305 protein-coding genes, 1 tRNA gene and 2 pseudogenes are annotated in these 331,050 nt (G+C 64.1%); 139 read left to right on the top strand and 169 right to left on the bottom strand.

Annotated elements, in window-relative coordinates:
• The first annotated feature begins 221 nt into the window (after nt 1-221).
• Nucleotides 222-1,349, top strand: a complete 1,128-nt coding sequence (locus tag MST27_RS12995; RefSeq protein ID WP_243606359.1) for a DUF3182 family protein — start codon at nt 222-224, stop codon at nt 1,347-1,349.
• Complete coding sequence (locus MST27_RS12990) at nt 1,333-2,109, top strand: alpha/beta hydrolase family protein (protein ID WP_243606358.1); 777 nt, start codon at nt 1,333-1,335, stop codon at nt 2,107-2,109. Before MST27_RS12995 ends, MST27_RS12990 begins: the two co-directional genes overlap by 17 nt.
• Here MST27_RS12990 and MST27_RS12985 read toward each other — a convergent pair.
• The 5 genes from MST27_RS12985 to MST27_RS12965 are packed head-to-tail and all read right to left on the bottom strand — an operon-like array spanning nt 2,106 to nt 7,658.
• On the bottom strand, nt 2,106-3,152 hold the full coding sequence (locus MST27_RS12985) for an ion transporter (RefSeq protein WP_420864242.1): 1,047 nt from the start codon (nt 3,150-3,152) through the stop codon (nt 2,106-2,108). The two genes, MST27_RS12990 and MST27_RS12985, sit on opposite strands and share 4 nt — an antisense overlap.
• On the bottom strand, nt 3,124-3,708 hold the full coding sequence (locus MST27_RS12980; protein ID WP_243606357.1) for a cob(I)yrinic acid a,c-diamide adenosyltransferase: 585 nt from the start codon (nt 3,706-3,708) through the stop codon (nt 3,124-3,126). Before MST27_RS12980 ends, MST27_RS12985 begins: the two co-directional genes overlap by 29 nt.
• Nucleotides 3,709-3,722: 14 nt before the next feature.
• On the bottom strand, nt 3,723-5,738 hold the full coding sequence (locus MST27_RS12975) for a sensor histidine kinase (RefSeq protein ID WP_243606356.1): 2,016 nt from the start codon (nt 5,736-5,738) through the stop codon (nt 3,723-3,725).
• A 43-nt stretch (nt 5,739-5,781) separates the two neighbouring features.
• Nucleotides 5,782-6,693, bottom strand: a complete 912-nt coding sequence (locus MST27_RS12970; RefSeq protein ID WP_243606355.1) for a putative 2-dehydropantoate 2-reductase — start codon at nt 6,691-6,693, stop codon at nt 5,782-5,784.
• Nucleotides 6,693-7,658, bottom strand: a complete 966-nt coding sequence (locus MST27_RS12965) for a response regulator (protein ID WP_243606354.1) — start codon at nt 7,656-7,658, stop codon at nt 6,693-6,695. Before MST27_RS12965 ends, MST27_RS12970 begins: the two co-directional genes overlap by 1 nt.
• A 148-nt stretch (nt 7,659-7,806) precedes the next feature.
• On the opposite strand from MST27_RS12965, the gene MST27_RS12960 reads away from it, so the two are divergent.
• Together MST27_RS12960 and MST27_RS12955 are read left to right on the top strand one after the other, a co-directional pair.
• On the top strand, nt 7,807-8,286 hold the full coding sequence (locus MST27_RS12960; RefSeq protein ID WP_243606353.1) for a YajQ family cyclic di-GMP-binding protein: 480 nt from the start codon (nt 7,807-7,809) through the stop codon (nt 8,284-8,286).
• Between the two features lie 93 nt (nt 8,287-8,379).
• A complete protein-coding gene (locus MST27_RS12955) occupies nt 8,380-9,204 on the top strand; it encodes a mechanosensitive ion channel family protein (protein WP_243606352.1) in 825 nt (274 codons plus the stop codon).
• A 48-nt stretch (nt 9,205-9,252) separates the two neighbouring features.
• Here MST27_RS12955 and MST27_RS12950 read toward each other — a convergent pair whose 3' ends face one another.
• Together MST27_RS12950 and MST27_RS12945 are read right to left on the bottom strand one after the other, a co-directional pair.
• A complete protein-coding gene (locus tag MST27_RS12950; RefSeq protein WP_243606351.1) occupies nt 9,253-10,959 on the bottom strand; it encodes an AmpG family muropeptide MFS transporter in 1,707 nt (568 codons plus the stop codon).
• A gap of 32 nt (nt 10,960-10,991) precedes the next feature.
• The gene (locus MST27_RS12945) at nt 10,992-11,357 is read right to left on the bottom strand and encodes an MGMT family protein (RefSeq protein WP_243606350.1); all 366 of its coding nucleotides are present in this window, start codon (nt 11,355-11,357) and stop codon (nt 10,992-10,994) included.
• Between the two features lie 180 nt (nt 11,358-11,537).
• Between MST27_RS12945 and MST27_RS12940 the strand changes: the two genes are divergently transcribed.
• Nucleotides 11,538-12,542: a DUF481 domain-containing protein gene (locus tag MST27_RS12940; protein ID WP_243606349.1), complete on the top strand. Its 1,005-nt coding sequence runs from the start codon at nt 11,538-11,540 to the stop codon at nt 12,540-12,542.
• 68 nt (nt 12,543-12,610) lie between these two features.
• On the opposite strand, the gene MST27_RS12935 is transcribed toward MST27_RS12940, so the two are convergent.
• Nucleotides 12,611-13,369: an SDR family oxidoreductase gene (locus tag MST27_RS12935; protein ID WP_243606348.1), complete on the bottom strand. Its 759-nt coding sequence runs from the start codon at nt 13,367-13,369 to the stop codon at nt 12,611-12,613.
• A 91-nt stretch (nt 13,370-13,460) separates the two neighbouring features.
• On the opposite strand from MST27_RS12935, the gene MST27_RS12930 reads away from it, so the two are divergent.
• The 5 genes from MST27_RS12930 to MST27_RS12910 all read left to right on the top strand — a co-directional run bounded on the left by MST27_RS12930 (nt 13,461) and on the right by MST27_RS12910 (nt 17,436).
• Nucleotides 13,461-14,165 (top strand): HugZ family pyridoxamine 5'-phosphate oxidase, encoded by a 705-nt coding sequence (locus tag MST27_RS12930; protein WP_243606347.1) that lies wholly within the window; start codon nt 13,461-13,463, stop codon nt 14,163-14,165.
• A 116-nt stretch (nt 14,166-14,281) separates the two neighbouring features.
• Complete coding sequence (locus tag MST27_RS12925) at nt 14,282-14,746, top strand: FxsA family protein (protein WP_243606346.1); 465 nt, start codon at nt 14,282-14,284, stop codon at nt 14,744-14,746.
• A 251-nt stretch (nt 14,747-14,997) separates the two neighbouring features.
• Nucleotides 14,998-15,291 (top strand): co-chaperone GroES, encoded by a 294-nt coding sequence (locus MST27_RS12920; RefSeq protein ID WP_003294630.1) that lies wholly within the window; start codon nt 14,998-15,000, stop codon nt 15,289-15,291.
• A 55-nt stretch (nt 15,292-15,346) separates the two neighbouring features.
• The gene (groL, locus tag MST27_RS12915; protein WP_243606345.1) at nt 15,347-16,987 is read left to right on the top strand and encodes a chaperonin GroEL; all 1,641 of its coding nucleotides are present in this window, start codon (nt 15,347-15,349) and stop codon (nt 16,985-16,987) included.
• A gap of 218 nt (nt 16,988-17,205) precedes the next feature.
• The gene (locus tag MST27_RS12910) at nt 17,206-17,436 is read left to right on the top strand and encodes a hypothetical protein (RefSeq protein ID WP_243606344.1); all 231 of its coding nucleotides are present in this window, start codon (nt 17,206-17,208) and stop codon (nt 17,434-17,436) included.
• Between the two features lie 91 nt (nt 17,437-17,527).
• Here MST27_RS12910 and MST27_RS12905 read toward each other — a convergent pair whose 3' ends face one another.
• The 7 genes from MST27_RS12905 to MST27_RS12875 form a co-directional block, all read right to left on the bottom strand.
• A complete protein-coding gene (locus tag MST27_RS12905; protein ID WP_243606343.1) occupies nt 17,528-20,578 on the bottom strand; it encodes a multidrug efflux RND transporter permease subunit in 3,051 nt (1,016 codons plus the stop codon).
• A 21-nt stretch (nt 20,579-20,599) separates the two neighbouring features.
• Entirely contained in the window at nt 20,600-21,754 is a 1,155-nt protein-coding gene (locus MST27_RS12900; RefSeq protein WP_243606342.1) for an efflux RND transporter periplasmic adaptor subunit, read from the bottom strand.
• 239 nt (nt 21,755-21,993) lie between these two features.
• Entirely contained in the window at nt 21,994-23,619 is a 1,626-nt protein-coding gene (locus MST27_RS22790) for a methyl-accepting chemotaxis protein (RefSeq protein WP_243606341.1), read from the bottom strand.
• A gap of 112 nt (nt 23,620-23,731) precedes the next feature.
• Complete coding sequence (locus tag MST27_RS12890) at nt 23,732-24,826, bottom strand: DUF1513 domain-containing protein (protein WP_243606340.1); 1,095 nt, start codon at nt 24,824-24,826, stop codon at nt 23,732-23,734.
• 1 nt (nt 24,827) lies between these two features.
• The gene (locus tag MST27_RS12885) at nt 24,828-25,901 is read right to left on the bottom strand and encodes an imelysin family protein (RefSeq protein WP_243606339.1); all 1,074 of its coding nucleotides are present in this window, start codon (nt 25,899-25,901) and stop codon (nt 24,828-24,830) included.
• Nucleotides 25,902-25,938: 37 nt separating this feature from the next.
• Complete coding sequence (locus MST27_RS12880) at nt 25,939-27,357, bottom strand: di-heme oxidoreductase family protein (RefSeq protein ID WP_243606338.1); 1,419 nt, start codon at nt 27,355-27,357, stop codon at nt 25,939-25,941.
• A gap of 160 nt (nt 27,358-27,517) precedes the next feature.
• Nucleotides 27,518-28,855 carry an imelysin family protein gene (locus tag MST27_RS12875; RefSeq protein ID WP_243606337.1) on the bottom strand — a complete coding sequence of 446 codons (1,338 nt, stop codon included), beginning with the start codon at nt 28,853-28,855 and terminating at the stop codon, nt 27,518-27,520.
• A 185-nt stretch (nt 28,856-29,040) separates the two neighbouring features.
• Here MST27_RS12875 and MST27_RS12870 point away from each other — a divergent pair, with 185 nt between their 5' ends.
• Together MST27_RS12870 and MST27_RS12865 are read left to right on the top strand one after the other, a co-directional pair.
• Entirely contained in the window at nt 29,041-29,613 is a 573-nt protein-coding gene (locus MST27_RS12870) for a LemA family protein (RefSeq protein WP_243606336.1), read from the top strand.
• A 5-nt stretch (nt 29,614-29,618) separates the two neighbouring features.
• Complete coding sequence (locus MST27_RS12865) at nt 29,619-30,500, top strand: GIDE domain-containing protein (protein WP_243606335.1); 882 nt, start codon at nt 29,619-29,621, stop codon at nt 30,498-30,500.
• 6 nt (nt 30,501-30,506) lie between these two features.
• On the opposite strand, the gene MST27_RS12860 is transcribed toward MST27_RS12865, so the two are convergent.
• Nucleotides 30,507-32,567, bottom strand: a complete 2,061-nt coding sequence (locus MST27_RS12860; protein ID WP_243606334.1) for a putative bifunctional diguanylate cyclase/phosphodiesterase — start codon at nt 32,565-32,567, stop codon at nt 30,507-30,509.
• A gap of 171 nt (nt 32,568-32,738) precedes the next feature.
• The gene (locus MST27_RS12855) at nt 32,739-33,362 is read right to left on the bottom strand and encodes a TetR/AcrR family transcriptional regulator (RefSeq protein ID WP_243606333.1); all 624 of its coding nucleotides are present in this window, start codon (nt 33,360-33,362) and stop codon (nt 32,739-32,741) included.
• Between the two features lie 255 nt (nt 33,363-33,617).
• Here MST27_RS12855 and MST27_RS22785 point away from each other — a divergent pair, with 255 nt between their 5' ends.
• Nucleotides 33,618-35,549 carry a methyl-accepting chemotaxis protein gene (locus tag MST27_RS22785; RefSeq protein ID WP_243606332.1) on the top strand — a complete coding sequence of 644 codons (1,932 nt, stop codon included), beginning with the start codon at nt 33,618-33,620 and terminating at the stop codon, nt 35,547-35,549.
• A 74-nt stretch (nt 35,550-35,623) separates the two neighbouring features.
• Here the strand turns inward: MST27_RS22785 and MST27_RS12845 are convergent, their stop codons facing one another.
• From MST27_RS12845 to puuE, 9 genes are all read right to left on the bottom strand, one after another.
• The gene (locus MST27_RS12845) at nt 35,624-36,445 is read right to left on the bottom strand and encodes an outer membrane protein OmpK (protein ID WP_243606331.1); all 822 of its coding nucleotides are present in this window, start codon (nt 36,443-36,445) and stop codon (nt 35,624-35,626) included.
• Nucleotides 36,446-36,517: 72 nt separating this feature from the next.
• Nucleotides 36,518-38,017, bottom strand: coding sequence for a nucleobase:cation symporter-2 family protein (locus MST27_RS12840; protein ID WP_243606330.1), 1,500 nt, complete (start codon nt 38,015-38,017; stop codon nt 36,518-36,520).
• Nucleotides 38,018-38,201: 184 nt separating this feature from the next.
• A complete protein-coding gene (locus tag MST27_RS12835; RefSeq protein WP_243606329.1) occupies nt 38,202-39,752 on the bottom strand; it encodes a cation:proton antiporter domain-containing protein in 1,551 nt (516 codons plus the stop codon).
• 126 nt (nt 39,753-39,878) lie between these two features.
• Nucleotides 39,879-41,228, bottom strand: a complete 1,350-nt coding sequence (locus MST27_RS12830) for a nucleobase:cation symporter-2 family protein (protein WP_243606328.1) — start codon at nt 41,226-41,228, stop codon at nt 39,879-39,881.
• A 180-nt stretch (nt 41,229-41,408) separates the two neighbouring features.
• Nucleotides 41,409-42,680: a urate hydroxylase PuuD gene (locus MST27_RS12825; protein WP_243606327.1), complete on the bottom strand. Its 1,272-nt coding sequence runs from the start codon at nt 42,678-42,680 to the stop codon at nt 41,409-41,411.
• 149 nt (nt 42,681-42,829) lie between these two features.
• On the bottom strand, nt 42,830-43,342 hold the full coding sequence (locus MST27_RS12820) for an ureidoglycolate lyase (protein WP_243606326.1): 513 nt from the start codon (nt 43,340-43,342) through the stop codon (nt 42,830-42,832).
• Nucleotides 43,343-43,511: 169 nt separating this feature from the next.
• Nucleotides 43,512-44,507 (bottom strand): allantoicase, encoded by a 996-nt coding sequence (gene alc / locus MST27_RS12815; RefSeq protein WP_243606325.1) that lies wholly within the window; start codon nt 44,505-44,507, stop codon nt 43,512-43,514.
• An 86-nt stretch (nt 44,508-44,593) separates the two neighbouring features.
• Nucleotides 44,594-45,109: a 2-oxo-4-hydroxy-4-carboxy-5-ureidoimidazoline decarboxylase gene (gene uraD / locus MST27_RS12810; protein ID WP_243606324.1), complete on the bottom strand. Its 516-nt coding sequence runs from the start codon at nt 45,107-45,109 to the stop codon at nt 44,594-44,596.
• Nucleotides 45,109-46,038, bottom strand: coding sequence for an allantoinase PuuE (puuE, locus tag MST27_RS12805; RefSeq protein ID WP_243606323.1), 930 nt, complete (start codon nt 46,036-46,038; stop codon nt 45,109-45,111). The genes uraD and puuE overlap by 1 nt, the downstream gene beginning before the upstream one ends.
• A gap of 344 nt (nt 46,039-46,382) precedes the next feature.
• Between puuE and uraH the strand changes: the two genes are divergently transcribed.
• A complete protein-coding gene (uraH, locus tag MST27_RS12800; protein ID WP_243606370.1) occupies nt 46,383-46,736 on the top strand; it encodes a hydroxyisourate hydrolase in 354 nt (117 codons plus the stop codon).
• Nucleotides 46,737-47,026: 290 nt separating this feature from the next.
• Here the strand turns inward: uraH and MST27_RS12795 are convergent, their stop codons facing one another.
• Together MST27_RS12795 and MST27_RS12790 are read right to left on the bottom strand one after the other, a co-directional pair.
• Nucleotides 47,027-47,653 (bottom strand): LysE family translocator, encoded by a 627-nt coding sequence (locus MST27_RS12795; RefSeq protein WP_243606322.1) that lies wholly within the window; start codon nt 47,651-47,653, stop codon nt 47,027-47,029.
• Between the two features lie 64 nt (nt 47,654-47,717).
• Entirely contained in the window at nt 47,718-49,064 is a 1,347-nt protein-coding gene (locus MST27_RS12790; RefSeq protein ID WP_243606321.1) for an NCS2 family permease, read from the bottom strand.
• Between the two features lie 358 nt (nt 49,065-49,422).
• On the opposite strand from MST27_RS12790, the gene MST27_RS12785 reads away from it, so the two are divergent.
• The 4 genes from MST27_RS12785 to MST27_RS12770 all read left to right on the top strand — a co-directional run bounded on the left by MST27_RS12785 (nt 49,423) and on the right by MST27_RS12770 (nt 52,899).
• Nucleotides 49,423-50,178: a GntR family transcriptional regulator gene (locus tag MST27_RS12785; protein ID WP_243606320.1), complete on the top strand. Its 756-nt coding sequence runs from the start codon at nt 49,423-49,425 to the stop codon at nt 50,176-50,178.
• A 302-nt stretch (nt 50,179-50,480) separates the two neighbouring features.
• Complete coding sequence (locus MST27_RS12780; RefSeq protein WP_243606369.1) at nt 50,481-51,155, top strand: metal ABC transporter ATP-binding protein; 675 nt, start codon at nt 50,481-50,483, stop codon at nt 51,153-51,155.
• The gene (locus MST27_RS12775) at nt 51,152-52,015 is read left to right on the top strand and encodes a metal ABC transporter permease (RefSeq protein WP_243606319.1); all 864 of its coding nucleotides are present in this window, start codon (nt 51,152-51,154) and stop codon (nt 52,013-52,015) included. Before MST27_RS12780 ends, MST27_RS12775 begins: the two co-directional genes overlap by 4 nt.
• A gap of 11 nt (nt 52,016-52,026) precedes the next feature.
• On the top strand, nt 52,027-52,899 hold the full coding sequence (locus tag MST27_RS12770; protein WP_125876618.1) for a metal ABC transporter substrate-binding protein: 873 nt from the start codon (nt 52,027-52,029) through the stop codon (nt 52,897-52,899).
• Here the strand turns inward: MST27_RS12770 and guaD are convergent.
• The 6 genes from guaD to MST27_RS12740 form a co-directional block, all read right to left on the bottom strand.
• Entirely contained in the window at nt 52,896-54,203 is a 1,308-nt protein-coding gene (guaD, locus tag MST27_RS12765) for a guanine deaminase (protein ID WP_243606318.1), read from the bottom strand. The genes MST27_RS12770 and guaD overlap by 4 nt on opposite strands.
• Before the next feature lie 88 nt (nt 54,204-54,291).
• Nucleotides 54,292-55,152, bottom strand: a complete 861-nt coding sequence (gene xdhC, locus MST27_RS12760; protein WP_243606317.1) for a xanthine dehydrogenase accessory protein XdhC — start codon at nt 55,150-55,152, stop codon at nt 54,292-54,294.
• Nucleotides 55,153-55,248: 96 nt separating this feature from the next.
• Nucleotides 55,249-57,645 (bottom strand): xanthine dehydrogenase molybdopterin binding subunit, encoded by a 2,397-nt coding sequence (gene xdhB, locus MST27_RS12755; protein WP_243606316.1) that lies wholly within the window; start codon nt 57,643-57,645, stop codon nt 55,249-55,251.
• Entirely contained in the window at nt 57,638-59,086 is a 1,449-nt protein-coding gene (gene xdhA, locus MST27_RS12750) for a xanthine dehydrogenase small subunit (RefSeq protein ID WP_243606315.1), read from the bottom strand. The genes xdhB and xdhA overlap by 8 nt, the downstream gene beginning before the upstream one ends.
• 169 nt (nt 59,087-59,255) lie before the next feature.
• Nucleotides 59,256-60,230 (bottom strand): 2-oxoglutarate and iron-dependent oxygenase domain-containing protein, encoded by a 975-nt coding sequence (locus MST27_RS12745; protein ID WP_243606314.1) that lies wholly within the window; start codon nt 60,228-60,230, stop codon nt 59,256-59,258.
• Nucleotides 60,231-60,367: 137 nt separating this feature from the next.
• Entirely contained in the window at nt 60,368-61,450 is a 1,083-nt protein-coding gene (locus MST27_RS12740) for a BMP family ABC transporter substrate-binding protein (protein ID WP_243606313.1), read from the bottom strand.
• A 332-nt stretch (nt 61,451-61,782) separates the two neighbouring features.
• Between MST27_RS12740 and MST27_RS12735 the strand changes: the two genes are divergently transcribed.
• On the top strand, nt 61,783-62,298 hold the full coding sequence (locus MST27_RS12735) for a nucleoside 2-deoxyribosyltransferase (protein ID WP_243606312.1): 516 nt from the start codon (nt 61,783-61,785) through the stop codon (nt 62,296-62,298).
• On the opposite strand, the gene MST27_RS12730 is transcribed toward MST27_RS12735, so the two are convergent.
• The 6 genes from MST27_RS12730 to MST27_RS12705 all read right to left on the bottom strand — a co-directional run bounded on the left by MST27_RS12730 (nt 62,295) and on the right by MST27_RS12705 (nt 69,043).
• Nucleotides 62,295-63,650 (bottom strand): 8-oxoguanine deaminase, encoded by a 1,356-nt coding sequence (locus MST27_RS12730; protein WP_243606311.1) that lies wholly within the window; start codon nt 63,648-63,650, stop codon nt 62,295-62,297. The two genes, MST27_RS12735 and MST27_RS12730, sit on opposite strands and share 4 nt — an antisense overlap.
• Nucleotides 63,651-63,892: 242 nt before the next feature.
• Nucleotides 63,893-64,594: an ABC transporter ATP-binding protein gene (locus MST27_RS12725; protein ID WP_243606310.1), complete on the bottom strand. Its 702-nt coding sequence runs from the start codon at nt 64,592-64,594 to the stop codon at nt 63,893-63,895.
• Nucleotides 64,595-64,596: 2 nt separating this feature from the next.
• Entirely contained in the window at nt 64,597-65,364 is a 768-nt protein-coding gene (gene livG, locus MST27_RS12720) for a high-affinity branched-chain amino acid ABC transporter ATP-binding protein LivG (protein WP_243606309.1), read from the bottom strand.
• Complete coding sequence (locus tag MST27_RS12715; RefSeq protein WP_243606308.1) at nt 65,361-66,617, bottom strand: high-affinity branched-chain amino acid ABC transporter permease LivM; 1,257 nt, start codon at nt 66,615-66,617, stop codon at nt 65,361-65,363. Before MST27_RS12715 ends, livG begins: the two co-directional genes overlap by 4 nt.
• Nucleotides 66,614-67,537, bottom strand: a complete 924-nt coding sequence (livH, locus tag MST27_RS12710; protein ID WP_243606307.1) for a high-affinity branched-chain amino acid ABC transporter permease LivH — start codon at nt 67,535-67,537, stop codon at nt 66,614-66,616. Before livH ends, MST27_RS12715 begins: the two co-directional genes overlap by 4 nt.
• A 387-nt stretch (nt 67,538-67,924) precedes the next feature.
• Nucleotides 67,925-69,043 carry a branched-chain amino acid ABC transporter substrate-binding protein gene (locus MST27_RS12705; RefSeq protein WP_243606306.1) on the bottom strand — a complete coding sequence of 373 codons (1,119 nt, stop codon included), beginning with the start codon at nt 69,041-69,043 and terminating at the stop codon, nt 67,925-67,927.
• Nucleotides 69,044-69,244: 201 nt separating this feature from the next.
• Between MST27_RS12705 and MST27_RS12700 the strand changes: the two genes are divergently transcribed.
• On the top strand, nt 69,245-69,562 hold the full coding sequence (locus MST27_RS12700; RefSeq protein WP_243606305.1) for a DUF2288 domain-containing protein: 318 nt from the start codon (nt 69,245-69,247) through the stop codon (nt 69,560-69,562).
• Nucleotides 69,563-69,581: 19 nt separating this feature from the next.
• Here the strand turns inward: MST27_RS12700 and phnE are convergent, their stop codons facing one another.
• Genes phnE through MST27_RS12680 form a run of 4 tightly spaced genes read right to left on the bottom strand, consistent with a single transcriptional unit; the run spans nt 69,582 to nt 72,881 of the window.
• Nucleotides 69,582-70,349: a phosphonate ABC transporter, permease protein PhnE gene (gene phnE / locus MST27_RS12695; protein ID WP_243606304.1), complete on the bottom strand. Its 768-nt coding sequence runs from the start codon at nt 70,347-70,349 to the stop codon at nt 69,582-69,584.
• A complete protein-coding gene (locus MST27_RS12690) occupies nt 70,346-71,179 on the bottom strand; it encodes a PhnE/PtxC family ABC transporter permease (protein ID WP_243606303.1) in 834 nt (277 codons plus the stop codon). Before MST27_RS12690 ends, phnE begins: the two co-directional genes overlap by 4 nt.
• Complete coding sequence (locus tag MST27_RS12685) at nt 71,173-72,000, bottom strand: phosphonate ABC transporter ATP-binding protein (RefSeq protein WP_420864244.1); 828 nt, start codon at nt 71,998-72,000, stop codon at nt 71,173-71,175. The genes MST27_RS12690 and MST27_RS12685 overlap by 7 nt, the downstream gene beginning before the upstream one ends.
• Before the next feature lie 29 nt (nt 72,001-72,029).
• On the bottom strand, nt 72,030-72,881 hold the full coding sequence (locus tag MST27_RS12680) for a putative selenate ABC transporter substrate-binding protein (protein WP_243606302.1): 852 nt from the start codon (nt 72,879-72,881) through the stop codon (nt 72,030-72,032).
• Between the two features lie 204 nt (nt 72,882-73,085).
• Here MST27_RS12680 and MST27_RS12675 point away from each other — a divergent pair, with 204 nt between their 5' ends.
• The 9 genes from MST27_RS12675 to MST27_RS12635 all read left to right on the top strand — a co-directional run bounded on the left by MST27_RS12675 (nt 73,086) and on the right by MST27_RS12635 (nt 80,964).
• Nucleotides 73,086-73,298, top strand: coding sequence for a hypothetical protein (locus MST27_RS12675; protein ID WP_243606301.1), 213 nt, complete (start codon nt 73,086-73,088; stop codon nt 73,296-73,298).
• A gap of 90 nt (nt 73,299-73,388) precedes the next feature.
• Nucleotides 73,389-73,715: a hypothetical protein gene (locus MST27_RS12670; RefSeq protein ID WP_243606300.1), complete on the top strand. Its 327-nt coding sequence runs from the start codon at nt 73,389-73,391 to the stop codon at nt 73,713-73,715.
• Nucleotides 73,716-73,818: 103 nt separating this feature from the next.
• The gene (locus tag MST27_RS12665; protein WP_243606299.1) at nt 73,819-74,874 is read left to right on the top strand and encodes a M4 family metallopeptidase; all 1,056 of its coding nucleotides are present in this window, start codon (nt 73,819-73,821) and stop codon (nt 74,872-74,874) included.
• A gap of 9 nt (nt 74,875-74,883) precedes the next feature.
• On the top strand, nt 74,884-75,207 hold the full coding sequence (locus tag MST27_RS12660) for a protealysin inhibitor emfourin (RefSeq protein WP_243606298.1): 324 nt from the start codon (nt 74,884-74,886) through the stop codon (nt 75,205-75,207).
• Nucleotides 75,208-75,262: 55 nt separating this feature from the next.
• On the top strand, nt 75,263-76,150 hold the full coding sequence (locus MST27_RS12655; RefSeq protein ID WP_243606297.1) for an NAD(P)-dependent oxidoreductase: 888 nt from the start codon (nt 75,263-75,265) through the stop codon (nt 76,148-76,150).
• Nucleotides 76,147-76,938 carry a hydroxypyruvate isomerase family protein gene (locus MST27_RS12650; RefSeq protein ID WP_243606296.1) on the top strand — a complete coding sequence of 264 codons (792 nt, stop codon included), beginning with the start codon at nt 76,147-76,149 and terminating at the stop codon, nt 76,936-76,938. Before MST27_RS12655 ends, MST27_RS12650 begins: the two co-directional genes overlap by 4 nt.
• A 234-nt stretch (nt 76,939-77,172) precedes the next feature.
• Entirely contained in the window at nt 77,173-78,519 is a 1,347-nt protein-coding gene (locus tag MST27_RS12645; RefSeq protein ID WP_243606295.1) for a spinster family MFS transporter, read from the top strand.
• A gap of 228 nt (nt 78,520-78,747) precedes the next feature.
• Nucleotides 78,748-80,013, top strand: a complete 1,266-nt coding sequence (locus MST27_RS12640) for an Hsp70 family protein (protein ID WP_243606294.1) — start codon at nt 78,748-78,750, stop codon at nt 80,011-80,013.
• A 54-nt stretch (nt 80,014-80,067) separates the two neighbouring features.
• Nucleotides 80,068-80,964: a CHAD domain-containing protein gene (locus MST27_RS12635; RefSeq protein WP_243606293.1), complete on the top strand. Its 897-nt coding sequence runs from the start codon at nt 80,068-80,070 to the stop codon at nt 80,962-80,964.
• Nucleotides 80,965-80,968: 4 nt separating this feature from the next.
• On the opposite strand, the gene MST27_RS12630 is transcribed toward MST27_RS12635, so the two are convergent.
• A complete protein-coding gene (locus MST27_RS12630; RefSeq protein WP_243606367.1) occupies nt 80,969-81,523 on the bottom strand; it encodes a peptidylprolyl isomerase in 555 nt (184 codons plus the stop codon).
• Entirely contained in the window at nt 81,517-82,461 is a 945-nt protein-coding gene (locus MST27_RS12625) for a LysR family transcriptional regulator (RefSeq protein WP_243606292.1), read from the bottom strand. The genes MST27_RS12630 and MST27_RS12625 overlap by 7 nt, the downstream gene beginning before the upstream one ends.
• 65 nt (nt 82,462-82,526) lie before the next feature.
• Here MST27_RS12625 and MST27_RS12620 point away from each other — a divergent pair, with 65 nt between their 5' ends.
• Together MST27_RS12620 and MST27_RS12615 are read left to right on the top strand one after the other, a co-directional pair.
• Nucleotides 82,527-82,859 carry a 3-phosphoglycerate kinase gene (locus MST27_RS12620; RefSeq protein WP_243606291.1) on the top strand — a complete coding sequence of 111 codons (333 nt, stop codon included), beginning with the start codon at nt 82,527-82,529 and terminating at the stop codon, nt 82,857-82,859.
• 97 nt (nt 82,860-82,956) lie between these two features.
• Nucleotides 82,957-84,303, top strand: a complete 1,347-nt coding sequence (locus MST27_RS12615; protein WP_243606290.1) for a DEAD/DEAH box helicase — start codon at nt 82,957-82,959, stop codon at nt 84,301-84,303.
• A gap of 39 nt (nt 84,304-84,342) precedes the next feature.
• Here the strand turns inward: MST27_RS12615 and MST27_RS12610 are convergent, their stop codons facing one another.
• Nucleotides 84,343-84,654: a hypothetical protein gene (locus MST27_RS12610; protein WP_243606289.1), complete on the bottom strand. Its 312-nt coding sequence runs from the start codon at nt 84,652-84,654 to the stop codon at nt 84,343-84,345.
• A 152-nt stretch (nt 84,655-84,806) separates the two neighbouring features.
• Here MST27_RS12610 and MST27_RS12605 point away from each other — a divergent pair, with 152 nt between their 5' ends.
• Complete coding sequence (locus tag MST27_RS12605; RefSeq protein ID WP_243606288.1) at nt 84,807-85,181, top strand: transcriptional regulator; 375 nt, start codon at nt 84,807-84,809, stop codon at nt 85,179-85,181.
• A 48-nt stretch (nt 85,182-85,229) separates the two neighbouring features.
• Here MST27_RS12605 and MST27_RS12600 read toward each other — a convergent pair whose 3' ends face one another.
• The 5 genes from MST27_RS12600 to MST27_RS12580 all read right to left on the bottom strand — a co-directional run bounded on the left by MST27_RS12600 (nt 85,230) and on the right by MST27_RS12580 (nt 92,404).
• Nucleotides 85,230-87,386 carry a glycoside hydrolase family 5 protein gene (locus MST27_RS12600; protein WP_243606287.1) on the bottom strand — a complete coding sequence of 719 codons (2,157 nt, stop codon included), beginning with the start codon at nt 87,384-87,386 and terminating at the stop codon, nt 85,230-85,232.
• A 489-nt stretch (nt 87,387-87,875) separates the two neighbouring features.
• Nucleotides 87,876-89,627: a S8/S53 family peptidase gene (locus MST27_RS12595; RefSeq protein ID WP_243606286.1), complete on the bottom strand. Its 1,752-nt coding sequence runs from the start codon at nt 89,625-89,627 to the stop codon at nt 87,876-87,878.
• The gene (egtD, locus tag MST27_RS12590) at nt 89,624-90,589 is read right to left on the bottom strand and encodes an L-histidine N(alpha)-methyltransferase (RefSeq protein ID WP_243606285.1); all 966 of its coding nucleotides are present in this window, start codon (nt 90,587-90,589) and stop codon (nt 89,624-89,626) included. Before egtD ends, MST27_RS12595 begins: the two co-directional genes overlap by 4 nt.
• A gap of 1 nt (nt 90,590) precedes the next feature.
• Nucleotides 90,591-91,880 (bottom strand): ergothioneine biosynthesis protein EgtB, encoded by a 1,290-nt coding sequence (gene egtB / locus MST27_RS12585; protein WP_243606284.1) that lies wholly within the window; start codon nt 91,878-91,880, stop codon nt 90,591-90,593.
• Nucleotides 91,881-92,092: 212 nt separating this feature from the next.
• Nucleotides 92,093-92,404 (bottom strand): hypothetical protein, encoded by a 312-nt coding sequence (locus tag MST27_RS12580; RefSeq protein ID WP_243606283.1) that lies wholly within the window; start codon nt 92,402-92,404, stop codon nt 92,093-92,095.
• Nucleotides 92,405-92,523: 119 nt separating this feature from the next.
• Here MST27_RS12580 and MST27_RS12575 point away from each other — a divergent pair, with 119 nt between their 5' ends.
• Complete coding sequence (locus MST27_RS12575) at nt 92,524-96,852, top strand: Lhr family helicase (RefSeq protein WP_243606282.1); 4,329 nt, start codon at nt 92,524-92,526, stop codon at nt 96,850-96,852.
• A gap of 133 nt (nt 96,853-96,985) precedes the next feature.
• On the opposite strand, the gene rapA is transcribed toward MST27_RS12575, so the two are convergent.
• A complete protein-coding gene (gene rapA / locus MST27_RS12570; RefSeq protein WP_243606281.1) occupies nt 96,986-99,835 on the bottom strand; it encodes an RNA polymerase-associated protein RapA in 2,850 nt (949 codons plus the stop codon).
• A 227-nt stretch (nt 99,836-100,062) separates the two neighbouring features.
• Here rapA and MST27_RS12565 point away from each other — a divergent pair, with 227 nt between their 5' ends.
• The 4 genes from MST27_RS12565 to ccoM all read left to right on the top strand — a co-directional run bounded on the left by MST27_RS12565 (nt 100,063) and on the right by ccoM (nt 101,440).
• A complete protein-coding gene (locus MST27_RS12565; RefSeq protein ID WP_243606280.1) occupies nt 100,063-100,359 on the top strand; it encodes an aspartate-semialdehyde dehydrogenase in 297 nt (98 codons plus the stop codon).
• Nucleotides 100,356-100,952 (top strand): alpha-ketoglutarate-dependent dioxygenase AlkB family protein, encoded by a 597-nt coding sequence (locus tag MST27_RS12560; RefSeq protein WP_243606279.1) that lies wholly within the window; start codon nt 100,356-100,358, stop codon nt 100,950-100,952. The genes MST27_RS12565 and MST27_RS12560 overlap by 4 nt, the downstream gene beginning before the upstream one ends.
• Nucleotides 100,949-101,110 carry a hypothetical protein gene (locus MST27_RS12555; RefSeq protein WP_243606278.1) on the top strand — a complete coding sequence of 54 codons (162 nt, stop codon included), beginning with the start codon at nt 100,949-100,951 and terminating at the stop codon, nt 101,108-101,110. The genes MST27_RS12560 and MST27_RS12555 overlap by 4 nt, the downstream gene beginning before the upstream one ends.
• A 219-nt stretch (nt 101,111-101,329) precedes the next feature.
• A complete protein-coding gene (gene ccoM, locus MST27_RS22445; RefSeq protein ID WP_275973197.1) occupies nt 101,330-101,440 on the top strand; it encodes a cytochrome c oxidase subunit CcoM in 111 nt (36 codons plus the stop codon).
• 72 nt (nt 101,441-101,512) lie between these two features.
• On the opposite strand, the gene pulA is transcribed toward ccoM, so the two are convergent.
• Nucleotides 101,513-104,626 carry a pullulanase-type alpha-1,6-glucosidase gene (pulA, locus tag MST27_RS12550; protein ID WP_243606277.1) on the bottom strand — a complete coding sequence of 1,038 codons (3,114 nt, stop codon included), beginning with the start codon at nt 104,624-104,626 and terminating at the stop codon, nt 101,513-101,515.
• A 195-nt stretch (nt 104,627-104,821) separates the two neighbouring features.
• Nucleotides 104,822-105,292 (bottom strand): MaoC family dehydratase, encoded by a 471-nt coding sequence (locus tag MST27_RS12545; protein ID WP_243606276.1) that lies wholly within the window; start codon nt 105,290-105,292, stop codon nt 104,822-104,824.
• 209 nt (nt 105,293-105,501) lie between these two features.
• Here MST27_RS12545 and fadD2 point away from each other — a divergent pair, with 209 nt between their 5' ends.
• Nucleotides 105,502-107,190: a long-chain-fatty-acid--CoA ligase FadD2 gene (gene fadD2 / locus MST27_RS12540; protein ID WP_243606275.1), complete on the top strand. Its 1,689-nt coding sequence runs from the start codon at nt 105,502-105,504 to the stop codon at nt 107,188-107,190.
• Nucleotides 107,191-107,404: 214 nt separating this feature from the next.
• Nucleotides 107,405-109,093, top strand: a complete 1,689-nt coding sequence (fadD1, locus tag MST27_RS12535) for a long-chain-fatty-acid--CoA ligase FadD1 (RefSeq protein WP_243606274.1) — start codon at nt 107,405-107,407, stop codon at nt 109,091-109,093.
• Nucleotides 109,094-109,174: 81 nt separating this feature from the next.
• On the opposite strand, the gene MST27_RS22780 is transcribed toward fadD1, so the two are convergent.
• Nucleotides 109,175-111,130, bottom strand: coding sequence for a methyl-accepting chemotaxis protein (locus MST27_RS22780; RefSeq protein ID WP_243606273.1), 1,956 nt, complete (start codon nt 111,128-111,130; stop codon nt 109,175-109,177).
• A 359-nt stretch (nt 111,131-111,489) separates the two neighbouring features.
• On the opposite strand from MST27_RS22780, the gene MST27_RS12525 reads away from it, so the two are divergent.
• Nucleotides 111,490-113,094 carry a M28 family metallopeptidase gene (locus MST27_RS12525; RefSeq protein ID WP_243606272.1) on the top strand — a complete coding sequence of 535 codons (1,605 nt, stop codon included), beginning with the start codon at nt 111,490-111,492 and terminating at the stop codon, nt 113,092-113,094.
• A gap of 115 nt (nt 113,095-113,209) precedes the next feature.
• Nucleotides 113,210-117,322, top strand: coding sequence for an ATP-dependent RNA helicase HrpA (gene hrpA / locus MST27_RS12520; protein ID WP_243606271.1), 4,113 nt, complete (start codon nt 113,210-113,212; stop codon nt 117,320-117,322).
• A 229-nt stretch (nt 117,323-117,551) separates the two neighbouring features.
• Here the strand turns inward: hrpA and MST27_RS12515 are convergent, their stop codons facing one another.
• The 3 genes from MST27_RS12515 to MST27_RS12505 all read right to left on the bottom strand — a co-directional run bounded on the left by MST27_RS12515 (nt 117,552) and on the right by MST27_RS12505 (nt 120,147).
• Nucleotides 117,552-118,202 carry a DUF4198 domain-containing protein gene (locus tag MST27_RS12515; RefSeq protein ID WP_243606270.1) on the bottom strand — a complete coding sequence of 217 codons (651 nt, stop codon included), beginning with the start codon at nt 118,200-118,202 and terminating at the stop codon, nt 117,552-117,554.
• Between the two features lie 330 nt (nt 118,203-118,532).
• Nucleotides 118,533-119,105, bottom strand: a complete 573-nt coding sequence (locus tag MST27_RS12510) for a cytochrome b (protein WP_243606269.1) — start codon at nt 119,103-119,105, stop codon at nt 118,533-118,535.
• 79 nt (nt 119,106-119,184) lie between these two features.
• Entirely contained in the window at nt 119,185-120,147 is a 963-nt protein-coding gene (locus MST27_RS12505; RefSeq protein WP_243606268.1) for a ribonuclease Z, read from the bottom strand.
• Between the two features lie 198 nt (nt 120,148-120,345).
• Between MST27_RS12505 and MST27_RS12500 the strand changes: the two genes are divergently transcribed.
• From MST27_RS12500 to MST27_RS12490, 3 genes are all read left to right on the top strand, one after another.
• Nucleotides 120,346-121,128, top strand: a complete 783-nt coding sequence (locus MST27_RS12500; protein ID WP_243606267.1) for a sulfite exporter TauE/SafE family protein — start codon at nt 120,346-120,348, stop codon at nt 121,126-121,128.
• 72 nt (nt 121,129-121,200) lie between these two features.
• Entirely contained in the window at nt 121,201-121,944 is a 744-nt protein-coding gene (locus tag MST27_RS12495) for a Mut7-C RNAse domain-containing protein (protein WP_243606266.1), read from the top strand.
• A gap of 69 nt (nt 121,945-122,013) precedes the next feature.
• Nucleotides 122,014-122,190, top strand: a complete 177-nt coding sequence (locus MST27_RS12490) for a hypothetical protein (RefSeq protein ID WP_243606265.1) — start codon at nt 122,014-122,016, stop codon at nt 122,188-122,190.
• Nucleotides 122,191-122,303: 113 nt separating this feature from the next.
• On the opposite strand, the gene MST27_RS12485 is transcribed toward MST27_RS12490, so the two are convergent.
• From MST27_RS12485 to MST27_RS12470, 4 genes are all read right to left on the bottom strand, one after another.
• Nucleotides 122,304-123,467: an acetyltransferase domain-containing protein gene (locus MST27_RS12485; protein ID WP_243606264.1), complete on the bottom strand. Its 1,164-nt coding sequence runs from the start codon at nt 123,465-123,467 to the stop codon at nt 122,304-122,306.
• 130 nt (nt 123,468-123,597) lie between these two features.
• A complete protein-coding gene (locus MST27_RS12480; protein WP_243606263.1) occupies nt 123,598-124,023 on the bottom strand; it encodes a VOC family protein in 426 nt (141 codons plus the stop codon).
• Nucleotides 124,024-124,189: 166 nt separating this feature from the next.
• The gene (locus MST27_RS12475) at nt 124,190-124,471 is read right to left on the bottom strand and encodes a hypothetical protein (protein ID WP_243606262.1); all 282 of its coding nucleotides are present in this window, start codon (nt 124,469-124,471) and stop codon (nt 124,190-124,192) included.
• Between the two features lie 28 nt (nt 124,472-124,499).
• Nucleotides 124,500-125,204, bottom strand: a complete 705-nt coding sequence (locus MST27_RS12470; RefSeq protein WP_243606261.1) for a glutathione S-transferase N-terminal domain-containing protein — start codon at nt 125,202-125,204, stop codon at nt 124,500-124,502.
• A gap of 296 nt (nt 125,205-125,500) precedes the next feature.
• Between MST27_RS12470 and MST27_RS12465 the strand changes: the two genes are divergently transcribed.
• A complete protein-coding gene (locus MST27_RS12465) occupies nt 125,501-125,938 on the top strand; it encodes a DUF6306 domain-containing protein (protein ID WP_243606260.1) in 438 nt (145 codons plus the stop codon).
• A gap of 101 nt (nt 125,939-126,039) precedes the next feature.
• Nucleotides 126,040-126,483 (top strand): HIT family protein, encoded by a 444-nt coding sequence (locus MST27_RS12460; protein ID WP_243606259.1) that lies wholly within the window; start codon nt 126,040-126,042, stop codon nt 126,481-126,483.
• Between the two features lie 50 nt (nt 126,484-126,533).
• Here MST27_RS12460 and MST27_RS12455 read toward each other — a convergent pair whose 3' ends face one another.
• Nucleotides 126,534-127,799 carry a DUF445 domain-containing protein gene (locus MST27_RS12455; RefSeq protein WP_243606258.1) on the bottom strand — a complete coding sequence of 422 codons (1,266 nt, stop codon included), beginning with the start codon at nt 127,797-127,799 and terminating at the stop codon, nt 126,534-126,536.
• Nucleotides 127,800-127,907: 108 nt separating this feature from the next.
• Nucleotides 127,908-128,303: a hypothetical protein gene (locus MST27_RS12450; protein WP_243606257.1), complete on the bottom strand. Its 396-nt coding sequence runs from the start codon at nt 128,301-128,303 to the stop codon at nt 127,908-127,910.
• Between the two features lie 164 nt (nt 128,304-128,467).
• Between MST27_RS12450 and MST27_RS12445 the strand changes: the two genes are divergently transcribed.
• From MST27_RS12445 to MST27_RS12430, 4 genes are all read left to right on the top strand, one after another.
• Nucleotides 128,468-128,617 (top strand): hypothetical protein, encoded by a 150-nt coding sequence (locus tag MST27_RS12445; protein ID WP_243606256.1) that lies wholly within the window; start codon nt 128,468-128,470, stop codon nt 128,615-128,617.
• 54 nt (nt 128,618-128,671) lie between these two features.
• On the top strand, nt 128,672-128,884 hold the full coding sequence (locus MST27_RS12440; RefSeq protein ID WP_243606255.1) for a hypothetical protein: 213 nt from the start codon (nt 128,672-128,674) through the stop codon (nt 128,882-128,884).
• 83 nt (nt 128,885-128,967) lie between these two features.
• Nucleotides 128,968-129,396 (top strand): 3-isopropylmalate dehydratase, encoded by a 429-nt coding sequence (locus MST27_RS12435; RefSeq protein WP_243606254.1) that lies wholly within the window; start codon nt 128,968-128,970, stop codon nt 129,394-129,396.
• Nucleotides 129,397-129,561: 165 nt separating this feature from the next.
• Nucleotides 129,562-130,572: an alpha/beta fold hydrolase gene (locus MST27_RS12430; protein ID WP_243606253.1), complete on the top strand. Its 1,011-nt coding sequence runs from the start codon at nt 129,562-129,564 to the stop codon at nt 130,570-130,572.
• Nucleotides 130,573-130,583: 11 nt separating this feature from the next.
• Here the strand turns inward: MST27_RS12430 and MST27_RS12425 are convergent, their stop codons facing one another.
• Nucleotides 130,584-133,163 (bottom strand): ATP-binding protein, encoded by a 2,580-nt coding sequence (locus MST27_RS12425; RefSeq protein WP_243606252.1) that lies wholly within the window; start codon nt 133,161-133,163, stop codon nt 130,584-130,586.
• Between the two features lie 133 nt (nt 133,164-133,296).
• The gene (locus MST27_RS12420; RefSeq protein WP_243606251.1) at nt 133,297-135,141 is read right to left on the bottom strand and encodes an SLC13 family permease; all 1,845 of its coding nucleotides are present in this window, start codon (nt 135,139-135,141) and stop codon (nt 133,297-133,299) included.
• 304 nt (nt 135,142-135,445) lie between these two features.
• Between MST27_RS12420 and MST27_RS12415 the strand changes: the two genes are divergently transcribed.
• Both MST27_RS12415 and MST27_RS12410 read left to right on the top strand, forming a co-directional pair.
• Nucleotides 135,446-136,369 (top strand): alpha/beta hydrolase family protein, encoded by a 924-nt coding sequence (locus tag MST27_RS12415; RefSeq protein WP_243606250.1) that lies wholly within the window; start codon nt 135,446-135,448, stop codon nt 136,367-136,369.
• 150 nt (nt 136,370-136,519) lie between these two features.
• The gene (locus tag MST27_RS12410) at nt 136,520-137,653 is read left to right on the top strand and encodes an aldo/keto reductase (protein ID WP_243606249.1); all 1,134 of its coding nucleotides are present in this window, start codon (nt 136,520-136,522) and stop codon (nt 137,651-137,653) included.
• A 14-nt stretch (nt 137,654-137,667) separates the two neighbouring features.
• Here the strand turns inward: MST27_RS12410 and MST27_RS12405 are convergent, their stop codons facing one another.
• Nucleotides 137,668-138,567, bottom strand: coding sequence for an alpha/beta hydrolase (locus MST27_RS12405; protein ID WP_243606248.1), 900 nt, complete (start codon nt 138,565-138,567; stop codon nt 137,668-137,670).
• A gap of 330 nt (nt 138,568-138,897) precedes the next feature.
• Here MST27_RS12405 and MST27_RS12400 point away from each other — a divergent pair, with 330 nt between their 5' ends.
• Nucleotides 138,898-139,914, top strand: coding sequence for a MerR family transcriptional regulator (locus MST27_RS12400; RefSeq protein WP_243606247.1), 1,017 nt, complete (start codon nt 138,898-138,900; stop codon nt 139,912-139,914).
• 132 nt (nt 139,915-140,046) lie between these two features.
• On the opposite strand, the gene MST27_RS12395 is transcribed toward MST27_RS12400, so the two are convergent.
• The 4 genes from MST27_RS12395 to MST27_RS12380 form a co-directional block, all read right to left on the bottom strand.
• Nucleotides 140,047-141,270, bottom strand: a complete 1,224-nt coding sequence (locus tag MST27_RS12395; RefSeq protein WP_243606246.1) for an MFS transporter — start codon at nt 141,268-141,270, stop codon at nt 140,047-140,049.
• A 157-nt stretch (nt 141,271-141,427) separates the two neighbouring features.
• A complete protein-coding gene (locus MST27_RS12390; protein ID WP_243606245.1) occupies nt 141,428-142,159 on the bottom strand; it encodes a substrate-binding periplasmic protein in 732 nt (243 codons plus the stop codon).
• Nucleotides 142,160-142,383: 224 nt separating this feature from the next.
• Nucleotides 142,384-143,373, bottom strand: coding sequence for an aldo/keto reductase (locus MST27_RS12385; protein ID WP_243606244.1), 990 nt, complete (start codon nt 143,371-143,373; stop codon nt 142,384-142,386).
• Between the two features lie 178 nt (nt 143,374-143,551).
• Nucleotides 143,552-144,085, bottom strand: coding sequence for an ankyrin repeat domain-containing protein (locus MST27_RS12380; RefSeq protein ID WP_243606243.1), 534 nt, complete (start codon nt 144,083-144,085; stop codon nt 143,552-143,554).
• A gap of 164 nt (nt 144,086-144,249) precedes the next feature.
• Here MST27_RS12380 and MST27_RS12375 point away from each other — a divergent pair, with 164 nt between their 5' ends.
• Nucleotides 144,250-144,462 carry a DUF3820 family protein gene (locus tag MST27_RS12375; RefSeq protein ID WP_243606242.1) on the top strand — a complete coding sequence of 71 codons (213 nt, stop codon included), beginning with the start codon at nt 144,250-144,252 and terminating at the stop codon, nt 144,460-144,462.
• A gap of 3 nt (nt 144,463-144,465) precedes the next feature.
• Here MST27_RS12375 and MST27_RS12370 read toward each other — a convergent pair whose 3' ends face one another.
• Entirely contained in the window at nt 144,466-144,996 is a 531-nt protein-coding gene (locus MST27_RS12370; protein ID WP_243606241.1) for a hypothetical protein, read from the bottom strand.
• A gap of 235 nt (nt 144,997-145,231) precedes the next feature.
• Between MST27_RS12370 and MST27_RS12365 the strand changes: the two genes are divergently transcribed.
• Nucleotides 145,232-146,353: a beta-ketoacyl-ACP synthase III gene (locus MST27_RS12365; RefSeq protein WP_243606240.1), complete on the top strand. Its 1,122-nt coding sequence runs from the start codon at nt 145,232-145,234 to the stop codon at nt 146,351-146,353.
• Between the two features lie 102 nt (nt 146,354-146,455).
• Here the strand turns inward: MST27_RS12365 and MST27_RS12360 are convergent, their stop codons facing one another.
• On the bottom strand, nt 146,456-147,526 hold the full coding sequence (locus MST27_RS12360) for a porin (protein ID WP_243606239.1): 1,071 nt from the start codon (nt 147,524-147,526) through the stop codon (nt 146,456-146,458).
• 240 nt (nt 147,527-147,766) lie between these two features.
• On the opposite strand from MST27_RS12360, the gene MST27_RS12355 reads away from it, so the two are divergent.
• On the top strand, nt 147,767-148,900 hold the full coding sequence (locus MST27_RS12355; RefSeq protein WP_243606366.1) for a GNAT family N-acetyltransferase: 1,134 nt from the start codon (nt 147,767-147,769) through the stop codon (nt 148,898-148,900).
• A 72-nt stretch (nt 148,901-148,972) separates the two neighbouring features.
• Here the strand turns inward: MST27_RS12355 and MST27_RS12350 are convergent.
• The 10 genes and pseudogenes from MST27_RS12350 to MST27_RS12305 all read right to left on the bottom strand — a co-directional run.
• Nucleotides 148,973-149,402, bottom strand: a pseudogene (locus MST27_RS12350) (PLP-dependent aminotransferase family protein); the annotation flags it as partial.
• 136 nt (nt 149,403-149,538) lie between these two features.
• On the bottom strand, nt 149,539-151,275 hold the full coding sequence (locus tag MST27_RS12345) for an ABC transporter ATP-binding protein (protein ID WP_243606238.1): 1,737 nt from the start codon (nt 151,273-151,275) through the stop codon (nt 149,539-149,541).
• Nucleotides 151,276-151,321: 46 nt separating this feature from the next.
• Nucleotides 151,322-152,269, bottom strand: coding sequence for an acetamidase/formamidase family protein (locus MST27_RS12340; protein ID WP_243606237.1), 948 nt, complete (start codon nt 152,267-152,269; stop codon nt 151,322-151,324).
• Between the two features lie 96 nt (nt 152,270-152,365).
• Entirely contained in the window at nt 152,366-153,994 is a 1,629-nt protein-coding gene (locus MST27_RS12335; RefSeq protein ID WP_243606236.1) for an ABC transporter substrate-binding protein, read from the bottom strand.
• A gap of 21 nt (nt 153,995-154,015) precedes the next feature.
• Nucleotides 154,016-154,942, bottom strand: coding sequence for an ABC transporter permease (locus tag MST27_RS12330; RefSeq protein WP_243606235.1), 927 nt, complete (start codon nt 154,940-154,942; stop codon nt 154,016-154,018).
• Nucleotides 154,942-155,790: an ABC transporter permease gene (locus MST27_RS12325; RefSeq protein WP_243606234.1), complete on the bottom strand. Its 849-nt coding sequence runs from the start codon at nt 155,788-155,790 to the stop codon at nt 154,942-154,944. Before MST27_RS12325 ends, MST27_RS12330 begins: the two co-directional genes overlap by 1 nt.
• Nucleotides 155,787-156,389, bottom strand: coding sequence for an ANTAR domain-containing response regulator (locus MST27_RS12320; RefSeq protein WP_243606233.1), 603 nt, complete (start codon nt 156,387-156,389; stop codon nt 155,787-155,789). The genes MST27_RS12325 and MST27_RS12320 overlap by 4 nt, the downstream gene beginning before the upstream one ends.
• On the bottom strand, nt 156,386-157,522 hold the full coding sequence (locus MST27_RS12315; protein ID WP_243606232.1) for a transporter substrate-binding protein: 1,137 nt from the start codon (nt 157,520-157,522) through the stop codon (nt 156,386-156,388). Before MST27_RS12315 ends, MST27_RS12320 begins: the two co-directional genes overlap by 4 nt.
• Before the next feature lie 371 nt (nt 157,523-157,893).
• Entirely contained in the window at nt 157,894-158,823 is a 930-nt protein-coding gene (gene metR, locus MST27_RS12310) for a transcriptional regulator MetR (protein WP_243606231.1), read from the bottom strand.
• Nucleotides 158,824-158,965: 142 nt separating this feature from the next.
• Nucleotides 158,966-159,556 carry an exopolysaccharide biosynthesis protein gene (locus MST27_RS12305; protein ID WP_243606230.1) on the bottom strand — a complete coding sequence of 197 codons (591 nt, stop codon included), beginning with the start codon at nt 159,554-159,556 and terminating at the stop codon, nt 158,966-158,968.
• Nucleotides 159,557-159,717: 161 nt separating this feature from the next.
• On the opposite strand from MST27_RS12305, the gene metE reads away from it, so the two are divergent.
• Nucleotides 159,718-162,018: a 5-methyltetrahydropteroyltriglutamate--homocysteine S-methyltransferase gene (gene metE, locus MST27_RS12300; RefSeq protein WP_243606229.1), complete on the top strand. Its 2,301-nt coding sequence runs from the start codon at nt 159,718-159,720 to the stop codon at nt 162,016-162,018.
• Nucleotides 162,019-162,108: 90 nt separating this feature from the next.
• Nucleotides 162,109-162,579, top strand: coding sequence for a Cys-tRNA(Pro) deacylase (gene ybaK / locus MST27_RS12295; protein WP_243606228.1), 471 nt, complete (start codon nt 162,109-162,111; stop codon nt 162,577-162,579).
• 9 nt (nt 162,580-162,588) lie between these two features.
• Here the strand turns inward: ybaK and mltF are convergent, their stop codons facing one another.
• On the bottom strand, nt 162,589-164,049 hold the full coding sequence (gene mltF / locus MST27_RS12290) for a membrane-bound lytic murein transglycosylase MltF (RefSeq protein WP_243606227.1): 1,461 nt from the start codon (nt 164,047-164,049) through the stop codon (nt 162,589-162,591).
• 226 nt (nt 164,050-164,275) lie between these two features.
• Here mltF and MST27_RS12285 point away from each other — a divergent pair, with 226 nt between their 5' ends.
• Both MST27_RS12285 and MST27_RS12280 read left to right on the top strand, forming a co-directional pair.
• Complete coding sequence (locus tag MST27_RS12285) at nt 164,276-164,575, top strand: GIY-YIG nuclease family protein (RefSeq protein ID WP_243606226.1); 300 nt, start codon at nt 164,276-164,278, stop codon at nt 164,573-164,575.
• Between the two features lie 66 nt (nt 164,576-164,641).
• On the top strand, nt 164,642-165,580 hold the full coding sequence (locus MST27_RS12280) for a glutathione S-transferase family protein (protein ID WP_243606225.1): 939 nt from the start codon (nt 164,642-164,644) through the stop codon (nt 165,578-165,580).
• 43 nt (nt 165,581-165,623) lie between these two features.
• Here MST27_RS12280 and MST27_RS12275 read toward each other — a convergent pair whose 3' ends face one another.
• Nucleotides 165,624-166,421, bottom strand: coding sequence for an undecaprenyl-diphosphate phosphatase (locus tag MST27_RS12275; RefSeq protein WP_243606224.1), 798 nt, complete (start codon nt 166,419-166,421; stop codon nt 165,624-165,626).
• 141 nt (nt 166,422-166,562) lie between these two features.
• The gene (yejK, locus tag MST27_RS12270) at nt 166,563-167,570 is read right to left on the bottom strand and encodes a nucleoid-associated protein YejK (RefSeq protein ID WP_243606223.1); all 1,008 of its coding nucleotides are present in this window, start codon (nt 167,568-167,570) and stop codon (nt 166,563-166,565) included.
• A 140-nt stretch (nt 167,571-167,710) separates the two neighbouring features.
• Here yejK and MST27_RS12265 point away from each other — a divergent pair, with 140 nt between their 5' ends.
• The 3 genes from MST27_RS12265 to MST27_RS12260 all read left to right on the top strand — a co-directional run bounded on the left by MST27_RS12265 (nt 167,711) and on the right by MST27_RS12260 (nt 169,385).
• On the top strand, nt 167,711-168,922 hold the full coding sequence (locus MST27_RS12265; protein ID WP_423704515.1) for an MFS transporter: 1,212 nt from the start codon (nt 167,711-167,713) through the stop codon (nt 168,920-168,922).
• Nucleotides 168,922-169,044 (top strand): hypothetical protein, encoded by a 123-nt coding sequence (locus MST27_RS22440; RefSeq protein WP_275973196.1) that lies wholly within the window; start codon nt 168,922-168,924, stop codon nt 169,042-169,044. Before MST27_RS12265 ends, MST27_RS22440 begins: the two co-directional genes overlap by 1 nt.
• A gap of 149 nt (nt 169,045-169,193) precedes the next feature.
• Entirely contained in the window at nt 169,194-169,385 is a 192-nt protein-coding gene (locus tag MST27_RS12260; RefSeq protein ID WP_243606222.1) for a hypothetical protein, read from the top strand.
• Nucleotides 169,386-169,402: 17 nt separating this feature from the next.
• Here MST27_RS12260 and rlmF read toward each other — a convergent pair whose 3' ends face one another.
• From rlmF to MST27_RS12220, 8 genes are all read right to left on the bottom strand, one after another.
• Nucleotides 169,403-170,392, bottom strand: coding sequence for a 23S rRNA (adenine(1618)-N(6))-methyltransferase RlmF (gene rlmF / locus MST27_RS12255; RefSeq protein WP_243606221.1), 990 nt, complete (start codon nt 170,390-170,392; stop codon nt 169,403-169,405).
• A 45-nt stretch (nt 170,393-170,437) separates the two neighbouring features.
• Entirely contained in the window at nt 170,438-171,607 is a 1,170-nt protein-coding gene (locus MST27_RS12250) for a YbfB/YjiJ family MFS transporter (RefSeq protein WP_243606220.1), read from the bottom strand.
• A 97-nt stretch (nt 171,608-171,704) separates the two neighbouring features.
• Complete coding sequence (locus tag MST27_RS12245; protein ID WP_243606219.1) at nt 171,705-172,001, bottom strand: winged helix-turn-helix domain-containing protein; 297 nt, start codon at nt 171,999-172,001, stop codon at nt 171,705-171,707.
• Nucleotides 172,002-172,055: 54 nt separating this feature from the next.
• Complete coding sequence (nhaD, locus tag MST27_RS12240; RefSeq protein WP_243606218.1) at nt 172,056-173,438, bottom strand: sodium:proton antiporter NhaD; 1,383 nt, start codon at nt 173,436-173,438, stop codon at nt 172,056-172,058.
• Between the two features lie 333 nt (nt 173,439-173,771).
• Complete coding sequence (locus tag MST27_RS12235) at nt 173,772-176,606, bottom strand: valine--tRNA ligase (protein WP_243606217.1); 2,835 nt, start codon at nt 176,604-176,606, stop codon at nt 173,772-173,774.
• Between the two features lie 143 nt (nt 176,607-176,749).
• Entirely contained in the window at nt 176,750-177,124 is a 375-nt protein-coding gene (locus MST27_RS12230; protein ID WP_243606216.1) for a DNA polymerase III subunit chi, read from the bottom strand.
• 102 nt (nt 177,125-177,226) lie between these two features.
• Nucleotides 177,227-177,646, bottom strand: coding sequence for a DNA polymerase III subunit chi (locus MST27_RS12225; protein ID WP_243606215.1), 420 nt, complete (start codon nt 177,644-177,646; stop codon nt 177,227-177,229).
• A 13-nt stretch (nt 177,647-177,659) separates the two neighbouring features.
• Complete coding sequence (locus MST27_RS12220) at nt 177,660-179,153, bottom strand: leucyl aminopeptidase (RefSeq protein WP_243606214.1); 1,494 nt, start codon at nt 179,151-179,153, stop codon at nt 177,660-177,662.
• A 170-nt stretch (nt 179,154-179,323) separates the two neighbouring features.
• On the opposite strand from MST27_RS12220, the gene lptF (MST27_RS12215) reads away from it, so the two are divergent.
• The gene (lptF, locus tag MST27_RS12215; RefSeq protein WP_243606213.1) at nt 179,324-180,445 is read left to right on the top strand and encodes an LPS export ABC transporter permease LptF; all 1,122 of its coding nucleotides are present in this window, start codon (nt 179,324-179,326) and stop codon (nt 180,443-180,445) included.
• Nucleotides 180,438-181,499, top strand: coding sequence for an LPS export ABC transporter permease LptG (gene lptG / locus MST27_RS12210; protein WP_243606212.1), 1,062 nt, complete (start codon nt 180,438-180,440; stop codon nt 181,497-181,499). Before lptF (MST27_RS12215) ends, lptG begins: the two co-directional genes overlap by 8 nt.
• Before the next feature lie 25 nt (nt 181,500-181,524).
• On the opposite strand, the gene MST27_RS12205 is transcribed toward lptG, so the two are convergent.
• From MST27_RS12205 to MST27_RS12195, 3 genes are all read right to left on the bottom strand, one after another.
• Nucleotides 181,525-182,022, bottom strand: a complete 498-nt coding sequence (locus tag MST27_RS12205) for an RDD family protein (RefSeq protein ID WP_243606211.1) — start codon at nt 182,020-182,022, stop codon at nt 181,525-181,527.
• Between the two features lie 97 nt (nt 182,023-182,119).
• Nucleotides 182,120-182,332 (bottom strand): cold-shock protein, encoded by a 213-nt coding sequence (locus MST27_RS12200; RefSeq protein ID WP_014853413.1) that lies wholly within the window; start codon nt 182,330-182,332, stop codon nt 182,120-182,122.
• 409 nt (nt 182,333-182,741) lie between these two features.
• Nucleotides 182,742-182,828, bottom strand: a tRNA-Leu gene (locus MST27_RS12195).
• Between the two features lie 117 nt (nt 182,829-182,945).
• Here MST27_RS12195 and queA point away from each other — a divergent pair.
• From queA to MST27_RS12165, 6 genes are all read left to right on the top strand, one after another.
• Nucleotides 182,946-183,995, top strand: a complete 1,050-nt coding sequence (gene queA / locus MST27_RS12190) for a tRNA preQ1(34) S-adenosylmethionine ribosyltransferase-isomerase QueA (protein WP_243606210.1) — start codon at nt 182,946-182,948, stop codon at nt 183,993-183,995.
• Nucleotides 183,996-184,009: 14 nt separating this feature from the next.
• Nucleotides 184,010-185,125, top strand: a complete 1,116-nt coding sequence (tgt, locus tag MST27_RS12185; RefSeq protein ID WP_243606364.1) for a tRNA guanosine(34) transglycosylase Tgt — start codon at nt 184,010-184,012, stop codon at nt 185,123-185,125.
• A 41-nt stretch (nt 185,126-185,166) separates the two neighbouring features.
• A complete protein-coding gene (yajC, locus tag MST27_RS12180) occupies nt 185,167-185,496 on the top strand; it encodes a preprotein translocase subunit YajC (RefSeq protein WP_243606209.1) in 330 nt (109 codons plus the stop codon).
• Nucleotides 185,497-185,564: 68 nt separating this feature from the next.
• Nucleotides 185,565-187,433 carry a protein translocase subunit SecD gene (secD, locus tag MST27_RS12175; protein ID WP_243606208.1) on the top strand — a complete coding sequence of 623 codons (1,869 nt, stop codon included), beginning with the start codon at nt 185,565-185,567 and terminating at the stop codon, nt 187,431-187,433.
• A 12-nt stretch (nt 187,434-187,445) separates the two neighbouring features.
• A complete protein-coding gene (gene secF, locus MST27_RS12170) occupies nt 187,446-188,354 on the top strand; it encodes a protein translocase subunit SecF (RefSeq protein WP_243606207.1) in 909 nt (302 codons plus the stop codon).
• Nucleotides 188,355-188,435: 81 nt separating this feature from the next.
• A complete protein-coding gene (locus MST27_RS12165; RefSeq protein ID WP_243606206.1) occupies nt 188,436-188,972 on the top strand; it encodes a glycine zipper 2TM domain-containing protein in 537 nt (178 codons plus the stop codon).
• Nucleotides 188,973-189,032: 60 nt separating this feature from the next.
• Here the strand turns inward: MST27_RS12165 and suhB are convergent, their stop codons facing one another.
• Nucleotides 189,033-189,848 carry an inositol monophosphatase family protein gene (suhB, locus tag MST27_RS12160; protein WP_243606205.1) on the bottom strand — a complete coding sequence of 272 codons (816 nt, stop codon included), beginning with the start codon at nt 189,846-189,848 and terminating at the stop codon, nt 189,033-189,035.
• A gap of 87 nt (nt 189,849-189,935) precedes the next feature.
• On the opposite strand from suhB, the gene trmJ reads away from it, so the two are divergent.
• The 19 genes from trmJ to der all read left to right on the top strand — a co-directional run bounded on the left by trmJ (nt 189,936) and on the right by der (nt 206,545).
• A complete protein-coding gene (trmJ, locus tag MST27_RS12155) occupies nt 189,936-190,772 on the top strand; it encodes a tRNA (cytosine(32)/uridine(32)-2'-O)-methyltransferase TrmJ (protein ID WP_243606204.1) in 837 nt (278 codons plus the stop codon).
• Nucleotides 190,772-191,548 (top strand): serine O-acetyltransferase, encoded by a 777-nt coding sequence (gene cysE, locus MST27_RS12150; RefSeq protein ID WP_243606203.1) that lies wholly within the window; start codon nt 190,772-190,774, stop codon nt 191,546-191,548. Before trmJ ends, cysE (MST27_RS12150) begins: the two co-directional genes overlap by 1 nt.
• Before the next feature lie 148 nt (nt 191,549-191,696).
• The gene (iscR, locus tag MST27_RS12145) at nt 191,697-192,188 is read left to right on the top strand and encodes a Fe-S cluster assembly transcriptional regulator IscR (RefSeq protein ID WP_243606202.1); all 492 of its coding nucleotides are present in this window, start codon (nt 191,697-191,699) and stop codon (nt 192,186-192,188) included.
• Between the two features lie 30 nt (nt 192,189-192,218).
• Nucleotides 192,219-193,433, top strand: coding sequence for an IscS subfamily cysteine desulfurase (locus MST27_RS12140; protein ID WP_243606201.1), 1,215 nt, complete (start codon nt 192,219-192,221; stop codon nt 193,431-193,433).
• A gap of 43 nt (nt 193,434-193,476) precedes the next feature.
• On the top strand, nt 193,477-193,869 hold the full coding sequence (gene iscU / locus MST27_RS12135) for a Fe-S cluster assembly scaffold IscU (protein WP_243606200.1): 393 nt from the start codon (nt 193,477-193,479) through the stop codon (nt 193,867-193,869).
• 10 nt (nt 193,870-193,879) lie between these two features.
• On the top strand, nt 193,880-194,203 hold the full coding sequence (iscA, locus tag MST27_RS12130) for an iron-sulfur cluster assembly protein IscA (protein WP_243606199.1): 324 nt from the start codon (nt 193,880-193,882) through the stop codon (nt 194,201-194,203).
• A gap of 7 nt (nt 194,204-194,210) precedes the next feature.
• A complete protein-coding gene (gene hscB, locus MST27_RS12125; RefSeq protein ID WP_243606198.1) occupies nt 194,211-194,732 on the top strand; it encodes a co-chaperone HscB in 522 nt (173 codons plus the stop codon).
• Nucleotides 194,733-194,772: 40 nt separating this feature from the next.
• Nucleotides 194,773-196,635 (top strand): Fe-S protein assembly chaperone HscA, encoded by a 1,863-nt coding sequence (gene hscA / locus MST27_RS12120; protein ID WP_243606197.1) that lies wholly within the window; start codon nt 194,773-194,775, stop codon nt 196,633-196,635.
• Nucleotides 196,636-196,640: 5 nt separating this feature from the next.
• Nucleotides 196,641-196,979 carry an ISC system 2Fe-2S type ferredoxin gene (gene fdx / locus MST27_RS12115; RefSeq protein WP_243606196.1) on the top strand — a complete coding sequence of 113 codons (339 nt, stop codon included), beginning with the start codon at nt 196,641-196,643 and terminating at the stop codon, nt 196,977-196,979.
• A gap of 14 nt (nt 196,980-196,993) precedes the next feature.
• On the top strand, nt 196,994-197,194 hold the full coding sequence (gene iscX / locus MST27_RS12110; RefSeq protein WP_243606195.1) for a Fe-S cluster assembly protein IscX: 201 nt from the start codon (nt 196,994-196,996) through the stop codon (nt 197,192-197,194).
• A gap of 132 nt (nt 197,195-197,326) precedes the next feature.
• Nucleotides 197,327-197,758 carry a nucleoside-diphosphate kinase gene (gene ndk / locus MST27_RS12105; RefSeq protein ID WP_243606194.1) on the top strand — a complete coding sequence of 144 codons (432 nt, stop codon included), beginning with the start codon at nt 197,327-197,329 and terminating at the stop codon, nt 197,756-197,758.
• Between the two features lie 20 nt (nt 197,759-197,778).
• Nucleotides 197,779-198,927, top strand: a complete 1,149-nt coding sequence (gene rlmN, locus MST27_RS12100) for a dual-specificity RNA methyltransferase RlmN (RefSeq protein WP_243606193.1) — start codon at nt 197,779-197,781, stop codon at nt 198,925-198,927.
• Between the two features lie 11 nt (nt 198,928-198,938).
• The gene (gene pilW, locus MST27_RS12095) at nt 198,939-199,697 is read left to right on the top strand and encodes a type IV pilus biogenesis/stability protein PilW (RefSeq protein ID WP_243606192.1); all 759 of its coding nucleotides are present in this window, start codon (nt 198,939-198,941) and stop codon (nt 199,695-199,697) included.
• Complete coding sequence (locus tag MST27_RS12090) at nt 199,694-200,722, top strand: RodZ domain-containing protein (RefSeq protein WP_243606191.1); 1,029 nt, start codon at nt 199,694-199,696, stop codon at nt 200,720-200,722. Before pilW ends, MST27_RS12090 begins: the two co-directional genes overlap by 4 nt.
• Nucleotides 200,723-200,724: 2 nt before the next feature.
• Nucleotides 200,725-201,837, top strand: a complete 1,113-nt coding sequence (gene ispG, locus MST27_RS12085; RefSeq protein WP_243606190.1) for a flavodoxin-dependent (E)-4-hydroxy-3-methylbut-2-enyl-diphosphate synthase — start codon at nt 200,725-200,727, stop codon at nt 201,835-201,837.
• A 12-nt stretch (nt 201,838-201,849) separates the two neighbouring features.
• Nucleotides 201,850-203,133: a histidine--tRNA ligase gene (gene hisS, locus MST27_RS12080; RefSeq protein ID WP_243606189.1), complete on the top strand. Its 1,284-nt coding sequence runs from the start codon at nt 201,850-201,852 to the stop codon at nt 203,131-203,133.
• A gap of 39 nt (nt 203,134-203,172) precedes the next feature.
• Nucleotides 203,173-203,814 carry a tetratricopeptide repeat protein gene (locus MST27_RS12075; protein WP_243606188.1) on the top strand — a complete coding sequence of 214 codons (642 nt, stop codon included), beginning with the start codon at nt 203,173-203,175 and terminating at the stop codon, nt 203,812-203,814.
• 4 nt (nt 203,815-203,818) lie between these two features.
• Nucleotides 203,819-204,967 carry an outer membrane protein assembly factor BamB gene (gene bamB, locus MST27_RS12070; protein ID WP_243606187.1) on the top strand — a complete coding sequence of 383 codons (1,149 nt, stop codon included), beginning with the start codon at nt 203,819-203,821 and terminating at the stop codon, nt 204,965-204,967.
• A 93-nt stretch (nt 204,968-205,060) separates the two neighbouring features.
• Nucleotides 205,061-206,545, top strand: a complete 1,485-nt coding sequence (gene der, locus MST27_RS12065; protein WP_243606186.1) for a ribosome biogenesis GTPase Der — start codon at nt 205,061-205,063, stop codon at nt 206,543-206,545.
• Between the two features lie 4 nt (nt 206,546-206,549).
• On the opposite strand, the gene cysE (MST27_RS12060) is transcribed toward der, so the two are convergent.
• Complete coding sequence (gene cysE / locus MST27_RS12060) at nt 206,550-207,341, bottom strand: serine O-acetyltransferase (protein WP_243606185.1); 792 nt, start codon at nt 207,339-207,341, stop codon at nt 206,550-206,552.
• Between the two features lie 155 nt (nt 207,342-207,496).
• On the opposite strand from cysE (MST27_RS12060), the gene MST27_RS12055 reads away from it, so the two are divergent.
• The gene (locus MST27_RS12055) at nt 207,497-208,645 is read left to right on the top strand and encodes a pyridoxal phosphate-dependent aminotransferase (RefSeq protein WP_243606184.1); all 1,149 of its coding nucleotides are present in this window, start codon (nt 207,497-207,499) and stop codon (nt 208,643-208,645) included.
• Complete coding sequence (locus MST27_RS12050) at nt 208,633-209,427, top strand: amidohydrolase (RefSeq protein WP_243606183.1); 795 nt, start codon at nt 208,633-208,635, stop codon at nt 209,425-209,427. The genes MST27_RS12055 and MST27_RS12050 overlap by 13 nt, the downstream gene beginning before the upstream one ends.
• A gap of 7 nt (nt 209,428-209,434) precedes the next feature.
• Here the strand turns inward: MST27_RS12050 and MST27_RS12045 are convergent, their stop codons facing one another.
• From MST27_RS12045 to xseA, 9 genes are all read right to left on the bottom strand, one after another.
• Nucleotides 209,435-209,815, bottom strand: a complete 381-nt coding sequence (locus MST27_RS12045; RefSeq protein ID WP_243606182.1) for a DUF2784 domain-containing protein — start codon at nt 209,813-209,815, stop codon at nt 209,435-209,437.
• Between the two features lie 4 nt (nt 209,816-209,819).
• Complete coding sequence (locus tag MST27_RS12040; protein ID WP_243606181.1) at nt 209,820-210,446, bottom strand: DUF2238 domain-containing protein; 627 nt, start codon at nt 210,444-210,446, stop codon at nt 209,820-209,822.
• A gap of 62 nt (nt 210,447-210,508) precedes the next feature.
• The gene (locus MST27_RS12035) at nt 210,509-211,252 is read right to left on the bottom strand and encodes an endonuclease (RefSeq protein WP_243606180.1); all 744 of its coding nucleotides are present in this window, start codon (nt 211,250-211,252) and stop codon (nt 210,509-210,511) included.
• 96 nt (nt 211,253-211,348) lie between these two features.
• A complete protein-coding gene (locus MST27_RS12030) occupies nt 211,349-212,206 on the bottom strand; it encodes a carboxylate/amino acid/amine transporter (RefSeq protein WP_243606179.1) in 858 nt (285 codons plus the stop codon).
• A gap of 139 nt (nt 212,207-212,345) precedes the next feature.
• A complete protein-coding gene (leuA, locus tag MST27_RS12025; protein WP_243606178.1) occupies nt 212,346-214,016 on the bottom strand; it encodes a 2-isopropylmalate synthase in 1,671 nt (556 codons plus the stop codon).
• Between the two features lie 384 nt (nt 214,017-214,400).
• The gene (locus MST27_RS12020) at nt 214,401-215,708 is read right to left on the bottom strand and encodes a mechanosensitive ion channel family protein (protein WP_243606177.1); all 1,308 of its coding nucleotides are present in this window, start codon (nt 215,706-215,708) and stop codon (nt 214,401-214,403) included.
• 27 nt (nt 215,709-215,735) lie between these two features.
• On the bottom strand, nt 215,736-216,278 hold the full coding sequence (locus MST27_RS12015) for a hydrolase (RefSeq protein WP_243606176.1): 543 nt from the start codon (nt 216,276-216,278) through the stop codon (nt 215,736-215,738).
• A gap of 19 nt (nt 216,279-216,297) precedes the next feature.
• Complete coding sequence (locus MST27_RS12010; protein WP_243606175.1) at nt 216,298-217,122, bottom strand: peptidoglycan DD-metalloendopeptidase family protein; 825 nt, start codon at nt 217,120-217,122, stop codon at nt 216,298-216,300.
• 118 nt (nt 217,123-217,240) lie between these two features.
• Nucleotides 217,241-218,617, bottom strand: coding sequence for an exodeoxyribonuclease VII large subunit (gene xseA, locus MST27_RS12005; RefSeq protein WP_243606174.1), 1,377 nt, complete (start codon nt 218,615-218,617; stop codon nt 217,241-217,243).
• Between the two features lie 128 nt (nt 218,618-218,745).
• Here xseA and MST27_RS12000 point away from each other — a divergent pair, with 128 nt between their 5' ends.
• The 3 genes from MST27_RS12000 to guaA all read left to right on the top strand — a co-directional run bounded on the left by MST27_RS12000 (nt 218,746) and on the right by guaA (nt 222,575).
• Complete coding sequence (locus MST27_RS12000) at nt 218,746-219,297, top strand: sugar ABC transporter ATPase (protein WP_243606173.1); 552 nt, start codon at nt 218,746-218,748, stop codon at nt 219,295-219,297.
• 114 nt (nt 219,298-219,411) lie between these two features.
• The gene (gene guaB / locus MST27_RS11995; RefSeq protein ID WP_243606172.1) at nt 219,412-220,881 is read left to right on the top strand and encodes an IMP dehydrogenase; all 1,470 of its coding nucleotides are present in this window, start codon (nt 219,412-219,414) and stop codon (nt 220,879-220,881) included.
• A gap of 113 nt (nt 220,882-220,994) precedes the next feature.
• Complete coding sequence (gene guaA / locus MST27_RS11990) at nt 220,995-222,575, top strand: glutamine-hydrolyzing GMP synthase (protein ID WP_243606171.1); 1,581 nt, start codon at nt 220,995-220,997, stop codon at nt 222,573-222,575.
• 79 nt (nt 222,576-222,654) lie between these two features.
• On the opposite strand, the gene MST27_RS11985 is transcribed toward guaA, so the two are convergent.
• Genes MST27_RS11985 through MST27_RS11960 form a run of 6 tightly spaced genes read right to left on the bottom strand, consistent with a single transcriptional unit; the run spans nt 222,655 to nt 227,864 of the window.
• The gene (locus tag MST27_RS11985) at nt 222,655-223,395 is read right to left on the bottom strand and encodes an amino acid ABC transporter ATP-binding protein (protein ID WP_243606363.1); all 741 of its coding nucleotides are present in this window, start codon (nt 223,393-223,395) and stop codon (nt 222,655-222,657) included.
• 8 nt (nt 223,396-223,403) lie between these two features.
• On the bottom strand, nt 223,404-224,132 hold the full coding sequence (locus tag MST27_RS11980; RefSeq protein WP_275973195.1) for an amino acid ABC transporter ATP-binding protein: 729 nt from the start codon (nt 224,130-224,132) through the stop codon (nt 223,404-223,406).
• Nucleotides 224,129-225,631, bottom strand: a complete 1,503-nt coding sequence (gene argH / locus MST27_RS11975; RefSeq protein WP_243606170.1) for an argininosuccinate lyase — start codon at nt 225,629-225,631, stop codon at nt 224,129-224,131. The genes MST27_RS11980 and argH overlap by 4 nt, the downstream gene beginning before the upstream one ends.
• 20 nt (nt 225,632-225,651) lie before the next feature.
• Complete coding sequence (locus tag MST27_RS11970) at nt 225,652-226,338, bottom strand: amino acid ABC transporter permease (RefSeq protein ID WP_243606169.1); 687 nt, start codon at nt 226,336-226,338, stop codon at nt 225,652-225,654.
• A gap of 7 nt (nt 226,339-226,345) precedes the next feature.
• Entirely contained in the window at nt 226,346-227,008 is a 663-nt protein-coding gene (locus tag MST27_RS11965; RefSeq protein WP_243606168.1) for an amino acid ABC transporter permease, read from the bottom strand.
• Between the two features lie 13 nt (nt 227,009-227,021).
• On the bottom strand, nt 227,022-227,864 hold the full coding sequence (locus tag MST27_RS11960) for a transporter substrate-binding domain-containing protein (protein ID WP_243606167.1): 843 nt from the start codon (nt 227,862-227,864) through the stop codon (nt 227,022-227,024).
• A 207-nt stretch (nt 227,865-228,071) separates the two neighbouring features.
• On the opposite strand from MST27_RS11960, the gene MST27_RS11955 reads away from it, so the two are divergent.
• Nucleotides 228,072-228,992: a LysR substrate-binding domain-containing protein gene (locus MST27_RS11955; protein WP_243606166.1), complete on the top strand. Its 921-nt coding sequence runs from the start codon at nt 228,072-228,074 to the stop codon at nt 228,990-228,992.
• Nucleotides 228,993-229,172: 180 nt separating this feature from the next.
• The gene (locus tag MST27_RS11950) at nt 229,173-229,397 is read left to right on the top strand and encodes a hypothetical protein (RefSeq protein WP_243606165.1); all 225 of its coding nucleotides are present in this window, start codon (nt 229,173-229,175) and stop codon (nt 229,395-229,397) included.
• Between the two features lie 413 nt (nt 229,398-229,810).
• Here MST27_RS11950 and MST27_RS11945 read toward each other — a convergent pair whose 3' ends face one another.
• On the bottom strand, nt 229,811-230,641 hold the full coding sequence (locus MST27_RS11945) for a DUF1206 domain-containing protein (protein WP_243606164.1): 831 nt from the start codon (nt 230,639-230,641) through the stop codon (nt 229,811-229,813).
• Between the two features lie 201 nt (nt 230,642-230,842).
• On the opposite strand from MST27_RS11945, the gene MST27_RS11940 reads away from it, so the two are divergent.
• Together MST27_RS11940 and tadA are read left to right on the top strand one after the other, a co-directional pair.
• On the top strand, nt 230,843-232,210 hold the full coding sequence (locus MST27_RS11940) for a multicopper oxidase family protein (RefSeq protein ID WP_243606163.1): 1,368 nt from the start codon (nt 230,843-230,845) through the stop codon (nt 232,208-232,210).
• Nucleotides 232,211-232,344: 134 nt separating this feature from the next.
• Nucleotides 232,345-232,863, top strand: a complete 519-nt coding sequence (tadA, locus tag MST27_RS11935) for a tRNA adenosine(34) deaminase TadA (RefSeq protein ID WP_243606162.1) — start codon at nt 232,345-232,347, stop codon at nt 232,861-232,863.
• A gap of 4 nt (nt 232,864-232,867) precedes the next feature.
• On the opposite strand, the gene MST27_RS11930 is transcribed toward tadA, so the two are convergent.
• Both MST27_RS11930 and argF read right to left on the bottom strand, forming a co-directional pair.
• A complete protein-coding gene (locus MST27_RS11930) occupies nt 232,868-233,977 on the bottom strand; it encodes an ABC transporter ATP-binding protein (RefSeq protein WP_243606161.1) in 1,110 nt (369 codons plus the stop codon).
• Nucleotides 233,974-234,894, bottom strand: coding sequence for an ornithine carbamoyltransferase (gene argF, locus MST27_RS11925; protein WP_243606160.1), 921 nt, complete (start codon nt 234,892-234,894; stop codon nt 233,974-233,976). The genes MST27_RS11930 and argF overlap by 4 nt, the downstream gene beginning before the upstream one ends.
• Nucleotides 234,895-235,176: 282 nt before the next feature.
• Between argF and grxD the strand changes: the two genes are divergently transcribed.
• Nucleotides 235,177-235,503 carry a Grx4 family monothiol glutaredoxin gene (gene grxD / locus MST27_RS11920; protein WP_243606159.1) on the top strand — a complete coding sequence of 109 codons (327 nt, stop codon included), beginning with the start codon at nt 235,177-235,179 and terminating at the stop codon, nt 235,501-235,503.
• Nucleotides 235,504-235,577: 74 nt separating this feature from the next.
• Here grxD and bfr read toward each other — a convergent pair whose 3' ends face one another.
• Together bfr and MST27_RS11910 are read right to left on the bottom strand one after the other, a co-directional pair.
• Nucleotides 235,578-236,048: a bacterioferritin gene (bfr, locus tag MST27_RS11915; protein WP_243606158.1), complete on the bottom strand. Its 471-nt coding sequence runs from the start codon at nt 236,046-236,048 to the stop codon at nt 235,578-235,580.
• 198 nt (nt 236,049-236,246) lie between these two features.
• Nucleotides 236,247-236,465 carry a bacterioferritin-associated ferredoxin gene (locus MST27_RS11910; protein WP_243606157.1) on the bottom strand — a complete coding sequence of 73 codons (219 nt, stop codon included), beginning with the start codon at nt 236,463-236,465 and terminating at the stop codon, nt 236,247-236,249.
• Nucleotides 236,466-236,630: 165 nt separating this feature from the next.
• Here MST27_RS11910 and MST27_RS11905 point away from each other — a divergent pair, with 165 nt between their 5' ends.
• Entirely contained in the window at nt 236,631-237,173 is a 543-nt protein-coding gene (locus MST27_RS11905; RefSeq protein ID WP_243606156.1) for a YaeQ family protein, read from the top strand.
• 48 nt (nt 237,174-237,221) lie between these two features.
• On the opposite strand, the gene MST27_RS11900 is transcribed toward MST27_RS11905, so the two are convergent.
• The 5 genes from MST27_RS11900 to MST27_RS11880 all read right to left on the bottom strand — a co-directional run bounded on the left by MST27_RS11900 (nt 237,222) and on the right by MST27_RS11880 (nt 241,727).
• The gene (locus tag MST27_RS11900; RefSeq protein WP_243606155.1) at nt 237,222-238,445 is read right to left on the bottom strand and encodes an NRAMP family divalent metal transporter; all 1,224 of its coding nucleotides are present in this window, start codon (nt 238,443-238,445) and stop codon (nt 237,222-237,224) included.
• 102 nt (nt 238,446-238,547) lie between these two features.
• Nucleotides 238,548-239,345 (bottom strand): putative hydro-lyase, encoded by a 798-nt coding sequence (locus MST27_RS11895; protein ID WP_243606154.1) that lies wholly within the window; start codon nt 239,343-239,345, stop codon nt 238,548-238,550.
• 2 nt (nt 239,346-239,347) lie between these two features.
• Nucleotides 239,348-240,280 carry a 5-oxoprolinase subunit C family protein gene (locus MST27_RS11890; protein ID WP_243606153.1) on the bottom strand — a complete coding sequence of 311 codons (933 nt, stop codon included), beginning with the start codon at nt 240,278-240,280 and terminating at the stop codon, nt 239,348-239,350.
• Entirely contained in the window at nt 240,277-240,981 is a 705-nt protein-coding gene (pxpB, locus tag MST27_RS11885) for a 5-oxoprolinase subunit PxpB (protein ID WP_243606152.1), read from the bottom strand. The genes MST27_RS11890 and pxpB overlap by 4 nt, the downstream gene beginning before the upstream one ends.
• Entirely contained in the window at nt 240,978-241,727 is a 750-nt protein-coding gene (locus MST27_RS11880; protein ID WP_243606151.1) for a 5-oxoprolinase subunit PxpA, read from the bottom strand. The genes pxpB and MST27_RS11880 overlap by 4 nt, the downstream gene beginning before the upstream one ends.
• A 191-nt stretch (nt 241,728-241,918) precedes the next feature.
• Between MST27_RS11880 and MST27_RS11875 the strand changes: the two genes are divergently transcribed.
• From MST27_RS11875 to MST27_RS11825, 11 genes are all read left to right on the top strand, one after another.
• The gene (locus MST27_RS11875; protein WP_243606150.1) at nt 241,919-242,446 is read left to right on the top strand and encodes a winged helix DNA-binding protein; all 528 of its coding nucleotides are present in this window, start codon (nt 241,919-241,921) and stop codon (nt 242,444-242,446) included.
• Nucleotides 242,447-242,481: 35 nt separating this feature from the next.
• Nucleotides 242,482-244,200 carry a single-stranded-DNA-specific exonuclease RecJ gene (recJ, locus tag MST27_RS11870; RefSeq protein ID WP_243606149.1) on the top strand — a complete coding sequence of 573 codons (1,719 nt, stop codon included), beginning with the start codon at nt 242,482-242,484 and terminating at the stop codon, nt 244,198-244,200.
• A 162-nt stretch (nt 244,201-244,362) separates the two neighbouring features.
• On the top strand, nt 244,363-246,459 hold the full coding sequence (locus tag MST27_RS11865) for a molybdopterin oxidoreductase family protein (protein ID WP_243606148.1): 2,097 nt from the start codon (nt 244,363-244,365) through the stop codon (nt 246,457-246,459).
• A gap of 126 nt (nt 246,460-246,585) precedes the next feature.
• Nucleotides 246,586-247,695: an NADH:flavin oxidoreductase/NADH oxidase gene (locus tag MST27_RS11860; protein ID WP_243606147.1), complete on the top strand. Its 1,110-nt coding sequence runs from the start codon at nt 246,586-246,588 to the stop codon at nt 247,693-247,695.
• Nucleotides 247,696-247,716: 21 nt separating this feature from the next.
• Nucleotides 247,717-248,469 (top strand): tellurite resistance TerB family protein, encoded by a 753-nt coding sequence (locus tag MST27_RS11855; RefSeq protein WP_243606146.1) that lies wholly within the window; start codon nt 247,717-247,719, stop codon nt 248,467-248,469.
• Nucleotides 248,470-248,598: 129 nt separating this feature from the next.
• Nucleotides 248,599-249,694 (top strand): peptide chain release factor 2 gene (gene prfB, locus MST27_RS11850; RefSeq protein ID WP_243606145.1). Its coding sequence is split into 2 segments (ribosomal slippage): nt 248,599-248,670 and nt 248,672-249,694, totalling 1,095 coding nucleotides; the frame shifts between segments, so codons are not numbered across the junction.
• Between the two features lie 199 nt (nt 249,695-249,893).
• The gene (gene lysS, locus MST27_RS11845) at nt 249,894-251,396 is read left to right on the top strand and encodes a lysine--tRNA ligase (RefSeq protein ID WP_243606144.1); all 1,503 of its coding nucleotides are present in this window, start codon (nt 249,894-249,896) and stop codon (nt 251,394-251,396) included.
• A 90-nt stretch (nt 251,397-251,486) separates the two neighbouring features.
• Nucleotides 251,487-252,782 carry a flavohemoglobin expression-modulating QEGLA motif protein gene (locus MST27_RS11840; protein WP_243606143.1) on the top strand — a complete coding sequence of 432 codons (1,296 nt, stop codon included), beginning with the start codon at nt 251,487-251,489 and terminating at the stop codon, nt 252,780-252,782.
• 52 nt (nt 252,783-252,834) lie between these two features.
• A complete protein-coding gene (locus MST27_RS11835; protein WP_243606142.1) occupies nt 252,835-253,494 on the top strand; it encodes a Bax inhibitor-1 family protein in 660 nt (219 codons plus the stop codon).
• Between the two features lie 58 nt (nt 253,495-253,552).
• Entirely contained in the window at nt 253,553-254,299 is a 747-nt protein-coding gene (locus MST27_RS11830; RefSeq protein ID WP_243606141.1) for a TIGR00266 family protein, read from the top strand.
• A gap of 60 nt (nt 254,300-254,359) precedes the next feature.
• Nucleotides 254,360-254,683 (top strand): PA3694 family proteiin, encoded by a 324-nt coding sequence (locus MST27_RS11825; protein ID WP_243606140.1) that lies wholly within the window; start codon nt 254,360-254,362, stop codon nt 254,681-254,683.
• 76 nt (nt 254,684-254,759) lie between these two features.
• Here MST27_RS11825 and lptF (MST27_RS11820) read toward each other — a convergent pair whose 3' ends face one another.
• The 3 genes from lptF (MST27_RS11820) to MST27_RS11810 all read right to left on the bottom strand — a co-directional run bounded on the left by lptF (MST27_RS11820) (nt 254,760) and on the right by MST27_RS11810 (nt 256,530).
• The gene (lptF, locus tag MST27_RS11820; protein WP_243606139.1) at nt 254,760-255,563 is read right to left on the bottom strand and encodes a lipotoxin F family OmpA-related lipoprotein LptF; all 804 of its coding nucleotides are present in this window, start codon (nt 255,561-255,563) and stop codon (nt 254,760-254,762) included.
• Nucleotides 255,564-255,609: 46 nt separating this feature from the next.
• On the bottom strand, nt 255,610-256,005 hold the full coding sequence (locus MST27_RS11815; RefSeq protein WP_243606138.1) for a DUF4398 domain-containing protein: 396 nt from the start codon (nt 256,003-256,005) through the stop codon (nt 255,610-255,612).
• 183 nt (nt 256,006-256,188) lie between these two features.
• A complete protein-coding gene (locus MST27_RS11810; RefSeq protein ID WP_243606137.1) occupies nt 256,189-256,530 on the bottom strand; it encodes a pilin assembly protein in 342 nt (113 codons plus the stop codon).
• Between the two features lie 199 nt (nt 256,531-256,729).
• Between MST27_RS11810 and ppc the strand changes: the two genes are divergently transcribed.
• From ppc to MST27_RS11775, 7 genes and pseudogenes are all read left to right on the top strand, one after another.
• Complete coding sequence (gene ppc / locus MST27_RS11805) at nt 256,730-259,366, top strand: phosphoenolpyruvate carboxylase (RefSeq protein WP_243606136.1); 2,637 nt, start codon at nt 256,730-256,732, stop codon at nt 259,364-259,366.
• A gap of 255 nt (nt 259,367-259,621) precedes the next feature.
• The gene (adk, locus tag MST27_RS11800; RefSeq protein ID WP_243606135.1) at nt 259,622-260,269 is read left to right on the top strand and encodes an adenylate kinase; all 648 of its coding nucleotides are present in this window, start codon (nt 259,622-259,624) and stop codon (nt 260,267-260,269) included.
• Between the two features lie 139 nt (nt 260,270-260,408).
• The gene (tsaB, locus tag MST27_RS11795) at nt 260,409-261,086 is read left to right on the top strand and encodes a tRNA (adenosine(37)-N6)-threonylcarbamoyltransferase complex dimerization subunit type 1 TsaB (protein WP_243606134.1); all 678 of its coding nucleotides are present in this window, start codon (nt 260,409-260,411) and stop codon (nt 261,084-261,086) included.
• A gap of 72 nt (nt 261,087-261,158) precedes the next feature.
• Entirely contained in the window at nt 261,159-261,518 is a 360-nt protein-coding gene (locus MST27_RS11790) for a hypothetical protein (RefSeq protein WP_243606133.1), read from the top strand.
• A gap of 16 nt (nt 261,519-261,534) precedes the next feature.
• Nucleotides 261,535-262,401 (top strand): annotated as a pseudogene (locus tag MST27_RS11785) (DUF72 domain-containing protein).
• Between the two features lie 48 nt (nt 262,402-262,449).
• Nucleotides 262,450-263,142 carry an extensin-like domain-containing protein gene (locus tag MST27_RS11780; RefSeq protein ID WP_243606132.1) on the top strand — a complete coding sequence of 231 codons (693 nt, stop codon included), beginning with the start codon at nt 262,450-262,452 and terminating at the stop codon, nt 263,140-263,142.
• A 55-nt stretch (nt 263,143-263,197) separates the two neighbouring features.
• A complete protein-coding gene (locus MST27_RS11775; protein WP_243606131.1) occupies nt 263,198-263,983 on the top strand; it encodes a class I SAM-dependent methyltransferase in 786 nt (261 codons plus the stop codon).
• Here the strand turns inward: MST27_RS11775 and MST27_RS11770 are convergent.
• Nucleotides 263,977-264,912: a 2-hydroxyacid dehydrogenase gene (locus MST27_RS11770; protein WP_243606130.1), complete on the bottom strand. Its 936-nt coding sequence runs from the start codon at nt 264,910-264,912 to the stop codon at nt 263,977-263,979. The genes MST27_RS11775 and MST27_RS11770 overlap by 7 nt on opposite strands.
• A 212-nt stretch (nt 264,913-265,124) precedes the next feature.
• On the opposite strand from MST27_RS11770, the gene MST27_RS11765 reads away from it, so the two are divergent.
• From MST27_RS11765 to MST27_RS11745, 5 genes are all read left to right on the top strand, one after another.
• Complete coding sequence (locus MST27_RS11765) at nt 265,125-265,544, top strand: HPF/RaiA family ribosome-associated protein (protein ID WP_243606129.1); 420 nt, start codon at nt 265,125-265,127, stop codon at nt 265,542-265,544.
• 252 nt (nt 265,545-265,796) lie between these two features.
• Nucleotides 265,797-266,057, top strand: coding sequence for a hypothetical protein (locus MST27_RS11760; protein WP_243606128.1), 261 nt, complete (start codon nt 265,797-265,799; stop codon nt 266,055-266,057).
• A 155-nt stretch (nt 266,058-266,212) separates the two neighbouring features.
• Nucleotides 266,213-266,458: a DUF2789 domain-containing protein gene (locus MST27_RS11755; RefSeq protein WP_243606127.1), complete on the top strand. Its 246-nt coding sequence runs from the start codon at nt 266,213-266,215 to the stop codon at nt 266,456-266,458.
• Between the two features lie 109 nt (nt 266,459-266,567).
• The gene (locus MST27_RS11750; protein WP_243606126.1) at nt 266,568-268,154 is read left to right on the top strand and encodes a catalase; all 1,587 of its coding nucleotides are present in this window, start codon (nt 266,568-266,570) and stop codon (nt 268,152-268,154) included.
• A 121-nt stretch (nt 268,155-268,275) separates the two neighbouring features.
• Entirely contained in the window at nt 268,276-269,094 is an 819-nt protein-coding gene (locus MST27_RS11745; protein ID WP_243606125.1) for an inositol monophosphatase family protein, read from the top strand.
• A 222-nt stretch (nt 269,095-269,316) separates the two neighbouring features.
• Here MST27_RS11745 and MST27_RS11740 read toward each other — a convergent pair whose 3' ends face one another.
• The 7 genes from MST27_RS11740 to MST27_RS11715 all read right to left on the bottom strand — a co-directional run bounded on the left by MST27_RS11740 (nt 269,317) and on the right by MST27_RS11715 (nt 278,131).
• Nucleotides 269,317-269,784: a DUF3597 domain-containing protein gene (locus MST27_RS11740; protein WP_243606124.1), complete on the bottom strand. Its 468-nt coding sequence runs from the start codon at nt 269,782-269,784 to the stop codon at nt 269,317-269,319.
• A gap of 56 nt (nt 269,785-269,840) precedes the next feature.
• Complete coding sequence (locus MST27_RS11735) at nt 269,841-271,325, bottom strand: efflux transporter outer membrane subunit (protein WP_243606123.1); 1,485 nt, start codon at nt 271,323-271,325, stop codon at nt 269,841-269,843.
• A complete protein-coding gene (locus MST27_RS11730) occupies nt 271,318-274,482 on the bottom strand; it encodes a multidrug efflux RND transporter permease subunit (RefSeq protein WP_243606122.1) in 3,165 nt (1,054 codons plus the stop codon). Before MST27_RS11730 ends, MST27_RS11735 begins: the two co-directional genes overlap by 8 nt.
• On the bottom strand, nt 274,479-275,645 hold the full coding sequence (locus MST27_RS11725) for an efflux RND transporter periplasmic adaptor subunit (protein WP_243606121.1): 1,167 nt from the start codon (nt 275,643-275,645) through the stop codon (nt 274,479-274,481). The genes MST27_RS11730 and MST27_RS11725 overlap by 4 nt, the downstream gene beginning before the upstream one ends.
• Before the next feature lie 166 nt (nt 275,646-275,811).
• Entirely contained in the window at nt 275,812-277,089 is a 1,278-nt protein-coding gene (locus MST27_RS11720) for a mechanosensitive ion channel family protein (protein WP_243606120.1), read from the bottom strand.
• Nucleotides 277,090-277,215: 126 nt separating this feature from the next.
• Nucleotides 277,216-277,329 (bottom strand): small membrane protein YohP, encoded by a 114-nt coding sequence (locus MST27_RS22775; protein ID WP_459703042.1) that lies wholly within the window; start codon nt 277,327-277,329, stop codon nt 277,216-277,218.
• Between the two features lie 67 nt (nt 277,330-277,396).
• Nucleotides 277,397-278,131 carry a sulfite exporter TauE/SafE family protein gene (locus MST27_RS11715; RefSeq protein WP_243606119.1) on the bottom strand — a complete coding sequence of 245 codons (735 nt, stop codon included), beginning with the start codon at nt 278,129-278,131 and terminating at the stop codon, nt 277,397-277,399.
• A gap of 80 nt (nt 278,132-278,211) precedes the next feature.
• On the opposite strand from MST27_RS11715, the gene MST27_RS11710 reads away from it, so the two are divergent.
• Entirely contained in the window at nt 278,212-279,108 is an 897-nt protein-coding gene (locus tag MST27_RS11710) for a CAP domain-containing protein (protein WP_243606118.1), read from the top strand.
• A gap of 6 nt (nt 279,109-279,114) precedes the next feature.
• Here MST27_RS11710 and MST27_RS11705 read toward each other — a convergent pair whose 3' ends face one another.
• From MST27_RS11705 to MST27_RS11650, 12 genes are all read right to left on the bottom strand, one after another.
• The gene (locus MST27_RS11705) at nt 279,115-279,486 is read right to left on the bottom strand and encodes a SpoIIAA family protein (protein WP_243606117.1); all 372 of its coding nucleotides are present in this window, start codon (nt 279,484-279,486) and stop codon (nt 279,115-279,117) included.
• A gap of 238 nt (nt 279,487-279,724) precedes the next feature.
• On the bottom strand, nt 279,725-280,006 hold the full coding sequence (locus MST27_RS11700) for a peptidylprolyl isomerase (RefSeq protein WP_243606116.1): 282 nt from the start codon (nt 280,004-280,006) through the stop codon (nt 279,725-279,727).
• A gap of 79 nt (nt 280,007-280,085) precedes the next feature.
• Complete coding sequence (locus MST27_RS11695) at nt 280,086-280,313, bottom strand: hypothetical protein (RefSeq protein ID WP_243606115.1); 228 nt, start codon at nt 280,311-280,313, stop codon at nt 280,086-280,088.
• A gap of 18 nt (nt 280,314-280,331) precedes the next feature.
• Nucleotides 280,332-281,486 carry a Na/Pi symporter gene (locus tag MST27_RS11690; protein ID WP_243606114.1) on the bottom strand — a complete coding sequence of 385 codons (1,155 nt, stop codon included), beginning with the start codon at nt 281,484-281,486 and terminating at the stop codon, nt 280,332-280,334.
• A gap of 157 nt (nt 281,487-281,643) precedes the next feature.
• Nucleotides 281,644-283,179 carry a glycerol-3-phosphate dehydrogenase gene (glpD, locus tag MST27_RS11685; RefSeq protein ID WP_420864241.1) on the bottom strand — a complete coding sequence of 512 codons (1,536 nt, stop codon included), beginning with the start codon at nt 283,177-283,179 and terminating at the stop codon, nt 281,644-281,646.
• Nucleotides 283,180-284,341: 1,162 nt separating this feature from the next.
• Entirely contained in the window at nt 284,342-285,109 is a 768-nt protein-coding gene (locus MST27_RS11680; RefSeq protein WP_243606112.1) for a DeoR/GlpR family transcriptional regulator, read from the bottom strand.
• Nucleotides 285,110-285,233: 124 nt separating this feature from the next.
• Nucleotides 285,234-286,745, bottom strand: coding sequence for a glycerol kinase GlpK (gene glpK, locus MST27_RS11675; RefSeq protein WP_243606111.1), 1,512 nt, complete (start codon nt 286,743-286,745; stop codon nt 285,234-285,236).
• A gap of 12 nt (nt 286,746-286,757) precedes the next feature.
• On the bottom strand, nt 286,758-287,636 hold the full coding sequence (locus tag MST27_RS11670; protein ID WP_243606110.1) for an MIP/aquaporin family protein: 879 nt from the start codon (nt 287,634-287,636) through the stop codon (nt 286,758-286,760).
• 180 nt (nt 287,637-287,816) lie between these two features.
• Nucleotides 287,817-288,251, bottom strand: coding sequence for a DUF1810 domain-containing protein (locus MST27_RS11665; protein ID WP_243606109.1), 435 nt, complete (start codon nt 288,249-288,251; stop codon nt 287,817-287,819).
• Between the two features lie 267 nt (nt 288,252-288,518).
• Nucleotides 288,519-290,954 carry a helicase-related protein gene (locus MST27_RS11660; RefSeq protein WP_243606108.1) on the bottom strand — a complete coding sequence of 812 codons (2,436 nt, stop codon included), beginning with the start codon at nt 290,952-290,954 and terminating at the stop codon, nt 288,519-288,521.
• A gap of 91 nt (nt 290,955-291,045) precedes the next feature.
• Nucleotides 291,046-292,128 carry a serine hydrolase gene (locus MST27_RS11655; RefSeq protein ID WP_243606107.1) on the bottom strand — a complete coding sequence of 361 codons (1,083 nt, stop codon included), beginning with the start codon at nt 292,126-292,128 and terminating at the stop codon, nt 291,046-291,048.
• Nucleotides 292,125-293,216, bottom strand: a complete 1,092-nt coding sequence (locus MST27_RS11650) for a serine hydrolase (protein WP_243606106.1) — start codon at nt 293,214-293,216, stop codon at nt 292,125-292,127. The genes MST27_RS11655 and MST27_RS11650 overlap by 4 nt, the downstream gene beginning before the upstream one ends.
• A 181-nt stretch (nt 293,217-293,397) precedes the next feature.
• On the opposite strand from MST27_RS11650, the gene MST27_RS11645 reads away from it, so the two are divergent.
• From MST27_RS11645 to MST27_RS11635, 3 genes are all read left to right on the top strand, one after another.
• Nucleotides 293,398-294,657: an acyltransferase family protein gene (locus tag MST27_RS11645; RefSeq protein WP_243606105.1), complete on the top strand. Its 1,260-nt coding sequence runs from the start codon at nt 293,398-293,400 to the stop codon at nt 294,655-294,657.
• Nucleotides 294,650-295,438, top strand: coding sequence for a DUF72 domain-containing protein (locus MST27_RS11640; protein ID WP_243606104.1), 789 nt, complete (start codon nt 294,650-294,652; stop codon nt 295,436-295,438). The genes MST27_RS11645 and MST27_RS11640 overlap by 8 nt, the downstream gene beginning before the upstream one ends.
• Before the next feature lie 88 nt (nt 295,439-295,526).
• Nucleotides 295,527-296,309 (top strand): dienelactone hydrolase family protein, encoded by a 783-nt coding sequence (locus MST27_RS11635; protein WP_243606361.1) that lies wholly within the window; start codon nt 295,527-295,529, stop codon nt 296,307-296,309.
• 10 nt (nt 296,310-296,319) lie between these two features.
• Here the strand turns inward: MST27_RS11635 and MST27_RS11630 are convergent, their stop codons facing one another.
• The gene (locus tag MST27_RS11630; protein ID WP_243606103.1) at nt 296,320-296,916 is read right to left on the bottom strand and encodes a hypothetical protein; all 597 of its coding nucleotides are present in this window, start codon (nt 296,914-296,916) and stop codon (nt 296,320-296,322) included.
• Between the two features lie 159 nt (nt 296,917-297,075).
• Nucleotides 297,076-297,939, bottom strand: coding sequence for an SDR family oxidoreductase (locus MST27_RS11625; protein ID WP_243606102.1), 864 nt, complete (start codon nt 297,937-297,939; stop codon nt 297,076-297,078).
• A gap of 342 nt (nt 297,940-298,281) precedes the next feature.
• Between MST27_RS11625 and MST27_RS11620 the strand changes: the two genes are divergently transcribed.
• Nucleotides 298,282-299,472 (top strand): sugar transporter, encoded by a 1,191-nt coding sequence (locus MST27_RS11620; RefSeq protein WP_243606101.1) that lies wholly within the window; start codon nt 298,282-298,284, stop codon nt 299,470-299,472.
• A gap of 118 nt (nt 299,473-299,590) precedes the next feature.
• On the opposite strand, the gene MST27_RS11615 is transcribed toward MST27_RS11620, so the two are convergent.
• From MST27_RS11615 to MST27_RS11600, 4 genes are all read right to left on the bottom strand, one after another.
• Nucleotides 299,591-300,904, bottom strand: a complete 1,314-nt coding sequence (locus MST27_RS11615) for a methyl-accepting chemotaxis protein (RefSeq protein ID WP_243606100.1) — start codon at nt 300,902-300,904, stop codon at nt 299,591-299,593.
• A gap of 130 nt (nt 300,905-301,034) precedes the next feature.
• The gene (locus MST27_RS11610) at nt 301,035-301,448 is read right to left on the bottom strand and encodes a septal ring lytic transglycosylase RlpA family protein (RefSeq protein WP_243606099.1); all 414 of its coding nucleotides are present in this window, start codon (nt 301,446-301,448) and stop codon (nt 301,035-301,037) included.
• Between the two features lie 188 nt (nt 301,449-301,636).
• Nucleotides 301,637-302,413, bottom strand: coding sequence for a transporter substrate-binding domain-containing protein (locus MST27_RS11605; RefSeq protein WP_243606098.1), 777 nt, complete (start codon nt 302,411-302,413; stop codon nt 301,637-301,639).
• A gap of 267 nt (nt 302,414-302,680) precedes the next feature.
• Complete coding sequence (locus tag MST27_RS11600; RefSeq protein ID WP_243606097.1) at nt 302,681-304,681, bottom strand: peptidase U32 family protein; 2,001 nt, start codon at nt 304,679-304,681, stop codon at nt 302,681-302,683.
• A gap of 364 nt (nt 304,682-305,045) precedes the next feature.
• Here MST27_RS11600 and MST27_RS11595 point away from each other — a divergent pair, with 364 nt between their 5' ends.
• Nucleotides 305,046-307,100, top strand: coding sequence for a TonB-dependent siderophore receptor (locus MST27_RS11595; RefSeq protein WP_243606360.1), 2,055 nt, complete (start codon nt 305,046-305,048; stop codon nt 307,098-307,100).
• A gap of 423 nt (nt 307,101-307,523) precedes the next feature.
• Here MST27_RS11595 and MST27_RS11590 read toward each other — a convergent pair whose 3' ends face one another.
• The 6 genes from MST27_RS11590 to MST27_RS11565 form a co-directional block, all read right to left on the bottom strand.
• A complete protein-coding gene (locus MST27_RS11590) occupies nt 307,524-307,859 on the bottom strand; it encodes a DUF3325 domain-containing protein (RefSeq protein ID WP_243606096.1) in 336 nt (111 codons plus the stop codon).
• A complete protein-coding gene (locus MST27_RS11585) occupies nt 307,856-309,439 on the bottom strand; it encodes a PepSY-associated TM helix domain-containing protein (RefSeq protein WP_243606095.1) in 1,584 nt (527 codons plus the stop codon). The genes MST27_RS11590 and MST27_RS11585 overlap by 4 nt, the downstream gene beginning before the upstream one ends.
• Nucleotides 309,436-309,717 carry an iron transporter gene (locus MST27_RS11580; RefSeq protein ID WP_275973201.1) on the bottom strand — a complete coding sequence of 94 codons (282 nt, stop codon included), beginning with the start codon at nt 309,715-309,717 and terminating at the stop codon, nt 309,436-309,438. The genes MST27_RS11585 and MST27_RS11580 overlap by 4 nt, the downstream gene beginning before the upstream one ends.
• Nucleotides 309,718-309,845: 128 nt before the next feature.
• Nucleotides 309,846-311,894: a TonB-dependent receptor domain-containing protein gene (locus MST27_RS11575; RefSeq protein WP_243606093.1), complete on the bottom strand. Its 2,049-nt coding sequence runs from the start codon at nt 311,892-311,894 to the stop codon at nt 309,846-309,848.
• Between the two features lie 127 nt (nt 311,895-312,021).
• Nucleotides 312,022-313,353, bottom strand: coding sequence for a sensor histidine kinase (locus MST27_RS11570; RefSeq protein WP_243606092.1), 1,332 nt, complete (start codon nt 313,351-313,353; stop codon nt 312,022-312,024).
• The gene (locus tag MST27_RS11565) at nt 313,353-314,060 is read right to left on the bottom strand and encodes a response regulator transcription factor (protein WP_243606091.1); all 708 of its coding nucleotides are present in this window, start codon (nt 314,058-314,060) and stop codon (nt 313,353-313,355) included. Before MST27_RS11565 ends, MST27_RS11570 begins: the two co-directional genes overlap by 1 nt.
• A 176-nt stretch (nt 314,061-314,236) precedes the next feature.
• Between MST27_RS11565 and MST27_RS11560 the strand changes: the two genes are divergently transcribed.
• The 4 genes from MST27_RS11560 to MST27_RS22435 all read left to right on the top strand — a co-directional run bounded on the left by MST27_RS11560 (nt 314,237) and on the right by MST27_RS22435 (nt 317,163).
• Complete coding sequence (locus MST27_RS11560; RefSeq protein WP_243606090.1) at nt 314,237-315,082, top strand: CAP domain-containing protein; 846 nt, start codon at nt 314,237-314,239, stop codon at nt 315,080-315,082.
• A 421-nt stretch (nt 315,083-315,503) separates the two neighbouring features.
• Nucleotides 315,504-316,481 carry a hypothetical protein gene (locus MST27_RS11555; RefSeq protein ID WP_243606089.1) on the top strand — a complete coding sequence of 326 codons (978 nt, stop codon included), beginning with the start codon at nt 315,504-315,506 and terminating at the stop codon, nt 316,479-316,481.
• A 125-nt stretch (nt 316,482-316,606) separates the two neighbouring features.
• Nucleotides 316,607-316,753, top strand: coding sequence for a hypothetical protein (locus MST27_RS11550; protein WP_243606088.1), 147 nt, complete (start codon nt 316,607-316,609; stop codon nt 316,751-316,753).
• A gap of 281 nt (nt 316,754-317,034) precedes the next feature.
• Nucleotides 317,035-317,163 carry a hypothetical protein gene (locus MST27_RS22435; protein WP_338052441.1) on the top strand — a complete coding sequence of 43 codons (129 nt, stop codon included), beginning with the start codon at nt 317,035-317,037 and terminating at the stop codon, nt 317,161-317,163.
• Nucleotides 317,164-317,229: 66 nt separating this feature from the next.
• Here the strand turns inward: MST27_RS22435 and MST27_RS11545 are convergent, their stop codons facing one another.
• The gene (locus tag MST27_RS11545; RefSeq protein WP_243606087.1) at nt 317,230-317,808 is read right to left on the bottom strand and encodes a hypothetical protein; all 579 of its coding nucleotides are present in this window, start codon (nt 317,806-317,808) and stop codon (nt 317,230-317,232) included.
• A 13-nt stretch (nt 317,809-317,821) separates the two neighbouring features.
• Nucleotides 317,822-318,427, bottom strand: coding sequence for a hypothetical protein (locus MST27_RS11540; RefSeq protein ID WP_243606086.1), 606 nt, complete (start codon nt 318,425-318,427; stop codon nt 317,822-317,824).
• Between the two features lie 431 nt (nt 318,428-318,858).
• Between MST27_RS11540 and MST27_RS11535 the strand changes: the two genes are divergently transcribed.
• Nucleotides 318,859-319,635, top strand: a complete 777-nt coding sequence (locus tag MST27_RS11535) for a type IV pili methyl-accepting chemotaxis transducer N-terminal domain-containing protein (RefSeq protein WP_243606085.1) — start codon at nt 318,859-318,861, stop codon at nt 319,633-319,635.
• A gap of 115 nt (nt 319,636-319,750) precedes the next feature.
• Here MST27_RS11535 and MST27_RS11530 read toward each other — a convergent pair whose 3' ends face one another.
• Nucleotides 319,751-320,137: an ester cyclase gene (locus tag MST27_RS11530; RefSeq protein ID WP_243606084.1), complete on the bottom strand. Its 387-nt coding sequence runs from the start codon at nt 320,135-320,137 to the stop codon at nt 319,751-319,753.
• A 337-nt stretch (nt 320,138-320,474) separates the two neighbouring features.
• On the opposite strand from MST27_RS11530, the gene katG reads away from it, so the two are divergent.
• Nucleotides 320,475-322,706, top strand: a complete 2,232-nt coding sequence (gene katG / locus MST27_RS11525; RefSeq protein WP_243606083.1) for a catalase/peroxidase HPI — start codon at nt 320,475-320,477, stop codon at nt 322,704-322,706.
• A gap of 102 nt (nt 322,707-322,808) precedes the next feature.
• Here katG and MST27_RS11520 read toward each other — a convergent pair whose 3' ends face one another.
• Complete coding sequence (locus MST27_RS11520; RefSeq protein ID WP_243606082.1) at nt 322,809-323,867, bottom strand: SDR family oxidoreductase; 1,059 nt, start codon at nt 323,865-323,867, stop codon at nt 322,809-322,811.
• An 88-nt stretch (nt 323,868-323,955) separates the two neighbouring features.
• On the opposite strand from MST27_RS11520, the gene MST27_RS11515 reads away from it, so the two are divergent.
• Nucleotides 323,956-324,339, top strand: coding sequence for a winged helix-turn-helix transcriptional regulator (locus tag MST27_RS11515; protein WP_243606081.1), 384 nt, complete (start codon nt 323,956-323,958; stop codon nt 324,337-324,339).
• Nucleotides 324,340-324,563: 224 nt separating this feature from the next.
• Here the strand turns inward: MST27_RS11515 and MST27_RS11510 are convergent, their stop codons facing one another.
• From MST27_RS11510 to MST27_RS11495, 4 genes are all read right to left on the bottom strand, one after another.
• On the bottom strand, nt 324,564-325,007 hold the full coding sequence (locus tag MST27_RS11510) for a DUF2846 domain-containing protein (RefSeq protein ID WP_243606080.1): 444 nt from the start codon (nt 325,005-325,007) through the stop codon (nt 324,564-324,566).
• A gap of 297 nt (nt 325,008-325,304) precedes the next feature.
• Nucleotides 325,305-326,000, bottom strand: coding sequence for a GNAT family N-acetyltransferase (locus tag MST27_RS11505; protein ID WP_243606079.1), 696 nt, complete (start codon nt 325,998-326,000; stop codon nt 325,305-325,307).
• 197 nt (nt 326,001-326,197) lie between these two features.
• On the bottom strand, nt 326,198-327,499 hold the full coding sequence (locus MST27_RS11500; RefSeq protein WP_243606078.1) for an SLC13 family permease: 1,302 nt from the start codon (nt 327,497-327,499) through the stop codon (nt 326,198-326,200).
• Nucleotides 327,500-327,529: 30 nt separating this feature from the next.
• On the bottom strand, nt 327,530-328,363 hold the full coding sequence (locus MST27_RS11495; RefSeq protein WP_243606077.1) for an amidohydrolase family protein: 834 nt from the start codon (nt 328,361-328,363) through the stop codon (nt 327,530-327,532).
• Between the two features lie 188 nt (nt 328,364-328,551).
• Between MST27_RS11495 and MST27_RS11490 the strand changes: the two genes are divergently transcribed.
• Complete coding sequence (locus MST27_RS11490) at nt 328,552-329,292, top strand: GntR family transcriptional regulator (RefSeq protein ID WP_243606076.1); 741 nt, start codon at nt 328,552-328,554, stop codon at nt 329,290-329,292.
• Between the two features lie 147 nt (nt 329,293-329,439).
• Here MST27_RS11490 and MST27_RS11485 read toward each other — a convergent pair whose 3' ends face one another.
• The gene (locus MST27_RS11485; protein WP_243606075.1) at nt 329,440-330,162 is read right to left on the bottom strand and encodes an FMN-dependent NADH-azoreductase; all 723 of its coding nucleotides are present in this window, start codon (nt 330,160-330,162) and stop codon (nt 329,440-329,442) included.
• A 116-nt stretch (nt 330,163-330,278) separates the two neighbouring features.
• Between MST27_RS11485 and MST27_RS11480 the strand changes: the two genes are divergently transcribed.
• Nucleotides 330,279-331,050, top strand: a 772-nt coding sequence (locus MST27_RS11480) for a LysR substrate-binding domain-containing protein (RefSeq protein ID WP_243606074.1), incomplete at its 3' end; no start/stop codon positions are given.

The raw sequence follows: 331,050 nt of genomic DNA, 5'->3' as shown, positions 1-331,050 counted from the left end.
TGATCCGCAGTTCGGTCCAGCACTGAGCCGGGCGGGCATGAAAAAGGGGAGCCAGTTGGCTCCCCTTTTTTTGCATCCGTGCGCCCCGTCCGAACGAAGGATAGATAGCGCTGCTCCGGGGTCTACCGAGTGCACCGGCCCATATGGGGGCGGTAGCACGAGCGACCAGCGCGGCCCAGCCTCGCATCGCACCTGTACAAGCAGTCCATGGGGCGAAGCATATGATCAATGCGGATACACCGCAGGCTGCTCGCAAGGCAGTCGTAACCCTGGCCAGTCGCACACGGGAGCCGCAACACGAAGCGGTCATCCACGAGCAGCTGGCGCGCAAGCTAGCCGCCCTGCAAGGGCTGGATTTCCTGGGGGCCTTCGATCCGGACGTCCACTACGGCCGGCCGCTGTATTTCGTACCCTCCGGTACGCTCGTCGGCACGGACGAAGCCCGCAAGCTCGGCCTCGAAGACGAGCACGACCTGTTCGGCGGTGTGGTGCCGCAGGCTTTCGTCGAAACCAAGGTCATCACCCATCCGCTCGTGCGACCCGATGCCGATGCGCCCTTTGGCTGGTCGAGGGATTTCGTCGAACGCGTCAAGGGCAGTGTTTTGCCCGGCTACAGTGTGTTCACGCTCGCCGATGCTCGCGAGGCCGGGCGGCGGCTGCTGCCCGAAGGGCCGGTTCGGCTGAAGCCGGTAGGCGCGACTGGTGGCCGCGGTCAGGAGCGCATCGATAACGAACAGGCGCTCGATCAGGCGCTGGAGCGGATCGACGTCACCGAGCTGGAGCGGCGCGGGCTGGTGTTGGAAGCCAACCTCGAGCACGTCACGACCTTCAGTGTCGGGCAGGTTCGCACCGCCGTCCGCACCCTCAGTTATTACGGTACACAACGCCTGACCTCGGACAACTCCGGGGCGACGGTCTACGGCGGATCGGACCTGTTCGTCGTGGACGGAGGCTTCGATGCGCTATTGGCGGCCGACCTGCCCGAGCGGGCTCGGCTGGCTGTCGCCCAGGCGCAGGAATACGACGCCGCTGCATCGGCGTGCTTCCGGGGCTTCTTCGCCTCCCGTCGCAACTATGACATCGCCCAGGGTATCGACGGCCGTGGGCGCGCCTGTTCCGGCGTGCTGGAGCAGTCCTGGCGCATCGGTGGCGCCAGCGGTGCCGAAATCGCGGCGCTCGAAGTCTTGATGAGCGGGGCAAGCGGGCAGATTCGTGCCTCGACGGTCGAGGTCTATGGCGAACATCAGCAGACGCCGGTCGGAGCCATCGTGCTGTTTCGCGGCGAGGATCCCGAAGTTGGTTTCATCACCAAGTACGTGACGGTAGAGGACCATGGCAACTCAGAGTGAATGCGTGGACATCCTGGTAGACGACGAGCACATCGCCGGAACCTTCCTTTCCCCTCCGACCAAGCTGCCTGGCGTCCTGTTCGTTCATGGCTGGGGCGGCAGCCAGGAGCGTGACCTGGCCCGGGCCCGTGGTATCGCTGGGCTCGGCTGTATCTGCCTGTCGTTCGACTTGCGAGGGCACGCGCTGACCCTGGCGCAGCAGCAGACCGTCACGCGCGAGCACAACCTGAACGACCTGCTGGCTGCCTATGATCTGCTGGCCCAACACCCCAACATCGATCCGTCCGCCATTGCGGTGGTCGGCACCAGTTATGGCGGCTACCTGTCGGCCCTGCTCACCTCGTTACGTCCGGTGAAATGGCTCGCCATGCGTGTGCCAGCGCTGTATGCCGACGACGACTGGCTCGTACCCAAGCGCAAACTGAGTCGTGATCGGCTCAACGAACTGCGTGCCAGACGCGTGACGCCGGAGGAAAACCGGGCCCTGGCGGCATGCGCCGATTTTCGCGGCGATGTGCTGCTGGTGGAGTCCGAGCACGATCATCTCGTACCGCATGCGACCATCATGAGCTACCGCGCCGCCTTTCATCAGACGCACTCACTGACCCATCGCATCATCCTGGGTGCCGACCATGCGCTGACCAGCGAATGTTGCCAGAAGGCCTACACGGACATCCTCGTGAACTGGGCGACCGAGATGGTGGTGGGAGCTCGCCTGGATCAGGGCGACGGTGCACAAGCCGCGACGAGCCTGCGCTAGCCGGGCGAACGGGGCGGCTCGATGGGGCCGACGAAACGGCTCCAGCGCCGATCCAGCACCTGCTGCTTGAGCACTTCGATGATGTCGACCAGCAGTTCTTCGAGGGCGAGGTCCGTGGTTTCGTCCTGGTAGACCCAGGCTTCGAAACACTCGTCGGCCAGGTTGCGCGCCAGGCGCTGGAACTGTGCACTCTGCAGCCCCTCGGCTGCGCCTTGCAGCAGCCGGGCGGCAATGTCCGCCAGCGCATCGTCGAGTGTGTCGGCAACTCGGCCGCCCAGCGGTAACCGGCGCAGGCTGGCCACCTCCGGGTTGTTTGCCAGCGCCTGGTGAATCAGCCCCCCTACGTAGCCCTCGATGGCACCTCGATTGTCCCGGTAGCCGTTCTCCAGCATGGCGTGCATGCGCCGCGAGAGGTCATTGAGCAACCGTTCCTTGCGTGGACGTACGACGTCCTCGAGCAGCCGCCGCGAGAGGTCGTCGCTGGCGCCGATCTCCTGCTGCATACGGCTGAACAGCCGCACCATGACCCGATCGGCCAGCTCCTCCAGCAGGAGGACGTAGTAGCGTCGAGCGACGCCGTAGACCGCCCACTGGCGCATGTCGATCAGCCCCAGCCGTTGCAGGCGGATCAGCAGGCTGCCGACACGCAGCACGCGCAACCAGCGCAGGCCCGCCAGCGGAATGCAGCCGAGCACGTCATACCAGTGCGCGAAAGGGTAGTAGTACCAGCGCGCATAGCGGCGCTCGAACAGGGCGATGGTCCAGCCAAGCAACACGTCGAGCACGAAGATCGCCACGAACGCGAGATCGATGTGCTGGAAATTCCGGTGAATCAGCGTCTCGTAACGCGCGTGCAGGCCGGGTAGCCAGCTGGCAAACAACTCGCGCAGCGGCGTCAGCGCGAACAGGCTGTCGAACAGGATCAACCCCAGGTTGATGCACACCAGCAGGACGATGAAGGCCTCCCACAGCGCATGCAGCCCATCGAGCCGGCGCTGGCGCGCTTTAGCCTGGTCAGGCATCGGCGGGGGCGTTGGCGGCATGCCAGAGAATCTCCGCGCAGCCTTGGCGGCGGGCGATCAGGCGGGCAACGACGAAAAACAGGTCGGACAGACGGTTCAGGTAGGCCAGGCCGACGGGGCGCAGTGGCTCCTCGGCGTTGAGCTGCTGGCAACGACGCTCGCTGGTGCGCGCCATGCTGCGGCACACATGCGCCAGGGCGATGAGCCGGGAGCCGCCCGGCATGATGAAGTCCTCGAGCGGGCCGAGTTCGACATTCCAGTGATCGATGGCCGCTTCCAAACGGGCCACTTCGGCATCGTTCAGCGCCTGGTAGTCCGGCATCGCCAGTTCGCCGCCCAGGTCGAACAGGCGATGCTGGCAAGGGCCAAGCACTTCGATCAGCTCGGCCAGTTTCGGCCATTGCGCCTGGGCCTCGGCGAGTTCGGCCAGTAGCAGGCCCAACTGGCTGTTGAGCGTATCGATTTCGCCCATGGCCTCGATGCGCGGATGGTCCTTGGGTACGCGCCGACCATCGGCCAGACCGGTTTGTCCGGCATCTCCAGTGCGGGTGTAGATTTTCGAAAGGCGGTTGCCCATGGGAGGTTCCTTGTCTAGCTATCGGTGGCTTCGGAGGGGGAGGCCAATGGCAGGCGCAGGGTGAACGTGGTCCCCTGGTCTGGCCGGCTCTGCACTTCCATCTGCCCCTTGTGATTGTTGGTGATGATGAAATACGAGACGGAAAGGCCCAGTCCGGTTCCCTGGCCGACTTCCTTGGTGGTGAAGAAGGGCTCGAAGATGCGCTTGCGGATGTGCTCGGGAATCCCGCTGCCGTTGTCTTCCACCTGGATTTCGGCCCAGGGCGGGTTCAGCCGTGTGCGCAGGATGATCTGGCCGCGCGGGCGCTCCGGTTTCTGGTGGATCGCCTGGGCGGCGTTCTTCAGCAGATTCAGCAGTACCTGCTCCAGCTCGTTGCCGATGCATGGGACGCGGTCGACCTGCGGATCGAAGTCGCGCACGATCTCGATCGAGCGAAAGTCGAAGCCTTCGATCAGCGCAAAGTCGTTGCCGGCGATCTCCAGGGCCTGGTCGATCAGTACCGGCAGCTGGCAATCGGCCAATTGGCGGTTGCTCAGGCGGCTGAAGCTCAACATGTGACTGACGATCTTCGCCGCACGTGAGCCGGCTTGCTGGATGCCATCGAGCAGCTGGGGAATCTCGCGTCGCTGCAGATACTGGTTCACCGCGTCGAGCAGCACGCCCGTTTCCTCCGCGGCTTCGCGGTTGCGCTCCAAGTCTGGTGACAGCCGTCGGCGAATGTTCTGCGCGTTGTGCAGGATCGCGCCGAGTGGGTTGTTGATCTCGTGCGCCATGCCGGCGGCCAGGCTGCCCACCGAGAGCATCTTTTCCGATTGCACCATGATCTCCTCCATGTTGATGCGCTCGGTGATGTCATCGATGCGGATCACCACGCCGCGGCCACCGCCCCCCATCAGCGGGTAGAGGGTCAGGGCGAAATGACGGGGCTCCTCGTTGACGGTCCAGGTGACGCGCTCGACCTTTTCCACCTGGTGCCGTTCGGACGTGCGACGGATCTGCGTGAGGAAGGGCTTCAGTGGCTCGAAGGCGATGAATACCGGCTGGTTCAGTGCGTCGTCCAGCGAGGTGCCGGAGAGCACGCTTGCCTGCTGGTTCCACTGGGTGACATAGAGTTGCTCGTCCAGCGCGATGAGGACAGAAGGCATCGAGTCGATGATGCTGTTCAGGTAGTTCTGAAAGCCCGTGAGTTTCTTCTCGATCTTGCTGCGCACCTGAACTTCGAGTTCCAGCTTGCGGTTGGAGTGACGGGTCTCCTCGGCCAATCCCTGGGCGTGGTCGAAGGCCTCCTGCGCCTCGTCGCGGGCCCGCTTGAGCTGCTGCTCGCGAGCCTCCATGCGCGACAGCATGGTATTGAACGCGTCGGCCAGCCGCCCGATCTCGTCCTGGCTGCGGGGCTTCGCGCGCAGCGAGTAATTTTCTTCGCGCGTCACCTGGCGTGACAGCGACTCCAGGTCGCGGATCGGGCGGGTGACCAGCTGGCGTATCTGGCGTGCAACCAGCAACCAGAGAAGCAGGCTGGCCAGCAGGATCGCCAGGCTGGCGGTGAGCGTGCCGGTATAGAAGGCGCCGGGCAGCTCGCTGCTGGCGACCATCAGCAAATGCCCCGGCGGCCCGTCGGGTTGCGGAAGTTCGACGAGCAGGTTGGCGCGCATCTCGGTCTTTTGCCACTCGGTCAGGCCGTGCAGCCGTTGCGGCAAGTTGAGCGGCTCGCCGCGGTAGAGCTGGCCGAGGCTGTTGCCGCTGCTGTCATAGATGACGGCTGCCCGCAGCGGCGCGTAATCGTCGAGCTTCTTGAGCAGCTCGTTGGCGGCGTCTTGCGAATCGAGCGCGCGTTGGCTCAGCTCCGGCGTGGCGAACAGCGCGCCGAGGGTATGCATCGCCTGGGGCGCGACGCTCTGACGCGAGATCCAGTAGGCAGCGCTGATAAAGGCGAGGTTGGACACCAGCAATACGGCAGCCAGCAGGACCAGCAGCGCAATCAGCAGCTTGCGGCCGACCGGCAGGTTTTCGAGGCGTTGGCGCAAGGACATGGCAGATTCGATGGAAGAGGCCTGCCAGCAGGGTAGCGGTGCCTCAGTCCTCGGGCAATCCAAGCTGGCGCAGTCGTGCGCGCAGGCGGCTCAGCAGCGCGGTCGACAAGGGCGCCGGCACGCCATGCCGGGCGGCAACCTCACAGGCCTGGGCGAGCAGATAGCCGATTTCGGTACGACGTCCACTCGCGACATCCTGATGCATGGACGAGTAGTTCTCGGCGGTCTTCTCGATCACCAGGAGCACCTCGTGTTCGAGATCGCTTGCGGCTTCGGCCTGTCCGCACGCACGCAGGATTCGCTCGAGTTCGCTGCAGAGCGAGTGCAGTCCGTCACGCTGCGCGAGCAGGGCGCCGTTGCGGCAGTCGTTCAGCACAGTGAGCGGATTGATGGCGCAGTTGAGTGCCAGCTTGCGCCACAGACGTGTGAGTATCTCGCGCGTCCACTCATGGGGAATACCGGCTGCGTCCAGTTCGGCTAGCCACTCTGGTGGGGTCGGGTCGTCCGGGTCGCCCAGCCAGTTCTGTCCAAGCCCGGCATGGACGATCTCGAAGGCGTCGCGACGATAGGCGCCCTCGGTGCCCGAGATGAAGATGCAGCGGTGTTGCGGCCAGCGCTGCGCCACGGCTTGCTGGCTACCCAGGCCGTTCTGCAGCAGCAGGATGTCTGCGCCATCGGTCAGGCGGGAGGCGACGGACGCGACGGCGGTCTCGGCGTCGTAGGCCTTGCAGGCCACCAGCAGACGCTCGATGGGGCCGGGTGAATCGGGAAGTTCCGCCGGGACTGGCAGGCGCTGGGTCACGCCGGCTTCGACCAGGCGGAGGCCGCCGGCGGCCTGGAAGTCGGCGAGCCGCTGCTCGTTGCGCAATACCAGGCGGGTGACGATGCCCGCACGGAAGAGGCGCCCGGCCCAGAGGCAGCCGAGACTTCCCGCACCCAGTACGTGCCAGGTCATCAGGCGGGTTGCTTGAAGCGGTAGGGGACGATGCGGCCGGTGGTATAGGCGTCGGTCAGCAACGATTCCGCCCGCGCGGTGAGCGCTCGCGCCTCGACAGGCAGGGCGCTGGCATCCAGGCTGACCAGGCCGATACCGGCCTTCACCGAAATGAAGCCTTCGCTGGTCTTGAATGCCTTGAGATTCAGCCCCTCATGCAGGCGTTTGAAGCTGCTGGGCGAGCACCCCTTGAGGTCCTCGATCATCGTCAGCAGGCCGAAATGGCCGTCGTCCAGGCGTGTCAGCGTGTCCAATGGTCGGACCAACTGTTGCAGACGCCGGGCGACGCCGCGCAGGAGTTCCTGGTGAAACGGATCGCCATAGCGCTGTCGTTGCGCATCGATCTCCGGCAGGCCGATCATCAGATAACAGAGCGCACCGCCACGGCTTTCGAGCTGGCGCAGGCTGTCGCCCAGGCGCTGGTAAAGATAGCGCGCGTTGCCGAGCCCGGTCACCGGGTCGATCAGATTGCGTTGTTCGAGGCTGGCGATGTTCTGGGTGAGCAGGCGGTTCTCCTGCATCAGACGCTGGAAGGAGCCGCAAATGCGGTCGGCGGCGTAGACGCGCGGAACCAGTTGCTCGTTCATGGTGGACTTGCTGATGAAGTCATCCACGCCACGGTCGAATGCATGGCCGAGCACGTCCGGGCCGTCACGACCGGTGAGCAGGACGATATAGGTGTAGTGGTCCGACATTTCGTCCTGCTGGCGCACTTGGGCCGTCAGTTCGAGGCCGTCCATTTCGGGCATCAGCCAATCGGCGAGCAGGACATTGGCGGGGCGCTCTTCGATCAATCGCAGGGCGGCGCCGGCACTGTTGGCGAAGCGCACGTCCTCGTAACCCGCCTTGGTCAGTGCACGGCCGATCATGACGCTCGAAAACTTGGCGTCGTCGACGACCAGGATGCTGAGTTGGGGGTTGGGCATGAAATGACTCGGTGGGGGAGGCGCTGCCAGAACGCATTCGGCGGCCGGGTTGTCAACGTGAGCAGTTATAATGATGGCGCATTTGAACCGTCAAGCTACGCGCGCTGGATCACAGGATAGCGCCGTTCCCAACCAATGGAGGAAGCCCATGCCCTCGTTCGACGTGGTGTCCGAGCTGGACAAGCACGAAGTGACCAATGCCGTCGACAATGCCATCAAGGAGCTGGATCGGCGCTACGATCTGCGCGGCAAAGGCAGTTTCGAGTTCAAGGAACTGACCGTCACATTGACCGCCGAAGCGGATTTCCAATTGGAGCAGATGCTCGAAATCCTCAAGTTGAGCCTGGTCAAGCGCAAGATCGATATCCAGTGCCTCGAGATCAAGGATCCCTATCCGTCCGGCAAGATGGTCAAACAGGAAGCCGTTTTGCGCGAAGGCATCGACAAGGAGCTGGCGAAGAAGATCGTTGCCCAGATCAAGGATGCCAAACTCAAGGTGCAGGCCGCGATCCAGGGCGAACAGGTGCGCGTGACCGGCAAGAAGCGCGACGACCTGCAGGAAGCCATCGCCCTGCTGCGCAGCAAGGATCTTGGCATGCCGCTGCAGTTCAACAACTTCCGCGACTGATCCCTTCTACGCACCCTCGTGGTGCTTCTCGTACTAGCCGATGCGCATTCGATTGCTCGGGTGCGCGCGGCGTCCTCATGGAGACCCTTACCCATGGATTTGAGTGTCGATTATCTGGTCGATCTGTCCGAGGCCTGGCTGCCCATCGTTCTACAGTATGGCGCGCAGGTGGCCCTGGCGCTGATCACCTTCCTCATCGGCTGGTGGCTGATCAACGCCTTCATCGGCAAGGTGGGCAAGCTGCTCACGCTCCGCCAGGTCGACCCCTCGCTGCACGGCTTCATCGAAAGCCTGGGCGGCATCGTCCTCAAGGTGTTGCTGCTGATCAGCGTGGCTTCGATGATCGGTGTCGAGACCACCTCGTTCATCGCCGTGATCGGTGCCGCCGGTCTGGCGATCGGCCTGGCCCTGCAGGGCAGCCTGGCCAACTTCGCCGGCGGTGTGTTGATCCTGATATTTCGCCCGATCCGGGTCGGCGAGTGGATCGAGGCACAGGGCGTGGCCGGCACGGTGAATTCCATCCAGATCTTCCATACCGTGTTGAAGACCGCCGATAACAAGACCATCGTCGTACCCAACGGCAGCCTTTCCAACGGGCACATCACGAACTATTCCCGCGAGCCCCGCCGGCGTGCGGACATCAACGTGGGCATCGATTACAGCGCGGATATCAAACTGGCGCGCAAGATCTTGCTGGAGCTGGCCGAGGACGAACGCGTCTTGCGCGATCCGGAGCCCGTGGTCTTCGTGACCGGCCTGGGCGATAGCTCGGTCAACCTGTCGTTGCGGGTCTGGGTGGCCACCGGTGACTACTGGCCCGTCACCTTCAGCTTCACCGAACAGTTGAAGGAGCGCTTCGATGCGGCGGGCATCGGCATTCCATTCCCGCAGCGGGTTGTGCACCTGGTGCAGAGCTGAAATAGCGCGCGTCGACCTGGATTTGAAAGCCGGCTATGCCGGCTTTTTTCATGGTGCCGATTGCTCCGTGCGGGGCAACGCCTCGTTGGCCTGGGGTGTGTGCCGGTTGCGCGACCACTGCCAGGCGATGAGGATCAGGGTCGGTACGCCGAGCAAAGCGGTCACGAGGAAGAAGTCGCTGTAGCCGAGGTGCTCGACCATGACGCCCGAGTAGCCGCCGATCAGCCGGGGCAGGAGCAACATCAGGGAGCTGAGCAGGGCGTACTGGGTCGCCGAGAACTTCAGGTTGGTCAGGCTCGACAGGTAGGCGACGAACGCGGTCGAGGCCAGGCCGCCGCTGAAGTTGTCGCAGGAGATGGTCACGATCAGCATGTTCAGGTTCGCACCCATGCCGACCAGCAGGACGAACATCAGATTGGTTGCCGCCGAGGCCAGACCGCCCAGGAACAGAATGGGCAGGATGCTGAACCGGACAATCAGCAGGCCACCGAACGCGGCGCCGAGCAGGGTCATAATCAGGCCGAACAGTTTGCTGACACTGGCGATTTCGTCCTTGGAAAAACCCTGATCGATGTAGAAGACGTTGGCCATCACGCCCATCACCGTGTCGGACATCCGGTAGGTGGCGATCAGCCCGAGCAGCAGCAAGGCTTGCCAACGGTAGCGCAGAATGAAGTCGGTGATCGGTGTCAGTACTGGCCCCATGAGGATGCGTCCCGGTGCCGACAGGCAACCCCAGACGATCAGCAGGTACATGGTGCCGCGCGGCCAGTAGCCACCCCAGAAGGACTGGAACATCCCGCCCGTCGCGACCAGCAGGATGATCAGCACGATTACCGAGACGGCCTGATGGACGAAATCGAAGTGCGGCGGGCGCTGGCGTTGCTTGGCCTGTTCAAGCATCTGCCGGACCGGCACCAGCAGGCTGCGACCCGCCGGTGAAAGCGAACCGATGATGAACAGAAGGTACAGGATCGCCCGCGGCCAGGCCTGGGCGATCAGCGCGTTGATCATCGCCGGTATCGAGATCAACAGCACCAGCAGCAGGCCGACCGCGGCCAACTGGTGGTTGAAGCTGTAGCGTGAGGGCTGGTGAGGCAGCGGGACGCCTGCTTCGGGTTCGGGGATCAGCAGGCTGGTCAGCAGGCCCGGCAGGATGAGCAGGGCGAATACGAGGTAGGTCGCCGTCCACGCCGACTGGTTGTAGTCCAGGTTGCTCGAACCCAGCCACTCAGCGAGGAACAGCGCGCCAGCACTGGCCAGCAGCATGGCGATCCGGTAGCCGGTCATGTAGCTGGCGGCCAGCGTGGCTTGCAGCTTGTCTTCGGCGATTTCCAGTCGGTAGGCATCGATGGCGATGTCCTGAGTGGCCGAAGCGAAGGCGACGGCGACGGCCAGCGCGATCAGCATGGTCAGGCTGGTTTGTGGATTGCACAGCGCCATGCCGATCAGGCCGATGGCAATCACCGCTTGCGACAGGACCAGCCAGGAACGTCGCCGGCCCAGCTTGCCGATCCAGGGAAGCCGCCACTGATCGAGCATCGGCGACCAGACCCATTTGAACGCATAGGCCAGGCTGATCCAGCTGGCGAAGCCGATCGTCTCGCGGGATACCCCAGCCTCGCGCAGCCAGACCGATAAGGTGGAGAACACCAGGATGGCCGGGAGACCGGCAGCGAAACCGAGCACGAGCAGGGTCAGCGAGGCAGGGCTGGCATAGGCGGCGAGTGCGGCACGCCAGGTATCACGGGACATAGGCAATCGGGCATGGCGAGTGAACGCGCACTCTACCCGCTGTGCTCCGGCGAATGCCAGCCGTGTCGACGTATGTCGACGCGGTCGTTGACCACCATCACCCCTTCGGCTCGCAGCCTGGCGCGCTGCTCGTCTCCAGCGCGGCTGCCCGCCGGCAGGCTCAGCCGTCCTCCGACGCCCATCACCCGGTGCCAGGGCAGGCGCGTGTCATCCGGCAGTTGCGAAAGCATGCGTCCGACCCAGCGTGCCGCGCGCCCCAGGCCGGCCATGGCCGCCAGCTCGCCGTAGGTGGTCACGCGGCCCTCCGGGATCTGTGCCAACGTCAGATAAAGGGCGGCCCGGCGTGCCTCGGGATCGCCGTTGTGCAGTGCGTTTCGATGGAACTCGTCTACGTTCATCGCCTCTCCGCGGGTGGAGGTGATCAGCGCCCTGAAGCTTGCTCCCTCGCCCTGAGGAGGGGCAAGCGCGCCGCACGGTTCGTCTTTGCAAGCGTTCCGTTCAGCGGTCTGCGCTTGTTGTCTGCCAGCGCATCAGGATAATGGCAGGCTTTCTCATTTAGCCCTCTCGCAGACCTCACGATGTTTCCCAGAACCCTGCTTTGCTTTGCCCTGTCGACCCTGACCCTGCCGGCATTGGCCGATACCGTATGGCTGAAGAATGGAGACCGACTCACCGGCAAGATCAGTGTGCTGGATGGCGGCAAACTGCTGATCGAAACCGAGTACGGTGGCTCCATCCCGGTGAAGTGGAGCCAGGTCGCGACCCTGGAAAGCAATCAGCAACTGCTGATCAAGCAGGATGACGTGACCGGAGAAATCGCCAAGTCCCTGCAGGCCGCCGATGACGGCAAGGTCATCCTGAGCAACGGCGGCGAGCCGCGCACCGTTGCGTTGAGCAGCATCAGCCAGATCATCCATCCCAAGCCGCTGATTCAGGACCTCACCTGGAAAGGCAACATCGACGTCGCGCTGGACTACAAGCGGGCCGAAACCGATACCGACGATTATGACGTGTCCTTCGACACCTCGGCGCGTCACGGTCTCTGGCGGCACAACGGCAAGGGCAGCTACAACCGCGAATACCGTGACGGCGTGACGGCCACGGACAACTGGGACGCCGAGTACGCGCTCGACCGCTTTATCGACGAGCACTGGTTCTGGCAGGGGCGGCTGCAATACAAGCGCGACAAGATCGAAGACGTACGGCGTCAGCGCACGATCGGTACCGGTCCCGGTTACCAGTTCTGGGACAACGAGCTGGGTGCCTTCTCGCTGGCATCGCTGCTCAACCGCAGTGACTACGAATTTGCCAGTGGCGAAAAGGAAGACTTCTATTCGCTGGCGATGAAGTGGGACTACAACCGCTACCTGGTCGGCAAGACGTTCGAACTGTTCAGCCAGGGCGAGATTGGCAAGCCGCTGGAAAACGTTGCGGACTATGAGCTCGATGCGGCGGTGGGGCTGCGCTACAAGGTGACCGACTGGGCTTCGCTGAACATGAAGGCCGAAAAGGACATCGTCAGCGGCGCCGAAAGCGACCTCGACGAAACCCGCTACAGCATCGGCTTCGGCATCGGCTGGTAACGACCAGTCGACTACCGGTCTGGGGCATCGGTGACCGCGCCCCAGCCGTTCTCCGCGGCGTCCTTGCGTTACAGGCGCAAGCCGCCGTCCAACTCCAGAATGCGTCCGGTGAAATAGTCATTCTCGAAGAGGTAGGCGACTGAATGGGCAATCTCCATCGGCTTGCCCAGCCGTTTGAGCGGAATGCCTGCGGCCATCTTCTCCAGCGCCTCGGGCTTCATGCCGGCCACCATCTCGGTTTCGATGAAGCCAGGGGCGACGCCCGCCACTCGGATGCCATGGCGTGCCAGTTCCTTGGCCCAGACCACGGTGTCGGCAGCGACGCCTGCCTTGGCCGCGGAGTAGTTCGCCTGCCCCATGTTGCCGGCCCGGGAGATCGACGAGATATTGATGATCGCCCCGGTGCGCTTCAGCTCGATCATCTTGGCTGCGACCTCCCGCGTGCAAAGGAATACGCCGGTCAGGTTCACATCGATCACGGCCTGCCACTGGGCCAGGCTCATCTTCGACAGCTCGCCATCCTTGACCTTGACGGTCAGCCCGTCGCGCAGGATGCCGGCGTTGTTGACCAGACCGTCCAAGGCGCCGAAGTCTTCGCTTACCCGGGCAACCATCTGGCTGACCTGCGCCTCGTCGGCCACATTGCATAGATAGGCTCGGGCATCGCCGCCGGCCTGCTTGCAGGCGGCCACTGCGTCGTCCAGTCGCGCCTGGTCCAGGTCGACCAGCGCCACTTTCGCGCCTTTGCCTGCGAGGTATTCGCCCATGGCACGGCCGAGCCCCTGGCCGCCGCCGGTGATGATGATGACCTTGTCGTTGAGCTGCATGTGATCTCCTGCTGTCGAGGCGCTCGCGACGCCGCGAAGTCGAATCGGTATGCTGGGGCGACCCAGCCGTGACCCGCCCCGAGGAGCCTCCGTGAGCGCAGAAGCCACCAAGCATGCCCGACTCTTACTGCTCAAGGAATACCGCGGCATGCTCTCCACCCACTCGCAGGCCATGCCCGGTTTCCCCTTCGGTTCGGTCGTGCCCTATTGCCTGGACGCCGCCGGTTGCCCGCTGCTGCTGATCAGCCGGATCGCCCAGCACACGCGCAACCTGATGGCGGACCGGCGCTGCTCATTGCTGGTCGGCGAGCGCGGGGCGGAGGATGTGCAGGCGGCCGGTCGCCTGACCTTGTTGGCCGAGGCCCGCCCGCTCGATTCCGAAGCCGCCATCGAAGCCGCGGCGCTGCGTTACTACCGTTATTTCCCCGAATCGCGAGACTATCACCGCGCGCATGACTTCGATTTCTGGACATTGCAGCCGGTGCGCTGGCGGTTCATTGGCGGCTTCGGCGCGATTCATTGGCTGGATCAGGTCGCGCTGGGCAATCCCTTCGCGGGGGAGGGCGATCGGGAAGGCGGCATGCTCGAACACATGAACGCCGACCATACCGCCGCGATTGCCCATTACGTACAGCAGGCCGGACTGCGCGCCAGCGAACCGGCACAGATGGTGGGGATCGACAGCGAAGGGTTCCACCTGCGCATCGGGCAGGCGATCCACTGGCTGGCGTTCCCCGAACCTTGTACCAATCCCGGCGCTGTGCGCCATGCGCTCGTCTCGATGGCCAGGGCGTGATCGACCGAAAGCGCGAATAATTCGTTACAGGGCGAGGGCGGCCATGGGTTGAATCCGCCGACGTCCGACGTCATTTACACCACTTCGGAAGCTGTTCTTCCGCCAAAGGATCTTCGATGCGTATCTTCCTGCTTCTTTTTTTGCTCTTTCCGCTCGCCGAGCTGGCTGTGCTGATCAAGGTCGGCAGTTCCATTGGCGTTCTGCCGACCATCCTGCTACTGATCATCAGTGGTATGGCGGGCATTCTGCTGTTGCGTCTGGCCGGGTTCGCCACCGCCTGGCGAGCGCGTGAGCGCCTCGCGCGCGGTGAGCTACCGGAGCAGGAAATGCTCCAGGGGTTGATGATGGCGGTGGCCGGCGGGTTGCTGTTCCTGCCTGGTTTTCTCAGCGATGTGATCGCCCTGCTGGTGCTCTTTCCGCCGACCCGTCGGCTGTTTCTGGGCCTGGTTGGGCGCCGTATCGAGCGTCAGGCGCAGCGCCGTCGTGCTTTTGAAGATGACATTCGGCAACGGAGCGGCGAGCAGCCCGCCAACCATCGGCCCAACGTGATCGAGGGCGAGTGGGAGCGCCGCGACAAGTAGCGGTCGGGACAATCGATCGAAGGCATGCTCGGGCATGCCTTTTTTCGTTCTCAGATGAAAAAAATCACGACGCGCCCCTTGAATTCGTTTTCCCCGCCCGCATGTAGCGGACACCGAAAGGTCGCTGTCGCGATTTGACAGTCCGTCTTCTGCGGCTCGCGTTGCGGGCCGCAACCGGCACCGCCGGATTTGCCCAACCCGCCGATGCAGATGCACCGGCATGGAAATCACTGTACTAGGAGAGATCGACAATGAAGCTTCGTCCTCTGCATGACCGCGTCGTGATTCGTCGCAGCGAAGAAGAAACCAAGACCGCAGGCGGCATCGTTCTGCCGGGCTCCGCTGCCGAAAAGCCGAACCGTGGCGAAGTCGTCGCTGTTGGCACTGGCCGCGTTCTGGACAACGGCGAAGTACGTGCCCTGGCCGTCAAGGTCGGTGACAAGGTCGTGTTCGGCCCTTACTCCGGCAGCAATACCGTCAAGGTCGACGGTGAAGACCTGCTGGTGATGAGCGAGAACGAAATCCTCGCCGTCGTCGAAGCCTGATCAGCGTTCGCTTTGCGAATTGCGCTCCATCAACAGATTTTGAGGAAGAATCAACATGGCTGCTAAAGAAGTTAAGTTCGGCGACTCCGCTCGCAAGAAGATGCTGGTTGGCGTGAACGTCCTGGCGGACGCGGTCAAGGCGACCCTCGGCCCGAAAGGCCGCAACGTGGTGCTGGAGAAGAGCTTCGGTGCTCCGACCATCACCAAGGATGGCGTTTCCGTCGCCAAGGAAATCGAGCTGAAGGATCGTTTCGAGAACATGGGCGCCCAGCTGGTCAAGGACGTTGCGTCCAAGGCCAACGACGAAGCCGGTGACGGCACCACCACCGCGACCGTTCTGGCCCAGGCCATCGTCAACGAAGGCCTGAAGGCCGTTGCGGCCGGCATGAACCCGATGGACCTCAAGCGCGGCATCGACAAGGCGACCATCGCCATCGTCAAGGAACTGAAGAACCTGTCCAAGCCGTGCGCCGACTTCAAGGCCATCGCTCAGGTCGGCACCATCTCCGCCAACTCCGACAGCTCCATCGGCGCGATCATTGCCGAAGCCATGGAAAAGGTCGGCAAAGAAGGCGTCATCACTGTTGAAGAAGGCTCGGGCCTGGAAAACGAGCTGTCCGTCGTCGAAGGCATGCAGTTCGATCGCGGCTACCTGTCCCCGTACTTCATCAACAAGCCGGACACCATGGTCGCCGAGCTGGACAACCCGATGTTGCTGCTGGTCGACAAGAAGATCTCCAACATCCGCGAACTGCTGCCGGTGCTGGAAGGCGTTGCCAAGGCCGGTCGTCCGCTGCTGATCGTTGCTGAAGACGTCGAAGGCGAAGCTCTGGCCACTCTGGTCGTCAACAACATGCGCGGCATCGTCAAGGTTGCTGCCGTCAAGGCGCCTGGCTTCGGCGATCGTCGCAAGGCCATGCTGCAGGACATCGCGATCCTGACTGGCGGTACCGTGATTTCCGAAGAAGTCGGCCTGAGCCTGGAAACCGCTACCCTGGAGCACCTGGGTAACGCCAAGCGCGTCGTGCTGAACAAGGAAAACACCACCATCATCGATGGTGCTGGCCAGCAGGTCGACATCGAAGCCCGCGTTGCGCAGATCCGCAAGCAGGTGGAAGACACCACCTCCGACTACGACAAAGAGAAGCTGCAAGAGCGTCTGGCCAAGCTGGCTGGCGGTGTTGCGGTGATCAAGGTCGGCGCTGGCACCGAAGTTGAGATGAAAGAGAAGAAAGCCCGCGTTGAAGACGCCCTGCATGCTACTCGTGCAGCCGTCGAAGAAGGCGTGGTGCCTGGCGGCGGCGTTGCCCTGGTGCGCGCTCTGCAGGCGATCTCCGAGCTCAAGGGTGACAACGAAGATCAGAACGTCGGTATCACCTTGCTGCGCCGCGCTGTTGAAGCGCCGCTGCGTCAGATCGTTGCCAATGCCGGTGGCGAGCCGAGCGTTGTGGTCGACAAGGTCAAGCAGGGTTCGGGCAACTATGGCTTCAACGCTGCGACCGACGAGTACGGCGACATGATCGAGATGGGCATTCTCGACCCGGCCAAGGTTACCCGTTCGGCACTGCAGGCAGCGGCTTCCATCGGCGGTCTGATGATCACCACCGAAGCCATGATTGCCGAGATCGTGGAAGACAAGCCGGCTCCGGCCATGCCGGACATGGGCGGCATGGGTGGCATGGGCGGCATGATGTAAGCCGACCGGTACCCCGCTGTACCAGAAGCCCCGCCTCGTGCGGGGCTTTTTTTTGGACGCACGACGGCGCGTCATGCTGCCGTCATCTGGCGCAGGCAGTTTCTCCGCCACGCGGTCGATGCATCAGGCGATGGACCGTTGGTCGCCTGGCCGAGCGACCTGGTTCACCCTGGTCTATGGTCAGATTCTCAAATCACGACATATCAAAGGTTTGCGCAATGAAGCTTGAAATGGCACGAGGACTGTTTCTGGTTGGCGCGCTGGGCGTCGCTTCGTTGTGCGCGGCCGCCTGGAACGAACCTGACGCCCGGGTCATTGCGCGAAGCGAGCTTGGCAATCAGTGCCCGGTGCCGCGCATGGCGCGAGCCTCTGCGGCCGAGGTTCGCCCGGATCACGACCTGCTCCTGTTCATGTACGGCCTGTCACAGAGCCTTGTCAGTCAGGGGTGACGCCCGCAGTAGGGACCCCGCGACCCGGGGCGCGATGTGCCCCCGCAATTTCCCTTCTTCACCATCCGGCGCTGCGACAGCGCTGATGCCTCTAGGCGCGCTCCTGCAAGGCGTCTTCTGGGCGGTCCGGGCTGGCCAGCAGGCTGTAGACCGCCGGTAGCACGAACAAGGTGAACAGCGTACCCACGGTCATGCCCGTGGCGATCACCAGGCCGATATCGAAGCGGCTGACTGCGCCGGCACCGCTGGCCAGGATCAGCGGGACCATGCCGAAGACCGTCGCCGCGGTGGTCATCAGGACCGGCCGCAGGCGAATGGCGGCGGCTTCCTCGGCCGCTTCCCGCCGGCTCAAACCCCGTTCCAGGCGCAGCTGGTTGGCGAATTCGACGATCATGATGCCGTGCTTGCTGATCAGGCCGATCAGCGTCACCAGGCCGACCTGGGTATAGATGTTCATGCTGGACAGGCCGAGAAACAGGGGGACCAGGGCGCCGCAGATCGACAACGGCACCGTGACCAGAATCACCAGGGGATCACGGAAGCTTTCGAACTGCGCGGCCAGCACCAGAAAGATTACCGCCAGTGCCAGACCAAAGGTGACGTACAGTGCGTTGCCTTCCTGGATGTACTGACGCGACGCACCGGCATAGTCGAAGGTGAAACCCTGCGGTGCCTCCTCGGCGGCGATGCTGCGTAGCGTCTCGATGGCCTCGCCCATGCTGACGATGGGAAAGCCTTGGATGGTCGCCGCGTTGAGCTGCTGGAACTGGGTCAGTTGGGTCGGCCTGGCGCGGTCGCTGACGGTGATCAGCGTCGACAGCGGCAACATCTCGCCTCGGTCGTTCTTCACGTAGTAGTTGTTCAACCACCCCGGATTGTCGCGGTAGGCTCGCTCGACCTGGGCAATCACCTTGTAGCTGCGGCCTTCGATGGTGAAACGGTTGATCTCGCTTTCACCGAGCAGGGTCGCCAGGGTCAGTCCGAGGTCTTCCATGCTGACGCCCATCTGCGCCGCCTTCTGACGGTCGATGTCGACCACCACTTCCGGCTTGTCGAACGCCAGGTCGACGTCGAGAAAGGCGAACTTACCCGAGGCCTGTGCCTTGTCCCGGATTCGTTCGGTGACCTGCAGCAGCGACTCGTAGTCGCTGGCCGTGTTGATCACGAACTGGAACGGCAGGCCTTCGCCGGTGCCGGGAAGCGAGGGCAGGTTGAAGCCGAACACCTGCAGGCCGGGGATTCGGTCGATCTTTGCCTGAACCTCGGGGAGTACCTCCATCTGCGTGCGCTCGCGCTCGTCCCAGGGCGTCATGAGAAAGCCGCCGATGCCGCTCTGCACGCCATTGAATCCATTGATCTGGAACCAGGAGTAGTACTCGGGGAACGACTTGAATATCTCGAGAAACTGATCCGTGTAGGCGTTCAGGTAGTCGAGGTTGGCGGTCTGGGGAGCGCTAGCCATCATGAAGATGATGCCCTGATCCTCCTCGGGCGCCAGCTCGCTCTCGGTGAACATCAGCAAGGCCGGAATCAGACCGAGCACGATCACCGCGAACACCAGGACCACCGGACGCGTGTTCAGCGTGCTGTGCAGGGCGCGCTGGTAGCGGCGCTTCAGGCGATCGAACAGCAGGTCGAGCCGGTGGGCGAGGCCGCTGGGGTTCTCCTCGTGACGCAGCAGGCGCGAACACATCATGGGCGACAACGTCAGCGCCACGATGCCCGAGATCAGCACGGCGCCGGCCAGCGTCAAGGCGAACTCCTGGAACAGGGCGCCGGTCAGCCCCTGCAGGAAGCCGATGGGCGCGTACACGGCGGCGAGGGTGATGGTCATGGTCACCACGGGCATGGCGATCTCGCGGGCGCCGTCGATGGCCGCCTGGAAGGGCGTCTTGCCCTGCTCGATGTGCCGGTGGATGTTCTCCACCACGACGATCGCGTCGTCCACCACCAGGCCGATCGCCAGGACCATCGCCAGCAAGGTGAGCAGGTTGATCGAGTACCCCATGGCCTGCATGACGAACAGCACGCCGATCATCGACAGCGGGATGGTCACCACCGGGATCAGCACCGAGCGCAGCGACCCGAGGAAGAGAAATACCACGACGATGACGATCACTACCGCTTCGGCGAGCGTCTTGACCACCTCGTCGATGGACGCCTGGATGAAGCGCGTCGCGTCATAGGCAATGGTCACTTTCAGGCCGGGTGGCAGCTGCGACTGGATCTGTGGCATCACCGCGCGGACTTCTTCGATCACGTCCAGCGGGTTGGCGCTGGGTGTGCCCTTGATGCCGATGTAGACCGAAGGAATACCGTCGAAGGAGCTGACCGCGTTGTAGCTTTCGGCGCCCATCTCGACCCGCGCCACGTCGCCGAGCAGCACCCGACTGTCGCCTTCGGTCTTGACCGGAATGCGGGCGAAGGCTTCCGGTGTCTTCAGTTCGGTGTCGGCGTTGATGCTGGTGACGGTGTATTGGCCTTTCACCTCGCCAGCGGCGGCGAGGAAGTTGTATTTGCGAATGGCATCGTTGATGTCCGAGGCGGCCAGGCCGTAGGCAGCCAGTTTCACCGGGTCCAGCCACAGGCGCATGGCGAACACCTGATTGCCGAGAATCTCCGCTTCCGCCATGCCGGGCAGTGTCGCCAGTTTCGGCTGGATGACGCGCGACAGGTAATCGGTGATCTGGGGATTGCTCAGCTGATCGCTGTAGAAGCTGATGTACATCAGCGCCGTCGAGTCGGCGGCCTGCTTGTTCAGTACCGGATCCTCGGCATTCTGTGGCAGCTGATTCTTCACCGAGTTGGCCTGACTGAGCAATTCGGTGTAGAGGCGATCGGTATCGGCGCCGATGCGGGCGTAGACGGAGATGATCGAAACGTTCTGCTGGCTCACCGAGGTCATGTAATCGACCCCTTCGGCGCTGGCCAGGCTCTGTTGCAGCGGCTGGGTGATGTAGCCCTGAATGGTTTCGGCATTCGCGCCGGGATAGGCGGTGGTCACCGTGATCAGCGCGCTCTCCATCTGCGGGTACTGGCGGATTACCAGGCTGGTGAAGGCCTGCAGGCCGAGCAGGACAAGCAGCAGGCTGATCACGCTGGCGAGCACCGGACGACGGATGAACGGGTCTGTAAAGGCCATGACGTATCCTTGGGCGCTCGGTCAGCGGGGCGTGGACGGGGCGTTCTGTTCGGTTTCGAGCGTGCGCGTCTCGGCAATTGCCACATGGGCGCCGTTGTCGAGCTTGAGCTGACCGGCGACCACCACCTGCTCGCCCGCTTCGAGGCCCTCGAGGATCACCACCTCACCGCCCCGGCGATCGCCCGTCCTGACGAAGCGTCGCTCGACGACGAGGTAGGGCTCGTCGGCCTCGGCTGTCGCGGCCGACGCTTCGCCTTCGGGCGGCTGGCCTTCCTTGACCAGCAGCACGGAGTTGCCATACAGCGTGTAGGTGATGGCGGTCTCCGGGACCACCACCTGCGGTGCTTGCTCAGGTAGCAGCACTTCCAGATCAGCGAACATGCCCGGCAACAATCGCTCGCCTGGGTTGGCCAGTTCGGCGCGAACCTGGACGTTGCGCGTGGTGATCTCGACCTTGGGGTTGATGGCGACGATCCGGCCTTCGAAATGCTCGCCCGGGAACGCCGCGACCCGGACATGGATCGGCTGGTCGAGCGCGAGCAGGGGCACCTGTTGCTCGGCCAGGTAGAAATCGACGAAGAGGGTGGACAGGTCCTGCAGCGTCGCCAACGGCGTACCGGCTGCGACGAAATCGCCGACGTCGACCTGGCGAATCCCGATGGTGCCGGAGAATGGCGCCAGGATGCGCTTCTTCGCCAGGCTGGCCTTGAGCTGTTCGACAGTGGCCGCGGCTTTCTGCGCCTCGGCGTTGAGGCGGTCGAATTCGCTGCGGGAGATGGCCTGGCGGTCGACCAGGCTGCTCGCGCGCTCGAACTCGACCTTGGCCAGATGCAGGTCGGCCTGGGCCGCGGCCAGGCTGGCACGCTCGATTTCGCTGTCGAGCAAGACAACGGGCTGGCCTTTCTCGATCTTTTCGCCGGAGCGGAACTGGACGTCGCTGACGGTACCGGCGATTTCCACCGTGAGGTCGATGCCCTGCGAGGCAGTCAGTGTCCCTATGGCGGGGAGCCGGCGTTGCCAGGGTTCGCGCCGGGCTTCCCGGACTTCGACCGCGATCGGCGGCTTGGGCGCCTGGAATTGCTGGATCTGGGTGTAGATGGTGTTGAACTTGAGCGCGGCGAGGATCAGTACCACGACGATCACCGCGCCGAGCATGAACAGCATGCGGCGCCACATGTTCCGTATTCCTTGGAGAAATGAGCCGGCTGCTAATGCCGTGTACGAGGCAGCCGATGGACACGCGTCACGAGTGCAGCCTGGGGCTGGTCTCGATCTGTTGTTAGCTGGACCAGGCGGTCCATGAAAGCGAAGGAGACGTTAGCCGCGAACCGGGCGCAAGTAAAGGGCTGGCCCGGTCGGGAGAGGGTGGGAGAGGCGGGCAGGACCGGGCCGCCGCCTCTCTGCCCTGGGGGGCGTCAGCTGGCCAGGCGGCGAGTGACGTCGCTGAGCCCGGTCGACAGCTCATGCAGGTTCTGGCTGGCCTTCTCGGTGCGGTCGACGTTGTCCTGGTTGGTCGTGGCGATGCGGGTGATTTCGACGAGGTTGCGCGAGATGTCCTCGGCGACGGATGTCTGCTCCTCGGCGGCGGTCGCGATCTGCCGGTTCATGTCGCGGATGGCCTCGATCTCATGGGTGATGCGCTGCAGCATGTCGCCGGCCACCGTTACCTGCTCGACGCCCTTGTCGCTGTGGGTCTGGCCGCTTTCGATCGCGCGCACCGCATCCACGGCGCCGGTCTGCACGGTGTCGATGATCTGGTGGATTTCCGCCGTCGAGTCGGCCGTGCGGCGTGCCAGGGTGCGCACTTCGTCGGCAACCACGGCGAATCCCCGTCCTGCATCACCGGCACGGGCTGCTTCGATCGCTGCGTTGAGCGCCAGCAGGTTGGTCTGGTCAGCGATGCCGCGGATCACTTCCAGTACCTTGCCGATGCGGCCGCTGTCGGCTTCCAGCTGGCGGATGACGTCTGCGGTGTTACTGATTTCGCCACGCATGTGGGTGATGGTCGCGATGGTCGAACGCATGACCTGCTCGCCATCCTGCGCCGAACGGTCGGCGGCATCCGCTGCGCGGGCGGCGTGGGCGGCGTGACGGGCCACTTCCTGGGCCGTGGCGGACATTTCCTGCATGGCCGTGGCGACCTGATCGGTGCGCGAGAATTGGTCGCGGGTGCCCTGGCTCATGAGCGCGGCGATCGCGTTCAGCTCGCCACTGGCGCTATCGAGATCCGAGGTGCTGCGCTGCAGACGGGTGAAGGTATCGGCCAGGAAGTCGCGAAGCACGTTGGCCGCGACGGCCAGGCGGCCCAGTTCATCCTTGCGGCTGCTGTCGACGCGCTCGGAGAACTGGCCCTGGCTGAGCTTGGCGATATGGTCGATCAGGTGGCGAATCGGCGACACCAGGTTGCGATTGACCAGCCAGAGGCTGAGCAGAGTGACCAATACACCGGCGATCAGCATGATCAGCGAGCCGGTGACGATCGTCTGGTCGGCGCCCCGACTGATGGTCGATGAGTTCTGCTGTGCGCTGTCGCGCAACTGGTTGACCAGCGCACTGAGCTGGTCGCTCGTGGCGCGGTCGATGCCCTTGACCGCGGCGTCTCCCGCGCTGGGGTCGGCGCCGGCGGCCAGGAAGGCGTCACGTCCGACGCGATAGGCAGCGCCCAGCTTGCGGTGTTCATCCTGCAGGGTGCGCAGTGAGGTGGTCAGCGCGGTATCGTGCTGGTTGGCCTGCACCAGGGTGCCGAGCAGCGCCTGCACCTTGCCTTCCTGGGCTTCAAAGCTCTTCCAGTACTTGTCCAGATTGTCCGGCGACTTGCCGCGCAGCAGTACGTTCTTCCACTCCTGGACCTGGATCTTGAATTCGAGGTTGGCCTGGTCGATGAGCCGCGAGGCCTCGATCGGGCCCTTGAGCAATTGCTGATACGCGGCGATGTCCTTGGACAGGAAGGAAAAGCTGCCCAGTGCAATAAGCAGCATGGTCGCCAGGCTGCCGGCAATCAGCACCAGCATCTGTGCGCGCAGGGACGTCTTGAGAGTCATGTACGGTCTCGCATCGAGTGGGTAATGCCGCTAACGCAGGGTGCGCCAGTTGGCCGTCGAGACGTCCATGTCGCACCCTGTTTCGGCTCGGTCACTCGATACTTGAGCGTGTTCAGACCAGGCGCAGATGGTTGTCCCAGAGCCCGGCCGGCAGCTGCAGCGGCATGCTGGCGAAGCGTTCGCCGGTGCAGTCGAGCAGGCGGCAACGGCCTTGTCCGGAGCTGACCACGAAGCCCTTGTCGACCGCGGCGACGCCAGCGCAATCGGGCAGGTGAATCTCGGCGCGCAGTGCTGTGCTGTCCAGATCCCAGACGAACAGGGTGTTGCCGCGAGGAGCGGTGACGGCAAGCAGTCGCAAGCTGTCGTTGATCGCCAGGCTGGCGGTGTACTGGTTCATGGTCATGCGCTGCGCCTCGCCGAGCGGGAACGGCTGGAAGGGCTGACCCGGGCGCTTGATGGCGAGCAGCGGGGCGCGGTCAAGGGGATCGCCTTCGTACTGCTGGCCGGAGACCACGGTGCCATCGGCCGCGACGGCCAGGTGCCGCACGCTGTTCATCTGCTCGGGCAGCTGTTCCTTGCTGACCAGGATGCCATCGCGGCGCAGCAAGACCAGGCTCGGCTCCATGGCGTCGAGGTTCATCATCTCGCGGCTGTCGGCCTCGGTGCGGATGCCGCCATTGGCGATGACCAGGGTTTCGCCGTCCGGCATCCACAGCAACTGATGCGGGCCGATGCCGTGGGTGGGGTGCTCGCCGATGCGTACCAGCCGACGCTCCTCGACACGATAAAGGCCCAATACGCCGCGGCCTGCGTCGGTGGTGTCGTTCTCGGTGGCGTAGAAAAGATCGCCGCTGGCATGGAATACGCCATGGCCATAGAAGTGACGATCGGGGGGCGAAGCGATCACTTGCAGCAAGGTGCCGTCGCGGCTGTCGATCAGGTAGCTCTCGCGGCTCGGGCGCCGGCCGACGAAGACAGCCAGCGGCAGGTGCGGGTGGGCGTAGATGTCATGGCAACGCTCGGCGACCGGCGTGGCGAATACACGAGTGCCGTCGAGCCGATAGCCAACCGCGTAGTGCTTGCCGTCGGCATCGTCGCGCGCCGACAGCAGCAATGGCTGCGTGGAGGTATGGGTAAGGGTCCAGCCCCCGACCGCGGTGGCGGCAACCAGGGCACTGCCCAAGCCGAGGAAGGCACGGCGTTTCATGTCAGTCTCCGTCGTGGGCGTTGAAGCCGATCTGCACGCCCAGCGCGCGGGCGAGTTCGGTCTGGTGCAGGCGGTGCAAGGTGTTCAGGTCGTCATAGAGCGCATCGAGCCGTTCACGTCCTGCCTCGTTGGCGATGAGTTCGCTGAACGGCACCATGGCATCGGCGAGGTGCTTGCGGGTAGTGGCGTAGGCCACCTCGATACGCGAGGCCAGATCCTGCTGGTCCTTTGGCACCAGCGCCTTGAGGCCATTGTCGTCCGCTCCCTGCCACAGGCGTTGAGCGCCGGCGAGCGCGGCGTCGATGCTGCCGAGGGTGGCATCGCTGCGCCAGGCTTCGGCCTGGAACGGCTGGGGATGCCCTTTGGTCTGGCGGCCCAGCGGTGCGCCGAGCTTCTTCTTCAGACCGTCCAGCGCCGTCACCTGGACGCGCAGGATGTCGGCAATGGCTTCGCTGGCGTCGGCATAGCGCTCGTTGGGGAATTCCTTGAGCTGCTCGGTCATGCCGTCCTCGGCTTCCCAGGCCTGAAGCACGTCGGCGGCGAGCTTCTGCTGGTGTTCGCCGATGGCCTCGAGCAGCGGGCAGTAGCGTGCCTTGGTGGCGCTGTCGGTGAGGTCGACGGCCTTGTCGTACAGCACGTATTCGTAGGCCGACAGGCCCTGCAGCACGACGCTGCCGTTCTCGATGTCCGCTTGCGTGAGGTTGGGTTTGCGCTTGAGCAGGGCCGTGACCTGGCGGCCGACCAGGTTCTTCTTGTCGGGCCAGAACTGAACCTGCCAGGCGCGGTTGCCTTCGCCCATCGGGCCGACGAGCATCGGTTGCAGACCGGCCCAGGCGAACTGGGCGTTGAGGAAAGCCTGGCGCGTCGCGTCAAGCTCCTCGTTGTCCGCGCAGAACGCGATGCTGCTGGCAGCCATGCGCCGGTTGGCCTCGGCCCATTGCGTATAGGCGGGCAGCAGGACCTCGTCGGTCAGGGTGGTGCTCGTTTCGGCGTAGGGATCGCTCGGTGCGCAGGCGCTCAGCAACAGCCCAAGCGTGATGGCGGCGGCAAAACGTGGGTAAGGATTCGAGTGCATGATGTTCCCCGGTTGGCACGGAATTCATGTTCCGTAGCTAGAGTGATTCGAGAAAGGCCAGCAGGGCCTGGCGTTCGGCCTGGTCGAAGCCAAGCACCGTCTGTTTCGCCTGCTCCGCTTCGCCACCGTGCCAGAGGATCGCCTCGAGCAGGTTGCGTGCGCGGCCGTCGTGCAGGAACTGGGTATGGCCGCTGACGGTTTCGGTCAGCCCGATACCCCACAACGGTGGGGTACGCCATTCGCTACCGGTGGCTTCGAACTCGGGACGGCCGTCGGCCAGACCTTCGCCCATGTCGTGCAATAGCAGGTCGGTGTAGGGACGGATCAGCTGGCTGGCCAGTTCCGGCTCGGCAGCCTCGGCACTGGTGGTGAATGCCGGGACATGGCAGCGCTGGCAGCCGGCCTGATGAAACAGGCCCTTGCCGGTGAGCACTTGCGGGTCGTCCACGTTGCGGCGGGCCGGGACACCCAGGTTGCGGGTATAGAACAGCACCTGGGCCAGGATGTTGTCGCTGACTTCCAGCTCGCCGCCATCAGGCAGGGCGCGGCATTCCTGCTGACGCTCGGTGCAGCTGGTGCCATTGAAGAGGCGGGTGCTCAAGCCCATGTCGTTGAAGAAGGCGTCCGCGTTCTGCTGATTGAGCGTGGGCTGTCCCGCCTTCCAGCCGAAGCGGCCCATGACGGTTTTGCCGGTAGCCTGGTCGTAGACGCGGTTGGGCCGGCCGGAGATGCCATCGCCGTTGCGGTCATCCGGGTCGGCGTGGGCAAGCAGCGCCGATTCAGGGATGGCTTCGAGCAGGCCCAGGCCGATCATCGGGGGCGCGACGCGAACCGAGAACTGCGTATCCGGATGCAGTGGGCCATACCCCAGCTGCGTGAGGTGCAGCGCCGGTTTGCGCAGCTCGACCTCATGGCCATCGGCGAAGCGCTCGATGTGAGTACCGTAGCTGAGGCGCACCTTGCCTTCGGGCGCGACGCCGGGAATCGCCATGTCCTGCAGCTGGCCGCCGTAGGTTGGTTCCGGCGCGATCCCGCGTTGCCTGACGACCTCGGCGTGGGCGTCTCCGGCTGGAATCGATAGCCGTACCAGCATGGACACGGCATTGCCCTGCTCGCCTTCGACGGGGTGACCACGGCCATCCTTTATGTGGCAATTCTGGCAGGCGTTGGTGTTCATCAACGGGCCGAGGCCGTCGCGTGCGGTGGTCGAGGAGGGCGCGATGACCCAGGGGTTGCGGAAGAAACTGTTGCCGACGCTGAAATCGACGCGCCTGATCGGCGCCAGATTGGCCGCTGGCATGGAAAACGCGTTCTGGTCGAATCGCTTGACCGTCGCGCTGCCGGCCGAGAGGGCTTCGCCGGGTTCAGCCTGTTCGAAGCGCGGGGCGGGCTCGTCGCAGGCACCGAGCGCAAGGGCGAATAGCAGGACGAGAGCTGAACGGCATGACGGGCGCATCGAGTGACCAGGGCCTTGGAAAAGGCGGCAATCTTAGCAGGCCGGGCGTGGCTAAATAAGAGCAATTTTCATTCAGGAGGCCGGGCCCGTTGTGCGCTTCGAGAACGCAGTGACGGGCCGGCAGTGGCTGCAGCGTTGCGCTGCAGCCTCCCGCAGCCGATCAGAACTCGTGATCGGCGGTGTCGGGGTTCAGGTCGCTGATACCGAGCGCGGCGGCAGCGCTTTCGATCGAGCCGGTCTGCTTGACCAGCGCGGCGATTGCGTCGCGCACCTTTTCCTGACCTTCGGTGTTGTCCGGAGCGATCAGCTGGTCGAAGGCTTCGCCATTCTCGGCGCTGGTGACCAGGACCTGCATCTTGGCTTCGGTCGTCTCGAGATCGGACTTGAGCGTGCTGTTGAGCTCCGGATCGATGCCTTCGACTAGCGACGCCAGGCTCGGGCCGGTCAACTTGCTACCGTCGATGCGGGTGTATTCACCCAGATAGACGTTACGGATGCCCTTGGCGTTGTAGTAGTGCGAGTTGTGGGTGTTGTCGCTGAAGCAGTCGTGCTCGTCTTCGGGGGAGTTGGCTTCCAGCGCGACCTTCATGCGCTCGCCCGCCAGTTCGCCCAGCGACAGGCTGCCCATGCCGAAGAGCATCTTGCGCAGGCCGTTCTCGGCCGATTCCTTCTCCAGGCTGGCGCGGTAGTTGTCGGCGCCGGGCTTCCACTCGTTGACCATCTCTTCGAGGTCGCTGACCAGCAGCTCGGTGGCCGCCTTCAGGTAGGTGCGGCGACGGTCGCAGTTACCACCGGTGCAACCGTCTCCCTCGATGAAATCGCTGACCGGACGCTGGCCCGCGCCGGCTTCGGTGCCGTTGAGGTCCTGGCCCCACAGCAGGAATTCGATGGCATGGTAGCCAGTGGCGACGTTAGCCTCGGAGCCGGCCAGCTCGTTCAGGCTGGCAAGCTTTTCGCCGGTGATTTCACTGACGTCGATCTTGTCTTCGCCAATCTGCAGTTCCTTGTTGGCAATGATATTCGCGGTGGCGCCCGGGTTGCCCAGCGCGTGCTGATAATCGCCCTCGACGTAGTCGATCATGCCTTCGTCCAGCGGCCAGGCGTTGAGCTGACCTTCCCAGTCGTCGACCACCGGATTGCCGAAGCGGAACACTTCGCTCTGCATGTAGGGGACGCGCGCCGCGAGCCAGGCGTCCTTTGCTGCCTGCAGCGTTTCATCGGTCGGGTTGGCCAGCAGTTGGTCGATTGCTTCCTGCAACTTCAGCGCGGCACTGTGCGCGTCGCTGAATACGGCATGCGCGATGTCGGCGTAGTGCTTGACCACGGCCTGGGCCGCTTCGCTGTTCACCGTTTCGGGGGCAGCCGCTGCCGGTTCGCTCTGAGTAGTGGCTTGCGGTGCGGAGGCCTGTTCGGCCGGCGCTTTGTCTTCGCCGCAACCAGCGAGAGAAATGGCGACAGCCAACAGGCTGGCGGTGGCCCAGACGGGAGTGCGTAGCATGGCGGGTTCCTTTGCTTGCAGGTTTGTATGAACGCGTCGACAGCGAGGCTGCGACAAACGGTATCGGCGCATAATGCGAAAGATTTTCATTTTGTGCAAAGAAATTGCGTGGCGTCGGTCGCGTATGGCGCGAGAAGCTGCCGTTAGAATGCCGTTTCCCTACCTTGTTCCCATGGAAAGCCCCGATGAGCCTGAGCGCCGTGATCCTGCTGGTCCTGTTGTTCCTGGTCGCCACCTACGCAGTCGTGCTCTACAACGGGTTGGTAAGGCTCAAGCACGGCGTTGGCAAAGCCTGGTCGAACATCGACGTGCTCCTGCGCCAGCGTCATGAGGAACTACCCAAGCTGGTCGAGACCTGCAAGCAGTACATGCAGCATGAACGAGCCACGTTGGAACGGGTGATCGCGGCCCGCAACGCCGTCTCGAGCGCCCGTGAGCAGGGCGATGTCGCCGCGCTGGGGCAGGCCGAGACAGGCCTGCGCGCCGGGTTGGGCCGGCTGTTCGCAGTCGCGGAAAGCTATCCCGAGCTGCGCGCCAGTGAAAGTTTCCGCCACCTTCAGCAGCGCATCAGCGGGCTGGAAAGCGGCATTGCCGACCGCCGCGAGCTTTACAACGAATCGGTCAACCTGAACAACGTCCGCATCGAGCAGTTTCCCGATGTGCTGCTGGCGCGGGCGTTCGGCTTCCGCCAGGCGGCCTTGCTGCAATTCAGCGAGGCCGAGCGTGCCGATGTCGACCTCAAGCCGCTGTTCGATTGATCCCGATGGACGCGTCATGGTTGCAGCTCGGCATGGGCGCAGTCCTCGCGCTGGTGGGCGGCTGGTTGTGGGTCGGTCGCTTGTCACGGTTGCGTCATTTTCAGGACACGCCCACCTCGCGCATTCGTTCGGCGGCTCAAGGCCACGTCGAGCTCGCTGGCGTGCTGGTCGAGCGCGCGGATGCCACGCCGCTGCTGGCGCCGCTCACCGCCCGGCCATGCCTGTGGTGGCGCTACCGGATCGAGGAGTACCGCCGGACGAACAATCGCGGCAGCTGGCGAGTGCTCGAGCACGGTGTCAGCACCGAGTTGCTCAAGCTGTTCGATGGCACTGGCGACTGCTTGATCGACCCGCGCGGCGCGGATGTACTGCCGAGCCGGCGTGACGTCTGGACGGGTGACCTGCGCCACCCACGCGGGCTGCCGTCGACCGGCCTGCTGGCATGGCTTGGCGGCACGCGGCGCTACCGCTACACCGAGGAACGGTTGCATGCCGGCGAGCCGTTGTACGCCGTCGGCGACTTCCGCAGTGAGGGCGGAGGGCGCGCTGGGCTGGCGCTCGAGGCCGCCCGCGCTGAGATCGTTCGTGAGTGGAAGGGAGAGTACGCCGGGCTGCTGCGTCGCTTCGACAATAATCGCGATGGCAAGCTCGATATGGCGGAATGGGGGCGGGTGCGGCTCGCCGCCGAGCTCGAGGCCGAGCAACGCCATCGCGCCGCCAGCGAACAGCCGGTCCGGCATCTGCTGGCGCGGCCGCCGCAAGGGCTGCCATTCGTGCTGTCCAGCCACGGCGAGGAAGTACTGGTGCGACGCTATCGGTGGAAGGCGCTGGGTGGTGCCTTGCTCTGTCTGCTCGGCGCGCTGATGGTCGCTGCCGCTTGGACCTGATCGCCGCTACAACGGCTCGTGATTGAAGCTGCGCTCGAAGCGCAAGGACTGGCGCAGCAGGCTGTCCAGCTCCTCGGCCGGGACCGGTTTGCTGTAGTAATAGCCCTGGCCTTCGTTGCACCCCTCGGCAATCAGGTAGCGTTCCTGCTCGGCGGTCTCCACGCCCTCGGCGATGACCTGCATACCGAGGCTGCGCGCGAGCTGGATGATGGCGCGCACGATGGTGGCGTCGCCCTCGTCGGCGTCCATGTCGCGGACGAAGCTCTTGTCGATCTTGATCTTGTCCAGCGGCAGGCTCTTGAGGTAACTCAGCGATGAATAGCCGGTGCCGAAATCGTCGATGGCAATGAGCGCGCCGGAGCGGCGCAGGCTGTGCAAGTTGTGCGTGGCGGCGGCGATGTCTTCCATCAGCCCGGTTTCGGTCACCTCGAGTTCCAGCGTTTCCGGCGGCAACTGGTGCGCAGCCAACAGGTTGCTGATCACGTTGGGGAGCTCGGCATGGTGCAGCTGGACCGTGGACAGGTTGACCGCCATACGCAGATCGGTGAAGCCCTGTTGATGCCATTCGCGAAGCTGCCGGCAGGCCTGGTCCAGCACCCATTCGCCGATGGCGATGATGCTGCCGTTCTGCTCGGCCAGCGGGATGAAGGTGTCCGGCGGTACCATCCGCCCGCTGGGGTGCGCCCAGCGCAACAGTGCTTCCACTCCGGTGATGCGCTTGAGCCGATAGTCGATTTGCGGCTGGTAGACGAGCTTGAACTCGCCGCGCTGAATGGCCTCGCCGAGGTCCTTCTGTAGCTCCCTCCGCTCACGGATCTCGCTGTCGATGCTGGCGACGTAGAACTGGTACCGGTTGCGCGCCCGGCTCTTGGCCAGGGTCATGGTCTGCTCGGCTCGCTGCAGCAGTTTTTCGGTGCTGTCGCCGTCTTCCGGGAAGAGGGTGATGCCAATGGTGGCGCGCAGGCGAACGTTGTCGCGATCGAGGACGATCGGCCGTTCGAGGTCGTCGAGCACCTGCTGCGCCAGTTCGGCGGCTTCGTAGGGTTTGTCGAAGCCGGATAGCACCATGACGAACTGGTCGCCGCCCAGGCGAGCCAGTGCGCCGATGCGCCCGCTCTGCTTGCGCAGGCGATCGGCCAGCGCGATGAGCATGCGATCGCCGTTCTGGTAGCTGTACTGTTCGTTGACGCCCTTGAAATCGTCCAGGCCCAGGCACAGCACGGCGACCCGGCGCTGCAGGCGCCCGGCTTCGGTCAGGATATGGTCGAGTTGCTGTTGCAGCTGGAGGCGGTTGGGCAGGCCGGTCAGGAAGTCGAACTGGGTCATGCGTTCGAGATTGCTCTCGGCGGCGTGGCGTAACTGCATGTTGCGTTCGATCGAGGCGAGCAGGCCGTTCGCCGTCTCGACCCAGAGGCCTAGCTCGTTTTCTTCGTGGCCCTTGAGCATCGGCAGTTTGTTTTCGCTGGGGCGATCCGGGTTGATGTTCGAGAGGTGCTCGATGAGCTTGGTCAGTGGCCGGGTCAGCAACCATTCGTAGATCAGGTAAAGCACCAGACCCAGCGTCAGCGCGCGCAGCATGCCGACCACGAAGATCACCAGGGAGTTGCTGACGAACTCCTCGCCGTAGCGTGCCGTGTCCAGGGTGATGCTCAGGTCGCCGTAGTACTCGTTGTAGGGTGGACGGCCGATGAGGGGTGTGGAGAAGTCCTGGTCGCGGCCAAGGATGGGGTCGGTGATCCAGCGGGTCGGCTGCGCCGACAAGGGCCGCGACTTGAATGCCAGTGGCTCCTCGCCGGGATGGCCGATGGCGGCTTTGCGGATCGACTCGTGCTGGAACAGCCCCTCCATCACCTGGGCGCCCATCTCGCGGTCCAGGCTGTAGATCGCTTGCGTCGAGGGGTCTCGCGTCATGCGCAGGATTCGCTGCGCCTCGGCGTCGATGAGCTGGCGCGTGCTGTAGGCGTTGAAGATGATCTGCGAACAACTCAATACCAATCCGACGGCCAGCGCGGACAGCAAGACGATACGTAACAGTTGTCGCGACAGGCTGTTGCGCAGTTGGCTCAAAAGAATTTCCTTTTTCCGGGCCGCTTGTTCGCCAGTATTGATAGGCGCAGGGCATACGTCAAAAGCTGACGCCATGCTGTATGGCAAAACGTTATCAAAAACACATCCCTCGCCGCAGAGCCGCCCGTCGCTGTTTCGCCGGGGCAAAAGCGGGGGCGTGCTTTGTCGGCATCAGCGGGACGGCGCCGATTCCTGGACGTCACAGCCCTTGATGACGAGGCGGATGATGGTCTCCGCCGCGGCGTCGTAGTCGGCGTCTTCGAGGTGGGCCTTGCCGGTCACGGTGGAAATCTGCCAGTCGAAGTCGGCATAGGTCTGGGTCGCCGCCCAGATGCTGAACAGCAGATGGTTGGGGTCCACCTGAGCCATGAGGCCCTGGTCGATCCAGCGCTGGATGCAGGCAGCGTTGTGGCTGGCCTGGGCATTGAGTTGCTCGGCTCGCTCCGGGGGCAGGTGCGGAGCCCCGTGCATGATCTCGCTGGCGAATACCTTGGAGGCGCAGGCGTGCTCGCGCGAGATACGGATCTTGGTGCGGATGTAGGCGCGCAGGACATCGGCCGGATGCCCGGGTTGGTTGAAGGGCTCCGAGGCCTGCAGCAGGGGCTCGACGATGCTGTCCAGCACCTCCCGGTAGAGGTTTTCCTTGCTCTTGAAGTAGTAGTAGACGTTGGGCTTGGGCAGCCCGGCGCGCTCGGCGATATCACTCGTCTTGCTGGCGGCGAAGCCCTTCTCGGCGAATTCCTCGCTTGCTGCGCGAAGGATCAATGCTTTGTTGCGCTCGCGGATACTGGTCATGGGCCCTTCGATTCACTACCTGCGAGGCCGGTTGGCCGGGCGGGAATCCTAGCACCTGCGTCCTGGCCGTCTCAAGGAAGCGGAACGCTCGCTGGCCGGTCGCCAACGCTGCCGTTCGCCTGATGCATGACGGTCCGCCGGACGGTCCTCCAGCCTCTCGTCTGTGCAGTCGATAAATACCTGGCGTCAGAAATTCAACTTGTATACATTTTTGCCGATAGATGTGTACTTAATCCTGTGCTCGAGGGTCACCCTATGCCTTTCATGCAACGCAGTATCCAGTGGCAGTTGATCGTCAGCATGGGGGCGGCCCTGCTGACCAGCCTGCTGATCGTGATCCTGGTGTATTCATCCGCGGTCAATCGGCTGGCCGAGCGCTACCTGGTGGGGCAGGCGCTACCGGCGAACGTCGGCGCCATCGGCAACGACATCGAGCGCACGCTGACCGCGCCCATCACTGCCACGGCGGGGATAGCCAGCAATGCCTTGGTCCATGACTGGCTGCGCAGCGGCGAAACGGGGCTCGATGCCGATGCGGTCGGCCGCTACCTGGAGGGCGTCAAGGCTCAACAGAAGGCGCTGACCACCTCCATCGCCGTGCTTGAGAGCGGCAACTACTATTCCGAGGCTGGGCTGTCACGCACGCTCAGCCGCAGTGCTGCTGGTGATGCCTGGTTCTATAGCCTGGCCGACAGCAGCATCGAACGGCGCTTCGAGATCGACATCGACAAGACCACCCGCCAGCCCACGCTGTTCATCAACCAGCGGATTGAGTCGGGCGGGCGCACGTTGGGCGTCGCCGGTCTCGGCTACAGCTTGAGCAGCATGTCCGAGCTGATCAGCAATTTCCGTTTTGGCGAGCGCGGCGAGGTCTACCTGATCAATGCGGATGGGCGGGTCAAGGTGCATCCTCGCGCCGAGCACAATGACCGCACCGATCTTTCGACCCTGGCGGGCAGCGAGGCCGCGCGGCAGCTCCTCGGCGGGGTCCGTGATGCCGTGCGTTTCGAGCGGGATGGGGAAACCTTTCTGGCCATCGCGCAGCCGCTCGAGAGCCTTGGCTGGGTGCTCGTCAGCGAGGTGCCCGAAGCGGAAATCTTCGCCGAGGCGCGTCGGACGCTCTGGACCATCAGCCTGATCGGCGCCTGCATTGCCTTGTTCTTCCTCGGACTGGTCGTCTGGCTGGCGCGGGGCCTGGTCAAGCCCATTCGGCAGGTTACCCAGGCGCTGGTCGAGATTGGTGGCGGTGGCGGTGACCTGACTCGACGCCTGGACGAGAGCCGCGCCGATGAGCTGGGTGACCTGGCTCGCGGTTTCAACCGCTTCATCGCAAGCCTGCGAGTGTTGATCGGCGACGTGCTGACGACCAGCCAGCAATTGCGAACGGCCGTCGGCCAGGTGGCGCAGGTGGTCGACAACACGGCGACGCGTGCCGGTCGCCAGCACGAGATGACGGACATGGTCGCTACCGCCGTGCACGAAATGGGCCTCACCGTGCAGGAAATCGCCCGTAACGCGAGCAACGCGGCGCAGGCCTCGCAAGGTGCGCGCAGCGAGGCGATGCAGGCGCGCACGGTCGTTGGCGAGTCCATCGCGCATATCGAGCGGATGTCCGGCGAGATCGGCCACGCGGCCGAGTCGGTGACTGACCTGGCGCAGCAGGTCGCGTCCATCGACAAGGTGCTGGCGGTGATCCGTAGCATTTCCGAACAGACCAACCTGCTGGCCCTGAACGCCGCGATCGAGGCCGCCCGTGCCGGCGAAATGGGGCGCGGGTTCGCCGTCGTCGCCGACGAGGTGCGTACCCTGGCCAGTCGTACCCAGACGTCGACCGATGAGATCCAGCAAATGATTCAGGGGCTCAAGAACGGCGCGCAGACTGCTGTGAATTCGATGCATGCCGGTCAGGCGGCGACGGGGACGGGTGTGCAGGCCAGCCAGCGCACCGGGCAGTCGCTGAGCGCCATCACCGAGCAGGTCGAGGCGATCAGCGACATGAACACCCAGGTCGCAGCGGCGACCGAGGAGCAGAGCAGCGTGACCGAGGAAATCACTCATAACGTGCAGGGTATCGCCGACCTGGCGCAGGCTACGGCGCGGGACGTGCAGGCCTGCCGGAGCGACTGCCAGGCGCTTTCGCAGCTGGCGGAAGACCTGGGGCGGCAGATGGGGAGTTTCCGGTTGTAGCCGAAAGCGCTGACCACGAAAAAGGCGACCCGCAGGTCGCCTTTTTCCTTTCCCTTACAAGCGCGGCAGCGGCTCTAGAAATGCGCCTTCACCAGGAAGCTCGCCGTGTTCTGGTCGGTTGGCCCCACGAAGTTGCGGCTGACGAACCCGCCATCCTCGATCCCGTACTTGTTCGACCAGTAGTCGTACTCGAAGCCCACGTAGAGCCGTCCCGGCTCCCCGTCGAGTGCCTTGCCCAGGTCGTACTTGATCTGCGGGTTGATGTGCAGGTTCTTCGAGACGAAGTCCCCGCGGCGCTCGGACCCGGCGTCGTTTACCACCCAGTCGATGAAGCCATCGAAGAGGATGTCGGACTTGCCCACCGGGATCGTGATCGCCCAGGTTGGTGTGAGTTGCCACTGGCCGGCCGGTTTGCCGGTGCTGCCGTCCGGCTTGCGGTAGTAAAGGTTGATGGCCAGGCGATCGAAACCAGGCACGTCGAGGTCAACCGCCGGGCCGAGCAGGTAGTTCTGGTTCGGTACGCCGTCGGTGCTCTCGCCGCGCTCATAGGTGGCGGCGAGCAGCACGTCCTTGACCGGGCCTAAGGCCAGGTCTTGGCCGCTGAGCTTACCCAGCGACAGACGCGGGCTGAACTCGCCGTAATAGGTGTGGCCATCGCTGCCGCTGACGCCGTTGTAGAAGATGTTGTCGATGAACAGGAACATGTCGCCCCAGGCCCAGCCGCTGGCGTGTTCGAAGGTCAGCGTCTGCTGGATGGGCGGGTTGATCTTGTAGTCCTTGCCGTACAGGTAGGTGAGGCTGTTGTTCTGCCAGTGCAGCATGTCGTCGGCGAAGGCGGGCGCAGCGAGAAGCGTGCCGGCCAGAGCCAGCGAGAGCGGTGCGAGCTTGGAGGTCATGCGGATACCCTTTTGGTTTTGTTGTTGTAGTCGGAGGGGCGCGCCAGGCTGCGATGCCCGGCGCGCGGGCGATCAGCCGGTCGGGGTGAGTTGGGCGGAGGGATCGCGGGTGATCGCCTTGGGCTCGGTCTTGGAATAGTCCGGGATGTTCACGGCCAGGGTGTTGGTGCCGATCGTGTCCTCGATCAGGTTGTCCGGGTCGTAGTTGTCGTCTTCCTCCGGTTCGCGGGGCAGGAAGAAATTGAGCAGGATCGCGCTGAAGGCACCGATGGTGATGGGTGAACCGAAGATGTTCTTCAGCACCTCGGGCAGGTGGTTGAGCACATCCGGTACCGCTGCCACGCCCAGCCCCAGGCCCAGCGAGATGGCGACGATGAGCATGTTGCGGCGGTTGAGCCCGGCTTCGGCGAGTATCTTGATGCCGGCGATGGCAACCGTGCCGAACATGATCAAGGTCGCGCCGCCGAGCACCGGCTTGGGCATCAGTTGCAGCACGCCGCCAACGACCGGGAACAGCGCCAGCAGGATGAGGATCGCGGCGATGTACAGCCCGACGTGCCGGCTGGCCACGCCGGTGAGCTGGATCACGCCGTTGTTTTGGCTGAAGGTGGTCATCGGCAGGCTGTTGAAGGTCGCGGCGAGCAGTGAGCTGCAGCCGTCGCCCAGGATGCCGCCCTTGATCCGCTTGAGGTACAGCGGGCCCTTGACCGGCTGACGCGAAATCATCGAGTTCGCGGTGAGGTCGCCCGCCGTTTCCAGCGGCGTGATGAGAAAGATCACCGCGATGGGGATGAAGGCCATCCAGTCGAAGGCGAAGCCGAACTTGAATGGCTGCGGCACGCTCAGTGCCGGTAGCGTGGCGAGGCTGGAAAAATCCACCATGCCCATCATCCAGGCGGCGGCGTAGCCCACCACCAGCGCGACGATCACCGCGGACAGCCGCAGCAGCGGAATGCCGAAGCGGTTGAGCACGATGATGGTGCCGAGCACCAGACCGGCCAGTGCGAGGTTGGGCAGGGCGCCGGGGTCTTCGGCGCCGTAACCGCCAGCGATGTCGGTCATCGAGACCTTGATTAGCGACAGGCCCATCAGGCTGATGATGGTGCCGGTGACCACGGGTGTGATGATCCGGCGCAGCCGGTCGATGCAGCGGCTGACGGCGATTTCTACGAATGCCGCGCAGAAGCTCACACCGAAGAGCGTCGCGAGGATGTCTTCCGGGGTGCCGCCGCGGTTCTTGACGATGAAGCCGGCCGCCAGCACCACGCTGAGAAAGCCGAAGCTGGTGCCCTGCAGGCAGAGCATGCCGGCGCCGATCGGGCCGACGCGCCTGGCCTGGATGAAGGTTCCGATGCCAGAGACGAACAGCGCCATGCTGACCAGATAGGGCACATGCTCACCCAGGCCCAGCACGCTGCCGATGATCAGGGTCGGAGTGATCACGCCGACGAAACTGGCCAGCACATGCTGGATCGCGGCGAAGGTGGCGGGGAGCGGACCGGGGCGATCTTCCAGCTGGTAGATCAGGTCCTGATTGGGAGCGTCACCGCTCCTGGGTTCGGTTGCGGTCATGAGTCAAGCCTGCCATTCGTTATTGTTCGGTCATGGGCTTTCGAGGCTGCACGGACCTCTATCACTGGCCGAAAAAAGCTGTTCGCTCGGTCAGGATGCGCTCGACTATAACAACCTGTGGACAGTAGATGAAACAATAAATTTTGTAATTGTGCACAATCCGGACGACCGTGCACCCGCCGTGTCAATGGGCCGCGCGCAGCTCTCTCGCGACATGCTCGGCCAGGCCCGCACCGGCTTCGCTCATCGTCAGGTAGGTACGGTCCGCGCCAGCGGCTTCGATCTGCTTGGCGATATCGTCGTACATGGCATGCGAGACGATCAGGCCGCTGAAGCCCTTGCCACGCAGCTTGCGGGTAGAAATGATCTTCGCCTCCGGATCGTTCATCGCCAGGATCACCGCCTTGACCTGATTCATCTCCAGGCTCTCCCAGAACATCTGATCCTCGGCATCGGCGAATAGCACATGGCGGTCGTTCTCGCTGCTCTTCTTCACCGTGACCAGGTCCGAGTCGAGGCTGATCAGGCGCCAGCCCTGCGCCTTGAGATGATCGTAGGCGGCGCGCCCGGTACGGCCCATGCCCATGACCAGAATCTGCGCGTCGCCGAGCGAAACGGGCTGTTCGTCCGGGTGGCGGATGTCACGCTCGAGCGGAATCAGGCGTTTGGCCAGGCGATCGTATAGCGGGTGCGAAATCCGGTTCAGTTGCGCCGAGATGACGAACGACAGCGCCACGGTGATCGCCAGTGGCGTCAGCCATTGCGGCAGTACCACGCTGGCGACGATCAGGCCGAATTCGCTGTAGTTGGTCAGACTCGAGGCGCTGAGAAAGGCGCTGCGCGCGCGCAGGCGAAACAGCAGGAAGAGGAAGAAGAACAGCGCGCCCTTGAGCGGCAGCAGCAGCGCCACGGCCCCCGCGAAGAGCATCGCATCCATGTCCGGCAGACCGCCGATGCCGATCTGCAGGAAGAAGCCGACGAGGAAGACTTCCTTGATTGCCCACAGCGAGTTGGAAAGTTCGGTCGCGCGCTTGTGCTTGGCGAGCATCGCGCCGAACGCCAGGGCGCCCAGTTCCGAGCTGAGGCCGACATATTCGAAGCCCAGGCCGCCCGCGACCAGCGCCAGCATCAGGCCGAGCAGCACCATGAGTTCTTCGTGACCGCTATAGTCGAGCAGGCGGAACAGCAACGGGCGAAGCAGCGGCAAGAGAAACACCAGCAGGGCCCAGGCGGAGGGTACCTTGCCGCTGGCGATGCTCATCACCACCAGGGCAATCAGGTCCTGGATGATGAGCACGCCGATCGCGACGCGGCCATGGAAGGCGCGCAATTCGCGCTTGCCTTCGAGCACCTTGGCCGCCAGCACGGTGCTGGAAAATGACAGCGCGACCGCCAGCAGCAGGCTGTCGCGCCAACTGGTATCGAGAAAGAAGAAGATCGCCGGCAGCACGATCAGGCTGGAAATGCCGAAGTGCAGCAGGCTGCCGCCGATCACTTCGCGCCGCACCAGGTTGCTCAGCTTGAGCTTGAGCCCGACGGTGAAGAGCAACAGCAGCACGCCGAGATGGGCAAGGTGGGCGAGGATTTCGCTGTCCCGTGGGCCAACGCCAATGCGGTCGCCAAAGGCTGCCAGGGCGAAGCCGGCACCCAGATAGCCGATCAGCGGCGGCAGGCCGATCGCGCGCGAGGCGAGCCCGAGCGCGAAGGCGAAGGCGATCCAGGTGGCTTCGATCATGGGTCAGTTCTTCTCGGTTCGGCAGGCGGGCGCCGCATTTTAACGGGGGCGCGTGGCTTGTCGAGCATCGGGAAGAACGTCGGAGCGCGCGGAGCCCGCATGTGGCAGGCTCCGGTCGGGCGGCTGTCAGTGGTGCGCAGCACCCGTCAGTGCATGGCGCTCCGGGCCACCCAGTACATTGAACAGCAGGTTGAGCGTCACGGCGCTGAGAGTCGCCACGGCGATGCCGCTATGGGTAATGGGCTCCATCCAGTGCGGCAGGTGGGCGAAAAACTCGGGCCGCACCACCGGCACCATCCCCAGGCCGATACTCACCGCGACGAGCAACTGGTTGCGCCGGTCGCCGATATCGGCTTCCTGAAGGATCTTGATGCCCGTCGCGGCGACCATGCCGAACATGGCGATCCCGGCGCCGCCAAGCACGGCCGCCGGAATCGAGGCCACGAGAAACGCCGCCTTGGGCAACAGGCTCAGGCTGATCAGCAGCAGGCCGGCAATGGCCGTGACGTAGCGGCTGCGCACGCCAGTCATCTGCACCAGGCCGATGTTCTGCGCAAAAGACGAATGCGTGAAGGTGTTCATGAAACCGGCCAGGAAGGTCGCGCCGGCATCGCACAGCAGGCCGCGGCGCAGTTGGCGGGGGTCGACTTCCTGCCCGGTGATCTTGCCCAGCGCCAGAAACATGCCGGCCGATTCGACGAAGATGATCACCACCACCAGGCACATCGACAGAATGGGCGCGAGCAGGAATTGCGGCGCGCCGAAATGATTCGGCGTGACCACCTGGACCGCTGGCGCGGCGTCGAGTCCCGACAGGTCGACCATGCCCAGGCTGCCCGCCAGCACGTAGCCCATGCCCATGCCGATCAAGACCGAGACATTGACCCAGAAACCGCGCAGGAACTGGTTGATCAGCAGGATCACCGCCAGCACTGCCGCGGCCACGCCGAGATAGGGCAGGGCGCCGAACTGGCCCGTACCGCTGCCGCCGCCGGCCCAGTTCACCGCGACCGGGAACAATGAAAGACCGATGGCGGTGATCACGGTGCCCGTGACCAGCGGGGGAAACAGCCGCACGATCTTGCACACGAATGGCGCGATCAGCAGACCGAAGAAGCCTGCCGCGATGGTCGCGCCGAAAATGCCCGGCATGCCAACGCCGGGCATGCCGGCCATCACCACCATGCTGCTCACCGCGGCAAAGCTGGCACCCATCATGACCGGCATGCGGATGCCCACCGGGCCGATGCCCATGGATTGCACGACCGTCGCGATGCCGGCTACGAGCAGGTCGGCATTGATCAGGAAGGCGATTTCCTCACGTGACAGCCCGGCCGCCTGGCCCACGATCAGCGGGACGGCAACGGCCCCACCGTACATCAGCAGCACGTGCTGAACGCTCACCAGCAGCATTTGCAACAGGGGCAGTCGCGGCTCCCTGACGGGTGCGGTTTCCCGTTCGCTCACTTCGTTCATGCAAAACACCTCGGACGCTTTTGTTATTGGAGGTCGCGACGGTCCCGCTGAACGTGCGGGGCCGGGTTTAGGGTGCTCGGGTTCCGGCCAGGCCGGTGGTGTCGGGCGCGGTCTCGCCTGAACGTCAATCAGAAGGAAAGGCAATGGCCGCGCCGGGAGCGGCGCGGCCAGCGGGCGCGATCAATCGATCGGCGCGCCCTTGTCGATCCAGGCGCCGAGCAGGTCGCGCTCGTCCTGGGTCATGTTGGTCATGTTGCCCAGCGGCATGATCTGGCTGGCCACGGCTTGCGCATGGATCTTCGCGGCCTGCTGGCGGATCTGCTCGGGCGTGTCGAACATCACGCCCGCCGGCGCGGCGCTGAACAGCGGGCTGCTCGGCTGCGCCGCGTGGCACACCGTGCAGCGCTCGTCGATCACACGACGGACCTCGGCGAATTCGCCCTCGCCGGCTGACGCTGGCGCGGCTTCTTGCTGCTCGTCCGGCGCCGTCGCGGCCTGTTGCGCCTCGATGCTCTGCTCGCGCGGGCTGGTCGGAGCGGCGTTGGGCACACCACCCTGGCGGTTCGGCGCGGTGACGAAGGCCAGGCAGATCATCCCGACCGCCGCGGCCGGCAGCGCCCAGGCGAAGCGGTTGCTGTCATGCCGGGTGTTGAAGTAGTGGCGTACCAGCACGGCCAGCACCGATATGCCGGCCAGGATCGCCCAGTTGTACTGACTGCCGTAGGTGCTCGGGAAGTGGTTGCTGATCATGATGAACAGCACCGGCAGAGTGAAATAGTTGTTGTGCCGCGAGCGCAGCAGCCCCTTGGCCGGCAGCACCGGGTCGGGGGTGCGGTTCTGCTCGATCGCAGCGACCAGCGCGCGCTGCGCCGGCATGATGATGCGGAACACGTTGCCGACCATGATGGTGCCGATCAGCGCGCCGGTGTGGATGTAGGCGGCGCGACCGCCGAATACCTGCGAATAGGCCCAGGCGGCAAAGATCACCAGGACGAACAGCACCAGGCCGAGCAGCGCGGGCTGCTTGCCGAGCGGCGAGTCGCAGAGCAGGTCATAGACGAACCAGCCGACGATCAGCGAGCCGAAGCCGATGGCGATCGCCATGGCCGGGGTCAGGTCGCTGCCGGGTGCGATCAGATAGAGGGTGGGGTTCAGGTAGTAGACCACCATCAGCAGGGCCACGCCCGACAGCCAGGTGGTATAGGCCTCCCACTTGAACCAGTGCAGGTTCTCCGGCATTCGGGGTGGGGCGAGCTTGTACTTCTCCAGGTGGTAGATGCCGCCGCCGTGAATCGCCCAGAGATCTCCCGAGAGACCATCACGTGGGTTGGCGCGGTTGAGATTGTTTTCCAGCCAGACGAAATAGAACGAGGCACCGATCCAGGCGATGCCGACGATCATGTGAATCCAGCGAATAGTAAGGTTCAGCCATTCGGTCAGATGTGCTTCCACGATAGTTACCTCTTGCACGGCTGGCGGACCAACCGCTGTTTCTTCTTATTCGACTCGTCGCAAGTGTCCGGCTTGTCAGCAGCACGCATGGCGGTATCGGCTGAGCACGGCAGCCGCGTCGGCGATGGCCTCGTTGATCGGTCGGTCGCTTACTTGGAGTCCCGGTGGGGGTCGAGGAGAACCAGCTCATCCTCGGTGAAAAAATGCTCGTCGCAGTTGTTGCCAGAACCGCTGCGATCGACCACCAGGAATTCATCCCGCTTTTCGATCGTCAGCACCGGGTGGTGCCAGACGCCGCGGTGGTAATTGACGCCCTGCCTGCCGTTGCTGCGAAAGGCGCGGACGTGGCCCGGTACAGGTGCATCGCCAAGTGGCGCGACCACGACCAGAAAGGGGTTGCCGAGCAGCGGGATGAAGGCCTGGCTGCCCAGCGGATGACGTTCGAGCATGCGGATGACCAGCGGCATTTCCAGCGCCTCGGCGGCGAAGATGCTGATGATCGCCTGATCCTCGGGCGCGGCGGTCTCGACCGTGGCCAGCTTGTGATAGCGGCGGGTCCAGCCTTTGTTGATCATGAAGTAGTCGCTGCCTTCGGTCTCGATGACGTCGCCGAAGGGGGCGAAGGCTTCCTTGGTCAGTGGCTCGATGGTCAGGGTGCGCATGGTTTGCTCGTTCAGTTAGTGGATGCTTTTCGTTGTTCGCGTGGGTTTGCTCCCCTCACCCTAACCCTCTCCCCGGAGGGGAGAGGGGACTGGCGCGGAGAAACGGCTAACCTCGTTCCTCCCTCTCCCCCTTGGGGAGAGGGCCGGGGTGAGGGGCCAATCCCGCTCCTTACTTCGCCACCTTGCCAAACAGCCGCAGCCGGCTGACGCCGCCGTCCGGGAAGATGTTCAGGCGCACGTGAGTGATCGGGCCGAGCTTGGCGATCTGCTCGCTGAACTCGTGTTCGGCGTGCATCGACAGCTTCTGGCTCGGCAGCAGCTCGCGCCAGAACAGGCTCTGGGTCTCGATCTGGCTATCGGTGCCGCCTTTGACGTAAGCCGCCTGGATCGAGCAGCTGTCCGGGTAGTTGCCCTTGAAGTGCAGGGTATCGACGACGATGCGCTCGATCTCGCCCGGATGGCCGAGGGCGACGATCACCCAGTCATTGCCCGGGGTACGGCGGCGGGCGGTTTCCCAACCGTCGCCCATGTTCTCGCCACGGTTCGGGTTGAGGATGTTGCTCATCCGCCCGAAGTGCTCGTCCGAGCAGGCCAGTGCGCGGCCGCCATTCAGCGCCGCCGCCAGGTCGACCTGCTCGTTGTCGCCGATGCTGCTCCAGTCGCGGTACGGGATGCCGTGCACGCGCAAGCGGGCGACGCCGCCGTCCGGGTAGATGTTGAAGCGCAGGTGGCTGACCGGCTTGTCGAAGGCGATCTCGTGGTAGTGGTGGCTGTTGCCCTGCAGCTCGACGGCCGGGAGGATTTCCGTCCAGACGGTGTCGTCGCTCGGGTCGCCGTCGGCGACGAAGCAGGCTTCCAGCGAGGCCGACGGCGGGTAGTTGCCGGTGAAGTGGCTGGTGTCGATGTCCACGCCCTTGATCCAGCCCGGTACGCCGAGGCGGATCACCGCATGGTCGTAACCTTCGAAGCGCTTGCGGCGCGACTCCCAGCCGTCCATCCACTTGCCGTTGTCATCGAACACGCCCTCCTTCCATACGGCCGGCGTCGGCTGGAACAGCCGGTTGACGTCGGCGAACCAGTCGTCCGTGACGGAAATGGCGCGGGTGCCCAGACGGGCGTCGGCCAGGTTGACGTATTTCTCGAAGGGTACGGCGTAAGCTTTCATCGCGATCTGCCTTGAATTGAATGGAGCGGTTTCTGCCTTTATTGCCTGTGTTGCGGTGTTGCGGTGTTGCCTGTTTCCCGTTCCGGCTACATGGCCTGCAGGCGGAACAGGGCGATCTTGTTGATCTCCGCCAGCGCCCGGGCGAACTCCTGCTCGGGCTCGTTGTGGATGCGCTCCTCGAACGCGGCGAGGATCTGGTGCCGGTTGCTGCCCTTGACCGCCATGATGAAGGGGAAGCCGAATTTCGCCTTGTAGGCGTCGTTGAGTTCGGTGAAACGGGCGAACTCTTCCGGTGTGCATTCATGAATGCCGGCACCGGCCTGCTCGGAGGTGCTCGATGCGGTCAGCTCGCCGCGGATGGCGGCCTTGCCGGCCAGGTCCGGGTGCGCATTGACCAGCGCCAGCTGGGTGTCATGGTCGGCGGCGAGCATCGCCTGGGACAGGCGGGTGTGCATCACCTCGACGTAGTCCAGCGTCTCGTCGACGCCGGCGCCATAGACCGTCTCGGCGACCCAGGGCGAATGCTCGTAGACATCGGCGAAGGCGGCGACGAAGGCGTCGCGGTCGAGGGTCGAGGGCTTGATCGTCTTGAACGGGGTCATCAATTGCGCTCCGCGGTCATGGGGTGGGTGGCGTGCCAGTGCCGGGCGATATCGACGCGGCGGGCGAACCAGACCTTGTCATGCCCCTTGGCGTACTCGATAAAGCGCTGCAGCGCCGCCAGGCGAGCGGGGCGACCCAGTAGGCGACAGTGCATGCCAATGGACAGCATTTTCGGCGCACCTTCGCAGCCTTCTGCATAGAGCACGTCGAAGGCGTCCTTCAGGTACTGGTAGAAGTCGTCGCCCTTGTTGAAACCCTGCACCTGGGTGAAGCGCATGTCGTTGGTGTCCAGCGTATAGGGGATCACCAGGTGCGGCTTGACGGGGGTGGATTCGGGGTCCCAGTAGGGCAGGTCGTCGTCGTAGGTGTCCGAGTCGTAGAGGAAGCCGCCTTCCTCGCGCACCAGGCGCCGGGTGTTGGGGCTGGTGCGGCCGGTGTACCAGCCCAGCGGGCGCTCGCCGGTGAGCTCGGTGAGGAGGCGGATGGCCTCCTGCATATGCTCCCGTTCCTGGTTTTCGTCCATGTACTGGTAGTCGATCCAGCGATAGCCATGACTGCAGATCTCGTGGCCGTCGGCGACCATCGCCTTGATGACCTCCGGATGGCGCTGCGCGGCCATGGCCACGGCAAAGATGGTCAGCGGAATGTCGTGGCGCTTGAACAGCTTGAGCAGGCGCCAGACCCCGGCGCGGCTGCCGTATTCATAGAGCGACTCCATGCTCATGTTGCGCACGCCCTGCAGGGGTTGCGCCGCGACCATCTCGGAGAGAAAGGCTTCGGATTCCTTGTCGCCATGCAGCACGCTGCGCTCGCCGCCTTCCTCGTAGTTCAGCACGAAGGACAGGGCGATACGGGCGTCGCCCGGCCATTGCGGATGGGGCGGGTTCTCGGCATAGCCGATAAGGTCACGAGGGTAGTCGGCGCTCATTGTCGTTCCTTGTTCGAACCGGATTGCCGCCAGGATGCGGCAGCTGTGTGGCTTGATTGTATACAAAATGATTTTCGATTTGTAAATCCAAACCCCGTAAATAATTCAGAGGCCAACGAAAAATAGGCTGCCTGGGGTCGTCCTCGACAAACCAGTGGCCTGCTGCCAAGCGGCTGCTCTGTTTTCAGCGAGCAGAAAACGGGCCAGAAGGCATGTGGCTAAACTTGTGTACAATTTTTTAGGAAACTGTCTTTAGTTTTTTGTGCGAGGTGCTATGCTCCTGCCAAGACATCCACCACACACGAGGAGGCAGGCAGGGCGGCAGGTCCGTCATGCTGGAACCTATGGGACGTTTGACCACACACGTACTGGATGCCGCCCACGGTTGCCCGGGCAGCGATATCCGCATCGAGCTCTATCGCGTCGACGGCGATCGCCTTGAGCTGATCACCACGCGCCAGACCAATGATGATGGCCGTTGCGATTCGCCCCTGCTGGAAGGCGATGCCTACCGTTCCGGCGTCTATCAGCTGCAGTTTTCGGCCGGTGACTACTACCGCCGCCGCGGCGTGTCGCTGGCTGAGCCGGCATTTCTGGATGTCGTGGTGCTGCGGTTCGGCATCAGCGCCGAGCAGAATCACTACCACGTGCCGTTGTTGATTTCTCCGTATAGCTATTCGACCTACCGGGGTAGCTAGTCGTTTTTTCCCTTCAGTGCTGACTCTACTGGAGTCCCTTTGCCCGCCGTAATGGCGGGTTTTTTATAGGGTGGGTTTTGACTCGCGTGTGGCGCTTGAGGCGATAGTCCGGGTCTGGCGCCAGGCACCTATGACGCAAGGTTCGCGAGATGGCAACGCGTTACGGCAGGCACCATGTGCGCGCCACACCGGGTGGAAAACGCTGCACGGTTTTCCACCCGTGCTCATCCCGACAAGGTGACACGCCGTGATGCAGGGGTCGCCGAACACGACGCAAGCCGGTGCCCCCCTCAGCGACTCATCAACGAAACCGCTCCTGCGCCCCCGAACAGTGCCGCGCTCGTCCGGTTGAACCACACATGCCCCTTCCCGGTGCGCAGGTAACGCGCCGCGCCCTGCGCGCCCAGCCCATAGGCCAGCTTGCAACACAGGTCGAGCACCGCCCAGGTGGCGACCATGATCAGCAGCTGCGGCAGCAACGGCTGTTCCGCATTGAGAAACTGCGGCAGAAAGGCGGCGAAGAAGAGGATGTCCTTTGGGTTGCTGCCGCCGAGCAGAAAGGCCTGCCCGAACAGGCGCCCGAACCGCGGCGCTGACGCTGGGCCATCGACCTCGCGCGCAACCGGTGCGCGGCGTGCCTCTTGCCAGCTCTGCCAGGCGAGGTAGAACAGGTACAGCGCACCGACCAGCTTGAGCGTGCTGAAGAGCCGCTCCGAGGCCAGCAGGATGGCGCCAAGCCCCAGTGCCGAGGCGCTGAGCAGGAGAATGGAGGCCGTCACCCCGCCGAGAAACGCCGGCCACGAGCGGCGAACCCCATGGTTCAGGCTGTTGCTGATCATCAGCAGCGACAGCGGTCCGGGGATCAGGATCACCACCAGCGCCGCGCTCGCATACAACAACCAGGTTTCCAGACTCATCACACCCTCCCGAGAAACAGAAAAGCCCCGCCGCGGCGCGACGGGGCGGTGATGCGCGCCTCGCTCAGAGAAAGGCAAACTTTGCGACGAATATCACGCACAACACATACAGGCTGATCGAGACCTTGTCGCGTTGCCCGGTGAGCAGCTTCAGCGTCGCGTAGGTCAGGAAGCCCAGGGCGATGCCGTTGGCGATGGAGAACGTCAGCGGCATCATCACCACGGTCACGATTGCCGGGATGGTGTCGGTGTGGTCCTTCCAGTCGATATGCGCCATGCCGCTCATCATCAGCATCGCCACATAGATCAGCGCGCCTGCGGTGGCATAGGCGGGAATCATGCCAGCCAGCGGGGCGAAAAACATCGCGATCAGAAACAGCACGCCGACGGTCACCGCGGTCAGCCCGGTGCGGCCGCCCGCGGCCACGCCCGAGGCGCTCTCCACGTAGCTTGTCACCGGAGGGCAGCCCACCAACGCACCTGCGACGCTGGAGCTGCTGTCAGCTTTCAATGCGCGGGACAGGTTCTCAATCTTGCCGTCCTCGTTCACCAGGTTGGCGCGATGAGCGACGCCCATGAGGGTGCCGGCGGTGTCGAACATGTTCACGAAGAGAAACGCGAGGATCACGCTGACCATCGCCACGTTGAATGCACCGGCGATGTCCATCGCCAACCAGGTTGGCGCCAGGCTCGGCGGCATCGATACCAGGCCGTTGTACTCGACCAGCCCCATCGCCCAGCCGATACCGGTGACCACCAGCATGCTCAGCAGGATCGCGCCGAAGACGTTGCGGTGGCTGAGCACCGCGATCATCAGAAAACACAGCGCGGCGAGCAGGGCAGTGGGCTCGCCGAACGAACCCATGGTAAGCAGGGTGGCCGGGCTGTCGACCACGATGCCGGCGGTCTTCAGGCCTATCAGTCCGAGGAACAGGCCGACTCCGGCGCCCATGGCGAAGCGCAGGCTCATGGGGATGCTGTTGAGCAGCCATTCGCGGATGCGCGACAGGCTCATGATCATGAACAGCACGCCGGAGATGAACACCGCGCCCAGGGCGATCTGCCAGCTGTAGCCCATCTCGCCAACCACTGTGTAGGTGAAGAAGGCGTTCAGGCCCATGCCAGGCGCCAGGCCCACCGGCCAGTTCGCGTACAGGCCCATCAACAGACAGCCGAGCGCCGCACCGATGCAGGTCGCGACGAAGGCGGCGCCGTGGTCGATGCCGGCGTCGGCCATGATGTTCGGGTTGACGAAGATGATGTAGGCCATGGTGACGAAGGTCGTCAGGCCGGCGAGCAGTTCGGTCTTGACGCTGGTCCGGTGTGCGCTGAGTTTGAAGATTCGGTCGAGCCAGCCGGGATTCTTCGGCTGCAGCCCGAGGGCCGCCTGTTCCTGCTTGGTGCTTTCCACAAGGTGTTCCTCATCGTTCTTGTTGTCTATCACCCAGAGCGGCGCTCTTGAGGGCGGGTGATGGTGAGGGCGCGTCCTGTTCGGTTTGTTGACCGAAAGGTCAGGAAGGCTTGTCGCGATTATGCGTTTGTATACAAAAAATGCAAATCGATTTGATGCCAGGTGGTTGCGGTTCGGGGCAGTGGCCACCTAAGGCATGATGAGGCCGCGTTTGGCTGGGCGCCTGGCTGAGAATCGCAGCATATTGATTGTGCACAATTATTTTCGATTTATTTCGCTGTTTGCGCGCCGCCTACTGCCAGGCAGGGCCTGAAAGGCAGTAAAGTTCCGTCTGCCGACATTTCCGACGCGAGTCACCATGAACGAACAGTTGCAGCCTTTGAAGAAGCCGACGCGAAGCGGCAAGGTCCGCACCGGGACCCAGGACGACATCGTTTACGCCCATATCTTCGACGCCATTCTCGAACAACGGCTGGCCCCGGGCACCAAGCTCAGTGAGGAAGCCCTGGGCGAGATCTTCGGCGTGAGCCGCACCATCATCCGGCGCGCACTGTCGAGGCTGGCCCATGAGGGCGTGGTGCTGCTGCGACCCAATCGCGGGGCCGTGGTGGCCAGCCCGAGTGTCGAGGAAGCGCGCCAGATCTTCTTTGCCCGTCGCCTGGTGGAGAGGGCCATCACCGAGTTGGCGGTACAGCATGCCAGTGCTGAACAACTCAGCGAGCTGCGGCAGATGGTCAAGGACGAGCAGGCCTGCTTTGCCCGTGGCGATCGCGGAGCCGGTATCCGCTTGTCCGGTGAGTTTCACCTCAAGCTGGCCGAGGCTGCGAAGAATGCGCCGCTGGTGAGCTTCCAGCGCAGCCTGGTATCGCAGACCTCCCTGATCATCGCGCAGTACGAAAGCGGCAACCGTTCGCACTGCTCGTACGACGAGCACAACCAGCTCATCGACGCCATCGCTGCGCGCGATGCCGACAAGGCAGTGAGCCTGATGATGCATCACATGGATCATATCGACAGCAAGCTCAACCTCGACGAAGACGGCGCTTCGGACGACCTGCACGCGGTCTTCTCGCATCTGGCGCTGGCGAAGAAGAAGCCGCGCGCGACCCGCTGATTCGGGCCACTCCTCGCTGAACACCCGCGTTCAGTAGGCTCCTGGGCGCCCGGCGCAAGCCTGCCGGGCATGCCCCATCCCACCATCAAAACCCGCTTCGACCGTCAGGTCCGGGATCAGAACTTCGCGTTTCCCGCCCTGGATCCGTCACGGGGGGGGGGGGCTGGACACATCTGTCGCTCGTAATGTTATGTTATAACCCATACATTCACTGCCGTGTGTCAGCTAGCCCGAATGGCTGCTGGCACCGGATCGACCAGACAGCGTGAGAGCCCGGCCAGCGGATCGGGCAGCGGATGACCATGATCGAATGCCATGACTTGCAATGGGGAGCCGGCGGGCGCGCCCTGACCCCACCCTTGGATCTCCAGCTGGCGCCCGGCAGCCTGACGGCCGTGATCGGCGCCAACGGATCGGGCAAGAGCAGCTTGCTCAAGGTGATCGCCGGCTTGGATCGGCCATTGGCGGGGCGCGTCGAGTCGGCCGTCCCGCGCCTGGGCGGCATCGCATATCTGCCGCAACAGCAGGAGGTTGACCGGCAGTTTCCGATCCGCCTCAACGAGTTGGTCAGTGCCGGCTTCTGGCGCAGCGGCCTTGGCCGACGCGAGCGGCGGCAACGGTTGCATCGGGCCCTGGCGGACTGGGGCTTGCTCGACGTGAAGACCCAGGGCCTGCATGCGCTGTCCGGTGGGGAATTGCAGCGGGCGCTGCTGGCGCGCCTGAGCCTGACCGAGGCGCATGTCCTGTTGCTCGATGAGCCCGAGGCGGCGCTGGACGAAATCGGCGTCCGCCTGCTCTGGGCGCACATAACGCGTTGGCGGGATGAAGGGCGAACCCTGATGCTCGTCAGCCACAACCTTGCCGGGCTCGGCGAGCAGCGATGCGACGGGTTGTCGATTGCCCGAAGCGGATGCGTTGCGGCGCCGATTCGACAGCTGTTGGCCGGGCAAGACACCCTTCTCAGGCGGGTCGCATGACACTGGAACTGGCATGGAGCCCCTTTGCCGAGTTCGCCTTTATGCGCCGCGCGCTGCTCGGCGGCGTGGCGCTGGCCTGCAGCGCGGCGCCGCTGGGTGTCTTCCTGATCCTGCGGCGGATGAGTCTGATCGGCGATGCCATCGCCCACGGCATCCTGCCGGGTGCGGCGCTGGCATTCTGGCTGTTCGGTCTCAGCCTGCCGGCCCTGACGGTCGGTGGGCTGACCGCCGGACTCGGCATGGCCGGCGCAGCGGCCTGGGTCAGCCGCCGTACCGGCTTGCGCGAAGACGCCAGCCTCGCCGCGCTTTATCCCATTTCGCTGGCCAGCGGCGTGCTGCTGCTCGGCCTGGCGGGACGCAAGCTCGACCTCCTGCACCTGCTGTTTGGCTCCGCGCTGGCCGTGGACGCCGACACCCTCAGCGGCATGCTCGCCACGGCGGCGTTCAGCCTGCTGGTGCTGGCACTGATCTACCGTGCCCTGGCGCTGGACAGCCTGGACCCGTTGTTCCTGCGCAGCGTCAGCCGAATCGGGCCACTCGCCCATGCGGGCTTTCTGACACTGGTGGTGCTCAACCTGGTGATCGGCTTCCAGGCCATCGGTGCGCTGATGGTGGTGGGGCTGATGATGCTGCCGGCTGCGGCCGCGCGCTTCTGGAGCCGACGCCTGCCCGTCCTGTTGCCGCTGGCTGCGCTGCTGGGCGCCCTGTGCGTATGGCTGGGGCTGCTGCTGTCGTTCTACGCCAGCCTGCCCAGCGGGCCGTGCATCGTCCTGCTCGCGGGGGCGTTCTACCTGATTTCAGTCGTTGCGGGCCCGGTATATGGCCTGCTGCGTTCGCGCGCTTCAATCCAGACCGTCTGAGGTATCAACCCATGCGTTACCTGTTTCTGTTGTTGGCCCTCTGGCTGCCCCTTTCCCTGCAGGCGGCCGAAAAGATCAGCGTCGTGACCAGCTTCAGCATCCTTGCCGACATGACGCGGGAGGTCGGTGGCGAGCATATCGAACTGGCCAATCTGGTCGGTCCCGACGCCGACGCGCACCTTTATGAACCCAGCCCGGATGATGCCCAGGCCTTGCTCCGCGCCGACCTGATCATCGCCAACGGGCTGGGCTTCGAACCCTGGCTGGAGCGTCTGCTGGCCAGCAGCGAGCCGGCGGGCAAGCGGATCGATGCCAGCGCGGGTGTCGTGCCTCTGATGCTGGAAGAGGAGGGCGAGGCGGTGCCTGACCCTCATGCGTGGCAGAGCCTGACCAATGCCGAAATCTACGTGCGCAATATCGCCAAGGCGCTCGTGGCGCTCGATCCGGCGCATCGCAACGACTATGAGCGACGTCGTGACGCCTACCTGAGCCGGCTACACGCGCTGCTGAAGAAGGCCGATACCCGTATCGGCAGCCTGCCGGCCAGCCAGCGCAAGGTGGTGACCAGCCATGACGCCTTCGGCTATCTGGGGCAGGCCTGGCAGCTCCAGTTCATCGCGCCGCAGGGGCTGTCGACCCATGACGAACCCTCGGCCGCCGACGTGGCCGCGTTGATCCGCCAGCTCCGCGAGGAAGGGGTGAGGGCCGTGTTCGTGGAGAACATTCGTGATCCGCGGCTCATTGAGCAGATCGCCGAAGAGGCGGGCGCCACGGTCGGCGGCACCCTGTACTCCGATGCGCTGGCCAGCGCAGGCCCGGCCAGCACCTACCTGGGCATGTTCGAGCACAACCTCGATACGCTGATGCAGGCGTTGCAGCCCTAGCCAGCCTTGCGATGCACCGAGACGCCGGCGGCAAAGGTTTCCTTCACCGCGCGGTCGTCGCCGAGGATCATCAGGGCGAAGAGCTTTTCCTGCAGGGTCGTCGCCTGGCTCAGGCGATAGTCGATCAGCGGCGTCGCCTTGTAGTCGAGCACCACGAAGTCGGCCTCCTTGCCCGGCTGCAGGTTGCCGATCCGGTCGTCCAGATAGAGCGCCCGCGCGCCGCCGAGGGTGGCGAGATAGAGCGCCTTGAACGCGTCGAGCTTCTGGCCCTGCAGCTGCAACACCTTGTACGCCTCGTTGAGGCTGGCGAGCTGCGAGAAGCTGGTGCCGCCGCCGACATCGGTGCCCAGGCCGACGCGCACACCGAAGCCTTCCACCTTGGCCAGGTCGAACAGGCCGCTGCCGAGGAACAGGTTGGAGGTCGGACAGAACGACACCGCCGAGCCGGTCTCACCGAGGCGTTTGCACTCGTCGTCGCACAGGTGGATGCCGTGGGCGAACACCGAGCGCGGGCCGATCAGGCCGTGGTGGTCGTAGACGTCCAGATAGCCTTTGCGCTCGGGGAACAGCTCCTTGACCCACTCGACCTCCTGCTTGTTCTCGGAGATGTGGGTGTGCATGTACAGGTCCGGGAATTCGGCGAACAGCTTGCCGGCCAGGGTGAGCTGCTCCGGCGTGCTGGTCGGGGCGAAACGCGGGGTGACGGCGTAGTGCAGACGGCCCTTGCCGTGCCAGCGCTCGATCAGCTCGCGGCTGTCGGCGTAGCCGGACTCGGCGGTGTCGGTGAGGAACTCCGGGGCGTTGCGGTCCATCAGCACCTTGCCGGCGATCATCCGCAGATTGCGCTTCTCGCAGGCCTCGAAGAAGGCGTCCACCGACTGCTTGTGCACCGTGCCGAACACCAGCGCGGTGGTGGTGCCGTTGCGCAGCAGCTCGCCAAGAAACAGCTCGGCCTGCCCGCGGGCGTGGGCCATGTCGCTGAAGCGGCCCTCGTTGGGAAAGGTGTAGGTTTCCAGCCAATCCAGCAGCTGCGCGCCGTAGGAGCCGATGACGCCGACCTGCGGGTAGTGGATATGGGTGTCGACGAAACCCGGAGTGATCAGCGCGTCCGGGTATTCGACAACCTCGGTGCCGGCCGCCAGGGTCGGCAGCAGTTCGGCGGCGTGGCCGATGCGCGCGACCTTGCCGTCCTCGACGACCAGCAGGCCGTCCTCGAAGTATTCATGGGCTTGCTCGATGCCCACTTCGCGCGGGTCGGCGAGGCAGTGGAGCAGGGCGGCACGGTAGGCTTTGGTGCTTGGCATGGTGACTCTCGAAAATCGTTGTATGAGGGTGATGCGTTGACATGGGCAGGCCGCCGCCGAAGGGCGTGCCTGCAACAATGTCGGGTGGTCAGTTGGTCTGGGCGCGGCGCGAAGCGGGGACCAGCATCGGTACCGGCTTTTCACCGTCCTCGGCTTTCTCCCCACCCTTTTCACCGAAATGCGCGTTGTAGGTGGCAATCACCTCGCCGGCGATGGACACGGCGATCTCCACCGGCAGCTTGCCCTTCACCTCGGCGATGCCCATCGGGCAGCGCATGCGCTGCACGGTCTCCGGCTGGAAGCCGCGGTCCCGCAGACGGTGTTCGAACCTGGCGCGTTTGCTCTTGGAGCCGATCAGCCCGTAGTAGGTGAAATCGTTGCGCGAAAGGATCGCGGCGGTCAGTTCCAGGTCGAGCTGATGGTTGTGGGTCATGACGATGAAGTAGCTGCCAGCGGACATGTTATCCACTTCCTCGACCACATCGTCGTTTACCACCTTTTCCACGCCGCGCGGAATCTCGGCGGGAAATTCGTTATCGCGCGAATCGATCCAGCGCACCTTGCACGGCAGGCTGGCCAGCAGCGGCACCAGCGCGCGCCCGACATGCCCGGCACCGAACACGGCGATATGCGCCTGCGGCTGCCCCATTGGCTCGAACAGCAGCACCGTGGCGCCACCGCAGCACTGGCCGAGGCTGGCGCCGAGGGAGAAGCGCTCGAGGCGGGTGTCACGGCTGCGCTTTTCCAGCATTTCACGGGCGATCTGCTGGGCCTTGTACTCCAGGTGGCCGCCGCCGATGGTGTCGTACAGGCGCTCACGGCTGACCACCATTTTCGAGCCGGCATTGCGCGGCGTGGAGCCGCGCTCCTCGATGATGGTGACCAGCACGCAGGGTTCGCCTTGTTGCTGCAGGTCGGCGAGTGCTTCGATCCAGGCCGTGTTGCTCATGGTTCTGTCCTTCCCAGGTGTATCCGCGAAGCGGCGCCACCGAAACGATCATGTTGCGCTGAAGGTGGACAAGCAAAGCGTTGTCCACCCTACGGGTCAGTGCGCGGTTTCCACGGCGGGCTCCGGTAGGGACACCGCCTGCTTCAACTTGCGCATCTGTTCCACGCCCCAGAGCACGCGCTCGGGGGTCGCCGGAGCATCGATCTGCGGCTGCGCCCGGTAGTCGGCCAGGCTCGCCACCGCATCCTTGATCGCGCACCAGACCGAGATGCCGAGCATGAACGGCGGCTCGCCCACGGCCTTGGAGTGGAACACGGTGTCTTCGGGGTTCTTGCGGTTTTCCACCAGCTTGACCCGCAGATCCAGCGGCATGTCCGCCACCGCCGGGATCTTGTAGCTGGCCGGGCCGTTGGTCATCAGCTTGCCCTTGTCGTTCCAGACCAGCTCTTCCATGGTCAGCCAGCCCAGACCCTGGACGAATCCGCCCTCGACCTGGCCAATGTCGATGGCCGGGTTCAGCGAGGCGCCGACGTCATGCAGGATGTCGCTGCGCAGCATCTTGTATTCGCCGGTCAGGGTATCGACGATCACTTCCGAGCAGGCCGCGCCATAGGCGAAGTAGTAGAACGGCCGCCCGCGTGCCTGACTGCGGTCGTAGTAAATCTTCGGCGTGCGGTAGAAGCCGGTGGACGACAGCGAGACCTGGCCGAAATAGGCCTGCTGGATCAGCTCCTCGAAGCTGATGTAGTGGTCGCGCAGGCGCACCTGGCCGTTCTTGAACTCGACGTCTTCCTCGAAGATCTGCCACTTGCGTGCGGCGAACTCCACCAACCGCTGCTTGATGGTCTGCGCCGCATTCTGCGCCGCCTTGCCGTTGAGGTCGGCACCGCTGGAGGCCGCCGTCGGCGAGGTGTTGGGCACCTTGTCGGTATTGGTGGCGGTGATCTGAATGCGCTCGATATTCACCTGGAACACCTCGGCCACCACCTGCGCGACCTTGGTGTTCAGGCCCTGGCCCATCTCGGTGCCACCGTGGTTCAGGTGGATGCTGCCGTCGGTGTAGACGTGCACCAGCGCGCCGGCCTGGTTGAGGAAGCTGGCGGTGAAGCTGATGCCGAACTTCACCGGCGTCAGCGCCAGGCCCTTCTTCAGGATCGGGCTTGCGGCATTGAACGCGCGGATATCTTCACGTCGCTTTGCATAGTCGCTGCTGGCTTCCAGCTCGGCGGTCATCTCCTCGAGCATGTTGTGCTCGACGGTCTGGTAGTAGTGGGTGACGTTGCGCTCGGTCTTGCCGTAGTAGTTGCGCTTGCGCACCTCGAGCGGGTCCTTGCCCAGCTCGCGGGCCACCGCGTCCATGATCTCCTCGATGGCCACCATGCCCTGTGGGCCGCCGAAGCCGCGGTAGGCGGTGTTCGAGGCGAGGTTGGTCTTGCAGCGATGGCCATTGATGGTGGCGTCGCCCAGGTAGTAGGCGTTGTCGGAATGGAACATGGCGCGGTCGACGATCGAGCCGGAAAGGTCCGGTGAGTAGCCGCAGTTACCGGCGAGATCGATCTCGATGCCGTGCAGCAGACCGTCATCGTCGAAGCCGACGTCGTACTCGACGTAGAAGGGGTGGCGTTTGCCGGTCATGGTCATGTCTTCCATGCGCGGCAGGCGCATCTTGGTCGGCCGGCCGGTGAGGTGCGCGATCACCGCGCACAGGCACGCAGGTCCCGCGGCCTGGGTTTCCTTGCCGCCGAAGCCGCCGCCCATGCGGCGCATGTCGATGACGATCTTGTTCATCGGCACGCCGAGCACTTCGGCCACCAGCTTCTGCACCTCGGTGGGGTTCTGCGTCGAGGTATAGACGATCATGCCGCCGTCTTCGGTGGGCATGACCGAGGACACCTGTGTCTCCAGGTAGAAGTGCTCCTGCCCGCCGATGTGCAGCGAACCCTGCAGCCGACGCGGCGCGCTGGCCAGGGCGGTGGCCGAGTCGCCGCGCTTGTGGGTGTGGCTGTCGAGCACGAAGTGCTTCTTGTGCAGCGCCTCGACCACGTCGAGCACCGGCTCCAGATCCTCGTATTCGATGATCGCGGCCATCGCCGCCTTGCGTGCGGTTTCCAGGCTGTCGGCAGCCACGGCGATCACCGGCTGGCCGATGAACTCGACCTTGCCGTCAGCCAGCAGCGGGTCGCCGGGCATCACGGCACCGATGTCCAGCTGGCCCGGCACGTCCTTCGCCGTGATGGCGATGGCCACGCCCGGAATCTGGTAGCAGGGCGCGGTGTCGATGCGGACGATGCGGGCGTGGGCGCGCTCGCTCATGCGGGCATGGACGTGCAGCTGATTGGGAAACTCCAGGCGGTCGTCGACGTACACCGCCTCGCCCGAGACATGCTTGGGCGCGCTGTCATGCTTGACGCTGCGACCGACGCCGGTGACCAGGTCCGCGGTGAAAAGGGCGGCGATTTCGTCTTGAGTGCGTACAGGGCTGTGGTTAGACATAAGCGGTCACCCTCGTCTCGGTCTTTGGCGCGTGCTGTTCGAGGAAGCATTTGCGCAGCAGGTTCTGTGCGACCAGCAGGCGGTATTCGCGGCTGGCACGGAAGTCGGTGAGCGGTGTGAAGTCCTTTTCGAGCGCCGTGCAGGCCCGCTCAAGCGTCTCGGTATCGAACGCGGCGCCGATCAGCGTACGTTCGCAATTCATGGCGCGCTTCGGGATGGCGGCCATGCCGCCAAAGGCGACGCGCGCTTCGTCGATCACGCCGTCAAGGATTCTGAGTTCGAAGGCGGCGCAGACGGCGGAAATGTCGTCGTCCAGACGCTTGGAGACCTTGTAGGCGCGGAACAGGCGATCCGGCGTGGCGCGCGGCACCCGCACCTTCTCGATGAATTCCCCGGGCTGGCGCGCGGTGACCTTGTAGTCGATGAAGTAATCCTCGAGCGGCAGGGTGCGGCTGCTGGCGCCCTTGCGCAGGACAACGTCGGCGCCCAGGGCGATCAGCAGCGGCGGCGAGTCGCCGATGGGCGAGGCGTTGCCGATGTTGCCGCCAAGCGTGCCCTGGTTGCGGATCTGCAGGGAGGCGAAGCGCTGCAGCAGCTCGCCGAAATCCGAGTACTCGGCGGCCAGCGCGGCGTAGCAGTCGGTGAGCGGTGCGGCCGCACCGATCTCGATATGGTGGTCGGTGATCTGGACCTGCTTCATCTCGGTGATTTGACCGACATGGATCATCACCGGCAGCTCGCGATGGAACTGGGTGACTTCCAGTGCCAGGTCGGTGCCACCGGCAAGCAGACGTGCGTCGGGATTGGCGGCGTAGACCTCGGCCAGTTCGGCGACGGTCAGCGGCGACAGGCAGCGCTTTTCGCCGTCGCTGAGCTCGGCCATTTCACGCGGGGCGATGGCTTTGAGCTGGGCGATGGTCTCGGCTTCGCGGGCATCGAACTGGTCCGGTTGGCGGTCGCCGCAGGCCTGCTCGGCGGCTTCGAGAATCGGCCGGTAGCCGGTGCAGCGGCAGAGGTTGCCGGCCAGGGCTTCGTGGGTCTGGTGCGGGTCGTATTCATTGACCGCGTCGGCGTTCTTCTGCAGGGCGAACAGGCTCATGACGAAGCCCGGGGTGCAGAAGCCGCACTGCGAGCCGTGGCAGTCGACCATCGCCTGCTGGACGCTGTGCAGACGGCCCTGGTCTTTGAGGTCTTCGACGCTGATGAGCTGCTTGCCGTGCAACGCAGAGACGAAGGTCAGGCAGGAATTGAGGGTGCGATAGCGCAGACGGTCGCCCACCAGCTCGCCGACCACCACGGTGCAGGCGCCACAGTCACCGGAGGCGCAGCCCTCCTTGGTCCCGGATTTGCCGCGGTGTTCGCGCAGGTACTGCAGCACGGTGGTATTCGGATCGAGCGTCTGCTCACGGCGCAGTTCTCGATTGAGAAGAAACTGGATCAAGGCGGGCCTCCGGGAAATTGTTGTTCTGGGCTCTGGCGGTGGAAATTAGCGTTATCTGACTTTTCGGTCAACAAATTCCTGACCCAAAAGTCAACGCGGCCGACAAGCGCAGTCCGGATGGCCCTACGAAGCGGCCATCCAGGTGGGTTGAACATGATGTCAGTCTGGCTCAGGCGGGCAGCGTTTGCTGCTCGCGGCGATAGGCGTAAGTCTCGGCGAAGCGCGAGAGCATGTACTGGCTGCAGGTCGTCGCCGGGTACTTCGGTGGGTTGCTGCTGCTATGGCAGCCGGGCAGGCAGGCGATCTCGGTGTCCGGGTGCGGCTCGGCGAAGAAGGGCATGGAGTAGCGATCCACACCCAACGGGCTGACCACACGGTGCGGCGTTGACTTGTAGCGGTCGTTGCTCCAGCGGGCCATCATGTCGCCGATGTTGACCACGTAGGTGCCCTCGATGGGCGGGGCGTCGATCCATTCGCCCTTGACGTTCTGCACCTGCAGGCCGCCGGCCTGGTCCTGATAGAGCAGGGTCACGCAGCCGTAATCGGTGTGCGCACCGGCGCCTTGCTGGTCGGCGCTGGTGGCGGTCTGCCGGGGCGGGTAGTGAATCATGCGGAACACGCTGATGGGCTCGACGAAGCGCTTGTCGAAGAAGTCCCGCTCGATGCCCAGGGCGAGTGCGATGGCACGCAACAGGGTGCAGGCGAGATCCTGCATGTCGCGGTAGTGCCCTTCCATCAGCTCGGCCCAGCCTTCCAGCTGTGCCGGGTGCCGGTTGGGGCCGCGCAGTGGTTTGCCGGCCAGCACCTCGGGATGGTCGGCTGCCATGTGGAACCCCATGTCAAAGGTTTCCTTGAGGTCGCATGGCTGGTTCGGGTCCAGCTGCTCGGTGGCGACGGCACCGTAGCCGCGGTGGTGCTGGCTCCTGGTGATGTCGATCTCGAGCTTCTGCTCGGCCGGCAGCGCGAAGAAGCGGCGGGCATGCTCGCTCAGCGTGGCGATGCGCTCGGCGCTGATCGGATGACCCTCGATATAGAAGAAGCCCCACTCGCGGCAGGCGCGGTCGATGGCCTCGGCGACGGCCAGATGGCCGGCCTCGTCGGCGTTATAGAGCGGGGAAATATCGATGATGGGTAGTGAATTCATGGCTGACTCCGGGTACGGCGCCGCCGGTCTTCTCGTACCGGCGGCCTTCGAGGGCAATGCCCCCTGCGTGCGGTTCGCCCGGAGGCGGGACGGCACTGCAATTGCGCAACGCGCCGGCCATCGCCGGCGCGGTACGCTTACTTCGGCATATCGGCCTTGATGCCTTCGACGTAGTAGTTCATCGATGCCAGGTCGCCATTCGAGGCGGTCTGACCTTCGGCGATGCGCACGGTGCCGGCCTGGTCCTTGATCGGGCCGGTGAAGGGATGGAATTCACCGCTTCTGATGCTGGCGATGATGGTTTCGGCTTCGGTTTTCACCTCAGCCGGAACCAGATCGCTGAGCGGCAGGCTGATGGTGTCTTCGGCCAGGCCACCCCAGAAGTCCTCGGATTTCCAGCTGCCGTCGATCACGGCTTGCGCCGACTTGGTGTAGTGCGGGCCCCAGTCGTTGACGATGGAGGTCAGCACCGCCTTCGGCCCGAAGTGCTGCATGTCCGAGGCGTAACCGACGGAGTAGACGCCACGACGCTCGGCGGCCTGAATCGGAGCCGGGCTGTCGGTGTGCTGGAAGATCACGTCGGCGCCCTGGTCGATCAGCGCGTTGGCCGCATCGGCTTCCTTGCCCGGATCGAACCAGGAGTTGACCCACACCACCTTGATTTCGGTGCCGGGGTTGTACTTGTCGAGGGCCAGCTGGATGGCGTTGATGTCGCGGATGACTTCCGGGATCGGGAAGGAGGCGACGTAGCCGACCTTCTTGGTCTTGGTCATCTTCGCCGCGAGGAAGCCGCCGACGTAGCGGCCTTCATAGGAGCGCGACAGGTAGGTGCCGAGGTTCTTCGCCTGCTTGTAGCCGGTGGCGTGCTCGAAGGTCACCTTGGGGAATTGCTTGGCGACCTTCACGGTCGGGTTCATGTAGCCGAAGGAGGTGGTGAACACCAGGTCATAGCCGCTCTTGGCCATGTTGCGGATCACACGCTCGGCGTCGGCTCCTTCGGGGACGTTCTCGACGAAGTTGGCCTCGACCTTGTCGCCGAGTTTCTCGACCATGTACTTGCGGCCCTGTTCGTGCTGGTAGGTCCAGCCGTGGTCGCCGATGGGGCCGATGTAGACGAAGCCGACCTTCAGCGGGTCGGCCGCAGAGGCGGACAGGGCCGTGCTCAGGCCGATGGCCGCGGCAATACCGCGAAGCAGGGATTTCCTTGTGGTGTTCTGCATTGAGGTGTCGCTCCAATTGCGTGTCGTTATAGGTCCGCCGAACGGCTGCCAGAGGATTTGCAAAAAGCTGACCAACTGGACAGAACTCGGTGGCCACCGGCTGGCGCTGACGGGGCGCCTTGGAACCAGGTTCGCTTCGATCCGGCGCGGTGCAGGCGCCGAACTATATGCCACAGTTTGGTGCGCTGCCCACGCTGATTTTTCGCGGCAATCGTGCCGGCGCGATGCCGCGGTATAGTGGCGGCTCGCTCTGCCGGGTGGTCCTGGCGCTGGAGCGCTCCAGGCATTCGGCCGAGCGGTGTGCAGCCTGATCGGCCAGGGGAATGAACAGAATGACGTTGACGATTTACCTCGCCGGTCCCGGCGTGTTTCGGCCTGACGCGCGTGAGCACGGCGAACGGCTCAAGGCCTTGTGTGCAGAGTTCGGCTTCGTCGGCCTCTACCCGCTGGACAAGCAGGTGCCTGACGATATCCAGGCGCCTCGCGAACAGGCGCAGTGGATCTATCGGGCCAATCTCGAGTTGCTCGACCAAGCCGACGCGGTGCTCGCCGATCTGAATTTCTTTCGTGGCGGTGAGCCCGACAGCGGCACCAGCTTCGAAGTGGGCTACGCCATTGCGCGGGGCAAGCCGGTTTTCGGTTACCTGGACGGCCAGGGCAGCTATGCCGAGCGGCTGCAGCGCGCGCATCCGCAGCTTTGCGGGCTGCCCGGCGTCGATTGCGACGGTTTGCATCTCGAAGCCTTCGATCTGCCGCTCAACCTGATGCTGGCCGTGCCCGCCACGCTGAGCGTAGGCGGGCCGCGCGAGGCATTGCGACGGATGGCCGACGAGCTGGGCCGGCCTTAACCGGCGATCAGGTCGCGTGCCGCCTGGCGGTGGTCGGCGATCAGGCCTGCCACGTCCAGCCCTTCGATCTGGCCATCGACCACCTGCCATCGACCGCCGACCATCACGCGGTCGGCGCGATCCGCGCCGCACAGCAACAGCGCCGAGACCGGGTCGTGGCTGCCGGAGAAGCGCAATTCGTCAAGCTTGAACAGCGCCAGGTCGGCCTGTTTGCCCACCGCCAGCTCGCCCAGGTCGTCTCGGCCCAGCAGTCGCGCGGAGCCCCGTGTCGCCCAGCCGAGCACCTTTTCCGGTGTGATCTGCTCGGCGCCGTAGCGCAGGCGCTGGATGAACAGCGCCTGGCGTGCTTCGAGCATCATGTTGGAAGCATCGTTGGAGGCCGAGCCGTCGACCCCCAAACCAATGGGTGCTCCCGCCGCTTCCAGTGCAATGGTCGGGCAGATGCCCGAGGCCAGGCGCATGTTCGAGCTTGGACAATGGCAGATGCCGGTACCAGCGGCGCCCAGGCGGGCGATCTCGTCTTCATTGAAGTGAATGCCATGGGCCAGCCAGGTTCGACTGGACAGCCAGCCGACGCTGTCGAGGTAATCCACGGTACGCAAACCGAAGCGCTGCTTGCAGAACGCTTCTTCGTCCAGGGTCTCGGCCAGGTGGGTGTGCAGGCGAACGTCGTGGTAGTCGGCCATTGCCGCACTGGCGCGCATGATTTCCGGCGTGACCGAGAAGGGTGAGCAGGGCGCCAGCGCAATCTGGATCTGTGCCCCGGCGCCGCGCTGGTGGTAACGGCCGATCAGGCGTTCGCTGTCGGCGAGAATGGCCTCGGCGGTCTGCACGGTCTGCTGCGGCGGCAACCCGCCGTCGGCTTCGCCCAGGCTCATGGAGCCGCGGGTCAGCATGGCGCGCATGCCCAGTTCGCGGACGGCATCGATCTGCACGTCGATGGCGTTTTCCAGGCCGTCCGGAAAGAGGTAGTGATGGTCCGCTGCCGTCGTGCAGCCGGACAGGAGCAGTTCGGCCAGCGCCACCTTGCTGGCGAGCTTCAGGCGATCCGGGGTCAGCCGCGCCCACACCGGATAGAGCGTCTTGAGCCAGGGAAACAGCGGCTGGTTGACCACCGGCGCCCAGGCGCGGGTGAGGGTCTGGTAGAAGTGGTGGTGGGTATTGATCAAGCCCGGCAGCACGACGTGCTCACCGGCGTCGAAGGTGCTGTCGACCGGTGCCGAAGGCGTCTGCCCGGCGTCGAGCAGTTCGGCGATCACGCCTCCTTCGATGACGAGCCCGCCTGGGGCCTTCTGATCGTTGGCGGTGTAGAGGGCGAGGGGATTCTTGATCCAGATACGGCTGGCAGTCATGGCCGGCTTCTCCTGAGTTGATGTCAGAAATGAGCCAGCTCAGTTATGCCCTGTCTGCTGATCCAGGGGCGTGGCCTCTGGGCCACCTATGCGGAAGGCACCATAGCGCCCGCTGAAGGGATTGTCACCGTCTCTGTTCGGTAGGGCATCGCCATGCCTCGTAGGAGCCAGCTTGCTGGCGAAGCGTCTTGCGTCGCGTGCTTCGCGAGCGAACTCGTTCCTACGAGGAATGGCGTGGTCGGTCAACCCCCGAGATAGGCGTCACGCACCTTCGGGTTGGTCAGCAATTCCTCGCCGATGCCCTGCATCACGATATGCCCGTTCTCCAGCACGTAGCCGCGGTCGGCCAGCTTGAGCGCCTGGTTGGCGTTCTGCTCGACCAGGAAGATGGTCACGCCATCCTCCCGCAGCTGTTCGATGATCTCGAAGATCTGCTGGATGATGATCGGCGCCAGGCCCAGCGATGGCTCGTCGAGCAACAGCAGCTTGGGTTTGCTCATCAGCGCCCGGGCGATGGCGAGCATCTGCTGCTCGCCGCCGGACATCGTACCGCCGCGCTGATGGAAGCGCTCCTTCAGGCGCGGGAACAGGGACAAGGCCTTGTCCAGCTGCTCCTGGAAATCGGCCTTGCTGGTGAAGAACCCGCCCATGGCGAGGTTTTCCTCGACGGTGAGGCGGGCGAAGATGCGCCGCCCCTCGGGCACCACGGCGATGTCCTTGCGCATGATGTCGCAGGTCTGCTTGCCGACCAGTTCCTCGCCCTCGAAGCGGATGCTGCCTTCTGAGGCCATGGGCGTGCCACAGAGCGTCATCAGCAGCGTCGACTTGCCGGCCCCGTTGGCGCCGATCAGGGTGACGATCTCGCCCTTGCGGACTTCGACGTTGACGTTATGCAGCGCCTGGATCTTGCCGTAGAAGGTCGAGACGTTTTCGAAATACAGCATGGTTACGCCTCTCCCAGATAGGCTTTGATCACGTCCGGATTGTCGCGGATCTGCTCCGGCGTGCCGTCGGCGAGCGGGCAGCCCTGGTTGATCACCACGATATGGTCGGAAATGCTCATCACCAGTTTCATGTCGTGCTCGATCAACAGCACCGTGACATTGTGCTGGTCGCGCAGCATGCCGATCAGGGCCTTGAGGTCCTCGGTTTCCTTCGGATTCAGCCCTGCGGCCGGCTCGTCGAGCATGAGGATGCGCGGGCGCGTCATCATGCAACGGGCGATTTCCAGGCGGCGTTGCTGGCCATAGGCGAGGGTGCCCGCGGGGCGGTTGGCAACGTCGGTGAGGTTCACCTGCTCGAGCCAGTGCGCGGCGAAATCCATCGCCTCGTGCTCGCTCTTGCGGAACGCCTTGGTTTTCAGCAGCCCGGACAGGAAGCCGGTGTTGAGGTGACGATGCTGGGCGACCAGCAGGTTCTCCACGGCTGTCATGTCCTTGAACAGGCGGACGTTCTGGAATGTCCGTACCACGCCCTTGCGCGCGATCTTGTGGCCGGGCAGGCCCTCGATCGCCTCGCCTTCGAGCAGGATCTTGCCCGCGGTCGGCTGATAGAAGCCGGTCAGGCAGTTGAATACCGTGGTCTTTCCGGCGCCATTTGGGCCGATCATCGAGACCACTTGTTTTTCGTGAACGGTCAGGCCCACCCCGTTGACGGCCAGCAGGCCGCCGAAGCGCATGGTCAGGCCGCTTACTTCTAGAATCGGGCGGCTCATCGCTTCAGCTCCAGGTGGGGGCGTTGCATGGGCAGCAGGCCCTGCGGACGCCAGATCATCATCAGCACCATCATGGCGCCGAACATCAGCATGCGGTACTCGCTGAACTCACGCATCAGTTCAGGCAACAGGATCATCACGATGGCGGCGAGAATCACCCCCAGCTGCGAGCCCATGCCGCCCAGCACCACGATGGCGAGGATGATGGCCGATTCGATGAACGTGAAGGATTCCGGTGATACCAGGCCTTGGCGCGCGGCGAAGAAGCTGCCGGCGAAACCGGCAAAGGTGGCGCCGAGGGTGAAGGCCGAAAGCTTGATCACGGTGGGGTTCATGCCCAGCGCACGACAGGCGATCTCGTCTTCGCGCAGTGCTTCCCAGGCGCGGCCGATCGGCATGCGCAGCAGACGGTTGATCACGAACAGGGTCAGCAACACCAGCAGCAGGGCGATCAGGTAGAGGAAGATCACCTTGTGGATCGAGCTGTAGTCGATACCGAAGAACTCGTGGAAGGTCTGCATGCCCTCGGCGGCGCGGCGGTCGAAGGTCAGACCGAAGAGGGTCGGCTTGTCGATACCGCTGATGCCGTTCGGGCCGCCGGTGATGTCCGTCATGTTGCGCAGCAAGAGCCGGATGATTTCACCGAAACCCAGGGTCACGATGGCCAGGTAGTCACCACGCAGCCGCAGCACCGGAAAGCCCAGCAGGAAGCCGAACAGCGCCGCCATGGCGCCGGCGATCGGCAGGCTGAGCCAGAAACCGAAGCCGTAGTAGTGCGACAGCAAGGCGTAGGTATAGGCACCCACCGCGTAGAAGCCCACATAGCCCAGATCCAGCAGCCCGGCGAGGCCGACCACGATGTTCAGGCCCAGGCCGAGCATGACGTAGATCAGAATCAGCGTGGCGATGTCGACCGCGCCGCGCGAGCCGAAGAACGGCCACGCGAGTGCGACCAGGATCAGCGCGATGATCACGTAGCGCTGGGTCGAGGGCAGGGTCAGGAAATTGCCTGCGCCGGCCGGCACTGCCGGCAGGCTGGGGCTTGCGGCCCAGCCCGCGGCCAGATGGTGGCGGAACAGCTGCCAGAAGAACATCGCCACGGCACAGGCCGCGATGATCCAGAACGTATTCGCATCGGCCCCATGGACCTCCAGGCGAATGCCGACGGTGGTGAGTTTCAGGCCGAACACCGGCACAGCTACCGCGAATACCAGCAACGCGCTGAAAAAGGCGGTTCGAAGATTGCGCGTCATACCTTTTCGACCTCCGGGCGACCCAGGATGCCGGTCGGGCGGAACAGCAGGACGAGCACCAGCAGGCTGAACGCCACGACGTCCTTGTACTGGTCACCGAAGATGTCGGCCCCGAAAGCTTCGGCCACACCGAGCACCAGCCCGCCGAGCATGGCGCCTGGGATGCTGCCGATACCACCAAGAACGGCGGCGGTGAACGCCTTGATGCCGGCCAGGAAGCCGATGTGCGGATTGATCACGCCGTACTGCATGCTGATCAGCACCGCGGCGATGGCCGCCAGTGCCGCACCGATGACGAAGGTCAGGGCGATGATGCTGTTGGTGTTGATGCCCAGCAGGTTGGCCATCTTCAGGTCTTCGGCGCAGGCGCGACAGGCACGCCCCAGGCGGGACCGCGAAATGAACATGGTCAGCCCCAGCATCGCCACGATGGTGACGATGAATATCAGCACCTGCATGTAGGAAACGACCACGCCGTTCATGGCGCTTTCACCGAAGATGAAATTGCCGGGCATCAGGTTGGGGATGGCCTTGTCCTTGGAATCCTGGGACAGGAGCACGACGTTCTGCAGGAAGATCGACATCCCGATTGCCGAGATCAGCGGGATCAGCCGGTTGCTGCCGCGCAGCGGCCGGTAGGCGACCCGTTCGATGCTGTAGCCATAGGCGCTGGTGACGATCATGGCTGCGGCGAACGCACCGATCATGAGAATCGGCAGGGCATCGAGACCCATCATGGACAGGCCGACGATGGCGATGAAGGCAACGTAGGAGCCGATCATGTACACCTCGCCATGGGCGAAGTTGATCATCCCGATGATGCCGTAAACCATGGTGTAGCCGATGGCTATCAAGGCATAGGTACTGCCAACGGTCAGGCCGTTGATCAGCTGTTGAAAGTAGTGGTAGAGCTCAGGCATTACATTCTCCTGAACACCGCAGCCCTTGCTGGCAGGACGCTGGAAAACCCATCCGAGTCGGCAATCCGCGGTGACTGGGGGCGATACCGATTCGGTGTTCGAATCAGAGTCCCGCCTGCCATCTCGTCTTGCCTGTCCCGTCTGTGTTTTCCAGCGGCTTGCCCAGCCGTCCGTGCGGACCTGCTTCGAACACGCGGCATGGAGGATGCGGCGCCAAGGGCAGAATGCGGATCACGCACTCGCCGGTTCGAGCGGGCCAGCTGTCAGGCCTCTCGCTTGGATGCAAGTGTTGCTGGGGCGTCCCGTGCTTGTGGCCGGGTTGGCCCCGATCAGCTAAAACAAAGCCCACAGCGGATGCCGTGGGCTTCGGGGTGGTTGGTCAAGGGTTCACTTGGCTTCGGTCTTGGTGCCGTCCTGGTGCCATTCGTAAACCACGAAGTTGAAGTCCTTCAGGTCACCCTTCTCGTCGAACGCCAGGTTGCCGGTCGGGGTGTCGAAGGTGTTGCTGCGCAGCGCCTCGGCGACCTTGTCGGTGTCGGTGCTGCCCGCCTTCTCGATGCCCTCGGCGATGACCTGCACCGCGGCGTAGGCCGGGAACACGAACGGACCGCTCGGATCCTGATTCTTCGCCTTGAAGGCCTCGACCAGCTTCTGGTTGCGCGGATCCTGGTCGAAGGACTTCGGCAGCGTTACCAACAGGCCCTCGGAAGCCGGGCCGGCGATGGCGGAGATTTCCTTGTTGCCGACGCCTTCCGGACCCATGAAGCGGACGTTGAGGCCACGCTCCTTGGCCTGGCGCAGCAGCAGGCCCAGTTCAGGGTGGTAACCGCCGTAATACACGAAATCGATGCCCTGCTGCTTGAGCTTGGAAATCATCGAGGAGAAGTCCTTGTCGCCGGCGTTGATGCCTTCGAACAGGCCAACCTTGACGCCTTTGCTCTCCAGGGTTTCCTTCACGGCGGTGGCAATGCCTTCGCCATACTGCTGCTTGTCGTGGATGACCGCGACGTTCGTCGGCTTGACGTTATCGGCGATGAAATTGCCGGCGGTCGGACCCTGCAGGCTGTCCAGGCCGATGGTGCGGAAAATCAGCTCGTAGCCGCGGGAGGTGATGTCGGGGCTGGTGGACGCCGCGGTGATCATCAGGATGCCTTCGTCCTCGTAGATGTCCGAGGCGGGCTGGGTCGAGCTGGAACACAGGTGCCCGACCACGAAGCGCACGTCATCGTTGACGATCTTGTTGGCGACGGCTACGGCCTGTTTCGGGTCGCACGCGTCGTCATAGACCACACCTTCGAGCTTTTGACCATCGACGCCCCCGTCGTTGTTGATCTGCTCGATGGCCATCTGAGCCCCAATGAACTGCATGTCGCCGTACTGTGCGACTGCCCCGGTGACCGGGCCGGCCAAGCCGATCTTGATGGTGTCGGCTGCCAGGGTGTAGCTCGCTGCCCCCGTCATAGCAATTGCCAGGAAAATCTTGGAAAGACGCTGCTTGGTCTTCATACGTGCTCCACTTGCATCATTATTGTTTGGATCCTGCGGGCTGCAGTGTCGTTAAGGGCTAAACGTCCCCAAACGGTACGGCAACTGTACCGGCACAGTGTAGAAGCGTCAGCACCCGTTTGCACAGTCAGGATTCCACCCGTTTGATGAGTTTTACCCGAGCGCTATGATTGCGCCCTTTTTCGAAGGCGGGTAAACCTCATGAGCGAAGATCAAAGCACTCTCTATGCCAAATTGCTGGGCGAGACCGCACCGATCAGTTGGCAGGAGCTGCAGCCGTTCTTTGCGCGTGGCGCGCTGCTCAGGGTCGCGAGTGATTTCGACCTGATCGAGGCGGCACTCGCGGTGGCGCAGGACGATCGAGACAAGGTCGCCGCCTGGCTGACCGCCGGCCAACTCGCAAAGCTCGAGGCGGAGCAGGCGCAGGACTGGCAGGCACGTGACCCGTCGCTCTGGGCCGTGGTGGTTCGGCCCTGGGTGCTGGTTCAGGAAAGGGCAGCCCGGCCCGGCCTGCACTGAATCAAGTCAGCCGGAGCGGCTAGGGACGAACCCAGCGCATCCGCATCCAGCCACTCAGGGCATCCACTGCGAGCACCATCAGCAGCATTGCCAGGATGACGGTCGCGGCCTGCGCCTGCTGAAACAGGCTGAGGCTGAGGTAGAGCATCTGGCCCAGACCGCCGGCGCCGACGAAGCCGAGCACACTGGCCATGCGGATGTTGTTTTCCCAGCGGTACAGGCTGTAGGCCACCAGCTGTGGCCAGAGCAACGGCAGGGTGCCGTAGCAGAAGGCGCTGATCCGGCCGCTGCCTGCCAGACGAAGGGCTTCGCTGGGCCCGGACGGCGTGTTTTCCAGGGCTTCGGCGAACAGCCGCCCCAGTACACCCGCGGTGTGCAAGGCCAGTGCGAGCGTGCCGGCATTCGGCCCCAGCCCGGCGGCCAGCACCATCAGGGCCGCCCAGACCAGCTCCGGAATGGCGCGCAATGCGTTGAGCAGCAGCCGTGACGCCGCTTTGCTCAAGCTGCCGAATCGCCCCGCTGCCGGTAGCGCAAGCGACAGGCCGAGCAGGGCGGCAAGCAATGTCCCGATGGCCGACATGGCCAGGGTCTCCAGCGCCCCCAGGCCGGTCGCGCGCAACTGCGAGGCGGATAGATCCGGATGCAGAAACCCGGCGGCGTAGTCGCCCATCCGCTGCGCGCCCTCGAGGCTGAACACCGCAGCCGCGTCCAGCTGCAGATAGGTGAACGAGGCCACCACTGCGAGCAGGAGCAACAATGGCGCGGCGGCACGCGACAGAAGCCTCATGTGAACCTCCGGCGCAACAGCTGGCTGATGGCATCGGCGAGCAGCACCAGCAACAGGAAGGTCAACAGCATGCTGGCCACCTCACCGCCGGCAAACATGCGCATCGACAGGTCCATCTGCTGGCCCAGGCCGCCGGCCCCGACGAAGCCCATCACCACCGAAGCCCGAATCGCGCACTCCCAGCGGTACACGCCGTAGGACAGCATCTCGCCGCTGGCCTGCGGCAGGATGCCGTAGGCGAAGGCCTGCAGCCGTGACGCGCCGGCTCCGAGCAGTGCCCGGCAAGGCAGGGGATCGACCGACTCGAATATCTCGGCATACACCTTGCCGAGCATGCCGGCGTAGGTGATGGCGATCGCCAGTACGCCTGCCGTCGGGCCCAGTCCAACCGCGCGGACGAACAGCAGCGCCCAGACGATTTCCGGAATGCTGCGCAGCATGATCAGCGCACCGCGAATCGGCCAGCGTAGCGCCTCGGACAGCATGCGCGGCCGGCCGCCATGGCGGAGCGCCGAAACGGACAGTACGCGCGTGGCCAGCAGGGCACAGGGCAACGCTACGATCAGTGCCAGCGTCATGCCGGCGGTGGCAATGGCCAGGGTTTCAAGGGTGGCGCGCAGCAGCAGGGCAAGGAAGGGGGCGTCGTGGGCAGGCGGCCAGAAACTGGCGAGGAAGTTGCCCATGGTCTCGGCGTTGTCCGCGTCGACAAGTGCCCCCAGATCCAGCTCGCTGAGCAGCACGCCCGGCCACAGCAGTGCCAGGGCGAGCACCGTCAGGGCAAGCCGCGTGCCTGCCGCCGGGTCGCGCCGAACCATCGCCGGATTCAGCATCGAGACACGTGCAGCTGAGGGTTGACCGGCAGCAGGGGCTGAGCCGTGACAAGCTGGTCATTGGCGTAGAGCGCGTCGAGATCGGCGACCTCGACATCCGCCGCTGGCTTGTCGAACTGGATCCGGCCGGCGCGCACGCCGATGATCCTGGGAAACTGCTCGATCGCCAGTTCGACCGCGTGGAGGCTGGCGAGCAAGGTGGCGTCGCGCCGATGGGCATCGGCGCACAGCACGCCGAGCGCATGACGAGCCAGCACCGGATCCATTGCCGAGACGGGTTCGTCAGCCAGGACCAGCTCAGGCTGCTGGTAGAGCACGCGGGCGATGCCGACGCGTTGCAGCTGACCGCCCGAGAGCTGGTCGCAACGCTCATACAGTTTGTCGGCCAGATCCAGGCGGGCAAGTGCCTCCGCGGCGCCGACCTTGTCGAGTGGATAGACCAGGCTCGCCAGACCGCGGCCAAGCGACCACTGGCCGAGGCGCCCGGCCAGCACGGCGGTGACGACCCGTTGCCTGGGCGGCAACGGTGGGGCCTGGTGAATCATGCCGATGCGGGCGCGCAGGCGGCGGCGTGCCGAGGCGGACAGGCGCCAGGGGTCGCAGCCAAGCAGGTCCAGGTGACCCTGCTGCGGCTGCAGGTGGCTGGCAAGCAGGCGCAGCAAGGTCGTCTTGCCGGCGCCCGAGGGGCCGATGATCGCTACCTGCTCACCGCGGGCAATCGTCAGCTCGACGCCGTCGAGCGCGGCCTGGCCGCCATGGCGAAAGCCGACGCCATCCAGGCGCAGCTCGGGCATCACGCCGGATTCGTCCCGCACCTGCATCCCCACCGCGGCGCGCGATGCGCCGGGGTTCACTTCAGCAGACCTGCCGCGCGGGCGGCTTCCTCGATGCCTTCGTAGTTTTCCGGACGGGTCTCGATGAAGCGCGTCGCGGCCTGCAGGTCGAGGATTTTCTTATGTTCGGGATTGGCTGGGTCGAGCTCGAGGAAGGCCGTCTTGATCTTCTCGACGAGCGTCGGATCCACGTTGCCGCGCACGGTCCAGTTGTAGTCGTAGTAGGGCGGCGTGGTGGAAATCACACGCACCTTGTCGGGATCGACCTTGCCGGCGGCGACCAGCTTGTCCCACACCGACGCGTTGAGCACGCCGGCGTCGGCCTTGCCCGCCTCGACCCAGGCCGCAGTGGCGTCATGAGCACCGGAATAGGCGATGCGCTTGAAGAACCGCTCAGGATCGATTCCGTCCTTGAGCATGAAGTAGCGTGGCATGAGGCTGCCGGAAGTCGAGGACACGGACCCGAAGGCAAAGGTCTTGCCCTCGAGATCCTTCAGCGTCGTCACCTTGGGGTCGGCGGTGATGAACTTGCTGGTGAAGCGCTCGTCCTGCTCACGCTGAACCAGCGGAATGGCATCGCCGGTTTTCAGCCGGGTCTGGACGAAGGTGAATCCCCCCAGCCAGGCCAGGTCGAGTCGATCCGATGCAAGGGATTCGACCACGGCAGCGTAGTCGGACACCGGGGTGAACTGCACAGGCATGCCCAGTTCCTTTTCCAGATACTTGCCCAGCGGCTCGAATTTGCGGATCAGTTCGGTGGGGGCTTCGTCGGGGATCGCTGAGACACGCAGGGCGTCGGCGGCATGGGTTGGGGCAATAGACAAGGACAGGGCAAGGCCGGCGACGGCTGCCAGGGTGCGCTTCAACATGTGTGGTTCTCCGGTTCAATAGCGGAAAAAGCGCGCGGATTATAGAGGGAGAGGGGCGTCGGCAGGCAAGGTGATGTGGTTTCTCCCGTGCTGGCCCGCCTCGGTCCGGTTTCGAAGTGCGAACTCGCCGGCACGATTGGTGTCGTTTTGTGATGTACGTCTCGATTGAGCTAGACTTCGACGCCTGAAAGGAGGCTGATCGCGATGAGTGAGCACAAAGACCTGCGCAGGTACCCCTCGCTTAGAAAGCACGTGGACGAACTGCTGGCCGAAGGGGCAGTGATAACCGATCGCGACCCCACGACCCTTATCGCCGACGGTCAGGCGTTGAAGGCGCGATGCGGGATGCTGGTTGGCGACGACGGTGGCAAAGGCCAGTCTGAAGTGGTTTCGTCTGCCGATACGGCTTTGAAATAGCGCACGAATGGCGAGTTCGACTCGCCAATATTGTGCTCGACGTCTCGATTCATTACGCTTCGCCGCCTTCATGGATGATGGCGTATTGCTATGGATGAATCGCAGGATGTTCGACAGTTTCATGCCCTCCGACAGCACATCGACGAATTGCTCGCCTCTGGTGCCGTCATTACCGCTCGTGACCCCGTCACGTTGCTGCTCGATGGCCAGACCTTGCGAGTCAAGCAGGGCATGCTGATCAGCCATTCCGGGTTTCTCGACCTGGTTGAGCCGGCCCGGGACCACGAGTGGCCCGCGGCACTGCGCCAGATGGCGATCGAGCTGTGCGTCAAGCACCTCGACGAGGCGATCAAGGCTTTCGAAGCAGGCGAAGGGCCTGCGCTTTCCGGACCGAGCGCGAACGACAGCCACCACTGAATCGCGCTAAAAAGTCTCCGCCGGAAGGAAACGAGACGGGTCCGGGCCGATCAGAAAGGTAGGGGCGTCCGCCAGGGGCGTCCATGTCGTTCGGAGGGGCTCCATGTTCGATCAGATCCAGCACCGCGGTTTCATTCCGCCCTACGTTCTCGACCGAATCATCGAGCGTGGCTCGCCCAGCCAGCGCTCACGAGCGCTGGGCACCCTTGATCATGTGCGTCATCTGCTGCCCAACCCAGGCCCGCCGAACCGCCAGCCCATGCCCAGCGTGCTGCCCGAGCGTGGCCCGCGCGGTCAACCGCGGCGCAGCATTCACGATGCGCAACAGCAGATGCAGTTGCCGGGCGTGCTTGCGCGTATCGAGGGCCAGGCGCCGGTCGCCGATGCGGCCGTGGACGAAGCCTATGATGCGCTGGGCATTACCCATGATTTCTTCTGGACAGTCTTTGGTCGTGACTCGATCGATGACCATGGTTTCGCGCTTGTAGGCACGGTGCATTACGGCGTCGGCTACGAGAATGCCTTCTGGAACGGCGCGCAGATGGTCTTCGGCGATGGCGACGGCGAGATTTTCAACCGCTTCACCCTGGCGCTGGACGTCGTTGCCCACGAGCTGGCCCATGGCGTGACGGAGAGCGAGGCCGGCTTGGTCTACCTCGACCAGTCCGGTGCGTTGAACGAGTCGGTCTCCGATGTCTTCGGCGTGCTGGTGCAGCAATACAGTCAGCGCCAGACCGCTGACCAGGCCGACTGGCTGATCGGCGCCGCGCTGCTGACCGAGAACGTGCAAGGCGTGGCGTTGCGGTCGATGGCCAACCCCGGAAGCGCCTATGACGACCCAGTGCTGGGCAAGGATCCACAGCCCGGGCACATGCGCGACTTCATCCATACCCGTGACGATAACGGTGGCGTACACCTCAACTCCGGCATTCCCAACCGCGCGTTCTACCTTGCCGCGACGGCGATCGGCGGCCACGCCTGGGAAAAGGCGGGACAGATCTGGTACGACACCCTGTGTGACGCCCGGCTGCCGCGTGATGCGAATTTCGCCACCTTCGCCCGTCTGACGCGAGACAACGCGGCCAATCGTTTCGGCGACGGTGACGTGGTGCGGGCGGTCGAGCAGGGCTGGACCGATGTGGGCGTGACGCTGGCGTGAGGAGGCATCATGAAACAGCTACCGGCGTTGGGTCTTGAGACCCGCATTCGCCTGTCTCGCCAGGGGGGCTTTGCGCCGATGCAGGCGCTCAGCCGGCCCCGGGAAATCGACTTCGCCCAGTGCGATGAGCAGCAGCGCGGACAGATCTGCAGCGTTCTGCAGGGCTGCCTGCCGCTCGACACGAGCGATTCCGGTGGTGCCGACCGGCGTTACTATCAGGTCGAGCTGCACTACCGGCGCGAGGCGCAGGATGATGAGCTGGTCTTGCGCATCCCGGAGGAGCAGGCGCCGGGTGAGCTGGTCCGGCTCTGGGACAAGGGCGAACTGACCTGAGCGGAAACCAGCGGCTTAGCGCGTAGAATCGCCGTTCCCCAATGAGGAGATACCCATGCCTGAGCTGCCTTCGATCGCCTTTGCCGGCATCGGCCTGATGGGCGCACCCATGTGCCGCCGTTTGCTGGCGGCGGGATACCCGCTGACGATATGGAACCGCTCGCCCGACAAGTGCGACGCGTTGGTCGAGGCCGGAGCACGGCGGGTGCGCACGCCGGCGGAGCTCTGCGGGGCGGCCGATATTGTCCTGATGTGTCTGGCCGACACCGCCGTGGTGCGGGAAGTGGTGTTTGGCCGCGACGGGATCGCCGAAGGCGCCCGCGCCGGACAATTGCTGGTCGACCATTCCAGTCTCGAGCCGGCCGCCACGCGCGCGATGGCCACCGAACTCGAAACGCGCCGCGGGATGCGCTGGGTCGATGCGCCGGTTTCGGGAGGTACGGCCGGCGCCGAGGCGGGCAGCCTGGCAATCATGGCCGGTGGGCGGACGGAGGACATCGAACGGGTACGCCCCGTGCTGATGAACCTCGGCCAGCGCCTGACCCGCATGGGCGAAGTGGGGGCCGGGCAGGTCACCAAGGCCTGCAACCAGATGATCGTCGCCTGCAATGCGCTGGTGATTGCCGAAGTGGTGGCACTGGCCGAGCGATCCGGCGTCGACGCCCGCCAGCTGGCGCCTGCCTTGGCCGGTGGGTTCGCCGATTCGCGGCCGTTGCAGATTCTCGCCCCGCAAATGGCCAGCAAGGAGTTCGAACCGGTTAAATGGCACGTTCGTACCCTGCTCAAGGATCTGGATACCGCCGTGCAGGTGTCACGCGAGGCGGGCAGCGCCACGCCGATGACCGGACTTGCCGCGCAACTGATGCGCCTGCATGGCAGCCAGGGGCATCTGCACGAGGACCCCGCCACGCTGGTCAACCTGTACCGGGAGCCGATGTCATGAAACTTGCCGCCAACCTGTCCCTGCTGTTCAACGAACTGCCACTGTCCGAGCGCGTCATGGCCGCACGGATGGCCGGTTTCGACGGCGTCGAAATCCAGTTTCCTTACGAGCTGCCGGCCATTCGCCTGAAGGAATTGCCCGAGCGGGCCGGCCTGCCGCTGGTGCTGATCAACCTGCCGGCAGACGATTTCATGCAGGGCGGTCCGGGCCTGGCAGCCGTTCCGGCGCGGCAGGCCCGGTTCGACGAGGCGCTGCAGGAGGCTCTGACCTACGCGGCCATGACGCGACCGCACTGTGTCAACGTGCTCCCCGGACGGCTGGCCGAAGGCATCACACGGGAACAGGCACTGGAGACCCTGACGGCCAACTTGCGCACCAGTGCCGAAGCCTTCGGGCTACTCGGCATTCGTGTGGTCTGCGAGGCGATCAACCCGCTGGACATGCCGGGATTCCTGATCAATACCCCGGATGATCTCGCCGCGCTGCTGGCGCGTGTCGATCATCCCAACTGCCTGGCTCAACTGGACCTGTACCACATGGCCCGGCAAGGGCTGGACCTGCCGGACTGTATCGCCCGGCTGGCAGGCCGTATCGGCCACGTGCAGTTCGCCGATTGCCCCGGGCGGGGCGCACCCGGCAGCGGTGGCGTGGATTTCATGACTGCGCTGCGGGCGCTGCAGGCCAGCGGGTATGAAGGCTGGCTGGGCGCCGAATTCAAGCCTGGCGAGCAGGGCACCGTTGCGGACCTCGGCTGGCTGAAGGAATGGCGCGCGCAGGGATGGGCATGAGCTTCGGGATGTCCTAAGGGCGAAGTGAAGGGGCCGCGGGGTAAGCCTCGCGGCACGCATGCGCCCTGGGGCGCATCACGACAGCTGAGCGCCTGACCGGCGGGTCGCGCCTGCGTTGGCATCGTCCGGCATAAGTCTCGTTGATCTTCACAGACAGGCGCGAGGGGAGCTTCTAGAGTCTCGGTACCGGCGCGCCTGCGGCCGGCCACATAACAACAATTCGAGACCGACGTCATGCAGCCTTCCACCCAAGCATCGAACGCCTGGCGCGTGCTGTTCCTGCTGTTCCTGGCGAATCTGTTCAACTTCTTCGATCGCACCATCCCGGCGATCATCGCTGAGCCGATCCGGCTGGAGTGGAGCCTCAACGACTTTCAGCTGGGCTTGATCGGTACCGCGTTCACCATCGTCTATGCGATCGCCGGCGTACCCCTCGGTCGCATGGCGGACGTCGGCTCGCGCCGCAGGATCATGGGTTGGGGGCTGACGGTCTGGAGCGGATTGACGGCCGTCAACGGCCTGGCCTGGAATTTCTGGAGCTTCCTGCTCGTGCGCATGGGCATCGGCATCGGCGAAGCCAGCTACGCGCCAGCGGCCAACTCGCTGATCGGCGATCTTTTCCCCGCGCACAAGCGCGCCCGCGCGATGGGCATCTTCATGCTCGGGCTGCCGCTGGGGCTGTTACTGGCATTCTTCACCATCGGGGCGATGGTCGAGGCGTTCGGCAGCTGGCGGGCGCCGTTTTTCATCGCCGCGGTACCCGGATTGCTGCTGGCGGTCTTCATCTTTCTGATTCGCGAGCCACGACGCGGCGCCGCGGAAACGGTGCGGGTCTCGGAGGCGCCTGTCGAGCAGCCCATTCGCAAGGTATTGGCGATCCGCACTTTCTGGTGGCTGGTGCTGGCGGGGTTGGCCTTCAACTTCGCAACCTACGCCTGCAATGCGTTCATGGTGCCGCTGTTGATGCGCTACTACGGCGTGCCGCTGGTTCAGGCCTCGGTCGCGACGGGCGTGATTGTCGGGCTGACGGGGCTCATCGGGCTGACCTTTGGCGGCTGGGTCGCCGACCAGATCCATCAGCGTTTCGCGCGGGGCCGGCTGATCTTCGCCGCCGTGAGCATGGCGATCGCGACGCTCGCGACCGGCTATGCATTGCTCGCCGGGCGCATCGAGGTCGCCGTGTTCGTCGCGATCTTCAGTTTCGGCTGGCTGTTCTCCTATAACTTCTACACCTGCGTCTACACGGCGATCCAGGACGTGGTCGAGCCGCGCTTGCGTGCAACCGCCATGGCGCTGTTCTTCGCCGGGCTCTACCTGCTCGGTGGCGGCATGGGGACGGTGGTGGTGGGGCTGCTTTCGGACCATTTCGCTCAGGCGGCGATGCTGGCCGCGGGCGCGACCGAGATGGCCGAGGCCTTCCGGGCCGAAGGGTTGCACGGTGCGATGTACCTGATTCCGGCGTCGTTGCTGTTGACCATGGTGTTCTTGTTTCAGGCGTCGAGAACCTTTGGTGCCGATGCCAAGCGGATGACCGCCGGGATGGCCGCGGGCGAGCCGGATGGGGACGCGGTGCCCGCCTGACTCCTGGGGCGGGGCACCGGGACACGTTGGTGACGTGGTGGTAGCGCCGGATGTGCAACACCGCTGTGTCGTGGGGCGACACACCGGTGTTGCCAAATTGGCCACCCGCCTTCCTCATGATGGGCGCGACATTCAGCCCCGAGGAGCGAAGCAGTACGACAACCGGTCTGCAACCTCGCGTCGGCTCCAGTACACTGCGCGGCCGTTTTTCCGAGCCCCTGAATCCCCATGCCAAACGTCTCTCCCGCTCGCGCCTGCGGCATCGACTTCGGTACGTCGAATTCCACGGTCGGCTGGTGGCGACCCGACACCGAGCCGCTGCTGGTGCTCGAAGACGACCAGCACACCTTGCCGTCTGTGGTCTTTTTCAACGTCGAGGAGCGCCGACCGGTCTATGGGCGTCTCGCGCTGGCCGAGTACCTGGAAGGCTACGAAGGCCGTCTGATGCGCTCGCTCAAGAGCCTGCTGGGCTCCAAGCTGCTCAAGAGCGAAACCACCGTGCTGGGTAGCGCCATGCCCTTCAAGGACATCCTCGGGCTGTTCCTCGGCACCCTCAAAGCGCGTGCCGAAGCGCAGGCTGACCGGCCGTTCGAGGCGGTCGTGCTGGGTCGTCCGGTGTTCTTCGTGGATGACGATCCCCAGGCGGACCAGGAGGCGGCCGACACCCTGGCCGCCGCCGCGCGCAAGATCGGTTTCAAGGAGCTGTCCTTCCAGTACGAACCCATCGCCGCGGCGTTCGATTACGAGTCCCGCATCGAACGCGAGGAGCGGGTGCTGATTGTCGACATTGGCGGCGGCACCTCGGACTTCTCGCTGGTCAGGCTGTCGCCGGAGCGACGCGACCTCGACGACCGGCAGGCCGACATCCTCGCCACCTCGGGCGTACACATTGGCGGTACGGACTTCGACAAGCAGCTCAGCCTGCAAGGCGTGATGCCCCTGTTCGGCTACGGCAGCCGGATGAAAAGCGACGCGCCGATGCCCACCAGCACGCACCTCAATCTCGCCACCTGGCACACCATCAATGCGGTCTACGCGCCGGCTTCGGTCCGCGCGTTGCAGAGCATGCGCTACGACATCCAGGACCCGACCGGGATCGACCGGCTGTTTGGTCTCATCGAGCAGCGCGCCGGTCACTGGCTGGCGATGCAGGTCGAACAGGCCAAGATCGACCTGACCGATCACGACCGCTACCTGATCGACTTTGCCCGCATCGAGGCGGGATTGCAGGCGAGCTTGACGCGTGACGGCTTCGAGGCTGCCATCGAGCCGCTGCTCGAACGAATCCGCGCGAACATCGGTCAATTACTGGCCAGCGCCGGGCTCGGCCACGACGACGTCGACACGGTCTTCTTCACGGGCGGCTCCAGCGCCATACCGGCGCTGCGCCAGGGCGTCGCCAGGCTGCTACCGCGAGCCCGTCACGTGGAGGGCAACCGTTTCGGCAGTATCGGCTCCGGCCTGGCGATCGAGGCGCGCAAGCGTTACGGTTGATTTGCCCGTCGGCATCCTTGCAGCGGCACGGCGGCGGGCCCGTGAGGAGTGATCATGAGCTACAAGCTGCGAACGACCGACCCTGCCGCCGAGGTGCGCAAGGTCGCCCGCCAGGGGATCGACAGTGCCATCGAATCGCTGAATGTCGCGGAGGCCGAACGCGCCGAAGGCATTCACCAGGCACGCAAGCGTTTCAAGGAGCTGCGCGCCCTGCTGCGGCTGGTGCGCCAGCCGCTGGGTAAAGCGTTCAAGGCCGAAAACCGCTTGTTGCGTGACCTGGGGCGACGTCTGGCCGAGTCGCGCGACGCGGCGGCCATGCTGGAAAGCTGGAATCTGCTCGCCGAACAGTACCCGGACCCGCTCGCCGAGCCGCCGTTCAGTGCTGTCCGCCAGCGCCTGGAAGCGCGGGCACGGCAAGGGGAGAGCCGTGCCAGCGGCCTGGATGAACACCTGGACGCGGTCATTGACGAGCTTCGCGCCTTGCGCGAGCGCAGCGAGCACTGGAAGCTGGCGGGCAATGGCTTCGATCTCTTTGCCGCTGGCGTGCGGCGCACCTACGCCGACGGTTGCACCGAGCTGGCCCGGGTACGCCTCGATCTGAGTGACGAACAGCTCCATGAATGGCGCAAACGGGTCAAGGACCACTGGTACCAGACACGCTTGCTGTCGCCGAGCTGGCCGAAGCTGATGCAGCTGCGCAGCGAGACGCTCAAGGCTTTGGCTGATCGGCTGGGCGACGACCATGACCTGGCGGTGATGCAGCAATTGATGAAGAGCGAGCCGGAGCTGTTTGGCGACGCGGCGCAGCATGAGCGCCTGGACGGGCTGATCGCCAGGCGTCGCAGCGAGCTGCAGAGCGGGGCGTTGAAGCTGGGCAGCGAGCTCTATTTCGACGCGCCGGACGAACTGGTGGGGCGCTGGCGTCGCTATTGGGACGACGCGCAGCGCTAGCGCGTCAGAGTTTCTTGGCGGAAACGATCTTCACCGGGGTGAGCGGGACGTTCTGCATCATGCTGCGGTTGCCTGTCGGCACCTGGGCGATCTGGTCGACCACCTCCATGCCGCGTACCACCTTGCCGAACACCGCGTAGCCGAAATCGCGGCTGCCGTGATCGAGGAAGTCGTTGTCGCGGTGGTTGATGAAGAACTGACTGGTGGCGGAGTTGACGTTCTGGGTGCGCGCCATCGCCAGGGTGCCGCGCACATTGTGCAGGCCATTGTCGGCTTCGTTCTTGATCGGGTCGCGGGTGGGTTTCTGATTCAGGCCCTCGCCGAAACCGCCACCCTGGATCATGAAGCCGGGGATCACGCGATGGAACACGGTGTTGTCGTAGAACCCGCTCTCCACGTACTGCAGGAAGTTGTCCACGCTGATCGGCGCCTTCTCCGCTTCGAGTTCGATCTCGATTTCGCCCATGGTGGTGGTGAGCAGCACGTGCGGGTTGTCGGCGGCCATGAGGTGGCCGGCCAGCAGCACAGAGCAGGCAGCGAGCAAAAGTCTTTTCATGATGCATTCCTGGGTTGTTTTGAAGCCTGGGCCGACCCGACGCTGGCCGGCTGCGCTTGCGCATCGTACGTCTTGATCAGGTCGATGAGAATCTGCGTGGCCGGGCCGAGGGGCTTGTTGTGATTGGTGTAGAGGTAGAACAGCGGCCGGCGCACGCCGCCCTGGATCAGCGGCAGTGGTTTGAGGATGCCCTCGGCCAGCTCCCGGCCGATCATGTGGCGCGGCAGCCAGGCGAAGCCCAGCCCGCTGCTGACGAAGCCCACCGAGGTGGCCAGGCTGCCGACGGTCCAGCGCTGCTCGGCACCCAGCCAGCCGCTGTCGCGCGGCTGGCGCTGGCCGGAATCGCGGACCACGATCTGCATCTGGCTTTGCAGGTCCTGCACGCTGAGCTTGCGCTGCAACTGATGCAGCGGATGGTCGGCATGGGCGACCGCGACGAACTCCACCGAGCTGAGTCCCGTGCCGAGGTAGCCGTTGATGTCCAGCGCGCTGATCGCCAGATCGGCGGTGCCGTCGCGCAGGACATCCTCGACGCCGGACAGCACTTCCTCGCGCAGGCGGACCCGGCAACCACGGCTTTGCGGCATGAAGTCGGTCAAGGCGTGGATCAGCTTGGCGTTGGGATAGGCCGCGTCGACCACCAGTCGCACTTCTGCCTCCCAGCCCTGTTCCATGTGATGGGCCAGATCCTCCAGCTGGCCGGCCTGCATGACCAACTGCCGCGAGCGCCTGAGCAGGACCTCGCCCGCTTCGGTCAGCACCGCCTTGCGTCCGTCGATGCGCAGTAGCGGTACGCCCAGCTGTTCCTGCATGCGGGCCACGGTATAACTCACCGAGGATTGCGAGCGGTGCAGCATCTCCGCGGCCTGGGCGAACCCGCCGTGGTCGATCACCGCCTGCAGGGTCCGCCACTGGTCGAGGGTCACCCGGGGTGCTTTCATCGCGTTATTTTCCTGTCGCGTCTGTCTGGTAGGCTGGCAGTCGCCCATTCGAGGAGCCGCATACAATGAAAAACATCTGCCTGGCTGCGCTCGTATCGCTTGCCATCATCCCACCGAGCGTCCTTGCCGTCAGCTACCCGGTGGATCTGGAGCAAACGCTCAATGGCACCGAGGTGCTGGCCAGAACCGAAACCATCGACCGGGATATCGCCGGGCTGACGCTGCAGAACTTCGGCCAGCATCCGGTCATCTGCACAGCCCTGTTTCGCAACGGCCCCGAGTCGCCACGCACGCGCCGCGTGACCCTCGAGCCTGGCGAAACCCGGCCGCTGACCGCCAAGTTCACGCGTGAAGTGATCCGTCTGCGCATCAAGTTGACCTGCGAAGAGGCGCAGTGAGCGAACGCACCGCGGCTTTGCTGAACAAAGCCGCCGCGAGCCGGGTCGGACGGGTTACTCTATGCGCCGTTTTGTCCGATCTTCCCTGAGGTATCCCTTGTTCGACCAATTCGCCCTGCACGAACGCCTGCTCAAGGCCGTTGCCGAACTCAAGTTCGCGGAACCGACGCCCGTGCAGGTCGCCGCCATCCCACCGGCCCTGGAGGGCCGCGACCTGCGCGTGACGGCGCAGACAGGCAGCGGCAAGACGGCGGCGTTCGTGCTGCCGATGCTCAATCGGCTGATCCGCGATGCCCAACCCCGCGTCGACGTGCGTGCGCTGATCCTGCTGCCCACCCGCGAGCTGGCGCAACAGACGCTCAAGGAAGTCGAGCGCTTTTCGCAGTTCACCTTCATCAAGTCGGCAATCGTTACCGGCGGTGAGGATTTCAAGGTACAGGCCGCGTTGCTGCGCAAGGTGCCGGACATCCTCATCGGTACGCCGGGACGCCTGATCGAACACCTCAATGCGGGCAATCTCATCCTGCGGGACGTCGAAATCCTGGTGCTCGACGAAGCCGATCGCATGCTGGACATGGGCTTCGCCGAGGACGTTCAGCGCCTGGTCGGCGAGTGCGACAAGCGCCAGCAGACGCTGCTCTTTTCCGCTACCAGCGGCGGTGCCGCGTTGCGCGACATGACCGCCAAGGTGTTGGATGACCCGCTGCACCTGCAGCTGAACCGCGTCAGCGAGCTCAACGAAGGCACCCGCCAGCAGATCATCACGGCCGAGGACAGCGACCACAAGGAGCGCCTGGTCCATTGGCTGCTCGCCAACGAGACCTATCAGAAGGCCGTGATCTTCACCAACACCCGCGCCCAGGCCGATCGTTTGTACGGTCGGCTGGTGGCCGAGGGCGTCAAGGTCTACGTGCTGCACGGCGAAAAGGACCAGAAGGACCGCAAGCAGGCCATCCAGCGGGTCAAGGAGGGCGGGGTCAAGGTACTGGTCGCCACCGACGTCGCGGCGCGCGGGCTGGATATCGAAGGCCTGGACCTGGTCATCAACTTCGACATGCCGCGCTCCGGCGATGAGTACGTACACCGCATCGGCCGCACCGGGCGTGCAGGGGCCGAAGGGTTGGCGATTTCGCTGATCTGCCACAACGACTGGAACCTGATGTCGAGCATCGAGCGCTACCTCAAGCAGCGCTTCGAACATCGCGTCATCAAGGGGCTCAAGGGCAGCTACATGGGCCCGAAGAACCTCAAGGCGTCCGGCAAGGCGGCCGGAACCAAGAAGAAAAAGGACGACAAGAAGAAGGTTGGGGAAAAGAAGGCCAAGAAGCCCGCCAAACCGACCAGCAAGCGGCCCGGCAACGCCAAGCGCGAGGCGGCAGCCTCGTCCGTGGTCAGCGGCGATGGCCTGGCACCGTTAAAGCGCAAGAAACCAGCCGCATCCTGACGGTACGGGCCGCGCGCGATTGGCGCCCGGCCCACCAACTCAGCGTTTCTCGGCCGGTGCGATATCGGCTTCCTTCTCCGCCTCGCGTACGTGCTGCATACGCTTTTCGTAGGCCTCGCATTCACTGCCCAATTCCTGCGCGGTCTGCTTGACCTCCATCTCGCGCAGCTCCTCGTTGATCTCCGCGGCCCGCTCCGGGTTGCTTTCGGTCAGCGCATTCACGCGCTCTGCAAGTTCCCTGGCCTTCGCTTCGATAACGTCAGGCGTGCACTGTTCGTCGATCTGTTCGTCGGCCAGTGCCGGCTGAGCTGCCAGCAGGGCGAGGGTGAGGGGAATCATCAGGCGGTTCATGGGCGCACTCCTTTCATAACGTCTGTTTGGTGGATCGCGGTCGGGGCGCTTTAGTTCAGCCTTTGCGGCCCTTCCGGGATCGAACCATGGCGCGCCGGACGGAGTCCGAATAGCAAGGCCGCCGTTCCAAGCGGCGCAACAGGAGAACGGACATGACCTACGACTGGGACCTGATGCTGCGCCTGCTGCGCGAGGTGCAGAAACCCGGCAATGAACACTTCCGGCCGCGGCAGTACGCCGATGAACATGCCCTGGCCCTGGAAGAGGCCGGCAAGCCCATGCCCAACCTGGATTCGCTCAAGGCAGAGGCGCAGAACTACGAGAGCCTGCTGTTCGAAGGAGGGTTCATGGTGTCGCGCCCTGAGGAGCAGGGCGGCAATGGCGAGAACTTCATACTGACCGAGCGTGGCCAGCGGCTGCTCGGCATGCTCGAGGGAACCGGCAGCGCCGACTGGCGCCGGCAGCTGGACGACAAGGGTGAGGCGGCGCTGGTGCCGGAGGTATTCGACGGCGTTGCGATGGCCTGACCCTGTCGCCGCCCCGCTGCACTGGCGTAGCGGGGCGCCCGAGTCGGATCAGTAGAGTCCGATGGTGCCGCAGCTCTTGTTGGCGGCGTGCTTCTGCAGCACCGGCAACTGCGGACGGGCCTTGCCGCTCTTCACGTCCAGCGACAGGGCGTAGTCGCCCCACCAGGGGCCGGCTGCCCAGTAGGTGCTGGGAATGCACTGTTGACCGAGGTACTTGAGCAGGTTGTCCATCGCAACCACGGCTGACGGCGAAAAGTCCGGCACGCCATGCTCACCGATGAAGCCGCGCAATCTGTACTTCTTCAGCCACTCGACGAATGGCTTGGCGCGGTTTACGCCTGTCATCGGGTCATAGACGGCCTTGGTGTTGGCGTAGGTGCCCGAGTAATCGCTGTCCAGATACAGATGGGCCTCGTAGACCAGGTTGTTCTTCGGGTCGCGCATCCAGGCGTCGCTGATCAGCTGGATGTTGTACGACGGCCAATGGTAGGCACTGGACCAGCGATCACCCGCGACGTAGATCCAGCGCTTTGCGTCCACTGCGCGGATGGCCTTCGCTGCGGCCAGGGCTGCGGCGGGCCACTTGCCGTTGGTCGAGTGCGGTTCGTTCATCAGGCCATAACCGTAGACCGCCGGATGGTTGAGCACCTGGCTGGCAATGCGTTTCCAGCTGTCGGCAAACGCGCTGATGGGGACCTCGTTGGAGGCGATCAGCTTGCCGTGATAGCGGTAGTAATTGTGCATGTCCAGGATGACCTGCATGCCGTGCTTTTTCGCCAGGTCGAGCGTACTGAGCAAGCGGCCAAGTTCAGCAGCATTGAGGGGCTGGTTCAGCTTTGGCTGGAGGCGCTCCCAGCGGAACGGCAGGCGGACCAGCTTCAGGTTGAGGCTGGCGTAGCGCTTGAACTCGGCATCGCCCGGGTAGATGTAGTGCTTCAGATAGACGCCAGGCAGCGACCCGGAGCTGAACTCCGCACCAGCGAGGTTGATGCCGACCAGGTTGATCGGATTGGTCGGCGCCGGGGTACCCGTCTGCGCGTTGCCGCCTGTCGGGGTCGTCTGACTAAAGCCGGTGCTGCTGACCGAGACCGTCCTGGGAAAGCCTACCGTGCGGCCATCGAGCGAACCGCCATCGAGCAGAACGGTCATGTTGCCGCCGAAGCGGTAGTACAGGGTGACGGTTCGGATCTGGCCGTCGGCGAAACGTACCTTGGCGCCTTTGTGGAACGCCGCGCGGTTGGCATCGGTGTCCTTCACCGAGATGCCCGGCGCGCGCCGGTAGATGCCGAAGGTGAAGTCACCGCCGTTGAACGAGTTCAGGGCCACCGTCAGCGCGGTAGGCGCGCTGGGTGTCGTCGAGGTCGGCGGCGTCGGGTTGGATGGTGCAGTGGTCGATGACCCTGATGACGAAGAGCCCGACGATGAGGAGCCGGTCGACGTGGACGGGGCTGGCTTAGGAGTCGAGGGGCTCGAAGGCGAGGCGCTCCCCGAGGATGAAGCGGCTGCCGCGGCGTACAGCTTGTTCGGGTAGCCGAGCGAGCCGCTCAGCGTGCTGCCGGCGAGCATGACACTCATGTTCTGGCCGGACGTGTAGACGGCCGTGATGCTGCGAACCTGCCCATTCGCCAACTTGACCGAGGCGCCGGGCTTGAAAGCGGCGGCGTTGGCGCTGTTTGTTGGGATGGAGAAGCCAGCCGACTTGCGCCAGACACCGTTGATCCAGTCGCTATTGGTGTAGTTGTTGATGGCGCTGCTGTGCGCCGTACCCGCGCTGGCGGAAGGCGAGGCGGGACTCGTCTGGGTCGGGGTGCTCGACAGCGCGGTGACCTTGTGTGGATATCCGGTCGCGCTGGCGTTCAGCTTCGCGCCGGAGAGCATGGCACTCATGTGCGCGCCGGAGAAATATACCGCCAGGATGGTCCGCACCTGGCCGTCGGCCAGCCGTACCTGTGCGCCTTTGGTGAAGGCTGCCTTGTTTGCCGCATTGGCCGGGATGGAGAATCCGGCAGATTTGCGCCAGGTCCCGAGGAGCCAGTCGGAGCTGGTGAAGTTATTGACCTGGGCGGTCGCGGCCGCCGTGACGGCGGTCGAGGAAGTGCTGCTGGCGGCGGCGACCGGTGCCGGCAGCAGTGTGAATCCTGCAAGCGCGCTGAGCAGCGCTGCGCTGAGAACGAACCCGGGTGCACCGGCGTTGCGAAGGGACATAAATCACTCCAGTACTTAATACGGCAAAGGGCTAGCCCTTTAAAAAGTGCGGAAGCATCCAAAGACCCATGCAACGAACGAAGCACCGACCGATGACGCCACCCTTGCATGCGCCACAACCGGTCGGGCTGTCGCGCAAGGCATAGGCTTTATATCGGTCAAAGATTAATTTTTGAAGTTAATTTGGCGTCAGAAAAATGCATGTGAGCGGCAATAAGAATATAAATATCTATATGGCCATTAGTTGATGGCAGATAAATATTAAATTGCCTTCATATAATAAATAACTGTTTTGGCTGAAGTTATCGAGGTTCGGCCACCGGTTGGACGACGTCGGCTGCAAGGCGCGCCGGCGCCAACGAGCCGATCAGGCGCAACGCGACGGAGCGGTGGTTATGTTTCAGGGTGTTTCCGGGCTGGCTCAAACGGCAGGCAGAAGCCAGGGTGCATGCCGGATGAAGCAGGAGACGTCGGAGCGGCGGCAGGGTCTCAGCGCACGTGCTGCAGGCTGTCGACCGTCAGCTCGAGCGCCTTGCGCATGTCCAGCCGAGCGGAACGCCCGATGTCCTTGTTATCCAGTTCGTAGCTGCGTTCGGAAGGCAGGATGGGGGCTGTCAGGTCGTCGGCTTCGGCGGCCTCGAAATCGCTGTTGCGGCCGATGGTCAATGCGCTGCGGCGCAGCAGTTCGCGCACCTGCTCGGGTGCCAGCGCCGGGTTGATCGACAGCATGGCGCCGACGATACCCGTGACCATGGGGGTGGCATAGGAGGTGCCGCAATGCACCTCGCCACGCTTGCCGGGCTCTAGCGTGGCGGCGCGGGTGCAGGCCGAGGCGGTGATGTCGACGCGCCGGTCGATATTCGACGAGGGGCGCTTGGTCACGTAGTCGGGATGGTCCACCGGCACATCCTTGCCCATGTCGCGCTGGTGCGCGCCCACGACGAGCAGTTGATCGGTGATGAAGGACGAAGGCAGGCGGTAGTCATCCTGTCCGGAAAAGGCCGAGCCATTGCCGGCGGAATTCACCACCAGCACGTCCGGATGTTCACGGCGCAGCCAGAGGAAGAATTCCTCGAGCAGCTCTTCGTAGCCGCTCATGGCAACACCGGAGCGAATCAGCGAGTCGACTTCCTCGCCGGCGACGTCGCGCGTGCCGACGCGATGAATGCCCCAGCTCCAGTTCAGCACCCGCACGCCGTCTTCGACCAGGTTGACTGAAGCGGCGACGTTGGCGGTGATGCCTGCGTCCGAGTTGCGCTCGACGATGACCTCGAAGCCGGCGCTGGTCGGCTCCAGCGCGCTGAGAAAGCCGCTGTCACCCGGATCGGCACTGCGCGCCGCCAGAATGCCGGTGACGCTGGTGCCGTGCTCGGCCGGTGACTCGGCATCGCGGGCATAGACGCAGGTGCGCGGCCGATCGGGGTCGCAGGCTCCAAGGTAATCGCTGAACTCCGGGGAGTCGAAATCGACGTCGCGCTCGACGACACCGATCCGTACCGGGTGCGTCTGGATCCTTGCGTGTCGCGCGGGAACGCGGCGCAGGTAGAAATCCACTGCATCGAGAAAACGGTTGGCGACCCATTCGCTGTTGCGTGGTTGGCTCTGCGAATCCGCCTCCAATGGCTCCTCGGCGCCGGACTCCTCGACCACCACCGCGTCCACGCTGGTCTCGCTGCCCAGCCGGAGCACCAGCGCGTCACGTTCGGTCAGGTCGTCGACCGGCAGGCGCAACTGGTAGGTATTGAGCGGGGCAATCGCGCCCACCACCGTTGCGCCATATTTCTCAGCCAGTCGTTTCGACTCGGCCAGCCCGTCATGGTCCTCCTCGATGATCAGGCTGACCAGGTTCACATAGGTCGTCAGCCCATCCATGTTCCTGGCGACCTCATCAGGACCTGCAGGCACTACATGGCTACCGTTGAGCGTCAGCCAGACCGGGTTGCTCCGGCGCTCGCCCTGTTCCAGCCAGAGCGGTCCGCTCTGGTGATCCTTTCGGTTGAGCGTCAGGCGCAGTCGACCCTCCTGTTTACGCGTGGCCTCGATGGCGCGGTCGCGCAGCATGACCCTGACGGGGCCGCGGGCCAGCCCGGTGCCGCTCATGCAGAAGGTCAGCTGCTCGGTCGACAGCAGGTCGCCGCACCGTTGCAGGTTCTTGAGTCGCAGCGGCGGGTCGGCGGCCAGTACCGTGCCGGAACCGGCGGCGATGAGGAGGGCAGCCAGGCAGCGTGTCGGCAGCCTCATGGTCGACGTTGCAGGTAATGCACGCTGAACAGCTCCTGGGCGTCGGTCCACTGGCCGCTGCAATCGAAACCGGCGCTACGGGCCAGGTCGGCGAACGACTGCAGGGTGTATTTGTAGGAATTCTCGGTGTGCAGGCTCTCGTCGGCGTCGAAATGAAAGCGCTGCCCCTCGATGGTGACATCCTGTGCTTCGCGGCTGATCAGATGCATCTCGATGCGCGACTGCTGCTCGTTGAAGAAGGCCTGATGGCGGAAGCGTGAGGGGTCGATGTCGCTGTCGAGTTCGTTGCGGATGCGTTGCAACAGGTTGAGGTTGAATGCCGCGGTCACGTGCGCTTCGTCGTTGTAGGCCGCCTCGAGCACGCTGCGCTCCTTGACCAGATCGACGCCGATCAGCAATCCACCGCCGGGCGGGAGTATCTCGTACAGGTGGCCGAGCAGCCGGCGCGCTTCCAACGGCGTGAAGTTGCCGATGCTGGAGCCGGGAAAGAACACCAGCGGATGATGAAGGCTGTAGTCGTCGGGCAGCTTCAGCTCCTCGGAAAAATCGGCGCAGGCGGCATGAACCTCCAGCCAGGGATAATCCGCGGCGAGGCGCTGCGTGCTGGTGAGCAGGAAATCCTCGGAGATATCCACGCCCAGGTAGCTGACCGGGCGCAACCCCTCGAGCAAGAGGCGCACCTTGCGGCTGGCGCCGCTGCCCAGTTCGATCAGGTCCGTCTGTGGCCCGGCAATCTCGCGGATCTCGTCTGCCGCGGTGGCGAGAATCTGCTCCTCGGTGCGTGTCAGGTAGTACTCCGGCTGGACGCAGATCTGTTCGAACAGTTCCGAGCCGCGCCGATCGTAGAAGAACTTCGGCGAGATGTGCTTGGGCGAAGCGGCAAAGCCGGCCAGCGCCTCGTCACGCAGCGAGGCTTCATGGGTGGGCTGGGTCTGGTCATGAAAACGAACGGCAAGTGCCATGTCATAGCTCCCTGGCCAGGCGCAGCCCGGCGAACTGCCAGCGCATCGCCGGCTGAAAGAAGTTGCGATAGGTGGCGCGAATGTGTGATTCCGGCGTGGCGCAGCAGCCACCACGTAGCACCATCTGCCCGGACATGAACTTGCCGTTGTACTCGCCCAGGCTCCCCTCCAGCGGGCGGAAGCCGGGGTAGGGGCGGTAAGCGCTGGCGGTCCATTCCCAGACGTCGCCGAACAGCTGCGCAGGGCCTTCGTGCGGCATGCGGGTGGCGACGGGCTGCAGGTGGTCGCTTTCGAGGAAGTTGCCGCGGCGGGGCTGGTCACTGGCGGCTACTTCCCACTCGGCCTCGCTGGGCAGGCGCGCACCGGCCCAGCGGGCGTAGGCATCGGCTTCGTAGAAACTGACGTGGCAGACGGGCGCGTCCAGGTCCAGCGGCTTGAGTCCAGCCAGGGTCATTTCATGCCAGGCGTCGTCGTGACGCTGCCAGTAGAGCGGCGCGTGCCAGCCCGCCTGGTTGATCTGCGCCCAGCCGTCGGACAGCCAGAGGTCACTGCGCGCGTAGCCGCCGTCGGCGATGAAGGACAGGTATTCGCCGTTGGTCACCAGGCGGTCGGCCAGCTGGAAGTCCTCCACGAACTGGCGATGACGTGGCGTTTCGCAGTCGAACGCGAAGCCATCGCCGGCGTGGCCGATATGGCGCACGCCGCCGGTGAAGTCGTGCCAGCGGATGCGATCCTGATGCAGCTTCGGTGCGGGTTTGAGGTCGGCCCGGTAGGCCGGCTGCAGCGGGTTCTGCGCCAGGATGTGCTTGATGTCCATGAGCAGCAGTTCCTGATGCTGCTGTTCGTGCTGCAGGCCCAGCTCCACACGGCGCATGATCTCGCCGGCGTGCTGGCGCGGCGGGCTGCTCAGCAGGTCGGCCATGGCCCGGTCGACGTGCTGGCGAAAACGGTAGACGTCCGCGACGCCCGGTCGCGAGATCAGCCCGCGTCTCGCCCGTGGAAAGGGCGTGCCGTGGGTTTCGTAATAGGAATTGAACAGGTGGTCGTAGATCGGATCGAGCGGCTTGTAGCCGCCGAGATAGGGTTTGAGCAGGAATGCCTCGAAGAACCAGCTGATGTGGGCCAGGTGCCACTTGGGCGGGCTGACGTCGGGCATGCTCTGAATGACATGGTCCTCGACCTGCAAGGGCGCGCAGATCGCCTCGCTGGTGGCGCGGACTTGCCGAAAGCGTTGCAGCAGGAAATCCAGGTCGGCGAGTGCCGGTTGTGCCTGTTCCGCCAGATTACCCATGTGGGTCCCCCCTCGTTGACGCGCGCTAGGGCCCATCGCCCCTATTAAGCGACCCGAAGCGCGACGTGAAAGTTCGCCCGGGAAGGCGCCGTCAGGCCCGGGCGGTCGAGTGTGTTTGAGCTAAGCAGCAGAAGGCGGGTAGCGAAAGGCGGCGCGATGAGGGGCCGCCTCCATGGGACGAAGGTGCATAGCACCGCCGAGGTCGGTGCTGATCAGTAGTTCGGCGGAGTCTCCGGTATCCCGGTGCCGTCGGTGATGTCCGGCATGGTCCAGGGATCGAGCCGCTGCTCCTTGTCTTCCACGTCGAGGCGGGCCTGCTCGATGACGCTGCCCAAGCGCTGTGGGCTGCTGTAATCGGCCTGCGCCACGCTCGGTACGCGCAGCACTTCGGTGCCGTTGCCGGTCATCACGGTGAAGCTGAAGCTGTCCTCGTCGGGATTGGCGCTGGTCACGCAGCCACAGGGCAGGAAGGCTTCGGAAACGAGCTGCATTGCATCGTCGATGGTCAGGGTCCGGTCGCTCATGCTGTTCTCCATCATCGGTGGTCCTAAAGTTGACCGCCTCGACGCGCTGCCGTTTCCTGTCGTGCACGCGGCAAGGCTCCACACTTGTAGACAGGCCGTCCCGACCACATAGTCCAGGCATGAAAACACCGACTTCACAGGATCCCTTGGCGCTGTTCCACCCAGCTGTGGCCAACTGGTTCCGCTGCAGTTTTCCCTCGGTCACACCGGCGCAGGCCGGGGCCTGGCCCTTGATTCGGCGGGGCCGTTCGACGCTGGTGGCGGCGCCCACCGGGTCCGGGAAGACGCTTACGGCCTTTCTCGCCGCCCTGGACGAGTTGGTGCAGCGCAGCCTCGAGCCGGACGGGTTGTCCGACGAAACGGCCGTGCTCTACATCTCGCCGCTCAAGGCGCTGTCCAACGATATCCACCTGAATCTGGAGCGCCCACTGTCGGGCATCTGCAACGAGCTGCAGCGGCTTGGTCTGCCGGTGCCGACGATTCGCACGGCGGTGCGTACCGGGGATACGCCTCAGGCCGAACGCGCGGCGATGCGCAAGCGGGTGCCGCATGTGCTGGTGACCACGCCTGAGTCCTTCTACGTGCTGCTCGGTTCGGAATCGGGCCGGCAGATGCTGGCGAGCGTACGCAGCGTGATCGTCGACGAAATACATGCGCTGGCTGGCAACAAGCGTGGCAGCCATCTGGCGCTTTCGCTGGAGCGGCTCGAGGCACTCTGTGGTCGCGCGCTGGTTCGGGTCGGGCTGTCCGCGACGCAAAAGCCCATCGGCGCGGTGGCGGATTTTCTGGTCGGCCGGGGACGCCACTGCGAGCTCGTCGATATCGGCCACGCCCGGGCTCGAGACCTGGCGCTGGAGGTGCCGCCGGTTCCGCTGGAGGCGGTGATGAGCAACGAGGCCTGGGCGCTGGTATATGACCGGCTCGCCGCGCTGGCCGGTGAGCATCGCACCACCCTGGTGTTCGTCAACACGCGGCGCATGGCCGAACGCGCCGCGCGGCACCTGAGCGAGCGCCTGGGCAATGCGGTGGTCGCCGCGCATCATGGCAGCCTAGCGCGCGAGCAGCGGCTGGACGCCGAACAGCGGCTCAAAGGGGGGGAGCTTCGGGTGTTGGTCGCCACCGCCTCGCTGGAGCTGGGCATCGACATCGGAGAGGTCGAGCTGGTTTGCCAGCTGGGGTCGCCTCGCTCGATCTCGGCGTTCCTGCAGCGTGTCGGGCGGGCCGGGCATCAGGTCGGCGGGGTGTCGAAGGGGCGCTTGTTTCCAAGTTCCCGCGACGACCTGATCGAATGCGCCGCGCTGCTCGACGCAGTGCGCCGCGGTGAGCTCGATACCCTGGTGATCCCCCGCGCACCGCTCGATGTGCTGGCCCAGCAGATCGTGGCCGAGGTTTCGTGCCGGGAATGGCAGGAGGATGCGCTGCTGGCGCTGATCCAGCAGGCGATGCCCTACGCGATGCTGGAGCCGTCGCGCTACGAGGCGTTGCTGGCGATGCTCGCCGAGGGCTACACCACTCGCCACGGCGCACGTGGCGCCTACCTGCATCGCGACCGGGTCAACCGCAGCCTGCGTGGTCGCCGGGGCGGCCGGCTGACGGCGCTGACCTCCGGCGGCACCATCGCCGACAACGCCGATTATTCGGTGCTGCTCGAGCCTCAGGGTCTCAATATCGGCACGGTCAACGAGGATTTCGCCGTCGAAAGCCTGGCGGGCGACGTGTTCCAGCTGGGCAATGCGTCCTACCGCATCCTCAAGATCGAGCCGGGACGCGTGCGGGTCGAGGATGCCCAGGGTCAGCCGCCCAATATTCCGTTCTGGCTGGGCGAAGCGCCGGGGCGCAGCGACGAGTTGTCTGCAGCGGTTGCGAGGCTGCGCGCGGAGATCGATGAGCGTCTGGCCGCCGCAGGAGCGGGCCGCACGGTCGATCTGGCCCCGGTCATCGACTGGCTCATCGACACGCTCGCCCTGCCCGAGGCCGCCGCCCGGCAGATCGTCGAATACCTGGCCCGCGCTCGCGCGGCGCTAGGCGCGCTGCCAACACAGCAGCGGCTGGTCATGGAGCGCTTCTTCGACGAATCCGGCGGCACCCAGCTGGTCATCCATTCGCCGTTCGGCAGTCGGATCAACCGGGCCTGGGGGCTGGCGTTGCGCAAGCGCTTTTGCCGCACCTTCAACTTCGAACTGCAGGCCGCGGCGACCGAGGACGCCATCATCCTGTCGCTCTCGACCAGCCACAGCTTTCCGCTCGACGACGTCTGGCGTTACCTGCGCGCGAACAGTGCCGAGTCGGTCCTGATTCAGGCGTTGCTCGACGCCCCCCTGTTTGGCGTGCGTTGGCGCTGGAACGCAACCACCGCGCTGGCCTTGCCGCGCATGGCCGGCGGTCGCAAGGTGGCACCGCAGCTGCAACGAATGAAAAGCGAGGACCTGCTGGCCACGGTGTTTCCCGATCAGGTCGCCTGCCTGGAAAACATCGTGGGCGAGCGTGAAATACCCGAACACCCGCTGGTCACCCAGACCCTCGACAACTGCCTGCATGACGCCATGGACAGTGAGGGTTGGCTGGCCCTGTTGCGGCGCATGGAGGCGGGGCAGGTCGATCTGCTCGCCCGTGACCTGCCGGCGCCTTCGCCGCTGGCCATGGAAGTGCTCGGCGCTCGGCCTTATGCCTTTCTCGACGACGCCCCGCTGGAGGAACGCCGGACGCAGGCGGTGTTGAACCGGCGCTGGACCGATCCGGCGTCCAGTGACGACCTCGGCGTGCTGGACGCGGCCGCGATCGAGGCCGTCGCAGAGCAAGCTTGGCCGCAGGCCCGTTCGGCCGACGAGTTGCACGAGGCGCTGACTGGGCTGGGGTGCCTCGCCGAAAGTGAAGTGCGCGCCGACTCTGGATGGGCCATCTGGCTGGATGAGCTGGCGCGCGGCGGTCGTGCGATGCGCATGCAGGTCGCGCACGATCGGGCGCTCTGGTTGCCGATCGAACGCCTGGGTCTGTTGCAGGCGATCTATCCCGGCGCGCACGGCGAGCCGCCCCTGGCGCCGCTACCGGGGTTGGACCAGAAATGGGACGAGGAAGACGCTATCGTCGAACTGGTACGCGCTCGGCTGACCGGCTTCGGCCCCTTGCCGGTGTCGCTGATTGCTCGTCCCCTGGCGCTGCCGGCGTCTGCCGTCGCGCTGGCGCTGACCCGTCTGGAAGCGGAAGGCTATGTCCTGCGGGGCCGCTACGTGCCTGGCGCAACCGACGAGCAATGGTGCGAGCGGCATTTGCTGGCGCGCATCCACCGCTACACGGTCAAGCGTCTGCGCCGCGAGATCGAGCCGGTAGAGCGTTCGGATTTCATGCGTTTCCTGTTCGACTGGCAACACCTGTCCGAGGGCACGCGAATGGCCGGGCGGGAGGCCCTTGGCGCGGTCGTCGAGCAACTGGAAGGGTTCCAGGCGGCCGCTGGCGCCTGGGAAAGCGAGTTGCTTCCGGCACGCCTGAGTGACTACGGCGGCACCTGGCTGGACGACCTCTGTCGCTCCGGGCGTATCGTCTGGACGCGCCTGGCGGGGCGGCTCAGGGCCAGCAGCGGGCCGGTGCGCGGCACGCCCATCGTTCTGTTGCCGCGTCGGCATCTGGCCGCCTGGTATGCGCTGGCCGGCGACCTGGCGCCGCCCGAGTTGTCGTCACGTGCGCAACGGGTGTTCGACACCTTGCAGGGCCAGGGGGCACTGTTTTTCGATGAGCTGCAGCACGACGCCCATCTGTTGCGCAGCGAGCTGGAGGACGCGCTGGGCGAACTGGTCGCGGTAGGGCTGGTCAACGCCGACAGTTTCGCCGGCCTGCGCGCGTTGCTGGCGCCCGCCGCGAAGCGTTCGCGCAGCACCCGGCAGAGCCGCGGCGGGACCTTTATCGGTGGCATGGCTGATGCCGGTCGCTGGGCCCTGGTGCGCAAAGGCGCGCCGGCGCCGACCGAAGTCCCGGCACGCCGGCCAGCGCTCGACCCCGAGGCGCTGGAACATGTCGCCATGAGCTTGCTGCGTCGCTACGGTGTGGTGTTCTGGCGATTGCTGGACCGTGAAGCGGACTGGCTGCCGCCCTGGCGAGACCTGTTGCGCCTCTATCACCGCCTCGAGGCACGTGGCGACATTCGCGGTGGGCGTTTTGTCGCCGGCGTAGCGGGTGAGCAATTCGCCTTGCCAGAGGCGGTTGGCCTGTTGCGCGAGGTGCGCAAGCGGCCACCGAGCGGCGAGATGATCGCAGTCTCGGCAGTCGACCCGATGAATCAGGTCGGCACGCTGCTACCCGGCGAGCGGGTGCCTGCGGTGGCGGGCAATCGCATTCTCTATCGCGACGGCATACCGCTGGCATTGTTGATCGCCGGCAAACCGGAACTGCTGGCGGAGCTGGACGAAGACGACCAGCGAAAGGCACGGCAACTATTGGCCGTGGGGCGGAGGTAAGGAAGCTCGGCGCCGCGCGCCACGTTCATCCGCGGGCTGGCTGACCCTTTCCTGGCACAGCCCATCCCGCTGGGCGAAGCGGGAGGGACTCGTTCAGGGGCGGCGGACGAGAACCGTCAATAAGCCTTCAGGCTCAACCCGCCACCAACACCCGGATCGCCTCCAGGCGCAACGCGGCTTTTTCCAGCATGGCCAGGCCTTCCTCACGCTGCGTGCGCAAGGCCTCGATCTCGCTGTCACGCACGCTTGGGTTGACGGCCTGCAGTGCTGTCAGGCGCGCCAGCTCTTCATCAAGGCTGGCCTTCAGTTTGCGCTGTGCTTCGGCAACCCGTTCGGCGTGGCGCGGTGCGACCTTGGTTTCGGCATCGGCGATCTGTTTGGCCAGCGCATCGCGCTGCGCCTGGACGAACTTGTTCGCGCTGGCACGCGGCACGCTCTCCAGCTGGTCGGTGAGCGTCTCGAACGCCACCTTGGGGGCCAGATCGTTGCCGTTCGAATCCAACAGGCAGCGCAGCGCCAGCGGCGGCAGGAAGCGGTTGAGCTGCAGCGCGCGCGGCGCCACCACTTCGCTGACGTAGAGCAGTTCCAGCAGCACGGTGCCGGGCTTGAGCGCCTTGTTCTTGATCAGCGCGACGGCCGTGTTGCCCATGGAGCCGGACAGCACCAGGTCCATGCCGCCCTGCACCATGGGGTGTTCCCAGGTGAGGAACTGCATGTCTTCGCGGGCCAGCGCCTGCTCACGATCATAGGTGACGGTTACAGCTTCGTCGTCGCCCAACGGGAAGCTGGCGTCGAGCATCTTTTCGCTGGGACGAAGAATCAGTGCGTTCTCGGAATGGTCCTCGCTGTCGATGCCAAAGGCGTCGAACAGCTCTTCCATGTAGATCGGCAGGGCGAACTGGTCATCCTGCTCCTCGATGGCTTCGACCAGCGCCTTGCCCTGTCCGCCACCGCCGGAGTTGAGTTCCAGCAGGCGGTCGCGACCGGCATGCAGGTCGGCTTCCAGCCGCTCGCGCTCGGCGCGGGCCTCGTCGATGAGCGTCTGGAACGCGTCGTCATCGCCTTCTTCCAGCTGGTTCAGCAGGCGCGGCCCGAACTGGTGCTGCAGGGCGTTGCCGGTGGGACAGGTGTTGAGGAAGGCATTCAGCGCCTCGTGGTACCACTTGAACAGGCGTTCCTGCGGGCTGGTTTCCAGGTACGGCACGTGCAGTTGGATGACATGGGCCTGGCCGATCCGGTCGAGGCGGCCGATGCGTTGCTCCAGCAGGTCGGGGTGCGAAGGCAGATCGAACAGCACCAGATGATGCGCGAACTGGAAGTTGCGGCCCTCGCTGCCGATTTCCGAGCAGATCAGCACCTGCGCGCCGAATTCCTCGTCGGCGAAGTAGGCGGCGGCGCGGTCGCGCTCGAGAATGCTCATGCCTTCATGGAACACCGTGGCCGGGATGCCGGAACGCACGCGCAGCGCGTCTTCCAGATCCAGTGCGGTCTCGGCGTGGGCACAGATGACCAGCACCTTGAACTTCTTCAGCATCTTCAGCGTATCGATGAGCCATTCGACGCGCGGGTCGAACGTCCACCAACGGTTCTGCGTGTCCGGCTCCTCCTGCTGGCTCTGGAAAGCCACCTCCGGGTACAGCTCGGCGTGCTCGCCCAGTGGCAGCTCCAGGTACTCGGTGGGGCAGGGTAGCGGATAGGGGTGCAGTTGGCGCTCGGGAAAGCCGCGCACGGCGGCGCGCGTATTGCGGAACAGCAGGCGGCCAGTGCCATGGCGGTCCAGCAGTTCGCGGATCAATCGGCTGCTGGCTTCGATGTCGCCGTCGGTCGCCGCCGCGAGCAGGGCCTCGCCTTCGGCGCCCAGGAAATCGTGGATGGTCTGGTGCGCTTCCTGGGACAGGCGGCCTTCATCGAGCAGCTCCTGCACGGCACGGGCGACCGGCTGGTAGCTGGCGCTTTCGGCGCGGAAGGCTTCGAGGTCGTGGAAACGGTTCGGGTCGAGCAGTCGCAGGCGGGCGAAGTGGCTTTCCTGACCGAGCTGCTCCGGCGTCGCCGTCAAGAGCAGAACGCCCGGGATGACCTCGGCCAGTTGCTCGACCAACCGGTATTCGGCGCTGGCGTTTTCGGGGTGCCAGACCAGGTGGTGCGCTTCGTCGACCACCAGCAGGTCCCAGCCGGCGGCGAACGCAGCGTCCTGGGCACGCTCGTCTTCTTTCAGCCAGTCCAGCGAGACCAGGGCCAGTTGGGTGTCTTCGAAGGGGTTGCTGGCATCGCTTTCGATGAAGCGTTCGTCGTCGAACAGGGCGACCTGCAGGTTGAAGCGGCGGCGCATCTCCACCAGCCACTGGTGCTGGAGATTCTCAGGGACCAGGATCAGCACGCGCTTGGCACGGCCGGAGAGTAGCTGGCGATGGATGACCAGGCCGGCTTCGATGGTCTTGCCGAGGCCGACCTCGTCCGCCAGCAGTACGCGCGGAGCGATGCGGTCGGCCACTTCGCGGGCGATGTGCAACTGGTGCGCGATCGGTTGAGCGCGTGCGCCGCCGAGGCCCCAGAGCGAGGAGGTCAGTTGCTTGCTCTGGTTTTCCAGGGTGTGATAGCGCAGCTTGAACCAGTTCAAGGGGTCGATCTGGCCGGCGAACAGGCGATCGCTGGCGAGACGGAACTGAATGAAGTTCGACAGCTGGGTTTCCGGCAGGGTGCGGGCTTCGTTCTGCGCGGTCAGGCCGTGATAGACCAGCAGGCCGTCGACGTCGTCGACTTCGCGCACAGTCATCTTCCAGCCTTCGAAATGCGTGACTTCATCACCGGGGACGAAGCGCACGCGGGTCAGTGGCGCGCTGCGTGTGGCGTATTGGCGGGTTTCGCCGGTGGCGGGATAGAGCACGGTGAGCATCCGCCCATCCTGGGTGAGGATGGTCCCAAGACCGAGTTCCGCTTCGCTGTCGCTGATCCAGCGTTGCCCCGGTAGATACTGCTGCGCCATGCCCTGCCTCCCGCTGTAAAAAAGCCCGCTATGGTAACGGAACACCACCGATAGAGCGACGGTAAGCCGACCGGTTTGCGTGGCGTCGCTGCCTTTCGGCCGCAGATCGAACCGGGCGGACCCCTGGCAGTGTAGCGTTGCCGCTAAAGTTGGCTCCGATTCGGCCGATCATGAGGTAAAGCTCCGCATGCCAGGGTCGGTCTGCGGTCCGTTTTTGGGAGAAGGTCATGCTGCCAGTGATTCCGCCCGGTGCCGTTCAGGTCACCACGCAACAGGATGTCGTCAAGCCGCGCCCCGACGTCCCCCCCGTGGCGCCTGTCGAGCCGAGCGCCAACGAGAGTTCGGTCGAGCTCGACCGCCGGCACCCGCAGGAAGCTGAACAGATGCTGCGTGACGAGCAGCGCCGGCGACAGCGTCGTGGCTACACACCGCAGGAACTCGCCGAAGGGGAAACCGCGGACGAGGATCAGGCGGCACTCGACGAATTGCCGCGCCAGGGCCTCTGGATCGACGTGGAAGTATGACGAGCGATCTGAGCGGCTTGGCGCAGGCCGAACTCGACTATCGACCGCGCTGGGTCGAGCCGGATCTGGCTGACCTTTGGCTGCAACGGCTGATCGCCGACACGCCCTGGACCCAGCCGCGTATCAGGCTCTATGGCCGAACGTTTGAAGTGCCCAGGCTGGTCGCCTGGTATGGCGACCCCGAGGCGCGTTATCGCTACTCAGGGCTGGTGCATCAGCCTCTGCCCTGGTCCCCCCTGCTGGCGGATATTCGCGACCGGCTGCAGCAAAGCACCGGCCTGTCGCTCAACGGCGTGCTGCTCAACTTTTATCGCGACGGTCAGGATGCGATGGGTTGGCACAGTGACGACGAGCCGGAACTGGGGCCCGAGCCTGTGGTGGTGTCGCTCAACCTGGGCGCGACACGGCGCTTCGATCTGCGCCGCAAGGGCTGCAGCCGGATCGAGCACTCGCTGCCATTGGAGCATGGATCACTACTGGTCATGCGCGGCCCGACGCAGCATCATTGGCAGCACCAGATCGCGCGGACGCGCAGGGTGTCCGAGCCACGCGTCAACCTCACCTTTCGCCAGATCATTCGCGAGTCCATATGAGCAGTGAAGAAAAACTGATCGACTTCGGCGCCGAACGAGAAAAGCGCATCCACGACATCAAGGAAAAGCGCCTGGCCGAGATGCGCCAGGCCTTCGAGCAGGCGTTGCCGCTGGGCAAGCCGAAAAAGAAGAGCAAGGCAAAGCCGAAGAAGCGCTGATCGCCAGCGTCGTCAGGTTCCCGCTTTCCCCTCCTGAGGCGCTCCTCCGAGTCGCCGAATCCCTCCTGATACCCCTGTTTTCTTGACCTGGATCAGCTCGTTGCGCGCTCGCCGGGCACAGGGTCATGCCTATTGATATCGATCAATTTTTTATCCGCACCGGGGAGTAACGTGCAGCCATCGGACGGCACAACAGCTACAGCGCGGAGGCAGGAAATCATGTTCGTCGATAATGTGGTGCTTGCAGGGGTCGTCACAGTCGGCCTGATGGTCGCCTTCCTCAGCGGATTCGGCTATTTCATCTGGCGGGACGCTCACAAGAAGCGTTGATCCCACCAGTACACAGAGCACGCAAGGCATTTGGGCGACTTCGGTCGCCCTTTTTTATTCCCGTCGATCGGGTTAACGCTGGGGTTGCACGAAGACGGCGCTGGTGAAGGGTGGCACTTCGAACGCCGAGCCAATCACGCCCGCTTCACGGCTGCGTGCGTCGGCCGAGCGCTGCAACACCGGATGCAGCCGGTACCCGCGCCCGCCCGGTAGGCGAATCGGCTCACCAGTGGCATTGAGTACCACCATCAGCGAACGGTAGCGCCGATCCAGATCGCGGCCGTCGCGTGGATCGTCGGCCAGGCTGAAGGCGATCACGCCGGGCTGCTGTTCGGGGCCGGTGTTGTGAAAGCGCAGGCGTCGTTGCACCTCGCGCGCGCTGCCGAGCTGAAACAGCGGGCTGTCTGTGCGAATCTTCAACAGCTCCAGGAAGCGATGCTTGGCCCCAAGGATGTCGACGGCGCTGGGGCTGGCGTGCGGATCGCGGATGATCTGGCGGATCAGCGGCCAGTTGTCCCCATCCTTGTCGGCGCGTGGGAGCCCTTTGTTCCAGTTGTTGTCCTGATAGCTGAAATCCATGGCATTGAACCAATCGCCCGAGTCATAGCTGTCGCGCTGCATGGACTTGGAGCGCAGGATGTCCGACCCAAGGTGAATGAAGGGCACGCCCTGGCTGAACAGTGGCACCGCCAGCGCGACCAGTTGCAACCGCACCCGGTCGGGCACCGCCAGGTGGCTCGGCAGCTTGTACTGGTTGTTGTCCCACAGCGTCTGGTTATCGTGCTTGGATACGTAGTTGACGGTTTCCTGCGGGTCGAACGTATAGCCAGCGGGCTGACCGTTGTAGTCGATCTCGGCGCCGCTGCGAACCTGGCCGTCGGCACTGACGAAACGGAAGTCGCGCAGGCCCCCGGCGATGCCGACCCGAATCAGATCCGCGGCGTGCAGCAGCTGGGCCTTCTCCTGCGGGCCGGCAGCGCCCAGCTCGTTTGGCTGCACGAACAGGCCGTTGGCGAAGCCCTGATTGCGGCGGATGCTCTCGCCGCTGTCGAAGGGGCTGCCACCGCGGACCGCGTCGCGCTGCCGATCGTTGAAGGTGCCGATGCCGGTCCCGGCCATGTTCAGTTGTGTGGCATTCACCCCGCGCGCGTTTTGCGCGACCTCGCCGAAATCCCAGCCCTCGCCGTAAAAATAGGTCTCCCGATCGACGCGGCGTACGGCACGCAAGGCGGCGAGGATATCCGTCCGCATATGGTGGCCCATCAGGTCGAAACGGAAGCCGGCGATCTTGTAATCGCGAGCCCAGACCACCAGCGAGTCGACCATCAGCTTGGCCATCATCCGATGTTCGCTGGCGGTGTTCTCGCAGCAGGTCGAGGTTTCCACCGCGCCGGTGACCGGATCACGGCGGTGGTAATAGCCCGGCACCACCTTGTCCAGTACCGACTTGTCGGCCAGGCCGGATGCATTGGTGTGGTTGTAGACCACGTCCATCACCGTGGCGAGCCCGGTGTCGGCGAGCGCCTTGACCATCTGGCGAAACTCGATGATGCGCTGCACACCGTCGGCGTTGCGTGCGTAGCTGCCTTCCGGTGCGGTGAAGTGGAACGGGTCGTAGCCCCAGTTGAAGGCGTCCAGCCCGCGCAGGGTGTCATGGAGCGATTGCGCTTCGCCGCTGGCGGGGTCGAAGCCCTGCAGCACCTGCCGAATGCTGCCGCTCGTGCAATAGGTTGACCAGCGTTCGCGCGCTTCGGCCGATAGCGCGCAGAGTTTGGCGAAGGGATCGTCGAGGTCGACCCGTCGGGTCGGGTCTTCATCGATGGTGGCGATGTCGAACACCGGCAGTAGCTGGACGTGCGTCAGCCCGGCTTTCTGCAGGTCTCGCAGGTGGCGCATGCTCTGGCTGTCGGGCTGCGTGAAAGCGGCATAGGTCCCGCGCAGTTCAGGCGGCAGGCTGGTGTCGCTGGCGCTGAAGTCGCGCAGGTGTGTTTCGTAGATGACGCTGCCTTCTGGGCGCGCCGGGCGAGGCGGACGCAAACTGTCCCATCCGGCCGGTTTGAGGTCGTCCGCCTCGAGGTCGACCACCTGGGCATACTGACTGTTGCGTGACAGGCTCAGCGCATAGGGGTCGCTGACGAGTGTCGTCTCGATGGTGCCCGTGCCCGGACGATAGGCCGTGACCTCGTATTGATAGTACTGACGGTCCAACGAGCGCGGGCCATCCAGGCGCCACACGCCCAGCCGCTCGCGCATCACCTTTGGATAACCCGGAAGCAGGCGTTTGTTGGCATCGAAGGCATGCAGACGGACCCGCTGCGCTGTGGGCGCCCAGAGTCTGAACGACACGCCGCTTGCCTCGACCGCCGCGCCAAGTGGCCCGGAATAGGCGAACAGCTGGTCGAGCAGGCCGGCCGTTTGCAGCTGGGTGGCGTCGATGACGCGATCCTGTGCATCGTAGGCAATCACCACGAGCTGACCCATCACGGCGCGGCGGAGTGTCCGCGCCGCGGTCCGAACGCGAAACGCGGGTGCTTCGGCCAGGTGCGGGTGCTGGCGCTTCAGGCCGCGGCGCAGCGTGGTCGGTTGCAGCGGGAGGATCTGCCCACCACTGACGGTGCCAGCCTGGCCGTCGACCCGGATGCGGGCGTCGAGCGAATGGCGAAGCTCGAGTCGCGAAGCGCCGACGCTGCCCCCGGCCAGTACCAGGGTGAAAGGGTCGAGCCAGTGCGCGCGTGCGCCTTCGATGGCCAGCATCGGGCCACTGATGGGGGCTTGGGACAGCTGCGGACTGCCGCTGAAGGTGAACACGCGCCGGCCCAGCTCAGTGAGGCGCCAGGTCAGATCACCACCGCCGAGGTCTTTCTCGTCGCCCTTGTGCAGGATGAGGTTCAGGCACTCAGCCTGGGCAGCGAGCGGTATGCGATAGAACGCGCCATGTTCCGGGTCGATGCCGGCTGCCGTCAGCGGACTGTCCCAGTCGGTGTCGGACCGACTGCCGCGGCAGTCGGCTGTGTTCCACAGGTGCAGCCCCCAGCCGGCGTAATCGCCATCGGGGCGTTCGTAATAGAGAAGGGCCTCGTCAGGGCCGGGGTCGAGCGGTGCGGCCTGGGCCGGTTGGCCGGCCAGAGCGAGGCCGCCTAGAACGAGCGCCGCCAGGCGCCGATAAGCCATCGAGCGAGTGAGCATGGAAGGGTCCCGTTGTTGTTCTTGTCGTACCACTGGCGATGGTGGGCGCGCATCGGCCGGTACGCATCCTCCATCGCTCACAACAACGGGGCGTAGCCAGGTAACGTAATGGCGGACTGCCTGTAACCTGGCGCAACAACGCGCTGCACGGCCCGGACGCCGCCGCGGCGCCCTCGGCTCGCGCCTGTGCTGGCATCAGCCGAAGCTGATCGGCGGCAGCTCCTTGAGTTCGACCGTTTCTTCACGACGGGGCGCCAGTACTTCGGCTTCGCCATCCACGACCTGCTCGTCATGCTGGTTGAACACGCGCGTGGCGATGCGCACCCGATTCTTGGGCAGTTTTTCGAGGATTTCCAGGCGCACGGTGAGGGTGTCGCCGAGCTTCACCGGGCGCGTGAACTTCATGGTCTGGCCCAGGTAGATGGTGCCGGGGCCGGGCAGGGTACAGGCGACCGCCGCGCTGATCAGGGCGCCGCTGAACATGCCGTGGGCAATTCGCTCCTTGAATGGTGTGCCGGCGGCGAAGTCCGCATCCAGGTGAACCGGGTTGCGGTCGCCGGACATGGCGGCGAATAGCTGGATGTCCCGCTCTTCGACCGTTTTTTCGAAGTGTGCGGTCTGGCCGACTTCCAGGGCGGAGTAAGGCGTGTTGCTGAGCGTACTCATGCGTGAACCTCTTCGTGATCGCGAGAAGCGCAGCATTCTAGAGGGCGGGCGGCCGCTTGTCCCGGTTGTCCGTGCCGCGGGTCGCTTGGGCCGAGATTCACACCACTGATTACACTCGCTGCGCTATTGCGCGCCCCGGCGGAGCTGTTAAGTTCGCCACAGCCCGCCGCGCGTGGGCCAGACCATCTCAGGTAAAGAGGCCAATAAGAATGCAACCTGATTTCTGGAACGACAAACGCCCCGCCGGTGTACCCAACGACGTCGACATGGCAGGCTTCCGCTCGGTGGTGGAAGTGTTCGAACGCTCCTGCAAGACCCACGCGGATCGTCCCGCCTTCAGCAACATGGGCGTGACCCTGACCTACGCTGACCTGGATCGTTACTCGTCCGCCTTCGCCGCCTGGCTGCAGAATCACACCGATCTCAAGCCCGGCGACCGCATCGCGGTGCAGATGCCTAATCTGCTGCAATATCCCATCGCCGTGTTCGGCGCCCTGCGTGCCGGGCTGATCGTGGTCAACACCAACCCGCTGTACACCGCGCGCGAAATGCGCCACCAGTTCAAGGATTCCGGCGCGCGGGCGCTCGTCTACCTCAATACCTTCGGCAAGCTGGTGCAGGAGGTGCTGCCCGACACCGGCATCGAGTTCCTCATCGAGGCGCAGATCGGCGACATGCTGCCATCGCTCAAGGGGCTGCTGGTCAATGCCGCGGTCAAGCATGTAAGGAAAATGGTGCCGGCCTACAGCCTGCCGCAGGCGATTCCGTTCAAGCAGATCCTGCGTGACGGCGGGCGTCACAGCCTGAAGCCGGCGACGCTCGGACTGGAGGACATCGCGGTGCTGCAGTACACCGGCGGCACCACCGGCGTAGCCAAGGGCGCAATGCTGACCCACGGCAACCTGGTCGCCAACATGCAGCAGGTCCGGGCCAACATGCAGCAGTTGGACGAGCAGGGGCAGCCGGTGATCCGGGAAGGGCAGGAGATCATCATTGCGCCCTTGCCGCTGTATCACATCTACGCGTTCACGGTGAACTGCATGTGCATGATGGTTACCGGCAACCACAACGTGCTGATCACCAACCCACGCGACATCGACGGCTTCGTCAAGGAGCTGCAGAAGTGGCGCTTCACTGGCTTCCTCGGGCTGAACACGCTGTTCGTCGCGCTCATGTCGCACCCGGATTTCAAGAAGATCGATTTCTCCGCGCTCAAGGGGACCAACTCGGGCGGCACTGCGCTGGTATCGGCCGTGGCCGAGCGCTGGAAGGCGGTGACCGGGGTGACCGTGACCGAGGGCTACGGGCTGACCGAAACGTCGCCGGTGGTCAGCGCCAACCCGCACGGCGACAAGTCGCGCCTGGGCACCGTTGGCCTGCCGCTGCCCGGCACGGCGCTGAAGGTGATAGACGACGAGGGTCGCGAGCTGCCGATCGGCGAGCGGGGCGAGCTCTGCGTCAAGGGCCCGCAGGTGATGAAGGGTTACTGGCAGCGTGAAGAGGCCACCACCGAGGTGCTCGATGCGGAGGGCTGGCTGAAGACTGGCGACATCGCCGTGATCGACGCCGACGGCTTCGTACGAATCGTCGACCGGAAAAAGGACCTGATCATCGTCTCGGGCTTCAACGTCTACCCGAACGAAATCGAGGACGTGGTCATGGCGCACCCGAAAGTGGCCGCGTGCGCTGCCATCGGTGTGCCGGACGAGAAATCCGGCGAGGCGGTGAAGCTGTTCATCGTGCGCAGCGACCCCAGCCTGACCGTCGAGCAGGTGCAGGCCTACTGCCGCGAGAACTTCACCGGCTACAAAATCCCTCGTCACATCGCCTTCCGAGACGCGCTGCCAATGAGCGCAGTCGGCAAGATCCTGCGCCGCGAGCTGCGCGACCAGGCGTGACGGCCGCCGGAGGGCGTCACGTCTCGATAGAGTGACCGATTACGGTCAATCGGTCACTTTTGTATCGATTCAGCCCTGGCCGGACACTGTTCGGCCAGTTTCAAAGCTGCTAACCTCGAGCCGCTTTTCGGCGGGAATTGCGCTACAAAAGTTAACAAAACACAACAAAACAGCTGCCATGTGCAGTAAAGCTGTCGCTTAGGAGTGGGGTTTCATGACCGATAACTTCTGGAAGGATAAATATCCTGTCGGGGTCGAGAGCGAGATCGATCCCGGTGAGTACCAGAACATCCAGGCTGTGCTCAAACAGTCCTGCGAGCGCTTCGCGGACAAGCCGGCCTTCAGCAACCTCGGCAAGACCCTGACCTATGGTGAGCTGTACCAGCTGTCCGGTGAGTTCGCAGCCTATCTGCAACAGCACACCGACCTGCAGCCCGGCGACCGGATCGCCGTGCAGCTACCGAACCTGATTCAGTACCCCATCGTCGTGTTCGGCGCCATGCGTGCCGGCCTTATCGTCGTCAACACCAATCCGCTGTACACCGCGCGGGAGATGGAACATCAGTTCAACGACTCCGGCGCCAAGGCGCTGGTGTGCCTGGCGAACATGGCGCACTTGGCCGAGGACGTCCTCCCCCGGACCGGCATCCGTCACGTCGTGATCACCGAAGTCGGCGACATGCTGCCGACGCTCAAGCGCCTGCTGGTCAACGCCGTGGTCAAGCATGTGAAGAAAATGGTCCCGGCCTACAGCCTGCCCAAGGCGGTGAAGTTCACCGAAGCGATGGCACTAGGGCGCGGCAAGGCCTTGCGTGAAGCCAATCCGGCGAGCGATGACGTCGCCGTGCTGCAATACACCGGTGGCACGACGGGCGTGGCCAAGGGCGCGATGCTGACGCACCGCAACATCGTCGCCAACATGCTGCAGTGCCGGGCCCTCATGGGCGCCGAGCTGGGCAACGGGTGCGAAACCATGGTCGCGCCTCTGCCGCTGTATCACATCTACGCCTTCACCTTTCACTGCATGACCATGATGCTGATCGGCGCGCATAACGTGCTGATCACCAATCCGCGTGACCTGCCGGCCTTCGTCAAGGACCTCGGCAAGTACCGCTTCACCGGTTTCGTCGGGCTCAACACCTTGTTCGTGGCGCTGTGCAACAACGAGGAATTCCGCAAGCTGGACTTCTCTGCGCTCAAGGCTACCTTCTCTGGCGGCATGGCCCTGCAGCTCGCGGCGGCGGAGCGCTGGCAGCAGGTGACCGGTTGCGAGATCTGCGAAGGCTTCGGCATGACCGAGACCAGCCCCGTCGTGTCGGTCAACCCCTTCGGGCGGATCCAGATCGGCACCATCGGCATCCCGATGCCGTCGACGCTCTGCAAGGTCATCGATGACGAAGGCAACGAGCTGCCGATCGGCTCGATCGGCGAACTCTGCGTGAAGGGTCCGCAGGTCATGAAAGGGTACTGGCAGCGCCAGGAAGCGACCGACGAAATCCTCAGCGCCGATGGCTGGCTGAAGACCGGCGACATCGGCCTCATCCAGGAAGACGGCTACCTGCGTATCGTCGATCGCAAGAAGGACATGATTCTGGTGTCCGGCTTCAACGTGTACCCGAACGAGCTCGAGGATGTGCTCGCCACCTTGCCGGGTGTGTTGCAATGTGCGGCCATCGGCGTGCCGGACGACAAGTCGGGCGAGGCGATCAAGCTGTTCGTGGTGGTCAAACCGGGTGAGAGCCTGACGAAGGAACAGGTCATGCAGCACATGCACGATAACGTCACCGGCTACAAGCGACCCAAGACCGTCGAGTTCCGTGACAGCCTGCCGACCACCAATGTCGGCAAGATCCTGCGCCGCGAGCTGCGCGACGAAGAGCTGCGCAAGCTCGGCAAGAAATAGGCCCTGAGACGGCCAAACAGAACCCCGCCGCATGGCGGGGTTCGTCGTTTACGGCCTGGGCGGCGGGGCAGGCCGCCACCGTCAGTTGAAGCGGTTGACTTCGCCTTCTAGCGCATCGGCCAGGCGCTTCAACTCGTGCGCGGTGTTGGCCAGTTCGGCACCGGCCTTGCGGCGAGACTGGTTGTCCTGCGCGACGGTGTGCAGGTTCTGGCTGAGCACCGACGCGGTGGCGCTCTGCTCGCTGGTCGCGCGGGCGATATCGGCGAACTGATCGAGCGTCTGCGCGGTGTGCGTCTGGATGTCATCGAGGGTCGCGGCGACCTTGCCGTTGAGTGCCAGCCCTTGCTCCATCAAACGGTTGCCCTCATCGATGGAGGTCATCGCCCGGTTGGTTTCATCCTGGACCGACTGGATCACTTCGGTAATCTCCCGCGTGGCCTGACTGGTGCGAGCCGCCAGGCTGCGGACCTCATCGGCTACCACGGCGAAGCCACGACCCTGTTCTCCGGCGCGTGCCGCTTCAATGGCCGCGTTGAGGGCCAGGAGGTTGGTCTGCTCGGCGATGCCGCTGATCACGCCGACGATGCCGCCGATCTGCTGCGAGCGCTCACCGAGCCCGTTGATGACTTCACCGGTGGACGACAGTGATCGGGCGATCTGCTCCAGTGCGCGCGCGGCCGCACGCATCGACTCGGCGCCTTCGCGGGTGAGGCTGACGTTCTCGACGGTCAGCTGTTCGGTGCGGTGCATGCCGCTGGCGATTTCACTTGCCGTGGCGCTGAACTGCTGGACCGCGCTGACCATGGAATCGAGCTGGGTAGCCTGTTCGGCCGAGCGCTGCTCGGTGCCCGTGGCCAGCTTGTTGAGCTGATCGGCGCGCTGGGTAACGTCGGTGGACGAGGTGCGCACCTTGGCGACCGTACCGGACAACGATTCGGCCATCTGGTTGAAGGTCGCCGTGAGCGCGCCGATCTCGTCCTGGCGCACGACGGGGACACGCACCTTGAGGTTGCCCTCGCCGAAGGCATGGGCCTGTTCCACCAGGCGTCCGAGCGGACGCAGGCGATGACGCAGCAGGACGATGGTCGCAGCGACGGCCAGCAGCAGCGCGAGCAGGCTACCCAGCGCCAGTTGAGTCCCGACGCGCCAGATCAAGGCGTCGATTTCGTCCTGCGGCAGGGTGGCCGCCACGTGCAGGGTTTCCTTCTCGACCGGTGCGGCGAGACTGACGAACTGTTCGTTGCCGTCGCTCCAGGTCAGCGGCTGGTTTGGCTCGGCCTTGGCGATTCCGGCATCCAACTCATCCAGGGTGCTGGCACCGGCGGGCTTCACCAGCCAGCCGGTGGCATCGTCACGCACAGCCAGCGAGCCGCCCTCGCCGATGCGGAACTCGGAGAGGGTCTGGAACTGATCCTGCTGCTCCTGGGTATAGTCGAAGCCGACATAGAGCACCGCGATCACCTGACCGCTGCTGTCGCGGACCGGGGTGTACTGGTTCATGTACTGACGCCCGAACAGCGTCGCGCGGCCAACGTACGGTTGGCCGTTGAGAAGCGGGGCATAGCCGGGGTGCTTGCGGTCGAGCAGTGTGCCGATGGCCCGCGAGCCGTCTTCCTTCTTGACCGAGGTGGTGACACGCAGGAAGTCGTCGCCGGTGCGCACGAACACCGTCGCCGCGCCGCCGGTCAGCTTGGTGAATTCATCCACCAGGGTGAAGTCGCCATTGAGGCGTTCACCGTTCAGGTAAAGCGAGGGCGCCGTTCCGTCCACAGCCGGACCCAGCGTCAGGCCGGATTCGAAACGCCGTTCGAACAGCGTTGCCAGGCGCTGAGTGCTGGTGCGCAGGGTCTGGTGGAAGCTGGCGAGCTGGCCGGCCAGCAGCTGCGCCTCGCTGGCCAGATGCTGGCGGTGGGCGAGCTCGGTGGACTGGCCGAGCGAGCGCAGCGCGAACAGGCTACTCCCGGCGATGACTACCGCCAGAACGCCGGAAAGCGCCAGGCCCAACTGGCCGGCGATACCGGAACGGGTTCCAAACATTCATGTACTCCTAGGCGGGACGGAGATCGCGCCGGTCTCTTATGGGTAGGACGATTGCAGGCAAAACAGCAAGGCTGGTAACGCGGGTATCGGCCTGGTGGGAGTGGCCTTGAGCCGGGCCGACGGACGTAGTTGTCGGCCGTCGGCGCGCCCATTCAGTCATGGTTGGCTTTCAATGGGCTGTCATTGCCATCATTGCGATCGGACCAACGGACGGCGCAACCGTCGCCAGGCGCGAACGACTGAGCAGGCGGACCGGTCTACCCGCTCATGGCCGCGTCCACTTGATGCCGTAGGGGACGATGGCGCATGCCATTTCGCGGCCTGCCCATCAATCTCGTTGCAAGGATGAGTTACCCATGCAAAAGAAAAACAATGCACGTCGGGTAGTTGCTTCTTTCGCTGTACTGGCTTCCACCGCAGCCCTGGCTGCACCCACTTCCGAAGTCGAGGCGTTCAACGACTACTGGAGCCCCGGAAAACCCAACCCGCGGGTCTGTCAGTCACCGCTGCTGGTCGGCACGCCCCTGGGCCTGCCGCGTTGCATGCAGGCGAGCAACGTCATGACGCATCTGCAGAACCTGCAGGACATCGCGTCGCTCAACAACGGCAATCGTGCCTCGGGCCAGCCGGGCTATCAGGCCTCGGTTGACTACGTACGCACCACGCTGGAGCGTGCAGGCTACCAGGTGCGGATACAGGCGTTTCCCTTCCTGGCGTTCTACCCGCAAGGCCCCGGTTCGCTCGCGGCCGTGACGCCGCAGCCGGTGCAGTACACCTGGGAGGAAGACTTCACCTATGCCGACCAGACCGACCCCGGCAACGTCACGGCACCGGTCGTGCCAGTCGATCTCGCGCTGGGCCTGGGCAACACCTCGACCAGTGGTTGCGAGCCGGGAGATTTCGCCGGCTTCCCGGCCGGTGCCATCGCCCTCATGCAGCGCGGCGATTGCCCGTTCGGGCAGAAGGCGACCAATGCAGCGGCGGCCGGCGCCTCGGCGGCGATCATCTTCAACCAGGGCGATACCGAAGACCGCAAGGGCCTGCTGGTCGCGACACTGGGCGAAGATTACGAGGGCGGCATCCCCGTATTGTTCGCGACCTACGACAACGGCGTAGCCTGGGCCGGAACCGACGGTTTGCAGCTGAGCATGAATGTTGACGTGGTGCGCGAGCGGACCGAAACCTTCAACGTGCTGGCCGAGACCCGGCGTGGCAATCCGGACAACGTGGTGATGGTCGGCGCGCACCTGGATTCGGTGTTCGAAGGGCCGGGCATCAACGACAACGGCTCCGGCAGCGCCGCGCTGCTCGAGATGGCGACCCTGATGAGCAAGGCGCACCCGCTGAACAAGGTGCGCTTCGCCTGGTGGGGCGCGGAGGAATCAGGGCTGGTGGGCTCGACCTACTACGTCAACCAGCTTCCCGAGGAGGAGAAACAGCAGATCAAGGCCTACCTGAACGTGGACATGATCGGTTCACCGAACTACGCCAACTTCATCTATGACGGCGACGGGTCGGACTTCGGTCTGCAGGGCCCGCCCGGCTCCGGGGCCATCGAGCGCCTGTTCCGCTCCTACTTCCAGCTTCGCAACGCGCCTTCCGAAGGCACCGAGATCGACTTCCGCTCCGACTATGCGCAGTTCTTCGAGGACGGCATCGCCTTCGGCGGCCTGTTCACCGGCGCTGAGGACATCAAGACGGTCGAGCAGGCGCAGCGCTACGGCGGGACGGCCGGGGAGTCGTTCGATCCGTGCTACCACACCGAGTGCGATGACCTGACCAACATCGACACCGAGGCGTTGGAGCTGCATGGCGATGCGCTCGCGTTCACCACCAGCTGGCTCTCGCTGTCGACCAAGATGATCGACGACGAGATCGCCGCGGCGGCCGAGCAGAGCATCGGCACGATGCGCATCCAGCAGATCCAGGAGAAGTCCCGCTGGGGTCACTGGATCCGTTGATCGCCTGAACACCGCGCCGGCCTGCCGGCGCGGTCCTCCTGCAGTCCCTTTCCCTTCGGCCAGCCGGGCAAATCTGCGACAATCGCGCCCTTCACGCATTCGCCTACGGCAGTCCATGACCGACGCAACGCCCACTGTTGACCAACTGTTGAACAACCTCGACCAGGTGATGCTCGCTGACCGCCATCGCCTGCGCCGGCAATTGCACGACCTGCGCAAGAAGGCAGGTGATGCGCCAATTCATGGGCCGGCTCTGGCGCAGTGGCTCGACCGCTTCCAGGCTTCGGCCGCCAAGGTCGAGGCCCGCCGCCGGAGCGTGCCGGTGATGCGCTATGACGAGGCGCTGCCGATCGCGGCCAAGCGCGACGAGATCAAGGCGGCGCTGGAAAAGCATCAGGTGCTGGTGCTGGCCGGCGAGACGGGCTCGGGCAAGACCACCCAGCTGCCGAAGATCTGCCTGGAGATCGGCCGCGGCGTGCATGGCCTGATCGGCCATACCCAGCCGCGGCGGTTGGCGGCGCGCAGCGTGGCGACGCGGGTCGCCGAGGAGATCGGTACGCCGGTCGGCGAGCTGGTTGGCTATCAGGTGCGCTTCGAGGATCACAGCCAGGACAGTACGCTGGTCAAGCTGATGACCGACGGCATCCTGCTCGCCGAGACGCAGCACGACCGTTTCCTGGAAAAGTACGACACCCTCATCGTCGACGAGGCACACGAGCGCAGCCTCAACATCGACTTCCTGCTCGGCTACCTGAAGACGCTGCTGCCGCGCCGGCCGGACCTGAAGGTGATCATCACCTCGGCGACCATCGACCTGGAGCGCTTCAGCCAGCACTTCGATAACGCGCCCATCGTCGAAGTGTCGGGGCGGACTTATCCGGTCGATGTCTGGTACCGGCCGCTGGCCGCCGAAACCGACGAGGACGGCAACCGCGTCGAGGACGATCTCACCGTCGACCAGGGCATCCTCGCCGCGCTGGGCGAGATCGAAGCGCATGAAAAGCAGGTCGGCAAGCGGCCCGGTGACGTGCTGGTGTTCCTGCCCGGCGAGCGCGAGATTCGTGATGCCGCCGAGGTGCTGCGCAAGGCCAACCTGCGCCACACCGAGGTGCTCCCGCTGTATGCGCGGCTGACCCCGGCCGAGCAGCAGAAGATCTTCCGGCCGATGCCGGGGCGCAAGATCGTGCTGGCCACCAACGTCGCCGAGACCTCGTTGACCGTGCCTGGCATCCGCTACGTGATCGATTCGGGCACCGCGCGCATCAGCCGCTACAGCTACCGCGCCAAGGTCCAGCGACTGCCGATCGAGGCGATCGCCCAGGCCAGCGCCAACCAGCGCAAGGGCCGCTGCGGGCGGGTCGAGCCGGGCATCTGCATCCGGCTGTACAGCGAGGAGGATTTCCTCGGCCGGCCCGAATTCACCGATCCCGAGATCCTGCGCACCAACCTGGCGGCGGTAATCCTGCAGATGCTGCATCTGCGCCTCGGCCAGATCGAGGACTTCCCCTTCATCGAACCGCCGGACGGCAAGGCCATCAGCGATGGCTTCAACCTCTTGCAGGAGCTCTCGGCGGTCAACCGCGAGAATCAGCTGACGCCGCTCGGTCGCCAGCTGGCGCGCCTGCCGATCGATCCGCGGCTGGGTCGCATGTTGCTCGAGGCGGCCAACCTCGGCAGTTTGAACGAGGTGCTGATCGTTGCCAGCGCGCTCTCGGTGCAGGACGTGCGCGAACGCCCGGCCGATCGCCAGACCCAGGCAGACCAGGCGCATGCGCAGTGGAAGGATCCGGACTCGGACTTCGCCGCGCTGATCAACCTCTGGCGCGGCTTCGAGGAGCAGCGCCAGGCGCTGGGCTCCAACGCGCTGCGGACCTGGTGTCGGAAGCACTTCCTCAACTACCTGCGTCTGCGCGAGTGGCGCGACGCGCATCGCCAGCTGACGCTGATCGTCCGTGAGCTGAAGCTGGGCGCGAACAAGACGGTGGATGGCTCCGGCCATCCACCCCACGAAAAGCCTGGGGCGCGCCGAAACCCTAGGGTGGAAAACGCCGAAGGACTTTCCACGCGTCAGGCCGAAGCCGGCACCCAACCCGAGCGCACCACCGACAAGCGCGTCAACGCCAAGCTCGCCCAACAGGCCGAAGCGAACGAGGCAGCTATTCGCGCGAAGGATTACGCGGCCGTGCACAAGGCCATTCTCGCCGGCCTGCTCAGCCAGGTCGGCAGCAAGACCGAAGACGGCGATTACCTGGGCGCGCGTCAGCGGCGCTTCTGGATCCATCCGTCGAGCGTCATCGGCCGCAAGAGGCCGAACTGGGTGATGGCCGCCGAGCTGGTGGAGACCACCAAACTGTTCGCGCGCATGGTCGCCAAGATCGAACCGGACTGGATCGAGCCGCTGGCCCGGCACTTGATAAAGACCAACCACTTCGAAGCGCACTGGGAGAAGAAGCGCGGCCAGGTCGTCGCCTTCGAGCAGGTCACCCTGTACGGCATGATCATCGTCGGCCGCCGCCCGGTGCACTACGGGCCGATCGAGCCGGCGTTGTCGCGCGAGCTGCTGATTCGCGAGGGGCTTGTGCGCGGCGATATCAACAGCCGCGCCCGTGCGCTCAGCGCCAACCGCCAGTTGCTCGAGCGCCTCGACGAGCTGGAAGCCAAGGCCCGCCGGCGCGACATCCTCGCCGACGAGGAAACCCTATTCGCCTTCTACGATGCGCGCCTGCCGGCCGATATCTACCAGACCGCGACCTTCGACAGCTGGTACAAGCGCGAGGGCGCCAAGGACCCGCAGCTGCTGATCATGCGCGAGGAGGATGTGCTTGCCCGCGATGCGCGCGAAGTCACCGCCGCGCAATACCCCGATGCCCTGCAGCTGGGCGATCTGCAACTGCCGCTCAGTTACGACTTCGAGCCGGGCAGCGAGCGCGACGGCGTGACGTTGCGCGTACCGGCGCCCTTGTTGCCGCAGCTGCCGGCCGATCGGCTGGATTGGCTGGTGCCGGGGCTCATCGAAGCCAAGGCGGTGGCGCTGGTGCGCGGGCTGCCGAAGGCGATTCGCAAGAACTTCGTGCCGGTACCGGACTTCGTCGGCGCCGCGCTCGGCAAGATCACCTTTGGCCAGGGCTCGCTGTTCGAGGCGCTCGGCCGCGAGCTGCAGCGCATGACCGGGGCGCGCATCCCCGACAAGGCCTGGCCGGAAGCGGTCGCCAGCCTCGAGCGTCACCTGCGGATGAACATCGAGGTGGTCGACGCCAAGGGCAAGTACCTGGGTGAGGGGCGCGACCTCGCTGCACTGACCGCGCGCTTCGCCGAAGCCAGCCAGGCCGCGCTGGCCATGCCGCCGAAGCAGGCCGAGGCGGATAAGCCAGTGGAAGCGCGTGCCTTCGAGGCGGTGCCGGAGAAGGCCCAGCAGAAGGTCGCCGGCCTTTCGATGACCGTCTACCCGGCGCTGGTGGAAGAGGGTGGGGTCGTGAAGGAAGGCCGCTTCTCAACCCAGGCGGAAGCGGAGTATCAGCACCGCCGCGCCCTGCAGCGCCTGCTGCTCCAGCAGTTGAGCGAGCAGGCCAAGTTCCTGCGCGGCAAGCTGCCCGGGCTCACCGAGCTCAGCCTGCTCTACCGCGACATGGGCAAGCCCGATGCGTTGGTCGAGGACATCCTGCTGGCCAGCCTCGACGAGGTCATTCTCGACGGAGTCTCCCCGCTGCCGCGCGATGGTTCTGCCCTGGCTTCGCTGGCCGAGCAGAAACGTGGCAGCTGGACCGAACACGCCGAGCGCCTGGCTCGGCGGGTCCTCGACATTCTCAAGTTGCGCCAGGGTTTGCAGAAGCGCTTCAAGGGCAAGATCGACCTGGCCCAGGCGGTGGCGCTGAACGACATCAAGGCGCAACTGGCAAACCTGATCTACCCCGGCTTCGTGCGTGACACCCCGCCCGAGTGGCTTAAGGAATACCCCCGTTACCTGAAGGCCATCGAGCAACGCCTCGACAAGGTCGGCGCCCAGCTGCAGCGCGACCGCGTCTGGACTGGCGAGATCAGCGGTTACTGGGAGCAGTACCAGGCCCGCCAGAAGAAGCATCAGCAGGAAGGCAAGCGTGATCCGGCACTTCAGCAATACCGTTGGATGCTCGAGGAATACCGCGTCTCGCTCTGGGCGCAGCAACTGGGCACCCGGATGCCGGTGTCCGACAAGCGCCTGAACAAGCAGTGGAGCGAGGTAGAGGGCTGAGTAACGGCGGTAGGCGTGTTTCGCAGGTGGCCAAACGCTGTGTAGGAGCCAGCTTGCTGGCGATCAGGCCGCTCGATGGACCGTCATGTAGCCGTCATCGCCGGCGAGCCGGCTTCTATAGGAACCGTTGTGCTTGCAGGAGGGGATGCTTCGTGCACGCAGACGGCGTGAGGCGAATAGCCGAACCCTTCGCGCCGCATGACGCGAAGGGCGACCTTTTCGCGACCGCTTAGTCGACGTTGAAGCTGGTGGTGGTGCCGTAGTACAGCTTGTCGACGGCTTTGCCAGCGACCTTTTGCCCGTTGGCCGGCGCTTCGTGACCGCTCGCGACGATATAACGGCCGGCGCCCTCGACCGGCACCCTGACCTGGCCGCTGGCATCGGTCTGCAGTTTCCGGGCTTGGTTGTCCGGGGTGATCAGCATGACGTCGTTCTGCGGTACCGGCTCGCCCTTGAACAGCAGGGTGAAGCGGTCGGCGCCTGCTTTCACCGGGACCAGTTCGAAGTCCATGCCTGGCTGGGTTTCGGTCCGGCCATGACGAGCATGCATCAGGGCCGCAGTCACTTCGCCCTGGTCGTTCTTCCAGGGTTCCCACACCTGGTCATTGGTGGCACGTACGTCACCGTCCCCTTCGACGCTGACTTCCAGATGGTCCTCGCGCACGTCGAGGGCCGCCGTGTTTGCGGTCTCGGCGCCAAGCAGTCTGGTTGTCGGCGCGAGTGCCGCGATGGTCTCGCCGCGCTCCAGCACGTCCTGGTCGGGCTCGCCCAGATAGAGCTTGACGGGGCCTTTACCGTCGCGTTCGAGCCAGAGTTCATGGGCAGTGGCGGGCAGTGCGATCGCGCCGAGAAGCAGGGCACAGGCAAGGGGCTTGAGCATGGGTCGTTCGTTCCTTGTTTGATGAGGCGGGGGCTAGGGGTGCGCTTGGACGTTCCGCCAGCGCACGGTGAACATCGATGCAGGCGAAACCGAAGGAAGCCGATCATCCGCAGCAGGGCGGGCCGCCGATCACGACACAGCTACCGCTGAGGGCGTAGGCCTCCCGGTCCGGACAACAACGGGAAGCCTAGGTTTTTGAGAATGGCTTGTAAACGAGAACGTATCTCGAATGTGGCGGTATTTTGAATGCTCATGTTTCCAGGGCGGAAAACGGGCGACCGTTGCGATTTCCGCCAGACTGAGGCCCGTCTCGCAATTCCCGCGCGGTGCCTACCTCGATCCTGCCGAAGACGGCTGACGGTTGCCCAGCATGCGGGCCAGGACGTCCTCGTCGCGTGGACGGCGACGATGAACGTAGACCATGGCGATGTGGCCGACGATCAGCACCAGCAGGAGCCACCCCAGCCAGCTGTGCAGCACGCCGGGTGCGGTCATCCAGCCGATCGAGCCGCCTTCGAACCCGGGCATCAGCGGAAGGCCGAACGGCTCGAACGCGCGCCCGGAGCCATACTGACGCAACAGGCCGATCGCCGGCACGACGAGCATCAGCGTGTACAGGGCGAGGTGACCCAGCTTGGCCATGAGGCTGAGCGAGGCCGGGCGATGGCCTCGGTTGTGCAGCGACCAGAGCCCACGCAAAACGATGAGTATGATCAGCAACAGGCCGACGACCTTGTGGGTGCCCCAGAGAAACCCTTCGATTGCCGTGTCTTCGAGCTGCAGGTGGGCCAGTGCGGTCGCGAACTGCCAGGCGAGAATGGCAGCCATGCTCCAGTGAAAGAATCGGCTGAGCGTGCCGTAGCGGGCCGGGCTGTCGTGCAGTTGGGTTTGGTTGGCGCTCATCAGGGGGTGCCTCTGGTTAGGGTTTTGGAGAGCGTATCCGCTCTAGCACGGGCCCTTCAACGCCGGAGCCATGCTGTCGCTACCGTTCTGGCGCGTGCAGGGTGCCCTGCGTGTCCAGGTGCAGCCGCAGCAGGTCTTCGGCGAGGACCAGGGTGCCGGAGAAGCAGTGGGCGGCCTCGGCTCGTATGTCCTCGATCGAGAGTCCGCGGCCCGGCTGGTTCTGGTAGCGCGGGCTGAAATGAGTCAGAACCAGGTTCGGCAGCCCGACCGACTGCGCGAATTCGGCGACCTGGGCTGCCGTGCTGTGACCGAACTCGGTCTTGCCGGCTTGTGCGACGGCCTGGGTGTAGGTGGCCTCGTGGACCAGCACCTGGGCGCCGTGACAGGCCTCGCGCAGCAGCTCGGGGCGGTCATTGTCGCCGCCGATCACCAGGCGGCGAGGTGGTCGGGTGGGCAGCAGGTAGTGGTCGCTGCGCAGCGCTCGACCTTCGAGGTCGACGTCGTTGCCGCGGGCCAGCTGGCCCCAGATCGGTCCCCGTGGGATGCCGTCACGCTCCAGCCGCGCTATGTCCAGGCGCGGGTCGGGCCGTGCCTCGGTAAAGGCGAAGCCCCAGCTCGGGACACGGTGTGACAGGGCGGTGGCGGTGACGATCACCTGTGCGTTGCGCCATTGCTGGAACTGCTCGGTGGCATGGAAGCGCAGCTCATAGGGCAGGCCGCTCTGGCTCATCTGCAAGGTCGTGCGCACCCAACCTTCGATGGCGGCAGGCGCGATGATGTCCAGCGGTTCCTGGCGCCGGGCCATGCCAGCACTGGCGAGCAGACCGGGCAGGCCGTAGCAGTGGTCCCCGTGTACGTGCGTGATGCAGATCGCGCGCAAGCCATGCAGCGTCAGCGGCGTGCGCAGCAGCTGGTGCTGGGTCGCTTCGCCGCAGTCGATGAGATACCAGCCCTTGCCGCTGCCCTCGACCAGGGCGATGCCGCTGACATTACGGGCCCGGGTGGGGGTGCCGGACGAAGTGCCGAGAAAAAGCAGATCCACGCGCCGCTCCTGGGTTCGATCGAGGTCTGGCATGGTCCTGCCTTGGCGCTCACACCGCAACCGGACTGCACGACAATGCGCGTACATATATCTTTTAGATACTAAGAAAGCACGAACTTATATTAAGGATTGCTAGTCCGCGCCGTTATGCTGCACGCCTCGATCTGGCCCGTACGGGCGTTCAAGTGGAAGCGCGTGATGGAATTGGGTGTGCTGGGCTTTGTGGTGGCGGGCCTGCTGGTGGGGTTCATCGTCGGTATGACGGGGGTGGGCGGTGGCTCGCTGATGACGCCGATTCTGCTCTGGTTCGGCGTCAATCCGGCCGCGGCAGTCGGAACGGACCTGCTCTACGCGGCGATCACCAAGGCGGGTGGCGTCTGGGTGCACCAGAAGAACCGCAACATCGACTGGTCGATCACCGGTTGGCTGGCCCTGGGCAGCGTGCCGGCGGCGGCGCTGACGCTCTGGCTGCTCAAGGGTCTGCATTCGGACCAGGAAACGCTGAATACCCTCATCAAGCAGTCACTCGGCGTGGTACTGGTGCTGACGGCGGCGGCCGTGCTGTTCAAGAAGCGCTTGCTGGCCCTGGCGGCGAGGCTCTCCGGGCCGACGCCGCGGCTGTCCCCACGCGGCCTGGACGGGCTGACGGTAGGCGTCGGTGTCATTCTCGGGGCGGTGGTGACCCTGACCTCCATCGGCGCCGGCGCACTGGGCACCGTGGCGCTGTTCTTTCTCTACCCGCTGCTCGCCACGCGCCGCCTGGTGGGCACCGAGATCGCCCACGCCGTGCCGCTGACTCTGGTGGCGGGCCTCGGGCACGCCAGCATGGGCAACATGGACTGGACCATCCTGACCTACCTGCTGATCGGTTCGCTGCCGGGCATCTACCTGGGCAGCAACCTCTCGGGTCGCGTCCCGGATGCCGTGCTGCGGCCCTGCCTGGCGGTCATGCTCGCCACGATCGGCTATAAGTTGATCTGAACGACAGCCATCAGGAGAGCGTGACCCGCCGCACCGGGACTGCAAGGCATGCGGCGGCGTTGCCGGGGCCGCATGACCTACGCCACCTTTCGCTTCTATGCCAGGTTGAACGACTTCCTCCCGCTGGACCGCCGCGGGCTGGCTTTCAGTTGCCATTGCGCCCGAGCCGCAACGACCAAACACATGATCGAGGCGCTCGGCGTGCCGCACACGGAGGTGGCGCTGGTGCTGGTCAACGGCCAGCCGGCCGGGCTGGACTGGCCTGTCGACCACGGCGACCGCGTGGCCGTCTATCCGAAGTTCGAACAGCTGGACATCTCGGGGCTTACCACTATCGACCCACTCCCGCCGGGCCCGCTGCGCTTTGTCGCTGATGCCCACCTCGGCGGATTGGCCAGGCTGCTGCGCATGGCCGGTTTCGACACGCTCTATGACAATGCCTACGAAGACCGGCCAATGGCTGAACTCGCCAACCGCGAGCGGCGCATCCTGCTGACGCGTGATCGCGCCCTGTTGATGCATCGGGTGGTGTCGCATGGTTGCTACGTGCACGCGCTCAAGCCCGTCGAACAACTGCGTGAACTCTACGCGCGGCTGGATCTGGCTGGTCATGCACAACCCTTCAGCCTGTGCATGGGCTGCAACCGACCGTTGAAGGCGGTACGCAAACAGGACGTGCTGCACCGGCTGCCGGATAGGGTCCGGCAGCGCCATGAGCGCATCCTCAGCTGCGACGGGTGCGACAAGCTGTTCTGGGAGGGCTCGCATTGGCAGGATATGCGCGCTCTGCTCGAAACCCTGACGAGCCGCAGCTGAGCGCGGCGAACCATCGGCGTCCTCGCAGGGTCTTGCCTATATCGACCTGTCCCGCCCGGAGCCCCATGCATGCGCTCGCGCAGATCCCCCTACCTGATCACCGCCGTTCCGATGCTCGCCACGGGCCTGGCCTGCGTTGGCATCGGCCTGAGCACCGACGCGGAGACCTTCGTCTGGATGGCGCCCGGCTTCGTCCTGCCGGGCCTCTTCCTTGTCGCCCTGGGTGCAGGTGGCCGGGCGCGCTGAGCCGGTCCGGGCCAGCGGCGTGACGCGCCGTCGAGCCGTTGATCAACGCCGACACGGCTCGCACGATCCCACGCGGCCGACCTTGGGACGGTCGACCGCGGAGGCGAACGGGATCAGAGGTATTTGAGCCACTCGATATCGCGCCGCCGTGCCTTCAGGTCCGCGAACCAGCGCACGGCTGGGAACAACGCCACGGCAAGCACCAGCGTCCAGACCCAGAGCGGCCAGACCGCATCGAAGCCGAAATGGCTGCCCTGATTCAGGCCCCAGATCGCCACGGCCGCCAGGTAGAGCAACTTGAGCACGTACAGGTGCAGCAGGTAGAAGAACATGGGGGCCGCGCCGAAGACGGTCAGTGGCTTCAGCCAGCGCTGCGTCTGGTGGCGCTCGAAGGCGCGCAACAGTAGCAGCCCGCAGCCGAGGGTAAGGCAGAGAAACAGCAGGGAGGGTGGATACTTGGTGACGTTGAGTAGACTCATCAGCGTGCGCAGCCCATCCTCACCGCTGCTCCAGGTCTGCTCGCCGTAGCCGTTGATCAACCGCAGCGCGGCGAAGCACAACAACGCAACCAGCCCGGCGTTGAGCAGGTGTCGCTGCCGTGGCACCGAATCCGCGCCACGGGCGAACCAGGGGCCCGCCGCATAGCCCAGTGCGATGACGCCGATCCAGGGCAGCAGCGGGTACGAGGTGCGCAGGCGCAGGCCGTCGGAGAGCTCGATCCAGCCGCGGTCATGCAGTATTGCCCAGGGCACATGCAGCGCCGAGCCTTCGGTGAACTGCAGCGGGTCGAGCAGGTTGTGCCCCGCGACGATGACCAGGCCCAGCGTGGCGAGCAGCCCGCGGGGTAACCAGAGCAGCGCAGCCAGTGCCAGCATGCTCAAGCCGATGGCCCAGATCACCTGGAGATAAATCACGCTGGGCGGGAACTGGAAGGTCCAGGCGAAATTGACCAGGGTGAACTCCAGCACGATGAGAAACAGGCCGCGCTTGAGCAGAAAGCTCGAGACGGCGCTGCGGCCGTCGTGCTTTTCGCCGTACAGGAACGCCGAGAGACCGGTGAGGAAAATGAACACCGGCGCGCACAGGTGCGCCAGGGTACGGCTGAAGAACAATGCCGGTTCGGTGACGCTGACATCCATCGGATCAGGCACCTGCAGATGCAGCAGGAAGGTCTCGCGGACGTGGTCGAGCAGCATGAACAGGATGACCAGCCCGCGAAGCGCGTCGATCGATTGCAGACGCATCGTGGGGGGTGGCGTAGCGGATGGGGCGGGCATGAATTACTCGAAGCGAGCTTGCAGGGCGTGCGCGAAACGGTCGCGCGATGTGTGGCGCGATACGTTATAACAAAAGCGGGCGGCGACCAAGCCATGGCCGGCCGCGCGCCAGTCCGGCTCCGTTCCGCGTCTAGGCGGGCTCGCAGTTGACCATCCAGGACACGCCGAAGCGGTCGACGAACATGCCGAAGCGTTCGGCCCAGAAGGTTTTCTCCAGCGGCATGATCACCTGGCCACCCTCCGCGAGCCCATCGAACACCCGTTCGCACTCGGTGATGGTTTCTGGGTGCAGCGAGATGGAGCAGCCTTTGATGCCTTCGTACGGCGCGCCGCCACAGGCCGGATCGCCCGGCATGGTGTCGGAGGCCATCAATCGAAAGTCACCGAGGGTCAGGCAGACGTGCATGATCCGCTCGCGGTGCTCGGCCGGAAAATGCTCCGGCTCGGGGGCCTGTGCGAAGGTCATCATCTCCAGGTTTCCGCCCAGCACCTGCTGGTAGAGGGTGAAAGCGTCGCGTGCCTGGCCGTCGAAGGTGAGATAGGGGGTGATTTTCATGGGCGCTCCTGTCGGGTTGAACATGGGGTCTTGGCACGTAGCTCGTGCACTGTCGGTATAGCCTGGGTTCTGTTCGCGCGCCGAGGGCGGCGGACAACGGCTTCCGATCATGGTCGTTTGGCGGGAGCGGGAATCGACAATCGGGGGTGTTCTTGACGCGGCGGCGTCACCGTCCGACCAGGCCGGCGTGATGGGTCGGTACGCATTCTCGACGTGAAGGTTCCGGCCACGCCAGGGCGCGTGCGGCGGGTAGCAGCCGGTTCTCGACGAACGTATCGAAGGCCGCCTGGCTTTCCCAGAGCTCGACGATGCGCCAACCGCCAGGGATCGCCGCGCAGGCATGAAAGATCACACCCGGCGGCGGGCCGCTCGAGGCGAGCCGCGCACCCAGCGCTTCGTAACGCCGCTGGTCGACGTCGGGAAATTCCAGGGTGGTCAGGCAGGGCATCGTCAGTCTCGCACAGGGCGCCGCAGGCTCAGCCGCGCGGCGGGATGTTCAGCCCCTTGGTCACAGCCGGACGCGCGACGAAGGCGTCGAGCACCCGTTGCACGTTGACGAAGCGTTCGAACTCCACCAGTTCGCGCGCTTCGTAGAAGCCCACCAGATTGCGCACCCAGGGGAAGGTGGCAATGTCGGCGATGCTGTAGCGCCCACCCATGAGCCAGTCGCGGCCTTCCAGGCGCTTTTCAAGTACGCCAAGCAGGCGCTGGGTTTCGGCGAGGTAGCGGTCGCGCGGACGTTTGTCCTCGTAGTCCTTGCCGGCGAACTTATGGAAGAAGCCGAGCTGGCCGAACATTGGCCCGATGCCGCCCATCTGGAACATCAGCCACTGGATCGTCTCGTAGCGGGCCGCCGTGTCCTCGGGGATGAGCTGGCCGGTCTTTTCCGCCAGATAGAGCAGGATCGCGCCGGACTCGAACAACGCCAGCGGCTCGCCACCCGGGCCGTCGGGATCGAGAATCGCCGGGATCTTGTTGTTCGGGTTCAGCGAAAGAAACTCCTCGGAGAGCTGGTCATTGCTCTCGAAGCTGACCAGGTGCGGCTCGTAGGGCAGACCGATCTCTTCCAGCATGATCGAGACCTTCACGCCATTCGGCGTGGGCAGCGAGTAGAGCTGCAGGCGATCCGGGTAGCTGGCGGGCCATTTCTGGGTGATGGCGAAGCGAGACAGATCATGCATTGGATGGCTCTCCGATGAGGTCTTGATGACGCGCATCTGCCTCCGACCACACCGGGACGCTGATGTTGCGCCTGTATCCGGCGGCGTGCGCGCAGCCCGAGTCTACCCTGGCGGTCGTTGCCAGCGTTGTCGGAGCGGCTGGGTTTCAGGTCTCCAACGAGCGGCCACTCGCAGCATTGGGTTAAAGCAAAAAGATTGCATCTGGAGCGCATTAACTTTCATTTCCACAACCTTGCGCCGCGCCACTAGCATGCCCAGCAGGGCGCCAACGGCGCGAACGGCAGAGGAGAGAGCACATGACGGCAGAGGCCTTGGGTATCGAGCGGCAGCAGCTGGTCGAGGCGCTGGACGAATTGCTCAGTGCCGAACGCGCCGGCGCGCAGGTCGCCAGCGTCAGCCTCGACGACGCCACGAGCGAGGTGCAGCGCAGCGTATTGACGCAGGTGCATCGCGGCGAGGCGGACAGTTGCCGCCGCCTGCGCGAATGCCTGCGACTGCTGGGCGCAGAGCCAGGCCACGAGCGGGGCGCCTTCTACGAGAAATGCATGGCCATTGCGGATCTGGGCGAGCGGCTGGCGCTGGTCGACCGCGGGCAGAAATGGGTCATCCGCCGGCTCGAGGCGTTGCTGGAACAGGTCACTCATCCCCAGATCCGTGACGAGCTCCAAGCGGTACTGCGCACGCACGAGGTCAACAGCGACGACTACGCCGCGCAGGCCGACGCCTTGCGCTGATCGCATGGCTGGCCGCCGGCCGCCGGCCGCCGGCACCCGCTTGGCGTGGACGACCGTTCCCGCTATGGTCGGGGCTTTCCGCCTGCCCTGGAGAGTCCCCGGTGTCCCTGACCACGCCCTACGATCCGCAAAACATCTTCGCCCAGATCATTCGCGGCGATGCTCCGTGCTACAAGCTGTACGAGGATGAGGACGTCCTGGCCTTCCTCGATCTGTTTCCCCAGTCCTACGGCCATGCGCTGGTCATCCCGAAGCGCTCGGCGGCCTGCAACATCCTCGACGTGGACACCGAAGCCCTGTGCAAGGTGATGGCAGTGGTGCAGCGGCTGACGCGTGTCATCGTCGACGAGCTGCAGCCCGATGGCGTGCAGGTGGCGCAGTTCAACGGCGCGCCGGCGGGGCAGACGGTGTTTCACATCCACGTCCATATCGTGCCGCGCTATTCCGGCGAGGGGCTGGGCGTGCATGCCGCCGGCAAGGCCGATCCGCAGGCGCTGGAGCAGTTGCAGGCGCGTCTGTTGCAGCGTCTCGCCGGGCAAGCCTGACGGCTGCGCGCACGCAACAGCGATCCGTTGCGCCTGCGCCTGCGCAGCGCCTAGCCGATCGCCAGTTGTGTCAGCGCGTGCAGGATCAGGCCGACCAGGCCGCCGACGAGGGTGCCGTTGATGCGGATGTATTGCAGGTCCTTGCCGACGCTCTGTTCCATCTGCTCGACCAGCTCGCGGCTTTCCCAGTTCTCCACGCGCTGGGCGATGTACTTGCCGATCTGTCCGCGATAGCGCTCCAGCAGGCCGGGTGCCGCATCCATCAGCCGCTCGTTGATCCAGGCACGCATGGCGGTATCGGCCGCCAGTGAGTCGCCGAGCCCCTGGGTTAGACGTTCGATGCGACGCCCGATGCGCGAGTCCGGGCTGTCCAGATCGGCTTCGAGCCATTCGGTCAGTTCCTGCCAGAGCGTCCTGAGGTAGTCGGTGGTGGCGGGATGCTCCAGTAGCTGGGCGACGATTCGCTCGACTTCCAGCCGATAGGCCGGGTCGTGCTTGAGCCGCTCGATGTACTGCGCCACATGCTCGTCGAAGCGCTCGCGCAGTGGATGCTCCGGATCGTTCGCCACCTCGGCGATGACCGCCGATACGCCATCGACGAACTTGTTCGCCGACCAGCCTCCCACCGCCTTGCCCAGCCCCAGATACCGCAGCGTGCGCACTTCGGCGGTGATCGCGTCGGCGACCAGAGCGCGGGTATCGTCGTCCCGCAGCAGCGCATCGAGCTTGACCAGCGCCTCGTCGAGCATCGCCTGGTGCTTGCCCTGGCGGGTCAGCATTTCGAGGACCTGGCCGCAGACGGGCGCGAGGTCGATCTTGCGCAGGCGGTCGGCCAGCTTGGCCTGGACGAAACCCTGCACGCGCTCGTCATGCAGCGAATCGACGCCAAAGCGGGCGATGGCGGTCAGCTGCCGGCCCACTGCCGCGGCATTGTCGGGATGGCGCAGCCAGCCGGCCAGACGCCCGCCAATGTCCAGCGCCTCGAGCTTGGCCAGCACCAGCGGCGTGGCGAGGAAATGCGTGGTGATGAAGGCGGAGAGGTTCTGCCCGATGCGCGCCTTGCTGCGCGGGATGATCGCCGTGTGCGGGATCGGCAGGCCGAGCGGGTGGCGAAACAGCGCGGTGACGGCAAACCAGTCGGCGATCGCACCCACCATCGCCGCCTCGGCGAAGGAAGCCAGGTAGCCCCACGCGGCATGGCGCGGTTCCAGGGCGGTCGCGACGACGTAGAGCAGGGCGGCGAGTACAAGAAGAAGGCCGGCGACCCGCTTCATGCGTGAAACCGGGGATTGCCAGCGGGTTTGCAGAGGGCTCATGCGATTCCTCTTGGCTTGGCGAAGGAGTGGCTGAGTCATGAAAAGACGACGGGCCTGCTCTGCAACAGACCCGTCGGCGCGGTCGTGGGTTCGGTGTGCGGTGGCGGATCAATCCTCGCCGTCATCTTCCTCGCGCAGCAGCACGTAGCGGCCATCGTCCAGTCGCTCGCAGACATAGAACATGGCGATGGTCCCGTCCGGCTCGGTCACCGCGGCGTAGTCGTCCGCCTCGACCGTGAAGTAGCCCTTCGAGTCCGCACCGGCTTCGCTGGCGAAGACGGCGGTGAAGAAGGCGTCCTCCGGCATGCCGTCGAAATAATCGGCGCGAGCTTTGGCGTCCCATTCCTGGGGCGGCTCGAACTGGCCCTCGATGATGACGCGGGCATCGCCCATGTCGCGTTCCTCGCCGTCCGGGTCGGTTTCATGGGCGCGGTAGATGGTGCAATCCAGTGCATCCGGGTGAGCGAGGATGGTCTCGCGCGTCAGGTGTTCGGTGGCAGGCATGATTCAGCTCCGGTGCAGGTGGGAATGGCGGCAGTGTGGTGGAGCAGAGGGGTTGCTGCAATGGCAAGTTCCGCCGGCTGTCACCGCCCATCCGGGACGATGAACGTCCGCCCGACCGGGTGGCTCCTATTCATCGAGTTCATGCAACGTTCAGCGAGGTCGAGATGAACAGCAAGCCCGAGGAAAACGAGGAGCAAGACCCGCCCGACATCACCATGACCGATGGCGGGGAAAAGGAGCCTGGCGAAGATCCCGATTTCGACGACAGCGAACTGGACGGCCCGACCGAAAGCCGCGGGCAGGAGGAACCATGATCGATACCCAGTGCCGGCACCGACTGCCTTCCAGGCGTGCCAAGGTCGTTCCGCATGGATAGTTTTCAGGCGCATCCCACCCCGATGGGCTGGGAACTGACCGAACTCAAGTCCGGGCAAACGGTGCTGCGCACCCTGACCAAGGACGAGATGCTCAACGAGCTCGACCATTTCATGGCCGGCAGGACGGCCACCGTGGAGGTGCTCAATCGAAGCGGGGCCGTGGAGGAGACGCGCCCCTATCCAGGAAGCCACCATCAGCTGTGACGCGATGCCGTTGCCGGACAGCGCACGGACGGACGCGAAACCTGTCATAAGATGACCGCTTCGCTTACTCCCGGAGACTCCGCATGCGCTTGACACTCGCCCTCCTGTCCCTGCTGGCGCTGGCCGGTTGCTCGTCCTGGCAGGCCGACCCGCAAGACATCAAACCCGTACCGCAAGAGCGCCTGCGCGGCTTCCAGACTCCCGTCGAAAATGGCGGTGAAGTGGTAGTGACGCGCGATTTCGGCCTGCGCGGCGGTGGCTGCTACGTGGCGGTGATGATCGACCGCAAGATCGCGGCGCGCATCCATGTGGGCGAGCAGGTGCATCTCCAGGTCCCGGCGGGCATGCGCATCGTCAGCATCGAATCCGACCCCGAGGACGACACCCTCTGCGGCATGGGCAACCTGCTGCGGGAGAAGGCCGCCCGGATCGAGCCCGGGCAGACGCTGCACTTTCGCATCAGCGCCGACAACACGATCGGGTTCGACATCCAGCCGGTCGAGGCCGACTGAGCCACGGCGGGGTCGAATCACGTCGATACAAAGTGCCCCGAACCTTACCCGGCAGCGGCGCTCCGAGATAGGCGAAACCGTTGTGCTTGAGCCTTGCGCGGCCCGCTGGGCGGCTCCGGGCAGCAGCACGATGCATCGTCAATCACTGCCACCAGGAGTCGCTGCGTGAACAGAGCCCTCGTTTCGTCGTTGATCGCCGGTCTTGCCGTTGCCCTGCCGCTGCAGGCAGAGCAGCGCCCGGCGTATGGCCCACAGCTCGAAGGTTTCGAGTATCCCTTCCCGATCCAGCGCTTCGAGTTCTCCTCCCAGCAGCAGGCGCTGTCGATGGGCTACCTGGATGTACAGCCCGAAGGAGAGGCGAACGGCCGCACACTGGTGCTGCTGCATGGCAAGAATTTCTGCGCGGCAACCTGGGAACAGAGCATCCGGGTACTGTCCGAAGCCGGTTACCGGGTGATCGCCCCGGATCAGGTGGGCTTCTGCAGTTCGGTCAAGCCTCGCGGTTACCAGTTCAGCTTCGCCCAGCTGGCGCACAACACGCGGGCCTTGTTGCAGTCGCTGGACCTGGAGCGGGTCACAGTGATCGGTCACTCCATGGGTGGCATGCTCGCGTCGCGCCTGGCGCTCAACTATCCGCAGCTCGTCGAGCAGCTGGTGCTGGTCAATCCCATCGGCCTGGAAGACTGGCAGGCCGAGGGCGTGCCCTACGCCGACATCGACCAGCTCTACGAGGGTGAGCTGAAGACCGATTTCGAGAAGATCAAGGGCTACCAGCGCAAGTTCTACTACAACGGTGACTGGAAACCGGAGTACGACCGCTGGGTCACCATGCTGGCCGGTATGTATGCAGGGGAGGGCAAGGAGATCGTGGCCTGGAATCAGGCGCAAACCTCGGAAATGGTCTTTACCCAACCCGTCGTTCACGAGTTCGAGCGGCTGAGCATGCCCACCCTGCTGCTGATCGGTGGCAAGGACCGCACCGCGCCCGGCGCCAACCGCGCGCCCGAGGCGGTCGCCGAACGCTTGGGTGACTACCCGGCGCTAGGCCGGCAGGCGGCGGCACGGATACCCCAGGCGACGCTGGTGCCGTTTCCCGAGCTCGGTCATTCGCCGCAGGTCGAGGCGCCGCCGGTATTTCACGAGGCGCTGCTCAAAGGGCTCGCCGACCTCCGTTGACGTGCGGCGGCTCATCCGCCACGAATCAGCTCCTGGATGCGCACGGCCAGCTCGTCCATGACGAAGGGTTTGGTCATCACGTGCATGTTCTCGGCCAGATGACCATCGCCAAGGATGCTGGTGTCGGCGTAGCCGGTGATAAACAGGACTTTCAGGTCCGGGCGGGCGACCCGGGCGGCGTCCGCCATCTGCCGACCATTCATGCCACCCGGCAGGCCGACGTCGCTGACCAGCAGGTCGACTCGCGCGTCGGACTGCAGTACCTTCAACCCGGACGGGCCGTCGGCGGCTTCGAGGGCGGCGTAACCGAGGTCATGCAGCACTTCGACGACCAGCATGCGAATGGTCGGCTCGTCATCGACCACCAGCACGGTTTCGCCCGCCTTGGCGCGCGGGGCGTCGCCCAGGGGTTGCGGAGTGTCGGGCTGCTCTGCCGGGCCGAGGTGGCGGGGCAGGAAGAGCACCACCCGTGTGCCTTCGCCCTCGCGGGACTGGATTTCCACCTGACCACCGGTCTGACGGGCGAAGCCGTAGATCATCGACAAACCGAGCCCGGTGCCCATGCCGATGGGTTTGGTGGTGAAGAAGGGGTCGAACGCCTTGGCCACGACGCCTGGCGTCATGCCGCTGCCGTTGTCCGAGACGCTCAGCGACACATAGTCGCCCGCCGGCACGTCGCGGGCCAGGGCAGTGGCGCGGTCCATGTCCAGGTTGCCCGTCTCGACCACCAGTTGCCCTCCATTGGGCATGGCGTCACGTGCGTTGATGCACAGGTTGAGCAGGGCGTTTTCCAGCTGATTGGAGTCGACCATGGTCAGCCAGAGCCCGCTGGCGGGGCGGATCTGCAATTCGATGGCTGGCCCGACCGTGCGTGAAACCAGCTCCTCCATGCCCATGATCAGCCGATTGATGTCGGTCGGACGCGGGTCGAGGGTCTGTCGGCGGGAGAAGGCGAGCAGCCGGTGGGTCAGTGCAGCAGCGCGTCGGGACGAGCTCTGCGCGGCGTCGATGTAGCGGTCCAGCCCGTCGAAGCGCCCCTGACGCAGGCGCAGCTGCAGCAGCTCGAGGCTGCCGTTGATGCCTGACAACAGGTTGTTGAAGTCATGCGCCAGGCCACCGGTGAGCTGGCCAACCGCTTCCATCTTCTGCGATTGGCGCAACTGCTGTTCGGAGCGCGCCAGCTCCGCAGTGCGCTCGGTGACCAGGCTTTCCAGCCGCGCATTGAGGGCCTGCAGGTTCTGTTCGGCACGCCGGCGCTCGATGGCGCCCCGGGTGCGTTCGGCCACTTCACGAGCGAAGGTCGCCTCGGCCTCGGTCCAGATACGGGGTTCGCTCGCGTTGACGAAGATCATCGCCACCGTCCGGCCCTGCTCGACGATCGGTACGTTGATCAGCGCGCGAACGCCGAAGCGCTCGAGTGCGGTCTGGCTGTCCCGCGTGCGCGGATCACTCCGGGTGTCGCTGATGCTCACCGTCTCTCCGCGCATCAACTCATGCACATGGGTACCGGAATCGGGCAGGTAGTGCTTGCCCGCGACGCTGACGGTGCCGGGCGTGGTCCAGTCGCCATCCACCATGAGCGTCATCTGGTCGGCATCGATCACGCCATAGCCGGCACGGCTGCCCTGCAACGTACGGCCGAGGATTTCGGCGGTGGTGTAGGCCATCTCGGCGATGTCCTGCATGTCGCGCAGGCGGTCGCTCAGCTCCAGTAGGCCGTTACGCCGGGCCTCGGCGGCATGGCTGTCGGTGATTTCGCGAAACAGCGTGGCGAACTTGTCGTTCTCGAAGCGGTGCGTGCGACCCTCGTACCAGCGACCGCGGCTGCCGATCGCGCGAATGAAGATCGCCGGCACGCCGGTGTCGACGACCGCCCCGGTTTCCTCGATCCAGTGCGGGTCGCTTTCGAACAGCTGCCGGTAGGTCCGCAGGCGGGCCAGCGCCGGGTCGATCTCGACGATCTCGCCCCAGGCCGCGTTGACGTGCAGGTAGCGCAGGTCGACCACGCGTCCTTGCTCGTCGCGCACCACTTCGCCCAGCACCAGGCCTTCCTCCAGGTTCTCGAACAGGCCACGCCAATGGGCTTCGCTCTGGGCCAGCGCCAACTCGGCGCGACGTCGATCCGAGATGTCGTTGAACAGAATGGCGACCCTGTGTTCGGCTGGATCGCCGATCCGCAGCGCCTGGACGTCATACCAGCGTCCGAAAGGCAAGGCGGCATTCTCGAAGCGCTCGCCGATACCGGTCAGGGCGACGCGGCCATAGGTGTCGAACCAGTGCCGTTCGAGATCGGGGGCGATCTCGCTGACCCATTTGCCTTGCGAGTCGGAGAGGCCGGTCATGCGTTCGTAGGCGGCGTTGCCCTCGACGATGCAATAGTCCACCGCGCGCCCCTCGTCATCGAAGCGCATCTGGACGACGCAGAAGCCGGTGTCGATGGCGCCAAGCAGCGTGCGGTATTGCGCATCGCATGCCGGCGAGCCCAGAGCCGTTTCGGCCTGGAGGGGTTCCAGCCGCGCACGCAACTGCGCAATCTCGTCTTCCAGCGAGCGGGTATGGCGCCTGAGCTGTTCTGCTTCGGATAGGGTCACTGCTTTGCGGGCCTTTTCTTTGCGGTAGTCTGCTCGTTATTCGGGGCGCCAGCGACGCGCGCTACCGCGCCCTATATCTAGGGCATTGCCGGCTTGTAACAGTTTCCTGTTCCAGACGGCAGGAGATGACCGGCTAGAGCGGCCACACCCAGAGGATCACCGGGACCGCGACGAGAATGACCAGGATCGACAGGGGCAGCCCGAGGCGCCAGTAGTCACCGAAACGGTACCCGCCCGGTGCCATGACCAGCGTGTTGGATTGATGGCCGATGGGCGTGAGGAAGGCACAGGATGCACCGATGGCGACTGCCATCAGCAGCGGATCGGCGGAGGCCTCCATGCCGCGTGACAGGCTGATCGCCACCGGCGCGGCCAGCACCGCGGCGGCGGCATTGTTCACCACGTTCGACAGCAGCATGACCCCGCCCATGAGAATCGCCACGGTAGCGGCAGGCGGTGCGGATTGCCCCAGCGCGAGCAGGCCGTCGGCGATCAGCCGCGAGCCGCCGGTGCTTTCGAGCGCTTCGCCGATCGGCAGCATGGCGGCGATCAGGACGATGATCGACATGTCGATGCTCTTGTAGATTTCGCCCGGCGGCACCAGCCCGACCAGCACCATCGCCAACGCGCCGGCCACCAGGGCCACCGCGGCCGGCAGGACACCGAGGGCGATCAGGAGCAGTGACGCGGCGAACAGGCTGCTCGCCAGCATCACCTGTCGCGGTGCCGTGATGCGCAGCCCGCGTGAGGCCAGAGGCAGGCAACCGATATTGTTCAATGTCGCCTGTAACTGGTCCTCGCGCGCCTGTACCAGCAGGATGTCGCCTGCGGCGAAACGGATCCGGCTGAGTCGCTCGTTCAGGCGCTGGCCTTGCCGCGCCACGGCGAGGATGTTCACGCCATGCCGCTCGCGCAGCGCCATGCCTGTCGCTGTGGTGCCGACCAGGGAAGACTGTGGCGTGACGATGGCTTCGGCAAGGGCGCGTTCCTTGGAGCCGTCATCCGCGTCGGCGGGTTTGTCCGCATCGCCATTCTTGTCGGCGTGTTTGCGCTCGCGTGCCAGTTCACGCGCTTCCTCCTTGCCGTCAGCATCGGCGGCCAGCTCCAGTTTGGTGCTGTCGAGGAATGCCTTGAGGCTGTCCGAGTCGGTTTCGACCAACAGGATGTCGCCGTCGCGCAGCACCTCGTACATCGATGGCATGCCGACTTTTCGGCCGTCGCGCACCAGTGCGGTCACCAGCACGTCGCCCTCGCCGCTGGCGGTCATCAGTTCGTGCAGGGTACGACCGATGAATTTGCTGCCCTCAGGCAGCTTCAACTCGGTCAGGTAGGCATTGATCTCGAACAGCTGCCCGTCGTCGGCGGCATTCTCACGGCGCGGCGTCAGGCGCCAAAGCAGGGCAATGAACAGGACTCCACCCAGGGTGATGGCCAGGCCCACCGGCAAGAAGTCGAACATGCCGAACGGGGCATCGGCGACCTGGCGGCGGTAACCGGCAATGATGATGTTTGGCGGCGTGCCGATCAGCGTCAGGGTGCCGCCGAGCAGCGAGCCGAACGCCAGCGGCATCAGCAGGAACGACGGTGACCGCCCGCTCTGGTGCGCCATCCACACGGCGACCGGCATGAACAGCGCCAGCGCGCCGACGTTGTTCATGAAGCCGGAACAGAGCGCAACGATACCGGTCAGCGTCAAAACCTGGACCGAGGGGCGCTCGCCGACGCGCGTCAGGTGCCGAGCCATGGCGTCGACCACGCCGGCGTTGAGCAGGCCGCGGCTGAGCACCAGCACCGCCGCGACGCTGATCACGGCCGGATGGCCCAGGCCCATGAAGGCCTCCTCGACCGGCACGATACCGGTCAGGGTCGCCACCAGGAGCGCACCGAGCGCGACGATGTCGTAGCGCCAACGATTCCAGATGAACAAACCAAGTGTCACGGCCAGCACGGCGAATACGATCAGCTGATCGCTTTGCATGGATAAACTCCGATTTTGTCGCAGCCCGGCTTTCGAATAGAACGGCAGGGGATGTATGGCGGCGGTCACCGCCACGGTGGGAAATGTTCGACAACAACAAGCTGCCGGTTGCTGTTGAGTAATCGATAAAAGCCACTCGCTGCCGGTTGAAAGGCGGTGGAGCTTAACAAGGGCAGGCGCGCCGTCCCAGTTGTCGCTTCACCTCCATTTCGGCTGCGATGATCCAGGGTATGGCGCGCTGCTACTGGCCAATCGGCGAGTTCGAAGGCATGGTTGCGAAACGATCGTTGCTGCCTGGTGTGCCATGCCTACGTCCGTTTCAATCACCTGTCGAGATGGTTACGCGCTATCGGCGCAGCTCTGGCAGCCCTTCGGCGAGCCGCGCGGCGCGGTGATCGTCAGCAGCGCAACCGGGGTGTTGGCGCGCTATTACGCACATTACGCACGCTTTCTCGGCGATCACGGCTATCAGGTGCTGACCTACGATTACCGTGGCATTGGCGGTTCGCGACCGGCCTCTCTGCGCGGCGCCGATATTCGCTGGCGCGACTGGGGCGATCTGGATTTCGATGCCGTGGTCCGCTGGATGCGCCAGCGCAATCCGGATGGACCGCTGATCGCGGTGGGTCATAGCATCGGCGGCTTCTTGCCCGGTTTCGCCAGCGCGGCGACCGAAGTGGACCGCTTTCTCAGTGTCGGCGCGCAATACGCCTTTTGGCGCGACTACGCACCTGCCCATCGGTGGCGCATGTTCGTCCGCTGGCATCTGTTCATGCCGGCCATGACGGCGCTGTGTGGCTACTTCCCCGGTCGAAGGCTGGGCTGGCTGGAAGATCTGCCGGCCGGTGTCGCGCGCGAATGGGCGTTCCGACGGGCAGCGCTGGAGCAGAGCTATCCGGCACACGAGAAAGACGAGGTGCTTCGACGTTTCGCCGCCATTCGCGCTCCGATCCTGGCGCTGAGCCTCAGCGATGACGAATACGGCACCGCCCCGGCCATCACGCGGGGCCTGCGCTACTACTGCAACAGCCACCGCGAGCATGTCCGCCTGACACCGGAAGCGTTGGGCGCGGCGCGGGTGGGGCACTTCGACCTGTTTCGCGAGCGTTATCGCGAGAGCGTCTGGCAGGCAACGCTGGAGTGGATCGGCGGGGGCATCAATCCCTGGACGCCAACCGATGTGCTGGCGCCTGAAATATCCCGAGGCAAGCAGTCACTGTTGCGCTGATCCGAGTGGGTCCTTTACCGCGCTGCTATTGCCCGCACGCCGGGTTGAACCCGTGCGATTCATCCCGGGAGGAAACCCGCGGAGCGCGAAGGGGTCGCTAACAGAGGCCCTGGGGATTCATTCCCGCTCACTCTGCAAAGGAGGTTCCGCATGCAACGCCGCCACTTTCTCTCCACTACTGCCGCTGTTAGCGTCGGGCTGGCGCTCGCGCCTGTGCTGGCGCGTGCCGAGGCGAACCCGCGTCAGCCAGGTGCCGCGTCTCAGTCGCCTGACAGTCTGCCGATGAACGAGGGCACGCATGAGCGCTATCGGCCGCCTTATCGCTTCGGCCTTGGGGGCGCGGTCGGTCTGGGTGACATGCGCCGCGAACTGCCTGAAGCGGAGGCGCTGGCGCTGCTGCAGCAAGCCTGGGATCTGGGGATCCGTTACTACGATACCTCGCCCTGGTACGGACTGGGCCTCAGCGAGCGGCGTCATGCCGGGCTGTTGTCAGCGCAAGAGCGCGATGCCTATGTACTGTCGACCAAGGTCGGCCGATTGCTCAAGCCTGAGCCCGGTTACTCTCACAAGAACTGGCAGGGCGTTAACAACTTCGACTACGAGTACGACTACAGCGCCTCCGGTACCCGCCGTTCCATCGAAGACAGCCTTCAGCGCATGGGGGTACCGAGCCTGGACGTGGTGTTCATACACGACCTTTCGCCGGACAACGAGGACATGGGCGAAGGCTGGAAAGAGCACTTCGAGGTTGCGGTCAAAGGCGCAATGCCCGAGCTGGTGAAGATGCGCGAGGAGGGCCTGATCAAGGCCTGGGGGATGGGCGTGAATACATTGCCGCCTGCGCTCGGCGCCATCGAACGGTCTGACCCGGACATCATTCTTTCCGCCACTCAGTATTCGCTGCTCAAGCACAAGGATGCACTGAACGATCTGTTCCCGGCCGCGGAAAAACGAGGCGTTTCCCTCGTGCTCGGCGCACCGTTGAACTCCGGCTACCTGGCTGGCAACGAGTACTTCAACTACAGCAAGGACGTGCCCCAGGACATACAGCGCAAGCGGGAGCGTTATCAAGCGCTGGCCCGTGAGCATGGGGTTGATCTGCGTACGGCCGCGTTGCAGTTCTGCAATGCGCCTTCGGTCGTCTCGGCCATCATCCCCGGCGCGAGCAAGGCGGAGCACGTTCGTGAGAACGCTGCATCGATGTCAGCCAGGATACCGGGTGAATTCTGGGCGGCTGCCAAGCGGGAAGGGCTGCTCGAGGAAAACGCGCCTATTCCAGGCTGACCGAGCCGTCGTGTTCAGCCCGGGATGTTCGGCGTTTTGCCGAGCAGCTCGTCCAGCGCCTGGCGGTATTCCTGACGCCCGATGCGCATGCTGTTGTTGTGGGTGCCGCCCTCGATCAACAGCAGGCGTTTTGGCTCCTGCGCGGCGTCGTAGAGCTCCTGGCTGAAGCGTGCCGGCACGTAGGGGTCAGCCGTGCCATGCACGATCAGCACGGGCATGCGGACCTGGTCGATCTTGTCGATGGAGTCGAACTTCTGGGACACCAGCCAGCGGATCGGCCAGGGCGTATCGGCAACTTCCGTGGCGATGTCGGCCAGGGTGGTGAAGGTCGATTCGATGATCAGCGCGCGGGCGCCGGCATTGTCGTCTGTCGCTTGGCCCAGATCGGTGGCCAGGTCCACGGCGACGGCACCGCCAAGCGAATGGCCGTAGATGAGCCGCTTGCTGGCATCCGGCTGCAGGCTTTTCAGGTGATCCCAGGCGATCCGCGCGTCTTCATAAACGCTGGCCTCCGATGGCAACTCGCCGAGACTTTTGCCGAAACCACGGTAGTCGATTGCCAGTACCGAAAAGCCCAGCGAGCGAATTTGCTCCAGGCGGAACAGATGCCCTGTTAGGTTCCAGCGCGAACCGTGAAGGTAAAGCAATGCCGGCGCGTCCGCCTGGTCGGCCGGCCACCACCAGGCGTGGATGTTCTGTTTGTCACCGAATGCCGGCGTGGTCAGCTCCAGTTCTTCGACCCCGCTGGGCAGGCCTCTGAACCAGCTGGCGGTCCCTGGCTCGATCCGAAATACCAGCTCGCGCTCGGTCTGCTCGAGCATCGAGCAGCCAACGGGCAGCACGGCCAGTAATGCAGCGGCGAACAAGGAAAAGAAGGTTCGGGCCTTGGTGCGGAAAAACGGCAAACTCGACATGCGGCTGGATCACCTCCGATTGAGCCGCTATTGGAGCGTTCAGCCAGTACCGCACGCAAGCGACTCGCGACGACATGTCATTACGGAAGATTGCGGCGTTTCGCTAGCTGTCTCCCTGACATCGGCGCGAAGTAGCATCGTCGCCCTACATGTTCAAGGAATTAGAGACACGCATCGGTTTGCTAGCTGCCTCGCTCGGCTAAACGCCGCATCGTTCTGCTCCGCTGCCGATGACCGCGGAACAGGACGCGAAATGAGTTCCTTACCCCTTGACCCTCACGTCGCGTGAGGCACGACCATCACTCCCGCACAGACGAGGAGCACATCGCGATGCAGTTGAAAGTTGGTGAATTGGCCCGGCGCTGCGGTTTGACCGTCAGGACGTTGCACCACTACCACGACATCGGGCTGCTGCGTCCGTCCGCGCGCTCCGACGCCGGCTACCGGCTGTACAGCCGCGACGATGTTGCACGGCTGCAGCAGATCCAGGCCTTGCGAAGCCTTGGCGTTTCGTTGGCCGACATCGGAGCCATTCTCGACCGGCAAGCGCTGTCGGTCTCCACCGTGATCGAGCAGCAATTGACTCAGCTCGACCAGCAGATCGCGCGGCAGGTCCGGCTGCGTGAAAAACTGGTGCAACTGCATCGTCAGTGCGTCACGGGGCAGGAGCCGGCACTTGCCGACTGGCTGGAAACACTGGAGTTGATGAGCGTGTACGAAAAGTATTTTTCCGAAGACGAACTGTGTCAGTTGCCCTTCTACAACCGCAATGCTGCAAGCGACACCCGCTGGATCGAACTGGCTGAGGAGGCGGCGCGGCTGCTGCATGATGAGGTCAGCCCCCAGGATGGCCAGGCGCAGGACCTGGCGCGGCGCTGGATGCGCCAGTTGGAGCAGGACACCGCCGCCGATCCGGCACTGTTGGCCAAGCTCGACGCGATGCACCTTGGCGAGCCAGTGCTGCAAAGACAGACAGGCATAACCCGCGAAGTCAGCGAGTATGTGCTGCATGCCTTTGCTGAAAGCAAGCTGGCGGTTTATGCGCGATACCTGGATGCCAATGAGCTCGCCTTCATGCGCGAGCACTACCTGGCTAGCATGCGGGAATGGCCGCGCCTGGTCGCAGCATTGCGTAAGGCTCGGCGAAAGGGTCTGCCGCCAGACGATGAGAAGGTGAAGGTGCTGGCTCACCGCTGGCTGGCGCTGTTTCGTGCCTATGCCGGTAACGATCCGCAAACACAGCAGAAGATCCGGCAAGCCAATCAGCAGGAACCGAGCCTGATGGAAGGCACCTGGGTCGATGAAGGGCTCCTGCATTATCTCGGGCAGGCCGTGAACGCGCTGTAAGGCCGACCTGAAGCTTGCCGCTGCACTTGGGATGGTATTGAGCGCAGCGATACCTGTCGCGATATCCCGAACCGATGGGTATCGCTTCGCTCATCCGTAATCTACGTCTGCGCGTCGAATGGCAGGAGTTGCTCAATCGCAGACGATGGCTGCATCAGGCGATTTTCTTTCCGCCTCGTCGCGCGTGTTCCATGCCCACCAGAACACCAGCAGGCCGACGGCGCCGGTCGCTGCACCGATGTAGCCGGTAGAAGTCCAGCCCAGGCCCGCGCTGATCGCCAGCCCGCCGAGCCAGGGGCCGAGGGCATTGGCGACGTTGAACGCCGAATGGTTGGAGGCGGCAGCGAGCGTTTGGGCGTCCGCGGCGACGTCCATCAGGTGGGTCTGCAGGGGCGGGCCGAGCGACACCATGGTGCCAACCGCAAACGCTGCCGGAAGGATCGTCCACAGCGAAGTCGCGGCGAATGGGAATACCAGCAGGACCAGAATGCTCCACAGCAAAAGCCAGGCGACGGCCTTGAACCCTAGCTTGTCGAAGAGCCAGCCGCCCACGATGTTGCCGACGATTCCGCCCAGGCCGAAGGCGGCCAGCCCCACCGGAATCCAGTTTTCGCCGACGCCGGTCACCTCGAGCAGGGTCGGCGCCAGGTAGCTGAACACGCAGAACATGCCGGCAAAGCCGATTGAGCTGATCGCCAGTGCGAGCCAGACCGGTTTGCGGTTGAAGTCACGCAGTTCGCGCATCGGGTTGTTGCGTGGCTCGCTGCGGTCCAGCGGGAGAAAGATCGCGACCAGCAGGACGGTCAACAGCGCAATCAGCCCGACCAGGGCGAATGCCCAGCGCCAGCTGAGACCCTGGCCGAGCCAGGTGGCGGTGGGATTGCCGATGAGCATCGCGATGGTCAGCCCGGCCAGCACGCGGCTGACCGCCTTGGCGCGCTGATCCGGGGCCACCATCGACGCGGCGACCAGCATCGCTACACCGAAATAGGCGCCATGCGGCAACCCGGCGATGAAGCGGAACAGCATCAAGGTGTGGTAGTCCGGGGCCAAGGCGCTGGCAAAATTACCCAGGGCGAAAAAGCTCATCAATAGCAGCAGTAGATGCCGGCGGAACATGCGTGAGCCAATGATGGCCAGCAGCGGTGCGCCAACCACCACGCCAAGGGCATAGGTACTGATGACGTGCCCGACCTGTGGCTCGCTGATCCCCAGCCCCTGCGCGACGTTCGGCATCAGGCCCATGATGGCGAACTCGCCGGTGCCGATGGCGAAACCGCCCATGGCCAGCGCCAGTTCGATCAACAGTATGGCGCGGGCCGACAGGGCCGGCTTGCCTGTGCTTGCGTGGGTCATCGATGCCTCGAAGGAAGAGCTGAGTGACGGCTGGTGTCGCCTGGACGTGCAACGTCGGGAGTCGGAAATCCAGCGAACTAGATAGGCAGCGACGGGACCACGAAGTTCGGGCGTATCGTCGATGCCAGAGCGCGGCGGATGTTACCAAAGCCCAGCGTTATCGGTACTTCGCGAGAATCGCCTCGAACTCGCCATCGTCTTGCAGTTGTTGCATCGCCTCGAGTATTTCGTTGGCAGGAACATCCGGCTCATCGCGCACCAGGCAGTGGATCGAGTATTCGACGAACTGATCCATCGTACGCAGTTTGCGCTCGGCTGGCCGATCTCGGTTGAACCAGGCCAGCGCGGTCTCCGAGCTCAGCGCGTAGCGATAGCGTCCAGCAGCAAGCTTTGCCAGCACCTGGCTTTCGGTTCGCGCATCGTCGCGTGTCAGCGTGGCGTCACGAAAAGACGGCTCCAACTCGGGATAGGTGAAGCCCAGCACGGTGCCGATTCGTTCGTCGCGCAGGTGCTCGATCGTGGTCGGTGGAGTGGTTGCCGCGGCCACCAGTTGGATGCGTTGAGTCATGAATGGCACGCTCCAGCGATAGCTGGCCCGGTGCTCGTCGATCCAGGCTGGATTCACGTAGCAGCTGACATCCACCGTACCTTCGGCGAGCAGCGGTTGAATGCGTGACCGCGACATCACCACTTGCTCGGCCTGGCGCCCGATTTTCTCGGCGATGCGTTGGTGCAGGTCATGGAGAATGCCGGCAGTCACCTTGCCCTGGGCGAGCCGAACCATGGGCATGGTCGAGCTATCGCTGACCGAAAAGCGCAGCGGGCGGTCGTCTCCAAGCGCAGGGGCGCTCGCGACCATGATGGATACGGTGAGCGATATGGCGCGCATGGCGTGGGGAAGTCCTTCGTCGAGATCTGCCCGTTGCGGGTTGGATCATGTTGGCGAAGGGCGGATTATCGCGATATCAATCTGATTATGTCGATTTATCGAATGAGTAAGTCGGCGTGCTTCTCTGCCGCGCTGGCCCTATGTTGACTCGGCAGAACAGCTCTGTCGCACAGGCGCATCGCGGCGCCGCGGATTCGCACGATCGCGGCGCTGCGGCTTGTTTATCAGCCTTTACGGGTGGGTGGTGCCATGAATTCCGGGCCCACCGGGTCGGTGATGTGCTCGGCCAGCAGGTCATCGATGTCCTGCAGATCCTGCTGGGACAACGTCCAGCCGAATGCCTCGTCGATCCCATCCAGCTGATCTGGCCGACGTGCGCCCCAGAGGGCGACGGTCGGTCCCTGGTCGAGCACCCAGCGGATCGCCAGCGCCAGCACTGACTTGCCGTGGCGTTCCCGGGCCAGCGACTTCAGCGCCTCGACCGCGGCAAGGTACTGCTCGAACCGGGGTGCCTTGAACTTAGGGTCGGATTTGCGCAGGTCATCGCCGTCGAAGGTGGTGCTGCTGTTCATCCGGCCGGAAAGCAGCCCGCGGCAGAGCGCGCCGTAGCCGAGCACCACCAGCCCCTTGCCCCGAGCGTAAGGCAGCACGTCGGTTTCGATGGCCCGCTCGAACAGGTTGTAGGGCGGCTGCACGCTGGCCAGCGGGGCTGCCGAGCGAAACGCATCCATCTGTTCGATGGAGAAGTTGCTGACGCCGATCGCAAGGATCTTGCCTTCTTGGCGCAGCTTTTCGAGCTCGGCGGCGGTCTCCTCGATGGGCACCAGCGGGTCGGGCCAGTGGACCTGATACAGGTCGATGCGGTCGGTGCGCAGGCGCCGCAGCGAATCTTCGATCTCCTGACGGATACGGGCCGGGGTGGAGTTGCGCCGCGGGCCGCCCTCATTCCAGTCCAGTGCCACCTTGGTCGCGATCACGGCCTGGTCGCGTACGCCTTCGAGCGCCTTGCCCACCACTTCCTCGGAATGACCGAAACCATAGACAGGAGCGGTGTCGATCAGGTTGATTCCCCGTTCGAGGGCCGTGCGGATGGTGGTCACGGAGCGCTCGTCGTCTGCGCCGCCCCACATCCAGCCACCTATGGCCCAGGTGCCCAGGCCGATACGGGATACGGGCGTGGCGATGCCCTCGATGGTGAGTGTTTCGATGGTCATGGATGCTCCTCGTCTGTCTCGATGGCGGCCCGCCTCGCAGCGAACCGGGCAACGAGTAATGACAGCAAGGAGCGGCAGGCGTGCCGCCGCCACGATGAGGCGGCCGGGACGCAGGAAGTGATTGGAGGCCCGAATAGGGTCGCCGCGTCATGTGAACGGTGGCGCGTTGACGGGAGCCCTAGCTGCGTGCGGCCAGGGCTTCGGCGATGAGCCGAGGTGTGTCCTGGGCCCCCATGGTCTGGGCGGCGGCCAACGGAGTGACACCGTTCATGTCCGCGCGGCTAGGGTCGGCGCCTCGCTCGAGCAGTAGAGCAACAATCTCGCTGCGGTTGAACATGGCGGCCATCATCAGTGCGGTCTTGCCGTCGGGCGAGGCGCTTTCGACATCGGCGCCATGGTCGAGCAGCAGGCGCACCATGTCGAGGTTGCCCTTGAACGCGGCGCCGGCCAGCGGGCTCTGGCCCTTGTCGTTACACAGCTGCGGGTCGGCGCCGTTTTCCAGCAACACGCGCGAGGCGTCCAGGTGGCCGTGATAGCTGGCGAGCATCAGCAGGCTGTCGCCATTGTGGTTGCGGATATTGGCCGGCAGGCCTCGCCCGAGCAGGTCCGCCAGCCGTGCGGCGTCGCCCTTGCGGGTGCTTTCGAACACCTGTTCAGCGAACGCCAGCGCGGCGTCGTCCAGGTCGGGGCGTGAGGCGGGTTGATCCGTCATGTCGTGTCCTCGGTCTATGGGGCGAAACGCCGTCATTGTGCCAAAGCGGATCGCCCGCGCTGACAACGGCATGTCTATCCGACCGATAGTCGACGTGAATGTCCCGCTGCCACGCACCCTGGCCCTGTGGCAGTATCGCCGTCCCCTGCATGACGACCGCTGCCATGAACCCCGATGCCCTGGAACGCCTGGTGACCCAAACGATGCCATACGGCAAATATAAGGGGCGGCTGATCGCCGATCTGCCGGGGCACTACCTCAACTGGTTCGCCCGGGTCGGCTTCCCACCAGGCGAGCTCGGCCGCCTGCTGGCGCTGATGCACGAGATCGACCATAACGGCTTGTCCGCGTTGCTGGACCCGTTACGCCGTCGCTGAGGCTCAGGCCTCGCCTTGTGCCTTGAGGGTTTCCAGGGCTGGCGCGGCATAGATGCCGACCTCCACCGCCAGGGCCATGACCCGCTCGACATCGCAGGTGTAGACCAGCACAGCCTGCAGCGCGTCATCCAGCGGCTCGCTGAAGTCGACCAGTACATAGCCGCCTTTTTCCGGGTACAGGCTGCCGAGCTGGGTCTGGATACGGTTCATCGCCTTGAGCGGTTCGGCCTTGGCCAACTGCTTGGGTTTGAGCACGAACGTGACGTCCGGGCCAAAGGAACCGACGATCTGCTCGAACAGCGTCTGGTAGTCGTCCGCCTGGAACAGCACGGTGTCCGGCAGGCTGCCGACCACTACCCATTCACCCAGCGGAATGGGGAAATCGACGTCGTAGTTGATGTCCGGGTTGGCCTGAAGGAAGGCTTCGGGGTCGGCATAGGCCTGGGCAGCTTCGTCGGCGATGCGTTCGATGTCGTCATCGCGCAGGCAGCCGGAACTGATCAGGCGGATCAGTTCGGCGAGTGACGCTTTCATATGGGAATCCTGGCGGACCGGGGGCGCGCAGGATAACCGAAGTGCCTGCGCACCCGCGCGCAAATCCTTGACCCGGTCGTGTCTGGTTTTCAGCGCCGGGCTGCAGAATCTGTTAGCTTTTCGTGCACAATAGCCGCCATAAACAGACACGGCATGAACGATCGCAACGGCACCCGCCGGCTTCGCTCCGTTCCTCGCGCCCGACAACGATCCGCCAATTTCAAGAGGAACGACTGTGCACAACGTCGTCATCAGCGGTACCGGCCTTTACACCCCTGCCCACAGCATCTCCAACGACGAGCTGGTCGACTCGTTCAACACCTACGCACGTCGCTTCAACGCCGAGCATGCCAGCGCCATCGAGGCCGGCGAGGTTCAGCCGATGCCGGAATCGAGCTCCGCTTTCATCGAAAAGGCCTCGGGTATCAAGAGCCGCTTCGTCACCGACAAGGACGGCATTCTCGATCCGGACCGCATGGTTCCGCGCATTCCCGAGCGCAGCAATGATCAGTGGTCGATCCTCTGCGAAATGTCGGTCAAGGCGGCCGAGCAAGCCCTCGAGCGTGCCGGCAAGACGGCAGCGGACATCGACGGCGTGATCGTCGCCTGCTCCAATCTGCAGCGCGCCTACCCGGCGGTCGCCATCGAAGTGCAGGCGGCACTGGGCATCAAGGGCTTCGGTTTCGACATGAACGTGGCCTGCTCGTCGGCCACCTTCGGTATCCAGAACGCGGCCAATGCGGTCCAGCTCGGCCAGGCGCGGGCGGTGCTGATGGTCAATCCGGAAATCTGTACCGGCCACATGAACTTCCGTGACCGCGACAGCCATTTCATCTTTGGTGACGCGTGCACCGCCGTGGTGATCGAGCGCGCCGACCTGGCGACCTCGCCGTACCAGTGGGACGTGCTCAGCACCAAGCTGGCGACCGAGTTCTCCAACAACATCCGCAACAACTTCGGCTTCCTCAACCGCACCGCCGAGGAATACATGACCAACCCGGACAAGCTGTTCGTTCAGGAAGGGCGCAAGGTATTCAAGGAGGTCTGCCCGATGGTGGCCGAGCTGATCGGCGCGCATCTGCAGGAAAACGGCATCGCGGTGGAACAGGTCAAGCGCTTCTGGCTGCACCAGGCCAACCTCAACATGAACCTGCTCATCGTACGCAAGCTGCTCGGCCGCGATGCGACCCCGGAAGAAGCGCCGGTCATTCTGGACACCTACGCCAACACCAGCTCGGCCGGCTCGGTGATCGCATTCCACAAGCATCAGGATGACCTGCCGGCCGGCAGCCTGGGTGTGCTCAGCTCGTTCGGCGCTGGCTACTCGATCGGCAGCGTGATTCTGCGCAAGCGCTGATCGCCGTGCTCACGGCGCGCCTTCTTCCGCCGGATCGTTCCAAACAAAAAAGCCCCGGCATAGCCGGGGCAAATTTTTGGAGCAATACGAGGGAAGGGTCGATCAGAAGCTGTAGACCATGCCCAGCGAGAAGACATTGATGTCGTCCCCGGCCGCAGCGACCTGGTAGACGTCGGTGTCGTGGCCACCCTTGATGCGGTAGGACGCCGTGTTGTCGTCGTTCTTCAGAATGTTGTACACGCCATAGACGGTCAGCTGCTTGGACAGCTTGTGGTCCAGGCCGAGACTCAGCTGGGTGGCGCCGGAATCGTCCGCGTCGCTCCAGTCGTCAGCGGCTACGTATTGCAGCTTCAGCGTGTTGGCACCGAACTTGTACGCCGTGTTGAGGCCCCAGGAGTCACGCTCGCCGAGCCCCGGCTCTTCGGTTTCGAAACGGTCGAACATCGCACCCACGCTGACCGGGCCGAAGGCGTAGCTAGCGGCCACGCGGTAGGCATCGCTCTCGTAGGCTTGAACGTCGTCAGCCAGGGTCTCTTCGTCATCACCGTCGGCCTTCTCATAGCCGGCGCTGAATGACAGATCACCGACGCTGTAGCCCAGCGCAATGCTGGCGAGGGAGTAATCGTTGTTCTCGATGTCGCCGTCTTCGGTCTCGAAATCTTCAAAAGAGGTGGCGTACATGGCGCTGGCTACCAGGCCACCCATGCTCGGGCTGACATACTGGATGCTGTTCTTGGCGCGACGGTTGGCTTCGTCGGCAATGTTACGGGCGTCGCCGACGGTGTCGCCGAACAGGTCGAAGGCGTTGCGCACGTTCTTGACGGGCGTGTCCTGATTGCCCACGAGCACCTGGCCGAAATCGCCTGCCAGACCGACAAAGGTGTTGCGGCCAGCAAAATTGTCACCACCTTCGTCGATGATGATCTTCGATTCGATCTGGTAGACGGCGTTGAGGTTCGGGTTGATCTCGGTAACGCCCTTGAAGCCCAGACGCGACGAGTTGCTGGCGATGGCCAATTCGCTGTCGGTGTCGTTGTCCACGAAGTCCGCCGACACGTGGGCCTTGCCATAAATCTCCAGTTGCTTGCCGATGATCTCGTAGGCGTTGGCGGTAGTCGGCAGCGCGACTGCAGCAGCAATGGCGAGGGTCAGGGGGAGAAGCTTGCGTGGCATGATATTTCCTTTCTGTGCGTTCGCGGATTGGTAGCTACGCCGCCTCCGGGTCCTAACCCCCCAAGCGGCTGTGGGCAGAATGGAGGGGAGCGGTTACAGCTTTTCGAAAGTTTGGCGACATTTCTATGACAGAGAGTGGCCTGATAACTTTCGTTAACTATTAACCTGGGCGTTACGGTTCAAAAGCTCACCTACCACTCGGGACTTCAGTTCTCGTGACCAAGCAGCGACACTATGCGCATGCCTATCCAGACGCTTTCCCGCCTCGCCGAACTCGAATCTGCCCGCTGGGATACCTTACTCGGCCCCGAGCCGCAGCCGTTCCTGCGCCATGCCTTCCTCAGTGCGCTGGAGGACAGCGGCAGCGTGGGCGGGCGCAGCGGCTGGCGGGCCCGACATGCGTTGCTGAGCGATGACGAGGGGCGTGCGATCGCAGCGCTGCCGCTGTACCGCAAGACGCACTCGAGCGGCGAATACGTGTTCGATTGGGCCTGGGCCGACGCCTGCCATCGCGCTGGCATCGAGTACTACCCGAAGCTGCTGTGTGCGGTGCCGTTCTCACCAGTGACCGGCGGCCGCCTGCTCGGTGACCGGGAGGCCGCGGGGCGACTGATCGACACGCTCAGCGCGGGCCTTGCCGACCAGGGCCAGTCGAGCCTGCACATAAACTTCACCGAGCCGGATGCTGACGCGGTGTTGCGCGGGCGTGACGGTTGGCTGGAGCGCATCGGTTGCCAGTTCCACTGGCACAACCGCGGCTACCGCGACTTTCAGGATTTTCTGGACGGGCTCACTTCACGCAAGCGCAAGCAGCTGCGCAAGGAGCGCGAGCAGGTGGCCGGGCAGGGGATCGATTTCGAGCGGCGCGAAGGCCACCAGCTCAGCGAGGCGGAGTGGGATTTTGTCTATGCCTGCTATGCCAATACCTACCACGTGCGCGGGCAGGCGCCGTACCTGACGCGCTCCTTCTTCAGCCTGCTCGCCGAGCGCATGCCGGAGGCGATCCGCGTGGTGCTTGCCCGGCAGGGCGGCCGGTCAGTGGCCATGGCGTTCTGTCTGGTCGACGGTCGTGGACTGTACGGTCGCTACTGGGGCAGCCTGGCCGAATTCGACCGGCTGCATTTCGAGACCTGTTTCTATCAGGGCATCGACTATGCCATCGCGGCGAACCTGTCGCGCTTCGATGCCGGGGCGCAGGGCGAGCACAAGCTGATCCGCGGCTTCGAGCCGGTGATCACGCGGTCGTGGCATTACCTCCTGCACCCAGGCCTGCGCGCCGCGGTGGCGGAGTTCCTCGATCAGGAGCGGGTCGGCGTGTTGCGCTATGCCGAAGCGGCGCGCGACGCCTTGCCGTATCGCCAGGGTGATGCCTAGGTCTTCAGCTGCAATGGCCTAAGTCGGCGCGCTCGCTCAGCGGGTATTGGGACGGCGACCCGATCAAGCCTTGGTGATGACCAGTTCATTGGCGCCGAGCTGGCAATTGGAGTCGAGCGCCAGACGCGCCACCTGCTCGCGCAGTGCCCTCAAACCCTGAATATTGATAGAGGCCTGCGCCTGCTGAGTCGCGCGAAGTTCGATAGTGGCGGTTTGAGGTCAGTGAGGCGACGTCCGGCATGCCACGCCCGAACTGCATCAGTCCTGCGTCGGGCGGCTGCGCATTAGCGCGATGTCATCCCACCGAGATATCTCCACCGGCCGTTGCGCCATCCGTGCGACCCGAGGCAACTCGGCCAGGCATCGCTGAGCCGGCACGAAATACCCGATTCGGTTGTGGCATCGCCAAACCCGCATCCTCTAGATAGGCCTGCTGCACGGTGGTGAGGCTGACGTCCTGTTCCAGACTCAGCGCGAGCGCTGAGGGCAAACGCTCGCCAGGCTCGGCACCATCTAGGCAAATGCTGCGAAAGGTGTGATGGCTAGGCTTCGGCGCGGCGCGGAGCGCCGTTGGGCGGGGGCGCTGCAGACCTGTTCCCGAGGTCCGCGGTGTGCCCTGTCCCAGTAACGCCATCACCTCACACCGCCACCAAATGATCCTCCCCAACGTTGCGGAACTGCTGGACTGGGGGCTCGAAGCCGCGAAGCTTGATCGGGTCAGGCGCGTCGAACGATTGCAGCAGGCTCTTGAAGTCCCGGCGCCGGTCGACGTCCGGCATTGGCACCGCATCGAGCAAGCGGCGGGTATAGGGGTGTTGCGGATTGTGCAGCACCTGATCGCGGCGACCAACCTCGACGATGCGGCCGCAGAACATCACCGCCACGCGATGACAGAGGCGTTCGACCACCGCCATGTCATGGGAAATGAACAGGTAGCTCAGGCCGTGCTCGGCGCGTAGCCTTTCAAGCAGTTCGAGCACCTGTGCCTGCACCGAGACGTCCAGTGCCGACACCGACTCGTCGGCGATGATCACCTTGGGGTTGAGTGATAGCGCCCGTGCGATGCAGATGCGCTGACGCTGGCCGCCGGAAAACTGATGCGGATAACGCGTCATCGCATCGGCCGGCAGGTCGACCTGGTTCAGCAGCTCGGCGACCCGCTCCCTGCGCGCCGTGAGCGGGAGCCGATCGTGTATCAGCAGCGGTTCGCCCACCAGTTCGAGAATCGTCTTGCGCGGGTTCAGGGCAGCGTAGGGATCCTGGAAGATCATCTGGATGTCACGCCGCACCGCCTGCAACGACGCGCCCGTCAGGCCGTTGAGCTCGCGGCCTTCGAGCTGCACGCTGCCCTGGTAGGCCAGCATGTTCATCAGCGCCTTGCCGGTGGCGGACTTGCCGCAGCCGCTCTCACCGACCAGCCCCAGGGTCTCGCCCTGGCGCAGCTCGAAATTGACGTCCTCCACGGCATGCACGTTTCTGCCCGGTTCGAACCAGCCGCCGCGCAGGGGGAAGCGTACCCGCAGGTCGCGTACCTGCAGCACCACGGGGCTGTCCGGCAACGCCTGGGGTGCTGGGGCGGTGCCCAGCACCGGCACGGCGTCCAGCAGCCGGCGCGTATAGGCGGCCTGGGGCGCGGTGAACAGTCGGCGCACCGGAGCATGCTCCTCCATCCGGCCCTGGTTCATCACAACCACCTGGTCGGCCATTTCGGCGACCACGCCCATGTCATGGGTAATCAGCAGCAGGCTGGTGTGAAAGCTCTGCTGCAGCTCGCGCATCAGTTCGAGTATCTGTGCCTGGATGGTCACATCGAGCGCGGTGGTCGGTTCATCGGCGATCAGTACCTGCGGACGGCAGAGCATGGCCATGGCGATCATCACCCGCTGGCGCATGCCGCCGGACAGCTCGTGCGGGTATTGAGTGAGGCGCTTCTGCACATCCGGCATGCGCACCGCATCGAGCATGTCACGGGCGCGGTTGCGGGCCTCGTCGCGGGTGAGCGGTTCGTGGCGGCGCAGGGTTTCGATCAGTTGCTGGCTGACCGTCATCAAGGGATTGAGCGAGGTCATCGGCTCCTGGAAGATCATCCCGATCTGCTTGCCGCGCAGGTGACGTCGTTCGTGCTCGGGCAGGCCGAGCAGGTCACGCTCGCCGAACAGGATGCGCCCCTCAGGGACCCGAGCGGCGCGTGGCAGCAGGCCCATGATCGCCAGAGAGGTCAGCGACTTGCCGCTGCCCGACTCCCCGGCGATGCACAGCGTCTTGCCCGGATGCAGGGCGAAGCTCAGGTCGTCCACCACACGACGGGGGCCGAAATCGATGGACAGGTGCTCGACGGCAAGAGTCGCATGGTCGTTGGGTATCGAGTCGTTCACGGCGGACCTTTGAATGGCTGGATGGTTAAGGCGGGGCAGGGCGCCGTCAGGCGAACACCACCTTCGGCACGTAGAAGGACACCACCCAGTTGGGTATGTCGACGATCTCGCTGATGCGCAGGTCTCCGCATACCGAGCAGAGCATGTAGGCCTGTTCGGCCGGCATTCGGTGCTCACGGCAGAGCCAGTCGATGGCGTTCGACAACGCATCGCGCGAGGCCTGCATAAGGTCGGGGGCGATGCCGGTGAAGGCTTCGTAGCCGGCGCTGTCCAGGTGGCGCGTGACCGGGCCCGGCGTGCTGAAGCGTGGCGCCCTGAGGGGTGTGTCCTTGACCAGATCCAGCGTCACCACTACGTCCATCTGGCTCTCGATGGCGGTGCCGCAGACCTCACCATCGCCCTGTGCCGCATGGGTGTCACCGATGGAGAAGAGTGCGCCTTCGACTTCCACTGGCAGGTACAGCGTGGTGCCGGCGGCCAGGTCGCGGATGTCCAGATTGCCGCCCACCCGGCGCGGCGGGACCACCGAATGCAGCCCGCTCTCGGCCGGCGCCAGGCCGATGGTGCCGGCGAAAGGCTTGAGCGGCACCTTGGCGAAGTCACCAAAAGCAGCGGGTGCCAGACTCTCGGTGTCGTACTGCCAGAGCGCGAGGGCGGGCTCGGTGAACTGGTCGGCAAGCAGGCCGAAGCCCGGTATGTTGGCCGTCCAGCCGAATCCCGAGGGTTTGAAGCTGTCGATGGTCACCTTGACCACATCGCCGGGCATGGCGCCTTCGATGAATATCGGGCCGGTCACCGGGTTGATCTTGTCGAACGGCATGTTCGCCACATCGGCGGTGACAGACGTCGGCGTGAAATAGCCGTTGGACGAGTCGTGGCAGTGGAATTCCAGGGTCGTACCGGGAGCGATCCGCTCCACCGGGACAAAACTGTTGTCCCAGCCGAAATGGTTGTGGACGCTGTGAATGGTCTTGATCAGGCAGTTCTGGCACATGGGTGAAACTCCGGCAGTCGATTCGAAAGCCCGGCAAGCCGGGCAGGGCGGGCGCAGCCGGACGTATCGGGTTGCGCCACGGTGGCTAGCGGATCGTCACTGGCCCTTGATGTAGATGTGGTCATAGTTGACCGGCACGTGCACCGGATCGACATAGAGCGCATCGTCGCCGCCCATGCGCGCCGAGCGCACCGAGAAGCGCTGCTCGTTGAAGATCGGCACCCAGGGCGCGTCGGCCATGGTGTCGGTGAAGACCTTCTTCCACAGGGCAATGCGTTCGGCTTCCTGCTCCGGCTTGGCCATGGCGTCGGCCTTGGCGGCCAGCGCGTCGAGCTCCTTGTTGCAGTACAACGACCAGTTCCAGCCGCCTTCCACCGCACCGGCACAACCGAGGATCGGCCCCCAGAAGTTGGATGGATCCGGGAAGTCGGCGATCCAGGCCATGCCGCCCGACCAGACCATCGGCGCCTGGTCCTTCTCGCTGCCGGCAGCGATCACGTTGGCCTGGGCCAGCGACTTGATCTGCGCACGAATGCCTACCTTGGCCAGATCCTGCTGGATCGACTGGGCGATCCGTGGCTGCGGATCGGTGTTCATCACGTACAACTCGGTGTCGAAGCCCTGCTCGAACCCCGCTTCTGAAAGCAGCTTTTTCGCCCCTTCGACGTCATAGGCGTAGCCCTTGTAGGCCTCGTCGTAACCGGGCATGGCCGGCGGCAACGGCTGGCTGGCCGGCGTTGCTCGACCATTGATGATGCGCACGATGCGGTCTTTGCTGATGGCCATGTTCACGGCCTGGCGCACCTTGAGGTTGTCGAAGGGGGCCAGGGTGGTCTTGAGGGTCAGGTAACCGGTGTGCAGCTGGTCACCGACCACCAGCATGTCCTTGAATTTCGGGTCCTTGCGAAACTGCAGGAAGCGCGCTGGCGGCACGCCGTCGCCAGCGATGTCGACTTCGCCTTTCTCCAGGCGCAGCAGGGCGACGCTCGGGTCCTGCCCGACTTCGAAGGTGATGCCGTCCAGATAGGGAAGGCCCTGGTGGAAGTATTCCGGGTTTTTCTTGAACACCAGGCGCTGGCCGAGCTTCCATTCTTCGAGGCTGAACGCGCCGGTACCGACCGGATGCTTGCCGAAATCCTCGCCCCATCGTTCGACGGCTTCCTTGGGTACCACGGAGGCGAAATTGATCGCCATGACGTGCAGGAAGGTGGCATTGGCTTCGCTGAGGGTGATCTTCAACTGATAGTCATCGACCACTTCGATGCCGCTGAGGCTGTCCGCTTTGCCTTCAGCCATGTCCTGGTAGCCGGCGATCGAGCTGAAGAAGCCGGCGCCCGGGCTCTGGGTCTTGGGGTTGACGGTACGCTCGAGCGAGTACTTGACGTCGCTGGCCTTGAGCTCCCGGCCGTTGTGGAACTTGACGCCCTTCTTCAGGGTGAAGGTATAGACGGTACCGTCGTCAGAGATGCTGTAGTCCTCGGCCAGGTCCTTCACCAGTTCGGTGGTGCCGGGTTTGTAGTCCATCAGGCCGTCGAACAGGCTCTTGATCATCGACCAGTTCTGCCAGTCGTAGCCGATCGCCGGATCGAGGGTGGCGACATCGTTCTGGTAGGTCACCACGGCGGTGCCGCCGGGCTTGGCGTTGGGGTCCTGTGATTCCTGGGCCATCAGGCCGCCGGCGAACAGTGTGGCCGCGATGGCCAGCGATAGTGCTTTGCGCTTCATGCTCCTGCCCCTTGCTTTTGGTTAGTGTTTTTTCACATCGATGCGTGGGTCGACCAGCGGGATCACCAGGTCGGCCAGCAGGTTGCCGAGCACGATGGCCACGGCCGATACGGTGGTAACGCCGACGATCACCGGGATGTCCACCTGCTGGATCGCCTGCCAGGCCAGTTGTCCGATGCCCGGCCAGCCGAACACCGACTCGACGACCACCAGCCCGCCCATGAAGATGCCGATATCGATGCCGATCATGGGAATCACCGGGACGATGGCGTTGGGCAGCACGTGGCGCAGGATCACCCGTCCGCGGCTCAGGCCCTTGGCGCGGGCGGTGCGAATGAAGTCCTGATGCAACACCTCGATCATCGAGGAGCGCACCATGCGCGAGTACCAGCCGCTGCCGAGAATCCCCAGTGTCAGAGCCGGGAGCAGCAGGTGCTCCGGCCCGCCATAGCCGCCAAGCGGGAACCAGCCCAGTTGCATGGAGAAGAAGTAGAGAAACAGCATCGCGGCGATGAACTGCGGCGCCGAGACGCCGATGAAGGAAAACGCCATCAACAGCTTGTCGGCGACACCACCGCGGCGTAGCGCAGCGATCACACCGAGGCTGATGCCGATCAGCAGCTCGAAGCCAATGCCGGCGGCCATCAGTTCCAGCGACGGCCGCAGGCGCGAGCCGATCAGCTCGGCGACTTCGCTGCGCTGTATGTAGGAGCGACCGAGATCGCCCTGTGCCAGATTGCCGAGGTAGCGTCCGTACTGTTCGTAGAAGGGCAGGTCCAGGCCGAGCTGCGCCCGGATGCCGGCTACCACTTCCGGTGTCGCACTGCGCCCGGCGATCTGCCGCGCCGGATCGGCCGGCAGCATGAACAGCAGCAGGTAGGTGATGAAGGTGACGCCGAGCAGGATCAGCAGCGAATAGCCGAGGCGGCGCAGGATAAAGATCGACATCAGCGTCTCCCCACCAGTGTAGGGTCGAGCTCGTCGCGCAGCGCGTCGCCGACCAGGTTGAAGGCGAGCGACAGGAGGATGATCGCCGCGCCTGGGATGAACACCAGCCAGGGCGCCTCGCTGAAGTAGGTCTGACTTTCGAAAATGATGTTGCCCCAGCTCGGCGTGGGCGGCTGCACCCCGACGCCGAGGTAGGACAGCGTGGCCTCCAGCAGCACCGTGGTGGAAATGCCGAGCGTGGCCCAGACCAGGATGGTCGGCAGCAGGTGGGGCAACAGGTGCGAGAAGAGGATGCGCAGCGAGCTGGCGCCGAGGGTGCGTTCCACCGCCACGAAGTCGCGGGCCTCCAGCGCCACGGTTTCCGAATAGATCACCCGGGCGATCTGCACCCAGTTCACCATGGCGATCACCAGCGCCACGATCCACACGCTCGGCTGGAAGATCGCCGCCAGGGCGATGGCCAGCAGCAGAGCGGGAAAGGCCATCATCAGATCGGTCAAGCGCATCAGCAGGCTGCCCAGCCAGCCACGCACGAAGCCTGCTGTCAGGCCGACCAGGGTGCCGATCAGCACGGCCAGGCCGTTGGCTACCAGGCCGATGAACAGCGAAGTGCGTGCACCGTAGATGAGCCGCGAGAGCAGGTCGCGACCCAGCAGATCGGTGCCCAGCCGATAGGTCCCGTCCGGCGGCAAGGGCGCCCCTTCCATCGATAGCCCTTCGATGAACTGCTCGGAGGGGTCGTACGGGCTGACCCAGGGCGCCAGGATCGCCAGTAGCACAATGGTCAGGATCAGCAGCAGTGAGAGGGCCACCGAGGGGCGTCGGCACAGGGCGAACAGCGTCTTCATCGCATGCCTCGCGTACCGATCCCGGACGTTTCGGGTCGATCGTTGGCCATGTCGGAGCAGAGCGAATCCATGCTTCGGCCCAGGCGCATCGACAGCAATCTCAGCCGCTCATAGGCCGCTGTCTCGTCGATGCCATGCTCGACCATTAGCCGAGCCAGTGCCTGTGCCAGTAGCGGGGCGGACGCCAGCCGTTGTTGCAGAGCCAGGCGTTCGTCACGCTCGCTGGCCAGTCGCTGCTGCAAGCCGATCGCCATCATCAGCGTGGTGTAGACCGAGCCTTGCGTGATGGGCTTGTTGAGCAGGGCGGTGGCGCCGAGCTCGATGGCGCGCTGGATATGCGACAGCGTCTCGTGAGCGCTCAGTGCGATCAGGGGAACCCCTGCCGACCCCAGTTGGCGCAGCGTCCGCGGACTGGCGAAGTGTTCGAGTTCGACCACGGCGGCAAAGCAGTTATCCAGCGCCACGGGCGCATCGCCGGTCAGCGCCACGGCAGTGATGCCCAGGCGCTGCAGGCTCTTGTGCAGTGCGGCAAGGGTGCGCTCTTCACAGTCGATAAGCAGCAGGCGGCCACTTTCGAAGTCGGGGCGTTTCAGCTTCATTTGACGATCCTCAGCTGGGTCGGCGTGGTCTCGCGTAGTGGGCGCAGGTCGCTCAGGTCGGTGGCGGTGAGATAAGGGTCCGGCGCCAGCACGCCGTCTTCGCTGTGCAACAGGCAGAAGCGTCCGTTGCGTAGCTCGGCGATATGGCAGGGCAGGCTGGTGTGGTTGTTGTGCGGCGCGATGCGCAATGTGCCGAGCGCGCTCGGCCAGGCGGCCTGGTGCAGGTGAGCGGTGATCGTTTCGGGGTCATCGTCAGCGGTGTGTTGCAGCGCCTGGGCGAACAGGTGCACGGCAGCGTAGGCGCCCGCGTAGTAGTGCGAGCAGCGTGGCAAGCCGTGGCGTCGCTGCTGGCGCTTGCTGAAGCCTGGGTCGACTGCCTCGAAGAACGGCCCGCAGGAAAGCAGGCGCAGGTTGTTCAGCGTGCCGAGTTCACCCAGTTCCGCCTCGGTCAGGTTGCAGCTGAGTACGGGCAGGCTCAGGCCGCGCCCGTTGCAGGCCTCGTCGAGCTGGGCCAGAAAGGCATAGGACGACTCGCCCACCAGATTGTTGAGAATGAAGGCCGGCGGGTCGGCTATCAGCGCCTTGATTATTTCGGTAAAGGTGGTCGAGCCCAGATGGACATACTTCTCCGCCAGCACCTCGCCGCCGGCGGCCTGCAGCACCTCACGCGCGATGCGGTTGCTTTCCCATCCCCAGACATAGTTCGAGCCGATGAGATGGGCGCGGCGTCCAAAGGTGCGCAACGCATAGCGCAGCAGGGGGATCAGGGTCTGGTTCGGGCAACCGCCGAGGTAGAGCACGTTCTCGCTGCTTTCGAAGCCCTCATAGGGGCAGGCGTACCAGAGCAGGCCGCCGTGCTGTTCCAGATCCGGGATGATTTCCTTGCGGCTGGCCGAGGTGATGGTGCCGAACAGATGGCGAATGCCCGCATCCATGAGCTGCGCGGCGCCTTCGCCGTAGCGCCCGAGCTGGCCTTGCGGATTGATGTGGGTCGCCTGCAGCTGGAACTCATAACGCGGATCGTCGTTGATCTCGGCCAGCGCATTGAGCGCGCCTGCCAACGCGTGGCTGCCCATTCGGCGATAGGTCCCGTCGGTGGAAAGCAGCAGACCAATCGGAAAGGTTCGGGGCATTGTTTGCATCCAAAAAAAAGCCTGATCGACCAGCAGGCTGGTGATCAGGCTTCGTTACCTGGCGCCTTCGGGGCGCAATGTTGGCAAGGCTTAAGGGGTCGTTATCCCGGCTTGCATGTCTGGGTTTGCTCCATGAAAAAAGGATGCCAACTATGGCTCGCCACCATATGAGCAAGACCAAACCGTGAGGCGAGCCGGTCCCCGCGACCGCTATGCGAAGCTGTAGGTGGCTGCACACGCCGTGCCGCTACGGATGCTGGTCTTGCATTGTTGCGGCGCGATGTTCTGTCATGGAGCACCGCCTTCGGCAGCTGTGTCGATTCGGTGCATGGGCAGCAGCGCGTCGACAGTTGAGACGAGGGGCCTTTCGGCTAGCGGCTGCTTTTAGGCGCGGCGCTGACGCCTTCAAGAGTGGCGAACGACGTGTCCTTAGCGGTCAGCAGGAAGTCACGCATGAAGGGCGAATCCAGCATATCGGCGCGGATACCGGCATAGAGCGTGGCGAACAAGCCTTTTTCGCCGAGCCGCTTGGCCGTCACGTAGCCGCGCGCACTGTACTCGTGCAGGGCCCAGTTGGGCAGGCTGCATATACCGCGACCGGAGGCGACGAGCTGCATCATCATCACCGTCAGTTCGGATGTGCGGACCTGCGCAGGCTCGACGTCCTCCGGCTCGAGGAAGCGGGTGAAGATGTCTAGCCGGTCGCGCTCGATGGGGTAGGTGATCAGCGTCTCGCTCGCCAGGTCCTCGGCGCGCACGTACGGCCGAGTCGCCAGCGGATGCTGGTTGGCGACCGCCAGCAACGCCTCGTAGGTGAACAGCGGCACATAGGCGATGCCCGCTAGTTCGATGGGGTCCGACGTCACCACCAGATCCAGGTCGCCTCTTGCCAATGCAGGCAGAGGGGCGAACGAGAAGCCCGAGGCCAGGTCCAGCTCGACTTCAGGCCAGGCGTCGCGGAATTGGTCAATGGTCGGCATCAGCCACTGGAAACAACTGTGGCATTCGATCGCCATGTGCAATCGTCCGGCTGTGCCGCCGGCCAGCCGGGCCAGGTCCCGCTCGGCACTGCGCAATTGCGGCAGTAGCGAATCGGCCAGCTGCAGGAGCCGCAAGCCAGCACTGGTGAAGCGCACGGGGCGGGTCTTGCGTACGAACAGTTGCAGCCCGAGACGCTCCTCCAGCTCCTTGAACTGATGCGACAAGGCCGACTGGGTCAGATGCAGGCGCTCGGCTGCCTCCACCAGGCTGTCCGTTTCGCGCAGCGCATGAAGGGTTTTCAGGTGACGTAATTCCAACATGCTCGGGGTCCTGTCATGACGGGGCAGAGAAGCCAGCCCTGGCGACGCGTTCGATTGTGCATCGCTCGTTGCATGAGCCGGTTTCAGGTTCTGCAGAGTGTCGCGCAGCCCTGTCGCGGAGTCGAGTGCCGTCCCGGTGCGGTTACATCCAGAGGCGAGTCAACAGGTAGCCCAACAACCCGAGCATGCCGATCGACAGGAGCACCAACGCGCCGTCACGCGCCATCATGCCAAGGCCCAGCAGGCTCAGCGCAGCGCCCGCGATGGAGTTGCCGAAGGGAATCAGTTCGAGTGGTGGCATGGTGGCGGCAATCAATAGGCACAGCACGGCGTTGAGCCGCACGGCCAGGCCCGAGGTGAAGAATGTCAACCGGTGGCGAATGATCCGATCGACCCAGCCGGCCGGCCGCTTGAGAAATCCCATCGCGCGGTCGTACTTGCTTCGCGGGGCGCGACGACCCAGCAACCACTGCGGCAACCAGAAATGGTCGCGGCCGATCAACAGTTGCAAGGCGATGAGGCCGACCATCGCGGCAAAGAAGGTGGGCAGACCCGGGATGCCTGACAGCGGAGAGAAGACCAGCAAACCGGGCACCAGCAGCAGGGCACCGAAGCTGCGTTGGCCGGTTGCCTCGAGCATGCTCGCCAAGGTCACGTCCTGACCGGGTTCGCCGGCCTGTTCCAGGCATTCGAGCAGGGTACGCAGATTCTGTGGAGCGTCGTCGCGGGTCATAGTCCTTGGCTTCTGTGCGGCGTCAGAGGTTAGAGCCCAGCCACAGCCGAAAGTCTCAATATGAATAATTCTGTGGTTCATCCTTAGTAACTTGAGTTTGTTTCAATGAGTGCCGGCCGGGACAATCGCCGCAATCATGTGAAACGACTTGGAGATATGAAATGGCTGTTGCGCACTCCCTGGGCTTTCCCCGCATCGGCGCGGACCGCGAACTGAAGAAGGCACTCGAGGCGTATTGGAAGGGCGACCTGGCTGAGGCCGGCCTGCGCGATGTGGGCCGCCGACTGCGTGCGGCTCACTGGCAGGCGCAAGCCGCTGCCGGCATCGAGCTGCTGCCTGTCGGCGATTTTGCCTGGTACGACCAGGTCCTGACCCATTCGCTGATGTTCGGCGTCGTGCCGGAGCGCTTCCGCGATAGCCACGGACAGGTCACGCTCGACACCCTGTTCGCCATGGCGCGCGGAGCGACGCAGGGTTGCTGCGGCGGCGTCCAGGCGCAGGAAATGACCAAATGGTTCGACACGAACTATCACTATCTGGTCCCGGAGTTCAGCCCCGACCAGGCGTTTACCCTTTCCTGGACGCAACTGTTCGAAGAGGTCGAGGAGGCACGGGCGCTGGGCCATCGCCTCAAGCCGGTGCTGATCGGGCCCCTTACATACCTCTGGCTGGGCAAGGCCAAAGGTGCGGCCTTCGACAAGCTGGACCTGCTCGAGCGCTTGCTCCCGCTTTACGGCGAGGTGCTCGATCGGTTGGCGGCCCAGGGCGTCGAATGGGTCCAGCTCGATGAGCCGATCCTCGTGCTGGACCTGCCGCAGGAGTGGAAGAGTGCGTTCGAGCGCGCCTACAACCTGTTGCAGCGGGCCCCCCTGAAGAAGCTGGTCGCGACCTATTTCGGTGGTCTGGAGGACAACCTCGGGCTGGCCGCCGGGCTGCCCGTCGACGGTCTGCATATCGACCTGGTGCGTGCGCCGGAGCAGTTCCCCACCATCCTCGACCGCCTGCCGACATACAAGGTGCTCTCGTTGGGCCTGGTCAATGGTCGCAATGTCTGGCGCTGCGACCTTGAACGTGCCCTGACAGTGATCGAGCACGCGGCCGAGCGACTCGGTGAGCGCCTGTGGGTGGCGCCGTCCTGCTCGCTGCTTCATGCGCCTGTCGATCTGGAGCGTGAAGACCAGCTGGATCCCGAAATCCGGAGCTGGCTGGCGTTCGCCGTGCAGAAGTGTGCAGAGGTCGCCGTGCTGGCACGCGCGGCCGAGCAGCCTGACGATCCGCGAGTCCAGGCAGCTCTGCAGACCAGCCGGGCCGTCCAGGCGGCGCGGGCGGCGTCATCCCGCATCCACAAGCCCGACGTGCAGGCGCGCCTGGCAGCGGTCAAGCCACGGCACAGTCAGCGGCAATCGCCGTTCGCGCAGCGCATCGAGCAACAGCGCGCACGGTTGAACCTGCCGCAGTTTCCCACCACCACTATCGGCTCCTTCCCGCAGACGGGCGCCATCCGCCTGGCACGCCAGGCTTTCAAGCAGGGCAAGCTGGCGCTGGCCGACTACACCGAGGCCATGCAGGCCGAAATTCGCCATGCGGTTGCGGTGCAGGAGCAGTTGGGCCTGGACGTGCTGGTGCATGGCGAGGCCGAGCGCAACGACATGGTCGAGTACTTCGCCGAGCAGCTGGATGGCTATGCCTTCACGCGCTTTGGCTGGGTGCAGAGCTACGGGTCGCGCTGCGTCAAGCCTGCGGTCATCTATGGCGACCTGAGCCGCCCGGCGCCGATGACCGTCGAATGGATCCGCTATGCGCAACAACAGACGCACAAGACCATGAAGGGCATGCTGACCGGGCCTGTGACCATGCTGATGTGGTCCTTTACGCGGGAGGACATCAGTCGCGAGCAGCAGGCGCGGCAACTGGCACTGGCGATCCGCGACGAGGTTTGCGACCTGGAGGCCGCTGGCATCGGCGTCATTCAGATCGACGAAGCCGCTTTCCGCGAAGGCCTGCCGCTGCGTCGTGCCCAGTGGAGGGCGTACCTTGACTGGGCGGTCGACGCGTTTCGCCTGTGCGCCAGTGGCGTGCGCGACGACACCCAGATCCACACGCACATGTGCTACAGCGAGTTCAACGATGTCATCGAGGCGATCGCGGCGATGGATGCCGACGTCATCACCATCGAGACGTCCCGCTCGCAGATGGAGTTGCTGGAAGCGTTTCGCGCCTTCGACTACCCGAACGACATCGGCCCGGGTGTGTACGACATCCATTCACCGCGCGTGCCGGACACCGCGGAAATGGTCCAGTTGCTGGAAAAGGCCAGCGAGCGGATTCCGGCCGAGCGCCTGTGGGTCAACCCGGACTGCGGCCTGAAGACGCGCGCCTGGCCGGAGACCGAGGCGGCATTGGTCAACATGGTTGCCGCTGCCCGCCAGTTGCGCGCTACACATCGCGACAAAGTGGCCTGACGAGGCTGGCCGAGCCGGAGGCCGCAGCGCTGTGCGCGCCCTCCGGTTTTGGCTAAGGTAGCCATCCCATTCCCACCCGTTCTGCACACCATGACTCCCGCCATCGATCTGCTGAAAAAGGCCAAGGCCGACCATCACATCCACAGCTACGAGCACGATCCCAAATCCGCATCATACGGGCTCGAGGCCGCTGAAAAGCTTGGCCTCGAACCCGCACGGGTGTTCAAGACATTGCTCGCCTGCAGTGAAAAGAACGAGTTGCTGGTTGCCGTGGTGCCGGTCGCCGGTTCGCTGGACCTCAAGGCGCTGGCGCAGGCAGCAGGGGTCAAAAAGGTGGATATGGCCGATCCGATGGCGGCGCAGAGGGCCACCGGTTATCTGGTCGGCGGCATCAGCCCGCTGGGGCAGAAGAAGCGCCTGCGCACCTTCATCGACAGTTCGGCGCAGGCGCAACCGAGCATCTATGTCAGCGCTGGCCGGCGAGGGCTGGAGGTGGAGCTAACGGCCGAGTTGCTGGCCCGGCACACGGGAGGCACCTTCGCGTCGATCGGCCGGCCTTGAGCGCTGCGATCAGAGCGGCGGAAGGACCTCGCCAAGGTCGGTCGAGTTGATGCCGGGAATGTGGATGTCGCTGTGCACCAATTGCTGGCCTTCCATCTGCGGCTGGGTCACCCAGGTCAGGATGTCGTAGTAGCGGCGGATGTTGGCGACGAAGTGCACCGGCTCGCCACCACGTGCGTAGCCATAACGCGTTTTGCTGTACCACTGTTTCTGCGCCAGGCGCGGCAGCATCTGTTTCACGTCCAGCCACTTGTTCGGGTCCAACCCCTCACCCTCCGCCAGCTTGCGTGCGTCTTCCAGATGCCCGCCACCCACGTTGTAAGCGGCCAGCGCGAACCAGGTCCGATCGGGTTCCTTGATGCTTTCGGGTAGGTTGGCGTGGATCTGCGCGATGTATTTACCGCCGCCCTGGATGCTTTGCGTGGGGTCCAGACGATTGGTTACGCCCATTGCCTTGGCGGTGTTCAGCGTCAGCATCATCAACCCGCGCACGCCTGTCTTGGAGGTCGCATCCGGTTGCCAGTGCGATTCCTGATAGCCGATCGCCGCCAGCAGACGCCAATCCAGGCCATGCGTCTTGGCCGTTTCCCTAAAGACTTTTTCGTAGCGTGGCAGGCGCTGCTGCAAATGCTGGGCGAAGGCATAGGCGCCGACGTAGCCAAGCACGTCGACATGACCGTAATAACGTTCGCGCAGGCGCTGCAGGGTGCCGTTCTCACGCGCCAGGGCAAGGAATTGGTTGGCGGCCTGCAGCACGCTGTCATCCTCGTCCTTGCCAAGGATCCAGGCGAGGCTGTTCTGCTCGCCGAGGTCGAACGCGGCGCGGGCGTTGGTGAAATACACCTGATTCAGCGCCAGCTCGTTGGATTCGACCAGTGTCAGATCGACCTGGCCTTCGTCCACCATGCGCAGCAGGTCGACCACTTCCACCGCGTCGGATTCCTCATAGCGCAGGTCCGGCAGCTCGGTCTGCAAGGCCCTGAGCTTTTCCGCCTGGCTGCTGCCCTTGAGGACCAGGATGCGCTTGCCGACCAGGTCTTCGGGTTGGGTAGGTCGACGCTGTCCTTTGCGATAGACCACTTGTGTGGTCACGTCGAGATACGGCTGGGTGAAACGCACCAGATCCTTGCGTCCATCGCTCGCGACCAGGCCGGCCGCGGCGAGCGCCGGGCCGCCGGGACGGTTCAGGCGGGTGAAGATTTCCTCGATGTTGTCGGCCGTTTCAATCTGCAGCTCAACGCCCAGGTGGCTGGCAAAGCGCTTGACCAGCTCGTATTCGAAGCCGGCTTCGCCATTGCGGTCCTGGAAATAGGTGGAGGGGCTGTTGCGGGTGATCACGCGCAGCACACCTTCCTCCTTGATACGCTCCAGCGCGCTGGGCGGTTCAGCGCAGCTACTGAGCATCAGGAAGAGTCCGGTCGCCAGCAACCAGGAGGTGCAGCGCTTTCGGAACGCGGTTTGGGCAAACATCGGCGCAGTATACGCAAAGGCGATCCGCCACCATATCTCGACAGGATCGACGGACTTTGCTAAGCGAAGCGGCGAGCGATCGCGCCCGGCGGGTTCGACGCCGCGGTTCCAGCCCGCACGACGCCGGCTGCTGCCGGCTCGGCTTGCCGCGCAGCGAGCATGGCCCGACAATCCGTGGCGGCCGACGGCCGCGCTTCTTCCGACCCGTACGAGATTTTTCCGCCGCATGAGCGACGCCCCTCCTAAACCCTGGTTCGTCTACCTGGTACGTGCCGCCAACGGTGCGCTCTACTGCGGCATCAGCGACGATGCCCAGCGCCGTTTCGTCGCGCACCAGAGCGGCCGAGGCGCGCGTTTCTTCCACACCAGCCCGGCGGTGGCGCTGGTCTACGTGGAAAGCTGCGCGGGCAAAGGCGATGCGCTGCGCCGTGAGCGCCAGGTCAAGCGGATGACGAAGCAGGCCAAGGAAGCGCTGGTCGCCAGCCAGGGCGGCTGCGTCGTGCTGAATGGTGCATCAATCACCTGAGTGGGTAGGCCGCCCGCGCATCGGCGAGTAAGCTGCCCGTCTACCTATCTGACTGGCGGAGCCGACATGCACGACGTGATCCTGCACCACTACCCCACCTCGCCCTTCGCCGAGAAGGCGCGCCTGATGCTGGGTTTCAAGCAGCTGTCCTGGCGGTCGGTACAGATTCCGCCGGTAATGCCCAAGCCGGACCTCACCGCGCTGACCGGCGGCTATCGCCGCACGCCGGTGTTGCAGATCGGTGCCGATGTGTATTGCGACACCGCCCTGATGGCGCGCCGCCTTGAAGCGGAGAAGGCCACGCCGGCGCTGTTCCCTGAGGGCCTGGAGTTTGTCGCGGCGACCTTGGCGCAATGGGCTGATTCGGTGCTTTTCCTGCATGCGGTGAGCCTGGTGTTCCAGCCCGAATCCATGGCGCTTCGCTTCGCCCAGGTGCCGAAAGAGTTCGTCGAAGTGTTCAGTAAAGATCGCGCGGCGCTGTTCAGCAGTGGTTCGGTTTCCCGGGTGCCGCTGGAGCAGGCGAAAAACCACTGGCCGGTGCTGATGGCGCGGTTGCAGCAGCAACTGTCGCGGTCGGGCGGCGAGTTCCTGCTGGGGGACGCGCCCTGTATCGCCGATCTGTCGGTGGCCCATTGTCTGTGGTTCCTCAAGGCGACGCCGGTTACGGCGCCGCTGGTCGAGGATTATCCCGAGGTTGCCGCCTGGCTGGGTAAGGTGCTTGGCGTCGGCCATGGGGCCTGGAGCGAACTGTCCGCCGAGGATGCGCTGAAGGTGGCGCGTGAAGCCGAGCCGGCGGCGCTGCCGGACGAGGCCTTCTCCGACCCGAACGGTTTTCAGGTCGGCCAGCGGGTCAGCATCGCGGCGGTCGACTACGGCACCGATCCGGTCGAGGGTGAGCTGGTTTTCGCTGGCGTCGAAGAGCTGATCCTGCGTCGCGAGGACGAACGCGCCGGGGTGGTCCACGTTCACTTCCCACGCATCGGGTATCGCATCGAGGCGCGCTGAGCGCTACACCGCGGCAGGTAGGACCCGCCGCGGCCGTTCGTGCTCAGAGGGCAATGAACAGCAGGGTGATGCCCAGCAGCAGGCGGTAGATCACGAAGGGCAGCATGCCCAGCGCGTCGAGTGCCTTGAGGAACAGCTTGATGCAGAGGAAGGCGGCGACGAAGGACAGGGCCGCGCCAATGAAAATGTCGTTCCAGTGTGCCGCTTCGCCCGACTGTGCCAGTTCCACCGCCTTCAGCCCGCCTGCTGCCAGGATCAGCGGAATCGACAGCAGAAAGGAGAAGCGTGCTGCGGTCTGTCGTGTGAAGCCGAGCAGCAGCGCCGCCGTCATGGTAATGCCCGAGCGCGAGGTGCCCGGAATCAGCGCCAGCGCCTGGGCGAGGCCGATGATCAGGGCGCTCTTCCAGGTCAGCTGCTCGATGTCCGCGACACGCCGCCCCTTGGCATCGGCGTACCACAACAGCAGGCCGAAGATGATCGTGGTGGCGGCAATGAACAGCATCGAGCGGGTGTACTGCTCGATGTAGTCCTCCATCAGCAGACCGATGATGCCTGCCGGTAGCGTGCCGATGATGATCGCCCAACCCAGCCGGCTTTCGGCGCTGGCGCGGCGCTGGAAGACGTGCGCCAGCCAGCCGCGGCTCGTGGCGATGACCTCCTGGCGAAAGCAGATCAGCACGGCGAGCAGAGTGCCGACGTGCACGGCCACGTCGAACGCCTGGCCCTGGTCAGGCCAGCCGAGCACCTGCGACGGCAGGATGAGGTGGGCGGAAGAGGAGATCGGAAGAAATTCGGTGATGCCCTGCACGAGGGACAAGATAATCAGGTGAAGCCAATCCATTGTTGATCCTTAGCAGAGCGGGCGTGCGGGTTGCCTGGCCGTTTGGCTGGCATGTGACTGGAAAATCCGCATTTCATTCCGCAACGCATGCATTTCCTTGCCGCGTCGCCACGTCGCACGAACGGCGCGCAGCGCGCCTGTTCAGCCTTTGCGCCGCTTCAACTGGTCTTTCAGCTGGGTCGGCAGGTGGCGGATGATGAGCATGTCACGGGCCTCGTCGTACTCGACCTTCGAGCCGAGCAAGTGTGATTCGAAGCTGATCGACAGCCCTTCGGCGCGCCCGGTGAAGCGCTGGAACTGGTTGAGGGTGCGCTTGTCCGCCGGGATTTCGGGCGACAGGCCGTAGTCCTTGTTGCGGATGTGGTCGTAGAACGCGCGTGGGCGTTCTTCGTCGATGACGCCGGACAGCTCTTCCAGGGACATCGGCTCGCCGATCTTGGCCTGGCTGCTGGCGTAACCGACCAAGGCGCTGGTCTTTTCGCGCGCCTTTTCCTCGGGCAGGTCTTCGTTCTCGACGTAATCACTGAACGCCTTGAGCAGGGTTCGGGTTTCCCCGGGGCCGTCGACGCCTTCCTGACAGCCAATGAAGTCGCGGAAGTATTCCGAGACTTTCTTGCCATTCTTGCCCTTGATGAAGGAAATGTACTGCCGCGACTGGCCGTTGTTCTTCCATTCCGACAGGTTGATCCGGGTGGCCAGGTGCAGTTGGCCGAGGTCCAGGTGCTTGGCCTCGGCCACGTCCAGCGCGTCGGTCACGGTTACACCGTTGCTGTGGTGGAGTAGGGCAATGGCCAGATAGTCGGTCATGCCCTGTTGATAGTGCGCGAACAGCACATGGCCGCCGGTGGAGAGGTTCGATTCCTCCATCAGCTTCTGCAGATGTTCGACGGCTTGCCGGCTGAACGCGGTGAAGTCGAGGTTGGCGTCCATGTACTGGTTCAGCCAGCCGCTGAAGGGGTATGCCCCGGACTCCTCGTGAAAATAGCCCCAGGCCTTGCCCTGCTTGGCGTTGTAGCTCTCGTTGAGGTCCGCCAGCAGGTTCTCGATGGCCTGGGATTGGCCCAGCTCCGAGTCGCGGGCATGCAGCACGGCGGGCGTGCCGTCGGGCTTTTTCTCGATCAGGTGGACGATGCAATGGCGGATGGGCATTTCGGGCTCGCGGCGGCAGAGGCAGACGGGGCGCAGTTTAACCGAGGGGCCCGTCGCTCCGCAGGGCAAAAAACCGGGTACGGCGAAGGCTTGCAATGCGAGTAAGATGGTTGCCTTTCATTTCTTTGCTGGATGTGTCGATGATGACGATGTGGCGCAACAGTACCTGGATCCTGCTGGGCGGTTCGCTGATCCTCGCGGTGTCTCTGGGGACGCGGCACGGCTTCGGCCTGTTCCTGCCGCCGATGAGTGAGGCATTCGGCTGGGGGCGTGAAGTCTTTGCGTTCGCCATCGCCCTGCAGAACCTCATCTGGGGGCTGGCGCAGCCGGTCACCGGAGCGCTGGCAGACCGCTTCGGCGTGGTTCGGGCGGTGGTGATCGGCGGCGTGCTCTATGCGATCGGTCTGGCCCTCATGGCTGGGGCCGAGACAGCCGCGTCGTTGTCCCTGAGTGCCGGTTTGCTCATCGGACTTGGGCTGTCGGGCACGTCGTTCTCGGTAATCCTCGGCGCGGTTGGCCGTGCCGTGCCGGCCGAAAAGCGCAGCATGGCCATGGGTGTCGCCAGCGCGGCGGGTTCGTTCGGTCAGTTCGCGATGCTGCCGGGTACGCTCGGGCTGATCGGTTGGCTGGGTTGGTCCTCGGCTCTGCTCGCGCTTGGATTGTTGGTGGCGATGATCGTGCCGCTGGCCTTGATGCTGCGCAGCGGCCCGGCCGCACCGGTGTCCGGACCTCAACAATCGCTCGGTGAGGCGTTGCGTGAGGCGGTGGGGCATTCAGGGTTCAGGTTGCTCGCGCTGGGTTTTTTCGTCTGCGGCTTCCAAGTGGTCTTCATCGGGGTGCACCTGCCGGCCTTCCTGGTCGATCAGGGGCTGCCGGCGATGGCCGGGACCACGGTGCTGGCACTGGTCGGGTTGTTCAACATCGTGGGGACCTACACGGCCGGCTGGCTGGGCGGCTGCTATTCGAAGCCGAAGCTGTTGACGGCGCTCTACCTGTTGCGCGGCGTGGTGATCGCTGCGTTCTTCTTTGCCCCGCTGACGCTCTGGACGGCTTATGCCTTCGGCATCGCCATGGGGCTGCTGTGGCTGTCGACGGTGCCGCTGACCAACGGGACGGTGGCCACGTTGTTCGGTGTGCGCAACCTGTCCATGCTCGGCGGCATCGTGTTCCTGTTCCACCAGATCGGCTCGTTCTTTGGTGGTTGGCTGGGCGGTTGGGTTTATGACCGGACCGGCAGTTACGACCTCGTCTGGCAGATCTCGATCGCGCTCAGCCTGATGGCTGCCGCGCTCAACTGGCCGATCCGGGAACAGCCGGTCGACCGGGTGCGACTGGCGGCAGGGGCCGCGTGATGAGCAGGCATGGGCTCTGGCTCGGCGGCCTTGCGTTCTTCGCCATCGTCCTGATGGCCGCCTGGTGGGGCTGGCAGCGCGGTGGCCTGGCCTTGATGCAGCTGGGCGTCGGGATCTGCTGATCGGCGGCTCGGTCGGTTTTTTGCGCTTGGTGCGGAATCAATTCGATGTCGCTGGCTCCAAACAAGCGAGACGAAACAAAGCTGTCGCAGAACCGTCATCAGAGCCCTGTAAAAAGCTGCGGCATGCAGTTACCTGGAGCAGCAGAACGATGTCCACCCTTACCGAACTCGCCCAACAGATCGCTCAGCTTTACCCCCTGCAGGACAAGCGCGTCGGCAAGCGCTACCGCGTGGTCGGGGAGTTGGCCGGCATGACCGAGCTCGAGGAAATCAATGGCGAACCGCGCTATATCCAAACGCTGGCACTGAAAGATCGGCAGCACTGGGATATCGCGGTTTGAACCCTGGCCCGGATGCCTCAGTCCGGGTTGGCCGCCTTCCATTGATCGGTGCGCCACAGCGCGCGCTGGTCATGATCCTGAAAGGTCCAGGCGACGAAACGACTGCGCTTCTGTCCCTGGGCCATTTCGAAGATGCGCACCTGTTGCGCGCCGAGGGTGGCGAGTCGCGCCTGTAGCGGGCGCACGTTGGCACCTTTCGAAACCAGCGTACTGAACCAGCAGACCTGCTGCCCGACACCATGGCTTTCTTCAGCCAGCCGCGCGATGAAGGCCGCCTCTCCACCCTCGCACCAAAGCTCGGCTGCTTGCCCACCGAAATTCAGCGCCGGCAGCTTGCGTTTGGGGTCCAGCTTGCCCAGGTTGCGCCACTTGCGCCGACTACCGTTGCTGGCTTCGGCCTCGGATGCGTGGAACGGCGGGTTGCACAGCGTGATGTCGAACCGATCGGCCGGCTCGATGAGGCCGGTGAATATCAGCCGGGAGTTGTGCTGCTGGCGTATCTCGATCCGCTTTTCCAGGCGATTCGCCTTGAGGATCGCCCGGGCCGATGCGAGGGCCGTAGCGTCAATGTCCGAACCCACGAAGCGCCAGCCGTACTCACGTTGGCCGATCAACGGATAGATGCAGTTCGCTCCCGTGCCGATGTCCAGCGCGCGTATGTTGCTGCCGCGCGGAATCTCGCCGCCATTCTGCTCGGCGAGCAGGTCGGCCAGCCCATGCAGGTAATCGGCGCGTCCGGGGATTGGCGGGCAGAGGTAGCCGGGCGGAATGTCCCAGTGGGCGATGCCATAGAACTGTTTGAGCAGCGCACGGTTGAAGACGCGCACGGCATCGGGGTTGGCGAAGTCGATGCTCTGCTTGCCGTAGGGATTGAGAATGACGAATGGCGCCAGCTCCGGGCAGCCGGCGATCAGCTTCGGAAAATCGTAGCGACCGCTGTGCCGATTGCGCGGATGCAGGCCGGGGTTGCCGCCAGCGGGCGGTACGGGTGGTTTCGGGGCGGGCATGGTCAGGCGTTGATGTGATGAGAAGCGCGCATTGTCCCACAGCTTTCAGCGGCGGCGGGGCACCAGTAGCATCCACCCCAAGCCCCAGAGCAAGGCCCCCGCGCCCAGCCAGAACGCCGAGTGCAGCGAGCCGCCCATGCCCAGCCAGACGCCGGTCAGCCAGGGCCCTGCCAGCTGGGTCAGGCTGTAGAGCGCGATCAGAGCAGCGGACAGCCGCGGCCCCTGATGCGGGTGCAGAGTCCGGGCAAGGCGTTGGGTCAGCAGCACGGTGCCGAGAAAGGTGCCACCGACCAGCACGGCGCACAGCAGTATGCCGGGTGCGCCCGGTATCAGCAGTGCGCCCAGGACACCAAGCAGCTGAGCGACATAGCTCAACCGCAACGCGAGCGTATCGCCGAGCACTGCGCCGAGCCTATTCCACAACCAGGGCGAGGGCAGCGTCGCAAGCGCGACCACCAGCCAGCTGCTGTCGACGAGAAAATCGCCAGGCTCGACCTGCAGGCGCGCCACCATCGGCAGGAAGGTCATCGGCAGGATGTAGCCCATGCCGGCCCCGGCGTAGGACAGAAACAGAGGCGTGCTGGCGCGATCGAGCAGCCTTCCGCTGGGCACCTTCGCGGTCGGGTCGGGTGCTGTTTCGATCGGCAGGTCCAGCTGCGATAGTTGACGCCAGCCCCACCAAGCCAAGGGAACGGACAGCAGTGCCGCTGGCCACCAGCGATCGGCATCAACCAGCAGGCCATCGCTCAGGCTGACCAGCACACTGGAGAGAACCAGACCGACACAGACGCCCAGGTAAACCAGCCCGCTGGAGGAGACACGCTGCTGGCGCGCCAGCCATTCGAGGATCAGCGAGGGCGCCTGGACGAACACCAGGCCATTGCTGATCCCATTCAGCAGGCGCAGCGCCGAGAGCGTGTCCGCCGATTCCGCCTGCGTTTGCGCCAGCGAGCTGAGTATGTGCAGCCCCAATGCCCACGGCAGGCTGAGGCGGATCTGCGCGACACGATGCCAGCGCAGGGCGAGCAGGGCGCCGATCAGATAACCCAGGTAGTTCCAGCTGGCGATGCGCGCACCTTGTTGGACACTCAGCAGGCCGTCTTCGACGAGCCAGGGCAGCAGGGGCGTGTAGATGAAACGGCCGAGTCCGTGGACAACGAGAAGCAGGGTCGCACCGGCGAGCAGGACCGGGAACAGGGCAGGGCGTTGGGGCATCGAGAGGCAGACCATGCGGCAGGAAGAGAGACAGCTTAGCGGTGTGCGCCGGAATGGACCACGCTACGGATGGCTGAGAGGCTCCCTGTTCGATGACTCACGGGTAGCCGAGCGTTTCCTTGATCTTCGACAGATTGCGCTCGATCCAGCGAGGGTCGACGGCGCCCCAGTCATGGATGCGATAACGGCCGGCATTGTGGCGCTCGCCAGACTCCTGGGCGAAGCGGCAGTCGATATCCAGGTCGGCGAGCGCGGCCAGGGTATCCTGCGCCGTGCGCCTTGGCATTCCGGTCGCTGCCATCAGCTCGGGCACGCTGCTTGCGGTAGCGCTGTCGATTAGCCAGGCCACGTAAAGGCGACGGTAAAAACTGCTCTTGGTTTTGCTGATGGTCATCGCGAACTCCTTGTAGAGAACCGCCCGGCCGTCGCAACGACGGGCGGGGACGGGTCAGCGCAGCGCGAGTATGCCGATGTAGGCCACGGCGCCTGCGGTATAGCCAAGAAATGCCAGCAGGCTGACGTGCTTGACGTACCAGGTGAAACTGATCTTCTCCATGCCCATGGCGGCGACCCCGGCGGCCGAGCCGATGATGAGCGTGCTGCCGCCGGTACCGGCGCAGTAGGCAAGCATCTCCCAGAAATTGCCGTCGACCACGAATTGAGACAACCAGTTGGCATCGGCTGGCGCAGCGGAGGCCAGAGCGGCTGGGCTGACCAGCGGGTACATCTTCATCGCGCCGGCGACCAGCGGTACGTTGTCGACCACGGCCGAGAGCAAGCCGATGGTGTAGTTGATCGGATAGATGTGCCCCAGCGAGTCGCGCAGCGCCACGGCAACCTGAGTCAAATGCCCGGCCGTGGCCAGCGCCGCGACCGCCAGAAGGATGCCAAGAAAGAACAGCACGCTTGGCGTGTCGACCTTGCGCAGCACGCCGACCACCGATAGCGGATGCCTGTGCTCGTGCTCCTTGTCGCGGTGAAGGAATTCGGTGGTAACCCAGAGCACGCCGAGACCGAAGAGGATGCCCATGTAGGGGGGCAGGTGCGTGACGGTCTTGAACACGGGCACGAAGACCAGCGCCGCGAGGCCGAGCGCCAGTACCAGGTTGCGCTCGAACGGCGTGGTCTCCGGTGGGTTCGACTCGGCCAGGTGGGCGCGAGCGGCTGGGCGGGGTACCTCGCCCCGCATGCGGAAGCTGAGGATCAAGAGTGGCACCAGCAGGCAGACCAGGCTCGGCAAGAACAACCCGACGATGACACCCGAGGCGGTGATCTGGTTGCCGATCCAGAGCATCGTGGTGGTTACGTCACCGATCGGCGACCAGGCGCCACCGGCGTTGGCCGCGATGACCACGACGCCGACAAAGAGCCAGCGTTCGGGGCGCCCACGGATCAGCTTGCGCAAGAGCGAGACCATCACGATGGTGGTGGTGAGGTTGTCCAGCGCGGCGGAGAGGAAGAAGGTCAGGAAACCGATGATCCACAGCAGATGAACACGCTTGCGCGTCTGGATGCGGTCGGTGATGACCTTGAAGCCTTCGTGGGAGTCGATCAGCTCGACGATGGTCATGGCACCGAGCAGGAAGAACAGGATCTCCGAGATTTCGCCCAGGTGGTGTCTGAGGGATTCGACGACGGTCTCCGAGGCACTCGCCGCGACCGCATCGCCGCCTTGTACAAGCGGGAGTATCGAGTCGGCGCCGAGCACCAGCAGCGTCCAGCACAAGACAGCGGTGAGGATCGCCAGGGCCGCCTTGTCGATCCGCAGCGGGTGTTCCAAGGCTATGCATAGGTAGCCGATGAAGAATACGACAGCCATGAGTGCGTACATCGGAGGGTCTCCAGATTGAGAAACCAGACCGGCGCGCCCGTGGGGGCGTCAGCTCGGTGATGGCAGGCCCGAGCGATGCAATAGGCTGAACGAGATGAAGCTGAACCGCGGCACGAAGGCTGACGCCGGCGTTGGAACCTGGATGGCGTGGGGCAACGAGTCGCCGGCACTGCCTAACTTCATGTCCTGGAGCGCTTTGCGATATCCGGCCTGCCTGCTAATTGTTCGTTTCCGTGCGGCATAGTGTATCGGCCGCCACGGGTTTTACTTGTCATCGATCAAGTGCAAAGGGGCATGCAAAAAGGCCAGCACCTGGAGTGCTGGCCTTCTCGGTCACAAGCCGGCGATGCGCTCGCGTTGCTCGACCAGCCGCGCTTTTGCCTGTTCGGCTTCAGCGAGCTTGGCGCGCTCCTTCTCGATCACCTCGGCAGGCGCCTTGTCGACGAACCCGGCATTACCCAGCTTGCCGCCGACGCGCTTCACTTCGCCATCCAGGCGGGCAATTTCCTTGTCGAGGCGGGCAAGCTCCGCATCCTTGTCGATCAGGCCGGCCATGGGCACCAGTACCTGCATGTCGCCGACCAGTGCGGTCGCCGACAGCGGCGCGTCTTCACCCGCTACGAGGATGCGCACGCTTTCGAGCTTGGCCAGCTTCTTCAGCAAGGGTTCGTTGTCGGCGAGGCGACGGCGATCGGTTTCGCTGGCGTTGCCGAGCACCACGTCGATGCGCTTGGCCATCGAGATATTCATCTCGCCGCGAATCTGGCGAATGCCGAGCATGAACGCCTTGACCCATTCGATATCCTGCTCGGCGGCCTCATCGAGGCGCTCCGGATCGAATTCCGGCCAAGGCTGCAGCATCAGGGTCGGCCCGGATTTGCCCGCCAGCGGTGCGACGCGCTGCCAGATTTCCTCGGTGATGAAAGGCATGAAGGGGTGCGCCAGGCGCAGTGCGGTTTCCAGCACGCGTACCAGGGTGCGGCGGGTGCCTCGCTGACGTTCGGCACTGGCGGTCTCGTCCCAGAGTACGGGCTTGACCAGCTCCAGGTACCAGGCGCAGTACTCGTCCCAGATGAACTCGTACAGCGCCTGGGCGGCGAGGTCGAAGCGGAAGGCTTCGAGCTGGCGGTTCACTTCGCTTTCGGTGCGCTGCAGGGCCGAAATGATCCAGCGATCGACCGAGGACAGTTCGACGGGCTCGCCATTGACGCCGGTGTCCTTGCCTTCCGTGTTCTCGAAGACGAAGTTCGCCGCGTTCCAGATCTTGTTGCAGAAGTTGCGATAGCCCTCGACGCGGCCCATGTCGAACTTGATATCGCGGCCGGTGGAGGCCAGCGAGCAGAAGGTGAAGCGCAGGGCGTCGGTGCCGTAGCTGGCGATGCCTTCGGGGAATTCGGCGCGGGTCTGCTTGGCGATCTTCTCGGCCAGCTTGGGCTGCATCATGCCGCTGGTGCGCTTGTCGAGCAGCGCGTCGAGGGTGATACCGTCGACGATGTCCAGCGGGTCGAGCACGTTGCCCTTGGACTTGGACATCTTCTGCCCCTGGCCATCGCGGACCAGACCGTGCACGTAGACCGTCTTGAACGGAATCTGCCCCGTCAGGTGCGTGGAGAGCATGATCATCCGGGCGACCCAGAAGAAGATGATGTCGAAGCCCGTGACCAGCACGTCGGTCGGGTGGAAGGTCTTGAGGAAGTCGGTCTGCTCCGGCCAGCCGAGGGTGGAGAATGTCCACAGGCCCGAGCTGAACCAGGTGTCGAGCACGTCCTCGTCCTGGCGCAGGTTGACCTGGTTGCCCAGGTTGTATCGACGGCGCGCTTCCTGTTCGTCGCGGCCGACATAGACGTTGCCGGCTTCGTCGTACCAGGCCGGAATGCGGTGGCCCCACCAGAGCTGTCGGCTGATGCACCAGTCCTGGATATCGCGCATCCAGCTGAAGTACATGTTCTCGTACTGCTTGGGCACGAACTGGATTTCGCCGCTTTCCACGGCGGCGATGGCCTTGTCGGCCAGCGGCTTGGTCGAGACGTACCACTGGTCGGTCAGCCAGGGCTCGATGATGGTGCCCGAGCGATCACCGCGCGGCACTTTCAATGCGTGGTCGTCGATCTGCTCCAGCAGGCCCATTGCCTCGAACTCGGCGACGATGGCCTTGCGTGCATCGAAGCGGTCCATGTGGGCATAGCCGTCCGGCAGGCTCGGGTCGATCCGGTCGTTGGGCGTGCCGTCGATGTTGAACACTTGCGCCCGGGCCAGGATTGCCGCGTTGCGGTCGAAGATGTTGATCAGCGGCAGGTGATGGCGCTTGCCGACCTCATAGTCGTTGAAGTCGTGGGCCGGGGTGATCTTCACGCAACCGGTGCCGAACTCGAGGTCGACGTAGTCGTCGGCGACGATCGGGATGAGGCGATTGACCAGCGGCAGCATGATGTGCCGGCCGATCAGGTCCTTGTAGCGCTCGTCCGCGGGATGCACGGCAACCGCGGCATCGCCCAGTACGGTTTCCGGGCGGGTGGTGGCGACCACCAGATAGTCCTTGCCATCAGCCGTGCGGCAGCCCTCGGCCAGGGGGTAGCGCAGATGCCACAGGTGGCCTTTTTCGTCGTGGTTTTCGACCTCGAGGTCCGAGATCGCGGTATGCAGCTTGGTGTCCCAGTTGACCAGCCGCTTGCCGCGGTAGATCAGGCCGTCTTCGTGTAGGCGGACGAAGGCCTCCTTCACCGCGTTGGACAGACCGTCGTCCATGGTAAAGCGCTCACGCGACCAGTCGACCGAGGAGCCGAGGCGGCGGATCTGGCGGGTGATGTTGCCGCCGGACTCTTCCTTCCACTGCCATACCTTGTCGAGAAACTTCTCGCGGCCCAGGTCGTGGCGGCTGATGCCCTGAGCGCCGAGTTGCCGCTCGACCACCATTTGCGTGGCGATACCGGCGTGATCGGTGCCGGGCTGCCAGAGGGTGTTGCGCCCCTGCATGCGACGCCAGCGGATCAGCGCGTCCATGATGGCGTTGTTGAAGCCATGACCCATGTGCAGGCTGCCGGTAACGTTCGGCGGCGGGATCATGATGGTGTAGGGCTCGCCCGAACCCTGGGGTGCGAAATAGTTGTTCGATTCCCAGGTCTGGTACCAGGAGGTTTCGATGGCATGCGGCTGGTAGGTCTTGTCCATGCGGCGGGACCCTTAGAACGGCTAATCGGAAAAGCGGGCAAGTATAAAGGCAAAGTAGCAGAGCGGCGGAACCGCTATGGCGCTTTTCTGTCACGCGTGCCCCGGGGCGCTGTGACAGCCGCCGCGTCGGATCGGGAGGGCGGTCAGGGCCGCTGGGACTTGATCAGTTGCGCGGCGCGCGCTTCCAGGCGCTGGCGCAGTTCCGCTTCGATCTGGGGTACGAAGTCATCGATGACTTCCTGCAGGATGAGCTGCGCCGCGTTGCGCAGCTCATGGTCGAGATGGCGCTCGGCCAGGGTACGGAAGGCCGTGCGCACGGCCGGTTCGCGCGGTTCGGGCTCGGCTTCGTGCGGGCTCGCACGTTCAGGTGCCCGCTCGACCACCTCGGACAGCAGCGGGATGCTGTCGGGGTCGACGGCCTCGCTCACTCGCTCGGGTTCGTGGTCACCGAGCAATGCACGGATTGATTCCAGGTCGTCGAGCAACTGGGTGGGTTTCTGAGGGTAAGTCTGGGTCATCTAAGGTTCCGGGAGATTGAGCGTCCTGGCTGTGACAACGCTCTGTCGCCCTGCCTGGCGACATCGTTCTGTTCGATGCGGCAGGTCCGCGTCGAGGGTTCGCTAGAGTTCGACCCGTTTGGGATCATAGCCGCGCTGCCGATAGAGGCGGAAATTGTCCCGGCAAACGGTCAGCAGCTCCGGTTGCTGGTTGACGATCTCTATCACGCGGCTGAACTGGTCGACATGTGGTGAAAGGCTCGACGAAAGGTTGACCAGCAGTCCCTGAGGCACGGCTGGTGCTTCGTCGATGCCGATCACTACGGGTGCATGCGGATCATGCTCGTGCAGCTCGTGCGGGACGAAACGCTCGGCGCGAAAACTCCAGAGCAGCGTGTCGAGCGCTTCGCACTGGCTGGCGTCCTGGCAGCGGATGAACACGGGCATGCCGTGCTGCCAGCCCTTGCTCGCCAATTGGCAGGCCGCTCGGGCACGGCTCGCCGGTTCGCCATCCGCCAGTACGTAGAACTCGATGCGGGTCATGCGCCCTCCGTTCTCACGCCTCGCCCGCCCGGTCCAGCAGGTACTGCATCAGCAGCGGTACGGGGCGACCGGTGGCGCCTTTCTCCTTGCCGCCGCTGGTCCAGGCGGTGCCGGCAACATCCAGATGAACCCAGGGGTACGCCTTGGTGAAGCGCGACAAGAAGCACGCCGCGGTAATGGTGCCGGCTTTCGGACCGCCGATGTTGGCCATGTCGGCGAACGGGCTGTCCAGCTGTTCCTGGTATTCGTCGAACAGCGGCAACTGCCAGGCGCGGTCGTCTGCTTTCTGTCCCGCCCCCAGCACTTGCTGAACGAGTTCGTCGTTATTGCCGAGCAGGCCGGAGGTGTTGCTCCCCAGTGCCACGATGCAGGCACCGGTGAGCGTGGCAACGTCGATGACGGCGCGGGGCTTGAAGCGCTCGGCATAGGTGAGGGTGTCGCAGAGCACAAGTCGGCCTTCGGCGTCGGTGTTGAGAATTTCAACGGTCTGGCCGCTCATGGTCGTGACGATGTCGCCGGGGCGTGTGGCGTTGCCGCTTGGCATGTTCTCGGCGCAGGCGAGCAGCCCGACGAGATTGATCGGCAACTGCAATTCGAGCGCAGCACGGAAGGTGCCCAGTACGCTGGCGGCACCGCACATGTCGTACTTCATCTCGTCCATGCCCAGCCCGGGCTTGAGGCTGATGCCGCCAGTGTCGAAGGTGATGCCCTTGCCGACCAGCGCATAGGGTTGTTCGCCTTTCTTGCCGCCGTTGTACTGCATGACGACGATGCAACCTGGCTGCTCGCTGCCCTGAGATACGGCCAGGAAGGAGCCGGCTCCCAGCTCGCGCAGCTTTTTCTCGTCCAGTACGTCGACCTTGAGCCCCTTGAAGGCCTTGCCCAGTTGCTTGGCCTGATCGGCCATGTAGTTGGGGTGGCAGACATTCGGCGGCAGATTGCCCAGGTCGCGGGTCAGGCTCATGCCTGCGGCGATGGCGCTGGCATGGCGCGCCGCAAGCTCCGCCTGGGTCTGCTCGGCCTTGTCCACGAGCAGGGTGACCTTGCGCAAGGCGGGGACATCGGCCTTCTTACTCTTGAACTGGTCGAAGACATATCGCCCATCGGCCAACACCTCGACCAGAATGCGGGCACGTGCGTATTCATCACGATTCTTGATGCGCACATCCTGTAGCGCGACGGCGGCATCCCCGCCGCCCAGACCCTTGATTGCAGCCAGCGCGGCGGCTGCGGCCTTGCGCCACTGGCGGCTGTCGAGCTCGTCGGCTTTGCCAGTGCCCAGCAGCAGTACCCGTTCCGCTTTCAGGTTGGGTAGGCCATGCAGCAGCAGGGTCTGACCCGTTTTGCCCTGCAGGTCGCCACGCTTGAGGATTGCACTGATTGCCCCGTTGCTGGCTTGGTCCACACTTTGTGCAACCGGGCCCAGCGTCCGGTCCTCGCCGATCGGCAGGATCAGCGTGGCGGTTTTGGTCGCGGCGGCTTTGGTGTTCTTTACAGCGAATTCCATGGCGTCAGGTCCCCAAGACAAAGAGTCGGGTTTGCAGGATAATGCCGGGCTCATTTTCCGGTGGTTCGTCGCGCGGGGTGTTTTGGCAACCCCTCGCTGCGTGCGGACCGGCTACTTGGCGGCTAGTTTGAGCGCAGCCGCTGGAGCCTGACAACCCTGGAGTGTCCGGTTTGATCGTCTTTCGTTACCTGTCCCGTGAGCTGCTGGTCACCCTGAGCGCGGTCAGTGCGGTGCTGCTCGTGATCATCATGAGCGGTCGTTTCATCAAATATCTGGCGCAGGCGGCGCAAGGCGTGCTCGATCCCGGCGTGCTGCTGATGATCATGGGCTACCGGTTGCCCGGTTTCCTGCAGCTGATCCTCCCGCTGGGGTTGTTTCTCGGCATCCTGCTCGCCTACGGACGGCTCTATCTGGACAGCGAAATGACCGTGCTGTCGGCCACCGGCATGAGCCAGCGTCGCCTGCTCGTCTACAGCCTCGGCCCGGCGACGCTGGTTGCGATGCTGGTTGGCTGGTTGAGCCTGGGCCTGGCACCGCAGGGCGTGGCCGAGGTCGATCGCATTCTCAACGAACAGGATTCGCTGACCGAATTCGACACCCTCGTGCCGGGCCGTTTTCAGACCCTGCGCGACGGCACCCGGGTGACCTATACACGCGAGCTGACCGCCGACAGGACCGAACTGGCCGGTGTGTTCATCTCTGAAACCAATCTTTCCAGCGCCTCGGGCGAGCAGCGCGGGCTGTCGGTGCTGGTTGCCGAGCGTGGTCGGCAGGAAATCCAGCCGGACGGAAGTCGTTATCTGATACTGGAAAACGGTTACCGCTATGACGGCAATCCTGGTCAGGCGAACTATCGGGCGATCCAGTACGACACCTATGGCGTCCTGCTTCCGAAGCCCGAGGTGAGTGTCGAGCTGAGCGAGCGCGAGGCGATGCCTACGCGCGAGTTGCTTGGTAGCGACAATGTCCGCCTGCAGTCCGAGCTGCAGTGGCGCGTCTCCCTGCCGGTGCTGGTGTTCGTCGTGACGCTGCTGGCGGTGCCTTTGTCCCGGGTCAATCCGCGGCAGGGGCGGTTTTTGAAGCTGTTGCCGGCAATCCTTCTCTATATGGCGTATCTGGCGTTGCTGATCGCGGCGCGTGGTTCGCTGGACAAAGGGCGTATCCCTGTTGCGCTCGGCCTGTGGTGGGTGCACGGGCTGTTCTTTGTGCTGGGGTTGCTGTTGATCTACTGGGAACCGCTCCAGTTGGCCTTGCGCCGGCGTCGCGCTGCCGCGGAGGTGGGCCATGCGTAAACTCGATCGTTATATCGGCATCAACGTACTGCTGGCGATCCTTACGGTACTGGGCATCATCGTCGGCCTGGCGCTGCTGTTCGCCTTCATCGACGAACTCGGTGACGTGAAGGGGGGCTACGGCTCGCTGGACGCGGCGCTCTATGTGTTGCTGACCACGCCATCGCGCGTTTACGAAATGCTGCCAATGTCCGCGCTGATCGGCTGTCTGATTGGACTCGGGACACTGGCCAGCAGCAGTGAACTGACCATCATGCGCGCGGCTGGCGTATCGCTGGGGCGCATCGTCGTGGCTGTGATGAAACCGATGCTGGTGTTGATGCTGGTCGGTGTGCTGATCGGTGAGTATGTGGCGCCCTGGAGCGAAAACATCGCCCAGGCAACGCGGGCCTCGGCTCAGGGTGCGGGGGAAGCGCAGAGCAGCAAGCGTGGGCTCTGGCATCGTCAGGGCGACGAGTTTGTCCACATCAATGCGGTGCAGCCCAATGGAACGCTGCTGGGCGTGACCCGCTACCGGTTCGACGACCAGCGCCAGTTGCTATCAGCGAGTTTCGCACGCCGAGCGCTGTATCAGGAGGACCATTGGCAGCTGATCGACCTCTCCACGACGCACTTTCGTGGTGATCACACCGAGGTGGTTCGTGCAGAGGAAGAACGTTGGGACGTGCAGCTGACGCCGCAACTGCTGGGTACGGTCGTCATGGAACCGGATGCGCTGTCGGTCACCGGTCTCTGGCGGTACATCCACTACCTTGGGGAGCAGGGGCTCAACAACAGCCGCTACTGGCTCGCGTTCTGGACCAAGGTGCTGCAGCCGGCCGTTACGGTGGCGTTGGTGCTCCTGGCGATATCCTTCATTTTCGGACCGCTGCGTTCGGTCACGCTGGGCCAGCGCATATTTACGGGGGTCGTTGTCGGTTTCGTGTTCCGGATTCTGCAGGATCTGCTGGGTCCGGCTAGTCAGGTATTCGGCTTCTCACCCTTGTTGGCGGTGGCGGTACCGGCAGCCATTTGCGCCGTGGCTGGCATGATCCTGTTGCGTCGGGCGGGCTGAGGCTGCCCGCTCGGCTCCGGGCAGATCACTTCTTGTGGATGTTCTTCGGTAGCTGAACTACCTGGCTTTCCGAATAGATATCGTGCCAAGTCCGTTTTTGCTTGTCCCAGAGCATCCACCAATAGCCGAGCCCCAACGGCGCCCAGGAAATGATCGCGAGGAGGAAGCGTAGCAACGCCTGCCACAGGTCGATTGCGCTGCCATCGGCGTTCTGAATGCGCACGCCCCAGACCTGCATGCCGAGCGTTTGCCCATTGTGCGTCCAGAACTTCGCGAAGAAGCCGAACAGGGCGAACAGCAGCAGGGTGGACAGAATGGGGTCGATGTCGAGGCCGCCGGCCTCTGCCATGGTCTTCAGCGCGTCCCCGCCGTAGATCGCACGCAGAATGACCTGCTGATAGATCAGGGTCACAACCATCATCAGGGCAATCGACAGAAAGGTGTCGTACAAGAGTGCGGCAAGCCGGCGAATCAGTCCGGCGGCCGGGAATTGTCCCTGGGGCTTGAGCAGGTGGTTGCGCATCAGCTTGTCTCGCGAGAAGGGCGGGCGCGCATTCTACGGAATTGCACGCATTAAAAAGCCCCTGATGTCGCCATCAGGGGCTTTTCGGAGCGGAGGCTTATTCCTGGATTTGAACCTGGTCAGCCTGCATGCCCTTTTGACCTTGCACTGCGATGAAGCTGACTTTCTGGCCTTCTTTCAGGCTCTTGAAGCCGTTGCCTTCGATCGCGCGGAAGTGCACGAACAGATCCGGACCGCTCTCAGGCGTGATGAAACCAAAACCCTTCTCGTCGTTAAACCACTTGACGGTACCGTTCTGACGATTCGACATAGCGCTGTATCCTTGAAACTCAATAGTAGAAACGCCTCTGCAAAGCAGGAGGCGGAGACTGGTTGCAAGGAGTAAAGAGTCGAACGGGATGTAGCAAATCAAAAGGATCTACTGCACCAGGTCACGATTCAACGGCGACCCATGCAAACACAGTGGGCACACTCTACGATAACTCGCCAGGCGATGCCAAGCCCTCGGAGTCATAGAATCTGCCCACTGCAAACCGCGCTTTTCATGCGCGTTTTCATGGATGTTACGAATGTATTCGGTTGTCTTGCGTCGACCGCTTCGCATGGTTTGCCGAAAGGTCGAACGGGGCGGAAGGATGGGCGCACCTTCATTCCGCTCAGGGCCGCTACTGCGCTTGCGACCGTGGCCGAAGACGAGGTCTGTCTCCGGACTTGAGTCATGGTGCCTCGAGAGAGACTCGAACTCTCACGTTGTTACCAACGGCGGATTTTGAATCCGCTGCGTCTACCGATTCCGCCATCGAGGCACAGTGGCGGCGCAGTATAGGGATGCCGCAGGAGCCGGTCAATCGTCTATGTTGGTCAGCGTCCAGGCTTTCCGCTAAGCTTTGCGCCCTCTCTGAACGCCGTGCCGACCACTTGCAATGCTAGTTTCCGATTTTTCCTTTGATCTGCCTGATGAGCTGATCGCTCGGCATCCGCTGGCCGAGCGTCGCGCCAGCCGGCTCCTGGTGCTCGATGGCCCGACCGGCCAGTTGGCTCACCGCGGCTTTGCCGATTTGCTCGACTACCTTCGTCCGGGCGACTTGATGGTCTTCAATAACACCCGGGTCATTCCGGCGAGGCTCTATGGCCAAAAGGCCTCGGGAGGCCGGGTCGAAGTGCTGGTCGAGCGCGTACTGGACGAGCACCGGGTTCTCGCGCACGTGCGTTCGAGCAAGTCGCCCAAGCCGGGCAGCGAGATTTTGATCGATGGAGGTGGGGCGGCAGCGATGCTGGCCCGGCACGATGCGTTGTTCGAACTCGAATTTTCCGAACCGGTCCTGCCGCTGCTCGAGCGGGTTGGGCACATGCCGTTGCCTCCTTATATAGACCGGCCGGACGACACGGCTGATCGTGAACGCTACCAGACCGTCTATGCCGAGCGTGCCGGTGCGGTGGCGGCACCCACTGCCGGACTGCATTTCGATGCGGCGCTGCTCGAGGCCTTGCGCGGCAAAGGAATCGAAACGGCATTCGTGACCTTGCATGTCGGGGCCGGGACCTTCCAGCCGGTGCGAGTCGATCGGATCGAAGAGCATCAGATGCATCGCGAATGGCTCGAAGTGGACCAGGCGGTGGTCGATGCAGTGCTGGCGTGCCGCGCCCGGGGCGGTCGCGTCATCGCGGTGGGCACGACCAGCGTCCGCTCGCTGGAAAGCGCGGCGTGCGACGGCCGTCTTGCCCCCTTTAGCGGAGACACCGATATCTTCATCTACCCGGGCAAGCCGTTCCACGTCGTGGATGCCCTGGTAACCAATTTCCATCTTCCCGAGTCGACCCTGCTGATGCTGGTGTCCGCGTTCGCGGGCTATCGGGAGACCATGGCGGCTTATGCCGAGGCGATCGCCAGCGGCTACCGCTTCTTCAGTTATGGCGATGCCATGTTCATCACGCGCAACCCCGCCGCACGCGGTCCCGAGGATTCCCGATGAGTCGTACCTGTCATATGTCTTTCGAGCTGCTCGCGACCGACGGGAGGGCGCGGCGCGGACGACTCACCTTCCCCCGAGGCACTGTCGAGACCCCGGCGTTCATGCCTGTCGGCACGTACGGCACCGTCAAGGGCATGCTGCCGCGCGACATCGAATCGATCGGTGCCCAGATCATCCTGGGCAACACCTTTCATCTGTGGCTGCGGCCGGGAACGGAGGTGATCAGGGCGCACGGTGACCTGCACGACTTCATGCAGTGGCAGGGGCCAATCCTCACCGATTCGGGTGGCTTCCAGGTGTTCAGTCTGGGTGCGATGCGCAAGATCAAGGAGGAGGGGGTGTATTTCTCCTCGCCCGTGGATGGTGCGAAGGTGTTCATGGGGCCGGAGGAGTCGATGCAGGTGCAGCGGGATCTCGGGTCCGACATCGTGATGATCTTCGACGAGTGCACACCATACCCGGCCGACGAAGACGTCGCGCGCCGCTCGATGGAGTTGTCGCTTCGCTGGGCGAAGCGCTCCAAGGTTGCGCATGGCGACAATCCTGCTGCGCTCTTCGGAATCGTTCAGGGGGGCATGCACGAGTCGCTACGCATGCGCTCGCTGGAGGGGTTGAGCGACATCGGTTTTGACGGCCTGGCGATCGGCGGGCTCTCGGTTGGTGAGCCCAAGGACGAGATGATCCGTGTACTCGACTTCCTGCCGCCAGCGATGCCGGCCGACAAGCCGCGTTATCTGATGGGTGTCGGCAAGCCCGAGGATCTCGTCGAGGGTGTGCGCCGCGGCGTGGACATGTTCGACTGCGTGATGCCGACACGGAACGCACGTAACGGGCATCTGTTCACCGATAGCGGGGTGGTCAAGATCCGCAACGCCACGCACCGTTTCGACGATTCTCCGCTCGATGCCGGCTGCGATTGTTACACCTGCAAACACTTCTCCCGGGCTTATCTGCACCATCTGGACAAGTGTGGCGAAATGCTTGGCAGCATGTTGAATACAATCCACAACCTCAGGCATTACCAGCGGCTCATGGCCGGTTTACGCGACGCTATTCAACAGGGTACATTGGCTGCCTTTGTCGACGCCTTCTATGCCAAGCGCGGTCTGCCAACGCCGCCGCTTGCCTGACGATTCCTATAACTAACTGATCTCTGCAACAGGAGTGCTACATGAGCTTTCTGATTCCCGCCGCCCATGCCCAGGAGGCTGCCGCCGGTCCCGCCGGTAGCGGTTTCGAGTGGCTGTTCCTGGTCGGCTTCCTGGTCATCTTCTATCTGATGATCTGGCGCCCGCAGGCCAAGCGTGCCAAGGAGCACAAGAATCTGATCGGCGGCTTGCAGAAGGGCGACGAGGTCGTGACCTCAGGTGGTATCGCTGGCAAGGTGACCAAGGTGACCGACGATTTCGTGGTGATCGAAGTTTCCGACTCGGTTGAGCTGAAGTTCCAGAAGGTGGCCATTGCCGCAACGCTTCCCAAAGGCACGCTGAAAGCCATCTGAGCTGACTTCTTCTCAATATCAAACGACGGGGCGCGCAAGGCGCCCCGCGTCATTAGACGGGCTGCGTCATGCTCAATAGATTCCCTCTCTGGAAATACCTGCTGATCGTGGTGGTGCTCGGCATCGCCCTGATTTATTCGGCGCCGAACCTGTATCCGGATGATCCGGCCGTTCAGATCACCGGCGCTGCCACCTCATTGAACGTCACCGAAGCCGATCTCGATCGTGCGCGCTCGGCATTAGCCGATGCCGGTATCGAGGTCAAGGCGATGAGCCTGAGCGAAGATGGCCGCGGTGGTTTGTTGCGGCTCGTCGAGCAGGACGATCAGCTGCCCGCGAAAGACGTCGTACGGCGGACCCTGGGCGACGCCTATGTCGTGGCGCTCAACCTGGCGCCGACGACGCCCGAGTGGCTGCGCAACCTGTCCGCCAGCCCGATGAAGCTCGGCCTGGACCTTTCCGGCGGCGTTCACTTCCTGCTTGAAGTCGACATGGACAAAGCCATCGAGACGCGTCTCAACGTCTATGAGGGTGAGGTCAAGACGCTGTTGCGCAAGGAGCGTGTTCGTTACCGCAGCTTGCCGCAGGCCAACAGCGCCGTGCAGCTCGGCTTCGCCGATGCGCAGACCCTGGAGCGCGCCCAGTCGCTGATCCGACAGAATTTCAACGATTTCGACTTGACGACGGTCGAGCGTAACGGTCAGCAAGTGCTACGGCTGGCGCTCACCGAGGCCAAACTGGCCGAGATTCGCGAGTATTCGATCAAGCAGAACCTGACGACGGTGCGCAACCGTGTCAACGAGCTGGGCGTGTCCGAGCCGCTGGTGCAGCGGCAGGGCGCCAACCGCATCGTTGTCGAGCTGCCGGGCGTGCAGGACACCGCCGAAGCCAAGCGGATCCTGGGCAAGACGGCCAATCTGGAGTTTCGCCTGGCCGCCGAACCCGATGCGTCCCGGGCAAGCACCGAGACCTTCGAATTTCGCGAGGAGGGGAGACCGCCCGTTCAGCTCGAGCGCAATCTGATCATCACCGGTGACCAGGTCACCGATGCTCAGGCCAGCTACGATGAAAACGGTCGCCCACAGGTCAACATTCGCCTCGATGGGCATGGTGGTGATCTGATGAACCGTGCCACCCGTACCAATGTCGGGCGCAGCATGGCGGTGATCTTCATCGAGCAGCGTCCGATCACGCGGTACGTCAAGCAGACCGTGGAAGGCGTCGAAAAGGAAGTGCCCATCGAGACCTTCCAGGAAGAAAAGAAGATCATCAGCCTGGCGACCATCCAGTCCGCGCTGGGCAGTCAGTTCCGTATCACCGGCCTCGACGGGCAGGGCGAGTCGTCGGAGCTGGCATTGCTGCTTCGTGCTGGTGGTCTGGCTGCACCGATGTATTTCGCCGAGGAGCGTACAATCGGCCCGAGCCTGGGGGCCGAAAACATCCGGCTAGGTGTCCAGGCAGCGATGTGGGGCTTCCTTTTTGTCGCCTTGTTCATGGTCGTGATTTACAAGTTCTTCGGCATCCTGGCCACCGTTGCCTTGCTGTTCAATATGGTCGTGCTCACGGCGCTGATGTCGCTGCTCGGTGCGACACTCACCTTGCCGGGTATCGCCGGTATCGTGCTGACGATGGGGATGGCGGTGGACGCCAATGTGCTGATCTTCTCGCGGATACGTGAGGAGATCGCCAACGGCATGTCGATCCAGCGCGCCATTCATGAGGGCTTCGATCGCGCCTTCTCGGCCATCGTGGACGGTAACCTGACCACCTTGCTGGTTGGCGGCATCCTGTTCGCGATGGGCACTGGCCCGATCAAGGGCTTCGCTGTCACGCTGTCGCTCGGCATCCTGACGTCCATGTTCACGGCCATCATCGTGACTCGCGCCATGGTCAACCTGATCTATGGCGGCCGCGATCTCAAGAAGTTGTGGATTTAAGGGGCTAGCACGATGAAACGCGTAATCAATTTCATGGGTGTGCGCTACGTGGCCTTTGCCATTACCGTACTGCTTACCCTGGCCTCGCTTGGCAGCCTGGCTGTGAAGGGGCTGAATTTCGGGCTGGACTTCACTGGCGGTACCCTGATCGAGCTGTCATACGAACAGCCGGTCTCATTGGATCAGGTGCGAGGGCAGCTGGCTCGCTCCGGATTCAACAGCGCGGTTGTGCAGAGCTTCGGCGCCACGACTGACGTGCTGGTGCGGATGCCCGGCGATGATCCCTTGTTGGGTGAGCGGATCGCTGAGGCGCTGAGAGGTGACGAGACGGCGGGTAGGATCACCGTCAAGCGCGTCGAGTTTGTCGGGCCGGCAGTGGGTGAGGAGCTTCGTGATCAGGGCGGTCTCGGTATGCTTCTGGCGCTGGGTGGAATCCTGGTTTACGTCGCCTTTCGCTTTCAGTGGAAGTTCGCACTTGGCGCCGTCCTCTCGCTGTTCCATGACGTCGTTCTGGTGCTGGGCGTTTTTTCGTTGTTCCAGATATCGTTCGATCTGACGGTGCTGGCCGCCGTGCTCGCCGTTATCGGTTATTCGCTTAATGACACCATCGTCATCTTCGATCGAATCCGGGAAAACTTCCGAGTGTTGCGCAAGGCGGAGTTGATCGAGAACATCAATATCTCGACGACCCAGACGCTGCTTCGCACGTTGGCGACTTCGGTATCGACCTTGCTTGCCGTCGGTGCGCTGATGGCGTTCGGAGGGGAAAACCTGTGGGGCTTCTCGCTGGCGCTGCTTGTAGGGGTCGGTGCAGGCACTTACTCGTCCGTTTACGTGGCAGGCATGCTGCTGACCTGGCTGAATCTTACCCGCGATGACCTGATTCCGCCGGTGGTCGAAGAGGTCGACGAACGCCCCTGATCGGTATATCCGAACTTCCGCGGTGCCGGGCGGTCAAATCCGCCGCAGTCGGGCCTGGCCCGTCGGAAGGAGGATGTATCAGTGAACAAATCGATGCTGATAGGTGCCATCGTGGGGGCGATTGTCGCCACCGCTGGTGGGGCATTTGCGACCTACGCACTGGTAGACCGCGGCCCTGCGTTCGCCAGTGTGGTCTCGGTTGACCCGATCAAGGAAACCATCAAGACGCCTCGTGAGGTCTGCAAAGAGGTGAGCGTGACTCGCCAGCGGCCGGTGCAGGACGCGAATCGTATCGCGGGAACGGCGGTTGGGGCGGTTGTTGGAGGCTTGCTGGGCAATCAGGTCGGTGGCGGCAGTGGCAAGAAGATCGCTACCGTGGCCGGCGCAGTCGGTGGCGGCTACGCCGGCAACAAAGTCCAGGCGCGGATGCAGGCCAACGATACCTATACGACCACCGAGACACGGTGCGATACCGTAACCGATGTGCAGGACAAAGTGGTCGGCTACGACGTCAAGTACGACATCGATGGGAAGGTTGGGCGTGTCCGGATGGATCGCGACCCGGGCGCGCAGATCCCGCTCCGTGACGGCGAGCTGGTACTGACCCAGGCGCAGTGAGCGAAGTGAGCACAAAAAAACGCCCGACTCGGGCGTTTTTTTTGGCGCGTTCGATACGATTCAGCGTTTCAGGCTGGGCGTAAGGTGCGGCTGGATGGCGGTCAAGACGGCCTTGAAGCACTTGGTGTTGCCGGCCACGATCTGCCCTTTTTCCAGGAATTCGTGGCTGCCGCTGAAGTCACTCACGAGGCCGCCGGCCTCCTGGATCAGCAGGGCGCCCGCAGCCATGTCCCACTCGGAAAGCCCGAATTCCCAGAAGGCGTCGTAGCGCCCGGCGGCCACGTACGCCAGGTCGAGGCTGGCAGCGCCGGCGCGACGGAGTCCGGCAGTCTGGCCCACGAGGCTGCGAAACATGTTCAGGTAGCTGTCGAGATTTTCCATCTGGCCGTCTCGGAACGGAAAGCCCGTGCCGAGCAGTGCGCCTTCGAGGCTCTTGCGGCTGCCCACGCGCAGCCGACGCCCGTTGAGTGCGGCGCCGCGGCCCCGACTGGCCGTGAACTCCTCCTGGCGGACCGGGTCGAGCACGACGGCATGCTCGAGACGACCACGGTATTTGCAGGCAATGCTCACAGCATAGTGAGGAACGCCACGCAGGAAGTTGGTCGTACCGTCGAGCGGGTCGATGACCCAGAGGTAGTCGGCGCCATCGCCGCTGCCTTCGAGCAGTCCACCTTCCTCGCCGAGGATGCCGTGGTTCGGATACGCCTTGCGCAGCGCCGTGACGATTAGCTGTTCAGCGGTCCTGTCGACCTCGGATACATAATCGCGCGCATCCTTTTCGCTGACCGAGATCACGTCCAGGCGCTCGGTGGAACGGACAATCATCTCGCCGGCGCTACGGGCGGCACGCAGCGCGATATTCAGCATGGGCTGCATCGGACAAATACCTGGTCGTTTAAAGAAAGCCGGCGATTCTAGCAGAAAGCGCGGCAAGGTGGAGTGGGTGCGCGATCCCGTCGCTCAATGGCGAAGTTCCTGGCGCTTACGGTAAGCTTCCGCTTTGCTTTCGCGGACGAAAAAGCTGTGTCGCTTGAGAACATTCGTGTAGTGCTGGTCAATACCAGTCATCCCGGCAACATCGGCGGCGCTGCGCGGGCCATGAAGAACATGGGCCTGTCGCGGTTGTATCTGGTCGATCCGGAAGATTTCCCCAGCTCTGAGGCAGTTGCGCGAGCCTCGGGCGCGGCCGATATTCTCGACGCCGCCGTTGTGGTGCCGACACTCGAAGAAGCGCTGATCGGGTGCAGTGTCGCCATGGGCACGAGCGCGAGGGATCGGCGTATTCCTTGGCCGCTGCTCGATCCTCGTGAATCTGGCTCGGTGTGTATGGAGCAGGCGGGGCAGGGGGCTGAAGTGGCGCTCGTGTTCGGTCGCGAATATGCCGGTCTGACCAACGACGAGCTGCAGCGCTGCCACTATCACGTGCACATCCCGTCCAATCCGGATTTCAGTTCGCTGAACCTGGCAGCTGCCGTGCAGGTGCTGACCTATGAGGTGCGGATGGCATGGCTCGCCACGAGCGGCCAGCCAACCAAGCAGGAAAAACTCGAAACCACCTCGATGCTCAACGCCCAGCCGGTGACCGCCGACGAGTTGGAGCACTATTACGCTCACCTCCAGCAGACTCTCGTGGATATCGGCTTTCTCGATCCGAACCGGCCCCGGCACCTGATGCCGCGGCTACGCCGTCTCTACGGGCGCAGCGGCATCAGCAAGCTCGAGATGAATATCCTGCGCGGTATTCTCACCGAAACCCAGAAGGCCGTTCGCGGCGAACCTCACAAGCGGAGATCAGATTGATGTTCGAGCGCATGCGCGAAGATATCCAGAGCGTGTTTCATCGCGATCCGGCGGCGCGTAACGCTTTCGAGGTGGTCACTTGTTATCCGGGGCTTCATGCGGTGTGGTTTCATCGCGTGTCCCATTGGCTTTGGGTGAACGATTGCAAATGGCTCGCGCGCATGAATTCGAACCTGGCGCGCTGGCTAACCGGTATCGAGATTCATCCCGGGGCGCAGATTGGGCGACGCTTCTTCATCGATCACGGCATGGGTGTCGTGATCGGCGAAACGGCGCAGATCGGCGATGACGTCACCCTTTATCACGGTGTCACGCTAGGCGGCACCAGTTGGAACAAGGGCAAGCGCCACCCTACGCTCGAGGACGGTGTCATCGTCGGGGCGGGCGCGAAGATTCTCGGCCCTTTCACCGTTGGAGCGGGTGCCAAGGTTGGCTCCAATGCAGTGGTGACGCGTGCGGTTCCGGCAGGCGCTACCGCGGTCGGCATACCTGGGCGCGTTATTGCCAAGCTCAGTGACGAGCAGGAGGCCAAGCGCAAGGCTATTGCCGAGAAGATCGGCTTCGATGCCTACGGCGTGACCGAGGACATGCCTGATCCCGTTGCGAGAGCAATAGGCCAACTCCTCGATCACGTCCAAGCGGTCGAGGAGCGCATGGAGGGCATGTGCGAAGCGCTCAAGGCGCTCGGCAGCGACTATTGCGCCAAGAAGATGCCCGAGCTGCGTGAGGAAGACTTCGAGCAGGTGAAGAGCGGTGGCGATGAGGCGCGCCACTGAGATGCCGTTGGGTTTCGTGGCTGGTATGATCCGTCGGCTCGATAAGGGTGTCAGCTCGAATGTCCGAGTGAATTGATCGGGCTTATAGTTGATCTAAATACTCGGGTATTGCATACTTGCGCCAAACCATGATGCTTGGTGCAAGCCGATGCGATTGACAACCAAAGGCCGTTACGCCGTTACCGCCATGCTCGATCTCGCGCTTCACGCGCAGCACGGGCCGGTGTCGCTTGCCGATATTTCCGAACGGCAGGGCATCTCCCTCTCCTACCTCGAGCAGCTGTTCGCGAAGCTGCGTCGCGGTAACCTCGTGACCAGCGTTCGCGGCCCTGGTGGGGGATATCAGCTGTCCCGAGAGATGGGTGGAATCCAGGTGGCGCAGGTGATCGACGCGGTCAACGAGTCCGTCGATGCCACGCGTTGCCAGGGGCTGGGTGACTGTCACTCGGGCGATACCTGCCTGACCCACCATCTCTGGTGTGACCTCAGTCAGCAGATTCACGAGTTCCTCAGCGGTATAAGTCTGGCGGACCTGGTGATGCGCCGGGAGGTGCAGGAGGTTGCATTGCGCCAGGATATGCGCCGCGCCAAGGGGCATGCTCCGCAACTGGATAAGATCGAAGCGTCCGCCGTCGAATGAGCAGGACGACTGCCTGATAGGAGATACCTGATGAAATTGCCGATTTACCTGGATTACTCCGCTACCACGCCGGTCGATCCTCGCGTAGCCGAAAAAATGGTCGAATGCCTGACCGCCGAGGGCAACTTCGGTAACCCGGCTTCGCGCTCCCATGCCTTTGGTTGGAAGGCGGAGGAAGCGGTGGAGAACGCCCGTCGACAGGTCGCGGAGCTGGTCAATGCCGACCCTCGCGAGATCGTCTGGACATCCGGTGCGACCGAGTCCGATAACCTTGCCATCAAGGGCGTCGCGCATTTCTACGCGTCCAAGGGCAAGCACATCATTACCAGCAAGATCGAACACAAGGCGGTTCTGGATACCACGCGTCAGCTCGAGCGCGAAGGGTTTGAGGTGACTTATCTCGAACCGGGCGAGGACGGCATCATCACGCCAGCTATGGTCGAGGCCGCTTTGCGAGACGACACTGTCCTAGTGTCCATCATGCATGTAAACAACGAGATAGGCACAATCAACGATATCGCGGCGATTGGCGAGCTCACCCGCTCACGCGGTGTGCTTTTCCATGTCGATGCAGCGCAGTCGACTGGCAAGGTCGAGATCGACTTGGAGAAGATGAAGGTCGATCTGATGTCCTTTTCGGCTCACAAGACTTATGGCCCGAAAGGTGTGGGCGCGCTTTATGTCCGTCGCAAGCCGCGTGTACGCCTCGAAGCCCAGATGCACGGCGGCGGACATGAGCGCGGCATGCGCTCCGGGACGCTTGCAGCGCATCAGTCGGTGGGTATGGGCGAAGCCTTCCGTATCGCCAAGGTAGAGATGGCTGCCGAGAACGAGCGTATCCGCGCGTTGCGGGACCGCTTCTTCAAGCAGGTCGAGCACCTTGAGGAGCTTTACGTCAACGGCAGCATGACCTCTCGCGTACCGCACAACCTGAATCTCAGCTTCAACTACGTCGAAGGCGAATCGCTGATCATGGCGTTGAAAGACCTGGCCGTATCTTCCGGCTCGGCTTGTACGTCGGCGTCGCTCGAGCCTTCGTACGTACTGCGTGCGCTCGGCCGTAACGATGAGCTCGCGCACAGCTCGATTCGCTTTACCTTCGGCCGCTTCACCACTGAAGAAGAGGTCGACTACGCCGCGCAGAAAGTCAGCGAGGCGGTCACCAAGTTGCGAGAGCTTTCGCCCTTGTGGGACATGTTCAAAGACGGCGTCGACATCTCGAAGGTCGAGTGGGCTGCCCACTGAACCGTCGAACTCCCGCTCAGCCTGATTCAACGAGGATTGCACCATGGCATACAGTGATAAGGTCATTGACCACTACGAGAATCCGCGGAACGTTGGCAAATTCGATGCCGAAGATCCATCCATCGGTACCGGCATGGTCGGAGCCCCGGCGTGCGGCGACGTGATGCGGCTGCAGATCAAGGTCAACGAGCAAGGCATCATCGAAGATGCGAAGTTCAAGACCTATGGTTGTGGCTCGGCGATCGCGTCCAGTTCCTTGGCCACCGAATGGATGAAGGGCAAGACGCTCGAAGAAGCCGAAACCATCAAGAACACCCAGCTCGCCGAAGAGCTCGCGCTGCCGCCGGTGAAGATTCACTGCTCGGTGCTGGCCGAGGATGCTATCAAGGCCGCCGTTCGCGACTACCGCGCGAAGAAAGGGCTGCCGCAGGCCTAAGGAGGTATCGATGGCAATCAGCATGACCACGGCTGCCGCGAATCATGTCCGGCGCTCGCTGGAAGGGCGCGGGAAGGGGATGGGCATCCGATTGGGTGTGCGCACCACTGGCTGTTCCGGTCTGGCCTACGTGCTCGAGTTCGTTGACGAGGCGGCTGCCGAGGATGCGGTTTTCGAGAACCATGGCGTCAAGGTGATCATCGATCCGAAAAGCCTCGTGTATCTCGACGGAACCGAACTCGATTTCGTGCGCGAAGGGTTGAACGAAGGGTTCAAGTTCAACAACCCCAACGTGCGCGGCGAGTGTGGTTGCGGCGAAAGCTTCAATATCTGAGGTTGCCGTGGGAAATCCCTGTCACTACGCGCTGTTCGAGCTGCAACCCGCGTTCGATCTCGATCTGGATAAGCTTTCGGTGCGCTATCGCGAGATGGCCCGCAAGGTTCATCCCGATCGGTTCGCCGATGGGGATGAGGCAGAGCAACGCCGCGCCGTCGAGCAGTCGGCCAATCTCAACGAGGCCTATCAGACGCTCAGAAGTCCGTCGCGCCGTGCGCGTTACTTGCTGACCCTGCGCGGCCGGGAAATGCCGCTGGAAGCGACGGTGCAGGATCCGTCGTTTCTCATGCAGCAGATGCAATGGCGAGAAGAACTCGAGTCACTGCAGGACGAGGCTGATCTCGATGGCGTCATCACGTTCAAGGCTCGCCTCAAACGTGCACAGCAGTCCGTCAATGACTCGTTTTCCCGGATATGGGAAGACGACTCGCAGCGCGAGGAGGCGGAGCGCCTGGTGCGCCGCATGCAGTTCCTGGACAAGCTCTCGCAGGAAGTGCGCCAGCTCGAAGAGCGCCTCGACGAATAACCACGCGTAGCCATCGCGCTACGCCCGAAATAAGACAGACATGGCCTTACTCCAAATAGCTGAGCCCGGACAAAGCCCGAAACCCCACCAGCGACGCCTAGCGGTAGGTATCGACCTCGGGACCACCAACTCGCTCGTGGCCGCACTGCGCAGTGGTATTACTGAGCCGTTGGCCGATGTTGACGGCGAAGTCATCCTGCCGTCGGCGGTTCGTTACCATGCCGATCATGTCGAGGTCGGCAGGGCTGCCAGGGAAGCGTCGGCATCCGACCCCCTGAACACCATCGTATCGGTCAAGCGGTTGATGGGACGGGGTATTGGCGATGTGAAGCAGCTCGGCGTGCAGTTGCCATACCGCTTCGTAGAGGGGCAGTCGCAGATGCCCTTCATCGAGACGGTGCAGGGCGCCAAGAGCCCGGTGGAAATATCGGCTGAAATCTTGCGGGCATTGCGTGAGCGCGCCGAGGCGGCGCTTGGTGGCGAACTGGTGGGTGCTGTGATCACGGTGCCGGCCTACTTCGACGATGCGCAGCGCCAAGCCACCAAGGACGCCGCGCGGCTGGCGAACCTGAACGTCCTGCGGTTGCTGAATGAGCCGACCGCCGCGGCGGTCGCTTACGGATTGGATCGCCAGGCCGAAGGCGTCGTGGCGATCTATGATCTGGGCGGCGGTACCTTCGACATTTCCATCCTTCGCCTGACCAAGGGTGTCTTCGAGGTGCTTGCCACCGGCGGGGATACCGCTCTGGGCGGCGATGACTTCGACCATGCCGTGGCCGGGTGGCTGCTGGCGCAGGCCGGCAGGTCCGAGGACCTCGATCCGGGCGCTCAGCGAGAGGTGTTGCGCATTGCCTGCGATGCCAAGGAAGCGCTGAGCGAGTGCGAGTCGGTGGACATCCGATACGGCGCCTGGCAAGGCATGCTGACGCGCACGATCTTCAATGAGTTGATCGACCCGTTGGTCATACGCAGTCTGAAAGCCTGTCGGCGCGCGTTGCGCGATTCGTCGGTCGAGCTCGAAGACGTGGGAGCGGTCGTCATGGTTGGCGGCTCGACGCGAGTGCCTCGGGTTCGAGAACTCGTCGGTGAGATGTTCGGTCGACAGCCGATGACGGACATCGATCCCGATCAGGTTGTGGCGATCGGTGCCGCCATCCAGGCTGAAACGCTGGCCGGTAACAACCGTGACGGCGAAGAATTGCTGCTCCTTGATGTCATTCCGTTATCGCTCGGGCTGGAGACCATGGGTGGGCTCATGGAGAAGATCATCCCGCGCAATACGACCATCCCCGTCGCGCGTGCGCAGGACTTCACTACCTACAAGGATGGCCAGACGGCGATGATGATCCATGTGCTCCAAGGAGAGCGCGAGCTGATCGCGGATTGCCGATCCCTGGCCCGCTTCGAGTTGCGTGGCATTCCACCTATGGTGGCCGGGGCGGCAAAGATTCGCGTCACCTTCCAGGTCGACGCCGACGGTCTGCTCAGCGTCTCTGCTCGTGAGACCGCGTCGGGCGTCGAGTCGAGCATCCAGGTCAAGCCGTCCTACGGACTTACCGACGGTGAAATTGCCCGCATGCTGGAGGATTCATTCGACAAGGCCGGCCAGGACAAGGCTGCCCGCGCCTTGCGTGAACAACTGGTCGACGCGCAGCGGCTGATCGAAGCGGTCGAAGGTGCCCTGGATGCCGATGGCGATCGCCTGCTCAGCGAGGAAGAGCGAGTTGCGATTCAGGCGCAGGTCGAGGCCTTGCGTGGATTGATGGACAGCCAGGACGGTGTCGCCATCGAGCGCGAGGTCAAGCGGCTGAGCCAGATTACCGATGCCTTCGCCGCGCGCCGGCTGGACTCCACCGTCAAGGCCGCGCTGGCCGGGCGGCGGCTCAACGATATCGAGGAATGACCTTAATGCCGCAGATTGTTTTCCTGCCCCACGTCGACCATTGCCCGGAAGGGGCTGTAGTCGAAGCAGAGCCAGGCGAGACGGTGCTTGACGCCGCACTACGCAATGGCATCGACATCGAGCACGCCTGCGAAAAATCGTGCGCCTGCACCACATGCCACGTCGTGATTCGCGAGGGCTTCGGCTCGCTCGAGGCATCTGACGAACTCGAGGATGACATGCTCGACAAGGCGTGGGGGCTGGAGCCCACGTCCCGCTTGTCCTGCCAGGCAGTCGTCGCCGACAGTGATCTGGTGGTCGAAATACCCAAGTACACCATCAACCAGGTTTCCGAAGGCCATTGAAGGCGAGGTGTCCGATGTCGCTCAAGTGGGGTGATGTACTTGACATTGCAATCGAGCTGGCCGAAAGCAAGCCGGATATCGATCCGCGCTACGTGAACTTTGTCGAACTGCACCGCTGGATCGTGGAGTTGCCGACGTTTTCCGACGATCCGCAGCGTGGCGGGGAGAAGGTGCTCGAGGCCATACAGGCGGCCTGGATCGACGAGGTCCAGTGAGTCGCGGCGCAGCCGCATTCCCTGTCGCGCAGGTCAGCGCAGTCTGGCGACGCCCTTATATTCTTAATCCGAACCCGCGTATAATCCGCGGGTTTACTCGTTAGCTTTAACCCCTCAGTTTTGGAGTCCTACATGGCCCTGCAACGCACCTTCTCCATCATCAAGCCTGACGCTGTCGCCAAGAATGTGATCGGCGAAATCACCACCCGTTTCGAAAAGGCTGGCCTGCGCGTCGTCGCTTCCAAGATGGTCCAGTTGTCCGAGCGTGAAGCCGCCGGTTTCTACGCCGAGCACAGCGAGCGTGGCTTCTTCAAGGACCTGGTAGCCTTCATGACCTCCGGCCCGGTCATCGTCCAGGTTCTGGAAGGCGAAGACGCCATCGCCAAGAACCGCGAACTGATGGGTGCCACCAACCCGAAAGAAGCGGCTCCGGGTACCATCCGTGCCGATTTTGCCGTCTCCATCGACGAGAACGCGGTGCATGGCTCCGACTCCGAGGCGTCCGCCGCGCGTGAAATCGCCTACTTCTTCGCGTCCACCGAAGTGTGCGCACGCATTCGCTGATCAGGCGAAGGTGAATCCAGATGAATGCATCGACCGGTAAGGTAAATCTGCTGGGCCTGACCCAGCCGCAGATGGAAGGCTTCTTTGATTCAATAGGGGAGAAGCGCTTTCGTGCCGGTCAGGTCATGAAGTGGATTCACCACTTTGGCGTCGACGATTTCGACGCCATGACCAACCTTGGCAAAGCCCTGCGCGAAAAGCTCAAGGAATCTGCCGAAATTCGCGGGCCGGAAATCGTCAGTGAAGACATTTCCACCGACGGCACGCGCAAGTGGGTCGTGCGCGTGGCCTCGGGCAGCTGTGTCGAAACGGTCTATATACCCCAAGGCGGACGCGGTACGTTGTGCGTGTCTTCCCAGGCAGGTTGCGCGCTGGACTGCAGTTTCTGCTCCACCGGCAAGCAAGGTTTCAACAGCAATCTCACCGCCGCCGAAGTGATCGGTCAGGTGTGGATCGCTAACAAGTCATTCGGCACTGTCCCGGCCAAGATCGATCGAGCCATCACCAATGTGGTGATGATGGGGATGGGGGAGCCGCTACTGAATTTCGACAATGTCGTCTCTGCCATGCAGATCATGATGGACGACCTTGGTTACGGCATCTCCAAACGCAAGGTCACCCTGTCGACGTCGGGCGTAGTGCCGATGATCGACGAACTCAGCAAGGTGATCGACGTATCCCTTGCGCTTTCGCTGCACGCACCGAACGATGCGCTGCGCGACCAGCTCGTTCCGATCAACAAGAAGTACCCGCTCGACATGCTGCTGGCTGCTTGTCAGCGGTACATCTCGAACCTGGGTGAAAAGCGTGTGCTGACGATCGAGTACACGCTGCTCAAAGGCATCAACGACCAGCCCGAGCATGCCGAGGAACTGGTGGCGTTGCTTGCCGACATTCCCTGCAAGATCAACCTGATCCCGTTCAACCCTTTCCCGCATTCCGGATATGAGCGGCCGAGCAACAATGCCATCCGCCGTTTTCAGGACATGCTGCATAAAGCCGGGCACAATGTGACGGTGCGTACCACCCGGGGCGAGGACATCGATGCGGCCTGCGGCCAGCTGGTCGGGCAGGTAATGGATCGTACACGCCGAAGCGAGCGCTATATCGCCGTGCGTGAGTTGCAATCCGAGCCAGGTACGGCAACCGTTGCCACGAACCGATCCTGAGGGGGATGTTGATGATTCTGCGCGTCGCGCTGCTGTTGCTTTTTGCTGGCCTGGCGGCCGGTTGCGTTTCTTCCGGCTCCGTCGATCCGATGCGTACGTCCGAGGGGCGCAACGAGGCGCGTGACGCCTACATCCAACTGGGCATCGGCTACCTGCAGCAGGGTGAGGCCGCTCGCGCCAAGAACCCGTTGCGCAAAGCCCTCGAGCTAGATCCGAACAGCGCTGATGCACACGCCGCGCTGGCGCTCGTATTCCAGACGGAAATGGAAAACAAGCTCGCCGACGAGCACTACCGGAAGGCGCTCGCCAGTCACCGTGATGCGCGCATCTTGAATAATTACGGCAGCTTTCTGTTCGAGCAGAAGCGCTATGACGAAGCGCTGCAGCGCTTCAGTCAGGCCGCGGAAGATAACCTCTACCCGGAACGCTCGCGGGTATTCCAGAACATGGGCATGACCGCCTTGCAACTGGGGCAGCGCGAGCAGGCGGAAACCTATTTCACCCGTGCCTTGCGCCTCGACAGCCGCCAACCTCGCGCCTTGCTGGAGCTGGCGATGCTGGCCTATGAGGACAAACAATACGTTCCGGCCAAGCGTTACTACGACAGCTTCAGTCGTCTGTCCGAGCAGAATGCCCGCAGCCTTCTGCTGGGGATTCGCCTGGCCAACATTCACCAGGACCGTGATCACGCCGCCAGCCTTGCGCTGCAACTCAAGCGGCTGTATCCCGGGACCGCTGAATACCAACAGTTTGTATCGGAGCAACGATGACAGCGCCACAATCCGAAGCCGCTTCCTCGACGCTTGCCAATCCCGGCGAAACGCTTCGTGCTGCGCGCGAAAGCAAGAACTGGTCGCTTTCTTCGGTGGCTCAGCAACTCAATCTGTCCGAGCGCTCGCTGACCCAGATCGAGGCGGGTGATTTCAGTCAGTTGCCGGGCCACACCTTCGCGCGTGGTTATGTTCGGGCCTATGCCAAGTTGCTGGGGCTCGACCAGGCGCGACTTGTGCAGCAGTTCGATCAGCATACGGGCACCGACGCGACGGGAAGTCGCGTCAATAGCCTGGGCTATATCGATCAGCCAGTTCGCCTTTCGCGCAGCATGGTTCGCTTTTTCACCTTCCTACTGACCATCGTGATCGCGGTCGGCGCGTTTCTGTGGTGGCAGGACCGTACGGCCCGGAACGACGCGGGACGTTCGGTATCCGCGATCGAGCGGATCGAAGTGGAGGCCGCTGACGGGACCACCGAGATCCATCTCCTGGATCGAGCGGAAGAGCCAGCCGAGGCACCCGCGATCGAGGTATCGCCGGACTCGTCAGCGCTCGATGCGAGCGAGGAGCCTGCTGCACCTGCGCAAGATCAGCCCAGCTCTGAAGTACTGCCGGAAAGCCCCGCCGACGCAACGCCCGAACGCCTGACCGAGCCGGAGGCCGCCGAGCCGACGACACCGGCGACCAGCCCCACTGCACCGGCCGAAACGCCTGACGCCGGCGATACGGTCTCGGCGGCCGAACAGCCGGCGGAACCGGCAGAGCCGGCGCTGGCGGCAGGTGAGGGACGCTTGAACCTGGTCTACACCGCTGATTGCTGGACTCGAGTAACCGATGCCGATGGCCAGGTGCTTTACAGTGCGCTGGCGCGCGCCGGAACAAGCCGTACGGTGGTGGGCAAGACGCCTCTGGACCTGCACTTGGGCTTTGCCTCTGGTGCCGAGGTCCGCTTCAACGGCGACGTGGTCGATCTTTCAGGCAAAACACGTGGCGAAACCGCCCGCATCAAGCTCGGACAGTAACCATGCATAGTGAGTCTCCCATCAAACGACGGCTTTCGCGCAAGATCTGGGTCGGTAACGTCCCGGTTGGCGGCGATGCGCCGATCGCCGTGCAGAGCATGACCAATACCGAGACCTGCGACGTCGAGGCGACCGTTGCGCAGATTCAGCGGCTGCAAGATGCCGGTGCGGACATCGTCCGGGTTTCGGTGCCTTCGATGGACGCGGCGGAAGCCTTTGGCAAGATCAAGCAGCGTGTTGGACTGCCGCTCGTCGCTGACATCCATTTCGATTACCAGATTGCATTGCGAGTAGCCGAACTCGGAGTCGATTGCCTGCGTATCAATCCCGGCAATATCGGACGCGAGGACCGCGTTCGTGCGGTGGTCGAAGCGGCCCGTGACCGGGGCATCCCGATCCGTATCGGCGTGAATGCGGGCTCGCTGGAAAAGGACCTGCAGAAGAAGTACGGCGAGCCGACGCCCGAAGCGCTGGTCGAATCCGCGCTACGCCATGTCGAGCATCTGGACAGGCTGAACTTCCCGGATTTCAAGGTCAGCGTGAAAGCGTCCGATGTGTTCATGGCTGTCGCGGCCTACCGCCTGCTTGCCGACAAGATCGAGCAGCCGCTGCACCTGGGTATCACCGAGGCCGGCGGCTTGCGTTCCGGTACGGTCAAGTCCGCGGTCGGCTTGGGCATGCTGCTGGCCGAAGGCATCGGCGATACCATCCGTATCTCGCTCGCCGCCGATCCGGTGGAAGAAATCAAGGTCGGGTTCGACATACTCAAGTCATTGCGTTTGCGCTCGCGTGGCATCAACTTCATCGCCTGCCCGAGTTGTTCGCGGCAAAACTTCGATGTCGTGAAGACGATGAACGATCTGGAAGGCCGTCTGGACGACCTGCTCGTGCCGATGGACGTCGCGGTCATCGGTTGCGTCGTCAACGGCCCCGGCGAAGCCAAGGAAGCCCACATCGGGCTGACCGGTGGTACGCCGAACAACCTCGTCTACATCGATGGCAAACCGGCGCAGAAGCTCAGCAACGAGAATCTCGTGGACGAACTGGAACAGCTGATTCGTCGCAAGGCGGCGGAAAAGTCCGAGGCCGATGCCGCGCTGATCTTGCGCAGCTGATAAGGAACGAAATTGAGCAAGTCCCTGCAAGCCATTCGCGGCATGAACGACATTCTGCCGCAACAGACGCCAGTCTGGCGCTATCTAGAAACGACCTTTGCCCGATTGCTCGAGGCCTATGGCTACAGCGAGATCCGCCTGCCGATTCTGGAGTTCACCGATTTGTTCGCGCGTGGTATCGGTGAGGGCACCGATGTCGTCGACAAGGAGATGTACACCTTTCTGGATCGCAACGAAGAGTCGCTGACGCTTCGCCCCGAGGGCACAGCCGGTTGCGTGCGGGCCGTGCTCGAACACGGTATGACTGGCGGCGGGCAGGTCCAGAAACTGTGGTACAGCGGGCCGATGTTCCGCTACGAGAAGCCGCAGAAGGGGCGTTATCGCCAGTTCCATCAGATCGGCGTGGAAGTATTCAATCAACCCGGTCCGGATATCGACGCCGAGCTGATCGTTCTGACAGCGCGCCTCTGGAAACAGCTGGGTTTTGCCAATGCCGTGACACTGCAGCTCAACAGCCTGGGCTCGAGCGAGGCGCGAGCGCGTTATCGGGACGCTCTAGTGGCTTATCTGCAGCAACACTTCGAGCAGCTGGATGAAGACAGCCAGCGGCGCCTGACTACCAATCCATTGCGTATTCTCGACAGCAAAAATGCACAGACCCAGGCCTTGCTGATCGACGCGCCGACCCTGCACGAGTACCTGGACGACGAATCCCGTGAGCACTTCGAAGGGCTGAAGGCCCGTCTGGACGCGGCGGGCATCGCCTACGAGATCAATCCCAAGCTGGTGCGCGGGCTTGATTATTACGGACGAACCGTATTCGAGTGGGTCACCGACAAGCTGGGCGCGCAAGGTACCGTCTGCGCCGGTGGCCGTTACGATGGCCTGGTGACCCAGTTCGGCGGCAAGCCGACCGCGGGTGTTGGCTTCGCCATGGGTATCGAACGGCTGGTTCTGCTGATCGAGACGCTGGGCCTCGTTCCGTCCGAGCTGAATCCACCGGCGCACGCATACATCTGCGCGTTCGGCGAGGCAGCCGAGCTCGCCGCGCTGGCGCTGGCCGAGCGGCTAAGGGACGAACTGCCTGGCTTGAGGTTGCTGGTTAATGCCGGTGGCGGCAGCTTCAAGAGCCAGTTCAAGAAGGCTGACAAGAGCGGGGCGCGCTACGCCCTGATTCTTGGAGAGGACGAGTTGGCCGAGCGCATGGTAGGTTGCAAGCCGCTACGCGACGACACCGAACAACAAAGTATTGCCTGGGATGCTCTGGCTGAGCGTCTGGCTGCCTGCCTGGCCTGATTGGCAGGCCTGAAACCGCGAATTGAAAGGAGTAACGGAGTGACCTCGGGCTCAGATGAAGAACAACTGGCGGCGATCAAGGACTGGTGGCAGCGTAACGGCATGCCGTTGCTGCTGGGCGCCGTACTGGCATTGGTCTTGGTGTTTGGCTGGCAGTTCTGGCAGAAGCATCAGCTCAATCAGGCACAGAATGCTTCCGCCGTCTATCAGCAGCTGCTCAATGCCGCGCTTGAGGAAGGGGAGGTGGACATTGCCGAAGTGTCACGTCTCGGCAACGTTCTGAAGAGCGACTTCGCCGGTACGCATTATGCGCAATACGGCAGCCTGTTCGTTGCAAAGGTGGCGGTGGAAACCGGTCGGCTGGACGAGGCTGCCGCTGAGTTGCAGGCCATCGTCGACAAGCCGGCTGACAAGACCCTTGATGAACTGGCTCGCCAGCGTCTGGCACGCGTGATGGCTGCACAGGACAAGGCCGAGGAAGGGCTCGCATTGCTCGACGGCCAAGCGCCCGAGGCGTTCACGGCCAGCCGCGAAGAGCTTCGTGGAGACCTGCTTGTACAGCTGGGACGGAACGATGAGGCCCATGCGGCCTATTCGAAGGCCAAGGAGGCGCTTTCGCAGGACGCCGCGATCGGCGGCTTGCAGCTGAAACTGGACGATCTGGCTCGTGGAGAGGCGTGAACTGATGCGTTGGAAAACAGCCGCGCTGCTATCGCTGGCCATTCTGGCTGCCGGTTGCAGCAGCAATGATACAAAGGAACCCGAGCCTGCCGAGTTGGTGAAGTTCGATGCGGAAGTCGAACTCAAGACCGAATGGAGCCGCTCGATCGGCGATGGGCAGGGTGAGACATACAACCTACTGACGCCGGCCGTCTATGGTGACGAGATTTTCGCCGCGGACAACGAGGGTTTGATCGTCGCGATGGACCGGCTGACCGGCAAGGTCAACTGGAAAAAAGACCTGGACGTGCCGGTGTCGGGCGGCGTCGGTGCCGGTTACGGGTTGATCCTCGTCGGTACCCTTCGGGGTGAGGTGATCGCGCTTGACGTATCCAATGGCGAGGAGCGCTGGCGCAGTCAGGTGGGCAGCGAGGTGCTGTCTGCTCCGGCTGTGAACGGAGACGTGGTGGCCGTGCAGACCCAGGACGACCGTGTGCTGGCGCTGGAGATCGATACGGGTACGCAGCGCTGGAGCTATGAAAGCTCGCCAGCTGTCCTCACGCTTCGCGGCACTAGTGCGCCGCTGTTGACCAATCAGCTGGTTGTGGCCGGGTTGTCCACGGGTAAGGTTGTTGCGCTCGACACCCGTGGAGGACTGCCGGTCTGGGAACAGCGCATCGCCATTCCTCAGGGACGTTCCGAGCTCGAACGCGTTGTGGATATCGACGGCGGCCTGCTGCTGTCGGGCGGCACGCTCTACGTGGCGAGCTTCCAGGGCCGCGCTGCAGCGCTGGAACTGGAAAGCGGACGTATTCTCTGGCAACGCGATGCGTCCACCTCGGCCGGCGTCGCGTTGGGCTACGGTAGCGTGTACGTGAGCCAGGCCGACGGTACCGTGCTGGGTATCGACGAGCGCTCTACCACCGTGCTGTGGAGCAACGATTCGCTGGCCCGTCGAGGTCTGTCGGGGCCGGAAGTGTTCTCGAGCTATGTGACGGTCGGCGACAAGGAAGGCTATCTGCATCTGCTCAGCCAGGTCGACGGCCGTTTCGTGGCACGGACCCGCATCGACAGCGATGGTCTACGGGTCAGCCCTGTCGCTGAGGGCGATTGGTTATACGTCTTTGGAAATGGCGGCAAGCTCGTTGCGCTGACCATTCGCCAGGCGGACTGAACAAGCGACGCCTCGCCTTGGCGGGGCAATGATTTCCGGCCGCTGCCTTGCAGCGGCCTTCGTGTTTTCTGAAATAACGCAGTGGAGAGCCGCATGGTTCCCGTAATCGCCCTGGTGGGCCGCCCCAACGTCGGCAAGTCGACGCTGTTCAATCGTCTGACCAAAAGCCGCGACGCCATCGTCGCCGAATATGCCGGCCTGACCCGAGACCGCCAGTACGGTGAGGCCAAATGGCAGGGCCGGACCTATATCGTGATCGACACCGGTGGGTTGACCGGTGATGAGCAGGGTATCGATGCCAAGATGGCCGAGCAGTCACTGCAGGCCATGCAGGAAGCCGACGCGGTGATGTTCATGGTCGATGCCCGTGCCGGCATGACGCCGGGCGACCAGATGATCGCCGAGCACCTGCGCAAGCTTAACAAGCAGTATTTCCTCGTCGTGAACAAGGTCGACAGTATCGACCCGGACCTGGCCCGCGCGGAGTTCAGCCCGCTCGGATTGGGTGACGCGTTACCCATCGCCGCCGCCCACGGTCGCGGCATCAACCATATGCTCGAGCGGGCGCTGGGCGCCTTTCCCCGCGATAACGCCGACGCCTCGGACGCCGTTGAGGCGGAGGATGACGAGGCGGTCGAGCCGGGTCAGGAACCCAAGCGAATTCCCGGCCCTAGCGAAAAGGACGGGATAAAGATCGCGATCATCGGTCGCCCCAACGTGGGGAAGTCCACCTTGGTCAACCGAATGCTTGGCGAGGAGCGAGTGATCGTCTACGACCAGGCCGGTACCACTCGCGACAGCATCTACATTCCGTTCGAGCGCGATGAAGAGAAATACACGCTGATCGACACTGCCGGCGTGAGGCGGCGCGGCAAGATCTTCGAGGCCGTGGAAAAGTTTTCCGTGGTCAAGACGCTGCAGGCGATCCAGGACGCGAACGTGGTCATCTTCGTGATGGATGCCCGCGAAGGTGTGGTCGAGCACGACCTGAACCTGCTGGGTTTCGTGCTCGAAAGTGGTCGGGCATTGGTGATCGCGCTGAACAAGTGGGACGGCATGGAGCCGAGCGAGCGCGATTATGTGAAAACCGAGTTGGAGCGTCGGCTGTTCTTCGTCGATTTTGCCGATATCCATTTCATCTCAGCCAAACATGGCACCGGCGTGGGCAACCTGTACCAGTCCGTGCAGGCGGCCTTCAAATCGGCGGTTACTCGCTGGCCGACCAGCCGTCTGACGCAGATCCTCGAGGATTCGGTGCGTGAGCACGCACCGCCCATGGTCTCGGGTCGCCGCATCAAGCTGCGTTACGCGCACCTTGGTGGCGCCAATCCGCCGCTGATTGTCATCCACGGCAATCAGGTGGAAGCGGTTCCGAAGTCCTATACACGTTATCTGGAAAACACCTATCGGCGCGTGCTCAAGCTGGTCGGCACACCAATCCGGATCGAGTACAAGGGCGGTGAGAACCCTTACGAGGGTAAGAAGAACACCCTGACCGACCGCCAGGTCAACAAGAAGCGGCGCCTCATGTCGCACCACAAGAAGGCCGAGAAGAAGCGCCGCGACAAGAAGCGCTGAGCTTTTAGCCTTCGTCGAACGACTGGTCCATGTCCAGGGCCGGTCGTGGGTGCCTGGGCTTGCCGACCTGGCGAGCCGGGTTGCCGACCACGGTGGTATGGGGCGCTACGGCGTGCAGCACGATGCTCCCGGCGCCGACCTTAGCGCCTTCGCCTATCTCGATATTGCCCAGAATCTTTGCCCCCGCGCCGATCATTACTCCACTGCGCACCTTGGGGTGCCGGTCGCCGCTTTCCTTGCCGGTTCCGCCGAGGGTAACGCCCTGCAGGATGGACACGTCATCGCCGACTTCCGCGGTTTCGCCGATCACAATGCCTGTTCCGTGGTCGAGCATGATGCCGCTACCGATTCGACTGGCCGGGTTGATGTCGATGCTCAGCCGCTGGTTGCAGCGTGACTGGATGAACATGGCGAGCAGGCGCTCGTTCTGCTGCAACAGCTGATGACCGAGACGGTAGGCCTGTAGCGCCAGAAAACCCTTGGAAAACAGAAACGCTGCGAGCAGGTCGTCAAAGGCGGGGTCGCGTGTGACGATAGCCTCCAGATCCTGCCAGGCATGCACCTGCAGCTGCGGGTTATTGCGGTGAAGCGTGGCAAAGCGGTCAGCGAGAGGACCGGCCTGCTCGTCGCCGTCGGCCAGGGTGCGGCCGATGCGGTCGGCCAGTGCACCGCCCAGGTCTGAATGATTCAACACGGCTCTCTGGAACAGGTCGCGCAAGGCCGGTTCCTGGTGCTGGCCCCGTTCGGCCTGAGCTTGCAGGCGGTTCCAGAGTGCGTCGGTGGTGTCGCTGGGCATGCCGAATCCTTATCCGAAGCGGAAGTTGTGCCGGTCGCCCATCACTCTAGCAGGCCCAAAGGGCCGCCTGGGCGGCCTCGTATCGGGTCGCATTGATCGGCTATCCTGTCCACCCCTGCCGAAGCCCGTACGGCAGGCCAGTCGTGAGGCGACCAATGCTCATCAGTAAATTGCCCAACGTCGGCACCACCATCTTCACCACCATGTCGCAATTGGCGGCCCAGACGGGCGCGCTGAACCTGTCGCAGGGTTTCCCCGATTTCGATGGCCCTGATGCACTACGCGAGGCCGTGGCCCGCCACGTCATGGCGGGGCACAACCAGTACGCGCCCATGACGGGCCTGCCGGCACTGCGCGAGCAGGTCGCTCTGAAGGTCGCGTCCCGCTACGGTCGTACGGTGAACCCGGACATCGAGGTCACCATCACTCCCGGGGCTACGCAGGCCATCTTCTGCGCTATCCAGACGGTCGTGCGGCCAGGTGATGAAGTGATCGTGTTCGATCCCTGCTACGACAGCTACGAGCCGTCAATCGAGCTGGCCGGCGGCGTCTGCATTCATCAGGCGCTGAGCCTTCCAGGGTTCGCCATCGACTGGCAAAAACTGTCCGACGCGATCACCGCTCGTACCCGCATGATCGTGCTGAACACACCGCACAACCCCAGTGGTGCGCTGATCGAGCGGGCGGATCTCGACAGGCTGGCGGCCCTGATTCGCGACCGTGACATCTATGTGCTCAGCGATGAGGTCTATGAACATCTGGTGTTCGACGGCCGCGAGCATGCCAGCGTGCTGCGTCATGACGAGCTCTACCAGCGTGCTTTCGTGGTCAGCTCGTTCGGCAAGACCTACCACGTCACGGGCTGGAAGACCGGCTATGTCATCGCGCCGCCCGCGCTCAGCAGCGAGCTGCGCAAGGTGCACCAGTACGTCAGCTTCACTGGCGTCACACCGCTGCAGTGGGCACTGGCCGATTTCATGGCCGACCACCCCGAACACCTCGATGAGCTGCCGGGTTTCTACCAGGCCAAGCGCGACCTGTTCTGCGATCTGCTCACGGACTCTCATTTCAGTTTCACGCGGGCGGCAGGCACCTATTTCCAGCTGGCGGACTATTCGGCAATTCGCCCCGATCTCGATGATGTCGCCATGTCCGAATGGTTGACCCGCGAACACGGCGTCGCGACCATCCCCATCTCGGTCTTCTACCAGAGGCCGCCGGCTGGCCTGCGATTGGTTCGCTTCTGTTTTGCCAAACGAGAGGAGACGCTGCGTCAGGCAGCGGAACGACTATGCGCGATCTGAATTCCTTGCCCGACCTCGAGCTGGCCCTTATCCAGACAACGCTTGCATGGCAGGACGCCCAGGCCAACCGCGAGCGATTCGTCGCGCTGCTCGACGATGCGCGCGGCGCCGACCTGATCATCCTGCCGGAAATGTTCACCACCGCCTTTTCCATGAACGCCGCCGAGCTGGCCGAACCCGAAGAAGGGCCGACCTATGCGTGGCTGCGTGAGCAGGCGGCGCGGCTGGATGCGGTGATCACGGGTAGTGTCATCATCCAGGCCGCTGACGGCACGCACCGCAACCGGCTGCTTTGGGCCCGCCCGAATGGCGAGATCGCGCACTACGACAAGCGCCACCTGTTCCGCATGGCCGGCGAGCACGAGCATTACACAGCCGGCACCGAGCGCGTCCTGTTCGAACTCAACGGCTGGCACGTGCGCCCGCTGATCTGCTACGACCTGCGTTTCCCGGTATGGAGCCGCGACGCGCACGACACCGACCTGCTGCTCTACACAGCGAACTGGCCTGCTGCCCGTCGCAGTGCCTGGAACCGATTGCTGCCGGCGCGTGCCATCGAGAATCTCTGCTTCGTCGCGGCGGTGAACCGTGTTGGCGAGGACGGCAAGGGCTACCCCTACAGCGGCGACAGCCAGGTGCTCGACTATCTGGGCGACCCGCTCCTGGAAGCGGGTGATGCCGACGGCGTGTTCCGTGTGACCTTGCGCGCGCGAGACCTGGCGAAATTCCGCGGCAAGTTCCCGGCCTACCACGATGGCGATGCATTCGAATTGAAGCCCTGAGCGGTCGTCACCGCCCGGCGTCGGACCGGCGCCGGCGGCGCCAGAGGAGGGCGCCATAGATGGAGACATTGACCACGACCACTACCGCGGCCAGCGCATACTGGACGGGTATGCTCAACCAGGCGGGGTAGATCAGCGGTAACAGGTGGTGCTCGATGAAGCCCGCTTCGTACCCTGCCTCTCCCGCCAGGCCGCGCAACGCGTTTTCCACGCCTGTCAGCGGACAAAACCGGCCGCTCAACTCCACGAAAACACCCCACGCCACGGCGGGGAGGTGCAGCGCGAGAAAACCCCGTTTCCAGGCGACCAGCAGCCCGCCGAACAGAACGAAGAGGATGAAGGCCAGGTGCAGGACCAGCACCGTGTCCGCTGCGATTCGATAGAGCATGACGTCAGGCCGCGCTGCCCGGTGCGTTCGCGCGCTGCATCTGGCGATCTTGCAGGCCGGCCAGTAGCGTGACGGCGAACAGTGCCCCCAGCAGCGCCATGAACATGTCCGACTGGGTATCCCAGGGGTCGCCCTGGGTACCGAGAAAGGCTTCGGCGCCCTGGCCAGCCAGCAACGCCACCCACCATTCGATCAGCTCGTAGAAGGAGCTGAATCCCAGTGCAACGCAGATGGCGAGAAACCCCAGCATCCGCCCCGGCCTCACGAAGCCAAGGCGCAGCAGAACCTCGCGTGCGAGCAGCGTGGGGGTGACGCCCTGGATGAAATGGCCGAGTTTGTCATAAGGGTTTCGGCTGAGATCCAGCCAATCCTGCACCCAGAAGCCCAGCGATACGCGCGCATAGGTATAGGTGCCGCCAAGGATGAGGATCAGCGCATGGACGGCGATCACGATATAGAGCAGGCGCGTCAGTGGTAGCCGGGCGTGGCTCCAGAGCAACAGCGGGGCGGCGATGAGCACCGGCGCGACTTCGAGCAGCCAGGTGGCGCGGTCATGCGGGGCGATGCCGGAGCCGATCAGGGCCAGCAATACCGCAGCCGAAAGCGTCGCGTAATGTGTCCTGTCCTGCATCGTCTTCGCCTGAGAACCCATTGGAGCGGAGCATGAAGCGGGCCCTGACGATGTGCAATGGCCTAGCCGGCTCCGACGCGTGGCGCCAGTCTGGCGCGACCGAGGCGGGACAGGACGGAGGCGCAGCGTCGCAGGTCCACCGGGCCTACGTGGCGATTGGCGTTGCCCTGGACGCAGGCCACGTTGCGGTTGCGCCACTGCTCCCATTCATCGACCGGGTACTGCCTGTTCCAGGCTTCGTAGAGACGGCGGTCCTGCTTGGACAGCCGCAAGCGGTAGCGCTCGCTCATATACAGATAAACCCGGGCAATGGCGCCACGGCTGTAAGCCGGTGGCATGGCCGTGCGTTGCTTGAAGTTCACCACGAAAGGGCAGGCGCCGTACTGGCTCGGCTTTTCGCTGAGCATGCCGAACCCGTAGTTGCTGCGATCACCGTTCACTTCACCGACCACCGGCACCAGGTTGTGCAGGTCGGCCTCGGCCTGGCTGAACACCGGGTCGCGCGCCGTGCACTGTTTGCGTCCGCCCTGTTGCCAGCACTGCCGCTGGTGGCCGATCACCCAGGCTGGGACGATGTGCTCCCATTCGACTCGAGCGGCCCTTTTGGGCTGCTTGCGCGGGACATAGCCGCAGCCGGCGAGATCGATCCGGCTGCCCTGGAACTGGCAACGGCAATAGAAATCGACCGGGCGCTCGGCATAGATATGCCACGCGATCTTCTTCGCCTCGCGGAAGGTCCGCGGCGCTTCGGCGTGGGTCTGAACGGAAAAAAGCAGGGCGAGCAGAAGCAGGCTGAGCGGGCGCATGGTGTTCTCGACAACTGGCTGAGAATCGCATCCATGCGGGGCGCGCTATCTTACGGCTCTGGCTGAAAATTCATATACAACAATAAGTTACAGATATCATCTGGCCTGCTTCAGGCCCAGGCGATTGATCCTTAGCGAAGCGAGGATGATCAGGCCGCCAATGGTCAACAGCAGCAGGTCGGTTTCGGTGCCCCAGATGACCAGGTTAAGAACCAGGCCGACAGGGACTGACATGTTGTTCATGACCGCCAGGGTGCCGGCATCGACCAGTGTGGCCCCCTTGTTCCAGCAGAACTGGCCCAGCGCGGTCGCCAGTAGGCCCATCCAGACCAGCACGCCCCATTGCATCGATGTGCTGGGTAGCCGCTCCGGGTTGCCGAACAGCAGCCACGCCGGCAGAACGATGACCAGCGCACCGAGGAAGAAATAGCCGAAACGGCGGTACAGCGGGATATCCGAAGGATAGCGGTGCGCCAGGTGCTTGTAGCCGACCTGGCCGGCGGCGAAGGTGAAGTTCGCCAGCTGCATGAGCAGGAAGCCGCCGAGGAAGTCTTCGGTGATGCCGTCGTAGCGGATGATGCCGGCGCCGAGCACTGCCACGGCGGCAGCAACCAGTGCCCATGGGTTGAAGCGCCGGTTGATGGCGTCGTCGATCAGCGTCACATGCAGCGGCGTCAGCACGGTGAATAGCAGCACTTCGGCTACGGTCAGCACGTTGAAGCTGAGGTACAGGCACAGATAGGTCACGCCGAACTGCAGGGCGCCGACCAGCGTGACGCCTGCAATGAAACCGGGTGCCACGCCGCGCCAGCGGGTCAATGGCAGGAACACGGCGCCGGCCAGCAGCACCCGGGTCAGAACGGCGAAGTAGCTGTCGACCTGGCCGGCGAGATGGGCGCCGATCAGGTTGAAGGAATAGGCCCAGAGCAGGGTGACGAAAACCAGGTAGTGCATGCCGACTCCTCACGAGGGCGGCGACCATACCGGTTCGGTGAAAAAGAAAAAAGAGGCATAGGCGGGCAAGCGGGCGCGCTGGGGACGGCCAGGTTCGGACCGAGGGGCATGCCTGTAGGCCCCTCGGTCCGCCATTGCATCAGGCCGCCTTGCTCTGCGCTTCGCGCGATGCGCGGTTCAGCGCACTGAACAGGGCGCGGATGCTGGCGGTGGTGATGTTCTCGTCGATGCCGATGCCATGCAGTGGCCGCTCGCCGTCCAGGCGTACCTCGATGTAGGCCGCCGCACGGGCGTTGCTGCCGGCGCCGATCGAGTGCTCGTGGTAGTCCATGATCTCCAGCTTGACCGGCAAACCGGCCACCAGTGCCTCCAGCGGGCCCTTGCCGATGCCGCGCCAATGCACCGTTTCACCGTCGCTGAGGACTTCCACGTCGACTGCGCTGGTGCCGTTCTCCTCTTGCAGCCGATGGCTCTTGAGCGTGTAGGGTGCAGTGGCCTGCAGATATTCACGCTCGAGCAGCGAGTAGATTTGCTTGGCGTTCATCTCCAGACCCAGGCGGTCGGTTTCCTTCTGGACCACCTGGCTGAACTCGATCTGCATGCGGCGTGGCAGGCTGATGCCGTATTCCTGCTCGAGCAGGTAGGTGATGCCGCCCTTGCCGGACTGGCTGTTGACGCGGATGACCGCCTCGTAGCTGCGGCCAATGTCGGCCGGATCGATCGGCAGGTAGGGCACTTCCCAGAGAGCGTTCGGGTCCTGCTGGCCGAACCCCTTGCGGATCGCGTCCTGGTGGGAGCCGGAGAACGCCGTGTGGACCAGGTCGCCGACATAGGGATGGCGCGGGTGGACCGGCAGCTGGTTGCAGTCCTCGACGACCTTGCGCACGGCGTCGATGTCGGAAAAGTCCAGTTGCGGGTCGACGCCCTGGGTGTACATGTTCAGCGCCACGGTCACCAGGTCGACGTTGCCGGTGCGCTCACCGTTACCGAACAGGCAGCCCTCGACGCGATCGGCGCCGGCCATCAGACCCAGCTCGGTGGCGGCCACGCCCGTGCCGCGGTCGTTGTGGGTATGCAGGCTGATCAGCACGCTGTCGCGCTTGTGGATGTGGCGGCCGAAGTACTCGATCTGGTCGGCGTAGATGTTCGGCGTGGCGGCCTCGATGGTGGCCGGCAGGTTGAGGATCAGCTTCTTCGCCGGGGTCGGCTGGAACACACCGATCACCGCGTTGCACACCTCGACGGCGAAGTCGGTTTCGGTGGAGCTGAACACCTCGGGCGAATACTCGAAGCGCCAGTCGGTTTCGGGTGCGGCAGCGGCGAGGCGCTTGATGATCTGCGCAGCGTTGACGGCAATGGCCACCACGCCGGCCTTGTCCTGATTGAAGACGATGCGGCGGAAGCTCGGCGCGGTGGCGTTGTAGTAGTGGACGATGGCGCGCTTGGCGCCCTTGAGCGATTCGAAGGTACGGGTGATCAGGTCTTCGCGGGCCTGGGTCAGCACCTGGATGGTGACGTCATCGGGGATGTGGCCACCTTCGATCAGCTCGCGGACGAAGTCGAAATCGGTCTGCGAGGCAGAGGGAAAGCCCACTTCGATTTCCTTCAGGCCGACCTGCACCAGCGTCTTGAAGAAGCGCATCTTCTTCGCCGCGTCCATCGGCTCGATCAGCGACTGGTTACCATCGCGCAGATCCGAGCTCAGCCAGATCGGCGCCTGGGTGATGGTCCGCGACGGCCAGGTGCGGTCGGGGATATCGATCACGGGAAACGGACGGTATTTCTTCGCGGGATTCTTGAGCATGGTCATGGCGAATTCCTTGGGCAGCGCGCGGTAGCTGGTGCAAAAAACGGGTGACGGCGAGCGTCGATGGTTGGAATGTAGAACGCACTCAGCGGCTATTGCAACGACTGGCAAAAAATTGGGTAAAAACACTAAAAATTGAATTGAAAGCGAAATCAGCTCGCATCTAATCGCCAAATCCGATGACCGATTGCTCGACTCGATTGCGGTCACGTGTCGCACTCATGCTCGACTGTGCTGCGTGAGATGATCCGCGCCGACATTCCGGCTGGTCTCGGCAGGGCGTACTTGAAGCGAAACGGACAGTAGCAAGGGGGCCTGCGCGCGCCTGCTCCATCTATTCATTACGCGGCCATCCTGGGGTCGCTGGCAACTGGCCCCCTGGTGCTCCTAGCCTTCCGCGCGCTGGGTCGCCGTGTCCGGATCGGTGAGTTCGGCCGTGCGCGGCGCCGGCTGATTCAGCAGCTGGCTGACTGAGCCGTAACCTGCACGCATGTCGGCGCCGCTCGGGTGCTGGAAGACACGCAGACCGAACTCGGGCAGGATCGCCAGCAGATGGTCGAAGATGTCCGACTGGATACTCTCGTACTTCACCCACTGCACGGTATTGGTGAAGCAGTAGATCTCCAGCGGCAGGCCGTCGGCCGTCGGGCTCAGTTGGCGCACGATCAGCGTCATCGCCTGATGAACGCCGCCGTGACTGCGCAGGTAGCGTTCCACATAGGCGCGGAAGCTGCCGATATTGGTGATGCGCCGCGTATTGACCGGCTCCTTGCCGCGCTCTTCAAGCTTGGCGTTCCATTCGTCGATCTCGCGGCGCTTCTCGGTCAGGTAGTCATCCAGCAGGTTGAAGCGATGCAGGCGTTCGCATTCCTCTGCGCTCAGGAAGTGCACGCTCTGCTGGTCGAGGTACAGGCTGCGCTTGATCCGGCGACCGCCGCTTTCCTGCATGCCCCGCCAGTTCTTGAACGAGTCGCTGATGAAGCGCTTGGTCGGGATGTTGGTGATGGTCTTGTCCCAGTTCTGCACCTTCACCGTGTGCAGGGCGATGTCGATCACGTCGCCGTCCGCGTTGAGCTGGGGCATCTCGATCCAGTCGCCGACGCGGATGATGTCGTTCGAGGAAATCTGCACGCTGGCGACCAGCGACAGAATGGTGTCCTGGAAGATCAGTAGCAGCACCGCTGCCATCGCGCCGAGGCCGGACAGCAGGATGAGCGGCGAGCGGTCGATCAGCGTGGCGATGATGAGAATGGTGGCGATCGCGTAGATGGCGATCTTGACGACCTGCAGATAGCCCTTGATCGGATGCACATGGGCGTCGGCGCGGCGCTGGTACATCAGGTTGATGATGTCCAGCAGCGCGCCCAGGGCGAGCGCAATCGTCAGGACGATGAAGCCGCCGCAGACGTTGCGCACCACGGTGACGGCCGCTTCCGGCAGGCCAGGCACCGCGTTGACCCCGATCGAGAGCACCAGTGCCGGAACGATGTTCGACAGGCGGCGGATGATGCCGAAGTCCTGCAACTGCGCATCCCGCGAGCTGCGCAGCACCTTGTACAGGCCGCGCACGAGGATGCGCTTGACCACCCAGTTGGCCAGCCAGGCGGCGAACAGCAGCGCCGCGCTGGCAACGAGCGTTTGCAGCTCGGGATGGGCCCGAAGCCAGTCCAACGAGCTGCTCAGTTCGTCCTGCATCGGTATGGCTCCGTCATGTGTTGAGGCTCAGCGAATGAATTCGCGGCTGATCGAGCGGAACAGGTCCGTGCCGGCCTGTTCCATCCATTCGAACGCGACCATTTCGCGCGACACGATCTGCGCACCGGCCTGCTGCATGCGTGCGAGCCCGAGCGCCTTGTCGGTGGCGCGCCGAGAGCCGACGGCTTCCTCGACGATGAACACCTGATTGCCACGGGCCAACAGATCCAGCGCAGTCTGCAGCACGCAGATGTGAGTCTCGATGCCGCTGATGACGAACTGCTGGCGCTCGCCACCGGGCCGCTTGAACAGCTCGCCGTCGCGGGCCGCCGAGAAATGCAGTTTCTCGATGATGGCCGCCTCGGCAACGCCGTCGCGCAGCGAGGCGATCGTGGGGCCGAGGCCCTTGCTGTATTGCTCGGTCAGCAACGCCGGCACGCCGACGCGCTGCGCGACATTCAGCAGCCAGGCGCTGTGATCGGCCAGCGCCGCATGGCCTTCGATGGCCGGAAACAACCGCTCCTGGATGTCGACAATGAGCAGGGTGGATCGCTGCGGATGGATGAGCATGGTGGCTCCTTGAGGCAGGTCAGGGTTTGTACGCGCCGATGAATATGGCCGGATCGACGCGCGAATCATTGAGGCTGACGTTCCAGTGCAGGTGCGGGCCGGTGGCGCGGCCAGTCGAGCCGACCTGGCCCAGTACCGCGCCCCGCTCGAGTTCATCACCGACCTGCACCTCTACCTTGGACAGGTGACAGAACATGCTGATGAGCCCCTGGCCGTGGTCGACGAATACGGTCCTGCCGTTGAAGAAGTAGTCGCCGGTCAGGATGACCTTGCCAGCGGCTGGCGTCTTGATCGGAGTGCCCGCCGGCACGGCGAAGTCCAGCCCCGAATGCGGATTGCGTTCCTGGCCGTTGAAGAAACGGCGCAGCCCGAACGGCGATGACAGCGGCCCCTCGACTGGCTTGTCGAACAGCAGGTTGCTCGGCTGACGTGGGCTGAACTGGCGGTAGGCTTGGTTCTGTTCCGCCAGTTCACGCTCGATGCGTTTGAGATCCTCGGGATTCGGATCGACCTGGCGTTGGTTCTTCAAGGTAATGCGTTGCTCGCGATAGGTGCGCGGGGAAACGCGGAATACCGTCGCCTGCCCGCCGACATCCAGGGTCTGCTCGCCGGGCTTCACCGACAGGGGGATGCCGACGACGGCGATCCAGCGCTTGCCGTCCTCGCGCAGCACCAGCACTGGCTTACCCTCGTAGCGCACACTCGGGGCGCTGGCTGCGCTACCCAGGTCGATCACGGCGACGCCGCCGGGCACGGGCTTGTTCAGCAGACGGGTCAGAAAGCCTTCGGCGTGGGCCGGAACGGCGAGCGTAAGGGCGAACAACAGGACGAGGGCGCGCAGCATACGGGGTTCCGTTCGGAGAAATGGCCCATCCTCGCGTAAACATCCGGCGAGCGAAAGAGTAGGGCGGCCATCCGATCGTGGGCGCACGCATTCTCGTGAACGTTCCCCGAAGTGGCGGTCAGAGCAGAGGCAGGGTCACTGGCTCAAGGTGGTTGTCTTCGACCCTCACATCCAGCTCGCCTTCGCCCAACCGCGCTTTGAGGCGCTGGCCGGGCAGGGTCTGGTCGGCGCGCCGAATCGCCTGGCCGCGGTCGTCGAGCAGAATGCTGTAGCCGCGTGAAAGCGTGGCGAGGGGGCTGACCACATGGAGTGTCTGCATGGCGGCCTGGAGCTGATGCCTTTGACTTTTGAGCCGGTCGTGCATCGCACGCGGTAACCGGCCCGAGAGATGCTCAAGACGCTGGCGCAGCATCTCGAGCGTGCGTCCGGGATGCTGCGCGGCAAGCCGGGTATCGAGCCGCGCCAGGCGCTCCTGCCCGGCGCAAAGGCGTCGATCGATGCCGCGCAACAGACGCTGCTCCAGGTCGTCGATGCGCTGGGCCTGTTGCTGCAACCGCTCGCCGGGATGGCGCAGGCGGCTTGTCAGGCCATCCAGGCGCGAGGCGTCCCGGTGCAGCCGATCGCGCATGCGCAGCAGCAAACGATGGCGAAGACCTTCCAGGCGTTGGCGCACGTCGACGCTGCTGGGGGCCAGGAGTTCGGCGGCGGCCGAGGGTGTCGGCGCGCGCACATCGGCAACGAAATCGGCGATGGAAACGTCTGTTTCGTGGCCCACGGCGCAGACGATCGGCGTCCCGCAGGCGGCCACCGCACGTGCGACAGCCTCTTCGTTGAAGCACCAGAGGTCTTCGAGCGAGCCGCCGCCACGCGCGAGGATCAACGCATCGAAACCCGCGCGATCGGCCAGTTGCAGGGCGCGCACGATCTGGGGCGTCGCCTCGCGGCCTTGCACGGGCGTCGGCACCAGCGTCAGCGCGACATGCGGTGCGCGCCGACGGAACACGGAAATGATGTCGCGGATCACCGCGCCGGTCGGAGAGCTGACGATGCCGATGCGCCTCGGGTGCGCGGGCAGGCTGCGCTTGCCTGTGCTGTCGAACAGGCCTTCGGCGCTGAGCTTCTCTTTCAATGCCTCGAACGCCAGGCGCAAGGAACCGTCCCCCGCCGGCTCGACATTATCGAGGATCAGCTGGTAATCGCCACGGCCTTCAAAGAGCGATACGCGGCCGCGAACCTTGACCGCCAGGCCGTCACGCAAGGCCTGGCGGACTTGCAGGGCGTTCTGTCGGAACAGCGCGCAGCGGACCTGGGCATTCTTGTCCTTGAGGGTGAAATAGATATGGCCGGAGGCCGGCTTGGCCAGGTTGGATATCTCGCCTTCTACCCAGACCTGCGCGAACACGTCTTCGAGCAACAGCCGCGCACGGTTGTTGAGCTGGCTGACGGTCAGCACTTCGCGGTCAAGGTTCAGGCGTTGGAAAGGATCGGTGAGCATGCCGGCGATGATAAGCCGGGTTGAGCGCGCGCGTGAAACGAAACCTGGCGCGTCCGTCGGCCTCTCTTGACCGGCGCAGGCTGGGCGCTAAGCTGCGCGGCTTCGTTCATCTGTGGTTTACAGTGCCCATGAGCCAAAGCCAAGCGATCATCGTGCCGCGCATTTCCACGTTCCCGGGCCACGAAGCCAAGGCACGAATGATTCTGCGCTGGCTGGCCGAGCGACGCATCGTCGAGGCTCTCCCCACCACCTGCGGGCGTGGCCCTGGCGGCATGGCCTATGCCCTTGCGCCGGGTGCCCGTCAGGTCGTGCAGTTCCCCGATCGACTGCCCTTTGGTGAAGCGATCAACGGTCTGGAGGTGATCACTTCGCGCTGCATCTATACGCCGACGCACGGCTTCGCCGAAGAGGCCGGTTGCCCGGAGTGCCGGCAGGAAATCGGCGAGGCGCTGTTCGAGAGCCTGGATGACTGGATGCCCGGGCACTCGGACAATTTCATCTGCCCGGAATGCGGCTTCGAGGATGACATCAACGGGTTTCTCTTCATTCCGGCCTGCGGGTTTTCCAATCTCGGCTTCATTTTCAACGGCTGGGGCGAGGCTGGTTTCCAGCCCTCGTTTCTTGACGAGTTCGCGGCACGGCTGGGCTTTGCGGTATCGCTGGTGAAAGCGAGTCCGTGACCGGCTGGTCACCCGACTGGCGTGTCTGGCCGCGCCGGCCACACGTGCATTGAGCGCAAGGGCGCCCGTGGGTATAATGCCGCGCTTCCTTTTTCCCGCCTGGGAGCCCCCGCCATGCTGCGTATCAGCCAAGAAGCCCTGACTTTCGATGATGTTCTCCTGATCCCGGGATATTCCGAGGTTCTGCCTAAGGATGTCAGCCTCAAGACCCGCCTGACCCGCGAAATCGAGCTGAACATTCCCCTGGTTTCCGCAGCCATGGACACCGTCACCGAAGCCCGCCTGGCCATCGCCATGGCGCAGGAAGGCGGCATCGGCATCATCCACAAGAACATGAGCATCGAGCAGCAGGCTGCCGAGGTACGCAAGGTCAAGCGTCACGAGACGGCCATTGTCCACGATCCGGTTACGGTCACCCCGGAAACCAAGATCAGCGAGCTGCTGCGCAAGGCTCAGGAGCTGGGTTTCTCCGGTTTCCCCGTGGTGTCCGGCAAGGAGCTGGTGGGCATCGTCACCGGGCGCGACCTGCGCTTCACGCCGAATGCCGGTGATTCCGTCGCGGCGATCATGACGCCCAAGGACAAGCTGGTCACCGTGCTCGAAGGCACCGGCCTGGAAGAGATCAAGACCAAGCTCTACGAGCACCGCATCGAGAAGATGCTGGTGGTTGACAGCAATTTCCACCTGCGCGGCCTGGTCACCTTCCGCGATATCGAGAAGGCCAAGACCTACCCGCTGGCTTCCAAGGACAGCCAGGGCCGCCTGCGCGTTGGCGCGGCGGTCGGTACCGGCGCCGACACCGGTGACCGCGTCGAGGCGCTGGCCGCGGCGGGCGTCGACGTGGTGGTGGTGGACACTGCTCATGGCCATTCCCGCGGTGTGATCGATCGCGTGCGCTGGGTGAAGGAAAACTTCCCGCAGGTTCAGGTGATCGGCGGCAACATCGCCACCGCCGAAGCCGCGCTGGATCTGGTCAAGGCCGGCGCCGACGCGGTCAAGGTCGGCATCGGCCCGGGCTCGATCTGCACCACCCGTATCGTTGCTGGCGTCGGTGTCCCGCAGATTTCCGCCATTGCCAACGTTTCCGCCGCGCTGGAAGGCACCGGCGTGCCGATGATCGCCGACGGCGGCATCCGCTTCTCCGGTGACCTGTCCAAGGCCATCGTCGCGGGCGCCAATGCGGTGATGATGGGCTCGATGTTCGCCGGTACCGAAGAAGCGCCGGGCGAGATCGAACTCTTCCAGGGTCGCTCCTACAAGGCCTACCGCGGCATGGGTTCGCTGGGTGCCATGTCCCAGGCGCAGGGCTCCTCCGACCGCTACTTCCAGGATTCGGCTGCCGGTGCCGAGAAGCTCGTGCCCGAAGGCATCGAAGGTCGCGTGCCCTACAAGGGGTCGCTGGCGGCGATCATCCACCAACTGATGGGTGGCCTGCGGGCGTCCATGGGCTACACCGGCAGCGCGAGCATCGACGACATGCGTACCCGTCCCCAGTTCGTCCGCATCACCGGTGCGGGCATGGCGGAGTCGCATGTGCACGACGTGCAGATCACCAAGGAAGCGCCCAACTACCGCGTGGGTTGATCCGCTGCTTTAACAGGTGCTGGAAGCTGGGCGCTGGAAGCTGGAAGCGATGACTTCGGCTTGCACGTCCAGCTTCCGGCTTTCAGCTTCAAGCTCTTTCCGAAGGAAAGCTCATGGCCATCCCCGACATTCACGCCCACCGCATCCTGATCCTCGATTTCGGTTCCCAATACACCCAGCTGATCGCCCGTCGCGTGCGTGAGATTGGGGTTTACTGTGAACTGCATCCGTGGGACATGAGCGAGGACGACATCCGTAGCTTCGCGCCACGCGGCATCATCCTCGCCGGCGGCCCCGAGTCCGTCCATGAAGCAGGCAGCCCGCGCGCGCCGCAGGTCGTGTTCGATCTGGGCGTACCGCTGTTCGGCATCTGCTATGGCATGCAGACCATGTCCGAGCAGCTGGGCGGTCGGGTCCAGGGTTCGGACGAGCGAGAGTTCGGCTATGCCCGGGTCGACTTGGTCGGCAAGTCCCGGTTGTTCGATGGCATCGAGGACCATATGGATGACGACGGGGTGTTCGGCCTCGACGTCTGGATGAGCCACGGCGACAAGGTCACCGACCTGCCTGAGGGCTTTCATATCCTCGCCAGCACCCCGAGCTGCCCGATCGCCGCCATGGGCGACGATGATCGCCACTACTACGGCGTACAGTTCCATCCGGAAGTGACCCATACCCGCCAGGGTGGCCGCATCCTGTCGCGTTTCCTGCTGGAGATCTGCGGCTGCGAGGCGTTGTGGACGCCGTCCAACATCGTCGAGGATCTGGTCGAGCAGGTCCGCGCCCAGGTCGGTTCCGACAACGTGCTGCTGGGTCTGTCTGGCGGTGTGGATTCTTCCGTCGTCGCCGCGCTGCTGCACAAGGCCATCGGCGACCAGCTGACCTGTGTCTTCGTCGACAACGGTCTGCTACGCCTGCACGAAGGCGATCAGGTCATGGCGATGTTCGCCGAGAACATGGGCGTCAAAGTGATCCGCGCCGACGCCGAGGCGCAGTTCCTGGAAAACCTCGCTGGTGAAGCCGACCCGGAGAAGAAGCGCAAGATCATCGGCCGGACCTTTATCGACGTCTTCGACGCCCAGGCGAGCAAGCTCGATAACATCCAGTACCTGGCCCAGGGCACCATCTACCCGGACGTCATCGAGTCCGCCGGTGCCAAGAGCGGCAAGGCGCACGTGATCAAGTCCCACCACAACGTCGGCGGCCTGCCGGAGGAAATGAACCTCAAGCTGGTCGAGCCGCTGCGCGAGCTGTTCAAGGACGAGGTCCGCAAGATCGGTCTGGAGCTGGGCCTGCCGTACGACATGGTCTATCGCCATCCTTTCCCGGGTCCGGGACTGGGTGTGCGCATCCTCGGCGAAGTGAAAAAGGAATACGCCGACCTGCTGCGTCGCGCCGACGACATCTTCATCTCCGAACTGCGCAAGGCCGACTGGTACCACAAGGTGAGCCAGGCCTTCGTGGTGTTCCAGCCGGTGAAGTCGGTGGGTGTGGTCGGTGACGGCCGCCGTTACGCTTGGGTCGTGGCGCTGCGTGCGGTGGAAACCATCGACTTCATGACCGCTCGCTGGGCGCACCTGCCCTACGAGCTGCTGGAGAAGGTGTCAAATCGCATCATCAACGAGATCGACGGCATTTCCCGGGTCACTTACGACGTGTCGAGCAAGCCGCCGGCCACCATCGAGTGGGAATGATGCAGGGGCATGCGCCTTGGCGCTGATGAGGAACCCCGGCTAGCCGGGGTTCGTTGTATCGGGTTTGCTGACCGCAATCTCAGTGAATGATCTTTGACAGGAACTGCCGGGCTCGCTCGCTCTGAGCGTGGGCGAAGAAGCCTTCTGGTGCCGCGGTCTCAACAATCGCGCCGGCATCCATGAAAACCACGCGGTCAGCGACCTGCCGGGCGAAGCCCATTTCATGGGTGACCACCAACATGGTCATGCCCGACTCAGCCAGCGCGACCATGGAGTCGAGCACTTCGCCGACCATCTCCGGATCGAGTGCAGATGTCGGCTCGTCGAATAGCATGATTCTGGGTTCCAGGCACAGCGCCCTGGCTATGGCGGCGCGCTGTTGCTGGCCGCCCGAAAGCTGCGCCGGATAACAGTCTGCCTTATCGGCGATGCGCAATTTCTCCAGCTGTTGCACGGCTCGCTCGCGCGCTGTGCGCTTGTCCAGGCCGAGCACGTGAATCGGCGCCAGAGCGCAGTTCTCGGCGATGCTCAAGTGCGGAAACAGGTGGAAGTTCTGGAACACCATGCCCACGTGCTCACGTACGCGGGTGATGGTCGAGGGTGTGTTGTCGAGGGTGATGCCCGCCACTTCGAGTCGGCCGCGCTGGAACGGCTCCAGCGAGTTGATGCAGCGGATCAGGGTCGATTTCCCCGAGCCACTAGGGCCGCAGATCACTAGTCTTTCTCCAGGAGCGACCCGCAGGCTCACGTCGTTCAGGGCATGAAAGGCACCGTACCATTTGTTCAAGCCGTCTATGTCGATAATTGGGGCATCGGGCATGGGATCGCTCACTTCAGGACATGGGTGAGGAACTGGCGCGTGCGCTCTTCGCGCGGCGCGGAAAACAACTGGGTGGGTGCTGCGCATTCGACGATCTTGCCGCCGTCGAAAAAGATCGCTCGGTCGGCTACTTCCCGCGCGAAGCCCATCTCGTGGGTGACCACCACCATGGTCATGCCCTCAGCGGCCAGTTCCTTCATTACTTGCAGCACCTCGTTGACCGTCTCGGGGTCAAGCGCCGAGGTTGGCTCGTCGAACAGCATCAGCCGGGGCTGCATGGCCAGCGCCCGGACGATGGCCACCCGTTGCTGCTGACCACCCGAGAGTTCGGCTGGCATGGCTTGCGCCTTGTGCTCCAGGCCGACCCGTTCCAGCAGTTTCATCGCCATGGCCTCCGCATCGGCGCGGGACAGGCCGCGTAGCTTCATCGGTGCTAGGGTCATGTTGCGCAGGATGCTCAGGTGCGAAAACAGGGTGTAGTCCTGGAACACCATGCCGACCTCGTCGCGCAGCCGGGCCATCGATTCACGGCTGCTGTTCGAACCGGTCAGCATGATCTCGCCAGCCGTCGCCGGTTCCAGGGCGTTCAGGCATCGGATCAGGGTGGATTTGCCCGAGCCGCTGGGCCCGATCACCACCACTACTTCGCCTTCGTGTATATCGAGGTCGACGTCCTGGATGACCTCGGTGTCGCCAAAGCGTTTGCGCAGGCCGCGTACGGTCATCAAGGTGTTCATGATTGCGCGAGCCTCTCGGTCGCGGCTTGCAGTGCCTGCTGCGCCTCGCTCTGGCGCTGGCGACGACATGCGTGACTGGCTCGCTCCTGCTCCAGGCGTTGGCGCGCGGCATCGATCTGTACGCGTTGGGCACTGGCTGCCGGACCGCCGGGCAGGCTGCGCGACCTGACATTGGTGATCGGGTCCAGAGCCTCGCGAACCTGCTGTTCGTTCAGACCTAGGGAGCGGCCAAGCTGCTGCTGGGCAGCGCGTTCGACCATCGCGCTGTCGATGCGACTTGCCGGCAGCCCATCGTCCATCGCCTGGCGTACTACCGCGCCGACGACGTGGTGCGCCTCGCGGAACGAGAGGTCGGCCGCGCTGACCATTAGGTCGGCCAAGCCAGTAGCGGTGGAGAAGTCTTCCGCCGCCTTGCGCAGCCCGGTTTCCAGATTCGGCCGCGCCGTCCGCAGGACCAGATCCAGCAGGGTCAGGCATTGCTGGCATTCCTGTGCCGACTCCCAGAAGCCGCGCATGCTCTCGCGATTGCCGTCGCCGGTATGGGTGAAGTTTGTGCCTTTGATGGTTGCGGCTGAGGCGACCAGTGAGCCGAGTATCTGCCCGGTACGCCCCTTGAGGTACTCCAGGACCACCGGGTTCTTCTTCTGCGGCATGATGCTGGACGTGCCGGCGACGCTGTCCGGGAAATCGATGAGTGCGAACTCGTGGGTCGACCAGACGAAGAAGTCTTGCGCCACGCGGCTCCAGAACACCGCCAGGAGGGTCATCTGCGCCATGCTTTCCAAGGCGAAATCCCGCGAGCCGACCGCGTCCAGGGTGTTTTCCAGGAAGCCGTCGAAACCTAGCAGCTCGGCGGTGCGCGCACGGTTGATGGCGAACGGCGTGCCGGCGAAGGCGGCGGCACCCATGGGGCTGCGGTTCATGCTGTCGAGGGTCGCCGCCAGGCGCCGGCAGTCGCGTTCTAGGGCCTGGGCAACGCCGGATAGGTAGAAACCGAAGGTGATTGGCTGTGCTGGTTGCAGGTGGGTGTAGCCCGGCATGATCGCATCGGTGTATTTCGCTGCCGCGTCCAGGGCGCTCTGGCGCACGTTGTAAAGCGCGTCGAGCAGGTCCATGAGGACGTCGCGACCGCGCAGGCGGTCTAGGGTCGCCAGCAAATCGTTGCGGCTGCGTCCGATGTGCAGGCGCCCGCCGATGTCGGTGCCGACCTTCTCGATCAGGTGTGCCTCGTAGTTGAAATAGGCGTCTTCGCGCAACGGATCGAGCGTCACGGCTTGCGGGCCGACCTGCTCCATTTCGAGCACGCCGCGAGCCAGGGCGACGGCCACTGGCGCGTCTATCAGGCCGCATTCGGCAAGCATGACGATATGGGCCTTGTTGACGTCACCGAGATAGCCGAAGCCATCGGCGAACCCTGCGAGGCGCGGTGCGTAGATGAGGTCGCAGACTTCCGCTGCGGTGGGTTCTTTGAGTCGACGGCTGACTTTGGATTCGAGCATGGGAATAGGCCTTCTGGACATCAGGACTGAGGTTGGCCGAGTCGGGACGCGTTGCGGCCCAGGCGACGTTCGAGGTAGCGGCTGAGCCAGGTCAGCGCGCTGCAAATGACGAAGTAGACGAGAAGGACCACGCTGTAGACCGTGAAGGCGGGGTTCACGCCCCCCATCATGGTGCTGCGCTCGACGATGATCTGACCGACCTTGAGGAACTCGCTGACACCGACCAGTGCACCCAGTGACGTGGCCTGTACCAGCAGGGTTAGCAGGCCGGTATAAGCCGGCAGGATCGCCTTGAGCGACTGCGGCACGACGATGTACACATAGATGTGCCAGGGCCGCAGGCCGAGCGCCCAGGCGCTCTTCCACTGGTGCCGCGGCACCGAGAGCAGACCGCCACGCACGATTTCTATGCCGTTGGCGCTGCCCCACAAGGTCAGGCCAAGGGTCACCGCGGCGAAGGGGCTAAGGTTGACCCCCAACAGCGGCGCGCCGAAGAAAATGAAAAACACGTTGACGATCAGCGGTATCGAGCGGAACAGCTCGACGTAACCGTGGATCGCCCAGCTTAGCGGGCGGTTCTTCACCGTGGCCAATGTGCCGAGCACGACTGAAATCAGCGTGGTGAACATCAGAATCACCAGTGCCAGCTTCAAAGTCATGAGCAGGCCCTTGGAGATGAACCCCCAGTTCTCGATCACGAATTCCATGACGGCCTCATTGTTGGAATGGACGTTGCAGGCGTGCTTCGAGGCGTCCCGCGAGCAGGGCCAGGACCGCCACCAGAGCGAGGTAGATCACGCAGATGGCGGCGAACATCTCGATGGCGCGGAAATCCGTGGCGATACGGTCCACCGCGACGAAGGTCAGCTCGGCCAGTCCGATGGTCTGCAGGTATGCCGAGTTCTTCAGCAGCGAGATGGCCGTGTTGAGCATGGCCGGCAGGCTGATGCGAAAAGCGATGGGCACCGCGATCAGGCGGAAGAACTGCCGCGACTGCAGGTTGAGCGCCATGCCTGCCTCCCGCAGTCCCTTGTCGATTGTGGCCAGGCCCCCGCGCAGATTCTCGATCTGGTAGGCGCCCGCCCAGAGTGACAGGCAGAGCACGCCCGACCAGTACAGCGACAGCTTCATGCCCACGGCAGGCAGGCCGTAGAAGATGAAGAACAGCTGTACCAGAATCGGCGTGTTGCGGATCAGCTCGACATAGATCATCACCAGTTGCGACAGCGCTGGCAGCTTGAACAGCCTGACGCCAGCACCCAGCACGCCGATCAGTAGCGACAGGACGATGCTCAGTGCCGAAACCTGGAGGGTCATCCATAACCCGTCGAGCAGGGCAGGCCACTGCGTGAGCAGGTAGTCGAAATCGAAGCTCATGGGAAACCGCCGATCAGTGGGATTCTTCTGGCTTGGGCTGCTCGAACACGCTCAGGTAGTAGCCGCGGATGGCTTCCGGAACGTATTGCTCGATCCACGGGCGGAAGAGCCGTTCCTCGTGCATGCGCTCGACGGCGGCGGAAAGGTAGGTTTGCCACTCGTCCTCGCCCTTGCGCAGACCGATGGCTGCGTCGGAGATCTGGAACGGCTCCTGGACCAAGCGCAGCGAATCGTCGTTGCCCGTCACCACTACCAGGGTCGCGGCGTCGTGGGTGTAGGCATCGGCGCGGCCCTGTCGGAAGCTCTGCAGCGCATCGGCGGCACTGTTCAGGCGCAGGGTCTTTACCTCTGGCATACGCTCTTCGAACCACTTGGCCTGCACCGAGCCCTTGAGCGTTGCCAGGGTTTTGCCCTTGAGGTCGTCGATCTCTTCGATGCCGCTGTCCTTGCGTACCAATACGTCACTAGCACCCCAGCGATAGGGCTGGGTGAAGGCGATCACGCGCTGGCGTTCCGGGGTTACGCCTAGAGTGGCGATCAACAGGTCGACCTTGTGGCCGAGCAGCTGAGGCACGCGGTTTTCCGCGGTGACGCAGGTAAAGGTCACCTTGTCCTTGGAGCCGAGGGCCCATTCGGCGATCTGCCGGGACATTTCCACCTCGACTCCGGCGAAGTTGCCGTTGTTGTCCTGGTAGCCGTAAGGCGGTTGGTCGCAGCGCACGCCTGCGCGCAACTTGTCCTGCTTGCTGATGGATGACGGCACGGGCGGCATGCCCTCAGCGGCCACCGAATGGGTGGCGAATCCGAGCGAAGTGGCCATGACAAGGGCGAGCTGAAGCTTGGGGAACGATGGCATGGGTGTCTCCTGTTTGTTGTTATCGCAATGGGTGAGCCTGAGCTCGAGCGGAACCATGGCAGTTAGGAGTAGCGGAACGTTGATATGAGCCTCGCTGTGCGTTCCGATCACATTGGCGCGGGCCTTGGCTGAAGTTTTAAAGGGAATGGCTCATACTGACAAATGCCAATACGCCACGTGTCCATGCGTAAATGATATGGGGATGCCATGAACTTCAAGCAGGTGGAAGCCTTCCGGGCCGTGATGCTGTCCGGCTCCATGACCGCTGCGGCCGAAGCGCTGCATACGTCACAGCCCAATATCAGCCGGTTGATCGCGCAACTGGAGCGCCTCAACGGTTTTGCCCTGTTCGAGCGAATAGGCAGCCGGCTGGTCCCAACCGATGAGGGCACGGCATTCTTCAACGAAGTGGACAGAGCGTTCATCGGTCTGCGCAACCTTGAGCACTCGGCGCGGCACATTCGCCAGCTCGGCACCGGGCGGATACGCATAGGCGCCGTGCCGTCGCTGTCCCTTTCCGTGCTACCACGGGCCATCCAGCACTTTCGCGAAGATCATGAGCAGGTTGCGATCTCGCTGCATACCAGTGACTCGACGACGGTAGCGCGCTGGGTCGCTTCGCAGTTCTGCGATTTCGGCTTGGTGTCGTTCATTGGTGAGGAAACCCCCGGGGTACGGGCACGTTTGATCGGCGACTTGCCTGCGGTGTGCATCTTCCCAAAAGGTCATCGTCTAGCGGCGTTGGAGCGCGTCGGGATCGATGATCTCGCCGGGGAGGAGTTCGTCTCGCTGGCGCACGACGACGGCACTCGGCGCCGCATCGATCGGCTGTTCCTGCAGCATGGGGATTGTCGCAAGCACAGCCTCGAGGCGCCCTATGCCGCGATCATCTGCGCCATGGTCGGTACTGGACTCGGGGTAAGTATCGTCAGCCCTCTGGTGGCGCAGGGCTACCTACATGCCGGCATCGAGGTGCGTCCGTTCGCTGCCGATTTCAGTTTCACTAGCTATCTGCTGTACGCCGATCACCGACCGCAGAACAATCTGGGTTCGCGCTTCGCGACTTTGCTACAGGCGATGTTCCTTGGAGAAAGAATGGAAGCCGGGACTGCCGAGCAGGTAGGGTGACACCCAAGGCAGCGCTATGGCCGCTGTGGTGTATTCCGCTAACCTTGCGCGCCATCGAACCGGGCGAAGCCATCGTGCGGCCGCTTCGTTTCGGTTCGCGCTCGCGACCTCGCTCAGATGAGGCACTCGATTTTCGATGCCCTGATGAGCCATCTTTATCGTGCAGGAGCAGGTTTTTTCATGCGTTTTGCCCGTAGACAAGGGCTCGCCGCCTGGCCGGCCTCGGTGCCGTCGGTCTGGCCGGCAGTGGCGCCCGCTACTGGCTGGGGCGCCCGGCCGAAGGCAGGCTTCTGCCGCAGCGAGCCGCTATTCAAAGCACGTCGGGTCAGTGACATCACCACAAGTCTGAGCAATCAGCTTGCCGGTGAACGCTACCGTTTCGAGCAAGGCAATCAAGACGAGTAACGAAAGTCCGTCAAATCCATCGCCGCGACGTTGGGTGATACGTGGGAGATCGCGGTTGAAGAAGCTGTCGGTCACGTCATCCGGCGGCTGTCTAACGAAGTGAAGACGCCTGGCTTGGTCAAGCTGACCGCGATCACGGTTCCCGACTGCGAGGCCATGCGTGAGCTTTGGTCGCTGTTCCGGGCTGCTGCACAGCGCCGCCGCTGCGTTGAACCGCCCGCTGCCGAGGCCAGAGACACGACACTGACAGCGGAGATTGACACCTTGGCGGCCTGGGCGGACATCCTTCGGCAGCGTCAGGGCGCTGCGAGATTGCCCTGAATCCTTGGCGTCACTCAATTTGGAATGGAGTGGGAATGATCGCCTGACAGCAGGCAGGCGAGCCCCGGTATTCGCCGGGGCTTTGCGTTTTTTCAGCCTATGACGGCTGCAGTGTCGATACGACGCCAGATGGCTTCTGACAGGCTGTAGAGCGCGAACGCGATGAGCCCGATCCCAACCAGTGCGAGCCAGAACGTACCGAAGGGTAGGGTTTGCAGGGCGTTGAGCGCATCCTCGAGGCCTGGCGGTTGCGTCGGCTCGTAGCGCCTGCCGCCGCTGAAGAGCATGCCGGCAACCACCAGGAACGCCGCGCCGCGCGCGATCAGGCCAGCACGCGAAATGGGGCGGACCCAGCGCATCACCTGTTCGGAGGCGTAGAAGTAGCGTTCGAATTTTGCCTTCCAGCCTTTGATGATGTGGGCGATGCCAACGCCCAGCGGAATCAGCGCCACGAGGTAGACCAGATAATTGGAGAACCGCCAGCCGAGCAGGCCGGACAGGAAGTCGCCGCCCCCACCGCCCCCATCTTGTGACTGACCAAGCGAACTGCCGAGCAACCCGAGCGTGAACAGCGCGAGCAAGCTGTAGGTGGTTGCGCTGCCGATCAGGCCGGCGCGTATCGCCAGTCCCTTGGCGTCTGTGCCGTGGTTTTCAGGGTCGGTGATCGCCTGGGTCAGTCGCCAGGTCGCGTAGGCGGCGAGGCCGACGACCATGATCCAGAGCAAGGTCTCGCCGAAGGGTTGCCCCAACAATTGCACCAGTGCGCCTTCGGTGCCGACGGTGTCGCCGTTGCCGCTGGCTGCCAGGAACGCGAACGCGCCGATGATGAGATAGACGACGCCACGCGCGGCGTAGCCGCTTCGGGCAAGCCAGACGATGCCGCGGGACAATTCGCCCTTCGGGTGCAGGACGTGCGTTTGCATTGAAAATCCTCCGGGTGTGGTCGATTGAAGCCCTTGGCAGTTGTAGACGCCTGTTCGCCACCCGGCGTTCGCCTCGGTGGGTTCGGCGCGTACGGGGAGGATGCCCCGTGAGGCCGAAGCCTGTAGCATGATGCAAATGCGAGATATTCCTTTTTCGGCGTTCAACCAGGCGCGCCGCTCGCACGTTTTTTTGGAAGCACAATGACTTTTACCCGAAGAAAGATCCTGACCGGGCTGGCGGGGCTGGCCGCTCTGGGCGTTGCCGGTGGCGGCGCCCGCTATTGGCTGGGGCGCCCGGCCGATCCTGTCTCGCATGACTATGAGTTGATCGCCGCGCCCAAGGAACTCGAGCTGGTTGCCGGCCATCTCACGCCTGCCTGGTGCTACGGCGGTCAGGCGCCCGGGCTCGAGCTGCGTGCGCGCCAGGGCGACTGGCTGCGGGTGCGCTTCACGAACCATCTGCCGGAGCCGACGACCATCCATTGGCACGGTATTCGTGTACCCCTCGACATGGACGGCGTGCCCTACGTATCGCAACTGCCGGTACTGCCGGGTGAGTCCTTCGTCTATCGTTTCAAGGTCGAGGATGCCGGCAGCTTTTGGTATCACCCGCACACCACCAGCGCGGCACAGTTGGGCCGCGGATTGGTTGGGCCGCTGATCGTCGAGGAGCGAGCCCCCTCGGGATTCACCCATGAGCGCACGCTATGCCTGAAGAGCTGGCACCTGGACAAGCAGGGCGCGTTCACCGCTTTCAGCGTGCCACGTGAGGCTGCTCGAGGTGGTACGCCTGGGGTGTTGTCGACGGTCAATGGTGAGCACGCCCCGGCGCTGGAGCTACCGGCGGGCCAGGTCGTCCGGCTGCGTATTCTCAACCTCGACAACACCCTGACCTACCGGCTCAACCTTTCGGGTGGAGAGGCGCGCATCTACGCGATCGACGGGCACCCGGTGGCCCCGCGCGCGTTGGGCAAGGCGTACTGGCTGGGCCCTGGCATGCGGCTCGATCTGGCGCTGCAGGCGCCAAGCCCGGGCGAAGAGGTGTCGTTGCGCAATGGCCCGCTGCGGCTGGCAACGCTCACCGGTGTTGGCGATATGGGCGAACCGGTCTGGCCCGAAGCCTTGCCGCGCAACCCGATCGCCGAACCGGACACCGAGCAGGCCGAGACTTTGCGGTTCAACTTCGAATGGTCGGGAACGCTGTCCAGCGAGGCGGGTGCGGGCGACGCCTTCACGTTCTGGCAAGTCAATGGTCAGGCCTGGGATATCAACGACAAGACCTGTGCAGACCGGCCGATCGCCACATTGAAGAAGGGGCGGCATTACATCTTCGAGCTGCGCAATCTCAGCCAATATCAGCATCCCATCCACCTGCACGGCATGACATTCAAGGTGATTGCGTCCAACCGCAAGCGCATCGACCCCTGGTTCACCGACACCTATCTGTTGGGCAAGAACGAGACGGCACGCATTGCGCTGGTGGCCGATAACCCCGGCGTCTGGATGTTCCATTGCCATGTCATCGATCACATGGAAACGGGCCTGATGGCAGCGATCGAGGTGGTATGAGCCGATGGGCTTCGGGGTGTGTGACAACCGACCCCGGGCTCAAGGGGCGCAAGAGGGGCAGGGCGGGTAGAATTCTCCGAACCACACCTTCAATCGCAAGGCCGCTATTGGCCTGCACACGAACATCGAGCGACATGAAAAGACCCCAGATCATCGATCGCAGCCAGGATGACCACTTCATGCGCGAGGCGTTGGCGCTCGCGGCGCAGGGGGCCGCGTTGGGGGAAGTGCCCGTTGGCGCCGTACTGGTGCATGAGGGAAAGGTGGTTGGCCGTGGCTTCAACTGCCCGATTTCTCGTCATGACCCCAGCGCACACGCCGAGATGGTCGCGATCCGTGACGCGGCTTCAGCCCTGGAGAACTACCGGTTACCCGGCAGCACGCTGTACGTCACGCTGGAGCCCTGCAGCATGTGCGCGGGCTTGATCGTCCACGCTAGGGTTCAGCGCGTGGTGTTCGGCGCCACCGAGCCCAAGGCCGGCGTCGCCGCCAGCCGGGGGCAGTTCTTCGAGCAGGCGTTCCTCAATCATCGGGTGCTGATCGAAGGCGGCATACTGGCCGAAGCGTGCAGTGCGATGCTGAGCGACTTTTTCCGTCAGCGGCGCATGCTTGGCCGCGGCGACACGGGGCAGGTCATTTCCACCGCTGAATGAGCGTTCAGATATCGCTGCTGTAGCGCCGCACGCCACTTTCCGGAAATTTCTCGTGCGCCGCGATGCTGCCTTGTGCGGGAAATACCACCAGATGGTCCGCAGCAATCGCAATGCCGACCGATTCCCCGGTGCGAAAGTCGGCGTGGCTGGGAAAGATGCCTTCGAGCTGATTACCGGTCGGCAGCTGTAAGCGATAAAGCGTCGAGGCGCCGAGAAATGTCTTGCCGACGATCAGGGTTTTCAAAGGGCTGTCGGGCGCGTAGACGATGTCATCGGGTCGCAGAAGGACGTCAACCGAGCTGCCTGCAGGCATCACGTAGGCGCGATTGCCGCGGATGACGCCCAGTTCGGTCTGCACGGTCTCCGGGTCGAGCAGCTGGCCACGAATGAAATAGCCCTGGCCGATGAAGCTCGCGACGAAGGGAGTCAGCGGTTCGTGATAGAGGTTATAGGGCGTATCCCACTGCTCGAGCCGGCCATCCTTGAACACGCCGACCTGATCGCTGACGGCGAAAGCTTCTTCCTGATCGTGCGTAACCAGAATGGCGCTGGTACCGCGGGCCTTCAGGATTTCGCGTACCTCGTGGCTCAGGCGCCGACGCAGATCGCCGTCCAGGTTGGAGAAAGGCTCATCGAGCAAGAGCAGTTCGGGTTCCGGCGCCAGGGCCCTGGCTAGCGCGACGCGCTGTTGCTGGCCGCCAGAGAGTTCGTGAGGGTAGCGTTTGCCAAGCGGCGTCAGATGAACGAGTTCGAGCATGTCACGCACGGTTCGCTCGTAATCGGGCTGCTTGCGTATCCCGAATGCGACGTTCTCGGCCACCGTCAGATGAGGGAAGAGGGCGTAGTCCTGGAAAACCATCCCGATCCGGCGCTTTTCGGGGGCCAGCGTGTGGCCCTTGCGTGATATCAGGGTGTCGCCGAGCAGGATCTCGCCAGCGCTGACGGGCTCGAAGCCGGCGATTGCCCGCAGCGTGGTGGTCTTGCCGCAACCGGAAGGGCCCAGCAGGCAGCCGATCTCGCCGCGGTTGAGGTGCAGGTTGAGATGGCGTACGACGCTCTGCGCGCCGTAGCCGCAGTCCAGTTCCCGCAGCTGTAGCAGCGGTCCGCTACTCATGCGTGGTGATAGGCCGGTTCGACGAGGAATTCGAGCAGCGCCTTCTGCACGTGCAGCCGATTTTCAGCCTGGTCCCAGGCCACCGAACGAGGGTCATCCAGCAGGTCCTCGCTGATTTCTTCGCCCCGGTGGGCAGGGAGGCAATGCATGAACAGCACGTTGGGCGCGGCCACGTCGAGCAGTGCTCGGTCGACTTGATACGGGCGGAACGTTGCGATGCGGGCGGCTACTTCGTCTTCCTGGCCCATCGACGCCCAGACGTCCGTACTGATCAAGTGGGCGCCTTCGGCCGCAGCCCTTGGATCGCGTAGCAGCTGAACCCGGTCCCCCGCTTGCGCCATCAGCTCGGCGTTGGGTTCATAGCCTTCGGGACATGCGACACGCAGCTGGAAGTCGAACTGCATGGCCGCTTCTATATAGGAGTTGCACATGTTGTTGCCGTCGCCGATCCAGGCGACCGTCTTACCGGCGATGCTGCCGCGGTGCTCGTGGAAAGTCTGCATGTCGGCCATCAGCTGGCAGGGATGCAGGTCATCCGAGAGGCCGTTGATGACCGGCGCTACGGAGTGAGCCGCAAATTCGGTCAACGTCGAGTGGGCGAAGGTCCGGATCATCACCGCATCGAGCATGCTAGACAGCACGATCGCCGAATCGCAGACCGGCTCCCCTCGGCCCAGTTGGGTGTCCCGCGTGGACAGGAAGATCGCCTGTCCGCCGAGCTGGATCATCCCCGCCTCGAACGACACGCGCGTACGCGTCGAGGCTTTTTCAAAAATCATGCCCAGGACGCGGTTCTTCAGCGGTTCGAACAGGACGCCGCGCTTGCGCAGATCCTTCAGCTCGATGCCGCGGCGCACCAGGTCGATCAGCTCCTGGGGCGTGCAGTCCATCAGTGAGAGAAAATGCCTTGCGCTCATATCAACTACCTTTGTTGCCGCCGCCTCGGCCGGGTTTCGCGAGAAAAAGAGAGGCCTACGACAGCGGGTCGCATGGGGAGCGACGAAACGGGAAAGGCGCGATCTTATCCAGAAAGGCTTTGCAGGCGCAAATCGGCCTGGGACTTGTAAAGACGGGCGCTGGACGGCTCTGGCGCGAGTCTGGAGAGGCGCTTGCGGCTGTTCAAAGCCGAGTCCCGTGCTCGGCTTTCCTGCTCGAGTTCTGTACAATGCGCCGCAATCGTGACCTAGCCGAGGTGCCCCATGGATATCATCGAAACCATCAAAGAGCAGATCGAGAAGAATCCGGTGCTGCTGTACATGAAAGGCTCGCCTAATGCGCCCCAGTGCGGTTTCTCCGCCCGCGCCACTCAGGCGGTGATGGGATGTGGCGAAAAGTTCGCCTATGTCGACATCCTGCAGAATCCGGAGATCCGCGCCAACCTTCCCAAGTACGCGAACTGGCCGACCTTTCCGCAGCTGTGGGTCAATGGCGAACTGGTTGGCGGCAGCGACATCATCCTCGAGATGTTCGAAAAGGGTGAACTGCAGACCCTGATCAAGAGCGCCGCGCAGAAAGCCGATGCCTGATCATTGCCAGCGTCAAAAGAAACCCGCCTGATGGCGGGTTTCTTGTGTCTGGACATGACGAAACGATGCGACCGTTACTCGTCCATTTGCGACTGCAGGTAGTTTTCGATGCCGACCTTGTCGATGAGGCTTAGCTGGGTTTCAAGCCAATCGATGTGCTCTTCCTCGGATTCGAGGATGTCCTCGAGCAGCTCGCGGCTGCCGTAGTCACCAACGCTTTCGCAGTAGGCGATCGCTACCTTCAGATCCTGGATGCCGCTCTGCTCGAGCTTGAGATCGCAGTCGAGCATTTCCCGGGTGTTCTCGCCGATCAAGAGCTTACCGAGGTCCTGCAGATTGGGCAGGCCTTCGAGAAACAGAATGCGCTTGATCAGCTTGTCGGCATGCTTCATCTCATCAATGGATTCCTCGTACTCGTGCTTGCCGAGTTTGCCGAGGCCCCAATCTTCATACATGCGCGCATGAAGGAAGTACTGGTTGATGGCAACCAGTTCATTGCCGAGGATCTTGTTGAGATGCTGAATGACCAGCTTGTCGCCTTTCATGTCTGTACCCTGCGCCGAATCGGGTTCGTGATCTGCGCAGTCTGGCCGTGAAGCAGGGGGCTGTCAAACCTAAGTCATTGAATGTTAAAGGGTAAACAGGAATAAGAATACGTCTGTTCCGCGCCTCGCAAGCAACGTCTTGATTTGCAGGCAGAAAAAAGCCGGGCGATGGCCCGGCTCGGGAAGTCGATTGTGGTATCAGGCTGGTACGAAGCCAGCCGGATAGCCAAGAGCGGCATTGGCGCTCTGGATGTCGCCGAGCGTGTCGCGAACGACTTGCTTGGCCAGGCAGGCACATTTGCCACATTGGGTCGCGACACCTGTCGCTTCACGGACATCACGATAGCTACAGCAACCTTCATAGATGGCTTCACGGATCTGGCCGTCGGTAACGCCCTGGCAAAGACACACGTACATAGAACTACCCGTTGGGTCTGCGAATGGTTGTGATGCTAAATATAATGAGAATGATTGTCAAAGCGCGCTCGTCGGATTTTGCACTGCTCGACTCGATCGGTCGTGGGGAGCTGCCCGGCCGGCCGATGGAGTACACTGCGCACCCTTTTTCTGCCCGGAGCCGCCATGGCCCTGCAAGCCACGCCCTATAGAGTCGAGATCAATCTCACCGACCTGGACCGTAGCGTCTATCAGGACCTGCGTTTCACTGTGGCTCGGCATCCGTCCGAGACGGAAGAGCGTCTGGTGGCGCGTCTGATCGCCTATGTGCTCTGGTATGGCGAGCAGCTGGCGTTCGGTCGCGGCTTGTCGGATGTCGACGAACCGGCGCTGTGGGAGAAGAGCCTGGATGATCGCGTCTTGCACTGGATTGAAGTCGGCCAGCCCGATGCCGAGCGCATTACCTGGTGCTCTCGGCGTGCCGAGCGCTTCAGTCTGGTGGCCTACGGCAATCTGCGGGTGTGGCAGTCGAAGGTGCTCGACACAGTGCGCAGCCTGAAGAAGATCAACGTGGTCGCCGTGCAGCAGGAGGCGCTGGAAACGGTCGCCACGGACCTGCCCCGGGCCATCAACTGGAGCGTGATGATCAGTGAAGGCAGCTTGTTCATTACCGACGAGCGGGGCCAGCACGAGGTCCCGCTGCAATGGCTGATCGGCGAGCGCGACTGAGTAGCCGAGTGAGTGCCGACCGGAGCCAGGGCTCCGGTCGATTCGTTATCAGGATTGCCAGAACTGCAACAGCGCGTTGAACGACATCACCACACCGACGGCGGTCGCGATCATCGCCAGCAGCCCGAACAGAAGCATCCAGGTCGGATGCCTGTAGCGATCGCCGACGATGCTCGGCTTTTTCGCGGCCCAGAGTACGCAACCCAGGGCCAGCGGCAGCACCAGGGCGTTTAAGGTGCCGGCGACCACCAACACTTTCACCGGCTGACCGACCAGGCTGTAGATCAGCGTTGAGCAGGCGATGAAAGCAATCACCACCCAGCGGTTGTGTCGCTCGATGCCGTCGTGCAGCGAATACATGAACGTCACGCTGGTGTAGGCCGCGCCGATCACCGATGAGACCGATGCGGCCAGCAGTACCACGCCGAATATCTTGTAGCCGATCGTTCCCATCGAATGCGAGAACACCGAGGCGGCAGGGTTGCCCGGATCCAGCGCCAGGCCCTGACTAACCACCCCCAGCGCCGCCAGGAACAGGCAGATCCGTACCACGCCGGTGGTGGCGATGCCCGTCACGGCGGCGCGCGTGACCACGCCGACGTTCTCCACGCCGGTGATGCCCGCTTCGACCAGCCGATGTCCGCCCGAAAACGAGATGTAGCCGCCGACCGTGCCACCGACCAGCGTCACGATGGGCAATAGCAGGATCAATGGGTCATCGGGGTTGAGGCTGCGATTGAGTGCCTCCAGCAGAGGCGGGTTCGACTGCAGCATCGCGTAGCCGATCATGCAGAGCATCACCAGCCCCAGTAGCTGCATGACCGAGTCCATCACCCCTTTGGCGTTGCGCAGCAAGAACAGGCCGATGATGAGCACCGCGGCGATGAGCGATCCTGTCACCGGCGGGATGCCGAAGATGACGTTCATCGCCAGTCCCGCGCCTCCGATGTTGCCGATGTTGAATGCGATGCCCCCCAGCACGATGAACGCCGAGATCAGGTGGCCCACACCCGGCAAGACGCGGTTGGCCACGTCCTGCCCGCGCAGATTGGCAACCGTGATGATGCGCCAGATGTTGAGCTGGGCACCAATGTCGATCAGCAGCGAAATGACGATGGCGAAGGCGAAGCTTGCCAGGTATTTCTCAGTGAACAGTGACGTCTGGGTGAGAAAGGCGGGCCCGATGGAGGACGTCGCCATGATGAAGATGGCGCCGCGCAGTACGTTGCGTTGCGACGTGGGTGTAGAGCTGACAGATTGCGTGGTTTGCATTGGATACCTTCATTTCTTTTTGGCGTTGGGGCAGGTAGGGAATGCAGCCGGAATGCCCGGCGGAAATCGTTGTTGTTGGATACTGCGTAGCGCGTTGCTCCTTCAGATGACGCCGAGCTGTTCGTCGCGTAGGTCCGTGATGAACATGTGCCCCGGGGCATGCGTGATCACCAGTTCGGGCCTGGCCTGCATCGCGACTGCTTGAGGCGTCACGCCACAGGCCCAGAACACCGGAACCTCCCCCTCGCGCACCTGTGAGGCTTCGCCGAAGTCGGGTTTCGCCAGGTCCGCGATCCCCAGTCGGGCCGGGTCGCCAATGTGTACCGGCGCGCCATGCACTGAAGGGAAGCGCGAGGTGACCTGCACGGCGCGTACCACCTTGTCGGCGGGCATTGGCCGCATGCTGACCACCATGGGCCCGCGCAATGTGCCGGCTGGCTGGCAGGCGATGTTGGTGCGATACATGGGGACGTTGTGCTGATCCTCGATGTGCCTGACCGGAACGCCATTGGCGAGCAGGGCGCCCTCGAAGCTGAAGCTGCAGCCGATCAGGAAGGCGACCATGTCGTCTTCCCAGAAAGCGGTGATGTCCGGAACTTCCTGCTCGAGCTCGCCGTTGCGGTAGACGCGGTAGCGCGGAAAGTCGGTGCGGATGTCGGCGCCGGGTGCAGCACGCCGTGGATCGAAGCTCCCCACGTCGGTGACGTCCAGAAGTGGACAGGGTTTGGGGTTGCGCTGGCAGAACAGCAGAAAATCGTAGGCGAGATCACGCCTTACGATCATCAGGTTGGCTTGCGCGTAGCCGTTGGCCAGGCCTGCTGTGGGGCCGCTCAGCTCGCCCTGGCGTATTCGCTGGCGCAGCTCGACCGGGGACAGGTGGCGGTAGCGTGTCGTGTCCATGTTTAGCGCTCCACGGGTTGTTGTTGCCAGGCCGCCAGCAGGCGGCGTTGTTCCTGTTGGGCGCTTTGCAGCGCCACCGGCTTGAGCCGCAGCACGCTTGCCGGCAAGCACTGCGCCAGCTGGGCGACCGCCAGCGGCGTCAGCGCGCCGAGCCGGGGATATCCACCAATGGTCTGTCGATCATTCATGAGCACGATCGGCTGGCCATCAGGCGGCACCTGGATCGCCCCCAGCGGGACACCTTCTGAAATCATCGATTGCCGCGTGCTGCGTAGCACCGGGCCCAATAGACGAATGCCCATGCGGTCGGCACGTTGGTCGACCGTCCAGTCGCTGTTGAAGACGTCGAACAGACTTTGCCCACTGAAATCACCGATCTGCGCGCCCAGCACCACCGGCAGAGGGCCGCTTGGCAGAAGCCGCGCGGGCTGCCCCGTTGGCAGTTCGCGCGGTGCTGGCGCAGTGCCGTTCCAGTGCAGACGATCCTCGGCCTCGAGCGGGCGGCCATCGCCATGCAGGCCGCCGAGCTGCTCGCGGCGCACCGTGGCGCAACTGTCCAGCACGGGTGCTGCCGCGAAGCCCCCGGGAGCGGCCAGGTAGGCGCGTACCCCCTCGCGAGGCTGCGCAAAGGTCAGTCGTTGCCCTTTACGGATGGTGAAGCTGCGTCCGGGCAGCAACGGTTGATCGTCCAGCGTCGCGTTGAGGTCAGCGCCACAGATCGCGAGGCAGGTATCCGCTTCGGCGCGCAGCGTGACATTGCCCAGCGTGATCTCGACCGTTGCCGCGTCTGGCGGGTTGCCCAGCAGCCAGTTCGCCCAGCCTTGCGAGACCCAATCGAGAGCGCCGCCCTGGGTCACGCCCAGATGACGCACGCCGAACCGGCCACCGTCCTGCAGGCTGGCCAAGGCGCCGCTGCGTTCGATAATGAGGCTCATGGCGTCACCTCGAATGGGCGGTCGTCACCACCAAGCCGGACGAACTCCGCGTGATCGATAGGCTGAAAGCGCACCCGATCGCCAGGGCGCCAGATGCTGTAACCCTCCAGGGTTCGGTCGAACAGGCGGGTCGGGCTGCGCCCGATCAGGTTCCAGCCGCCTGGAGAAACCAAGGGATAGATAGCGGTCTGGCGGTCGGCGATTCCCAGGCTGCCGGCCGGAACCTGTTTGCGCGGCGTTTGCAGCCGCGGACTGGCGAGACCTTCTTCTACCAGGCCCATGAAGGCAAAGCCCGGCGCAAAGCCCAGCGCGAAGACCTGATAGGTGCGTGCGCTGTGCCGCTCGATCACGCCGGCTACACCGAGCCCGCTGCGCTGGCCGAGCGCCTCGAGCTCAGGGCCAACGCTTGGGTCGTACCAGACGGGGACTTCCAGCTCACGGGACTGGCCGCTGGTCTCGGGCTTCAGGTCATGCAAGGCGTTGGCAATGCACTGCCGCGCCTGGCCGTCGTCCAGCTGCGCCAGATCATAGTGCACCAGCAGGGTGGTATAGGACGGCACCAGGTCGACCAGCGCCGCGCCGAAGGCCTCACGCAGCCGCTGTGCGGCCGCGAGCAACCAGGGCATGTGGGCTTCGTCGATTTCGTCGAACAGGCGCAGCATCAGGCAGTCGATACCGACCACTTCGATTCGCGGGGTCATGCCTCGAGGTCCTTCAAGGCGTGTCGAATACGCTGGACCGCGGCGATGGAGCCGGCGTTATCGCCATGTACGCACAGGGTGTCGGCGCGCAGGATCAGTTCGGAACCGTCGCTGGCCGTGAGCGATTCGCCTCGCGCCAGCTTCAAGGCCTGGGTCGCCACGGTTTCGGCATCATGATGAACGGCGCCCGGCAAGGCGCGGGAAACCAGCATGCCGGCGGCATCATAGGCGCGGTCGGCGAAGACCTCGAACCAGAGCGTGATGCCAAGTTCATCGGCCATGGCTTGTGCGTCGTTGTTGTCGCGGGTCGACATCAGCATCAGGGGCAGCGAAGAGCCATAGGCCCTGACCGCGCGCATCACCGCGGCCAGCAGTTCGGGTTTGCGCATCATGTCGTTGTAGAGCGCACCGTGCGGCTTTACATAGCGCACCTGAGTGCCTTCGGCCCGGCAGATGCCGTCAAGCGCACCGATCTGGTAGAGCAGCATGTTCTCCACCTCGTCCGGGCTGCAGGCCATGGAGCGGCGTCCGAAGCCGACCAGGTCGGGGTAGGCCGGGTGCGCGCCGATCCTCACCCCGTGTTGCACGGCCAGTGCGACGGTCCGGCGCATGATCTGGGGATCGGAGGCGTGAAAACCGCACGCGATATTGGCGCAGTCGATGAATGGCATTACCTCGGCGTCCAGCCCCATCGTCCAGGCGCCGAAACTTTCGCCGATATCGCAATTGAGAAGCAGAGGTTTCATAACCATCCTCGCTAACGGCGGTTCAGGGGAGTCGAAAATCTGGTACAACATTGATAAAACGTCAACGATTTATCAATAAATTTTTCTGTTTGGAGCCGGTCGGCCCTGCGTTGCGCATTGCTGTATGCTTGCGCTCCTCGATTCATAAGGGGCGTCGTAGCGCTTCGCCCTGACAGTTCATGGTCTACAAGATGGTTGATTCCAAATCCCCGCGTCCGTTGCGATCGCCGATCGTCGCCTCGGCGCACCTGGCCGAGCAGTCTCAGGAGTTGTCCGAGCTCGAATACGGCATCATCGTCGCCAGCGCCGCGCTGATGCGCTGGATGGAGCGCTGCATGAAGGCCTCTGGCGCCGTGGAAATGAACGCGCTGGATGTCATGGTGCTGCACAACCTGACCAGCCGCGGCCGTGCGAAGCGACAGGCCGACATCTGCCTGCTGCTCAATGTCGAAGACACCCACACCGTGACCTACGCGCTGAAGAAGCTCGGCAAACTCGGTCTGGTCGAGGGTGAGAAGCAGGGCAAGGAAATGTTCTACCGGACCACCGACAAGGGCCGCGCCCTCTGCCAGGAATACGCCGATATCCGTCGCGAATGCCTGATTGCCTCGTTCGAGAACCTTAACGTCGACCCGGAAGAGATCCATCGCCTGGCCGGGTTGCTGCGTGCCATGTCCGGCCTCTACGACCAGGCGGCGCGCGCTGCCACTTCGCTTTGATCCCGTTTACGCTGCAGGCCGGATAACCCTCACAGATGCGCATCGAACCCCGTCCACTTCCCGAGCGGCTTCCCGACCTGGGCAACCTGCCGCCGCTGCTTACGCGGCTGTATGCGGCGCGCGGTGTCACCTCGGCAGAGGAGCTGGACAAGGGGCTCGCGCGGCTCATTCCCTATGCGCAGCTCAAGGGCATCGACGATGCGGTGACATTGCTCGTCGATGCCCTGGAGCGGCGTCAGCGCATCCTCTTCGTCGGTGACTTCGATGCCGACGGCGCCACCGCGAGTACGGTCGGTGTGCTGGGGCTGCGGCAGCTCGGTGCCGCGCACGTGGATTACCTGGTGCCCAATCGCTTCGAGTACGGCTATGGCCTGACTCCGGAAATCGTGGCTGTGGCACTTGATCGCCAGCCAGACCTGCTGGTCACGGTGGACAACGGCATCTCCAGTGTGGAGGGTGTCGCCGCGGCCAAGGCGGCGGGGCTCAAGGTGCTGGTCACTGACCACCATCTGCCGGGCCAGGAACTGCCGCTGGCCGATGCCATCGTCAATCCCAACCAGCCGGAATGCACCTTCCCGAGCAAGTGCATCGCCGGTGTCGGGGTGATCTTCTACGTGCTGCTGGCCCTGCGCGCGCGGCTGCGCGACCTCGGCTGGTTCGCCCGTCAGGGCTGGGCCGAGCCGAACCTGGCCGAGTTGCTCGATCTGGTGGCGCTGGGCAGCGTCGCCGACGTGGTGCCGCTGGACGCCAACAACCGCATTCTGGTTCATCAGGGCCTGGCGCGAATTCGCGCGGGGCGGGCTCGGCCGGGCTTGCGGGCGATTCTCGAGGTGGCGGGACGCGATCACCGGCGGATAACCTCGACCGATCTCGGCTTCATCCTCGGCCCGCGGCTGAATGCGGCAGGGCGTCTCGACGACATGGCGCTGGGCATCGAGTGCCTGCTCTGCGAAGACGAAGCGCTGGCGCGCGACATGGCCGTGCAGCTCGATCAGTTGAACCAGGACCGCAAAGGCATCGAGCAGGGCATGCAGCGCGAGGCGCTGGCGCAGCTCAAGGATCTGCCGCTGGAAGACCTGCCGTTCGGTCTGTGCCTGTTCGAACCGGACTGGCATCAGGGCGTGATCGGTATTCTTGCCTCCCGGCTGAAGGAGCGCTATCACCGACCCACCATTGCCTTTGCCGATGCTGGCGAGGGGATGCTCAAGGGCTCGGCGCGGTCCGTGGCGGGCTTTCACATTCGCGATGCGCTGGACGCCGTGGCCGCCCGTCATCCCGGCTTGATCAGCAAGTTTGGGGGGCACGCGATGGCGGCGGGCCTGTCGTTGCCGGAAGCGCACTTCGGTGCCTTCGCAGAGGCGTTCGATGCCGAGGTGCGACGGCAGCTGTGCGAAGACGACCTTACCGGGCGGCTGCTCACCGACGGTCAATTGAGCATCGAGGAATTCCATCTGGAGCTGGCTCGAGCGCTGCGCAATGCCGGACCCTGGGGGCAGCATTTTCCCGAGCCGCTCTTCCATGGCGTGTTCCAGTTGATCGATCAGCGTCTGGTCGGCGGAGAGAAGCACCTCAAGGTGGTGCTCAAGAGCCAGTGCGGTTCACTGACCCTGGACGGCATCGCCTTCAACGTCGACCGTGAGCGCTGGCCCAACCCCTCGGTTCGCTGGGCAGACGTCGCCTACAAGCTGGACGTCAACGAATATCGCGGCCGCGAAAGCGTGCAGTTGCTCGTCGCGCACATCGCGGCGCGCTGACGTCACGCTGGACGGCTGATTGCCGCCGAGATCGCCGAACGCATGCGCGCCTATGATCGGCCCGCTGAATCGGTGCCTATTTGTCATCCCCTGCTTGATTGGCGGCTTCGCGGTGTCGGCCTAGAGTGACTGGATTACAAGAACGATTCAGCGGAGCCTGCCATGAGCGAGACGACCCGGCATCATCGTGCCTGCCACTTGTGCGAGGCCATCTGCGGCCTGACCATCGAGACCCTGGGCACGCAGATCCTGTCCATCAAGGGCGACCCCGAAGACAGCTTCAGCCGCGGCCATATCTGCCCCAAGGCCGTCGCCTTGCAGGATATCCAGAACGACCCGAACCGCTTGCGCCACCCCATGCGGCGCGTGGGCAACGAGTGGCAGGCGATCACCTGGGAAGAAGCCTTCGCCTTGGTCGCCGAGAGGTTGGCCGGTATCCGCGAGCGCCACGGGTCGAATGCGGTGGCCGTTTATCAGGGCAACCCGAGCGTCCACAACTACGGGTTGATGACGCACAGCAACTATTTCCTCGGCCAGTTGAAAACGCGCAACCGGTTCTCCGCGACCTCCGTGGACCAGCTGCCGCATCACCTCACCAGCCTGATGATGTATGGCCACGGCCTGCTGATCCCGATCCCGGACATCGATCACACCCGTTTCATGCTGATTCTCGGCGGCAATCCGCTGGCATCCAACGGCAGCATCATGACCGTCCCGGATGTCGAGAAGCGCCTCAAGGCCGTGCGGGCACGTTGCGGGCGTCTGGTAGTGGTCGACCCGCGTCGTACCGAAACCGCCGCCATCGCCGACCAGCACCTGTTCATTCGACCCGGTGAAGACGCGGCCCTGCTGCTCGGCTTGCTCAGCACGATGTTCGAGGAGGGCCTGGCCCGACCCGGCGCGCTGCCGATCGATGGCCTGGAGGCGTTGCGCGAAGCGGTCGCACCGTTTTCGGCCGAGTCGATGAGCTTGCGCTGTGGCGTGCCCGCCGAGCAGATTCGTCAGCTGGCGCGGGATTTCGCCGCGGCCGACGGGGCCGTCTGCTATGGCCGCATGGGCGTTTCGACGCAGGCCTTCGGCACCCTGTGCCAGTGGTTGGTGCAGGCGATCAACCTCGTCACCGGCAACCTGGATCGCGTCGGGGGTGCGCTGTGCACCGAACCGGCGGTGGACCTGATCGCCACCACCTCGGGTGGGCATTTCAACCGCTGGCAGAGTCGCGTGTCCGGCTTGCCCGAATACGGCGGTGAACTGCCGGTGTCGGCGCTGGCCGAGGAAATGCTCACCGAGGGGGACGGGCAGGTGCGCGCGCTGGTCACGGTGGCGGGCAATCCGGTGCTCTCGACGCCGAACGGGCGCCAGCTGGAGCGCGCGCTTGATGGGCTGGAGTTCATGCTCAGCGTCGATTTCTACATCAACGAGACCACCCGCTACGCCGACCTCATCCTGCCGCCGACCGCGCCGCTGGAGCATGACCACTACGACAGCACGTTCAACCTCTTGGCGGTGCGCAACGTCACGCGTTTCAACGAGGCGGTCCTGCCCAAGCCGGCCGGCGCGCTGCATGACTGGGAGATATTCGTCGGGCTGGCCAAGGCCTACGCTGCACGCCTGAACACCGAACTCAAGCCCACCCTGGCTCCTCAGCAGATGATCGATCTGGGCCTGCGCGCCGGGCCCTACGGCGACGGCCACCCGCTGGGCCTGAGCCTCGAGCGGTTGCGCGAGTACCCGCATGGACTGGATATCGGCGCGCTCAAGCCGAACCTTGCGGCGCGATTGAAGACGGCGAATCAGCGCATCCAGGCGGCACCGCCACTGATTCGTGAAGACCTCCAGCGCTTTGCCGCACGCCCTCTGCCGGCTGCGGACCGGCTCGTGCTCATCGGCCGTCGCCATGTGCGCAGCAACAACTCCTGGATGCACAACTACCATCGCCTGGTCAAAGGCAAGCCGCGTCATCAGCTGCTGATGAATCCCCTCGACCTCGACCGGTTGGGCCTGGTGGACGGGCAGCGGGTGCGGGTCCGCTCGCGAGTCGGCGCCATCGAGGTGGAGCTCGCCGCCAGCGACGAGATGATGCCGGGTGTCGTCAGCCTGCCGCACGGATGGGGGCATGCGCGCCCTGGTGTGCAGCTTGACGTTGCGAGCCAGCAACCGGGTGCAAGCGCCAACGACCTTACCGATGAGCGTGAGCTTGACGTTTTGTCGGGCAATGCCGTTCTGAACGGTGTGCCGGTGTCCGTCGAAGCCGCCTGATCGCGCCAAACGGTTGCGCCTTGCAGGGCTGGCGCGCACACAAAGGGTTACGCCTGGCAGGCAAAGTCGTCGAAACAGTCTGTACTCAAGGATGTCCATTAACGCATCCATGCAGTCGAGGTTTCCATGACACAGCTCTTCCAGCCGCTCACTCTTCGGCAGTTGACCCTGCCGAACCGCATCGCCGTATCGCCCATGTGCCAGTACTCGGCCAAGGCCGGCATGGCCAACGACTGGCATCTGGTGCATCTGGGCAGCCGCGCAGTGGGCGGGGCAGGGCTGGTGATCGTCGAAGCCACCGCGGTCTCCGCCAACGGTCGCATTTCCCCGGAAGACCTGGGCATCTGGTCCGACGAGCATGTCGAACCGCTGCGCCGCATCACACGCTTCATCGAGGCGCAGGGCTCCTTCGCCGGTATTCAGTTGGCCCATGCCGGGCGCAAGGCGAGTACCTGGCAGCCTTGGTTGGGCCGCCACGGCAGTGTGCCCATCGCCGCGGGCGGGTGGACGCCGGTCGGGCCGTCCACCATTGCTTTCGACCCGGAGCATGCGGTCCCTACCGCGCTGGACGAAACCGGGATAAAGGTCATCGTGCAGGCTTTCGTCCGCGCGGCGGAGCGGGCGCTGGCGGCGGGCTTCAAGGTTGCCGAAGTGCATGCCGCGCACGGCTATCTGCTGCATCAGTTTTTGTCGCCACTCTCGAACCAGAGGCAGGACGCCTACGGTGGCTGCTTCGACAACCGCATCCGGTTGTTACTGGAGGTCACCGAAGCGGTGCGCGCCGTGTGGCCGCAGGAGCTGCCGCTGTTCGTCCGGCTCTCGGCGACCGACTGGGTGCAGGACGGCTGGAACCCGGAGGAGACCGTCGAGCTGGCACGCCGGCTGAAGTCGCTGGGTGTGGACCTGATCGATGTCTCCTCCGGCGGCACGGCGGCCAACGCGGAAATTCCGGTCGGCCCAGGCTATCAGACCCAGTTCGCCGAGCAGGTCCGACGTGAGGCGGGCATCGCTACCGGGACCGTCGGCATGATCACCGAGGCGGTGCAGGCCGAGCACATCCTGCGGACCGGCCAGGCCGATCTCATCCTGTTGGCCCGCGAGCTGCTGCGCGATCCCTACTGGCCGCTGCATGCCGCCGAGGACCTGCGCGACCAGTCCGTGCCGTGGCCCGCACAGTACGTCCGGGCCGCCCACCGCCACACGCCCATCCGGCAGGTACCCGATTCGCTCGATTGATCTTTTACAGGCAGGTGACCCATGAAGACCTCTGGATTGCTCGACCAACTGCTCAAGTCCGGCCAGGATCTTTTGCAAAAACGGTCGGACTCCGTTTCGCGCTCCACCACGGCCCCAGGCGACTCGTTGGGCGATCTGCTTTCAGGCGTCGGTGGTCCACTGGGCAGTGTGCTCGGCGGTTCCGCTGGGCGCGGCGCGCTGGCGACCGGCGCGCTCGGCCTGTTGCTAGGCCGCAAAGGTGGGCGGCGACTGGGTGGCAAGGCCGTAACCTACGGCGGCCTCGCGGCGCTCGGCATGCTGGCCTACAAGGCCTACGGCAATTGGCAGGCGCAGCAGGCCGCCGCGACTGCAGGTGCCGCTCAGTCCGGTCCGGCGCGGGTCGAGCCGAAAACGGTCGACCGCCTGCCGCCGGACCAGGTGGAAGAACACAGCCGCGCGATTCTCAAGGCGCTGGTCGCCGCGGCCAAGGCCGACGGTCATGTCGACGACGAGGAACGCAAGGCGATCGAAGCCGAACTGGCGCAACTCACCGAGGACCCCGCATTGCAGCGCTGGCTCGAGGCGGAATTGAACAAGCCGCTCGATCCAGTGGAGATCGCCGCGGCCGCCAAGACCCCGGAGATGGCGTCGGAAATGTACCTGGCCAGTGTGCTGATGATCGACGAGGACCAGTTCATGGAACGTGCCTACCTCGACGAGCTGGCGCGGCAAATGGGCCTCGATGCGCGTTTGAAGGCCGAACTCGAGAGCCAGGTGCGCGGCGTGTCGGGCTGACTTCAGCCGGCCGACGGGCTGAACGGTGTTTCCCGGGGCGGGCCGGCGATCCCGCATGGGCTGTCAGCGGCAGCCTGCTGCGCTATAATCGCCGGCTTTTGCACCCGTCCGATTGAGAGCTGCCTACCTATGGAAATCAACCCGATCCTCAACAGCATCAAGGACCTGTCCGACCGCACCCAGTCAATTCGGGGGTATCTTTGACTACGATCAGAAGCATGATCGTCTCGTCGAAGTAAACCGCGAACTCGAAGACCCGAACGTCTGGAACAATCCTGAATACGCCCAGAACCTTGGCCGTGAGCGCGCCACCCTGGCACAGATCGTCGAGACCATCGACGACCTCACCGGCAGCCTGACCGACTCGCGCGATCTGCTCGACATGGCCGTCGAAGAAGACGATCAGGGCGCAGTGGACGACGTAGCCGCCGAGCTGGAACGCCTGCGCGGCATTCTCGAAGGGCTGGAGTTCCGCCGCATGTTCAGCGGCGAAATGGACCCGAACAACTGCTACCTGGACATCCAGGCCGGCTCCGGCGGTACCGAGGCCCAGGACTGGGCCAACATGCTGTTGCGCATGTACCTGCGCTGGGCCGACAAGCACGGTTTCGACGCCACCATCATCGAACTGTCCGAAGGCGAAGTCGCCGGTATCAAGGGCGCTACCGTCCATATCAAGGGCGAGTACGCCTTCGGCTGGTTGCGCACCGAGATTGGCGTGCACCGCCTGGTACGCAAGAGCCCGTTCGACTCCGGCAACCGTCGCCACACCTCGTTCACCGCGGTGTTCGTCTCGCCGGAAATCGATGACAACATCGAGATCGAGATCAACCCGGCCGACCTGCGCATCGACACCTACCGCTCCTCGGGCGCCGGTGGACAGCACGTCAACACCACCGACTCGGCGGTGCGTATCACCCACGTGCCGACCAACACCGTGGTGGCCTGCCAGAACGAACGCTCCCAGCACGCCAACAAGGACACCGCCATGAAGATGCTGCGGGCCAAGTTGTACGAACTGGAGATGCAGAAACGCAACGCGGCCTCTCAGGCGCTGGAGGACTCCAAGTCCGATATCGGCTGGGGCCACCAGATCCGTTCCTATGTGCTCGACCAGTCGCGCATCAAGGACCTGCGTACCAACGTCGAGCGCAGCGACTGCGACAAGGTGCTGGATGGGGATCTCGACGAGTACCTCGAGGCCAGCCTGAAACAGGGGCTGTAAAGCTACTGCGCTTGTTCATGCTGCGTTGAAACGGCTCGGATGTTCATTTACAGAACGTAACTTCGCGTCCTCGCCGTTTCAGCATGGCCTACGCGGTCCGACCTACTGAACAGCGCTCTACGTTTACAGATTGCACGGCCATCGACATTAGCTAGCCATTTCACGGGTCAGACGACCCGCGCGACCGGAATAATTGACCATGAGCGAACAACCGCTGAACCAGCACGCCGTCCAAGAGGAAGAAAACAAGCTGATCGCCCAGCGCAAGGAAAAGCTTGCTGCCGTGCGCGAGCAGGGCAATGCCTTCCCCAACGACTTCCGTCGTGACCGCTATGCAGGCGACCTGCAGAAACAGTACGCCGAGAAGACCAAGGAAGAGCTGGAAGCGGCCGTCATTCCGGTCAAGGTCGCCGGGCGCATCATGCTCAACCGCGGGCCGTTCATGGTGCTGCAGGACATGAGCGGGCGCATCCAAGTCTACGTCGATCGCAAGACCCTGCCGGCCGAGCAGGTCGAGGCGGTCAAGCACTTCGACCTGGGCGACATCATCGCCGCCGAGGGCACCCTGGCGCGCTCCGGCAAGGGTGACCTGTACGTCTACATGAACAACGTGCGGCTGCTGACCAAGTCGCTGCGCCCGCTGCCGGACAAGTTCCACGGCCTGACCGACACCGAGCAGCGCTATCGCCAGCGCTACGTCGACCTGATGGTCAACGAGGAGGTGCGCGAAACCTTCCGCGTGCGCTCGAAGGTCATCGCCCACATCCGCAAGTTCCTCGCCGAGCGTGACTTCCTCGAAGTGGAAACGCCGATGCTGCAGACCATCCCTGGCGGTGCCGCGGCCAAGCCGTTCGAGACCCACCACAACGCGCTGGACATGCCGATGTTCCTGCGCATCGCGCCGGAGCTCTACCTCAAGCGTTTGGTGGTCGGTGGCTTCGAGCGCGTGTTCGAAATCAACCGCAACTTCCGTAACGAAGGCGTCTCGACCCGGCACAACCCCGAGTTCACCATGCTCGAGTTCTACCAGGCCTATGCCGACTACGAAGACAACATGGACCTGACCGAGGAGCTGTTCCGCGAGCTGGCCCAGGCCGTGCTCGGCAGCACCGACGTGCCCTATGGCGACAAGGTGTTCCACTTCGGCGAGCCCTTTGCGCGCCTGTCGGTGTTCGACTCCATCCTCAAGTTCAACCCGGAAATCTCGGCCTCCGATCTCAATGACCTGGAGAAGGCCCGTGCCATCGCCAAGAAGGCGGGCGCCAAGCTGCTCGGTCACGAAGGCCTGGGCAAGCTGCAGGTGATGATTTTCGAGGAGCTGGTCGAGCACAAGCTGGAACAGCCGACCTTCATCACCGAGTACCCGTTCGAGGTTTCGCCGCTCGCCCGGCGCAACGATCGCAACCCCAACGTTACCGACCGCTTCGAGCTGTTCATTGGTGGCCGCGAGATCGCCAACGCCTATTCCGAGCTCAACGATGCCGAGGATCAGGCCGAGCGCTTCCACGCCCAGGTGGCCGACAAGGATGCCGGCGATGACGAGGCCATGCACTTCGACGCCGACTTCGTTCGTGCGCTGGAATACGGCATGCCGCCGACCGCCGGCGAGGGCATCGGCATCGACCGTCTGGTGATGCTGCTGACCAACTCGCCGTCGATCCGCGACGTGATCCTCTTCCCGCACATGCGCCCGGAACTCTGATCCACTGAGCCTCGACCCACCCGCCGCGTGCCGACTGCGGCGGTTGCGGGTATAACCTCAAGGGTACGGGGCATCCGTGAAGAGGGACTGATGAACAGCCGTAACAATCTGGACGAGTATCAGACCATCGTACGCGGGCTGTCCGACCGCATCGTCGAGGCGCAGACGCCGGTGCGTGTGCTGGACGCGGTGAAGTGGGACGACGCGACCCGCCAGGCGTTCTTCGCCGCCAAGGGCCGCGAGCTGCCGCAGATCGACCGCGCCTACTACGAAGGCCGTCCGCTGGCCTTCGACTCCAGTGCGAAGAAGCAGGAATTCCAGGACATCGAGCGCGACATCACCCGTCAGCTCGGCCAGTTCAACCCGGTCGGGCAGATCATGCGGCGCATGTGCAAGGAATACCGCATGGTCATCCGCATGCTCGAGGCGCGTGGTACGCCGGACTTCGGCATGATCTCCCAGGAGCTCTACGGCGCGGCGTCCGACGCCTTCCATGCCGGCGACCCGACCCTGGCCGACCTCGGCCTGATGCTCTCCGACTACCTGAACAACATTGCCGATCGCGGTGACCTGCGCGACGAGCCGAAGAATCTCACCGCGCCGCAGGCCGTCGAGCTGCTGCAGAAGCGCCTGGACGTGGTGTTCGGTGAAGGCGAGGGCGTGATCCGCGTCTTCGAATCCGACGGCATCCTCGCCGATGCGGCAGCGGGCGCCGACTACATCAAGATCCGCAGCGACGCGCTGTTCAACGAGCGTGACGTGCGCGCGCTGGAGGTTCACGAAGGGCTGGTGCACGTCGGCACCACGCTCAACGGGCAGAACCAGCCGATCTGCACCTTCCTCGCCAAGGGGCCGCCGTCTTCAACGGTCACTCAGGAAGGCCTGGCAATCCTGATGGAGGTGATCGCCTTCGCCTCCTACCCGACGCGCCTGCGCAAGCTGACCAACCGCACCCGCGCCATTCACATGGCCGAGGAGGGCGCAGACTTCCTCGATGTTTTCGCCTTTTTCCGCGAGCAGGGCTATGGCGACGACGAGAGCTACAGCAACGCCAGCCGCGTGTTCCGCGGCTCGACCCCCGATGGTCTGCCCTTCACCAAGGACCTGTCCTACCTGAAGGGCTTCATCATGATCTACAACTACATCCAGCTGGCCGTGCGCAAGGGCCGGCTCGAGCATATCCCGCTGCTGTTCTGCGGCAAGACCACCCTGGAAGACATGCGCACCCTGCGCCAGCTGGTGGACGAGGGCATGGTCGTCCCGCCCAAGTACCTGCCGCAGCAGTTCCAGGACCTCAATGCGCTGTCGGCCTGGATGTGCTTCTCCAACTTCCTCAATCACCTGAGCCTGGATCGCATCGAAGCGGATTACGCCAACATCCTCTGAGCAGCCTCGGAACAGACTCCGAATCAATCATCACGCAAGGAAGCGTAACGACATGCAAAACCCCGTCTTCGCCCGCCAGTCCAACCCGCTGAACCGCAGCCTCTCGTCTGGCGCCTACAACCTCGTCATCGGCCTGACGCTCTGCTGGGGGTTCTGGGTCAACTGGTGGATGGTCGGCAACATTCCGGTCGAGTCCATTCGCAGCATCCATCCCTGGCTGTTCTTCGGCGGCTACTTCGCCAGCTGCCTGACTGGCGCCCGGCTGTTCCACCGCTCGAGCAAGCCTTGGGTGAGCTTTCGAGGCTATAACCTGGTGGTGGTCCCGTTCGGGCTGATCGTCAATCTGGTGGTGAGCCGCTACGACAGCGCACTGGTGCACGAAGCGATCCGCATCACCGCGCTGGTCACCCTCGGCATGATGCTACTCGGCACGCTGTTTCCGCGCTTCTTCGCCAGCATCGCCAGTGCGCTCACGGTGGCATTGCTGCTGGTCATCGTCGTCGAGCTGGTCGAGCTGTTCATCCTCGGCATCCACCATGGCGTGATCGACTGGATCGTGGTGCTGATTTTCTGCGGTTATGTGGGCGTCGATTGGGGGAGGGCGAACCAGCTTCCCAAGACCCTGGACAACGCCATCGACAGCGCCGCCGCGCTCTATATGGACATCATCAACCTGTTCCTGCGTATCCTGCGCATTCTCGGGCGCAAGTAGGCGAGGGCCGATCGAGGCCGCTCCCGCCGCGCTGCAATCACAGGATCAGGAGCTCGCCGTGGCCAGTCACGAACTCGAATACGAAATCCTCGGACAATCCGCGCAGAGCGTGGAAATCATCCTCGACCCCGGCGAGACGGTGATCGCCGAGGCCGGCGCGATGAACTACATGACCGATGGCGTGCGCTTCGAAGCACGCATGGGCGATGGCTCGGCAAGCGGTGTGCTCGGCAAGCTGTGGGGCATGGGCAAGCGGATGATCACCGGCGAGTCGCTGTTCCTCACCCATTTCACCAACGAAGGCAGGAGCAAATCGCGTGTGGCCTTCGCGGCGCCTTATCCCGGTACGGTGGTGCCGGTGGACCTCGCGGCGGTGGGCGGCACCCTGATCTGCCAGAAGGACTCATTCCTCTGCGCCGCTTTCGGCACGCGGATCGGCGTGAGCTTCAGCAAGCGCATCGGCGCGGGCTTCTTCGGCGGCGAGGGCTTCGTCCTGCAGCGTCTGGATGGCGATGGGCTGGCCTTCGTACACGCGGGTGGAACGGTAATCCGCAAGGAGTTGAACAACGAAACCCTGCGCCTGGATACCGGCTGCCTGGTCGCGTTCACCCAGGGCATCGACTACGACATCCAACTTGCTGGTGGGCTGCGCAGCATGCTGTTCGGCGGCGAAGGGCTGCTGCTGACGACGCTGAAAGGCACCGGCAGCGTCTGGATCCAGAGCCTACCGTTCTCGCGGCTGGCCGAACGGGTCTACGAGGCGACCTACCAGGCTCGCGGCGAGACCCGTGCCGGCGGAAAATGAGGCGACTTGCGCCGCCCCAGATTTGCCACAATCCGTTTTTGACTTTGTCCGAGATCATCCATGTCCGAACGCAATCTGATCCCCTACATTCTCACCGCCGTCGGCACCGTCATCGGGACGGTCGGGGTGCTCAGCTACTACGGCTACGTGCATGTCGCCAAACCCGAGGATGCCTTGCTGCTGGCGGACTTCACAATGCTCAAGACGATCCCCGGCGAGGATTACAAAGTATCCCTCGATCCAGCCCCGCAGGTGGCGCAGTGCATCGATGGTGTGCTCGTGCTGTTCGATACCGAGCACAAGGGACTGACCGGCGTGATGGTGGACAAACGCAAGCGCGCCATTCGCTGCATGGGGCAGGAGACGCCTCGGGAACTCAAATAGCGTTACACACGAAAAGCCCGCCTGCAGGCGGGCTCGGTACGTAGGGGCATCCTCAGCGGATGCCCGTTCCGCTCGATCACTCCATCGAAGAACGCGGCGCGACGCGCTGGTTGTCGTTGGAGATGGTCACCTCGACACGGCGATTCATGGCGCGACTGGAGGGCGAATCGTTGCTCGCCACCGGATACTGTTCGCCATAGCCCACCGTCTGGATGCGCTGCGGATCGACACCCGCGCGCGTCAGCGCACGACGCACGGATTCGGCGCGGCGCTCGGACAGCTGCTGGTTATAGGAATCGGAACCGGTGCTGTCGGTATAGCCCTCGACCACGACCTTGCGTTCCGGATTCTCGTTCAGGAAGTCAGCGAGCTTCTGGATACCGCGCATGCCGGCCGGCTTGAGCTCGGCCTTGTCCAGGTCGAACAGCACGTCACCGAAGGTCACCAGCGTGCCGCGCTCGGTCTGCTTGGCCTGCAGGTCTTGCTGCAGCTTGCGGATCTCTTCCTGCTGACGGCGAAGCTGTTGCTCGCGGGACTCGAGGCGCGCCTCGGCTCGCTTGGCCGACGTCTTCTCGATTTCCTGCTCGGCGGTGCGCAGCGCGATGGTCTGCTCGGCCAGTTCGACACGGCGCTTGGCAAGATAGGCAAGCTGGTCGACGCGCTCTTCGTCGGCATCGTCCTGATAGGCCTTGTTCGCGCGTTCGAGCGCTTTGCCGGCATCTTCGGTTTCCAGTGCCGCGAGGCGGTTCGAGCGGGGGTCGCTCTGAAGCTGGGCGTATTGGCCGCGTACTTGCTCGAGATTGTCATTGGGTTGCGAGGAACAGGCGGCAAGGCCGATGGACATGGCCAGCGCGGTGGGAATAGTCAGTAGTTTGTTCATAACGGGTCATCCTGTGCTGAAAGGCTTCGAGAATTGAGCGTCGTGATCAACGGGTACCGCGCATGCTTTCTTCGCGCAGATCCTGGATCCCCTGTTCGGCCTCCTCGACGGCTTTCTGTGCCTTGGCGGCCTGGGCCTTGCGCTCGGCGACACGGGCATCCCACTCGGCCTGTTCGGCGAGCTTGCGGGCCTTGTCGTAGTTTTCCTTCTGCATTTCCAGTTCGGCCTGCTTCCACTTTTCCTGCGCGGCGCGCATCTCGACAGCAGCGAACTCGGTACCGCCGGCGCTGACGGCGCTGCGCACAGCCGACTCGGTCACGGCGAACTGCTCGTTCGGTGGGTTGCCGGCGCAGCCCACCAGCAGCAGGCCTCCCAATGCCACGGCGGCCAACTTGGGCAGCTGGAAACGCGAAAGGGGGCTTTCGAGGGTGTTCATTTTCATGGCCAGTCTCCAATGCAAGTGTTGCCTGACGGATCGGAACAACGCCCGCATGCGTCGATTCGCGGTCTGAACAGCGGCGTGCTGTCAGAGCGGGCATATTTTTGTGAGGCCAGCAGGCTGCAATCGTTCAACGAAACGCTTGCCAACACCTCTGTAGCGACCCTTTCGAGCACATGTGCAGGCTCATGCCTGGCCCTTCTGCTCGGCCAGCAATCGCTCCAGGTGCTTGCGCGACAGCGCGAGAAAACGCGGCGTCGGACCGACGTCCTCATAAATGGGGTCGCCCTGCTCATCCGTGGAGATGACCTTGGTGCCCTGCTTGTAAGGCAGGCTGGTCTCGATCGCTTCGAGTGCCGCACCGACCAGCTCGCCAAGCAGCTCCTCGGCGCTGCGCTTGGGATACATCTCGGCCAGTGCCGCCAGCCGTGCGGCGCTTTCGATGTCCAGGTGGAGGTGATACTCCTGGCTGCTCATCCGTCCGCTGGCGGAGTTTTCCCATTCGCGGACCAGTTCGGATATTTTCATTTCGCGTCATCCTTAGCTCGTCTTGGCGAGCGTGTTCAAAGTGAGTGGTGGCGCGGTTGCCCGGGTTCTTGCCGGGACGCCTTGTCAGCGACGACCGCGCTGGGCACTCTGTTTGGAGGTGTTTTGTCGCGCTGCCGTTCAGCATCCAGGTGCGTTTCGGTGGGCGCGGCTTCGCTGAAGCGGCCAGGGGAGAGGAAACATGGCGAAAATCGATGCGCGCTTGCGCGAGAACGTCCATCTGCTCGGTGAGCTGCTGGGAAATACCATCCGCGAACAGCATGGCGAGGCGTTCTTCGACAAAATCGAGCGGATTCGCAAGGGCGCCAAGGGCGCCCGACGGGGCTCGGCCGACGGCGCGCGGTTGTTGCAGGAGACCCTCGACGGCCTGGCTGATGACGAACTCCTGCCGATGACCCGCGCCTTCAACCAGTTCCTCAACCTCGCCAACATCGCCGAACAGCATCACCGGGTCCGACGCCGCCGGCCGGGCGAGTTGGCGCCGTTCGAGTCCGGCGTGCTGGGCGGACTGCTGGAACGGCTGAAAGCCGAAGGCTTCGGTCAGGACAGCATCGCGCGCCAGGTCGGCAGGCTGGACATCGAACTGGTCCTGACGGCGCACCCGACTGAGGTGTCGCGGCGCACGCTGATCCAGAAGTACGACGCCATCGCCGAGCAACTGGCCGCACGTGACCACACCGACCTCAGCGCCACGGAGCAGGCCGAGATCGAGCTGCGTCTGCAGCGTCTGATTGCCGAGGTCTGGCACACCGAGGAAATTCGCCGCAGCCGGCCGACCCCGGTGGAGGAGGCCAGGTGGGGCTTCGCCGTGATCGAAAACTCGCTCTGGCAGGCACTGCCCAACGTCCTGCGGCACACCGATCTGGCGCTGCGCCGCAGTACCGGCCTGCACCTGCCGCTGGATGCGGCGCCCATCCGTTTCGCTTCCTGGATGGGCGGCGACCGCGATGGCAATCCGAACGTGACGGCAGCGGTGACGCGGGAAGTCCTGCTGCTGGCGCGCGGGGTCGCTGCCGATCTGTTTCTCAGAGACCTGGACGGCCTCATCGCGGCGTTGTCCATGCAAGCCGCCACTGACGAGCTGATCGCGCAGAGCGGCGCCTCCGCCGAGCCCTATCGCGCCTTGCTCAAACGCTTGCGTGATCGCCTGCAGATCACGCGGGACTGGGCCCGTCAGGCGGTCAGGCAGGACCTGCCGGCGCCCTCCGACGTGCTGGAGCACAACCGCGAACTGCGTGAGCCGCTGGAGCTTTGCTACCGCTCGCTGCATGCCTGCGGCATGGGCGTGATCGCTGACGGCGCGCTGCTCGACACGCTCCGCCGTGCCGCCGCGTTCGGATTGTTCCTGGCGCGGCTCGACATCCGTCAGGACTCCACCCGGCATGCATCGGCGCTGGCCGAGATCACCGACTATCTGGGGCTCGGGCACTATGACCAGTGGGACGAGCCGCAACGCCTGGACTTTCTGCAACGGGAGCTGAACAACCGCCGGCCGCTGCTGCCGCCAGACTTCCAGCCTTCGGCCGAAACCGCCGAAGTGCTGGCGACCTGTCGGGTGGCGGCGCGCGCACCGGGTGCAGCACTGGGTTCGTACGTCATTTCCATGGCCCGCGGTGCGTCCGACGTGCTCGCCGTGCAGCTGCTGCTCAAGGAAGCGGGCCTGCAGAGGCCGATGCGCGTGGTGCCGCTGTTCGAAACCCTCGACGATCTGAACAACGCCGGCCCGACCATCGAATGCCTGCTCGAACTGCCGGGCTATCGCCAGCGCCTGTATGGTCCGCAGGAGGTGATGATCGGCTATTCGGACTCGGCCAAGGATGCCGGGACCACCGCGGCGGCCTGGGCGCAGTACCGCGCCCAGGAGCGACTCGTCGAGATCTGCCGGGCGCATGAGGTCGAGCTGCTGCTGTTCCATGGCCGCGGCGGCACCGTCGGTCGCGGTGGCGGCCCGGCGCACGCGGCGATCCTGTCGCAGCCGCCGGGCTCAGTGGCCGGGCGATTCCGCACCACCGAGCAGGGCGAGATGATCCGTTTCAAGTTCGGCCTGCCGGATATCGCCGAACAGAACCTCAACCTGTATCTCGCCGCCGTGCTGGAGGCGACCCTATTGCCGCCGCCCATGCCCGAACCGGACTGGCGCGAGACCATGGACCGATTGGCCGCGGACGGTGTGAAGGCCTACCGTGGCGTGGTGCGTGACCATCCTCAGTTCGTCGAATACTTCCGACAGGCCACGCCGGAGCAGGAACTCGGACGTCTGCCGCTCGGCAGCCGACCGGCCAAGCGCCGCGAAGGCGGGGTGGAGAGTCTGCGCGCCATTCCCTGGATCTTCGCCTGGACCCAGACGCGCCTCATGCTGCCCGCCTGGTTGGGGTGGGAGCTGGCGTTGCAGCAAGCCCTGGCGCGTGGTGAGGGCGACCGGTTGCAGGTCATGCGCGAGCGCTGGCCGTTCTTCATGACGCGGATCGACATGCTGGAGATGGTGTTGGCCAAGGCCGATGCCGACATCGCCCGGCGCTACGACGAGCGGCTGGTCAGCCAGCCACTTCAGCCGCTGGGCGTGGATCTGCGTGACAGATTGTCGCAGGCGGTCGAGGCCGTACTTGGCCTGACCGGCCAGTCGCAGCTGCTGGCACACAGCCCGGATACCCTCGAGGCGTTCAGCCTGCGCAACACCTATCTGGACCCGTTGCACCTGATGCAGACCGAGCTGCTGGCGCGATCCCGGCAACAGCAGGACCCGGCCGAAAGCCCACTGGAGCAAGCCCTGCTGGTCAGCGTCGCGGGGATCGCGGCCGGCTTGCGCAACACCGGCTAGGCTTTTCTTCGCGGCTCCGAATCGTCGAGAGCGGCCACTCGGCGAGATCTGCGACCTGCTCATGGACGGTGCGTCGTCGCGGCTCCAGGCCTCGCGGGGCGAGGCTTGGACGCCGCTTGTCTGGTTTCTGTGCGCTGTGTATCGTGTTCAACCTTTTGTCGCATGGCGGCAAACCAGAATTTTTGATTCGCCAGGGCGAGGGTACAGTCGACAGCCCTGGCGACACCCCTTTTTTGCAAAGTTGAGGATTCGCCCATGCGCGTCATTCTGTTGGGAGCGCCCGGTGCCGGGAAAGGTACGCAGGCCCGCTTTATCACCGAGAAGTTCGGTATTCCGCAGATCTCTACCGGCGACATGCTGCGTGCGGCAGTCAAGGCCGGTACGCCGCTGGGTCTGCAGGTCAAGGACGTCATGGACAGCGGCGGTCTGGTGTCCGACGAAATCATCATTGCGCTGATCCAGGAGCGTCTGCAGCAGCCCGATTGCGAGAAGGGCTTTCTGTTCGACGGCTTCCCGCGCACCATTCCGCAGGCCGAGGCGCTGCGCCAGGCGGGCGTCAAGCTTGATCATGTGCTCGAGATCGCCGTGGACGACGAGGAAATCGTCGGTCGCCTCTCCGGTCGCCGCGTGCATCCGGCGTCCGGGCGTGTCTATCACACCGAGCACAACCCGCCGAAGGTCAGCGGGATCGATGACCTGACCGGCGAGGAGCTGGTGCACCGGAAGGACGATCTCGAAGAAACCGTTCGCCATCGCCTGAGTGTCTACCATTCCCAGACCAAGCCGCTGGTGGCCTTCTACCAGAACCTCGAAGCCGCGGAAGGCACGCCCAAGTGCAGCCGCATCGAGGGCGTCGGTACTGTCGAGCAGATCACTGCCAAGGTACTGGCCGCGCTGAGCTGAACTGCTTCGACACGAACCCCGCCGTCGGCGGGGTTTTGTTTTTCTGGCGCCTGAAGGCGTGCCCTAAGGTTGTTACAGCGGGCCTGCACGGCGGGGTTGCTGCTACAATCGCCGCCTTTTTCACAGAGCCGATCCGCCGATGTCCACGCTGCTCGCCCTCGATACCGCCACCGAAGCCTGCTCCGTTGCGCTGCTGCATGACGGCCAGGTGCTGAGCCACTACGAGGTGATACCGCGCCTGCACGCGCAGCGCCTGTTGCCGATGATTCAGGGCCTGCTGGCCGAAGCCGGGATCAGCCTGTCGGCGGTCGACGCCCTGGCGTTCGGTCGCGGTCCCGGGGCGTTTACCGGCGTGCGGATTGCCGTAGGGGTGGTGCAGGGCCTGGCGTTCGCACTGGAGCGGCCGGTGCTGCCGGTCTCCACCCTGGCCACCATCGCCCAGCGCGCCCGACGCGAGCAGGCGGTCGAGCAGGTCGCGGTAGCCATCGATGCGCGCATGGATGAGGTCTACTGGGCCTGTTACCGCGCCCAGGGCGAGGATATGCAGCTGGCCGGTATCGAGGCCGTGTTGCCCCCTGAGCAGGTCAGCCTGCCGCGCGATGCGGCGGGAAGCTGGTTCGGTGCTGGCACTGGCTGGCGCTACGCCGAGCGGCTGGCCGTACGGCCGAGCCGCTGTGACGCCTCGTTGCTGCCACACGCCGAGGACCTGTTGAGCCTGGCCCGCCACGCCTGGGCGCGCGGGGAGGCGGTCGCAGCCGAGCAGGCACAGCCGATCTACCTGCGCGATAACGTCGCCACCCCAAAGGTCGAGCGCTAACCGATGGCGACGAGCGGCATTGCGAATTTCCAGGCAGCTCGCTAGAGTCGCGGCACTTGCTGCAGGTGAATGATGCGCCTAAACGGTCTCGCCCCTTCCGCTTACCCGATCGAACGCGTTCCCCAGCGGGACAGCGTGACGGTGCCCTATCGCGAAAGCGAAAAGGCAGCGGAACAGCTACGCGAATCGATCGTCACCCCGGCCAATCAGGCCGACGCCACTTACGAACACCTTTCTCGCCCGACCAAGAGCGAATCGACCGATTACGCCTCGGTCGTCTCCGGCGACTTCATGCCCGCGCGCTTCGAGGCGATGATGGAGCGGCCCTTGACCAGCCGCGCGGCGCAGGCGCTGCAGAGCTACGGCACCACGGCCAGCTTCAGTCCGGATGTCGACGCGCATGAGGTGCTTGGTCTGGACCTCTACGCCTGAGGCGTAGCCATCGCGCTTGGACCTGCCTTACTTCCTCGGTTGCCCGTCCTGGAATGAACCTGCCTGGCGCGGTTCGCTGTATCCGCCTGACCTTCCGGCCAGCGAGTTTCTTGAGGGCTATTGCCGGATATTCAACAGCGTCGAAGGCAACACCACACTCTACGCCTGGCCATCGGAGCAGACGGTCGAGCGCTGGGCTGCGCGCATGCCGGACGGGTTTCGCTTCTGCGCCAAGCTGCCTCGCGAGATCAGCCAGGCGCCCGATCTGCGCGAGACCGGCGAGCTGGTCGAGACCTTCCGTCGCCTGATGGGGCCATTGGACGGGCGGGTGACACCGTTCTGGCTGCAATTGCCGGCCGCCTTCGGTCCTGGCCGGATCGGTGAGCTGGTCGGGCTGATCGAGCAGCTCGACCGGCCCCTTGCGATAGAGGTGCGCCATCCCGCCTTCTTCGCCCGGGGTGAGGAGGAGCGGGCGCTCAATCGGCTGCTGCTTGAGCGTGGCGTCGAGCGCATCTGCATGGATACCCGCGCACTGTTCAGTTGCCGCTCCCTCGAGCCGGCGGTCCTGCATGCGCAAAGCAAGAAGCCACGGCTACCGGTGCGGCCAACCGCTTTCAGCGACGCGCCGCAATTGCGCTTCGTTGGTCATCCCGAGCTCATCGCCAATGATCGCTTCCTGCTGCCCTGGCTGGACAAGGTGGCCGGCTGGATCGAGTCGGGCAAGTCTCCGCATGTCTACCTGCACACGCCGGACAATCGGCTGGCGCCGGACCTCGCACTTCGGTTTCACACGTAGTTGCGCGAGCGCTTGCCCGGATTGCCGGCGCTGGCGCTACCGGCCCCACGGGACGAGGCGCAACTGTCGCTGCTCGGATGCGGCTGACCTCGGGTCCCGCTGCAACCTTTGCCTCAAGGCCGTTGCCGAAACGGTATGACGGTAGGTCGATTCTTTCTGCTTCTGCTGATCCTGGGCGCCGGGTTCGTCTACGCGGTGTGGCGTGGTCACGTCGACGTGCCGGGCAAATGGAACCCCTGGGCGCCGCTGGACCTTCGCGAGCCACCGAACCTGCTCACGCCGTTCAAGCTCGAGCGCCTGCAGCATAGCCGCGTGCTGTGCGAACAGGCCCTGGCCAGCTCAGCGCTGGATTACGTCGCGCTGCCCGACAGCACACCGCAGGCCGGTTGTCCGGTCGAGAATGCGGTGAGGATTCGCGGTTCGGCCGTGAGCTTCAACGCGCCCTTCATGGCGACCTGCCCTCTGGCGGCTGCCTATGCGCTATTCGAGCGGCACGGCCTGCAGCCGGCGGCCGAGCAGGTGTTCGGCCAGCCGGTGGTGCGGATCGATCATTTCGGCAGTTTCGCCTGCCGTAACATCGCCCGCAGCAACCGCCGCAGCCAGCATGCCTCGGCCAATGCGCTCGACCTCGCCGGGTTTCGCCTCGCCGACGGTACGCGCATTACCGTCGCACGCGACTGGGCGGGGGACGGCGACAAGTCGCGTTTCCTGCGGCAGGTCAAAGCGGCCGCCTGCGATGCCTTCAGGATCACCCTGAGCCCGGAATACAACGCCGCGCATCACGATCACTTCCATGTCGACATGGGCGGCTTCGGTCTGTGCCGCTGAAGCGCGGTGCCTCGTGCTCTGGCAGAATGCGCCGTTTCCATCGTCGAGCGCCGCCATGTCCGCCCACCGCCCCCTTGTCCATGTCGAAGCGCTCGCACCGTCCTTCGCCGAGCAGGCCCAGGCGTGGGCCTCCCGCCTGGGATTGCCGATGCGGGCCGAGGGGGCCGAATTCGTGCTGCAGGTCGGGGAGGGTGGCTTGCAGTTGCAGATGCTCGGTCCGCTGGCACCCGGCCCTGTGCGAGTGGATTTTCTCGAAGGAGGGGCAGCGCATCGCCGTCAGTTCGGTGGCGGCAGCGGGCAGATGATCGCCAAGGCCGTGGGCATTCAGCCCGGCATACGGCCGTCAGTGCTGGACGCCACGGCCGGGCTGGGGCGCGATGCGTTCGTGCTGGCGACGCTGGGCTGTGAGCTGACCCTTTGCGAGCGACAACCCTTGATTGCCGCACTGCTCGAAGACGGCCTCGCCCGCGCCCGTGTGGATGCCGAGGTGGCGGCGATCGTGGCACGCATGCGCTTGCTGCACGGTAACGCCATCGAGTTGATGGACCTGTGGCAGGGCGAACCGCCGCAGGTGATCTACCTGGACCCGATGTTCCCGCACCGGGACAAGAGTGCCCTGGTCAAGAAGGAGATGCGGCTGTTCCGCCCCTTCGTGGGCGACGACCTGGATGCCGCCACGTTGCTCGACCGGGCCCTGGCGCTCGCAACCCATCGCGTGGTGGTCAAGCGCCCGCGCAAGGCGCCGGCGATCGAAGGCGCCAGGCCGAGCTACTGCCTGGAAGGCAAGTCCAGCCGCTACGACATCTACCCGAAGAAGAAGCTCCAGCCAACCGCTCAGTAACCTCGTTTCGGGTCTACCAGATTCGCCAGGGGTCGACCGTCACGCAGGGCCTGCAGGTTCTGCGCGACCACGCCTGCTGCGCTTCGCGCGTCGGTCATCGCCGCGACGTGGGGCAGCACCGTGACGTTCGGATGCCGCCAGAACGGATGCTCGGCCGGCAGGGGCTCATGGTGGAAAACGTCGAGCACGGCGTGGCCGATCTGGCCGGTGTCTAGCGCCTCGAGCAGCGCGTCTTCGACAAGGTGAGCGCCCCGCGCGAGATTGACCAGCCCAGCGCCTCGCGGCAGGGCATTGAACAGCGGCGTGTCGAGCAGGCCTTCGGTCTGCGGAGTCAGCGGCAACAGGTTGATGAGGATGTCGGTGCGCTGCAGCAGGCCCTGAAGTGCCGCGTTCCCGCTGCAGGTCTCGATGCCGTCCATTTCGGTCGGCCGGCTGCTCCAGCCGGCCACCGTGTAGCCCAGCCCGGCCAGGCGGGAAGCGCAGCAGCGGCCCATCTGACCCAGACCCAGGATCGTCACGCGGACTTCGTCGGCCCGCCGCTGCGGCCATTGCTGCCAACGTGTCGCCTGCTGTTGCGCCGCGTACCGAAAGAACCCGCGGTGCAGCGAAAGCGTGGCCCAGACGGCCGTCTGCGCCATCGCCTGGTTCATGGCCGGGTCGACCATCCGTGCCACCGGCACGCCCGCCGGCAGGCTGGCGTCCAGCATCAAGCGATCGACGCCGGCCCAGAGCGACTGGATCAGCCGCAGATTGGGTAGATGGCGCAGCGCGCCGGGTGGCGGATTGGCGACCACCGCCGCCTCGATGCGCTGCGCCTCGTCGGCGCTGGGAGAGAGGTGCCAATTGGCGTCGGGGCAGGCTGATCGCAGGGCGTCGAGCCATTCGTCGCGCTCGGCATCGTCGAAGCTGCCGCAGAGCAGGATATCCATGAGTCGCTCCATTCAGAGGTCCCGATGGAGGGTAACGGGGCAGGGGGTGCACTGTCTTGCGGCGTTTCGATTGATCTCGCTCAAGTCCTAAAGGCGAGCTTGTATCCGGCCGTTACGTTCGGCTTGCTTAATACCGGCGACGGTGGCATTGGTAGATCAGGCCGTTTGAGGCTGAACGGTGGTTACCCAGATCGCGTAGAAGGAATAAGCGTATGCAAATCCAGGTACATAGCGACAACCACATCGAAGGCAGCGCCCGTCTGGTCAATTGGGTCAGTGCCAGTGTTGCCGACAAGCTGGAGCGTTTCGACGAGGGTGTGACCCGGGTAGTGGTGCACCTGAACGACGAAAACGGAATCAAGGCTGGCGCCCAGGACAAGCGCTGCCAGATCGAGGCGCGGCCGAAGGGCCAGCAGCCGGTTTCCGTCTCGCACAAGGCTGCCTCGCTCGAGCTGGCGGTCGATGGTGCCATTGGCAAGCTGAACAATGCACTCAAGCACCAGTTCGGCAAGTCGCGCAGCAAGCGCGTGTCCGCCCCCGTTCCGCTGGAAGGAGAAACGCTCGAAGCCGAGGGCCGCGACGCTTTGCTCGAAGCGGATTTCTACGACGAAGCGCCCGTCCGGGCCTTCTAGCCCCACCTCAGGCGGCGGGCGCCGATCTCTTGCAGCCCGCCGCTTACCCGCTCGGCGGAGCCCTCCGCTCCGCCATGCCTCTCAGTGAGGCGACCGCCGGACCTTCGTGTCCACCATCGCTGTGCTAAACCTAATGGACGAGTCGCGCTGGGGCGCAAATGCCCCACGTGGCCGCGGAACGTAACCAGAGGGGGACAATCAGCCGCACCGGCGACGAACGACCGCCAGTGCCAGACAGCGACGAGGTGAACCATGAGCATGATGCAATGCGAGTATCGCGACCACGTCATCACCGCCGAGGTGATGGAGCATCCCGGCACGCCAACGCCTTGGGCCGGCGGCTGCCGTATCAGCAACATGCAAGGTCAGACGACAAGGCGCATGGCGCTTCCGGTCGGCCATGCCTTCATGGCGGAACTGGAGCAAGCGCAGCGTGCCTCCATCGCCCACGGCAAATGGCTGGTGGACCAGTGCCTGGACCACGGTCGTCAGCTCTTCGACAAAGCCGCCTGATGCTTTCGGGGCCTCGCCATCTGGCGAGGCCCGTCCTTTTCTTCCCCTGCTTCCAGCGTATCGCTCGTTGAACTGTGTGTGCTCACGCGCCTCTACTGAGAGGGTTGCCTGCCGCCTGGCAGGCACATGACCAACCAGCCTGAGGAGCCGTTTTCATGGAACTTCCCAACAAAGACATGAGCACCCTGTTCGAACAGCTGGGCCTGCCGTCCGATCCGCAAAGCATCGACGATTTCATCGCCCGCCACGCGCCGTTGCCCAACGAGGTTCGCCTCGCCGACGCACCGTTCTGGAACGATTCACAGCGGTCGTTGCTGAGGGACGAGTGGATCGAGGACGCCGAGTGGGCGCCCATCGTCGATGAGCTCAACGCTCGGCTGCATGAAGAGCAGAACGAATAGGCGACGCGCCGACTGGCGGCGGGCTATGGGCCCGATAGTCAGAATCTGAAGAACCCCTCCTGAAGGAAGCGCCCTAAGTAAGGGCATTCCGTGTCAGTCAGGAGCTGTAATGACCGAAGAAAAGAAGACACTCACCACTCGACAGGGCCACCCCGTCTGGGACAACCAGAGCCTTCGCAGCGTCGGCGAGCGTGGCCCGGCGACGCTGGAGAACTATCAGTTCATCGAGAAAATCACCCACTTCGACCGGGAGCGTATCCCCGAGCGTGTGGTTCATGCCCGTGGCACCGCCGCCCATGGCTGGTTCGAGGCCTATGGCAAGATCGGCGAAGAGCCGGCCAGCCAATACACTCGCGCCAAGGTGCTGACGAAGGCAGGCGTCCGGACCCCCGTGTTCCTGCGCTTCTCCACCGTCATCGGCGGCAAGGAATCCCCCGAGACCGCCCGTGACCCGCGCGGTTTCGCCATCAAGTTCTACACCGAGGACGGCAACTGGGACCTGGTCGGCAACAACCTGAAGGTTTTCTTTATCCGCGACGCGATCAAGTTTCCGGACATGATCCACGCGTTCAAGCCCGATCCGATTTCCAATCGCCAGGAGGCCTGGCGCTTCTACGATTTCGTGCAGCATCACCCCGAAGCGCTGCACATGGTCACCTGGGTGAAGAGTCCCTGGGGCATTCCGGCCGACTACCGGCACATGCAGGGCTCGAGCGTGAACACCTACAAGCTGGTCAACGACAAGGGCGAGGCGGTGCTCTGCAAGTTCTCGTTCGAGCCGAAGCTCGGCGTGAAGAATCTCACTGCACAGCAGGCGGCGGAAATCCAGATGAAGGACGTCGGCCATGCGACCCGCGACCTCTACGACGCCATCGAGCGCGGCGAGTATCCGGAGTGGGAAATGTGCGTGCAGATCATGTCCGACGGCCCGCATGACGAACTCGACTTCGATCCGCTGGACGACACCAAGCGTTGGCCGGAAGACCGGTTCCCACTGTTGCCGGTAGGTCGCCTGGTGCTCGATCGCAACCCGTCGAACTTCTTCGCCGAGGCGGAGCAAGCGGCGTTCGGCACCGGTGTGCTGGTGGGCGGCATCGATTTTTCCGATGACAAGATGCTGCAAGGCCGGACCTTGTCGTATTCCGATACCCAGCGCTATCGCGTTGGCGCCAACTACCTGCAACTGCCCATCAACGCACCGAAGAAGCCGGCCGCGACCAATCAGCGTGACGGTGCCATGACCTACTTCGTCGACACCGGCGGTGACAATCCTCACATCAACTACGAGCCCAGCTCCCTGGGCGGGCTGAACGAGGCGCCCAAGCCTGCGCACGACTACCACCAGTACGTCGAAGGGCATCTCGGCCGCTACCAGACCACCCGCGCCCGCTCGGATTACAAGCAAGCCGGGGAGCGCTACCGCAGCTTCGAGGACTGGGAGCGTGACGACCTGATCGCCAACATCACAGCCGATCTCAAGGAGTGCCCCGAGCACATCTGCCTGCGGATGATCTGGCACTTCTGGCACTGCGATCCCGACTATGGTCAGCGTCTGGCCGATGGGGTGGGTGTGGATATCGAGAAAGCCAAGGCACTGCCACCGCTGGAAGGCCGGGCTGCCCCAGGCGAAGACCTGGCCGCGCCGACCTACAGCAGCGGCCAGCCGGAAGGCCATAACCGGCACGACGAAGGCTGACCTGAAGATGCCGCACGGCGACCGGCGTTTGCATCGCCGTGTGGCATCCGTAGGCTCGTTACCGGTGATCCCCTAGAATTCCGATTCCGCGCGATTCGCGCATCCCAAGCGAAAGGCCTCCATGACTTCAGCGCAACCTTCCAGTCTCGATATCGATGCCCGCTACGCCTGCGCCCGATCGCTTGCCCTCGAGGCGGCGCGAATGGGGTTGGACTTCTACCGCCAGCGTGACGCCCTGACGGTGGAACACAAGGGCGACGATCTGCAGGACGTCGTCAGCATCGCCGACAAGCAGATCGAAGCCTTCATTCGCGAGCGCTTGACCGAGCACTTCCCCGACGACGGCTTTCTCGGCGAGGAAAGCGGCTCGGCCGACCTCGGCGCCCGCTGCGTCTGGGTCATCGACCCCATCGACGGCACGGCCTGCTTCGTCAACGGGCTGCACAACTGGTGCGTGTCCATCGGCTTGCTGATCGACGGCGAACCGCACCTGGGCGCCATCGCCGACCCCAATCATGACGAGCTTTTTCATGGTTGCTTGGGTAAAGGTGCTTTCGTCAACGACGTGCCACTCAAGGTCAGCGCCGCCACCCATGTGGGTCAGGGCGTGACCGCGACGGGCACGTTCCACCCACGTGGCAAGGAGCACTTCATCCCTTTCATGGAGAAGCTGCTGGCCGAAGGCGGGATGTTCTTCCGCAACGGCTCCGGCGCCTTGATGACCGCCTACGTGGCGGCAGGGCGCCTGCTGGGTTACTACGAAACCGAGCTGAAGAGCTGGGATTGCATGGCCGGGCTGGTGCTGGTGAAGGAGGCGGGCGGTCGCGTGAATGACTTCTTCCGCAATGACGGATTGCTGCGCGGCAATCCCTACCTCGTGGCCTGCCCCGGCGTTTATCCGCAGTTGGCGGCCATGATCGGACCATCGCTGGACGACTGATCGGTCAGCTCAGCCGATCACGGCCAGGCAGTTGGCCGCGTGTAAATCGAGTCGCGAGAGCCCTTGGCTGTACGAAGCGCCTGTATGGTGATCGCGAGCAGGCTCGCTCCTGCAGGGCGTAAGGGTGCTTTTCGTAGGAGCTCGCTTGCTGGCGATCAGCCCAGCGGCCAGTCAGATTAAAAGCGCTCGCCGGGTGGCCCGCACCCGGCGAAGCCTGGCGTATCAGGTGCGCAGTTCCGGCGGTACGGTGCCGCCGTGTTCGGCGAGCTTGTGCATCACGGTGCGGTGCAGCCAGGTATTCATCTGGGCGGTGTCGGCCATCTGATCCGGCGGGCAGCCGAGTTCGGTGGCGAGCGCCTTGCGCGCTTCCAGGCTGCTGTCGAGGCCGAGCAGTTTCATCAGGTCGACGATCGAGGTGCGCCAGTTCAGCGTCTCGGAGTGATTGGCAGCCATGCCGTCGAGTTTGGCCGGCACATCTACCGCGGCGGAGGACGGGCCGGTGGCTTCGTTGCTCGGGCCGGCACCCGGCGGGGTGGTGGTGGCGTTATGCGCAGCGGTTGGGCGCTCCGAGTCGATGACGGTATCCGGCGCGTGTTGGTTCGGCGTGTTGTTCGGGTCGACCGGCTTGTGCGCCTCGTTGCTGACGCCGCCCATGCCCAGTTTTTCTTTGATCGTGTCGAACAGGCCCATGTGGCAATCCTCGGTTATGGATGGTCTTCGTTGGACCGCGGCCACTACCGAGGCATTCAGCTCCGCAGGTCGGACGGCGTCTCTTCGGTCGGCGTTTCGTTGGGTCGTCCTGCTGTGCCGCCACCGAGCGCGACGTAGAGCTCGATGAGGTTCTGCAGCTGCGCGCGCTGCACCTGGATGAAGGCCTGTTCGGCGTCGAACCGGTTGCGTTCGGCATCCAATACTTCGAGGTAGTTGACCACCCCTTCGGCGTAGCGGTCCTGGGCGAGGTCGGCGATGCGGCGCAGCGTGGCGAGGTTCTCGGCTTGCGCCGTGACTTGCTCGGCCAGGTAGCGGCGGCCGGCCAGGGCATCGGCGACTTCGCGAAAGGCGGCCTCGATGGCGCGCTCGTATTCGGCGATCGCAATGTTTTCCCGCGCTTCGGCCACGGTCAGGTTGCCTCGATTACGGCCGAAATCGAACAGCGGCAGGCTGATCGAGGGCCCGATGCTCCAGGTGCGGTTGTCGGCGCTGACCAGTCCGCTGAGTTCGGACGACGCATAGCCGGCGCTGCCGGTCAGGGTGACCTGCGGAAAGAAGGCGGCCCGGGCGACCCCGATGTTGGCACGGGCGGCGCGCAGCCGCTCTTCCGCCGCGAGAATGTCGGGGCGCGCCAGCAGCAGCGTCGAAGGCAGGCCCGCCGCCAGCGTGACCGGGTTGGTCTGCTGGCCGAGCGGCGCAGGCGGTGGCAGCGGACCGGTGGGTTCGCCGCCGATCAGCAGCGTCAGGTAATTGGCCTGTTGGGCGCGGGTCAGGCGCAGCGCGGCGAGTTCGGTTCTGGCCTGGGTCAGCAGCGCCTGCGCCTGATTGTAGTCGAGTGCCGAGGTGATCCCGGCTTGGTAACGGGTTTCGGCGATGCTCAGGCCATCGCGCCGGCTGCGCAACGTCGCTTCGGCCAGGGCGATGCGTGCATCGGCTTCGCGGACGGCGAGGTACGTGGCGCTGACATCGGCGATCAATGACAACCGAAAGGCGCGCTGGGCCTCGATGCTGGCCAGGTATTCGGCACGCGCCGCTTCGCCGAGATTGCGCACGCGGCCCCAGAAATCCAGCTCGAAGGCCGTGACCGCGATGCCGAGTGAATAGCGCTCCACCACGCCACCTCCCGCCGCCGTGGCACCTGCACCGCTCGTTGCACCCGTCGCGCCCGTGGCGCCGCTGGTGCCGGTCGGAAAGCGGCCGCGGCTGGCGTCGGCGCTCAGGCCGAGGCTGGGGTAGCGATCGGCGTTCTGGATGCGAAACTGTCCGCGCGTTTCCTCGATGCGTTGCACCGCGACCTGCAAATCGCGGTTGCGCTCGAGCGCCGTCTCCAGCAGCGCCTGCAGACGTGAATCGATGATGAAATCGCGCCAGGGTATGGTCGCGGCGTCGATACCCGGCGTGTCTGGTTCCAGCGCCGCCGGGTAGCGGTTGGCCGTGGGGGAGGCCGGGCGCTCGTGGGGCGGTGCCAGCTGGCAGCCGGCCAGCAGTGCGCACATCAGCAGCAGGAACGGCCTAGGCATGGCTTGGCTCCCGCGCCGGGGCCTGGTCGTCGCCGCCTTCGTCATGGCGGGTGGGAGGCCGGCGCTTGCTTACCCAGCGGCGCACGCAGAGGTAGAACAGTGGGATGTAGAACAGGCCGAGCAGCGTGGCGAGGATCATCCCGCCCATCACGCCGGTGCCGACCGCGACACGCCCGGCCGCCCCGGCCCCGGTCGACAGTACCAGCGGCAGCATGCCGAGGATGAATGTCAGGGAGGTCATCAGGACCGGGCGGAAGCGCAGTCGCACCGCGCTCATTACCGCATCGGTCAGCGGCTTGCCCTTGCCTTCCTCCTCGATGGCGAACTCGACGATGAGAATCGCGTTCTTTGCCGAGAGACCAATGATGGTGACCAGCCCGACGTTGAAATACACGTCCGCCGGCAGGTCTCGCAGCATGGCGAAGAGCACCGCACCCAGCGCGCCGAACGGCACCACCAGAAGCACCGCGATCGGCACGGACCAGCTCTCGTAGAGCGCGGCGAGCACCATCAGCACCACCAGCAGCGACAGCCCCAGCAGCAGACCGACCTGGCCGGAGGCCTGCTGCTCCTCGTAGGAGGCGCCCGACCATTCGAAGTCGAAGCCGTCCGGCAACTCCCCGGCGAGCCGTTCCATCTCCGCCATGGCCTCACCCGTGGTGCGGCCGTCGGCGGCGTTGCCGGCAATCGTCAGCGCCGGGTAGCCGTTGTAGCTCTGCAACTGGGTGGCGCCGCGCGTCCACTCGACCCGCGTGAAGGCGCCGAAAGGCACGTTTTCGCCCTGGTCGTTGAGCACCTTCAGATCCAGTACGTCCTGCGGCGCCATGCGGTACGGGGCATCGGCCTGCAACAGGACCTGCAGCACCCGCCCGTCGCGGTTGAAGTCATTGGCATAGGCGCTGCCGAAGGCCGTTCCGAGCGTGGCGTTCACGTCGCGGATCGCCAGGCCCAGCGCGCGGGCCTTGATGCGGTCGATGTCCACCCGCAACCGCGGCGCTTCATCGGCGCCTTCGGGCCGCACGTTGCTCAGCACGTCGCTCTGGCTGGCGGCGCCGAGCAGCTGGTTGCGCGCCTCGAGCAACGCGTCGTAGCCGCGGCCGCCACGGTCTTCCAGTTTGAAGGTGAAACCACCGGCAACGCCCAGGCCCGGAATCGAGGGTGGATTGAGCGCGAAGACCCGCGCCTGCTTGATCTGGGAGAACTGGCCCATCGCCTCCTCGACGAGTGCGGGGGCCGTGTTTTCTTCGCCGGGACGGTCCTCCCACGGCACCATTCGGGCGAAGCTCATGGCGTGAGCCTGGCCCTGGCCGAAGAAACTGAAGCCATAGACCATGATGGCGTCGCGCACCAGCGGGTGGTCGGCGTAGAACGCCTTCACCTGCTCGACGGCTTCTGCGGTGCGCTCGGCGGTAGCGCCGGGAGGCGCCTGGATGACAGTCATGATCGAGCCCTGATCCTCGTCCGGGAGAAAGGCACTCGGCATGCGCTGGAACAGGTAGCCGGTCAGGGCCAGCAGGGCGACGAACAAGAGCAGGAACGCCACCGGCCGCCCGAGCAGCCGGCCGACCAGCCCGTGATACCGCGTGGTGGTGGCGGTCATGAACCGGTTGAACGGCGAAAAGATCCGCTCGCTCCAGCCGTGCGCATCCGGCTCGCTGGGCTTGAGCAACGCAGCGCACAGCGCCGGCGTCAGGACGAGCGCGAGCAGGGTGGAGGTCGCGACCGCGATCGACAGGGTGATCGCGAACTGCCGGTAGATGCCGCCGGTCGAGCCCGGAAAGAATGCCAGCGGCACGAACACCGCGATCAGCGCCAGCGTGGTGCCGATGATCGCCGCGCTGACCTGACCCATCGCCTTGACCGTAGCCTCGTACGGCGGCAGGCCTTCCTCGTCCATGATCCGCTTGACGTTCTCCACCACCACGATGGCGTCGTCGACGAGCGTGCCGATCGCCAGCACCATGCCGAACAGGCTCAACAGGTTGATCGAGAAGCCCAGCAGCCACAGCCCGAGGCAGGTGCCGGCCAGGGTGATGGGAATCACGATGGTCGGGATCACCGTGGTGCGCCAGTTCTGCAGGAACAGCAACATGACCAGAACCACCAGTACCATCGCCTGCGCCAGCGTCAGCAAGACCTGCTCGATGGACGCCGAGATGAACGGCGTCGAGTCGAAGGGCACCGACCAACCGACCCCCTCGGGAAAGCCGCTCTCCAGCTCGCGCATGCGCTGCTTGATGGCGTTGGCGGTGTCCAGCGCATTGGCGCCCGGCGCCAGCTGGATCGCCAGACCGGCAGCCGGCTGGCCGTTGAGCTCGCTGCGCGCGGTGTAGTTTTCCGCGCCGAGTTCAACCCGCGCGACGTCACGCAGGCGCACCGCCGAGCCGTCCGGTTTGGCACGCAGGATGATCGCGGCGAATTCTTCCGGCGACGAGAAGCGGCCTCGCGTTTCCAGCGGCGCGTTGATCTCGATGCCCTTGGCCAGTGGCAGGTCGCCAATGGCGCCGCCGGCCGACTGGCTGTTCTGCTCCTGCACGGCGGCGAGCACGTCGCTGGCCGCCATTCCGAAGCTCGCCAGCCGGTCCGGGTCGAGCCAGATGCGCATCGCATAGGGCGTGTAGAACTCACGAATGTCGCCCACACCGCGCACCCGCCGCAGCTCGTCGACGATCCGCGTGGTAGCGAAGTGGCCGAGCTCCAGGGTGCCCATGTCCTCGTCATCGGACGTGATCGAGATGATCAGAAGGAAGTCGCGCGAGGCCTGGAAGACCTGCACACCCTGACGGCGGACCTCCTCGGGCAGGCGCTGCTCGACGCGGCTCAGGCGGTTCTGGACCTCCATCTGCGCGACGTCGATATCGGTGCCGGACTCGAAGGTCAGCTCGATCGAGGCGCTCCCGTTCGAGCGGCTCGTCGAGTCCATGTAGAGGAACCCCTCGACGCCGTTGAGCTCCTGTTCGATCACCTGGGTGACGTTGGTCGCGAGAACCGAAGCGTCGGCGCCGGGGTAGGTGACGTTGATGCGCAGCGTAGGCGGCGCGATGGTCGGGTACTGCTCGATCGGCAGGCTGCGCAACGCCAGGAGCCCACCGAGCAGGATGCCCAGCGCGACGACCCAGGCGAAGACGGGGCGGCGAATGAAGAAGGTCGGGGTCATCGTGGGGCCGGCTCGTCTTCGGCGGCCTCAGCAGGCGGCTCCCAGGGCTTCGTCCGGACTGGCTGGCCATCGCGGGCGTTCTGTCCGCCCTCGACGATGATCACGTCGCCCTCCTCCAGCCCGGAGCGGATCAGCCACCGGCTGCCCTGCAGCGGCCCGAGCTCGACGGTGCGCGTCGAGACCTGGTCGTCGTCGCCGACCAACTTCACGCTGGCGCTGTTGTCCCCCACGATCACGGCGCGCTGAGGGATGGCGATGGCCCTGGGCCGCGTGCCGGCATTGATGCGGGCACGGACGAACTGCCCGGGCAGCAGGAGATGGTCAGGGTTCGGCACCTCGGCGCGCAGCGCGACGGTGCCAGTGGATTCGTCGATGGTCATGGCCAGGAAATCGATGTAACCGGTCTGCGGGTACTCGCTGCCATCCTCCAGGAGCAGGCGAACGGGCACCTGGCCGCGTTCGGGCAGCTGCAGGGCACCAGAGGCGACCTGCGCGCGAAGGGCGAGCAGGTCGGAGCTGGACTGGGCGAAGCTCACCTGGACCGGGTCGAACTGCTCGACAGTCGTCAGCAGTGTGCCCTCGGTGGCAGTGACCAGGGCCCCTTCGGTCACCTGCGCGCGGCCGGCGCGGCCTTCGATGGGCGACTCGACCCGGGTGTATTCCAGGTTCAGCTCAGCCGACTCGACGCTGGCCTGCGCTTGCGCGACGTCCGCCTCGGCGGTGCGCAGCTGAGCCACCGCGGTGTCGTATTCCTGCTGGCTGATGGCGCGCTTGGCCACCAAACCCTCGTAGCGCTTGAGATCCTGCGCGGCATTGCGTGCAGTTGCCTGGGCACGTTGCAGCGTGGCCTTGGCCGCGTTGAGGTTGGCTTGCATCTCGCGCGGATCGATCTGGAACAGCGGCGTGCCGGCCTCGACGTCCGTGCCTTCCTCGTACAGGCGGCGCTGGATGATGCCGTTGACCCGGGCGCGAATCTCGGCGACCCGCACGGCCTGCACCCGGCCCGGCAGCTCGATGATGTGTTCGACCGGGCCGGGTACCACTCGCATCACCTCCACTTCGGGCGGCGGGGCATCGGTCTGTTCGGGCTGCTCGTCACTGGAGCAAGCCACCAGTAACAGAGCGGCGGCTGGTAGCAGGCGATGGAGCTGGAAATACCTCATTGAAGGTCCTTCGTTGGCGTTCACATCGTCTTGGCTGCGACGTGGCGCGCTGACTTACACTCGACCGCCACACGACGTGGGCGTTCCGCCTGCAGGCGATGCGGCGCCGGCCCAACCCACATGCGCAGGGGCCGGATTGGTAAGTGCATGTTTCCGTCGCGTCTGGTCAGGTGTTGTCCGGCGTATGCACGACAAGATGCTGCCGCGCCTGGTCCGGCAGGCCGACACCGGCGGTACGCAGGGCGGCGACCAGGCTCTTGCGGACTTCCGAGGCGGTGGCGACGAAGTCGGAGCGGCGCGAATCGCACCAGAATTGGACGTCGAACACCAGCTCGCTCTGCCCCAGGTCGCTCAGCCTGACGGAGCTGGGCGGTTCGGCCAGCACGCCGGGCGTCGCTTGTGCCGCCTCCCGCATGACCGCCGAAATCGCGTCGATGTCGATGCCATAGTTCAGTCGGCACACGACCTTGCCCCGCCGTACCGGTGCCGCGGTGTTGTTGGTGACCCGCGAAGTGAAGGTTTCGGCGTTGGGCACCAGTACGCGGCGACCGTCATAGGTGCGAATCTGCGTGGCGCGCAGCTCGATGCGCTCCACGCTGCCCTCGGTCTCGCCGATGATGATCTGATCGCCCAGCTGGAACGGGCGCAGCGTGAGGATCAACAGCCCGCTGACGAAGTTGGAGAGGATGTCCTTGAGGGCGAACCCCAGGGCCAGGCTGGTCAAGCCCAGCCCCGTGGCCAGCGTGCTCGGTTCCAGGCCGAAGGCGCTGGCCGCGACGATCAGCCCGAGCAGCCAGACGGTGTAGTAGCTGACCTGACGCACCAGGTTCTCCACGGTCCGGTCCTTGACCACCCGCGCGAAAATCGCCCGGGTCAGCGCGCGAACGCCGGTGGCGAGCCCCCAGAACAGCAGCAGCACGAGCAAGGCCGCGAGGATGCGCGGAATGATGCTGATCGCCGACTCGAGCAGGCGCGCAAAGGCGGTCTCGACGCTGACCTGCACGGAGGTGACGAAGCGGCCGCGATCGGAGTCGCGTCGGTCCACCGCTGTCGCCAGGGCCTGGTCGATCAGGGTCGCCCAGTCGCGCGCCAGTACGTCCAGCCGTTGGCCGTTGGCTTCGGCATCGGCGGGCGTCACCACCACCAACGGGCGCCCGGCCACACTGATCTGGCGTGCCTCGCCGCTCTCGCCGACCGGCTCGATACGCGCCCGGTTGATGCCCTGGGGCGTTTCCAGGACCGCGGCCAGCTGCCGCTCGACCTGCCGGGCCCGGGGACGCGCTTCGAGTTCGGCGTTCGGCCCGAGGCGAAACAGCGTGCGACCATCCAGACGTACCGTGGCCAGGCCCTCCTGAGCCGGGAGCGGGAACGGGGCGAGCAGCAGTGTCAGCGTGATGAACGCCATCAGAAGCGAAAGGCGGGGGTGGAAGCGGAGTGACGTCATGGTTCGGCGCATTTGGAGGGGGCCGGAAACGACCAGGCCGCCGGGTTACGGCGGCCTGTCGGTATTCGTGCAACGTGCGGCGGTGTGCGTACCGGGCCGTGGCTGCGTGCGATCGTCCGGCGTCGGTTAGAAGATCAACGCGAACAGACCGATCACGACAAGCAGCCCGATCAGAAAGATGATGCCGATGGTGCTACCCAGAAACTTCAGCATGAGGTTTCTCCTTTGCAGTGGGTTCACTATGTCCGACTGGGGCAGCGCGTGAACGTTCAGAGAAATCGGCCAGCGGCTCTGGGCTTCGATGGGTTTAGAGGTACTTCCAGATCAGCTGCAGCCCGGCCAGCAGCACGCCGACCCGGGCGATCCGGTAGAACAGCGCGTGATCGATGCGCTTGTGCAGCCATAGTCCGGTCCAGACGCCGAAGGGGACGATGGGGGCGAGCGTCAGGCTGAGCAGCAGGTTCTCGCGCGTGAACTGCCCGAGCGCGGCGTAGGGAACGAGCTTCAAGGCATTGGTCATGAGGAAGAACAGGTTGATGGTCGCGACGTATCGCAGCTTGTCCAGCTGCTGCGGCAGCAGGTGCATCATGATCGGCGGTCCGCCTGCGTGCGCGACGAAACTGGTGAAGCCGGCGATGGACGAGAGCAGCGTGCCGCGCCCGCGTTGCAGGGGGCGCGGCGTGTCGTTGCGCGAAACCAGCCCCAGCAGCACGAACCCGACGGCGATGCTGCCCATCAGCAACCCGATCAGGCGTTCGTCGAGCATGCCGAAGGTCAGCGAGCCCAGGGTGATGCCGATCAGGGCGCCCGGCAGCATGACCTTGAGATTGGCCTTGTCCCAGTGCCCAACATAGGCTCGCAGCCCGACCACGTCGGCCAGGCAGAGGATCGGCAGCATCACCGCCGCGGCCTGTTTCGGTGAAATCGCCAACGCCAGCAAGGGGACAGCGATGCCGCCAAGGGCGCCGCCAAAACCGCCTTTGGAGACGCCGGTGAGAAAGATCGCGGGCAGCGCGAACAGCAGGAAATCGGTGAATGTCATCGGAGGGGTGATCCGCTGGCGAGGAATCGTCGGCCGCTGAATGCGGTCTGCATGGTAATCGCAGCCTCACAGGGTGACCCATGACAATCGCCACGGCAATCCAGCAAAGGGGTTCGGGCCGAGCCGCCCGCGCCATCGGCATCTCATTCGGCCTGGCGTTCGCCATCGCGGCGTCGGCGGCTCCGGCCAGCGCTGCGGAGCCGGAGGGCCTGGTCAGCCTGATCAATGCGTTTCGCGGCCAGGCACAGGCGTGTGGCGAGCAGGAGGGCGACGCCGTCGCACCGCTGGCGCCGAATGCCGCCCTCGACCTCGAGCCCGCAACCAGTGGCGCGCAGCTGCAGCAGCGCTTGCAGGCGTCCGGCTACCGGCCCGCGAAGCTTCAGGCCATATCGATTTCCGGGCCGACGAGCACTCAGGCCGCAATGAGCGCGTTACGACAACGCTACTGCGAGCCGCTGCGCAGCCAGGACTACGCCGAAATCGGCGTCGCGCGGCAGGGCAATACCTGGCAGATCCTGCTCGCCAAGCCGCTGCTGCCGCCGGATCTGGGCGACTGGCGGGAGGTCGGCCGGTCCATCCTGCAACATGTCAATGCGGCACGGGGCGAACCCCGGCAATGCGGCGACCAGGCGTTCGAAGCCGCCTCGGCACTGGACTGGAGCGACACGCTGGCCGAGGCCGCTCTGGCGCACAGCCAGGACATGGCCCGGCGCGATTACTTCAGCCATCGCGCGCCGAATGGCGAGCAGGCCGGCGACCGGGCGCGCCAGGCTGGCTATCGCTGGTCACGCGTGGGCGAGAACATCGCCGCCGGTCAGGGATCGGCCGAGCAGGTGGTCGCCGGCTGGCTCGCCAGCCCGGGCCACTGCGCGAACATCATGAATGCGGCGTTCACCGAGATGGGCGCCGCCTATGCGACGAACGAGGATAGCGCGGCAGGCAGCTACTGGACTCAGGTGTTCGGCACGCCACGCTGACCCGGATCAGGCGCTGTCGTCCAGCCAAAAGTGCGCGGCGGTGCCCTGGTGTTCCTCGAACGCCCTGACGGTCAACCCGGGAATCAGCGTGCCTTCGAGCTCGGCGGCCTTGCGCACCCATTCCTTGCCGCACACCACCGCGCAGCGGTCGAAACGACGAATGAGGCGGAACAGCTGCGGGATGCGTGCCAGCTCCACGCCAACGGCACCCAGGGTGGGCATGTCGAACTCGCCGATGCGCCAGAGCAACTGGCCTGCCGTGATGCCTTCGGATTTGCGCCAGAGTTCGTCCAGGGCGAAGCGCATGTCGTGGCTGTCGAGCTTGCCGGAAAAGTCGATCTCGAGGCGCTTGTCGCCGATCCGCGTGACGTGAAACATGGCCATCCTCCTCGATGCGCCGAAGCGGCGGTTTCTGAAGTTGTAGCTCAGGCCCGTTCGCTGCGCCTCTCGTGTGGTTCGAGGCGAGCGGGTTGCGGTCGGGCAGATGCTGGACGTCGCGCAGGAGGCGACGGCATCGGCGATGGCCGTGAGGTTTTTGGCTGCCGGGGGTGGCTGGCCTCGGACGAGGCTTGGGGCGGGCGCGAGAAGCCCCCGCGTGACGGCGGGGGCGAGGGGCTCAGTCCTGGCGGCTGGTCACTTCCAGCAGGTGATAGCCGAACTGGGTCTTGACCGGGCCCTGGACTTCGTTGAGCGGGGCGCTGAACACGACGGTGTCGAACTCGCGGACCATCTGGCCGGGGCCGAAGGAGCCCAGGTCACCGCCCTGGCGGCCAGACGGGCAGGTGGAGTTGTCCTTGGCGACCTGAGCGAAGTCGGCACCGCCTTCGATGGCGGCTTTCAGCTCGTTGCACTTCTCTTCGGTGGGTACCAGGATGTGGCGGGCAGTGGCACGGGCCATGGGTGTACTCCTCTGTAAGAAGCCGCAAAGCCTACCGGAATCGCCCCGTCATTCAAACGCCCCGGCATCAGTGGCTGGGTCAGCGGCGGGCTTTCAACCAGTCGTTCTTCAGGGCGTTCCAGAACACGTGCAGGCTGTTGAACTGGGTATCGACGGCATCGATGTACGCGTCCAGCCGGTCGATTTCTCGGTGCTGGGCTTGCTGCTCCTGGGCGTCGATGCGTTCGAGCTGCGCTTCCAGCTCGTTGAGCGACGTTCTCAGCTCACGGATGCGGTTTTCGGTCTGGATGCGACGGTCGTTGTGCATGCGGTTCTCCAGGCAGGGTCAGAGTTGGCTGCCGCCGATCAGCAGCAGCGGCAGCCCGAAGAACACGCCCCCGATATAGGCGCCGACATAGAGCTTGCTGCGCTGGGCCAGGTTGGCCAGGGTGTTGGCGATGGCTGGCGGTACGCCGCGCAGGACCGGCGTCACGTAGATCAACAGGATGCCGAAGAGGTTGAACAGCAGGTGCACCAGCGCGATTTGCATCGCGAGTTCCGCCGTGGGGCCGGCAATCGCCGTGGCGGCCAGCAGCGCGGTCACGCAGGTGCCGATGTTGGTGCCGAGCGTGAAGGGATAGACCTGCTTGAGGGTAAACACGCCGGTCCCGGCCAGGGGCACGATGAGCGACGTGGTCGTCGACGACGACTGCACCAGGACGGTGATCAGCGTGCCCGACGCGATCCCCGACAGCGGGCCTCGGCCAACGCTGGCGTGCATGATGTCCTTGGCGCGGCCGACCATCACCTTGCGCAGCAGCTTGCCGATCGCCTGCACGACGAAGAGGATCAGGCCGATCCCGACGATGATCAGTGCCACGCCGGGCCAGACCTTGCCGGGCAACCAGCTTACGCTGGCGGCCAGCAGATCGCTGGCGGGTGCGAGCAGGGCCTTCATGAAGTTCATGCCGCCCATGTCCATGCTGGCGTCGTGAACGAGCAGCCCCGCCAAGGCTTCGGACAGCCGCTGCAGTGGATGGAAGAGCAGTTCCAGCGGTAGCAGGATGGCCACGGCAGTGACGTTGAAGGCGTCATGCACCGTGGCCGCGGCGAAGGCCCGGTGGAACTCTTCGCCGCTGCGGATGTGCCCGAGGCTGACGATGGTGCTGGTCAGTGAAGTGCCGATATTGGCGCCCATGATCAAGGGAATGGCGATGGGGATCGGCAGGCCGCCGGCCACCATGCCGACGATGATCGACGTCACCGTGCTGGAGCTCTGGATAAGGGCCGTCGCCGCCAGCCCGATCATCAGCCCGACGAAGGGATTGGTGGCGAAGGCGAACAGCTGTTTGGCGTTGTCTCCGGTGGCAGCCTTGAAGCCATCGCCGATGGCGCCGACCGCTGCCAGCAGCAGGTAGATCAGGGTCGCCACCAGCAGCCAGGATAGCCATCGACTCGTTGTCGAGGTGGACGAGCGAAGTGCACCGGTACCTGTTGTCATCAGCCAACTCCCGTGAGCGCGTCTGTAGCTCGACGGTGTGGGCGGGACGTGACTCCCTGATGACCGCAACGGCGATTGCGCGACGGGCGGTTACTGTGCGGTGATGGGCTTTGGCTGCGCCCTCAGGAAGGTGTGCTCCGGCTCCGTCTGGCGCTCCTCAGGCGGCGTCGCTGCTTTGGCCAAGCGGCGACGCGGGCTGTTCCAGAAGATAGCGTTGCAGGCGTTGTGTGTCCTCGGCTGAGAACGCCAGGCCGAGCTTGGTCCGCCGCCAGAGGATGTCGTCGACCTCGTTCGCCCACTCCTCACGGCGCAGGTAATCCACCTCGCAGGCAAAGAGTTGCGGACCCAGTTCCGGCCCCAGGCCGTCGACGGAGCGCACGTCGCCGAGCATCTGCCAGACGCGGCTGCCATACAGCGTTGCCCAGCGTCTGGCCAGCGCCAGCTCCAGGTCTTGCATCTTCGCGACCAGCTCTTCGGCCAGCGCCTGCGTCGTGCTCATCCGTTCGCCCCCTGGCAGCGGCGCCTCCGCCGTCCAGCTCGCGCCCATCTGCGGGAAGAACGGTTTGAGCTGGGCCATGGCCGACTCGGCCAGTTTGCGGTAGGTGGTCAATTTGCCGCCGAATACCGAAAGCAAAGGCGCCTGCTTCTGCTCGGCCGCCAGCGACAGGGTGTAGTCGCGGGTGACCGCCGAGGGGTTGTCCGATTCGTCGTCGCAAAGCGGACGCACCCCAGCGAAGGTATGGACGATGTCTGCCGGTTCGAGCTGCGTGCGGAAATGGGTATTGGCCACGCCGAGCACATAGGCGATTTCCTCTTCGCTGATGCTCACCGTGGCAGGATCGCCGTGATATTCACGATCGGTGGTGCCGATCATGGTGTAGCGATCCAGATAGGGGATGGCGAAGACGATGCGCCGGTCCTCGTTCTGCATGATGTAGGCCTGCTCGCCGTCGTAGAGCTTGGGCACGATCACGTGGCTCCCCTGAATCAGGCGGATGCCGTAGGGCGAGCGCTGCTGCAGATTCTCGCCAATGAACTGGGCCACCCAGGGGCCTGCGGCATTGACCAGCGCCTTGGCACGCAGCGAAAACCGGGAACCGTCCTGGCGTTGCAATTCGACATGCCAGATGCCACCGGCGCGCTTGGCACTCAAGCACTGGGTGCGGGTGTGAATGTGCGCGCCTTTCTCCCGGGCCGCCATGGCATTGAGCACCACCAGTCGCGCATCGTCGACCCAGCAATCGGAATATTCGAAGCCGCGCGTGATGGCCGGCTTGAGCGGGCTCCGCTCGTCGAAACGCAGCCCTCGCGAGGCGGGAAGCTTTTCACGCTTGCCGAGGTGGTCGTACAGAAACAGGCCGGCACGGATCATCCAGGCCGGCCGCAGGTGCGGGCGATGGGGAAGCACGAAGCGCATCGGGCGGACGATATGCGGCGCCTTGGCCAGCAGCACTTCGCGCTCGGCAAGCGCCTCGCGGACCAGGCGGAATTCGTAATGCTCGAGGTAGCGCAGCCCACCGTGGATCAGCTTGCTGCTGGCTGAGGAGGTATGGCTGGCCAGGTCGTCCCGTTCGCAAAGGAACACCGACAGGCCCCGTCCGGCCGCATCGGCTGCGATACCCACCCCATTGATGCCTCCGCCGATAACGGCGATGTCGTAGAGCTCGGCGACGGGACTGGTGGTGTCGGTCACGGGATTCTCCTCAAGAACGAACATTCATTTTCGAATACGAATATCCTAGCGCAGAAGAATTCCGCTCTCCAGGCTTGATGTTCGTTTTTCATATCAAAAGAAAATAATCGAACCGATCTGATCAATCTATTGGTGCTGAAGTGGCGGCCCAGAGGACGGCGAAACATTGGAAGGCAGCGGGCGAATAAATTCGCCCCTACAGATCCGCGTTGTAGGGGCGAACTTGTTCGCCCGGCGGAGGTTAGTCCGTGCGCTCAGCCGGTGACTTCCAACTTGACCTTGTGCCGGATCAGCAACGCCATAAAGGCCTCAGGTTAACCAAGACTGCTTGGGCAGTGATTGAAGTGGAGACGGGAAGGGCAGAAAAAAACGGACCGCATGGGGAGCACACAGACTGGACGGTAGCGGGCGAATAAATTCGCCCCTACGGACCCGCGCCTGTAGGGGCGAACTTGTTCGCCCGGCGGAGGTTAGTCCGTGCGCTCCGCCGGTGACTTCCAACTTGACCTTGTGCCGGATCAGCAACGCCATAAAGGCCTCAGGTTAACCAAGACTGCTTGGGCCGTGATTGAAGTGGAGACGGGAAGGGCAGACAAAAACGGACCGCATGGGGAGCACACAGACTGGCCGGTAGCGGGCGAATAAATTCGCCCCTACGGACCCGCGCCTGTAGGGGCGAACTTGTTCGCCCGGCGGAGGCTGGCTCAGGCTGGTCCGCCGGTGACTTCCAGCTTGACCTTGTGCCAAGTCAGCAACGCCAGAAAGGCCTCAGGTTAACCAAGGCCGCTTGGGCGTTGATCGGAGTGGGGACGGGAAGGGCAGAGAAAAAACGGACCGCATGGGGAGCCCAGACTGGAGGGCAGCGGGCGAATAAATGCGCCCCTACGGACCCGCGCCTGTAGGGGCGACCTTGTTCGCCCGGCGGAGGCGGGCTCAGGCTGGTCCGCCGGTGACTTCCAGCTTGACCTTGTGCCACGTCAGCAACGCCAGAAAGGCCTCAGGTTAACCAAGGCCGCTTGGGCGTTGATCGGAGTGGGGACGGGAAGGGCAGAGAAAAAACGGACCGCATGGGGAGCACAGACTGGAGGGCAGCGGGCGAATAAATTCGCCCCTACGGACCCGCGCCTGTAGGGGCGAACTTGTTCGCCCGGCGGAGGCTGGCTCAGGCTGGTCCGCCGGTGACTTCCAGCTTGACCTTGTGCCGGGTGAGCAGCTCCAGGAAGGCTTCCGGCGGTTGGGCATCGGTGAAGAGCATGTCGATCTGCTCCAGCGAGCCCAGGCGCGTCATGGCGTTGCGGCCGAATTTGCTGGAGTCCGCGGCGAGGAACACCTGGCGCGCATTGCTGATGATGGCCTGGGAAACCCGCACTTCCTGGTAATCGAAGTCCAGCAGGGTGCCGTCCTCGTCGATACCGCTGATGCCGATCAGGGCGTAGTCGACCTTGAACTGGCTGATGAAGTCGGCCGTCGCCTGGCCCACCACGCCGCCGTCGCTGCGCACATTGCCGCCAGCGATGAGCACGTCGAAATCCTCTTTCGGGCTCAGAATGCTGGCGACGTGCAGGTTGTTGGTGATGACCTTGAGGTCGCGGTGATTGAGCAGCGCGTGGGCGATGGCTTCGGTGGTGGTGCCGATGTTGATGAACAGCGATGCCTGGTCGGGGATGTGCTGCGCCATGGCGTCGGCGATGCGGCGTTTCTCGTCGCGCATCTGGCGAGCGCGTTGGGTATAGGCGGTGTTCTGCACGCTGGAATCATGCGCAGCGCCGCCGTGGTAACGACGCAGCAGGCCCGCTTCGCCCAACTGATTGATGTCCCGGCGGATGGTCTGGGGGGTCACCGAGAACTGTTGGGCCAGTTCTTCGATGCTGACGTAGCCGCGTTCGCGGACCAGTTCGAGAATGCTCTGCTGTCGTGGGGCCAGACTCATGGAGGCTTCCTTCTTATCGATATGGCAGAAGGATGCCGCAGTCTGGTCCCTGATAAAAGAATTGTTCGTTTGCGAACAGTTGCGCCGGGCACCCTTGAAGGCGTGCCCGGCGGGGCGTCGGCGCTTATTCGTCTTCCCAGTCGCGGGTGCGCCCGACGGCCTTCTGCCAACCCTTGTAGAGGGCTTCGCGCTTCTGCTCGTCGCAAGCCGGTTCGAAGATGCGCTCGATGGTGGCCTTGCTGCGCAATTCGTCCAGGCTGCTCCAGAAACCGGTGGCCAGGCCCGCCAGGTAGGCGGCGCCGAGCGCGGTGGTCTCCTTCATTTCCGGGCGTTCCACATGAGTGCCGAGCAGATCGGCCTGGAACTGCATGAGGAAATTATTGGCCACCGCACCGCCATCCACGCGCAGCGAACGCAGTCGCTCACCGGCATCCCGCTGCATGGCGTCGAGCACGTCGCGGGTCTGGTAGGCGATGGATTCGAGCGCGGCGCGGATGATGTGGTCGACCTTGACCCCGCGCGTCAAACCGAACAGAGCGCCACGGGCGCGCGGGTCCCAGTAGGGCGCGCCGAGGCCGGTAAAGGCGGGTACCAGATAGACGCCGTTGCTGTCCTGCACCTTGGTCGCGAAGTATTCCGAATCCAGCGAGTCGTTGATCACCTTGAGCTCGTCGCGCAGCCACTGCACCGTCGAGCCGCCATTGAAGATGGCGCCTTCCAGCGCGTAGTTGACTTCACCCTTGGGCCCGCAGGCGATGGTGGTGAGCAGACCGTGCTCGGACTGCACGGCCTTGGTCCCGGTGTTCATCAATAGAAAGCAACCGGTGCCGTAGGTGTTCTTGGCCTGGCCGGGCTCGACGCACATCTGGCCGAACAGCGCGGCCTGCTGGTCGCCAGCGATACCGGCAATGGGGATGCCGGTGCTCTGACCGGAGCCGATATAGGCGTGGCCGTAGACCTCGGAGGAGGAGCGTACCTCCGGCAGCATCTCGCGCGGAATGTCCAGCGTCTCCAGCATCACCGGATCCCAGTCCAGCTTGTGGATGTCGTACAGCATGGTGCGCGAGGCGTTGGTGTAATCCGTCACATGGGCCTTGCCCTGGGTCATCTTCCAGATCAGCCAGCAATCGACGGTACCGAACAGCAGCTCGCCGCGGCGCGCGCGTTCGCGGCTGCCTTCGACGTGATCGAGGATCCACTTGATCTTGGTGCCGGAGAAGTAGGGGTCGATCACCAGGCCCGTGGTCTTGCGGATGTGATCTTCCATCCCGTCGCGCTTGAGCTGGTCGCAGATCGGCGTGCTCTGGCGGCTCTGCCAGACGATCGCGTTGTAGATCGGCCGGCCGGTGTGCTTGTCCCAGACGATGGCGGTCTCGCGCTGGTTGGTGATGCCGATCGCGGCCACCTGCTCGTTGGTGATCCCGGCCTGGGCCAGCGCCTCGACGAACACGCCGCTCTGGGTGGCCCAGATTTCCATCGGGTCATGCTCGACCCAGCTGGGCTGCGGGTAAATCTGCGCGAACTCGCGCTGGGCGATGGTCACGACATTGGCGTTGCGGTCCAGCACGATGGCGCGAGAGCTGGTGGTGCCCTGGTCGAGGGCGACGATGAATTGCTTGTTGTTCTGCGTGCTCATGGTGTCGATTCCTTAGTGAGCTTTATGGGCAGTGACATCGTGTTCGGTGAAGCGCTCGGCCTCGGCCTTGGGCTCATCGGCGGCGCAAGCGGCGCCTGCCAGGGCCGGCAGATGCCTGCAAATCAGTGTCTTGTAACCAGCGGCGCCAAGACAGGCACCGATCACCGGTGCGATCAGCGGGACGAGGAAGTAAGGGATGTCCCGTCCACCGGTGAAGGCCACCTCGCCCCAGCCGGCAAAAAAGGTCATCAGCTTCGGTCCGAAATCACGCGCCGGGTTCATGGCAAAGCCGGTCAGCGGGCCCATGGCGCCACCGATGACAGCGATCAGCAGGCCGATCAGCAAGGGCGCCAGAGGGCCACGCGGCAGGCCGTTGCCGTCGTCGGTCAGCGCCATGATCATTCCCAGCAGGATAGCCGTGATCACCACTTCCACCAGGAATGCCTGGCCAACCGAAAGCGATGCATGCGGATAGGTGGAGAACACCGAAGCGAGCTCGAGGCTGGCGAGGCTGCCGCGCGCCATCTGGTGGGCTTGTTCGAAATCGAAAAACAGACTGCTGTAGAGACCGTAAACCAACGCGGCGGCGGCGAAGGCGCCCGCCACCTGGGCGAGGATGTACGCCGGGACCTTGTGGCCCTCGAAGCTGCCGAACAGCCAAAGCGCGATGGAGACCGCGGGGTTGAGGTGGGCGCCGGATACGCCGGCTGCGAGGTAGACCGCCATGCTGACGCCGATGCCCCAGATAATGCTTATTTCCCAAAGACCTAGCTCGGCGCCTCCGAGCTTCATGGCAGCGACGCAACCAGTTCCGAAGAAAATCAGCAGTGCCGTACCCAGGAATTCGGCGATGCACTGGCCCCGTAGCGTCGGGGTGGACGTAATACTCATGAGCGGACCTCTCGGTGGATCTGTTGTTGTTATGTCCGAATACTGCGAGGGTTCGGAAATGTTCGGAAGCGAAAACTTAAGGTCAAACGTTGGCGCTGTCAAAGCGAAAATTCGAACATTTCAACGGAAAAATGACTAACGGAGTCGTTCCTGGATGGCTTCGCCAGGAAAATGGCGCGCTCAGGGAGACGGCGTCTGGAGCCTCGACAGGGTGGCGGGGTCCGGTTCGCCGTCGAAGAAGGCGTCGAGCACGCGACGATAAATCCTCGCCTCGGGCGCTACGGCGTCGAACAGCGTCATGCTCGAGCGCAGCTTGATGTCGTCCGGCGAGCCGAGGATCTGTCGTGCCGGGCGACCGGCGTGCTGCATGAGCGCCTCGGCACAGGCGCGGAGTCGAGGGCCGAGTAGCGCATGGCCCAGATAGGCGACTGCCTCGTCGCGGTTCTGGATGGCGTAGCGCTGCGCCATGGCGCTATGACCCAACCCGGCGATCTGCGGGAAGATGAACCACATCCAGTGGCTGTGCTTGCGCCCGGCCTGCAGTTCGGCAAGCGCCTGGTCATAGATCGAGTGTTGGGCGTCGACGAAGCGTTGCAGGTTATAAAGGTCGTTCATGGGAGGGCACCCGCCTGTTTTTTTATCAGAGCGGGGACAGGCCGGTTGATTCAGCGCGGCGCGAGGTTGCCGCCGAGCGGATGCTGTGCGCTGAAAGAGTCCAGCAGCCGGCACCGGGGCCTGACACGTGCCTGGGGCGAATGGATTCGCCCCTACGAGCTCATCTGCCGTTGTAGGGGCGCACTCGTTCGCCCGTCGGTTTCGTCGAACCTGCTCAGGTCGGCTCCGACGCGAAGGATCGATACCCCCAAACCCTGCCTGGCTGCCTCACCGCCTCTCGTTGAAGCAGCTCTGGCACAGCCTGAATTGCTTCCCGGCGACCGGCATCGCCCTGCCGCATTTCTGACATTGGCGGCTACCGCCGGAGAGTTTGCGCCGGTCCGAGCTGCGCGGTTTGCGCTGCCGCGACAATTCGCGGGTGATGGCGCCGTTGAGCAGGCTGCGGTGTTCCTCGGCCTTTTCGAGCGCCGGGAAGTGCGCCGGCAGGGTGCGTGCCAGGTGCAGGTAGGTTTCGATGACGTGCAGGGAGCTTTCCAGCGAGGCCAGGTCGGCGTCGATCAACAGCCTTGGCAGCGGGACTTCCTTGTCCTGTGCGACTTTCTTTAACCACTGCTGGGCGTGGTGGCTGGCCGGACTATCGAGGCCGCCGCGAATCGGTGTGCAGGCAAAGATCCAGCGCAGCGGCAGGTCGATGGCCGGGTCGTCGATCAGCTTGATCCATTCGGCCAGTTCATCCGGCAGCACGGAGATGAATTCCGCGCCGTAGTTGATGTTGCGGTTGAAGGTCAGCCAGGCGCGCAGCAGGCTGGGTTCGTTCATCAGCTCGGCGATGGCCTGCAGGTGTTCGATGGATGGCCGCACCTGGAACTGGGACAGGTCCACCGGCAGGTCGGCGCTGTGGAACAGGCGCTTGATCGATTGCAGCGTCTGCGCATCGAGCGCGGTGATCACGCCGCTGTCGTGGTGGCCGAAGCGACCCGCACGGCCACCGATCTGCTTGACCTCCTGCACCTTGAGCTGGCGGCTCTGGATACCGTCGAACTTCTCGTCGGTGTAGAAGCACAGTGTATGCGCGGGCATGTTCAGGCCCATGCCGACGGCGTCGGTGGCGACCATGATGTCCGCCTCGCCTTCGCGGAAGCGGCGGGCCTGCTCGCGGCGTACTTCCGGCGACAGCGCGCCGTAGACCACCGAAACGGTCTTGCCGGTCATCTCCAGCAGTGCCTTGAGTTCCAGCACGGTCTTGCGGCTGAAAGCGACCAGCATGGAACCGGGGTCGAGCTGCTTGAGGGTGGTCGAGCGACGGGCCACATCCACCGGCGAGAGGCGCTTGGTGCGCTTGACGACCAGCTCGTCCTCGCAGAGGTCACATAGCGTTTTCAGGCTTGGCTGGATCAGCTCGGGCCCGGTCATGATCAGGTCTTCGGTATAGGCGCTGACCAGCGCATCGACCCAGGCCCAGCCGCGCTGCGAGTCGGCCATCATCTGCACTTCGTCGATGACCACCACGTCCCAGGATTCGTGCCGGAAGCGGGCGAATTCCTCGACCGTGCAGCAATAGTGCGTGGCGCCCTCGCGGATGATTTCCTCTTCGCCGGTCACCAGCGAGCAGGGTACGCCCATGGACTCGATGCGCTCCTGGTTTTCCAGCGCCATCAGGCGCAGCGGTGACAGGTAGATGGCATGTTTGACCGCGGTCATCGCCTCGATGGCCTGGTGCGTCTTGCCGCTATTGGTCGGGCCGAGCAGGGCGGTCCAGGTACGGGTGATGCGCCGAGCGGCGTACAGCTTGTGGTAGTGGACGAAGCGCGGATTGTTCTCCAGCAGCACCGCGAAGGCCATCTTCTCGCGGTGATCCTCACGGGCGAAGCGGATGGTCCGGCGCAGCTTCTTCGGCTCCATCATGAACACTTCGGTGAGGCGCTTTTCACCGAGCAGCTGCAGGTCGAAGTCGCCGGCCTCCTCGATCATCATCTCGAACTTGGCCTGCAGGGCCTGGCGATCCTCGCGCTTGATCGCGGCAACCTCGTCCGCGCCGAGCACATGGCCCTGGCCGCCCGGGATGCGCCGCTGCATGTCCAGCGCGACCTCGCCGTGGCGCAGTTCGACGACGTAGCGCAGGTCGTGCAGCACCTCGTTGAGCGTGTCCACGGCGCGGGCGGCGAAGTCATCGAGCCGCGACAAGCGCTCGGGCAGGCGCTCCAGGCTGCGCGCTTTCTGCTCATCGCTCATGGCTGCGAAGGGGCGTTCGAGAACTCGCAACCGGTCGCGGGCCAGCCCCTCGACGGCGTCGCTGACGTGCCGATCGAATGCCGCGGCGGAGTCGCTGTCCGGGATGCGCAGCGCGAGGTCGGCCTCGAGCAGGGTCTGCACCGAGCCGCAGTCGAACATCACCTGGACTCCGAACAGATCGACCGTGCAGCTGAAGGCATTGACGTCGCGATTGAGCAGGCGGCCGAGCAGGGTGGTGGGCTCGGGTGTCGCGAGCACCGTCTCGACGGCCGGCGCTTCGAGACCAAGCCAGAACAGTCGTGCGGCGCGGCCGATCTCCGGTGGCTGGTGACCAAGGTAGGTGCTGAACCACTGCTCCTGATGATTCTTCTTCGGCACGAAATCCGGGTGCCGCTCGGCCGCCCAGGTCAGAAAACGCTGCAGGCGCTCGAGCCTGACGGCGTGGCGGTGCTTGGTTTCGGCCTTGCGCATGATCGACGCCTCACTGATCAGAAATCTGCGCAGTTTGGACAATCGATCGCCGCAATACGAGTGTCATGCTCGACGGGCGGCTGCTGGCGCGTCACTCCGGGTCGCCGAGCAACGCCCGGTTGATCGCCTCGCCGACCTTTTCGAACGCGGTGCCGGCTTCGTTATTTTCGTCCATGGCTTCGGCGCAGGCCACGACGATCACGGTATTGGCCTGATCTTCGGACAACGGGTCGATCACGCCCACGTGGCAGGCGCGCTCCAGTTGTGTGCCGGTTTTCTGGATGAAGGGCACCTGTTTCGGCAGGCCGGCTTCGAGGCGGTAGGCATCGTAGCGGTCGAGCTTCATGTCCTTGTAGAGCAGATCGCGGCTGGCTTCGGAAAGCAGATCGCCCTCGGCGAGCTTTTCCAGCAGAGTGCCGTAGGCTTCCAGGGTGCTGGCGTTGAGCTTGCGGGCGTAATAGCGCGCATAAGCCTGCTCCATGCTCTCGGCCTTGAGGTCGGCCGTACCGATGCCCAGCGCCCGGGCGACGGCCTCGTAGCGCGGCTGGCTGAACGGGGCGGAGGCCAGCTTGACCAGTTCGATATTGTCCAGCTCACGCGCGTCGGGGTGCAGCTCGCCGTAGACGTCACGGCGAACCTGGGTGAAGTCGGTGATGCGCTCGAATCCCTTACCGCCCATGTTCTCTCGGGTGCGCTCGTTGAGCCGGTCCTCGCCGACCAGCCGAATCAGCATGTTGGCTGCGGTGTTGTCGCTCTCGATGAGCATCTCGTTGAGCAGGGTGCGCACCGAGTAGGCGACGCCGTTGTCTTGCCAGACCAGATCGCCGGAGCCATCGACCTTGTCGCTGGCCTCGAGGGTCAGTTCATCGTCCAGGCTGTGCTCGCCCGCGTCGACTCCCTGTAGCACCGCTACCGCGATCGGCACCTTGACCGCGGAGCCGAGGTACCAGAATCGATCCGCTTCGTATTCGAGCGCCTTGCCGTCGCCCAGATGCTTGACGTAAAGCCCCAATCGGCCGGGTGAGTCTTCTTCGATGCGGCGCACGTCCTGTTCCAGCGCGTTGCGCCAGGAGTCCGAATAGGCCTGTTCCCGGTAGGCCCAAAGCGCCAGGCCGAGGCCGATCAGCACGGGGAGTGCCAGAAATTTGCGGTTGCCGAGCGCAACGCGTGTCATAGGCGTAAGACTCCAGAGGCGGTGATGGCTTCGCCGGCACCCCGCAAGGCGCGTTCGGCCTTGACGGTCGAGGCGGCGCCGCGCACGCAGGCGACCACGACGATGCGGCCGCTGGCCTCGGCGATGCGGAACGGGGGCGGGGCAATCAGACCGGCATCGCAGATGCGTGCCACCTGAGTGCCGGTTTTGTGGGCGTAGCTGACCGTGGCCGGCAGGCCGGCCTTGATGCGCTGGGCGCCGGTCTGTACCCGCGTCATCACGCTCAGCAGGTATTCGGTGCTGGCCTGGGACACGGCCTTGCCGGCCACCAGGGCCGCGAGCAGATCACCGTAGGCCTGCAGCGTGGCCGAGTTGTTCGGCGTGGCGTAGTAGCGTTCGTAGGCTTCGCTCAGGCGAATGGGGCGCAGTTCGCGCTGTGGCACGCCGAGCAGTCTGGCCAGCAGCTCCAGGCGGCCGGCTTCGCTGCGCTGCTGCTTCAGCCGCAGGAAGTCGCGACCCGACAGCTGCCGTGCGGCAGGATGAAATTCGCCGTAGATGAGCCGGCGCACATCGGCGAGCGAGGTGATGGGGCCGAAGCCCTCGGGCACGAGCTCGGCGGTGACGGCATTGACCGCCTCCAGCCCGACCAGGCTGATCAACATGTCGCTGGCGGTGTTGTCGCTGTGGATCAGCATCTGATCCATAAGGTAGCGCACGCTCAGGCGCGTCCCCGGCGCGTGGCTGTTGGTCGGCCCGGCGCCGTCGACGTAGTCGGACTCCATCAGGCGCACGGTGCTGTCGAGGCTCAGCGTACCCTGGTCGACCCGGCGCATGATCGCGATCGCCACCGGCACCTTCACGGTCGAGGCGAGGTACCAGCGCTCATCGCCGTGATAGGACGCCGAGACGCCGCTGTCGAGATCCTTGACGAAAACCCCCAGCTCGCCGGACGTCTGCTCGTCCACTTCGGCCACGCGCTGGAGCAGGTCTTCCGCCCAACTGAAACCTTCCTGGGCGCAGGCCGGCAGCGAGACATTGAGGAGGAATACGGCCAGCAGCAGGGAAAGAGCATGGCCGGCGGGAAGGCGATAAATGACTCGGGACAGCACTGCAGTCGGACCTCCTGCAAGATGGGTTCTGTTGTATGACCCCAGCCCGCGCGGCCCGTGCGCCGTTCAATGGTGACTAAATTCATCTGGCGCGCCGCCGCCGCGCGGGTGATCGAACGACTGGCCGTCGTTGGGCGTCCTAGTGCTTGGATGTCGCCGGTCTTGGATGCAGGAGCCTCGAGTGGAGCAGGTCAGCAAGGACAAATTCATCGGGCTCGAGTGGCTGCGCTTCTCGCTTGGTCTGTATATCGTGTGTTTCCACACCCTTCACAACTATGCCGAGACCTCGTTGCCCGACTGGGTGGCGGATCTCACCGGCGTCGGCTTCTTCGCCACCAGCAGCTTTTTCGCGCTGTCCGGCTTCCTGCTGGCGCATGTCTATTGTCAGCAGGGGCGCATGCGCGAGCCGGGGCGGAGCTTTCTCAGCCGGCGCTTCGCCAATCTTTACCCGCTTCACCTGTTCTCGTTGGCGTTGACGGCCGTGGTACTGCTGATCATCGCCAACCTTGGCATCCCGCCGGACGACACCAAGGCCACGCTGCGATTCGTCGTCTATGACACCAACGAGGACCTGGGCGACGCCTCGCGCGAGACGTTGGAGCACTTCATGAGCAATGGCGAGCTGCTGCTCAATTTCGTGCTCCAGCTGTTCATGCTGCAGGCCTGGAATCCCTATTACCTGACCTTCAATCCGCCGCTGTGGTCGATTTCGACCCTGTTCTTCTTCTACCTGACCTTCCCCCTGCTGGCGCCCCGGTTGATGCGTACGCCGCACAAGGTTGCCTGGCTGACCGTGGTGGTGCTGCTCTATCTGGTCCCGCCGGTGTGGGTCATCCTGCAGCAGGAGTACGGCATTCCTTTTACAGGCATGCTGCACCGCATGCCCTTGCTGCGCTTGCCGGAATTTCTCGCGGGTATCCTCGCCTACGGGCTGTTTCGCGAGCACCAGACTGCCGGCCGGGTGCCGAACGGCGCGCTGAGGCTGCTGATGGCCGGGTTCGTCCTGTGCTGCTTCCTGCTCGCGATCTGGCTGCTCAAGGGCGAGAAGTACTGGTACTTCCTGCTGCACAACGGCTTGCTGCTGCCTGCGCAATTGATGCTGATCTACCTGTTCGCCCTGATCCGCACGCCCAAGCGTGAGCGGCTGAACCTCTGGTCGCAACGCCTGGGTACCGCGTCCTTGCCATTGTTCGTGCTGCACGTGCCGGCCTTCGTGCTGTTCTCGCGTACGGAGAAAGCGCTCAGCGTGGCTTCGGCTCGCTGCCTGGACGACTGGGCGGCCTGTGCCGTTCAGGCCGGGGAGCAGACATTGTCGTTGTGGCTCTACCCGCTGTACCTGCTGCTGACCGTGGTGCTTTGCGTCTGGGCACAGGAACACGCCGTGGTGCCGGTGCGAAAGTGGCTGCTCAGGCGACTGCCCGTGCAGACGAAACATGGCTGAGGGGCGAGCCGTGGGAAGCCTTTATCTCGGCACGGCGGGTTGGAGCTTGCCGCGTGAACAGTGGCCGCACTTTCCGGCCGCCGGCACCCACCTGCAGCGCTACGCCGCCCGGCTGTCCGCCGTGGAGATCAACAGCTCCTTCTACCGCGCGCACCGACCGGCAACCTACGCTCGCTGGGCCGACGGCGTACCGCCCGGCTTTCGTTTCAGCGTGAAGGTGCCGAGACAGATCACCCACGAAGCGCGCCTGGTCGGATGCGAAGCCTTGCTCGAGGCCTTCCTGCAGGAGTGCGGGCACCTTGGCGAGAAACTGGGCTGCCTGCTGGTCCAGCTGCCGCCCTCGCTTGCCTACGAGCCAGACAGTGCCGAGGCCTTCTTCGGCTCGCTACGGGCGCGTCATGGCGGCTTCGTGGCCTTCGAGCCGCGCCACCCGAGCTGGCTCGAGGCCGAACCCCTGCTGCAGCGCATGCGAGTCGCACGAGTCGCCGCCGATCCCGCGCCTTTTGCCGAGGCGGCCGAGCCGGCGGGTTGGGCGGGCATGCGCTATTACCGCCTGCACGGCTCGCCACGCGTTTATTACTCGTCCTACGAGCCCGACTGGCTGGAACGATTGGACGCACGGCTGGCCGAGGCTCCGGTCGATGTGCCGCAATGGTGCATTTTCGACAACACCGCCAGCGGCGCCGCGACAGCCAACGCGCTCGCGCTGGACGAGCTGCGCTCGAGTGATCGGCATCCGCACGGCGCGGTCTGGCGGGCCGATCGGGTTCGGCCGACATAAATCGAAACGCTATCCCGGCCGGTCGGCAAAGCGCCTGCGGTGATTTCCTCTACTGTTGATGAACGCATTAACGAGAGGGACTCATTCGATGAAAAAGTCATGCGTGGCCTTGGCGCTGGCGGGGTCGATCGGAGCCGTCGAAGCGGCAACCGTCGTCAAACCGCTCGCCTACGAGATTGACGGCGAGCCCTTCGAGGGGCTGCTTGTCTATGACGATGCGGTCACCACCGCGCGGCCTGGCCTGGTGATGGTGCCCAACTGGCTGGGCGTGACCGAGCGCTCGGCAGAAAAGGCGGCGCGTGCGGCCGGCGAAAAATACGTGGTGTTCATGGCGGACATGTACGGCAAGGCCGTGCGGCCCTCCAACCCGGACGAGGCCAAGGCCGCCGCTTCGGCGGTACGCGGCGATCGCCCGCTGATGCGCAAGCGCGCGCAGGCGGCAGCGGACGCGTTCAAGGCGCAAACGGAAGTGCCGATCGACACTGGCAGGATGGCGGCGATCGGCTTCTGCTTTGGCGGAGGGTCAGTGCTCGAACTGGCGAGATCCGGCGCCGATCTTGACGCTTTCATCTCGTTCCACGGCAACCTCGATACGCCCGATCCCGACGACGCCAAACAGATCCAGGCGCCGGTGCTGGTGCTGCATGGCGCCGATGATCCGGCCGTTCCGCCGGAGCAGGTCGAGGGATTCATCGACGAGATGAAGGCCACCGATGTCGACTGGCAACTGGTGAGCTACGGCAACGCCGTGCATTCGTTTACGGACCCCTACGCCAACGTACCGGGCCGCAACGAGTACAACCCGGAGGTGGCGAGGCGCGCTTTCGCGGCCATGAACGACTTGCTCGACGAGGTGTTCGCGACGCGGTAGGCACGCTGGATCAGCGCGGGATGATCCTCACCCGTCCCGCCGTGTTGTCGCGGCGCGCGGCCTTGTCGTTTTCCGCGCGGCCCGGGATCGAGCCGTCGTCCGCGCCGCGATCCGCGCTGGCCATGCCGTTGAGCTTGCGCTCGTCTTCGCTGACCGAGGCTGCTTCGGGATAGCCGGTGGTCAGCGTCTCGGTGCTGGCGGTGACCGGAGTCGCTTCGTCGCTGCCCCACTTCGCGCTGCGCTCGTCGATATCGATCGCGCCGTTTCGCTCCATGATTCGTTCGACCATCGAGACCTGGCTTTCGTCGTCCAGGCTGACGGTCACCACCGTGGAACCGCGCCGAGCTGCTTCGGGATAGCGTCCGGCATGCTGGCTGGACCCGTCCCCGAACACCTTGTGAAAGAAACTGCCGATCTTGTCGGTGACCGTCGCGTCCTGATCCGGCTCCTCGCCGACGACTTCCACACGGCTGCTGTTGACCGTCTCGGGATTGAACGAGGCGGAGATCTGGATATCCGTGCTGGCTACCCCCTGGCCCAGGAGTTCGGTTTTGACTTGCTCGGCTTCGGCGTAGCGGTCGAAAGCCGCGATGAGGATCTGGGGCATGACATCACCTGATTCTGTGGGCAGCGCTGGCTGCGATTGAGAGGCGGGCCGGGCGTCGTGCCGGCCGTCCTCATTCTTGGGCGCGACAGGCTCGACGATGGTTCCCTGCGTAGGGGTTACGCGATGCTTCGCCAGGCCACCATGCGCCTGCGTGGCCGCTCAGCCGTTGACCACCTTTCCGCCATTGATGTGGATGGTCTGACCGCTGACATAGGAGGAATCCTCGCAGGCGAGGTAGACGTATGCCGGGCCCAGCTCAGAGGGTTGGCCGCAGCGGCCCATGGGCATCTGGCTACCGAAGCCTTCGAGCATCTGCGGGTCGTGCCGGCCGATGGTGGCCGGCTGCAGGGGCGTCCAGATCGGGCCGGGCGCGATCTGGTTGACGCGGATCTCGCGCTCGATCAGCTGTTGCGACAGGGCGCGGGTGAAGCCGTCGATGGCGCCCTTGGTCGCGGTGTAGTCGACCAGCATCGGGTTGCCGATGAAGGAGTTGATCGAGGTGGTGTTGATGATCGAGGCGCCGGCCTTCAGGTGGGGCAGGGCGGCGCGGGTCAGGTAGAAATAGCCGTGGATGTTGGTGGCAAAGGTGGTTTCCCACTGCTCGTCGGTGATGTCTTCCAGCCGCGTGCGCACTTCCTGCCGTCCGGCGTTGTTGACCAGCACATCGAGGCGGCCGAAGGCCTTGACCGTCTGCTGCACCGCGTCGTTGCAGTAGCGACTGTCACGCACGTCGCCGGGTAGCAGCAGGCAGCGCTGGCCCTCGGCTTCGATCATCTGCTGCGCCGCGGCGGCGTCCTCGTGTTCATCCAGGTACATGATGGCGACGTCCGCGCCCTCGCGGGCGAAATGCACCGCCGCCGCCCGGCCGATGCCGCTGTCGCCGCCGCTGACCAGCGCGACCTTGCCGGCCAGCTTGCCGCTGCCCTTGTAGCTGTCGCGGATGAATTCGGCGGGCGGGTTCATTTCGCTTTCCAGGCCGGGCTGGCGGTCCTGCTTCTGTGCGGGGATCTTCGGGTAGGCCATGACTGCTCCAGGTGGGTGGGTCGGTCTAGTTACGGCTGATACCCGCCGGGAAAGTTTCGGTCGGGTGCCGAGCGGGGTGCGTTCCTCATCGGTTGCTCGCCGCTGGTCGCCGGGGCCGCGCGATGCCTGACAGCGCCCCGCGCCGGGCGTAGAATCCGCGCCGCTCAGACCTGCCACCTGAAACTTCTCCCGAACCCGTACCTGTCCTCGCGCTTGCTCGAAGCGGCGGGAGAGTTCGTCGTTGGGCTTCAGGCGCATCGTCCTTTTCATCACCGCCCTTCGCGCTGACCTCCGTTCGGGAGGCTCTGGCGGCCGAAGGCATTGCTTTTCAGAACGGCCCGAATGAACGAAACCCAAAGCACCACCGGCGGGAGCTGGCTCAGTGTCGTCGCACTGGCCCTAGCCGCCTTCATCTTCAACACCACCGAGTTCGTCCCGGTCGCCTTGCTCAGCGATATTGGTCGCTCGTTCGACATGCCACCGTCGCAGGTCGGGCTGATGCTGACGATCTACGCCTGGGTGGTCGCGCTGATGTCGCTGCCGATGATGCTGATGACACGCAACGTCGAACGGCGCACCTTGCTGATGTTCGTCTTCGTGGTGTTCATCGGCAGCCATCTGGTGTCGAGCGTGGCCTCGAGCTTCGGCATGCTGATGGTCAGTCGTGTCGGGATTGCCCTGGCGCATGCGGTGTTCTGGTCGATCACAGCGTCCCTGGCGGTGCGAGTGGCGCCGCCGGGTCGGCAGGCGCAGGCGCTTGGGTTGCTCGCGACAGGCAGTGCGCTGGCCATGGTGCTGGGCATCCCGCTGGGGCGCGTGGTCGGGGAGATGCTGGGCTGGCGGACCACCTTTCTCGCTATCGCGATCATCGCCAGCCTCGTGGTGATTTGCCTGGCGCGCACGCTGCCATTGCTGCCGAGCCAGAACTCCGGTTCGCTGCGCAGCCTGCCGGTGCTGTTCCGCCGCCCGGCGCTGGTCGCCACCTATGTGCTGACCGCCCTGGTCATCACTGCGCAGTTCACCGCGTACACCTACATCGAACCCTTCGCTCAGACCATCGCTCACCTGAGCGGCGACATGACCACGGCGCTGCTGTTGCTCTTCGGGGGTGCCGGTATCCTCGGCTCGATGCTGTTCAGCCGATACAGCACGCGCTATCCGAAGGGGTTCCTGATCGCGGCGATATCGGTCATGGCGACCTGCTTGCTGCTGTTGCTGCCCGCTGCGCGTGACAGCTCGCTGCTCGGGGCGCTGGTGGTGGTGTGGGGCATCGCCGGCATGTGCTTCGGCCTTGGCCTGCAGGCGAAGGTGCTGAACCTGGCGTCGGACGCGACGGACGTGGCCATGGCGATGTTTTCGGGTATCTACAACATTGGCATAGGCGCAGGCGCCCTGATGGGCAGTCTGGTGGTGCGCCAGCTGGGCCTGGCGAATGTTGGGATGGTCGGCGGGTTGCTGGCGCTGGCGGGCGTGGTGCTCTGCTGTTTCGCCGCCTATCGCTTCGCGCGGCCGGTGGAAACGGCTGTCGGCTGAGGCGTCAACCCGCGCGGGGTGCCGAGCGAGGCGGTCCACGGCAGGCCTTGGCCGCCTCGGGCTAGCAGAACGCCGGCCCTGCTCGAATGCAGGGCCGGCGGCTTCGGGTGCGGTGGCGTCAGTTCAGTTCGTTGGCGAAACGTCCGACCGCGCTGACGACCTGCTTGGCGCCGTCCTGGATCTCGACGATCACGGCGCCGGCCTGATTGGCGAGATTCAGCCCTTCGGCCGCCTGTTCGCGGCTGTTGGCCATCTCCCGTACGGCGTCGTCGACCAGGGTCTGGTTCTTCTGCACCACGGCGACGATCTCCTCGGTGGCGGCGCTGGTCCGGCCCGCCAGCTGGCGAACTTCGTCGGCCACGACCGCAAAACCCCGGCCCTGCTCGCCGGCACGCGCCGCTTCGATGGCCGCGTTGAGCGCCAGCAGGTTGGTCTGCGCGGCAATGCCGCCGATGGTCTGGACGATCGAGCTGATGAGCAAGGATTGCTGGCCCAGGGCTTCGATACCCTGGGTGGCGGATTCCACCTCGGCCGCGATGCGCTGCATGGTTGCGACCGTGTTCTTGACCACCACGGCACCGCGTTCGGCACGGGTGTCGGTCTGCCGTGACACGTCATAGGCGATGCTGGCCGCCTCGCGTACTTCTTCTTCACGTGCTACCTGATCGGTTACCACGCTGGCGAACTTGACCACCTTGCAGAGTTTGCCCTCGGCATCGAATACCGGGTTGTAGGTCGCTTCCAGCCAGAGGTCGCGCCCATGGCTGTCGACACGCTTGAAGCGGTCGGCGACGAACTCACCGCGATTGAGGGTTTCCCAGAATGCCCTGTACTGCGCGGAGGAGGCCTCTTCCTGGGTGCAGAACATGCTGTGGTGCTTGCCGACGATCTGCTGGAGCGAATAGCCGGTGCCCTTCAGGAATTGCTCGTTGGCGGTGACGATGGTGCCGTCCAGGTTGAACTGGATAACCGCGGTCGAGCGCAGCAGGGCGTTGATGAAGGCTTCGTTCTCCTTGGCCAGCTGCAGCTCGCGCGTCACTTCGCGGGCGAAGCCGCTGATGTGGTGCAGCCCACCTTGCGCATCGCGGATCGGATACCACTCGATGTGCAGCCAGACGAGGCTGCCGCTGGCGCTCAGGAAGCGGTAGTTGTCGCTGATGGGGTCGTGCTTTGCTACGGCTGCTCGGAAGTTGTGGTAGCAGGGCAATTGTTTCACGTAGGCGGGAACAATCTCCGCCATGGCACGACCAGTCAATTGCTCGGGCTGATAGCCGAGTGCCTTGGCGAACGCTTTGTTCACCGTCTTCATCCTGAGCTCCGTGTCCAGCGTGATGGACAGCTTCGTCGCTTCGATCTGCTCGCGCAGTTGACGAAGCTGCAGCAGCTCCTCGGATTGCTCTTCGAGTTGTTTTTTGAGACGGCCGTTGAACATGTGTAGCACCGAAAGGTGAGTTGACGTGCCAGCTCTATCGGCGCAGCTTCCGGATACTTGATTGCAGCTCGTCCGCTGCCAGCGGCGCATGCGGAGATTCAACTTGCCGCCAGCTTGGGCCGCGTGCCGCTCAGTCCAGCCGTTCGAGGCGAACACGGATCACCCCGGCGCGGGTGCTGGCGATGCGCTGGAATGCGGCTTTGGACAGGTCGATGACGCGGCCGCGGACATAAGGGCCGCGGTCGTTGATGCGCACTACCACGCTCTTGCCATTGCGAGCGTTGACCACCCGGACTCTGGTGCCGAACGGCAGCGTCCGGTGGGCGGCGGTCAGCGCTCCCTGGTCGAAGCGTTCGCCGTTGGCGGTCAACTTGCCATGGTGCTGTTGAGCATAAAAGGAGGCCTTGCCAGAGCCTATAGCTTCACCCTGCTCGGTGACCGGCCGGGGCTCGGTGCCGGTTGGTGGCTCCTTCGGCGGCGTCGCGCAACCGGCCAGCGCGGCAAATAACGAGATTGCGATCCAGCGAGTTGACCCTTTGAGCATGTTCGTTCCTTGTCTGCCTATCCGAGGCTGTGTCGACGGGTATCGAGCGATCGCCCCAGGCTTCGTGCGATCGGTGTCTATGGAAACGGTGCGAGCTATCTACGTTGTGGACGACAAATTGACCGAGAACCGCACGCTTGAGCGCTGACGGGACGTTCTGATTCCAGCGCGCGGCTCATCGGCTGCCGTCAATCGCCGGGCTTTGCCAGCCACTCGTCCGCGATGCGCTGGTATTCCCCGGTGGCCTTGGTCAGGTGCAGCCACTGATCGACGTAGGCCTTGAACGCTACATCGTCACGCGGGAGCAGAAAGGCCTTTTCGCTGTACTGCAGGGGTTTGTCGGGGTTCACCGCACACAGGGTCGGGTAGTTGCGCTGCTGGTACTGCGCCTCTGACGAGTCGGTGATCATCACGTCGGCCTTGTTGTCGGCGACGGATTTGAAGATCACGGTGTTGTCATGGAACAGCTCGAGCTGCGCCTTGGGCAACTCGCGATGTACGAAGGCCTCGTTGGTGCCGCCTGGTGGCTCGATCAGGCGTACTGAAGGCTGGTTGAGCTGTTCGATGGTCTGGTACTTCTCGACCTCGTCGCAGCGGACGAAGGGGATCTTGCCGTCAACGGTGATGGGGTCGCTGAAGAACGCCTTTTTCTGCCGCTCCAGCGAAATGGAGACGCCGCCGACGGCCATGTCGCACTGAGCCAGGAAGTCCGGCATCAGCGTCTTCCAGGTCGTCGGCACCCACTGGACCGTCACGCCGAGCGACTTGGCCAGCGATTCGGCCAGCGCAATGTCGATCCCCTCGTACTGCTTGTCGTCGCGCAGGAAGGTGTAGGGCTTGTAGTCGCCGGTCGTGCAGACCTTCAGCGTACCGCGCTGTTGGACTTGATCGAGCACTGAGGAAGAGGGCGCGGCGAAGGTCGCGCCGCTGGCCAGCAAGACGCCAGCTGCAATCAGAGATCTCATGGTGTTTCCTTGCAAGGGCAGGCCGAGGCGGCCGTTATTGTTCTGACCCGTCAGTTGGGCACCTCGAACGTAACGGAGAGCGACCAAATCTCACAAGAGGATTTGCGTCAGGGCGTACCACCGCTTTCCGCAGTGCCCGCGGCCGAACAAGTTCGGCCCTACCCAGTCCGGGGCCGGCTTATCTGGGCGCTCGGGTCCTCCGCCGGTCGTTATAGGGCCGAATTCATTCGGCCACTCTGCGTAACTCCGAGCTTGTTCCCACAAGCCTCAGGCGTGCGGCTTGCTGCGAATGGTCTTCATCAGGTCGTCCGGCGTGATGTGGCCGACCACGCTGGCGGCGCTGCCCGGTTGCGGCAGGTTGAGGATGTTGCCCTTGATCTTGCCGATCACGTGCATCTCGCAGGGCTTGCAGTCGAACTTCAGGGTCAGCACCTCGTCGCCATGTACCAGCTGCATTGGCGCGACCTTGGTGCGCACGCCCGTCACGCCCTTGGCCTGTTTCGGGCAGAGGTTGAAGGAGAAGCGCAGGCAGTGCTTGGTGATCATCACCGGCACTTCGCCGGTTTCTTCGTGGGCCTCGTAGGCCGCATCGATCAGCTGCACGCCATAACGGTGATAGAAGGCCCGGGCTTTCTCGTTGTAGACGTTGTAGAGGAACGACAGGTGCGACTCAGGATAGACGGGCGGTGGCACGCTGACCGGCTTGCGCCCGCCGCGCGGGCGGATGGCTTCGCGCGCGTCGGTCAGCGCCTCGATGGCTTCGCGGCGCAGCGCCTTGAGTTGCGAGTTCGGGATGAAGAACGCCTGCGGGGCGTCCACTTCGACTTCTTCGGCGTGGTAGATCGTCGTCCCCAGCTGGCTCAGCAGGTCGGCGATCTGGCCGGGCACCTGCTCGGGCTTTTTCGCTTCGCCGAACGGGCCGGGCAGGGTGGCCGTGGCGTAGGCGCCTTCTTCGCTGGTGACATGCAACTCGAGGTCGTCCGCTCGCAGGCGGGCCAGCCAGCGCACGCCGACGCGGCGCTCGGCGGACGTTTTCAGCAGTGCCTGTTGCCAGTTGTGATCCAGGTTGCGGTTGAGCGGATGGTTGGGCCGCAACTGGCGCAGGGCCGCCGGCATCTCGTTGGGCTCGACGCGGTACTGCCAGAGCGGCTGGCCGTCTTCCTCGAACTGCGCGAGCGGCTCGACCACGCTGGCGCGGAAGCCCACCACCTCGCGCTTGACCAGCACATTGAGCCCGTCGCCGTTGGACAACGGCTCGCGGGTCTGCACGGTCAGGTCATGTTTGCCGACCTTGAGCACTTCGCCGACCGCAAGGCCGGTGAAGGTCGGCGAGTCGAAGGCGCCGATGTCGATCTTGCGGTCGGTGACGAAATAGTCGGTGCTGCCCCGGTGGAAGGTCTTGTCCGGGTCCGGCACGAAGAAATGTTCGGTACGGCCGCTGGAGGCGCGTTGCAGATCGGGGCGGCCTTCGAGAATCTCGTCCAGGCGCTGACGGTAGTACGCGGTGATGTTCTTGACGTAGCTCACGTCCTTGTAGCGCCCCTCGATCTTGAATGAGCGCACGCCGGCATCGACCAGCGCGCGCAGGTTGGCGCTCTGGTTGTTGTCCTTCATCGACAGCAGGTGCTTGTCGAAGGCCACCACGCGGCCCTGGTCATCCTTCAACGTGTAAGGGAGGCGGCAGGCTTGCGAGCAATCACCACGGTTGGCGCTGCGGCCGGTTTGCGCATGGCTGATGTTGCACTGGCCGGAAAACGCCACGCACAGCGCGCCGTGGATGAAGAACTCGATGGCCGCATCCACTTCGTCCGCAATCGCGCGGATTTCCTGCAGATTCAGCTCGCGCGCCAGCACCAGCTGCGAGAAACCGGCCCGGGACAGGAACTTCGCTCGCTCCAGGGTGCGGATATCCGTTTGGGTGCTGGCGTGGATCTCGATCGGCGGCAGGTCCATCTCCATCACGCCCATGTCCTGCACGATCAGCGCATCGACACCGATCTCGTGGAGCTGCCAGATCAGTTTGCGCGCGGCCTCCAGCTCGTCGTCATGGAGGATGGTGTTGAGGGTGACGAACACCCGCGCGTGGAACATGTGGGCGAATTTCACCAGCTCGGCGATGTCCGCCACGCTGTTCTCGGCGTTGTGCCGCGCCCCGAAGCTCGGCCCGCCGATGTACACCGCATCGGCGCCATGCAGGATGGCTTCGCGCGCGATGGACGCATCTCGGGCGGGGGAGAGCAGTTCGAGGTGGTGCTGGGGTAGGGACATGGGCGCGGACCGGCATGAATCGAAAGTCGCGCATTGTAATGGCTTGCGGCCGGTTTGGGGTTGGCCGCCGGGCGCGTGACCACTCGGCGGAGGGGAGCGGTCCAGGTTCGTGTTCGGTGACCTGTTCGTGCGTCATCTCGATTAGACGATAAATGATTACACCTCTTGTTCGCGAGTGATTATTATCCGCTGGCGCGAATGAAGGGCTTTCGCGTAATAAAAACGAAACGGTGCGCGGTTGCCACCACGAACAACTGGGGGATCGAGAATGAAACGTCGTAAAACGGGCTTCGACAGGCCGCACACACCCTGGCGGCGCACCACCACCGCCTTCCTGTGCTGCGCGCCCCTAGTTGCCGCGCCCATGACCGGCAATGCGCAAAGCACGAGCGAAACGAAGTCCGATGAGCCCTATCGCCTCGCGCCGGTCATCGTCAATGCGCAGGCCTCTGCCGATGATGATGCGAATTCGGTCGTCGCCAAGGAGCTTTGGGTAGGCGGAAAGGTGGCGACCAGCCTTCTCGATACGCCGGCCTCGGTTTCAGTCATCACACAGAAGGAAATCGAGCAGCGCAGCGCCAGTACCACCGAAGAAGTGCTGCAGTACACGCCGGGCGTCATCACCGATTTCTACGGCACGGACGATCGCAACGACTACTTCAAGATCCGTGGCTTCGATGCCACGACCTATCGTGACGGGCTGACCCTGGGCTCGATGCGCGGTGTTCGTGAAGAACCGTTCGCCTATGAGCGAGTTGAAGTGCTGCGCGGCGCCAACTCCACGCTGTTCGGGCCGGCGGACCCAGGCGGCTCGGTGAATTTCGTGAGCAAGCAACCGCGCTTCGAAAGCTTCGGGCAAGGCTTCGTGACCTACGGTTCCTTCGACCACAAGGAAGCTGGCGTGGACGTCGGCGACGTGCTGAACGAAAGCGAGACTCTGGCTTACCGTTTCACTGGCAAGCTGCAGGACAGCGACCGCGAATACGACCATTCTCAAGACGACAACAACTTGCTGATGAGCGGCCTGACCTGGGCGCCGACCGCCTTCACCTCGGCCACTTTGATAGTGGATCACCTGCGCCAGGACAATACGCCCAACAGTGGTGGCTACCCGAAGGATCGGGAGTATGACCGCGACGAGTTCTTCGGCGAGCCGAGTTACAACTTCCACGATGTCGAGCGCACCAACATCAGCGCCAACTTCAGCCATGATTTCGACAATGGTTTCACGCTGCGAAGCAACCTGCGCCATAGCGAACTGACCGATGCCTACGGCTATGTCTACATCAACGATTATGCTGGTCGAACCGGCAACCTGGTCGACCGAGGCTATCTCGGCTTCGACAGCGAAGGTGAGCAGTTCAACGGCAATGTGATGCTGCAATACGATGCGCGCTTCGAAAACATCGATAGCAGCAGCGTCGTGGGTGTCGAGTATCTCGATGCGTCTACTGAGAATGTCTCCGTATATGGCGCCGCTGATCCAATCGACGTGACCAACCCGGTTTACCGCGGCGTTTCGCCTGCAATCGTCTATCAGGACAGGGATCAGGACAACACGGTCAAATCGGTATTCCTGCAGCAGAACCTGTCGTTCTACGAGCGCTTCATCGTCACGCTCGGTATGCGCAATGACTCCATGGACTTGTCGGAAACCGACTATCTCGCCGGCAGCAAGACTTCAGATAGCTTCTCGGAAAACTCGTTTCGCGGTGCTCTGACCTATGTTTTAAACGACGAGGTTTCTACCTACGTCAGTTATGTGGAGTCCGTTTCCCCACCTGAATTGGGTGTCACGCCTGAGCGCGGTAAGCAGTACGAGGTGGGCGTGAAATATTCTCCAGTGGAGATGAACGCCCTGTTTTCGGCCGCAATCTACGAGCTGACGCAGGAAGACATCGCGATCGCAGTGGTTCAGTCCAACGGGCTCATCGACCAACAAACGGTGGGTGAGCAGCGCGTGCGCGGCCTCGACCTGGAGGCCAAGGCAGAGCTGAACAAGGACCTGACCCTGATAGCCGGCTATTCCTACATGGACACCGAAGTGCTCCGCGGTGCGCTGCAGTCCTGGACAGGAGCAGGTTATGAGGTTGTATCAATCAAGGGTAACGAGTTCGTCTCCGTGCCCAAGCATTCGGCCTCGCTCTGGAGTTACTACAACGTGCCGGGAACGGATGTCAGTGTTGGCCTTGGTGCCCGCTACGTCGGCGCCTATTACTTTGGTGCCTTCAACGACACCGGCAAGAGTGACGCCGCCACGCTCTTCGACGCGGCCTTCAACTACCAGATCGCCAAAGGCACCGATCTGGCCATCAACGTCAGCAACCTGCTGGACGAGCAGCACGTGGTTGGCTCGGGCACGGCGGACTACTACAACCCCGGTCGCGAAATCACTGCGAAAGTAAGCTACAATTGGTAAGCGTTGCCTTTCGATCCAGGCGAGGCTCCGGCCTGGTCTGGGTCGCCTTGGCAGTGGAAAAGCTTCATCGCCTGACTGGACCTCGCGACCTTGGCGTCGGCGATCCAGGGGTACGCAGAACGCCGCGATTTTCGCGGCGTTTTCGTTGGTCGAGCGTTGCACCGAGGTGAGGGGGTGGCCGGGGAGTGCTTCTGGCCGATTGGCGAGCAGGTTCGCTCCACAGGCTCACGCAATGGAATGCAGACCCGCTAATAGGATGCGGCGCCACAGGCGCAATGCGCCGAAACGTAGGGGCGAATTCATTCGCCCGCTGCGTGCTGAAGTGGCGTGTCGGCATTGCGGATAGGGGCGATCGGGTCGGGTCCGCATGACTTGGTTTGACGACTGCTTGCCGCACGATCCACCCGTTACGGCAAGCCCACCTCAGAGTAGCGCGCCGATTGCCCAGATCAGCCCGCCGGCCAGCGGTAGCGCCGTCGTCACGCGGGGCACATAGGGAATCAGCAGGAGCAGGGCGAAGCCGGTCAGTGATATGGCGCCGAACCAGCCAACCCAGGCCATGCCACCAGGCCAAACGTGGTTGGCGGCGTAAAGTGCCAGGCCGAGTACCAGCGCGCCTGCCGGTATGCAGAGAAGGCGAAGCCGAGCCGGTACCCGAGGACTCACTAGTTGCTTCCAGTGCTTCTCCTTGCCCAGGCAGAAGCCCAGCATGCCGGTATAGGCCAGTAACAGGCTCGCCAACAGTGCGGAGCCACTCATGACGAGACCTCCTGAACCGGGCGCTTCAATGATGCCGCTCGTGCCTTGCGCGCCGCGACGACTGCGGGGATTTTCCAGGCTGTCCAGCCGAGCAGTAGCCCCATGAGCGCGACTCCAGTGAGCAACCCGAGGCGCGTCCCATCCCCATCGAGGCCACCGGTAGCCAGGTCCAGCAGTGGCAGGCTGAGGGCCAGCGCGGCGGCGAGGTAGAGCTGCTCGCGCCACGCCTGCATCGGCTGGCGCAGCCAGGCGTGCAACATGCTCAGGGCCCATACGCCGAAAAACACACGAAGCTCCCAGGACTCCCGGCCCGGCATCTCCGCCGGCAGGACGCGATTGCCCCAGAGTAGTGCGATACAGGCCACGGACAAGCCGGCAACGGCCGTGACGTTCAGTATTTCCACAAGCCGCAGGAAGGTCGGGTTGGCCTTGGCCTGCCTGCGTTGCTTGACCGTGTAAAGCACCAGGCCCGTTGCGATCATTGCGCTGCTGACCAGACCGCAGAGAAAGTACAGCCAGCGCATCGGATATCCGCCGAACTGAGCGAAGTGCAGCCCCGCCATGACGCGTTGGGTCAATTGGCTGGTGCGCGACGCTTGCGGTGCTCGTATCAGTTCGCCTGTCGCGCCGTTGAAGACCAGGCCTTCACCCTTGGTCAGCTCGATCCGGCTACCCAGGACGGGACGTGCCGTGACTTCAGCGTTGGCATGGCCGGGGTTGCTGACGGCGAGGCCGCCGAGCATGCCGCGACCGTAATGTGCTTCGGCCTGGCTGACGATGTTGCCCAAGGCAACCAGCGGGGCCTGCGGTGCGTCGAGCGCCTGCTCGCGGTCGGGGCCACGCGGGGCTTGCGGTTGCGGCCGACTGGGTTCAACGGCGCCCGCCGGTTGGGCGTCGCGGAAATAAGCCTGGCGATCGCCGGCATACAGCGCATCGACGGCCGCTGGCATGTAGAGCAGGAAGAAGATCACCAGGCCTGTATAGGTAATCATCAGGTGAAAGGGCAGCAACAGAACGGCACTGGCATTGTGGGCGTCCAGCCATGAGCGCTGCCCCTTGGCGGGGCGGAAGGTGAAGAATTCCTTGAAGAACTTCTTGTGGATGACGATGCCGCTGATCAGCGCCACCAGCATCGCCATTGCGGCGAAACCGACCATCCAGACGCCGAGCAGGCGAGGCATGTTCAGCGTGAAGTGAAAGCGGAAGAAGAAGTTGCCGCCAATGGTCTTGCGCGGCTCCACGGTCTCACCTGTGACCGGGTCGAGGTGAGTCAGGTCGCTGCCGCTGCCGCGGCGACGTTCGCCGACCGAGACGGCCAGCGCCGGGGAGCGTTCATTCGGCAAGCTGACATTCCAGTTCGACTCGTCCGGGTGATGCGCCGCCAGCCAGCGCTGGGCGACGTTCGCCGCCTCGGCTGCCGACGACGACCGATCGGCGAGCTCAGGCTGCATCCACCAGCTGATTTCCTTGTCGAACACGGCGAGCGTACCGGTCAGGAAAATGGCGAACAGTACCCAGCCGAGCAGCAGGCCGCTCCAGGTGTGCAGTGTGGACATCGATTGCGTCAGGCTACGCGTCATGACAACAGCTCCAGCACCTGCGGCCAGAAGCCGATGGCGGCGAGGGGTATCGCGGCGGCCATGGCCAGCGTCACGCGGCGCAGTGAGGCCGCGGTGAATGCCCAAAGCAGGAACGCCAGGTAGACGATGAAGGAAAGCAGCGAGGCGGTCACCAGCGCATCGACACGGGCCATCGGCAGCAATCGGGCCAGCGCGGCAGTGAAAGCGTAGGTGAAGGCATAGCCGCCAAGGATAGCGAGAACGATGCGCGCCAGGCGCTCAGGCCAGGCGCTGCGCATGAGCGCGGCTGATCGGATCACGGAGGGCTCCCGGTGGAGGGTCCACACGAAGAACGCCCGATACGCGTCCGGCGCTCGGGCAGTTGCAGATACAGCCGCGGCGCGCCGGGCGCGCCACGGCGGGTTCGTCAGAAATCGACCGTCATGCCCACAACGAGTCGGCGACCGTCGAGCACCACCTCATAGTCTTCGTTGCTGACTTCCTTGTTGGCGATGTTGTAGAGGCCCGCTTTGACGTCGACGTTGCGGGTCAGCTTGTACACCACCCCGGCATCGAAGAAGCCATAGCCTGGCGTGCCGTCCGACATGCTGGTGCGGCTGATGTAGTCGCTCGTCTCGCTTCGGTAGTTGCCTTGCAACCAGGCGTTGAGGCGCGAGGTGGCCTGCCAGTCGAGCAAGGCGTTGGCCATGTGCTTGGGCTGCTTGTTCAGCGGGTCACCCTTGAACTCGCCGGTCTTCTGCTCGGACTCGGTAAAGGTGTAGCTGGTGCTAAGGCGCAGGTTCGGTCGGAAGTCGTAGTCCAGCGTCCATTCCACGCCTTGCATGGTCGCCTCGTCGACGTTGGTCCGGGTGCTCAGGAAGTAGTAGTTGTTGCCGCCGAAGTTGCAGGACCAGGCCGCGACATTGTTCCTGTTGGCACTCGATCCATCGGGGTCGGTCTGGCAGAGCCGTTCCTCGGCGATCTTGTCCTTGTAGACGGTATGGAAGGCCATGACGCTGATGTTGAAGCCCAACTCGGGATTGTCGTAGTTGAAGCCCAACTCATAGTTGGTACTGGTCTCGGGTTCCAGGTCTGGATTGCCGATGATCAGCGCGCGAGGGTAGGGCGCCGGGGAGCCACCGCCACCCGTGCCGCGACCGAAGCCTTCGGTGGCATCCGACAGGCCTGGCTGCTTGTAGCCTGTCGAAATCCCGCCCTTGAGCGTCAGATTGTCGGTTGACTGGTACACGGCATAGAGCCTCGGCGATAGGTAGCCGCCAAAGAGCTCGTCGTCGTTGTAGCGAAGCCCGGTGGTCACGGCGAGGTCCTCGGTCACGCCCCATTCGGCCTCGGCGAAGACCGCCGCGAGCCAACGGTCCACGCTGGCGACGGCGCCGTCGATATTGGAGGTCAACAGGCCGTTGGACTTGTCGGTGAAGTCCTCGTACTTGTATTGGCCGCCGACAGTAAAGACATGCGATCCCCAGAAGTAGCTGGCCTGGGTATTGAACGTGGTGATTTCCTCCCGCTTGGTGAGGTCCTGCACCCGCTCGGACGAGTCGTGCTGCAGGTAACTGCTGACCTGCCAGGTTCCGTAGTGCCCGTCGTGGGCCAGCACGTAGATGTCTTTTTCATAATCCGTGGTGCTCTTGGCCGCCGTGACGTCGACGCTCTCGCCAGGATGGTGGGTTTCGTTCAGGCGCGCGGCCTGGTAACTGGCCGAGAACCGGTTCTGTTCGTCCGGCGTGAGATACAACTCGATGCCGCCCTGTCTGCGCTGGCTATCCGGCATGCTGGCCGCGCCATCGCTGCCACCTGCGAATTCGCTCTCCTGCGCGCGGGTGTAGCTGCCGTTCAACTTGACGCCCAGCAGGCCCGGAACGAGGGCGCCGCCCAGGTACAAATTCGTGGTCGCTTCGTCCTCATTGAGGTCGTTCAGAGAATGGCTGTATTCGGTGCTGACCGTGCCGGCCCAGGCATCGCCACCCTTGCGCGTGATGATATTGATCACCCCGCCCATGGCTTCCGAGCCGTAGAGGGAGGACATCGGCCCGCGGATCACCTCGATGCGTTCGATCATGGCCAACGGCGGCAGGCCGATCTGCTTGCCGCCGTCGCTGCCGTTGGTGTTCACCGAGCGCCCGGCAGAGACAGGGCGGCCATCGACCAGGTACAAGGTGTAGGAAGAGGTCATGCCACGGATGCTGATGTCCTGCATGTTGCCGCCCCCGGTGACGTAGACGCCGGGAATGTTCTTCATCGCATCGACGACATTGGTGTAGGACTGCTTCTCCAGCTGCTCGCGCGTAATCACCGAGATGCTGGCGGGCGCCTTGGCAATGTTCTGTTCGTAACCGGCAGCGGTCACCACCGTGGTGGGCTGCAACTCGATCGCGTCCTCGGCCTGAGCCGGCACGCTGACATATGTCGTCAGGGCGATTGCACAAGCCAGCCGGGTCCGATTGAAAATCACCATTTACTGCAGTCTCCTTGAGTGGCGTTACGCCGTCCGGCACAGGGCGTCAGGGATCGGACGGCGGTACAGTCGCAAAGTCGGCAGTAATGCTAAGTATTCTCATTTGAGAGTAAAGCGCATTTACAATCTATACATTTCGCAGGCGGATGTTCATGCGCAGGCCGGGAGCACCGTTCTCGGCCCAGATCTCGCCGCCCTGCATGAGTACCATGCTGCGGGCGATGGCCAGGCCGAGGCCGAAGCCGTCACCGCCGGGGCGTGCGGCGCTGAGGCGGGCGAAGGGATGGAAGATCACGCCCAGCTGATCGGACGGCACGCCCGGCCCCTCGTCGCCGATGCTCAGGCGCCAATGCCGGGCTTCACGGTGGGCGGTCAGGCATACCTGGCCCTGTGCCGGTGAATAGCGGATCGCGTTGCGCAGGATGTTTTCCATGGCTTGCGCCAGGGCATTGAGATTGCCGAGCACGCGGCAGTCCTCGGGCACCAGGGCGCGGATGCGCTCGCGGGGCCATCCGGCTTCGAAACAGGCGTTTTCGCACAGTACGTCCCAGAGTGCTGCCACCTCGACGGGCTCGCATTCGAAGCGGGGTTGCTCGCTGTCGAGCCAGGCGAACTCGAGGGTGCTGTCGACCAGTTGCTGCATGCCGACCACCTCGCGGTCGGTGCGCTGGCGCATTTCCTCGGCGCTCAACGGCGTTTCACAGGCGACGCGCAGGCGGCTGAGCGGGGTGCGTAGCTCATGGGACAGGTCACGCAGCAGTTGTTGCTGCTGAGCGATGGTATCGCGCAGGCGGCGCGTGAGGTATTCGAGCGAACGGCCGAGTTCGCCGAGTTCATCGCTGCGATGGGCGATCGTGGCTGGCAGCAGCGAGTCGAGGCGATTGCCGCGTACGGCGTTGGCTTGTCGCCTGAGCGCCTCGAGCGGGGAGACGAGCAGGCGGTAGAGGATCCCGCAGAACAGTACCGACAGCAGCACGGGCGCCAGGTAGACCGCACCGGCCGTCAGCAGCGCATGGTTGCGCCAGGGCCGAAAGCGCTCTGGCAGTCGCATGATCAGCTGCGCACGAGCCTCTTGCATGGGAATCGATATCAGCGGCAGTCCCTGGAAGCGCCGGCTCATTGGCCAGGCGTAGTGCCGGACGAACATCAGCTGTTGGCGCGCCTCATCGCTGAGCTGCTGGCCGCCGAGCGGTTGAAGCTTGGCATCGACGATCACCAGCCAGCTCGACTCGCGCGCCTCGACCGTTTCGCGCCAGCGCGCCAGGGCTTCGGGGCCCTGCTCGAGCGCCGCCTCGGCCTGCTCCGCGTAGCCGGCCAGTACTTCGAGCGCCTCGGGCGACAGGTAGGATGTGCTTCGGTCGATCTGACGGCTGACATAGCCACTGGCCCAGATCATCGCCAGACAGAACCCGGCGACCAGAACGACCAATCGCCAGAACAGGGAATGACGATTGGGCATCAGTGGGCCGGCCGATCCAGTACGTAGCCCTTGCCCCAGACCGACTCCAGGCTCAATGCGACCTGCTCACGCGCAAGCTTGCGGCGAATGTTGCTGATGTGCATGTCCAGGCTGCGGTCGTGCTGCGAGTAACCCCGGCGCAGCGCCTGCTGATAGAGGAACGGCTTGCTCAGCACCTCGCCGTTGGCTTCGTACAGCACTTTGAGCAGCCGGTACTCGGTTGCCGTCAGGCCGATCCAGCGACCCTCGTAGCGCATATCGCTACGCAGATCATCGAACCGGAGCAGGTCGTCGTTGGCAGCCGGCATGCGCCTGCGCTCGCTGCGTTCGTAGGCCACCCGACGCAGGATCGCGGCAATGCGCACCTGTAGCTCCTCGAGGCTGAACGGCTTGGGCAGGTAATCATCGGCGCCGCTGTCGAAGCCCTGGATGCGATGCGCTTCGTTGCCCAGCGCGGACATCATCAACACCGGCGTGCGCCGGCGTGAGCGCAGCTCGGTCAGCAACTCCATCCCGCCGAGGCCGGGCAGCATCACATCGAGCAGAATGAGGTCGAAATCGGTATCACGGGCCAGCGACAGGCCGGTCGTGCCGTTATCGGTCAGGGTCACGTTAAAGCCGCAACCCTCCAGAGAGGTTTTCAGATGCTTGCCGAGGACGGGATCATCCTCGATCGCCAGGATCTGGCGAAGGGCCGGAGCGGACATGCGGATACCGTGCAAATAAGAACGATTATAAAATGCGCCGGCATGCCAATCGCAAGGGGCTACGCAGCGACAACGGCGGCAGACGCGCGCTTTTGCGCAGACGGGGCTCGACGAAAGGCGGCCGGACGGTGCATCTTCGGCGTCTCGCCCAGCCATTCGGGTATTTGGAGGCTTTCATGCGCGCGTTTCCCTCGATCCTGATTTTCCTGTCACTGGCGACTGGCAGCGGTATCGCCAGTGCGGCGGGGGAGGAGACGCAACTGATCGAGGCGATCAATACCTACCGCAGCGAGGTGCAGCGTTGCGCAGAGGGGTCGAGCGAAGAGCTGACGCCGCTGGCGCTCGATGTGCGCCTTATCCTGCCGGCCACCGGGGCCGGTGACCTGCAGGGCTCGCTGGCTCGTGCCGGCTATCCGATGGTCAACGTGCAGGCCATCAGCCTGTCCGGCCCGCGGGACGCCCAGGCTGCAATGCAGGCGTTGCGGGAAAGTTTTTGCCGGGTGGTGCTCGATCCGCAGTTCGCCGATATCGGTGTCAGCCGTGAAGGGCGCGACTGGCGTATCGTCCTGGCCCGTCCACTGCTCGGCGCTCACCTGAAAGATTCGCAAGCCGAAGGGCAGATGCTGCTCGATGAGCTCAACCGCGCGCGTGGGCAGGCGCGCCAGTGTGGCGGCGTCCCCTTTGCCGCGGCCCGACCGCTGCGTTGGAACGGCACGCTCGCCGAGGTTGCCGAACGGCACAGCCGGGGCATGGCCAACGGCAATTACTTCGGCCCGCTCGACCGTGATGGACGCACGCCGGGCGATCGTGCCGAGCTGGCCGGCTACACCGGTGCTCAGGTCGGGCAGAACATCGCTGCGGCGCTGGATCGCTCCAGCGCCGTCGTCGAAGGTTGGCTGGCCAGCCCGGGCCACTGCGCCAATCTGATGAACCCGGCTTTCAGCGAGCTGGGCGCCGCCTATGCAGTCGATCCGCAGAGCGACGCGGGCATCTACTGGACGGCTGTCTTCGGCGGCCAATAGCGGCAGGTGGCCGCCGGTTTCGGTTGTTTTCAGCCGTTGGATGGATTTCGACGCTAGGTGACCTTGCGCAAGATCACAGTCCTGACAACGGACGCCAGGATGCCCCATGCGGTTGCCCACCGATTCATCCGCCGAGCACGACTTGCAGCGTCACCCGCCTTTTTCCCTGCCTCGCCACATCGCGGCAACCGGCGCCCTCCGCCGAGTAGGTCGCGCGGTCAACTATCTGTCTGATCGGCAGCATGCGCCTGGCGCTGCCGCGGGCTTGGTGTGCCTGCGACGGCGCACCTGCGGAGTCGGGCTTTCAGCTGTGCCCGCCCTGCATCGGTCCCAGGCCTTCGCCTGATTCGATGCATGACGCACGGGCTCCAGCCCGTGCCGTAAGGAAGTAGAGCCAAAAATAATCAATGGAGAATGACTCATGTTCCAATGCAAACCGCTCGCAGCTGCCATCCTGACCCTCGCCGCCACCCAGGCTTTTGCCGATCTCGACACTTCCAGCCAGGTGCAGACGGGTGACTACAATACCGCGACCGTCACCCAGAAGAAGGGCCTGTACGGCACCAGCAGAAACGTCGCCGAGCAGTATCAGCACGGCAACAACGACACGGTCGAGATCTACCAGGAAACCGATTCGTTCGCCAAGGCCGAGCAGACCCAGACTGACACCTCCAGCTACAACACGCTCTACGTCAAGCAATTCGCCACAGCTGGTAGCTCCCTGTCCGAGCAAACCCAGACCAACGGCTCTGGCAATAACGCCAGCGTGTCCCAGCAGCATTCGGCAAGCGTCGAGGCTAAGCAGTATCAGGACGGCAACAACAACCAGGCCAGCATCGATCAGTATGGCGAGACCGAAAGCCTGGCGAGCACCTACCAAGTCGGCGACTGGAACACTGCTTCCATCAAGCAGACTGAGGGTCAGGGCAACGAAGGCTACGTGCAGCAGTACGGTAACTACAACGACGCAACCATCAACCAGACGGGCTCGAGCGACTCGACGGCTTTCGCAGTTCAGGCCGGCGATGGGAACGATCTGACCGCTGCGCAAACCGGTTCGGCGAACGACCTTTACTTCACCCAGGCGGGCGACAACAACACCGGCGACTTCAGCCAGGCGGGCAACGGCAACGAAATCTGGGGCATGTCCGCAGGTGACTACCACAGCGTCGATGTGGCCCAGGATGGTGACGCGCTCACGGTCGATGCGTTCCAGTACGACGGTTCGAACAACTCGATCGATATCGACCAGACCGGTAACGAGCAGTATGCGAGCGTCATCCAGGAAGGGGGTTCCTACAACCAGGCCACCGTCATGCAGAACGACATGCAGGCGAACCTCGCCTTCATCATGCAGAGCGGTAGCGGCAACCTGGCGACCGTGACGCAGAACCAGTAAAGCGTACTGCAACGAAACGCCCCGCCTCGACCGAGTGCGGGGCGTTTTCATTCAGGGACGAACGCTGAACACGGCGGGGCGTCCTACCCTGTGAGTCGTGTTTTCCATACCTGGAGGATTGCGCCATGACCGACCCCAAAGACCCGCCCAAGGATGGCCTGACACCCGAGGATCTCGACGAAGACGGCGACTTACCCGAGCAGGAAGGCAGCCGCAAGCCGCAGCCAGCGCCCAAGGATGAGCCCAATGCCGGCGAAAGCCCGCTCGGCTGAGCCACGCCTGCGCTCGCCTAACGCCTCGCTGGACTTTCCCCTCCAGCCCGCCTAAAAAGGCGACCTACCAGGCCGTGTGGAAACGGCTGCGCTTGACCATGCTGCGTTAGTAGCTGGCCCCGTTTGCGGGCCTCGGTCGATAGGCTCATTCACGGCGCACGCTCCGTGTTTTCGCCAATTTTCCGGAACACCAGTCCTTCCGGTCTTCGCTCGCAACGTTTTCACACGGCCCGCCGCGGCGCGCCTCGCGCCTCGGTCATCCAATCGAGAGGCAGGTATTCGTGAGAAAGAAAAAGCCGGTAGACCCCATCCGCCAAGCGGAAAAGAACCGTGCACACCGGATCGGTTGGATCATTGCGTTCGCCGGCATTGCCGCGGGGTTCATTCTGGTGATGATGAAGCCGGTCTGACCCTCACGCCCCGCACGCGGCGGTGCGGGGGGAGGGTCGTGGTTCAGGGAGTGCCGATAACGCGCGTTAGATCAGCCCTTTGCGGGCCGCTTCGGACAGGTTGGCTTTGGTCAGCTCGCGAAGTACGCCATCGCCCGATTCGTTGAACGGCATGGCGAATATCAGCAACAGGTGCATCCAGGTGGTTAGCGTCTCCTGTTGCTCGACCCGTCCCAGCTTCTTGCCGTCGGCGTCGCGGAACATCATGTCCATGATCAGCTTGTTATCGAACGTGCCCGGTACCAGGAAGAAGGTCGCCCCGGTGATTACGGCAAGCCCCAGGTTGCCGGTTTCCTGGTTGCGCAGGGTCACGGTGATGTAGAGATCCGATGCCTCTTGCTCGGTGGTCACTCGGGCAAAGCGGCCACTGTCGGTGAACGCCTGGGCGATCAGCTTCTCGAGCGGTGCAATGTTGGGATTGTTCGCCGTTGGCGTTCCGTTGACCGAGTACTCGGTCTGCACCTTGAGAAAGGCGGTTGGTTTGGTCTTGGCCGCCGCTTCCAATGGCCATGGCGACACGGCCGGCAGCGAGTTGTGCGAGTAGGTCATGCAGCCCTGCAAAGCGAGGGATGCGAGAAGGGTCAGAAGCAATAGCAGCTTGTTCATTCGATCGTCCTTGTCAGTGTTGCAGCTGGCGCGTGCCGTCTTGCAGCAGGTCTTCGACCAACTGGGTCAGCTGTCGCGCACCCAGGGAAGTGCTGAAATAGTCGGCGTCCCAAAGCCCGGTGTTCTGGTTGAGTTGCAGCGTCTTTTGCGACACGGCCACTTGCTTGCCGGAGGCGTCCCTGATGGTCAGTTCGGCGGCCAGGTCGTACTTGTCGACATAGATGGGCCCGTTCACCCAGATCCAGACCGTCAACGTCAGCAAAGCGCCCGGAAAGTACCCGGGGTGCGGCGTACGCTTGCCTTTGAGGGACGAAAACTCGAACTGCAACTCGACATCCTGCTCGCCGAGCTTCGCCGGGAAGGAGATGACGCGCTCGAAATATTCACCACGCTCCACGTGTTGTGCGATTTGTGTCGTCAGGACATTACTGATGTTGCGGCGCTGATTTTCATTGAGTCGCGGGTCGCTGATCACGACATCCTTGACCATGGCGCCGGCAGGTATGGACTGTTCGACGATGCGCTCAGGCAGCCCGATGGGCCCGGAAGGGGTGAAGGATACGCAGCCGGTCAGCACCAGGCTGAGGAGCCCGGCGGCCAGCAGTTTAGGGAAAGTCATGGGTTACATCCTTGATGTTCTACGGTAAGCGGTGGCATGCCGTGGACGGTCGCTGGCGCTCGCGTGCGAAGCGCTCATTCGCCATCCTTGGGCGCGGCGGAGTCTAGCGTCAAATGGCCACTATTTGTCGCGGCGTTATCACTTGAAGCGGTACTGGTTCTCACTGCTTGGCGAAGCGGGCGATGGACGGCAGGCGAGGGCCGGTCGCGATCGCAGCGGTGAAACAGGCAGCCTGGTGGCCGAGGCCGTCAAGCGTCGGGTTTCCGTTGCGCCGGTTCACAATTTTGGATGGCTGCGGCGCCTTTCCCATCCGTTGCAAGCTTCGAGAAAGCTACGGGCTGTCAAATAGCCATCCGCGGCGCCTGTTCTCTGGCCGCCGGGATGTGCCTGGCACTACGCAGTGCCGATTCACGAATCAGAAAGGATCTACCGTGCTTATCAAGAAATCTCTCCGCGCACTGCTGCTGGGCTGCAGTCTGCTGAGTGCCACGTGCTGGGCGGAAATGGCGCCTCTGGAAGTCATGAACATGGCTGGTCTGCAGCGCAGTCTGGGGCAGATCGTTGCCAAGGACTACCTGATGATCGGCTCCGGTGTGAAGGTCGACGAAGCCACCGAGCAGCTCACCTCGAGCATCGCGCTATTCGAAGATCACCACGCTCAGCTCAAGCAGGCCGCGCCGAACGATGCCATTCGCGCGGCGCTGGAGGAAGTCGAGCGTACCTGGACCGCCTACCGTGCCCTGGCCGAAGCGACGCCGGACAAGGCCCAGGCACCTGCCGTGCTGGCCAAGGCCGAGGAGCTGGTACGCCAGACTCAGGAGGTGACGAACCTCTTCGAACAACACAACGGGGACGAAGCCTCGCATTCGATCAATCGCAGCGGCTGGAACCGCGTGCTGACCCAGCGCACCGCCATGTTCTACATGGCGCGGGCCTGGGGTGTGCAGGACCCAGCGCTGGACGAGCAGTTCGAACGTTCGGTCAAGGAGTTCGGCGTCATCATGACCGAACTTCAGGCTGCCGGCGCGCCAACCGCGGAAATCGCGGAAGCCTTGCGCAAGACCGATGCTCGCTGGAAGTTCGCCAGCAAGGCGTTCAGCTCCGAGCAGTTCGTACCGACCATCGTGGCGGTCAATGCCGAGTCGATGTTCCGCCAGCTCAACGAGATGACGCGTCTGTACGCCGGCCTGCGCGACTACAGCCTCTGAACGGCACGTATCCACGTACACCGGTTGCAGCATCGCGCCCGGTCCAGGCGTGACAACCTCCGCGATGACCCGCTGCGCATGTGCCGCAGCGGGTCGAGCGCGCATCCCCGGTGCGTCAGAGCTGAGCGCCGACGGCCGCCTTGTCGATCACCGACCAGACTTCACGAATCCGCCCCTTGGCGAAGGTGTAGAACACGTTTTCGCTTAAGGTGACGCGCTGCCCATTGACCGAATAGCCGAACAGATCGCCCACTGGCGTGCAGTCGAACCATAGCCGGCAGGCGACGTGGGGTGGCTCGGCAATGAGCAAACGGGCATCAAATCGCAGGTCGGGAATGGCTCGCACGTCCGCTTCGAGCATCGAGCGGTAGCCGTCCAGGCCGATTCGCTCGCCGTTGTAGCGCACGTCGTCGTCGACGAACAGGCCCAGCTCCGGCCAGTTCCGGCTGTTCAAGCAGGCGAGATAGCCTCGGTAGCGTTCAGCAAGTTCGGCGCCGTTCATGTCGGGTCTCCGCGTGGTCAGGGGTTCCCTCCAGGCTAGTCGTCCCGCTCTGTTGCGCCAGTGCCGAGGCAGCCTATCGCCAAAAAGACGCCTTCGCCCCGCTCTGTAAGAAGGCGTGCCTATCAGGGCGATAGGAAAATTTCATATTTCTTTGTGTGAGTCTCTTTCCCTGCCTCGACCCGCGCGCAACCCGCTCCGTGACTGGCTTTCAGCGCTTTGCGCTCTACTGCTCCCGCTCCGGTGGACACCAGGTGTCATCGGTCCATCCGTGATCCGGTGCTACGTTTTTTGAAGCGGTGCCTGACCGCGCTAACGATAACCACGTGAGGAACAGAAGATGAATGATGAGTCTGGAGCAAACGCCGGTGGTGGCTGCCCGTTCGGTCATGGCGCCGGCTCGCCCCGCAAACGCACGACCAACCGGGACTGGTGGCCGGAGGCGCTCAGCCTCACGTCGCTGAACCAGCACTCGCCGCGCTCGAATCCCTATGGCGGTGATTTCGACTACGCCGCTGAGTTCAAGACGCTCGATCTAGACGCCGTGATCGCCGACCTGCACAAGGTGATGACCGATTCGCAGGACTGGTGGCCGGCCGATTTCGGGCATTACGGCGGCCTCTTTATCCGCATGGCCTGGCACAGCGCCGGGACCTACCGCATCACCGACGGCCGCGGCGGCGCGGGCGGCGGGCAGCAACGCTTCGCTCCGCTCAACAGCTGGCCGGACAACGCCTCGCTGGACAAGGCGCGGCGCCTGCTCTGGCCAATCAAGCAGAAGTACGGACGCAAGTTGTCCTGGGCCGACCTGTTCGTGCTCACCGGCAACGTCGCGCTCGAATCCATGGGTTTCAAGACTTTCGGCTTTGGCGGCGGCCGTGCCGACACCTGGGAGCCGGAAGAACTCTTCTGGGGGCCTGAGGGCACCTGGCTGGGCGACGAGCGCTACAGCGGCGAACGCCAGCTGCATCCAGGGCTGGGCGCCGTACAGATGGGCCTGATCTACGTGAACCCGGAAGGCCCCAACGGCAACCCGGACCCGAAGGCCGCGGCCGTCGACATCCGCGAAACCTTCGCCCGCATGGCCATGAACGACTACGAGACCGTGGCGCTGATCGCCGGCGGCCACACCTTTGGCAAGACCCACGGTGCGGGCGATCCCTCGTTCATCGGGCCGGAGCCGGAAGGCGCGCTCATTGAAGATCAGGGCCTGGGCTGGCGCAGCAAGTTCCAGACCGGCATCGGGCCGGACGCCATCACTTCGGGGCTGGAAGTCATCTGGAGTCAGACCCCGGTCAAATGGTCCAACTACTTCTTCGAGAACCTGTTCAATTTCGAATGGGAGCTGACCAAGAGCCCGGCCGGCGCGCATCAGTGGGTGGCCAAGGACGCTCCGGAAATCATTCCCGACCCCTTCGACCCGAACAAGAAACGCAAGCCGACGATGCTGACGACCGACCTGTCGCTGCGTTTCGACCCGATCTACGAGCCGATCTCGCGCCACTTCCTCGAGAACCCGGACGAGTTCGCGGATGCCTTCGCTCGCGCCTGGTTCAAGCTGACCCACCGCGACATGGGCCCCATCGCGCGTTACCTCGGCCCGTTGGTGCCGAAGGAGCAGCTGATCTGGCAGGACCCGATTCCCGAGCGCGACCACCCGGTGATCGACGACGCCGACATCGCATCGCTCAAGCAGAAGATCCTCGGGCTGGGCTTTTCCGTATCCGACCTGGTGTCGGTGGCCTGGGCGTCGGCATCGACCTATCGCGGTTCGGACAAGCGTGGCGGTGCCAATGGCGCGCGCATCCGCTTCGCCCCGCAGAAGGACTGGGAGATCAACAACCCGCCGCTGCTGGCCAAGGTGCTGAAGAAACTGGGCGAGATCCAGAACGACTTCAACGGCTCGGCTACCGGCGGCAAGAAGGTGTCCATGGCGGACCTGATCGTCCTGGCCGGTTGCGCTGCGATCGAGAAGGCCGCGCAGGCCGGTGGCGTCAACGTCACCGTGCCCTTTACGCCGGGGCGGATGGATGCCGAGGAGAAGTGGACCGATGCCCAGTCCTTCGAGGCGCTGCGTCCGGTCGCGGACGGCTTCCGCAACTACTACCACGAGTCTCATTTCATGGCGCCCGAGGAAGCGCTGGTCGACCGGGCGCATCTGCTGCGCCTGAGCGCGCCGGAAATGACCGTGCTGGTCGGCGGCATGCGAGTGCTCGGTACTAATGCTGGCGGCAGCCAGGACGGGGTGTTCACCAACCGTGTCGGCACACTGTCCAACGACTTCTTCGTCAACCTGCTGGACATGAAGAACGAGTGGACGGCCACCGAGCACAAGAACCGCTTCCAGGGCCTGGACCGCAAGACCCGCCAGCCCACCTGGACGGCCACCCGTGTGGACCTCATCTTCGGTTCGCAATCGGAGCTGCGCGCGCAGGCCGAGGTGTACGGCATGGCCGACGGCAACGAGAAGTTCGTGCACGACTTCGTCAAGGCCTGGGACAAGGTGATGAACGCCGACCGCATGGACATCGGCAAACCCGCCGATCAGTTCAGCCAGAAGCTATCGGCCTAAGGGCTGCGGCGGCGCCTTTCGGGGCGCCGCCTGCCCCTGTTCTCGCCGCGCATCACCCGAGTCGCCCAACGATCCTTTCGGTGCGCGCAGCGCCTGTGCCGGTCAAGGAATGAGCTTGCGCTCACGCAGCCTGGCAAAGACCTGGAAGAAGGCTTCGTCGCTGGCCTGGTAATCCAGAAAGCCGAGCTTGCGGCTCTTCGACATATCCGTGACGACTTCGATGGGGCGACCCAGGTCGGCATCGGTGTGCCAGGGTGAAATGAGCGTGTCGATATTCGCTTCGGCGAGTCCGAAGCGCTGCGCCATCTCGGCCCAGATCGGCGCATCGTCCGCCATCTGCTGTTCCAGCGGGGCGGGTGCGTCGAACGGCGCTGCCTCGATGCCGAACCAGTCGGCGATGCGCGACCACATCCACTTCCAGCGAAACACATCGCCGTTGACGATATTGAATGCCTGGTTGGCCGCCGCCGGCGTCGAGGCGGCCCAGTGCAGGTGGCGCGCGAGCTGGTCGGCATCAGTCATGTCGGTCAGGCTGTTCCACTGCACTTCGGAGCCGGGAAAGCGAAATGGTCGTCCAGTGAAGCGGCAAATCGAGGCATACACGGCCAGGGTCGTGGCCATGTTCATGGCATTGCCCACGGCGACGCCGGTGACGGTATGCGGACGGTGGACGCTCCAGTTGAACCCGTCGCGCGCCGCTGCCGCGAACACTTCGTCCTCCTGGGCGTAGTAGAAGTTGTCGACGTCCAGCCGGCCCTGTTCCTCGCGGAACGGCGTCTGCGGCAGCGCGCCCTTGCCGTAGGCCTCGAACGGGCCGAGGTAATGCTTGAGCCCGGTGACCAACGCGACATGGCGCACCGAGCCCGAAGGGCGAACGGCGTCGAGCACGTTGCGAATCATCTGCGCATTCACGCGGATGTTCTCCGCTTCGCTGGCCTGGCGAGACCAGGTCGTGAGAAAGACATGCGTGGGTGACAGGCTGCTCAGCGCCGCGGCCAGAACGGGCGGGTCCAGCAGGTCAGCGCTGATCGGGGCGATACCCGGTTCGGCGCTCGGGCGGCGCGCCAGCCCCGCCACGGCCCAGCCCTCGCGGACCAGCTGGCGAGAGACCGCGCTACCCACGATGCCGCTTGCGCCAATCACCAATGCTTGATTTGTCATCTTCAGACCCCCACAAAACGAAACTGGCCTGCACCTTATCCCCTCGAAAATGCCGATCCAAGTCGGCACCAAATGGTGACCATCCCCCATGCAACCGGGCACTGACGAAGAACAATGGCGCGAAGACTGCGCACCGAGGCGCGTGCTGGAACTCTTCTCGACCAAGTGGACCAGCATGATTCTGCACACGCTCCATGTGCGGCATGACGGTACGGCCCGTAGCGGCGCGCTGCATCGAAGCCTGCCCGGTATCTCCAAGAAGATGCTGATACAGACGCTTCGTGAGCTGGAGGAAAGCGGCCTGATCGAGCGCCACACGCTCGACTCGGTGCCACCGGCGGTGAGCTACGCGCTCTCGCCGCTGGGTCAGCTGATGGTCGAGCCTATCGAGATGATCTACGAATGGGCGAGGCAGCACTCGGGCGCGCTGGATGAGTTGCAGCCAAGACGAACATCGCGGCGGCGGGGCTAGGCGGTGTGGTTGGAGGCGTTAGCCGATACCGGCCGTATAGAACGGCCGCGGCGGTTCGGTTGACAGGCTGGGCTCTGGGCAGACCGTCAGCTGTGCGCTGCGGCGCCGGGCGATCTCCTTGGGATGCCGTGGGCCGTGGCGGACGTTGGCGCCTGTAGGGGCGAATTCATTCGCCCACAAGGCTGGCGGCCTGTCCCGATCAACCCACAGCACCCAACGCAGACCTAGCGGGCCAGTTCGGTGTTCGCTACGGCTTTTTGGCCTTCACTTTCCGACACTTCGGTCAGCTTGGCACCGCCGACGAATAGCCCCATCTTGATTGATTGACGGACATAGTGGTTCTTGCCAGCCACTGCGTTCAATTCCAGCAGGTTGTCGCTGAATTCCGACTCGGTGGCCAGGGTGTGCGGGCCGGGCGTGATCAGGCGGTAGAAATAGGTATTGGCGGCTGTTTCGCCGATGACTTCGCCGTCAATCTTCACCGTTTTCTTAAGCGCAGCTCCGAGCATCGAGTCGCGGAAAATATACAACCCGGCCTGATCCTGTGCGGGCGCCGCGAACGTTTTAAGCGCTTGGTCCTTCTCCGGTGATTCCATTGGCACCGACGCGCAGCCGGTCATTACGGCAAAGCTCAGCGCCGCGGCGCTCATCATGAATTGCTTGAACATGATTACTCGTTCCTGAGTGTTAGGCAGATAGCTGGCGTGTGATATTGGATTGCCAGCACGCGCACCTTAGCGTCGGCGTGCTGCCGAACAAGGCCCGAGTGGCGGTTAGGTGGTGTGGGTCACGTTTTCGCCGCTGCAAGAGATAGGCGGTACGGCTCTAACCGGAGCTTGTTAGTGCGCCGTAGCCGTACTTCCTCTGTCCGACCGACTCGGTCGCCAGGCCTGGAAGCGCGGCACGTCGGGTAGCAACCCTCCCGCTGCCGGAAGTCGGCGCTCGTCGCACGGGGCGCCGGCCATTTAATGCAAACGTTTGGCCGGTCCGTAACGATCAGCCAGATGCCGAGCCTGCTGAGCCAGTTCGTCGAGCAGACGGTCCCGGTCTTCTTCTGCCTTGCTCAGGGCCTCGGCGCCGTGTTGCTTCACCAGATAGGTGTGGATCTGGCGGACTTCCTGGGTCTGGAAGATGGGCTGCAAGTCCTGAATCGCCAGTGCGCCGTCCGAGGCTTGGCTTCGCGTATTCATCACGACTTGCGGGCCGCGCGCGCCCAGTGGCATGAAGCCGAGCGTTTCGAAGTACGGCACCTTGGCCGCCACGCAGGCGACCTCCGCATGGGGATAGCGCGACACCATCTCCGCCACCATGGCCCGCCCGATGCCCTGTCCGCGGTGGCTCTGCTCTACGGCCAGATAGACGAGCGAACTGGCGTCCGGGTCGTTCACATAGGGCAAGTACAGCGCAAAGCCGAGCAGGATGGCCGGATCGTCCGCATCCAGCGCCATGATCAATTCGGGCTTGCCGGCCTGCGCACCGTCCATGCTGTCCAGGTAGCGGTGCACCTCGAAGCCGACCACGTATTGATAGAGCGGGTACAGCGGATTACTGGGAGGCAGCGATACGGGGCTGATGTCGGTGAGGTAGTCCACCACCATTTGCAGCACCTGGTTTTTCAGCGTTTCCGGCGGCGGCGTGTTCAGGTGGGTGAGGGTGAACATCTGTGGGGCTCCGGGGCGTTGCGACGAGAAGCGGCATTGTACCGGCGCAGGGGATGCGCATGACCGCGGATACGTCAGCGGCCCACTGGAACGTTGCGGCGTTGCTGCCGCGGCTGACCCATGCCTCTCGGCATGGGTCGTTGAGCGTAGCTGTACGCACCGATGCCTGGCGTCACCCACCAGGCATCAGCGAAGGCTCAATAGACGAATGTCAGCAGCGCGTTGAACACCAGGGCCGCAACGAAGCCCAGTGGAGCGGCGCGGAACAGGAGCTGCGGGAAGAGAGCGGCGCGGCTCTGCTCCGTCGTGCAGGAGCCGAGGATCAGGCTGCCCCCGGAGGAGAAAGGCGAGATCGAGGTGGCCTGTGCACCGACCACGATGGCGACAAACAGGATCATCGGATCAAGACCCAATGCCGAGGCAATGGGCGGCACCATGGGGAACAGCGCCGGTGTGACCACGCCAAGCGTGCTTGAGAACAGCGACATGAAGGCCGCCACGATGCCGAAGACGATCGGAACCAGGATCGGCGGAATGCTGTTGCTCATCCAGGACGCCAGTACATCGATGGTCCCGGCCTTGATGGCGACCGAAATCAGCATGCCGACACCGCAGATCATGATCAGCGTGGCCCAGGGCACCGACGCCATGGCCTTGCGCTCGTCGCCCAGCTTCAGCAGCAGCGCTATGACGGAGAACAGACTGGCGATCAGGCCGATGTCCATCTTCGAATTGATGAAGCTGAGCGTCGCATTGTCCGGAAAGAGAATCTGAGTGATGGGGGCGGCCAGGACGATAGCCATCATCGTCAGTGTCAGCCACAGCGTGGTCTTCTGTTCGCGATTCAAGGGCGCCGGTTCGGTCGCAACAAACGCGGTGGCCTTCATGGCCTTGCCATGTCCGGTCAGGAAAACCAACGCGGAAATCACCAGCAATGGAATCACCAGGGTGCTGACGAAGATGCCTGCTGCGTTGAGGAAGGCTTCGTTCTCCGGAATGCCGGCATTGACCATAAGGCCGCGAAAAATGATGCCGCTCTGGCTAGACACGAAGTTTGCGCCGCTCAGCGCGCCGTAATTCACAGCCATCCCGCCTGTGATCAGGCTCATGCCGGTGCGCTCGCACAGCAGCAGCGTAATGGGTGCCATAAACGCCAGCACCGTGTAGTAGCCCGCGCCCATCGCCGAGATGAGCGTGGCCGTGAAGAACACTGCGAACGGGAGAAGCTGCGGCACCGTGCGGCAGTGGTAGATCAAGTGTTCGGCCAGCTTTTCCAAGGTGCCGTTGACCGTGGCGAAGCTGTAAAACAGGCAGACCGAGAAGATGATGAAAAAGATCTTCAGCGGCCACATGCCGATGACCTCGGACGGGCTGAGGCCCATGGCGAAGCAGCCGATCAGATAGGCGAACGCGATGGCGAACAGACCGATGTTGATCTTCGTTCTGTAGCCGAGGGCAACGGCAGCGACGATTGCCGCGACGACGAGCAGGCTCATCATGGTGAAAGTCCTATTGTTGTTATGGATCGTTTAGCGGGAAACGTCGAAGCCGAACAGCTTCGCCGGGTTCGCTGTGAGCACCTGCGCGCGTTCACCTTCATCCGGCAGCAGCGCTTGTATGAAGGCGAACTGCCGGATGTAGTCGGTCTGGTCTTCAAACTGCGTGTTGGGCCAATCGCTGCCCCAGACAAAGCGCTCGATGCCCCCGGCCGCCTGACGCAGTTGCACAAGGAGTTGTTGCGCCTGCTGCTGGTCGGAGTGGCTGCGGTACGCCGCGGATAGCTTGAGCCAGACGCGCTCATGGCCGAGCAGTTGAAGAAATGCTTGGTGGCTGGGGTTGCTCGGGTCGATGCCTGCGCTAGGCAGGCCGAAATGGTCGATCACCACCACCACGCCGGTTGCCAGAATGGCTGCCCCTATCCGCGCCACGTCATCGATGCCGCGCTGGATCTCGACTTGCCAGCCGCGTCGTGCCAGTCGCTCGAACAGAGCCGTCCAGGCTGGACTGACGTAGTCGGCAAGCGACTTGCCGATCAGGTTGAGACGGATGCCCACCACGCCTGCTTCAGCCAGTTCGTCCAACTGCGCTTCGCTGGTATCTGCCTCCACCACAGCGATAGCCCGCAGGCGCTGCGGGTAACGCTGCAGCGCATCGAGCATGAAGCTGTTGTCGGTGCCAAGAAAGCTCGGCTGGATCAACACGCCATGGGAGAGTCCATGGCGATCGAGGTGCTCAAGGTACTGCTCGGCTAGCGCGTCGTATTCGGGGCTATAGCGGCGGTTGGAAACCATCGGCAGGTCCCGGCGGAATATGTGCGCATGGGTGTCTATGCCGGTGAGGGCGGGCCGGTGAGAGGCGTTCATAGGCAGATAACCTTGGTCGATTGTTGTCGTGGCCTGTACCGGGTCCGCTTGCGGAGCGAAGAACAGGCACACGTTTTTGTGTGACATACAGTCATATATATGAATAGATGACCATATATGCAGCGCTGGATATCTGTCAATCGACTGCCGAGTGATAAAGTGGCTCGCCTGCTGAAAGGAACCCTGCGATGACACCCTCAACCCCACTGGGATACGACGAACGCCTGCCGCTCTATCAACGCTTGCGGGAGGAGATGCTGGCCAAGATCGCTGCCGGGGAATGGCTGCCCGGCGCGCCCATTCCCACCGAAGCCGAGCTGACGCGCCTGTATGGCGTGGCGATTGGCACCGTGCGCAAGGCCGTGGACACCCTGGTCAGCGAGGGATTGCTGCTGCGCAGCCAAGGCCGGGGGACCTTCGTGCGTCGGCCGAATTTCGATGCATCGCTAGCGCGCTTCTTTCGGCAGGTGAATGCCAGCGGTGGCCGTGAAATTCCAACCAGCCGGATTCTCGTCAAGGCGCTGCAGGCGCCGTCCGCGGAGGTGGCGACCGCATTGGCACTGCCGGAAGGCGAGCAGGTTCTCTATCTGGAGCGCCTGCGCATGATTGAAGCCCGCACCCTGTTCCACGAGGACATCTGGCTGCCCGCCTCGCGCTTCGGCGCTTTGCTGGACATCGAGGCGGAACAGTTCGGCGAGTTGCTCTATCCGCTATACGAGGCGCGGTGCGGCCAATGTATTGCTTCGGCGCGGGAGACCCTCACCGTTGGGGCGGCGGACGAGGGCATGGCAAAGGTATTGGCGATTGATAGCGGTGCGCCCGTGGTGAACATCGAGCGCGTCGCACTGGGTTACGACCGGAGCCCGCTGGAATACCGAATCTCCCGTGCGGCTGCAGAGGGGTTCCGCTACCAGATCGACATCTCCTGATCCCTGTCGCTGCCGGGTGGGGGCGGGTGCGAAACGCCGTAGCCGTTCACGCGTTTCTCTCCGGCCCCTTCGTTGCCTCATATGGCATGCGTTCGGTATCGACCGAGGGAATACAGCGTGGGAAGTCAGTGAGCCATACCTGGCTCGCTACACCGCGCCGGCCTCGGCTTGACGCAGGCTAGTGCGCGGATCGCCCTTGATCTCCTGCTGCAGCTCGGCCACCAGCCCATCCACCTCCCGCAGCGCCTGCTGCACGGATGCCGCCAGCACCTGACCCCCCGTTTCCTGCCCCTCGATCGCGATCTGATGGATGCGGCTGATCCCGATGAAATTCAGCGCGGTCACCAGGTTCGGCTCCAGGTGGTTCATGTGCGCCATCTCGCCACCGGGACCGAAGCCGATGCCGCCGCGGGCGGTCAGGATGACGGCATGCCGTGGGCGGTCGGCGAGCAGGGGCACGTAGGGATCGGGAAGTTTGCTTTCGTCCATCCCGACCGTGCGACCCAGGCGCACCACCTGATCGACCCAGGCCTTGAGCGCGGCCGGCATGCCGAAGTTGTAAAGGGGCGTGCCGATGATCAGCACATCGGCGGCGATCAACTCATCGACCAGCGTGTCGCTTTCTGCCAGGGCGTCCTTCATCCAGGGTGCCTGTCGGTCTTCTGGGGTGAAGGCCGAAGCGATCCAGTCATGGTCGATGAAGGCGGGTGGGTTCTGGCCGATGTCCCGGTAGGTCACGCTGTCCTGCGGACGGCGAGCGTGCCACTGGCTGACGAAGCGGTGGCTGAGGGTGCGGCTGTGGGAACCGTGCTCATCCTTGCCGGCAAGCCCGGGACGAGCGCTGGCGTCGAGGTGCAGAAGGTGCGTCATGGCGAGTCTCCTCTGTGACTGAATTCATCTGTATTCGCGTTGAATTCAGGCTAGGGCTAGGCTGCATAGGCGACAAACGACCATTTTTTCCCGGTATGGATGAGGAGAATTCAGCCATGGCGCACCGCTGGTTACCCTCGCTGTCGGCCTTGCGTGCGTTCGAAGCGGCCGCGCGGCACGAGAGCGCCAAGCAGGCCGCCGAAGAACTGCACGTCACCGCCACGGCGATCAGCCACCAGATTCGCTCGTTGGAAGAGTCGCTTGGCGTGGCGCTGTTCCTGCGCAAGCCGCGCAAACTGGAACTGACCGCGCAGGGCCGCGAGCTGCAGCAGACCCTGGAGACGGCCTTCGACAGCATCAACACGACGGTCGCGCGCCTCAGCGCGGCACCCTGCCGCCAGGCGATCACGCTCAGCACCACACCGGCGATCGCCGTGCGCTGGCTGGTGCCCTGGGTCTGCCTGTTGCGCGACACCCATCCCGATATCGACCTGCGCTTTCACACCTCGCATGAACCGGTCGCGCTGGATGGCGTCACGGCCGACGTCGCCATTCGCTACGGCGATGGTCGCTGGCCGGGGCTGGTGGCGGAAAAACTGTTCGACAACACCTTCGCGCCGATCTGTAGCCCGCACCTGGGCCTGCACGATATCGCCGACTTGCCCAACCACCCCCTGATCCACTTCCGCGCCCAGGGCGCCCTTTCCGCGCCGATTCACTGGGCGTCGTGGCAGAAGCTCGCCAACGTGCCGGGGCTGGATGTCAGCGCCGGGCTGGCCTTCTCCGACGAGACCCACGCCATTTCAGCCGCCCTGGGCGCACAAGGCGTGGCCTTGATGAGCCGGCAGCTGATCGAGGATGAACTGAAGGCAGGGCGGCTGGTGCAGC

The sequence above is a fragment of the Stutzerimonas marianensis genome, assembly GCF_022810315.1.
GTDB lineage: Bacteria > Pseudomonadota > Gammaproteobacteria > Pseudomonadales > Pseudomonadaceae > Stutzerimonas > Stutzerimonas marianensis.
Note: the sequence above shows the minus strand (reverse complement) of the source record. Positions and strands in the feature narration are given on the sequence as shown.

Bases quoted from the DNA above. Each gene is read 5' to 3' on its own strand.
- MST27_RS11720 (WP_243606120.1), bottom strand. From the start codon at position 277,089: ATGACGTCACTCCGCTTCCACCCCCGCCTTTCGCTTCTGATGGCGTTC.
- MST27_RS11520 (WP_243606082.1), bottom strand. From the start codon at position 323,867: ATGACAAATCAAGCATTGGTGATTGGCGCAAGCGGCATCGTGGGTAGC.
- phnE (WP_243606304.1), bottom strand. From the start codon at position 70,349: ATGAGGCTTCTGTCGCGTGCCGCCGCGCCATTGTTGCTCCTGCTCGCA.
- MST27_RS12890 (WP_243606340.1), bottom strand. From the start codon at position 24,826: ATGAAACGCCGTGCCTTCCTCGGCTTGGGCAGTGCCCTGGTTGCCGCC.
- MST27_RS12000 (WP_243606173.1), top strand. From the start codon at position 218,746: ATGAGCCAAAGCCAAGCGATCATCGTGCCGCGCATTTCCACGTTCCCG.
- MST27_RS11890 (WP_243606153.1), bottom strand. From the start codon at position 240,280: ATGAGCCTCATTATCGAACGCAGCGGCGCCTTGGCCAGCCTGCAGGAC.
- cysE (WP_243606185.1), bottom strand. From the start codon at position 207,341: ATGCCCAGCGACACCACCGACGCACTCTGGAACCGCCTGCAAGCTCAG.
- MST27_RS11825 (WP_243606140.1), top strand. From the start codon at position 254,360: ATGTCCGAACGCAATCTGATCCCCTACATTCTCACCGCCGTCGGCACC.
- MST27_RS11505 (WP_243606079.1), bottom strand. From the start codon at position 326,000: ATGTTCACCCTCACCCACCTGAACACGCCGCCGCCGGAAACGCTGAAA.
- iscU (WP_243606200.1), top strand. From the start codon at position 193,477: ATGGCATACAGTGATAAGGTCATTGACCACTACGAGAATCCGCGGAAC.
- MST27_RS11875 (WP_243606150.1), top strand. From the start codon at position 241,919: ATGGTTGATTCCAAATCCCCGCGTCCGTTGCGATCGCCGATCGTCGCC.
- MST27_RS12320 (WP_243606233.1), bottom strand. From the start codon at position 156,389: ATGAAGCTGAAACGCCCCGACTTCGAAAGTGGCCGCCTGCTGCTTATC.
- MST27_RS22785 (WP_243606332.1), top strand. From the start codon at position 33,618: ATGCCTTTCATGCAACGCAGTATCCAGTGGCAGTTGATCGTCAGCATG.
- MST27_RS12440 (WP_243606255.1), top strand. From the start codon at position 128,672: ATGGATAGTTTTCAGGCGCATCCCACCCCGATGGGCTGGGAACTGACC.
- yajC (WP_243606209.1), top strand. From the start codon at position 185,167: ATGAGCTTTCTGATTCCCGCCGCCCATGCCCAGGAGGCTGCCGCCGGT.
- MST27_RS12330 (WP_243606235.1), bottom strand. From the start codon at position 154,942: ATGTCGATCTTTATCCTGCGCCGCCTCGGCTATTCGCTGCTGATCCTG.
- MST27_RS12450 (WP_243606257.1), bottom strand. From the start codon at position 128,303: ATGCCTGCCACCGAACACCTGACGCGCGAGACCATCCTCGCTCACCCG.
- xseA (WP_243606174.1), bottom strand. From the start codon at position 218,617: ATGCTCACCGATCCTTTCCAACGCCTGAACCTTGACCGCGAAGTGCTG.
- MST27_RS12580 (WP_243606283.1), bottom strand. From the start codon at position 92,404: ATGAGCGACCGGACCCTGACCATCGACGATGCAATGCAGCTCGTTTCC.
- MST27_RS12010 (WP_243606175.1), bottom strand. From the start codon at position 217,122: ATGCTGCGCGCCCTCGTCCTGTTGTTCGCCCTTACGCTCGCCGTTCCG.
- egtD (WP_243606285.1), bottom strand. From the start codon at position 90,589: ATGGCACTTGCCGTTCGTTTTCATGACCAGACCCAGCCCACCCATGAA.
- adk (WP_243606135.1), top strand. From the start codon at position 259,622: ATGCGCGTCATTCTGTTGGGAGCGCCCGGTGCCGGGAAAGGTACGCAG.
- MST27_RS12705 (WP_243606306.1), bottom strand. From the start codon at position 69,043: ATGAAGACCAAGCAGCGTCTTTCCAAGATTTTCCTGGCAATTGCTATG.
- MST27_RS12605 (WP_243606288.1), top strand. From the start codon at position 84,807: ATGACCTACGACTGGGACCTGATGCTGCGCCTGCTGCGCGAGGTGCAG.
- MST27_RS12485 (WP_243606264.1), bottom strand. From the start codon at position 123,467: ATGCCCGCCCCATCCGCTACGCCACCCCCCACGATGCGTCTGCAATCG.
- MST27_RS12415 (WP_243606250.1), top strand. From the start codon at position 135,446: ATGCCTACGTCCGTTTCAATCACCTGTCGAGATGGTTACGCGCTATCG.
- MST27_RS11910 (WP_243606157.1), bottom strand. From the start codon at position 236,465: ATGTACGTGTGTCTTTGCCAGGGCGTTACCGACGGCCAGATCCGTGAA.
- MST27_RS12435 (WP_243606254.1), top strand. From the start codon at position 128,968: ATGCGCTTGACACTCGCCCTCCTGTCCCTGCTGGCGCTGGCCGGTTGC.
- puuE (WP_243606323.1), bottom strand. From the start codon at position 46,038: ATGAGCGCCGACTACCCTCGTGACCTTATCGGCTATGCCGAGAACCCG.
- MST27_RS11715 (WP_243606119.1), bottom strand. From the start codon at position 278,131: ATGACATTCACCGATTTCCTGCTGTTCGCGCTGCCCGCGATCTTTCTC.
- MST27_RS12390 (WP_243606245.1), bottom strand. From the start codon at position 142,159: ATGCGCGCCATATCGCTCACCGTATCCATCATGGTCGCGAGCGCCCCT.
- MST27_RS12845 (WP_243606331.1), bottom strand. From the start codon at position 36,445: ATGACCTCCAAGCTCGCACCGCTCTCGCTGGCTCTGGCCGGCACGCTT.
- MST27_RS12385 (WP_243606244.1), bottom strand. From the start codon at position 143,373: ATGACCATCGAAACACTCACCATCGAGGGCATCGCCACGCCCGTATCC.
- MST27_RS12400 (WP_243606247.1), top strand. From the start codon at position 138,898: ATGCAGTTGAAAGTTGGTGAATTGGCCCGGCGCTGCGGTTTGACCGTC.
- MST27_RS12685 (WP_420864244.1), bottom strand. From the start codon at position 72,000: ATGCAGGTGCGGGACGAATCCGGCGTGATGCCCGAGCTGCGCCTGGAT.
- secF (WP_243606207.1), top strand. From the start codon at position 187,446: ATGAAACGCGTAATCAATTTCATGGGTGTGCGCTACGTGGCCTTTGCC.
- ispG (WP_243606190.1), top strand. From the start codon at position 200,725: ATGCATAGTGAGTCTCCCATCAAACGACGGCTTTCGCGCAAGATCTGG.
- nhaD (WP_243606218.1), bottom strand. From the start codon at position 173,438: ATGTACGCACTCATGGCTGTCGTATTCTTCATCGGCTACCTATGCATA.
- MST27_RS12965 (WP_243606354.1), bottom strand. From the start codon at position 7,658: ATGCCCAACCCCCAACTCAGCATCCTGGTCGTCGACGACGCCAAGTTT.
- MST27_RS12405 (WP_243606248.1), bottom strand. From the start codon at position 138,567: ATGTCGAGTTTGCCGTTTTTCCGCACCAAGGCCCGAACCTTCTTTTCC.
- MST27_RS12140 (WP_243606201.1), top strand. From the start codon at position 192,219: ATGAAATTGCCGATTTACCTGGATTACTCCGCTACCACGCCGGTCGAT.
- groL (WP_243606345.1), top strand. From the start codon at position 15,347: ATGGCTGCTAAAGAAGTTAAGTTCGGCGACTCCGCTCGCAAGAAGATG.
- MST27_RS11600 (WP_243606097.1), bottom strand. From the start codon at position 304,681: ATGTCCCTACCCCAGCACCACCTCGAACTGCTCTCCCCCGCCCGAGAT.
- MST27_RS12950 (WP_243606351.1), bottom strand. From the start codon at position 10,959: ATGTCCCGTGATACCTGGCGTGCCGCACTCGCCGCCTATGCCAGCCCT.
- tgt (WP_243606364.1), top strand. From the start codon at position 184,010: ATGTCTTTCGAGCTGCTCGCGACCGACGGGAGGGCGCGGCGCGGACGA.
- guaD (WP_243606318.1), bottom strand. From the start codon at position 54,203: ATGCCAAGCACCAAAGCCTACCGTGCCGCCCTGCTCCACTGCCTCGCC.
- uraH (WP_243606370.1), top strand. From the start codon at position 46,383: ATGGGACGTTTGACCACACACGTACTGGATGCCGCCCACGGTTGCCCG.
- MST27_RS12245 (WP_243606219.1), bottom strand. From the start codon at position 172,001: ATGACCATCAGCAAAACCAAGAGCAGTTTTTACCGTCGCCTTTACGTG.
- MST27_RS12910 (WP_243606344.1), top strand. From the start codon at position 17,206: ATGAAGCTTGAAATGGCACGAGGACTGTTTCTGGTTGGCGCGCTGGGC.
- MST27_RS11560 (WP_243606090.1), top strand. From the start codon at position 314,237: ATGCGCGCGTTTCCCTCGATCCTGATTTTCCTGTCACTGGCGACTGGC.
- MST27_RS12340 (WP_243606237.1), bottom strand. From the start codon at position 152,269: ATGTGCCAGAACTGCCTGATCAAGACCATTCACAGCGTCCACAACCAT.
- pulA (WP_243606277.1), bottom strand. From the start codon at position 104,626: ATGCTCACTCGCTCGATGGCTTATCGGCGCCTGGCGGCGCTCGTTCTA.
- hscA (WP_243606197.1), top strand. From the start codon at position 194,773: ATGGCCTTACTCCAAATAGCTGAGCCCGGACAAAGCCCGAAACCCCAC.
- MST27_RS12670 (WP_243606300.1), top strand. From the start codon at position 73,389: ATGGATGAATCGCAGGATGTTCGACAGTTTCATGCCCTCCGACAGCAC.
- MST27_RS12865 (WP_243606335.1), top strand. From the start codon at position 29,619: ATGGACGCGTCATGGTTGCAGCTCGGCATGGGCGCAGTCCTCGCGCTG.
- MST27_RS12495 (WP_243606266.1), top strand. From the start codon at position 121,201: ATGACCTACGCCACCTTTCGCTTCTATGCCAGGTTGAACGACTTCCTC.
- xdhC (WP_243606317.1), bottom strand. From the start codon at position 55,152: ATGAGCAACACGGCCTGGATCGAAGCACTCGCCGACCTGCAGCAACAA.
- MST27_RS11750 (WP_243606126.1), top strand. From the start codon at position 266,568: ATGACCGAAGAAAAGAAGACACTCACCACTCGACAGGGCCACCCCGTC.
- MST27_RS12990 (WP_243606358.1), top strand. From the start codon at position 1,333: ATGGCAACTCAGAGTGAATGCGTGGACATCCTGGTAGACGACGAGCAC.
- MST27_RS11575 (WP_243606093.1), bottom strand. From the start codon at position 311,894: ATGGTGATTTTCAATCGGACCCGGCTGGCTTGTGCAATCGCCCTGACG.
- MST27_RS12835 (WP_243606329.1), bottom strand. From the start codon at position 39,752: ATGATCGAAGCCACCTGGATCGCCTTCGCCTTCGCGCTCGGGCTCGCC.
- MST27_RS11980 (WP_275973195.1), bottom strand. From the start codon at position 224,132: ATGAACACCTTGATGACCGTACGCGGCCTGCGCAAACGCTTTGGCGAC.
- MST27_RS12515 (WP_243606270.1), bottom strand. From the start codon at position 118,202: ATGCTCAAGCCCCTTGCCTGTGCCCTGCTTCTCGGCGCGATCGCACTG.
- MST27_RS12205 (WP_243606211.1), bottom strand. From the start codon at position 182,022: ATGCGCAACCACCTGCTCAAGCCCCAGGGACAATTCCCGGCCGCCGGA.
- MST27_RS12875 (WP_243606337.1), bottom strand. From the start codon at position 28,855: ATGCTACGCACTCCCGTCTGGGCCACCGCCAGCCTGTTGGCTGTCGCC.
- MST27_RS11860 (WP_243606147.1), top strand. From the start codon at position 246,586: ATGACACAGCTCTTCCAGCCGCTCACTCTTCGGCAGTTGACCCTGCCG.
- MST27_RS11810 (WP_243606137.1), bottom strand. From the start codon at position 256,530: ATGAAAATATCCGAACTGGTCCGCGAATGGGAAAACTCCGCCAGCGGA.
- MST27_RS12465 (WP_243606260.1), top strand. From the start codon at position 125,501: ATGACGGCAGAGGCCTTGGGTATCGAGCGGCAGCAGCTGGTCGAGGCG.
- iscR (WP_243606202.1), top strand. From the start codon at position 191,697: ATGCGATTGACAACCAAAGGCCGTTACGCCGTTACCGCCATGCTCGAT.
- MST27_RS12380 (WP_243606243.1), bottom strand. From the start codon at position 144,085: ATGACGGATCAACCCGCCTCACGCCCCGACCTGGACGACGCCGCGCTG.
- MST27_RS12955 (WP_243606352.1), top strand. From the start codon at position 8,380: ATGGATTTGAGTGTCGATTATCTGGTCGATCTGTCCGAGGCCTGGCTG.
- MST27_RS12780 (WP_243606369.1), top strand. From the start codon at position 50,481: ATGATCGAATGCCATGACTTGCAATGGGGAGCCGGCGGGCGCGCCCTG.
- fadD2 (WP_243606275.1), top strand. From the start codon at position 105,502: ATGCAACCTGATTTCTGGAACGACAAACGCCCCGCCGGTGTACCCAAC.
- MST27_RS11705 (WP_243606117.1), bottom strand. From the start codon at position 279,486: ATGTTTCACGTCACGCGGATCGGCGACAAGCGCCTCGAGATCGACTTT.
- ndk (WP_243606194.1), top strand. From the start codon at position 197,327: ATGGCCCTGCAACGCACCTTCTCCATCATCAAGCCTGACGCTGTCGCC.
- MST27_RS22440 (WP_275973196.1), top strand. From the start codon at position 168,922: ATGAGCAGGCATGGGCTCTGGCTCGGCGGCCTTGCGTTCTTCGCCATC.
- bfr (WP_243606158.1), bottom strand. From the start codon at position 236,048: ATGAAAGGCGACAAGCTGGTCATTCAGCATCTCAACAAGATCCTCGGC.
- yejK (WP_243606223.1), bottom strand. From the start codon at position 167,570: ATGCCCATCCGCCATTGCATCGTCCACCTGATCGAGAAAAAGCCCGAC.
- MST27_RS12560 (WP_243606279.1), top strand. From the start codon at position 100,356: ATGACGAGCGATCTGAGCGGCTTGGCGCAGGCCGAACTCGACTATCGA.
- MST27_RS12200 (WP_014853413.1), bottom strand. From the start codon at position 182,332: ATGTCGAATCGTCAGAACGGTACCGTCAAGTGGTTTAACGACGAGAAG.
- MST27_RS11585 (WP_243606095.1), bottom strand. From the start codon at position 309,439: ATGACGCGTAGCCTGACGCAATCGATGTCCACACTGCACACCTGGAGC.
- MST27_RS11770 (WP_243606130.1), bottom strand. From the start codon at position 264,912: ATGGATATCCTGCTCTGCGGCAGCTTCGACGATGCCGAGCGCGACGAA.
- lptG (WP_243606212.1), top strand. From the start codon at position 180,438: ATGCGTAAACTCGATCGTTATATCGGCATCAACGTACTGCTGGCGATC.
- iscX (WP_243606195.1), top strand. From the start codon at position 196,994: ATGTCGCTCAAGTGGGGTGATGTACTTGACATTGCAATCGAGCTGGCC.
- MST27_RS12905 (WP_243606343.1), bottom strand. From the start codon at position 20,578: ATGGCCTTTACAGACCCGTTCATCCGTCGTCCGGTGCTCGCCAGCGTG.
- MST27_RS12325 (WP_243606234.1), bottom strand. From the start codon at position 155,790: ATGAAGACGCTGTTCGCCCTGTGCCGACGCCCCTCGGTGGCCCTCTCA.
- bamB (WP_243606187.1), top strand. From the start codon at position 203,819: ATGCGTTGGAAAACAGCCGCGCTGCTATCGCTGGCCATTCTGGCTGCC.
- MST27_RS12840 (WP_243606330.1), bottom strand. From the start codon at position 38,017: ATGACCGCAACCGAACCCAGGAGCGGTGACGCTCCCAATCAGGACCTG.
- MST27_RS12545 (WP_243606276.1), bottom strand. From the start codon at position 105,292: ATGAGTACGCTCAGCAACACGCCTTACTCCGCCCTGGAAGTCGGCCAG.
- MST27_RS11620 (WP_243606101.1), top strand. From the start codon at position 298,282: ATGAACGAAACCCAAAGCACCACCGGCGGGAGCTGGCTCAGTGTCGTC.
- MST27_RS12995 (WP_243606359.1), top strand. From the start codon at position 222: ATGATCAATGCGGATACACCGCAGGCTGCTCGCAAGGCAGTCGTAACC.
- MST27_RS12885 (WP_243606339.1), bottom strand. From the start codon at position 25,901: ATGCACTCGAATCCTTACCCACGTTTTGCCGCCGCCATCACGCTTGGG.
- MST27_RS12655 (WP_243606297.1), top strand. From the start codon at position 75,263: ATGCCTGAGCTGCCTTCGATCGCCTTTGCCGGCATCGGCCTGATGGGC.
- MST27_RS11595 (WP_243606360.1), top strand. From the start codon at position 305,046: ATGACCGGCAATGCGCAAAGCACGAGCGAAACGAAGTCCGATGAGCCC.
- MST27_RS11495 (WP_243606077.1), bottom strand. From the start codon at position 328,363: ATGAACGCCTCTCACCGGCCCGCCCTCACCGGCATAGACACCCATGCG.
- MST27_RS11855 (WP_243606146.1), top strand. From the start codon at position 247,717: ATGAAGACCTCTGGATTGCTCGACCAACTGCTCAAGTCCGGCCAGGAT.
- MST27_RS12665 (WP_243606299.1), top strand. From the start codon at position 73,819: ATGTTCGATCAGATCCAGCACCGCGGTTTCATTCCGCCCTACGTTCTC.
- MST27_RS12620 (WP_243606291.1), top strand. From the start codon at position 82,527: ATGAAAAACATCTGCCTGGCTGCGCTCGTATCGCTTGCCATCATCCCA.
- MST27_RS11865 (WP_243606148.1), top strand. From the start codon at position 244,363: ATGAGCGAGACGACCCGGCATCATCGTGCCTGCCACTTGTGCGAGGCC.
- MST27_RS12600 (WP_243606287.1), bottom strand. From the start codon at position 87,386: ATGTCCCTTCGCAACGCCGGTGCACCCGGGTTCGTTCTCAGCGCAGCG.
- MST27_RS12740 (WP_243606313.1), bottom strand. From the start codon at position 61,450: ATGCAGAACACCACAAGGAAATCCCTGCTTCGCGGTATTGCCGCGGCC.
- MST27_RS11710 (WP_243606118.1), top strand. From the start codon at position 278,212: ATGACAATCGCCACGGCAATCCAGCAAAGGGGTTCGGGCCGAGCCGCC.
- MST27_RS12870 (WP_243606336.1), top strand. From the start codon at position 29,041: ATGAGCCTGAGCGCCGTGATCCTGCTGGTCCTGTTGTTCCTGGTCGCC.
- MST27_RS11765 (WP_243606129.1), top strand. From the start codon at position 265,125: ATGCAAATCCAGGTACATAGCGACAACCACATCGAAGGCAGCGCCCGT.
- MST27_RS12445 (WP_243606256.1), top strand. From the start codon at position 128,468: ATGAACAGCAAGCCCGAGGAAAACGAGGAGCAAGACCCGCCCGACATC.
- MST27_RS12970 (WP_243606355.1), bottom strand. From the start codon at position 6,693: ATGACCTGGCACGTACTGGGTGCGGGAAGTCTCGGCTGCCTCTGGGCC.
- mltF (WP_243606227.1), bottom strand. From the start codon at position 164,049: ATGTTTGCCCAAACCGCGTTCCGAAAGCGCTGCACCTCCTGGTTGCTG.
- MST27_RS11640 (WP_243606104.1), top strand. From the start codon at position 294,650: ATGGCTGAGGGGCGAGCCGTGGGAAGCCTTTATCTCGGCACGGCGGGT.
- MST27_RS12235 (WP_243606217.1), bottom strand. From the start codon at position 176,606: ATGGACAAGACCTACCAGCCGCATGCCATCGAAACCTCCTGGTACCAG.
- MST27_RS11945 (WP_243606164.1), bottom strand. From the start codon at position 230,641: ATGCAAACGCACGTCCTGCACCCGAAGGGCGAATTGTCCCGCGGCATC.
- pilW (WP_243606192.1), top strand. From the start codon at position 198,939: ATGATTCTGCGCGTCGCGCTGCTGTTGCTTTTTGCTGGCCTGGCGGCC.
- MST27_RS12830 (WP_243606328.1), bottom strand. From the start codon at position 41,228: ATGAACGAAGTGAGCGAACGGGAAACCGCACCCGTCAGGGAGCCGCGA.
- leuA (WP_243606178.1), bottom strand. From the start codon at position 214,016: ATGACCATGCTCAAGAATCCCGCGAAGAAATACCGTCCGTTTCCCGTG.
- MST27_RS12230 (WP_243606216.1), bottom strand. From the start codon at position 177,124: ATGACCCAGACTTACCCTCAGAAACCCACCCAGTTGCTCGACGACCTG.
- suhB (WP_243606205.1), bottom strand. From the start codon at position 189,848: ATGCAGCCCATGCTGAATATCGCGCTGCGTGCCGCCCGTAGCGCCGGC.
- grxD (WP_243606159.1), top strand. From the start codon at position 235,177: ATGGATATCATCGAAACCATCAAAGAGCAGATCGAGAAGAATCCGGTG.
- fadD1 (WP_243606274.1), top strand. From the start codon at position 107,405: ATGACCGATAACTTCTGGAAGGATAAATATCCTGTCGGGGTCGAGAGC.
- MST27_RS11485 (WP_243606075.1), bottom strand. From the start codon at position 330,162: ATGACGCACCTTCTGCACCTCGACGCCAGCGCTCGTCCCGGGCTTGCC.
- MST27_RS12410 (WP_243606249.1), top strand. From the start codon at position 136,520: ATGCAACGCCGCCACTTTCTCTCCACTACTGCCGCTGTTAGCGTCGGG.
- MST27_RS11580 (WP_275973201.1), bottom strand. From the start codon at position 309,717: ATGCGCAGCGCCTGGCCTGAGCGCCTGGCGCGCATCGTTCTCGCTATC.
- MST27_RS11880 (WP_243606151.1), bottom strand. From the start codon at position 241,727: ATGAAACCTCTGCTTCTCAATTGCGATATCGGCGAAAGTTTCGGCGCC.
- ppc (WP_243606136.1), top strand. From the start codon at position 256,730: ATGGCGAAAATCGATGCGCGCTTGCGCGAGAACGTCCATCTGCTCGGT.
- MST27_RS11570 (WP_243606092.1), bottom strand. From the start codon at position 313,353: ATGCCCAATCGTCATTCCCTGTTCTGGCGATTGGTCGTTCTGGTCGCC.
- MST27_RS12820 (WP_243606326.1), bottom strand. From the start codon at position 43,342: ATGCGCACCCTGACCATCGAGCCACTGACCAAGGAAGCCTTCGCCCCC.
- MST27_RS12315 (WP_243606232.1), bottom strand. From the start codon at position 157,522: ATGCCCCGAACCTTTCCGATTGGTCTGCTGCTTTCCACCGACGGGACC.
- MST27_RS11700 (WP_243606116.1), bottom strand. From the start codon at position 280,006: ATGGCCCGTGCCACTGCCCGCCACATCCTGGTACCCACCGAAGAGAAG.
- MST27_RS11835 (WP_243606142.1), top strand. From the start codon at position 252,835: ATGCAAAACCCCGTCTTCGCCCGCCAGTCCAACCCGCTGAACCGCAGC.
- MST27_RS11815 (WP_243606138.1), bottom strand. From the start codon at position 256,005: ATGAAAATGAACACCCTCGAAAGCCCCCTTTCGCGTTTCCAGCTGCCC.
- cysE (WP_243606203.1), top strand. From the start codon at position 190,772: ATGTTCGAGCGCATGCGCGAAGATATCCAGAGCGTGTTTCATCGCGAT.
- MST27_RS12490 (WP_243606265.1), top strand. From the start codon at position 122,014: ATGCGCTCGCGCAGATCCCCCTACCTGATCACCGCCGTTCCGATGCTC.
- MST27_RS11655 (WP_243606107.1), bottom strand. From the start codon at position 292,128: ATGACACGCGTTGCGCTCGGCAACCGCAAATTTCTGGCACTCCCCGTG.
- xdhB (WP_243606316.1), bottom strand. From the start codon at position 57,645: ATGTCTAACCACAGCCCTGTACGCACTCAAGACGAAATCGCCGCCCTT.
- MST27_RS11565 (WP_243606091.1), bottom strand. From the start codon at position 314,060: ATGTCCGCTCCGGCCCTTCGCCAGATCCTGGCGATCGAGGATGATCCC.
- MST27_RS12480 (WP_243606263.1), bottom strand. From the start codon at position 124,023: ATGAAAATCACCCCCTATCTCACCTTCGACGGCCAGGCACGCGACGCT.
- MST27_RS11545 (WP_243606087.1), bottom strand. From the start codon at position 317,808: ATGAACAAGCTGCTATTGCTTCTGACCCTTCTCGCATCCCTCGCTTTG.
- MST27_RS12985 (WP_420864242.1), bottom strand. From the start codon at position 3,152: ATGCCGCCAACGCCCCCGCCGATGCCTGACCAGGCTAAAGCGCGCCAG.
- MST27_RS11615 (WP_243606100.1), bottom strand. From the start codon at position 300,904: ATGTTCAACGGCCGTCTCAAAAAACAACTCGAAGAGCAATCCGAGGAG.
- MST27_RS12555 (WP_243606278.1), top strand. From the start codon at position 100,949: ATGAGCAGTGAAGAAAAACTGATCGACTTCGGCGCCGAACGAGAAAAG.
- MST27_RS12475 (WP_243606262.1), bottom strand. From the start codon at position 124,471: ATGCCCTGCCTGACCACCCTGGAATTTCCCGACGTCGACCAGCGGCGT.
- MST27_RS12660 (WP_243606298.1), top strand. From the start codon at position 74,884: ATGAAACAGCTACCGGCGTTGGGTCTTGAGACCCGCATTCGCCTGTCT.
- MST27_RS12945 (WP_243606350.1), bottom strand. From the start codon at position 11,357: ATGAACGTAGACGAGTTCCATCGAAACGCACTGCACAACGGCGATCCC.
- queA (WP_243606210.1), top strand. From the start codon at position 182,946: ATGCTAGTTTCCGATTTTTCCTTTGATCTGCCTGATGAGCTGATCGCT.
- MST27_RS12690 (WP_243606303.1), bottom strand. From the start codon at position 71,179: ATGCTGAATCCGGCGATGGTTCGGCGCGACCCGGCGGCAGGCACGCGG.
- MST27_RS12675 (WP_243606301.1), top strand. From the start codon at position 73,086: ATGAGTGAGCACAAAGACCTGCGCAGGTACCCCTCGCTTAGAAAGCAC.
- MST27_RS12035 (WP_243606180.1), bottom strand. From the start codon at position 211,252: ATGCGCCCGCTCAGCCTGCTTCTGCTCGCCCTGCTTTTTTCCGTTCAG.
- MST27_RS12625 (WP_243606292.1), bottom strand. From the start codon at position 82,461: ATGAAAGCACCCCGGGTGACCCTCGACCAGTGGCGGACCCTGCAGGCG.
- rlmN (WP_243606193.1), top strand. From the start codon at position 197,779: ATGAATGCATCGACCGGTAAGGTAAATCTGCTGGGCCTGACCCAGCCG.
- MST27_RS12975 (WP_243606356.1), bottom strand. From the start codon at position 5,738: ATGTCCTTGCGCCAACGCCTCGAAAACCTGCCGGTCGGCCGCAAGCTG.
- uraD (WP_243606324.1), bottom strand. From the start codon at position 45,109: ATGACCCCGTTCAAGACGATCAAGCCCTCGACCCTCGACCGCGACGCC.
- MST27_RS22790 (WP_243606341.1), bottom strand. From the start codon at position 23,619: ATGACTCTCAAGACGTCCCTGCGCGCACAGATGCTGGTGCTGATTGCC.
- MST27_RS11960 (WP_243606167.1), bottom strand. From the start codon at position 227,864: ATGCCATCGTTCCCCAAGCTTCAGCTCGCCCTTGTCATGGCCACTTCG.
- ccoM (WP_275973197.1), top strand. From the start codon at position 101,330: ATGTTCGTCGATAATGTGGTGCTTGCAGGGGTCGTCACAGTCGGCCTG.
- MST27_RS11490 (WP_243606076.1), top strand. From the start codon at position 328,552: ATGACACCCTCAACCCCACTGGGATACGACGAACGCCTGCCGCTCTAT.
- MST27_RS12420 (WP_243606251.1), bottom strand. From the start codon at position 135,141: ATGCAAAGCGATCAGCTGATCGTATTCGCCGTGCTGGCCGTGACACTT.
- MST27_RS11540 (WP_243606086.1), bottom strand. From the start codon at position 318,427: ATGACTTTCCCTAAACTGCTGGCCGCCGGGCTCCTCAGCCTGGTGCTG.
- MST27_RS12355 (WP_243606366.1), top strand. From the start codon at position 147,767: ATGCCTATCCAGACGCTTTCCCGCCTCGCCGAACTCGAATCTGCCCGC.
- MST27_RS11970 (WP_243606169.1), bottom strand. From the start codon at position 226,338: ATGGAATTCGTGATCGAGAACTGGGGGTTCATCTCCAAGGGCCTGCTC.
- MST27_RS12275 (WP_243606224.1), bottom strand. From the start codon at position 166,421: ATGGATTGGCTTCACCTGATTATCTTGTCCCTCGTGCAGGGCATCACC.
- recJ (WP_243606149.1), top strand. From the start codon at position 242,482: ATGCGCATCGAACCCCGTCCACTTCCCGAGCGGCTTCCCGACCTGGGC.
- secD (WP_243606208.1), top strand. From the start codon at position 185,565: ATGCTCAATAGATTCCCTCTCTGGAAATACCTGCTGATCGTGGTGGTG.
- MST27_RS12045 (WP_243606182.1), bottom strand. From the start codon at position 209,815: ATGCTCTATCGAATCGCAGCGGACACGGTGCTGGTCCTGCACCTGGCC.
- MST27_RS12635 (WP_243606293.1), top strand. From the start codon at position 80,068: ATGAGCTACAAGCTGCGAACGACCGACCCTGCCGCCGAGGTGCGCAAG.
- MST27_RS11740 (WP_243606124.1), bottom strand. From the start codon at position 269,784: ATGGGCCTGTTCGACACGATCAAAGAAAAACTGGGCATGGGCGGCGTC.
- MST27_RS12360 (WP_243606239.1), bottom strand. From the start codon at position 147,526: ATGCCACGCAAGCTTCTCCCCCTGACCCTCGCCATTGCTGCTGCAGTC.
- MST27_RS12370 (WP_243606241.1), bottom strand. From the start codon at position 144,996: ATGAAAGCGTCACTCGCCGAACTGATCCGCCTGATCAGTTCCGGCTGC.
- MST27_RS12280 (WP_243606225.1), top strand. From the start codon at position 164,642: ATGCACGACGTGATCCTGCACCACTACCCCACCTCGCCCTTCGCCGAG.
- MST27_RS12855 (WP_243606333.1), bottom strand. From the start codon at position 33,362: ATGACCAGTATCCGCGAGCGCAACAAAGCATTGATCCTTCGCGCAGCA.
- MST27_RS12725 (WP_243606310.1), bottom strand. From the start codon at position 64,594: ATGCTGTATTTCGAAAACGTCTCGACCTTCTACGGCAAGATCCAGGCG.
- MST27_RS11940 (WP_243606163.1), top strand. From the start codon at position 230,843: ATGACTTTTACCCGAAGAAAGATCCTGACCGGGCTGGCGGGGCTGGCC.
- MST27_RS12715 (WP_243606308.1), bottom strand. From the start codon at position 66,617: ATGACGCGCAATCTTCGAACCGCCTTTTTCAGCGCGTTGCTGGTATTC.
- MST27_RS12040 (WP_243606181.1), bottom strand. From the start codon at position 210,446: ATGCAGGACAGGACACATTACGCGACGCTTTCGGCTGCGGTATTGCTG.
- MST27_RS11635 (WP_243606361.1), top strand. From the start codon at position 295,527: ATGAAAAAGTCATGCGTGGCCTTGGCGCTGGCGGGGTCGATCGGAGCC.
- glpK (WP_243606111.1), bottom strand. From the start codon at position 286,745: ATGAGCACGCAGAACAACAAGCAATTCATCGTCGCCCTCGACCAGGGC.
- MST27_RS12525 (WP_243606272.1), top strand. From the start codon at position 111,490: ATGCAAAAGAAAAACAATGCACGTCGGGTAGTTGCTTCTTTCGCTGTA.
- MST27_RS11670 (WP_243606110.1), bottom strand. From the start codon at position 287,636: ATGAGTATTACGTCCACCCCGACGCTACGGGGCCAGTGCATCGCCGAA.
- MST27_RS12745 (WP_243606314.1), bottom strand. From the start codon at position 60,230: ATGAATTCACTACCCATCATCGATATTTCCCCGCTCTATAACGCCGAC.
- MST27_RS12650 (WP_243606296.1), top strand. From the start codon at position 76,147: ATGAAACTTGCCGCCAACCTGTCCCTGCTGTTCAACGAACTGCCACTG.
- MST27_RS12220 (WP_243606214.1), bottom strand. From the start codon at position 179,153: ATGGAATTCGCTGTAAAGAACACCAAAGCCGCCGCGACCAAAACCGCC.
- MST27_RS12030 (WP_243606179.1), bottom strand. From the start codon at position 212,206: ATGCACTACCTGGTTTTCGTCACCCTGCTCTGGGCCTATTCCTTCAAC.
- MST27_RS12680 (WP_243606302.1), bottom strand. From the start codon at position 72,881: ATGTTGAAGCGCACCCTGGCAGCCGTCGCCGGCCTTGCCCTGTCCTTG.
- MST27_RS12935 (WP_243606348.1), bottom strand. From the start codon at position 13,369: ATGCAGCTCAACGACAAGGTCATCATCATCACCGGCGGCGGCCAGGGG.
- MST27_RS12250 (WP_243606220.1), bottom strand. From the start codon at position 171,607: ATGCCCCAACGCCCTGCCCTGTTCCCGGTCCTGCTCGCCGGTGCGACC.
- tadA (WP_243606162.1), top strand. From the start codon at position 232,345: ATGAAAAGACCCCAGATCATCGATCGCAGCCAGGATGACCACTTCATG.
- fdx (WP_243606196.1), top strand. From the start codon at position 196,641: ATGCCGCAGATTGTTTTCCTGCCCCACGTCGACCATTGCCCGGAAGGG.
- MST27_RS12610 (WP_243606289.1), bottom strand. From the start codon at position 84,654: ATGAACCGCCTGATGATTCCCCTCACCCTCGCCCTGCTGGCAGCTCAG.
- MST27_RS12940 (WP_243606349.1), top strand. From the start codon at position 11,538: ATGTTTCCCAGAACCCTGCTTTGCTTTGCCCTGTCGACCCTGACCCTG.
- lysS (WP_243606144.1), top strand. From the start codon at position 249,894: ATGAGCGAACAACCGCTGAACCAGCACGCCGTCCAAGAGGAAGAAAAC.
- ybaK (WP_243606228.1), top strand. From the start codon at position 162,109: ATGACTCCCGCCATCGATCTGCTGAAAAAGGCCAAGGCCGACCATCAC.
- MST27_RS11630 (WP_243606103.1), bottom strand. From the start codon at position 296,916: ATGCCCCAGATCCTCATCGCGGCTTTCGACCGCTACGCCGAAGCCGAG.
- egtB (WP_243606284.1), bottom strand. From the start codon at position 91,880: ATGGGTAATCTGGCGGAACAGGCACAACCGGCACTCGCCGACCTGGAT.
- rapA (WP_243606281.1), bottom strand. From the start codon at position 99,835: ATGGCGCAGCAGTATCTACCGGGGCAACGCTGGATCAGCGACAGCGAA.
- MST27_RS11755 (WP_243606127.1), top strand. From the start codon at position 266,213: ATGGAACTTCCCAACAAAGACATGAGCACCCTGTTCGAACAGCTGGGC.
- MST27_RS11605 (WP_243606098.1), bottom strand. From the start codon at position 302,413: ATGAGATCTCTGATTGCAGCTGGCGTCTTGCTGGCCAGCGGCGCGACC.
- der (WP_243606186.1), top strand. From the start codon at position 205,061: ATGGTTCCCGTAATCGCCCTGGTGGGCCGCCCCAACGTCGGCAAGTCG.
- MST27_RS11555 (WP_243606089.1), top strand. From the start codon at position 315,504: ATGTTCCAATGCAAACCGCTCGCAGCTGCCATCCTGACCCTCGCCGCC.
- MST27_RS12785 (WP_243606320.1), top strand. From the start codon at position 49,423: ATGAACGAACAGTTGCAGCCTTTGAAGAAGCCGACGCGAAGCGGCAAG.
- MST27_RS11510 (WP_243606080.1), bottom strand. From the start codon at position 325,007: ATGTTCAAGCAATTCATGATGAGCGCCGCGGCGCTGAGCTTTGCCGTA.
- MST27_RS11985 (WP_243606363.1), bottom strand. From the start codon at position 223,395: ATGCCCGATGCCCCAATTATCGACATAGACGGCTTGAACAAATGGTAC.
- MST27_RS12960 (WP_243606353.1), top strand. From the start codon at position 7,807: ATGCCCTCGTTCGACGTGGTGTCCGAGCTGGACAAGCACGAAGTGACC.
- MST27_RS22780 (WP_243606273.1), bottom strand. From the start codon at position 111,130: ATGTTTGGAACCCGTTCCGGTATCGCCGGCCAGTTGGGCCTGGCGCTT.
- livG (WP_243606309.1), bottom strand. From the start codon at position 65,364: ATGAGCCGCCCGATTCTAGAAGTAAGCGGCCTGACCATGCGCTTCGGC.
- metE (WP_243606229.1), top strand. From the start codon at position 159,718: ATGGCTGTTGCGCACTCCCTGGGCTTTCCCCGCATCGGCGCGGACCGC.
- MST27_RS11695 (WP_243606115.1), bottom strand. From the start codon at position 280,313: ATGCACAACGACCGTCGCATCCAGACCGAAAACCGCATCCGTGAGCTG.
- MST27_RS12595 (WP_243606286.1), bottom strand. From the start codon at position 89,627: ATGAGGCTGCCGACACGCTGCCTGGCTGCCCTCCTCATCGCCGCCGGT.
- MST27_RS11930 (WP_243606161.1), bottom strand. From the start codon at position 233,977: ATGAGTAGCGGACCGCTGCTACAGCTGCGGGAACTGGACTGCGGCTAC.
- MST27_RS12375 (WP_243606242.1), top strand. From the start codon at position 144,250: ATGAACCCCGATGCCCTGGAACGCCTGGTGACCCAAACGATGCCATAC.
- lptF (WP_243606139.1), bottom strand. From the start codon at position 255,563: ATGAACAAACTACTGACTATTCCCACCGCGCTGGCCATGTCCATCGGC.
- MST27_RS11790 (WP_243606133.1), top strand. From the start codon at position 261,159: ATGCGCCTAAACGGTCTCGCCCCTTCCGCTTACCCGATCGAACGCGTT.
- MST27_RS12775 (WP_243606319.1), top strand. From the start codon at position 51,152: ATGACACTGGAACTGGCATGGAGCCCCTTTGCCGAGTTCGCCTTTATG.
- MST27_RS11950 (WP_243606165.1), top strand. From the start codon at position 229,173: ATGCGTTTTGCCCGTAGACAAGGGCTCGCCGCCTGGCCGGCCTCGGTG.
- MST27_RS12640 (WP_243606294.1), top strand. From the start codon at position 78,748: ATGCCAAACGTCTCTCCCGCTCGCGCCTGCGGCATCGACTTCGGTACG.
- katG (WP_243606083.1), top strand. From the start codon at position 320,475: ATGAATGATGAGTCTGGAGCAAACGCCGGTGGTGGCTGCCCGTTCGGT.
- MST27_RS12015 (WP_243606176.1), bottom strand. From the start codon at position 216,278: ATGCTCATCCATCCGCAGCGATCCACCCTGCTCATTGTCGACATCCAG.
- MST27_RS11690 (WP_243606114.1), bottom strand. From the start codon at position 281,486: ATGACAACAGGTACCGGTGCACTTCGCTCGTCCACCTCGACAACGAGT.
- MST27_RS11760 (WP_243606128.1), top strand. From the start codon at position 265,797: ATGAGCATGATGCAATGCGAGTATCGCGACCACGTCATCACCGCCGAG.
- trmJ (WP_243606204.1), top strand. From the start codon at position 189,936: ATGGCGAAGTTCCTGGCGCTTACGGTAAGCTTCCGCTTTGCTTTCGCG.
- MST27_RS11965 (WP_243606168.1), bottom strand. From the start codon at position 227,008: ATGAGCTTCGATTTCGACTACCTGCTCACGCAGTGGCCTGCCCTGCTC.
- alc (WP_243606325.1), bottom strand. From the start codon at position 44,507: ATGAAAGCTTACGCCGTACCCTTCGAGAAATACGTCAACCTGGCCGAC.
- MST27_RS12020 (WP_243606177.1), bottom strand. From the start codon at position 215,708: ATGCAGGACGAACTGAGCAGCTCGTTGGACTGGCTTCGGGCCCATCCC.
- MST27_RS11900 (WP_243606155.1), bottom strand. From the start codon at position 238,445: ATGCAAACCACGCAATCTGTCAGCTCTACACCCACGTCGCAACGCAAC.
- MST27_RS12305 (WP_243606230.1), bottom strand. From the start codon at position 159,556: ATGACCCGCGACGACGCTCCACAGAATCTGCGTACCCTGCTCGAATGC.
- MST27_RS12225 (WP_243606215.1), bottom strand. From the start codon at position 177,646: ATGACCCGCATCGAGTTCTACGTACTGGCGGATGGCGAACCGGCGAGC.
- MST27_RS12335 (WP_243606236.1), bottom strand. From the start codon at position 153,994: ATGAAGCGCAAAGCACTATCGCTGGCCATCGCGGCCACACTGTTCGCC.
- MST27_RS11530 (WP_243606084.1), bottom strand. From the start codon at position 320,137: ATGAACGGCGCCGAACTTGCTGAACGCTACCGAGGCTATCTCGCCTGC.
- MST27_RS12575 (WP_243606282.1), top strand. From the start codon at position 92,524: ATGAAAACACCGACTTCACAGGATCCCTTGGCGCTGTTCCACCCAGCT.
- MST27_RS12050 (WP_243606183.1), top strand. From the start codon at position 208,633: ATGCGCGATCTGAATTCCTTGCCCGACCTCGAGCTGGCCCTTATCCAG.
- MST27_RS12500 (WP_243606267.1), top strand. From the start codon at position 120,346: ATGGAATTGGGTGTGCTGGGCTTTGTGGTGGCGGGCCTGCTGGTGGGG.
- MST27_RS12770 (WP_125876618.1), top strand. From the start codon at position 52,027: ATGCGTTACCTGTTTCTGTTGTTGGCCCTCTGGCTGCCCCTTTCCCTG.
- MST27_RS12645 (WP_243606295.1), top strand. From the start codon at position 77,173: ATGCAGCCTTCCACCCAAGCATCGAACGCCTGGCGCGTGCTGTTCCTG.
- MST27_RS11660 (WP_243606108.1), bottom strand. From the start codon at position 290,954: ATGCGCAAGGCCGAAACCAAGCACCGCCACGCCGTCAGGCTCGAGCGC.
- MST27_RS12260 (WP_243606222.1), top strand. From the start codon at position 169,194: ATGTCCACCCTTACCGAACTCGCCCAACAGATCGCTCAGCTTTACCCC.
- rlmF (WP_243606221.1), bottom strand. From the start codon at position 170,392: ATGCCCGCCCCGAAACCACCCGTACCGCCCGCTGGCGGCAACCCCGGC.
- MST27_RS12795 (WP_243606322.1), bottom strand. From the start codon at position 47,653: ATGAGTCTGGAAACCTGGTTGTTGTATGCGAGCGCGGCGCTGGTGGTG.
- MST27_RS12980 (WP_243606357.1), bottom strand. From the start codon at position 3,708: ATGGGCAACCGCCTTTCGAAAATCTACACCCGCACTGGAGATGCCGGA.
- MST27_RS12900 (WP_243606342.1), bottom strand. From the start codon at position 21,754: ATGTGGCGCCGCATGCTGTTCATGCTCGGCGCGGTGATCGTCGTGGTA.
- argH (WP_243606170.1), bottom strand. From the start codon at position 225,631: ATGCTCGAATCCAAAGTCAGCCGTCGACTCAAAGAACCCACCGCAGCG.
- MST27_RS11665 (WP_243606109.1), bottom strand. From the start codon at position 288,251: ATGAACGACCTTTATAACCTGCAACGCTTCGTCGACGCCCAACACTCG.
- pxpB (WP_243606152.1), bottom strand. From the start codon at position 240,981: ATGACCCCGCGAATCGAAGTGGTCGGTATCGACTGCCTGATGCTGCGC.
- MST27_RS11775 (WP_243606131.1), top strand. From the start codon at position 263,198: ATGTCCGCCCACCGCCCCCTTGTCCATGTCGAAGCGCTCGCACCGTCC.
- MST27_RS11610 (WP_243606099.1), bottom strand. From the start codon at position 301,448: ATGCTCAAAGGGTCAACTCGCTGGATCGCAATCTCGTTATTTGCCGCG.
- argF (WP_243606160.1), bottom strand. From the start codon at position 234,894: ATGAGCGCAAGGCATTTTCTCTCACTGATGGACTGCACGCCCCAGGAG.
- MST27_RS12925 (WP_243606346.1), top strand. From the start codon at position 14,282: ATGCGTATCTTCCTGCTTCTTTTTTTGCTCTTTCCGCTCGCCGAGCTG.
- guaB (WP_243606172.1), top strand. From the start codon at position 219,412: ATGCTGCGTATCAGCCAAGAAGCCCTGACTTTCGATGATGTTCTCCTG.
- iscA (WP_243606199.1), top strand. From the start codon at position 193,880: ATGGCAATCAGCATGACCACGGCTGCCGCGAATCATGTCCGGCGCTCG.
- MST27_RS11840 (WP_243606143.1), top strand. From the start codon at position 251,487: ATGAACAGCCGTAACAATCTGGACGAGTATCAGACCATCGTACGCGGG.
- MST27_RS11625 (WP_243606102.1), bottom strand. From the start codon at position 297,939: ATGGCCTACCCGAAGATCCCCGCACAGAAGCAGGACCGCCAGCCCGGC.
- MST27_RS11590 (WP_243606096.1), bottom strand. From the start codon at position 307,859: ATGAGTGGCTCCGCACTGTTGGCGAGCCTGTTACTGGCCTATACCGGC.
- MST27_RS11730 (WP_243606122.1), bottom strand. From the start codon at position 274,482: ATGACCCCGACCTTCTTCATTCGCCGCCCCGTCTTCGCCTGGGTCGTC.
- MST27_RS11515 (WP_243606081.1), top strand. From the start codon at position 323,956: ATGCAACCGGGCACTGACGAAGAACAATGGCGCGAAGACTGCGCACCG.
- MST27_RS12565 (WP_243606280.1), top strand. From the start codon at position 100,063: ATGCTGCCAGTGATTCCGCCCGGTGCCGTTCAGGTCACCACGCAACAG.
- MST27_RS12735 (WP_243606312.1), top strand. From the start codon at position 61,783: ATGACGTTGACGATTTACCTCGCCGGTCCCGGCGTGTTTCGGCCTGAC.
- MST27_RS11735 (WP_243606123.1), bottom strand. From the start codon at position 271,325: ATGCCTAGGCCGTTCCTGCTGCTGATGTGCGCACTGCTGGCCGGCTGC.
- MST27_RS12510 (WP_243606269.1), bottom strand. From the start codon at position 119,105: ATGAGCGCCAACCAAACCCAACTGCACGACAGCCCGGCCCGCTACGGC.
- MST27_RS12285 (WP_243606226.1), top strand. From the start codon at position 164,276: ATGAGCGACGCCCCTCCTAAACCCTGGTTCGTCTACCTGGTACGTGCC.
- MST27_RS11680 (WP_243606112.1), bottom strand. From the start codon at position 285,109: ATGAGTCTGGCCCCACGACAGCAGAGCATTCTCGAACTGGTCCGCGAA.
- MST27_RS11500 (WP_243606078.1), bottom strand. From the start codon at position 327,499: ATGATGAGCCTGCTCGTCGTCGCGGCAATCGTCGCTGCCGTTGCCCTC.
- guaA (WP_243606171.1), top strand. From the start codon at position 220,995: ATGGCCATCCCCGACATTCACGCCCACCGCATCCTGATCCTCGATTTC.
- livH (WP_243606307.1), bottom strand. From the start codon at position 67,537: ATGCCTGAGCTCTACCACTACTTTCAACAGCTGATCAACGGCCTGACC.
- MST27_RS12395 (WP_243606246.1), bottom strand. From the start codon at position 141,270: ATGACCCACGCAAGCACAGGCAAGCCGGCCCTGTCGGCCCGCGCCATA.
- MST27_RS12880 (WP_243606338.1), bottom strand. From the start codon at position 27,357: ATGCGCCCGTCATGCCGTTCAGCTCTCGTCCTGCTATTCGCCCTTGCG.
- MST27_RS11745 (WP_243606125.1), top strand. From the start codon at position 268,276: ATGACTTCAGCGCAACCTTCCAGTCTCGATATCGATGCCCGCTACGCC.
- MST27_RS11780 (WP_243606132.1), top strand. From the start codon at position 262,450: ATGACGGTAGGTCGATTCTTTCTGCTTCTGCTGATCCTGGGCGCCGGG.
- hrpA (WP_243606271.1), top strand. From the start codon at position 113,210: ATGACCGACGCAACGCCCACTGTTGACCAACTGTTGAACAACCTCGAC.
- tsaB (WP_243606134.1), top strand. From the start codon at position 260,409: ATGTCCACGCTGCTCGCCCTCGATACCGCCACCGAAGCCTGCTCCGTT.
- MST27_RS12920 (WP_003294630.1), top strand. From the start codon at position 14,998: ATGAAGCTTCGTCCTCTGCATGACCGCGTCGTGATTCGTCGCAGCGAA.
- MST27_RS12455 (WP_243606258.1), bottom strand. From the start codon at position 127,799: ATGAGCCCTCTGCAAACCCGCTGGCAATCCCCGGTTTCACGCATGAAG.
- MST27_RS11725 (WP_243606121.1), bottom strand. From the start codon at position 275,645: ATGAGGTATTTCCAGCTCCATCGCCTGCTACCAGCCGCCGCTCTGTTA.
- MST27_RS12470 (WP_243606261.1), bottom strand. From the start codon at position 125,204: ATGCATGATCTGTCTCGCTTCGCCATCACCCAGAAATGGCCCGCCAGC.
- MST27_RS12700 (WP_243606305.1), top strand. From the start codon at position 69,245: ATGAGCGAAGATCAAAGCACTCTCTATGCCAAATTGCTGGGCGAGACC.
- MST27_RS12730 (WP_243606311.1), bottom strand. From the start codon at position 63,650: ATGACTGCCAGCCGTATCTGGATCAAGAATCCCCTCGCCCTCTACACC.
- MST27_RS12265 (WP_423704515.1), top strand. From the start codon at position 167,711: ATGATGACGATGTGGCGCAACAGTACCTGGATCCTGCTGGGCGGTTCG.
- MST27_RS11550 (WP_243606088.1), top strand. From the start codon at position 316,607: ATGACCGACCCCAAAGACCCGCCCAAGGATGGCCTGACACCCGAGGAT.
- MST27_RS12055 (WP_243606184.1), top strand. From the start codon at position 207,497: ATGCTCATCAGTAAATTGCCCAACGTCGGCACCACCATCTTCACCACC.
- MST27_RS12090 (WP_243606191.1), top strand. From the start codon at position 199,694: ATGACAGCGCCACAATCCGAAGCCGCTTCCTCGACGCTTGCCAATCCC.
- MST27_RS11955 (WP_243606166.1), top strand. From the start codon at position 228,072: ATGAACTTCAAGCAGGTGGAAGCCTTCCGGGCCGTGATGCTGTCCGGC.
- MST27_RS11895 (WP_243606154.1), bottom strand. From the start codon at position 239,345: ATGGACACGACACGCTACCGCCACCTGTCCCCGGTCGAGCTGCGCCAG.
- metR (WP_243606231.1), bottom strand. From the start codon at position 158,823: ATGTTGGAATTACGTCACCTGAAAACCCTTCATGCGCTGCGCGAAACG.
- MST27_RS11905 (WP_243606156.1), top strand. From the start codon at position 236,631: ATGGCCCTGCAAGCCACGCCCTATAGAGTCGAGATCAATCTCACCGAC.